Here is a 359,671-nt window from a genome sequence, read left to right on the forward strand (position 1 = left end):
CAGCAGCACGTCGCGCACGGTGACGCCGTGACGGACCGCGATGGCGGCCCGGATGTCGTCGACGATCGGCTGCGGTTCGAGCTTGTGCGCGCCCGGGGCCCGCTCGGCGACGATGACCAGCTGCTCGGAGCTGTCGTCGGGATCGCGCTTGAGGCCCGAGTGGGCGTCGGCGAAGACCTCGTCGGGCAGCTGGTTGGCCGGCACCGAGAACGCCGCGACGTAACCGACGCGCAACGCCTTGCTGGCCTCCTGCGCCGAGTACTCGAGGTCCTGCGGGTAGTGGTTACGGCCGTCGATGATCACCAGGTCCTTGACGCGGCCGGTGATGTACAGCTCGCCGTCGTGGTAGGCGCCGTAGTCGCCGGTGCGCACCCAGGTGGCGTCGTCGGCCGCGCCCTCGGCGTGCGACGGGCTGGTGCGCGACTTGAGGGTGTTCTGGAACGTCTCGACGGTCTCCTCGGGCTTGCCCCAGTAGCCGGTGCCCATGTTGGCGCCGCTGATCCAGATCTCGCCGATCTGGCCGTCGGGCAGCTCGGTGGCGGTCTCGGCGTCCACGATGACGGCCCATTCGTCGACACCGACCTTGCCGGCGCCGGCCTGGGCGACAGCCTTCGGCGAGTCGTCCGGAACCACCACGAAGGTGCCGGTGTTGAGGGCGTCGCGATCCACCGACACGATGGTCGGCTCGTCGGCCGACGGCGTGGTCGACACGAACAGCGTCGCCTCGGCCAGGCCGTAGGACGGCTTGATGGCCTTGGCGGGGAAGCCGAACGGACCGAAGGCCTCGTTGAACCGCCGCACCGTCGCCGCCGAAATCGGCTCGCTGCCGTTCAGCACGGCCTTGACGTTGGAGAGGTCGATCTTCTCCTTGGGCACGCCACGGGCGGCGGCGTGGTCGAACGCGAAGTTCGGGGCCACGGAGATGGTGCCGCCGGTGTCGCCTTCCTTGCGGGCGAGCTCACGGATCCAGCGCTCCGGCCGACGCACGAAGGCCGCCGGGGTCATGAACGTGAAGCTGTGGCCGATCATCGGCGCGAGCAGCGCGGTGATCAGGCCCATGTCGTGGAAGAACGGCAGCCAGGACAGGCCGCGGTCGCCCTCTTCGCCCTCGAGGGCCTCGACGACCTGCACCACGTTGGTGGCCAGGTTCAGGTGGGTGATCTGCACGCCCGTCGGGATGCGGGTCGAACCCGACGTGTACTGCAGGTAGGCGATGGTGTGCTCGTCGACGTCGTCGAATGGGATCCAGGTGACGGCGACCTCGTCCGGCACGGCGTCGACGGCGATGACACGCGGACGTTCATTGGCCGGGCGGCTGCGGAAGAACTTGCGGACGCCTTCGGCGGCGGCGGTCGTGGTCAGGATGGCCGACGGCTTGCAGTCGTCGAGCACGGCGTGCAGGCGGCCGACGTGGCCGGGCTCCGACGGATCGAACAGCGGCACGGCGATGCGGCCGGAGTACAGGACGCCGTAGAACGCCACGAGGTATTCGAGGTTCTGCGGGCACAGGATTGCGACGCGGTCGCCCACCTGGGTCACCTGTTGCAGCCGCGCGGCCACGGCTTTGTTGCGCGCGCTGAACTGCGACCAGGTCAGGTCTTTGGCCTCGCCGTCACGCTCCGTGGAGAAGTCCAGGAACCGGAACGCGAGCCGGTCCCCACGGACCTTCGCCCAGCGCTCGACGTGCTTCACGATGCCGGCGCCGTCCGGGAAGGTGATCTTCCCGTTCTTGACGAACGGGTTGTGGAACGCCATCAAAATCTCCTGTTCACAGCCTGCCGCGCTGGTTACGTCGTATGCGGCCAGTCACGCCAAATCCCGGCAAATGGTACCGGGCAGTAGCGATATGCCACCCCAAGATGCCCAGTCAATGATAAGACCGTGCTCTTAGCTATCTCTTAATGTTAGGTGACGCGAATTCGCAGGCCAAATCGCCCCACCGGTTTTGTACTCGCCAGTAGCCAACAAGTGATGTCAGCCGTGTTTGGGGTGCGGCGCGTTGTCGACGAGGTCCTTGGCCCAGTTCAGCGTCCACTGTGTGGAGGTCTGGCCGTCGAGCGTCCAGAACTGCGGCGTGTTGTACAGCGCGTGCACCGGTCCCGCGGCGCTGCCCGACAGCGTGGCGAGCGTGCTGGGCAGGTTGACGACGTTGAACGCCTCGGTCGGCGCGGCGCAGATCAGGTCGCCCTTTCCGCAGATCTCGTTGACCCGGTCGTTGAGCGCACCGAAGCCGCCGACGCGCGGTCCCGTCATGTTCAGCCCGAGCATGCCGAGCGGCAGTTCGTGCAGCGTGATCTCGGCGCCCTGTCCCGGCGGGTTCGGACCGATGTCCTTGCCGACATTGGGCTGGCGCCGGCCGTCGGCGATCAACGTCACGCCGAGCACGAGGTCCTGGTCGATGGGACCGCGGCCGTTGCCGATGTCACTGGCGATGTCGCCGGCGATCACCGCGCCCTGTGAGAAGCCGATGATGACGAAGCTCGTCAGCGGGCAGCGGTTGTTGATGTCCGTGATGGCTTCGACGGCCTTCTTCTTGCCCTCTTCGCGGCTGTCGTTGTACGACATCTGATTGTCCGCGGCCAGCGGGTTATGGAACTGCGCGGTGTAGGGCACCGTGTACTGCGCCAACCGGTCGGCACCGAACTGCTGGCCGAGCGGGTTGCTGACGTTCAGCAGCAGCGCGATCGGGAACGACGGCGTCGGGTTCAGCGGGTCGAGCGCCCGTGAGGACTCCCAGGTGCCCGGGATCGAGATCAGCTGCACATCGGGGCAGTCGGCCGACTGGTACGCCGGCCGCGGCTTGGACGGCTTCGCGCTGGGACCGGACGTCGGCGGCTGCGCCGAGGGCGGCGTCGGCCCCGGGATCTCACCGGGCTGACGCAGCCACACCACGATCGCGAACGCGACCACGATGACCAGCAGTGCCACCGCACCCGCCGCGGCAATGGCGAGGATGCGATGGCGGCGGCGGCGATTGTTGGTGGCCATGTGGTGTGAGGTCTCCTGCGGGCTGAATCAAGCGGTTGCCATCCGAATCTAGTCAGCAGGCGTCACGGACTGGTCACGCCGGCGCGTTCCGTCGGCAAGATCACTCCGGTTGGGCTAGCGGATGACGCTCACCAGTTCGCCCGACATGGCACCGAGCTGACCACTCCAGCTGCCCCAGTCGTGCTGCGGGCCGTCGGGGAAGTCGAAGTGCCCGTTGTGGCCGCCCACGCTGCGGTAATGCGCGTAGAAGGCGCGGTTGCTGCCCTGCGCCTGGTCGCAGTAACCGATCATCGCGGCCGGGTCACTGCAGGTGACCGTCGACGGGCTGAACACCCAGATCCGGGTGTTGTTCTGGTTCAGCAGGCTCACGTGCACATCCGGGTCGTGCCACTTCCAGCGGCCCAGCTGCGGGGCGCCCCACATGCCGTAGGTGTCCACGCCGCCGAACTCACGCATGCCGGCGGTGATGGCGCCGTTGAACGTCGTCGCCGACGGGGTCAGGAAGCCCGACAGCGAGCCCGCGAAGCGGAACCGGTCCGGGTGGAACTCGGCCAGCGTCAGGGCCGCGGTGCCGCCCTGGGCCGCGCCGACGACGCCGTGGCCGTTGGGGGCCAGGCCCTTGGTGGCGGCCAGATAGTCCGGCAGCTCCTGGCTCAGGAACGTCTCCCACTGCTTGCTGCCGTCCTGCTCCCAGTTGGTGTAGAAGCTGAACGCGCCGCCGGCCGGGGCGACCACCGAGATGCCCTTACCGGCGAGGGTGCCCATGGCGTTGCCCGCGGTGACCCAGTTGCTCACATCCGGGCCGGCGTTGAAGGCATCGAGCAGATAGACCGCGTGCGGGCCACCGGCCTGGAACGTCACCGGGATGTCGCGGCCCATCGCGGCCGAGGGCACCATCAACGTCTCGACACCCGCGGCGCGGGCCGTTCCGGTGCCCGTCAGGAGGCCGCCGGCGAGCACTACCGCCGCCGCCGTCGCGGCCATCGTCCGGAACATTGCCTGCAGCCCCATAACCAACCTCACCTGTCGTGATCGTCGAGCGTCCTGAACCCGCGTTGTAGTGAACCACATCACCTCGACGGCTGTCCCGGACAAAGGGAGGGAACGTTGCCAGCGGATGGGGTGATGTTCGGCTACGCCGCCGTAAACGACTGGCGGCGACGACCCGTCAAGGTCGCCGCCGCCAGTGCGAGTTGTTGCCAGAGGATTTACCTCAGGATGAGCGTGTTACGCCTGTCCCGAAGCACCCAGCACACGCTGCAGGTCAGGCTTCATGGCCTGCAGCTGCTGGCCCCAGTAGCCCCAGTCGTGGGTGCCGCTGTTGGGGAAGTTGAACACACCGTTGGTGCCACCGGCAGCCAGGTAGGTCTGCTGGAAGGTGCGGTTGGTGCGGATGGTCAGGCCCTCCAGGAACTTGGCCGGCACGTTGTCGCCGCCCAGGTCGCTCGGGTTGCCGTCGCCGCAGTAGACCCACAGACGGGTGTTGTTCGCCACCAGGGTGCCGATGTTCACGAACGGGTCGTTGCGCTTCCAGGCGTTGTTCGGGTCGCCAGTGGAGCCCCACATGTCGTCGGCCTTGTAGCCGCCGGCGTCACCCATCGAGATGTTGACCAGGAACGGCCACCAGCCCTCGGACAGGTTCAGGAAGCCCGACATCGAGCCCGCGTAGATGAACTGCTGCGGGTGGTAGATGGCGAGGGTCATCGCGGCCGAGCCGGCCATCGACAGACCGACAGCAGCGCCACCGGTCGGCTTGACCGACTTGTTGGCCTGCAGGTAAGCGGGCAGCTCCTGGGTCAGGAAGGTCTCCCACTTGTAGGTCTGGCAGCCCGACTTGCCGCACGCCGGCTTGTACCAGTCGCTGTAGAAGCTGGACTGGCCACCGACGGGCATGACCATCGAGATGCCCGAGCCGTTGTACCACTCGAAGGCGGCGGTGTTGATGTCCCAGCCGTTGTAGTCGTCCTGCGCACGCAGACCGTCCAGCATGTACACGGCCGGCGAGCCCGCGCCACCACTCTGGAACTGGATCTTGATGTCGCGACCCATGGCCGCGGACGGAACCTGCAGGTACTCAACCGGCAGACCGGGACGCGAGAAAGCCCCTGCAGTCGCCGTTTCACCGACGACCCCGACAAGACCGGGCAGCGCTGCCGCGGCAACGGCCGCAACCGCCATCCGGCGCGGCATGGCCTTGGCCATCGACCGCATCTTCCCAACGAAACTCATACCGCTCCCTAATCTTTCCTATGACGGCGTACGGACAACCCTCATCACCGCCTCTGCCGTTGAGGTGACGATCAGGCCGGGCGCACACGCCCGAGTGGTTATCGCCGCATGGTTCCCCGGCGTTACCTACGCTTCAGACCGTGCCAGCGCTCATGCGCTGAAACTACGGACCGGTAGCCGGTAAGCCAGTGTAAGGGGTCGACAGCCTCGGAGGCACATCGAGCTTGCACCTGTACAACTCGTATAACGGCACGCGATCGATCCGGTAACGCGTAAATGTGAACGCGTGTACCAGATTTGACATGAAGCGGTGAACGCCCATCGGGGCGCGCACCGAGCTCAGCATCGTCTCGGTCTCCGGGCATGTCAGCGCGACCGCTGCTTGGGCCACCCAGTCCTCGTCGAGATACGTCGGAATCCACGGGCGCTTGCGCAGGAACGGCCCCTCGGCCACCGCCCAGTCCGGGAACAGATCCTTGTCGTGACCGATGCGCGCGTCGTCCAGCCGTGCCGTGTGCGCGGCCAGCGGGTTGGCCAGCCCGATCTGGTCGATCACCCGGACCTCGAGCGGCAGGTTCATGCCCATCATGCCCAGGTTGGTGAAAAAGACTGTGTGTGGACCTTTTTCGAACCAGTTCGGCGGCGGCGGCGACGTCGGGTCCGGAACCGGCGGCGGCATGGCCGGAACCACGTCCCACTGGTCGTAGTTGCCCGACGGCAGCAGCAGCGCACCGACCGGGGTGTTGTCGATGGCCGCCAGCACCGCTCGCATGCGCGGGTAGTCCAGGTAGTCCGCGGCCGTCAGCGGATGCGCATGCCCGGTGGCCTGCGAATAGAAGCGCCGTTCGTCGACGATTCCCGAGTAGGTCACGCGGGTGGCGTCGTATCCGAGGCCCGGCGAGTTGGCCGCCCACAGCGACCAGCCGACCACCGCCAGCCACAGGGCCGCCGTCGTGCCGGCCAGCGCGTAGCCGACCTCGCGGGCGATGTTCTTGCCGTCGGGAAGCACGATCGGAATCACCGCAACCGGGATGACCAGGCAGAACAGCGGAACCAGCAACACCCGGCCGTGCATGAAGTCGCCGCCCTGACGCAGCCAGTACAGCCCCTGCACCAGGCCGCTGCCGGCCATGAAAATCACTACGGCAGTGGGACTTTGAACCCGGCGGGCCAGCGAGCTGTAGCCGCGCGGGGCCGTCTGGCCCCACCAGGGCCGGCTGTGAGTGACGAACAACACAATCGCCAGCGCCACGGTCAGCACCGCGGGGATCCACAACAGGTAGGGCCGGTTGAAGTTGCCGAGGTAGACGAACCCCTGCTGCCACTTGGAGCCGGTGGCGTCCTTGGCCAGCGCGGTGATGGGCACCAACAGGCCGTAGTAGCCCATCCGGAAGATCTCGTAGGCGATCGGGAGCAGGCCGCCGGCCACCACGATGACGAGGCGGCGGCGCCGGCCCCGGGCCGCGACCAGTTGCATGACGAGGGCCACCCCGCCGATCAGGGCGAGTTCGGGCCGCACCAGGACCGACAGGCCGGCCAGACAGGCCAGGGCGCCGTCGAACCGGGCGCTGGTGGCGTTGGCATCGGCTTCGCGGGCCTCGGGCGGGGCCACGGCCAAGGCCTGCGACCAGCACACCATCATCCACCAGAGCAGCCCCAGGTAGGCCATGATCAGGCCGTTCTCCAGGCCCGACGTCGCGAAGTCACGCGCCGGCGGCACGGCCATGTAGACGAGGGCGCCGGCCGGCACCAACAGCGCGCGACGCCCCCGCAGTCCGGGGGCGTACAGCCGGCCGGTGCCGAGCATCGCGAAGACCAGGCCCGCCACGCTCAGCGTCAGCGCCAATGCCAGGACCACGTACTCGAGCTGCACCGAGCCGCCGATCCAGGCCCCGAGGGTGACCAGATAGGTCCACAGCGTCGACGTGTTGGACTCGACGCGCTCACCGACGTTGAAGACGGGACCGTTGCCGGCCAACAGGTTTCGCACCGTACGCAGCACGATGAGGCCGTCGTCCGCGATCCACCGGCGCTGCCAGGCGCCCCAGCCGAACAACGCGGCAGACACCGCGACGCTCAACCACAGGCTGATCCGCGCGGCCCGGCCATACGGGAAGACCGGCCCGCGCAGCAATTGCCGAGCGGGCGAGTCGATCACCGGACCAGTCCGGGCAGAATCGCGGCGACCAGCGTGGCGACCAGGGCGACGCCCAGCAGCTGCAACACGCGGTCGTTCAGCACGATCTCCTCGGGTTCACCCGCTGCTCCGCTGTCGACATCGACGGCGTAGCGCAGGATCGCGACGGTGAACGGCACCATCGACACGGCGAACCACGGGCCCTTGTTGCCCTCGAAGGCCCACAGGCCGTAGCAGAGCACCACGGCCGTCGCCGACAGCGTCCAGACGAACCGCAGGTAGCTGCTGGTGTAGGACTCCAGCGCCTTACGGATCTTGGCGCCGGTGCGTTCGGCGAGTTGCAGTTCGGCGTAACGCTTTCCGGCCGACATGAACAGCGAGCCGAACGCGAACACCAGCAGGAACCACTTGGACAGCGGGATGCCGGCGGCCGCGCCACCGGCGATGGCGCGGATCAGGAATCCCGACGAATTGATGCAGATGTCCAGCACCGCTTGATGTTTCAGACCGAAGCAGTAAGCCAGCTGCGTCGCGAGATACACCGCCATGACGATCGCCAGGCTGGGCGTGAGCCACCACGAGATGGCCAGCGAGCCGACACCGAGCACGACGGCCAGCGAGTAGGCCAGCTGTACCGAGACGACACCGGCGGCGATGGGCCGGTATTGCTTGGTCGGGTGGACCCGGTCGGCCTCGACGTCACGGGCATCGTTGATGAGGTAGATACACGACGCGGCCATACAGAACACCACGAACGCGACACCGACGGCCTTGAAAACCTCGCTGTAGCTGTAGTGGGCCCCGACGCCGAGCGACGCCAGCGGTGCGGCCAGAACCAGGACGTTCTTCACCCATTGCCGCGGCCGCAGCGCCTTGACGATGCCGGCGGCCAGATTCTTCGGCGGCCCCAGCTCCTGCGTCTGTTCGGTCATACCCCAGCCTTCGGTTCGCGCTTGGCAGTTCGCTCCGAAACCGCCCCGACTGATTCGGCGACCACGGTTCCCACCACGACACCGGTGAGCACATCACTGGGGTAGTGCACGCCGAGAACCAAGCGGGACAACGCCATCGGCGGTACCAGGAACCACGGCAGCGACAGGCCCGTGGCCCGGCCGATCAGGATCGCGGCGGCGGTCGTCGACGTCGCATGCGCCGACGGGAAGCTCAGCCGGCTCGGGGTGCCGACGTTGACGGCGATGGCCGGGTGCTGCGGGCGTTCGCGCTTCACCACCCGCTTGATCAGGACGGCGGCCGCATGGGCGAGGAACGTGCCGACACCGGCCGTCACCCAGGCCCGGCGGCGCTGCGGCTGCAGCAGCGCGCCCAGACCGCACACGGCGAACCAGCCCAGGCTGTGCTCACCGAAGTACGACAGCGCCCGGGCGCCGGCAAGGACGCCGGGACGACCGGTCAGCGCGGACTGGACACCGACCAGGATGGCGTCCTCGCCGCGCGGCGCACTGGCGATGGCATCACCCTCGATACCTTCGAGGCTCACCGGGCACCAGCCGACTCGGGCTGGGAGGCCAGCAGCACGGTCTCCCACTTTTCCTTGCTCGTCAGCTCCGGCAGGGCGTTGCGGTACACCTTCCGCATGCGGTTGAACTTGCGGACCAGCAGCGCCTGACGCTTGAGCGACTCACGCAGCAACTCGAACATCTTCTCGCGGTCGCGCTGGCGGTAGACGACACCGCGGCCGTCGGCGGTGGTGACGGTGACACCGTCGACCATGCACAGCGAGAACCAGCGGGCATCCTGCGTCGCGACGTTGATCTGCGGCCGCACATGGTGTTCCGGGTCGTGCGGCTTGAGCTGGTTCACGACGCCGCGGGTGAGCCGGACCGCGATGGCGGGCAAGCTGGTGGGAATCTTGACCTTGCGGCGCCACTTCTTGTCCGACGGCGCGGGCAACGAGGTCGCGCTCTCCAGCACCACCGCGTCCGGGTACTCGGCACGCATGGCGCGCACCTCGGGCAGCGCGGACTCGAGGATGGTGAACAGGTTGTCCGGCCCGGCGAGGAAGTCGTCCATCGCCCGGTTCTGGATGGCCACCGTCGAATACTCAAGGCACAGAAGGTGTTTCATGGTCGCCTTGAAGTGGCTCGCCACCAGGCCACGGATGTTGCCGTCCCAGTGCAGCGCCGCCACGACGAGGCGGTTGCGCAGGTGGAAGTACGCCTGCCAGTCGATGGCGTCGTCCTTGTCGCTCCACGCCATGTGCCAGATCGCCGCCCCCGGCAGGGTCACCGTCGGGTAGCCGTGCTCGCCGGCACGCAGGCCGTAGTCTGCGTCGTCCCACTTGATGAACAGCGGCAGCGGCTGACCGAGTTCCTCGGCCACCGCGCGCGGGATCATGCACATCCACCAGCCGTTGTAATCGACGTCGATGCGGCGGTGCAGGATCCGGCTGCGGTACTCCTCCTCGTCGGCGAGGGGGTACTTCGCGAAGTTGTGGTCGTACTCGGCGTTGATGGCGTGCGTCCACATGAAGTTCGCCGAATCGACCATCTCGCCCATGACGTGCAGGTGCGAGGGTTCCTGCAGGTTGAGCATCTGGCCGCCGACCAGGGTCGGCGTCTTGGCGAACCGGTTGAACGCCAGCGCCCGCAGGATCGAGTCGGGCTCGACGCGGATGTCGTCGTCCATGAACAGAATCTGTTCGCAGTCAGTGTGTTTCAGCGCTTCGTACATGACGCGGCTGTAGCCGCCGGAGCCACCGAGGTTCGGCTGGTTGTGGATGGCCAGCCGGTCGGCCAGCGGCGCCGCGGCCGCCGCGAAGTCGGGGTGGTCCTTGACCTTGTTGGCGCCCTGATCGGACACGACGACCGCACCGATCACCTTGTCCACCAACGGATCCGACGTCAGCGCCGCGAGGGCGTTGACGGCGTCCGCCGGGCGGTTGAAGGTCGGGATACCGACGGTGATGTTCGCGCGGCCCGGCGCTTCCACGGGGGCGTACCACCCGGCGTTGTGCACCGTCACCGCGCTGTCGGTGGTGATGTCGAACCAGATCCAGCCGCCGTCCTCGAACGGCTCCAGGCCGATCTCGAACTCGACCACCGCCGGGAGGCCGTCCTCACCACTGGCGATCTCGCTGCCGCCCACGGTGATTCGCGCGCCGGTCGCCTTCGACCGGTAGACGTCGACACGGGCGCTGCCGGTCAGCTCGACGCGCAGCACCACCGACGTCAGGATCGTCCAGCGCCGCCAGTAGCTGGCCGGGAACGCGTTGAAGTAGGTGGCGAACGAAACCTCGGACTCCCCACCGATTTCCAGGGTGGTGCGGGTCGGGGCGTGCGCGCGCCGGGCGTTGGTGGACGACTCCTCGATGTACAGCTTGCGGACGTCGAGGGGCTCACCCGGACGGGGCAGGATGACCCGCGACAGCAGGCTCACCGCACGGGACTCTCCCGACGCCAGTGCGCCGGATGGGATGTCGCTCATGGTCTTCAGCTACTTTCTGCACCGGCGAGTGCCACGCCGTCACGAAGATGCGGCATCAGCACGTTGTCGTACATGTTCAGCGCACTGGCGATGGCCATGTGCATGTCGAGGTACTGATAGGTGCCCAACCGGCCCCCGAACAGCACCCGGTTCTCCTCGGTTTCGGCCTTGGCCCTGGCGCGGTAGGCCGCCAGGATCGCGCGATCCGAATCGGTGTTGATCGGGTAGTACGGCTCATCGTCGTCGTTGGCGAAGCGCGAGTACTCCCGCATGATGACGGTCTTGTCGGTCGGGTAATCCCGCTCGGGGTGGAAGTGCCGGAACTCGTGGATGCGGGTGAAGGGCACGTCGGGATCGTTGTAGTTCATGACGGGCGTGCCCTGGAAGTCCCCGATGGGCAGCACTTCCATCTCGAAGTCCAGGGTGCGCCAGCCCAGCCGCCCCTCGGAGTAGTCGAAGTAGCGGTCGAGCGGGCCGGTGTACAACACCGGCGCGTCGGGGTTCTCGGCCCGCAGCCGGTCGCGCACGTCGAACCAGTCGGTGTTCAGCACCACGTCGATGCGCTCGTCGGCGGCCATGTTCTCCAGCCAGGCGGTGTACCCGTCGACCGGCAGACCCTCGTAGGTGTCGTTGAAGTAGCGGTTGTCGAAGTTGTAGCGCACCGGCAGGCGGCTGATGATCGACGCGGGCAGATCCTTGGGATCGGTCTGCCACTGCTTGGCGGTGTAGCCCTTGACGAAGGCCTCGTAGAGCGGCCGGCCGATCAGCGAGATGGCCTTCTCTTCGAGGTTCTGCGCGTCGTCGGTGTTGATCTCGGCGGATTGCTCGGCGATCAGGGCGCGGGCCTCGTCCGGGCTGAAGTAGCGCCCGAAGAACTGCGACACCAGACCCAGCCCCATCGGGAACTGGTAGGCCTGGCCGTCGTACATGGCAAAGACGCGGTGCTGGTAGCCGGTGAAGTCGGTGAACTGCCGCACGTAGTCCCACACCCGCTGATTGGAGTTGTGGAACAGGTGCGCGCCGTACTTGTGCACCTCGATGCCGGTTTCGGGCTCGGCCTCGGAATAGGCGTTGCCGCCCAGGTGGTGACGGCGCTCGACGACCAGCACCCGCTTGTCGAGTTGGGTTGCCGCGCGCTCGGCAATCGTCAGTCCGAAGAATCCGGAGCCGACGACGATGAGGTCATAAGGGCCGGAGGACTGGGTCGCAGCGCCCCGGGAATCAGCGGAGGTCATCGGCGTTCAGGGTATCCGACAGAGGCCGTTCGGCCCGAAAACACCCGGTCGGGTCGGGCAGTGCGCGGGCCGGTCGCAATTCGCTCACGATTCCGCATCGTCACTCTAATCCCACTAATCACAGCTTTAACATCGATTGCGTCAGTACCGACGACTCAGCAAGCCAGCTCGAGCCGTACCCCACAGATTGAGGAGACTTCCGTGCCTAACCGACGTCGACGCAAGCTCTCGACAGCCATGAGCGCAGTCGCCGCCGTGGCCGTCGCAAGTCCGATCGCACTCGTGGCGGTCGCCGAGATGACCCCGGCAAACCCGACACCGCAGCACCGGGAATTCGTCCAGGCCGCGCTCGTGACCGACCTGCCCAACGAGGTCATGTCCGCGCTGTCGCAGGGCCTGTCCCAGTTCGGCGTCAACCTGCCGAACCTCATGGGCGGAGCCGCGAGCTCCCCCAGCCCGCTGACCGGTGGCCTGACCCCGCAGACCGGCCTGACCCCCGGCCTCGGTACCAGCCCCAGCCTGGGCACCACCCCCGGCCTGACCCCGCCGGCCGGCCTCACCCCGGCGGGTGGGCTCACTCCGCCGGCCGGTCTGACCCCGGGCCTGGGCACCACCCCGTCGACCGGGCTGACCGCGCCTGGCCTGACCCCGCCGACCGGGGCGACCGCACCCGGCCTGACCCCGCCGACCGGCCTGGGCGCCACCAGCCCGTCATCGCTGACCCCGGGCCTGGGCGCCCTGCCCAGCGCGGGTCTGACGACCCAGGGCGCGACCCTCCCGAGCGTGAGCACGCCCGGGTTGACCGCTCCCGGCCTGAACGCCACGGGTCTGACGACGCCGTCGATCAGCGCGAGCCCGGCGGGCCTCGGCACCGCAGGCATGCCCATGACCGATCCCAACGCGAGCCTGGGCCTCGGCCCGGGCCAGGGCCTCGGTGGCAGCTACCCCATCCTCGGCGACCCGTCGGTCGGCCTGGGTGGCGGTGACGGCCTCGGCCTCGGCGCGGCGCCGAGCAGCGGTGGCGGCGGGCTGATCAGCGACCTGACCAGCGCGGCCAACCAGCTGGGTGCGACGCAGGCGATCGACCTGCTGAAGGGCATGGTCGTGCCGGCCATCACGTCAGCGGTGAAGTCCGCCCAGGCCGCCCCCGCGGCAGCCGCTGCGGCCGCACCGGCACTGCCGGCCCCCGCGTGACATCTGTCATACACAACTGAAGACCTGTAACCGAGACGGCACCGCAGAAGCCACAAGGCTCTGCGGTGCCGTTGCGGCGTCTTGCAGAGAATTGACAGCCCAGTAATCCGTGTCGAAACACGGGTAACACCTGACACATACGTAACATTCGCGCTGTGCCGCGCCGTCGTCCCGCACCGTCAATACTGTTGTCCGCCCTGGCGGCGACCGTCGTGATGGTGCCGCTGGCCGTCAGCGGCATCCCCGGCATCCCCGGCCTGACCGACGACAAACCGTCCGCACCCGAGCTCCACACGCAGCCACTGGCCGGCGTCGGCGGCGGACAGACCGTCCGGGAAATTCACCAGGACACGCCCTTCTCCCTGGTCGCCCTCACGGCGTCGGACTTCACCGGAACCTCGGCGCGCGTGCGCGCCCAGAAGGCCGACGGAACCTGGGGCCCCTGGTACGAGGTCGAGGCGCCCGACGGCGTCGGGGAAGCGCATGCCACCACGCGCGGCACCGAACCCGTGTTCGTCGGCCGCACCAACACCGTCCAGATCGCGGTGACCCGGCCCGCCGAAGCCGCCGCCACGCCGCCGGCCGGCGACCGGCCGCAGGGCCCCGGCCTGGGATACCGCCCGGTCGACGTCGAAAAGCCGTTGGGCCCCAGCATGAAAGCGGTGCTCATCAGCCCGCCGGAGGCACCCGCGGACGTGCAGTTCCAGCCGACCGCGGTGTCGGCGCCCAACCAGCCGCCCAACATCATCAGCCGCGCCCAGTGGGGCGCCAACGAGAGCGTCCGCTGCGGACAACCGGTCTACGACCCGGGCGTGCGCGCGGCCATCGTGCACCACACCGCAGGCAGCAACGACTACGCGCCCGAGGATTCCGCGGGCATCGTCCGGTCGATCTACGAGTACCACACCCGCGAATTGGGTTGGTGCGACATCGCTTACAACGCCCTGGTCGACAAGTACGGACAGGTCTTCGAGGGCCGGTTCGGCGGCATGACGCGACCCGTGGAGGGCTCGCACACCGGTGGCTTCAACGTCGACACCTGGGGCGTGGCCATGCTCGGTGACTTCGACGCCGTGCCCCCGACGCCGTTGCAGCTCAAGATGACCGGCCGGCTCATCGGCTGGCGGCTGAGCCTGGACCACGTCAACCCCCTCGGCAGCGTGGTGCTGACGTCGGGTGGCGGCTCGTTCACCCACTTCCCCGCCGGCGCGACGCCGACGCTGCCGACGATCTTCACCCACCGCGATGTCGGCAACACCGACTGCCCGGGTAACGCCGCCTATGCCGCCATGGGCGAATTGCGGGACATCGCAGCCTCTTTCACCGCGCCGCCCGGCGCCCTGAGCGCGATGGACATGCTGCGCGGCGGCGCCATCTTCGACAAGTGGCAGGCGATGGGCGGGGCGTCCGGCCCTCTCGGTGTCGCCACCTCACCGGAGGCCGCGGCCGACGGTCACACCCGCTACGCGACCTTCGACCACGGCGCCATGTACTGGTCGCCGAACACCGGCGCCCAGCCGCTCACCGGAGCGCTGTACGACGCCTGGGGCGCACTGGGTTTCGAACGCGGCGCCCTCGGGCTGCCCACCAGCGGCGAGATCGCCGAACCCCAGTGGATCGTGCAGAACTTCCAGCACGGCACCCTCAACTTCGACCGCGAGAACGGCACCGTGACGCGCGTCATCGACGGTGTCCCACAAGAACTTCCGCCGCCGCCGAAGCAGGAGCCGGTGCAGCTCGAGCGGTTCAGCCGGATCGAGATGCAGAGCTAGCGGGCTCGGACTAGAGCCACCAGCGTTCGAGGACCCGGGCCACCCCGTCGTCACTGTTGGTCGTGGTGACCTCGTCGGCGGCCGCCAGGGCCTCCGGATGCGCATTGCCCATCGCCACGCCCAGCCCGGCCCAGGTCAGCATCGGGATGTCGTTGGGCATGTCGCCGAACGTCACGACGTCCTCGGCGGTGAGGCCCAACGGCCGGATGATCTCGGCGACGCCCGTCGCCTTGCTGATGCCCAGCGGCACGACCTCGATCAGCCCGTTGTTGGTCGAATAGGTCAGGTCACCCGTGACGCCGACGTGCGGCGCCAGCGCCGCGGCCAGATCGGCGCTGTGCGCGCCGGCCTTGCGGATCAACAGCTTCACCGCCGGCACGCTGAGCATGTCCTCGACCGAGACCTCGGTGTTGTCCGGGTTGTGCCAGGCATGCTCGTAGCCGGGCGAACTCGCGAACTGCGGCATCGACTCGTCGAACGCGGTGCGGCCCACCCGTTCGACCGCCAGCCCGACGCCGGGGATCACCCGGGTGGCGATCTCGGCCAACTCGCCCAACGCATCCGGGCTCAGGGTGTGGGCCGAGACGATCCGGTCGGCCGCGGAGTCGTAGAGCACCGCGCCGTTGGCGCACACCGCCATCGGCGACAGTCCCAGGGCGTCGACCACCGGGGGAATCCAGCGTGGCGGCCGGCCGGTGGCGAGCACGAACTTCGCGCCGTTCGCGACGGCGGCCTGCACGGCGGCGCGCGTCCGCGGCGTCACCCGCTCATGGGTGTCGAGCAGCGTGCCGTCGACGTCGGTGGCAATCAGTGCGGGCAGCATCACCGGCCCCCAGCTGCCCGGCGGGCCCGCTCGGCCTTCTCCAGCACTTCGGCCTCCTCGGGCGTCGGGGCGCCGCCGCCCAATCGGCTCGGCACCCAGTATTCACCCGGCGGGTGCGGGTACTCCTCCTGGACGGCGTGCAACTGCTCGGTCATCGTCTGCTGCAACGTCGCCATCACCTGCGCGACAGGACCGCTCGCCTCGATCGGCGCACCCACCCGAACGATGACGGGAATCTTCTTGCGCCCCAGCCGCTTCGGGTGATCCTTGGTCCACATCCGGTGCACGCCCCAGACGATCACCGGGATGATCGGCACCTGCGCGTCGAGCGCCATCCGCGCCACGCCGGTCTTGAACTCCTTGAGCTCGAAACTGCGGCTGATCGTGGCCTCCGGGTACACCCCGACCAGTTCCCCGGCGCGCAGTCGCTCGACGGCGATGGGATATGCGTCGCCACCGGAGCTGCGGTCGACGGGGATGAGCCCGGCGCGCTTGACCAGGAAATTGCCCATCGGCACCTGCTGCACCTCGGCCTTGAGCATGAAGCGGACCCGGCGCCGCCGATGCGTGGCGGCCAACCCGGCCGGCAAGAAGTCGACGTACGCGGTGTGGTTGATCGCGATCACCGCACCGCCCGTATCCGGAATGTGTTCCAGCCCTTGGTAAGTGATCCGGGTTCCCGTGGCGGCGACGGCCGCCTTGGCGGCAATCTCGATGCCGCGGAAAACTGGCTCCATGGCGCTACTCCGGCGCCCCTTCCGCCTGCCGCGCCGCCCGACGCGCCGCTTTCTCGCGGGCTTCGTCGAGGTCCATCTGGTCGGCCTCGGCCAGCGTCGGCGCGCCGCCGCCCAGCCGGTGCGGCACCCAGAACTCGCCCGCGGGATGTTCGGGGTAGCGGTCCTGGACTTCCGACAGCAGGTGCTGCATGCGGGCGTGCAGCAGCGCCGTCAGCTCGGCGGCGGGCAGCGTCGGGTAGATGGGCTCACCGACGTGGATGAAGATGGGCACCTTGGGACGGCGCATGTTGCGCGGATGACCCTTGGTCCAGATCCGCTGGGCACCCCAGATGATGTGCGGGACGATCGGCACGTCGGCCTCGATGGCCATGCGGGCCGCGCCCGACTTGAACGCCTTGATCTCGAAGCTGCGGCTGATGGTGGCCTCGGGGTACACGCCGACAAGCTCGCCTGCCTTGAGCTGCTTGACCGCCTCGGCGTAGGAGTCCGCGCCGCTGCCGCGGTCGACGGGGATGTGGCGCATCTTGCGCATCAGCCAGCCGCCGTACTTGTTGTCGAAGACTTCCTTCTTCGCCATGAACCGCACCTTGCGGCCGCGCTTCTGCATGACGGCGGGCAGCCCGGCGAACGTGAAGTCGAAGTAGCTGGTGTGGTTGATCGCCACCACCGCGCCGCCACTGACCGGCAGGTTCTCCGCGCCCGTCACGGTGAAGGTCAGACCCTGCGCCCGCCACACCGTGCGCGCCAGCTTGATCACGGTGCCATATACCGGTTCCACGGGGATCAGCCTAGTGCGGACCGTCGGTACCGTGCGTGGAAAGGTCGGGTGGGTGACCTTCCCCAGCGGACCCGTACCTGTTCCCGACGTCGTCGACACCCTCGCCGCCGGCCGTCCCGTCACCGCGGTCTGGGAGAACGAACTCGGCGGCGTGACGTTCGCCATCGGCGCCGGCGCCGAGTACGTGAAGACCTATCCCGCCGAGCACGCGCCGCTGCTGACCGACGAGGCCGTCCGGCTGCGCTGGGCCGTCCGGTACATAGCCGTCCCGCGCGTGCTCGGCGCGGGACCGGGCTGGCTGCACACCGCGGGCCTGCCCGGCCGCTCCGCCGTCGACCCGCTGTGGTCCGACGATCCCGAGACCGCGGCCCGCGCGATCGGGGCCGGCCTGCGGGCCATGCACGACGCGCTGCCCGTCGCGGACTGCCCGTTCGGGCGGCCCTCCTGGGTCGTCGACGTCCCCGATCCGGACCGCCTCGTGGTCTGCCACGGTGACGCGTGCTCGCCGAACACCCTGATGAGCGACGACGGCGCGTTCGTCGGGCACGTCGACATCGGGGACCTCGGGGTGGCCGACCGGTGGGCCGACCTCGCGATCGCCACCATGTCCCTGGACTGGAACTACCCCGGCAACTACGAGGCCGCCCTGCTGGACGCCTACGGGGTGGCGCGGGACGACGAACGCATCGACTACTACCGCTCGCTCTGGGACGCTCCGGAATCCAGCTAGACTCGCTGGCGAACTCGTCACCGCCAAAAGGGGCATTTGTGCAGGTCACAAGCGTTGGACACGCCGGATTCCGGATCGATACCGCCGCGGGCAGCATTCTCTGCGACCCGTGGGTGAACCCTGCCTACTTCGCGTCGTGGTTCCCGTTCCCCGACAACAGCCGGCTGGACTGGGATGCGCTCGGCGACTGCGACTACCTGTACGTCAGCCACCTGCACAAGGACCACTTCGACCCGGAGCACCTGCGCGCGCACGTCAACAAGGACGCGACGGTGCTGCTGCCCGACTACCCGGTGCCGGACCTGCGTCGCGAGCTCGAGGCCCTGGGCTTCCACAAATTCTTCGAGACCACCGATTCGGTGAAGCACCGCGTCAGCGGGCCCAAGGGTGATCTGGACATCATGATCATCGCCCTGCGCGCCCCGGCCGACGGCCCGATCGGCGACTCGGGCCTCGTGGTGTCCGACGGCGAGACCGTCGCGTTCAACATGAACGACGCCCGCCCGATCGATCTGGACATGGTGGCCACCGAGTTCGGTGACGTCGACGTGCACATGCTGCAGTACTCGGGCGCCATCTGGTACCCCATGGTCTACGACATGCCGGCCCGGGCCAAGGAGGCCTTCGGCACCCAGAAGCGGCAGCGCCAGATGGACCGCTGTCGCCAGTACATCGCGCAGGTCGGCGCCACCTGGGTGGTGCCGTCGGCCGGGCCGCCATGCTTCCTGGATCCCGAATTGCGTTGGCTGAACGACGATCACGACGATCCGGCCAACATCTTCCCCGACCAGGCGGTGTTCCTGGACCAGCTGCGCAGCCACGGCCACAACGGTGGGCTGCTGATGATCCCGGGCACCGTGGCGACGTTCACCGGGTCGGCGCTCGACTCGCTTGTGCACCCCATTCCGGACGCCGAGGCCGAGGCGATCTTCACCACCGGCAAGGCCGCCTACATCGAGGCCTACGCGCAGCGCATGGCGCCCGTGCTGGCTGCCGAAAAGGCTTCCTGGGCACCGGCTTCCGGCGATTCGCTGCTGGAGCCACTGCGCGCCAAGTTCGAACCGATCATGGTGCAGAGCGACCAGATCTGCGACGGCATCGGCTATCCGGTTGAATTGAGGATCGGCACTGGGGTCGAATCTCAGACCGTGGTCCTGGACTTCCCGAAACGGGCTGTGCGGGAGGCGATTCCGGACGAGAAGTTCCGCTACGGCTTCGGTATCGCACCCGAGCTGGTGCGCACCGTGCTGCGCGACGACGAGCCGGACTGGGTCAACACCATCTTCCTGTCCACCCGGTTCCAGGCGTGGCGGGTCGGCGGCTACAACGAGTACCTGTACACGTTCTTCAAGTGCCTGACCGACGAGCGCATCGCCTACGCCGACGGCTGGTTCGCCGAGGCGCACGACACCTCGGCGTCCATCGAGCTGGGCGGCTACGAAATTCAGCGCCGGTGCCCGCACCTGAAGGCCGACCTGTCGAAGTTCGGGATCGTCGAGGGCAACACACTGACCTGCAATCTGCACGGCTGGCAGTGGAACCTGGACAACGGCCGCTGCCTGACCTCCAAGGGTCATGAGTTGCGGAGCGCCAAGCGGTGACGAGCGCCCAGTCCGGCGCTCGCCCGGACGCGCATTACGACGACGGCCAGATCTTCCTGGACCGGCAGGCGATCACGTTGCGCCGCTACCACTTTCCGTCGGGCACGTCGAAGATCATCCCACTCAGCGCGGTCCGTGGCTACAAGGCCGAGTCGCTCGGCTTCATCATGGACCGGTTCCTGATCTGGGGCGGCACCGACCCGCGCCGCTGGTTGCCGCTGGACATCTGGCGGCCCATCAAGTCGACGCTGGTGACCCTCGACGTCGTCGGCACCACCCCGGCGCCGGCGTGTACCCCGTTGCGGCCCAAAGAGTTTCTGGCCACGCTCGACGAGTTACTGGGAGAGCAGGCCGCTCGCCGACAGTGACCAAATGGCGGCTGCTACCACCTGGTGCCGTCGAGCCCGGGAATCACGCACCGCCCGTCCGCAGCGACGCGGCCGATGAGCATGCCGTCGTAGCCGGTACACGACGAGTTGAGCGGCTCGCAGGTGTTGATGGACGTGATCACCTTGTCCTGGCCGCACGGGGTGCCCGGCGCGGGTGGATCGGCGGCGGCCACAGCAGCGCTGAAGCCCAACGCGAGCATCACCGTGGACGCGAGGACGAGAGAGCGGGTCGAGTCGAACATCATGGACACCTCCGGCCGATGGCCCCGACGTGCACCAATGCTACGCCGAAACCGGCGATGTGACCCCGGCTAATTCGCGGTCCGCACCGTCTGCAGCAACTCCGAGACGTCGTCCGAGGCGGTGTCGTACACGCGCACGATCGCCCGGTCGCCCGTCTTGAGGTAGGTGGACTCGCCCAGCTCGGTGTAGCGCGTCGCGCCGATGCCGACGAGCAGCTTCCTTGGGTGACCGCTGGCCACCATCAGGGCGCCGACATCCTCCAAAGGTGTGTCGTCCGAACCCTTCTGGTTCGCCAGCCGGTCCACGATCCAGTCCAGCAGCTGTGTCCCGTAGTACGAGTAGCCCAGCAGCGGGCTGTCCTGGCCGTACGCCTGCTCGACGCCGCTGCCGTCGTCCAGGAAGCTCGCCAGCCGCAGCGACGACGTCGGACCGTCGGGGCTCAGGTCGTCGATGGCGAAGAACTGCGGGGCCACCCCCTTGGACGCCGGACCCCAGTTCTTCTTGTGGCTGATCTTCGGCGCGTTGGGCCGGCGAATGGAGCAGTCGTTGAACGCGCCCAGCGCGAACGGCCGCAGCCCGACCACCCGGTCGCCCGACCACGACACCTCGCACGCCAGCCCGACCTCGGGCTCGATCTGCAGGTTCAGCGGGGTGTCACTGACCGGCAGCTGCACCGCGTCGGTGGACAGCGGGAACTCGCCGAGGAACGTGTCGCTGCCCGGCGCGTACCACGGAAAAATGCCCTTGGGTGCCCCGCCCTCGGACCGGACATTGACGAAATCGACTGCCTCCCCGGCCTGTTCGAGGTGCCCGGCGAAATTGCCCGCCACCCCGAAGCCGAACCAGCCACGCATGTCGTCCAGGTCGAGATCGATCATGGCTGCCACCCTACTGCGGCCGTGACCAGCACCGACAAGCCACAACCAAGTCGCGCTTAAGTCACGGGCACCACGCTGTGCGCAACCGATCACGAGGAGTCTGCTGTGCCCACCTCCGTCCCCGCCGTCAGCGTCGCACCCCGCCAGGCCGGCGAGCCCAAGCCCGACCTGCTGGGCATCAGGCTGGCGCACCGCGCCATGCTCGTCGACCTGGTCCGGCTCACCGAGCTGGCCAAGGCCGTGCGCGACCGCGACGTCATCTGCACGCCCGCCCGGGCCCGCGCCATCTCGCAGTACATCGAGATGCTGTGCGACTCGATCCATCACCACCACAGCACCGAGGACACGGTGCTGTGGCCAGTGATCCAGGCCAGCGTCGGCGCTCACCTCGACCTGAGCGAACTCACCGACGACCACGCCGCGCTGGACCCGCGCCTCGATCAGCTGCGGGCGCGCGCCGCGGCGTTCCGGCTGTCCAACGGTGACCGCAAGGTCGCGTTCCTCATGGCGTTCGAACTGGCCGAACTCACCGCGCTGCTGACCGAACACATCAACGACGAAGAATTCGACCTGTTCCCGCTGATCACCGAGCACGTATCGGTGGACGACTGGGAGGACGTGGAGGCAGCCGCCCGCGCCGGCAGCCGGATGTCGTTCGACGGCCCGCGTTCACTGGCCGTGATGACCGACGACGAGCGCGCCTCGATGGCGGGCAAGTTGAGCATCGGGTTGCGGGCGTTTCTGGCGGTCCTGATGTTCCGGCACCGGCGCGTCGTGCGCACCGTCTTCGGCGACCTCGCGGAGAGCCGGTACGAGGCCCTGGCCGGCTAGTCGATGAAACTCAACGCCTCGGCGGCGAGCCGGGACCGCAGCGCGTCGGCGGCCTTGCGGTAGGCGCGGGCCTCGTCGGGCCGGCCCAGCGCATCGGCGGCCGCGGCCAGCGCGTCGTCGACGGGCCCGACCATGAGCCCGTCGACTCCGAGCCCGGCGATGCTGCCGGAGTAGCGCTCGAGTTCGGCGGCCCGGGCCCGCACCTCGTCGAGGTCACCCATTGCGACCGCGGCATTGACGCGCAGCACGGTGAACGGCACCCAGAAATAGGCCCGCTCGATCGGTTTGCGGTCCGGCCACAGCGCCCGGGCCTCGGCCTCGCGGCCCCGCGCGACCAGCGCCAGCACCGCCGCGTCCAACGCGGCGACCGAAATCTCGCGGTAGAAGAACACCAGCTCGTCGGCCAGGGTGCCCAGGTCGCCGAGACAGAACTCCCCAGTCACCCGGCCGACCATCGCCAGCTTGGCGCCGTTGGCAGCGCCGTTTTCGGCCATCCGCGCGGCCAGGTCGGTGTAGGCGCTCACCGCCTCCTCCAACCGGCCGGCGAGCAGGTACATCCGGGCCTGGAACAGCCCCAGCACGCCGAGCAGATGGACCAGCTGGCCGGTGCTCGCGCGCGCCACCGCGAGGTCGACGTGACGCTTCGCCGTCGCCAGGTCGGACCGGTTGCCGGCGGCCAGCGACAGCAGCCAGTGCGCCACCGCCTGGTAGTCGGCCTGCTCGGCGGCCTCCGCGGTCTGCAGCAGTTCGGCGGCGAGCACGTCGCGCTCGCCGTCCAGGTCGGGGCCGAGGGCGCAGAAGGCGTGCACGTTGAGCGCGGTGCACAGCAGGCGGCCCGCTCCGGGATCGTCGGCGTACACCTGCCGCGCCAGCGCGAGCATCTCGGTGCTGGCGGCCAGCGCACCCTCCGGGTCGTTGCCCTCCAGCTCGACATAAAGCGCCTTGAGCAGCCGGATGCGGTCCGCCGCAGAGACGTCGCCGGCCAGCACGTGCCGCAGCAGCCCGATCATCTGACCGTCGGATTCGTCGTACTCGCGGTCGCGCCACACCAGCGGGGTGTCCCACGCCGTGAGGATGCGCACCACCAGATCGTCACGCGACCGGCCCGAGACCAGCTGCAGCGCACATTTCATCTCACTGCGCGCCGTGACGGCGTCGCCGGACTGCGCTAGCGCGGCGATCAGGCCGCAGCGGACCTCGATGTCCTGGTCCAGCATCGCCACGCTCGGCGCCAGCTGCCGGCTGGCGGCCAGTTCGAGCATCTGGACCGCGGCGCGCCACTGCCGGGCGGCTTCGGCATGCGCCCCGACCGAACCCGCGTCCCGAGCAGCGGCGGTGGCGAAATCGGCTGCCGCCGAAGCGGTTTCCGCGGTCGCAGACGCGACGGCGTGGTGGGCCAGCGCGGCCGGATCGACCGAGCGACCAGGCGCGCGCAGCAGCTCGAGCGCCGCGGCATGCAACCGCGACCGCCGCAGTTTCGAGGTGTCCTCATACAGGGTGTCGCGGACCAGCCCGTGCGCGAACTGCAGCCGGCCGGGCGTCGGTTCGTCGAGCAGGCCCAGCAGCACGGCCGGTTCCAGCGCGTCGAGCAGATCGTCGGGGTCACTGCGGCCCAGTTCGGCCAGCAGGTCGACATCGATGTCGCGGCCCAGCACGGCCGCTTGACGCAGCGCGGTGACCGTCGGGCCGGGCAGCCGGGCCAGCCGGCGCCGCAGCACATCGCGCACGCCGACCGGCACCGACGCCCACACCGCGTCGGGCCCCTCGGCGGCCATCAGCCGGGCCAGTTCCCGCACGAACAGCGGGTTGCCGCCGGTGCGTTCGCGCAGCAGGCGCAGCGCCTCGCCACTGGTCGTCAGTCCGCAGTCGGCGGCGACGGCGGCCGTGGCCGCGGCGTCCAGCCCGCCGAGAATCAGGTGCGCCGACGTGTGCACCGTCAGCGCCGCCCGCGCCACCTCGAGTTCGCCGCGATCCTCCGACGGGCGGTACGTCGCGATGACCAGGACGCGACGGTCCTGGGTGCGGTCGGCGACGAGCCGCAGCAGCTCCAGCGTCAGGCCGTCGGTGCGGTGCAGGTCGTCGAGGACGACGGCCAGCGGCTGCTGCTCGGCGACGGCGCTCAGAGCGTCGGCGACCGCCTGCCCGAGCCAGAACGTGCCCTGCTCGGCCGCGGCGCGGTCGTGCAGCAGCGGGGCCAGCGCCTGCCGGTCCTGATCCGTCGCATCGCCCAGCTCCCGGAGCACCTCGGTCCACGCCCAGCCCGCGGGCGCGCCGTGGACCTCCTGGCACCGGCCGTGCACGGTCCGCCAGCCTGCCGCGCGCAACCGGGCCGCGGCGGCCGCGGCCAGCGTGGTCTTGCCGGAGCCCGCCTCGCCGCCGATCCACAGCACCGCACTGACACCGGCGGCGACGCTGCGTGCCGCGGCGTCGATGGCTGCGAGCTCCTCGGCCCGGCCGTACGCGACGAGGCCCGCCGGTTCGCGCGGCGCCGCGTCCGGGACCTCCGGCGCCGTCGCCCGGACCGGCGCGGGCCGCGACGGTTCCAGATGGTCGGCCTGCCGCAGGATGTCGCGCTCGAGATCGCGCAGCGCGCGGCCGGGCTCCAGGCCCAGCTCGTCGATCAGGTGCTCGCGGGTGCGCCGCAGTACCTCGAGCGCGTCGGCCTGCCGACCGGTGCGGTACAGGGCGGTCGCCAGGACTGCGGCCGCGCCTTCGCGTCCCGGATGCGCGGCGACGTGTCCTTCCAGCGCCGCGACCGCGGTGCCGTACCGACCGAGCTCGACATGCGCGGCGGCATGGCTTTCCACCGCGGCCGACCGGAGTTCGGTCAGCCGTGCCACCTCCGGCACCGCCCACAAGGCGTCACCGGCCCCCGCGAACGGCTCACCGGCCCAGCCCGCCAGCGCCTCGTCGAGCAGCTGGGCGCGCCGCCGTGGGTCTGATTCATCTTGCGCCGCAGTCACTTTCGCTTCGAAGTACCAGGCGTCGACGGCGTCGTCCGGCAGCCGCAGGCAGTATCCGGGCGCGGCGCTGACGAGGATGCGGGCCGGTGCCCGGCGCTGGCGATCAGGCTCCAGGACGCGGCGCAGATGCGAGACGTAGACCTGCAGCGCCGACAGTGCCTTGGGCGGCGGTTCGCCTTCCCACAGGTCGTGGATGAGCCGGTCGACGGACACCGTGTGCCCGCGGGCCGCCACCAGCCGGGCGAGCAGCGCCCGCTGCATGCGCGCGCCCAGGTCCACCGGATCGGTACCGACCCAGGCCCGTACCGGGCCGAGCACCGTCACCCGCACCGGTTGTGCCACCGTCATGCCCCCGCCGACGTGGTTTCTTCTACTTGGGCTGTAACACCGAGGTGCCGACGTACGGCACCAACGCCTCGGGCACCCGGACACTGCCGTCGGGCTGCTGGTGGTTCTCCAGGATCGCGACCAGCCAGCGCGTCGTGGCGAGCGTGCCGTTGAGGGTCGCCGCCGTCTGCGGCTTGCCGTTCTCGTCGCGGTAACGCGTGGACAGGCGCCGGGCCTGGAATGTGGTGCAGTTCGAGGTCGACGTCAGCTCGCGGTAGGCCTGCTGCGTCGGCACCCAGGCCTCGCAGTCGTACTTGCGGGCCGCCGACGAACCGAGATCGCCTGCGGCGACGTCGATCACACGGTAGGGCACCTCGATCATGGCGAGCATCTGGCGCTGCCAGGCGAGCAGCTTCTGGTGCTCGGCCTCGGCGTCCTCGGGCTTGCAGTAGATGAAGGCCTCGACCTTGTCGAACTGGTGCACGCGGATGATGCCGCGGGTGTCCTTGCCGTAGCTGCCGGCCTCGCGGCGGAAGCACGACGACCAGCCGGCGTACCGCAGCGGACCCTCGGACAGGTCCAGGATTTCGTCGGAGTGGTAGCCGGCCAGCGGCACCTCCGAGGTGCCGACGAGGTACAGGTCGTCGGCCTCGAGACGGTAGATCTCGTCGGCGTGGGCGCCGAGGAATCCGGTGCCGCGCATGACTTCCGGCCGCACCAGCACCGGCGGGATCATCAGGGTGAACCCGTTCTCGGTGGCCAGCCGGACGGCCAGCTGCAGCAGACCGAGCTGCAGCAGGGCGCCCTGGCCGGTGAGGAAGTAGAACCGCGAGCCCGACACCTTGGCGCCGCGCTCCATGTCCAGCAGGCCGAGGGCCTCGCCCAGTTCGAGGTGGTCCTTGGGGTTCTCGATCTCCGTCGGCGTACCGACGACATCCAGCACCTCGAAGTCGCTCTCGCCGCCCGCGGGCACGCCGTCGATGATGACGTTGCCGATCGCCAGGTGTGCGGCGGTGAACGCCTCTTCGGCCGCGACCTGTCGGGCCTCGATGTCCTTGATCGCCGCGGACAGTTCCTTGGCCTTCTCCAGCAGCGCGGGCCGCTCTTCCGGCGAGGCCGCGCCGACGAGCTTGCTCGCCGCCTTCTGGTTGGCGCGTGCGGTGTCTGCCTCGGCGATGGCGGCGCGCCGGGCCGCGTCAGCGTCGAGCAGCGCATCCACGAGGCCGGGGTCTTCGCCACGGGACCGTTGCGATGCCCGTACCCGGTCCGGATCTTCGCGGAGCAACTTGAGGTCGATCACGGGCGTCAGACTACTTTTGTCGCCGCGGCCGTGGAATGTCGAGGGCCTCTAGCGGGGCCCGGGCACAACCACATAACAGTACAACTGCAACTCTTGTCACACGTCCTACGGCGGCTGTCACAATGGAACCGATGTTGGACGCACCCCCGGCAGTCGAACAGGGCCTGGACACGCCCCCAGACGCGCCGAAGACGACGACCACCTGGCGGCAGCGCATGCATGGCATGCATGCCACCGGGACGCAGCGCGCGCTCGTCCTCACCGCGCTCGGCGGACTGCTCATCGCCGGTGTCCTCACCGTCATGCCGGACGGCTCGCTCGGTCCGACCGGACTCGGCTTCAACACGGGCCGCGTCAACGCCGGCCGTGTCAGTGACACCCTCGACCACGCCAAGCCCGGTGAGTGCTTGAACTGGCCGGATCGCTCGCCCGACGCCGTCGAGATCGTCGACTGCAAGAACGAACACCGCTTCGAGGTCGCCGAGTCCCTGGACATGCGGACGTTCCCGGGCAGTGAATACGGCCCCGATGCCGCGCCGCCGTCCGACGCCCGGATCAAACAGATCAGCCAGGAGCAGTGCCAGAACGCGGCGCGCGACTACCTCGGCCCGCGCTACGACCCCAACGGCAAGTTCGCGGTCAGCCTGGTCTGGTCCGGCGACAAGGCCTGGAAATCCAAGGGCCAGCGCCGCATGCTGTGCGGCCTGCAGCTGCTCGGCCCGAACAGCCAGCAGCTGGCCTACAAGGGCAAGGTCGCGGACGTCGACCAGTCCAAGGTGTGGCCGGCCGGCACCTGCCTCGGCATCGACCCGGCGACCAACCAGCCCATCGACATTCCGGTCGACTGCTCGGCGCCGCACGCCATGGAGGTCACCGGCGCGGTCAACCTGGCCGACAAGTACCACGACGTCATGCCGGCCGAACCCGACCAGCTGGCGTACATCAAGGACAACTGCACCAAGGCCACCGACGAGTACCTGGCCCCGGTGCAGCTGCGTGCCACCACACTGACGCTGATCTACAGTTCCATCGCGCTGCCCAGCTGGACCGCCGGCAGCCGGCAGGTGTCCTGCAGCATCGGTTCGTCGCTCGGAAACGGCGGCTGGTCGACGCTGGTCAACAGCGCCAAGGGACCGCTGCTGATCAACGGGCAGTCGCCCGTCGCACCGCCGGCCATCCCGGAGGAACGGCTGAACCTCCCGCCGATCCCGGTCGTCGAGCCGCCGGTGGACACGTCGTCGCAGAGCTCGTCGTCGTCCTCGTCGTCGTCCTCGTCGCAGGGTTCGCAGTCCGGCTCCTCCAGCCAGTCGAGCCAGAACCAGCGCGACCAGCAGACGTCGCAGTCGCCGCAGGGCAACCAGCACATGCCCGGCCAGACCGACACCTCCAACCAGCACGGCAACACCACCCCCGGCGGCCCTCAGCAGCAGCAGGGCAACACATTCCTCAACGGCCCGCCGCCCGCGCCGGCGCCGCCGCCCGGATTCGGCGCGCCGCTGGACGGACCGCCGCTCGAGGAGGCACCCGCACCGGCGCCGGCCGGACCCGTGGGTGGGGGCGCACCCCCCGGACCGGTGGTGCCCGCGCCCGCGCCGTAGCCATGCCTGTCCGTATGGGGCAGCAGCGGTTCGAGGAGCTGGTGTCCGACGCGCTCGACCTGATCCCGCCCCGGCTCGCCGCGGCGCTCGACAACGTCGTGGTGCTGGTGCAGCCGCGGAACCCCGACGATCCCGGCATCCTGGGCCTGTACGAGGGCGTCGCGCTCACCGAACGCGATTCCTTCTATGCCGGCGCGCTGCCCGACACCATCACGATCTACCGCGACGCCCTGCTCGACATGTGCGACTCCGAGGAGGAGGTCGTCGACGAGGTGGCCATCACGGTGATCCACGAGATCGCCCACCACTTCGGCATCGACGACGAGCGGCTGCACGAGTTGGGCTGGGGCTGAGCCGCGCGGCACCGCGGTTTTGTCGGACCGCGGTGCTACAACAGAGGTCATGAGCACCACCTGCCGCAATTGCGTGGATGGGCTGGCGCACTGCCACGGCACGGTCATCGTGCACGTGGGCCTGCCGGCCGAATGTACCGACGAGATGTGCGCGCTACCCGAATCCGAGCACACCCTGCGCATCGACTGCGACGTGGTCGGGTGTGGCTGCGCAGAACCCGCGATGGGTCTGCGCGCCACCGGATAGTCAGGCCATCGGGTCGGGCGCCGGCGGCGCTTCGGGGTCGTGCCCCGGGTAGAACGGCGGCGTCTTCGCACCCCACTGCACGCAGCTCCACCGGCCGTCGGTGATCGGGCTGAGCACCACGCATTCGGCGTTGAGCAGGTGATGCTCCAACGCGAAATCGGCGTCCACACCGGCCAAGTGGGCGGCCACCAGCCGGATCGCGGCACCATGGCTCACCACCACGATGTCCCCGACCCAGTCGTGATCGTCGAGGCTGCGCACGCGCAGGTTCGTCAGCACCGGCACGTACCGATCCAGCACCTCGCGGCCGGTCTCGCCACCCGGCATGGCGACATCCAGCTTGCCGCGCTGCCAGTCCTCGTAGATGGCGTCGAACTGCTCGATGGCGGCCGCGTCACTGCGGTCTTCCAGATCACCGACCTGCACCTCGTGGATCCCGTGCGCCTCGACCGGATCGAGGCCCAGCCCGTCTGCGATCTCGGCGGCGGTCTGCTGGGCGCGAGCCGCGACCGAATGCACGACGAGGCCGACGGGGTGCGCCCAGTCGATCCCGAAATCGCGAGCCTGCTGCCGGCCGAGTTGGGTCAGCGCCGCTCCCGGCGGCCGGGTGTCCAGCCGCTTGGCGACGTTCGCCTCCGACTGCCCGTGCCGCACCAGAACCAAACGGCCACTCATCCGCGTTGCCCCTCTCTCAACCCCGCCAACCACTGCGCTGCCTCATCGGTGACCGGCGGCGCCGCGCCGGCAGCCACTCCGGTCGGCCACGACCCCAGGTACCGCACGTCGGCCACCCGGCGGTGCAGCGCCTTGAGCGCCTCGGCGACCGGCGCGTCGTCGATATGTCCGACACAATCCAGGAAAAAGATATACGTGCCCAATTCCGTTCTGGTGGGCCGAGATTCGATGCGCGTCAGATCGATGTCCCGGATCGAGAACTCCGTCATCGCGGAGACCAGGGCACCCGGTTCGTTGCGCAACCGCAGCACGACGGATGTCCGGTCGGCGCCGGTGCGCGGCGGCGGCGGACCCGGACGGCCGACGAGCACGAAGCGCGTTCTGGCGTTGGGCTCGTCGACCACACCGTCGGCCAGCGAGTCCAGTTCCCACCGCGCGGCCGCGAGCGCGGTACTGACACCGGCGTCCACCAGACCTTCGGAAACCTGCTGCGCCGCACCGGCATTGGAGATCGCGGGCACCAGGGTGGCGTGCGGCAGCCGGTCTGCCAGCCAGCGGCGCACCTGGGCCGCGGCCACCGGGAACGCCGCGATGGTCGACACCGCAGCGGCGGTGACCCCCGGCCGGACGACGATGCTGAACGCGACGTCGAGCGTGTGCTCGGCGAAAATCTGCACTCCGCTGCCCGACGACAGGCTGTCCATGGTCGGCAGCACCGAGCCCTCGATGGAGTTCTCGATCGGCACGCACGCGTAGTCGGCGTCCCCCGCCCGGACGGCCTCCACGGCCGCGCTCGAGCTGTCACAGGCGACCGGTTCGAAATCCGGGTCGCCGGCGACCAACTGCAACATGGCCGCTTCAGTGAAGGTGCCTTGCGGCCCGAGATAGGCGATGCGTGCCACGCCGCAACCCTACTGGCTGCCGGTCGGCCGACGCCCGCGACGCGGGCCTTTCGATAGGCCTTGCGCCAACACCCCGCGATAGTTAACTTAGGCTTACCTCACTTACCAGCGAAGGCGGGACATGCGCGACCTCACGACGACAATCGCAGCACCGACCACGGCCGAACGTGTCCGCAGCGCGTGCGCCCGGGCCGCCGACGCGACCCTGGCCGCCGACGGCGTCACACCGACGACCACGCCCGTGCATCACCTGCTGGCCGACGGCTCCGTCGCCCTGACCGTGCCGGCCGCGGGCCTGCTCGCCGCCACCGTCACGGCCGCCGGGGCCGTTGGCGTCGCCGCCATGCTGGAGCTGACCGACCTCGCTGCCCTGCCGCTGCGCGAACGGGTCCGCTCCCTCGTCTGGTTTCGCGGACGTCTCCACGATGTGCCGTCCGCCCGCGTCCCGGCCATGCTCGACCTGATCGCCTCCGAGCACCCGCACCCGGCATTGCTGCAGGTCAACACCGGCTCCGGGGCCGGTGACACCGACACGCCCTACACGCTGGTCCGCCTCGAGATCGAGTCCGTCGTGGTGGCCGACGCCACCGGCGCCGAGTCGGTGCCCGTCGGCGCGCTCCTGGAAGCCCGCCCCGACCCGTTCTGCGCCATGGAGTCGCACTGGGTGCAGCACATGGAGAGCGCGCACCGCGACATGGTCGACCGGCTCGCCAGCCGGCTGCCGGTGACGCTGCGCCACGGCCACGTGCGCCCGCTGGGTCTGGACCGCTACGGCGTCCAGCTGCGCATCGAACGCGAAGACGGCGACCATGACGTCCGGCTGCCGTTCACCAAGCCCGTCGACGACGTCACCGGCCTGAGCCGAGCCATCCGCACCCTGATGGGCTGCCCGTTCCTCAACGGGCTCCGCGCGCGCAAGATCTGAGGGCGTCGATTAGCCGCTTGCGCGAAGAGCATCAGGACGATGAGCCGCTTGCGCGCCGAGCATTAGACAAGCGCCGGTTACCGTAGCTGCGATGACCGGGCCGCAGCAGGAACACACCGAACGTCGCGCGCTGCGCCTCGAGATCGCCGTGGTGCTGGCCGTGACGTTCGGCCTGTCGGCCTACACGGCCGTGGTCAGCCTGGCCGAGGCCGTCATCCTCGGCTTGTCGGGGCAGAAGGTCGCGCTCAACCGCCGTCGCTCCCCGATCGACTTCATCGACTTCCTGCTCAACCTCAGTCCCGTCATCACCCTGGTCGGCTGGGGCTTCCTGGCGCTGTACCTGTTGTGGCGCAGCGGCTTCCGGCCCGCGGCGATCGGTCTGGGCCGCTTCCGCTGGCGCCCCGATCTGCTGGGCGGTCTGGGCCTGGCCGCGCTGATCGGTCTGCCCGGACTCGGGCTGTACGTGGCCGGCCGGGCGCTGGGCATCGGCGTGGATGTCGTGCCGAGCACGCTCGGCGACACCTGGTGGCGGATTCCGGTGCTGCTGCTGATGGCGTTCGCGAACGCCTGGGCCGAAGAGATCATCGTCGTCGGGTTCCTGCTGACCCGGCTGCGCCAGTTGGACGTCTCGGCGACCAAGTCCCTCGTCCTGTCGGCTCTGCTGCGCGGCGCCTACCACCTGTATCAGGGTTTCGGCGCCGGACTCGGCAACATCGCGATGGGTCTGGTGTTCGGGTACACCTGGCGGCGCACCGGCCGGTTGTGGCCGTTGATCATCGGGCACGGCGTGATCGATGCGGTGGCGTTCGTGGGCTACGCGTTGGCCGCCCGCCATTTGGGCTGGCTGCACCCGGCGTAATTCCGGGCGAATTCCCCATCACGTCAGCCAAGCCTTACCTATTCGCATTCAGCAATTCGAATTAATGGATATTGCATACGTCACACCGGGTAAGGATATGCTTTCCTGAATTAGGTTGACCTTGCATGACAAGGCCATTTGACCTGCACTATCTTCACTTTCATGACCGACGCGACACGCCTCGAAACGAAATTCCACCAACTGCTCCAGGAACAGATTCGAAGCGAATTCGGCGCGTCTCAGCAATACATTGCGGTGGCCGTGTACTTCGATGGCGAAGACCTCCCCCAGCTCGCCAAGCACTTCTATGCGCAGGCCGTCGAAGAACGCAATCACGCCATGATGCTGGTGAAGTACCTGCTCGATCGCGACATCGACGTCGAGATCCCGGGCGTGGACCCGGTGCGCAACACCTTCGCCTCGCCGACCGATGCGCTCAAGCTCGCACTCACCCAGGAACGCGTCGTCACCGAGCAGATCAGCCGGCTGGCCAGCGTGGCCCGCGAAGAGGGCGACTACCTCGGCGAGCAGTTCATGCAGTGGTTCCTCAAGGAGCAGGTCGAAGAGGTCGCGACCATCACCACGCTGGTGAAGATCGCCGACCGCGCCGGCGAAAACCTGTTCAATCTCGAGGATTTCGTCGCCCGCGAACTGGCGGGCACCGGTGCTGCCGACCCGACCGCGCCCGCGGCCGCCGGCGGCAACCTCTAGGCGGTCAGGCCTAGGCGTCCTGCCCGGCGTCCTGGCCGGTGTCCCGGCCCGCGCCCGTCAACCCGTTCTGCAACCAGTCCTTGGTTCGGCCCGGGTGATTGGTGGCGACCCAGCCGACACCGAGATCCGCGCAGTAGCGCACGTCCTCGTAATGGTCGACGGTCCAGCAGTACAGCGCACGCCCATGCGCGGCGGCATGGTCGACCAGTTCGGGATGCTCACGCAGCGTGGTGATCGACGGGCCCACTGCCGTCGCACCGACCGTCGTCGCCGCGCTGCCGCCCAGGTATCGCGACGTCTCGCCGAGCAGCACGGTCGGCAGCATCGGTGCGGCCCGGCGAATCCGCCACACCGCCGCCGCCGAGAACGACATCACCACGGCGCGGGCGAGGTCGGCGGAGGCCGGCGCCGCGATGCCGTACCGGTGCAGCAGCGCGAGCACCTTGCTCTCGACGAGCGCGCCGTACCGCACGGGGTGCTTGGTCTCGATGAACAGCTTCACCGGCCGGCCCCAGTCCAGCGCCAGCCGGATCAGGTCGTCGAGGGTGAGCAGGCCGGCCGAACTCTGGCCGCCGTCGGCCCGGCTGGGATGCCATGCGCCGTAATCCAATTCGCGCAGCTGCGCGAGGCTCATCTCACTGACCAGCCCGGTGCCGTTGGACGTGCGGTCCACCTTGCGGTCGTGGACACACACCAGATGTCCGTCGCGGGTCAGCCGGACATCGCATTCGAGGCCGTCGGCGCCCTGGCTCAGCGCCAGTTCGTAGGCCGCCAGCGTGTGCTCGGGCCGCTCGGCCGATGCGCCACGGTGTGCCACCACGAAAGAGCTGTGGCGTGTGCCGTCCGTCCCGCCAGTGCCGTCCACGCCCATGGTCCTATGCTGCCGGTTCCTCCGCTGTGGGCTCAACCGGAACCGCCGATTGGGCACCTGATTCTTCGGCCTGCTCCGCGTCGACGACGACCCAGCGCTGTGCGGGTGCGTCGGCCTGCGTCCGTTCGAAGGCGTGATAGACGCGCAGGACCATCGCCAGCGACAGCATGCCCATCAGGTACGCGATGACCGTCACCTCGGTGCTGTCGGCGATGCCCTGCGGGTCCGTCGCGAACATGCCCACGATGGACCACGCGACGACCAGACCCGACACGGCCCAGATCGCCCACCAGATGCCGATCGGGCGGCGCAACGCATTCACGCGGTTCTCGGCCGTGGCCATCTCGGTGACGAACACCGGCGCGAGGAACATGTTGACCACCGGGACGAGGCAGCCGACCCACAGCACCCAGCGGCGGCGCGGCTCGGTGGTGCCGGCGCGGTGATAGGCCGCCGCGCGGCGGGCGATCAGCCAGTTGGTGAGCACGATCGCCGTCGCCAGCACCGCGAACAACGCGACGACGCCGGCCGCGACGCCGAGCCAGCTGCCGGCGAGGGCCACCCACGGGTTCAGCAGCACGGTGCGGTTGATCAGCAGCAGGACGTAGCGCACGACATGCATCAACGCCGCGGCGCCGAGCGCGATCATCGTGATGGCCGCGACCGTCTGCACCACAGCCGTCGACGGTCCGCGATGCGTCTGCTCCGGCGCGGCGGGCGGCCCCGGATCCTGGGCGAACTCTTCGGTCAGGCCCCAGCGCGGAATGTGGTCGTAATGCGGGGTCGGCCCCAACGGGGGCCGCTGCCGCCGTGGCTTAGGCGCAGGACCCGGCCGCACGGCAATCCACCGGTATCCGCGCGCCGACTTCGTCTGCCCGGCCGGCGCCTGCGCGTCGGGGGCCAGCAGCGGACCGCGGCAGCGCGGGCACCACTGACGCTGGCGATCACGCACGTTCCAACGCGTCGAGCACCGGGAACAGACCTGGATCACGGAACCAGCCTACGGGCCCGTCAGACGGCGCCGGGGGCGCCGTCGTCGGTGACGATCGCGCGACCTGCACCGGCCCACGCCAGCATCCCGCCGTTGACGTTGATCGGCTCGAACCCATTGCGCGCCAGGTAGTGCGAGACCTTCAGCGACCGGCCGCCGGCATGGCAGATGACGTACAGCGCGGCATCACCGTCGATCTCCCCCAGCCGGGCGGGCACCTCGCTCATCGGGATGTGCTGGGCCCCTGCGGCGTGGCCACGGGCCCACTCATCGTCTTCCCGCACGTCGAGCAGGACCGCGTCCGAGTCGAACGCGGTGGGCAACTGATCGACGTCGATCTGCGGCACGTGCACATCATCATCCATGCGTACATGCTGGCACGGGCGGGGCTCACGCCACCACAGCACGCCATGACAGCAATCGCAGAACTATCCACAGTTTCCACAGGTTCATCCACAGGGCGACGGGAGGCCCGCCGACGGCCTTACCGGCCACAGCGCGCCGAACGCATAATTGACTGGGGATAAACAAGGGGCCATTGGTCCCCGTTGATCAACAGGCCGACACGCGGCGTGAGCGAAAAAGCTTGCCGGGCTAAGTAAATCCGGGGCCGCAAATCCGGCCCGCCGCCGATGGGGCCCGATTTCCCCGTCCCGCCGGCAAACAGTTATGATCGGCGTCACAACATCGGGTTGTGACAATCCTCACTCCGCTCGAAATCGGGAACTCAGGGTTGTTCTGGCAGGTCAGGGAGTATGCAATGGCGGCACATCCGTTGCGTCCGGGTTCGGGCGCATCGCCCGAGTGGCAATCGGCGTTCCCGTCCCGCACACACAGCCAACTCGTCGCGTGTGTCCGCGCCGGAATCATCGCGCTGGTCCTGCTCGTCGTGCTCGTTCTGATCGTTCTGGTCTAAAGGCCCAACAGGCACCGATCCCACCCCTGTTCCGGGGGTGTCCTTGCGGTGCGCGCAGCGATGGAGCAATGTGGTCTGGGATCTGTGGACGAACCCCAACTAGGGTCGTTGATCCCGCACGCGATCATCTAAGGAAGGAATCCTGTGGCTGAGTACACCCTGCCGGACCTGGACTACGACTACGGCGCCCTGGAGCCGCACATCTCCGGTCAGATCAACGAGATCCACCACAGCAAGCACCACGCGGCCTACGTCAAGGGCGTCAATGACGCGGTGGCCAAACTCGAAGAGGCGCGGGCCGGCGACGACCACGCCGCGATCTTCCTGAACGAGAAGAACCTGGCCTTCCACCTCGGCGGCCACGTCAACCACTCGATCTGGTGGAAGAACCTGTCCCCCAACGGTGGCGACAAGCCGACCGGCGAGCTGGCCGCGGCCATCGACGACCAGTTCGGTTCGTTCGACAAGTTCCGCGCGCAGTTCACCGCGGCCGCCAACGGCCTGCAGGGCTCGGGCTGGGCGGTGCTCGGCTACGACAGCCTGGGCGGCCGTCTGCTGACCTTCCAGCTGTACGACCAGCAGGCCAACGTGCCGCTGGGCATCATCCCGCTGCTGCAGGTCGACATGTGGGAGCACGCCTTCTACCTGCAGTACAAGAACGTCAAGGCGGACTACGTCAAGGCTTTCTGGAACGTCGTCAACTGGGCCGACGTGCAGGAGCGCTTCGCCGCCGCCACGACCAAGACCAACGGTCTGATCTTCGGCTGATCTCACGCTTTCCGGTAACGGGGCGTCGCGCATGTGCGCGGCGCCCCGTTCTCGTTTACCACCGAAGCCCCCATCTCGCGAGCCGGCAGCCACATTCGGCCCACGTGACACTTCTGGCACTCGGGCCATCTTGCGTGCTAACGCGTCACTGCCGCACCCTGGAATCAGCGATCCACTGCCGTATCGACTGATTGCTGATCGAGGTACCGGAGGGCAGCCATGGAGAGGTCTGGGCAAGCCGTCGAGATTGCACCGTTCCATTCCGGCGGCGCGTTGAAGGGGTTCGTGGTGTCCGGCCGGTGGCCCGATTCCACCAAGGAATGGGCCCAGCTACTGATGGTCGCCGTCCGGGTCGCCTCGCTGCCCGGGTTGCTGGCAACCACCACCGTCTTCGGTACGCGCGAGGAACTGCCAGAACATCCACAGCCGGGCACCGTCGGCCTCGTCCTCGCGGAAGGGCCCGTTGTTGGCGAAGCAGCGGTGACACCGGGATACTTCGCCGACCATCAGCCGACGGCCCTGTTGATGCTCCACCCGCCCGCCGAGACGACACCCTCCCTACCGGAGTGCCACGGCGCCGCGTCGGGGTGCCTGCTGCTACCGGGACTGCCTTACCTGGGACTGGAACATCGCGCCGCGTGGGTCGAAGCCGAAGCCGACGGCACCATCACCTCGATGGTCAGCAGGGTCGGCGTCGATCCCATCAGCCACCCCGACACCGCCATTCTGGCGATGCTGCTTGCCGCTTGACCCTACAGTGGGTTAACAGCAAAGAGGTCGGGCAATTCGCCATGTCGCCGGCCGCCGGCCCAGGGCGCTCCCCATCCTGCTCACGCGGTTGCCACGTCCTGCCGCTCGGGTTAATCGTCGGTACGCTAATGGCAAACACTTCGGACGACACCGAGCGCCCGACACCCGGATTGCTGAATCATCCCCCGCCCGACAGCGATTGTGACGCGACGTGCAGCCGAGGTCCGGGCAAAATAGCACACGCGTCAAAATTTGCCTCATCAGGCCGTCGACCGGGGCCGGGATCCACCCCCAGAACCCCAGCTCGGAGCCCTTTGAGCCGACAAATTTGGTAGCTGGAGCGACTTTTCCGTGGTTTGCACTTGGTTCCCGGCGCAACTCTCGCTACGATAGTCAGCAAATAGTGACACTGACGCCTGCGGATATCGCTAAGTGGAGGAATAACCGATGAGCATGACGTTCGCCGCTCGGCTGAACCGGCTGTTTGACACCGTCTACCCGCCCGGACGCGGCCCCCACACATCTGCCGAGGTGATCGCCGCACTCAAGGCCGAGGGTGTGACCATGTCGGCCCCGTACCTGTCGCAGCTGCGTTCGGGCAACCGGACCAACCCGTCTGTCGCGACCATGGCTGCGCTTGCCAACTTCTTCCGGATCAAGCCGGCTTACTTCACCGACGACGAGTACTACGAGAAGCTCGACAAGGAGCTGACCTGGCTCGCCAACATGCGCGACGAGGGCATCCGCCGGATTGCCGCTCGTACGGTCGGCCTGTCCCCCGAAGCCAAGAAGGACCTCGCCAACAAGGTCGACGAGCTGCGTCGCCAGGAGAACCTCGACAGCTGAACTGGTTAGCCCGATCGGGCTCGACCACATTACGACCAGCGGATTCCGTTAATCCGCTGGTCGTACTGCTTTCACGCGACCGACAGACGCCTTCGCGGCGGTTCCGGGCGCATCCGCCTTACCCTGCCGATCCAGCTCGCGGTACTGCGCGGCAATCGCCAGAATCCACTCCCGATCCGAATACGTCGCGGGCTGCCTGAGCCAGCTCGGCCCCGGGAACTTCGTCCGCGAACCGCCCTTCGGACGGCTGCTACGCCCGTCGTAAATCCAGCTGGCCACCCGCCGCGCCTGCACATCCGGCGCCACGTCGACGCGTCCGGAGCCGGCGGCCTCACCGGCACCGTCCAGGACGGCGGTGGCCTCCAGGTACAGCGCATCGGAGATCAACGACATCTGCTCGGCCACCCGGAAGAGCAGCGGACCGCGGGGCCGCACACCGATGCCGATGTTCGGATGGCGGCGGCTCAACTCGGCGAGCAGCGGGGCGATGGTCCGCAGTTCGCGCCGCGCCCCGAACCAGTCCTCGACACTGGGCAGCAGCGAGCCGCTGGCCACCACCAGCATGGCGCAGCCGAGAATGGTCGCCGCCGCGCCGACACCGACCAGTTGCGTGCTGCCCACCGCCCGCAACAGGATGAAGGCGCTGGCCAGCACGATCAGCACGATGCCGACGCTGAAGACGAACAGGGCGCGGCCCCTTCGGGTGCGGTTGGAATTGCGCACCCCGGCCCACGCCACCAGCGTCAGCGCCAGCAACACGTACAACAACGGCAAGAGCCACGACAACGAGTTGCCGCCCGAACCCAGATTTCTGCGCAGGTACTCCTCGGGCGCCATCTCCGGCTGCTGCGGGGTCAGGAAGAACAGCACCAGGGTGAGCAACGCGATCGCCCCGGCGACGCCGTACTGGGCCAGGGCGATGCGGCGGATGACGAGCGGTTTACGACTCGACGATGCCGATGTGATCATCACGCAACTGCCTGCGGCACAAGCGATCAGCGCCACCTGGCTGAGCATGCTGGACACGTTCGGCCAATGCAGGATGGTGTCGAGCAGGAGCGTGAGCGGCTCCCAGTTCAGTGCCGCGACCAGGCCGAGGCTGCCCAGCGCAACGATCATCGCGGCACTGACGAGGGACTGTTTGTTGACCAGCGCCCAACCGATACGCAGGCCGGTCGCCAGGCCGAGCAGGCCGGCGATAACCCAGATGATCAACCAAACGCCTCGCCGAGACGGATCTGGACGATCGAGGAGCGGTCAGAAGGCAGCCGGCCCAGCCGGTGGATGAGCAACGCGGCGAAATCCTCGGCTTCCTGTTCGGCTTCCTCACCGGCCGGCCCCATACAGCCGGTCCGCTGATTCAGCATGTAGCCGATGAGATCGGAACTGGCCAGTTCCATGGTGTCGCGGGCGGCCTCGACGACGGACACGCCCTCATGACCCAGCACCAGGTGGCCGAGCTCGTGGGCGAGGGTTCGGTCACCGGCCGGCAGTCCCTTCTGCAAGAGGAACACGTCGCGGTCGTTGTACTGGCGCCACTGCCCACAGACGCCGGGCGGGAGGTCGGCCATGGTCACCTCGATCGGGCGGCCACGGTCCTCGCTGACTGCTTCGACGAGACGGGCAAGTGAGACCTCGCCACGTCGCGGGGCAAGATCCAGCACCGAATTGACTGCGCGTGTGACACGGCGGCTCGCGGGCATGCCGAACCCCCTTTCGCTGCGATTGGCACGGTTGCCATCAATTGTGCCGCAGACCCATTGCCTCAGGTCATAAATCGTGCAGTGCCGCTGCGGCGGACCACGTGACCAGCGCGCGCCTGCCGGTAGCCGACCAGGCCACCGGCGCCCGTCAGGATGAGGATGCCGGTGAAGCCGGGAACGGCCACCGCGGCCACCTCGCTGAGACCGGCTGCGCGCAGGTAGTCAGGATATCCGGCGCGGAACGCGGGTTCAGCGATGATCTCGTTCTTGGTGCCGAACGTGGTCGGCTGCGGCGACCGCACCGCCGGGAGTTCTGCCGGGGCGCTGACGACGACCGGGTTGTCGAGCTTCAGCGCGGGAAACGCCGGCGTATCCAGCACCGGCGCCAGCGGTAGGCCCGCAGCCGGCACCGGCATGCGGTTCGGGCGCCCGACGTTCAGGTTCATGGTCGGAACGACTTGGGCACTCAGCATCGACAGCGACGTCTGCATGAAGGGCAGCGACGTCGCGGCGTCGAGCGTCGCGTTGGTGAGCCCTGCGACGAAGTCATAGACCGGCTCGATGTGGGCGAGGACGAAAACCGGGATCGCGGCGAGCTGCGCCAGCACCGGGATGTTCGACATGTCGGGCAGCTGGGGGAGCTGATCCCACTTCGGCAGTCGCGGCACCAGCGACGCCAGCGGGATCTTCGTCAGATCGATGCTCTGCACGGCCCCGGTCGGCGACGTGTGGACAGCCGCGGACGGCAGGGAGAACGTCAGACCCATCAGGTTGATGCTGGTGGTCGGTCCGGCCGGGGTCGCCTTGACCGTCGCCTTGGTGGGTGACGCGGTCGGCGACGCGGGGCTGTCCGAACCGCTTCCCGGCTTGACGCCGCCTGCGGTGGGCAGGCCGGGCAGCTTGGGCAGACCCGGGAGCGACGGCAGGCTCAAGATGTTGGGCAGGCTCGGGAACCGGATGGCGGGGGCGCTCGCCGCGGTCGCGGGCGCGGGACCGGTCGCGGCAGCCGGCTGCGGTTGGCTTGTCCCGCCCGTCGTCGCGGGTGCGGTGGTGCCGGACGTCGTACCGGTTTCGGTCTGCTGAGTCGACGAGCCGGCCGACGGCTGATGTTCGCCAGCGGCCGCGTTCGACGTTCCAGAATCCTCGGGCCGCCCCGGAGAAGTGACATTATTTTGTTTGCTGGGGGCGTTGCTTTCAGACGCATTCTTGCCGGATTCACCGGTTTTGCCGGGGTCGTGAACACCAGCTTCAGAACCACTCTTGGCAACGCCGCCGGAGGCACCGCGCTTATCCTTTTTGCCCCCAGAACCGGCGCCCCCGGCCGACGGCGCCTGTGACTGGCCGTCCGTCGGCTTGGCCGGCCGCGCCGGGGCCTTGTGCCCGCCACCAGCGGACGAGCTGCCACCGGGCTTCGTGCCGCCATGAGAAGCCCCGCCACCGTGGCCACTCGAGTCACTACCGGAAGCTGCCGTATCAGCGAAGGCGTTCGCACCACCCAGGCCAGCGATCAACAGCCCAGATGCCATCAGCGCGGCAGCTGTAGCTATTCGTTGGCGTGGCGCCATCGTTCCCTCTGCTTTCATGGCATCAAAAACCCGCTCCGATGAATTCCGAATAATTGTCGCACAGCCGCCGGACTTTGTTTGCTGGATAAAGTAGCGAGAAATGTGGGAAATTCCACCCCCGAATTGCGGCGGAATTCGACCCATGGCCCGATGCCCGATTCCGGCCCACGGACGATAAGGTGACGTCACCATCGCAGCAAGATCGTGCACACGTGTCGAGACGACCGGGAGGTCAGCCGGAATGGGCCTGTTCAAGCGACGCAAGAGCCGGGCAACCCGTCGCGCCGAGGCGAAGGCGATCAAGGCGAAGGCGAAACTCGAGGCACGGCTGTCCGCCAAGAACGAGGCCCGGCGCATCAAGGCGGAAGGCCGTCGGCAAACGAAACGGGACCGGGCCGGCGTCAAAGCCCAGCGGGACAGCGACAAGATGGCACTCAAGGTTGCTGAAACGCAGCTGCAGGCGGTCCGTGAAGGCAAGCTGCTGTCGCCGACCAAGATTCGCCGGCTGCTGATGGTGTCGCGAATCCTCACCCCCGTTGTCGTGCCCGTGGCGTACCGGGCCGCGATTGCCGCGCGCGGTCTCATCGACCAGCGCCGCGCGGACCAACTGGGTGTTCCGCTGAGCCAGATCGGGCAGTTCTCCGGTGCCGGCGGCGCGCTGTCCGCCCGGATCGCCGGTGCGGAGCGCTCGCTGCGCCAGGTCGCCGAGAACAAGCCCAAGGACGCCGAGACCAAGCAGTTCGTGGCGACGCTGTCGAGCAAGCTCGCCGATCTGTCCGCCGCGGTGACGGCGGCGGAGAACATGCCGGCGCCGCAGCGGCGGACCGCGCACGCCGCCATCGAAAGCCAGCTCGACGGCATCGACGCAGACGTCCTGGCCCGCCTCGGGGTGTCCTGACCCACCCGGAGGAGCACCCGCATGGCAGACGAGCAGAAGTCCCCCGACGAGGAGTCGCAACCCGGCGTCCCCCCGAAGGAGACGCCGGCCAAGAAGACGCCCGCGAAAAAGGCGCCCGCGAAGAAGGCTCCGGCCAAGAAGACGCCCGCCAAGAAGGTGCCGGCGAAGAAGACGCCCGCCAAGAAGGCCGCAACCACCGCGCCGGCCAAGAAGGCCCCGGCGAAGAAGGCTCCACCGAAGGTCGGGCCACCCGCACCCCCGGCTTCCGAGGCGCCGGCGCCCCAGCCGCCCGCTCCCGGGGCGCCCGCGCCCGCACCGCTGCCCGTGCTCGACCTGACTCCGCCCGTGCCGCAGCGCTCGCAGGTGCCGGTCACCGCGGTGATCGTCGCGAGCGTTCTGGCCCTGCTCGTCGTGCTGCTGGCCCGACGCCGCGCCGCCGGCTGACTCCGCGCCCTGAGATAATCGGCGGGTGACCATCGAACCCCGCGCCACTGCCGACCTCGTCGACGAGATCTATCCCGATGTCCGCAGCTGCGATCTGCAGCTGCAGAACTACGGCGGTCGAACCATGTTCGCCGGCCGCATCACCACGGTGAAGTGCTTCCAGGACAACGCCCTGCTCAAGTCGATCCTGTCGACGCCGGGCGACGGCGGCGTCCTCGTGGTCGACGGCGACGGATCACTGCACACCGCCCTCGTCGGCGACATCATCGCCGGCCTCGCGCACGACAACGGCTGGTCGGGCGTCATCGTCAACGGCCCGGTGCGCGACGCGTCGACGCTGCGCACCATCGACGTCGGCATCAAGGCGCTGGGCACGAACCCCCGCAAGGGCACCAAGACCGGCGCCGGCGAGCGCGATGTCGAGGTGACCTTCGGCGGCGTCACCTTCGTCCCGGGTGACATCGCCTACTGTGACGAGGACGGCATCGTCGTCGTCACACCGTGACATCAACACGGAAAAGCCCCCACCGTGAGGTGGGGGCTTTTCTCGTCTGACGGATCAAACCGTCACTGCGGCACGGTGTTTCGTGAACTGCAGCGCCTGCTCGTCGACCTTGCCGTACCGGATGGTCCGCATGTCGAAGAAGTAGTTCTGCTTGAGCTTCCACGGCGCTTCCGAACCCGACTTGGGCAGGCTGTCCATGGCCCGCTTGAAGTAGCCGGGCGTGAAGTCCATGAACGGCAGCTCGTCGACGCTGTCGCCCGGGTGCTGCGGCTCGACGCGGTCGAATCCGTTGGCGTCCATGTAGTTCAGCACGCGGCAGATGAACTCGGACACCAGGTCGGCCTTGAGCGTCCAGGACGCGTTGGTGTAGCCGAAGGTGATCGCCATGTTCGGCACGCCCGACAGCATGAGGCCCTTGTAGGTCATGCAGGACGGCAGGTCGATCGGCTCGCCGTTGCGGTTGGCGGTCGCGCCACCGAACAGCTGCATGTTCAAACCCGTTGCGGTGACGATGATGTCGGCCTGCAGCTCCTCGCCGGAGGTCAGCTTGATGCCATTCTCGGTGAAGGTCTCGATGGTGTCGGTGACGACGCCGGCCTTGCCCGAGCGGATGGCCTTGAACAGATCGCCGTTGGGCGCCAGGCAGACTCGCTCGTCCCACGGGTTGTAGCGCGGGCTGAAGTGCTTGTCGTAGTCGAAGCCCTCCGGCAGCCGGCGCTCGGCCATCTGGCGCAGCGCCTTCTTGAACACGGCCGGGAACTTGCGGGCGAGCTGGTACTGCCCGGTGCTGTAACCGATCTGCTTCCAGCGGTTCACGAAGTGCGCCAGGTGCTTCGGCAGATATTTGTTGGCCTGCTTGGCAATCGGGTCCTCGAGTGGCAGCGCACCGATGTAGGTGGGCGAGCGCTGCAGCATGGTCACGTGCCCGGCGCCGCCGTTCACCAGTGACGGGATCAGCGTGACGGCCGTGGCGCCGGAACCGATCACGACGATGTTCTTGCCGGTGTAATCGAGGTCCTCGGGCCAGTGCTGCGGGTGCACGATCTGGCCCTTGAAGTCGGCCGCGCCGGGGAACTCGGGCGAGTAGCCCTCGTCGTAGTTGTAGTAGCCGCTGCACACCGACAGGAACGACGCGGTGACCTGCTTTTCCTCGCCGCCGGCGGTGATGTTGATGGTCCAGCGGTTCTCGGCGTCCGACCAGTCGACCGAGGTGACGTGCTGGCCGGTGCGGATGTGCTGGCGGATGCCGTTCTCGTCGGCGGCCTCGTTGATGTAGTTCCAGATCGACTGGCCGTCGGCGATCGACTTGGCCGACTCCCACGGCTTGAACCGGAAGCCGAGGGTGAACATGTCGGAGTCCGAGCGGATGCCGGGGTACTTGAACAGATCCCAGGTGCCGCCGATGTTCTCCCGACGCTCCAGGATCACGTAGCTCTTGGTGGGGCAGCGGTCCTGGAGGTGCCAGGCGGTGCTGATGCCGGAGATGCCAGCACCGACGATGACAACATCGAAGTGTTCGATCATGGTACCGACGGTATCAACATGGTGTTGAGTCGGTCAACGGTGTGTTGAAAAACTCGACAAACTGTTAGGCTCAGCTGCGTGAGTACCGCTGCGCAGACCCGGGCGCCCCGGGGCCGTCGTGCGGCACGCCCCTCGGGCGACGAGCGCGAAGCGGCCATCCTCGCCACCGCAGCCGCCCTGCTCGAGCAACGCTCGTTCTCCGAGATTTCCGTCGATGACCTGGCCAAAGGCGCCGGCATCTCCCGCCCCACGTTCTACTTCTACTTCGCGTCGAAGGAAGCCGTGCTGCTGTCGTTGCTCGATCCGCTGATCAAGCGCGCCGACACCGGCTTCGACGGCGCGCTCGAGGACATGCCGGCGGACCCGAAGAAGGCCATCCGGCACGGCATCGAGATCTTCTTCAGTTCATTCGGCTCGCACCCGGCCACCGCCCGGGCCGGCGTCGAAGCGGTCAGAACAGTTCCCGAACTCCGCGAGTTCTGGGCCGGGCTCATGCAGAAGTGGATCAACCTCACCGCCGCACTGATCGCCGCCGAACGCTCGCGCGGCGCCGCGCCGGACACCCTGCCCGCCCGGGATCTGGCCACCTCGCTGAACCTGATGAACGAGCGCATGATCATGGCCACCCTGGCCGGCGAGCCGGGCGCCGTCGCGCACGACGACGTCGTGAACACCCTCACCCACATCTGGCTGAGCAGCATCTACGGCTGAAGTCCGCCACTCTTGCGCTACATCGCGTAATCCGGCAATTCGATGTCGTCGCGGAATTCCCGCCGGATCACCCAGGCCGCCAGTGCCGGGATATCCAGCAGCCGGCTGACGCGGTTACGGGTCCAGAGGCCGACCGAGGTCCGCGGTGCCAATACGCCCGCGAAAGCTCTGGCGGACTCTTGTTTGCCCTCGATCAGCGGTTGGACCAGCTGCTCATAGCGGCGAAACGCTTCACCGTGCTCACCGCCGGACCGGTCGAGTTCGCCTGCGAGCACGTACGCCTGGAGCATCGCCAGTCCGGTTCCCTCGCCCGCCAGCAACGACACGCACGAAGCTGCGTCCCCGACCAGTGCGACGCGACCCTGCGACCAGCGGTCGATCTTGATCTGACTGACCCGATCGAAGTACAGATCCTCGGCCCGATCCAGCGCGGCGAGGATTGCCGGGCACTCCCATCCGTCATCGCCGAAAACCCGCCGCAAAGCTCTCCGGACAGCGGTGCCGTCGGCCGTCTCCGCAGCGGTCAGCTGATCGTCGGAGACGATGAACAGGAACAGGGTCTTATCGTTCCGCTGCGCAAACCGGGCGACCACGCGCCCAGGCCTGCCGTGGGCGAGGTAGACGAGTTCATCGCGCGAGCGGTATCCGTCGGATTCGAATGCCGCGACCCAATAGCCCAGCTGCCTCTGGAATGTGGGGTCAGTGCCGAAAACCAGACTGCGCACCGTGGAATGAATGCCGTCGGCGCCGATCACTAGGTCGAACTCGCGGTGCCCGCCGTGTTCGAGCACGACCTCCACTCCCTCGTCAGATTGTTCGATCGCGGTGATCCGGTCGCCGAACACCGTCTCGACGTCGTCTCCGACTGCCTCGTAGATCAGCCTCGCCAGCTCGCCGCGCGGCAAGCTGATGTATCGCCCGTCGAAGACCCGCCGGAACGGGCTGACGGCGAACCCGCCTGTCTTGCGGCCGCGGCCATCGACCAGCCGGACCTGCTCGATCCCGTAGCCTGCCCGCTGTATTGCATCCGCCAAGCCCATCCGCTCGGCGATCGCGTAGCCGACGCCCCAGAAGTCGATGAGGTAGCCGCCGGTGCGTAGCTGCGGCGCCGTCTCGATCAGCACCGGGTCATGGCCGCTGCGGGACAACCAATAGGCCAGTGTCGGCCCGGCTATGCCCGCGCCACTGATGGCGATCTTCATGAGGTCGTGTCGAGCCGCAACTCGACCATCGGGAGCGCCGTGTGGGTTGGGCTCACTTCGGTACCCAAGGTCTGGTCGAGGACGCCTTTGAGTCGGGCCCAGGCGCGCGGATGACGGTCGATGTACGCACCCAGTGCCCGGTCGGCGGCCGACGGTGGCAGCACCCGCGCCGTCGCTGCCGTCGGCGGGCGGCTACCGGCGTAGACCCGCACCCGCGGATTGGCCGAAATGTTGCGGAACCAGTGGGCTTTCGTACCGAATCCGGAAGCCACCACGTAGGTAGCGGCCGACGGATGGTCGATGACTTCGAGGACGACGTAGCGGCGTGCCCCCGATGTGCGTCCGGTGTGTTCCAGCATCAGCATCCGCGATCCGAACAGCGCGCCCGCACGGGTCCGATAGATCCAGATCGGCGCGCGTACCAAGCGTCGGCACCGCAGCAGCCTGGCACCGCCGGCCGCCAAGCCACCAGTACGGGGCGTGGACATTGTTGTCTCCCTACCTTTCTCGCGCACTGTCGATGAGGCCGCTCACGTGGTGCCAGGCGATCCGGTCAGGCCATCGCGGTAGATGGCGAAGGCTTCGGTGGCCCAGCGCTCCATGCCGGCGGCGGTCAGCGGGTCGACCCCGAGCACTTCCGCGACGCGCCGACGCAGCATGAGCACCGCCAGGTCGTTGAGCAACAAGAAGGCCGCGCGCACCGCCGGATCGTCGCCGGCATCCGCCGTTCCGGCCGCCACCATCGCGCCGAGCGCGTCCTGGCTGATGGCGTACAACCGGGCGAACAGAACGGATCCCATTGCGCCGCCGGCGATCAGCGATCGGCCCAGGTAATCCGGAATCGGCGACTGTGGCGGCAGGTGGACGGCGAAGGCCTCGAGCAGCGTCGGCGTCGCGGAGGGCTGCGTGCCGTCTTGGACCGGTGCTGTCACCTCGGTCAGCAGCGCCTCCAGGGTCTGCACGACGTAGTTGTCGACCGCGTCCACCAGTCCGTCTTTCGAGCCGTAGTGCCGGACCAGCAGCGCGGGCGAGACACCAGCCGCGGCGGCGATGTCGCGCATCGTCACCGCGTCGGCACCGCGCTCGGCGAACAGGCGCAGGGCCTCGTCGCGAATCCGTGCCCGCGCGGTCCGGTCGTCGACCATGGGTGAATGCATGTTCACCAATGTAAACAATTGTTCAGCCGAGCGCCAGGCATTCATCGATGCGAACATATGTGCGAAGATTGGCCGGTGTCGGACGTTGAAGCAGCCGCGATCCTGCATGCCGACCTCGACTCGTTCTACGCATCGGTCGAGCAGCGTGATGATCCCGCGCTGCGCGGCCGGCCGGTGATCGTCGGCGCCGGTGTGGTGCTGGCGGCCAGCTACGAGGCCAAAGCGTTCGGCGTGCGCACCGCGATGGGCGGGCATCAGGCCCGCGGCCTGTGCCCGCAGGCCATCGTCGTGCCGCCGCGGATGTCCGCCTATTCAGAGGCGAGCCGCGAGGTCTTCAAGGTTTTCCATGACACCACGCCGCTGGTCGAGCCGCTGTCGGTCGACGAGGCCTTCCTCGACGTCAGCGGCCTCGGCCGGGTGTCCGGCACCCCGGTGCAGATCGGGGCAGCGTTGCGGGAAGCGGTGCGTGAGCGTGTGGGGCTGCCGATCACCGTCGGCATCGCGCGCACCAAGTTTCTGGCGAAGGTCGCGAGCCGCGAAGCCAAGCCCGACGGACTACTACTGGTGCCGCCGGACCGCGAGCAGGCCTTCCTGCATCCGCTTCCGGTGCAACACCTCTGGGGCGTCGGCGCCAAGACTGCGGAGAAGCTGCGCGAACACGGCGTCGAGACGGTGGCCGACGTCGCGGCCCTCACCGAGTCGGCGCTGGGCGCCATGGTGGGCGCGGCCATGGGGCGTCAGCTTTTCGCGTTGTCGCACAACATCGACCGCAGGCGTGTCACCACCGGCGTGCGACGACGGTCCGTCGGCGCCCAGCGCGCGGTGGGACGGCGTGGAAACACCATGTCCGACAACGACATCGACGCGATGATCATCAACCTGATCGACCGCATCACCCGCCGCATGCGCAGCAGCGGCCGAACCGGCCGGACGGTCGTCCTGCGGCTGCGGTTCGACGACTACAGTCGCGTGACGCGCTCGCACACCATGCACCGCGCGACCGCGTCGACCGAGGAAATCCTCACGGCCGCACGTGGATTGGTGGCGGCCGCCGGACCGATGATCGCCGAACGCGGCCTGACGCTGATGGGGTTCTCGGTGTCGAACGTCGACACCGCCGGCACCGAGCAGCTCGAGCTGCCCTTCGACGGCGAACCCGACACCGCCGCGGTGGACTGCGCCGTCGACCTGGTGCGCCAGAAGTTCGGCAACGCGTGCCTGACGCGCGGCGTGCTGGTCGGCAAGGACCCCGGCTGGGAAATGCCGATGCTGCCGGAATAGCGCGGAACGAAGCGGCGTTGGCGGAGTCATGCCGAGAAAACTGACCGAAGCCGAGCGTGAACAGTTCCTCGCCGACAAGCACGTAGGGGTGCTGTCCGTTGCCGCCGAAGATGGCCGTCCGCCGTCGAGTGTCCCCATCTGGTACGACGTCACCTCCGACGGGCTGATCCGGATCAACACCGGCGCCGGCAGCCGCAAGGCGAAGCTGATCCAGCAGGCGGGCGTAGTCTCGCTCGTGGTCCAGCGGGAAGAGCCTCCCTACCAGTACGTGATCGTCGAAGGCTCGGTCGTCGACACCGCCACGCCCGCGCCGGAAGACGCACGGGAAGCCATCGCGATCCGCTATCTGGGGGAAGAGGCCGGGCGCGAGTTCGTCCGTTCGATGGCAGGTGTTGCCACCGTCTTGTTCACTGTCCGCCCCGACCGCTGGCTCACGGCCGACTTCTCTGAAGAGGTCTAACCCACGCGATACGTCCATCCCGCATCGGCGACGCACTGCTGGATCGGGACCTTGATGTCGTCGGTCGTGATCAGGTGGTGCGTGCAGTTCGAATTGCCCGACCAGAACAGCTTCAGGTCGCCGGTGTCGTGGCACTCGATCCATTGGCCTTCGGCGTCCTGGCGCCATTCGACGAGGTGATCCACCGCGTGCAGGAGCCGGCTCTCGGCATCCAGGCGCAGATGGATTTGGAAGGTCAGCGCCACGGCCAGGTCTTCGAGCACCTGTCGCCAGTCCGGATCGTCCGACTTCCACTCGGCCACGAGGTCGACGCCCTCGGGAGCGCCGTCGCGGATGAGCCACGGGCGCGCCGGACTGTTCAGCTGCAGTAGCCGGTCGTGCAGGGTCACTTACCGGGGATGATTTCGATGCTGAGTGCGATGTCGGAACCCCGGATATCCGCGACTCGCGCCGTCGCGTGGCGACTCGTCTTGCCCGTGACGACGGTGCAGGTCTGGGTGGCCCCGATGGTGGCCTCGATGCCACCGTCGCAGGACACGGAATCGATGTTCGACGCGGTCTGCGTGCTCAGCTTGTTCTTGACCGCCGTCTCCAATTTGTCCTTGGACATGGTGGTGGCCCCGCTACCGACGTGAAACGAACACGAGGCCAGCAGAACTGCCGCAGCCAGCGTGGCGACCCGACGCGCTTTCGATCGAAGTGCCATGTTCACCGAGTATGCCCGCACACCGGCTTCAGAACTGCGCAACCACAAATCCCGACAACAGCACCAGGAATCCGCCGACCTCACCGAGGATCAGCGCCACCATCCCGGCGTGCAGACCACCGCTGGGGTGCTCGAACTGGTTGGTGGTGTCCTGCCGGAGCCCATGCTGGATGTACGCGGCGATGGCGACGACGAAGAAGAACACCAAAACCATTGCGGCCGTGAGGTTCACCCACGCCGGCCAGGAACTGAGCTGGACGAACACCGCCACCAGCAGTGTGGAGAACGAGTACAGCAGCGCGGCCCGGTGTGCGATGTCGACGTAGGGGTGGGCCAGATGGTCGGGGTTGACGGCCATCTGCCGGTACTTCCAGATGCCGAGGATCAGGGCCAGCAAGAAGATCAGGCCGGCGGCGAAAAGCGTGATGACGGTTGCGGTACCGAGAACCATGCGCCAGACGCTACGCGGCGGCCCAGGACAGCAGTCGCTCGACCGGCCAGGTGTTGACGATCCGGTCCTGCGGAACACCGGCATCCAGCGCCCGCTGCGCCCCGTAGCCGAGAAAGTCCAGCTGGCCGGGCGCATGCGCGTCGGTGTCGATCGAGAACAGACACCCGGTGTCCAACGCCATGTTCAGCAGCCGGGTCGGCGGGTCGCGCCGCTCAGGGCGCGAATTGATCTCCACCGCAACATCATTGGCGGCGCACGCCGCGAACACCGCTTCCGCGTCGAACTTCGATTCCGGCCGGGTGCCGCGCGAGCCCTCGACGAGGCGACCGGTGCAGTGACCCAGCACGTTCGCCTGCCCACCGGACACCGCGCGGACCATGCGCCGGGTCATCGCGGCGGCGTCCATGGCCAGCTTGGAGTGCACGCTGGCGACCACCACGTCCAGCCGCTCCAGCAGTTCGGGTTCCTGATCCAGCGAGCCATCTTCGAGGATGTCGACCTCGATGCCGGTGAGAATCCGCATCGGCGCGAACCGGTCCCGGATTTCGTCGATGACGTCCAGCTGCTGACGGAGCCGGTCCGGACTGAGCCCGTTCGCCACGGTCAGCCGCGGCGAGTGGTCGGTGAGCGCACAGTACTCGTGGCCCAAACGCTGTGCGGTGGCCATCATTTCACTGATGGGCGCCGAACCGTCGGACCAGTTGCTGTGCAGATGCAGGTCGCCCTTCAGCGCAGTGCGCAGCGCTCCCCCGCCCAAATCTGCTGCCGCCGTACGAAGTTGGACGAGCGCGTCGGGCTCACGACCGGCCCAGGCCTGCGCGATCACGGCTGCGGTCTTGGGTCCGACGCCGGCCAGCGTCTGCCAGCCGTTGGTGCGGCCCAGCTTCTCGCGTTGTTCGGGTGTCAGCGCCTCCACCACATCCGCGGCCTTGCGATAGGCCATGACGCGACGGGATTCCTCACGAGCGCGGTCCTTATAGAAGGCGATCTCCCGCAGCGCGGCCACTGGGTCCATGGCATCCAGTCTGCCAATGCGCGGAGGAAACTCACAGGAATTAGGAGCCCGTCGTGACTAGTTTCAATAAGCGTGCGATTCGCCTTCAAAACCTCACCGCAAGACACCACCTGGTCGGACATGCTCGCCGTTTGGCAGGCTGCCGACGACATCGACGTGTTCGAGTCCGGCTGGACCTTCGACCACTTCTATCCGATCTTCTCCGATTCGACCGGCCCCTGCCTGGAGGGCTGGGTCACGCTGACCGCGCTGGCGCAGGCCACCAAACGGCTGCGGGTCGGCGTCCTGGTCACCGGCATCCACTATCGACACCCGGCAGTGCTGGCCAACATGGCGTCCGCGCTGGACATCGTCTCGAACGGCCGGCTGGAGCTCGGTATCGGCGCCGGTTGGAACGAAGAGGAGTCCGGCGCCTATGGCATCGAGCTCGGCTCGGTCAAAGAGCGGTTCGACCGCTTCGAAGAGGCCTGCGAGGTGCTCAAAGGCCTGCTCAGCCAGGACACCACTACCTTCGACGGCAAGTTCTATCAGTTGAAGGACGCCCGCAACGAGCCGAAGGGGCCGCAGCAGCCGCATCCGCCGTTCTGCATCGGCGGTAGCGGCGAAAAGCGGACCCTGAAGATCACCGCCAAGTACGCCGATCACTGGAACTTCGTCGGCGGGACGCCGGAAGAGTTCGCCCGCAAGCGCGACGTGCTCGCCGCGCATTGCGCCGACATCGGCCGCGACCCCAAGGAGATCACCCTGTCGGCGCACGTCCGGCTCGGCCAGGACTGCGACTACCGCAAGGTGGTCGACGAGGCTGCGGGCCTGGGCGCCGAAGGCCTGGACCTGGCGATCATCTACATCCCCCAACCGCATGACCCGGCCGTGCTGGAGCCGCTGGCCGAAGCCATCCGGGACTCAGGCCTGCTCACTGCCTGAGATACGGCAACCGCCCGGAGCCGAGAATTCGGTTCCGGGCGGGCGTGCGTTCTTAATTATCGCGGAGGTCACAAATCGATAACGATCAGCAAAGCAGCTGACGTTACTGCCGAATACCGTCGGCCAGAGCGGTCGAGCGAGCGCTAGACGCCGAAGCGGACCATGTCCGCAGCGGTGACCAGACGCTCGTTCTTGGCCGGAAACTCACGGCTCTTGACCGGGTGGCGGAGCAGGGACCAGGCAATACGTCCCATGCGTGAACGCGATAGCGGGTTGTTGTACACGGTGATCACTCCTGCGGTCGGCGATTGGTTGCACCGTGGGGCCAGACTATCGCACGGCCCCCGCGATTTCATTACAACGCCGGTCATCGGCAAACCTTTGGAGGCGCGCCGAAAGTAACAGCGGCGTGTCGCGTGTGACTGGTGTGATTCATGTTGCGGAAGAAGCCCTTAATGGCCTCTTAATTTAAGAGAGTGACCAGCCGGGCAAGTGACCCACCAGACAATATGAGCTATGTCACTCGGGTGAATCAGACCGGAAGCTCGCGCGGCTTCCGGAACACGTCATCCAGTGTGACGGTGCGCAGATTGCGCTCCTTCAGCAGATCGACCAGTTGGCCGTAGACGTGCGTCACCGGCAGGTGGTTGAGATGGCCGATGACCACCGTCTGCTCCGTGAAGTACTTGCCCGCCATCTTGAGGATGTAGTCCTCGGTGACGATGTTCTCGTCGCCCAGCGATCCCGTCCACATGGTCGGCGTCGAGTAGCCGAGCTCCGCGGCGATCTTGTCGACGATCGCGTTGTGGCTGCCGTACGGCGGCCGGTAGTACGGCCGGGAGTCGACCCCGAAGGTCGACTGCAGGAACTTGTGGTTGCGCTCCAACTGGTCGACGATCTCGTCCTTGGACAGTTTCGCCAGGTCCGGATGCGACCAGGTGTGGTTGCCCAGCTGAATCTGGCCCGACTCCACGAGCGGCAGCATCAGGTCCCGGTTCTCGGTCCACGACTGGTAGCGGCCGTTGACGAAATAGGTGAGCCGCATGCCGGTGTCCCGTGCGAGCTTGGTGTACGCGCGCACCACCTCGGAACTCACGCCGTCGTCGAGCGTGATCGCCACGCGGTTGCCGGCCACGTCCGGCAGGCTGCTGAGCTCGCCGCCGCCCGGCAACGCCAATCCCATGCCCCGCTGTACCGGTTCCTTCGGAGCCTTCGGCGGCGCCGCGGCCACGGTCGCGGCCGGTCCGTCGACGGCGCACCGCGCCAGGCCGACGCCGGCCACCACCGAGGCCGACAAGCCCACGAGAAAGCGTCGCCGGCTCAGCTCGGAGCCGGCGAACAGGGATGCGGGTGCGCTGGTGTAGTTCGCCATAAGTATTCAGTTCTGGTCGATCGGGACCCGAACCGATCAATTGTGCAACTCCAGTCACACCAGCCTCACGCGACACACCCGACGGTATCGAGTCGTTATCAACGGCATCATCAGGTACCGAGGCGCGCCCCGACCGCGCTAGACGCGAGCAGGCACCTCGTCGTCAAGGAATTCCGGCGGGTAGTCCCCGAGATCGTCGGCACTCATGGCCGTCGCGCCCACCACACGCGGCTCCGACGTACTCAACCGCAACCAACCGACCGCACCGATCAGGAAGCACAGGTACACCAGCGGATACCAGCCGCTCATCACTTGGCCGATCCAGAACGGCCGCAGGTCGAGGAAATTCCAGTACACGCCGCTGAAGTACATCGTGGTGTGGTTCCGGCCGGGTTTGTGCAGCGTCCACATGAACACCGCCGCGAACAAGCCGGCGGCACGGTACGCCCAGCCCCGAGCCCAACCACCCTGCGTCGTACAGGCTTTCCCGACGAGCCAGAAGATCACCGGCGCGAACCAGACCCAGTGCGCAGCCCAGCTGAACGGCGAGACGGCACAACCGGTCAGGCCCACCACCACGAGAGCCAGGGCCTGCTCGCCGCGGCGGTGGGCCCACCACGCCACCGCCAGTCCGGCAACCAGGACCAAGAGGCTCAGGGTGATCCACAACCATTCAGGCCGTGGAAGTGGTGCGAAGAAGCGCGCGAGAAAGCCGTTGATCGACTGGTTCGCCAGGTGATCGATAGGCGCGATGTGCGTGGTATCTCCGAGGTGACTCCAGAACCAACCGCTGTCCGCCGGAAGGAATGGCCAGGTACCTACCATCGTTGCCACGAAAGTCCCTGTGGCAACGGCAAAAGTACGCCATTGTCGAGTCAGCAGCAGGTACGGCAGGAACACCAGCGGCGTCAGCTTGATGCCCGCCGCCAGCCCCAACCCGATACCTCGAGAACGGGAAGCTTTGGGCCGCAACAGATCCAGCAGCACCATCGCCATGAGCAGCACATTGATCTGTCCCCACCAGAGCGTGGCCTGCACCGGCTCGACATCTATGACCGTCACGCCGAGTGCCGCGCTGACCGTCGCCAGTCGCCAGTCAGCGCGAACGCCGGCCAATCGCATTGTGCGCCAAGCCAACAGCGCCAAAAGCCCTACCGACAGGACCAACAGCGACCACTTCGCGACTTCGAAGCCGGCCAACGCGAAAGGGGCAAGCAGCACTGTCGCGAACGGCGGGTAGACGAACCACGCCTCTTTCAACGCCGGCGTCTCGTACAACGGCTTGCCGTGCCAGAGCCCATCGACCGCAGCTCGGTACGTCGACAGGTCGAAGTCGTTCTCCATCAATCCGAAGAACTTCACATCGAACGGCACCAGCTGGTTGTGCACCACCAACGCCAGTATCGCGACCGCGACCGCACCCAACACCACTGGATGCGGCAGTCGCGTCGGCCCTCCCCCACTGCTCACCGGCCGATTTTATCGAGCAGTGCGTGCGGCGCCCGTCGCCAATCTGCACCACCCATGCAGCGTGAGAGTCACCGGTTCTGCGTTCCTGACGTGAAAAAACCGTGGCCCGGCGGTGCATCGCACCACCGGGCCACGGTTGATTGTCAGATCAGCGCTGCGGCGCAGCCGTCGGCTTGATGGGCTTCGGCAGCGCCGACTCACCCATCAGGTAGCGGTCCACGCCGGCGGCCGCGGCGCGGCCCTCGGCAATGGCCCACACGATCAGCGACTGACCGCGGCCCATGTCACCGGCGACGAAGACGCCGGGCACGGTGGTCTGGAAGTCGTTGTCCCGGGCCACGTTTCCACGGTCGGTGAGCTCGACGCCCAGCTCGGTCAGCAGGCCCTCACGCTCGGGGCCGACGAAGCCCATGGCCAGGAAGACGATGTCCGCCGCGAGTTCGAAGTCCGAACCCTCGACCTTCTCGAACTTGCCGGCCTTCATGACGACCTCGTGCACCTTCAGCGCCGAGACCTTGCCGTCGGTGCCCACGAACTCCTCGGTGTTGACCGAGAAGACGCGCTCGCCGCCCTCTTCGTGTGCCGAGGACACCCGGAACATGAGCGGGTAGGTCGGCCACGGGGTCGACTCGGCGCGCTCCTCCGGCGGACGCGGCATGATCTCGAACTGGTGGACGCTCTCGGCACCCTGCCGGTGGGCGGTGCCCAGGCAGTCGGCGCCGGTGTCACCGCCACCGATGATGACGACCTTCTTGCCCTTGGCCGTGATCGGCGGCTCGCCGTCGGGTCCGAGGACGTCGTCGCCCAGCTGCACGCGGTTACCCCAGGGCAGGTACTCCATGGCCTGGTAGATGCCCTCGAGCTCGCGGCCCGGGATCGGCAGGTCACGCCATGCGGTCGCGCCGCCGGCCAGGACCACCGCGTCGTAGTCTTCCTGCAGCTGCTCGACGGTGATGTCGACGCCGACGTTGACGTTGGTCCGGAACTGCGTGCCCTCGGCCGTCATCTGCTCCAGACGACGGTCGATGTGCCGCTTCTCCATCTTGAATTCCGGGATGCCGTAACGCAGCAGACCACCGATGCGGTCGGCCCGCTCGAGCACGGTCACGTCGTGGCCGGCGCGAGTCAGCTGCTGGGCAGCGGCCAGACCGGCCGGTCCGGAACCGACGACGGCGACCTTCTTGCCGGTCTTCACGTCCGGGATCATCGGCTTGACCCAGCCCTGGTCGAAGGCGTTGTCGATCAGCTCGACCTCGACCTGCTTGATCGTCACCGGGTCCTGGTTGATGCCGAGGACGCACGACGCCTCACACGGCGCCGGGCACAGCCGCCCGGTGAATTCCGGGAAGTTGTTGGTGGCGTGCAGGCGCTCGATGCCGTCGCGCCAGCGGTCCCGGTACACCAGGTCGTTCCACTCGGGGATGAGGTTCCCGAGCGGACAACCGTTGTGGCAGAACGGGATACCGCAGTCCATGCAGCGCGAGGCCTGGACCTGCAGGGTCTCCTTGGAGAACTCCTCGTAGACCTCTTTCCAGTCCTTGAGGCGCAGGTCGACCGGCCGGCGGACCGGGGTCTGACGGTGGGTGTGCTTGAGGAAGCCGTTCGGATCAGCCACGAGCGGCCGCCATGATCGCTTCGCTGACGTCCTCGCCGGCGGCCTCGGCCCCGGCGATCGCCTCCAGTACCCGCTTGTAGTCGCGAGGCATCACCTTGATGAACTGCTCCTTCTGATTCTGCCAATCGGCCAGAATCCGCTGTCCCACAGCCGATTCGGTGCCATCGACATGGGCGGTGATGATCTCGTGCAGCCACAGTTCGTCGGTGGCGTCCAGCGCATCGAGATCGACCATCTCGCCATTGATGTTGCCCGGCAGGGCGCCCTTCGGGTCGTAGACGAAGGCCATACCGCCGGACATACCGGCGGCGAAGTTACGGCCGGTCTCGCCGAGGATGACGACCTTGCCACCGGTCATGTACTCGCAACCGTGGTCGCCCACGCCCTCGACGACCGCGACGGCGCCCGAGTTACGCACCGCGAACCGCTCGCCCACCACACCGCGCAGGAACGCCTGCCCGCTGGTGGCACCGAACAGGATCACGTTGCCGCCGATGATGTTCTCCTCGGCCACGTAGCCGGCGGGCGCGTTCTTCGACGGGCGCACCACGATGCGTCCACCCGAAAGACCCTTGCCGACATAGTCGTTGGCGTCGCCGTTCACCCGGAGGGTGATGCCCTTGGGCAGGAACGCGCCGAAGCTGTTACCCGCCGAGCCGTCGAACGTGATGTCGATGGTGCCGTCCGGCAGACCCTGGCCGCCGTGAACCTTCGTGACCTCGTGGCCCAGCATGGTGCCGACGGTGCGGTTCACGTTGGTGATCTTCATGGCGAGGCTGACCGGCACCTCGGACTCGATGGCGTCCCGGCACTCGGCGATCAGCTGCTGGTCGAGCGCCTTGTCCAGACCGTGGTCCTGGCTCGACGTGCAGTACAGATCCTGCTTCATGAAGGCCGACTCCGGTTCGTACAGCACCGGGGTCAGGTCCAGCTTCTGCGCGCGGTAGTGCGCGATGGCCTTGCTGGTGTCCAGCGCGCCGACCTGGCCGACCATCTCGTTGATGGTGCGGAAGCCCAGCTGCGCCATGAGTTCGCGGACCTCTTCTGCGATGAACAGGAAGAAGTTCTCGACGAATTCCGGCTTGCCGGTGAACCGCTCGCGCAGCACCGGGTTCTGGGTGGCCACACCCACGGGGCAGGTGTCGAGGTGGCAGACGCGCATCATGATGCAGCCCGAGACCACCAGCGGTGCGGTGGCGAAACCGAATTCCTCGGCGCCCAGCAGCGCGGCGATGACGACGTCGCGGCCCGTCTTGAGCTGACCGTCGACCTGCACGACGATGCGGTCGCGCAGACCGTTGAGCAGCAGGGTCTGCTGCGTCTCGGCCAGGCCCAGCTCCCACGGTGCACCCGCGTGCTTCTGCGAGGTCAGCGGCGTCGCACCGGTGCCACCGTCGTGCCCGGAGATGAGCACCACGTCGGCGTGCGCCTTCGAGACACCCGCGGCGACGGTACCGACGCCGTTCTCCGACACCAGCTTCACGTGGATACGGGCCTCGGGGTTGGCGTTCTTCAGGTCGTGGATCAGCTGCGCCAGATCCTCGATCGAGTAGATGTCGTGGTGCGGCGGCGGCGAGATCAGGCCGACACCCGGGGTCGAGTGGCGCACCTCGGCCACCCACGGGTACACCTTGTGCCCCGGAAGCTGACCGCCCTCACCGGGCTTGGCGCCCTGGGCCATCTTGATCTGGATGTCGGTGCAGTTCGTCAGGTAGTGCGACGTCACACCGAAGCGGGCCGACGCGACCTGCTTGATGGCGCTGCGCCGCCAGTCGCCGTTGGCGTCCCGCTCGAAGCGCTCGACGTTCTCGCCGCCCTCACCCGAGTTCGACCGTCCGCCAAGGCGGTTCATGGCGATGGCCAGCGTCTCGTGGGCCTCGGCCGAGATCGAGCCGTAGCTCATCGCGCCGGTGGAGAACCGCTTGACGATCTCGCTGGCGGGTTCGACCTCGTCGATCGAGATCGGTTCGCGCACACCTTCTTTGAACGTGAACAGGCCACGCAGGGAGGCCATGCGCTCGCTCTGGTCGTCGACCAGCTTGGTGTACTCCTTGAACACCGAGTACTGCCCGGTGCGGGTGGAGTGCTGCAGCTTGAACACCGTGTCCGGGTTGAACAGGTGGTATTCGCCCTCGCGGCGCCACTGGTACTCGCCGCCGACCTCGAGCTCACGGTGTGCCCACTCGTCGGGCCGGTCGAGGTAGGCGAGGCTGTGCCGCGCCGCGACGTCGGCCGCGATGTCGTCGAGGTCGATGCCGCCGGTCGGACAGGAGATGCCGGTGAAGTACTCGTCGAGCACGCGCTGGCTGATGCCGACGGCCTGGAACAGCTGGGCGCCGGTGTAGGAGGCCAGCGTCGAGATGCCCATCTTGGACATCACCTTCAGCACACCCTTGCCGGCGGCCTTGACGTAGTTGGCCTTGGCCTGGTCGCTGGTCAGACCGGTGATGACACCGCGGTCGACCATGTCCTCGACGGTCTCGAAGGCCATGTACGGGTTGATGGCGGCCGCGCCGACACCCACCAGCATGGCCATGTGGTGCACCTCGCGGGCGTCACCGGACTCGACCACGAGGCCGACCTGGGTGCGGGTGCGTTCCCGGACCAGGTGGTGGTGGACGGCCGCCGTCGACAGCAGCGACGGGATCGGCGCAAGCCATTCGTTGGACTCACGGTCCGACAGCACGATGATGCGGGCACCGTTGCGGATGGCCTGCGACACCTTGGTGCGGACGTCCTCCAGGGCGCGGCGCAGACCCTCTCCACCGTCGGCGACGGGGTACAGGCAGCTGATGACCGCGGCGCGCATGCCGTGCTTGCGGCCCCGGATCTCGTGGTCGGGGTCGACGCAGATCAGCTTGGACAGGTCGCCGTTGCGCAGGATCGGCTGCGGCACGACGATCTGCCGGCACGAGTTCTCGTCCGGGTTCAGCAGGTCACCCTCGGGGCCGATGACGCCCGAGAGGCTGGTGACGACCTCTTCGCGGATGGCGTCCAGCGGCGGGTTGGTGACCTGTGCGAACAGCTGCTGGAAGTAGTCGTAGAGCATCCGCGGCCGCTGCGAGAGCACAGCGATCGGGGTGTCGGTACCCATGGAGCCCAGCGCCTCGGCGCCGGTGCGGGCCATCGGCACGATCAGCTGATTGACCTCTTCGTTCGTGTAGCCGAACGCCTGCTGGCGCAGCACCACGCGGTGGTGCGGCATCTTGACGTAGTCGCCCGGGGGCAGATCGTCGATGTGGAACAGGCCGTTGTCGAGCCACTCCTGGTAGGGGTGCTCGGCCGCGAGCTTGTCCTTGATCTCCTCGTCGTCGACGATCCGGCCTTCGGCCATGTCCACGAGGAACATCCGGCCGGGCTGCAGGCGCATCTTCTTGACGACGGTCGAGGGGTCCAGATCCAGGACGCCGGCCTCAGAGGCCATGACGACGAGCCCGTCATCGGTGACCCAGATGCGCGAGGGGCGCAGGCCGTTGCGGTCCAGGACCGCGCCGACGATGGTGCCGTCGGTGAAGCACACCGACGCGGGTCCGTCCCACGGCTCCATGAGCGATGCGTGGTACTGGTAGAACGCCCGGCGGGCGGGGTCCATGGTCTCGCTGCGTTCCCATGCCTCGGGGATCATCATCAGCACGGCGTGGTGCAGCGGACGTCCACCCAGGTGCAGGAGTTCGAGCGCCTCGTCGAACCGTGCGGTGTCCGAGGCGCCCGGCGTACAGACCGGGAAAATCTTGTTCAGGTCGTTGTGGTACCCGAACACGTCGGTGTGGATGAGCGCCTCACGGGCCCGCATCCAGTTCTCGTTGCCGTTGACGGTGTTGATCTCACCGTTGTGCGCGACCCGGCGGAACGGGTGCGCCAGCGGCCACGACGGGAACGTGTTGGTCGAGAAGCGCGAGTGCACGATGCCCAGCGCGCTCTTCATCCGCTCGTCCTGCAGGTCCAGGTAGAACGCCTTGAGCTGCGGGGTGGTGAGCATGCCCTTGTAGACGATGGTCTTGCCCGACAGGCTCGGGAAGTACACCGTCTCGCGACCGGGGCCGTCCTGGCCCGGGCCCTTGGTTCCCAGCTCGTGCTCGGCGCGCTTGCGGATGACGTAGGCGCGGCGCTCGAGCTGCATGCCGTCGGCGCCGGCGATGAAGATCTGCCGCAGGGTCGGCATGGCGTCACGCGCCAGCGCACCGAGCGACGACTCGTCGAACGGCACATCGCGCCAGCCCAGGACCTGCAGGCCCTCGGCTTCGACGATCTTCTCGACGGCCTCGCACGCCAGCTTGGCGTCGCGGGCCGACTGCGGCAGGAAAGCGATGCCCGTGGCGTAGCTGCCTTCGGCAGGAAGCTCGAAGCCTTCCTCGGCGCACACGGCGCGGAGGAACTCGTCGGGAACCTGCAGCAGGATGCCTGCGCCGTCGCCGGTGTTCGGCTCGGCACCTGCGGCACCGCGATGCTCCAGGTTCAGCAGTGCCGTGATCGCCTTGTCGACGATGTCGCGGCTCCGACGTCCGTGAATGTCCGCGACCATGGCGACGCCACAGGCGTCGTGCTCATGCGCGGGGTTGTACAGCCCGACCTTGCTGGGTCCGCCGTGCTGCGGCGCCATTCCCACCTAACCCTTCACCATCTTCTTTACGAAGCATCGCTTGACCGCCGCTTTCAACGGCGTCAGCGGACTGAGCGACGGTATGCCAGCGTGCAGCACTGAACGACGGGCCGTCCCGCTCGCCTCGATTGAGACAAAACGATATGACAAACCCGGCCTGACATGCCAACTTAGGCAGACCTAATGAGGTTGCTGTGACTGTGTTGCACAGCACTCTAAAGCTACCGGTCGGTAGGGCCAATTTTATTGGAGCCCTTGCGTTTTCGCCAATCAATTCCGGTCACACCCCGACGGGGCCCACCTGCACCACTGGTCACGACACCGCAATATGGTTTGCTAGAAGTCACATTTACGCAGGCTGTTACCAAAAGTTTATTTGCTGCAAAGATTGCTCAGATTCTTAGATTCCGGGCCGGTCAGCGGGCACCCGCCGGTCACCTTTGAGCTGCTATTCAGCAACAGCCGGGCTCCCGGCCGCCCACCGGTGGGATCCTCGAAATGCTGTTTGCTGACCCGGCTTTTTCGACAGGAATTGGAGGGTTCGACCAAATGAGTGCTCCCACGATGACACACAAGCTGGCGGCGGAGGCCGTCGGCACCTTCTGGCTCGTGCTCGGCGGTTGCGGCGCCGCGGTCTTCGCCGCCAATCCCACCGAACACACCTCTATCGGCATCGGATTCCTCGGTGTCGCAATAGCTTTCGGCCTCACGGTACTGACGGGCGTCTACGCCTTCGGCACCGTCTCGGGCGGCCATTTCAATCCCGCGGTCACGCTCGGCGCGGCCCTGGCCCGGCGGATCGACTGGAAGGCACTGCCTAGGTACTGGATCGCCCAGGTCATCGGCGGCCTCATCGCCGGCGCGGTCATCTACTGGATCGGCAGCGGCCAGAAGGGCTGGTCGGCGACCGGCAACATGGCCGCGAACGGTTTCGGGGACCACTCCCCGGAACATTTCGGCCTGGCGTCGGTGCTCATCACCGAAATCGTCCTGACCGCGATGTTCCTGTTCGTGATCCTGGGCTCCACCGACGCCCGGGCGCCGAAGGGCTTCGCCGGACTGTCCATCGGCCTGTCCCTGACCCTGGTCCACCTGATCTCGATCCCGATCTCCAACACCTCGGTGAACCCGGCCCGCTCGACCGGCGTCGCGTTCTTCAACGGCAACGGGGCGCCGACGCAGCTGTGGGTGTTCTGGCTGGCGCCGTTGGTCGGCGCCGCCATCGCGGGCATCGCCTATCCGCTGTTGTTCGGCACGGCCGAGACGGATCACGAAGCCGACGTCGTGGCCGCCGCCTAGATTTCCTTCAGGCTGGGAATCGCCTGGCGCGCACCGAATCTCGGATTGCGCGCCAGGCCGCTGGCCTCGAGCAGCCGTACCGCCCGATGCCGGTGCGGCCGGAGCGGTTCCAGCAGTTCGACCATCGCGGCGTCGTCGATCGGGTGGCCCAGCAGGGTCCAGCCCACCATCTTGGCCAGGTGATAGTCGCCGACCGAGAGCGCGTCGGCGTCGCCGAACGCCTTCTGCACCGTCTCGGCGGCCGTCCAGAGCCCGACTCCCGGCAACGACATCAGGGCCGTGATCGCGGTCTCGGCGGTCAGCCGCTCCAGCGCGTCGGCCCGCTGTGCGCAGCCGACCAGGGTGCGGGCCCGGCCCGGATCCACGTTCGCGCGGTGGAATTCCCAGGACGGGATGCGGCGCCACGCCTCGGCAGTCGGCGGCAGCCGCATGCCGGCCGGCGCCGGGCCGGGCGCAGGTGCGCCATACCGCACGGTGAGCTTGCGGAACGAATTCCACGCATCCCGGCCTTGCACCCGTTGCTCGAGGATCGCCGGGACCAGTGCCTCCAGCACCCGTCCGGTCCGGCACACGCGCAGGTGCGGCACGCGGCGCCAGGCCTCGGCAATGGTCGGTTCGGTGGGTGCGAATCCCGTGGCGTCGTCTTCGGCGCCGACCAGCGCGGGTAGGCGGTCCAGGAACTCGGCGGCGCCGTCGCCCCACACCTCGCAGTCGACGGTCCTGAGATCGGGTGAGCTGAGGCGCGCGGTGACCCCGCCGGTGCGCATCAGGCTGGTCCGCCAGATGACGCCGTCGACGGTCCGGAAGGTCGGATCGGTCCCTCCGCGGCGCAGCGGCGACAACGTCAGGCCGAGGCCGGCCGGGCCGTCCAGGGCCAGGCTGGCGGTGGGCACGGCTCCAGGTTAGGCGGGGTGCACCACGATGTCGGCCTTGTCGGGGTAGAACGCCACCCGGCCGGCGATCTCAGCCACCGCGGGGTACGGCTGTTCGTACGTCCAGATGACGTCTTCGACGCCGCCGACGTGGTAGTAGCCGGCGTCACCCTTGTACGGGCAGTAGCTGGTGGTCGTACTTCGGGACAGCTCCGTCTGGTCGACGTCGGCGAGCGGAACATATTGCACCGCTGGGTAATTCGACTCTTGCAGAGTGAGTGCGTCAGTGGTGTCCGCAACCACGCGGCCGTTGACCGTCACGGTGACACGTCCGGCGGTCGGCGTGATGGTGATGGGGTGAGCCGCACTGGGCTCGAGCACGGGACGCTCGGTCATGTTCAGTGCAACACCTTTCCCGGCGGCGCCGATTCCCGACATGACGCTGGGCCTGTCACCAGTGACAGGCCCAGCCATCAGACGGCAACTACTGACGGATTACAGCGCAATCCAGATGCCGAAGAACCAGAAACCCCACGCCATGAAGCCTGGATCCCACACCGGGTAGACGGTGTAGCCCCAGTAGTCGAACGGGGGCGGCGGCGGTGCCCACGGCGGGGGCGCCACCCAGATGATGTTCGGCCTGGGCGGTGGTCCCCAGCCCCACGGCCCAGGACCATGGCCCCACGGCGGCGGGCCGCCACGCCAGTGCCAGTCGCCCGGTCCCGGGTCGCCCGGCCTGGGGTGCCAGTTCCCCTGGTCGCCGGGATGCCAGTCCCCACGGCCATTGTCGTTGTCGCCCGGGTGCCAGTCGTCGTGATTGCCCGGGTTACCTGGCGGTGGCCCACCCGGCCCGCCGCCGGGATCACCGGGGTTTCCAGGTGGACCGCCGGGGTTTCCAGGTGGACCGCCGGGGTTTCCGGGCGGACCGCCGCCACCCGGTCCGTGTCCGTTACCCGGACCGTTGCATACCTGCATCGGCGGGCAGGGTGCAGGCTTCGCCTGCGCGATATTGACTCCTAATCCCATAATCGCCGCGCTCACACCGGTGGTGAGCGCGGTAGCTGCCACAAACGTCTTTTTGCTCATATCAACCCAACTCCTTCGTTGGAAGGTGCCGTCACGCGGTATATCGCCGGGATACCCCGAAACGGTTACCGCAAAGATCGAGCATTCTTGTTGCGCCACCGACAATTACCGCTTGCCCAACCCCAGGACGGTCTGTCTACGATCAGCGCCATGACCGCACAGGGACCCGCCTCCGTCACCGCCGCCATCGAGATCGCCGCCAGCCCGTCGGCTGTCTACGCGCTGCTGACCGATCTGCCCACCTTGGCCTCGCTCGCCGAGGAGGCACACACCATGGAGTGGCAGAAGGGGTCCTCGGCGGTACCCGGTTCGGTGTTCAAGGGACACAACCGCAACGGCTCGAAGACCTGGACGACCAGCTGCACCGTCACCGAAGCCGAGCCGGGCAAGACGTTCGGCTTCGCCGTGAAGTCCTCGATCGTGCCCATCGCGCACTGGCGCTACGACATCACCGAGACGCCGAACGGCTGCCGGGTCACCGAGTCCACGTGGGACAACCGGCCGGGTCTGTTGAAGCTGTTCGCCGCCTCGCTCACCGGGGTCGCCGACCGGGACGCGGCCAACGCCGAGAACATCCGGCTGACGCTCGAGCGGCTGAAGGCCCGCGCCGAGGCCGCCTGACCGGGCCGGGCGGTCAGCCCCACGAATACCGGTGGTACTGCGACATGTGGCGCATGCCGGGCACGGCGCGCATGACGGCGGCCATCACGCGCAGTCCCGTCGGCAGCAGGTTGTAGCCGTCGGGGCCGAGGGCGGACTCCCATGACAGCAGCCGCAGTCCCGGCACTGCCGACAGGACGTCGTCGGGGCCGTCCATGGCCCACTTCAACGTCGCGCCCGAACGGCGCACCACGGAGTTCGTCCACTGCAGCTTCACACCGAGCCGGCTGAAGGCATCGAATTGCAGTTCCCCACTTGGGAAATGCGCCACGATGCGACGGAACAGTGCCTGACCGTCGGCCTCGCTGAGGTACATCGTGAGGCCCTCGGCCAGCATCAGTACCGGGCGGTCGGCCGGGATGCCGGCGAGCCACGCCGGGTCCGTCACCGATGCCGGGACGATGTGGCAGTGCTCGCGGGCCGGGTAAAGCTGACGGCGCAGCTCGGCGACCTCCGGGTAGTCGATGTCGTACCAGTCGACGCCGGGTCCCGGGTCCAGCCGGTAGTGTCGGCTGTCCAGTCCGCAACCCAGGTGCAGCACAACGGCTTCCGGGTAAACGGCCAGGAACTGCCGGGCCGTCTTGTCGAAGTAGGCCGACCGCAGCGTGACCCCCGGCGACCTGGCGGCCGTGATCGTGGTCTGCGACCAGTCGTAGTCGATGCGGGCGACGACATCGCGGGCGTAGGTGTCGTGCAGCACCGACTTCGGCAGGTCGGCGTCCAGTGCCTTGGCGTACAGCGTGGCCAGCATGGTCTGCGGTGCCCCGGTCAGGTCCACCTGCAATCTGTCCGTCATGGCTTCGACGCTAGCCGCGGTAGGCCTTGCCGCGCCACGACTTAACGCTGCACGGCGCGTTGTTCAGCCCCGGGATTTCTGGGCCTGCCGAGCCTTTCGCAGGCCCACCCAGAACCGCGCCGCTTCCCGCACCGCGTCCTCGACGGGCCTTGGCTCCCAGCCCAATTCAGCCCTCGCCTTGCTGCAGTCGACGGGCGCCTCAGCGCGCATCAGTCGCAGTGACGCCAGCGACATGTGTTCGTCGGTGCCCTTGAGCCGGCCTTTGACGGTGCCCAGGGTGGCGAGTGTGTACGTCACCGGCAGCGGCAGCGACTTGGCCGGCGCCGGCACCCCGGCCTCGGCCGCGGCGATGCGCGCCACCTCGGCATTGCTGATCATCTTGTCGGAGATCAGGTATCGCTCACCGGGCCGGCCCTTGTCGGCGGCCAGGATCAGCGCGCGGGCGGCGTCGTTGACGTCGACCGCTTCCAGCTCGATGCCGCTCATCACGAACGGCAGCTTCCCGAACGCGGCGCCGGCGATGATGGCGCCGTGCGGCGTACGGCCCCAGTCCGTTCCGCCGTACGTGGTGGACACACACATCGCGACGGCCGGCAGCCCGCGTTCCCGGGCGTACTGCAGCACCAGTTTCTCGGCCTGCACGCGCGACCGCACGTACGGCGGCAGCGTGCGCTCGTCGGCGATGTCGTCCTCGGTGGAGACGAAGCCGCGCTTGCGCCCCACCGTGGCGTAGCTGCTCGTGAAGACGAATTTCCTTAGGCCCGACGCGATTTCGGGTTCAACCGCGACGTCCAGCACATTGCGGGTGCCCTCGACGTTGGTGCGGAACAACGGCGACGGATCCCGGAGCCAGCCGCGGGTGTCGACGACGCAGTAGTAGATGACGTCGGCGCCGGTCATCGCGGCCCGCAGGGTGTCGTTGTCCCAGATGTCGCCCTCGTAGCGGGTGACGGCGAGGTCGTCGATGCCGATGGTGTTGGCACCGGCCCGAACCATGACCCGCACGTCCTCCCCGGCCGCCACCAGCTGCCGGGTGACGTGCGAGCCGAGATAGCCGTTGGCCCCGATGACAAGCGACGTCATCGGCGTCCCCTACCGCCGAACTTCTGCATCCACTCCTCGGCCACCTCCGGCAGCGTGCCCAGCGCTTCGGCCTTCTTGCACCACGCCATGGTGGCCTCGAGGAACTTCATGGGGTTGTAGATGTCTTCCTGCTTGCTCCACAGGCCGTCGCCCGCGTACGTCATGATCGAGATGTTGGTGGCGCCGATGATGGTGCCGTCGCCGGGATCGCGCATGGGGTTGTCGAGCTCGCAGATGACCCGACCGGTCGCCTCGTCGTACACCTTCCACAGCGACGGGAACGACGTCATGTAGCTGCCGGGGAAGTTCTCCATGGTGTTCCAGATCCAGGGCCGCACCTCCTCGCGGCCGTGCATGGTGCCCATGGCGTGTTCGATGTACAGCACGTCCTCGGTGTAGTGGTCGGTCCACGGATCCCAGTCGCGCGTCTGGGCGGCGCGGTCCACGGTCTGCTCGAAGACGTCGAATGCCGCGATGAGTTCGTCGCGACTGAAGGTGTTGCCCGTCACAGGAAAACTAGAACACGTTCTAGTGACGTTTGTCGAGCACTTGCGCACTCGCCGGGAGTTCGGTTCGCTGGAATCAAAGCGAGGAGGCGTACATGACCGACACTGCGACCGCGATCCTGGCGGGCGGCTGCTTCTGGGGGATGCAGGACCTGATCCGCAAGCAGCCGGGTGTGCTCAAGACCCGGGTCGGTTACACCGGCGGGACCAACGATCACCCGACCTACCGCAACCACCCCGGCCACGCCGAGGCCGTCGAGATCATCTACGACCCCAGCCAGACCGACTATCGGGCGCTCCTGGAGTTCTTCTTCCAGATCCACGACCCGTCGACCGTCAACCGGCAGGGCAACGACGTCGGCACCAGCTACCGCTCGGCGATCTTCTACACCGACGACGAGCAGAAGCGCATCGCCGAAGACACCATCGCCGACGTCGACGCCTCGGGTCTGTGGCCCGGCAAGGTGGTCACCGAGGTGACGCCGGCCGTCCCGTTCTGGGAGGCCGAGCCGGAGCACCAGGACTACCTGGAGCGCATCCCCAACGGCTACACCTGCCACTTCCCGCGGCCGGGCTGGAAACTGCCCAAACGAGCGTGATTTGTGCACGATTTTCCGCGCGGGCCGCGGAAAATCGTGCACAAATCGCTAGGTGGCGGCGCGCTCGGCGATCAGCCGGGCCACGAGCTCGGGGTGCTGGTCCGGCAACCAGTGGTTTGCGCCTTCGACGATCTCGAACTTGTACGGCGCGTGGACGAACTGCTCGGTCAGCAGGGCACCCTTGCGGCCGAGCGCGATGTCGCCGTCGCTCCAGATGTATGTGGTCGGCCGCGTCACCGGGATGAACGCCGATTTCGGGTTCACGAACGGCATGGCGCGGTACCAGTTGAGTGCGGTGGTCAGGGCCCCGCTGTCGAACACCTCGGCCCGCGTGACAGCCAGCGCCTCATCGGTCATTCCGCTGCGCGGCATCGCCAACTGCGCGAACCGTTCGCCGAGCCACGGCAGCTGGAAGATCAGCATGTAGTACGAGTGCAGCGCCTGCGTCCCGACGGCCATCGCCTTCAGGAAGGCACCGGTATGGGGCACCGACACCGCGGTGAGGGTGCGCACCAGCTCGGGTTTGGTCGCCGTCAGCGCCCAGGCGATCGCGGCGCCCCAGTCATGCCCGACCACGTGCACCGGCCCGCCGACCAACTCGATCAGCGCGGCGACGTCGTCGGTCAGTTTGGGGATCGTGTACTGCCGCCGGCCCTTCGGCCGGGCACCGGGCGAGTAGCCGCGCTGATTGGGCGCCAGCGTCCGGAAACCGTTGGCATGCAACAGCTCCGACACGGCAGTCCAGGACTCGGCGGTCTGCGGGAAGCCGTGCAACAACACCACGACATCGCCGTCGACGGGGCCGGAGTCGACCACGTCGAAGGTCAGTCCGTCATGGCGGTACTGCGTAATCCGTTCGGTCACAGCATGAACCTACAGCGGGGTGACCCGCCGGCGTAAGGTCACGCGGCCGCCGTCTTTGGGCGTGTAGGCCACACCCCGCGAGAAGACCTTCTCCCCCGGCGCGCTGCTGACCTGAATGGCGAAGTGCCGCAACACCGTCCGCAGCACCACGTCCATCTCGACCTGCGCGAACACCGCCCCGACGCAGCGCCGGGTACCGCCGCCGAACGGCAGGAACGCCAGCGGCGGACGGCGCCCGAGGAAGCGCTCCGGGTCGAACCGCTCCGGATCGGCGAATTCCTTTGCGTCCTCGTGCATGTGGTCGATGGCGACGATGATCGAGAAGCCCCGCGGGATGACCCATTCCCCGAGCTGGAAGGTCGGCGCGTACACGTGCCGGCCGGCGAAGTCGATGATGGTGCGGATGCGTTGCACCTCGAGGATGGTCGCCTGGCGGTACTCGTCGGTGTCACCGGCTGCCACCTCGTCTTCGAGACGGCGCAGCACCTCGGGGTGGCGGGAGATCCGTTCGAAGACCCACGCCATGGTGGCCGCGGTGGTTTCGTGGCCGGCGGCCAGCAGTGTCAGCAGTTCGTCGGCGATGTCGCTGCGGGACATCGCCGTTCCGTCCTCGTAGGTGCTGCGCAGCAGCAGCGCCAGCACGTCGTCGCGGCTGTCGAGATCAGGGTCGGCCGCGACCGTGTCGATGAGTCTGCCGACGACCTCGTCGTACCGGCGCCGGTATTCGGCGAGCCGGCCCCACGGCGTGAAGCGGCCGTAGGTGCGCGGCGGCATGGGCAGCACCGCCAGTCGCGACCCCAGGGTGACCCACGGCGGGATGATGCGCCGTAGCTCGTCGAGGTGGTGACCGTCGGCGCCGAACACCGCGCGCAGGATGGCGTTGAGGGTGATGTGCATCATCGGTTCGAGCGTGGGGAACGACTTCCCCTCGGGCCAGGACGCCGCCGCACGCAGCGTCTCCTCTTCGAAGATGCGCTCGTAATTCTTGATGCTCTTGCCGTGGAACGGCGGGGTCAGCAGCTTGCGGCGCAGCCGGTGCTCGGAACCGTCGAGCGCGAACACCGATCCGCTGCCGAGGACGCGGGACAGGTTCGGCTGGATGTTGCCGACGTCGGCGGGGTTCGCGGCGAACACCTGCTTGGCCAACTGGGGGTCGGTCACCATGACGGCGCGGCCGAAAACCGGTGCATCACAGGTGAATACCGGACCGAGTCGCGGCACCATCCGGTTGACGAACCGGCGCCGATTGGTCGCGAACGCGACCCCTTGAAGAATCTTGGGCACTCCGGTCGCCGGTGGCAGATGGATCGCCGGGGCGCACTCGGTGAGTTCAGCGGTGACGGTTTCGGTCATGGCACGCTCCAAACCACTGTTTACGCGGTACCACGGTGTACCGCGTGGTTATCCGGTACGGTACCGGCTGGTACCAAAGGTGACAAGGGTTTTGGGAGAGCGATGGCAGGCAGCGAGGTCAACGCGGCCCAGACGGCTCCGCAGCCGTTCCGCGGGCGGCTGCTCGACGGGCTCGCCACCTCCCTGGAGACCCGGGGCTACCGCGACACCACCGTCGCCGACATCGTCCGGAACGCCAAGACCTCCAAGCGCACCTTCTACGACCAGTTCGCCAGCAAGGAAGAGTGCTTCGTCGAACTGCTGCGCTCCAACAACGACGACCTCATCGCCCGGATCCGCGCCGCCATCGATCCCGATGCCGACTGGGAGCAGCAGGTGCGCAACGCGGTCGACGCGTACGTCGCGCACATCGCCTCCCGGCCCGCGATCACCTTGAGCTGGATCCGGGAGGCGCCGGCGCTCGGTGACGCCGCGCTGCCACTCAATCGCCTGGCCATGGAGCATCTCACCGACATGGTCGTCGACCTCACCAGTGGTTCGGGGTTCCAGCGTGCCGGCATCGCCCCGATCGACCGGCCGGTGGCCCTGATCCTGCTCGGCGGTCTCCGCGAACTCACCGCACTGCTCGTCGAGGACGGCCGCGACGTCGCAGAGCTCACCGAACCTGCTGTCACCGCCGCGCTCGCGATGCTGGGCACCCGATCGTCAGCGCAGCATCAGCCGCGCTGACTTCTCCAGCCGCGCGGCGATCTCGTCGTACGACGTGAACCCCATGCCGGCCCGGACCAGCGCGCCCGAATAGAGCATCTCCAGCGACTCGATGACATCGTCGTCGACGTCCGGACCGAGCGCCGCGGCCAGTCGGGAGCGGATATCCGCGGCGATGCGCTGCCGCAGCACCTCGACGTCGGGGTCGCGGCCCAGCAGCGCGTTGGTGACGGCGCCGGCGAACTCCGGCTCGTCGATCACCAGTAGTGCGATGTGCCGCAGCACCTCGGTCACCCGCGTGGCAGGATCGTCGGAGTCATGCGCCGCGGGCGGCGACGACGCCAGGCGACGCCAGAACACCTCGGCGACCAGGTGTTCCTTCGACGAGAAGTAGGTGTAGGCCGTCGCCGCGCCGACACCGGCGTCGGCCGCGACCCGGCGGACCGTCAGCCCCGCGAAGCCTTCGCGGCGCAACAGGTCGAGCGCGGCACGGCTCAGCCGGTCGACCGTATCGGCCTGTTTGGCCGTCAACCGGCGCCGGGTGGGCTCAAGCGCCTGTTCAGACACGTGTCCGGACGCTACGGCAACGGGCGAACCGCAGCAAGCGGTCTACCGTGGACACATGCGGGCGTTGATCGTCGTCGACGTGCAGAACGACTTCTGCGAAGGGGGTTCCCTCGCGGTGTGCGGTGGCGGTGAAGTGGCCCGCGCGATCAGCGATCTGCTGGCCCGGCGCGAGTACGACCACGTCGTCGCCACGGCCGACCATCACATCGACCCGGGCGCGCATTTCTCCGACCAGCCCGACTACGTGACGTCGTGGCCGCCGCACTGCGTCGCCGGGACACCGGGCGCGCAGTTCCACCCGGAGCTCGACGTTTCCACGGTCGAGGCGGTGTTCCGCAAGGGCCCGTACTCCGCGGCCTACAGCGGGTTCGAAGGCGAGGACGAAAGCGGCACCACACTGGCGGACTGGCTGCGCACCCGCGGCGTCGACGAGGTCGACGTGGTCGGCATCGCCACCGACTACTGCGTCAAGGCCACGGCGGCCGACGCCGCCGACGCCGGGTTCCGCACCCGCGTCCTGCTCGATTACACCGCCGGGGTATCGGCCGAAAGCACGACGAATGCCGTTGCCGCCCTGAGAGATTCCGGTGTGACGGTCGCCTGAGGCACTTCCCGTCGCTCCGCTCGCCCCTAACGCGTCGGATCCACCGGCCGGCCCGACCACCGCGGCAACCGCCCGGCCTGCAGCGCCCGCACGCCCTCCTTGGCGTCGTCATGCGCCATCACCGCGAGATGAATCTCGGTCTCCCGCCGGCCCACCTCGTCGCGCGACAGGTCGAACGAGTCCCAGAGCAGCCGCTTGCTGGCGGCCACCGACATCGGCGCGGTGTTGTCCGCAATGTCGTGGGCCACCGCCAGCGCGGCCGGCAGCACCTCATCAGCGGGCAGCACGCGGCTCGCGATGCCGAGCTCCGCGGCGCGGCGGCCGTCGAAAGTCGTTCCGGTCAACAGGATTTCCGCGGCCCGGGCGATGCCGACCAATCGCGGCAATGCCCAATGCGAGTAGGCGTCCCCCACCACCCCGCGGCGCACCTGCACGACGCCGTAGCGGGCGTCGGCGGCGAAAATCCGGATATCGCACTGCAGCGCCAGGGTGAGCCCCAGCCCGATGGCGTGCCCGTTGACCGCCGCGATCACCGGCTTGCTCAACGACCACGCCGGAACCGGGATGCCGGCCGCACTGAACTCCGGGCCCGGCGCCGCGAACGTCTCGTCACCCGCGGCCAGGTCGGCCCCGGCGCAGAACGCCGGTGGCGCCCCGGTCAGCACGACGGCACGCACGTCGTCTGCCTGGTCGCACCGGGTGTAGGCGTCGGCGAGTTCTTCCCGCATCCCGTCACCAAAGGCGTTGCGCCGCTCGGGCCGGTTCAGCGTCAGCGTCACCACACCGCCGTCGAAGCCGGTCAGCAGCGTGCGGTATGCGGGGAACACCGCCCGAGTAAACCACGATTCTGCAATACCTCTGTAACAGAGCTATTGTTGAGACGTGCCCGCCCACACCGCTCCCGTCCCGGACCTCACGACCGACCTGTTCCACACGGTCGGCACGTTCCGCCGGCAGTTGCGCCGGACCGCCGGCGGGAGCTTCGCGGGCGTCACCCAGTCGCAGGCCGAACTGCTCAGACTCGTCGGCCGCCGGCCCGGCATCTCGGTTCGGGAAGCCGCACAGGAGTTGGGCCTGGCCGCCAACACCGCGTCGACCCTGGTCTCCAAGCTGGTCACCGACAACCTCCTGGTCCGCACCGTCGACCCCGACGACCGCCGCATCGGGCGCCTCCGGCTGACCGAGCCGGCCCAGCAGCTCGCCGATCAGACCAGTGCCTCCCGCCGGGCCGCCCTCGATGTCGTGCTCAATCAGCTCAGCACCGAGCAAATCGATGATCTGTCAAGGGGTTTGACCGTCCTGGCCGAGATGACCCGAATGCTCCAGGAGAGCCAGCCATGAGTACTCCCGCAATCGAATGCGATCACGTCACGCACTGCTACGGCGATTTCACCGCCGTCGACGACCTGAGCCTCACCGTCGACGTCGGGGAAACCATGGGACTGCTCGGCCCCAACGGCGCCGGCAAGACCACCCTGGTGCGCCTGCTCACCACCCTGACGCCCGTGCAGCACGGGCAGGTGCGCATATTCGGGCTCGACGCCGGCCGCCGCACCATGGATATCCGCCAGAACCTCGGCTATGTGCCGCAACAACTCTCGATCGAATCCGCCCTCACCGGACGCCAGAACGTCGACCTGTTCGCGCGGCTGTACGACATACCGCGCCGCGAGCGCCGCGACAGGGTCGACGACGCGCTGCGCGCCATGCAGCTGCTCGACGTCGCCGACCGGCCCGCCAAGACCTACTCGGGCGGCATGGTTCGGCGACTCGAGCTGGCGCAGGCCCTGGTGAACCGGCCGTCGCTGCTGATCCTCGATGAACCCACCGTCGGCCTGGATCCCATTGCGCGCGACAGTGTCTGGACCCAGGTGGCGAACATGCAGCGGGAGTTCGGCATGACGGTCCTGCTCACCACGCACTACATGGAGGAAGCCGACGCGTTGTGCGACCGGGTTGCCCTCATGCACCACGGCGTCTTGCAGGCCGTCGGGTCGCCCACCGATCTGAAGGCGTCGCTCGGTCCGGCTGCCACGCTCGAGGACGTGTTCCGGCACTACGCCGGGTCCGACCTGTCCGGGGACGACGACCGCCAGACCTTGAAGGACGTCCGCGCTGGAAGGAGGACTGCCCGTCGTGTCAGTTGACGTCGAACTCGTCGCCGCACCGCGCGGCGCCAGGCGCATCGGCGGGCTCGCCCGCCGGATGGGCGCCTTCGCTCTGGTCGAGTTGCAGAAGCTGCGCTACGACCGCACCGAGTTGGTCACGCGGACAATCCAGCCCGCCCTGTGGCTGCTGATCTTCGGCCAGACCTTCTCGCGGCTGCATGTCATCAACACCGGCAGTGTGCCGTACCTGTCGTTCCTGGCGCCGGGGATCATCGCCCAGTCGGCGCTGTTCATCTCGATCTTCTACGGCATCCAGATCGTCTGGGACCGCGATGCCGGCATCCTGGCCAAACTGATGGTGACCCCGTCGCCGGCCTCGGCGCTGATCACCGGCAAGGCGTTCGCGGCGGGAGTCCGCTCGATAGCGCAGGTGATCGGAGTTCTGGTGATCGCCCTGCTGATGGGCATCCATCTCAGCTTCAACCCGCTGCACATCCTGGCCGCCATGGCGGTGGTGATGCTCGGGTCGGCGTTCTTCGCTTGTCTGTCAATGACTCTGGCGGGCCTGGTCCGCAACCGCGACCGCCTGATGGGCATCGGCCAGGCCATCACCATGCCGCTGTTCTTCGCCTCCAACGCGCTGTATCCGGTGGACATCATGCCGGGCTGGCTGCGCGCGCTCTCCACCGTCAACCCGCTGTCGTACGAAGTGAACGCGCTGCGCTCGCTCCTGCTGGGCACGCCCGGCCACACCCTGCTGGACATCGCGGTCCTGGCCGTCGCCGCGGTGGTGGGCATCGCTGCGGCCTCGGCCCTGCTGCGCCGCCTGGTGCGGTGACGAACGCTGCGGCATTGGTGTCGTATCGCTCGGTCCTGCCTGCTGCGGCCTGAACAGCTGTTAGGTTCAACCCATCCGGCGGGGGTCAAGATCAACAGCAGTGCCTCAGATTGGAGTAAACGTTGCGCAACGTCACCAAGATCGCTGCAGCAGTCTTCACCGTCGCGGCAGTTTCCGCCGCCGCCACCGAAACCCTGTCCAACAGCCCGGCCACCATCCCGTTCATCCCGACGGGCATCAGCCAGTCGGCCAGCAGCGTCGGCTTCGCCGACTCCGACGTGTATGGCATGAACGCCGACGACATCAACCACACCTTCGACCTGATGTCGGCGACGGGCGTGCGCACCGTCCGCATCATCATCCCGTGGGCAGGCATCGAGGGCACCCAGGGCAGCTTCAACTGGGGCCAGGTCGACACCGTCGTCGGGGCGGCCAACGCCCGCCACATGTCGGTGGTCGGCGCGATCGTCGCGACACCGGCCTGGGCCGTCGCACCCGGTGCCATCCCGATCAGCAGCCCGCCCGCCTCCGCCGCGGTATACGGCGATTTCGCCGGCGCGGTCGCCGCGCACTACCGGGGCCGGGTTGACGCCTACGAGATCTGGAACGAGCCCAACGCCGTGATGTCGTGGACCTCCGGCCCGCAGGGCCCGGAGCCCGCCGTCTACGCCGACATGCTCAAGGCCTCGTACCCGAAGATCAAGGCCGCCGATCGCGGCGCCGTCGTCATCGGCGGTGTCGTCGGCGCGGTCGTGTCGTTCGGCTCGCTGACCCTGGACCCCGTCACCTTCATCCAGCGCATGTACGCCGCCGGCGCGGCCGGTTCGTTCGACGCGCTGTCGTTCCACCCGTACCACTACAACCTGAAGTTCTCGGCCGGCGCCGGCGTGCCCAACTCGCCGCTCAGCCAGACCGACGGCATCCACCAGGCCATGGCCGCCAACGGTGACGGCGGCAAGAAGATCTGGGCCACCGAGTACGGCGAGCCCAACTCGGCTGTCGACGAGGCCACGCAGGCCGACTACATCCGCGACTTCCTGGCCAAGTGGCGCACCCTGCCCTACGCCGGTCCGTCGTACATCTACACCACGCGCGACCGTGTCACCGGCAGCTCGAACCCCGAGGAATCCATCGGCGTCTACCGCTCCGACTGGACCCCGAAGCCGGCTCAGGCCGCCGTCAAGGCCATGGCCTGACGGTCATCGTCGGCGGTTGGTACACCTAACCGCCGACGATGTTCGCGATCGCTCCCAGCGGCAGGTCCAGCCAGTGCGGCCGGTGCCGGGCCTCGTATCCGGCTTCGTACACCGCCTTGTCGAGCTCGTAGGCGGCGAGCAGTTCCGCGTCGGGCTCGGCACCGCCGGCCTCGGCATAGCCTGTGCAGAACGCCGCCCGGTTGCGGTCGGCCCATTCCCTCGCACGCGCCGCGAGTTGCTTGCGGCGCTGCTCGTTGCCGCCGCCCTCGGTCAGCCGCTGGAACGCCGCGTACTGATAGGACCGCAGCATTCCGGCGACGTCCCGCAGCGGTGAGTCGGGTACCCGGCGCTGATCCAGTGACTGCCCGGGTTCGCCTTCGAAGTCGATCAGCAGCCAGGTCTCGGGGGTGCGCAGCACCTGGCCGAGATGCAGGTCGCCGTGAATCCGTTGCACCGTGATCGGCTGCCCCTCGAGCGCGCGGTAGCGACCCTCGATGGCCGCGGCGTACTCGCGGACCTGTGGCACCGACGCGGTCACCGCGGCCAGCCGCTCCAGCATCGTCTCGACCGGAAACAGCGCCGTGGCCGTGCCCAGTTCAGCGGCCAGCGTCGCGTGCACCGCGGCGACGGACTGCCCGAGCCGCTCCGATTCTCCCGCGAAGTCGCCGCCGACCTCGTTGGCATACAGGTCGCCCTCGGCGTAGAGGTCCCGGGTACTGGCGACTGCCATGTCCCAGCCCTCGGCGGCGTTGTCGGCGAAGCGGGCCAGCATGCCCAGCGCCGTCTCCGGTCCGCCGTCCAACGACATCGTCCCCAGCAGCGGCGCCACATGCGGGCTGCCGGCGCGGCTCAGCACCCGGGTCAGCTCGATGTCGGGATTCACGCCGGATGTGACGCGGCGGAACAGCTTGAGGATGGCGGCTTCGTCGAACACGACACTGGTGTTGCTCTGTTCGGCGCCCATCACGCGCGCCGTCTCGCCCGCGGGCAGCTCGGCGTCGGGCTCCGCGGCAAAGGAGACCGGACCGATCGTCGCCGAGTCGGCGATCAAGCCGAGCAGCAGGGTCGCGACTTCCGGGTCACCGAGGGCGTCACCGACCTCGCCGTCACCCTGGCGCAGCACCAGCTGGTACCGCTCGCCGGGCCCGTCGTCGTAGCTGACGTCGAGCAGCACCAGGTCGACGTCGTCGCGCAGCGCCACCACCAGCGCCGGTTCGGCGCCGGTCAGCTCCCGGTTGCGGCCGGCGTACCAGCGCTGCTGGGTCAGGTATTCGGTCAACTGTGGATCCATCACGGCTCCTCACCGACGGGCGCACGCAACGAGAACCAGTAGAAACCATGCCCGGGCAGTGTCAACAGGTAGGGCAGTTCCCCGATGCGGGGGAACTCGACCTGGCCGGTCAGTTCAACCGGCGTATAGCCGTTCCAATGCTGCAGGTTCAATTCGACCGGCTGGGGGAAACGGGACAGATTGTTGACGCACAAAACAGTGTCAGCCTCACCGTCGTCTCGCACGAGTTCGCGCACATAGGTGAGTGCCGATGGATTGGAGCCGCCGAGTTCCCGGAACGAGCCCACGGCGAACGCGTCGTGCCGCCGCCGCACCGCGAGCATGGTGCGCGTCCAGTTGAGCAGGGAGTTCGAGGTGTCGCGCTGCGCTTCGACATTCACCGCCTGGTAGCCGTACACCGGATCCTGGCTCGGCGGGACGTACAGCCGGCCGGGGTTGGCCGTGGAGAACCCCGCGTTGCGGTCGGGCGACCACTGCATCGGGGTGCGGACGCCGTCGCGGTCACCGAGCCAGATGATGTCGCCCATCCCGATCTCGTCGCCGTAGTACAACACCGGCGACCCGGGCAGCGACAACAGCAACGCGGTGAACAGTTCGGTCTGGTTGCGGTCGTTCTCCAGCAGCGGGGCCAGGCGCCGGCGGATGCCGACGTTGGCCTTCATCCGCGGGTCCTTGGCGTACTCGGAGTACATGTAGTCGCGCTCTTCGTCGGTGACCATCTCCAACGTGAGCTCGTCGTGGTTGCGCAGGAAGATGCCCCACTGCGCCAGGTCGGGGATGGGCGGGGTCTGGGCCAGGATTTCTGAGATCGGGAACCGCGACTCCCGCCGGACCGCCATGAAAATTCTTGGCATCAGCGGGAAATGGAAGGCCATGTGGCACTCGTCGCCGCCGGTCTCCGGGTCGCCGAAGTATTCGACGACATCGGCCGGCCACTGGTTCGCCTCGGCCAGCAGGACCCGGCCCGGGAACTCGTCGTCGATCACCTTGCGGCACCGCTTGAGGAAGGCGTGCGTCTCGGGCAGGTTCTCGCAGTTGGTGCCCTGACGCTCGAACAGGTAGGGCACCGCGTCCAGCCGGAAGCCGTCGATGCCCAGGTCCAGCCAGAAGCGCAGCACATCGATCATCGCTTCCTGCACGGCCGGGTTGTCGTAGTTCAGGTCGGGCTGGTGGGAGAAGAAGCGGTGCCAGTAGAACTGTTTGCGCACGGCGTCGAAGGTCCAGTTGGACTCTTCGGTGTCGACGAAGATGACGCGCGCATCCTGGTACTTCTCGCTGGTGTCGCTCCAGACGTAGAAGTCACCGTAGGGCCCGGTGGGGTCGCGGCGGGACTCCTGGAACCACGCGTGGGTGTCGGAGGTGTGGTTCATCACCAGGTCGGTGATGACGCGGATACCGCGCCGGTGCGCGGCGTCCAGCAGGGCGACGAAGTCCTCGACGGTGCCGAACTCCGGCAGCACCTTGTAGAAGTCGCGGATGTCGTAGCCACCGTCGCGCAGCGGGGAGTCGTAGAACGGTGGCAACCAAATACAGTCGACACCAAGCCATTTCAAATAGTCGAGTCGCTCGGTGAGACCTCGGAGGTCACCTGAGCCGTCGGCGTCTGAGTCGTAGAAGGCGCGGACCAACACCTCATAGAAAACCGCGCGCTTGAACCAGGTGCGGTCCTCTGGGAGGACTCGCGCGTGTCCGAAGTCCGCGGCGCTTGGATGTTCCACGCCACCGTTGGAGGCGTCCATCGAGAACTAACGTACCCGCGCCTGGGTAGGGTGCAAACGTGGCGACACGCGATCATGGCGACCCAGGTGATGCTCCGACGATCCCGCCGCCGCTGGCCGAAATCGTCAACCCGAACCGGCCGTCGGCCGCCGAAGAGGCCCGCACCATCGCGGCCTCGACGAACACCGGCACCCTGGCAACCCTGACGGCCGACGGCGATCCGTGGGCGTCGATGGTCACCTACGGACTGCTCGGCGGCGCGCCGGTGCTGTGCGTCTCGAATCTCGCCGAGCACGGCCGCAACCTCGCCGGCGATCAGCGGGCCAGTATCTCGATCATTGCGGCCAGCACCGACAAGGATCCGCTGGCCGGTGGCCGGGTGACCCTGGCCGGACGGGTGGCGCGGCCCGAGGGGGCCGAACGTGACGCCGCCCGAGACGCCCACGTCGCGGCGGTGCCGGCCGCCAAGTACTACATCGACTACAGCGACTTCGCCTTGTGGGTGCTGCATGTCGACCGGGTCCGGTGGGTCGGCGGCTACGGCCGGATGGATTCGACGACGGGCGCGGATTACGCTGCGGCCCAGCCGGATCCGGTGACGCCCGCGGCTGCCGGGGCGATCGCGCACTTGAACGCCGACCACGCGGACTCGCTGGCGGCCATGGCCCGGGTCCTGGGCGGATACCCCGACACCGAGTCGGCGACCTGCACCGGCGCCGACCGCTACGGCCTGGATTTGCGGGTCAACACTGCGCGCGGCATGGCCTACACCCGGGTCGGATACCCGCAGCCCCTCCAGTCCATCGATGAATTACGTTCCGCGACAGTCGAATTGGCTCGGCTGTCCCGTCAGGTTTAGGATTCGCACCATGTCTGATCGCCCCGCAAGCTGGGAAGCCGCATTCGACCTGATCCGCACGCGCGGCTACGAGCGCCGCGAGGAGCCGTTCCGGCTGGCGAGCGGGCAGCTCAGCCACGACTACATCGACGGCAAGTTCGCCATCGACAACGGCGTCAGCCTGACGACCGTCAGCAAGGCCGTGGCGGAACTCGCCGCGCTGCGCGGCATCGAGTTCGACGCCGTCGGCGGCCTGACCATGGGCGCCGACCCGCTGGCGCACGGCGTCGCGATGGTCACCGGCAAGGCCTGGTTCTCGGTCCGCAAGGAACAGAAGGCCCGCGGCCGTGAGCAGTGGATCGAGGGCACCCGCATCGAACCGGGCACCCGGGTCCTGCTGGTCGACGACGTGATCAGCACCGGCGGCTCCACCGAAATCGCCTACGACCGCGTCACCTCCCTCGGCGCGGTGGTCACCGGCGTCATCCCGATGGTCGACCGCGGCGACATCGCCACCGGCCGCTTCGCCAAGCGCGGCGTGCCGTTTGCCGCGCTCGTCAGCTACCGCGACCTCGGCATCGAACCGGTCAAGGACGTCTAAAGCGGGACACGCGCGCCGATACCGAGCAATTGGCGCGAGCCACCCCTAGCATCTGGGAGGTGGCTGACAGCGACGACCCAGAGCGCGATCTATCGCCGGGCGGCGTGCTGGAATCATCCGCCGAGGTGCAGGACGACGACCCGGACACCGACCCGTTCCGCGCCGTCGACCCGGGCCCACATGGCACCGGACCGTTTGCCGGCCCGACGACGGGCTCGTTCGTCATCCCCGAACCGGAGCCGACGGGCGACACCTTCGACGCGTTCAACACCGACACCTGGCGGTTCCGCGAACCGCCACCACCCTGGTATCGCAAGAAGGATGTCCGGCTGCTGCTGATCGTCGTCGCGGTCGCGGTGGTCGCTCTCGTCGTCTCTCTGGTGGTCCTGGCCACGCGCCGGGATTCCGGCTCCGACGAGGCACCAGTGGAACCCAGCACCACGACGACCACCACCACAACGACGAACGCCCCGGTGACCTCGTCGACCCCCAGTCCGCCGCCGCCTCCCCCGCCGCCGGCCGAACCACCGCCGGCCGCGGCGCCCCCGGCGTACCACCCGCCGGCCGCGCCGCCCGCTCCTACGCGTCCGCCCGAGATCAACGTGACGCGGATGCCCTTGAGCGTCGCCCCGACCCCGCGGCACCGCTGATGTCCGACCCGGCCGCCCTGTTCTCCGCCGCGCCCGTCGCCGTGCTGGCGACGGTGTCCGCCGAGGGCCAGCCGCATGTGGTCCCCGTGGTCTTCGCGGTCAGCGGGGACCGGCTCTATACGGCGGTGGACGCCAAGCGGAAGTCGACGCAGCATCTGCGGCGGTTGGACAACATCGCGGCCAACCCGCGCGTGAGCCTGCTCGCCGAGGAGTACGACGACGACTGGTCCCACCTCTGGTGGGCCCGCGCCGACGGCATCGCCACCGTGCACCCCAGCGGGGACGAGATGGCGATCGGCTACTCACTGCTGCGGGCCAAGTACCACCAGTACGACCGGGTGGCGCTGGACGGCCCGGTGATCCGGGTCGCGATCAGCCGCTGGAGTTCCTGGCACGCTTGACTCTTGTGCCGACCGTCGCGACAGGAGCATGGTGGACGTGACTCGTCGATAGGGGCACGTCATGGCGGACAAGACGAACAACCCATCCGGCGCCGCGCCCAGCGCGGACAGTCCGGCCGCGATCCGAAATGTGGTCCTGGTCGGGCCATCTGGGTCCGGGAAGACCACCCTCGTCGAGGCACTGCTGCTCCATGCCGGCGTGCTGACGCGGGCCGGGACGGTGCTGGACGGCACCACGGTCTGCGATCACGAACCCGCCGAAGTCGAGCAGCAGCGCTCGGTCGGTTTGGCGCTCGCCTCACTGCAGCACGGGACGGTGAAGATCAATCTGCTCGACACCCCGGGCTACGCCGATTTCGTCGGTGAGCTGCGGGCCGGGCTCCGGGCGGCTGATTGCGCGTTGTTCGTGATGGCCGCCAACGATGTGGTGGACGCCGCCACCAAGGCGTTGTGGCGGGAATGTGCCGACGTCGGGATGCCCCGCGCCGTCGTGGTGACCAAACTCGACCACGCCCGCGCGACGTTCGCCGGTGCGGTGGCGTCCGCACAGGAGTCGTTCGGGGACAAGGTGCTTCCGCTGTACCTGCCCGAGGGGGACGGGCTCGTCTCGCTACTGGCGGACGATGCCACCTTGATCGAGGGCATCATCGAGGAGTCCGAGGACGAGACGCTGATGGAGCGGTACCTGGGCGGCGAACAGATCGACAACGCGGTGCTGGTCGCCGACCTCGAGCGCGCCGTGGCCCGCGGCTCGTTCTTCCCGGTGATCCCGGTGTGCAGCACCACGGGTACCGGAGCTGCCGAACTGCTCGACGTCATCGCCCGCGGGTTCCCTTCTCCCCCAGAGCATGTACCGCCGCAGGTGTTCACCCCGGCCGGTGTGGAGAAGTCCGCGCCCGCCTGCGATCCCGCCGCACCGCTGTTGGCAGAGGTGGTGAAGACGACGTCGGATCCGTACGTCGGCAAGGTCAGTCTGGTCCGGGTGTTCTCCGGCACCATAAGGCCCGACACGACGGTTCACGTGTCGGGCCATTTCAATTCGTTCGCCGATCCCGCCGCCGGATGCGCCGCGCACGAGGACCACGACGAGGACGAGCGCGTCGGCGCACTGTCGTTTCCGCTGGGCCGCAAGCAACGCCCGGCGGCCGAGGTGATCGCCGGTGACATCTGCGCCATCGCCAGGCTGACATGCGCCGAGACCGGGGACACCCTGTCGGACAAGGCTTCCCCGCTGGTGTGCCGGCCGTGGACCATGCCCGCGCCACTGCTCCCCATGGCGATCGTGCCGCATGCCAAGACCGACGAGGACAAGCTGTCGGTGGGGCTGGCCCGGCTGTCCGCCGAGGATCCGACGCTGCGCATCGAGCAGAACCCGCAGACCCACCAGATCGTGTTGTGGTGCATGGGCGAAGCCCATTCCGCGGTGGTCCTGGACGCGCTGTCGCGGCGGTTCGGCGTCGCGGTCGACACCACCGAGTTGCGCGTCCCGCTGCGAGAGACGTTCGGCGGCAACGCGAAGGGCCACGGTCGGCACGTCAAGCAGTCCGGCGGACATGGGCAGTTCGCGGTGTGTGACATCACCGTCGAACCGCTTCCGGAGGGGGCCGGATTCGAGTTCGTCGACAAGGTCGTGGGCGGTGCGGTACCGCGGCAGTTCATCCCGAGCGTGGAGAAAGGCGTTCGCGCCCAGATGGATCGGGGCATCTGCGGATACCCGATGGTCGACATCCGCGTGACCCTGCTGGACGGCAAGGCGCACAGCGTGGACTCGTCGGACTACGCCTTCCAGCTCGCCGGCGGGCTGGCGCTGCGCGAGGCGGCCGCCGCCGCATCGGTGAATCTGCTCGAGCCCATCGACAGCGTCCACATCGTGGTGCCCGACGAAATGGTCGGCGCGGTGATGAGCGACCTGTCCGGACGGCGCGGCCGCGTACTCGGGACCGACACCGCCGGGGATTCCTGCACCGGCATCGACGCCGAGATTCCCGAGATCGAGCTGACCCGGTACCCCATCGAACTGCGGTCGTTGTCCCACGGCGCGGGGTCCTTCACCCGCTCCTTCGCCCGCTACGAACCCATGCCCGAGGCGGTGGCGGCGCGGGTGCGCTGACCCCGCCGCAGTGACCCACCACTTTGGCAAACCTGATCGTGACTGACATCACCCGATGTCATAGTGTCGTCAGATTCGTGCGCGCGCGGGCGGGCACTAGGGATGTCAAAGGGGACACCGGTGGGGACACAGTCGGGGCTCAGTCTGCGTAAATCCGGTCGGTATCGCCTGGCAGTGATTGCCGCGGCCATGGGTATCGCGGCGGCGACCAGCCAGAACGTCGCCTGGGCCGAGACCGGGACGACCGATTCGCCAGGCACCTCGACCAGCCAGTCCGGACCGCAGAAGCCCGGTCCAGCCAAATCCAAGCCGGCGAACACCGACAAGAAGGACAAGAAGAAGCCCGGTAAGAAAGCCGGCAAGGCCCAAACGGCTGCGGACACGTCCGACAAGTCCGACGCCAAGCCGGACGCGGCGACTGACGCGTCGGCCACCGACCCCAAGTCCGGTGCCGATCCGGAAGCCCAGCCGGACCCGAAGCCGGCCGCCAAACCCGACCCCAAGCCGGCCGCCAAGCCGGCGAAGAAGGGCTCGGATTCGGTCAAGCCCGCCGGCGATGGCAAGAAGACACCTAAGCTCCAGCCCGCCACCGCGAGCGTCCCCGCCAAGGACGCGACGGCCGGCTCCCCCGCCGCCACAGCTGCCACCGCGCCGGCCGACAGCATCGCCCCCGCTCCGGTCAAGACGCCGGCGCCGACCACCCGGCTCGCGGCCCTGTCCGCGACTAACAACACCGTCGGCACCCTGACGACGCCGACGCCACCGCAGCCGCTGAACCCGATCGCGAAGATCATCCAGCTGCCCGGTCGCATCATCAACACCGTCCTGCAGGTGCTGGACCTGACGGTGTCGCAGAGCGGCCCGAAGAGCCCGTTCAACTGGTCGCCCATTTCCGAGGCGCTGTTCGCGGGGTTCCGCCGCATCGAGGACATGCTCGGGCTGAGCAAGACCCCCACCGCGGCGCCCGTCGTCCCGGAGCTGACCTACGACGGCCCGACCAGTGGCGACACCCCGACGGTGGAGCAGTTCCTCAACGCGTCGGCCAATGCCTACGTGCTCGGCGCCCAGCCCGGCGATCTGAAGCCGTTCACCGTCAACGGTTTTCAGATGCAGACCTTCAATCCGTTGTCCGGCGCCGTCGGCAAGGCGTGGGTGACGCCCGAGGGCCAGATCATCGTCGCCTACCAGGGCACGACGGGCGGCACCAATCTGCTGTTCCATCCGCTGATCGCGCTGTCGCAGATTTTCACGGACATGCAGGTCATCTTCACCAACACCACGCCGCAGGCGTTCTGGGATTCGTTGGCGTTCGAGCGCAAGGTCGAGGCGGCGGCCCTCGCGCAGGGCTACACCACCGATGACATCTTCGTCACCGGCCACTCACTGGGTGGTTGGGAGGCGCAGTTCGTCGCGCAGAAGACGGGCCGCGGCGGTATCGGCTTCGAAGGTCCCGGACTGAACACCTCGGTCGCGGGTAACGGCATCAACTCGAACTTCGTGAACATCGAGACCTACGGTGACACCGCGGCGTACTTCTCCACCGACCTGCCGGGGTTGCAGCCGTTCATGCCGGCCTACGACCCCACCGGCGGCAGCAAGCCGCACTACGGCAACATCGTGATGATCGGCGACCCGGATGCGGTGAACCCGCTGTTCAACGCGTCGGCGCTGTGGGGCCCGAACCCGATCAACGACATCATCTTCGCCGTCGACATCCTCGGGAACTTCTTCGAGCACCACCTGCCCGGCATGCAGGCCTACAACCTCGGCGTCGCACCGGATCCCGGTGTGGTGCCGTGGCTGGGCTCCTACACCGGGCCGATCAACGACTGGGGCGACCTCGACATCTACGAGCTGCAGCAGGCCGCCTCCGACGCCGGCGTCCTCATCGCCCCGTAACCAGTGATTTGTGCACGATTTTCCGCGCCAGCCGCGGAAAATCGTGCACAAATCCCCGTTGATGGAACCGCGGAGCCACCGCATACGTCCGAATCTGTGTGCTTGACGACTACCTTCGCCGCCACGATGGCGTAATCACCCGAGCCCAAGCCTTGACCGCGGGGATCAGCGATGACGCCATCAGCCGCCGAGTCCGCTCCGGCCACTGGCTGCGATGCGCCCCCGGGGTGTTCTTCGTCGACGATCGTCCGTTCAGCGACGCGGCCCGCGTACGCAGTGCAGTCTGGTCCTGCGGCCCGGCGGCCACCGCCAGCGGACTGGCCGCCGCGTGGTGGCTGGGCGTCACGCACTACGCGCCGGAGACGGTGGAAGTCACCGTGCCGAAGGTCAGCAATCACCGCAAGCGTGACGGCATCCGGGTCCGCCGCCGCGACTTGCTGCCACAGGACATCGTCGAACGCGGCGGACTGCGCGTCACCGCACTCCCACTGACCGTCATCGAAGCTGCGACGCGGCGCGGAGGTGGCGCCAAACTCATGGACACTGCGTTGCAGCGACACGTCGAGCTGAAGAAACTCTGGGATGCGCACCTGCGCAACAAAGGACGACACGGATCGCCCGCGGCGCGGATACTGTTGCTGGCCGCCGAGGACGGGGCCCGCTCTCAAGCTGAACGCCTGTTCGTAAAACTATTGCGCCGCAACAAGATCACGGGATGGAAGGCCAACTGTCCCGTTGCCGGATACAAAGTCGACGTCGTGTTTCCGGCAGCAAAACTCGCCATCGAAGTCGACGGCTGGGCCTATCACAGCAGTGCCGACGACTTCGAGAACGACCGGAAGCGGCAGAACGCCATTTCGCTGCTCGGTTATCAGATCTTGCGGTTCACGTGGCTCGACCTGACCGAATATCCGGACCGGGTGCTCGCCGAAATCCGGAATGCCCTGCTGTTCAGGCAGGCCGCCTGAAGATTTGTGCACGATTTTCCGCGGCAACCGCGGAAAATCGTGCACAAATCCCTGGGTCAGAGCAGGCCGAGCAGCTGCAGGTCGGTGATGTACTTGACGATCACCGGCGCGGTGACGTGCGGGATGTCCTTGTCCGGCCCGAGCTTCGCCTCCTGCACGGCCTCGCGGAACACGACCACCGGTGCGATGGACCCGTTGTGCGGGTGTTCCGGCTTCTGGTAGTTGTGCAGCAGCGGCAGCAGTGACGCCTGGCGCTGCCGGTCCGGCAGGGCCCGCAGGGTGGTCTCGAAGCGGGCCAGCCATTCGGCGTAATCATCAACGCGGGCAATGGAATACCCGGCCTCGATCAGCCAGTCGACGAACTCGTCCATGCCCAGGCCAGCGGAGTGCGGGTTCATCACGTGGTAGGTGACGAACTCGCCGGCGGGGCGCACGCCCAGCGTGTCGATGGCCTCGGCGATGAACTCGACTGGCAGCCCGTCGTAGTGCGCGGCCTGCCGGTTGCCCTCGGCGTCCAGCTCGTAGAACGACTTCGGCGCGATGCCGGTGGCCACCAGCGAGAACATCATGCGGGTGAACATGTCGGGCAGGTTGAGCTGCCCGGCGTACGACGTGTCCGCCAGGATCATGTCGCAGCGGAACACCGAAACGGGAAGTCCGCAAAGGTCATTGGCCTCGCGCAGCAGCACCTCACCGGCCCACTTGCTGTTGCCGTAGCCGTTCGCGTAACCGTCGTGCACGGCACGCACCGGACTCATCACGCGCACGTCCGCCTCTTCGGTGAACGTGCCCGGCGTCAGCTGGTCACCGACACCGATGGTCGAGACGTAGATGTACGGCTTCTGTCGGGTGGTCAGCGCGATGCGGATCAGCTCGGCGGTGCCGAGCGCGTTGGGTCCGAAGAGCTCGCTGCACGGCAACACGTGGTTCACCAGCGCGGCGGGATCGACGATGACGTCGACTTCGTCGGCCAGTCGCTGCCAAACCTCCTGCGACAGACCGAGATTCTCGTCGCCCTTGTCGCCGGCGATGACCTCGAGGTGATCGGCGGCCAGGGCCTGGTAGTGCGCCAGCAGCTTCGGATCACCGGAGTCGAAGGTGGCATCCAGCCGCGCCCGAGCCTCGTCGTCGGACTTGGCGCGCACCAGCGCGATCACCTTGCCGTCGACCAGGTCCATGCGCTCCAGCCATTCCAGCGCCAGATAGCGACCCAGGAATCCGGTTGCGCCCGTGAGCAATACGGTCCGGACCTCGGCGGCCGGCCCCGGCAGTGACGGTGCGGCGGCCAACGTCGCGGCGTCGATGAACTTGTCCAGCGTGAGGTCCGCTGCGCGTACCTCGACGGCGTTCTTGCCGTGCACCGAGCTGAAGCTGGGCCGCTTGGCGCCACCACTGCGTTCGTTCTCGATGTAGGCGGCCAGCGCGGCCAGATCGTTGGCGGGGCTGACGATGATGCCGACCTGGACCTCGACGCCGAAGATCTCCTCGAGCAGATTTCCGAAGGTCAACGCGGACAACGAGTCTCCACCGAGATCGGTGAAGTGGGCGTCGGCCGACACCTCGCCGGAGGCGCCCAGCAGCGCGCTCGCCGCCCGGATGACGGTCGGCAGGGCCGGGCCTTCGGCGCCGTGCTGCCGCAGCTCACGGAGTTCATCGGCTTGTCCGGCAGCAAGACTCACGTACAGGTCTTCCAGCGCCGGGCCGTAGTGCGCCTTGAGCTTCGGCCAGGCCAGCTTGCGGATGCCGGTCAGCAGCCCGTTCTCCAGCGAGAACGGTTCGGTCTCGATGATGAAGTCGCGGGGGATCTCGTAGGACTGCAGCTCGGCGGCCTTCGCGACCTCCTGCAGCGAGTCACTGATCCGCTGCTTGAGTTCGGCGGAATCCCAACGGGCCAGGGCATCTTCGGTCGGAACCACGACAGCCAGCAGGTACGGCTGGGCGCTGTTGCCGTAGACGTAGATCTGCCGGACCAGCGGGCTGTTGTTGCTGAACGCCGCCTCCAGCTTGGCCAGCGTGACGAACTCGCCCTGCGCCAGCTTGAGCACGTTGTTGCGGCGGTCGACGTACTGGATCTGGTCGGGCCCGATCTCGGCGACGACGTCGCCGGTGCGGTAGAAACCGTCCTCGTCGAAAACGCTCGCGGTGACTTCGGGACGCTTGTAATAGCCCGGGAACAGGTACTGGGTCTTCACCAGCAGCTCACCGCGCGGGAAGGGCTGGTCGGTCAGGTAGTAGCCCAGGTCGGGCACATCGACCAGCTTGTAATCCAGGGTCGGCGGGCGCTGGATGACGCCGTCGAAGAAGACCATGCCGGCCTCGGTGGAGCCGTAGCCCTCCAGCAGGTGGATGCCTAGAAACTTCTCGACCCACGCCTTGAGCTCGTCGGTGATGGGCGCCGAACCGGTCATCGCCTTGATGTAGCGGCCACCGACCAGGTTCTGCCGCATGTCGGCCATCACCTGCTGCTCGATGTCGTCGCGCTCGGCCTCACCGGCACCGGCGGGCACCAGCTTGTCGACGCGGCTCTGGAATTCCAGGTACAGCATCTCCCAGACACGGGGCACCAGGTTCAGCTCGGTGGGCCGCGCCAGCGCGAAATCCTCGAGGAGAGTGGACAAGTCGCTCTTGGCGGCGAAGTAGACGATGCCGCCGTTGGCCAGGCTGGAGTACAGGATGCCACGGCCCATGACGTGGCTCATCGGCATGAACGCCAGGTTGATCGACGCCTCGCTGGGGCCGAACCACGCCGTGCTGGCCCGGCGCCAGAAGCTCGTCATGTTGCTCTCGGGGTACATCGCGCCCTTGGGCGCACCGGTCGAGCCGGACGTGTAGATCAGCAGGGCCAGTGGGTCGGCCTCTTCGGAGACCGGGGCCGGGGCGTCCGGCAGTTCACGGCCGCGGCTCAGCACGTCGCCGAAGGTCTCGACCGTGACGTTCAGGCCGGCCAGCGCCTCTCGGGCCCGGTCGATGGCGTCGCGCTCGTCGTCGACCTCGGCGTGGTGGTCGAACACCAGGAAGCGGGCGGGCGCGGGGCCACCGACCGCAAGTTCGACGGCGTCGGCCACGTAGTCCGCGCTCACCGCGATCAGCACCGGTTCGGTCTCGGCGACGATCGGCAGCAGCGACGACGCCGCGGAGCTCGTCTGCAGCGGCACGGACACGGCGCCGATCTGCCCGAGCGCGGTGTCGATGACGGTGTAGTCGGTGCTGGTGAAGCCGAGGATGGCGACGCGGTCGCCGGCCTTGACGCCGTCGGCGTGTAGCGCGGCGGCGACGGCGCGGATGCGGTCCCACAGCTCGCCGTAGGTGATGGTGTCGTACTTCGGCAGCAGCCGCGCGACGGTGCGGCCGTTCTCGGTGACGAACTCGACGGCGCGCTGTCCGAGCGCGGTCCGGTCGGCATAGCCGTTGAGAACGGTCTTCACGATCTCGGGCAGTCGCATGCCCGGTTCTTCGACCGACTGGGCCACGGACTGCAGCGGCACGGCCGCGGCGAACTGCGGGTCATTGGCGGACAGGTCGGCGATCCGGCGGGCGAGCTCGTCAGTAGCGCTTTCGGCATGGTCAATCGACATGAAGAAACCTCACGAAAAAATCGAAATCTCGAATGGGTACGCCCCGTTGCATCCCCACTAATTGAATGACGCTGGCGCGGCCGCCGTTGTTCCGGCGATTTCCTGCCAGTTCCCTGTGATTTGTGCACGATTTTCCGCGGCTACCGCGGAAAATCGTGCACAAATCACCAAGCTCAGAGCAGGCCGAGCAGCTGCAGATCGGTGATGTACTTGACGATCACCGGGGCACCGATGTGCGGAATGTCCTTGTCGGCACCGATTTTCGCGTTCTGCACGGCAGCGCGGAACCGATCGACCGGGGCGATGGAGCCCGCCACGGGGTAGCTCGGCTGCTGGTAGTTGTGCAGCAGCGGCAGCAGTGACGCCTGGCGCTGCCGGTCCTGCAGGCCGCGCAGCGCCGTCTCGAACCGGGTCAGCCAGTCGGCGTAATCATCAACGCGCGCAACAGGATAACCGGCCTCGATCAGCCAGTCGACGAACTCGTCCATGCCGATGCCGTCGTCGTGCGGGTTCATCACGTGGTACGTCTCGAAGGTCGAGTCGGACTCACCGGCCGCGACCTGCACGGCCAGCGTCGAGATGGATTCGGAGACGAACTCGACGGGCAGCCCGTCGTAGTGCGCCCGTTGGCGCTGACCTGAGGCATCCAGCTCGTAGAACGACTTCGGGGCGATGCCGGTGGCCACCAGCGAGAACATCATGCGGGTGAACATGTCGGGCAGGTTTAGCTGTCCGGCGTAGGTGGTGTCGGCCAGGATCATGTCGCAGCGGAACACCGAAACGGGAAGTCCGCAAAGGTCATTGGCCTCGCGCAGCAGGACCTCGCCGGCCCACTTGCTGTTGCCGTAGCCGTTGGCGTAGCTGTCATCTACCGGCCGCACGGCGCTCATCACGCGGACGTCAGCGGCCTCGACGAACTCCCCGGGTGCGACGCTGCCGCCGACCGCGATGGTCGAGACGTAGGCGAACGGCTTGATCCGCGTGGTCAGCGCGATCCGGATCAGCTCCGCGGTACCCAACGCGTTCGGTCCGAACAGCTCGCTGTAGGGCAGCACGTGGTTCACCAGCGCCGCGGGGTCCACGATGAAGTCGACGGTGTCGGCGAGCCGCTGCCAAACTTCCTGCGACAGGCCGAGATTCGCTTCGCCCTTGTCGCCCGCGATGACCTCCAGGTGGTCGGACAGCGACCGGTAGTGCGCCAGCAGCTTCGGATCACCGGAGTCGAACGTCGCGTCGAGTCGGGCGCGGGCGTCGGCGTCGGACTTGCCGCGGACCAGGCAGATGACCTTGCCGTCGACCAGGTCCATGCGCTCCAGCCACTCCAAGGCCAGGTATCGACCCAGGAATCCGGTTGCGCCCGTGAGCAATACGGTGCGCACCTCGGAGGCCGGCCCCGGGAGCGACGGCGCGGCGGCCAAGGTCTCGGCGTCGATGAACTTGTCCAGCGTCAGGTCCGCGGCGCGCGCCTCGGTGGCATTCTTGCCGTGCACCGTGGAGAACGTCGGCCGCTTGCTGCCCGCGCGCTCTCCTTCGATGTAGGCCGCTACGCCCGCGAGGTCGGTGGCCGGGCTGACGATCACGCCGACGGGCACCTCGACCTCGAAGATCTCCTCCAGCAGGTTGCCGAAGGTCAACGCGGACAACGAATCTCCGCCCAGGTCGGTGAAGTGGGCGTCGCCGGCAACCTCGGAGGCGGACGCCCCGAGGGTGGCACTGACAGCGCGCAGCACGGTCTCGAGCACCGGCGCATCGGACGCGCGCAGTGAACGCAGCGCCCGCAGTTCAGCGGCCTGCCCTTCGGCCAGCTCGGCGTACAGCTGCTCCAGCTCGGCGCCGTACCGGGCCTTCAGCGTGGGCCAGGCCAGCTTGCGGACGCCGGTGAGCAGCCCGTTCTCCAGCGAGAACGGTTCGGTCTCGATGATGAAATCGCGCGGCACCTCGTACGACTGCAGCCCGGCCTCACGGGCCACCGTCTGCAGTGCGTCGGCCAGTTCGGGCCGCAGCGCCTCGGCGTCAGAAACGCCGCTCAAAGCTTCTGCGGTAGGCACGATCACGGCCAGCAGGTACGAACGAGAGCTGTTGCCGTACACGTAGATCTGGCGGATCAGCGGGCTGGTGCCGAACGCAGCCTCCAGCTTGGACACCGTCACGAACTCGCCCTGTGCCAGCTTCAGCACGTTGTTGCGGCGATCGAGGTACTGCAGGTGATCAGGACCGAGCTCGGCGACGATGTCACCGGTCCGGTAGAAGCCGTCGGCGTCGAAAACGTCAGCGGTGACGTCGGGCCGCTTGTAGTAGCCGGGGATCAAATCCGTTGACTTCAAGAGCAATTCGCCGCGCGGATGCGGACGGTCGGTGGAGAGGTAGCCGAGTTCGGGCACGTCGACCAGCTTGTAGTCGAGCACCGGCGGACGGCTCACGTGGCCGCTGACCATGACGCCGCCGGCCTCGGTAGAGCCGTACGCCTCCATCAGCTCCAGCCCGAGGAACTTCTGTACCCAGGCCTTGAGTTCGGGCGAGATCGGCGCCGACCCCGTCATGGCGACCAGCTGCCGCCCGCCGATCAGGCTGACACTGCGCTCATCGAGCACCTGCTGTTCGGCGACGCCGTCGAGGGCGCGGCGGTCGACCTCGCTCTGCACCTCCTGGTGGATCATCTCCCAGACCCGGGGCACGAACGTCATCTGCGTCGGCCGCACCAGCGCGATGTCCTCCAGCAGGGTGGACAGGTCGCTCTTGGCGGCGAAGTACACGGTGCCGCCGTGGGCCAGCGTGCGGTAGACGGTGCCGCGGCCCATCATGTGGCTCATCGGCAGGAAGCTCAGGACGATCGACGGCAGCGCGGGCTGCTGGTGCGTCAGGCCCGTCCGCCACGCGTTGGTGACGAGGCGCTCGGGGTACATGGCGCCCTTGGGGGTACCGGTGCTGCCGGAGGTGTAGATCAGCACCAGCAGGGGATCCACGTCCGCGGACACCACGGGCTCGACGGCCGGCAGCGCGGCGCCGCGCGCCACCATCTCGGCGAAGGTCTCGACCACGACGCCGCGTTCGGCCAGCCGCGTAGCCGCCCGATCGACGGCCTCGCGCTCGTCGTCGACCGCGGCGTGGTGGTCGAACACCACGACGCGCGTCAGCGCGGCGCCGGCACCCAGGACGAGTTCGACGGCGTCGTCGAGGAACGTCACGTCGGCGAACAGTGCGCGGGGTTCGGTCTCATCGATGATCGGGCGCAGCTGCTCGGCGGGTGCGCTCGTCTGCAAGGGGACGGCGACGACGCCGGCGCGCGCGAGCGCGGTGTCGATGATGGTGAATTCGGCGCTCGTGAAACCGAGCATCGCGACGCGCTCGCCGGGGACGACGGCGTCGGGGCCGGTGAGCAGGGCGTTGTCGACGGCCTGAATCTGCCGCCAGGCCTCGCCGTAGGTGATGGTGTCGTAGCGCGGCAGCAGCCGCGAGACGGTGCGGCCGGCGGCGTCGGTGACGTACTCGACGGCGCGCTGTCCCAGCGCGGGCCGGTTGGCGTAGGCGGCCATGACCGTGTGGATGATTTCGGGGAGCCGGATGCCGGGCTCTTCGAGGGCGGCGCCGACCCCGGCGAGGGGCCGCGCGGCGGCAAGTTGGGGGTCGGCGGCGCAGAGGTCAGCGATGCGCTGCGTCAGCTCGTCGGTAACTACGGTTTCTTCTTTCGACATAACAACCTCATCAATTGGTTCACCAGCGTCGCCAATTACAACGTTAGCAAAACTAACGATATGCCCCCAGTGGCTGTGTGAAAAACCACACCGGTCAGGTCAGCGCTCGGAGGTCGATTGCACCTGCGGAGGTGCGATCGGCGCCGCCACCTTCGCGCCCGCCTGCGTTTCGTACGCACCTTCGTCACGGCCGAGAGCGATGGTCGCGGCCGCCATGGCACCGATGGACACCACGAGCGCGACGGCCTCGGCACCGGTCGTGTCGAAGCCCTCACCGAGCACCAGGGCGCCGAGTACGACAGCCACCACCGGTTCCAGCACCAGCATGGTCGGCACCGACGTCTGCAGCGCGCCGGCGTGGAAGGCCGACTGCTGCAGTACGGTCGCGACCGCTCCCAAGATGATGAGCAGGTACGGCGCCGGCGTCGTCAGCAACCCGAGCCAGCCCCGGTGCTGCAGGATCGCCATGAAGATCTTGGTGACGACCGCGACGACACCGAACAGCACGCCGACTCCGACGGCCAGCAGGACCGCGCGGGCCCAGCCGCTGCACCGCAGCGCCAACAGCACGCAACCGATGATCACCGCGGCACACACCGCGGCGACCAGCACGATAACCCCAGGTGAGGCCAGGTGTTCGTCGCGTTCAGGCCGCGCCAGGACGACGAATCCCGCCAGTCCGATGGTCAGCAATCCGGCCCACAACCACTCGCCGCGCGTCACCCGGCGGTGCGCCTGGCGTGCACTCAGCGGCAGCGCGAACAGCAACGCCGACACCAGCAGCGGCTGCACCACCAGCAGGGATCCGTGTGCCAACGCCAGCGCCTGGAAGACATAGCCTGCGACGGCCGCCGCGGTCCCGGCCCACCACAGCCGGCGGCTCAGCAGCGTCGACAGCATGACGACGCTGACGCCGTGCTCGGGCGGCACATCGATGGTCGCGCGCTGGCGCACCACGATGCCGACAGCGGCGCAGACGGCCGCGCAGAGGGCGAACAGCACCACGAGTCCGTGTTGAATCAACGGAGGCGTCCGATCAGCGTGGCCGCGTACCGCGCCACGGGGCTCACCGGAAACATCACGCCCAAAGGGTAGTCGAGCGGGACTATCTGTCCCACTCGCGAACCGAGCGTTCACCTCCACCGAGCAACGATCCGCGCCGCCGAGCGTGCGCCTCGGCGTGGCCGACCGCGGCAAGTCGCCTCGTCAGCCCCCACGCTCGGAACCAGCGCACCCGCGACGCGCCGGCCCGATTTATTGAAACCTTAAATATCTCTTATTTTTCTTAGACTTGAGGTACGGTCGGTGCCATGCACACCAGGATCGCTCTCGTCACCGGCGCTTCCCGCGGCATCGGAGCCGCCGTGGCCCAGCAGCTCGCCGGACCGAACACCCACGTCCTGGTGAACTACCGCGAGAAGGCCAAGCGCGCCAACGCCGTCGTCGACGGCATCCGGGCCGCCGGCGGCCAGGCCTCCGCGCTCGGCGCCGACGTGTCCGACGCCGCCGCGACCAAGGCCATGATCGACCGGATCGACAGCCGGTTCGGGCGCCTGGACATGCTGGTGCTCAACGCGTCCGGCGGTCTCGAGTTCGGCGCCGCAGCCGACTACGCGATGCGGCTGAACCGCGATGCCCAGCTGCGGCTCGTCGACCTGGCGCTGCCGCTGATGCCCGCCGGCGCGCAGATCGTGTTCGTCACCAGCCACGAGGCGCACTGCTATCCGCACCTGCCGGTGCCCGACGCCTACGCCCCCATCGCCGCCAGCAAGCGCGCCGGCGAAGACGCGCTGCGGGCGCTTCGGCCCGAATTCGACCGGTGCCGAATCGGATTCACGATCGTCTCGGGCGACATGATCGAGGGCACCATCATCGCCAGGCTGTACGAGCGTCGCGACCCGCAAGCGGTCGGGGCGCGCCGCAGCCAGGGCCCACTGCCGACCATCGAGCAGTTCGCGTCGGCCATCACCATCGCCGCGACCGGGCGAGACCTGCGGGACACCGTGTACGTCGGCGGCGAGGACCATCTGGTCCGGCCGGCGTGATCAGGGCTCGAGAATCACTTTGATGGCCGTGCGCTGATCCATCGCCGTGTAGGCGTCGGCGACTTGAGCCAGCGGCAGCGACAGGTCGAACACCCGGCCGGGTTCGATGGCGCCGGACAGCACATCGGGCAGCAGTTCATCCAGGTACGGGCGGACGGGCGCGATACCGCCGGCGACGTGGATGTTGGTGCTGAAAAGTTGTTGCATCGGCAGTTCGGGGGCGCCAGCCGGCACCCCGACGAACCCCAGCGAGCCACCGGGACGGACCGCCCCGAGTGCCTGGTGCATCGAATCCTTGGTGCCGACGCACTCGAGCACGCAGTCGGCGCCGACGCCCCCGAGCAGTTCCTCGATGGCCGCGATCCCGTCATCACCGCGTTCGGCGACGATGTCCGTGGCACCGAAGGCCCGGGCCAGTTTCTGCCGGTCTTCGTGCCGGGACATCGCGATGATCCGTTCCGCACCAAGGCGTTTCGAGGCCAGCACCGCGCACAGCCCGACGGCGCCGTCACCCACGACGACCACGGTGGCACCGGCGTGCACGTTCCCCGACCGGGCGGCGTGGTGGCCGGTGGACATGACGTCGGCCAGGGTCAGCAGGTGCGGGAGCAGTTCTGCGTCAGGCGATTCCGGCACCTTGACCAGGGTGCCGTCGGCGAAGGGCACCCGCACGTACTGGCCCTGCGCCCCGTCGAGCGCCTCACCGGTCTTGGCGGTGCCGCCCCACACCCCGAAGTTGACGCACGAGGTGGTGATGCCGTTGCGACAGTGCACGCAGGTGCCGTCACTGTCGGTGAACGGCGAGATGACGAAGTCCCCGACGCGCACATCCCTGACTTCCGCGCCGACGGCTTCCACGATCCCGATGAACTCATGGCCGATCGGATGCGGCGCAGGCGTCGGACGCACCCCGCGGTACGGCCAGAGGTCCGAACCGCACACGCAGGTCCGCACCACGCGGACCACCGCATCGCCCGGTGACTGAATCGTCGGATCGGGGCGCTCCTCGAATCGAATATCGCCCGGCCCGTGGATGATCGTGGTCTGCACGGCTGTCCCGCCCCTTTCAGGTGTCGAATCCGACCCCTGAGTCTTGCCGAATCAGCCCGTCGGCGCGAGTACCAGTCCGCCGGTGGCGGCCGGAGCGGGTGCCACCGGCGCCGGAACCGCGGCTGGTGCCGCGGCGGGCACCGCTGCCGGAACCGCGGCAGGCACGGCCACGGGAACCGCTGCGGGGACCGCGGCCGCGACGGGAGCGGGAGCCGGCAGTGCGACCGGAGCGACGGCCGGCGCGGGCACCGGAGCAGGAGCGGGCGCCGGGGCCGGCGGCGGCACCGGAGCGCCCACGCCCAGCACGCGCAGCAGGTCCGGCTTCATGGCCTGCAGCTGCTGGCCCCAGTAACCCCAGCTGTGGGTGCCGTCCTTCGGGAAGTTGAAGACCGCGTTGCGGCCACCGGCCTGCTGGTACACCTTCTGGAAGTCCCGGTTGGAGCTGATGGTCAGGTTCTCCAGGAACTGGGCGCTGTAGAGGATGCCCAGGTCGCCCGGGGTGTCTAGGTCGGACGGCGTGCCGTTGCCGCAGTACACCCAGACAGCGGTGTTGTTGGCCACCAGCTGCCGGACGTTGACGGTCGGGTCGTTGCGCTTCCAGGCCGGGTCGCTGGCGATACCCCACATCTGGGTCGGGTTGAAGCCGCCGGCGTCCTTCATGGCGAAGCCGATCAGCGTGGGCCACAGACCCTGGGACGGGTTGAGGAAGCCCGAGAGCGAGCCCGCGAAGATGAACTGTGCCGGGTGCCAGATCGCGAGCGTCAGCGCCGAGCCGCCCGACATCGACAGGCCGACGACGGCGTTGCCGGTCGGCTGCACGCCCCGGTTGGCGGCCAGCCAGGTCGGCAACTCCTGGGTCAGGAACGTCTCCCACTTGTAGGTGATGACGCCATTGTTGTTGGTGGCCGGCTGGTACCAGTCGCTGTAGAAGCTGGACTGCCCGCCGACCGGCATCACCATCGAGACGCCGGACTGGTAGTACCACTCGAACGCGGCGGTGTTGATGTCCCAGCCGCTCGCGTCGTCCTGCGCGCGCAGCCCGTCGAGCAGGTACACCGCATGCGGTCCGCCGCCCTGGAACTGGACCTTGATGTCGCGTCCCATCGCGGGCGACGGAATGTTCAGCACCTCAACCGCTTTCGCGGCGGCATGCGCCTGCGGGGCCACCGCGGGCATCGCCATTGCCGGAACCGTCAGGGCAGCGACAGCCGCCACCGCGAGCCGCCGCAGTTTCGCGCCGTAATTCTTGCCAACCAGAGTCGCCAACACGAGTGAAAAACTAACGCCGTGCCGCGCCGGGCCGTTCGACCAACGCGCGGCGTGATCGCCTCGTTACCAAGGCGTTTGGCTATCGAGTCCAGAACCTCTCACGCCGCGCCGTGATCGGTGCCGTCACTGACGACGGTGACGTCGTCGCGGGTGCACGGTTCCTGGTGCCAGTCCCCGAACGGGTCCGAGTAGCCGGCCCACGTGTCGCGTGCCGCAAATTCCTCGTCGGTGAGCAGGGCGTCGTTCAGCGCGGCGGTCACATCGCCCGGACGGGCGCCGCACACCAGGATCGTCATCGCGGTGTGCCGGTCACCGAATTCGTTGTCCCACATCAGGTCTGCCAGCGCACGACGCTCGCGGTCCACGTAGGCCGCCTCACTGACGGTCATCGCGGCGATCCAGCGGCCGGCGTTGCTGACGCGCAGGCCACCGCCGGCCGACTCCAGCCACATGACGTGGCCGGGCCGGTTCGCCAGCCACATCCGGCCTCGCGTCCGGATCACGCCGTCCAGGAGGTGATCGATGGCGTCGTGCAGACGCTCGGGGTGGAACGGACGCCGCGCGTTGAACTCGACAATCTGAACGGGCCCTTCAGGTTTCAGGCTGGGTTGCCCCGCGAGCAGCGGCCCGTGCGGCTCGTCGGCGCGCCCCAGCCGGGCGTCGGGCCACAGCGCGCGCAGCGCGTCCTCGACCAGGCCGGGCCCGGTGACGAGCTGTGCCCGCGGCGTCAGCCGGCGGCATACCGCGAGCAGCACGGGTTCGGCGTGGGTCACGACGAGGACGTCGGCGAACTCGGCCTGCCCCACCGCCACCTGCGCGACAGTCCGGCCGTCGGGCAGTTCGTCGTCACCCAGCGCGTCGGTGAGCCAGTCGCCGGCTTCGATGCACGTCACCACGCCCGCGATCACGACGTCGCGGGCAGCCGGTCCGTCGATGTATCCCGGACCCACCCGAACTCGAACATGGTTGATGGCCCAGCAGATCGGCTCGGGCTCCATCCACGGCTCCAGATGGACGACGATGCGGTTGACGTCATCGCGCCGGTGCAGCAGGCGTAGGTAGATCAGCAGATCATTGCGGACGGTGCAGGACACGCAGCCGTGGGCCAGTTCCAGCGCCGCGACGGTTTCGTTGACGATGCCGTGCGGCGCGGTGACGGTACGACGGCGCACGACGTGACCGTCGAATTGGTGCTCGACCAGCACCGTGCCCGGCGCCTTCAGTAGTTCTTCGGTCACGTAACCGGTCGGTCCCTGACCAGCCACGATGATCACCGGCGTCCGCATCGCCAACCCCTTATCGACAATCATTTTCAGTTCCGTCGGCCCTCACGCTACAGTGGCAACCGACACTTGTCGAAAACGATTTTCATTAACGATAGGGCGGACACATGTCAGCGCACTGCCAGGTCACCGGGCGCGAGCCCGGTTTCGGCAACACGGTTTCGCACTCGAACCGGCGCACCTCGCGCCGGTGGAACCCCAACATCCAGAGCAAGACCTACTACCTGCCCTCGGAAGGCCGGCGCATCCGGCTCCAGGTCAGCGCCAAGGGCATCAAGGTGATCGACCGCGACGGCATCGAAGCCGTGGTGGCGCGGCTGCGCCGGGACGGGGTGCGAATCTAGATGTCCCGCACCGATATCCGCCCAGTGGTGAAGCTCAAGTCCACCGCGGGCACCGGCTACACGTACGTCACCCGCAAGAACCGGCGCAACGATCCCGACCGCATGGTGCTGCGCAAGTACGACCCCATCATCCGCAAACACGTCGACTTCCGAGAGGAGCGCTGAGCATGGCCAAGAAGTCAAAGATCGCCAAGAACGAGCAGCGGCGGCTGACCGTCGCCCGGTACGCCGAACGCCGGGCCGAGCTCAAGGCCATCATCAAGTCCCCGGCGAGCACTGCCGACGAACAGTCGGCCGCCATGGCCGAACTCGCCCGCCAGCCGCGCGATGCCAGCGCGGTGCGGGTGCGCAACCGCGACGCCGTCGACGGCCGGCCGCGCGGCCACCTGCGCAAGTTCGGCCTGTCGCGGGTCCGGGTGCGCGAACTGGCCCACGAAGGACAGCTGCCCGGCATCCGGAAAGCGAGCTGGTGATGGCGACCAAGCGCAAACCCACCCGACGCCCCGCCGCCGAGGCCAAGCGACCGGTGAAGAACATGCTGGCCAAGCTCGGCGTGGACCACCTCGACTACAAGGACACCAACAACCTGCGGTTGTTCATCTCCGAGCGCGGCAAGATCCGGTCCCGCCGCGTGACGGGCCTGACGGTGCAGCAGCAGCGACAGGTCGCCACCGCGATCAAGAACGCCCGTGAGATGGCGCTGCTCCCCTACCCCGGGATCAGCTGAACATCGTCAGCAGCGCCTGGGTCCGCCACATCGTCAGCCCGGCGAACAGGACCAACAGCACCGCCGTCACCGCGATCAGCGCCAGGAGTCGTTGCCGCGCAGGCACATACGCGAAGACCGCCGCCACCACGGTGCCGGTGACCAACCCGCCGACGTGCCCCTGCCAACTGATCGCCTGCGCGCTGACGGCGGGCAGCACGAAGGTGATCACGAGGTTGATGACGATCAGGCCGACGATGCCGCGGACGTCGAGCTGCAGCCGGCGGAACAACACGAACGTCGCGCCGAAGAGACCGAAGATCGCACCCGAGGCACCTGCTGTCGCCGAGTTCAGTGGCGACAGCAGGTACACCAGCACCGAGCCGCCCAGGCCGCTCAGGCCGTACAGCACGCCGAATCGCAACCGGCCCAGCCACTGCTCCAGCTGCGGGCCGACGGCCCACAACGCCCACATGTTGAACACGATGTGGGCCAGCCCGTAGTGCAGGAAAGCCGACGACGCCAGCCGGTAGTACTGGCCGTCGGCGACGGCGGGCGGCCACAGCACCAGATCCTGCTGCATCTGCACCGAGGTGTGCTGCAGCACGAACATCACCACGTTGACCGCGATCAGCGTGTAGGTGACCAGCGAGCCCTTGGAGATGCGGCCGCCGAAGTGGGTCCGGGCCTGCCGCACCGACTGTTTGCCTTCGTTGACGCACTCCGGGCACTGCTGGCCCACGGCGGCTGCCGTCATGCAGTCCGGGCAGATCGGGCGGCCGCACCGGCTGCAGCTCACGTACGTCGGGCGGCTGGGATGCCGATAGCAGGTCGGCGTCGGGACGGTCATCAGTGAGAGTGATCTTCCGGGACTACAGCCGCCACAGGGCTTCCTGGCTGGTGCTGGCGATCAGCACCCCACCAGTGTCATACAGGGCTCCGGCGACCAGCCCGCGGGAGTCGGTGTTGTTCAGTCGGGTGACCTCGTACCGGTGCCAGTCGCGCGGCACGAACGGCCGGTGGAACCACACCGCGTGGTCCAGGCTGGCCGCGAACCCGTCACGCAGGCTCGCACCGTCGGGCCGCGCGACGGGTACCGGCCCGAAGTCCGACATGAAGGTCAGCGTGCACGCCCGGATCAGTGCATCGTCCTCGATCTCGTCTTTGGTGCGGATCCAGAACGGCGGCACGGCGAACGCACCCACGTCTTCCGGCCGCACCCGGATATCGAAGAAGTCGGCGGCCGTGAGGCTCGTCGCCTTGGGCACCGCGGCGTCGAGCTCGAGGCCGCGCACCTCGGGGCGCTGCCAGTCGGCGCCGGGTTCGGGCACATGGAACGACGCGATCATCTCGAGGATCGTCTTGCCGTTCTGCTTCGCGGTGACGCGCCGGGTGTCGAAGGACCGGCCGTCTCGGGTCCGTTCCACGTGAAACTCCACGTCGACGCCGTACTGTCCGCCGCGGACGAAGTAGAGGTGCAGCGACTGCGGCAGTTTGTCGGGCTCGACGGTGCGGCCCGCCGCACCGAGCGCCTGGGCGGCGATCAGTCCGCCGAACAGGGACCGGCCGGGCCCCTCGGTGGGCTGCGGTGCGGTGAAGGTGTCACCGTCGCGCGCGAAGTCCAGGAGCTGGGCAATCCAGCTGAGCGCAGTAGAACTCATAAAGCGGCAGCGTATCCGCCAGTAGGGTCTGGCCGTGCGCCCCAGCCGCTCTGCCCTCTATCTGGCCACCGGCACTGGCATCGCCGTGTGGGCCGCAGGCGTCCTCTGGCTGGCCGTCGCGCTGCACCCCGTCGACCACTACCTCGTCTCGTATTACCTCGCGGACTACCGGTTCGGTTTCATCCGGCGTGGACTCGCCGGGGAGCTCTTCGGCCCGGGCGACGACGCGGCATTCTTCGGGCGGGCCGGCGCCGCGCGTTGGGCCATCACCGCGCTCTACCTGTCTGCCCTGGCCGCCATTGCCGGCGCCATCGTGCGCACGGGCCGCTCGGAACGCCGGGTCATGCTGGCGTTGCTGGTGCCCGTGTTGCCGTTCGGTGTGCCGTTCGCGGTGTTCTCGGCGCGGCCGGACCTCCTCGGCGCGGCGGCGGTGGTCGCCCTCGCACTCGGTGTGGGCACCCGCCCGGCGGTGTCGTGCGCGGCATACGGATTGTTCACCGCGGTCCTGGCGTTGATGCACGACGCGATTCCCCTCGAATTCGCGTTGGGTGCCGTCCTAACGATCTATGCGCCGGCGCACGGACTCACCGCCGCGCGACGCCGGCGCTACGCAGCGTTGGCGGTACTCCCGGGACTCGCGGTGGCCGGCCTCATCACGGCACTCACCCGGCGCGGGGTGGCCGACCGGCTGTGCGCGACGACACCCCACCGGCCCATGCGCATGATGGCGAGTTTTCACGATTTCCAGAACTTCGCCCGGACCGGCCGATTGCCGACACGCGACTTCCACGACTGGGCCTGCCGGTCGTACCTCAACACGTACCAACACAGCGTCCTCGACGAAATTCACACGGTCGCTGCGCGGGGCGCCGGCCAGATGGCGACCTCGCTGACGGTCGGCCTGATCGGTCTGGTGGCCTGCCTCGCGGCGGTCCAATTCGTCGCCGGTGTGCCGATCCGCGACTTCCTGGGCGAATTCCGGGATCGCCGGGCCGCCGCGGTCCTTGCGCTGGCGCTGTATCTGCCGATATTCGTGACCGCATTCGACTGGATTCGGTGGATGCTGCTGATCGCCTTCAACGTCACAGTCGCGTTCCTGCTTTACCTGCGCGGCCGTCCGGAACTCGACCGACCACCGCCGTCGCGCGCGGCGTTCGTGGCGATCGTGTGCGCATTCGCCGCGTTGCCGCTGGGCCTGGCACCCGGCTGACGATCCGCGCCGGAATTCGCCGCCTAGGCTGAAGCGCATGGTTCAACGCCGGGGATTCAATGACGCCGTCACCCGTTTCTGGGGCTTCGCCGCTCCCGCCTACGACACCCAGGTACTGCAGCGCTGGGTCTACCAACCTGCCCAGGACGAGGTCCTGGCACAGCTGCGGTCACACGACTCCCTGACCATCGCCGATATCGGCTGTGGCACCGGTATTTTCGCCGATCGGATCCAACGTGAGCTCAATGCCGTCGTGACCGGGGTGGACATGTCCGAGGGCATGCTGGCCCAGGCCAAGGCGCGGTCGTCGAACGTCACCTGGCTGACCGCACCGGCCGAGGACCTGCCGTTCAACGACGGCGCACTCGATGCGGTGGTGACGACGTCGGCGTTCCACTGGTTCGATCAGCCCGCCGCGCTGCGCGAATTCCATCGGGTGCTCAAGCCGGGCGGCATCGCGGCCGTCACCACCATCAGCCCGCGGCAGGTCCTGCCGCTGCACGCGCTGTCGTCGCACATCCTCAATCCCGCCCACAATCCGTCCCCCGCGGAGATGAAGAAGCTCTTCGAGGACGCCGGGTTCACGGTGTCCGAGCAGCACCGGGTGAAGCGGCCGGCGTGGACGCTCATCGTGTCCGACCTGCTGACCGTGGGAACGAAGTAGCCGACATGCCCGATCTGCACCCCGACGTCGCGGTCCTGGCGCCGCTGCTGGGCACCTGGGCCGGCACCGGCTCCGGTGAGTACCCGACCATCGCCTCGTTCGACTACCTCGAAGAGGTCACCTTCGGCCATGTCGGCAAGCCGTTCCTGGCTTACAGCCAGCGCACCCGCGCGGCCGATGACGGACGTCCCCTGCACGCCGAGACCGGCTATCTCCGGGTGCCCGCGCCCGGTCGCATCGAATGGGTGCTGGCGCATCCCACCGGCATCACCGAGGTGCTGCAGGGCACCATCAGCACCGACGGCGAGTTCGTGCTGGATCTGGCCACCACCGACATCGGGCGTACCGACTCCGCGAAAGAGGTTGACGCCCTGCGTCGTTGGTTCCGGCTCGACGGAGACACGTTGAGCTACAACGTCCGCATGGCCGCCGTGGGCATCCCGCTGCGCCACCACCTCGCGGCTGTGCTGCATCGGAAGGACGCATGACGGAACCACAGACCGGCCGGATTCGGGTCCCCACCGACCTGGACTCGGCCACAGCCATCGGCACCGAAGACCACACCGACGTCGATCCGCAAGCGGTAGAACGGATTTGGCAGGCGGCACGGCACTGGTACGCAGCCGGGATGCAGCCGGCCATCCAGGTCTGCCTGCGCCAGAACGGTCGGGTCGTGCTCAACCGCGCGATCGGCCACGGCTGGGGCAACGGGCCGGACGATCCGGTGGACGCCGAGAAGATCCCCGTCGGCGTCGACACCCCGTTCTGCGTGTACTCGGCCGCCAAGGCGATCAGCACGACCGTCGTGCACATGCTCGTCGAACGCGGCGAGCTCGACCTGGACGCCCGCGTCTGCGACTACCTGCCGACGTACACCAGCCACGGCAAGGACCGCACCACCGTGCGGCACGTCGTCACCCACAGCGCCGGGGTTCCGCTGGCCACCGGGCCGCGGCCGGACCTCAAGCGGATGAACGACAGCGAGTACGCCCGCGAGATGCTCGGGAATCTGCGGCCGATCTACCGGCCAGGCCTGGTCCACATGTATCACGGCCTGACCTGGGGCCCGCTGATCCGCGAGATCGTCTCAGCCGCAACGGGTCGCAACATCCGCGACATCCTGGCCACCGAGATCCTCGAGCCGCTGGGCTTCCGCTGGACCAATTACGGCGTCGCGCCGGAGGATGTTCCGCTGGTCGCGCCGAGTCACGTCACCGGCAAGCCACTGCCGGCACCCATGGCGGCGGCGTTCAAGAAGGCGGTCGGCGGCACCCCGAACCAGATCATCCCGTTCAGCAACACCCCGGACTTCCTGACCAGCGTGGTGCCGTCGTCGAGCACGGTCTCCAACGCCGTCGAGCTGTCGCGCTTCGCCGAAATGCTCTGCCGCGGCGGGGAACTCGACGGGGTTCGGGTGCTGCGCCCGGAGACCCTGCGCGCCGCGACCGCCCCCTGCCGGCGCCTGCGGCCCGACATCGCAGTGGGACTCCAGCCGATGCGCTGGGGCACTGGATACATGTTGGGCTCCAAGCGATTCGGCCCGTTCGGCAAGGGCGCGCCGGCCGCCTTCGGGCACACCGGACTGACCAACATCGCGGTGTGGGCCGACCCGGCCCGGAACCTTGCCGCCGCCGTGGTCAGCAGCGGCAAGCCCGGCGGTCATCCCGAGGCCAACCGGTATCCGGCGCTGCTCGATACGATCGCCCGGGAGATTCCGCAGTCCGGGTAGCGGCGAAAAGTACGTGAGCTCAGTCGCGATGGCGATCTGCCGTCGGTTATTGAACTCAGGGACTTCTCAGAGCCTCAGAAGGTGCCTGCGTTCAATTGCATTGCGCATGAGCGCGTTCTGATTGACGCCACGTACTTTCGCTGCCGCGGCAGCTCTCCCTGCGACCGATCGAAGCACCGGAGACGTGGGTTACGCCTTCGACGCAGCCTTCGCGAACAGGCGCAGCAGCACCTGGTTGATGGCGACCAGCGCCAGCTTCACCGGCGGGAACGACGCGGTCGAGGTCAGCGAGTAGTCGATGCGCGTGCCCGAGCCCTCGGGGGTCAGCCGCACCTCGCCCGCGTAGCCCGGGAACGGCACGCCGGAGCGGGCCTTGTAGCCGAACACGTTGGGGGCATCGAAAGTGACGACCTCTTCGACGATCGCCGGCGCCGGCCCGGGGGCCGAGATGCGGCGGACCGCGCCCAGGCCGTTCGGCGCGGGGGTGCCGGGCTGGTCGATGGTCACGCTGATGCCGGGACCCCAGTTGGCCATGCCTTCGTGGTCGATCAGGGTCGCCCAAACAACGTCGATCGGGCGGGCAACAGTGGTGGTTGCAGTCGATTGCATGGACCGATCATGCCGCACCCCCATCCAGGGCGCCTGGCAGGCTGTCCCCATGCCCGGCCCAATGCCCGAAGTACCGTTCCGCGACGACCACATCGAGCTCCTGCGCCGGCGGGCGCTCACCGAGGACGCCGCCCGACCGGACGCCGTCCAGCGCCGACATGACGCCGGCGGACGGACGGCCCGCGAGAACATCCTCGACCTGGTCGACGACGGCAGCTTCGTCGAGTACGGCCGGTTCGCCATCGCCGCCCAACGGGCTCGCCGGGAGCTCGACGATCTGATCGCGCGCACTCCCGCCGACGGCCTCGTCGCCGGCACGGCCCACGTCGACGGCCACCCGTGTGCGGTGTTGTCGTACGACTACACCGTGCTGGCCGGTACCCAGGGCGCCCTCGGGCACCTCAAGAAGGACCGGCTGTTCGAACTGATCGAGCGGATGAAGCTGCCCACGGTGTTCTTCGCCGAGGGTGGCGGTGGACGCCCCGGTGACACCGATCATCCGACCGTGTCGTCACTGGACGTCCGCGCCTTTGCGCTGTGGGCCGGCCTGTCGGGCGTCGTACCGCGGATCGCGGTGGTCAAGGGCCGCTGCTTCGCGGGCAATGCGGTGATCGCGGGCTGTTCGGATTCTGATCGTGGCGACCGAGGACACGTCGATCGGCATGGGTGGCCCGGCGATGATCGCCGGCGGCGGACTCGGCGACATCGCGCCGGATGCCGTCGGCCCGATCTCGGTGCAGGCGCCCAACGGCGTCGTCGACGTGGTGGTGCCCGACGAGGCCGCCGCGGTCTCGGTCGCCCGCCGGCTGCTCGGCTACTTCCGCGGACCCACCACACCCGGCACCGCGCCGGACCAAACCGCCTTGCGCACAATCGTTCCCGAGCGCGCCCGCCGCGCGTATCAGGTCGCGCCGATCTTCGAGACGCTCGCCGACGAAGGCTCTGTCACCTTCCTGCGGCAGAAGTTCGCCCCGGAGTTGGTGACCGCGCTGGCCCGGATCGAGGGCCGGCCGGTCGGGGTGCTGGCCAACAACACCATGGTCATGGCCGGTGCCATCACCGCGGCGGCGTCCGACAAGGCGGCCCGCTTCCTGCAGCTCTGCGATGCCTTCGGGATTCCCGTGGTGTCCCTCGTGGACTGCCCCGGATTCATGGTGGGACCGGCGGCCGAGGCCGAAGCACTGGTTCGGCGCGGATCGCGGCTGCTGGTCGCCGGCGCGGCCCTGCGCGTCCCGCTGATCGCGGTGATTCTGCGTCGCGGTTACGGCCTTGGCGCACAGGCGATGTGCGGCGGCAGCCTGCATGAGCCACTGCTGACCGTGGCCTGGCCGGGCGCACACCTCGGACCGATGGGACTCGAGGGTGCCGTGCGGCTCGGGCTGCGCAAGGAGCTCGAGGCCATCGCCGATGACGAGGCCCGCGAGCAGGCGGTACGGGATGCCACCGCCGCCGCGCAGGCCAACGCCGCCGCGCTCAACTCGGCTTCGATGTTCGAGATCGACGACGTCATCGACCCCGCCGAGACCCGGTCGCTGATCGCCGCGACACTGGCGACCGCGGAACCCGCGGGCCTGCCGCCGCGCCGGGGCTTCGTCGACACCTGGTGAACGGTCTCAATCCCGCACGCCGCGATACAGCTGACGACGCACGACGAACCGCTGCAACACCCGGTCGACGGTCCACGCCGGGAACCGGACGGCCTGTCCCCACGGCGTGAACACCTCCAGCCCGTCGGGCTGCGGACCGAGCACCGAACCCCACCGCACGGCCGGCGGCCGGTAGCGGCGCAGCTTGCGGGACCTCAACTGGGCGAGGACGTTTCGTGCCACCAGCGCACCGCCACCGTTACGGGCCGAGGTGCGCAACGGATCGGTGGCCGCGACATCACCGACCGCGAAAACACCCGGATACCCGGGCACCGTCAGCTCCGGGGTGACGCGGACGAAGCCGTCGTCGTCGAGGATCTCAGTAGGCAACCACGCCGTGTTGGGCCGCACCCGACCGACGGCCCACAACACCGCATCGGCCTCCCCGTCCGGTTGGCCGGTGCTGAATTCGATTGGTCCAGCGGTGATTTCGTCGCGATTCGGCGGCAGTACAGCGCGGTGCCCGAGATGCAGCCGGACGCCGAGTTCCGCCAACCGTTGCGCGACCCGCACCTGGGTCCCGACGTGGTAACCCGGAAGTATCTGTGCGCCAGGGAAATACAGGTCGACGACCTTGTCGGGCCAGCTGCGTGCCAGGTTCCCGGCACTGCTCACCGCCGTGGCGCCGCCACCCACGACGGCGATGCGCTGCGCCCGTGCCAGGCGTTCGTGGGTGTCATGCAGATCCGCCGCGACGTCGTCGGCGGTCTGCAGCGTCGGGCGGCGCCAGAACCCGTTGGTCGTTCCGGTCGAGATCACCAGCACATCGAACGGCTCGACCGTCTCGGTACCGTCAGCCGTCTCCACCGTGACCGTGCGGGCATCCAGGTCGGCGCCCGTCAGCGCCCCGTGCACGATCCGCACCGAATCCAGGCCACGGAATCTCCGGAAACCGATGAAGTAGTCCCGCGCCCAGGCGTCGGGCCGCGCGACGCGCATGCCGAGTTCCTGACCGCTGACCAGGCCGTCCTTGACCGAGATACCGACCACGTCGGCGTGCGGGGCCAGGCGGACAGCGGCGAGGATGCCGCTGTCCCCCAGCCCGGCGATGACGACGCGCCCCCGCACGTCAGGGCAGGATCGAGTCGACGTAACCGCCGTCGGCGCGCACCGCGGCGCCGGTGGTGGCCGACGACTGCTCCGAGCTGAGGTACACGACCATGTTGGCGATCTCCTCGGGCTCAATCAGCCTGCGCAGCAACGATTGTGGACGGAATTTGATCATGAACTCGCGCTGCGCCTCGTCCCACGGCAGGTTCTTGTCGACCAGCTGATAGACGAAGTCCTCGACGCCACCGGTATGCGTCGGGCCCGCGATCACCGAGTTCACCGTCACGCCGGTACCCGCCGCATCCTTGGCGAAACCGCGGGTCACCGCGAGCAGCGCGGTCTTGGACGTGCCGTAGTGGATCATCTCTTCCGGGATGACGATCGCCGAGTCGCTGGCGATCTGGATCGCGCGGCCCCACCCGCGCTCCGTCATCCCCGGGAGGTAGGTGCGGATGAGCCGCACAGCAGACAGCACGTTCACCTCGAAGTACCGCCGCCATTCGTCGTCGGTGATCTCCTGCGCCGGCGTCGACCCGAAGATGCCGAGGTTGTTCACCAGGATGTCGACATCCGGAAGTTGTTGGACGAGTTGGGCGACGCCGTCCTCGGTCGTGACGTCGGCGGCGACGCCGATGACGTCGGCGAATCCCTTGCCGGTGAGTTCGGCGACGGCCGCTTGGACGCGTTCTTCGCTGCGTCCGTTCACCGCGACGCGGGCCCCGCTGGCGGCCAGCCCTTCGGCGATGGCCAGCCCGATGCCCTGCGTGGAACCGGTTACCAGGGCGGTTTTGCCGGTCAGATCAATGTGCACAATCAGCCTCCAATGAATGTTCCGGTCACACAACGCTAGCGACCCCGCTGAATAATCCGTGGCATGACCGAACTATTGGTTCTGCACATCGCCAAGCGGGCGATCCTGGCCGTGTCCCTCGACGGTTCACGGGTCCGGACGCTGGTCGCCGATGTCGACGAGACGCCCGACGGCATCGTCGTCGATCAGGCCCGGGGCCACATCTACTGGACGAACATGGGCACGCCCGACCCCGAAACCGGCCGGACGTTCTTCACCCGTAACGGGTCGCTCGAGCGTGTGAACCTGGACGGTTCTGACCGGCGGACCATCGTGCCGCGGGGCGCGTTCACCACGGGTAAGCAGCTGACGGCCGACTTCGACGCGAGGTTGCTCTACTGGTGCGACCGCGAAGGCATGCAGGTGCTGCGCTGCCGGCTGGACGGCTCGAGCCTGGAGACGCTGGTGGTGGCGGGTAGCGGTCCGGATGCGCAAGACCCGCGGCACCACTGCGTGGGCATCGCCGTCGACCCGGTGCAGCAGTTGGTCTACTGGACGCAGAAGGGCGCATCCGACGCCGGCCAGGGCCGAATCTTCCGCTGCCGCACCGACATCCCGGTGGGGCACACCGCCGCGGGCCGTGCGGACATCGAGTTGCTGTGGCAGGACCTGCCCGAGCCCATCGACCTCGATCTCGACGCATCCGGAAACCTGGTCTGGACCGACCGCGGCGCCGAACCGAACGGCAACACGCTCAACCGCGGCCGGGTCCAGCCCACGGTCGGGACCTACGACATCGTGTCCCGCGGCTATCAGGAGGCGATCGGTCTGACCACCGCCGATGACACGACCTACTACGTGAGCGAGCTGCGCACCGGCGGCATCCGCGTCGTGAACCTCGCCGACGGGACCGACCGCGAGCTGACACAGCTGGGTCCTGGTGTCACCGGGGTTGCGCTGGCCGAGCTCTAGCTGGCCTGGATGAACGCCGCGATGCCCTGGCAGATGGCGTTGGCGTAGGTCTGCCACCCCTGCATGGTGGCCATCGCCGCGCCCTCCTGCGGGTTCTTCATGTTGCCGCACTCGACCAGGATCGACGGGTACTGAGCGAGATTCAGGCCTGTCAGGTCGGCCCGGCCGTACAGACCGTTGCTGCCGATGTAGGTCGCCGGCGTCAGCCCCGCGGCCACCATCTTGTCGCGCATGATCTGGGCGAAACGCACCGACGGCCCGGCCTGCACCTGGTTCAGCGGCGGCGCCGAGTAGTTGACGTGGAACCCGTGGCCGCCAGCGGGGCCCCCGTCGGCGTGGACGGACACGACCGCGTTCGGCCGTAGGGCGTTCGCCATCTCGGCGCGCTGGTCGACACACGGACCGAGAGCGTTGTCGTTGTTGCGCGACAGGTGGACCTGTACGCCGGCGTTCGCCAGCTGCTGCTGCATCAGCAGCACGACGTTCCAGGTGAACGAGTGTTCGGGGAAGCCCGCCGTCGTGGACGTGCCACTGGTCTGGCAGTCCTTGGTGCCGCCGCGGCCGGTGGGCACCTGCTTGCTGATCGACGAGTCATTGGCCCCGTTGTGCCCCGGGTCGAGGAACACGACTGCGCCGGCCAGACCAGCGGCTTTGGCCACGGGCGCGGTGAGTGACGACACAACGGCGGGCATACCGACCAGAACCGGCGCCGCGGCAGCCATTCTCAGCATGCGTCGGCGCGAGATGCAGCCGACGCCCTTACCTGCGTCGTCTCTTTCACACGGACTACTGGTCACTGATCGGATGCTACGGACCGAGACTGGGAACACCCCCGAGCGCCCTGACACGGTTCCGTCACGAAGCAATAACTTCTTTCGGGTTCGGCGTACGGTCGAGGCGTGGAGACGAATGTCGAGACAGCGGGTGTGGGGGCCCGAATCAAGGCCATAGCCGGTTGGGCCGCCACGCGCACCCGCAAGACCAGCCCATCACCACTGTTGCCGGCCTGGGAAGCCCCGCCGGCGCAGTACGGCGTCGGAGTGCACCACAACGTGGCGGTGCCGATGAGCGACGGCATCTCGCTGCGGGTGGATATCCACTATCCGACCGACCCGACGACGGGCGAGCCCGCTTCCGGCCCCTTCCCGGTGCTGCTGTCGATGACGCCGTACGGCAAGAAGGCACCCCCGCCGGCCGCCCAGATCGGTGGTGGCGCAACGCCGTACCTGATCCGGCGTGGCTACATCGAGGTGATGGCCGACGTGCGGGGTACCGGCGTGTCGGGCGGCTCCTTCGAGATGCTCGGACCGGAACAGGTGCAGGACGGCGTCGACCTGGTCAATTGGGCTGCCGCCCTGCCCAATTCGAACGGCCGTGTCGGCATGTTCGGCATCTCGTACCTGGCCATCAACCAGCTCATGACGGCCGCCGCGGTGGGTCCCGGCTCGCCGCTGAAGGCGATCTTCCCGGCGATGGCCGCCAACGATTTCTACCGCGACGTCGTCACCATGGGCGGCGTCCCGCACATGCGCACGGTCCGGGCCTACGGCGCCACCTACTCGCTGCTGAACGTCATCAACCCGGCGCTGGAGTTCGCGCATCGCGGTGGGCATGAAAGGCCAAGGGCCGGTGGTATTTCCGCGGTGCGCCAGCGCGGTCGCGACCAGCGCAGCTATTTCAAGAGCCTGATAAAAGACGCGATCGCCGGCGGTGACACCGCATTCGACGGCACGTTCTGGGACACCATGCGTCCCGCGGATGTGGTGCCGAAGATCGTCGAGAACGGTGTCGCGGTGTTTCTGGTGGCCGGCTGGCATGACGCCTTCCAGCGCGGCGCGCCCTTGAACTACGCGGCGCTGCAGAACACTTTCGCCGGGCGTCCTGCCGGCGCCGCCATGACCGCCGATCAGCCCGTCTCCGACAAGTTCCAGTTGATGGCCGGCCCTTGGTATCACGTCTCGGATCTCGATGGTCAGCATCTGCAGGCCTTGCAGCTGCGCTGGTTCAACCACTGGCTCAAGGACGACGACACCGCGGCCGTCACCGGTGCGCCGGTGCGCTTCCAGGCCATCGGCAGCCCTAAATGGTTCCGCACCAACGCCTATCCGTTCCCGGAGGCCACCCCGACGCGGCTCTACCTGGGTCTCGGCGGCGGCCTGCATGCCACCCCGTCGGCCGACGAGTCGATCGCCACGCTCCAATACCTTTCTCGCGGACCGGTTTCCGGGCGCAGCCTGGAGCAGTGGAGCCTCGGCATGGGCAGCTTCATGGTGTCGCAGACTGGCCGCAGTGTCCGGTACGACCAGGACAACTCCCGGCTGCAGCGCGACGCGCTGACCTACACCAGCGAAGCGTTCGATACCGAACAACTGCTCGCCGGTCCGGTCGGCCTCACGATCTTCGCCACCGCCGACCGCACCGAGACCCTGTGGGTGGCGCATCTGGACGACGTCTCCCCCGATGGCGTCAGCCGGCCGCTGACGCAGGGGGCGCTCCTCGGTTCGCATCGTGCCCTCGACCCCGAGGCGAGCTGGCTCCTGCCCGACGGCACCGTGCTACGGCCGCAACACATCAGCACCAAGGCGGCCGCCGAGCCCGTCGTGCCCGGTGAGCTGACCCGGTACGACATCGAGGTGTTTCCCACCGCGGCGCTCCTCGCCCCGGGCCACCGACTGCGGCTGACGCTGACGACGTACGACTTCCCTCATCTGGTGCCGACCCGCCCGCAGCGGACGGCCCTGGCGCGCGGGACGTATCGAATTTCCCAAGGCGGCGTCCACGCTTCGCACCTGGTCGTGCCATTGGCCGACCCGGCGGCGATGGCGCAGTCCTAGCGGCGGAAAGCTAGCCCAGGAAGCGCTGCGTGTAGGGCGCGAAGCGGGCCTTGAGGTCGTCGGGGTCGAGACCGAACATCTCGCACGACGTCTCGACCCGGCCCAGCCGGCCGCGTTGATGACCGGCCAGGTAGTCTGCCATCGCGTTGCGCTCGGTATCCGAAAGTTGTTCCTCGGCAAGAGCAAAGACGCTCGCGGCGGTGCCGAGATCGTCGGCCATGAAATCATCGAACCGGATGTCGATGGAGCGGTCCCGGCCGATGACCTCCCGGTCTCGGATCAGCGCGGCAAGCATGTGCTCCAGCCGCTGCACCCAGTACGAAGCGATGTGCTCGACGGGAACCGGGCTGCGGTGCATGCGCGCCGAGTAGGTGAGCATCGCGATCATCGACAGCACCACCGGTACGGGATCGCGGTGCGTGAAAACACCTACCACACCGGGTAATTCGGCGTTCAGCACCGGCAGTTGCTCGAGATGCTGCGGCGACTTGAGCAGCCAGCGCCGGCCGCCGCGCAGGTACTGCAGGGCTTTGAGCTGCGTCACCATGTGCCGGTAGTGCGGCGTCTGATCATGGGATTCGTAGTAGTCACGCCACGCGGGAACATCGGCCAGCGTCTCGAAGTACATCGTGGAAAAGTCGTTGGCCAGCAACTGGATTTCCTCGTGCACGTGGTCGGTGGTCATCTCGTGCATCAGCGGGAAATGCGGCATGACGATGTTCATCACGTTGACCGCCACGTCCATCCGCGTGCGCCGCGGGTCCGGCTCGATACCGGCTTCGGACGCCAGCGGGAAGGGCTCCATCGACTCCCAGTAGGGCAGGGTCCGGAAGGTTCCGGCGGCCGCCAGCAGGTTGTGCAGGTGTGTGGTCCCGGTACGCGGCAGGCCGACGATGACCACCGGGGGCAGCAGTTCGATGTCGTGAATCTCAGGGTGCCGCTTCAACAGATCGGTCAGCAGCAGCCGGTTCTTCAACAGCTGCAGCAGCTGGCCGTAGAAGTTGACCACGCCCGGGCCGTTGAAACCGTCGATCTGCCGGAGCGCGCCCAGCAGCACCTCGAGGCGTTCGCGGTAGTCGGTGGGGCCGAAGTCGTCGAGCCCGGTGTCGGCGCTCGCCTTGGCGTGCAGTGCGTCCGCATCGAGCGGACAGTCCGCCGCCATCATCGTCATCATGTCGCGGAACTGTTGAGCCTCGGCCGTGAAGGTGGGATGGGCCAGGTCATCGAGCCGGACAACGTCTGTGGTGTCAGTCACACCAATTATGTTACTATGAGTTCCGTAATGGCGAAAGAACTTGGTAGACCTCGTGATCGGCGCATCGACGACGCCGTGCTGGACGCGACCGTGAAACTCCTCGGCGAAGTCGGCTATGCCGCGCTGTCGGTGGACGCCATCGCCAAGCAGGCCGGCACCAGCAAGCCAGCGATCTACCGGCGCTGGCCCAGCAAGGCCCACCTCGTCCACGAGGCGGCATTCCCTGAAGGCATCGCCGCTGACCTGCCGGATACCGGCTCCCTCGCGGGCGATGTACGGGCGATGGTCCGCGACACCGTGGCGGTCCTCAGCACTCCCGCGGCCCGCGCCGCGCTCCCGGGACTGCTCGGCGAGATGACCGCCGACGCCACCCTGCACAGCGCCCTGCTGGACCGGTTCGCCGACGTACTCGGACCCGGACTGCATGCCCGCCTCGATGCCGCCGCCACCCGCGGTGAACTCCGCGCCGACGTGACCGCCACCGACCTGACCGAGGTCATCACGGGTATCGCCCTGCTCGCCGCCCTCACCCGCAGCGCCGCCCCCGATGACGACTGGATAGACCGCAACACCACACTGATCCTGAAAGGTATTGGCGCATGACCGAATCCGCTGCCGCATGGCGGGAACTCCTCGACACCCTTCGCGAGCTCGACACCTCTTTTCTCGAGGGTCCGCGCGCCGTGACCGACGACCGCCAGATCGCCGACGGTTACCGCATGCTCGCGACCGGACTCGGCGTCGCCCTCGACTGCTACCTGTTCCCCGAGCCGGGGCGGCCGCAGTTCGTCGCCGTCAACACCCCCACCCGGCATGACCGCCGCTGGGGCGGCGACAACACCGACGCCTACTACCACATGTGCCCGGTGGACCCGGAGCGCAAATACCGGATCTTCGGCAACAAGGGCGACAGCGTCTATCTCTCGCTGACTGCGTACAACGAGCCCTCGCCCGGTGCCTGGTCCAACCGCGTCGTCGCGATAATCCGTGACACCGACATCGAATTCGACGCCGACGGCAACTTCTCGTTCGAGCTCGGCCCCCTGCCCGACGCAGCCGTCTTCCTCACCCGCGACTACCAGGCCGACCCGGCAACGGGACGTCCGGTCACCTGGAACATCGAGGCACTCGATCCTCCGGAGCCGTTCCGCCACAGCGACGCCGCGACAGCCGCCGCGCTGCGGTCCAGCGCCACCTGGATCCGCACGCTGTTCGCCATCATGCCGATGCCGGTGGGCACGCGGGCCGTCGACGAAGCCAGCCTCGGACACGAAACCGCCCATCGCGCCAATGAATTCGCCGCGCCCTACCAGGTACCGGACGCCAACTTCGGCTGGTCGGCGCGCGACGCCTGCTACTCGTACGGCAGCTTCGTGCTCGCGGAGGACGAAGCGCTCGTCATCACCCACCGTCCGCCGGCCTGCCGGTTCTGGAACCTGGTGGTGTGGAACCAGTTCATGGCCACCCCCGGCGCCAGTGACGCCCGCAGCTCCCTGAACGGCTACAGCGCGGTGCCCAACTCCGACGGCACGGTGACGGTCGTCCTGTCGCGCGGCACCACTGCACACCCGAATTCGCTGACGACGCTGGACTATCCGCAGGGCAACCTGGCGTTCCGCTGGTTCCTGACCGATCAGGTGCCGGACCGCCCCGAAGTCCAGCTGGTCAAGATCGCCGACGCCCCCACGTCACCTTCCTGAGGGATTTGTGCACGATTTTCCGCGCCGGCCGCGGTGTTCTGTTTCAGGACATCGCTGACACATGGATGTCTCGGGACATCGCTGACACCTGAGTGAGGTTGTGGACCCATCGTGGTTCATGGCCCAGAAGGTGACGGCGATGGATATTCGTGCCGCGACGGCGTTGGCCGGGCAGGTCGAGAATGTGGCGGCGTTCTGCCGGGATCAGCAGATCAGTCGGCAGACGTTCTACAAGTGGCGAAAACGGTTCGGGCAGCTGGGGCTGGCCGGACTCGAACAGCGGTCACGTCGGCCGGTGTCGTGTCCCGGACAGACCGCGGCCGCGGTCGAGGAGCTGGTGCTGCGCCGCCGCAAAGAACTGTTGGAGGCCGGCCGGGGATCACGGCGCGCACTCCATCCACTGGACCCTGCAGCGTGAGGGCCATGCTGATGTGCCTGCACCGGCTACGATCTGGCGGATCCTGACGCGCCATGGTGCGATCACCCCGCAGCCGCGTAAACGCCCCAAGTCAGCGACCAAACGGTTTGTCTTTGATCGCCCGAACGACTGCTGGCAATCAGACTGGACCGAATGGGCACTGACCGACGGCACCGCAGTGGCCATCGCGGGCAGCCTTGATGATCATTCCCGCTACCTGGTCGGGTTGGCCGCCGCGGCCGGGCCCGGCACCGGTGAGTTGGTGTGGTCGGTGGTGCTGGCCGGTATCGGTGAGTGTGGGATTCCGTCAATGTCGTTGTCGGACAACGGACTGATGTACACCGGGCGGCGGCTCGGGTTTGAAACGACGTTCGAGGCCAACCTACGCGCCCTGGGAGTCAAAACGATCAACTCCGCCCCCTATCACCCGCAGACCTGCGGCAAGATCGAGCGGTTCTGGCAGACCCTCAAAAAGTGGCTCCACGCGCACCCCACCCCGGACACGGTCGCTGATCTCAACGATCTGCTCGAGGCGTTCCGACACTTCTACAACCACCAACGACCACACCGAGCACTCGGCGGAGCCACTCCCGCAGAGGCTTTCGCCGCCACCGAACGCGCCCGCCCCGCCGACCGGCCCTTGCCGGCCCCGGTGTTCGTCACCACCGGCACCGTCAACGACACCACAGGTCGGGTGTTCGTGCCGCCCTACGTCATCAACGTCGGCCGGTACTGGGCTGGGCACCACTGCGACTGCATCCGCGACGGCGACCACATCGCCATCTTCAGCGGCACCACCTTGATCCGCGAACTCACCGCCGACCCAACCCGCCGCTACCAGCCCGGCGACAAAACCACGCGAACCTACCGCACCCGCGCACCCAAACCCGCACACTGACTGTCAGCGATGTCCCGAGACATAAGTGTCAGCGATGTCCCGAGACACCACACCGCGCCGGCCGCGGAAAATCGTGCACAAAATCACGGGACGACGGCGTCGATGGCCCGGTAGATCCGCTGCTCGCTGACCGGTCGCGGGGTGCCCAGCTGCTGGGCCCACAGGCTGACGCGGAGCTCCTCGATCTGCCGGGCGATGTCGCGGACGTCTTCGCCTTGGCAGCGCAGGGGCGAAAGCGCCTGCCGCAGTTCGTCGTACGCGTCTTCGACGGCGTGTACGCGGTCCATGCGTTCCCGGTCTGCCGCCGGCGCTTGCGGTAGGCGCTCCAAGCGCCGCCCCACCGCCGTCAGGTACCGGGTGAGATCGGCCAGGTGGGTGACTCCCGTCGCCGCGACGAATCCGACCGGCAGCAGCCGGGCCAATTGGGCGCGGATGTCGGCGACGGCATCGGCCTGGAGCGCGGACGGCTTGTCGGGCAACGCAACCTGCGCCGCGTGCGCGGCGGTCAACACGCGCTCGACGCGGCCGACGACGTCGAGCGTCGTCGGGACCAGCTTGGCTGCGACGGCATCGCGCAGCGCCGTGAAGTCCGCCGCGGTCCACACCGGCTTGGGCGCCAACACCCGCACCGCGGCGTCGGCGCAGTCTTCGAGCAGCGCAGCCAGGCTGCCGTCGGGATTGCTCGACAGTGACAGACGCGCGCGGGGATTGAGGCCGCGCTCGGCAGCCTTGACCGGTGACGGTGCGGCGAGCCGCAGCAGCCGTCGCAGTCCCGGCCCCATGGCCGCGGCCTGCTCGGCCGCCGTCGGAAAGACCCGGATGTCCACTGCCGCACCGGTATCCACGAATGCCGGGAAACCACGCACGGTGTGGCCACCGGCCGAGCTCTCCACGGTGCGGGGCAGCTCAGCGAGGTCGTCCGGCCACGCCTTGAGGCCGGTCCGTTGCAGATCGCCCGCGACGGCGCCGGCGACCGCCTGGCGCACCGACCCGGCGAGCTTGTCGTGCAGCGCACCCAGGTCCTTGCCACGCGCCACCTCGGTGCCGTCTTTCTCGACCGCGAAGGTGACCCGCAGGTGGTCGGGAATCTTGCTCAGGTCGAAGGCGTCGATCGGCACCAAAATGCCACTGCGCCGGCGCAATTCGCGCTGTAGCTCCTCCAGCAGCGAGCCGTCTCCCGGATTGAGGTCCGGCAACACCGCCCGCGCCGTATCGGGCGCGGGCACGAAGTTGCGCCGCAGGTCCTTGGGCAGCGATTTGATCAGCGCCGTGACCAACTCTTCCCGCAGCGCGGGAACCTGCCACGCGAAACCGTCGCCGCCGAGCCGGGCCAGCACCTCGACCGGAACATGAACCGTCACACCGTCATCGGCGGCGCCGGGCTCGAACCGGTAGCTCAGCGGCAGCGACAGGTCGCCGGTCTGCCAGGTGTCGGGCTGGTCGGCATCCGTGTCGGTGCGCAGCAGGTCGTCGCGCGTCATGGTCAGCAGGTCCGGCGTCACATGCCGCTGTTTCTTCCACCAGGCATCGAAATGCCGCGCCGACACCGCACTTTCGGGCACCCGCTGGTCGTAGAAGGCGTAGACCTCGTCATCACCGGCCAGCAGATCCCGGCGTCGGGCGCGCTCCTCCAACTCCTCCAGCTCGGTCCGCAGGCGCGTGTTGTCGCGGAAGAAGTGGTGCCGGGTCTGCCAGTCGCCTTCGACCAGCGCATGCCGGATGAACAGCTCGCGCGCGACCACCGGATCCACCTGCGCGTACCCGACCCGACGACGCGGCACCAGCGGCAGGCCGTAGAGGGTCACCCGTTCGAACGCCATGACGGCGCCGCGGCGGGCATCCCAATGCGGCTCACTGAAGGTGCGCTGCAACAGATCCCCGGCGACCCGTTCGACGGTCTCCGGTTCGATACGCGCCGCGATACGACCGAACAGCCGGCTCGTCTCCACCAGATCCGCGACGACGATCCACCGCGGCGGCTTCTTCGTCAGCACCGAGCCCGGGGCCAACACGAACCGCGAGTTGCGGGCGCCCTGGTACTCGCGAGTCTCACCTTCCCGCAGGCCGACGTGCGACAGCAGCCCGGCGGTCAACGCGGTGTGGATACGCAGCGGGTCGGCATCGTCCCCCGACTCCCGGATGCCGAGATCACCGGCGATGCTGCGCAACTGGCCGACCAGGTCCTGCCATTCGCGAATCCGCAGGTAGTGCAGGAACTCGTCGCGGCACATTCGGCGGAACGCACTGCCGGACAACTGATTCCGCTGCTCGCGCAGGTAGTTCCACAGGTTCAGATAGGAGATGAAGTCCGAATGTTCGTCGGCGAACCGGGCATGCTTCTGCCGCGCGGCTTCTTCCCGGTCGGACGGTCGTTCCCGTGGATCAGGGATCGACAGCGCGGCGGCGAGGATCAGCACCTCGCGCACACAGCCTTCGGTGTCGGCCTGGAGGATCATGCGGCCGACGCGTGGGTCCAGCGGCAGCCGGGCCAGCCGGCGACCGACGTCGGTGATGGCGCCCTTCGTGTCGAAAGCGCCAAGCTCCTGGAGCAATTGGATGCCGTCGCGGATGCTGCGCGCATCCGGCGGGTCCAGGAACGGGAATGCCTCGATATCGCCGAGCCCCAGCGCCGCCATCTGCAGGATGACCGCGCCCAGGTTGGTGCGCAGAATCTCCGGGTCGGTGTAGCGCGGCCGGCTCGCGAAGTCCTCTTCCGAGTACAACCGGATGCAGACACCGGGCGCGGTACGTCCCGACCGGCCGGACCGCTGCGCCGCCGACGCCTGCGAGATCGGCTCGATCGGCAGCCGCTGCACCTTCGTGCGCCGGCTGTACCGCGAGATGCGCGCCGTACCCGGGTCGACGACGTACCGGATACCCGGCACGGTCAGCGACGTCTCGGCGACGTTGGTGGCCAACACGATCCGGCGCGGGCCGCCCGGCTTCGCGTTGAAGACCTTCTGCTGGTCCGCGGTCGGCAGCCGGGCGTACAGCGGCAGGATCTCGGTCGGGAAGGTGTCGCCGGACAGCGCGTCGCGCAACGCCTCTGCGGTGTCGCGGATTTCGCGTTCACCGGACAGGAAGACGAGCACATCGCCCGCCGGTTCGGATTCCAGTTCGCGCACCGCGTCGACAATGGCCTCGGTCTGGTCGCGCGGCTCGGTGCGGACGATCTCGTGGTCCGGGTCGTCCGGGTCGTCGCTGTCGTCCACCGCGACGGGGACTTCCAGTGGCCGGTACCGGATTTCGACCGGGTACGTGCGGCCCGACACCTCGACGATCGGGGCGTCATAGAAGTGCTTTGCGAACCGCTCCGGCTCGATGGTTGCCGACGTCACGATGACCTTCAGGTCCGGGCGACGCGGCAGCAACTCGCGCAGATACCCGAGCAGGAAGTCGATGTTGAGGCTGCGTTCGTGGGCCTCGTCGAGGATCAGCGTGTCGTACCGCAGCAGCCGCCGGTCCCTCTGAATCTCGGCGAGCAGAATGCCGTCGGTCATCAGTTTGACGAGGGTCGAGTCGCTCGCCTGGTCGGTGAACCGGACCGTGTAACCGATCGCCCCACCCAGTGCGGTGCCGGTTTCGTCGGCGATGCGCTGCGCCACGGTGCGCGCGGCCAGCCGGCGCGGCTGGGTGTGGCCGATGGTGCCGCGGATACCGCGGCCGAGCTCCAGGCAGATCTTGGGCAGCTGCGTCGTCTTGCCCGAGCCGGTCTCGCCGGCCACGATCACCACCTGGTTCTCGGTGATGGCCTTGGCGATCTCATCTCGACGATCGGTGACCGGCAGATCGGGATACGTGATGGTCGGTACCGCGGCCAGCCGACTCGCGATCACGCCCTCCGCGGCCGCGATCTGTTCGGCGATCTTGTCCGGGTTGTCGCCCCGCAGATTCTTCAGCCGACGCTCCAGGCGCGCGGCGTCACGGATGGTCAGACCATCCAGACGATCACGCAGTTCGCGCTGCTGTTGGCCGGACACCAGTCCCAGGATAGGGGGTCCGCGGTCGGTCCTATGTGGCCGCCAGGAAGCTACCGCGACATCACGGGGTGAGCGGACCGCTGCCGGCCGAGCCCATCACCGCGCCGGCCAGCCGATGCTCCAGACCCTGGACGACGCGCAGCACGGTGGCCCGTTCCGCTTCGCTCAGACCGCCGACGGTCAACTCTTCGATGTCGCGCCACACCCCCTCGATCTGATCCCGCAATCCCCGGCTCGCGGGCGTCGCCTCGACCAGGTGCGCGCGCTTGTCCTCGGGGCTCGGGAAACGGCGCACGAATCCGGCATGCTCCAGCCGTTGGATCATGCGGGTCATCGTCGGCGCATCGGAGCTGGTGAGCCGAACCAGGTCGGTCTGGCGGAGCGGGCCGCGGTCCCACAGGTACATCATCACCAGCTCCTGGCCCGGGTACAGGCCGAGGGGACGCAGCAGCGTCGCGATGATCGTTCGCGTCAGCCGGGTGAGTTGAAAGACCGCATGACTGACGGGACCGCTGCGGGCCGCCGTCGGCAATGCCATCGCCTCGCACGTCTCCCGGTCTTCATCGCCGTCCGTCGCCATCGACACCCCCAGAAACTCATTGGTTGTCTAACCATCTTACTTCGGCTAGATGACAAGGAAACCCCAGTTGGAATAGCCGTCGGAAGATACTTGTTCGAGCAAGTATCTAGAAAGGCGGCGCCATGAACACCACCCACCACACCGGCACCGAGCTCCGTCGTTCCATCTTGCGCCTCATGACAGGGACCGCCGTCGGACTGTCGGCGCTGTCCATCGCGCTGGCCGCGCCCGCGGCGGCGAAAGGCCCGCATCCCGGCCCGGTGATCGACCGCCCCGAGCCGACCAGTTCAGTCAGCGCGCAGACCAATGCCGGCCGCACGTCGACCACTCCGATGACACCCGCCGGACGCACGGCGCCCGGCGCTATCCCCCGGTCTCAACCGGCGGTTTCCATCAGCGCGCAGCAGTACACCGGAGGGGCCGACAACGCCGCCGCGAATCAGATTCGTAAAACGTCGGACTCCACCGACGGTCCGGGCGACACCGCCCGCCGCGCCGACGTCCGCATGCCGACCATGCCCGGCGGACTGACACCCGCCGACGCTGGGCGGTTGTTCGGGGGAATGTCCGGAGCCTCGAAATAGGCTCCGTCACAACGCCGTATCGGCGCGAGAGGCTAGCCCTTATCGGGCGCCCAGTACTCCAGCATCTCGGCGAACGTCTCGAACGCCGGCTTGGAGACGCCGTAGGCGGCTTCCAAGTGGATGCTGATCGGGAAGCCGAGCTCGCCGACGCCATCGATGACGCGCTTGTACAGGTCGAGCATCAGCGCGCGTTTGGCCGCGGGCTCCTCGCCGGCCAGCCGGGAAACGAAGTCCTGCTCGGCGGCGACCAGAGGGTTGCCCGGATCCTGGATCAGCCAGTTGATCAGTCCGACCTTCGACTCCATCTTCGGGACGAACCCGAACGACAGCAGAATTTCGGGGCGGTGCTCGGTGGTGGCAGCGAACTCCTTGAGGAAGCCCACGATCGTGTCCGAGTACAGCAACTGGGTCATGCCGTAGGTGGCGCCCTGGTTGATCTTGAAGTTGAAGCGGCCCTGCTCGCCGTCGCGCGTCGGGATCAGGATGACGCCGCGATTCGGCACCTGGTCGCGGTAGATCGTCAACGCGTCGGTCGGCGCCACGCCGGCGCCCTCGCCGTCGCTCATGGTGCGCGGGACGCCGACGAAAGCGATGCCGTCGAAGTCCGCGTCCTGCAGCACCGCCAGCCGCTTCGAGAGCGCGTCCTCGTCGAGGAACGACGTCACCTGCGTGCACAGCCCGCGGATCCCGGGCAGCTCGGGCTTCATCAGCTGCCAGAAGTCGAGGACGTCCATCTTCGGCTTCATCTCGACGGGCCGGTCGCCGTCTTCCTCGATCATCCCGGGGATCATCACGTGCCGGATGCGGCCCTCGAGGCCGACGGCCGCGGCGTTGAGCAGCACCTTGTGCGCCTCGTCGACCGCAAACTGGGGGCCGCGCTCAATATTGGGCGGGACCAGTTCGAAGGCGATGGTGTTCAGGGTCACGACTCTGCTCCGGATCTCAGGACTACATACGGGGCGCAGGCGTCACTGACCGCTACGACCCGCAGGTCGTGTTTCCCGTGAAACCTCCACCCTACCGATGGCCTCCAGCAAAGAAGCGGCCACGTCCGGCTTGCCAGCCGTGGTAAACCCGTCCCGTGGCTGAACGCGTCAAGTTCCAGAGTTCCACCGGCCCCATGCTCGCCGGGATCATCGACCTCCCCGAGGGCACCCCGCGCGGCTGGGGCGTCTTCTCACATGGCTTCACACTCGGCAAGGACTCCCCTGCCGCGGCGCGCATCTGCAAGCAACTGGCCTCCGATGGCATCGGGATGCTCCGCTTCGACGCCATCGGGCTGGGCGATTCGGACGGCCACTGGGGCGACGGGTCCTTCACCCACAAGACCAACGACGTCATCGAAGCGTGCAAGTTCATGTCCGACCGCGGCACGCCGTCGGCTCTGTTGGTGGGCCACTCGTTCGGCGGGGCGTCGGTACTCGCCGCGGCGCGGCAGGCGCCCGGGGTGCGCGCGGTGGCGACGGTCGCTGCGCCCATCGACCCGTCGCACGTCGAGAAGCAGTACGACGACATCCTCGACTGCGTGCTCGCCAACGGCAGTGCGCAGTGGATGGTCGGCGGCCGCGAACTGACCCTCAAGCGCGACTTCGTGGAGGACGTCCGCGCGGCCAAGCTGCACGCCAAGATCAAGGACCTGCACCTGCCGCTGTTGATCCTGCACTCCCCCACCGACAACACCGTGGGCATCGAGAACGCGAGTGAGATTTTCCGGACGGCCCGCCACCCGCGCAGCTTCGTCTCGCTGGAGGGCACCGAACACCTGCTCACCGGGCCGGGACAGGCCAAGCGTGCGGGACGGATCATCGGCGCCTGGGCCGACGCCTATCTGGGTCCGGACAAGGCGCGTCCGCGGTAACGCGACAACCCGCGCTTCAGTTACCGGCCGCCTTGTTGGCCTTCGCGATGGCCGCGGCGAGCTCCTCCAGTAGCGGCGGCACGTCCAATTCGGTCACCACGGCTTCGATGAAGACCAGATCATCTGGGTGGGCAGCCGCGTCGGCCAGTGCCGCGTCCAATTCGCCGCAGGTTGTCGCCCTGTGCGACAACGGGTTCCGGATACCCAGGGCAGCCGGGATGTCGCGCCACTGCCAGCCCACGATGTCGTTGTACGGCGCGGTGGGGCCGTGGATCGCGCGTTCGACGGTGTAGCCGTCGTTGTTCACCAGGATCACCACGGCGGGAACGCCCTCGCGGCCGAACTGGCCGAGTTCCTGGATCGTCAGCTGCGCGGCGCCGTCGCCGATGAGCAACACCGGACGACGGTCCGGCTCCGCCAGACCCGCACCGAGTGCGGCCGGCAGCGTATAGCCGATGGACGCCCACAACGGCTGGCCGATGAACGCCACACCGCTGGGCAGCCGGTGCCGGGCCATGCCGTAGTACGACGTGCCCTGCTCGGCCAGCACCACATTGCCCGGCGTAAGAGCACCACAGACCTTGTCCCACAGGGCCTTCTGGGTGAGCGGCTGATCCGGTTCGAGCACCGCGTCGGGCGCGTCGGGCACCGGCTGCGGTACGGCGGGCGACCTGGTGGGCCGGGACTTCAGGATGCCGGTGATCGCCTCGAGCGCGGCCGACATGTCCAGTGGCGCAAAAACTTCCCCGGCCACGGTGCTCTGGTTGGGCCCGATGTCGATGGTCCGCGCGGGATCGATCTGCTGCGTGAACGATGCGCTCACCATGTCGGTGAACTGCACGCCGGCGGTGAGGAGCACCGGGGCGTCTTCGATGGCCCGCCGAACCGACTCCTGACTGGAGGTGCCGGCGTAGATGCCGAGGAACTCCGGCGCGGATTCGTCGACCAGGCTCTTGCCCCACATCAGCGTGGCGTGCGGCACGACGTCGGCCGCCAGCAGTGCCTCGAGCTGCGGGACGGCTTCCAGTCGGTGCACCAGCAGGTCGGCCAGCACCGTCAGCTGATGCTCGCCGATGAGACGGGCGGCGGCCACGGTGAACAGCGAGAGCGCCCGCGGGCTCGTGCCGCTGATGTACCGCGGCAAGGGCCCGGTCGGTGGTTCGACGGGGAACCGGGCGACGTCGGTGGCCAGCATCAGGTAACCGGGCAGCTTGCGCTCGTGCACCTCGGACAGCACCCGGTCGATCTCGCGCGTGGCCGTGGCCGGCATGAGTTTGGCTTGTGCGCAGGTGATTTCGCGGGCAATGCGCAGAAAGTGATCGAAGTCGCCGTCGCCGAGCGAGTGGTGGATCACCCGGCGGGAGCCTTGCACGTCAATCGACGGCGTGCCGACGATGTGCACCACCGGGACATGCTCGGCGTAACTGCCCGCGATCGCATTGGCCGCCGATAGCTCACCGACACCGAATGTGGTGATGAGCGCCGCCATGCCGCGCAGCCTGCCGTAGCCGTCGGCGGCGTACCCGGCGTTGAGTTCGTTGGCGCTGCCGACCCACCGGATATCCCGGTGGGCGATCACATGGTCGAGCAGCTCCAGGTTGAAATCGCCTGGCACACCGAAAATCTCGGTGACGTTCAGTTCGGCGAGCCGGTCCAGTAGGTAGTCACCGACGGTGTATTCGGGCATCCCGGCCTCCCTGGGGTCGCTGGTATGGCGATGGTAACCGTCCAGGCCCGAACACCGCCCGACAAGCACTACCATGACGGCCATGACCGTTCGTCCACATCGGCTCGTGTGGCAGGTTGCGGCAATGTCGCTGCTCGCGGCCTGCGGTTCGAACACGTCAGCGGCGCCGTCGTCGAGCACTTCGAGCGCATCGCCGCCCACGACCACGACAGCCCAGCTCCCTTCGCCGGTCCCGATCGTGCCGATGAAACCGAATGCGCGCCAGGCCAAGTGGGTCGACCTGCAGGTCGGCGACTGCCTGAGCACACCGCCGCCCACCGACCCCAGCGTCGTCGAAGTGACGCTGGTGGACTGTGCCGCCCCGCACATCGCCGAGGTGTTCCTGCGCGCCAATGTCGCGGTCAACGACGCCATCGCCGGTGTCGCCGATCAGCGGTGCACAGCGGGCCTGACGGCGTACGCCGGTCAAGACAGCCGGTACACCTCGACCTACCTGATCGACTCGAACATGGACCGCACCGGACACACGCCGCTGCCCAGCACTGTCATCTGCCTGCTGCAGTCGGCCACGGGCCTCTCGTTGAACGGCTCCGCTAAGGCTTAGCCGTCAACAGGATGTATTGCGCGGCAACCTGTTCGTGCACGTCCTTCAACTCGGGGCCACGTGCCTCGATGGCATAGTCACCCGCCGGCGCGACACAGTAGAACTGCTTCGGGTTGGCCAACAGGATGCAGCGGCTCAGCGTCAGGGCCGGCACCGGATCGGCGGTCTCGGTGCCGTCAACCGACACCTCCTTGCCGAAGGTGTTCGCCACGTTGACCGCAGACGCCGGGTCCTTGGCGCGATACACGCTGGTCTTTCCACGGGCGAACGCCGTCACGCCGTTGTCCTGGAACACCCTGCTCGAGGTGACCGGGTTGCTCTGGAAGTGCAGGGCCCCGGTGCCGGAGTAGACCGCGTTCTGTGAATTGCGCGGCGCGTCGGTCTGCAGCGTCAAGGCCAGCAGACCCGTCGGATCGATCGGCACGGCCGGCAGTTCCGCCGCGGGTTTGAACGGCTCGATCGCGGCGGCCTGCGCGCCGATCGCCTTGGTCACCAACGCGATGGCCGGATCAAGACCGGCCGTTGACTGTGCCAATTGCGTCAGGACATAGGGACCGTGCGCGATGAAGGACCGCACGGTGGTCAACTTCGTGCCGCGGGCATCGACGTCGTACGTCGAAGCCAGCGCATCCGGATGATCTGGAATGGCAACGGTTTTCGGCACCGCGCCGCGGATGTTGAGCTGAAGCGCAGCCGCGTTCATCTCGCCGGCCGCGGCGCCGGCGTCCGCGGGCGAGGCAAAGCGCAGCACGCCGTTGATCAGCACGGTCTTGGTCGCAGACTCACGCGCCGAGACGAACCCATCGATGAACTTGTGCCTGCCGGCCGCGGTCGCGATGCTCTCTGGGCCGAACTGAGCCAGCAAGCCCGGCTCGTCGATGACGAAATATGTTGACAGATAAGGCTCGGTGAGTGTGCTGTCGACCTGCCAGGGCCCCACCACGTAGCCGGCCAGCTGTTGCGCCTCCAACCTCGCGCCGGCCTCGGGCGCACCCGCGGTGCCGTAGGGCTCATGGGCCTTGGTCGGGTACTTTCCGGGCTTCAACTGCGCAGGGGCGACGATCGCCGGCGGAGGTGGTGCCGTCGAGGTCGCCGGCTTGGTGGCTGACGTGGCGGGGCTGGACTGCGTCGACCCGCCACCACAGCCCGCGGCCAGCACCGCCACCGCGACCACCGCTCCACAGCTCACCAGACCCCGCATGCGTCCCTCCCCTGCCGACTGCAGACCAACCTACTCAGTGTCAGGTCTTCGCGGCACTGAACTGCATCACATGCCCAAACACCTTGGTACTCGTATCGATACGCAGCCCGTGGCGCCGTCCTTCGGCCGCCAGTTCATCGGGGTTCACCAGCCGGAACGGCGACCGGTCCACCCGGTGCACCGCCGTGGCCACCGGTGTCCGCGTCAGGTCGTAACCGACGAACACGCCTCCGGGCTTGAGCACCCGGGCGATCTCCGCGACCGCGGCCTCCCATTCGATGACGTGGTGCAGCACCAGGCAGCTGACCACCGAATCGAACGCGCCGTCGTCGAACGGCAGGCGGGTCGCATCGGCGCTCTGCACGGTGACGTCCGGGTTGTCCTCCAGCCTCCGCGCCGCGGCGTCGACCATCACCGGGTCCAGGTCGGTCGCGGTGATCGACAACCCGGGACGCGCCGACGACAGCCCTTCCGCGATTGCCCCACTCCCGGAACCGATCTCGAGCAACCGTTCTCCCAGCTGGTCGGTGGGCAGGATGTCGAGGACGGCACGGGTGGTGGTTCTCCACATGGCGCCGCAGCAGAAGGCCCGCTCGACCCTGGACATCACCGGCATTGCGGTCTCCTCCTCGTAGTGTCCTTCGAGTATGGAACCGCCTGCCTCCTCAGTACTTGGACGGATCCGTCGAATCCCGCAGCGCCCGGGCGATCTCGGACGGCGCCGCGCCGGTCATCTCACGGCATACCCGGTTGGCATGGGAGCCGTCGGCGAATCCGGCCAGATGCGCGGCGTCGGTGACCTGCTCACCGCCGGCGAGATGTTTCAACCCGGAGAGCAGTCGGGCCCAGCGGGTGGCCGCCGAGAAGGAGACACCGGTCTGCTGCCGGCACAGGCGGCCGAGGTAGTCCGGTGACACCGCGACCTCGTGCGCGATCGATGCCAGGTCCACGGATTCGGTTGTGCCGCTGTAGATCAGGTCCATCGCCTGCTTCAGCTGCGGATGCAGTCCGGGTTGTTGTCCCGGATCGCCGCAGAGACGCTGGATCAGCGTGGCGGCGGCCAACTCGGGGTCGGTGTCGAACGCGGCGGCCACGGCCTGTGCGAGCGCCTGGTCGTCGGCCGGCAGCCAGATGCCGTCACCGGATTCGCTCTGACTGAGGGCGTGCAGCGCTGCCCCGGGCCAGGTGTGCGGCGCCAGATACAGGGCCAACGTCAGATCGGTGGGCGCCGACCACACCGCGTGGCCGGCGCCGCTGGCGATGACGACGACGTGCCCGCTCCGGGGCGCCGCGCCGTCTGTTCGGACCGTCAGCGGACCCGTCAGGCCGACACCGATCTGCACCGCCGGATGGTGGTGAATCTCCAGGTCGCCGAACGTGCCGACGACCATGACCTGCGCTGGACCGATCTCCCAGACGCGCATGCCTCATGCTAACGCCGCGGCCGGCGCCGCACTTCTGCTAACGCCGCGGCTGCCGCCGCTCGATGACCTCCAATGCCTGTTGCGCCCACTGCAGATTCTCCTGCTCGAACGCGATGCCGCGCATCAGCGTCAGGTAGGGCCCCACGCGCTCCGCCTCGGACAGGAACATCGCCTCGCTGCGGCCGCCCAGTATGCGGCTGCGAATCCGTTCGTAGAGCTCGAGTTGATTGGTGGTCCACTGGATTCGGTCCCTCAGGCCCGCGCACACGGCCTCCGCATTGCCGCTGTCGACGGTGGACACCTGCACCAGTAGGTCGTCGCGCATGGCCAAGGGCTTCGGCGTGGCCTCGGTGAATGCATGCACCGCCTTCCGGCCGGCATCGGTCAGCGTGAACATCCGCTTGTTGGGCCGCCGCTCCTGCTCGACGACACGGGCCTCGATCAGCCCGTCGGCCGCGAGTCGGTCGAGTTCGCGGTACAGCTGCTGCGGGGTGGCCATCCAGAAGTTGGCGACGGACGCGTCGAAGCCCTTGGCCAGGTCATATCCCGAGGCCTCACTGTCGAGCAGGGCCGCCAACACGGCGTCACGCAGAGCCATGTCCAGGAGTCTAATAGTCAACAAAGTGATTAGTCACATATAGACATGCCGAGCTTGTCCCGCTAGCGTCACCCGTACCTAATCACCAAATTGACTATGCGAGGTATGCGATGCAGGCATTCCGCAAGGCGGTCGAGGCCGCTGACGGCGAAGCCATGGCCGCCTGTTTGGCCGACGACGTGGTGTTCACCAGTCCCGTCGCCTTCAAGCCCTACCCGGGCAAGCCCATCACCGCCGCCATCCTGCGCGGCGTGCTGCGAGTTTTCGAGGACTTCCGCTACATCCGAGAGATCAATGACCCCGAAAACAACAGCCACGCTTTGATTTTCGAGACCAAGGTCGGCGGCAAGACGATCAACGGATGCGACTTCATCCACGTCAACGACCAGGGCCTGATCGACGAGTTCACCGTCATGGTCCGGCCACTGTCGGGAGCGCAGGCCCTGTCGGAGGCCATGGCCGCCCAGTTCCCGCAGATCCAGGCCGAGGCCGCCGAAGCCATCGCCGCCCTGGCCTCGAAGGGGCAGTGAGCATGAAGATCGGTCTCGGCATCAACTACGCCGGCGGCTTCAAAGAGGTTGTGGCCGAGGTCGCCGATCTCGAAAAGGCCGGCCTGGACGTCGTTTTCGTCCCCGAGGCATACTCTTTCGACGCCATCAGCGCACTCGGCTATCTCGCCGCCGCCACCGAGCGGGTGGAACTGGCCTCCGGCGTCCTGCAGCTCTACACCCGCACACCCACGCTGACGGCGATGACCGCCGCCGGCCTCGACTATGTGTCCGACGGCCGGTACATCCTGGGTCTCGGCGCCTCCGGCCCGCAGGTGATCGAAGGCTTCCACGGCGTCCCCTACGACAGCCCGATCGGCCGGACCCGCGAGGTCGTGGAGATTTGCCGCCAGGTGTGGCGCCGCGAGCGACTCGCCTACCAGGGCAAGCACTACACCATCCCCCTCCCGGAGGGCCAGGGCACGGGGCTCGGTAAGTCGCTCAAGCTCATCAATCACCCTGTGCGCGAGCGCATTCCGGTGCTGCTGGCCGCACTCGGCCCGAAGAACGTCGAGCTGGCAGCGGAGATCGCCGAGGGCTGGCAGCCGATCTTCTACATGCCGGAGAAGGCCAAGGACGTCTGGGGCGACGCGCTCGCGGCCGGGTACGCCAAGCGCGACGCGACGCTGCCGCCCATGGACATCTACGCCGGACCGGCACTGGCCATCGGCGACAACGTCGAGGGAATGCGCGAGTTCATCAAGCCGCACATCGCGCTGTATATCGGTGGCATGGGCGCCAAGGGCAAGAACTTCTATCACAACGTGGCCACCAAGTACGGCTACGGCGCCGAGGCCGACCGCATCCAGGAGCTGTACCTGGCCGGCGACAAGGACGGCGCGGCGAAAGTCGTTCCCGACGAACTGGTCCGGGACATCTCGCTGATCGGTAGCCGCGAGTTCGTCAAGGAACGAGTGGCGGCATTCCGGGAGGCAGGCGTGACGGTACTCAACGTGGTGCCGATGGGTGCGACGACCGCCGACCGCGTCAAGCTGATCGAGGAGCTGCGCGAGCTGGTCTAGAACCTCTCGCGAGCAGACGTAAAACTGTCGCATTTCCTTGGCAAGGCGACAGTTTTACGTCTGCTCGCACAGTCAGACCGGCAGTTCCGCTCAAGGGCAAGACCCAGACCGTCAGCCTCTACGCGCCAGGCTGACCGTACACCGCGACGACGACCGAACGGTCGGGGCTGTTCTCGGACCACACGCCCATGACGGTGTTGGCGCAGTTGGCCATGATCGCGTAGGTCGGCGGATCGTAGTACCACTGGTTCAATACATCCAGGTTGTTGATGGCGATGGACCGGTTGATCGCAACCGTCTGAAACACCTTGCCCCGGAAGCCCGCTGCTTCCGCGCGCCGCTGTGCCGTCGACCCGTCCGAGCCGAGGTCGCCGTCGAGGTCGCGGTTGTTCAGCACATCGTTCGCGTGCCACTCAGCGGCGAGCCGTAGCTGCGGGCTGACCGCCACGTCATTGGTGCAGCCGGCCTGGTGCTGAATGGTGTAGACGTTGGCGACCACGCTGTTGTTGAGGCGTGCGTTGTCGGCATGGGCCACCGCAGGCAGCGCGGCGCCGCACGCGAAGACCGCCAGGATCACCCCGGCGAATCGGGTACTCACTGTGCCCCCGGTCGATAGTTGCCTGCGGAATTGCGCAGCGGCCCGATCAGCTCGGGGCACAGTTCGTTGATCACCTGTCCGACAAGATAATTCGCCTGGCCTTCGTCGCCACCCGCGACGTCGACCTTGATGTCACCGATGATCTGCCCGTAACTCCGGCCCGCGGCGATCTTGTCGCACACGCCGCGCCCGTAGGCGATGGCGGCATCGCCGCTCGGGAAGTTGAACCCGCCCCGCACGTTGACGCTGTTCACGTAGGTCACCGGGTCGGCCTGCACCGACGGCACCATCCATCCGGCCGCGGCCCCCGCGGCGAACAACATCAGCAGCCCCCGCGTCACACGGGATCGAACTGTGAGATCAGCCATCGATCGTGCACCTTGTCGAGAGTCACCCGCACCGTCGAGGTCGACGCGGTGGGCGCGTCGGCACCGATGGTGGTCGTCTGGTTCACGAAAACCAGTACCACGGCATGGTTTTCGGTCGCCGACACCGAGGCGGCGTCCGGAACGGTCGCGACCGCGGAGATGTGTTTCTGCTTGGCCCCGGGCGCCACGACGGTGTCGACCAACTTGGTGTACTCGTCGCGGAAGCCGCCGGCCAGCCGGCCGGTGGCCGACTTCAGCTCGGTGTCAAGCGTTTCCGGCCGGTAGGACAGCATGGCGACGGTGCCGTCACTTGCCGCCCGCACCGATTCGGTGGCCGCGGCTTGCGCGAGCCGCACCGACCCGTCCTGCCAGTTGAAGTACCCCGCAGCGACGGCAAGCAGCATCGCCGCGAACGCCAATGTCAGACCCGTCCACCGCGCCCAGTGCTTCCGTGAATCACTCTGCACCGCTGCGGGTTCGGCTTCGACAACCGTCGCCTCGGCGGCCTCGGTCTCGTCGGGTTCGACGGGACGTTCTTCGACATCCACTGTCATGATCTGTCCTTCATGTTGCCCTGACCGTCCGATCTGCTCATGACACGAACTGGACGTTGGAAATTCGGGCGCCCGCGCCGTCCTTGGCGACGCTGATCCGCGTGGGCCAGTTTCGTGGTGGACCGGCCGGCGCCTCGGCCAGCGAGGTCCGCACCGACACGGCGAGAAGTACCTGTGCCCCATCACCGTTCACCGATTCGAGTCCGGCTTCGGTGACGGTGCCCTCGGATTTCGATCGGGCCTGCTTGACCACCGCGACGAACGGCTCGGACCGGCGCTGGAAGTCGTCGCGGAACGCGCCGGTCGACGAATCGAGTATGCGGCGAATGTCGGTGTCCGCCTCGGTGTAGCTGATCGTGGTCAGGTTCAGCGCGGCCTGGCGTGCGGTCTGCACGTACAGGTTCCGCAGTTCCTGCGCGTGTTCGGACTGGTGTGCGCGAAAGCCCAGCCAGCCCGCCAGGGCACCGCCGGCGACGACCAGCGCCAGACCGGCTGCGACCACCGGCGAGATGCGCGCCAACCGTTGCCGCAGTGACGGTTTCCGTGCCGCGACAGCATCATCGTCGGCTTCGCCGACGGTGTCTAACTGCTCGGGGTCAGCATGCTCTGCCATGTCTTGCCTTTCTCGGTGGCGGCCAGGTCGGAGTCGGTGTACGGCTTCCCGTCGGGCCCGACGTACCCGCCGGTCACAGGGTCATAGGGCACCAAGGCCACCGGAGGCGCCGGGGGCGCGGGTCCAGGTGCGCCACTGGGGCGCTGCCGGGGATCGGTGCCCGGCGCGTACTGCGGTACCCCTTGCCCCGTCAGCGTGGCGTTGGGATCGCCCTTCCAGACGTATCCGTCGTTGAGGGGCACGTACTGCTCATTGCTTTCGCAGAGTTCTACGGTCGGTGCGCGCTTGGCCGGATTGTTCTCGCACGGAATGTTCCGTACGCCACGGATATTCAGGTCGGAATCCTGCGGAACCCGGCAGTACAGCTCACCGGCGGGACGTTCGGGATAGTCCACCTCGGTGGGTACCCGCTGCTGCTTGATCGGCAGGAAGCCGGTGTTGCACGGGGGCGGCAGGTTCATGTTCAGTTTGAAGTCCAGATAGATGCCCCGATAGGGCGTCTTGAGGTCCGAGTCGGCGACCGCGATCGCCGACATCAACGCGGTGCCCTGCGGGAAAAGCACCAGCAGTTGTTCGATGTCGTGCCGATAGACCACCGCGATCTCACCCAGGCTCACCATGTTGGCCAGCAGGACCGGCAGTGCGGGAGCGAACCTGTTGAACAGGGCGCGGCCCTCTTCCAAGGTCGGCTGGCCGAGCTTGAGCAGCTCGGCGAATGCCGCATCCTGGGCCTTGAACTGGCCGGTGATGGACGCGAGCCGCTGCGCCCACGTGGCGATCGAATCCGCTTTCTGCACTTGGGAGTTCAATACCGTGGGGCTCTGGTCGATCAGTTGCGTGATCGGGCCGACGGTCTTGCCGGCCGCGATGGCCAGCGACGTGGAGCCGTTGACGATGCGCGACAACTCAGGTCCGAGTCCGCTGACCGCTTTGTCTGCTTCGTCGACGACGGTACGCAGATTGTCCTGCGGGATGGCTTCGAGCGCCCGGTTGGTCGCGTCGAGCAGGTTGCCGATATCCGGCGGAATCCGCGCCTTCGCCACCGGGATGGTCGCGCCGCCGCGTAGGGTCGGGCCGGCGTCGGAATGCCCTGTCGCAGGGATCAATTCGACGAACTGTTCACCGACGGCCGAGCGGCTGTGTACCGCGGCCGACACGTCCGCCGGCACCTTGATGGCGGAGTCGAGGTTAAGCTCCGCGCGGACCCCGCCCGTCGTGACATCGACAGCCTTGACCCGCCCGATCTCGGTGCCGCGGTACGTGACCACTGACGTCGGGTACAGCCCGCCGGATTCGGGCAGCTCGACCGTCACGGTGTAGCGGCCGTACCCGAGCAGCGTCGGTACGTGCACGAAGCCGAATGCCATGACGCTGCACGCGATCACCGTGACGGCGCCGAGGATCGCCAGCTGGATCCAGACGGTCCGGGACAACCGCAGCCGCAGCATGTCAGTACCCCCCGAAGTGATAGGGGGCGATCAGGGGGTTGCCCGCGGTGTACGGGCTGGGCATCTGACCGATCGTGCGGCCCCACTGCATTTCGAGTTCGGTGAGGTTGCCCTCCCACCGGGTGCCGGTGAACAGGCTGCTGTCGAGCCGGCTCAGCGTGAGGTCGATGATCATCGTGATGTTGGCGAAGTCGCCCCGAAACCAGTTGCCGAGGCCGGAGCCAGCGCCGGAGGTCCGGGCGCCGGACCACCCGGCGGCGGCGCGGGCAGTGGCTCACGATAGGGGTAGCGCGGGTCACCAGGATTTCCGGTGATCGCTTCGGGCAGCGTGAGATTCGGCGGTCCGCCCTGGCCGGTGCGGGGATACAGCGACGGCAGCGGCGGAGTACCCGGCTGACCGGCGCCGGGCTCGGTCAGCTGCGACGGCAGCAGCACGTTGGGGTCCAAGCCCAAGTCGGAGAACGCCGCGTCGACGAACGGCTGATCGAACTGACCCGGGAACAGGTTGACGAGTGACGCTTTGAAGAACGGTCCCGCACCCAGCACTTCGCCGAACGACATCGCGTACCGGCGCAACAGGTACAGCGTGCGCTGCAGCTCCTGCTTTCGGTTGTCGAGGATGCCGAGGACGCCGTTGAGCTTGTCGACGGCCGGCTTGAGTTGTGTCCGGTTGTCCTGCACCAGACCGGACAGCTGGACAGTGGCGGCGCTGACATTGGTCATCAGCGTCTCGACCGAATTACGTTGCGACAGAACCTCACCCAGTAATGCGTCGGTGTTGACCACCAGTTGCGCGATCTGGTCACTGCGCTTGGCCAGCACCGCGGTCACCTTGTTCGCATCGGCGAGCAGCTGCCGCAGCTTGGCGTCGCGGGTGCCGAGAGTGTCGGAGAATCGCGCCACGCTCTCCAGCGCCAGCTTCAGGTCGGGAGGGGTGTTCTGGAATGTCTGCGCCAGTGTCTTGAGCGCCGACGACAGCTGTGTGGTGTCGAGGCCGCTGATGGTGGTCGTCAGGTCACCCAACGCCGCCGGCAGGTCGTACGGCGAGGTGGTGCGTTCGATCGGTATGGGGCCGTTGAGGTTTCGGTCACCGCGCGGCGTCAGCTCCAGCACCTTGGTGCCCAGCACGGTCTCGGTCTTGATGGCGGCCTCGGTGCGGTCGCCCAGTTCGACATCGTCACGCACCGTGAAATCCACCCGAACCTTGGCGCCCTCCAGATGGATTCCTGAGACCCGCCCGACACCCAGGCCCGACACTCGCACGTCGCTGCCCGTCTTGATGCCGCCCGCATCGGCGAAGTACGCCTGGTAGTCGGACGTCCCCTTGATGAATGGGATCTTGTCGTAGCTGAAGGCGGCGACGACGATCGCGACGATCAGCGCGATACCGGTCGCGCCGACCGCCATCCGGTTCCGTTCGGCCAGCGGCTTGATGTTCCACTTGGTGCGCGTCATTTCGGTGTGCACCGCCCCGAATCCTGGCCGGCCACCTTGACGTACACCGGTTGGCCGCCTTTTCCGTTGAGCTTGAGCAGTGCATCGCAGAGGTAGAAGCCGAAGTAGTCGCCGTACAGCCCGTTGCGCGAGAGAATCTGGTACGCGTCGGGCAGCGTCCGCACCAGTTCGTCGACGTAGTCGTGGTCGGCCATGATCTGGCCGGAGACCCGGTCCGTCTGCTGCACAAACTGTTTGATCGGTTCACGAGCCACCGTCAGCAGGTCGGCGACCGACCGCGCCGCGGTGTTGATGTTCGCCACGCCGGTGGCGATGTCGGATTTGCGGTCGGCCAGCCCCTGAACGAGTTGCGAAAGTTTGTCCAGCCCATCGGCGAACTGGGTGTCACGCGCCGCGAACGTCCCCAGCACGGTGTTCAGGTTGGTGATGACCTCACCGATGAGCTGGTCCCGGCCCGCCAATGTTGTTGTCAGTGCCGAGGCCTGGGCCAGCACCGAGGAGATGGTGCCGCCCTGCCCCTGGAACACCCGCAGCAGTTCGCCGCTCAACGCATTGACCTGGTCCGGATCGAGCGCACGGAACAGTGGGCGGAAGCCGCCGATGAGCGCGTCGACATCCAGTGCCGGCGACGTCCGGGACAACGGAATGGTCTGGCCCGGCAGGAGTTTGCGCACCGACCCGGGGCCCTCCTCGAGCGCCAGATAGCGGTCGCCGATCAGGTTCTCGTAGCGGACGGTCGCCGTGGTGCCTTCGGTGAGCGTCAGGTTTCTGTCGATGGCGAAGTCGATGGTGACGGTGCCGTCGCGGTGCAGGTTGAGGCTCTTGACCTTCCCGACCTCCACGCCGGCGATGCGAACGAAGTTGCCGCCCTTGAGCCCCGACACGTTGCTGAACACCGCCTGGTAGGAAGCCCGCGAATCGAAACGGAACTGCCCGAACACCGTCAGCAGCCCGAACATGAAGAGCAGGCTCACCACGGTGAAAATCACGACGCGGGTGGCGATCCCGCGAATCCGGCTTCTCACGGTGCCCCCGGCTCGGGTTGGGGTACACCCATCTCAACACCGGGCAGCCCCGGTGCCGGCCCGCCCGGGTACCGAATCCGCGGCGGTTCCGGTTGCGGTTTGGTCACCGGGAAGTAGTTGGCGAAACCGGGGAAACCGATACCCGGGTTGGGCCGCATGTCCAGGCCGTCACCGAAACCGGTGTCGGTCACCAGGTATTTGACCGGAAAGTTCTTGCTGACGTCGGGCAGCGAACCGCAGCTCGGCTTACCACCGGGCCCGCCGCTGGCATTGACGACGGGCAGGTTGTCGGGGAACCGGTAGGGGTCGGCGCCGGCCAGCAGCGCGGCGTCCATGATCACCGATTTACCGTTGCCGCCCATGGCATATCGACCACCGTGTTCGAGGAACCATTGAGCGCCCTGGAACAGGCAGGTATACGTCGGCGAGTATTTGTCGAGCAGTGCGGTCGTCGGCCTCAGCAGTTCCATCGACCGGGCCAATGCGGTCTCGTTGGTCCCGATGGTGTCGATGCCGGCCTGGGAGAAGCCGACCGCCGACAACAACAGGCCGTCCAGCTCCTTCGACTGGCGGGCGATCGTGGTGGCGGTGGTCGAGAACGAATCCAGGCTGGACACGATGTCCTGTGCCGCGATCGAATACGCCTGCGCGGTCTGCCCGAACAGCTGCCAGTCCGTGCGCACGGTGTCCATGCGCGGATTCACCTCGAGCAGAACGTGGTTCGCGTCGGTGATGGCTTGGCCGATGACGTCGCCCTTGCCGCGCAACGACTCGGCCACCGCCGAGAGCACAGAGTTGAGCTTCGTCGGATCGATCACCTGGACCACCGACTGCAGGTTCTCGAATACGGTGTTGACCTCGACCGTCACGTTCTGCGACTGCAGTACCGCACCTGACCGGAGGTGGCCCGCACTGGGACCGCTCGAGGGTACGTTCAGTTCGACGTACTTGGCGCCGAACGCAGTGCTCGACCGGATCTGAGCTTCGACATTTCCGGGCAACTGTGCAAACGGTCCCGGGTACATCCGGAGCTTCAGCGTCGAAAGTACATGTCCCGCAGTATCTGTGCGACTACCGATCGATTCGACCTCGCCGATCTGGACACCCCGGAGTTTCACCTTCGCGCCGTCTTCCATCACCAGGCCGGCACGGTCGGAGATCAAGGTCAACGGTACGAATCCCCGCAAGGATCCGGAGAACAGCAGCCACGTCATCGCGGTCATGGCGACGACCAGGATCACCAAGACCGGCGCCCACCAGATCGGGTCGATCTGCTCACGCCGAGTTCCGTTCGCTCCCTTCGCCATCCGGGTCAGCCCGCGAGGTGGAAGTTGCCGGACTGACCGTAGACGGACAGCGTGATGGTGAGCAGGATGAACACGCCGGCGGTGATCGAGGTGCGCACCGCGCGGCCGACGGCCTCACCGACACCGGCCGGTCCGCCGGAGGCGGTGAAGCCGTAGTAGGTGTGCACCGCCATCACCGCGGCGGCCATGGCCAGCGCCTCGAAGAAGGACCAGGCCAGATCGTTGGGGTGCAGGAACGTCGTGAAGTAGTGGTCGTAGACGCCCCGCGACTGGCCGTAGATCATCGTCGTGCCGAACCGGGTGGCCAGGAAGGACATCAACACCGCGACGGTGTAGATCGGGACGACGGCCACCACCCCGGCGACGACCCGGGTCGCAGCCAGGTATGTGACCACCCGGATGCCCATCACTTCCAGGGCGTCGATCTCCTCGTTGATGCGCATGGCGCCGAGCTGCGCTGTCGCGCCGGCACCGATCGTGGCGGCCAGCGCCACCCCGGCGGTCGCCGGGGCGATGAAGCGCACGTTCAGGAAGGCCCCCAGGAAGCCCGTGAGGGCTTCGATGCCGACGTTGGACAGGGTGTTGTAGCCCTGTACGGCGATCAGCGCACCGGTAGACAGCGTGAGGAACCCGACGATGACCACGGTGCCGCCGATGACGGCGAGGGCCCCGGTGCCCATGCCCATGACCGCGATGAGCCGCAGCACCTCGCCCGGGTAGCGCCGGACGGCGTCCGCGGTGGCGGCCAGGGCACTGCCGTAGAAGGCCGTCTGCTTACCCAGTCGGCGGGTCGCCGCGATCGCCTGGTTTGCCATTTCGCCGATCTGGGACGTTCGGTCGGCATCCACATCGGTTGTCATGGCGCCACTTTCACGCCGAACGCGGTCGCCAGGATGTTGATGAGGAACAGCGCCATGAAGGAGAAGACCACGGTCTCGTTGACCGCGTTGCCGACGGCCGTCGGGCCACCACCGACCGACAGGCCCTTGTAGCAGGCGATCAGTCCGGCCGACAGGCCGAACAGCAAAGCCTTGACCAGGGAGACGATCACCTGCGGCAGCCCCGTCAGGAGCGTCATCCCGGCGATGAACGCGCCCGGGGTGACGTGCTGGATGTAGACGACGAAGAAGTAGCTACCTGCGAGGCCGACGACGGCCACCATCGAATACAGCATTGCCGCGACGAACGTCGCGGCGAGGACCCGGGGCACGACGAGTGCCGGAATCGGTTTGACACCAATGACTTTCATGGCGTCGATTTCTTCCCGGATGGTCCGTGCGCCCAGGTCGGCACACATCGCGGTCGAACCGGCACCGGCGACCACGATCGCGGTGACCACCGGCCCCACCTGCGTCACCGACGCCAGTGCGGCGCCGGCACCCGACAGGTCACCGGCGCCGACCTCGATCAGCACGATGTTGAGGGTGAAGACGATCAGCACCGTGTACGGAATCGACAGTACGACGGTGGGCACGACGGAGACCCGGGCGACGAACCAGATCTGCTCGATCAGTTCCCGCCAGGCATATGGCGGACGCAGCATCGCGGCGAACGTCTCGCCGGCCAGGACGATGAAGTCGCCGACCGCCACGGCTGGTCGTGCCCAGGGCGCGGTGGCGCGCGGAGACGACAGAAGCGGTTGCGCCACAAGCTGCCTCCCCATGTCATTTCGTCGTCGAGCTTTGGCCCGGACGTTAGGAAGGCACGAGTTTGCTGTCAACGCAACAGAATTGACGTATGACGTCGTCAATTACCGAAGATGCAGGTCGCCTCAACGCAATTGCTTTAGCGCACCCGGATTGAATCGGGTTGAGCCAAAATGTCGACCACGTGGGATCAGATACGGACGGAAAAGGGCCCAGCGGCATCTGACCAGTCCGGTCGACTACACGCCTGTCGTATCTCCCGGGTCGTGTCCACCGCCAGTCGTCCCGCCGCCCCGCGGAACGCAATGCTCAGTTTCCGCACCAATTCAGCGAGGGCAATCGACCGTGCGTCCCCGCAGCTCGAAAACCGTCGTTACTGGGCGCTCTGCGCCTTGGCTGGCTTTACCTTCTGAGCGTCGTTCGGGGTGTCGCCGTTTCGCGGCTTGCCGGCACCGGACGGCGCGCTCTGCTTATCGCCACCCGTCGCGTGCTGTCCCGACTCCTTGCCCTTATCCCGCTTCGGCGCGTCAGACTGCTTCGGCGCCTGGGACTTCGGCTGGTCCTTCGTCGACTCCGCCGGATCCTTCTTCTTGCTTGCCGGCTTCGTGTCGTCAGGCGCTGCCTTCACAGCGTCCTTCGTCTCGGGTGTCTTCACTTCAGGGCTGTCCGCGGATTCCTTCGCGGGTCCCTTCACCGCGTCCGGGTCCGCGGTGTCCTTGGCTTCGGCTCCCTTGCTTGGCGCAACCTTCAGGCCGGCCTCGCTTGCCGCGGGCTCGGGCTTGGCGGCCGCAGCGCCCTTCGGCGAACCGGCCGCCACCGCAACGTCATTCATCGCGGCCACTGCCTTCAACGCAGCCATCGGGTTCGCCGCCGCGCCCGGTGCCGGCGGGTGAATGATGTCGCCGATCTTCTGGATCACGTTCGAGATACCCGCGACGACGGCCTGGGTGATATCGACCGCCGTATTGGCGACCCACTTCACCCCCTGAAAGACGGCGTTGGTCACCCACTTGATCGTGTTGACGACTGCCTGCGTCACCGCCTTGGTGACGTCGACGAACGCATTCCATGCGGCATCAACGACTTTCACGACGGCTTGCCCGATGTTGACAGCGACGTTCACGACCGCGCCGACAGCGAGTCGCACGATGGCACCCAGTCGGCGCTCGGCATCCCCGAGGTCAATGCCGTTGAGTTGCAGAATTTCCTGCGCGATGACGAACGCGGCTTCCTTCGGAATCCAGTTGGCGTCGAAGATGCCGAAATAGCCGCTACCCGGCTGACCGTCCCGCGTGGTGTAGATGAACAGTGGCCCGGCGTAGTTCACCCCATCGGTGGACATCGTCTGCCACGTCTCGATGAGGTTCTTGATGTAATCGGCCTGCGTCTGCTGGCTCACGTGGTCGGTCGGCACGCCGTACTCGGTGATCCAGATCTTTTTGGCGCCGTCCCCGAATGCCTCCATGAGTGCGTGGATGTGCTGAATCTGCGTATACGGCGCCAGAAGGGTGCCCTGGCCATCGGAGAACATCAACGATTCGTGGTACGGGTGGATCGCCAGCGCGTCGAACGAACCTTTCGCACCCGCGGCGTACATCTGAGCCACGTAGTCGACGGGGTTCATCGTGACGTTTCCGGCACTGAAGACACTGCTCAAACCGGCCGCGATGACCGTCGCCGTCGGGTCGGCCGCTTTGATGACCGGGTAGGCGGCCTGCAGTAACTGGGTATAACTGGCCGGCGATACCGGGTCGTAGAAGCAGTTGCAGTTGACCTCGTTCCACACCTCGTAGGCCGAGACCGTGCTGCTGTACCGCGTCGCGACCAGGTTCATGAAACTCGCGTAGGCGGCCGGGTCGGGCGTATTCGCGCCCGGGAAGTTCCCGTCGATTCCCGCCCACGGCGGCGTGCTGTTGACCATCGCGAGCACGCCCATGTTCCGGGCTTTCGCCGCGTCCATGATCGCGTCGATCGGCGCCCAGTTGTACTTACCCTGCAACGGCTCGGTGTAAATCCAGGGGATGAACACCCGGACGTTGTCGACGCCCATGGCTTGCAACATGTCGAGCGTCGCGTCGATGTTCTCCTGCGACATGCCATAGAGGCTGGAGTCAGCGATGCCGATGCTCGATGGCGCCGACACGATCTCCGCTGTCGGCGTCACTGCGATGTGCGAGACCGGCCGCACCGGCTGCTCCACGTACGCGCAGAAAATCGCCAACGGAACCAACACGGTCAACGCACGATGCACTGCCCTGCACCCGAGTTTGCCGATCCGTCCAGCCACCAAAGCCCCCTCGCAAAGTGCTTCCCGCGCGGCCCACAAGCACCGCTCGATCCAAATTTACGTTCGAGGACGTTAATCCGTGACCGATACGGCCATGTCCCCTCACCCGCCGTCCGGTGGCGGATACCGCCAATCGCCCGCCGCAATTTATTGACGATGGAAGCAAATATCTTTGCCAGAACCGCTGCAGCACGCGTCCGCAACTGTTAATTTGCAGTCAGTACTACGGTTCTACGCCTGCCTGCCACCCGGCTGTGGGTTAATGCCGCAGCAATGGTTGATCTGCCGGGGGCTGACGGCCGCGCGGCGTACGTCTGGGAGGACCCAAAATGGCTGGAACACACCGTCGTACCTCTCCCCGGAAACTTCCAGTCAGCGCCTGGCTGGGTACCGGCGTCGCGGCCGTCGGGATGAGCGCGTTCCTCCTCGGCACCGCCGCGGTGGCCAGCGCAACGACGGACGGCTCGGATTCATCCTCTTCGGCGTCGGGCAACTCGGGCGGCGCAGCTCCCGGCCACAAGAAGGCCGACAACGACGGGGCCGGCCAGGGCTCGAAACCGTCAGACAACGCAGGCAGCCCCGCCAAGTCGTCTGCAGATGCAGACAAAGACACGAAGACCTCCCACGAGCCGCACTCGAGCGGCACCGGTACCGACGGCACCGGTAGCAACTCAGCTGACGCGAACTCATCTTCTTCCGACGACTCGGGTCCGAAGACCAAGGCTCCCGCGAGTTCTGTCACTCACTCGAGGCCCACCGCCGCCATCCGCGGAGTCCTCAACAACACGCCGGCCGCCTCGAAGCAGGCAGACGCTGACGCCCCGAAGGCCACCGCGGCAACCAAGCCCGCAACCGCCGCCGCCCCGGCCGCATCCGCGGAAAAGTCGGCGCCGGCCGAGGCACCAGCCGCAGAACCAGAAAAGCCGGCAGCCACGCCGACTTCCTTTGCTGCCGAAACCGCCACCACCGCACCGACAGTCACCACTGCGGCCGCCACCACGACAACGCAGACACCGGCGCTCGCTACGTCTCCGACCGGGACCACGGGCCCGTCCGGAATTCTGTCGCTGCTCGCTACGGCGGAACAGGCCATCGGCTCGGCAGCGCCGAACACCAAGCAGACGCTCAAGTCTGCAAGCGCGGCTACCGGCCAGACGGCCGGTCAGCTCCTCGGCACCACACCGGCGCCCGCCGCCGGCGTCGGCACCCCTGCGCCCGCCGGCGCCATCTCCGTCACGGACGCCGCCGCGGCCGCCTCCTCAAGCCCGAATATCGACACGCTGAAGCTGGCAGTTTCCAGCGCGCAAGCGACGCTGTACGCGGACACCTTTGGTCGGGGCGACTGGCTCGGTGGCTTCGGAACGTTCGGCGCGCAGTTCCAGCTCGCCATCGCGAGCTGGGCCCTCAACACCTACACGGCCAACAACCCGGGCTTCACCTCGTTCTATGCGAACAACGCCAACAACCCGTTCCTCGCCGGATTCGCCGCGGCACTGCTGAACTGGAACAATTCTCTGCCCGGCATGGCGCTGGGCTCGATCAACGCCGCCGAGGGCATGTCGGGGAACACCGACGCCAACGGGATGCTGAATCAAGCGGTCAAGGGCCGGGTGTACCAAACCGCCGCCAATGGTCCGACCTACGGATACCTCCCGCTGGTCATGAAGTACGGCCTTGAGCCGGTCGTCTACGTCTCGATCAACGGCGGCCCGATGGTGCCGGTGCTGGTCGATACGGGCTCGAACGGTCTGGTGATCAGCAGCGACAAGATCGGCGCTGCCGGCCTGGGCAACGCGGTGGACACCGGCATCGGTGCTTACAGCGGCGGGCTGACCTACAACTATTCGACCTACAACACCACCATCGACTTCGGCAACGGCATCATCACGGCGCCGACCGGGGTCAATGTCGTGACCAGTGCCACCCAGGCGACGACGGACTCCAACGGCAACCCCACCACTGTCCCGACCACGCTCGCTCAATACCTCGCCGGCAACGGCGTCGTCGGCGTGCTGGGCATCGGCTCCAACGCAGTCGGCCCTGATACCTTCTCGCCCACCACGGCGCTGCTGGGCGACCTGAACGACGGTGTCTTCATCAACGAGTCCGCCCACGAATTGCAGTTCGGCCCCAATCCGGGAACGCCGAAGTACACGGTGTCGGGATCGCCCAACGTCGTCGGTTCGGTGAGCATCAATGGCGGCCCCCGCACGCCGATCAACCTGCTGATCGATTCCGGCGGCGTCACGGGCACCATCCCGGACACGTACGCCGGGAACAACACGGTGTCCTACTACTACACCGATTCCTCGCACCAGTACGTCACCACAACAGCAAATAGCGATCCGGCCTACGACCTGCTCGCCAACGGCACCCAGGTCACGGTGTACGACAACCTCGGCACACCGCTGTACTCGTACACCATCAACGATGCCAACGCGCCTTTCGTCACCAGCGACGCCACCAACGCACACCTGATGAACTCGGGCGCACAGCCGTTCCTGACCAACCCGATGTACATCAGCTACACCGTCCCTGGCGGAGCGACCATCTTCAACCAGTAGGCTCGCCCAGCAAAATACGCGATCCGCAGTTGCGAATCTGACGTGCCCGTTAGTCTTCTCGCACGTGGTCGCCGGTTAACGTAGTCCAGCTACTCACTGGACGCGACTGATGGGAGACAGCCAGGTGGAAAATCTCATGGCCAACGCGTTCGCCTACCCCTGGTGGGTGTACGTCACCATCCCGTTGGGCGCCGCGTTCGTCGGCTGGATCACCAAGATCATGGCCTTGAAGATGATGTTCTACCCCGTTGAGTTCAAGGGCATTCCGCCCTACCTCGGCTGGCAGGGCCAGATTCCCAAACGCGCGCCGAAAATGGCTGCGGTGGCGGTGGATTCGCTGACCTCGGAGATTCTCAAACCCGAGGAGATGTTCGACAAGATCGATCCCAACGAGTTGGTCAAAGAGCTCGCCGAGCCATTGCGGCAGACCTCCGCCGAGATGGTCGACACCATCATGATGTCGTTCCAGCCGCAGGTCTGGCGCGCAACACCAGATCAGCTCAAGGACGTCGTCGTCAAGAACGTCGAAAAGCGCATCCCGACGGCCATGGCCGCGATGTTCGACAAGCTGCGCGGCCAGGTCGACCAGATCTTCGACATCAAGCACATGGTCGTCACCAACCTGGTGCGCGACAAGGTCACGCTCAACACCGTCTTCCAGGACATCGGCAAGCCGGCGTTCAAGTTCCTCATCATGTCCGGCCTGCTCTTCGGCTTCCTGATCGGTCTCGTACAGGCCGTGGTGTTCGGCATCACCAACTGGCACTGGTCGCTGCCGCTGTTCGGTCTGCTGACCGGTGGCCTCACCGACTACGTTGCGCTGCAGATGATCTTCCGGCCGCTGGAGCGCAAGAACGTCTTCCTCGGCATCAAGTGGCAGGGCGTCTTCCAGCGGGAACGCAAGCAGGTCGTCGAGGGTTACGCGGCGCTCATGGCCCGCGAGATCTTCACACCCCAGGCCATCATGGAGAGCATGCTGAACGGCCCGTCGTCGGACCGGTTCTTCGACATGATCTCCACCGAGATCAGCGCGACCATCGACACGCAGATGGGCTTCACCGGCAAGATCATCAAGTCCGTCGGCGGCCGCCAGTACGTCGACATGAAGAAGCAGATCACCGACTCGATCATCGAGAAACTGCCCGAAACGTCCACTTACATCGAGGGATACATGCGCGATCGCCTCGATCTGGAGAACGTCATGGTCACCAAGATGATGCTGCTGGACTCACTGTCGTTCGAGAATCTGCTGCGTCCCGCGTTCAAGGACGACGAGTGGATCGTCGTCGTGCTCGGCGCGACCCTCGGCTTCCTCTTCGGTGAGCTGCAGGCGCAGCTCATCCTCCTGCTGGCACACTGACCGGTGTCTACGTCTGGCCGGCTGTTCCGGTCAGCTTGCGGACGGTGAGGACCTCGCTGTCCCGGAAGGCCCGCCCGTTGGGGTAGAGCAGGTCGCTGAACCAGACCTTCGGCTCCGACGGGTTCGGGTGGTCCCACGAATCCCACGGGAAGTACGTCTGGGTCTTGCCTGCCACCAGCCCCCAGCTGTACGCACCCACGTTGCGCTGCTTGGCAATTGGCAGAATGCCCTCGACGGTGCTGCCCAGGCTGCGCGCCAGGTACTCCGTACACAGGATGGGCCGGCTCAGCGGCGCGAGCTCATCGATTCGGGCCGAGAAGTCCGCCGGCTTGGCGTAGCTGTGGAACGAGATGACGTCCGAGTTGTCCAGCTGGATGGACGCGATGGCGCTGCGCTGCGCGGGGTCGGCCCAACTGCCTTGCCACACACCACTTGTCAGCGGCTGTACGGGATCGACGGCCCGCGCCCAGGCGAACACCTGCGGCAGCAGGTCGGCGACCAGCTGCATCTTGTCGCTGCGCTCGACCTTGCGGTAGACGCTGGCCGGGTTGTCGGGCTCGTTCCACAGGTCCCAGCCGAGGATCCGGTTGTCGTTGCGGAACAGGCTCAGCACGCCGGTGACGTAATTCTGCAGTACGGCACGGTATTTCGGATCGCCCAGACGGTCCGCACCCGGACTCTGCACCCAGCCCGAGTTGTGCACGCCCGGCCTCGGGGCCCGCTGCACGCCGAGTTTGGGATGCGGGTCCCAGCACGAATCGAAGAACACGAACAGCGGCTTGATGCCGTTACCGGCAGCGATGCTGACGAACTGCGTCAATCGCTGCGAGAAACCCTGGGGGTCCTGCGCCCACAGTAGATCGTGGAGGAAGACGCGGACGGTGTTGAATCCGAACCAGCGGGCGGCACCCAGCTCGGCGTTGATGCGGCCGGGATCGTAGGTGCCGGACTGGAACATCTCCAGCTGGTTGACCGCGGTGGAGGTGATGTAGTTGCCACCGACCGGCCAGGCCTGACCCCGATACCAACTGTTGGCCCGTTCGGGCGTCCAGCGCGCCCCGGCCGCGGACGCCAGAGCCGGTCCCGAGAATCCGGCCATGGCGGAACCCGCTGCCAGCAGCAGCGGGACCTTGAGAACGGTTCTGCGGTCCACCGCACGAGGCTACTGATCTTGATGGGGCCATTGGGGCGTGCTTATCGAGTTGCAACAAACACGATGTCGGGTGGTGACGTCAGGCCACCTGCTCAGGCATTGATGCCCGCCGTGAGGATCGCGGCGAGTTCGCGATACGCGCTGGCGTCGTCGAGTCCGGTACTCTCGCGGACCCGGCGCTGCTGAATGCGCACCATCATCGTCGACGCCAGATCGGCGGCGAAAGCCGCATGGACATCACGGAATTCACCGCTCTCGACGCCTTCGGCAATCATCTCCTGCACCCGGCGGGCGGCGATCTGAGTGTTCTTCTCGTAGACGCTGCGGGCCGGGGCGAAGCCGTCCAGGTCCACCATGAACTGATCCGACGCGGCGTCCAGCACCGTCCCCACCGCCGACAGATAGGCCGTGATCCGGGCCCGGGCACCGTCGACTCCGGCCACGAGCCGCTCGACCTCGTCGGTGGCCTGACGGAAGAACTGCACAGTGGCGGCACTGACCAGCTGTTCCTTACTGCCGGCCAGGGTATACAGCGTCGACTTCGAACACCGCAGCCGCCCAGCGATGTCATCGAGCGTGAGGTGCGCGAATCCCTCGTCGAGGAACAACGTGATCAGGGCGTCGAACAGCTCGGTGCGTCGGCGGGTGCCGAATGCCGGGGACGTGCGCGCGCTCACACCGGCATAGTACTGCGGGCCCTTTACTCAGTACTACTCAAACAGTACTCTGTGAAGTAATTCAGTACTGTCCGACGTATTAGTGGAGTCCCCGGTGCCCGTTGATCGCCTCTTGCCCAATGACGAAGCCCACGCGCTGATCGAACTCACCCGCGACATCGCCGACAAGGTGCTGGACCCCATCGTCGACCAGCACGAGAAGGACGAGACGTACCCCGACGGGGTGTTCCCAACCCTGGGCGAGGCCGGGCTGCTGAGCCTGCCGTACCCCGAGGAGTGGGGCGGCGGCGGCCAACCCTATGAGGTCTACCTCCAGGTACTCGAAGAACTCGCCGCCCGCTGGGCTTCGGTCGCCATCGCGGTCAGCGTGCACAGCCTGTCGTGCCATCCGCTGATGACGTTCGGTACCGACGAGCAGCGGCAGCGCTGGCTGCCTGAGATGTTGAGCGGCAACCTGATCGGTGCCTACAGCCTGTCCGAGCCCCAGGCGGGTTCCGATGCTGCGGCGCTCGCCTGCAAGGCCGTCGCCGCCGATGACGGCTACCGCATCACCGGCTCGAAAGCCTGGATCACCCACGGCGGACTCGCCGACTTCTACACTCTGTTCGCCCGTACCGGCGAAGGCTCCCAAGGCATCTCATGCTTCCTGGTGCCCTCCGACACCCCCGGCCTGTCCTTCGGCCGGCCCGAGGATAAGATGGGCCTGCACGCGGTGCCCACCACCTCGGCGCACTACGACGACGCGTTCCTGCCCACCGAGCGCCGGATCGGCGCCGACGGCCAGGGCCTGCCCATCGCATTCAGCGCGCTCGACGCCGGCCGACTCGGTGTCGCCGCGGTGGCTGTCGGCCTGGCGCAGTCCGCACTCGATCAGGCGGTGGCCTACGCCCAGGAGCGAACGGCGTTCGGCCGCAAGATCATCGACCACCAGGGGCTCGGGTTCCTGCTCGCCGACATGGCCGCCGCGGTCGACTCCGCGCGTGCCACCTACCTGGATGCCGCCCGCCGCCGCGATGCCGGGCTGCCCTACTCACGCAACGCCTCCGTGGCCAAACTGGTCGCCACCGACGCGGCCATGAAGGTCACCACCGACGCCGTCCAGGTCTTCGGTGGCGCCGGCTACACCCGCGACTACCGGGTTGAACGCTTCATGCGCGAGGCCAAGATCATGCAGATCTTCGAGGGCACCAACCAGATTCAGCGGCTGGTGATCAGCCGGAGCTTGGCCAAGTAGCCGCTGGCCGGACTACATCCGGCTGACGTCGATGATGGCGTTCGCGAATTGCGCGGGCGCCTCCTGAGGCACGTTGTGGCCGATGCCGTCGAGAACCCGGTGTTCATATGCCGCGGTGTACATCGAGCGGTATCCGGCACCGTCCTTCGCCGCACCGTCGAAGTCACTGCCGATGGTGATGGTGGGGACGCGGATCGGCGGCCTGGCCTGCAGGTGTTGTTCGTCTGCGTCGTAACGGCTTTCACCCTCCGCGAGGCTCAGGCGCCACCGGTAGTTGTGGATCACGATGGCGACATGGTCGGGGTTGTCGAACGCGGCGGCACTCAGCCCGTAGGTCGCATCGGTGAAGTGCCAGAGCGGCGACGCCTTCTCCCAGATCAGCCGGTTGAACTCCTTGGTGTTCTTCCGATAGCCGAGTTCACCGCGCGGCGTCGCAAAGTAGTACTGGTACCACCAGCCCAACTCGGCATTCGGCTCCAACGGCTGGAGGTTGGCAGCGCGATTGACCAGGATGTACCCGCTGACCGCCACCAGACCCGCCACCCGCTGCGGCCACAGTGCCGCAACGGCATTCGCCGTGCGCCCGCCCCAGTCGAAACCACCGAGGATCGCCCGCTGGATGTTGAGGGCGTCCATGAAAGCGATGACGTCCGCGGCCAGCGCCGCCTGCTGACCGTTCCGGATCGTCGTGGCGGCCAGGAAACGGGTTGATCCGAAGCCCCGGAGATACGGCACGATCACCCGGAATCCCTGGTCGGCCAGGAGCGCGGAAACATCTGCGTAGCTGTGGATGTCGTACGGCCAGCCGTGCAGCAGGATCACCGGTTTGCCGTCCGCCGGCCCGGCCTCGACGTAGCCGACGTCGAGGTCGCCGGCCCGAATCTGCTTCACCGCGTTCAGGTTGTGCTCGGGCGCGGGCGGCGGCGTCGGCTTCTGCGGAGCAGACGGCTCTGACGACGATCCGCACGCCGCCAACGACGCCGCGCCGACTGCCGCGGTCGCCATCAAGCCGAACTGCCTTCTGCTCACACCGGTCACGGCACCATCTCACCCGCTCTCACACATCATGTCCAATAACAGATGGCGATAGGCAACATCTCCTTTGGAGATGGCATCGGTTCAGACCGCCGCCCAGCCGCCGTCCACGCTGAGGATGGCACCGTGGATGTTGGCCGCGTCATCACTGACCAGGAACGCGACAGCTGCGGCGACTTCCGCCGGCGTACTCATCCGCCGTGACGGTAACCGGTCCAGTACCGGTTTGATGTGTTCTTCGAACTCCTGTTGACGCTCGGTCGCGATCGGTCCGGGAGCCACTGCGTTGACCCGAACCCCGAACGGGCCGTACTCATCAGCCCAGGACGCCGTGAGCGAGTGGATGGCCGCCTTGTTGGAGTTGTAGATCGCCGAGCCGCTCGCCCCTCGCAGTCCGGTGATCGATCCGATGTTCACCACGGCGCCGCCACCACCACGCACCATCTCGGGGGCGATCACCCCCGTGAGCAGGAACGGGGCAAAGACGTTGACCTCGAACGCTTCTCGCAGCACCGACGGGGAGACCTCACCGGTCGGGGTCGGCATCAGCAGCGTGGCGGCGTTGTTCACCAGGATGTCGAGCCGTCCGCCCACCGCCTCCGTGGCTTGTTCGGCGAGGGCACGGATCGCACCGTCGCCACCCGCCAGGTCTGCTGCGACGAACGACGCCTCGGCACCAGAAGCGCGGATCGCGGTCACCAGCGCGGTGCCGCGCTCCGCATTCCGTCCGCTGACCACAACATGGGCTCCGTCGTCGGCCAGCCTGCGTGCGATGGCCATCCCCAGACCTCCGGTTGAACCTGTGACAAGTGCTGTGCGGCCGGACAATCGCGTATCTTTTGGACTCATGAGTCCACATGATTCGTCGGAAAAAATGGACCTGCAAGTCCAGAAACTGACGGCCAAGGGACGAGCCACCCGCGCCCGCATCATCGATGGTGCCGCAGCCGAGATCCGGGACCGCGGTGTCGCGATGACCACCATCGAAGACGTGATGGCGCGGACCCAAACCTCGAAAAGCCAGATTTTCCACTACTTCCCCCGCGGCAAAGAGCAGTTGCTGCTCGCCGTCGCCACCCTCGAATCACAGCGGGTCCTCGACGACCAGCAGCCCCACCTCAGCTCGCTCACTTCATGGGCCGCCTGGCAGCGCTGGCGGGATGTCGTGGTCGAGCGCTACCGGCGACAGGGGCAGAACTGCCCGATCGCGGTGTTGATGTCCGAGATCGGCCGCACCAGCACGGGCGCACAGGCCGTCACCACCGAACTGATCGACTCGTGGCGGGGTGCCATCGCCGCCGGCATCGTGGCAATGCAGCAGCAGGACAAGATCGCCCCGACCGTCGACCCCACGCGCGCGGCAGCCGCACTGCTGGCCGGCATCCAGGGCGGCGTCGGGATCATGCTGGCCACCGGCGACCTGACTTATCTCGAGGCCGCCCTCGACGAGAGCATCCGTGCGCTGCGAAACCGGTGACTACTGCAACGGGATGTCATGTCCCCGACCACGTTCCGACTCGGGCCGCACGCCGAACCACCGGCGCTCCGACTCGGTGATCTGCAGATCGTTGATGCTGGCTTCCCGCCGACGCATGAGCCCGTTGTCGTCGAACTCCCACAGTTCGTTGCCGTAGCTGCGCCACCACTGCCCACCGTGGTCGTGCCATTCGTATTGGAAGCGGACCGCCATGCGGTTCCCCCGGAAGCCCCACAGGCTCTTGCGGAGCACGTAGTCGAGTTCGCGTTCCCACTTGGCCGTCAGGAACTCCACGATCTCGGCGCGTCCCGTCACGAAGGTGTCGCGGTTCCGCCACACGGAGTCCGGGGTGTAGGCCAGTGCGACCCGTTCGGGGTCGCGGGTGTTCCACGCGTCCTCGGCCGCCTGCACCTTTACCAGGGCCGTCTCTTCGTCGAACGGCGGGAACGGTGGTCGGGACTCCGGGGTGCCGGACATGGGCGAGCCTCTCATCAGGTGGGTGTGCGGCCGAGCGGGACTGCGCAGCCCGCCGCATTTGACAACCGTAGGAGCAGCAGCGGCATTTCCGGCGGCTCACACGGCAGCCTCAATTGTTAGTTCGCCTACACGTCACACCATCTGCGTTGACAGCTGTCAACGCACCCGAGAAGGATCGACGGCATGTCCGCCAAGTCCGAAGCGCAGGTGTTCACCGAAATCGAGAGCCGTTTGACGGCCAAGTTTGCGGACCTGCCCCCGGCGCGCGTGACGACTGTCGTAGAAGGCGCGCGCGAACAGTTCGCCGGCAGCACCATTCGGGACTTCGTCCCGCTGCTCGTGGAACGTCGCGCCGACGAGGAGCTTTCCAGGCTGTTGGCCGGCGACGCCACCCACTAGCCCCGTTTGCTCGGCACGTAACTGAGTTTGCTAGCGTCACAACGGGTTCCAGCACCACCCGATTGCCTTTCGAGACCTCTCTGTGAGCACTTCGAGGCTATTGAAACGGTGCGGTCACGGTCGCGGCTCAGTCCCATGTCGAGCGCGCATCCGATTGAAAACATGTCTGGACCCAGCCTCTCGCCGTGCCCTACGGTTCAGCTGCGCAAATTTTCGGCGCAGTAATTTAAGGGCACGTTCAAGGAGACGCCGGTGATGATCAGCTTTGGTCGAATCGCTGTGAAATTAGTTGCCAGCGCCGGTGTGTGCGCGACTGCCGTGGCCGTGAGCCCGACCGCAGCCGCCGTCCCACTCAAGACTGGCGGATACGCGTGCGACGCGGGCGCCACCGCGGGAGCGCCGGCAGCAGGGGCACCTGCCGCTGCCGCCGCGGCTGCGGCCGCGCCATGCGCAGCGCCCGCCGTGGAGTCTTCGGGCATCGTCGGGCCCCTGGCCGCCGCTCCGGTGGTCCCGGCTGCAGTGCCGCCGGTTCCCGCGGTCGTCCCGCCGGTGCCGGCAGCGGTGCCGCCGATCGTGCCTCCCATCCCCGCGGGCCTGCCGCTGGGCGCCCCCATCCCGATCGCCGCGGCCCCGGCTGCCATCCCGATGGACATGGGTGGGATCGCGGACGGCAAGGAAGCCCGGACGCTGCGTCCCGTCGATGCCGGCGGCCCGACCCCCAACCTGCCGACCCAGCCGGGCCCGCAGAACTAGATCAACAAGCCGCACAACCGCTTTCACCGAAGCACCCGAGCCCCCGCGGCTCGGGTGCTTCGTGCATTGAGGTCGTTGACGCTGTACTGAGGGCGCACTTGTGCGAGTAGCGAGCACCCCACCCGCAGGATCGACGCGGCACAACACTACGAATTACGTTGCAGCGCAGGCTATGGCTCGACGATGACCGGGTCGCCGACGTTGACGGTGTTGAAGTACCACTCGGCTCCCGCGGGCGCCAAACCGATACACCCGTGGCTGACGTTCTCGAAGCCCATCGACTCGACGGCCCACGGCGCCGAATGCACGAACAGTCCGCGTCGGCTGATCCGTACCGCGAACTCGACCTCCGTCATGTACCCGTCCGGATGATCGACGGGAATGCCAACGCTGCTCGAATCCATGAGCACATTGCGGTCTTTCGCCAACACGGTGTATTTGCCGAGCGGCGTCTCATACTCCGGCCGACCCATGGTCGCGAGCAGCACACCCGACTCACCCAGGTGCGGAAGATGATGCGGCGCAGGCATATCCGGTGAAGTCTGGCCGTCGATCGTCACCGTGAAGGTGTGATCGGCGACGTGAGCGGTCCCGATCACCGCGGGTCCCGTGGTGAACGCCATCGGCTGGCCGGCGACTGTCAGCTTGATGGTGCTGTGCGCAGGCCAGAAACCATCCGGAACCCATTGCACCACTTTGCTATCCAGCCATTCGAACTTGCCTGACATGGCGGGCGAAGAGGTCACGTCCAGGGCCAGCTCAGCGGCAGCCCGGTTGGTGATCGGCTGTTTGAACGTCACCACGACCGGATGCGCGACGCCGACCGGAATGCCCTGCGTCGGCTGCGTCGACTCGATGATCGAACCCAACGGCAGCCGGATGCCCGCCGTCTCGATACCGAGCGCGCCGCCAGTGGTGGTCGTGGCGACCACGACCACGGCAAGGACTCCGTGCACAAACACCCGCATTTATCCGACCCCTTTGTCGCTGGCCGCGTGGTTGAACACCGTCATGGTATGGGCCGCGGAACGCCGAAATCCGTACGGCGCGTCAATATTTCGGTCAAAGATTCGTCACGGATTGGCCACCCAACATCACGGCGGCGATCAACATCTGCAATCTCCCGACATCTTCCATTGACGTGCGCGACAATTATGGCCACGGGGGCGAAGGAGGGCTGGTCGGGCCATGACAACAGACCGCGCAGAAGTCCGGACCGCCGCAGACGACGAGTGCGTCGACTGCGGCTACACGCCGGAACTGAAACGCACCCTCAGCGGCTTTCAGGTCTTCGCGGTCTCCTTCGCCTTCATATCGGTGGCAGTGGGGATATTCGGGACCTATGACGACCTCCTCAAGACCGCGGGCCCCGTCGGCATCTGGCTCTGGGTCGTGGCCGCCGCCGGGCAGACTCTCGTTGCCCTGGTGGTCGCTCAGTTCGCGTCCCGCATCGCGCTCAGCGGCTCGTCGTATCAATGGGCGTCGCGCTTGGCCAGCCCGAAGGTCGGGTGGCTCTTCGGCTGGCTGACGTTCTGGTATCTCGCGATAGCGGTGGTCGCGATGGACAACGCCCTGGCCAGTCAAGCGCTCATGCCGCTGTTGGGCATGTCCGACGACGAAGACACCGCGCGACTGATCACCGTGGCGGTCTTGATCATCCAGGCCGTCCTGGTCATCGCCTCGACGCGCCTGCTCGGCCTGATCACCTCCAGCGCGGTCGGCCTCGAACTCGGCATCGTGGTTCTTCTGGTGCTGGCACTCGGCGTCGTCATGCTGGTCACCGGTGACGGCAATGTCGACAACCTCACCAGCCGAGGGATCGCCGCAGACAGCCCCGATTATTTCGCCGTCGGAGGTGGGTTGATGGCCGGCATGATCATGGGCCTGACCACACTCGTCGGTTTCGACTCCGCCGCGAACCTGGCGGAGGAAGCCAAAGATCCGTTCCGCAGTGTCCCGCGCGCCATCGTGGCGTCGGTCGTAGCGGCGGGCGTGATGGGCCTGGTCTTCTTGATCGCCCTGACGGCCGCGATCAAGAACGTCACCGCTGTAAGCCGGAGCGGCTCGCCCGTCGCCCTGATCATTCGCGACCAACTCGGCTCGATCACCGAGCGAATCCTCCTGGCCGGCATCGCCTTTGCGATGTTCGGCGCCGGCATGGTGGTGCTGGCAGCGTGCTCGCGGCAGGTGTTCGCCATGGCACGTGATGCCCGCTTCCCCGCCCATGCCCTGATGCGACAGGTCAATCCACGCACCCAGACGCCGGTGCCCGCCACCATTCTGATCCTGATCGTCGGGGTTGTGCTGATGGCGACCTTGCGTGGGTCCGCGCTCATCCAGCTCATCATCGCGTCGACCATCCTGCCGGCGCTGATCTATGGAGCCATCGTCGTGCTGTACCTCGCCGTCCGGAAACGCCTGGAGCACAAGGAAGGTGGGTTCGGACTGGGCCGCTTCGAACTTCCCGTCGCGGGCATCGCACTGGTCTGGGTGGCTTTCGCACTCTTCGTTCTCGTGACGCCCGACTCGGCGCGGGTACCCGGCTTCATCGTGCTCGGCCTCATCGCCGTCGGCGTCGCATACTTCGTCAAGATGCTCGTCTTCAATCGTGAGGTACTCGACACCGAACCGGGTATCGACGAGTTCGCCGCAACACCGGCAGACCGATGATCCCGCTGTCGTCCCGGCCCGGGACCCTCACCGGAAAGGTGGTGTGCCCGGACGACGCCGAATACTCCGCGTCCTGCGCCGGATTCAACCTCCTTTACACCAACCGGCCCGCAGCCATCGTGTTCGCCAAGGAAACAACGGATGTCGTCAACGCGCTGGCCTGGGCGCGGGAACACGGCTTGCCGGTGCGGGCCCGGAGCGGACGCCACTGCCTGGAAGGCTGGTCCACGGTCGACGACGGACTGGTCATCGATGTCAGTGAGATGAAGTCAGCGGCAATCGACGCCGATTCACGAACCGCGACGGTCGGCGCAGGCCTGAACCAATCCGAGACGGTGGCGGCACTGGGCCGGGCGGGCTTCGCGGCGCCGACCGGAACCGAGGGCTCCGTCGGCCTGGTCGGCGCGACACTCGGAGGCGGCTTCGGGCTACTGACCCGGGCTTTCGGCATGGCCTGCGACAACCTTGTCGCGGCCGAGATCGTCGTCGCCTCCGAAGACGGCGTCGACGTCATCATCGCCGACGAAACACACCACCCGGACCTACTCTGGGCGCTCCGCGGCGCCGGGAACGGCAACTTCGGTGTCGTCACTTCGATGACGTACTCGATTCATGCACTGGCACAAGTCATTTACGTGGTTGCGCGGTGGCCAGGACTCGATGACCTACCCGGGGTGTTCGAGGCGTGGCAGCAGTGCGCGCCGTTCCTGGATCACCGCCTCACCAGTCAGCTCGAGATCCGTCGCGACGAGATTTCGATGGTCAGCGTTCTGGCCTCCGGTTCGGAAGCCGAAGCGCTGGAGATGCTGGCACCGATTCTGGCCACAGGAACGCCGCGAGTCGAAGCAACCGACGCGGCGTGGCCCGACATCTTCGCGAGCTTTCAGATACCGCTGCATGATGAGCCCGCGAACTGGAAGTTCCTCTCACAGTTCATGACTGACCCGTTCCCACCCGATGCGGTGCAACTCGTCGGCGCCTACATGTCGAATGCACCTACGGCCGCATGCAACTACTTCACCAACGCGCTGCTCGGCGCCGCCGCGACCGAGCCACGCGGCGGCGCGGCGTACGCCCATCGCGACGCGCTGTTCTACGCCGAACCGGGTGCCGGCTGGGGCATCCGCGGCGGCACCCCCGCGCCGAACGACCCGCTGACCGAGACCTGCCTGCGGTGGATCGCCGAGTTCGGTGAAGCGTTGCGCCCCTTCATGACTGGTGCCTACACCAACGTCCCCAACGCCGGCATGCCCGACTGGGAGCACGCGTATTGGGGAATGAATGTCGACCGACTGCGCGCCGTCAAAGCCAAATACGACCCCGAGAATATATTCCAGTTCGAACAGAGCATTTCACCATCGCCATAGTTCGGCGTACCGGAGGAAAACCTGAATTGGGCACCGTTTTACGCCTTCTCGACAATTGCAGGAAAAGTGCAACAGCTTACTCAGTTCACCTAGTAGCCGTGGACCGAATACGGGAGAACCGCAGCTAGACGACGAATTTCAATCTCGCTGACTGGGAAGTAGCAATTGTAAAACGCGTAACCGTGGATACGTTATTGCCGCCACAATTCGGTGGTCGACGAGGGGAGTACCGCGGTGAAGCGCTTGTCCGGCATGGATGCCATGTTCTTGTCCATGGAGGGCACCGAATGGCCTCAGCACACGCTGGGGTTGATGATTCTGGACCCCAGCGACGCACCGGGATTCGACTTCGAACACCTGCGGGATCACCTGGATCGCCGCCTGCCCTACCTGCCGTCGTTCCGCCGCCGCATCCAAGAGGTCCCGCTGGGACTGGACCGGCCGGTGTGGGTCGACGATCCGGCGTTCAAGCTCGATTACCACATTCACCGGGCGGCGCTGCCCGCTCCCGGTGGCGCGAAAGAACTCGCCGACGTCGTCGGTGAAATCCTGGCCCGTCAGCTCAACCGCAACCAGCCGCTGTGGGAGAGCTGGTTCGTCGAGGGCCTCGAAGGCGGCCGTGTCGCCTACATCGCCAAGACCCACCACTCCATCGTCGACGGCGTCTCCGGCGCCGGCCTGTCATCTGTGCTGTGCGACGTGACTCCCGATGCCACGAAACCGATCGTCGATCTGCCGAACGAGGATGAGCAGAACCGTCATTCGAGCCTCGAGCTGTTCGCCAAGGGCGCTCTCAGCGCCGCGAGCACGCCGCCGAAGGTCGTGCAGTACCTGGGCCAGACGGTCCGCAACGCCGTGACCACCATCAGCCACCTCCGTCGCGACGATCCGCCGCCGCGCCCGATGAGCGCCCCGAAGACCAGCTTCAACGGCGCACTCAGCTCGCACCGCAGCTTCGCCTACACGTCGCTGCCGATGGCAGAGGTCAAGCACGTCAAGAACGCGCTCGGCGTCAAGCTGAACGACGTGATCCTGAGCGTCGTGGCCGGCGCGCTGCGCACCTACCTGACCAAGCGCGACGCGCTGCCGGAGGCCCCGGTCCTGGCCACCGTGCCGATGTCCACCCGCAACGCGGGCGACGAGACCCCCGGCAACCACGTGCACACCATGATCGCGTCCATGTGCACCGATGTGGAGAATCCGGTCGAGCGGCTGTCGGCCATCCACAACGGCATGAACAGCGCGAAGGCGCTGGCCGAGGACCTGCAGGCCGGCCAGTCCATCGGCCTGACCGACTTCGCGCCGCCGGTGCTGCTGAACCTGGTGTTCAAGGGCTTCCGCGCCGCCAAGCTGGAGGACAAGCTACCGCTGGCGAGCAACCTCATCGTCTCGAACGTCCCCGGCCCGCCGATCCAGCTGTACATGGCCGGCGCCAAGATCGAGCACATCGTGCCGGTCGGCCCGCTGACCGTCGGTATGGGTATCAACGTCACGGTGTTCAGCTACGGCGGCAACGTGGATGTCGGTATCCAGGCCGACCCTGACCTGGTCGAAGACCCGTGGGAGATCCTCGATGGCGCCCGGGCGGAGCTCGACACGCTCCTTGCCGCTGCCGGCTGGGTGGAGCCGGCCCCGGAGTCCGCAGTCCCACCGGGTGGGAGTTCCGCCGTCAGCGCCGACTAGATGTGATTGCCTTCACACGCGGGCGGACCGCCACAGCGGTCCATGCCCAGAGGACGTCGAAAGGAAGTTGCTGAGATGGCAGATTCGGATAGCTTGTCGGACGTGGTGGCGATCGTCACCGGTGGCTCACGCGGGCTCGGCGCGTCGATGGCGCGCCACATCGTGGCCGGTGGCGGCAAGGTCGTCATCGCTGACGTCCTCGACGACGAGGGCAAGCAGCTGGCCGACGAGCTCGGGGATGCAGCGCGGTACGCACACCTCGACGTCACCGATCGCGCGCAGTGGGACGCGGCCGTCGCGCTGACCGTCGCCGAGTTCGGCAAGATCACCGGTCTGGTGAACAACGCCGGGATCTCCACCGGCCAGTTCATCGAGCACGAGCCGCTGGATCACTTCCGCACCGTGCTCGACGTCAACCTGGTCGGCGTCTTCAACGGCATCCAGGCCGTCATCGCGCCGATGCGTGCCGCCGGCGGCGGTTCCATCGTCAACATCTCGTCGGCCGCCGGCCTGATGGGCCTGGCCCTGACCGCCGGCTACGGTGCCTCGAAGTGGGCGGTGCGCGGCCTGAGCAAGATCGCGGCCGTCGAACTGGGCACCGACCGCATCCGGGTCAACTCCGTGCACCCCGGCATGACCTACACGCCGATGACGGCGCAGGCCGGCATCCAGCAGGGCGAGGGCAACTACCCCAACACCCCGATGGGGCGCGTCGGCGAGGCAGACGAGATCGCCGGTGCCGTGACTTACCTGCTGTCCCGCGCCGCCTCGTACGTCACCGGCGCCGAGATCGCCGTCGACGGCGGCTGGACCACCGGCCCCACCGTCAAGTACGTGATGGGTCAATAACTGAACAGGCGACGAGCCAATCGTCCGTCAGCTCAGCATGTTTGAGCTGAACGCGGGTGCGTGCCGATGGCCATCGGCACGCACCCGCGGACGGGACGACTTCAAGCAAGGAGACAATGGTGTCTGCCCCACTGAGGAACGATGAGTTGCCAGAGCCACCCATGGTGAGCCGTCCGGAATGCATGGACGTCAGCGAGCGCATGGCCGTGGCCCCGCACATCGCGATTGACGAAGCGGTGCTCGCTGTCATGCGTCTGCGCCAGCCGAAGCTGCCCGCAGAGGCCGCACCTGAGCGGCTCGCCGCCGACCTGGACAAGGCCGCGGCCCTGTTCAAGCGGCGCGGCTGGATCTCCAAACCGTCCAAGTACCACCGCACTCCGCCGAAGTTGAACGACGCCGACGTCCTGCACTGGAGCACCCACAACGGACCGCTCCGCCACGAGTCGATGTCCTTCGCGTCGGAGTTCGACGCGCGGTCGTTCGAGCTGGGCGCGGGCCGGTGGCCCGGTAATGACCGCAACGACACCGTCACCGTCCGGCTGCTGCGCCGCCCCGACTCCCCCGCCCCGTGGGTCGTCATCCTGCACGGCTTCGGGATGGGCTCGTCGCGCTTCGACCTGAACGTGCTCTGGGCCAACTACTTGCATCACAAGCTCGGATACAATGTCGCACTTCCCATTTCGCCGCTGCATGGCCCCCGGCGCGAGTCCGCTGACGGACAGCTGCTGTCACTGGATCTCACCTCGATGCTGCATGGCATCACGCAAGCCGTGTGGGACGTCCGCCGGCTGGTGAGCTGGATCCGCAGCACGACCGATGCCCCGGTGGGTCTCTACGGCGTCTCGCTCGGTGGCTACCTGTCCACCGTGCTGGCCGGTCTGGAACGGTTCGACGCGGTGGCCGCGGCGCTGCCGTTCGCCGATCCGCTGGCGCTGCTGACCCACCACGGTCCACCCGAGGAATACCGCGACGTCATCGCGTCGGACGACGCCCGGACCGTCTTCCAGGTCGTGTCCCCGTTGGCGCTGCCGACGGTCGTCGCACCACGGGACCGGACCTTGTTCATCGCCAAGGCGGACCGGCTGATTCCGGTCGAACAGTCTGAGGCCCTTGCCAATTCGTGGCACGCCGAGCACGTGGACTGGGTCAGCGCCGGACATGTCGGCTTCACGTGGACCCGCGCTTCGCGCGGTGTACTGGGCCGCAGGTTCCGCGAGTCTCTCGGCACCGCGTAACCCGGTATCCCAGTCAGCGGCATCGCGCTGCGTGGCGGTTGACGGAGTGACGATCATTTAGATATGGCGAACTCCGGACCGTTTCCGTCTTGGGACTCGTTCCCGAGCTGGGACTCGTTCAAGCCGATGGATGCGTTCAAAACGCTGGACGCCTTGTCGTCGTTCTGGACATCGGCTGCGGGCAACGCGCTGACCTCCGGTCCGGCCGGCGCGTACCAGAGCTTGTTCGACACGTTGCGCAAGCAGGTTGTCGGCCGCCGGATCACCGTCAAGCTCAAGTCCGGCGAGATGACGCTGACGGTCACCGCGATCGATGCCGACCTCGACATGCGTAGCCTGTCGGTCGGGCAGCTGGGCGAGGTCTCCATCTCGGCGTCCGACATCGTCTGGAACGGTTGGCAATTCGACAAGGCCACCGCGGTCCTGCACAACGTGCACATCAAGCCGAGCAACACCCCGGTGCTCGTCGCTGCGCCGTTGGATCTGACCATCGAGATGTCCGCCAAGGCGCTCGACAACATGATCGACAAGGCTTCGTCGCTGCCGGGGCGGGCCGCGCCGAAGTTGCTCGGCAACATCGACGCCGGTGGTGTCGCGCAAATCCGTTGGGCTAAACGGCCGGACATCGGCCATCTCGAGGTCGACGCGACCATCGACGGCTCGACATTGCTCGTGAAGCCGCGGATGGTCGCGGTGCGCAAAGCCCGGTGGCATCTGCCGAACCGCTTGCCCGCCTATCGAATTCAGCTGCCGAAGCTGCCCCGCGAACTCGCGCCCACCTCCGTCAACTTCAGTCCGGAGACCCTTGAGCTGACCGGGCGAATGCCAGAATGGCGCGTCGAGGTGCCGCGGCGCCGCATCGAGGAGGCCCTCAATCAACTCAACCAGGTGGGCAAGGCACTCAACCTCAGTTGGATGGCGCGGCCGCGGGACTGATCCCCTCCTCGAACCCCGGTATCCGACTGCCGAAGAGCCGCACCGCATTTTCGTAGCCGACCTTGCGCCGGTCCGCGTCATCCATCGGATACGACGCCAGGAAGTCGGCGCCGTCGACGTTGTCGTCCATCGGGTAGTCCACCGAGAACATGACCCGGTCGGCGCCCATGACCTCCAGCGTGCAGGCCATGGCCGGCGGGGAGAAGTTGCCACTGGTGGTGAAGTAGAAGTTGTCCCGCAGGTACTCCGACGGCAGCTTCTGCAATCGGCCATGCGAGTCGCCCGAGCCGCCCAGCCCGTAGTACCGATCAGTGCGAAAAACTGTGAACGGCAACATCTCTCCGAGATGGCCGAGGATCATCTGCAGGTTGGGATGACGGTCGAACAGGCCCGAGTAGATCAGCCGCAGTGCGTGGGTGCCGGCCTCGACGGCGAAGCCCCACGATGCCAGGTGCAGCCCCTGATCGACATATGGCGCGAACCAGGCTTCCATCACTGCCGGGTGCGGAGTGGTCGGGTGCAGGTAGATCGGGACACCGAGCGTCTCGGCTGTGGCGAACAGCGGCTCGTAGGCGGGGTCGTCCAGGTAGCGGCCATGGGTGTGGCCGTTGATGAGGGCTCCCACCAGTCCGAGATCGGCGACAGCCCTGCGTAATTCAGCGGCAGCGGCATCGGGGTCCTGCGTCGCGAGGGTGGCGAAGCCGCCGAACCGGTCGGGGTACTGCCGCACGGTCTCGGCGAGATCGTCGTTGGCGCGACGTGCGTAGTCGACGGCAAGCACCGCGTCGTCGTACTCCTGCACGCCTGGGTCGAAGAGGGACAGGATCTGGAAGTCGATGCCGGCGGCATCCATCTGCTCCAGCCGCAGCGGCCCGCGGTCGTAGAGTCGGTCGAAGCCGGTGCGGTTGTTGGACTCCAACCATGTCGCGACCACATTGCCGTCGCTCGCCGGGTTCCACGCGTAGTGCTCTTCCAGCGCGATCAGATGCATACGCCGAGGATAGGTCAGAGGGCGAAGACCTGACCGTCGCGCGCGACGGCGATCTTGCCCTGATAGCGGCTGCCGATCGCGTCCCGCCACTTCGAGTCGGGCAGATCGGTGGGCGAATAGTGGCTCAACACAACATGCTTGGCATTTGCCGCCGCCGCTACCTCACCGACCTGCTCGGCAGAGGTGTGCGAGCGGACCAGATACCCCGGCGGGAACCGGCTGTTGTTGCCACCGTCGGCGAGGCTGAACTGGGCCTCGTGCACCAGGATGTCGGTGCCGTGCGCGAGAGCGATCAGATTGTCCGATTTGGTCGTGTCACCCGAGAAGGTCACCGACACACCGGATTTGAGCAGATCGAAGCGGAATGCGAAAGCCGGGTACACGTCGTAGTGGCTCACCAGGGTCGCCGTGACGCGCACGTTGTCGTCCGTCATGACCGGGAAGGGGTCGGTGCGCGGTGACCGGTTCTGGTAGTCCGAGCCGGGTGGCGCAACGACTTCGTTCACACTGACCAGACTCTGGATGTCGTCGGTGCCCATGTCCCGGATGAAGATGTTGCTGGTGTAGGCGAAGGCCCGGTGCAGCGCTTCCGTCATGGCCGCGATCCCTGGCGTCGGGTTGGCGGGTTCGACGGTCGGCGGGTTGGGATTGCCGACCTCGCTCGGCGGGAGCCCGCCGGCGGGGCCTGGCCCGTACACCGTCACTGCACCCTTTCCCCGTGACGCGGTGTAGCCGCCGGAGAGGAAGAAGCTGTAGTAATCGACGATGTGGTCGGTGTGCAGGTGCGTGATGAAGAGACTGCGCAGCTGGTCGAACTTCAGGCCGGCATTGGTGAAAGCATTCAAAGAGCCCAGGCCGCAGTCGATTTGGTAGACGTCGTTGCCGATCTTGAGCGCCGACGAGATACCGGTCCGGTTCGGCACCGGCGGCGGACCCGCCTGCACGCCGAGGGTGATCAGAGCGTTCTGCGGCAGCGCGTCACCGCGCGGCTCGGCTGAACTGCTCGCCGATGTCGCCAGCGCGGCACTGCCGAGCAATGCGGAGACGGAGGCGACCAGCGCCGTCCGCCGGGATATCGCATCGACGCCGTCGGCACAGTCAGGGCCACACCCATGCATGACGGCAACGTATCGTCCTTCACGCCGAAACCCGGGTCGCGGCGCGCGGAATCAGTGCGCCGCGTTACGAGCCAGGTCGATGGCGAACGATTTCACGAACGTGCCCGCACCGGGCTCGCCGCGGCCGCACGACCCGTCAGACTCGCCGACGCGCTTCACCCAGAGGTACGCGTCGGCGTGCGCGCCGGCGGTATCGGTGGTGGGCGCGACACCGAGGGCGCGGCCGTCGGGGTTGCACCAGTACATCGGGTCACCCTCGGCCGGTCCGGCTCCATTGCGCGACGTGTCGATGACGTAGTGCGAGCCGTTGGTGAGCCCGGAGATCGCCTCGCCGTATCCGATTTCCTCACCGGTGGTGAAGTAGTTGGTCGTGTTGAGACTGAATCCGCGTGCCTTGGCGACGCCGACCTCGTTGAGACGGGAGGCCATGGTTTCGGCGCTCACCCACCGCGAGTGCCCGCCGTCGATGTACACCGCCGCCGCGGGATCGCGAGTCAGGGTGTCGACGGCGTAGCGGATCAGGTCGAAGCGCTCCTGCCGCTGGCCGGCGGACAGGCAGTCGGCCATGGCCAGCGCGTCAGGCTCGACGATGATCGCCGCCGGTGAACCACCCAGGCCGGCCGCAACGCTGTCGATCCACGCCCGGTAGCTGTCCGCCGACCCGAAGCCACCGGCGGCGTAGCTGCCGCAGTCGCGATGCGGAATGGCGTACAGCACCAGCACGGGAGTGGCACCCGCTGCATTGGCGGCGCCGGCCAGCCCGGCGACGGTGCCGCCTACGGTCGAGGCCGGGAACGCCTGATCCAGCCAGTAGGCCTGCGGCGTGTTGGCGATGGCAGTGAGTTCGGCACTGGGCGGGTCGGCATGGTCCGCGGCGAGCTTGGCCTTGGAGATCGGGTCGGCGTAGAAGGGCCGGCCGGCCAGCGGGTTGTCGTCCGAAGCCAGGCGGATCGCCGGTGCGTCGGCACGCGGCGCCGGATCGAGGGGCAGGCCGGCGCTCGCGACGGCGGCTACAGCCAGGAGGGGAGCGGTCCAGCGGGCGACGACGCCAACAGCCGAAGAAATCACCTCAGAAAAATAGTTCGATTTCGTTAATAAACGCCAATCGGGAGCCAAAGTTGGTGTGCGAGTGACCAAAGTGGCGCTGACCACCGTTTCGCCCGCGACGTGCCATGAACGCCGTCGGCGTGTCGGCTCTCCCTCGACACATTCGATCTGGAGGCGTCAGGTTTCCTTGACTGTCAGGGAAACCTGACAGGTCCCGGCGAGAGTGATCCAGGGAGACCTGTGCTGAAGTTGCCGGTGTGACTGCAGATGCCACGATCAGCCGCTCGTGCCGTCGAACGGATCACGCGTGCCGGGCCGCCTCCTGCGCGAGTTGCACCCGCGACGCAACACCGAGCTTCCCGTAGATGTGGGTCAGGTGCGTCTGCACCGTCCGAGGCGAGACGAACAGCCGGGCGGCGATGTCCTTGCTGGGCAGTCCGGCGACCGCCAGCTTCACCACCTCGAGCTCAGCTGGCGTCAATGATGCCCAGCCGCTCGAAGGCCGCTTACGCTCGCCGCGGCCGCGCTGGGCATAGGCGATCGCCTGCTCCAGAGACAGCGCCGCGCCCTCATCCCATGCGACGTCGAAATCGTCGCCCATGATCGCACGAAGTTCAGCAACGGACGCGTCATAGCCATCCTGATAGATCCGGTACCGAGTCTCACCGGTGCGTTGCCTGACGGCGTCGGCTGCGCCGAACAGCCGCGCAGCTTCCGGGTAACTCTCAGCAACCGCCGCCGACGAAGCCAGGCACTCAAGCACATCGGTCATCAACAACCAGGCCTCGCACTCGACCCCACAGGCCAGCGCAGCGTGCGCATCCTGCTCGGCCTGCTGGAAATCGCCTTCCGCCATGGCAATTCGGGCACGTGCCGCCAACGCAGTCATACGACTCCAGGCAATGGCGTCAGCGACCCCGTCGTCGGCATACCGACGGGCCGATTCAGTATCGCCACTCGCCAGCGCGATCTGGGCCATCAGCGCCAGCTGGATCGCCACGACTTCCCGGCTCCACGTGGTCAGCGGCCAGCCGAACCGACTTGATTCGGCGGCGGTCGCGACGTCGCCTGCAGCCAGAGCCGCGTAGGCCACCACGATATGGCTCCAACCTTCCGTGACACCACCGATCGGCTCACTGACGTCGACCGCCTCGCGCGCTGCCACCATCGCGTCGTCCAGGTCGCCGTGATACACCAACGCCTGGCATAGGGTCTCCAGCCCCATCGCTTTCGTGAAGAGATCACCCGCCGCGTCAGCGTCAGCGATCAGTTCGCGCAGGCCGTCGATAGCCGTGGCCAGGTCGCCCTGCCATACCTGCGCCCAGGCCAGCCACAATCGACACTGGCGGACTGAGACGTGGTCGCCGACGGTTTCGGCGACCTGCCGTGCTTCGATCGCAGCAGCTCGCACCACAAGCGGGTTGCTGGTCAGAAATGCGCCAAGGGCACGCCACGCGAGAATCTGCCCGACCCGCCATTCGTCGCCAAGTTCGTGTGCCAACTCGAGTGCCTCGGCAAGATACTGCCGGGTGGCCCCCGGGTGATAGCCGCTAGCGCAACCGCAGGCGATGAGTGCCCGCACCATCAGCGCACGGTCCCCCACCTGCTGGGCGAGGTCCAGCGACTTCGTCGCCAACTCGATCGAATCAATGAGGCCTACACCACCAAGCCACGCTTTCAAGAAAGCACAGGACGCGTATGCCAAGGCCCGTACCGACGGCGTCACCGCGCCGTGGTCAGCGGCACCGTCGCGGAGAATCGCATCGAACCAAGCCAGCCCCTCACCAACACGGCCGCGCCCCAACCAAAACGGCTGCATTTCCGACACGAGAATCAGAGCCGTGTCGATGGCCTGACTTTCCCGACTCCAGGCGAATGCGGCCCGCAGGTTGTCGAACTCGATCTCCACATCATGCAGCCGCTGGTCGTAGCCGGCACCGGTCGACGCATCCAATTGCGATGCGAGACCCGAGTAGTGGTCACGATGCCGATTACGCACCTCATCGGATTCACCTGAGCCGCCCAGCTTTTCGAGCGCGTACTGACGGACCGTCTCCAGCAGGCGGTACCGCGTGCGGCTGCCCGTGTTCTCGGCGATCACCAGTGATTTGTCGACGAGCAAAGTGAGTTCGTCCAAGACCTGATAACTCTCGACACCGGCGTCGGCACAGACGGATCGCGCGGCGTCCAGGTCGAATCCGCCCACGAACACGGCCAGCCGACGGAGCAGGATCTGTTCGGGCTCAGTCAACATCGCATGGGACCACTCCACCGACGCCAGCAACGTCTGCTGGCGTCGGACCGCCGTGTGTGCTCCGCCGGTCAACAGCCGGAACCGGTCGTGCAAGCCGTCCAGGATCTCTTCCGGTGCCAGGGCCCGAACCCGCGCCGCGGCGAGTTCGATCGCCAGCGGCAGACCATCCAGGCGTGTGCAGATCTCGCCAACAACGGTGGAATTCCGTTCGGTGACAAGGAAATCCGGCCGCACGGCCCGCGCCCGGTCAGCGAACAGCTGCACCGACTCGTCGGTCAACGACAGCGACGGCACGCGCCACGTCACTTCACCGGCGACCCCGAGTGGTTCGCGGCTGGTGGTCAAAACTTTTATCGCAGTGCAGGTCCGCGTGATGTCGACAACCAGTGCCGCCGTGGCGTTCAGGAGATGTTCGCAGTTGTCGAGGACCAGCACCCCTCGACGGCGGGAGAGAAATCGCACCACGGAATCGGCCGGTGTGCGGCCCGGTTGGTCCAGCAGGCCCACCGCCCGTGCGACCGACGAGGCCGCAAGATCGGGCTCGGTGATCGGGGCCAGGTCGACGCACCACAGCCCGCCCAGATCGTCGGCGACGCGGGTGGCCACCTGAACAGCCATCCGGGTCTTACCCACGCCGCCCGTACCGGTCAACGTCACCAGCCGGTTGTTCACCACCAGCTGACACACTTCGATGAGCTGCTCTCGCCGGCCGACGAACGTCGTAAACTCCACCGGAAGGCCTTGTGTGCCAATATTATTCACTGTGCGCAGCGGCGGAAACTCGTTGCGGAGATCTGGATGACACAACTGCACCACCCGTTCGGGCCGCAGAAGATCACGTAGTTGATGCGTACCCAGATCGGTCAGCCATGCGCCATCGGGCAGCAGATCGACAACCATGTCCTCCGCCGCGCCGGACAGCACCGTCTGCCCGCCGTGTGCCAGATCACGAAGTCGGGCAGTTCGATTGACGGCCGGCCCCGCGTAGTTGTTTTCGTCGCGCAGTTGCACCTCCCCGGTATGGATGCCGATCCGCATCCGGATTGGCGCCAGCCGGGCTCGCTGCAGATCGAGCGCACACTTGACGGCATCGCTCGCTCGGGCGAACGCTGCCACGAAGCTGTCGCCCTCGCCCTGCTCCAGCGGCCGCACCCCGTTGTGTGCGGCGATCGCGGTGGATACCACTTGATCCAGCCGCGCCAGCGCGGCGGTCATCTCCTCGGGCTGGGTCTCCCACAGTCGCGTCGAACCCTCGACGTCTGCCAGCAGCAGTGTCACGGTCCCTGCCGGCAGCAGCTCGCTCATGCCCACATCACTCCAGGTCAACGGCGGTACATCTACCCGTCGAACGATGTCGCTCATGGTAATCAGCGTGACCGGACCAGATGGGACAAACATCCGCAGAACTGCGTATCCGCCCTCCGATTGTTACGGCATCACATAGCAGGACTGCTCGCAGAGGGCACCGACAAATTTCGGCCCTCGAAAGCAGCCGGGCGAGAAGCCAGCCGCCCGCCGACGATGAGCTTATGCGCCTAGCTCACAACACATTTGACACACGAGCTCGGCCTCGGCGATCAACCTGCGAAAGTGACCTGCATCGTGTCCCCGCGAATACCAGGATCATCTCGGCCTCCCCATCCGGCCTCGACCCGGCGCAGAGTAGGTGTCAGGCCGCCACCCCCGGCGGCACCAGCGATAGGACCCCGCCAGATGACCATCGTCAAAGCACACTACAGCCGCCCCGAACTGCTCAGCTTGAACATCGACCACACGCCCCGGCCGCAGGTCCATCGCACCGACGTCGCGAAGGTCGATCATGACGACGAGTGAGGCTCAGGCGATTCCGTTCAGCGGAGTTCGGATGCGGTTCGACAGTGACAAGACGTTCGATGAACTGCGTGACGATCTGCTCGCCGATATCGGTGCGGAGCCCGCGCAGATAACCGGCCTCCGAGCATTGGCAGATCGCGACTGGAACGCATTCGAAGCGGACGTCCAGCGCCAGGCCGGACCCAGCGATTTCATGTTGATGCACCTGATCGACCACACCTCGTGGCTCAGCACTGCGGGAGTAGACCGGAAGGCCTTGCGCGTCATCCTCGGCAATCCGCTCATCGCAATCACCATGATCAGACACGACCTGACGGCCGGGCTGTTCGCTCCCGTCGAGGTCCTGCTGACGGAAGTCGACGACAACCGGAGCGCCCTGACCTACGTCAAGCCGTCGTCGCTGATGGTTGTCGACGACAACCCACCGCTGCACGCCGCGGCACTGATTCTGGACGACAAACTCGCCGCCCTGGCCGAGAAGGTATCGAGCACCGGCGATGCACCGTGAGCTCGACCAGCGCGTCGGCTCTCCGTCGACACGTTCGATCTGGAGTCGTCAACTTTCGTTGACGGTCAAGGAAAGTTGCCGGCTCCCGGCCAGACATGCCAAGGGAGAGCAGCACTCGACCTAACGGTGCCCGCCGCCTCCGCCGCCTCCACGGTTGATGACGCCGCCGGGGTAGAGGTACCACTCATCGTCGCCGAACGGGAACTCCTCGTTGTCCGCGATGACCGACGGCGAAGCGGCCGGCACCGACGTTTCGCCGCCGACCTCACTGCCCTGACAGACGGTGGCCGACGGGTCGCAGATGTCGGCGTGTGCCGCCGGTGCGACGAGAATTCCCGCAGCCGCGCCTGCCGCCGCGAAAAGCGCCGCCTTCTTCTTCAGATCCATGGCGGGTCCCTTTCGCCGTCCGCAACCGTATTGGACGACGCTACCCCGCCCGTGTCAGTGCTCGGTGCCGAGTGAGCAGAACGACAGGACGACGGTCGCGCCGAACGACGTCGACAGCCGGGCTTTCGTCTCGGCCTCCTTCTGCGTCTGGGCCACACCTGTGCCCCACATGAGGCTGTGGTTGAACGGGTTGGGACTCGTCGCGAGTGCGGCGCACTCGTTGTCGCCCCACACCACGATCCGGCAGTCGGTCCCGCCCTTGTTGAGGCAGTAACCCACCGCGTCGAACTTGGCCTGGTTCGCGTCCAACAGGCTCTGTGTGTAACCCCACTGCCCTGTCGCCGGTGAGAACGCGATGGCGAGGTACCTGTTGACTCCAGCGTTCGCCGGGCTCGCCGCGCCAAGTGCGCCGGCGACGGCTCCGGCGGCGACGAGCGCAGCTGCGACGGCTGAGCGACGGCGGACAGATACAGCGGTCATGATGTTCTCCTTGGCAGGTCGGAGCCCTCGTGGGCACCGTTCACTGACTAGGAGTGCTCAGTCATCGCAAACGGGACACTTTTTCAGATATCCGGGATGCGCTCCGGATGCAGCATCTCCGCGTAGCGCAGCTGCTCGGGAATCCCGAACCCGTCGACCAACACCTCGGCGTACGGCCGCAGCTTGCGGCAGCGGTCGTTGATGCCGGCGGTGACGGCCTTCGCCCGGTCCATGGACAGGAAGCGGTGCTCGATGTACCAGGCCTTGTCTTCTTCGATCACCGACAGCGCATACAGATCGCACACGAGGCCGAAGATTTCGCGGGCCTCGGGATCCGTGCACGCGTCGATACCGGCGGCGAACGACTCGAACACGATGCGGTCGATGTGCGCCGACGCCGCGTGCAGCACGTGGTCCTGCACGGAGTTGAACGCCTCGAACGGGCTCATCTCCTTGGAGTTGGCCTGCAGGCGGCGGGCGACCGTCGACAGCAGATAGTCGGCCCGGTCCTCGAACATCTTCGCCTGGGTGCCGCGGTTGAAGAGGCTGCCCTCTTCCTCGTTGTCCTGGCGAGTGTCGAGGAGGTTCTGCAGGATGGTCTCGGTGCCGGTGCTCCGGCGCACCCGCTCCCGGGCCGTGCTGGTCGCGAACTTCACCCACTCGAACGGGCTCATGCCCTTGATGTCGTCGGCGTACTCGGTGAGCAGGTGCTTGGCCACCAACTGCGTCAAGACGTGGTTGTCACCTTCGAAGGTGGTGAAGACATCCGTGTCCGCCTTGAGCGCGATGAGCCGGTTCTCCGCCAGATACCCTGCGCCGCCGCAGGCTTCGCGGCACTCCTGGATGGCTTTGGTGGCGTGCCACGTCGCCGCGGCCTTCAGACCGGCGGCGCGCGCCTCGAGCTCACGCTGCACCTCACCGTCGGGTTCGGCTTCCTCGGTCAGATCGTGCAGGTCCGCCACCAACTCGTTCTGCGCGAACTGCAGTGCATAGGACTTCGCGATCAGCGGCAGCAGCCGACGCTGGTGCACCAGGTAGTCCATGATCAGGACTTCGTCGTCCGTCTTCGGCGCCTCGAACTGCCTGCGCTGCAACGCATATCGCGTCGCGATATCCAGCGCGACGCGGGCGGCGGCCGCGGCACTGCCGCCGACCGTTACGCGTCCACGGATCAGGGTGCCCAGCATGGTGAAGAACCGCCGGTTGGGGTTGTCGATGGGCGACGAATAGGTCCCGTCCGCGGCGACATCGCCGTAGCGGTTCAGCAGGTTCTCCCGCGGGATGCGCACATGGTCGAACTGAATGCGACCGTTGTCGACACCGGGCAGTCCGCCCTTGTAGTGACAGTCCGAGGTGCGGACGCCCGGTAGGTCGTTGCCGTACTCGTCGCGCAGCGGCACCATGAAGCAATGCACGCCCTGGCTCTCGCCGCCCGTGATCAGCTGTGCGAAAACCGCTGATACCTGGGCAGATTCAGCAGCGCCGCCGATGTAATCCTTGCGCGCCGTAGGGGTCGGAGAATCGATGACGAACTCTTGGGTGGCCGGATCGTAGGTGGCTGTCGTCTCCAGGGACTGCACGTCGCTGCCGTGCCCGGTCTCCGTCATGCCGAAGCAACCGACCAGATCCAGATCGATGGCCTTGCGCACGTAGGCCTCGTGGTGGCGTTCGGTACCCAGGTTGTCGATCGCACCGCCGAACAGACCCCACTGCACCCCGGCCTTGACCATCAGCGACAGGTCGCTCATGGCCAGCATCTCGATGCGGGCGATGGTGGCGCCCGCATCGCCGTTGCCGCCGTGACCCTTGGCGAAGGCGTCCTCGGCGGCGCCGCGCGACGCCATGTACTTCATCTGCTCGGTGACCTTGGCCCGGGCCACCGCAGTGTCCGGGGTGTAGTGCGGCTTGAACAGTTCAGCGGAAAGTTCCTGCCGAATACGGTCTTTCACCTCACGCCACCGCCCGTCAAGGGCGTAGCGCAGATGTTCGGCGGTCGTCGTCACAAGGGTCCCATCTAGCGTTCGATGCTGATGCCGTACAGATCGACACTGTGCGGCAGTGACTTCTGCGGGTTCAGCGTAGCCCCGCGCAGCACCGGTGTGGACCCGTTCAACACGTGCGCCAGGAAGGCCTGACCGAGGAAAACCGACAAGCCGGCGCCCGGGCAGCCCTGCGGACCGTGGCTGAAGAAGTTGTACGACCAGTCACTCCCGGCATCACCGCTGACCCATTCACCTGGCGAAAACCGGTCGGCGTAGGGGATCCTGTCGCGGTTCCGGTGGTTGAACACGTTGTAGATGAGGACCTGCTTGCCTTCGGGCAGCACTGCCCCACTGGGGAACTCGATGTCCCGGGTGGCGACCCGGCCGAACAATCCGGTCGTCGGCCACAGCCGCATGGTGTCGAGCAGGCACCCGCCGAGATACTTCAGCGACGCGATGCCCTGTCCCGAGCCGATGTCGGCCGACTCCATCTCCGCCCGGACCTCGCGCAGGTGCTCGGGGTGCGTCGACAGCACCGCCAGCGTGCGGAATGCGTTGGCAGCCAGGGTGTCCCCCATCGCGAACAACCAGTGGATCACCTGGCTCGCAGGGCTCGCGGTCTCCGGCGCGGTGGTCTCCGCGATGAGCGCGGCCAGACTGCCCGGCTCCGGATCCTTCAGGTAGGACTCGATGTGAGAGACGAACTCCGGATATCCCGGCGCCGGCTCTCCCGGCATCCCGTTGCCCGCGGACATCAGTTCGCTCAGCTGCGAGGTGAGCCGGGTGTCGTCGGCCGCCTTGTCGCCGAAGACGATACACCGGGTCAGCCGCTGGAATGCCGCGTTCCAATCGGACCACTTCAGCGCCCCGGAGCCGAGACCCTCCACCGTCTGCACGACCTTCTCCACGAACGCCTGCGCCAACCGGTGGACCGGATGCCCGGTGTCCAGCACCGCTTCGGCGAAGCGACGCCGGTCCTCCCACGGCTGCCCACGGGAGATGGTCAGCGCGTCCGGCTGGAACGCCGCCATGCCCTCCCGCTTGGGCTTCGGGTCAGAGGCGAACGGGTCGGGCGAGCCGCCCAACACGAACTTCAGGTCGTCCGGGTGGTGCACCAGCAGCGCCTCGTCGGCGACGACCCGGACGTAGAACGGTCCGGGGCCGTAGCTGCGCACCATGCCCTCGACCAGCTGGTATCCCAGGTAGTCCGAACTCAGGCCCGAGGCGATGCGGGTGGGCAACTCTCGCTTGTTGAACAGTCCCAGAAGGACATTCGGCACACCGATCTGAGCGGTGAACCGAACGCCTTCGACGATGGATGCGTGCGGGAAATCCTCGGCCATCGCGCGTCAGCCCCAGGGCAGGTAAGCGCGGACCGAGTCGGCCAGCTGCACCACGGGGTTCTTCTTCCCCGGCACCGGCGCACCCAGCTTCGGCCACGGCGCGAACACCCGCTCGACGTCACCGATCACCGGCTCCAGCTCCGGGTAGTGCCGCAGCATGACGTCCTTCATGGTGTTGTTGTTCACCCAGTCGAACCCGACCTGGGTGTACACCTCGGGCTTGAAGTCGTTGGTGAAGAACCGGTCGCTCTTGAGCCGGCGTGACGCCATCAGGATGAAGATCCGGAAAGCGGTGTCCGAGAAGCCGAATCCCTTCGGCGGCTGCTCGGCCTGCATACCGATCTGGAGGTCGACGGCGTCGACGTCGCCGTTGTAGACCTCGTTGATCTCCCGGGCCCACTGCTTGTTCGGGGTGATGTCGTCGATGGTCTTGCGGCGCGGCATCCGCAGTGCCTCACGGAAGTCGTTGTAGCGCGGCACACCTCGCTCGCGGTCACGCACGATGTCGAGGGTGGCGAGGTCGGTGACCTGACCGTCGACCCGGGTGAGGTTGCGCAGCGCGTTCGGGTAGTTGTGCAGGCAGACGGCACCGGCGCTGGCCAGGCCGAACGAGTACCACATGTCGCCCATCTGGATCTTGTCCATGAAGCCGCGTGTGTAGGCACCCTGCAGCTGGGTGAAGTCCGCCTTGACCAGGTGCTCACCGGACTCCAGCGAGAAGAAGTTCCAGTCGTCCGGGATCAGCGGGTGCATGCGGTAGACCGACACGAACTCCTCGGTCAGCGAGAACGGCGCGGTGTGGTGATCCGTCGGTGACCCGATGATGCCCGAGATCGCCTCGTTGTCACTGATCCGGCCGAACTTCTCCTGGAACGTCTCTCCCAGTGCGCCATACCAGTTCGCGTTCATGCCGATCTGCAGCGCCGGGTGGCGCAGCACGCACGGCGTCCACTCCACGGTGTGGATCTTGGCGATCAGCGCAGAGACGACGAGGACGCCGACCTCGAAGAGCCGCTGATCATCGAAGCTCGGGTAGGCCTTCTTCAGGGCATCGCAGACGGCGTTGTGCTCACGCGCGAACATGGTGTGCAGCAGACCGGTGCCGACCCAGTAGTTCTCCTGCATACCGGTCAGGTCGATGCCCTTGATGTCGCTCTCGGGAAGACGCCCGTTCGGGTCGACCTTCACCTTGCCGTCGACGAAGGTGCGGACCTGCGACTGGCGCTCCTTGCCGCTGCCGTAGACCTGCGAGCCGTCCCACCAGTGCGTCTCTGCGTTCGCGAAAACCGGTGCGGGACAACCATCCGCTATCTCGCCCCGCAGCGGGATGGTGCACCGGATCTTCATCGGGTTCTCGGGGAACTGATCATCGGCGCTCAGCGGGATGTCGATGGTCTTGTCGGGCACACCGTCGCCATGGAAGAACCAGTTGTGGTTCTCGAACTGCAGCCATGCAGCGGCCAGCGCGTTGATGATGCCGGCCGGCTTGAAGTCGTCGCGGGCCATCAGCTTGCGGCTGATGACGCGCGGGTCCGGCTTGAGCAGACGCTTGACGTCGGTGACGGTCATCGACAGCGGCACGTTGCGTCCGAAGCCGGTGCCCTTGGCACCCATGTGCGGATCCGCGAGGTCGTTCCAGGTGCCGTCAGGCTGACGGGCCCGACGCACTTCTTCGGTGGGCTGGCCGAGGTCATCGGCAGGACGCATCCCGTAGCTCTCGTACAGATTGTGCGCGCGAAGGTCATCGCGAGCCTTGGTGAGAGCGTTCAGCTGCAGGAGCAGAGACGGGTATTCGTGCCACTCAGTCATGTTGTTGCCGTTTCTTTTTCGAGTTAGTCGTTTAGGTGGGCTGTGAACGCGAGGTCTGTCAGCGCGGCGTGCGCAATGCGAAGTAGCCGATCTTGCTGTACTTGTCGGAGCCGGTGTTGAACAGAATCTTGCCGAGGTAGACACCGGGCACGAGCTGCACCAGTTCGTCCCGGATGCTCCGGATCACCAGGCGCGGGTTCGATTCAACGTTGGCGTAATCGATGACCATGACCTGACGATCGGGGTCGTCCTTACCGGCTTCCACGTAGGTCGCGAAGTCGAAGGCGAGTTTGCCGGATTCGGCATCACGCATCGAATACAGCGGCCACAGCAGCTTGCCAACCAGGCCAGTGCTCTTGGTCAGCCGATTGTCGCCGGTGCCGGCCTCCGAATCGAAGCGCTTGCCCTGCCACGGCATCCACAGGGCCGTAACAGCCCGCGTCACGGTATCGAGCGCAGGGTTCGTCGTCGTCATGACGAGAATGCCCTCCGTCGGGCCGTCCAGATCGACCGGCGGCGTACCCAGCCGGAAAAGATCGTTGAGCTGCGCTTCGGCAGCATCGGAGTCGTTGTCCGCCAGCTTGGACAGCTCGACGATCCAGCTCCACGCCGAATCAACCGCTCCCGGCTGCCCTTCCGCGACCGACTTCCGCAACCACGCCAACCTGTCGTCCGCAGCAGAGTCCGCCGCTGCTTGTTGTTCGCTCATCGGCACCATTTCCGTCGAATTTCGAGTACTCGCGGAGCATGATAGCGACCTGCGCCATTCTTTGGAGGCATTTCAAGACGATCGTCCAAACTTTGCCACCCCGGGGCAGAAGTACCTGATCGGAGGAATAGACTTGGTATTCCCCGCCAGTTCACTGACACCTCATCTGCCACTGGAGCCCTGTGGATACCCCTTCGAGCCGCGTTGCAGGCCGACTGGCGGGCGCGCGTGGGCAAAAGTTCGCTGCGCGCCGTCAGGAGCTGGCCACCCAAGCCACCAGCGGACTTGCTGAACTGGGCTTCGCGCGCGCCAGCATGCGGGAGCTCGCCCAGCATTGCGAGATATCGCTCGGCGTTCTGCACTACTACTTCGACGACAAAGACGACCTCGTCATGTGCTGCGTGCGGCAGTACAAGAACCACTTCATCGACCGCTACAACTCCATCGTCATCGACGGCAGTTCCGGGCCGGAACTCAAGACCCGCATCAGCAGCGCCCTCAGCAACTCACTGCGCGAGTCGGCCGCCATGCACCGGCTCTGGTACGACCTGCGCACGCAAGCGCTCTTCGACGACCGCTTCGCCGCAAGCATCAACGAGATCGACGACAGCCTTGCCGCGCTCACCTGGAAGGCCGTGATCGCCTACGCCGAACTCTGCGAGTCCGTCGTCATCATCACGCCCGCCATCGTCTACGCGACCGCGGACGGCCTGTTTCACCGCGCACTACGTGATCTGATCCACGGAGACGCTGCAGCGCCGCAACGGTTGGCGCACGAAATCGAGTCTGCGCTGGAGGATTTCGTCGGTCCCTGAGTCGGATGCTGACCCCTACCGCCTCCTACCGCGGGCGGACATCAAGATCAGCCTCGAGCCCGATGTCCGCCGCCCAGCTGATTCGTAGCGTCGAACGCATGACACACGCACACGTTCCGGCCCCCGCGGAGATGATGCGGGATTGGTTGCGCCACAGCGCTCAGCAGGTCGCCGAAGCGGTCTCGGCCGCCGGCACCTGGGTCCAGGGCCGCACCCATTGGCCTCAGCATCGTGCCGACTACTACCCACCACGCCGGGAGGCGTCGTTCGAGGAAGCCGCGATGGCACGCGAAATGTACCGACTCTGAAGCCTTTTCGATGTGCCCCGGTTACGCGCGTTGACGGTCCTGCCGGGCGAACTCGGCCGGCGAGCACCTCACCACGCGCGTGAAGGCGGCACTGAAGGCGCTCGCTGAGCCGTACCCGACCCGGGTGGCGACCGCCGACATCGACGGCCGCTCACCGAGCAGTAGCTCCTTGGCCCGTGCGACGCGCCATTCGGTGAGGTACTGCAGCGGCGGCATCCCGACGGTGCGGGAGAAGCGCTCAGCGAAAACCGCGCGGGACATCCCCGCCGTGCGCGCCAGCTTCTCGACCGTCCACTGGCCGGCCAGATCGGCATGCATCGCCCGGAGCGCGTGCGTGAGTGCCGGATCAGCCAGCCCCCCGAGCAACCCCCGCTCCACGGCGGCGTGTTCGGTCTCGAACCGCCACGTCTCGATGAGCAACACCTCGACCAGGCGCTCGAGAATGAGGTCCCGACACCGGTTCTGCTCGTCGGCCTCCTCGGCGATCAACTCGACGATGCGGCCCAGCCGGGACGCGCCGGGTTCGTCGCGCCTGATCAGAATCGCCGCCGGCAACAGCCGTGCCACGAGTTCGGCGTTCGCCCTGTCGAATTGGAAATACCCACCCAGCATGCGCATGCTCGGCGCGCCATCACCGTAGGTGGCATCGCGGTCGAGATCGATCGCCGTGTCCGTCGCGGGCAAGTCGAGGTCGCTGGCCAGGACGAAACTCGGCGTCTCCGGCAACAGCAGAAAGTCACCCGCGCGGAGTTCGATCGCGTCGCCGTCCTCGGGACAGAACCAGCATGCGCCTTCGAGCATCACGCAGAAGGACGGATCGGTATAGCGCGGCTTGCGGACGCTCCATTGACCGCCACCGGCCACGATCTTCGACCGCACCGCCCGGCACCGCAACAGCGCGACGATGAAATCGAGCGGGTCCGTTGCCATTTCGACACGGTACCCGCGACCGGACGAGTACGTGTCTATTCGCTGTGCGCGGCGACGAGGGCCAGCGCGTCCGGGCCCGCCGCGAACCGCAGCCGGCCCGACGTATCGGTCGCGGCCTGGTAGACGACCTCGGCCACGTCGGACGCCGTTGTGAACACGTCGACGTCGCCGAACGCGGCCATGACCGGTCCCGCGAACTCCAGGTACTCGGGAGGCAGCAGGCCGTCCATCCGGTCGGCGCCGTTGGCGGCGAAATTGGTGCCCGGTCCATAGCCCGGCTCGACGAGTTTGGCAGCCACTCCGAAGAATTCGAGCTCCAATGCCAGCGAGCCGGTGAAACCTTCGATCGCCGCCTTGCTCGCGGTGTACACCGCTGCCAGCGGCATCGGCGCCAAGGTCGCACTGGAGGTCACGTTCACGATGACACCGGACCGCCGTTCACGGAATTGCGGGACAACGGCCTGCGTCATGGCTATGACGCCAAAGGTGTTGGTCTCGAATACCTCCCGTGTCGTCGCCATCGGGGTGGCCTCGAACGCGCCCACCACCCCGACGCCGGCATTGTTGACCAGCACGTCGATCGGACCGGCGGCTGCGATGGCGCCGGCGATGCTCTGCGGATCCGTGACGTCGAGCGCCAGCACCCTGATTCGGTCCGAGTCCGGAAGTAGTTCGGGCCGTGGCGTTCTCATGGTCGCGACGACATTCCAGCCTTGCGCATGGAAGTGCCGGGCGATCTCCAGCCCGTAGCCCGACGAACAACCCGTGATCAGCACTGTCTTCATAGCTCAAAACGTAGAGTCACCGAACGCGACGATCAATGCGCTTTCGTCTGAGATCCATGCGTGATCGTCTTGGCGACCTGGCATGCTGCAAACGGCACTGCCGGCGGTCGACCGCCCCCGTTCCCGTGGAATCAGGGCGACGGTAATTCTTCACGTGCCGCGCCCGGCCTCCTACGTTCGGTGTCATGGCGTGCGCGCCTGACCGATAGCCGTCGACGTGAGGAGCGTGATGACCACCCGCGAGGCCCCGGTGGCCGGCGCGGCCCCCGGAACCGAACCTGCAGCGGTGCAGGCGGTTTCCTGGCGCAGCCGCGTCCATGCCCGGCGCTGGGAAATCATCCGCTGGCTGTCACCGCTGGCGGTACTCATCCTGTGGCAGGCCGGCAGCGCGTGGGGCCTCATCGATCCCGCGGTCCTGCCGGCACCCCAGACCATCGCAGAGGCAGGCATCGAGCTGATCGGCAACGGTCAACTCGCCGAAGCGCTGCGCATCTCCGGCATCCGCGCCGCCGAGGGCCTGCTCCTCGGCGGCGTCATCGGCGCCGCTCTCGGCGCCCTCGTGGGGTTCTCGAGGTGGGCCGACGCCACGGTCGATCCGACGATGCAGATGATCCGGGCGCTCCCGCACCTCGGCCTGATCCCGCTGTTCATCGTCTGGTTCGGCATCGGCGAGCTGCCCAAGGTGCTCATGGTCGCGTTGGGTGCGGCGTTCCCGCTCTACCTCAATACCTCGTCGGCCATCTGCCAGGTCGACCCCAAGCTCTTCGAAACGGCTGCCGTACTCGGCTTTTCGCCCCTGCAACGGCTGCGGACCGTCGTCATCCCCAGCGCCGCACCCCAGGTACTGGTGGGCCTGCGGCAATCGCTTGCCATCTCGTGGCTCACGCTCATCGTCGCCGAGCAGATCAACGCCGACTCAGGTGTCGGCTACCTCATCAACAACGCGCGCGACTTCCTCCGCATCGACGTGATCATCTTCGGCCTCGTCGTCTACGCGCTGCTCGGCATCATCACCGACGCACTGGTGCGGATTCTGGAGCGCCGTGCTTTGCGCTACCGCGTCTGAAAGGCACCCTGTGACAGCACTTTACGAAGTACCCGTGGAACCGCCGGTGGTATCGGAACCGCCCGCAGCGGAGTTGCGTTCGGTATCCAAGTGGTACGGCGCCAATCGGGTGCTCGACGAGGTCAGCCTCCGCGTGAAGCGCGGCGAGATCGTCGCGCTCGTCGGGCGCAGCGGTTCCGGAAAATCGACGATACTGCGGGTGCTTTCCGGCATCGCCGGTGATTTCCAGGGCGAGCGCGAGGTACAGGGCGCGCCGGCCGTCGCCTTCCAGGAACCCCGGCTGTTCCCGTGGCGGTCCGTTCGCGACAATGTCCGATACGGCCTGACCCGCGCCAAATTGTCTCGCGCCGAGGCGCTTTCCCGCGCCGACCAGGCCCTGGACGAGGTGGGCCTGGCAGACAAGGCGCAGGCGTGGCCGCTGACCCTGTCCGGTGGTCAGGCGCAGCGGGTGTCCCTGGCCCGCGCGCTGGTGGCGGAGCCCCAACTGCTGTTACTCGACGAGCCCTTCGGCGCGCTCGACGCCCTCACCCGACTGTCGATGCACCGCCTGCTGCTGAACCTCTGGCGCCAGCACAACTTCGGGGTGCTCCTGGTCACGCATGACGTGGACGAGGCCATCGCACTGGCCGACACCATCGTCGTGCTGGAGAACGGACGGGTGGCGCACACCCTGCCGATCGCGAATCCCCGACAACCACACGGTCAGCGCGACCAACGCACCGACGACTACCGCACCGAGCTACTGACGCGGCTCGGTGTCTGACAGGAGAAGACTGTGACGCATTCCCGGGCAGCACGGCTGCTCTCCATCCTGGCCGCCGGAGCACTGCTCACCGCCTGTGTCTCCAGCCGCGACACCAAGAACGAAGTGGCTGTGCCCCAGACAGTTCCGGCAGCGGACCTGTCCGGACTGACGCTGCAGGTGGGTGATCAGAAGGGCGGTACCGAGTCGTTGCTCCGGGCCGCCGGGGAGCTCGACAACGTGCCCTACAAGGTGCAGTTCTCGACGTTCACCTCCGGACCGCCCCAGGTCGAAGCGGCTACCGCGGGCAAGATCGACTTCGCCGTCACCGGGAACACGCCGCCGATCTTCGGCGCTGCGGCAGACGCGAAAATCCGCGTCATTTCGGCCTATTCGAACAGCGCGGCCGGTGACCAGATCCTCACCCCCGCCGGCTCAGCGGTGCATACCGTGGCCGACCTCCGCGGGAAGAAGGTCGTCGTCGGCAAGGGCAGCTCGGCACACGGCCATCTGTTGCTTCAGCTGCAGAAGGCCGGCCTGACGGTCAAGGACATCCAGCTGGTGTTCCTGCAGCCGGCCGACGCCTTCACCGCACTGAGCCAGGGGCAGGCCGATGCCTGGGCCATCTGGGATCCGTACACGGCCCTGGCCCAGAACCAGCTCAAGGTCCGTACCGTCGTCACCGCCGAAAGCGTCACCAACGGCTACGGATTCGGCATCGCCTCGGTGGCCGCGCTGCAGGACGCCAAACGCAACAGCGCGCTGGCCGACTTCGTCCAACGGGTGGCGCGGGCCTCGCTCTGGGCCAAGGACCACCCCGACGAGTGGTACCAAAAGTACGCTGCCGCAATCGGAATCGATCCGCAGGTGGCCCGTGTCGCGCAGTCTCGGAGCCTGCGGCTGCCCATTCCCATCAACGATGCGGTGATCGCCTCTGAGCAGCAGCTCGCCGACGCGTTCACACAATCCGGACAGATCGACCACAAAACCGCCTTTTCGCAGTTCGTCGACAACCGGTTCGGCGATCAGTTGTCACAGTTCTGGACCACCGCAAAATAGGAGGATCGTCTTGTCCGCCAAGTTCTTCTGGTTTCTGCCCACAAACGGTGACAGTCGCTCGATCGTCGGCGCGTCGCACGCGTCATCGCACCACACGGTCCCCGCGGGATACCGCAAGCCCAGCCTGCGCTACCTCGGTGAAGTGGCCCGCGCCGCCGACCGGCTCGGGTACGAGGGGGTGCTGACCCCGACCGGAACCTGGTGTGAGGACGCCTGGTTGACGTCGGCAGCCCTGCTCGAGCAGACCGAACGACTCAAGTTCCTGGTCGCCTTCCGGCCCGGTCTGGTGCCGCCCACCCTGGCCGCGCAGCAGGCAGCGACTTTCCAGCGATTCTCCGGAGGACGGCTGCTGCTCAACATCGTCAGCGGCGGCGACGATGTCGAGCAGCGCCGCTTCGGCGACTGGCTCAGCCACGATCAGCGGTACGAACGCACCGGTGAATTCCTCGAGATCGTGCGCGACGTCTGGCGCGGCGGCCCCGTGGACTACCGCGGCAGGCACTACTCCGTCACCGATGCCCGCGTCTCCGAACCACCGAACCCGTTGCCGCAGCTGTACTTCGGTGGATCGTCACCGGCCGCGCTGCCCATCGCGGCGGAGCATGTCGACGTCTATCTGACGTGGGGTGAACCGCCGGCCGCCGCGGCCGCGAAGATCGCACAGGTACGCGAACTGGCCAAGGCCCGCGGACGCACCCTGCGGTTCGGCATCCGGCTGCACACCATCACCCGCGACACCTCCGCAGCCGCCTGGGCCGTCGCCAATTCTCTGCTGGCTGAGTTGACGCCCGAACAGATCGCCAAAGCCACAGCACTGCATGCCAATTCCGAATCCGAGGGGCAACGGCGCATGACCGCGCTGCACGGTGGACGGCTCGACCACCTCGAGGTCTACCCGAACCTCTGGGCCGGTGTCGGTCTGGTCCGCGGTGGCGCCGGGACTGCACTCGTCGGTAGCCATGAAGAAGTCGCCGCGCTGATCTCCGAGTACCACGACCTGGGGTTCGACGAGTTCATCCTGTCCGGCTACCCACACCTCGAAGAGGCCTACTGGTTCGCCGAAGGCGTGCTGCCGCTGCTGCGCAAGCGCGGTGCCCTGGCCGCCTAGCCCAGGTGTGCGCTGGGATCGTCGAGATCGCTGTGCTGCAACGCCATCGGGGTGATGGCCGGCAGATCGCCGCCGGCGACCACCATCCGGGCGATCGGGGTCAGCGCCTGGAACAGCATCTCGACCTCGGCGTCGCTCAGCACGTCGAGCGTCGCCAGCGCGGCCGCGTCGGTGCGGTACTCGATGTCGTTCTTCAGCTCGCGTCCCGCGTCGGTCAACGAGCCGTCTGCCGTCACCAGGCTCCGCGCCGCCAGCCGCGCGGTGACGGCGTCCCACTCGGCGTCGTCGTAGTCGCGCGTGGACACGACCTTGTCCCGGGTGGTGCGGCCCGCCGCGACGTGCAGCACGTTGGATTCACGGCCGGTGATGCCGGCCGCCACGAGAGCGGCCACATGGGCGTCGCCCCGCTGTTCGCGCAACAGGGTCGCCGCGTGCCACAGCGCAGCCACCGGCTCGTCGGGCCACTGCACCGCGGACAGGGCGGCGAACAACGGCCGGCCGTCGACAGCCGCACCCCGTGCGACCCGCCCGAGCAGATCGGCGGCAGTGCGCAGGTTGTCGTCGGCGGTGAGGCCGTAGCGGCGCAATGCGGCGACCGCTCCCGCTTCCCTGGCCGCGAGCGCCTGTTGAGGCGTCGCGATGTCCCACGCTCCGGCCAGCGACTTCGCGACGCGGTGGGCGGCGAAGTTGTAGAAGATCGCCTCGACGACCTGCGGCGGCACCGGGCCCAGGGGCGCTGACCGGGTGACGAAGTAGCCGCTCCAGAAGCTGCGGTAGCCGAGGTCGACGGCCGCCGCGCGCGCCTCGGGCGCAAAGTACGTGATCGCGTGCACGGGTTCGTATCGCTCGAACAACCGACGGGCCAAGGTGGGTGTGCGGGCCATGCTGCCAGTCAAGCACGCGCCCGCAGAGGCCCGCGAACAGCCTCCGCGGGCCCCGGAATCACGTGGTTTTGGGCACATTTGCCGCCGCTCGGCGCAGGTAGACGGCGCATCGACGTGTGTTGCCGCCCCCACGCCGCGTAGGGTGCTTTGGTCGGCCTCAGCGAACATGTCGATAGAAAAGTTGGGCACAGTCATGACGACAGCAGCAGAAGCGTCGCCGCTCGAAGCGCGGATCGGCCACCACTACCAGATGGATGGCACCTACCTGGTCGGCCGCGAGAAGCTGCGCGAGTACGCCCGCGCGGTGCAGGACTACCACCCTGCGCACTGGGACGTCGCTGCCGCCAACGAGCTCGGCTATGCCGACGTGATCGCGCCGATCACGTTCACCTCGACGCCCGGCATGAAGTGCAACCGGCGGATGTTCGAGTCGATCGTCGTCGGCTACGACACCTACCTGCAGACCGAAGAGGTCTTCGAACAGCACCGCCCGATCGTCGCGGGTGACGAACTGGTCATCGACGTCGAGCTGACGTCCGTGCGCCGGACCGCGGGCCGCGACTTCATCACCGTGACCAACACTTTCACCGACACCAAGGGCGAGCGCGTCCACACGCTGCACACCACCGTCGTCGGCGTGACGGCCGAGGACATCGACGGCGACGTCAAGACGGCCGTGCAGAAGGCCATGATGCACGACATGAACATCCTGGACATCGGCTCGGAGGAGTACCGCAAGACGGTGCGCCCCGACGGCGAGGTCCGCATCGCCACCGACGCGGACCGCACGCCGGGCACGCCGTCGTTCGATGACGTATCCGTCGGCGACGAACTGCCCGCAAGTCACCTGCGGCTGTCGCTGGGCGACCTCGTGAACTACGCCGGCGTCGCCGGCGACGCCAACCCGATCCACTGGGACAAGGATCTGGCCCAGCTGGCCGGGTTGCCCGACGTCATCGCACACGGCATGCTGACCATGGGCCTGGGCGCCGGATACGCCTCGACATGGTCCGGCGACCCCGGTGCCGTGAGCCGCTACACCGTGCGGCTGTCTGCGCCCGCGGTGGTGCCGGCCACCGAAGGCTGCGACATCGAGTTCAGCGGCAAGATCAAGTCGCTGGATCCCGAGACCCGCACCGGCGTCGTCATCGTCGGGGCCAAGTCGGGCGGCAAGAAGATCTTCGGCCTCGCCACCATGGACGTCCGATTCCGCTGATCCGCTACTGCGGAAACAACACCGCAGGGTTGCCGGACATCGCCGACCACCGGCTGATGCGGTTGACGATCCGCCAGCCTTCGGGCCGCCGGGCCCAGGTGTCGGTGTATTCACCGTTGGTGTCGAAGGTCTCGGCCGCGAGCGGGCCGAGGCCCTGATGCCGGGCCTGTACGTACGCCCGGGTCACGGCCGTGTCGTCGTCGCGCACCTCCACTTGGATGGAACCGATGAGATGTTGTGTGCCACCGCATTTTTCGAGATAGCGGCGGAACGTCTCGACCAACGCCGACAGGCCTGACTGCGGCCCTTGGTTTCCCCTTGTCCCGCCAGGCCGCCTGGAGTAACGTCGCAATTGGAATAACGTTGCTATCCCAATTGACATGGGAGGAACCATGAAGTCCGTCCGCCTACAGGACGTCGCGATGTCCAAAGCCGAACGCCAGAGAATCGACCGCCGGTACGACTTCCTGCTCAAGCTGCACGGCAAGAATGGGAAGAAGGCCCTGGCGATAGCGGAGGCCCCCCGGATCGACAACGGCTACTTCGGACCCGAGTCGATCAGCTGGAAGGTCTACGAGAACGTCATGGTTGCCGGAATGGGCGCCCTCTCAGGACTTTTCATCTCGGTACTGGACCCCGACGGGGCCTACGGCGTCGGTCACCACACCACGTACTACTACGACGCGATCGGCCGGATCCGGCGCAGCCTCCACTTCTTCGCCGGCGCCGTCGCGGGCGACACCGCGAGCGCCGAAAAAGTGGGAGTTGACCTGTTCCGCAAGCACTCTCACATCACCGGCGAGGTCCCCGCGACCGGCGAGCTGTTCCAGGCCAACCACGTCGAGACGCTCAAATTCACTTACGTCGTGGGCTGGCCGCACCTGTGGCGCGCGTACAAGGCCTTCGGCGACCCGAATGCGACCGACGACGACGAGCGCCAGTTCTACCGTGAGCAGGTCAAGGTCTGTCAGCTGATGGGAATGCCGGCGGGCGAGCTGCCGGACACCCCCGAAGATGTCGAAGCCTGGGTGCAACGGGCCGAGCAGGAGCTCATGGCGTTCACGCGGCCGGCGCAGGAACTCACCGACTTCATGACCCGTCCCCCGGTGACGCCGCTGTACCCGAACCTGGTCATCGGGGTGCTGATGCGCGTCGCCATCTGGGCCGCCATCCCGCTGCTGACGCCGTATGTCCGGCAGATCTGCGGCCTCGAGGACTACCGCATGCGCCCGCGACTGGGCGCATTGCTGGTGAAGGCGACGGTCAAGGCGCTGCAGAACCCGATCTTCGACCGCATCTTCATCCCGTACTTCGGTCCCGAGACGTGGGGCTATCTGCACAACGTGATTCGCCATGCCGACAGCACCGGCTTCGTCGAGATGGCGCACGACCCCGGCCTGACGCTGCAGCACGGCAAACGCGGCACGATGTGCCCGTTCGCGCCGACGGACGCCACCGAGCGGGCCGATGACACTGTGGGAGCGGTCAATTGAGCCGCGTCGACGTCATCAGCAATGAGCGGGTGTTCGATGACCGGCACCACTTGCACGAGTTCCAGGACTTCTGGCGCGACGGGCCGGTGGCGCTGGTGTTCCTACCGCAGTTCGGCAGCGCGTTCGGCCTGGCGCAGGCGAGAGAGCTGACCGGCCGCTTCGATGAGGTGGAAGCGCTTGGCGCCCAGGTGATCCTGATCGGCATCGGCACGTCGATCCAGGGCTTCACATTTCGAAAGCGCTCCGGGGCCCGCACTCCCGTGATGGTCACCGAGGACCACACCCTTTACCGCACAATGGGATTGGCCACCCGACGCCGCCTGCTGAATCCGATCCGGAATCTGAGCGCCTTCTTCAACCTTGTCCGGGCCGGGATCTATCCCTATCAGCGCACCGGCGATCCGCGCCGACTCGGTGGCGTGTTCGTCGTCGAGCAGGGTGGCCGACGGGTGACGTGGGAACACCGGGCGCGGTACGCCGCAGACCTCGCCACCGCCGACGTTGTCGCGGCGCTCCGCGCGGTCGCGGCACAGCGGGTGACCGCAGGGACGAGCTGATCTACTCAGACTTGCCGGTGGTCAACGCGTCGAACCACAACCGCATGTTGGCGACCATCAGCGCGGCGCCCCGCTCGGCGTCGATCGTGCCCAGCGCCTGGGCCATCGCGATGCCGGCGCCGGTCGCCACCGCCACTTCGATGGCGTCGTCCATCAGCGGGTGATCGGCCGGAACCCCTTCGGGCACAGCGTCTTCCAGCAGCACCCGCGTCGATTCCTTGAACCGTTCCAGCGCCTCACGGGCCTTGCCGAGCTGCTCAGGATCGTGGAAGGTGCTGGTGACGTATTCAGCGGTCAACACGACGAGGTTGGGCTCGGCACCGATGCGGGCCCACCAACTCGCGAGCGCCGCCAGCCTGTCGTCGGTGGAGACGCCGGCCGCCACGAGCGGTCCGAGCAGTTGATTGAGTTCGGCCATGGAACGGTTGCGGATCACCTCGAGGCACAGCGCTTCCTTGCCCTCGAAGTTGCTGTAGACCGCGCCGATGGTGCGTCCCGCCTCCGCCGCGATGGCCGCGAGCGACGTGGCGTGGTACCCGTTGGCGTAGAACTGTTGCTCTGCGGCATCCAGCAATTCCTGCCGCGTCTGCGCTTGACTCTCCGCCCGAGTCAGCACCTTCCGAGCCGCCACCACGTCCTCCACATCCTCCGCACGACGAGCCTCGATACTATCGCTATCCAGATAACAGGCCAGCTTAAGGGCCCTTTTCGCCGCGATCGCAGCCTTTTGGATAATTGCACCATCCGAATGTGATAATTATTTAGGATGGACAAGGCCGTAACCACGGGTACCGACAACCCGTTGCTCGACGAGCTCGGGCAACCGCGGGCAGTACTCGAGAAGCTCACCCCCGAGGAATCTGCCAAGCTGCTCAGCCTGCTCAAGAAGGCGAAGGTGGCCCATCAGCGCAGCCTGAACGACTCGCTCGACGATGGGCTCAAGGTCCTGCCCCGGCTGATCCGGCCCGCCGCCCGCAAGATCCTGTTCGGAAGGTGACCCACTGATGGCCGACATCCTGACCCGCGCCCAGCTGTCGCTGCTCGCCGCGCTGCTGCAGACCGACGCCGCAAACCTGGCCAGTCTGGAACGGCTCGGCGCCGACGACCTCAAAGCCCTCCGCGGAGCGATGTCCGACGCGCTGTTCGACGAACAGGCCGAGGCCTTCACGCGCGTGAGCAAGCTGGCACCGCTGATCCCGAATGCCGTGGTGAGCAATGTCGCCGAACGAGCGGTCCCCGCGACGGTCGCTGGACGCCTCGGCGGCGCCGTGGGCTTGGCCCATCCGGAGCGCGCCGCGGGAGTGATGTCCGGACTGAAGCCGACATATCTCGCCGATGCGGCGCCGTACGTCGATCCGCGGGTGATTCCCTACTTCAGCGAGCGCCTTCCGACCGCGCTGCTGATGCCGGTCGCCAAGGAATTGCTCCGCCGACGCGAATACCTCACTGCGTCGCGGTTCGTCGAGTTCGCCACCGACGAGCACATCGTGGCATTCGAGCGGGCTATCGACGACGACGAAGGCATCATCCTGACCGGCGTCCTGGTGTCGGACACCAAGGTCATCAACGACATCATGCGGGCCGCCGGACCGGACCGGTCCCTGCGGATGGCGCGAGCTGCGACCGCGGGCAAACCGGAGGTACTGGCAGCGCTGCTGTCCCTGCTGAACCGGATCGACCCCGAACTCGCGCGACCCGCGGTCACCGAACTGCTCGGCCATCCCGACATCGCCGTCGTGGCGCACGTACTCGACGTCGCCACCGCCGAAGGCGTTGTCGTCGAGTTGCTGGAGGTCTCCGCCGTGCTGGACGGCGAGGCCCGCGCACGCCTGGCGAGTCTGGAGGCCTGGCAACGGATCGCCCACGAGGCAGAGTCCTGGGCGCACGAGACACCTGCGTAGTCGAGCCGGTACGTTGATGGCGTCGTTGCACCGATTCCGTGGGAGGCAGCGTGGCACGCCGACTGCCTGAAGGGCGTCTTGCGCGGGGCGGCAAGCTGGGCGCCCTCGCCGCGAAGCAAGCCGTGCGCGGCGGCCGCACCCGGCTGTCGATGGTCGGCCGGTCGGAACGCGCCAAGGAACTGCTGGCCGAGCGCGCGACCATCCAGATGGCCGAGAATCTCGTGACGGTGCTGGGCTCCATGAAGGGCGCCGCGATGAAGCTCGGCCAGATGCTGTCGGTGATCGAACTGGATCTGGTGCCCGATTCGCACCGGGAGCAGTTCCGCGAAAAGCTCGCCGCGCTGCGCGATCAGGCGCCACAGGCGCCCTTCAGTGCCATGCGTGAGGTCATGGAAGCCGACCTCGGACCCCTGCCGGGCGTCTTCGCCGATTTCGACGAATCGCCTACTGCCGCAGCATCAATCGGCCAGGTGTACCGGGCCCGGTTGCGTGACGGCCGCGACGTCGCCGTCAAGGTTCAGTACCCGGGCGTGGATCGCGCGATCAGGCCGACATGCGGAATCTCGCGCTGCTGATGAAGCTCTGGCGGTTGTGGCCATCGGCGAACACCGCCATGCTCGACGAGATCACCCGGAACTTCGAAAGCGAACTGGACTACCTCCGCGAAGCCGACACCCAGCACGTGGTGGCCGAGCAGTACCGGGGACACCCGTTCATCATCGTCCCCGACAGCGTCGTCGAGTTCTGCACGCCGCGGGTGCTGGTCACCGAATACCTCGAAGCCACGGGCTTCGAGCACATGCGCACGCTGCCGGCAGCCGACCGCAATCACATCGGAGAACTGGTCTACCGCTTCTACATCGGCTCGCTGTTCACCAACCATGAATTCTGCGGCGATCCCCACCCCGGCAACATCATGCTGGCAGCCGATGGACGGGTCGGCTTCGTCGACTTCGGGCTGTACAACCGCATGGATCCGGCCAACGTGGCGTTCGAGCTGGACTGCTTCCACGCCGCGATCGACGGCCGCGCCAACGACCTGTACCGCCTGATGCTGGGCCGCGGCGTCGTCGACACGGAATCCGGTGTGACAGCACAGGATTGCCTGGAGTACATCTGGGCCGCGAGCGAATGGCACATGATCGACGAGGACCTCACCATCACGCCCGAGCTGGCCACGGGCGCCGTCGTCTCGGCCATCGATCCGCGGCAGACCGAGTTCGCGGGGATGAAGCGGCAGATGCTGCCGCCCGAGCATGTCTTCTCCCGGCGCGCCGACTTCCTCACCTTCGGCACACTGGGACATCTGCAGAGCACCAACAACTGGTACCGCATCGGCCAGGAATGGTTCTTCGGCCGACCCGCGGAGACCGAGATCGGCCGCGAGATCGCGCGCTGGCGAGCGAGCCGTTAACCCACGACGGCCACGCTGTCCGCGGCCAGCACCTCGGCGGCCGCCCGCTCCCCAGAGCGCACCGCACCGTCGATCCAGCCGCACATGATGGCCGAACTTTCCGTTCCGGCCCAATGGATCCGCCCGCACGGGGTCCGCAGCGCGTGGCCGAACTCGGTGAGCACGCCGGGCGGTGCGTGACTGATCATGCCGCCGCCGGAGTAGCGCTCGACCGTCCAGTTCTGCTCGTGGTAGCTCACCGGCGACGCCGCCTTCGCCCCGAACCGGTCGACCAGTTCGTTGACGACGACGGCCTTGCGTTCCGCCGCATCGAGCAGCCCGAGCGCGCGCGCGGCCGGGCCTTCGGTGATGACGCACATGATGCCCGGCGTGCCGGTGTCGGTGCAGGCGTCGATGGTCAGCGTGGCCGGACTGCCCGGTGCGGCCGATTGTCCGCACAGGCCGTCCGCACGCCAGAACGCCGTCTCGTAGACGATCGAGATCTTGTAGACGGCGCCGCTCGGCATGCGTCGGTGCAGGAACATCCGGTCGACGGGAAGCATTGGCTCATAGTCGATTTGGGTGGCAACGGCCAACGGTACGGCGACGATCGCGTGCCGCGCGCGAACCGTCAGCCGGTCGGAGTGCACGGTGACACCGTCGTCGTCCTGAGCGATGAGATCCACCGGGCGCGAAAGATGCAGCGCGTCACCGAGTTCGGCGGCCATCGGCCCATAGATGGCGCCCATGCCGCCGCGCACCCGGGCGTCCTGAGCACCACCGGAGTTGGAGATGACGAACACCGGTCCGCCGCCCGAGCCCATCTGGTGCAGTGCCCATAGCAATGACGTCTCCGAGGCGGCCGAGGTGTAGATCCCGGCCATGGCCATGTCGAGCATCTCGCGTGCCTGGTGCGAGCGGATGTTGCGATGCAGCCACTCCCCCAAGGTGATTCGGTCCCACTCGGCGGCCTTCTTGGCCTCCCACGGGGCGTCGAACGGGATGGTCTTGCACATCAGTCCGATCTCGAGGAGGCCCGCGCCGAGGTTCGCGCTGGCCCACGGGCTCATCGCCCACGGGATGGTGCCCGAGTACCGGTGCATCTTGCCGTCGACGAGCATCATGGCGTCGCCCTCGACGTACTCCTTGTATTCGGCCACACCGTATTCGGCCATCAGGGCCTTGATGCGGTCCTGCCCCGGACCGACCCATGCGCCACCGCGGTCGATCCACGTCCCGTCGGGAAGGACCTCGGTGAAAGTACGGCCCCCGACCCGGTCCCGCGCCTCGAGCAGGGCCACCGAACGGCCCGCCTGTTTCAGCCGCAGGGCGGCGGTCAATCCTGCGAAACCCGCTCCCACAACACAAAAGTCGACATCGGCCGACATGAGGCGCCCCTTCGCTTCCGAAGTTCCGTTCTCGTTCCACACGCCTGCGATCAGGTGCGGTGGCCAGGCCAGCTCATCGACGGCGAGGGTGGGCTGAGCTCAAGGTACGCCGGCCACCGTGGTGCCGAATCCGGATTCGCACAAAATATGCGCGCGCGTAAATGCGGATTTGGTCCGGCGCCGATAGCCTCGGCCTCCCAGCAGAAATGCGGTGGCACGCGTCGGACCCGTCTGGCATAATCGCACATATGTGCTACTCCTCACCTTCTCGTGGGTAGCTGAGGGTGGAGCCCGCCCAGGCAGAGATAGATCATTGAGGTCAGTGTTCGGGCGGAGTGGTGGCCGTAGCCGCGGGCGTTGATGAGTCGGATTTTGGCGTTGATGCCTTCGAGGAGGGCGTTGGAGATGCCGAGTTCCACGGCGGCGATGACGGCGTCGAAGTGTTCCTGTAGTCGTTTGCCGAGTTCGATGAAGGACGGGATACGGCTGCGTTTGGCGGCGGTGATCCAGGCTTTGAGTCGTTGACGGGCGACACCGGGTTCGTGTGGGAGTCGATACAGGTCGCGCAGCTGTTCTTTGAGGGCCCAGGCCCGGCCGACGTGACGGTTCGCGCGGGCGATCTGGTTGACCAGTTCACGTTTGTTGTCGGTGAGTTTGTTTTCGCCGGTGCGCAGCGCCCATCGGGTCTGGCGCCACTGCGCTGAGGTCATGGCGACTTTGTCCGGTCCGCTGGCGGCGGCGGCGAAGACCCGGTCCAATGCCCGGTTGACCCATTGCATGATGTGGAACGGGTCAAAGCAGATGGTGGCTTCCGGTAGGTGGGTTCGGGTGGCTCCGCGGAACGCCTTGCTCACGTCCATGCTCACGGCGGTGATCGTCTCTAGTGTCGAATCAGGTTGTTGTTCATAGAATTTCGATAGCGATTCTTCACTGCGTCCGGGCTGGACTCCGATGACGGTGCCGGTGTCGTGGTCGCCGACGATGGTCAGATATTTGTGCGGGTGGCGGTAGCAGATTTCGTCGACGCCGATCCGGTACAGGTCTGTGAGTCGTCGTTGGTCGAGCAGTTCGTCGACACCGCGGTTGATGATGGCGGTGACCGATTCCCAGCCGCACCGCATGAGCGTGGCCACGGTGGTGCGGTCGGTGCGTTGGGCCAGCCAGAGCACCGTGTCTTCGAAGTCTCGGGTGAATCGGGCACCGGGACGAGCCCACGGCACCTGCTCGGTGACGATGCCGCAGCGTGGGCAGTTCGTGCGGCGGATGTCGTAGACCAGCCACAGTTTCTTGCAGGCCAGATCCACATGGCGCCAGCGCCGGCGCCGGCGGTCATAACCGGCCCGCACACGTTTGCCGCACGGGCAGCGCATCGAGCGGGCTTTAAGGCCGACGGTGACTTCGATATCGCGGTCGCCGATGGTGACATCGGTGACGTTGGCTCCGGGGACCTGAAGTATTCGGTTAAATGCAGTACTGACGCGCACGCGGATCGTTCCTGGCGGTTGAGGTTGGTGTGGTAACCCCGAAACCTAGAGGGACACCGCGTGCGCGTCCTTCAACTCGCCGCCGACACGCTCAAAACCCCAGGCGCACAACCTAAAATAGCCCCTGAACAGCGCAAAGGCGCCCACGAAAACCCGTGGAGCGCCACATATGTTCGAACACGTAGGGATCGGGGCCGGCGGTGTGCTGGTTCACGATGCCTCCGTGGTCGATGCGGTGGTGCATTTCGCGCGGGTGTCGAATGTCGCTGAGTGCGGGAAGTTCCGGGCGATTGCCGATCTGGTGGCGTTGCGTGTCGATGACGAAGATGGCCGGCAGTGGTGGGCCTGTGATGGCTGGGATGCTGCGGTCGCCGAGGTGGGTGCGGCGCTGGGGATCGGGAAGCGTGAAGCGTCGGGGCAGTTGTCGATTGCGGTCGCGTTGCGCTTCCGGCTACCAAAGGTGGCGGCGGTGTTCGCCGATGGTGGGGTGTCGGCGCGGACGGTCGGCACGATCTGTTGGCGCACCCGTCTGGTGGAGGATCCCAATACGCTGGCGGTGATCGATGTTGCATTGGCGGGGGCGCTGTCGGAGTGGGCGGGGTTGTCGCGCAAGAAGATTGAACGCAAGATCGACGGTTGGGTGCAGAAGTTCGACCCCGCCGCCGTTTTGAAGGTGCGTTCGGCTGCGCGCCGGCGTGGGGTCGGGGTGGGCAAGCCCGATGATGAGACCGGGGTGGCGTCGATCTGGGGTGCGCTGTTGGCCACCGATGCCGATCTGTTGGATCGGGTGCTGGACGAGATGGCCCGGCAGGTGTGTGAGGACGATCCGCGGACGTTCGGGCAGCGGCGGGCTGACGCGTTGGGGGTGTTGGCGGCTCGTGGGGATCGGTTGGTGTGCCAGTGCGGCAATCCGGATTGCCCGGCGGCTGGGCCGGATGCGCGGGCGGCGGCGGTGATGATTCATGTGCTCACCGATCAGCTGCCGGCGCCGGTGGCGGACCCGCTGCTCAGTGGGGACCCGGCCGCGCCCCCGACCCCGGCGCCAAACCAGCCTGCACCTGAGCCGGTGTTCACACCCGAGCCCGAGCCCGAGCATTTCTTCACAGCTGAACCTGAGCCCGAGCCCGCGCCTGCACCGGCGGCCGATTCGCGGCCCGCCGAAAACCCGACCCCTGCTGGGGACGAACCGGCCGGCGACACCCCGCCCACCCCTGAAGCCCATGCGGCGCACCCGCCGATCCCGACTTCCACCAAACCCCCTGCGCCGGTGCGCACACCCGTCGGTTATGTCCTCGGCGGCGGCGTGGTGCCCCCGGCGGTGCTCGCCGATCTGGTGGCCCGCGGCGCGAAAGTCCGCACGGTCGCCTCAGCCACCGATCTTGACCAAGTGCCGCGCTACCGGCCGTCGGCGGCGATGGATGAATTCGTCCGGGTGCGGGCCATGACGTGCATGTTCCCGGGCTGCGATCAGCCCGCCACCACCTCCGATATCGACCACACCATTCCGTGGCCGATCGGGCCGACACATCCGGGCAACCTCAGCCCGAAATGCCGCAAACACCACCTACTCAAAACCTTCTACGGCGGCCCTGACGGGTGGCAGGACCGTCAACAGCCCGACGGGACGATTGTGTGGACCGCACCCACCGGCCACACCTACATCAGCGTGCCCGAAAGTCGAATCCTGTTTCCCCGCACGGTCACCGACACCCCACTGCCGAACCCACCACCACAGGACACCGATCTGGACACCACCGCGGCTCCCGGCCGGGGCGTCATGATGCCCATCCGGCGCCGCACCCGCACCCAGAACCAGGCCCAGCAGATCGCCTACGAACGCGCCCGCAACCAAGCCGATATCGACGAGCGCGAAGCCGCACAAGAAGCCTTCGCCCGCCGACGCAAAGAACGCCAAGAACGCGAAGCCGCAGAAGCTGCAGAAGCCGCGGCGGCCGCAGAATCAGCAGAGCAACAAGACATCCCACCGCCACTGTGAGTGCAGCGTTAGTACGGGCTATACGTCGCCCGGCATGCCCGGCGGGCTGAGTGAACCGTCGACGTTCGGCACGACCGCGGGGGCCGGGATGCCACCTTCTGCGGCATTGTCGCCCGGGATCCCGTCGTCGGCCGGGGTCGAGAAGCCGCCGGGCCCACAGTTCCATTCCCACGGGAAACATGCCGGGAACGGCTGGATCGCCAGTGCGGCATCGGCCGGCGGGTTCGCGCCCAGTAGCGCGACAGCAACCGCACCCGCTCCCGCCGCCAGCACGCCATAGGTTCTCAACGCCATGGCAACCCCCAGTTCGCATCGTCAGATGCAACCGAAGCTACGCCGGCAAAGCCACACAAGGACCGGGAATCGGCTGATCGCCGCTAGGCGCCCGCGAGTTGGCCGACGACACCCATCGCGAGGTCTCTGGCGCGCATCAGCTCGGCGTCGTCGGCGAACAGTTCCCTTCGGTCGTTGCCGGCAGTGAGAAACGCGTCGATCTTGAACGCGTCGTCTGCCGGTGCCGACGAGCCCGCGACAGCCAGCTCGGTTTCCAGCAGCTTCAGCCAGCCACGCTTGAGCTTCCTGACCCCGTCCGCGACCGGACCGTCGCGACGGCCGTATTCGGCGGTGGTCGCCGCCATGAAACAACCACCGCGGAACACGCCGGCGGTCAGGTAGTCGACCCACGCGTCGATCAGCGCACGCAGCCGCGGCGCGCCGGGGGCCGCCTCGAGCGCCTTCGCGATGATCGTCTCGCGATAGATGTTTCGCGCCTCCGCCACCGCGGCGACCTGGATCGCCTCCCGATTCCCGAACACGGTGAGGATTCCGCTCTTGCTGACCCCGGTCGCCGTGGCCAGCGCGCCGACCGTGATCGAGTCGAGCCCGTGGGTCGTCGCGATCATCGCCGCCTCGTAGGCGACCTTCCGTCTGGTCGCGTCGCCACGGATGCGTCGCCCATCCAACTGATCGTCGGTTGCCACCTCCGCATTTTATACGTGCAACTGGACGTAAATCTCTTTGATCGTTACGCTCCGAAAAGCGTCCGATCGGACGTTCAATTTCGCGACGGGAGTGACGACATGCCTTCGAATCCGCAGCCGATACTCGAGGAGAGCATCGAGATCGCGGCCGCGCCCGAGACGGTGTGGACGCTGGTCGGCGACGTCCGCCGGATGGCCGAGTGGAGCCCACAGGTCGAATCGACCCGGTTGCGCGGCGGCGCCGAGCAGGTCGCGGACGGTGTCGAGTTCACCAACCTGAACAACAACGGCACCTTCCAATGGAAGACGCACGGCACCATCATCCGGTTGGACAACGGCCGCGAAATCGCGTTCCGGATCAAGGAGAACTGGGCCATCTGGTCCCTGCGCCTGGAGCCCACATCGGGCGGGACCAAGCTCACCCAGCGGCGTGAGAGCCCCGACGGCAGCCCCGACGGGACGGTCCACGTCATTGACAATTACATGGGCGGGCAGGACGTCTTCACCGCATCCATGCGCGAGGGGATGCGCCAGACCCTGCAGGCGATCAAAGCCGCGGCAGAGTAGGCGCCGCGGCCACGGCAGTTTCCCCTGCAGCGCAATCTGTTTGGTTATGGCTGTGTCGGTCAGGGCAGATTCATGCGCCAGTACAGCCCGGCCAGAAAGTCGGCCAGTTCAGCCGGCGTGGCCTCGAGATGTCCATCCGCCCAAGAGATCAGCAGTTCCGCAGCGGCGCCCGACATGGCGAATGCCTTCATCCGGGTATCGGCGGCACTGCTTTCGAACGATGAGGCTTCTGGCGTGGACCATTTCAAGAAACTGCCGGCGGTGCGGGCGAGTACTTCATTGCGGTGAACACCCGCACGACCGCCCGAGCCCAGACTTTCAACGAACAGAATGCGGATCATCCGTGGATCGTCGGACAACACGTCGACGGTTGCGCGCAGGGCGATCGACACGCGGGCAAAGCTGTCGACCGGCGCATCGACCATGGCGGCGTTCACCCGCGCATCGATCGCATCGGCAGCCGCATCGAACACCACACCGAACAATGCACTCAGATCGGTGAAGCTCTCGTAGAAATAGCGCTCTGTCAGACCGGCCTCGGCCACCACGTCTTTGACGCGGACCGAACCTGAACCGGGAGAGCCAAACAAGCTCGTCCCGGCCTCGATCAGCTTCCGGCGCCGCTGGGCGATGCGCTCCTCGCCGGTGACGCCCCCGTATACGCGCTGCGTTCCGGAAACCGACACCCTTGGCCCCTTCGGTTCAGTTGATTCATGAGATGTCGCAAACGTACGTCTATCACCCGCGTGGGGCGACGTCGTGCGCGTGGTGGACGATGTCGTGCAGGTGGTAGAGCGAAATGGTCGCGATGGTGAATTCGCTTCCATTGCTGCGTAATCCGCGACGTTTCCAAGATTCCGCCGGCACATTCGCATAGGTGTCCGCGACGATGTTCGCGGCGTCGAAAAGCTCGGTGGCGACCACGGCGGGGTCCTGCGAACCGTAGTCGTCGGCGATGGCCGTCTCGTCCTGGTCCCAGTTGGGGAACCGCGGATCCTCCTCGGTCAGCATCAGTCGGACGCGGTGGTCGAAGATTCGGTGCACGTCACGGATGTGGCATCCGTATTCGAGCGTCGACCAGACGTCGGGCCGCGGTCGCGACTTCACTCCGGAGCCGGCCAGGCGGTGCACCCAGTCTGCGGCATCGTCGCGGATCCGGCCGGCGACATCCGAGGGTTGGACGGACGACGCATCGAAGCCGCATTCAGGGCAGGCGCGTGTCAGCACCCACGTCCAGTCCTTGGCGTCGGGCTCGATGGGCTCTGAAGTCGTCACGCGACCAGTGTCGCACCCGGTCCGGTGCGGTGATTCGGATCGGTCCTCGACCAGCACGGGATAGCCTCTACGCACTCATCGAGCGAAGGGAATGGTCCGACGACGACGTCAACAGCTGTTGAGCCGTTCATCGACGGGTTCGTGTACGGCGAAGGACCGCGATGGCGCAACGACCGCCTGTGGTTCAGCGACGGACCGGCCGGCCGGGTGTACTCGGTGGGCGAAACGGGTGACCTCTCCGTCGAGGCCGAGGTGCCGCGCGCCTCCGGCCTCGGCTGGCTTCCCGACGGAACGCTCGTGGTGTCCACGCTCTTCGAGGCCACGATCCACCACGTCGACGCCCACGGAAACACCACTTCGACGTTCGATGTCAGCGATTTGGCCTGGTCGACCAACGACCTCGTCGTCGCCCCCGACGGCCGCGCTTACGTCGACCTGTACAAACAGACCCGCGATGCACTCGTCGGCGAGATCGGCCTGGTGGACCAGGCAGGTGGCGTCCGCATTGTCGCAACCGGCCTCGCCGTGCCCAACGGCCTCGGCTTTCTGCCCGACGGGACCCTCGTCGTCAGCGAGACGAACGGGTCACGCCTGCTTGCCTTTACAACTGCACCCGACGGCAGTCTCGGCTTCCCCACGGTGTTCGCCGACCTCGGCGCCGGCAGCCACCCCGACGGCCTGTGCGTCGACAGCGAGGGCGGCGTGTGGGTCGGCTGTTACGACACCGGCGAGTTCCTGCGCGTCATCGCCGGCGGCGCCGTGACGCATCGGATCCCGATCGGCCACGGCTGGGCCGTCGCACCCGCCCTCGGTGGCGCCGATGGGCACACGCTGTACCTGGTTGTCGACGACACCACGCATGACGGTCTGATGCGCGGCGAGTCGGCCGGGCGGGTGTTGCAGACCCGCGTCGACGTACCCGCCGCACCGACGTAGTCCCACCCCCCTCACCCGCACGCGATACACCGAATGGAAGGCACCCCGATGGCTCCGAGCACCCGTCCCGCTGACGGGCCCCGTGCCGAGACCACCGCCCCGGCTGACGCGCCGATGCACCGCGACCTGAAGAACCGTCATCTGCAGATGATCTCGCTCGGCTCCGCCATCGGGACGGGCCTGTTCCTCATCTCGGGCACATCCGTGCAGACCGCCGGACCGATCGTTCTGCTCGGCTATGCGATCGCCGGCATCGTCCTCTACGGCGTGATGCGGATGCTCGGCGAGATGGCCGTCGCACATCCGGTCGCGGGGTCGTGGTCGGCCTACGCCCGCGAATATCTCGGCAAACCAGCGGGTTTCATCGCCGGCTGGAACTGGTGGTACGTCTGTGTCGTCGTCTGCATGGTGGAGTTGACGGCAGCTTCGGAGTTCATGGCCTTCTGGTTCCCGGACATGCCCCGCTGGATCACCACCGCGGTGTGCCTGGTGCTCATCACCGCCGCGAACACCTTCAACGTCAAGGCGTTCGGCGAATTCGAGTTCTACTTCACGCTGATCAAGGTGACCGCCGTCGTCGCCATGATCGTCATCGGCATCGCGATCATCTTCGGCGCCGGCGATTACAACGTGCACGGCCTGCAGAACCTCTGGGCGCATGGCGGTTTCGCCCCCAAGGGGCTCGGCGCCTTCATGATCTCGCTGGTCGCGATCACCTTTTCTTTCGGCGGCATCGAGTCGCTCGGCACCGCCGCCGGTGAGGTCGAGGAGCCCGCCCGCAACATCCCCCGCGCCATCAATCAGGTGCTGCTGCGAATCCTGGTCTTCTACGTGGGCGCCATCGGCGTCATGCTGATCATCTGGCCGTGGGACAAGGTGGGCACGGAGGGCAGCCCGTTCGTGTTGATGCTCGTCGGCCTCGGGATCGGCGGCGCCGCAACGCTGCTCAACATCGTCGTTCTGACCGCCGCGCTGTCGGTGGCGAACGTGATGACCTACAGCAACGCGCGCGTCCTGTATGACCTCGCCGCCAGCGGCCAGGCGCCACGGTTCCTCGCCCACACCAACGCCCGCGGCGTCCCCGTCCGTGCACTGCTGCTCAACTCCGGGTTCGTCGCCGTGGCGGTGCTGCTGAATGTCGTGCTCCCCGGGAAGGCGCTCGTGCTGCTGATTCCCGTCGTGGTCGGGGCCGAGCTGATCACGTGGAGCATCATCGCGCTGAGCCACCTGCGATTTCGGTCGCGGGAGGGCGCCGGTGTCTTCAAGACACCGCTGTCACCGCTCACCAATTACCTGTGCCTCGGGTACTTCGCGCTGATCTACATCCTGATGACCCAGGATCCAGCGTCCCGTGCCGGCGCGATCGCTCTGCCACTGTGGTTCTGCGGTCTGCTCATCGTCGGATCCCTGCTGAACAGAGTGAGGCGCTAACGTCGAAGCGGTGAGGGTGTCGGGGTCGCGCGTAGCACGGGTATGCGCGGTGATGCTCGCCCTCGCGGCGTGCGGACACCCGACGCCGCCGCCGGCCGTCACCTCGTCGCCGACTGCTCGGCCTCCGGCCACGACAAGTGCGGCCGCCACGCCGGTCCCGAGCGTCGTCCCGGCCGGCCCGTTCGCCGCGGTATCTCGCCTGGTCAACGACGCGCTCGCCGCGCATCGGTTGCCCGGCGCGGTGATCGAGATCGGGCATGCCGGCAAGGTCGTGTTCCGGCAGGCCTACGGCGCACGCAGACTCGGTGACGAACCCGCGCTGGACGAATATGCGGCCCCGGCGGAACCGATGACCGACGACACCATATTCGACCTCGCGTCGCTGTCGAAGAGCATCGCGACGACTGTCGCCTTCCTGCAGCTGTACGAAAAGGGCCTGGTCGAGGTCGACGAGCCCATCCAGACGTACTTTCCAGAATTCAATCCGACCAACGACGCACGCCGCGCCCAGGTGACGGTGCGGATGATGCTGACGCACACGTCCGGTACGGGTGGCGACCTCAGCCATCAAGGCCCGTGGGGGCTGACAAGCGCCGACAAGGCCGAAGGCATTCGTCGTGCGCTCACCGCGCCTCTGGAGTTCGGTCCCGGCGAGGGATTCCACTACTCCGACCTCAACTTCATCATCCTCGGCGCCCTGATCGAGAAGATCACCGGCGAGTCTCTGGACAACTATGTACAGGACAACGTCTTTGCACCGATGGACCTTGTCGATACTCGGTATCTGCCCGCCACCAAGGCCTGCGGCCCGCACCAGATTCGAGGCACGGCAATCGTTTTCGAAGGCGTACCGGCTGGACCGTGCCCGACCGGAACCTGGAGTACCGCCCTGCTGGAGCGCGTCGCACCGACCTCCCACGATGACGACACTCCCGGCATCAACCCCGACTTCGACCACTTGATCCGCGGCACGGTGCACGACCCGACGGCAAGGCGCATGGGCGGCACCGGAGGGAGCGCAGGAGTGTTCTCGACGGTTTCGGACATCGGCCGCTACGCGCAGGCGCTGATCGACCGGCTCGCCGGACGTCCGAGCCCGTTCCCGCTGGGGCGGAGCACCGCGGAATTGATGGCGACGCCGCAACAACCGGGGCACAACGCCGGGCAGGTGCCCGCGGCGAATGCCGCCAGCCGAGCGGCCGTCGAAAACCGGCCCAACACAACAGATCCGCTACTGGCCCCGGACTATCCGGCGATCCCGGGACAGGAACTCCGGAGCTTCGGCTGGGACATCGACACCGAACATTCCCGACCTCGCGGCATGGTCTTTCCCGTCGGCAGCTTCGGGCACACCGGCTTCACCGGCGTCAGCCTCTGGATCGACGCTGAGTCGGACACCTACGTCGCGGTGCTGGCCAACGTGATCCATCAACGCGGCGGCCCACCCATTGCGAGACTCAGCGGCGAGATCGCCACGGAAGCCGCACGGGCGCTACGCCTCTACGGGAGCTGACGGAGAATGCATGGGGTGACCTCACTCTCCGGCGCGAACAGATTCTGGATCAGCTTGACGGCGGGCCTCGGCGTCGGCCTGGCCACCGGGCTGCTGTTGCAACGCTGGCCCGTCGGACTGCTGGCGGTCGTCATCGTCACCGCGGCGAGCTACGTCTCGTGGGCGCTCGTGGCGCTGTGGCGGATGGGCCCCGAGCAGACGAAGGAGCACGCGGGTGAAGCCGACGTCGACGACGAGATCGGCGATCTGGTCCTGTTCCTCATCCTCACGGCCAGCCTGACCTCCATCGGAATCCTGCTGCTGTCCGCGAACGACGCGGACAAGGCGTCGTACGCAGGCATGTCGCTGGCCGCGATCCTCGCGACGTGGGCGCTGCTCCACACCATGTACACGGCGCGCTATGCGCGCATCTACTACGACGACGAACCCGGCGGAATCGACTTCAACAGTCCCGATGTCGATCCGCAGTACAGCGACTTCTTCTACTTCTCGTTCAACCTCGGAATGACCTACCAGGTCTCCGACACCGACGTCACCAGCTCTCAGATCCGGGCCGAAGTACTCCGGCACTGCCTCTGCAGCTACATCTACGGCACCGTGATCATCGCGTGCACGATCAACCTCGTCATCAACCTCGTTGGCTGATTGCTTCGCTCGCCGATCAGCGCGCGACGGACGGATTGGTTCAGTACTCTGCCGCGTGTGCCCGGTAGGCCCTACCTGACGATCGACCTCGCAACGGTGCGCAGGAACGTTGCGGCGTTGCGCAGCGCCCTGCCCGCGGCCGAGGTTCGGTACGCGGTGAAAGCCAACCCGGCCGAGCCCATCCTGCGGCTCCTGGCAGGCCTCGACTGCGCCTTTGACGTCGCGTCCGTCGGTGAGGTCGACCTGTGCGCGGCGGCCGGCATCGACGGCGCCCGGATGACGTTCGGGAACCCGCTCAAGAAGCCGGCCGAGATTGCGTACGCGTTTGCGCGGGGCGTCCGGCGGTTCACCTTCGACACCGCGGCCGGCCTGGCGGCGATCGCCGAGAACGCGCCGGGCTCGAGCGTCGAATGCCGCATTGCGCCGACGTTTCCGTCGTCGGTGACGCCGTTCGGGCACAAGTTCGGCTGCGCGCCCGCCGATGCGGCCGGGTTGTTGACGGAGGCTGCCCGGTCGGGACTCCGGGCGGACGGGGTGGCTTTCCACGTCGGCTCGCAGCAGCTCGATGCGGGCGCGTGGGAGATCGGCATCCGGTGCGCGCGTGACATTTTCGAAGCCGTACCCGGCCTGACGACACTCAACCTGGGCGGCGGCATCCCGATCTCGTACGACGCACCCGTACCCGACGTCGCGATCGTGGGTGGCGCCATCGCCGACGCCCTCGGACGGCACTTCCCGGCGCTCCCCCACGTCGTCATCGAACCCGGGCGCGCGGTGGTCGGCTCAGCCGGCACGCTCTCGTCCGAAGTGGTGTCGGTGCGGACCGGCACCGACGGTCGCCGCTGGGTGTACCTCGACATCGGGCGCTACGGCGGACTGGCCGAGACCGAGAACGAATACATCCGGTACCGGCTGCGCACGAACCGCGACAGTGATCCCGTCGACGACGCCGTGGTCGCCGGTCCGACGTGCGACGGCGACGATGTGCTGTACCGGCGGTATCCACTGCCGGTGACGCTACGTCCGGGCGATCTCGTCGAGATCGAAGCGGCGGGCGCGTATACGACGAGCTACGCCTCGTCGTTCAATGGATTTGTCCCGCTTGCAACGCAATTCGTGGAGGTCACAGATGCAGTCACAACCGGGTAGCAGCTTTGCGGGCTGTCACGTGCTGGCCGAATTCACCGGCGTCGACCGCGACCTGGCCAACGATCGCGTGCGGCTGCGCCACCTGCTGCGCACCTCCGTCGAGCGGGCCGGAGCCACGGTGTGCGACATGGTGGACAAGCGCTTCGAGCCACACGGCGTGACGGTGTTGGCGTTGCTCGCCGAATCGCACGCCTCGATCCACAGCTACCCCGAACGCGGCGCGATGTTCGTCGACGTCTTCACCTGCGGTGAGTCGGCCGACGCCGAGGAGGCCGTTCGGTTGCTGCGACAGGCCGTGGGCGCGGCAGATGCCCACATCCACACGGTGTTTCGCGGAGCGGGACGGCAGATCGTCGAGCCGATGGCACCCGGCATCACCCGCACCTGGCAGCTCACCGATGTGCTGTGCGATGTCCACACTGAGTTTCAACACCTGGTGATCGGCCGGACGGAGCAAGGCATCTCGCTGTTCAGCGACTCGGACCGGCAGAGCACCGAATTCAGCCAGCTCGTCTATCACGAGGCACTGATGGTGCCGGCGCTGCTGCTGGCCGAGACGGTCGACCGGGTGCTGATCATCGGTTCCGGCGAAGGTGTGGCCAGCCAGATGGCTGTCGCCGCCGGGGCCACGCATGTCGACCACGTCGACATCGACCGCGAGGCCGTCCGGCTCTGCGCCGAACACCTGCCCTACGGCTATGCGCCCGATGAATTGGCAAGGGCCGAAGCCGGACTCGGCCCCGTCACAGTGCACTACACCGACGGATACGAGTTTGTCGCAGATTACTCCGGACCCAGGTATGACGTCGTCGTCATCGATCTCCCCGACGAACGCGCTGAGGCCGCCCAGCACAACCGCCTCTACGGCGCGGAGTACATGAAGCTGTGCGGTGACATCGGCACCGTCGTCACCGGCCAGGCCGGCTGCCCCACGCTATGGCGCAACGAGACGCTGATCCGGTCATGGGAGCGTTTCGGCGAAACCTTCGGCACCGTGGTCTATTTCGGCAGCGACGAGCACGAGTGGGCGTTCCTGTCCGGTACCGCCGGCGTCGTGGAGGATCCGCTCGCCACCATGACGGCTCGGCTGGAGGCGCTGCCATATCGATGTCAGACGATCGACGCCGCGGCGTTGGCGGCGGCGACGACGCCGCCGATGTCCCTGCGGGAGAAGAGTCGGTAGCCGACGCCGAGTAGGGTCGGTGCCCATGCGACTCGTCGGTACCGTCTTGGCCTTGGCAGGTGCGCTCACAATGCTCGGACCGATGGCTACCGCGTCCGCCGATGCGGCGAGCCCGTTCGACGTCTCCAACCCCACCGTCGGGCACCTGGACCCGGCGTTGTTGGCCGCCATCCAGCAGGCGGCGACCGCGGCCGCGGCCGAGGGCATCCCCATGACGGTCACCTCCGGCTGGCGCACTCCCGAGTTCCAGCAACAACTGCTCGACGACGCGATCCAGACCTACGGCAGTTACAACGCGGCGCGGCAATACGTTCAGACGCCACAGCAGTCCAAGCATGTCAGCGGTCAGGCCGTCGACATCGGCGGCCAGAGCGCCGACAGGTGGCTGATCGCCAACGGTGCACGCTTCGGTCTGTGCCAGATCTACGCCAACGAACTCTGGCACTTCGAGCTCGCCACCGATGCCCAGGGGGCATGCCCGCCGCTGCTGCCCAACGCCGCCAGTTGATCAGCTGAGTGAGAGCGCCTGCGCGTCGTCGTAGGACATCGCGGTGGGAGTCGGCGCGCCCGTGGCGTATGCCGTCGCCGCCGCGGCAGCTTGCGTGATGGCGACGCGGAACGGCAGTGACCCGGTGCTCACGCGACGGACACCGAGTTCGCCGAGCCGGCGGAATGGCAACTGGGCGAGCAGGTTGAGCGGAATATCTCCGAGCTCGGCCACGAGCTGCTCGATCACGTGCTCGTCGCCCAGGCCGGGTACGAAGACGCCGTCCGCGCCGGCGTCGACGTACGCCGACGCGCGTCGGGTGGTGTCAGCCGTGGGCAGATGCAGCCAATAGGTGTCGACGCGGGCGTTGACGAACACGTCCGGCGCGGCGGCCTTGAATGCCGCGATCAGCGCGCACTGCTCGTCGAGCGCGGCGAGGTGATCGCTGCGGCCGTCCTCGATGTTGACCCCGGCGATACCGATGGCGTGCAGCTCCGCGGCCAGCGCTGCCGGGTCCATACCGAAACCCGCCTCGATGTCCACCGTCACCGGAACCGGGAGCCGAGCCAATGTCCGTGCCAGAGCGAGAGTTTCCGCCCCGGTGGCGCCGGCGGCATCAGGCAGTCCGTATGAGGCGGCGACGCCGAGACTGGTCGTCCCGACCGCGCGGAATCCGGCGCGGACAAACGCCGCAGCGGAGGCGAAGTCCCAGGCGTTGGGTAGGAGGAGCGGTTCGTCGCCGTGGTGCAGACGGGTGAACGTGTCCATGCGTACATCGTGGTCGCCGGATGGTTCGGTGGCCACCGAATTGTCACCGTCGCACACTGGGTCTATGACAGCCGAATGCCTCGCCGCCGTCGCGTCCGCGATGGCCGACAGTACGCGCGCCCGCATGCTGATCGCGCTCATGGACGGGCGGGCCTGGACGGCAAAGGAATTGGCGGCACACGCCGGTGTCGCAGCCTCGACCGCCACCGAGCATCTCAACCGATTGGTGACGGTCGGGCTGGTCAGCGAACGCAGGCAAGGACGCCATCGCTACGTAGAGCTGGTGGACGCCGGCGTCGCCGAGGTGCTCGAGTCACTCGCGGTGCTGGGTGAGCAGCCGTCCACACCGCCACGCGGCATGCGCGAAGCGGTGATCAACAGTGCCCTCGCACGCGGGCGCACCTGCTACGACCATTTCGCCGGGAGGCTGGGGGTGACCATCACCGACGCGTTGCTCCGGCGCGGGTTGCTCGACGAGTCCTTGGCCCTCACCACCGATGGACGCCAGTGGCTGACAGATGCGTTGGGCTCTCCGTTCGAACCGGGGCGCCGGGCCGCGACGCGGGCTTGCCTCGACTGGACAGAGCGACGCAGGCACCTGGCGGGCGCGGCGGGCGCGCACATCGCGACCGCGATGTTCACCCAGGGCTGGGTACGGCGCATCGGCAGCAGCCGGGCAGTCGTCGTGACACCGGCGGGTAGCGCGGGCCTTGAGCGACTGCTCGGAATTGCAGCGGCGACGCAGTTTTCAGCGGCGGGCTAGGCGTTCGTCGATTTCGATGGCCTGAGCGAGCGCGGCAAACGGTGCGTGCTGAACCGACGCCGACGTACCCGGCGCCTCCGGATGCCATTGCACCGCAACAACCCAGCCGTCGACGGCCTCGAACGCCTCGATCAGGCCGTCGGCCGCGTGGCCGGTGGCCACCAGCCCGGACCCCAGTGACGCGATGCCCTGGTGGTGGGCCGAACCGACGATGATCTGGTCGGACTCGTGGGCGGCACGAACTCGGCTACCTGCTGCCAGGGCAACCGGATGCCAGCCGAACAGCTCTCCGGCCGTCGCGCTCCGGTGCGGGACTTCGCCCGGCACCAGGTCGATGCGGAGGTCACCGCCGCGAAGTACGTTCAGCACCTGCGCGCCCCGGCAGATGCCGAGCACCGGCAAGCCGGCTTCCGCTGCTCGTGCCGCCAGCGTGAAGTCGAGTTCGTCCTGTTCGTCATTGACGTCGTACACCGCCGCGGTTGCGACCTGCCCAAAGCGCTGCGGGTTGATGTCTCCGCCGCCGGGCAGCACGAGTCCACCGACGTCGGACAGCGCCACGAACGGATCGTCGACGACCAGCGGTGTCAGGCCGGCCGCTTCGACCAGTTGGACGATCCGGTCGAAGAGTTCATTCGCCGCGATGACGCGCGGATCGTCACCGACCGAGAACCGGCGCGGTACGACGACAACGGGAGCGGCCACTATCGGGTCTGTCCTCTCATCGCGGGTCAGAAGTATCCGGAGTTGGGCGGCAGCGCACCGTTGACGAGGAAATCCCCAGTCGCCCAAGCTTTGTACGCCAGTGGGTTGTGGCTGGCGATGGTTCGCGCGTTGCGCCAATGCCGGTCGAGATTCAGTGTACGAGCTGTGGCCGATGCGCCACCGGTGTCGAACAGTCGCTGCGCGGCATCGAGGGTGAGACGTTCCGCGACGAGTTGGGCCTTCGCCACCTCGATTGCGGCAGCACCGATGGCCTGTTGGTCGTCGATCTGGCCGGAGTCCACCACCCGATCCAGCGCCGCCGCGGCGCCGAGCGTGACCGCGGTGGCGGTCGACGTCCAGGCCGCGATCTCCCCCACCGCCTGCAGGATGAACGGGTCCTGGGTGGCCGAGGCGGTCAGCGCGTGCGCGGCAGGCCGCGCCTTGTTCTGGACGAACCCGATGGCATCGCGCAAGGCGCCCTTGGCAATTCCCACCGCCACCGCCGTCAGGTACAGCTGCAGGAAAGTCTGGCTGTGTGCGAGCCGGTGGTCCGCAGGCACCAGCGACACCTCGTCCTTGTGGACCACCACCGACTCGAAAGTCGTTGCACCGCTGGCGGTCAGCCGCTGCCCGAAGCCGTCCCAGTCGTCGAACAACGTCACGCCTTGGCGATCGGCCGGAATGATCACGTGTACTTCGCGGCCGTCCTCGCGTTCGGCCGACACCGCGATCAGGTCGGCGTAGAGGGTGCCGGTCGAGTAGAACTTCTTGCCGTCCAACCGGTACCGGCCGTCACCCGTGGCACGCAACGTGGTGCCGATGGCCGCGGGAGATGCGCCCACTGCTTCGGTGATCGCGTTGCCGACGATCTTTCCGCTGAGCACATCGGGGAACCAGCGGGCCCGCAGGGCGTCGTCGCCGCGGTTACCCAGGAGCCGCTCGACGAATCCGAAATGGGCGCGCAGCGCCTGGGCCACGTTGGAGCTGGCCTGCGCGATGTCGATGACGGTCTCGATGACATCGACGATGGAACCGCCTGGGCCACCGTACTCCTGAGGGATCCGGAGTGCGAGGACGCCGGTGTCGGCGATCGCGCGGATCGCCTCATGGTGCAACGTTCGGGTCAGCTCGTGCTGGGCGTCGTCCGCGCCGAGCTGCTCGACGACCGACTCCAGCGACGCCCGCCGGTCCGCGACCGACCCTGCGGCCAATGCCGTGATGGTCATGGGATTTCCTTCTCGACTCAGCGGAACAGGGGCAGGATGTGGGCCGCGAAGCGCTCCATCTCGGTTTCCAGCGGCTGGAACTGCAGCATGAACAGGTCGATCCCGAGGCTCGCGAATGTCGTGATCCGTTCGGCCACTTGCTCGTAACTACCGATGAGACCGGCCAGCGTGCCGCCGTTGGTGCCCACGCGCGCGACACCCTCGTGCACCTTGAACATGGCGGTGGCCGGGTCGGCTCCCACCGTGCGGTCCCGTTGTCCCGAACCGTCGACGAGGCCCTGCAGGTACTCGAATTCGTGCTGCGCCTCTTCCTCCGACTCACGGGCGATGACGAACGCCGACAGCCCGAACTGCAAGGGCTCCGGCTTCTTCCGCTCGCGACGCCGCATGTCGTCGATGATCTCGGCGGCATCCTGCGGCGGCCGGCCGTTGAGGAAGAACACGTCGGCCTGCGCTGCCGCCAGGGCGCGCGCCGCTTCGGACTCCCCGCCGAGGTAGACGCGCGGGGTCCGCTCGAGGGCCGGCCGCAATTGCGCACCGGCCGCGACGGCCCCGTCCAGCCCGGACTCGATGGCATCGCCGCGCCACAGCCGACCGACGACGTCGAGCCACTCCCGGGAGTACTCGTATCGGTCACCGTGCGTGACGTCGCCGAGGCCGATCGCCTCCAACTCGGGAAGGAACCAGCCGCTGACGAGGTTGATCGCCACCCGGTCGGAGGCGATCTGTTCAATGTTGGCAACGGTTTTCGCGAAGACCAGCGGATTGAACAGCAGCGGCTTGATGGCGCCGATCAACTCGACGCGGCTGGTGGCCTCGGCCAGCCCGGCCAGCGTTGACCAGGTTTCCAGTACGTCGTGTTCGGCGCCACCCGGATGCAGGACGTGCTGGGCGATCAGCGTCGAGTCGAAGCCCAGCTCTTCGGCGCGCACGATGAGATCGCGTGTCCGGCGGTAGCTGGCATCGGGCACCTCGACGGGATGTGTTCTGGCGCCCCAGGTTCCGTAGACGGGGGCCCACACCCCGAAGCGCGGCGCGGTCAGTGTTGCGGTCATGAATTCTCCAGGTAGCGCCGGAATTCCCAGTCGGTGACGGCACTGGAGTACTCGTCCCACTCGCTCTGGGCGATCTCGGCGAAGTCATGCACGGAGTCCGCGCCCAAGATGTCGACGATGGCGTCATCGCTACGGGCCAGCGCGATCGCGACACTGAGCGATTCCGGTAGCCGGACCCCAACGTCGTAGAGGTTGCCGGTCTGCGGCTCTGATGGATTGCGTCGGGCTTCCAGGCCGGCCACAACTGCTGCCAGGGCAGATGCGATGAGCCAGTAGGGGTTTGCGTCGGATGCGCCGGTGCGCAGTTCGATTCGCGTCGCCTCGGGCGTCGACTCCAACAGCGACCGGACGGCGGACGTCCGGTTGTCCCGGCTCCACGTCAAGGTCGCCGGGGCGAACGATCCGGGGACGTACCTGCGGTACGCGTTGACCGAGTGCGCGCCGAACAGCGTGATGGACGGCAGGTGTTCGAGCAGGCCGGCGATGGCGTGCAGACCGACCTGGCTCTCGGTCCCGTCGGCGCCGGCCAGAACCGGCTCACCGTCGCGCCACAGCGAAATATGCAGGTGCGCAGAACTTCCGGAGTGCTCCGAGAACGGCTTGGGCATGAACGTCGCCAACTTGCCGTTGCGGCGGGCGATCTCCTTGACGGCGTACTTCAACCGCGCGCTGTTGTCCGCGGCATCGAGCGCGTCGCTGTAGACCAGATTGGCCTCGACCTGTCCCGGACCGTATTCGGTCAGCAGGCCCTCCAGGGAAGTGAACTCGCGCAACACCGAATAAAGCTCGCTGAGCACCGGTTCGAGGGTGTTGGCATTCTGCAGCGAGTAGGCGTGTACGTCGTCCTGGAAGATCGACCCGTCGGCATTGAGCAGGTAGAACTCGAACTCGGCGCCGACCTTCGCGGTGTACCCCAGGTTCTCCAGCCGCTGGATGACGCGCCGCAAGACCGCACGGGGATCGAGCGGTGACGGCGTGCGGTCGTGACCGACGATGTCGGAGAGGACGTGCCCCACCCCGGATCGCCACGGCAGCGCACGGAAGGTGCTCAGGTCGGGTACGGCAAAAGCGTCGGGGTAGCCCGTGTTCCAGTTGGTCGACCGAAGACTCTCGATCACCCGGGCGTTGGAGTTCCACGCGAGCGCGCCATCGCAGAAGCCGAATCCGGAAGTTCCAGCGCGAGAGCGGAATTGCTCGACAGGCACCCGCTTGCCCAAGGCGTGGCCGAACTGGTCACTCCACGCCACCTCGACCTCCGTGATGACGCCGGAGTCCAGCAGGTCGACAACGCTCCGGTGCCGCTCGTCAATTGCGGCGGCCGCGGTCAACGACATCTCAGCCCTCCTCTCCCGCCGGGGCGACCGACTCGGTTCGCGCGCGGCGATAGCCCAGCACGGCACCGCCCACGAAACCCACTACGAGCACCAGGATTACGGCCAACGCCAACCCTGACGACCCGCCGACCAGGTCCTTGAGGTTCACCAGAATCAGGACCAGGAACGCCACCAGCCCGGCCAGGCCCAGCGCCGGCGCCACCCGGACCCGCAACACCGAGTAGTGCCGCCGGTCCCGTGCGAAGAACGTCAGCACAGCCGCGCTCGTCAACACCATCAGGGCGAGCACCCCGACCGTGGTGATCCCGGACAGCCAGGTGTAGAACTCCGTGCTCGGGTCCAGCTTCGCCACGATGGCGACACCGATGATCGCGAGGATCAGTGCCGACAGCGCCAACGACGCGACGTGCGGCGAGCCGTGGCGGGTGTGGGGCCGGCCGAAAGCCGCGGGCAATACACCCCGGCCGGACAGCGCGAACAGGTAGCGGGACACCACGTTGTGGAAAGACAAGATGCAGGCGAAGAGGCTCGTGACGAAGAGGACCTGAATGACGTCCGCTCCCACCACGCCCAGGTAGCGCTGGGCGGTGTCGACCAGCATGGTGCCGCCCGAATTCGTCGCACGCTCAAGGGCTTCGCGATCGCCCCACGCCGAGATCAGTGCCCAGCTCGAGACCGTGTAGAAGACGCCGATCACCGCGAGCGCGAGGTACGTCGCGTACGGAATGGTGCGGTCCGGATCGCGTGCCTCGTCACGGAAGATGGCCGTCGCCTCGAAGCCGAGGAACGAGATGATCGCGAAGAGCAGCCCGATACCCGGTGCGCCCGAGGTGATCTGCGCGGGGTCGAGCAGTCCCGTCGACAATCCGTGGTCACCACCGCGAGCGACGATGACCGCGTCGAGGACGACGACGATCGCGATCTCGGCGACCAGCAGAACCGCGAGCACTCGACTGGACAGCTCGATGTTGCGGTACCCGAGGTAGGTGATCACCGCGAGCCCGGCCAACGCCCATACCGGCCACGGCAACTGGGGTACGCCGACGAGGGCCAACAGACCGCCGAGCTGCGGACCGAGCAGGCCGTAGACCGCGGCCTCCATCGAGGCGTACGTCAGGACCGCCACGAACGCGGCGCCGATGGCCGGACTGGACCCGAATCCTTGCTGCACATAGGAAAAGAACGCCCCGGCCTCGCGGACGAAGGGCGTCATCGCGGTGAAGCCGACCGCGAACAGCAGCAGCACGACGGTGGCGATGACGAACGTCGCGGGGAACCCTGATCCATTGCCGGTGGCGATTCCCAAGGGCACCGGCCCGCCGATGACGCCCAGCGGCGCCGCTGCGGCCAACACCATGAAGACGATGGCCGGGATCCCCAGATTGCCGCGAAGACGCTGCGCGCCGGCCGGAGGCCCACCATCGGTGCGCACCGCCGCATGTTCGACTGTCATGACGCCCCTTGCTGGTCGGTGAATGTTGTTGGTGACAAAAGTTATTGGCCGGGGTGGACGCGCTCCAGCGGGCAGGACACCGGCGCTGACAATGCGTCACATGCCGTAACATTCGGCGGACTTCAGGGCCGCAGATTCAGCATCCGGTCGGTAGTCTTCATGGCATGGCGCCGCGGGTGCGTCAGTCAAAGGGGTTGGCAGTGGGGACCATTCGATCGATTCATGGCACCGGCCGCGTCCTGCGCGTAGGGGCGACGCCGGTCCCGCACGCCGAGATCCTCGATCACGTCCGCCCGGTGCTCGCGCGCGACGGCATCGACCTCCACGTCGAGGTGTTCGACACCTTCGACGAACCGAACCACCATCTGGTCACCGGGACGATCGACGCCAACTTCTTTCAGTACCTGCCATTCCTCGACGAGTTCAATGCCGCCTCGGCCCAGCGACTGGTCCCCGTCGCACCGGTGCACATCGAGCCGTTCGCGCTCTACTCGGAATCGATATCCACTGTCGACGACGTGCCGCAGTACGCACAGGTGGCGCTGCCCGGTGATCCGGCGAACGTCGGGCGCGCCCTGCACATCCTTCGCGACCTGGGTCTGCTCACCCTGCGTGAGGGTGAGGTGGCTGCCCCCGGCGTCGACTCGATCATCGCGAACCCAAAGCAGTTGCTGTTCAAGGAAATCGCCAGCGCGCACCTGGCTGATGTCCTCGCCGACTTCGATCTGGTGTTCCTGTTCGGCAACTACGCCATGGACCGCCAGATCGACCTGCAGTCGGCGCTCTATTGTGACCACGCCAACCGCGACTACGCCGAGTACCTCGTCGCGCGCCCCGACAACCACGACAGCGAACCAATCAGGCTGTTGGCCAACGCTTTACAGTCAGATTCGGTGCGTTCGTTCATCGCCCGCTCGTACGCCGGCCTGGTGGTACCGGCGTTCTGACGGTCACGCCGACCGGATCGGCCGCTGGTCCCGGAACCGTGTCGAGGGCTGCGGATCGAAGCGATAACCCTTGCCACGGACCGTCGTCAGCGTCAGGGCGTGTGCACCCAGCTTCACCCGGAGCCGTCGCACATGGGTGTCGACGGTCCGCATCGAGGCGAAGCCCGCGTCCCAGACGTTCTCGATCAGCTCTTGTCGCGAGATGATCCGTCGCGGGTGCTGCGCCAGATAGGCCAGCAGCTCGAATTCTTTGTAGGCCATGGCGATCTGGTGACCATCGACGCTGACCTGCCGGGTGGTCCGGTCGATCATGAGTCCATTCATCGGCAGCGGAGCGCGGACCGGAGCTGTACCGGCCACCGACTTCTCCACCCGAGCGCCGGGCACGCGATACGCGAGAAATGCGCTGAACTCGTCCATCAGAGTCGTCACCTGAGCCAGTGCATCGCGGGTGGGAAGCTCCACCGTCAGCACCACCTGCGGTGCCCGCACGCTGCGGCCCTGATACATGCACACTCCCTCATCGATCCGAACTCCAGTGTTCGCGAGGACGACGGCGCTGGACATCGTTACCGTCACCTTGAATCGAACGAGCCTCCGCCCTGGCCGACAAACGACGGCCGATGAAACAGTCTGGTCACGATCTGGAATCAGCACGTCACGGCCACAACTTTCACATCTGTCGCATTGTTAACATCGCGAAATGCAGGACTTCCCGGAGACCACCGGCCTTCGGCGCCCGTTCTCGCGTCGTGATGCGCTGCGCTATGCCGGCGCCGCGTCGGCACTGGCTGGGCTGAGTGCGGCCGGTCTCGGCCTGCCGACGGCCGCTGCCGCCGCGCCCACACTGATCGACTTCGCCATGAAGCAGATTCCGGCGCAAGACATTCGGGCCGCCGGGCACGCCGGCGTCGTCAACTATGTCTCGACATCGCGCCCCGGCTCGTCCATGGGGGCGAAGCCGATCACGCTGCCGTATGCCCGGTCACTGGCCGCGGCCGGACTCGCGATCGTGAGCAACTACCAGTACGGCAAGCCCGGCGGCACCGCTCCGTCCGATTTCACGCGCGGTTACGCAGGCGGCGTCGCCGATGCGCGCACCGCCTGGCAACTGCACACCGCGGCGGGCGGCGGCCAGAGCGCACCGATCTTCTTCTCCGTCGACGACGACATCAGTCGCGAAACCTGGAACAACGTTGCACTGCCGTGGTTTCGCGGCATCAACTCCGTCCTCGGGCCGCAGCGCACCGGCGTCTACGGCGGCATCAACACCTGCCAGTGGGCCGCGGCCGACGGTGTCATCGGGCGCTCGACCACGCCCGGCAAGGTGTGGGCATGGCAGACCCGATCCTGGTCGGGCGGCAAGATCTATCCGGCGGCAGTGATGTACCAACGGATCGTCAGTACCGCGTCGAATCCGGGTCCGGTGGTCGGTGGTCTCGAGGTCGACGTCAGCGACGCCCTGGCCGCCGACGTCGGGCAGTGGAACCTGCATCCGTGAGGACGCGGTCGTGACCACAGCCATGGAGATCCATGGCTGGCGCGACCTCGGTTGGATCGTCGGCATCGCGCTGGTGATCATGATCGGCTCGCTGGTGATCACGCCGGTGTTGGTCCGACGTGGGCTCAAGACACCGGCCGGGCTCCGGCTGATCAACCGGATCAGCGTGCGGGCGGTCCAGCTGGTGAAGCGGCCGATCACCATCATGGTGCTCGACGAGGTCATCGACGTCATCAAGACCGGCCACTACACCCGCAACATCTCCAACGCCATCGAAGAGAACTACACCGAGCTGAAAGCCCTTGCGGCCGACAAGATCCGCACCGATTCGGGTATACCCGTCATCAGCCGAATCCCCGGGTACGACAAGGTCGTCGGCCAGGCGAGCGAATCGGTCATGCACGTCCTCATCGCGATGCTCGCCGATCCCCGGATGGACGAGTTCGTCTCCGACCTGCTCCGCAACAATCTGGAACAGATCCAGGACGCGGTCCGCCGCCGCGAGCACGAGCGCGCCGCGTCGTTCCGACAGGCCGGCGCGCCCGCGACGGCGGCAGTCGCTGATGCCGCCACGTCCCGACCTCCGTCTGGTGACGTCTGATCGCCGGCTACAGCTCGGTGACCCGTCCGCCCTCGACCAGCCACGAGCGATCCAACCGGACGTTCTGCAACATGCGGCGGTCGTGCGTCACGAGAAGCAGTGCGCCGTCGTAGGTTTCGAGCGCCTGCTCGAGCTGCTCGATGGCCGGCAGGTCGAGATGGTTGGTGGGCTCATCGAGCACCAGCACATTCGTCCCGCGTGCCTGCAGCAGCGCCAGGCCCGCCCGTGTTCGCTCTCCGGGAGACAGCTCGTCGACGGTGCGTTCCACGTGGTCGGCGCGCAGGCCGAACTTAGCGAGCAGCGTGCGCACGTCCGCGGTCGGCATGACGGCACGAATTGCTCGAAGCGATCGACGAGGCGGCTGTCGCCGGTGAAATCGGCACGCGCCTGGTCGATCTCACCGATGGCGACATTGGTGCCCAGACTCGCGCGGCCCTCGTCAGGCTGTTGCCGACCGAGCAGGAGCCGCAGCAGCGTCGACTTTCCCGCGCCGTTGGGGCCGGTGATACCGATCCGCTCGCCGGCATCGACCTGCAGCGACACCGGACCGAGGACGAAGTCCCCCTGTCGCACAACAGCATCGTCGAGCGTTGCGACAACCGAACTAGACCGCGGTGCCGCACCGATGGTGAACTGGAGCGTCCACTCCTTGCGGGGCTCCTCGACTTCCTCGAGACGGGCGATCCGGCTCTCCATCTGCCGGACCTTCTGCGCCTGCTTCTCGCTGGACTCGGTCTGTGCGGCGCGCCGATTCTTGTCGTTGTCGGGTGCCTTGCGCATCGCATTGCGCACACCTTGACTCGACCACTCCCGCTGCGTGCGTGCGCGCGCCACGAGATCGGCCTTCTTCTCGGCGAACTCGTCGTACTGTTCGCGGCGGTGCCGCCGCGCGACCTCACGTTCTTCCAGATAGCTCTCGTAACCGCCGCCGTAGACGGTGGTCCGGTTCTGCGCCAGATCGAGCTCGACAACGCGGGTTACCGTGCGGGCCAGGAACTCTCGATCATGGCTGACCAGCACCACGCCGCCGCGGAGATTCCCCACGATCTCTTCCAGGCGCGCCAGTCCGTCGAGGTCGAGATCGTTGGTCGGCTCATCGAGCAGGACGATGTCGAAACGCGACAGCATCAACGCCGCCAACCCCACGCGCGCCGCCTGCCCGCCCGACAACGCCGTCATCAGCGTCGACTCCGGCCGCACCGCGTCGGAATCGAGCCCCAGGTCGGCCAACACCGCCGGCAATCGCTCTTCGAGATCCGCCGCCCCTGTCGCCAGCCAGTGATCCAGAGCAGCGGAGTAGGCATCGGCGTCCGCAGTCGAATCGGCCAGCGCCTCGGCTGCGGCGTCCATCGCCTTGGTCGCGGCCGCACATCCGGTGCGACGCGCGACGTACGCGGCGACCGTCTCCCCCGGCACCCGCTCGTGCTCCTGCGGCAGCCAACCCACGAAAGCGTCGGCCGGCGCCAGACTCACCACGCCGTCAAGCGGTGCGAGTTCGCCCGCCAGGATCCGCAACAGCGTGCTCTTGCCGGCACCGTTGGAGCCGACGACGCCGATCACATCGCCGGGTGCCACCGTCACGTCGAGCCGCTCGAAGAGCGTGCGGTGGGCGAATCCGCCGGCGAGGTTGGTCGTGACGAGCGTCGCGGTCATGGGCCAATCGTCGCATCACCGCGGCTGCCCGATCCTGCGCGGAGCCGCCTACGCCGTGATGCGCATTTCCTGGCCCGGATGCGAGCCCAGGGTGACGACGACCGTGCCGCTCCCGGTCGCGAAGTTCTTGTTTGCGTAGCCGATGAACCCGTAGTGCCCGTCGATCGTCGAGACCGCGGAGATGTCGCCTTGCCCCGAGGCGCCGGTGTCCAGATTGCGCCACGCGGCCGTCACCGTCAGGGAGCAGGAGCCGTCGTAGATGCCGGCGTCGTAGCGGATCGACACCCCGATGCCGTGCCCGACGTCATTGCCGATCTGAACCGGCGTCTGCTGCGCGTCGGCGCTCACGGTGCCACCGCATGTCGGGGACGCGACCACGGGAACCGCAGCCAGTTGCCCGAACGCATCGGCATGGGCCGTCACCAGCGACAACCACGGCGCGGCGACCGCGGCGACGAGCGCTCCGGCCGCGCGCAATGGGGTCATGTCAGTGCTATCGGCGCGGGCGGCGGCAGTGTTAGCGCCCGGCGGTGGGCATATTTCCCGTACCCCAGGCGTTATCAACGTTTGTCTCAATTGTCACATGGGTACCGTTGATAACAGCACCCCAGTGTGGGTGCTCCGCTCGACAGAGAGTCCATACGTAGAAAGAGCCGAATGGGTTATCGCTATGAACACAGTTCTGTACTTCAGCACCAACGGCGCCGTTTATGAGACCCGCGCCTACACACCAGCGGACATCACCGATCTGATTCAAGGCCAACGGCTGCAGTGCCTGACCAGCACAGACCGACAGTTCGACTTCTGGTTCAGCCCGACGGCACGCCGGTGCCAGCGCCGCATCAATCGCAAGGCAACCGAACTGTTGCTGGCGACAACGACTTTCACGGCGAAGACTGTCCCCCTGCTGCGTGGGTCCATTGTCCTGGCCAGCCATGACGCCGACGGGGATCTCGACGGGCTGAGCTGGCTGCAGCTGGATCAGCTGTCCGGACTGGATCGCACGCTCACCGCCCGCGATGAGCGAATCCTGAATCGCCGCATCATGCGCGAAGAGCGCCGCCTGCGTGGCGAGACGGCCACCAAACCACGCGTCGCCGCCGCCTCCACTCCGTCGACCGCGAAAGCTCAAACCGGCTTGCGCTGGACGGGTTTCGCGGCCCCGGCACAGTAGCGGCCGGGTCCTCTCACACTGCTTGACGCGTACCGGCCGACCAGGCCGGATCCCGGCCGATGAACCCCATCAGCCTGGCCACCGGGCCCGCGTCGTCCGCGACCGCGACGGGTGGCCCGTACTGCCCCGATGAGCGCAGCAGGTCCTCGATCCCCGTCATCCCGGCGAGCATCTGCTCAGCGAACTCGGGGTCCAGGCCGGAGTCGCGCCCGATCGCGGCGGCCAGATCCCAGGTGTGCATGTACACGTCGGCGGTGTAGAACCGGTCGATGGCGTCGGCAAGCCGGTGTGAGCCCGCCATCGGATGGCTGAAGTCGCCGTCGGCCGCGTCGCCGTCGAGCAGACCCTGCACCGCCGCGGCGTGTGCGACCCATGCCGTGAGCGGGTCGTCGGCGACGGGCGGACCGACGGGCAACACCACACCGCCCGCACCGAGGAATTCGGTGAACCAGCCGACGAGGTGCCCGACGATGTCGCCTGCGGTCCAGTTCGCCACCGGCGTCGGAGCCGACCAATCCCGCACGGCTGCAGCATGTTCGGTGAATCCGGCGGCGATGCGGCGGTGCCGTTCGGCGGCCGTGAGTGCGTGCAGCGCAGCCATGGCGCTCAGAGCTCGCCGACCAGTGCATCGAGTTTGGCGTAGCCCTGGTCGACGCCCGTCTCCATCCCGGAAGCCAGCCAGGCGTCGCGCCCCTCGAAGCTGTCCACCAACGATTGGCCGTGCAGCCGGGTGCGGCCGTCACCGAGATCCTCGAACCACAACGTCTCGAGGGACACCGCGTCGGGCATGCCCTCGAAGGTGAAAGTCTGGACGATCTTGTCCTCGGCGACGGTGTGGAAGCACCCACGGAACCCGAACTCCTGGCCATCGCGGGCGGCGATATATCGCCAGCTGCCGCCGTCGCGCGCGTCCCATTCCACGATCCGGGTGTCCATCCCGTCGGGCCCCACCCAGCGGGCGAACAGCTCCGGATCGGTATGCGCCTTCAGCAATTGCGCTGGGGTGGCGTGGAAATCACGGGTGATGCGGATGAGTGGCACGTCCTTGTCGGCTTCGATGACGGCCTGCGCGGTGTTCATGATGCTCTGCCCTTTCGTCGCGGTTTTGATTCGGTGTCGTTCATCTCTGCCAGCACCGCATCCAGGCGCTGGTAACGCTGTTCGGCCTGCCGTTGGTAGCGCTCGATCCACTTGGTCATGAGGTCGAACACCTGCGCTTCCAAGTGCACCGGCCGGGTCTGCGCGGCACGGCCCCGGGTGACCAACCCCGCGTCCTCGAGCACCTTGAGGTGCTTCGAGACCGCCTGCAAGCTGACGTCGTACGGTTCGGCGAGCTCGCTCACCGTCGCATCGGCCGTCGTCAGCCGCGCCACGATGTCCCGGCGGAGCGGATCACTCAGTGCCGCAAATACTTTCGACAGCTGATCGGTCATCTTGCTCCTAAACCAATTGGTTGAATACGAGTGTGCGCGCCGCCGCCCTCGTTGTCAACCCGTTGGTTTAATACGCTGTCGAAGAGGCCCGCCGCGGGTGTGGCCGCACCGACCGATACCGGGCTGAGGCGAAAGCGTGGCCTCAGTAGGGCAACTTGGCGCGACGGCAGCGGCTAATGTGCACACGCACAGGTGGCAAACCACCCGTGGTGCGGACCGGCGTGCTCGACGAAAGGCGGTGAGGTCGACGTTCAACGATTTTTGGGCTTGGTTGGTCGATCGCGACTGGACGTTGAGCGAGATCCACACCCCGATGGAGTGGTTCGCATTCCTCAGCATTCCGTTGTTCACCGCGGTGATCGGCTGGCTCATCAACTGGACCGGCCTGATCATGCTGTTCTATCCCGTCAACTTCCACGGATTCAGAATCCCGGGGATGGCCGAGCTGGCCCGGCTGTTGCCACACAAGCTGCAGGAGATCCCCGGCATCCTGCAGGGCGGCGTCGGCTGGCAGGGCATCGTGCCGGCCCGCGCGGCCAAGATGGGCTCGATCGCATCCGACAAGGCCATCGCCAAGCTCGGTACGCCCGCGGAGTTCTACCAGCAGCTCGAGCCGGACATGATCGCCGAGCACATCGTCAAGCTCTTCGAAGCCGAGATCCCGCAGCTCGTCGACGAGGTGATGATTGCCAACGACCCCCAGTTCTGGCGCGACCTGCCGACCGTCGGCAAACGCGCGATCGTCGCGCGGGTCCAGTCGCAACTACCGGACGTGGTGCGGTCGATCACCACCGAGATCGGCATCCACATCGACCAGCTGCTCGACCCCAAGATCATGGTCATCGAGCACTTCAGGAAAAACCCCGACCTCGTCATCCGGGTCTTCAAGGACATCGGCCAGCGCGAGCTGAACCTGATGGTCAACTTCGGCTTCATCTTCGGGTTCCTGCTGGGCATTCCCGTCGCGTTCATCGACCACTGGTTCCACACCTGGTGGATGCTGCCGATGCTCGGCGTCATCGTCGGCTGGATCACCAACGCGCTCGGCATGTGGCTCATCTTCGAACCGACCGAGCCGACCCGCTATTTCGGCATCAAGTTCCAGGGCCTGTTCCTGCGGCGGCAAGAGCAGGCCGCCGAGGTGTACGCCGGGATCATCGCCGACGACGTCATCACCCTGGAACGCATCGGCGACTTCCTGATCGACGGTCCGAGTGGCGACCGCACCCGCCAGATGATGGCGGCCGCTCTGGGCCCGGCCATCGACCGGGCAGCCGGCCCCATCCGGGGCGCCGCGCGGGTGGCACTCGGCGCCCAGGCCTACGACTCGATCAAGGCCGGCTTCGCCGCAGAGGCCGTCGGCCGGACGCTGACGCCCTTCAAGGACGAAGAGTTCTCGAAGGCGCAATCAGGGAAAATCCGCACGCTGATCGCACAGCGCACCAAAGAACTTCCGCCGACCGACTTCGTGGAGATGCTGCGTTCGGCAATCAGGGAAGATGAGTGGATGCTCTACGCTCACGGCGCGATCATGGGCGCCGCAGGTGGCTTCCTCCACTACGGGATCTTCTTGGGACTTGGTGTGGCATGAGTGACGACCGACGCCAGGCGCCCAGACGACGCCACGCCCAGTGGGGACCACTCAGCGCCACGTTCTCTCCCTCATCGGAGCCGTCCTCGTCGCTCCTTCCCGCGACCGAGATCGGCGAAGCGCTACCCGGCCTCGTCCGCCTGGCCGCGACGGCCTGGGTGCGCACGGCGGAATGGACCCTGGTTGCCGGGCTCAAGACGGGCCGTCGCGCACTCGAGATAGTCGCTGACCCGGCATCGGCCGCCGACACCGCACGCGAGCTGATCTCCGGCGTTGCCCAGGCCGGCACCGTTTTCGGCGAGGTGGCCAAGGCCGTCTCGAACGGTGTCTCGGTGTCGCAGGCCGTCGTCCAGGTCAGCGCCTCGCTCACCGACACCGCGACGACGACGCACACGGTGTCACACCAGCAGGAAGACGAAGAGCGCCAACGCAAAATGGAGCAGTCATTGCGTGCTCAGGGCCAGGCGCTGCTGACCCGCTCGCGCGACGTGTGGAACACCGAGCGCGGCCACCCCGCGTACGCCCGCATCCTCGAGGAGATGGCACCCGACGAGGCCCGCATCCTGCTGTTGCTCCTGCGCGGCGGCCCGCAGCCGGCGGTCGACGTCCGCACGGGCGGCCCCATCGGCATGGTGTCCTCGCGGCTGGTGGCGCCGGGGCTCAACATGATCGGCCCGCGGGCGGGCCTGCGCTACATGGACAACGTGCCCGCCTACCTCAACAACCTGTTCCGCCTGGGGCTGATCTGGTTCTCGCAGGAGCAACTACGCGACCCGCTCGAATACCAGGTTGTCGAGGCACAACCGGACGTGCTGGCCGCGATGCACTCGGTGCGCGCGCACAAGGTCGTCCGCCGGTCGATCCACCTGACGCCGTTCGGAACGGACTTCTGCCGCGCCTGCCTGGTGTCCGAGCACGAAGACGTGACGACCCTGCCCGAACACCAGGCGCCGCACGACATCGAGTGAGGGTTTCGGCCGCTCTTAGCCGTGCGCGTGCGCGAGTTGCGCGGCGATGGACTCGATGGCCTGCGTCAGGTCCAGGTACGGGATGTCCGGATCCCGCTCGTGATAGATCGCGGTGACGATGATCGGAAGTGTCGCAGCGGCTTCCGGATAGTTCTGGATACTCATGCGGGCGACCGCCTCCGCCACCGGCACGCCTTGGTCGTAGAGGCGCGTCGCGTCGGTGTGCAGGTTGGACCAGAATCGGATTCCGCGGTCGATGGCCGCGTTGATCTCGGGGCCGATCAGGACGGGACCGTGGCCCGCGACGACTTTCCGCGCGCCGAAGGCACGGATGCGCTCGAGCGCCCTGAGCCAATTCGGGATCGAACCCGACCAGGTGACCGCAACGGGGTTGTGCGTCAACAGATCTCCGGCGTACAGCACGCCGAGCTCGGGGAGGTACGCGACGGCGTCGCCCACGGTGTGCGCCGGCCCCAGTTCGTGGAGTTCGACGTCGAGTTTGCCTACACGCAAAGCCTTTTCGCCGTTGAAGGTGGTATCGGCCGCCCGAACCCGCACCTCGGAGAAGTCGAAGGGCCGCCCAAGTGGGGCGAGTGCCTGCAACGGGCCGCCCGGCTTGGTATCGGTGTTCAGCAGTTTGGTCGTGAGGTCGGCATGTTCCTGGGTCATCAGCGCACTGGCGGCTTCGGTGGTGACGATCTCCGTATCTCCGGAGAACACCTGATTGCCGAAGAAATGGTCGCCGTCGGTGTGGGTGTTGAAGACGTACCGCACCGGCGCAGCCTTCGTGAGTTCGTCCATGTACGCGCACATGGCTCGCGCATGTTGCACGTCGTAGAGCGTGTCGATGACCAGCGCTTCGCCGGCACTCACCACCAGGCCGGCATTGGCCAAGCCGAGAGCCTCATTGCCGGAGAGGAAGACATGGGCTCCCCCGCCGAGATCGAATAGCCCTTCCTCGAAAGGGATTTCGTCGGTCATCGTCCGTCCTTCGCTCGTTCGTCGTGCAGCTTGGCCGTGGCGTCGGCCAGAATGTTCGCGGCGTCAGCGCCGTCCGCCTCAGGGAGGATGCCGAGGGTCTTGATGAACATCGCGGTCATCACGTAGTGGCCGACCAGCAGCGTCACCTCGGCAATCTCGTTGTCGGAGAAGAACTCCCGCATGGGCTCTGGGTTCGCCCCGCCGCCCTTGATCTGCGCCAGCAGGTCGTCGACGAACGCGAGGAGCACATCGACGCAGCGGTCTCCGAACTCTGTGGCTCCTGACACGACGCTGTCGATCATCGGCTCCGAAACCCCGGCAGCCCGCGCCTCGGGCACGTGGTGATGAATCTCGTACGGGGCGTTCGTCACCGCGCCCACTCGCAAGATCACCAGCTCTCGCGTGTCCGCCGACAGTGCACCCGTGCGGAACGAAAGCCCCAGGGCCAGATACGGCTTCGCGCTGGCCCTGGTCATGACCAAACCCCGCGACAGGTTGGCCGGAAAGAGGTCATAGACCTCGCGTTGTGCGGGATCGAGGTCCTCCACGTTCGGCAGTTTCACGAATCCTCACCTTTGCTTCGACGGGGTGTTTCTTGGCGACACTCATAAGATACGGGGCGTTTCCTATTCTCAGCCCAGTGCGGCCGGTTAAGATACGCAACGTGCCTAATCGAGAAGCGGTGGCTCCATCCGAGCCGGCGGCACGGCGCCGGGACGACGCGCTGATGTCCGCCATCCGCGACGCCACCTGGGCCGAGCTGACCGACAACGGGTATGCCGGTGTCACGTTCGAAGGCGTCGCCCGCCGCGCGAAGACGGGTAAGCCCGTTCTGTACCGCCGCTATCGTTCTCGTGCACAGATGGTCACCGACGCGCTGCCAACGCTGCGCACCTCGCCGTTCGACGTGACGTCGTCGAAGAACCTTCGTGACGACATCCTCACCTTGGTCAAGGCCCTGGTCGAGCAGTGGCAAGAGATCGGCCTCGACACCTACCGCAACCTCATCGCCGAGGCCGACGAAGCCACCCTCGAGACGTTCCAGACCAAGGTGGCCGCACAAACGGATCAAACGATTCGTCGCGCGTTGGATGCCGCCCGCGATCGAGGCGAGATAGGGCCGGCCCGGATTCCCGACCGCGTGGCCATGAGCGTCCTGGCACTGATGCGCAACGAAATGTTATTCGCGCACAACACTATTGAAACCAGCGCCCTCGCCGAGCTGATCGACCTCATCTACCTGCCCGCGGTCGCGGCCGCATCCCGTAACCCCTCGTAAGGGCGGGTCGGCCGGGCCGCTGACTATCGTGGGTCTGTGACCACTTGGCAGGGCGACGGACTCGACCTTGATGCTTACCTCGCGCGCATCGGTTTCGCCGGCGAGCGACTCCCGACGGTACAGACCTTGGCTGCTCTGCATCGAGCCCACACCACCTCGATCCCGTTCGAGAATCTCGAGATCATGCTGGGCCGGCCGATCGTCCTCGATCTGGAAACGTTGCAGAACAAGATGATTCGGGCCCGTCGTGGCGGCTACTGCTACGAGCATGTGACGGTGTTCGCGGCGGCGCTGGAGCGGCTCGGTTTCCGGTTCACCGCGCTCGCGGGCCGCGTCACCCTGGGCGCTGCAGGGACCGCGCGCCCGCGGACGCACGCACTGATCGTTGTCGAGTTCGACGACGAGCGGCGCTGGCTGTGCGACGTCGGATTCGGCCGCGGACCACTCGAACCCGTCGAGCTGATCGCGGGTACCGAGGTCGATCAAGACGGCTGGCAGTTGCGACTGGCCGCCGCACCGCTCGGCGCCGACACCGAGGTGTTTCATCCGGACGAGTGGAAGCTGTGGCAGCGCTCGAGTGTGGACGGCACGGTCGGCTGGCTCGACCGGCACGTCTTCACGCTCGACCCGCAGTATCCGATCGACTATGCCGTCGCCAACCACTTCGTGTCGACCTCGCCGCGATCACCGTTCACCACCCGGCCGTTCGTCCAGCGATTCGCCGCCGACGTCCAGCACGTCCTCGACGGAGCCACTTGGACCACAACGAATCCCGACGGATCATGCTCGACCCGTGACGTCGAGATCGGCGACGTACCAACCTTGTTGGCCGACACCTTCGGCGTCGAGCTGTCCGGCGACGACGCTGCGGGTCTCGTCGACTGGATGCGGGCGCGCCTCTGAGCCGGCCGAGTTGCCATCATGCTGACGGGTGGGGTGGTGCTGAAGAACCCTGAGCGTTCCGCACGAATGCTTACGCCGGCTTCGCCAACGAGCCTGTCGCTGAAGCGATTTCGGCGTACCACGACATACTGGAGCACTCTCTCGCAGTGCGGACTTCCCCGCCTAGTCAGCTGATGTCACCGAGGGGTGGTGATCACCACTACCGCTTCAGCAGCACCACCGACGGCAGCGAACCGGTGGCGGCGATCGCTCAGCCAACTCAGCGTCGCCCCTTCCTCGACCAGGCTCTCCTCACCGACCGGCCCAGCGAGCACCTTGCCGTCGACGACCGTGAGGTGCTCGCGAACGCCGGTCCCGTGCGACGGCGAGATGTGCTCGGCGCCGTCGGGGAACTCCAGGCGGAACACCTCAACGGTCACCCGGGGTAGGTGCCGCACCGAGAGCAGCACCGTGCGCATCCCGCCGTCGGCGGCAGGGTGCACGCCCGGGGACTCGCCGACCAGCGCGGTCAGCGGCACATCGAGGGGTTCACACAGGGCGTAGAGGGTCTCGACGGTGGGATTGCGACCGCCTGACTCGATCTCGGACAACGACCCCTTGCCCACCCCCGCTCGGCGGGCGAGCTCGGACAGGCTCAGACCCCGCTCGACCCGTAGCTCTCGCAACCGGCGACCGACCTCTCCTGCATACATCTCCTCATGGTACGTTCCGTTTACAGAACGTTCCGTATTCAGAACGGGGAGTGTGGGTGGAACAGGACGTCTCGAAGGCCGTCCCGATCAGTGCCGGCGTGGTGTGCGCGCTGGTCGGCTTCACGTCGTCGTTCGCGGTGGTTCTCGCGGGATTGCGGGCAGCCGGCGCAAATCCGCAACAGGCGGCCTCGGGTTTGGTTGCAGTGAGTTTGGCGATGGGCGCGTCATCGATGCTGTTGTCGTGGCGGTTCCGGATGCCGATCACCAGTGCGTGGTCGACGCCCGGCGCGGCGCTGCTGGTCACGACCGGTGCGGTGGCCGGCGGGTGGCCCGCGGCCGTCGGTGCGTTCGCGCTCACGGCGGTGCTGCTGCTGGCGACGGGCCTCTGGCCGGCGCTCGCGCGCCTGGTCACCCGCATCCCCAATCCTGTCGCTCAGGCGATGCTCGTGGGGGTCCTCCTGCCGCTCTGCGTTGCTCCGGTCACCGCCTTGGCCCACGATCCGGGTGCGATCGCGCCGGTGCTGGTGGTGTGGCTGATCATGGTCGCGGTCCGACCCCGCTGGGCCGTACCGGCCGCGTTCGGCGCCGCCCTGGTGGTGATCGCGGTGACGCTGGTCCGAAACCACGCCCTGCCCGCAGCCACTGCATGGATCCCCCACCTGCAGGTCACGGCTCCCAGCTTCACGTTGCAAGCTCTCACCGGTATCGCTGTGCCGCTGTACATCGTGACCATGGCAGCGCAGAACATCCCCGGCGTCGCAGTCATGTCGGGTTTCGGTTACCGCGTTCCCTGGCGTCCGGCGCTGACGGTGACCGGGATCGGTTCCTTGCTGGCGACTCCATTCGGCGGACACGCCGTCAACTTGGCCGCGATCAGTGCCGCGTTGGCAGCCGCGCCGGACGCCGATCCGAACCCCCGGCGCCGCTGGATCGCCGGATTCACGACGGGGGCGGTGTACTGCGGGCTCGGCCTGGTCTCCACCGGACTGACAGCGGCTGTTCTCGCCGCCCCGGCGGGTGTCGTGCAGGCCGTTGCCGGTGTGGCGCTGCTCGGTGCTTTTGCCGGCGCCTGCGCGGGAGCGATGGCCGACGAATCGGCGCGACTCCCTGCAGCGGTGACACTGATCGTTGCCGCCTCGGGGACGACGGTGGCCGGTGTCGGTGCGGCGTTCTGGGCGCTGATGATCGGCGTGATCGCACACCGACTGCTCAGGGCCGCCCCCGCTCCAGAACCGTCGCGCCCAATTGCGCCACCTGCTACGACAACGCAGCCTCGCGGGTGAACGGCGGCGTCGGCAGGGGTCCTGCGAAAGAAGCTTCTGAACTGCCGCGCCATATTCGTGAACCGTGAGAAGTGAAGCTGTTGTGCCACAGTGACATTCGCGGTCGGGCCGGATGATGTCGGCTTCACCACCTCGCGGGTCGACGCGGTCGATGGAGTCGGATCTTCAGGAGACGGTGACGTGGACGTGGTCGAAGTGGGCAGCCACCCGCCACATCGTGTAGGAGATGCCGAAGCGTCCCGCCTGACTCTCGAGGTCGGCTTTTATCTCGTCCCCGAGAGACATGTCTGAGCCGATCATGATGTCCACCGCATGCCCGCTCGGGTGATCAGGAAGCCGATCCGCGCGTACGCCACCAATCGACTTCACGCCGGGGTAGGTGGCCATGATGTAGTCCACGATCACCCTCGCATTGGGGACCAAACCGGTCATGCCGACCGTGGGGATGGGCGCGATCGGACCCAACGCTGCCGTGACGGCTGCTGTCGGGAGGACCAATCCCGCCTGCTGGGCCGGGGACAACGCGGCATAGCTCGCTGTGACAGCAGCCATCTGTTTCCGCAGCCGGGCCCGCATGTTCTGCAAGTCCGCTCGCACCGCAGCAGCCGCGTCGACGGCCGCTTTCGCGTCAGCCGCGGACTTTGCCGAGGCCTCCTCGACGGCCTGCGCCTCCTGGTACGCCTGGCGGAAGCCCCGCATCTGCTCGGATATCTCGGTACCCACCACCCGCTGGACGGCCAGGGTGTCGATCAGGTTCGAGGGAGACGACGCGGTCAGGATGGCGCTGACGCCGTCGGTTCGTCCACCCATGTAGGCCGCAGCGGCGTACTGACCCGGATTTTTCACGAAAAGTTGTGAGTTTCGGGGTGTAGATAAGCGAAAGTGCCTGTCCTGCAAGGAATAATTGGACTTGTCTAAGGTTTCAATCGTTCCAGCGGGAAGGCACTTCGCGGGTGAAGAATATCGCGGTTACACGACGGGTGAAAGTGTCAGCTGACGGTCACGGGGTCGTGTCGCATGCCGGGATGGGCATGCTGCGCGAGCTCGCCGACCGGACCGGCCTATCGGCGCAGGTCACCGCCGCGTTGGCCGACACCTACCGCGGCCCGTGGGTGTACGCGCCCGGAGAGGTGTTCGCTGATCTGGCGGCTGCAGTCGCCGACGGCGCGGACTGCATCGACGCAGTCGGTCAACTGTGCGGTGACCGTGAACACGTGCTCGGGGCGAAAGCCTCGACGACCACGATGTGGCGGCTGATCGATCAGCGGATCGACGCCGCCCACCTACCTGGGGTGCGTGCTGCCCGGGCCGCGGCGCGGGCGGCGGCCTGGGCTGCTGGCGCCGCCCCCACCACCGAGGGCTGGCTGCATATCGACATCGACGCCACCCTGGTCATCGACCATTCCGACAACAAAGCCGGGGCTGCCCCGACCTGGAAGAAGACGTTCGGGCTGCATCCGTTGCTGGCGTTTCTGGACCGCCCGGAGATTGCCGGCGGGGAAGCCCTGGCCGGGCTGCTGCGAGCCGGTAACGCCGGCTCCAACACCGCCTCCGACCACGTCATCGTCCTGCACCAGGCCTTGGCGTCCCTGCCGCCGCGGTGGCGGCCCGACCCCGACCATCCCGATCATCGGCAGGCACCGAAGGTGTTGGTGCGCTCCGATACCGCCGGAGCCACCCACAGATTCGCCGATGCGTGCCGCGCCGCGGGGGTGGGGTTCTCCTTCGGCTACCCGGTCGATGTGCGGGTGCAAGACGCAGTCGACACCCTCACCCTGGGTGATTGCTGGTATCCGGCGATCGACACCGACGGTGGTATCCGCGACGGCGCCTGGGTCGCTGAGGCCACCGACCTGGTCAACCTCGCGTCCTGGCCGACCGGCACCCGCCTCATCCTGCGCAAAGAACGCCCCCACCCCGGCGCCCAGCTGCGGTTCACCGACGCCGACGGCATGCGGGTCACCGCGTTCATCACCGACACCGGAGCTGGTGTCATCGCCGGGAGCAATGATCAGAACCTGTGGATGAGCCTCGGCGAGGCGGCGTAGGAAAGGGCGCACCTTCCCGAGGATGATCTGAATGTCGAAGGTCTGATCAAGAGCCGGCGTTGGCGCGCTGGTTCGGGAAGGTACGCCCATGCTCACGGTAGTTCACGATGCGGATTCATCCAACGAGGATGCTGGCTCGTCGCGGTCGTTGCTCGATGAGATTGTCCGCGACGGTGCCCGCCAGATGCTGGCCGCAGCGTTGCGGGCTGAGGTCGCCGCCTACATCGAGGCTCATGCCGGTGAGCTTGATGAGAACGGGCACCGGCTGGTGGTGCGCAATGGCTATCACCGCGAGCGCGAGGTGCTCACCGCGGCGGGCGCGGTGAGTGTGACCGCGCCGCGGGTCAATGACAAACGTGTTGACCCGGACACTGGTGAGCGGCAACGGTTTTCCTCGGCGATCCTGCCGGCGTGGGTGCGCAAGTCGCCGCAGATGACCGAGGTGTTGCCGTTGCTGTATCTGCATGGCTTGTCGACCAGTGATTTCGGTCCGGCGTTGGAGCAGTTCCTGGGCTCGGGTGCCGGCTTGTCGGCCACGACGATCACCCGACTCACCACGCAGTGGCAGGACGAGGCCAAGGCCTTCGAGGCCCGTGATCTGTCGGGCACCGACTACGTCTACCTGTGGGTCGACGGCATCCATCTCAAGGTGCGCCTGGAGCAGGAGAAGCTCTGTTTGCTGGTGATGATCGGTGTGCGCGCTGACGGCCGCAAGGAGCTGGTCGCGCTCACCGACGGGTACCGGGAGTCGGCCGAGTCGTGGGCTGATCTGTTGCGGTCGTGCCGACGTCGCGGGATGACCGCACCGGTGCTGGCCGTCGGCGATGGGGCCCTGGGGTTCTGGAAGGCCGTGCGTGAGGTGTTCCCGGCCACCGGCGAGCAGCGGTGCTGGTTTCACAAGCAGGCCAATGTTCTTGCCTGCCTGCCAAAGTCGGCTCATCCGGGGGCGATCGCGGCGATGCGGGAGATCTACAACGCCGAGGATATCGACCACGCGCAGGTGGCGATCAAGGCGTTCGAGGTGGACTACGGCGCCAAGTACCCCAAGGCGGTCGCCAAGATCGTCGATGACGCCGATGTGCTGCTGGAGTTCTATAAGTACCCGGCCGAGCACTGGGTCCATCTGCGCACTACCAACCCGATCGAATCAACGTTTGCCACGGTACGTTTGAGGACCAAGGTGACCAAGGGGCCGGGTTCACGCGTCGCCGGAATGGCCATGGCTTACAAGCTGATCGACGCCGCGCAAGCCCGCTGGCGAGCCGTCAACGCACCGCACCTGGTCGCTCTGGTCCGGGCCGGCGCGATCTTCCACAAAGGCAAACTGCTCGAGCGACCCACCGACATCACCCCGTCGGCGGACTCGGCACCGACCGAATCAACTGGAACGGAGGTCGCCTGAAACAAGCCGATCCACAGGTATTGACAATTCCTCATCGCCGGGCAGGTCGCCGGGCTGGAGTTGCGGCACCGTCAGCACGCCCGCATCGAGGACCGGATCCGCGAACTCAAAGCCACCGGCCTGCGCAACCTGCCCTGCCAGTCCTTTTGGGCCAACGCCGCCTGGCTCGAAATCGTCCTGGCCGCAACCGACCTGGTCACCTGGACCCGGCTCATCGGATTCACCGACCACCCTCAATTGGGCCGCTGCGAAGTTCAGACGTTCCGCTACCGGGTCCTGCACGTGGCCGCCCGCATCACCCGCAGCGCCCGCCAAACCCAGCTACGCATCGACGTCACCTGGCGATGGGCCACAGCGATCGCGGCCGCCTGGCACCGCATCCGCACCGCCTTCGGCTGACCCGCCGGCCTACCTGACCCGCCGACGACGAAAGACCTACTGGCCCTGGGAAAGCCCGCCCACCCGGCGACACGGGACAGATCAACCACGCCACCACACGAAAACCACTACCCAACAGCACAACTCGGCATCAGACCGAGCCCACAACAATCACCACGAAAAATCGAGGCTGATCGACGTCCTGCTGGTAGGTGTTCAGCTGGGCTTTGGTCGCCTCGAGGCCGGCGAGATCGTCGGCGTGCTTCTTGTCCGCCTGGCTCAGCGACTGCAGCTTCGCGTCGAGATCCGGCTGCGCGTTGCGGATGGTGTCGGACAGCTGTTCGGCCTGGCGCGACAGCTCGTTGATCTGCGCCAACCCGTCCTGGGGCGGGTCGGCGTGCGCCACGCCACCCCACACCACGCTCAGGGCCGCCAGTCCGGCGATGGCGCCGACCACGGGCTTGTGGACGGGGCGATTCGCCACAAAGAGTGAGTGAACCTTCAAGACTGCGGATCCTTTGACGCTGGCGACGTCTGCTCCGTCGAACCGACCGTCCATGTGCGTTAGTTGTCGAGGAGGCTACAAAATGGCGTCTGCTCTGTCCAACCAACCAAGTGCCTACCGTCTCGCCGACCACGCCGGGTCCCGACCGATGAACCCCACCAGTCGGGTCACCGGGTCGGCATCGTCCGCCACCGCGACGGGTGGTCCGTACTGCCCCGATGAGCGCAGCAGGTCCTCTATTTCGACCATGCCGGAGAGCATGGGCGTGGCGAACTCGGGGTCCAGCCCGGACTTTCGGCCGTTGGCGGTGGCCAGGTCCCAGGTGTGCATGTACACGTCGGCGGTATAGAACCGGTCGATCGCGTCGGCAAGCCGGTGAGTACCCGCCATCGGATGACTGAAGTCGCGTTCGGCCGCGTCGCTGTCGAGCAGACCCTGCACGGCCGCGGCATGTGCGGCCCACGCCGCGAGCGGATCATCGGTGACGGGTGGGCCGACAGGCAACGCCACGCCTCCCGCACCGAGGAATTCGGTGAACCATCCGACCAGGTGCGCGACGATGTCGCGTGCGGTCCAGTCGTGCGTGTAGGTTCTCAAGTTCGACTGCATCTCACCGCGCCGGTGACCTGTGTGTTTGCGATTTGTCTCACGACCGCCGGACCGGCATTGGTCTCACGAAGCGCTTCATTTCCTAGCGAGGCGCGGGAGTATGACTTAGCGCCCGGCCAAGGTGTTTCATTGTGGTCGTACCGCCACGCGTGCCGCGACCTGGTTACGTACCTGGCTGTAGACATCGACGTTGACGGTTGGGGCAACCCAGAGCGAGACCGCGACGGCATAATCCACCGTCCGACCAGCAAGCCCACCAGCTTGTTCATAACACTTCACCCTGATGCTCATATCGTTTCCCTGTCCCGAGGCGAATGTCTTTTGCAGTTCCCACGTTTGGTGCTGGACTGTTGTAGCACCGCGAGTTGTTACGGCTGGTGGGTGACCGGCTGGTGTGCCTAGCTTCGGTATGGCACCAGTAGGTTCCACGAAAGATAGGCTTGCGCAGCGGTATTGGCGGCTTCGCCAGTTGACTGGAGTAAGCCACGCAAGAGTAGCGTCAATTCGTTTGGTTTCACGAACATTGAGTCCATCCGGCAAAGGAAACAGCAACTCCTGCTCTTCGGCCGCCCCGATCGATCCGAAGTACAGGATCACTGCCTCGTTGCTGCTGCATCCATCGGCGTAATCCCTTGCTATGACGCCATTCCCGATAGCAATCTCGGGCGGCAAAGGGTCGTACGCAAGATCTGATGGCCAAGCAGTGCCGTGGACAAGAAGCGCTTTAGTCGCAGCCGCGCGTTGTCGCCGACTCATGGGAGTACCCGCGGTGATGTCTCCGACTAGATCATGAAGGCGCGCAGCCTGCCTCGACACCATCGCCGCAGCGAAACTTGTTCCCGCCACATGGGTTTCATTGTTGACAGTGGGAGACGCCACCTTGAGTCCTGGACCTAGTCGCGAGACACCGCGAAACGCAATCGCCTCCTGTGGGTTTGCGCCGTCGACGTAAAATACCCGGCCGCCCGTCGCCATAAGGTCCGGCTTGATGCTGCGACGATAGCCCCTTCCTGTCGCTGTCACGGGGCTGATACTCGGATGGCCGTCGGCTGGGTCGACAAGATACCCCTGCGCGACCGCGGCTGAACCGTCGTCGTGAATAGCACCCACGGCAACAGCGTTGACCGCTTCCGCTGGGGCAAGGAGCCTCCGCTCGTTCTGTCGGCGGTCGATGGCGTCCAGCAATGCCTGACGCCGTTCGATACCTGCCGCCGCCGCGAGATCCGTTGATGTTAAGGGACTTAGCGTGAGCTTCCCGTGATTGCCAGCAGATATGACGATCAGAACGCCGTATTCATAGCTCAGCCAGTCAAGCATGCGCGCCCAGGACGATATGACCGTCTCGAATGGCGCGGCAGGGTCACCGACCGAGATGTTGACAACAGCGATTGTCGGCGCCGCCGCAGGTGTGCCCGCCTGCTCGTCGAACAGCTCCCGAAAGATGCGCCACATCAGGTCTGGCACCAATTCGTGTGCTGGTAGCTCTTCTAGTCGATCAGCTGTCTCATCCGATGGCGCCAGGACAGGGCGGACCAAAATAGGTCGAGTCGCCGGCGGCTGATTTGAGCTACGGTCTCCCCACACAGCGATCGACGATGTCCAGGTCCCGTGTCGTCGTTCCTTGACCGCTGCCAATTGCGTGAGATCGTCTGGGTCATAAATGATTACGCGATCTTGCAATAAGACGTGGTTCTCGATTGGGACACCGTCCAGAAGGCAAAGAATCGGATCACCAGCCGGTGGTGGATCGTTGATCTCTCCGGGGGCCTCTACGGACGGTCCGACTATTGGTAGTGACTGTCCCGTGATTCTGAGGTACATCACATCGGCGGATCGCACGAGGCGAACGCCATCGAAGTTGCCGGCTGCCAGTTCGCGCAAGAGGGCGGTCGGCACCTCACATTTGAGTCCGTGGTATCCAATCTGATCGATGACCGCTACTGCCGTGACTTGCCCGCCGGACTGCTCCACCAGCGCTGTTACTTCGCGCTGGCTTTTGTCGCGCGCAGCGGGTGTGCGGCGGTACCAAAGTTCGATCTCGACTGCGTGGGGACGGTCGGCGATCCGCCCTTCGAAATACTCGTCCCAATCAATCGTCTGCAACCTGTCTTGCGGTCCCCAAGGCCGAACATCCTTGAGGTGAGCGAACAAGTCTCGCAATGGGGAGTACCCGCGCGGCAGTTCTCGTCCGTCCCTCCATGCACGCCAGAGTGACAACAGGTTGCCGAAAGCTGACTGGTTCATGCAGACCGCATGCAGGCACGACGCGATGAACGGATTGCGCGGCTTGTCGCTCGTGAGCTGGACATCGTCGGTCGGCAGCACAGCATCTTCGGCTTCCATCAACACTTCGATGCCGAGCTTCTCGGCGACGTTTGCCAGATCGATCTGCTCGTCGAGCGCCTCGAACACCAAGACAAGTTGCGGATCGGCTGCCTGGATTGAATTCGAGATGCGGACTTGATCGCCAATCGCCGCCATCGCAGCATCGAACTGCGCGTCAATACGTCGAGCCCGACCATCCGGATCAGTGAATTGAGCTCGGCCTCCCCCGCCGCGGCGGGGCGGGATGGCACGCGGTGGCGCGACGCGCCCCAAGATCACCGGCCTGGTCGAGGCACGTTCTTCAGGTGGCATTACCCGTCTTCACCGCCGGCTCGTGCGGCCCACTGTTTGAGCACCTGCTGGGCCACCGCAACTTCATCAGGCTCTGGGCCGGACAAGATCGAACGTCGCTGAACATCGAGCGCGAACTCTTCCAGCTCAGCGAAGCTCACCCGACCGAGCCGGTCGGCAATGGTGCGCGCGGTCAACCCCAGCTGAATTCCGGTCTTTGCGGACCAACCTTGCAACCATTCGATCTTCCCTGCCCGTGTGGGGTACGGGAGGTCGAGCCTCAGTTGCATCCGGCGCCAAACCGCCCGGTCCAGCAATTCGGCATGATTCGTAGCCGCTATCACCACCACGTGGCTTGGGAGGCGATCGACCTGCAGCAGCAAAGAGCTGACCACTCGCTTTATCTCGCCGGTCTCGTGTGTGTCTCCACGCTCTTTAGCGACAACATCGAATTCATCGAAGAACAAGACACACGGACGGACGCGGACTGCATCGAAAAGTGCTTCCATCCGCGAAGCAGTTTCGCCGAGAAAGCTTCCGATCAAACCCTCGTAACGAACACTGAGCAGCGGCACGGCAAGCTCCGTGGCGACCGCTTCTGCCAGGGATGTCTTACCACCACCGGGAGGACCCACGAGTAAAACGCGGTGACGAGGCTCGACGCCGTGGCTGCGCAAGAGGTCGCGTCGATAGTGCTCTTCGGTTAGCTGTCCGACGGCGTGGCGCACCTCCGATGGCAGGACCAACTCTGATACGCGGCGCTCCGGGTCTTGTTCGTAGAACAAACCTCGCGTCGCCTCGTTGCGGCTCAGCGCCGTCACACTCGCCGGCGATTGAGGCCGCCTCCGGCGCAGCGCCTCTGTGAGTTGCGAAGCCAGGACGTTATGCCGCTTGTTTTCTTCCTCGGCGATCAATGCCTCGGCGGCGCGCCGGAAGGCGAGGTCATCACCACCTGCACCGGATTGAACGAGTGCCAGTAGCAGGTCTGCACGTGCCATGGTCCTTGTTCTCCTCAACCCGCGCGGCAGTCACCGCAGGGTGCATTTTACCGAACGCCCGCGCGCCTGACGGAGAACCCGCCGACCACGGCTGACGCCAATCCGCAGGTCACCGCATCGCCTCGTTGTGCAGCACGCTGAGCGGGCATTGCGACGACACGCTAGCCCACAGCAGCCGAGCAGCCAGCCACTTTCGAACCCGGAGAACACATTGGGCGTCGACCGCCCAGCAGGTTGGTTCAGCGACGTGCGCCATCCCGGCAACATCAACGCGGGCTCTCCGCTTTTCGTCGCAGTGAACCAACTCGGCCATGACGAAAGTGGTGCTCAATCATCGCTCATCTGGGTCGGCAACCCGTTGGGCAGAACAAGATAGCAACAGCGCCTTCGCGGCGACCTGTAATGGAATGCGTTCTTGTTCGATGCGCCGAGGATCGGCGTTAGAGTCCGCAACCGCGGCGTACGCTATCGCCTCGTCTTCGGTGAGGTAAGGCAAAGTCGGTCCACCGGCAAGGATGGGACGTCCGTCAGGGTAGTGGTTGGTGCCGAACTCTGCGTAACGCAAGTATGTGGGGTGGTCCATGAGTATGGTGCGGACCGGCAGTTCAGTGCGATACGTATTTACGATGGCGAACCCCGCCGCGTCGAGGTCTCCCCAGTAGATGATGTTGGGACAGTCGGCGATCCAGTCGAACTGGTGCAACCTCTTCGCCCCTTCATTTCCCCCACCTTCGACGGCGATCGCGCCGGGAGTCGGGGGAAACAGGATCGCGGTGTCTTTGTTTTCGGAGATGATGATCACGTTTGGCCGGTAGGGCAAATGCAGTGCATCTCCCAGGGTGTGGGAGTCGTGGACACGCCGGCCAGTTCGTCGATACTCGGGGTCAAGGTAGGTGAGATGGATCCGTGGGGCGTGATTGGGCAGCAGCCGAAGCCCGCCACCACAGCCAGCTAGAGCGGCGACTGGCCCGTGGTGGGCGTTCAGCCATTTTGCGTGCACCCCCGGCAGTGGCACTTGCCTGGGAGTCAGGCCATGCGCGGCAGCCCCGTTTGTAGAGAACCATGTGGCGGCGGCGCACAGCAGTGCGAAATCCATTTCGCTGTAGCCAATCGTGGAGCGCAGAACGTACTCCATCTGACTTTCGGGCAGGCCGGGATTCACCTCACGCAGTCGAAGCTGGCGCGCCCGGGCAATGGATACCAACGTCGACCAGTCGCTCAGCAGGCAGTCCCTCTCGCCGGCCACCGCTGCTGCGGCGTCGACGTCGCAGACGGTCACCTTCTGCGGCAGGGTTTGCCCCCCGTGCACGTTCCAGGTCCGCTCATCGACGGTGACGCCAGCATGTTCGGCAACCATGGTGTGCCAGCGTCGGGTCAGCTTGACGAGATGTGGGACGGGGATCGCCGCGATCGACTTGTTGGTGGCAGTAGTGGGCAGGATCGTCCAACGTTGTGGCCAATCGTCGCTATCGGGGTAGGCCAGGCTGTGCGCCCAGTTGAGTTTGAGTTTCGCCGCGACCGCCGCCGCGACATCATCAGGCGTCTTCATCATCGTCACGGCGGTAATCGGAGATGTACGAACGATTTTGGGGATTCTTGGTGATGCACTTACGTTCGTCCATGAGCATCTCGACGCCGGTCACTTTGTCCTGCGGGGCGGCGATCACGAGTTGGAAGCCGAGTTCGGTCCATGCGTCGACGCCACGGCGCGCGAAGTCGCCGTTGGCTTTGATGAAGGCTTCGTCGAGGACGACGGGCGCGAACCTGGGCCGTTCGTGGTGGGTGTCGCCGAGGCGGTAGCGTAGCGCTGCCGCGGACATGAAGGCCACGAACTCCTGGCGTTCGCCACCGCTGAGCGGAGCGAGTTGGTCATAGCGCTTAATCTCGACCCGATCTGGCTCGTCGGGGTCGTATTCGATGGCGGTGATGTATATATGCTCGTTGACATTCAGCAGCCGACGGCGGCGCGCCGCCCCACCGGCTCCCGGTTCTGGCTTGCGGATCTGATCGATGATCGCCCGCATTTGGTGGTAACGCACCTCGTATTCCTCGTCTGTGCGTTCCTTAGCCAGCTCCGCGGTGAGTGCGTCGATGTTGGCCCGTAGGGAGACGACCTCGTCGAGGACACGCATGTCACGTTCAATGCTGATGCGGCGACGGCGCTCACCGAACGGCAGCGTGGCCAGAATGCGGCGGATAGGCGCCAGGCGCTCCTCGATGCGGGCATGCGCATCGTCGTAGGCGTTCTTGAGCTGGATCAGGTGGTTGACGGCCTGGTCGTCCATGCTTTGGCGCCACTTCTCCCGCAGCAGATACACCTCGTCGGCGGTAATCTGCTCGAGGATGTCCGCATATTGCTGGTAGGAGTCGTAGCTGACGCCGCGGTTCGGGTCATCGCGCCACTGCTTGTTGTAGCTGGTGAAGATGAGTTCGATGGCGTCTCGCGCTGCGTCTGCGCGCTCACCGGCGCGGGCACGTTCGTCGCGCAGTTTGCGGGCCACTGCGGCAGCGGTGGGGTCTGCTGCACGATCAGGTGACAGTTTCGGTCACGCGGCCTGACTGGCCGGTGTGGTCATGATTGCTTCGAATTCGATCGGGGTCAACCGCCCGAGGCCGGACTGGCGGCGGCGCCGGTGGTAGGTGCGCTCGATCCAGGTGACGATCGCGATGCGGAGTTGTTCTCGGGTGTCCCAGCGGCGGCGGTCGAGCACGTTCTTCTGCAGCAGGCTAAAGAAGCTCTCCATGGCGGCGTTGTCGCCGGCGGCTCCGACACGGCCCATAGAGCCGACCATCTCGTGTTGATTCAAGGCGTGTACGAATTTCCTTGACCGGAACTGAGATCCGCGATCCGAGTGCAGAATGCACCCCGCGACATCTCCGCGTCGGGCTACCGCGCTGTGTAGTGCCCGGATGGCCAGTTGTGACTTCATTCGGGAGTCGATGCTGTAGCCGACGATCCGGTTGGAGAACACGTCCTTAATCGCACAGAGGTAGAGCTTGCCCTCACCGGTGCGGTGCTCAGTGATGTCACTGAGCCACAACTGATTTGGCCCTTCAGCGGTGAAGTCACGCTCGACAAGATCGTCGTGCACCGGCGGCCCGACTTTGCCGTTCTTGCCGCGTTTCTTACCAAACACGCTCCACAGTCGATTCTGCGAGCAGATCCGCCATGCGGTGCGCTCGGCCATCGGCTCGCCGGCATCGCGCGCCTCCTCCACGAGGTAGCGGTAGCCGAACTCCGGATCGTCTGCGTGCGCGTCGAACAGCGCATTGGCGCGGTAGGCCTCGATGAGTTCGGCCTCGGTGATGGGGTCGGCCAGCCAGCGGTAATACGGTTGGCGGGAGAGCTTGAGTACCCGGCACGTCACCGCGACGGGGATCCCGTCGGCGGCGAGCTCTTTCACGAGCGGGTAGACCCTTTTCCCGGCAGATTGGCCTGCGATAAATACGCTGCGGCCCGACGCAGCACCTCGTTCTCTTGCTCTAGCAGTTTGATCCGCCGTCGGGCTTCGCGCAGCTCACCGGACTCGCTGGCGCTCTTGCCGGGCTTGGTGCCTTCGTCGATGTCGGCCTGACGGAGCCATTTCTGCAGCGTCATCGGGTGCACTCCGAAATCGGTGGCGATCTGCTCGATCGTTACACCGTCATCGCGGTTGCGAGCGACCCGGACGACGTCGTCGCGGAACTCGCGGGGGTAGGGCCTTGCCATGGGGACATCCTTCCAGCCCGCCCATGCTGGGCAAGCCAACTCAGATGTCACCTATTCGTGCAGCAGACCCGTGCTGGCGAACCCTTTTTCGCTGTAGTCCGGCACGTCGACCACGGTGACTTCGGTGTAGAGCTCGCCCAATACTGCTGCCTGGTCGTCGCTGACTGCGACATCGAGTGTCTGCTGCCCTACCAGGGCGGTCTCGCGGTGCACAAGGGCGTCGAATTGTTTCGTGAGATCTTCGATGCGAAGCCGCACCTCGGCAGCGCTGTCAGCGGCTTTCTTGTAAGCCGCCTCGGCGGCATCCTTGTCGGCGCGCAACTTCTGCAGGACCGGATTGTTTTCCACGACATCGCGGATGGCGCGGTCGAGTTGTTCGACGACCTGCGCGGCGCCGTCTTGGTCGATGCGGTCCCAGTGCGCTCGCGTCACAGTCAGGTGGGCGGCCGCGACGGCATCGAGGCCGGCGATTTGCTTATCCAGCGCACGCGCCCGGGCGTCTGAGGTGTCGCGTTCCCGGGATGCGGCGAGGATCTGCTCGTCGAGCTCGGCCAGGCGCGCCTCGTTGGAAAATCCGATTACCGGTTCGATGTCCGCGGTGCCGGCTGCCCCGCGTTTGCCTCGCCGGGTTTGTCCCGCCTGGGTCACTTTCAGAGTCGCCCCGCCGAGTCGATCGGGGCTGTCCACGCGCTGGGCGTCGTCGCCGGAGCCACAAATCCGGTCATAGATCCAGCCGATGAACGGTGAGTCATCGGCGAACCGCAGAACCTCCGAGATGTGGCCGTTGAGGGGTGTGGCTGTATGCCCGGTGCCCAGCGGGACACCTTCGAAGTTGATGCGATGCATCGTCAAACTGTCTACGCTGACGGAGAATTCAGTGAGACGCGCCTCGTCGACGAGCATGATGCGTGCCAGGCCTGCCAGTGTCACCTCGGCTGCCACCCGCCATTGTCGATGCGTGTCTTTGATGTCGAGCAACTCGCCGACGAACGGCAGCTCCTCCGCCGACAGGCCGGTGTGCTCAATGATCGTGTCTCGCGCTCGTAGCAGCCGCACAGACATGCGGCCCTTCGCTTTTGCGACCTGTTCGCGTTCCTCGGCCAGGTGACGCGCCAAGGCGTCGGCTTTGCCGGCGTCGACGGTGGCGGTGTTGCGAAGCGCGCTCAGCCGCTGCTTCTCGTCAGCGTGGCCGTTGAGGAACTGGGCTGCTGCGGCCTGCGCGGCGGTGAGGTGTTCAAGCGAGGCCAGCGCGAGGTTCAGTACTTGGGTGTCGTGGTCGAATGCGGATCTGTTCGTGGTGATGTCGTGTAACCGGTTTTTGGCCAGAGTGCGCTGGCCTTCGAGGATTTCGAGGTCGCGTCCTTCGGTCACGAGGAGTTTGGCGAGGTGCTCAAAGCGTTCCAGTTTTTCATTGGCAGCGCGTTCGGTGCGTTTGTAGTCGGGTTCAAGCTGGTCTCGTGCCGCGATGTTGGCGTCCACCGCAGATTCGAGGTGCTGCAGTTCTTTTCGGCGCAGCCAAGTCCTCAGCACGCTGGCGCCTACCTCGGTTTGGCGCTCGATGGCCTCAAAGGTGCCGACCCGGGCCCGGCATTCACTGATCTGTGTGTGCAGTTCGACGATCCGCGACAATGCGTCGCGTTTGGCGCCGGCTTCCACGGCTGCGCGGTAGGCCGACTCAGTGTCGGTGAAGGCGGCGACGACGTTGTCAGCGCGTTCGAAGGTTTCGGGTGCGTCGAGCACGAGTTCTTTGAACATGGTGTCAACAGATTCCATGGCCTTGCCGGACTGGATGCGCGACAACAGGATCAGTGCCTCGCTGCCTTCTCCGCCGGCGCCGATACCCAGCCGCAGTTGTACGGTCGCGTCGAACTCTGTGGACCGGGTGTGGCATTTGACAGGGAAGTGCTTTTCGAGGTCTTCGCGTCGAAAACCTTTGTTGGTGACAATCTTGTCGAACATGTCGGTGTCGACGTGGGTGTCAGCTGTGAGGCCGATCTTGATGATGTCGCTGTCGGTGTCGGCAGCAGTGGCCACGAAATACAGACGGATAGCAGAGAACTGACCACCGGTGTCGTTGATGAAGTTCGCGGCGATCGCACCCCAGGTCGGTTTGCCGCTGCCCCGCAGGAGTGTGTCGCGTTTCTCTGCTGAGCCTCGCTCGCGGAATTCTCCCGTCTTGCCCCTCAGATAGGACAGCAGGGTTCGTTGTCCAGTCGCGGCGTCGCGGTTGCGGCCGGTGGTTTCGTTGGAGGCTTCGTTGAACCGCAGTCGGCTGCCGGGCATCATCACGGCAAGGTATGCGTCGAGCAGGGTGGACTTACCGCTGCCGGGCGCTCCGGATATCAGAGTAGTGCTCGGGGAGAACTCCATAACGTGTCCCGCGCCGTCGAAGGTCCCCCAGTTCGTCATCTGCAGGGAGCTAAGTCGCCAGGTCGGTTCTGACTCACCCATTGCGTGCACCTTCGCGGCCGCCGGCCTCGCCCAGGTCGACTTCCGGGTCGCTCCCGTAGCCCGCGTCATCCGTCGCCGGCGGGGTGGCTTGCGTGAGGGCGTCGAGGAGTTGACGGAGCTTGGAGACCGGAAGCAGCGATTCGAGGACAGGGTTGATCCAGTAGCGGTCCTCACTGCCGGGGGCTGGCTTGACGACCCCTACCTTTGTCAGTGGATCAAGGGCTGCCGCGGTGATCTTGGCCGGCCGCGATTCGTCGACGTGAGCGGGCAGCAGCGTGGTCATCGCCGCGACGAGTTCTTCAAGGTCGACATAGACCGGGTCCGCTGGGATTGCCCTGAGCCGCAGCCGTTCGCGTAGGACCACCAGTAACGCGGTCTGGTTGGCGGTCCAACGGGTCTTGCGCAATAAACTCGGCGCAGCCACATCGTCGGTCAGAGTCGCCGCTACCTTGTACGCCACCTTGCTGGCGGTGTCGATGCGCAGGTCTAGCAGCAGGTCGTGCAGCCGGTTGGTGATCAGCGAAAGCGACCCCACGAGGGTGTCCCATTCCTCGGGGTGTTCGGCGGCCGATACGTACGGCTGCTTGACGAGTTTGATTAGCGCAATGCGCTGTGGCAGCGTCAAGCCACCGCCGTCACCGCTGAAAAGTGGCCGAGCTGGCTCAGCGAAATCGTCGGCGTCCAGGAAGCCGTCGCGGCCCATGGATTCCACATCGCCGCTCACGACGCCCCCATGGATTGCAGATACCAGATCTGGCCGGGGCTCAACAGAATCCGATCCGCGACGAACGTCGCGGAACTGCCATCAGGTCGCACGACATGGAATTCCTCCGTGGTCCCGCAACTGACGAAGTCGAACCCGGAGGAAGCGGCCGCCTGCCACAGCCCCCACAGCTCGACGGGTCGGCGGAACTCGACCGGTAGGTCGTTGAACACCTCTGCCAGGCTTGAACTCGGCCTGTCTGCGAGATTGTCGACGACATGCCGCAAGGTTTCAGGCCGAGGGCCTCCCAACGCAACCAGCTCGGCTAGTGATGGCGGCTCCGGCTGGTCAGCCCACGTGTCGGCCAGGTCCTGTGGGTCAGGTTCAGCGATTGATCCATCGAAACGCTCACGCAGATACTTCAATTCGATACCCTCGGGAAGTACGTCCAGGTCGATGACCGCGCGGGGATTCCCGTCGAGGACCGTAGTCAAGGCTCTACCCAGGTCATTAAGAACGCGTCCTAATTCCCGTTCGGACACTAGACCGCGGGAGACGATGTAACCCGACAACGTCGACATAGCGCGGTCCAACTTCTCCTGAACCAGCCCCATATTCACCCGCAGCCTGCTCGGGGTGTGCGCCAAGGCATCCTGCTCGTCGGGCCGCAGTGCCTCCTGGAATACTGCGTGCGACAAGATCGTGTCGAGGTCTATGCGCAACGACGCCAACCGCGTCGGGTCAGCTAACAACTCCCGGACACCCTGAAACGCCTGCCCTTCTGGGGTGTCCAGGAGCAGAGACCCCGTCTTGTCCAGGTGATCCATGACCGCCTGGCCGGTGGATCGCTCGTCGGACCGCAATTCGGCAATGGTCCGCCGATGCTCGGCGTCGATCGACTCACGCACCCTAGCCAGATCAGTCGGCAGCCTACGCACCAAGTCATCAAGGTGGGTGTAGGACTCGATCAACGCTCCGTAGTCGGCAACGTCGATCTCCCCTCCTGCGGCGATGCGGTCCCGTTCGACCGGGACTTGACCCCGTGTGTTGGACACGCTGAATCCCGCAAGGTTGGCGGGGGAAGCGAGATGATCCACCACGATGGCAAGGAAAAATTACCCTGACGAGTTCAAACGGGACGCGGTAGCGCTGTACCGAGACACCGAGGGCGCCACGATCACGCAGATCGCCGACGAACTCGGCATCTCCGGTGTGACGCTCTCAGCGTGGTGCAAAGCCGCCGGGGTGCCGATCAGGCACCGCAACCCCACCGCAGCAGCACAGCCGAGCCCCGGCGTTGAGACCCCAGAGCAGGAGCTGGCCCGGCTACGGGCCGAGAACAAGGCGTTACGCGCCACGGAGGCTCGGTTGTCTACCGAGCGTGACATTCTGCGGTCGGCGGCCAAGTATTTCGCCGGGGAGACGAACTGGTGAGCCGCTTCCAGTTCGTCGCCGACCACCTGCACACCTTCGAGGTGAAGTGGCTGTGCGCAGTCGTCGAGGTTGCGCGTTCATCGTTCTACGCCTGGTTGGCCGCTGCCGACGGACGCGCCGCCCGCCAGGCCGCTGACAAGGCGCTGGCCGCGCGTATCCGCACCGTGCACGATGAGGACAACACCTACGGGGCGCCGCGGATCACCGCTGAACTCAACGACGGTGCACCCGACGGTGAGCGGGTCAACCACAAGCGGGTGGCCCGGGTCATGCGCAGTGCCGGGATCGCCGGCTACCGCCGCCGGCGACGGGTGAAGACCACCACGCCGGATCCGGCCAAACAGAAAGTCCCGGACCTGCTCAACCGGGACTTCACCGCCGCGGCACCCAACGTCAAGTACGTCGGCGACATCACCTACCTGCCATTGGCAAGCGGTTCGAATCTGTATCTGGCGACCGTGATCGACTGCTTCTCCGGACGGGTGGCGGGGTGGGCGATCGCCGAGCACATGCGCACCGAACTGGTCGAAGATGCCCTCAAAGCCGCTGCGGCGCTGCGCGGCTCCCTGACCGGTGCAGTGTTCCACACAGATCACGGAAGTCAGTACACCTCAAGGGATTTCGCGAACCTCTGCCGTGACTTGGAGGTCACCCAGTCTATGGGTGGCGTCGGGTCAAGTGCCGATAACGCGCTGGCCGAATCGTTCAACGCCGCCCTCAAACGCGAGATCCTGCAGGACCGCAGCCACTGGCCCGACGCTGCTACCTGCCGCCGCGAAGTGTTCCGCTGGCTGGCTCGCTACAACACCAAACGACGGCACTCCCGGTGCCGCTATTCCAGCCCTGCGACCTACGAAAGGACCCTAACACCGGCTACGCTGCCAGTAGCCGCGTAACCACAAATCCCGTGTCCACTACATGGGGGCAAGGCCCACCACCAACTCGTCGACACGGGCACGCGCGGAGACGATGTCGGAATCCAGCTGAGCGAGGCGGTCCGTGCGGTCGACGGTGGTCAGGCGCGAAAGATCGCGTGCAGCCTGCAAGATCGCATTGAGCCTCGAACTGTTGGCCAACGGCCGGTCGACACGCAGACGCCCAATGATCTCCTGTGCCTGCACGGCGGCCGGGGTCAATAGATAGCTGTCGGTGTCCGCTGGGCGACCCAGAAGTTTGTCGCCGAGTAACTCTCGGCACAGCTCACGGCCGGTGATCCGGGAGCCGTCCTCACCATCTCGACGCTGCGGCACCCTTTCGCCTGCCGCGACCAGCTCATCAAGCAAAGCGTCGAATCGTGAGTGCAGGACGTCGGCGTCCACCACCGCATCGGAGTCTGGGAAGGCCAATTCCAGGATCGCCGACATCACCTCCGGGTTGCGCTTGCGAAATAGGCCAAAGGTCGGCTTTTGCATGACCTCGCGCGCGGCGCGCAACCGCCTAACGACATCGGACACCGTTGCCTCCCCGATTAGCAAGCTCGGCACCATAATGACCGCACCCACCGACACGCGCTCCCGCTTCACTCCAACCGGCGGTGGGGCGAATGTTCAGCTGGAGTTGCGCGGACCGACGGGCGGGGCTGCTCAGACCATGGCGCCGGGCGGCGTCCGCAAAGCGAGCGCTCTGGAATGCGGACACTGCACGATTTCTGACTCGTTCGGGATCAATCGCCGGGTCGGCGATACGTACCCTCGATGCACCCGGCTTCAGTCGGCGTTGACAGCGTTCCCCACTCGCATCGGCGCCCTGCCTCGAGGTACCGGTGGCACTAGATTGCTAGTGGGAAGCTGCGTTTCCCCTTCGACCGATTCGACGCGGCCAGCCGCTCGGCTAAGAGTGCGTTTCACACCTTCTGAACGGAAATGGCCGGCCGGCCACCTTGGGCCCGAGGCAATAATTGCGCACTCGCCAACCGGGCCGCCGCCCATACCCCACAGCGCTAATCCCGGCATCACCCAGCGGTAAACCGATAGAAGGCAATTCGCCGGGACCGTCAGCGATCGCGATCGGCTCTCTATCGGCCGCACTCCAGGTAGGCGGTGGCGGCCACATGCAAGTCACGAAGCTGTTTGATGACTTTGTTGTCGAGGTCCGCGTACTCGAGGATGCCCTCGGTTTTGGCCAGGGCAAGTCGCAGACGTTGTTCTGCTTCCTGTGTTGATGCTTGTCCGGCGTCGTATGCGGCGCAGTCAGCGCGCAATCTGGCGGCGGTCTCTTCGCAGTGTTTGAGCTTCGCGCGGGCTTTCCGCCGCTCGGAGTTCGCGAGCTGCTGGCATTTTGGCGTGCAGTAGTCCTGGCGCCGGCCTCGGGTGAGGCTACGCCGGAATTCGCTGCGGCACGCTGGCCGCGCGCACACAACGGTGACGGTCTCGGCTGAATCTGAGGCAGAACGGCGCCCGGGTGACGCGAAGGGCACCACGTTTCCGCTCATGACTCCTCATATAGTTCGCCTGTAATTACCCGCACCTATATTACCTCGTTAATCGTCTACGCCACGTCACTTGACCGTTGTTTCGCCGCCGGGGCGCGCCGATAAATCTGCGAATAAATCGTTTGAACCCTGCAGGGAGAACACTTGCTTGAGCAGGACAGGTCGGTGATGGCGCGCCGCGGGGCGGCATTGGGCGGGGAGGGAACTTATGGCGGCTCGGGAAACGACGTCTGAGACGTCTCGTGTTCCGTTGCCGACGCGGTTGGGATTCGTCGTCGGCGGCAGCCAGACTCTCGATCCGCTGCCGACAGTGACCAGTTACCTGGAGAAGTCCGGTGGCGTGTTGGTTTCCCGCCCGCACCGCACCAAGGGGCATGCTGACCGGCTACGTAAAGCCGGCAGCAGACTAGACCTGCTGGTTGACTCCGGGCTGTGGCGAAGCATCGTCGCCTCGCCTGCAGTCACTACTGAAGCCGACAACGGCCTGGCCCCGCTCGATCTTGATGTGTGGGCGGAGCAGATCGTCGCCAGCACCTCAGCACATACGGTGCTCACACCCAGCTACCACGTATCGACGGCGGATTGGGAGACCCTCGCTGCGCTGCTGGCCGCAACGGCCGCTGGCACGCGTCGTGAACTGGTTACCTTGGTTCCGACCGGCGCGGACATGCTCGAAGCGCCCCATCTGGATACTTTTCTTTCACACCTCAGGGACACCCCGCCCCGCCAATTCGCCTTCATATTCACCGATTCCAATCGGCCATTCGCAACCCACGCCAAGAACCGGATCAAGGGGATGCGGCGCGTACTCCAACAGCATCCGGGAGCCTGGATCATCGGCGTAGACCCTCTGATCGCGAGCGACGCAATCGCGTGCGGTGCAGGGCTGGCTGTGGTCGGTGTCAGTGGTGCTGGACGCAACCCGGCGGGACCCAACGACAAGGGGTTCTGCCCAGACTCCGATGGGTTCCTCCCCGGGCTTTTCCTGCCGTCGCTACTGGAGCACCGTAGCCCGCGCACGTACGCGAAATGGTTCGCCAACAGCGCAGTTGATACCTGCGATGAGTGTGGCCGTCGGCTCGATAGCTTCCAGTGCACCGATGCGGACAAACTCGCGATCTTGCGCCATAACCTTCATGCCACTCACGCGCTGGTCGATGCTCTCACTGCACGCGAGCCTGCGACTCAACGGGTATGGCTCGATCGGCGACGTTGTTACGCACTTGCCGCCCACCTGCAAATGAACCCTATAGCAGCGACAGTTGACGCGGATCGAACGCTGCGCGCATTGTGCGAGCTCGACGACCCGCAGGGCCGCCTGACAACACCGCAGGGCGCGTGGCTTTGAGATGCTCGCGGTAGGCAATTTCCTGGAATTCCCAGCCTGCGGCTTTCCAGAACCGCCGCACGTACGGTCGCGCACACACAGCCTCTGTGATGTCTTCGCCGTCTCGTATCCACACGCCGATGCCGGCGAATGAAGCCTCCCACGCTACCGAGCTGAATCCTCTTGGTGCACAGGGAAATAGCGCGATCTGTTGACAGAACGGCAGGAATCGCGCGGCGCGACGTGTGATGTTGCGCCACCCCGTGCCCTCGACAACGGCTGCCGCAACCGTTAGCGGGGCCGCCAACCGTCGAGTCACCCAGCCCGCTTCATCGACGTCGATCACCCCGGGTGGTGCCTCACCCAAGATGACCATGTCATGCACGCTCAGTGTGCGCATGCGCACAGGTGTGGCCAATGGCAAATTCAGCAGTGCGCCGAGCAACGCATAGTTGGTCACCGCGCCCAGGCCGTGTTCGGCCCGTCGGGCGATCTCGTCGTGATTGAGCATCACCAGTGCATCGCCACGCCCACCTGCGGTGACCGCACCGTTGTCAACGAGTGCCCACCCGGGGCCAGTGAGATCAGTGGGCCGCACCGGCTCGGTGACCGCTACCGGATGGAGCATGACGTCAGCTTGCCATATATGCACACTTGCGCGACTCTGGACACACGAAATATGCACACATGGACGGTGATGATGTCGTGGCCGGATGACTCGGCGATGCTCAGCGCGCGGCAGCTAGCGTTCGCAGCGGGGATCAGCGCGACAACTGTCAAAAATTGGGCTGGACGGCCTGATCACGCGTTGCCGGGCCACGATGTCGGCGCCAGGAAGATGTTCCGGTGGGGTGATTTGGTCTCGTTCGTCGAGTCTCACCCAGAGCTGCCCACCGCCGCGAAACTGGCCGCGAAGTTGCGCGCACGTGTGCACAGTTCCGCCGGTGCCGCCGCTCCCGCCGATCCGGAGACTCTCAAAGCGATCGCGCGCGATGCGAAGGCCGCCGCCTCAGCTGCCAGCGACGCCGCGCTCCGAGCCGCCCAGAACGCTCGTGATGCTGCCGACGGGCACCTGCAGATGGTGCAGGATTTGCGGACGGCCATCGCCGCGCTCGACAGCGCGCTCACGCTGGCGCTAGCGCCGGACACCCTCAACGATTAGCGCAGCCTCTGACTCTTTCAGTGACCCACGCCGCCAAGCGGCCGCAATTCAATCTGTCAGCGGTTGTCGGTGTCTGCGCGTGGAAACACCAACGTGGGGTTCACAATGCGGATCAGTGTGCGCTGAACGGATCGCAGCAGTGCGAGAGACTCGGAATCGGTGAAAGGGCTGGCCAGCTCGAACTCCACCCCGGCGCCGAACATGTCACTGGCCCAACTGATTTCGGCGAGGAACTGGATGCGCGACCAATCCACCGGCAACAAGTCGGGGTGATCACGGCCCAGCTGATCGCGCAGCCGAGCGACATCTGCGGCGAAGTCCGACTTGTCGGTGTAGCCGAGCGCTTCGATCGGCGGCAGTTGATTGGAGGCGATCCCGCCCCACACCGAGAGCGCGGCGTCAAGGAACCGCCTCTGTTCCCCAGATAGCACCGGTCCGGCGGCGACCTCACGTCGCATCCGTTCAGCGTGGTCGGCAGCTGCTGCCGCAACATCGTCTTCCGACGCACCGAGATGCCCGATGAACGCGTCCTTCACGGCGTCGGCGAGCGCACCGATTCCACGGCCGAGACGCATCCGCTGCCCGGCGGCGGCGGCGAAGATCTGCTCGACCGCCAGCCCCTGATCAGGCTCGGTCGAACCTCGCACATACGTGCAGTACTCGACCCAAAGCAACTCGTTACCGGCCGCGACGAAGCCGCTGGCGCGCACACCGCACACGCCGGGCAGGTTCGGCAGGACCACCAGATCGGCTCTAATCCCGTCGGCATCCCACTCTCGAAGGCCCTTGTCTGCGTTCGCCACCAGCAGATCAGGGTTGGGTGCGCCGGTGAACCGAAACGCGCTCAGTGTCTGGAGGCCGGCCAATCCGGGGTGCCCTTCCACGGTGGTTCCGACGATACGCAGCGGAGTCGCGGCGTCGGCGTCGACCGCCAGGATCTGCCACCCGTCCGGCACCGGGCTTTCGGTCAGCCACGATGCCTCCGCGGCCGGCAGCGGAGTCCACCCGTTGACGCGGGACGCGATCAGGTCGAGCAGCGACGACTCGGCCAGGACGCGACCCCACGCGGACTCGTCTCCGTGTGGGTGCCCGAACGCCGCAGTGTCACTCATCGCCCCATCAACCCCGTTCATTCGCAGTATTTTTCATGATCACCCTCAGCCCGGCGACAACAGCAAAAGGCCCAGTATCGCGGCGAGGCTCAAGCCGCCCGCAGCTGCCGCAGGTGCGCTGACCTGCCCCGGGTTCAGGCCCCCGCCCAGGTTGGGCGCCAGCGGGGTGTTCGGAAGGATGAACGGCCCCACCGGCGACACCGGCGTGGCGGGAGGTGAAGGGTTCGCCAGCCACGGCGGGAGCCCAATCGGATCGGCTGGCAGCGGCGGAAGCGCGACCGGCGCGTGCGGAACAGGTGTCGGCAGGGGGTTCTCCACCGGATGGGGCACTGTCGGCGGCAGGTTCGGGGGTGCGCTGATGACGGGAGCGGCAGCGCCGGCGCCACCAACCCACTTGAGGAACTCGTTGAACCCGTCCGTCGGCCGGTAGACCGTGCCTCCATCGCCGGTCATCGGGTCATGGATCACGAGGATGCCGTCCTTGTAGATCGCCGTCGACGATCGGCCCGGTATCGCACCCACATGCAGCGAGGGATCTGTGCGGGGATCACCGGTGAGCATGTCGTGCACGCGCTCCGCGAGCTGTTCCTGCGTCATCCCCTTCCAGTCGCTGAGGTGTTTCTCCCAGGCATGGCCGTAGGCGATGCGCTGGGCGTCCTCCATCGCGGGATCGCGACTCCAGCCACCGGGCGGTTGTGGTTGACCCGGACTAGGAGGCGGTGGGTCCATCTTGAACGTGTGGTCGACGAGCTGTACGTGGGAACTGGCGCTATCGGATCCCGCGTCCGTGCCCTCGCCCTGGAACTTGATCGCTTGCAGTTCAACGGCTTTGGCCTTCAGCTGCTTCCCGACCAGCTTGTCAGTTGCCACCAGTTGCGCAGCCCGGAACCGGATGAACTCGGCGTGGTCTTTGGCGGCCTGGTTACGCTCCCGAATGGTGGTGATGTCGTAGCGGCGGACGTCGGTCACCGACAGGTCATCAGCGACGGCGAACCCGTCATCCTCGGCCTCGGTGATGGCATCGATCACCAGCTTCCTGGTTGCACGGACATCTTCAGCGCCGGTGCGGGCTAGTTTCGTCGCCTCGCGTTTCACGTCGGCGTGGTGGCGGACCACTCCCAGGTCAGTGGTCACCCGGTTGACGGCCGCCTCGTTACCGGAGCCCGTCCATGCGGTGCCGCCCGGGGAGACGACATTGCGGTGGTGCTGCTCGAACGCCGCCACCGACGTGGTGGCCTTCGCGTCCCATCTGTCCGCGGCGTCGTCGAGGTGCTGCGTCGGCCACGTCTCGATCTGCTGACGGGTCGGCAGCCGCTCGCCCCCGTCGGCGGGTACGGCGCTCACACTGACACCGCCGTGACGGCCCGGCCACCACCTTCGTCGGTCTCCTGGTAGCCAGTGGCGCCGGAGGTGAGGGCGTCGGCCTGGCCAGTGATGCGGTCGGAGTAAAGGGTCGCCGTCGCGGCGATCGCGGCGTCCATGGCGGCCACCCCGGCGACGCTGGCATGGGTCGCGCCTGGAGTACCCGCGTCAGCGCCGGCGGTCAGCCCCGCGGCGAGCGCACCGCTGCTGGCCGCTCCGCTACGCAGACCGTCCACGTCGACGTGCAGCTCTCCCATGCGAAATCCCCCAACGAACACGGTTTGAATTGACGCTACAGGACAGATTCAGTGGTCATCGACGCCGATTTCGACGTATTTCGCAGTTGAAACTGGGCCGAACTGATCGAGCGTCGGGTGCATCCACCAGGCCATGGACACGGCTCCTTCAAGGGACGTCGTGACCAAAAGTCGAGCAACCGACTCCATGCAACCCAGGGCACATCAGCGAGTCAACTGAACCCGGCGCAGTCCCCACCGTCGCTCGGCGCACCTCTGAGGAGCTGTCGGCTGGTTAGTCGCGGCCGCGCGTGGTGTGTGCGGCCATTCAATGTCAGTACGACTTAGATTGAAACAATGACCGCAAGTCGCGATGAGCTGCTCCGCCTGATCGACAACATGCCCGACGACCAAGTGGATACCCTACTCGCGGACGCACGTCGGCTGTCCCGCGCAGCTCAAGCTACACCGCGAGGGACCTGGCCCCCGAAGTTTGTAGGCATGATCAAGGATGGCCCTGACGTCGGATCGTCGCCGGAGTACATCGACTCGGTGTTAAGTCGGGGATTCGGCCGCGACCATTAGTCGAACGTCTGCCTGGAGGGATCTCAGCACCTGGATTCCATCGTCGGTGAACTGCATTGCGCATCCATTCTCTGGACGAACGAGCAGTTGCATACCGAGTTCGCTTTCGAGGTACTTGATTCGGTTGATGAGGCTGATCGGGCGGACGCCAAGTTCTTGCGCGGCAACGGTAAGTGTCCGGTAACGGGCAGCACACGCGAATAGCTGCAGACGCTGCCATGTGCGGGTTCCGACGAGCGTGGAGTCGTGTTCCAGGGCGCTAGGGACATCGCGCTGGGCGGCGAGGCTTGCGCTGTGGCTCTGTCCACCTCGCCCGCGCAAGGGGATAGCGTGCGTCTTTGCCCAGCGGGCCATGCTGCTGGTGCTCATCCCGGCCTCACGTGCGAGGTCTGGGAGAGCCCGTCGTCCAGTGACGTACTGCTCGTAGAGCCAGTCGCGGTCTACCGGGTTTCTGGTGTGCCGGCAGGGTTGCCGCAGAGAGACCTCATAGTCGTGTGCGAGGCGGGCAATCGTCTGACGGCTGACCCCAACGTCGACGGCTATGTCGCGCAATGACATTCGCTGATCGTGATAGAGCTCGATGAAGCGGGAGCGGGGGAGCGCGCCCCGTGCGGCACAATACGCGGATGCGCTAGTCGGCGCAGCCTGGTCGGCGCCGGTCGCGGACGAACTGGCAACGGCTGCTACCTGTAGGACGTGTCGCGCTGTGTCGAGGCTGGTGCCAACGAGTTTGGCAGCAGTGCCCAGCGTCATCTGTTCGCCGTTCACCAGATTGCGTAGTTCAGCGGCATCCAGGTCGTCGGGATTAGGTCCAGGTAGGAGAAGGCCATCAAAGACGTTGGCCGGTGGAGACCACACCGGCGGTTCGCCCGTAATATCCATGTGGGATAGGAATTCCTGCGCATGCTCGTAGAGCGCAGCTGACAGTGCTGGGGTGAGGTGCTGCGGAAAGTTGGCAACCCTGGTGCGGAATGCGCTGTCATCGGCACCCCACGGTGCCGCCGCTGAGGGCAGTCCGCTGAGTTGTTCGAAAAGGTAACTGCGCGCGATCTTGGCCCGAGCGGTCCCCGCGCCAGGGGTGCCGGTGTCGCGACAGATCTGTGCCCACGTCATGTCCGGTAGTAGCTGGCTGTAGTTGAGGCGTCGGCGCAGATGGTAGTCGATGGGTACGTTTTCGGTGGCCAGGTATTCGGCCATTCGGATGAGTCCGGCTCGAATGTTGGGCCAGTGCTCGTGGTCTTCGAGGAGCTGGAGCACGCGCGATATCGCCTGGCCGTTGATGGGGCTGTCGACTATTCGCGCCGAGTCGTCCAGACTGAGCCTGCTGTGGACGAGTAGAAGCGCAACGGCCAGCGTGGGCCGTAGTTGGCGTTGATGGCATTTCGGAATCGAGAATCGCAACGACCAGGCCGGCCACAGCATGGACGGCAGTCGTTTGGCCAGGATGTTGCTGTGTACGTCGGAGGGCGCGGGATGCGTCGGCATCGGTGTGCCGATGCGGTAACGCAGTTGGTCGCTGGGGTTGAGTAGAGGTCCCAGCGCGGCGAGTTGGGCTCCGACGAGTGCGGCGGAGATGCCCTTCCCCCAACCAATGTTTGTTGCTGTCACAGACAATCCCTGGTCCCGCGAGGATTGCACTAACCAGCGCAGCGCTTCCCCGGCGCCGGCGACACTCACGTGATTAAGCACGTTCAGCGCGGCGACCACGCCGACCGCCGCACTTGCCGCGGGCGTCGGCACCGCCTGTCTCGGGTCTCGGCTGGGTCCACGTCGGGAGGAAGACCGGCGGATCGGGCCACGGTAGACGGCGAGCAGGTCAGCGGGGATGACGGCTTCGAGATCGCGTGGTGTGGCATAAGCCAACACGCGTCCGGCAACGGCCCGAATGTCTGCGAGGACGCTGGCCCGTGGCTGGGTGTGCGCGTTGTAGAGACCGAATTCTGGTGTCGCCGTGGCGATAATGGCATTGATGGTTCGTTGCGCCTCTATCACGGAGTGTTCGATTCTGAAGATGGAGACCCTCGCGTGTGAGAGGTCGGCCCCGCACCGTTTGGGCGAGCGACCGAGCGCTGACGTTGCCGGGTTGGAGCAACGTCCTGGTTGGGGGATGGTCTCTCTGATATGTGCCCGCCCACGCTGAACACCGCCGCATTCTGGGCAGGCATGCGCGAGCAAGCAATGATGCTTGATGCAAACGAATGTCCAACCCAGCCGCCAATCGAGGTTCCATCTCCCACCGGTCTCTTCTAAGCACGCCGGGCAAAAACCCGATCCGGTCGGTGTGCTCCACGGCAGGTACCGTTCTGCGACATACAACCGTCGATCGATAGGCGCCGCATCATCGGCGTAGCGGTGCAGCGTCATGCGATTGAGCGTGGCCGATGAAACGCCCGTCACCGCGCTGACCGTCTCGATCTCGGTGGAACTCAGCCCTACCATCCACCAGGCTGCGGTTGTCTGCGGGTGTGTAGCGAGGCCGACCGCCTGAAGAAGGTCGCCGAATGCCGTGTGCGTGCGATGCGCAAGCGCTTCGAGCCAGGAATCGAGGGCTTCACCATCAATCGGGTTGACGCGGATCGGCAAGGTACGCAAACGGTTACCCTGCCTTACCGATTCGAGTCGTCAACCGCCGCGCCTGAAATGCGATCTCCAGTTCCTGACGGGCTTTCTCCGACGCCGCATCGTTCTTGACGCGATCCATCAATTCGCGGGAAAGGACTTCAGCCCCGGTCCGAACGGCGCGTTGACAGCCCCGATTGATCAACGTCATGAGCGATCCGATATGCCCGGTACTACGCGCAAACAGGTAGTCCGAAAGCTCGTCGACGAGCATGCCGGGATGGTGGTCGGCCAGCACGATCCGCTGCTCCAGGGCGAGCAGGAGTTGGCGCCACTGGCGGCGACCTTCGTCCCCTTCGATGGTGAACGGCCTCATGTCGAGGTTTGTTGTCCGCCTACCGGTTTGAGCGATTACGGCGTCTTCGTAGAAATGGCCTTCGGAGAACAGGCCGCGAGCTGCCAGACCGACGCCGACGAAGATCAGAGTGACGGGGAACTCGTTGGCGATGTATTTGAAATGGTTGCTGATCTCCACCCCGACTGTGTTGCGCCAGCGGAGAAAGTGCAGATCATCGATTATGAGCAACTTGGTGGGCCTTGCCCCCATGTAGTGGACACGGGATTTGTGGTTATGCGGCTTCGGGCAGCGTAGCCGGTGTCAGGTTCCTTTCGTAGGTCGCGGGGCTGGAATGACGGCAGTAGGAGTGCCGTCGTGTGGTGTTGTAGCGGGCCAGCCACCGAAAGACCTCACGGCGGCAGATCGCCGCGTCCGGCCAGCAGTTACGGTCTTGCAGAATCTCGCGCTTGAGGGCGGCGTTGAACGATTCGGCCAACGCGTTATCGGCACTTGACCCCACCGCACCCATCGACTGGACGACCCCCAGATCGCGGCAGAGATTCGCGAAATCCCGTGAGGTGTACTGACTTCCATGATCTGCATGGAATATTGCACCAGCCAGTGAACCCCGCAGTGCAGCAGCGGCTTTGAGCGCATCGATGACCAGTTCGGTGCGCATGTGATCGGCGATCGCCCACCCGGCGACCCGCCGTGAACAGCAGTCGATCACGGTGGCCAGGTACAGGTTGGCGCCGGTCGCCAATGGCAAGTAGGTGATGTCGCCGACGTAACGGGTGTTGACCTGCGCGGCGGTGAAATCCCGTTTGAGCAGGTCGGGGACCTTCTGGTTCGCCGGGTCCGCCACGGTCGTCTTGACCCGACGTCGGCGTCGATAACCGGCGATCCCGGCGCCGCGCATCACCCGAGCCACCCGCTTGTGGTTGACCCGCTGCCCCTCGGGCGCACCGTCGTTGAGCTCGGCGGTGATCCGCGGCGCCCCGTAGGTGTTGTCCTCGTCGTGGACGGCGCGGATACGCTCGGCCAGCGCCTCGTCAGCAGCCCGACGGGCCGCTCGTCCGTCAGCACCGGCCAACCACGCGTAGAACGACGAACGCGCAACCTCGACGACTGCGCAGAGCCACTTCACCTCGAAGGCGTGCAGGTGGTCGGCGACAAACTGAAAGCGGCTCACCAGTTCGTCTCCCCGGCGAAATATTTGGCCGCCGACCGCAAGATGTCACGCTCGGTGGACAACCGCGCCTCGGTGGCGCGTAACGCCTTGACCTCACTGCGGAGGCGGGCCAGCTCCTGCTCAGGGCTCTCGGCCCCTGGCACAGGCTCGGCCACTACGACACCGCGGCGGTGCCGAATCGGCACCCCGGCCGACTTGCACCACGCCGAGAGCGTGGCCTCGCTGACACCGAGCTCGGCAGCGATCTGGGCGATCGTCGCGCCCTCGGTGTCCCGGTAGAGCGCGACCGCGTCACGCTTGAACTCATCGGGGTAATTTTTCCTTGCCATCGGGTTGGATCATCTCGCTTCCCCCAGCACATTCCTGGGATTGAGCGTGTCCAACACACGGGGTCAAGTCCCGGTCTCGCAGCTCAGGACGTTGTCCAATGCTCGATAGGCGTAGTCAGCTGCCTTGCCCCGTGTGACCCCTGGATGGGCGTAAAAGCCGAGCATCGCCTTATTGAATTCGACCATCCCAGTATTGCCGGTCAACCCCACTCGGCACACCGGCCAACGCTCGTGGCCCGCATTGGTTTCGGTTCCCTGCTCGTTGATTTCGCGACGATGGAACTTCTTGGCGAAATCCAGCACCGAAGTGGTCTTCCCGAGTCCGGGAAAGGCATCGATCGCCACCGCGCCTTTGGCCTTGTCGCCGTCCTGGGCGTTGCTGTCGACGATGTCCCACAGGTCCTCATGCAGGGCGGCGAGCTGCGGCGTTTTGATCGGGCCAAGATTGGCGTGCCACTCGCGGCGCTGCCGGTTGTAGTCGTCGAAGGCCGCTTCGCCCAGCGCCTCAAGTTGGCTGCGGGTCAGTGGCTCCGGTGGGATACGAGCGGCGGTGTTTACGAATCGCTGCCAGCCCTCCTTTCGGGCCAACGTGAGATTGTCCAGCCGGGCCTCGGTCTGCTGCTGCGCGTGATTCTTCGTGGCCATCACGCGTCCTCCAGCGCGTCGGCGTAGAAGTCGCTCACGTAGTCGTCGAGTTCGTCCTCGGTGTCGTCATCACCGGTCTCGGGATCGGGTACATCAGGCGTGTCCGCATCCTCATCGGCGGGAGCATCGGCTGTGGCCATCACGCGGGCTACTGACGGCAGGGTGCCAACCTCGTTCAGCGCAGCACTCTGGTCGATCAGTGTGTCTTCGCGGGACAGCCGCAACGCCATCCGCCGTTCCGCCAGCGTGGAGCCCAACCCGAGGTTCCACCGCTCCAACAGATCGGTGACCGCAAGTCGATCATCGGGGTAGGTGTACTTTGAAGCGGCGAGCTTACGTGCGAATTGCAGCGCATCCTGGCTCAGCGGCATCTCCATCGACGGTGCGTGTTCCCACATCAACGTGTGCCACTTGCGGGTCTCCGGATCGCGGAAGTAGGCGCGGGTGACGTCGTCGGGGTCGTAGTGAATAGGCCAGCCCCCCTTGGCTTTTCCCTTATACGGGCTGGCCACATTGCGGTAAGGGCTCAATGACATGCCGTTGTACCGGCGACCACCCAAATCCACCCCGTAGTGCTGCACCTTGCGGAACTCGGCTTTCAGGAACTCGTACGCCAAATCGGGATCACGTGGCGCCTCGATGTAGCCGGCGCGAGCAATGCCGTGTTCAAACATCTGTGCCGGGGACATACGTAGCCCTGGCACATGCGGATCGACGAGACTGTCATGCGGTCGGCGGTGATACTCCACTGCCACCCACTCACGGATGATCGCTTCCAACTCGTCAAGATAGAAGAACGCCTCCGACTCCGGGTCGAGTCCTCGCGAGTGAATATCTGGACCCTTGTATCCGAGGAGGATTTGGAGCAGGTCTTCGCGAATCGTGCGAAAGAATCTCTCCACTGGCCCTTTGTCTCGGCCTGTTCGTAGTCGGGCCGGCTGGATCGAAATCCCGAGCCGCTGACAGACACTCGTCATATGCTCGGACACGTAAATTTTGCCGTGATCGATCACCACGGTCTCGGGCACGATCGCCGGGCCCGCTGCGCCGACGAACGCGCCGTCAACCGCCTGCACGTCAATCAGAACGGACCTCGGCACACCATGTTCGGGCCACACCGCATGCGTCGGCCAGTTCTTGCCGGCTGGCCGTGGCCGATAAGACTGATACAGGACTGCAGCCGCATCCACTGACTTCGTCGACACCGGTGTCAACCGAATCCCGGTGACGCAGCGGGTATACCAGTCCATACCGATCGTCAACTCCGCCTGCACCCACCGCAACGTAATCGGATCCATCGCAAAGACGTCCAGGCGCGTGGTGTCCATCAGCATGTACTCGCCGGGCCTGGTCGGGCGGAGCTTTCCGTATAACCCGTCTGGACGGTCGGCGATGTCGCGGTTGCGTTTCGTACTCAACCGGAAGGTCGGGTACCGCCTTTCTAGCTCGGCAAGAACACGAAATGCTGTTGCACGCGAAGGGACTTCAACGACCCCTTCGCCAAAACGAGCGACAATCCGCGCGTTGGTTCGCTTGATGACCATCGTTTGCGACGGCCGGGATTGGTCTGCGTGCTCGACCATCACCTCAACTGCCGTCTCAGTCCACCGAGAGTCGACGTTCGCACCCGGGCCAGCACCCGCGCGATCGTGCGTCGGCGCAAGTCCCGCCTCACCGCTCTTCTGGAATTGCTGCACCCAACGCTCGATCGAGCGCACCCCAGCACCAAGCTCACGCGCTTTGCTCGCGTAACGTCTCGACAGCGGGACATCGCCTCGGTACTCCGACCGCGGCTCCCCGGGGAGCGCCAATTCCTCACTACCCGAACGGAACCCAGTCAGCACCTCACGGACGTGCGCCGCTCGGTCGATCACCTCGTTACGCTCATCGCCGCTCAGCTGAGCAAGAACAACCCCGGCCGGCTCGAAGTCGTCATCACCTGTCGGCCCGTCCCGTTCGGGGATAACTCGCGTGGCCCCAGACGTGAGGAGTTCGTTGAAGCTCGCACGGATGAGGGCTTGCTTCGACGTACATTTCAACACGACGTCCATGCCCGTCCGGCCAGCGTGGATCTCAACGATCTCGACCAGCTCCCCGTCGTGCACAAGTCGTGTGCCTACACCGATCCGAACCGCAGCTGAACTCATGCTGGTCTCCTCAGTTCCGTTCGTCCGCTAAGCGGCGCGCTCAGATCGATCAGCAGCTCTTGGCGCCAAACAAGGTGCAGCAGGCTCGATTTGACGTGTTGGACCGGTTCATCCGGCAGACACTTGAGCGCGTCTGCGAGTGTCAGGCCGTCCAGATCCTTCCCCCGCACTCGTGTCAGGAGCTCAGACCGGAATAGCCAGTTGCGCCGGTATCCCGATAAGAAGCGGACATTCTGCAGTTCCGCAGCGATGGGCTCGGTCGCCACCTCGTAACGCCAGCCTTTCGCCTCAACCAGCTCGCGGGTCCACTCGAACGTGAAGGCCACTGATCCGCCCCGGCGTGTTCGGAGGCTCTGTTATGTGAGTGCCTCCTCGGTTTGAGGGTGCTGGAGGCGATGGTAGTAGAGCGCTTCGGCCCGGTCCGGTGTCAGGTCCTGGCAGTAGCCGTTGGGCCGCTGACGGTTGTAGAACGCGACCCATTCGGCCGTTGCCAGGGACAGCTCGGTAGCTCCCGGATACAGCGGCTGGTTGTCGATGAGCTCGGTCTTGTAACTGCTGTTCACTGATTCGGCCAGGGCATTATCGAAGCTGTCACCGACGGTCCCGATCGACGGCAAGATCCCTTCGGCAGCAAGGTGTTCAGTGAACGCGACCGCCGTATATTGTGAGCCCGCATCGCTATGATGGACGAGATCTGCCAAAGTTGTTGCACCAGAACGCTTCCGGGTATCAATAGCGTGATTTATCGCGTCGGTGACCAGCTTCTGAGTCATCTCGGTGGCCACCTTCCAGCCCACGATCTTGCGGGCGTAGACGTCAGTGACGAACGCCGTGTAGGCCCAGCCGGCACGGGTACGGCAATAGGTGAAATCGGCCACCCACAACCGGTCCGGCGCCGCGGCGACGAAACACCGCTGCACCCGATCCGGAGCCCGCATCGCAGCCGGGTCAGCAACGGTGGTTAGCACCCGGCGCCGCTTGCACGCCCCGCGCCACCCCATTTCCCGCATCACTCGCTCCACCACGCACCGAGAAACATCAATTCCGTTGGTGCGCAGTACAATCCATGTCTTGCGCGCGCCCAGTACCTTAAACAATGCCGATGACTTACGTAGCCGCCAGATTGTCGTCGGTCACGTAATTCCCCAGGGGTTGCTGTCACGTAATTCCCCAGGTGTGGGCCTCGTGTTGGTCTTACCGGTCGGGGCGGGCGTTGTCTAGGTGGTGGTGCGGCCGGGTCGTTTCCGGGGTCGGTAGCTGGGTCCGTCCATGAGGACTTGGTGGCTGGTGTTGATCAGTCGGTCGAGTAGGGATTCGGCCACGACGGGGTTGGGGAACAGCGGGTACCAGTCTTTGGGGGCGCGGTTGCTGGTCAGGATGAGGGGTTTGCCAGCGATGGCCCGGTCGGAGACCAGATCGTAGAGATCGTCGGATTGGGTGGTGGTGTGCTCACGCATCGCGAAGTCATCGACGATCAGTACCAGGGGCCGGGTGTACTCGCGCATGCGCTGGCCGATGGTGCGGTCGGCGTGTCCGCCGGCAAGGTCGGCGAGCATGCGGGCGCATTTGACGAAGCGGATGTCCCCGCCGCGGCGGGCTACGTGATGTCCGAGTGCTTGTGCCACATGGGTTTTGCCGACGCCGACGGGGCCGTAGAGGATGACTGATTCGCCGGCGTCGAGCCAGCGCAGGGCGGCCAGGTCGCGCAGCATCGCGGCGGGCAGTTTCGGGTTGGCGGTGAAGTCGAAGTCTTCGAAGGTGGCCTGTTCTTCGAACTTGGCGCGGCGCAATCGCCGTGTGAGAGCGGCGGATTCGCGGCGGGCGATCTCGTCTTGACAGAGGGCTTGCAGGAATTCGAGGTGGCCGAGGCCGCCGTCGCGGGTTTGGGCGAGCCGGGCATCGAGGGTGTCGAGCATGCCGGACAGTTTCAGGGTGCGCAGCGCGGTGCGTAGCGCCGGATCACAGATAGACATGGTGGGCTTCCTTTGAAGGTTGATTATGTTGCAGCAGTGTGGAATTGGTGACGATCAGGCGATGATGCCGGTATCGGTGCCGAACTGGTCGGGGCCACGCAGAAACGCCCCCGCCGCGCCGGTGCTGGCGGGCGGTTCGTCGCCGGCGTGTTCGGTGCCGGCGGCCAGGATGCCTTTGATGGTGCGGTAGGACGGGTCACCGACGGCGATGGCGCGGGCGCACGCGGCCTCCAACCGGTCGCAGCCGTGTTTGTCGCGCAGCCCGAGCACTCCTTGCGCGGCGCGCAGATGGTGGATGGCGTTGTCGGCCATGAACGCGGCGATCACCGCGACGCAGGCCGGGCCGACCAGTTCGGCGGTGCGCCGGCACCAGGTCGGGGTTTTCATCGCGAACGCGACCTTCTCCGGCGGGTAATGGGCGAAGTCGGTCGAGCGCCCCGATGGGCGGCGCACGTGGATGGCCACCACCGCATCGGCGTGAAAGACCTGTACCACGTCGCCGGCGGTGCGGGCATGCAGGCGTTGCCCGATCAGCCGCCACGGCACCGAGTACAACGCCTTGCCGACCTTGAGGTGCGCGTCGGTGCCGACGGTGCCGATCGACCAGGTGGACAGTTCAAATACTCTGGGCGGCAACCCGATCAACGCGCTGGCTTCGATCGCTTCAAACACCCGCAACGGCGGCGCGCCCTCCAGTGCCCGACACGACCTCGCCCCGGCCACCTCGATGCTCCAGCGCTGGGCGTCGGTTTGCATCGCGGGCAGCCCGTCGAACTGGCGGCCGCGCCAGAACGAATCCCGGATGTATTGCATGGGCCGTTCGACGCGGGGTTTGTCTTTGGGTTTGAACGCCCGCGCCGGGTCGATCAGGGTGCCGTAGTGGGTGGCCAGCTCGGCATAGGCGCGGTTGATCTTCGGGTCATACAGGTCGGGTTTGTCCACCCCGGTCTTGAGGTTGTCACACACCAACCGGGCCGGGACCCCGCCGAAGAACTCGAACGCCGCGACATGGCAAGCGCACCAGGTGGTTTGGTCCATCCGGATCACCGGGCGCACGAACAGGTGCCGCGAACACGCCAACACCATCACGAACGCCCACACCGCCACCCGGCGGCCCACCGCGGGATCGAACCACATGCCCAGGCGACCGTAGTCGATCTGCGCTTCACTGCCCGGCTCGACCGGCCGGCGCGGCACGGTCACCTTCGCTCGTGCCACCTCTTCCGCGAAATGTGTTGCGATCCAACGCCGAACCGAGGACTCCGACACCGCTACCGCATGCTCGTCCCGCAACCGCTGAGCGATCGTGGCGATCGTGACATCGGCATCGAGCCAGGTCTTGATCTGGTCCCGGTGCGGTTCGATCAGCGGCCAGGTCAGCGCCCGCGCCGCAGGATCGGACAGTTCCGGGAACCACCCGCCGATCAGCTCCGACCACTGTGGCGCGGTCAGCGGCTCCGTACCCGGGCCGATACCCGCCGCGACCGCCGGAGCCAAATATTTGCGGACGGTCTTGCGGTCAATGCCCAGCGACTCCGATAACTGGACCTGCGAACGGCCCGCGTGCCAGTGGGTGAACAACTCGACCAAATCGAGCATCACGATACTTCTCCTCGCCATCAGCGCCCTTCCATCCACCATCAGATGGATGCAGAGCGAACCGGTAAACGAGGCCCACACCAGGCAGACACACCGCCCAGGGTGGGGAATTACGTGACAGCCAGGGTGGGGAATTACGTGACGGACAACCCCTCAAACCTGGGGAAATACGTGACCGCTGACACAGATCGCGTCGATGATCTGCGCGTCCGCCAGATCGGCCGTTGACGGGCCGTCACCGACTCGATGTGCGTAATACGTCGACGGGGCGATAGCAATGCCGTACTCGGTAAGCACGGCACACATCGACTCGACACCCCACTTGAGACCATCAGCGCCCACCCGGTGACCCAGGTGGGCGCTGATGAACTCCACGACTACTGATGTGGCCGGTCCGTGAAAGTCGGCCCGGGACGCGGTGACAACCGTTGGGGCTGTTCCGTTTTCCCGGGCCGCTTCCCGAACCCGGCGTGCACCTTTCAATGCACCGGGCTCTCCACAAGACCCGGTCAGGCTGCTGTGGTGTCCTCCTCGTCGGTCGGCCAGGGCGAGGGAATGACCGCACCGCGGTAGCGGTAGCGGGTCGTGCCGATCTTCTCCAGATCGATCAGCACACGGTCCTCGGTGGCTGGCCACCAGCCGCCGCCGCAATATTGGCGGCGCAGGTCTTTCCAGGTCGACTTGCGGTGTTTTCGTCGGAGCCAGCGCCACACCGTCTGCCACGTGTAGTGACTGAGGTAGGAGAAGGTCGCCGAGGACACCCCGGCCCGGAAATAGCCCGCCCATCCCTGCAGCGTCGCGTTGATGCGGCGCAGCAGGTCATCGAGCGGCTGGTTGAGTTCAACTGTTCGGCGCAGCGTCTTGATCTTCCGTTTGACCGCCAACACGGCCTTCGTGGACGGATGAACATAGACGTAGCTGCAGCTGGTGCCCCGCTTGCGGCGACGCTGGATGCGCCACCCGAGGAAGTCCAGCCCCTCGTCGATATGGGTGATCAGGGTCTTGTCCGGTGCCAGACGCAACCCCATCGTCGCCAACACGGCGGCGATGTCCTCCTGTAGTGCTTCGGCGTGGGCTCTGGTGCCCCGCACCATCAGACACCAGTCGTCGGCATAGCGGACCAGCCGAAAGTTCGGCTGCCCGTGACGAAGTCGTCGAGCGCGCTCAACCGAGCCGGTGGCCGGACCACCCGGCAACCCGGCAATGTGTTCATCGAGCACCGACAACGCCACATTGGCCAACAGCGGCGAAAGAATCCCACCCTGCGGAGTTCCGGCGGTGCTGTCCGCCAGCAGGCCGTCCTCGGTGAGGATGCCCGCCTTGAGGAACGCCTTCACCAACCCCAAGACACGGTTGTCACCGACGCGTCGACGCACCCGCCCCATCAGAGCGGTGTGGTCGATCTCATCGAAACAGGCCTTGATGTCTCCCTCAACAACCCAGTCATAACACCGGGGACGTGTTGCGAGATAACGCACTTCGGCCACCGCATCATGAGCGCGGCGCTTCGGACGGAAACCGTAGGAACACGGCAGGAAATCCGCCTCAAAGATCGGCTCCAACACCAACTTCAACGATGCCTGGACCACCCGATCGGCCACGGTGGGAATCCCCAAGCGGCGCAACGCACCACCGGTCTTGGGGATCATCCGCTCGCGCACCGGCAACGGGCGGAAACTGCGGTCCTTCAACTGCGACCGCAGTTCATCGAGGAACACCTCGATGCCCTGCCCGGCAGTGATGGACGACGCGGTGCGTCGATCGACCCCGGCCGTGGCGGCACCCTTGTTCCCGCTGACCCGATCCCACGCCACCAACACGAACGCGGGATCGGCGACGAGGTTGAACAGATCGTCGAACCGGCGATGAGGATCATCGCGTGCCCAACGGTGCAGCTTGGTCTGGATCTTCAGTACCCGTTGCCGCGCCAGCATCAGCGCCAACTCCAGCTCGTCGGTATTCACCGGCGACATAACGTCATCTCCTGATCTTCCAGTTTCCGCACTGCATGTCTTGCTGGCCCCCTTCGCCCTGTGACCGCCTTTCTCGGTCTCCACGGCGGGCACGTCACCGCCCGCGACTACTACGAGGCCTCCGCCCCACCCTGAAATGCGGTTCCTTGACTCCGAACCCGAGTCGTCACACCCGCCCCGGCTGGCTGCCGGAAACGAAATGAGCGGTCCCGCAGGGTGGTTCCCACGTTCACCAGGTCATCGATTGGTCAGGGAGGCGCCCAGCTCTACTCCGGCAGCATCGCCATGGTTACGCCGCAGGCCTTCACCGTGGCCTCCCCACCGCTGGAACTAAACGGCTTCGGAGTCAAACCCCACCCGCTCGGGTTCGTGCACTGCATACCGGCCCATATCCACCAGGTTGGAGCCGGCTTCGCGGTTACGGAGCGTCTGACACTGGTTCGCTTGCGCTGCACCTTCTGACCTTGCTCGACAAGCCCGCACCGTCTGGCAGTGCCGGCACGGCTTGCCTTCTCGGGACCGCTTGCCACCGCTCACCGTCGTTCCCGGCGATCGGCTGCCCCGATGCTTCCTCAGGCCGCTGCGACGACCCGAAGGAGACGGTCTCTCACCGCCTCTCGATATACCCAGCGCCTCGTGGCGCACAGTTCCCCCGCGAAGAAAGTCGTTGCCGCTTTCAGAATCGCGACATCCTCACGGAGCCTTCGGTTTTCAGCTTTCAGGCGTTTGATTTCGTCGTTTTCTTCGCTGGTTACACCCGGGCGTTGTCCGCCATCAATCTGGGCTTGGACCACCCAGCGACGCACCGATTCCTTGCCCACGCCGAGTTGGCGCGCGACCGCCTCGGAGGCCGCGGTCAACGACGAGTACTCCTGCTGATGTTCGGTCACCAACCGCACCGCACGGTCACGCAACGCAGGATCGATCTTCTTGGGCATGCTGTTCATCCTTCCGGACTCAAACAGCAGCGGCATCAAACCTGGGGCGGTTCACAGATGATCTCGTCCGGGATCATGCGGTTGTTCCCAGGTAAGATTCCAGCTCTTGACGGACGACGGCTCTACCGCGGTGCAGGAGCACCCGCTGGTTGGCCGCAGTGATGTCCAACAATTGGCATACCTCCTCGGAACTGAACCCTTGCACGTCACGTAGTTGGACCACCTCACGCTGGCGCTCAGGCAACCGGCGCAGCCCCGCGGTGGCGACTCGAGTGAGTTCACCGCTGAGCAGCGATCCCTCGGGGGTCTCCGGAAACGGGGCGGGCGGTTCTTTCCAATGTCCTGGGTAGGGGTCCCCGGCGTCACGGAATCGGTCGGGATCGACGGTGCCGCCGGTCAGGACGCGTACCTCGGTGTCGGTGTGACGACGTTCGGCCATGCCGTGCTTTTTGGCGACATTGATCAAGATGGAGAAAATCCACGTCCGCAGGGAAGCTCGGCCCTCGAACCGATCGATGCCCTTGAAGACCGCGATCCACGTTTCCTGCACGACGTCTTCTGCTTGTTCGCGGCTGGAAACGTATCCGCGAGCTACCCGCAGCATTGAGGGCCCATAGAAGTCGAGGAGCTTGCCGAACGCCTCGCGGTCGCCGTTGCGCAGTTGTTCAGCCAACAGTGCTATGTCCGCCGGTTCCTGCATGTGGGTATCCCTTCTCGGTGGTACACGGACGACCGCGCAGCGACCCGCCGCTCATTCTGCGCCGTATTCGCTGAGTGAACAGCGCGATAGTTGGCTCACGTGGGATGCACCCGGTACCGGCTACGGGCTCTTCGCGGGGATGTCGAAGAAGGGGAACTCCGCCGAGATGTATCCGCGGTCGGGCTTGATGCCGGTGCCGAGGGGCGAGTTGGTGAGCAGGGACAACATGTGGTCCATGACGTTGTCGGCCAGTGCGCGGCCGTTGAACCCGGTGTAGTCGAACGATGCGGCGCTGCCCATCACGTAGGGCAGCGCCAAGGGGCCGAACATGTCGACGACGCGCTGGGCGTAGACCTCAGGGTCGGGTGATGTGCCTGCCAGCTCGACGTATTTGGCGACGGTGGCACGGGCGCTGGCCACGAAGGCCGAGTCGTCCGCCGAGGGTGCGCTGCGGTTGAAGGCTTCCTTCAGCTCGTCGTCGCCGAGGAAAAGGTGGGTGAACAGGGGCAAACCCCATCGGGCTACCTGCTGTTCTGGCGCGTGCCCGACCAGGGACACGGTAGCCCACGCGTGGAGCAGACCCGAGGTTCCCAGCATGGTGTTGGGCACCTCTAGGACGATGACGCCCACCGTTCTGCCGGCGAAAAAGTTCACGTGACTGTCGAACGCTTCGGGTTGATAGGAGTCGCGCATGAATGCCGCTTGGAACTCCGCCACGGCAGCGGCATCGCCGGCGAAGACGTCGTGGGCGACACCGGCGAAGACTCGCACCCCGCCATTGCCGAAGACGGTCGAACCCGTGGTGCCTGAAGCAATCACCTGGCCGGCTGCGCCGCTGGTGGCGTCAGCGCCGGTAGCGTAGCGAACCTCTACGCGTTGAGCATGCGCCTCGCCGTCACCATCGGCGACGTGGACGACGTCTCCGGCGCGGATTTTGAACGCGACATCTTCGCGGCGATCCCCGTTGGTGTCGACTCGGAAGGCGTAGAGAGCTTCATCCCGGAAGGGTGCGAACGTGTCCAGGTCAGCGGCGGGGTTGACGGTCATCGCGAACACCGTCGTGTCCGCGGTGCCGCCGAACAGGTAAAAGTCGCACAGGTTAAGGCGGGGATCTTCTTGGGCGGTAGGGGTGTCGAAGTGGTGGGACATAACGGCTTTCCTTTATTGCACGCAACGTGTGCGACGTTTGTAGGGTGAGCTGGCGAAGGGACGAAGTTGGTGTTTGTTGCGCAGTACCGAACTTTTTCGAAGAGCTGCATTACGCCGAGGGCCGGCGGTAACCGTCAGCTCATTGTTCAAACGGCGTGAGCTGGAAGATGTCGTCGCGGGCGAAACGTTCCGCTCCGGAACGGATTTCGCGCGCGCCCCCGCCCTAACCGGTCACGCTCTTGGTCGTCGCACCAAATATCGCGCGGCGTGAGCGGAGCAGTCCGGCCGCCAGCAACGCGCAGAACGTGTACGGCATCAGCATGAAAGGCTGGCCCGTATCGAAGAAGAATCGAGTGGCCATGACAGCATCGTGCAATCCCACCCATACGAAACTGAATGCGAGGAACCACCACGCCCATCGGTGTCCGGCGCGCAATCCGAACCGGGAGATGACAAGAACACCTGCGGCGGCGGCGATGATGTTGACACCACCGACTGAGCCGTTGGTGTCCAGCCAGGCCGCAGCGTCGTGGGTGAGGCTGGCGTGGGTGAAGTCTAGGGTTCCGGTGCCCAACCAGTAGGGCGAGTTCGCGCGGACCGCGGAGATCCAGGTGACGGCCAGAATGATCAACCCGGCGGTGATCGGCACGAAGCCCGCGGCGAAGGTCAGTCGCCATCCAGGCACCGGAACGATCGGAGCGTCGACGGGTCGGGTAGCGGGGTGCCTGATGGTCATGAGCGTTCCTTTGGTCGTCGAGCCTTCGAGGTTCATTGGTGCGATGGCGGTGAAGGTGAGTGTCGGAACGGTGGCGAACCGTTACAGGCACTTCGGACAGATCGACATCGAGGACACAACGCACGCCATGTTGGTGCGGCTGCCGTCATGAGGCCCCTTCACGCCGTCGGCACGCGGCACCCAGGGGGCGTGCCCACAGCAATGTACTACACAGTACAGTTCTGCGGTGGGTTGTTCGCCGTTGTTGACACTCGGCGAGTCCTCCGTGAGAGCGACATGTCGACGCGTGCAACATGTCTGTTTCCGGTCGTCGCGGGATCGGCTCTAGACCCTTGACGGTGCCTGACGGCAGCTGCACCCTCACTGAGGCCGGCGAATCGCGGAGGGTCGAGTGGCTAAGAGGGAACGTATCCTGATCAGATGGCAGCTACGCGGACGCCCGAGAAGTCGTCAATGGGCGAGAGTGCGAGGTCGCTCTCCCCGCGTGGGCTTCGTAGCCGTACCGCTATCGTCGATGCGGCCGCGACCATGATGAGCCGAAGCGGAGTGGCGTCGACCAGCCTCGACGAAGTTTTGGCGGCAGCGGGCTGCGGTAAGTCGCAGCTGTACCACTACTTCGAGGACAGGGCCGACTTGATCCGCGCCGTCATCGACCGCCAGGTCGAACTGATCTTGGCCGCGCAGCCAGCGATCCATCACACCGACTCCTGGGCGGGCCTGCGTCGATGGGCCGACCAGGTGGTGCAGAGTCACGGTGTGCAGGACGGGCCCTTGGCCTGCCCGCTCGGTACCATGGCCGCTGAATTGAAGAACGACCCCGCCTACCTTCCGCATTTGGACGCCGCCTTCCGGCGTTGGGAAGAGCCGCTGGCGGGTGGCCTGGAGGTCATGCGGGAACGCGGTCAGCTCACCCGACAGGCGAACCCTGCCCGGTTGGCGCAATCGATCGTCGCTGCCGTGCAAGGCGGTCTGTTGATGGCTCAAATCCACGACGATCACACGGTTTTCAAAGACGCTGTCGACAACGCCCTGTTGTCGCTGCGCCGCAAGGCCATACCGCGGCAGCGGACGCTGAAGACGAAGAGCTGACGCAGCCGCCGGCCGCGTCCAGTGTCGGTGACGGCCGCCCTCGGCGGATGGGCCCGATGTCTGTTTCACACCTGGTAGCGCCGCAAGGCTGCCACTGCGTCCTCGAGTACGTCGCGCATGACCTCCATGCGGCCGTGCACTGAGGCGAGCAGGTAGCCACCCTGCAGGGCCGCGAGCAGGCTCGCGGCGAGGCGGTCGGGGTTGGCTTCGGCGTCGAGTTCGCCGCGTTCCTGGATGCGGTGCAGCCCCGCGGCCAAATGTCCCTCCCAGGTGCGGAAAGCGGCGTCGAGCGCGGGGCGGTGGGCCGGGGAGTCCTTCAGCTCTGTCGCCAAGTTGCCCAGCGGGCACGCGAACGGGCCGTCCTTGGCAGGTTGAGCCGCCATGACGCGCGACACCCAAAAGTCGAGACCGTCCCAAGATTCGATTGCGTCGGCCGCATCCTGACCACCCAGGACGACGGCAAGTTCGCGATCGATGACCGCACGCACCAGGTCGGCCTTATCGCGGAAATGGCGGTGAACCTCGCCGACCTCGGCGCCGGACGCGTGAGATACCTCGCCGATAGTGGTGGCCGCGACACCGCGGGCATACATCATTGCCGCCGCAGCCTCGACGATCACCGTGCGGGTGCGCCCGCGATGCGCAGTCTGCGCACCGCGGCAGACATACCTACGAGGCGAAAAGTTGTTCACGATTAGTCTCCGTTCAGCTTGCACAGTCTGGTAGGCGGCGCAGCAGTGCGCGGACCAATCCTGTTTGGTTCAGAGCTGTTCTGCATATATGCGTCGCGTCCCCGCCCGAACGGGACAGCGCGGGCGTCATGTCTAGAAGACGTTCGGGTCGGAACAGGCGTCGGGCACGCAAAGGCGCGTCGTAGAAGCCCCCTGCTGGGGCATTTGAGCGCTAGGAGGTTCGCGCTGAGGCCCAATGCACGACCGCCGTGACTGCTACCGCCATGAGCGGCGGCAGGTAGCCGGCCAGCAGTTGTAAACGCCATTCGGTGATGACGGGTGCGCTGGCGGCGCTGGTGATGGGCGGAATGCGGCCTTGCGACGGTGACGCGGTCATGGGTTTTGCTCCTTTGATGTTGTCGCTCGATCACCCGGGCGGGGCCCTTCCGGCGTTGCACGGTGATCAGACGCAAGTGAGTGTCCGGATGGGCGGTATTCGTTACACGGTTGACCGGGGCGCCTCGTGGATCGGCGTGGGGACGACCGACCGGCGGCAACGTGTAACGCCCCGCCGTACCGATGACACACCGTTGTGCAACACGCCCTCAAAATCAATCAATGAGAAGGAAGTCCAATGTCGCTGCAAGCACTCACATCTCGTTTGTCGCACTCGCCGATCACCTCGCGGGTTCTGCTTCCGGGAGGAGACGTTGCGCTCCGGTACGCGCTGGTGTTGGTTATCGCCTGGATCGGCGCGCTCAAGTTCACTGCCTATGAGGCCCAATCCATTCAGCCCTTGGTGGCCAGTAGCCCCCTGATGAGTTGGGTATACGACGTCTTTTCGGTGACGGCCTTCTCGGCCGTTCTGGGTGTCTTCGAGCTGACGGCCGCCGCGCTCATCGCCGTCAAGCCGTGGGCGCCGAAGGCGTCCATCCTGGGTAGTGTCATGGCGATCGGAATGTTCGTCGCGACGCTGAGCTTTATCCTCAGCACTCCAGGTGTGATGGCACCCGAAGCCGGTGGTTTTCCGGTGTTGTCGCTGGTGGGCTCGTTCTTGCTGAAGGATGTCGTTTTCCTCGCGGTGGCATTGTGCACCCTGGGGGACGCCATTCGGAGTTTGCGGGTCCACATTGCGGCCTAGGAGGACTCAGCGGGAGTGACGACGCTTAGCAGCTGGACGAGCAGCTACGTCAACTGCAGAACATGTACCTGCAACGTGTCGATGGCGATGGGTGATTACGATTTTCCGGCCCATCCCCGCTCGGCCGCGCCAAGAGTCTGGCGTGGAACAACGCGGGCGGCGCATTTCTGCGCCGGGCCTTGGTCGAGCGTCACCACCCGTGAACGGGCACCAGCAAGTCGACGATGGTGTGCAATTGCAAGACTGGCCGATCGTTGCGCCAGGCGGAATTACGCTTCCCCGCAATGTTGCTGAGCACTTAGGTGCTCGTGGGGGCGCGATCAGGCCGGTCATTCCACCCCGCCGCGTCGACGAGATCGAAGTAGTCGGGCAGTGCGCCGGCGGGGTGGCGCAAGTTGTAGAGGTGACCCGGGAAGTTCAACGGACTGGCTTTGGCTGGATTTCTCTCGACCTGCTCCACGATCGCCACGGCCAAGGCGTAGCCGAGGTCGTGGCGGGGCCAGGTCGCGTGAACCACGTCGGCGAACGCCTGCGGAATCGCTTCCCGCCCCCGTCCGAAGACGTCGACACCGACGCCCATCTGCGTCACGGCCTCCACGTTGCCGAAACGGTGACTGATGCCATCGCTTGTATGTAGCGCAACGGCCCGCCACACCGTGGCGATCCGGCCGTCGGTCAACCCGTGGGATTTGAGAAAGGCGGCCGCCGCGTCGGCGCCGTCCACTTCGAACCGTTGGCTGCCGTTGGCGTGCTCGGTTGCTCCCAAGTCGTGGAGCAGGCACGCCAAGAACACCAGCTCGTCGTCGTAGTCGGTCCCGGCGCGCAGACCGTTCGCGGTCGCCATATGCCGCGCAAACAGGTAGCTCCGCACACAGTGGTTGTAGATGAACGGCGGTGATACCGAGCGGCAGAAGTCCTGTGCTGCAACGGCGATCGTGGATTCGGGTAGCCCGAGATCGGGGCCGTGATCACTGTTCGGGCGCATGAAGACCTTTCCGGTCGACGAGTACGTGCACGAGCAGGCATGCCCTCTCCGCGCGGTCGGTGCGTACTAGAACCAAGCGCAGGGTGGTGCAGTTAGTAGAGCGGGATTCCGACCACTCCACTGCTGGAGAAGACCGCCAGGGCGCCCAGGGCGACGCCGAAGGCATCCATGACCACCATGAGTCGTACCGGGTATTCCTGCTTACGGCCGTCGGCGTGCATCGTCGGTACGTCGAGGTGTACGTCGGAGATGGTGGGCTTCTGCATCGCGGCGCTGAACCCCACCCGGTGCGCTTCGCGGTGCTCTTCGGGAATGATGATCGCCAGGTTCTGACCCATCACCTCGGCTCGGCGGTGCCCGAACAGCCGCTCGGCGCCGTCGGACCAATGGGTAATGATGCTGCCCGTGTCGATGCCGACGAGAGCGTAGAACTCTGCCACGTGCTCAGTTCTCTTTCTTGCCAAGCTGGTGACGATCGGGGTGCCCGATTTGTCGCTGTATCATCCTTCGCCCTGTCGACCAGCCGGACCCAGTTCGCTGCTCGGATCATGAGGCATGCGATGTACCCTACAGTACAGTTCTGGCGATGTTAAGTCTGATCACCACGGCGGTTTCCGCAAGGCATGAGGCGCGGCGTCCGATTTGAAAACGCCTTATCTCAATGAATACTGATGCAGCTTCAGTCTTTAGGTCGTCCCCCGGAGCCGTCTGCGGCTTGTGGCGGTGGCGCAAACTGTTCCACGTAGTACAGTCCAGTCAAGCTGCGCAGAAGCTGAAAGGGGAATGGTGAGCACATCGACCAGAACCGCCTTCCGCGGCGGTAACGGCGAGTTGGCCGGCAAGCTGGAGATGCCCGCTGACATCCCCAAAGCCTGGGCACTGTTCGCGCATTGCTTTACCTGCGGCAAAGACAACGTCTCCGCCGGCCGGATTTCACGTGCACTGGCCAGGCAGGGAATCGCAGTGTTGCGGTTCGACTTCACTGGATTGGGTGACTCTGAGGGCGACTTCGCGGCCACCGGCTTCAGCTCCAACATCGAGGATCTGGTGCGCGCTGCGGACCATCTCCGCAACCAATTTCATGCACCAGCGGTGCTGATCGGGCACTCGCTCGGCGGCGCAGCAGTCTTGGCCGCCGCGCAGCACATCCCGGAGGTCCGCGCCGTCGCGACCATCGGCGCACCGGCTGACCCCTCCCACGTCACCAACCTGCTGGGTGATGCCCTGCCCACCGTCAAAGCGGGCGAAGCCACGGTATCGATCGGGGGCCGACCTTTTCGGGTGCGCCGCCAGTTTCTCGACGACATCGCGGTGCAACCGCAGCGCGAGCGCATCTCCACCCTCGACGCCGCGCTGCTGGTCATGCATTCCCCGGTCGACCAGGTGGTGTCGGTGACCAACGCGCGAACCATCTTCGACACCGCGCGGCATCCGAAATCTTTCGTCACTCTTGACGGCGCCGACCACCTTCTCAGCGATCGGGCTGACGCCGAGTACGCCGCAAGCGTCCTGGCGGCGTGGTCGAGCAGGTACGTGGCGCCCTCCAACACGGCTACGGCCGATTCGACCGAGCTGGCCGACGGCGCCGTACGGGTCGCTGAGAGCGGCCCGGGTAGACTGACCCAGCAGATCAGCGCGCGCCGGCATCGACTGACCGCGGATGAGCCCCACCCCGTCGGTGACGACGCCGGCCCAACCCCCTACGACTTTCTCCTGGCCGCGCTCGGTGCCTGCACGTCGATGACGGTGCGGATGTACGCCGATCGAAAGCAATGGCCGCTGGAACGCATCGTCGTCGACTCGCGTCACACCCGCATCCACGCTAAGGACTGCGCCGAATGCGAGACCGCCACGGGAATGGTCGACCGAATCGACCGCAGCATCACCCTCATTGGCCCGCTCGACGCCGACCAACGCGCCAAACTGCTCGCCATCGCTGACCGATGCCCGGTGCACCGCACCCTGCGTTCCGAAGTATCCATCCACACCTCCGAATCGCGGGACGACTAAGAAAAAGGGCTGTAATGACGCAACATTCGGAGTTCGATGTCATCCTCATCGGTGGCGGACCCGGCGGCGCCTCCGCCGCGCGCTACCTCGCCGCCGAAGGGCTTCGGGTCGCCCTGATCGAAGAACGCCTCGTCGGCGGTGAATGCCACTACTTCGCATGCAACCCGACCAAGACGCTGCTGCGCCCCATCGAGGTGCTCGGGCTGGCCAAGGCCGTCCCTGGCGTGCGTGAAGCCGTCGGGCACGCACAACTCGACATCGCCGCCGTCTTCGCCAAACGCGACGCAATCGTTGACCACCTCAACGACGATGGAGTTACCGGTGCGCTCCAGCAGGGCGGCCTCGCGGTAATTCACGCCCACGGCCGTCTGACCGGCCCTCGCAGAGTCACCGTCACTCACTCCGACGGACGCGAGGAGATGATCCGCGCGCGGCATGCCGTCGTTCTAGCCACCGGCACCCGCCCCGCCATCCCCGACATACCGGGGCTGGCCGAGGCGCGGCCCTGGACCAATCGCGACTTGGCGGCCATGACGCACGTACCACCACGCAGCCTGATCATCGGCGGCGGCGTCGTCGGAGTCGAATTCGCCACCATTCTGGCCGGCCTCGGATCCCAAGTGACGCTACTGGCCCGCGGCGACACCCTGCTGCGCAACTCCGAGACCGTCGCAACCGAGATGGTCACCGACTCACTGCGCCACAAAGGGGTAGACCTTCGCTTCCACACTCACCTGTCTCGCGTCACCCGACCCGTGGCGGGTGGCGTCGTCCGCGCGACAACCGGCGACGAGACCATCGAGGTTGACGAAATAGTCATCGCTGCGGGGCGGGTCGTCAACACCGATGCCCTCGGCCTCGAAACCGTCGGGCTGCACGCTGGGGCCTTTGTAGCCGTCGACGACCATTTGCAGGCGCAGGGCGTAGACGGCGAGTGGCTCTACGCGATAGGCGACACCACCGGACGCGCACTGCTATCCCACCTTTCGCAGTATCACGCAGTCGTCGTCGCCGACGTCATCGCCGCCCGTGCACAGGGTCGTCAGCTCGGCGCCGACGAACTCATCGCCCGAGACTCCTACAACCTGTCCCAAGTCATCTACACCGACCCCCAGGTCATCGAAGTGGGACGCACCGAAGAACAGGCACGCGCCGACGGGTTCTCTGTCACGACGGCTACCGCGAGGTACCCCGAATCGGTACCCGACCTCGCACTGTTCCGCGACGGCTTCAATGCCTGGGCGAAACTGGTCATTGATGCCGACACCAATACGTTGCTTGGCGCCACCTTCGTCGGGCCCGAGTTCGCCGAACTCGCGCAAGCAGCCACGCTCGCCGTTGTCGCCAAGGTTCCCGTCGAGGTGCTGCGGCACGTCGTAGCGCCGCACCCCTCGATCAACCAAGTCTGGAACCCTCTCCTTGCCAGACAAAGGTAACCAAGGAGGTCGCCCCAACTAAGCGAGTCTCGCCATCGTCACCGAAGCGGCAAGCCCGGCGGGACCGGCTCGTAGTGCACTGCCGCTGTCACGCTCCGCGACCAATTGAAGCGCCCGGACATCCCGGAGGCCCTATCGCACTCCACCGGACCCAATACCGGCCCGGAGCCGAACTGCGGCGTCGGTGGGATCTCGCATCACCGGCGGCCCGCGCCCGGGGCCAGGCGGCCAACCGGCGCCTGCACACCCAATGGGCCCGTTTCGACGCCCGCAGGAAGCGCCCGGTGATCGCCAACGTCGCGATCGCCCGGGAACTGGCCGGCTGGTGCTGGTCGCTAGCAGTCCTACCCGACTGACCGGTATCCCCTAGGCGTCCAGATGAGACCACCGATGATCGGGACGGCAAGCGTCCTGGAGTGATCCGCGATTGCGCTATGAGCAATCACGTTGCCCCGCAACGGATGACGCTCGATCCTAGACCGCTGGTTAGCTCCGTTTCGAAGGTCCGTCCTGCGGTAACCAACCCGCGCATTTCAGACTGACACGCGTCGACACGACACGCTCGACTCAGCGCTGGGTAGTTATCCGTTGGTCTGTAGCACTTTGGCCAGAACATCGAACCCGGTTCGCATGTCAAGTTTGGGTGTTCCTGCGTATCCGAGCAGGAGCGCCGACGATCTGCTGGGATGGTAGTGATGTATTGACAGTGGCCAGACGTGGATCCCCTGGTGCAGAGCCCGTTTGGCGATCGAGGTGTCGTCGCTGAAATCCGCGAGCTGACCGACGAGGTGAAGCCCGCCGTCGGAGGGCGCCAATGCGATACTGTTGCTTATTCTTTCGGCCTCTTGAATTAAGAGGTGCTGGCGTTCGCGATGCAGAACGCGCATCCTTCTGAGATGGTTAGCGAAGTGGCCTTGTTCCATGAAGTCGGTGACTACTGCCTGGTCGATGAGGTGGGCGTGCATGTCGGTGCTCAAGTGCGCTGCGGTGAAACCGTCGACGATTGCCTCGGGGGCGATGATGTAGCCCAGCCGCAGGCTGGGAAACAGGACCTTGCTGAAGGTCCCGACGTAGACGACGCGCTGATGAGTGTCGATGGCGGTGAGCGCCGCTAGGGGTTTTCCGACATACCGGAACTCGGCGTCGTAGTCGTCTTCGATGACCCAGGATTGGTTACGCGCCGCCCAATCGATGAGTGCGAGCCGCCTTTCCAACGACATGGTGTGCCCTAATGGGAATTGATGCGACGGCGTGACGATCGCGATGCGCGCGGTCGACTCGAGTTCGATACCTGCCGCGACGTCGAGTCCGGACTCATCTACCGGCACGGGGACGATGCGGGCGCCCGCCGAGACCAGAGCTGCCCGCGCGCCAAGGTATCCCGGGTCCTCTAGCCACGCGGCATCCCCGGGGTCGAGCAGGATTCGGGCGCAGAACTCCAGGGCTTGTTGCGAGCCGTTTACGACGATGACTTGGTCGGCGGTGCAGTGAATACCGCGGGCAGTGGCGATGTAGGAGGCGATGGCCTCTCGCAGGGGCCGGTAACCGGCTGGGTTGTCATAGGGCATCAAGGCCGATGCGGCGGTGGCGAAGCGTGAGGAGTAGAGCCTGACCCAGGTCTTGAAGGGAAACGCATCTAGAGCGGGCAATCCGATGAGAAACGCCGCTCCGCGGGGTTGATGGCCCAGCACGGAGGGTATCGGTATCCGCCGTACCCGCGCCAGCCGCTCACCGCGGCCGGACAACGTAGCCGCGGGGTACAGAGCGGGTGACTCGCAGGACGGGTAAGGGGGCGCGCTGTTGAGGAATTCTTCGGGAAGGACGCGCGCGACGTAAGTCCCCGACCCTTGCCGAGCTGTGATGTAACCCTCGGCCTCCAGCTGGTCGAACGCCGCCAGAACTGTGTTGCGCGACAGCCCATTCTGCGCGGCCAACACCCGGCTGGGGGGGAGCTTCGATCCACCTGCGAGCTGACCGCTGAGAATGCTCGACCTCAACTGCTCATAAAGCACCCGGTACGCCGCCGGCTCGGGGGTCCGATTCGACGTGTCACCATTCGGCGACGAATTGTTTCGCTTCGATGTCACATGGCCCCTTGATCTACACCCGAATTGGCTCTGGAACGGCGGCGAATTTTCTCTAGGCTTTGGAACCAATATGCCCCACCCATCCGAACCGCGTCGTGCCCCAGCCCGACATGTCCGCGGTGCCCAAAAGGAGTGACCTGTGCCCATTTACCTCAGCATGCAACGCGTACGCTTCTCCAGTCCCGACGCCTACGAGAAGTTCAAAGTGGTATTTGGCGACACTCGCCACCACCTGATGGCACTGCCGGGATTTCTCCACCTGACCTGGTGGGAGCATCCCGATGATCCGGGCTGGTTCAACGAATGTAGCTTCTGGACCAGCAAGGAAGCACTCTACGACTGGCACACCGATACCTACCACAAATACGCCAAGGCCTGGGCCGCCAACGGCGCGATCATGGAAGACATCATCACCAACTTTGAACTCGTAGGCACCCGTCTCCTCCGCATCTGCCCCTGCTGTAATGAATTGCAGGACAGAGAATACGAACTGAGCCAGGAACAGGCCGTCCTGCGTGAGCAGTGCCCGAAGTGCGGCTTCCACTTCCCCTACCTCACCGAGCAGCCGTCCAGCTTCGCGGTCTTCAAGGACGCCGACCTCAACCCGACGACCGACAGCCCGATTGGCATCGCCGATGGCCAACAACCCCTCGTCGCCAGCGGCGTAGGACTCCAGGCCGATACTCCCTGACCCCTAAGTCAATGGGCCTTGGCCGCACACCGAGCTGTCCGCCTTCTCTGGATCATATTCGGCGAACGCCAGCCCTCGATCGTTCGTGCCCATTCGTCCGGTTGGCACCTGGCACCGGCCCGAGTCGACCATCGAAACGGTAAACCACGACGTGCATGAGTACTACAACCCCGGACACCACCCGCAGGTGAACGAAGTAGAACTTATCCGCATCTGCGCGTAATATCGCTTCGCGCAACCAGTTTGAGCGTCGTCACGGATAATGATCATCGCGGCACTTGGCGGTCAATTCGCCGAATGGCGGATGGGCCGGCCTCACTGGCTCGACTAGGTCCACCTGCCGCCGCACGCTGCGTCGTGCTCATCTGGCTGGTGCCATCCGACCTGCATGTTGGCTTCATCGCCGATTCTTTAAGTTTTTCCGGCCCTTCACGCTATTCGGTGCAGGATGTCGCCAACGAAAACCTCCAAAGGCATGATTCATCGCGTTTTTGAAGCGATCCGCCGAATCCCGTCCGAATTGTTCCTCAGACTGAGCCACGCTTCGTTACAGGGTCGCCGCATGAGACGTTCCATCGCCTACGTGGTGGCGGATCACGACGAACATGTTGCTGTCGACGGCGATGAACCGGTAACGCGCAAAGTTGAACCGCTAGTGCGCAATCGGTGGCCTCTCGGCTGCTTCCACCGCGGCGCGGCTCCGAACGGCGCTCCCGTCGGCTGCCTGCCGAACAAGCCGCCGTCGCTCATCGTGAGAGGCGTGAGCAAGAATGCGAGCGCCAGGCCGCACGGTCGATTTCGGGGCACTTTTACCCATCGGCGGCGGTACCTCTTTCGCGACGCTCTCTGCCAAACGCGCCCGTAACGAACCTGTCGGTCATTCGGTGGTCATGTCAGATGGGATTTGCACATCAAGTATGAGAAGTCGCAGCAGTGGCTCTAGGGAAAGAACAGCTCGAGTTCGTTGCGGTGACCCGCGGGCAGCTTCGTGAGATCAGCGGCGAAGCCGCTGATGCGGGCAAGGCCGCGCGGCTGCGAGATTCCGATTGCCTGCGCCAGCAGCCGATCAGATTCGGCAGCGTCGGTGGTCCACTGCCCGCTGAGTGCGTAGGCCAGTGATGAGTGCACGGGAAAACGACTGTGGCGCAGTCTCTTCACTAGTTCTAGCCCGCGTCGGCGATCGTGCAGATGATAACTGTACATTTGCGCCAACTCGATAGTCGCGGCTTGAGCGGCGAAGTGGGCCATGGGTTCGAGTTGGTGCAGTTCGCGCAGGAGATTGGCTGCGCGAACGTAATTGGGAATCTGTTGATGCTGCCGCAGCGCGGTGAGCCGCACCGTGAGAATGTCAGCTACGCCGGACTGGTTGGCTTCGGCTCGGAATCGGTCGTCAGCGGCATCCAATAGATCGGTGACAGCGTCCATGCGTGTCGCATCGAAGCCTGGTGGCGCGCTGGCGATGAGAAGACAGGCCTCGATGTAGTCGGCCCAGGCCATCCACCGGGTGTTAGTGATGTTGGCCAACGGCCGGAAATGATCGTCGAGGGCTGCGCGCACGTCCGGGTAATGACCGGCCCACAGTAAGGCGTGGCACCAATGCAGCGCCGCGTTGCATCTCACGGCGTTGTTCTTTGATCGCGGTTCAAGGACCGCGCGCCGAGCTTGGACGATAACCTCGCCAACATCGCCGCGCATCTTTAGTGCCGCCAGCCGAAGACCTAACGGAGGAATTGTCAATACCTGTGGATCGGCTTGTTTCAGGCGACCTCCGTTCCAGTTGATTCGGTCGGTGCCGAGTCCGCCGACGGGGTGATGTCGGTGGGTCGCTCGAGCAGTTTGCCTTTGTGGAAGATCGCGCCGGCCCGGACCAGAGCGACCAGGTGCGGTGCGTTGACGGCTCGCCAGCGGGCTTGCGCGGCGTCGATCAGCTTGTAAGCCATGGCCATTCCGGCGACGCGTGAACCCGGCCCCTTGGTCACCTTGGTCCTCAAACGTACCGTGGCAAACGTTGATTCGATCGGGTTGGTAGTGCGCAGATGGACCCAGTGCTCGGCCGGGTACTTATAGAACTCCAGCAGCACATCGGCGTCATCGACGATCTTGGCGACCGCCTTGGGGTACTTGGCGCCGTAGTCCACCTCGAACGCCTTGATCGCCACCTGCGCGTGGTCGATATCCTCGGCGTTGTAGATCTCCCGCATCGCCGCGATCGCCCCCGGATGAGCCGACTTTGGCAGGCAGGCAAGAACATTGGCCTGCTTGTGAAACCAGCACCGCTGCTCGCCGGTGGCCGGGAACACCTCACGCACGGCCTTCCAGAACCCCAGGGCCCCATCGCCGACGGCCAGCACCGGTGCGGTCATCCCGCGACGTCGGCACGACCGCAACAGATCAGCCCACGACTCGGCCGACTCCCGGTACCCGTCGGTGAGCGCGACCAGCTCCTTGCGGCCGTCAGCGCGCACACCGATCATCACCAGCAAACAGAGCTTCTCCTGCTCCAGGCGCACCTTGAGATGGATGCCGTCGACCCACAGGTAGACGTAGTCGGTGCCCGACAGATCACGGGCCTCGAAGGCCTTGGCCTCGTCCTGCCACTGCGTGGTGAGTCGGGTGATCGTCGTGGCCGACAAGCCGGCACCCGAGCCCAGGAACTGCTCCAACGCCGGACCGAAATCACTGGTCGACAAGCCATGCAGATACAGCAACGGCAACACCTCGGTCATCTGCGGCGACTTGCGCACCCACGCCGGCAGGATCGCCGAGGAAAACCGTTGCCGCTCACCAGTGTCCGGGTCAACACGTTTGTCATTGACCCGCGGCGCGGTCACACTCACCGCGCCCGCCGCGGTGAGCACCTCGCGCTCGCGGTGATAGCCATTGCGCACCACCAGCCGGTGCCCGTGGCGTGTTCCCTGTGAATGAGTCCAGCGTGTTTTAGAGTCCCGTGGCCCGGTTTCGGGCCGAGAAGGGACGATGAGATACATGGCTGGACGCAAGGGGCATTCCGCGGAGGACATCGTGCGCAAGTTGCGCCGCGCGGACGAGTTGGCTGCCGAGGGCAAGACTGGCGAGGAGATCGCCGCCGAGCTGGGCGTATCGCCGGCGACGTTGTACAACTGGCGCCGCGCCTACGGCGGGATGGACACCGACGCCGCCCGCGAGCTCAAGGAGCTGCGCGAGCAGAACGCCCGCCTCAAGCGGCTGTTGGCCGAGGCTGAGCTGGAGAAGGACGCGTTGCGGGAGGTTGCGAAGGGAAAATTCTGAGCCCAGCTGCCAAGCGCCGCGCCGTGGACATGCTCAAGGACACCTTGAGCATGTCGGAACGGTTGGCGTGCAAGGCCGTTGGGCTGGCCCGCTCCACTTACAGAAACCTGCCGATGGCGCTGACCCCGTCCGATCCGGACGCCGATATGCGGGTTTGGTTGCGCTCGTACGCCACCAAACACCCGTGTCATGGGTTCCGGCGTGCCTGGGCGGCGTTGCGGTACGACGAGCGCCGTGAGGTGAACAAGAAGAAGATCCACCGGCTTTGGCGCGAGGAAGGTCTGCAGGTGAAGGTCACCTCGCCGCGCAAGCGGTCGGGGGTGTCATCGTGCCCACCGGAGGTCATCGCGGATGCGCCGAAGGTGGTGTGGGCCATCGATTTTCAGTTCGACTCCACCGTCGACGGCAAGGCCATCAAGATCGCGTCGATGCTTGACGAGCACACCCGTGAGTCGCTGCTGAACATCGTCGAGCGGTCGATCACCGCGCAGCGACTGGTGGCCGAGTTGGAGAAGGTGTTCGCCGCGGCCGGCGGGCCGCCGATGGTGTTGCGGATGGACAACGGCCCTGAGTTCATTTCGGCTGCGCTGCAACAGTTTTGCGACGGCAAGGTCGGGTTGTCCTACATCCCGCCGGGCACGCCGTGGAACAACGGCTACATCGAATCGTTCAACAACCGACTACGCAAGGAGTGCCTCAACCGCAATCACTGGAACACCCTGATGGAGGCCCGAGTGGTGATCGGGGACTTCAAGGCTGACCACAACCTGCGGCACCGGCACTCGGCGCTGGGCTACCGAACACCCGCCGAGTACGCTGCCGTCTGTACGTGCAGTCACACCCCGATGGCCTGCGAAATCAACTGAATCTGGATCAACAAACCCGACTCTAATTCCGGGTGGACTCAGAATCGGGGACTCGCCACCCGTTCTCATCAAGCTCACCGGCATGAGCCTCGATGTAGGCGGCGACCTCAGCCCGCAACGCTGCGGCCAGCATCTGGCGGGCACCGTCGCGGACAATCTCATCGAGCAACGACCGCGACGAGCCAGCATCCTCGTTGGATGAATCCGCATCGTGAACTACCGTGAGCATGGGCGTACCTTCCCGAACCAGCGCGCCAACGCCGGCTCTTGATCAGACCTTCGACATTCAGATCATCCTCGGGAAGGTGCGCCCTTTCCTACGCCGCCTCGCCGAGGCTCATCCACAGGTTCTGATCATTGCTCCGACAAGCTCCACGCCGGGTTCAACTTCGGCTTCGGGGTCCATCATCGATTCGATCTCGTCGTCATCGCCCCAGCCATGATTCCTGCCGATGCTCACCTCACCGATGTCTATCCATTCCGGGGGCGGACCGTGACGGTCGTAGGCGTTCCACGCCAATTCATAGTCGCTCTGCAGTGACGCTGCAATGAGCCGAAGCACCGCGAGGACGTCAACCGGCTCAACAGGCTCAGGTGGTGGGGGCGCTGGGCCAAAGTACTTCTTAAGCATCTCCTCTTCGGCTTTGGCGCCGCGTTGCTTCCATATCTGGATATCGCTCTTCGCATGGCCTAGTGCCACGGCGGTCTTGACCACGTCGTCTTCGTTGCCACTGAGGAAGACGATGGATCGCGGCTTACCGTTGGCCCGGTCTAGTGCACCTCGTACCCAGGCGGAATCGGCGGCACCAGTTCGTACACCGGCCTTCACGGAGCCGGGGCCAGTGCCCAGGATCTGGTCTCGAGATATTGTCAAGACCTGTGGATCGGTGAGTTTCAGGCGACCTCCGATCCGACGGTTTGAGGTTCCGCCGTCGATACTTCGGGGGTGATGTCGATGGGCCGTTCGAGCAGTTTGCCCTTGTGGAAGACAACGCCGGCACGGACGAGGGCAACTAGCTCGGGGGCGTTGACCTTGCGCCAGCGGTTCTGGGCGGCCTCGATGAGCTTGTAGGCCATCGCCAGCCCGGCCGCACGCGAGCCCGGCCCTTTGGTGACTTTGGTCCTCAAACGCACTGTGGCAAAGGTACTTTCGATCGGATTCGTAGTGCGAAGATGAACCCAATGCTCGGCCGGGTACTTGTAGAACTCAAGGAGGACATCGGCGTCGTCGACGATCTTGGCGACCGCTTTGGGGTACTTGGCGCCGTAGTCGACCTCGAACGCCTTGATCGCCAGTTGGGCTTTGTCGATATCCTCGGCGTTGTAGATCTCCTTGAGTGCTGCCAGCGCTCCCGGATGCACCGACTTCGGCAGCGCGGCAAGAACGTTCGCCTGTTTGTGCCACCAGCAGCGTTGTTCTCGGGTGTCGGGGAATACCTCGCGTATCGCCTTCCAGAATCCCAGCGCGCCGTCGCCGACCGCGAGCACCGGTGCGGTCATGCCGCGGCGGCGGCAATCACGCAGCAGATCGGCCCAGCATTCGGCCGATTCTCGGAAGCCGTCGGTCAGGGCGACGAGCTCCTTACGACCGTCGGTGCGGACCCCGATCATCACCAGCAAACAGAGTTTCTCCTGTTCAAGGCGGACTTTGAGGTGGATTCCGTCTACCCACAGGTAGACGTAATCGGTGTCGGATAGGTCACGCGCCCCGAAGGCTTTGGCCTCGTCCTGCCACTGCGCGGTCAGCCGGGTGATCGCTGACGCCGACAGTCCCGCACCGCTGCCCACGAACTGCTCCAGGGCGGGGCCGAAATCACCGCTGGACAGCCCATGCAGGTACAGCAGCGGCAACACCTCGGTCATCTGCGGCGATTTGCGCACCCAGGCCGGCAGGATCGCCGAGGAGAACCGGCACCGCTCACCGGTGTCGGCGTCGATCCGCTTGTCGTTGACGCGCGGGGCTTTGACCGGCACCGCGCCGGCTGCGGTGAGCACGGTCCGCTCGTCGTGGTGGCCGTTGCGCACCACCAGGCGGCGCCCGTACTCGTCGACCTGATCGGTGAACTGCGCAATATAGGCGGCTACTTCGGCCTCCAGCGCCGCGGCGAGCATCTGGCGGGCACCGTCACGAACGATCTCATCGATCAACGACCGGCCCGAATCGGCGTTGTCGTTGGACTCATCGACGTCGTGAACTACCTTGAGCATGGGCGTACCTTCCCGAACCAGCGCTCCAACGCCGGCCCTTGATCAGAACCACTTGGACCTTCAGATCATCCTCGGGAAGGTGCGCCCTTTCCTACGCCGCCTCGCCGAGGCTCATCCACAGGTTCTGATCATTGCTCTCCGGTCTCGCAAGCCGGCTACTGCTGCTTCGCCGGTCAACCCAAGAACCACCATGTTGGGAATATCGGCGAAAGTCTTGAGAAACACGTCTGCGATCTGCGTACTGTCGAGGTCTGATAGTGATCGGTCCCCGGCGAGGCCAGCTTGGCGCAATCGCCTGTGCATCTGCCTCTCCGCCGTGAGATCCTCCCAGGCGTGTATTGCAAACTCCAGCACGACAACCTCTGAGATCCATAGCTCGGCCCCGCGTGCTTCGAGGCCAGTGGCTAGACGCACGACATCGCCGATATTGAGACGGCCCTTATCGAGAAAGGAAGCGTCGAGTACCGCAGCCTTGGCCCACTCAATATCGCTCACGCGGTCCATCTTGTCATCGAGACCGAGCCGGGCTATCAAACCTCACAAGTTGCGCTGAGAGTTCAGACGCCACCTTTTCCAGCGGTCAGCATTAGTGGTCGATGAGTTTTCGCCGAGACACAGAATCTACGCCCGAGGTAAGCACTCAATCGTCTGCCGCGCATCGGGATGACTCGTCGTCGCTACTGCCACCCGACCGCCGACTGATCGTTGAGATTGGCGCCGCAAGTGTTTCGTCACCAAGCTCTGTCAGGATTCCTGCTGCACCGCATTCGTCGCTCCGTAGCTGAGAGTAAAAAGCCGATCCCGGAATAGCTCCGGCTCATCCAGCATTGAACGGGGATCGTCGGATAATTTGAAGTCACGGCGGATCGCGCGTATTCCTTGCAGCACCGCGTCGGCCTCGGCAGCTTCGAGGGGAAGCTGGGCATGCAGCGACTCCAGCAACGACACCGCATCGGTTTTCCGGATCCTGCCCGGATGATCCTTGATGAAATTCTTTCGAAGCCGGTTGATGACGGTCGAGATCCTCGCCTGCGCATGCTCGCGCATGGCCTCGCGTTGCCTCATCTCGATGTGCGCTAGAACAGGCTTAAAGTTCGTGTAGAACTCCTGCTGCAGTTCGGGATCGGCGTCCTTCGCCAGCGCAAGATCCACCACACTCCGGGCGAAGGGCAGCTTCTCGAGCTCAAGCGCCCTGGCCAGTTCGCCCGCAGTGCTGGCCGCGACCGCAGCGTCCGTCAGTAACTTGAAGAGCCGCTGTCCACGTTTCGGTTTCACGTCTACCCACGCAGATTTGAAGGCCTCCGCCTGGTCGACGGGCAGCACTGCCTCCGCGATCCGCAAGACGGCTCGATTAGCGAAAGCGACGGGCACAAGGTCCTCAAGTTCGACAAGCCCGGGTCGCCGTTCGCCGTCTGCGGTGTCGGCGACGGTGAAGATAAGCGAAGGCGGAAGCAGTCCCTTAATCGCCTTCACGTCCTCAATCGCCGCGCGGCCCTCGCCGTCGTCGTCGACCATTACGAGGACTGCCGGTTTGTCTTCGTCGCGTCCGCGGGCCAGGTGAACCATGTACGCGATATTGCGAGCACCTCCGCATGGGACGAGCGTCAGCGTGTTGAGGTCGAGCGCGTTGCCGCTGGGCGCGACCCTCCGGGCCACGGCGCTGGCTCCGGCGAGCAGAACCGGATCAGCTTGGCCCTCTAGCATCAGATTGCACGAACTGATGAACGTCGTCTCGGCGACAAACGCGCCCAACGCAGATCGCAGCGGCTCATAGTGGTTACGCCCCACGTTCTTTACAACCCGTGTGCCCTCCTCGTTCTCGCCCTTCTCCAGGACTCGAATTCGCTCGGCGTGGTTCTTGTCGATCAGGAACGGGGAGTGAGTGACGTAAACGACCTGGACCGGGGCCGCGGTATCAGTGTCCGGGTAAGCGAACGCTTCGAAGATCCGCAAGAGATCCTGTTGTCCCGAGTTAGAAAGGAAGGCGTCGGGCTCGTCCATCAGCAGGATCTCGCCCTTGCTCCGGTCGTGCGACAGGTACTGGACGAAGTAGCTTAGGAAGTATTGGAGGCCCTGGCTGCGCTCCCCGAATGTGTAGTCTGTGCCCGTCCGGTCGCGGATCGTAAACACCAGGTCGAAATCGCGCAGTCGCAGTTGCAGGGAGAAGTCGCTGTCTTGGGTCCACCACCGACGGAAATTGAGACTATCGGCCAGTTTCCGGTTGAACTTCTTCACGAGGGCCTCGGCGTAACCCTCTGAGATCGAGATCGCGGCTCCAAGCTCACTGAACTCGTCCTCGGTAATTCCGGCGACGTCGAGGAGGAGCCGCCGGGCAAGATTCCACTGTTCGAGCAGCCGGTCGCTGGGCGGGTCATCGGCCCCGTCGTACACCGGCCTAGATTCACCTGAAGGCGGAGTATCCAACGACCCGGGGTTGCGGCGCAGGAAGGACATCCGGTCGAGCCATCCCACGCGGGTCCGACCCGTCCGGGATGTGTCGCCGGCCAGGTAGGCGATCTCGACGCTGTCCGGAAGCGGTACTCGTGCGTCGATTCGAAACGAACGTGGCAGCGTGAGGCCAGAAAGCGTGTCGTCGACCTCAACGGATTCTTCGCCCACGTAGACGACCGTTCTGTTATGAAATCTGAAGAGGTGGAAAGAGTCGATCGTCTCCACATCCCATTTGGTCAACGCGAGGAGGGCAGAGAGCTCTTTCTCGGTGAGATCATTGAACTCGCCACCGAATTCGGGCAGGCTCGGCGCTGCTTCCTCCGCAAATTCTGTCGAATACCTGCAAAAGTCGCGCCTGACGAACCCCTTGCCGGTCAGCAGCGCCTCGATCGCGTATAGCAGCTGGCTCTTGCCTGCCTCATTCGCGCCGACCACAGTGGTGACGTCGGGTTCCATCGGGATGCGCACGAAGGGGAAGAACAACTCGTCATCACCGATGAGATCCCACGGGTTCGGCGTCGAGGTCGTGTCCTCCCTACTCTTGCGCAAATAGTCAAAATTGAACGAGCGGTAGAACCGCACGTACATGGTCGAGAGTTTCACTGATCCCCCCAGAATGCGTAGCCTGACCCGATCCCCGATGGTATTCCGAGGCACCGACACGACCGCGCCGTTGAAACAACTCAACCCTCGGCGACCGAGATGCCGGCCCCTGCCGACGCCTGCTACTCACCGCGAAGAGGTGTGCGCATTCTCCGACGTGACGAACCAGTAGAACCAATTGGCGATATCGGACCATCAAGTGTGTGCAGAGAGGCCCCAGCAGGTGACTGATCGTGCCATGCCTACTCTTCGCGGATTGGTGATGCGGTGCTCTGTGCCCCGGCGTCCGGCGGCGGCTGTTGAGTCTCTGCCGGGCACGCCTCGGGAGCCGCATTGCCCTCCGCCAGGAGACCTTCGGGGATGACGTCGCCGTGGTTGCGTCGGAGGTAGTCGCGTGCGTCTTCGAGCGAAGGGTCATGTTGCAGGCTCTTCTGGAAGTAGTCGAGCCTGCGCTTGGCGTCGTTGATGATCTGCCCCCAGTCCCGGACCCAGACTCTGACCCGGGCGCCCGGGGCCTCCGGCAAGTCTGGCTCGAACACCACGCCCTGCTCGCGGCCCCGCTGGTTGGCCTCCTGGCGCACATCATCATCAAGCTCGCTTGTGACGAGCCAGAAATCCCACTGTGTTGTGCTGCTGGCGAACCGCGGATCCTTTGCGACCGCCTTCGCATAAGACTTGATCTGGTTCAGCTCGGTCATGCTCGCCACTACTTTGGGAGCCTTCAGCTCCACCACCAAGTGCCTGTTGCGGTCATGCTCGGTTGCCGCGGCCGACAACAGGAGATCGAGGCGACCTACCGTGCCATCAAGGCGTTTTACCGGGGTTTTGTCGGCGCGGGCTTCTCCAAGGAGTTCGAGGTGTCGGTCCAGAGCCGCACTCAGGCCCCGTTCGCTGACCATGAAGTTGTATTGCTCGCCGAACACCCACAGCTCGCGCTCCAAGATGCGGTGCAGGTGCTCGCGCTCTCCAACCATCTTGTGCGCCTCGGGATCGAACACCATCAGGTCGAGGGCGCGCAGAAACTCCAAGCGGTTGGTGACGTCCGTCGAGGCCCGAATCACCCGCGAGAGCCCGGTGTTACGCAGAAGACGGTCGAGTTGTTCGCGGTCTTCCGCCGGTAGGCCAACGTACTCATCGAGCAGGGCACCGACATCGCCCGGGCGCTGCTGTATCGAGTCCTTGAGCAACCCCAGCGTCAGGCGCTTCTTACTCTTTTCTTTGGGGATGTGCCGCCGGATCGATGTGGCTACTACATCGAACGTGGCTCGCTCGACCTTCTCCTCCTCCGAGGAAGGCTCGCCTTCGTAGGGGTACACATTGCCTGACTTCCACTCCTCCACAAGTTCGCGGCGCCGCTCGGCGCGTCGAGCATCGAGATAGTCATCGAGAACTTGGTCGAGTTCCTTGAGCAGGACACCCAGAACGGTCGGCGTAGTCTCCATCCGGGCGACGGGCCACTGGTCGTGATGTTCGGGCATCGCATCCCAGAGCAGGTAGGCCGAGTAGGTGAAGTCCGGGCCCGGCGCGGCGTCGAGCGTGTCTACGACAACCGCATCTGCATCGCAGAGATGAACCACCCGCTCCTTGGCCTTGAACCACTCAATGACGCGCAGCTTCGCATGGTGCACGGTGCCGTCGTGTTCCCACTCGACCGGAAGCAGAGTATCGCGGGCGATGTTGTCCGCGGGTTGGATGCGCTGACCGTCGTAGGTGACCTCCACCCCGGTATGGCTTATGAGATACGGCGCCAGCGTCGTACCAATTCGTTCCGCAGCCGCTTCACGATCGAGCGGATCCAGGGACTCCTTGCCCTCACCGACAAATCGTGTCCCCGTGTCGACACTCGTCTCGATCGGGTCGGAGACCTCGACATCCGTGCGACTGATTGCGCGGGCGCGGATGACCGTCTGAACCCGTTTGCCGTCGATGCGGTCGCCGACGGTCTCCCAAGTCACCTGTGTACCCAGCGCGAAGGCGCGGAGCCGACCCTGGCCGGAGCGCCCGTGCAGCGGCCGCCTCTCGCCTTTGCTGCGCAGGGCAGTCCTCTTCCACGAGTTGCCGACCCACTTGAACTCGGTGGCGATGTCTTCCGGCGCCATGCCGTGACCATCGTCAGTGACCTCGGCCCCGACCACGACGTCAGTCTCGTTCCGATGCAGCACCACGGTCACGTGGTGCGCGTCGGCATCGAGGCTGTTCCAGACGAGTTCAATCACGGCCCTAACCGGATCGTTCTCGTGGGCGAGCTTCTGGACGTGATCGTCGCCAGCTTCGAGTCGATACGTCTTCACGCGCGTATCGTGCCAGGCGGCACAGACACGCGGTGCGCAGACCTGATTCGTCGCAGTTGCATCCGATACCTGGCTCGCGCCCGCAGCCATTCTTCAAGTCGTCGTGATCGCCCCACCCCCTAGGGCGGGCGCCTCCCGCTGTCAGTGTTGTTCGACTGCGCCGCCCTTCCTTGCGACGCTGAGGTAGCCGAGAGGCTCCCCGCACGGCACACAAAGAGTCTTGAACCACTCCCTGCGCTCGCACATTTCGCCAGGGTCTCCGCAGAGCTCGCAGGTGACGGCCGACACACGAGCTGCTTGATCGGTGATGGCGTCGAAGGCCTCCCACTGCTCAGGCGTCAGTTCTGCATCCGACGTGCAGTAATAGTTGAGCGTTCCGTACTTTTGTTTGACTTGGTGCACAACGTAGTCCGGATCGATAGCGACGAGTTGTTCATGACAGGCGACGACGATTGGATACCAGCCTGGTCCATGGCTGATCTCGCGTCCCCACCGCTGCGGGATGCGGCGCAGGATGCGCTCCAGTGCGTCCGCATGTGCGCCAGCGTCGTCGGGAGCGAATTGCGCGGGCCGGGGCATTCCGCGGCTGAGGTCGTGTCCAGTCATCGCAGGTACGTCTATCACGAACTTATGCCGTCCCGTACCTGATCGACGCCCAGTCCAAGGCCCGATCCCTCCAGGTTGCAATTGACGCCCAAGGCCACTTACGGCCAACTACCGTCTCGATAGGACCGAATGGCCGCAACGACGCGCTCGCCGTCGTCGGTGAGTTCCATGGGTCGGCCACGCTCTGCACGGATGAACAGCTTCGTGGCGAGTTCACGCTCGATGCGATTGATCTGGTTGACCAACGTGAACTGGTGGATGCCCAAGTTCTCGGCGGCCGCGGTGAGCGTGCTGAAGCTCGATGCCGCGACGAATCGTTCGAGGCGCTCTCGCCCACCTACACCAGCCAGCACCGGCCTCAGCAGTTCTGGCGCGTCCGCGGCGTCATCGGCGGCCGCCATGGCGGAACTATGGCTGGGGCCGCCGCGAGCACGCAGCGGGATTCCGTGAGTCTTTGCCCATCGAGCCATGTTTGCGGTACTCATCCCGGTTTCCTTCGCGAGATCGGGCAAAGTCCGGCGCTTGTTGACGTATTGGTCGTGCAGCCAGTCGCGTTCGATGATGGTGCGAGCTTTCAGACCGGGTTCGCGGAGTGCCAGGTCGTAGTCGCGGGCGATCCGGCCGACGACTTGACGGCTGACTCCGACGAATTCGGCGATGTCGCGTAAGGACATGTGTTGACGTTCGTAGAGTTCGAGCAGTCGTTCTCGCGGAAGAGCTGCCTTCGCGGTGACGTATGCCCGGTTGTACGGAGTCGTCCCGGATCGCACCGGCGGCGGTGGCGGGTGGATCTCCAGCAGATAGCGCACCGTGTCAAGGCTGGTATTGAGCAACTTCGCGGTTGCGCCCATCTTGATTCCGTCGGTCGTGGCGGCGCGGTGGAGGTGTTTAATCTTCACCTTGCCGGGATCGTCTCCTGGTAGGTCCAGTCCATCGAGTAGTGCCGCAGGGGGTTCCCACACAGATGGTTCGCCTGAGACGCCTTGGTCGGCGAGAAACTCTTGTGCGTGTTTGTCGAGGGCTTGGTGAAGTTCGGTCGTCAGGTAGCGGGGGAAGTCGGCGACTTGGGTGCGAAATGCATTGCTATCGGGGAACATTGACGAAGCACTGGCAGGAAGTCCGCTGAGGCGCTCGAACAACAGGCTTCGTGCGATCCTAGCTCGGATCGAGCGGACCCCCGGAGTGCCGGTGTCGCGGCAGATCTGCGTCCACACTTTGTCGGGCAGCAGCATGGAGTAGTCGAGCTGGCGCCGCCGGCGGTAGTCGATGGGGCTGCGGCAATCGACGAGGTAGTCCGCCATGCGGATCAACCCAAGGCGAAGTCCGTCCCACTGAGCCTGCTTCTCCAGGAGTTGCAGCACGCGGGATACCGCGTGGCCGTCGAGGGGACTGTCGATCATCGTTGCGGCTTCGTCGAGATTGAGCCTGCTGTTGACCAGCAGCAGAGCACTGGAGAGCGCCGGTCGCAGCTGACGTTGGTGGCTATCAGGGATGGCCATTCGAAGCGACCACGCGCGCCAGAGCATGGTAGGTAGGCCCTGGGCCAGCACCTCTGCGCGGCGCTTGTCCGCCGTCGGCCGGTTTGGCAATGCGGTGCCGACGCGATGGCGTAGCTGATCGCTCGGCTTTAGGAGTGGCCCGAGTGCTGCCAACTGGACGGCGCTCAGCACCGGCGTTGTGTTCTTGCCCCATGCGATGTTTGTTGCGGAGACCGCGGATCCCCGGTCCCGCGATGAAATGATCAGCCACCGCAATGAGTCACCGGCTGCAAAGACATCGCTGCTGTTCAACACGTCGATCGCACCGACTGCACCTACCGCAGCCGTGGCGGCGCGGGCCGGGGCCGCCAGGCCAGGCTTGGCATCAGTTTGAGCGGGTGCGTAGCGTCGAGGCTGACGCTCATCCACCGATTGGTGTGTGACCAGTAGGTCCGGTGTGATGGTGGCTTTCAGATCCTCAGTGGTGGCGTAGGCAAGTATCCGGCCGGCGACGGCGCGAATGTCCGACAGAACGTTGATACGCGGCTGCGGATGCAGCCGATAGACCCCGAACGCCGCTGTCTCGCTCTCGATCACAGCGTTGATGATCTGTTGGGCGCGAACGACCGGGTGCTCTGCGTCGAAGGTCACCGTTGACACTGTTGTCAGATCAGCTCCGCATCGCTCGGGAGCCCGGCCAACTGCGTCGCGGGCGGGGTGTGCACAACGACCGGGCTGGGGCACAACGTCGCCTATGTGAGTTCGGAGCCGCTGGACCACCCCGCATTCCGGACACGCGTCCGCCAGCAGGCAGTTGTGCACTGTGCAGGCGAATGCCCAGCCAAGGCGCCAGCTGAGTTGCCATCGGCCGTCCGTCTCTTCGAGGCATTTCGGGCAGAACCGTGATCCCCTGCCTCGCCCCCACGGGAAGGTTCGACTCAGGGTCTTTCCGTCGGGGCTGATCCGCAACGCCCTCTCCGAGTAGCGCGGCAAAACCATTGATTCGAGGAGATCGGCACGCAGGGAGGTAGCGACGCTGAGCGACTCGATTTCGCTGGCGGCCGGCTGGACCATCCAGGTGCTGATGCCCATTCCTTTTTGCGCCTTCAGCCCCACTGCGGAGAGCAGGTCGGCGTGCATGGTGTTGGTGCGGTGGGCGATCGCTTCAAGCCACGAATCCAGTGCCTCGCCGGAAACTGGCGCGACACGGATCGGCAGCGTCCGCACCGAACTCATCCGGCCTTGCCGATCCTGGTGGTCAGGCGACGTGATTCGAAGGCCACTTCCAGTTCCTGACGGGCCTTCTCCGAGGCGGCGTCATTCTTGACCAAATCCATCAGCTCGCGCGACAGATACTCGGCTCCGGTGCGCACGGCCCGTTGACAGCCGCGGTTGATCAGCGTCATCAGCGAGCCGATGTGCCCCGTGCTGCGGGCAAAGAGGTAGTCCGATAGGTCATCTGCCAGCATTCCGGGTCGTTTGTCAGCCAGCACGATCCGCTTCTCCAGCGCGAGAAGGAGCTGGCGCCACTCACGACGACCCTTGTCGGTCGTTGTCACAAACGGCTGGACATCGAGTTTTGTTGTACGTCTGCCAGTTTGAGCTATCACGGCATCCTCGTACGAGTGCCCCTCAGAGAAGAGTCCTCGCGCGGCGAGACCGACTCCGACGAAGACCAAGGTGACGGGAAACTCATTGGCGATGTACTTGAAGTGGTTGCTGATCTCGACTCCGGCGGTGTTTCGCCAGCGCAGAAAGTGCAGGTCGTCGACAATAAGTAGCTTCGTCTCGCACGCCAGCACACAATCAAGTGCTCGGTGTGCAAAGTGGGCGGCGTTGCCCTTGGACATTCCCGGGTGAGCGAAGAATGACAGCATGGCACGGTTGAATTCCACCATCCCCGTGTTCCCGGTCAGCCCCACTCGGCTCACGGGCCAACGTTCGTTGCCACCTGCGGTCTCGCTACCTTGCTCCTTGATCTCGCGCTTGTGAAACTTCTTGGCGAAATCCAGCACCGTGGTGGTCTTGCCCAGGCCCGGAAATGCGTCGATGGCTACGGCGCCCTTGGCCTTGTCACCGTCTTGGACGTTGCTGTCGACGATGTCCCAAAGGTCCTCGTGCAGAGCCGCCATTTGTGGCGTGTTGATTGGGCCCAGGTTGGCGTGCCATTCGCGCCGTTGTCGGTTGTAGTCGTCGAAGGCCTCGGCACCAAGTTGCTCAAGTTCGTTACGGGTCAACGCTTCCGGCGTGATGCGAGCCGGTGTATTGACGAAGCGGAGCCAGCCTTCTTTTCGGGAGAGTGTGAGATTGTCCAGGCGGGCTTCAGATTCCTTGGGTGGCTGCGTCTGTTTCGCCATCACGCGTCCTCCAGAGCGTCTGCGTAGAAGTCATCCAGATCCTGGTCGAAGTCTTCGGCATGGAGTTCGTCTACATCCTCGTCCAGATCATCATCACCGGTCTCGGGGTCGGGCTCTTCAACCCTCTCGCTCTGGGATTCTTCAGGATGTTCGGTGGCGGCAAGGACCCGTGCCACCGACGGCAAGGCGGCAACGTCATTGTTCGAAGGAAGTTCGTCAAGCAGGACGGCATCACGGGATAGACGTAGGGCCATACGGCGCTCGGCGAGGGTGTCACCCAGGCCGAGGTTCCAACGTTCGAAGAGGTCGGCTATCGCCAGCCGATCATCTGGATAGGTGTACTTGGCGGCAGCCAGTTTCCGGGCGAACGTCATCGCATCTTCGCTAAGAGGCATGTCCATGGACGGCGCGTGCTCCCACGTCAATGTGTGCCATTGCCGCGTCTCGGGATCTCGGAAGTAGGCGCGAGTGATGTCGTCGGGGCTGTAGTGGATGGGCCAGCGCCCCTTGGCTTTTCCAGTGTGTGGACTAGTGACATTGCGGTAGGGATTGAGCGCAGGACCGTTGTATCGGCGACCGAGATCGACACCATAGTGCTGGATGGTCCGCCACTGCATGTTCAGGAACTCGTATGCCAAATCAGGGTCGCGGGGTGCCTCTATATACCCGGCCCGAGCCATGCCATGCTCGAACATCTCTGCTGGAGACATGAGCAGTCCTGACGTGAAAGGATCACGCAGGCTCTCGTGAGGATCGTGGTGGTAGAACGCCGCCACCCACTCTCGGATGATTGCTTCGAGTTCGTCGAGGTAGAAGAACGCTTCTGATTCTGGATCGACTCCGCGGGAGTGGACGTCGGGGCCCTTGTAGCCCGGTAGGACCTGGAGCAGGGATTCGCGGAGCGTGCGAAAGAATCGTTCTACGGGTCCCTTGTCGCGTCCTGTCCGCAGCCGTGCGGGTTGGATTGAAATGCCCATGCGCTGGCAGACGCTGCACAGATGTTCGGACACGTAGATCTTGCCGTGATCGACGACGATGGTCTCGGGCACTATCGCCGGACCGGCCGCTGTGCGAATCGGGCCCTCGATCGCATCAGCGTCCATCAGCACGGCTCGTGGGATACCGTGCTCCGGCCACACCGCTTGAGCCGGCCAATCGGTCCCCGCGGGTCTCGGTCTGTACGCCTGATACAGCACCGCTGCCGCGTCGACGGACTTTGTTGACACCGGCGTGACCCGAATCCCGGTGATACAGCGGGTGTACCAGTCCATTCCGACGGTCAGCTCAGCCTGAACCCATCGCAACGTAAGTGGGTCCAATGCGAAGACGTCCAACCTGGTGGTGTCCATCAGCAGGTACTCACCGGGCCTCGTGGGGCGCAGCTTGCCATAGGCATCGGAAGGGCGGTCCGCGATGTCGCGGTTGCGTTTCGTGCTGTGCCGAAACGTGGGGTGGCGGTTCTCGAGCTCCGCGAGAATTCGGTACGCAGTCGCCCGCGAAGGGATCTTGACGGCTCCTTCGCCAAAGCGTGCGATGACCCTCGCGTTGGTTCGGCTGATGACCATGCTCTGGGATGGCCTCGATTGGTCCGTGTGCTCGACCATCACTTCAAGAGCTGTTTCACCCCAAACGTCGTCGACGTTGCCAAGGGGCTTCTGGCGGTTGGACTGCTTTCGTGCCAGCCCGGCGACGCCGTATCGGCGGAAGTCGGCCACCCACTGCTTGATCGTCCTCAGGCTAACGCCGAGTTCAGCCGCCTTGGCGGTGTAGCGGCTGGTGAGCGACATACCAGGGTCGTACTGATTCCGTGGTTCATCTTTCGCAGGAAGTTCGGCGGATCCAGATCGATATCCCGTCAACACTTCTCGCACATGTCCCGCACGCTCGTTGAGCTCATTCCGTTCGAAGTCCGACATCGCTGCGAAGAGGACGCTGGCGAGGTCCACATCGTCGTCAGCCTGCGGGCCGCTGTCGTCAGGCAGTAGTCGCGCTCGACCACCGTCAAGTAGCTCACGCAATGCCACCCGGATAACAGCTGTGCTCCCGCCTGAGGCAGCTCCAAGAACAACCACCGTGCCGGTCGCGGCGGCCTGCATCTCCACGACCTGCATGAGTTCGCCATCGTGAATGAATCGGGTGCCAACACTGACACGAACGAGGCCATCGCTCATGGCGGGCTCCTTACCTGAGGACAGTTCGGGGGCTGAGGGGTTGGTCGACACTCACTGCAAAGTGGTTGCACCACAACAAATGAAGAACAGCGGAACGCACGATGGGCTCTGTCCAATTGCGGTACTCGCAGAACGCGTGAGCCAACGTTCGGCCTTTAAGATCGTCACGGGCCTTCAGCGCGTTGACGAGTTCCGGGTCGAAACGCTCAGCATTGCGGAATCCCGCCAGAAAGCGGACGGTCTCGAGCTCGGTCGCCGGAGGTTCGCTCCATACCTCGTACCGCCATCCACGCCGTTCGACGAGCGTCCTCGTCCAGTCGAGAGTGAGCCTGACTTTTGGCTCATCGAGCTGAGAGCGCGGCTTCACATCAACGACTACCGGTCCATTGTCGGTCAACAGCAGGTAGTCCGGCACGTGCTTGCGCATACGCCTGTCGATTAAGGTGCGAATCAGGAACGGCTGCGCAATGATTCGAGTAACCGCGGGATCAAAGTCCGCGAACAGCAGCCGTGCGAGTTCCAGGCGAGATTCGTAGATGACATGCGCCCGCTCGGTCGCCGACCAGTAGGTACCCGAATAGTGCTTCTGACCGTGGAGCCAGCGGAACGTCCGCCAAGGCGCGGCATTGCTTATCAATTCAAGAGGAGCGCGATCCCACTCCATGCAGGCCTCCGTCAAGGAGTCCCTTGAACGCACAGAGATATTCGGGAGTGGCGGTGCCCCCGCTTCCGGCATACCGCCACCATCGCATCTCGGAGATGCCGCTCTGCGGATTCCAGACGGCGTGTCTCAGTCTTTCTGCACAAGTGCAGCCGTGGTGCAGTCAGGCGTGAGAAAGTGCAGTCAAATTTGAGAACCTACAGTGCGTGACCCTTACCGCGCCATATTCGTAAACCGCGAGAAGTGAAGCTGGTGTGCCACAGTGATATTCGCGGTCGGGCCGTTACGGTGCTTACCCAGGATGATGTCGGCTTCACCACCGCGCGGGTCATCGCGGTCGATGGAGTCCGGGCGGTGCAGGAGCATGACCATGTCGGCGTCCTGCTCGAGACTATTATGCATAGTTATGCAGTTAGCTACAAAATTATGCGTCCCTGTCACGGTGCCGTCGTAGACATCATGCTTGCCAATGCTCGTGATCTCGACGATCTCGTCCCAGAACACATCGTTCGTGGCGAGGTCGTGCAGCTCACGATCATCCAAAGCTGCTGCGATGCGGTGAACTTTGTCCCGACCAGGCGAAGTCTTCCAACGATCTTCGCACGCAACGACATTCGTCGCGAGCTTGAGATCGCGATTCGTCCAGCCCTTCGCAGCCATCTTTGATCGCACGACATCCCACACCGCGGGCGGAAGGGTGTCACTTCCCGGCCGCCCAGTCCGCTTCTTCAACTCGAGAAAAACTTCACGAGCCTTATCCCCACGGGCGCCGTGCACCCCGATCTTCGTCACGAATGCGATCTGGTTGTCGGCGCGGTCGACGTAGACGTGCCAGCAGTCGCGATAGCCAGCTTTCTTGACCCGTGCGATCCGCCCAAGTACCCCCACGCGCAACAGCAACTGCACGACATCATCCGCCAGCTGCCTGCTTGTCGTCGCGTAGTAAATGCGACCAATTCCGACCTTCGCGTCCCATCGCACCGAGCCATCGGTGGCCCACAGGTGTCGCAGGAACAGTGCCACCTGATCGTTGGGAAGCGCGAAAACCTCTTGGGGAACGAACTTCTCGTAACTCCGCTTACCGAACAGCCCCAGCTTGTCCAGCCAGGCGGCGATCGGGTTCCGTTTGCCGTGCGTCAGCCGGTAAGGCGCGGGGAGCCGTAGCGTCGTCACGCGAGCCGCAGCATATTCGTCGCGAATCGGCGTCACACCGAAGTGCCACGCAGCCGTGGACACTGCGGCCAGGTTTTCCTCATCGATCGACGCGTAACGGATCGGCTGGCGCTTCACGCACGAGCCGTCGCCGATCATGTGCGCCAGCATGATGACCTCGGACTGATCCATCCGCTCGGTGTGCACGGGCTCGGGCACCCGCCGCGGCACCGCAAGACGATCACCAACGGCCAAGTCGCCCAAGGACACCCAGCCATCGAGCGTCATGAACGGGTGGTTGGCCGTGGCCTCGACCTGACGTCCGGAAGCCAGGCGCAGCAGGAAGACTTCCTTGTGTCCGCTGTAGAACACGTTGGTCATGGGCCGGGCGACCATGCGCTTGCGGTCGTCGAGCGACCACACCAGCGGCCGCTCCCCCGTCGCCATCAGCTCACCGAAGGTGACCTCGGCCCCGGTATCAGCGCGCAGAATTCGCGTCGAGGCAGTGAGGCAGCCCGACTCACGAAGGTCCGACACCTGCGGGCGCTTGTCGGTGCGCTGCTCGGGACCACGGTTCAGCTGGCTGATCGCGACGACGGGCACCTCGAGTTCCTTGGCCATCAGCTTCAGCGACCGCGAGAACTCCGAGACTTCCTGCTGCCGGGACTCGAACTTCTTACCCGAGGTCATCAGCTGCATGTAGTCCACGACGATGAGCCGCAGGTTGGCCTTCTGGTGCAGACGACGGGCCTTGGCCCGGATCTCCATCATGGTCAGGTTCGGTGAGTCGTCGATGTACAGCGGCGCCTCGGAGATCTCGCTCATCCGGCGGGCCAGCTTGGTCCAGTCATCGTCGCTCATGCGGCCCGAACGCATGTCACCGAGCTTGATCTTGGCTTCTGCCGAGAGCAGTCGCATGACGATCTCGGTCTTGCTCATTTCCAGCGAGAAGATGACGCTGGCCTGCTGGTGCTTGATCGAGCAGGACCGCATGAAGTCCAGCCCGATCGTCGAGTTGTGCGTTGGCACCATCGAGCGGCCGGCCAGGTACAGGTGGGCCGGGTTGTCGACCTCGACGCAGCGCACCGGCACCGATTGCACGCGGCGCACATCGGTGATCGTCACGGGCTTGGTGAGCACCGCGAGCCCACCGGCGGTCAACGCCGGCTCGAGCCGGTCAGCGCCGGGCCGCAGGGTTGCGGTGGTGACGATGCCGCGGCCGGTCGGCCACTGGTGCGACGCGTCAGCCACGATCGTGGTGCCGTCCGACAGGTCGATCTCGTAGCAGGGCCGCTCCTCCATCACCGGAGTCGCGGCGACCACGCGGGTGGGCCGGCCGTTGGCGTCGATCAGCTCGTCGCCCACCGAGACGTCGCCCATGGTGGTCCAGCCGCCGGGGGTGGGCAGTGGGGTGTCGAGCGCCAGCGCCTTACCGACACCGGGGCGCGCGGCCACGATGATCATCTGGCCGGGGTGCAGACCGTTGGTGATCTCGTCGAGTTCGGTGAAGCCGGTCGGGATGCCACGCGAGATACCGCCCTGCGACGCGATGGCGTCGATCTCGTCCATGGTGGGCTGCAGCAGCTCCTCCAGGACGGTGAAATCCTCGCTGCTGCGGGTCTGGGTGACGTCGTAGATCTCGGCCTGGGCGCGATCCACGAGATCGGCCACATCGGCGCCCTCGGTGCCCGCGTAGCCGTACTGCACGACGCGCGTGCCGGCCTCGACGAGGCGGCGCAGCGTGGCCTTCTCGGCGACGATGCCGGCGTAGAAGCCGGCGTTGGCGGCGGTGGGCACGGTGGAGATCAGAGTGTGCAGATACGGCGCGCCGCCGATGCGCTTGAGCAGACTCCGGCGGTCGAGTTCCGCGGCCACGGTGACGGCGTCAGCGGGCTCCCCACGGCCGTACAGGTCGAGGATCGCGTCGTAGATGTTCTGGTGCGCCGGGCGGTAGAAGTCTCCGGGACGCAGGCGCTCCAGGACGTCGGCGACGGCGTCCTTGGACAGCAACATGCCACCCAGCACCGACTGCTCGGCAGCCATGTCCTGCGGCGGTTGACGGCCGAAATCCTCGCTGGGCGGCTCATCCATGTCGGAACGACCCAGGTCGTCAGCGACAGCCACGAAGCGCTCCCCCTCCCGAAAATCGATATGAAACGAATGTTCGAACGAGCTACTTGTGACCGTACTTCACCCCGCCGACAGACCGGGCTCGCAAGCCCGCTCACCTGCCGCGCGACGCATCACGTTAGGCGTTGCTGGAGCGTCCCGAAACCACCCCTGTTGATAACCCTGGGGATGAAATGTGGAAAGACGTGGACAACGATGTTGACGGGTTGGGGAGAACTTGTGGAATACCCGCGGGTAAATTCCCAACCTTGCTGGTCAAGGGCCTATATATCCCCTATGAGCCTGTGTATGGGAATTGGTGCGGCGTGTCGTGCCGGGTAGCCATCTCGGGCGTGTTGTGTTGCGTGCGCGTGGCAGAAAGGGGCCGCGCAGGTTAACAGCCGGCGTAGATCACTGTTTGCAGATTGGCCTAAAAAATTCGCCGGTTGTCAACAGAAAACGCCCGGGCGAAGTCAAAGATTGACTCCACCCGGGCGTTCTGCTGTTTGAGCTACCGCGTGCCTATCCGGCGACGACAGCCAGCGACACCGGCACGTTGACCGACGGGTGCAGACGCACCGCGATCTTGTGGGTGCCGACCGACTTGATGTGCGCCTTGGGCAGCTCGACGGTGCGCTTGTCGAGGTTCGGGCCACCGGCCTTCTTGATCGCGGCGACGACGTCGCCCGCGGTCACCGAACCGAACAGCTTGCCGCTGTCGGCACCGGCCTTGACGGCCAGCGACACGGGGCCGAGGGCCTCGATCGCCTGCTTCAGCTCGTTGGCGTGGTCCAGGTCGCGAACCGTCTTGGCGTCACGCGCGCGACGGATCTCGTTGGCCTGACGCTCGGCACCACGGCTGGCCACGATGGCCAGGCCGCGGGGCAGCAGGTAGTTACGGCCGTAGCCGTCGCGAACCTCGACGGTGTCGCCGGCCGAACCCAGGTGGTCGACCTCAGTGGTCAGAATGAGCTTCATGTTTCTCAGTCCTCCCTATCGAGTCGACGAGCTGAACGGGAGCAACGCAACCTCGCGGGCGTTCTTCACGGCGATGGCGATGTCGCGCTGGTGCTGCACGCAGTTACCGGTGACGCGACGGGCACGGATCTTGCCGCGCTCGCTGATGTAGGTCCGGAGCAGTCCGGTGTCCTTGTAATCGATGGTCTGCGCCTTCTTGGAGCAGAACACGCACTTGCGGGTCTTGACCGGCTTTTCCGGCGCCGGACGCCGCTTGGTGGCCTTGGCCATGTCTTTCTCTTTCTGGGTCTAGCTGGTTGCCCAGCCAATTACGTGGATCAGAAGGGCGGCTCGTCGTCGGCGCCGCCGAACGAACCCGAAGCCGGGGCGCTGCCCCACGGGTCGTCGGCCGGAGCGCCGCCACCAGCGGACTGACGGGAACCCCCGCCGCCTCCGCCGAAGCCGCCACCGCCTCCGCCACTGCGGTTGGCCTTGTTCACCTTCGCCGTCGCGTACCGCAGGGACGGGCCGATCTCGTCGACCTCGACCTCCATCACGGTGCGCTTCTCACCCTCGCGGGTCTCGAACGAGCGCTGCTTCAGCCGGCCGGTCACGATGACACGCGACCCCCGGGTCAGGCTCTCGGCGACGTTCTCGGCCGCCTCGCGCCAGATGTTGCAGCGGAGGAACAGCGCCTCCCCGTCCTTCCACTCATTGCTCTGCCGGTCGAACATCCGCGGCGTCGAGGCCACGGTGAAGTTCGCAACAGCAGCACCGGACGGCGTGAAACGCAGCTCCGGGTCAGCGGTCAGGTTTCCGATAACGGTGATGGTGGTGTCACCAGCCACGAGATCCTCCTGGGACGGATTGGGTGAATTAGGCGCGAGCCTACGCAAGGCCCGCGACAAATCCGCAGAGCTTCGGTGCTTCTAGTGCTTGTCGGTCCGCAGGACCTTGGTACGCAACACCGACTCGTTCAGGTTCAGCTGACGGTCGAGCTCGTTGACCGTGGCCGGTTCGGCCTTCAGGTCGACAACCGCGTAGATGCCTTCACCGTGCTTGGCGATCTCGTAAGCCAGCCGGCGACGGCCCCAGATGTCCACCTTTTCGACGCTGCCCCCGTCTTTGCGGACGACGTTCAGGAACGTCTCCAGCGACGGAGCTACGGTGCGCTCGTCAAGTGTGGGGTCGAGAATGACCATGATTTCGTATGGACGCATGTGGAACCCATCACCTCCTATGGTCGTATCGGCCACGGCGTGTTCCGTGGCAGGAGGGTCGCCTGCGTCGGCAACCGGGTCAGGTTACCCGAAGAGCCCCTGAGCTGCGAAATCGGCTCTCCGAAGAGCTGTCCTGACGGGGCCGTCAAGATCGCTAGGCTGGGTCCGAGATCATTGTCGGCGAGGGGGACGCATGACGTATCCGCAGGGGCCTTACGGCCAGGGTTTCCCGGGGCAGCCCGGTTACCCGCAGCAGCCGGGGTATCCACAGGGCTACCCGTCCCAGCCCGGCTACCAGCAGGGATACCCGCAGGCGGGCGGTTTTCCGGGTGCCTCTCCGAGCGGTTTTCCGCCCGCACCCGTGCCGCCCGCGTCGACCGGCGGGGTCGGTGGGGTCATCGCGGGCGTGCTGGCGATCATGGGCGGACTGCTGCATGGCTGCCTCGGTGCCATGGCTTTGGTGGAGTCCCTCACGAAAGAACCGGGCCCCTTCGCAACCCGCTCTCCGGCACACGTCGGCCACCTGTTCCTTGGGATCTCGGTCATCGGCAGTCTGCTCATCCTGGTCGGCGGCTTCATGCTGCTGTCGCGCAAGCCGGCCAGTCGCTGGCTCATCGGCGTCGGATGCGTGCCGATCTTCGCGTTCGGGCTGGGAGCCTTCTTGGGCGCAAATGCGGACGGGGATAGCACTGTAGGGGCGGTGATCACCGTCCCGATCGTGATCTTCTCAGTGGCGACCGTCGTGTTGACCTTCCTGCCCTCGACCACCCGATGGATTCAGGCGAAGCGCGCTCCCGTTGCGCCGCAATACTTTCCGCAATACCCGCCGCCATATCAGCGCTGAGGTGGGCGGCCGGTGTGGACTGCGAATCCACGCGCACGGCTACTCGAACTTTCGCGGCGTCAGTTCACAGTCGATGCAAAAGCCTTCTGCGACCCCGGTATACGCGACCCGCCGATAGGCTGGCTTCACCGTTTGTCAGCGAGGGGGACGCATGACGTATCCGCAGGGGCCGTACGGCCAAGGGATTCCGGGGCAGCCCGGGTACCCCCAGCATCCGGGGTATCCGCAGGGGTATCCGGCCCAGCCGGTCTACCCACAGCCGGGCGGCTATCCGGGTGGGTTTCCGCCCATGCCAGCCGCGGCGCCCGGCGGCGGCACGGCAATCACCGCGGGTGTGCTGGCACTGCTCGGCGGGTTGACGCACTTCTTCGGCGGGGTCGCCCAGGCGCTCGGACTGTCCGCCATGATGCACGACTCGGCTGCCGACGTCGGCTGGGGAAGCCTGATAACCATCGTGACGCTCAACATCATCGCTGGGGCGCTGATGTTGCCGGGAGCGCTGACGCTGCTGCTGCGCAAGCAGGTCGGCCGCTGGCTGATCGCCGCAGGTAGCGGCATTTCCATTCTCAGCGCCCTGATCAACATCACGTCGACGCCCGATTCGTTCGGCGAGTATTCCTATAGCCGCGGTATCGGCGGCGACGTCGTGGGCATTTTCTTCGCTATCGCGACCATCGCGCTGGCCCTGGTGCCGTCGACCACGACGTGGCTGGCTGCCAAGAAGAACCCCATTGCACCCCAGTACTTTCCGCCGTACCCGCCGTACCAGGGCTGAGTGGACGGGCCCGGCGCCAGAGGGAAAACATGACGTATCCGCAGTACCCGCAGCCAGGCGCCTACCCCGTCCCGCCGGCGGCACCAGCCCAGCCGAGGGGCGGCACCGCGATCACCGCCGGCGTGCTGGCGGCGCTGGGCGGATTGCTCAGCCTCGGCATCACCGCGGTCTCGCTGTTCTTCCTGATCGTCATCGCATCGATCGGCAGCAACTTCGACCGCTCTGATGTCGAATTCCTCGACAGCATCTTCGGCGTTCTGGCCATCGGACTGGTCGCCGTGGTGATCATCGCGCTCGTGCTGGGCACGCTGCTGAGCGTGTTGCTCATCGCCGGCGCAGTGCTGCTCTTCCGGCGCAAGATGCTCGGCCGGTGGCTCGTGGTCAGTGGCTGCGCGGTGGCCATCGTGAGCAACCTGATGACCTCCGTCTTCACCACCGCCGTGACGTCGGACGACTGGTACTCGCCCGAAGGTGTCGTCAGCGCCCTTCTGGGCCTGGCATTCCCGATCATCACGATGGTCCTGGCATTGCTGCCGTCGACCACCGCGTGGATCAGGGCGGAGCAGGGTCGGGCTGTGCCGCAGCACTTTCCGCAGTACCCGCCGTCGTACCAGGGCTGAGTTCGAGAGAGCTCTCCTCTGGACATGTTCGATCCCGAGCCGTCAACTTTCATTGACCGTCAAGGCAAGTTGACGGCTCCGGATCGAAGTTGCCAAGGGAGAGAGCGACGTACGCCGCGAAACCTAGGCCTCGGCCGTCTTCTTGATCGCCGCCAGCGTCAGCGGGATGCCTTCCTTCGCGTACTTCGTCCGGAGCGCGATCTGGGCGTCGGCGTCGTCGGACCAGCGCTCGTGGAAGCCCGCGATGCCGGCCGGCAGGAACTCCCACGACTGCGTCAGGCGCGTGCCACCGTCGGCGGGATCCAGCGTGAAGCCCCAGCGAACCCAACCGCCATTGACCTCCCAGAAGAACTCGCGGCCGGGCTCGGCGACGACCACCTGGCTGCGCGTCTCCCAGGTTCTGTCACTGGTTTCGTTGCGGCCCTTGAACCAGGCGCCGGCCACCGGGCCGCCGTCCTCGTCCTCCCACCAGCACGCTTTGCACTGCGGGCTCCACTGGCCCATCTTGGTCACGTCGGAGACCAGGGCGTAGAGGGTTTCGGGATCGGTATCGATGACAACGGAATCGGAGAACGTCAGGTCGGTCACGCCCTCGACCCTGCCACCGCGCGCGCCGGAACGCAGCCCATTTATGCCGTGGGCGCGAGCTCCGGTTCCGGGTCGGGATCGGGTTCGGGTTCGGCGACGACGATCGGGCGGGGCCGCAACCGGGCGGGCAACCAGCGTGGCGGATTGTCGTCGTCCTCGTCGAACACGCCGCCGGACGGATCGTCCACGCGGCCACCCCAGCGAACCAGATCCACCTCCGGCCGGTAGATGGCGCGAATCACCAACGCGCACAGGCCGATCACCGCGATGTCGCGCAGCAGGACCGTGGTGGTGAAGAACTGCTCGGGCAGCCCGAGCTTCGGGTCGCCGTACAGGTACAGCATCCGCGGAATCCAGATCAGCGCATCAATGGTCATCCACGCCAACAAGATTCGACGATGAGGCAGTGCCAGCGCGGCCAGCGGCACCAGCCACAGCGAGTACTGCGGGCTCCACACCTTGTTGGTCAGCAGGAACGCGGCGACGACCAGGAACGCCAGCTGCGCCAGCCGCGGCCGCTGCGGCGCCGTCCACGCGACGTAAGCGATTGCCGCACAACACAAGACGAACAGCAACGCGGTGACGGTGTTGAGGACCGTCGGCGGCTCCCAGAAACCGAGGTTGGTGTCGAACCCGCCCCAGCCGGTGAAGGACTTCGCGACGTTGTAGAGCGAGTCCATGTCGTCGCCGCGCCGGGTGTTGAGCCGGAAGAACTCCGACCACCCGCGCGGGAACATCACCATGATCGGCAGGTTCACCACGATCCACGTGACCAGCGCGGTGATCGCGGTCTTGGCCACCGGCCGCCACTTGCCGGTGCGCACCGCCAGGAGCACCAGCGGGATCAGCAACAGCAGCGGATACAGCTTCAGGGCCACCCCGACGCCGATCAGCACACCGGTCACCACCGGTTTTCGGCGAGACCAGGCCAACATGGCGCCGGCCGCACACGCCGTCGCGAGGGCATCGAAGTTGGTGAACGCCTGGAAGATCAGGATCGGCGAGCCGGCCACCACGGCGGCGTCCCACGGCCGCCGGCCGGACATGCGCATGGTCGCCCACACGGTGGCCATCCAGGCCAGTGCTAGCCCGAACGCTGAGATGTTGAAGAACATGATCACCTCGGCGACCACCGGCATCCGAACCAGTTTGGACAGCGCCGTGTAGGTCTTGGCCACCGACATGGCCGCGTACTGGTACATGCCGGTCAGCACCGGATACTCCATGTAGCGGATCGCGCGGGTGCCGTCGTACTGGACGCGCGGCTTCTGCGCGCTGTCGGTCTCGATCCAACTGGACTTGTACGGGAACTTGCCCAGGTTCAGCAGCTCCGCGGTGTACAGCGGCACGGTGTCCGAGTAGCAGAACTCGTAGTAGGCGCGCTGGTTCTGCCAGTTGGCGACGCGCTGATCGGCGGTACCCGTGCCCGTCGTCACCAGGCACGGCGCCTTGGTCGTGTAGCCCAGCCCGAGGAACACCAGCGCGATGATCAGCAGCACCCGGAACGGGGTGAGGAACGGCGCCCGGCCGATCATCGCGTGCCGGCCCACCGGCCCGCCCACGACACCGGACAGCGCCGCACCCATGACGTCGGTCCGGCTGGGCAGGTCGCGGTCGTCGGCGCTGCGCAGGTCCCGGGCCAGCCGGGCCGGCGAGACCGTCGGGACGCCGGACTCGTCTGGTTCGTCGACCGTCACGGCGGCGGCGGGGGGCCAGGCTGGTTCGGGTCGCCACCACCGGGCGGCGGGGGCGCATCCTGGTGCGGGGCCACCTGCATGGTGGTCGGCGGACCGAACGGGATCGTGATGCCCGGAGCGACGACGAGCGTCGGCTGGACCACCGTCTCGGTCGGTGCGCCCGGCGGCGGACCCTGCTGATCATCCGGCGTCGGCGGCTTGACCACCGGCGGCGCCTGCGGCACGCCCGCGTAGCCGCCGATGGCGGTGGGCTTGGGGAACGACTCGTTGTCGGTGCCCTTCAGCGCGCCGTCCATCGTCGACTTCCAGATGTCCGACGGCAGCCCCGAGCCGTACACCGGACCGCCACCCTTGTTCACCAGTGGCTGCGTCCCGCTCGTCGTGCCGACCCACACCGCGGTGGACAGCGACGGCGTGTAGCCGACCATCCATGCGTCGCGGTTGGCGCCGGTGTCACCGAGCTGCACCGTGCCGGTCTTGGCCGCGGACGGCCGGCCACCGGCCAGGTTGTGGCCGCGCGAGTAGCCGGCGATGGGCTGCATCGCCGAGGTCACGTTGTCGGCGACGGCCTTCGGGATCCGCTGCTCACCCGAGTTGTCCTGGGACGCCGCGTCGAACAGCACCTGCCCGTCGCCGTTGACGACCTTCTGCACGAAGTGCGGCTTGTGGTACTCGCCGGACGCCGCCAGCGTCGCGTAAGCGGACGCCATGTCCAGCGCGCGGCTCTGGTACTGCCCCAGCACCACGCCGTTGTTGGGCGGACCGCCCTTGCCGTCCTCGGACAGCGTGTGCTCGACGCCCGGGAAGCTGTCGGCGACACCGGCCTTGTGCGCGGCATCGGCGACGTCCTGCGCGCCGTGCTTGAGCTTGAGCATCAACCGGTAGTAGCTGGTGTTCAGCGACCGCTTGAGCGCCTCGGCGATGCTGCAGGTGCCGCAGCCCTCGCCCTCGACGTTGGTGATGTTGATGCCGTTGACGGTCACCGGCGAGCTGTCGACCTGGTACCCCAGCCCGATGCCCTGCTCGAGGGCCGCCACCAACGCGAAGACCTTGAACGACGAACCCGTCGGCAGGCCGGCCTGCGCGAAGTCGAAGCCGTTGGCGTCGGAGCCGCCGTAATACGCCTTGATGCCGCCGGTGTGCGGATCGACCGACACCACCGCGGCCCGCATGTCGTCGGCCTGGCCGTCCAGATACTTCGACACCGCGTCCTCGGCCGCCGCCTGCGCCTTCGGGTCGATGGTCGTGGTGACCTGCAGCCCCTCTGTGTTCAGCGCCTGCTCGTTGATGTTGAAGATGCTCTGCAGCTCCTTCATCACCTGCCGCTGGATCAGTCCGTTGGGGCCCTCGGTCTGGTTCTGCTGCCGGGCCTGCTCGGGCGGCACCGTGGCCGGGAACTTCTGCTGTGCGCGGTCCTCCTTGGACAGCGCGCCCATGGTCACCATGCCGTCGAGCACCCAGTTCCAGCGCTCGGCGGCGCCCTCCGGGTCGACGGCCGGGTCCAGCGTCGACGGCCGCTGGATGAGTGCCGCGAGCAACGCCCCCTCGGCCACGTCGAGCTGCTCGACGGGTTTGCCGAAGTAGGCCTTCGACGCCGCGGCGATGCCGTAGGTGCCGCGGCCGAAATAGATGATGTTCAGGTACGACTGCAGCACTTCGTCTTTCGACCACTGCCGCGACATCTTGGTGGCGATCACCAATTCCTTGGCCTTGCGGACCAGGCCGCCCACGCCGGAGCGGGCGTCACCGACCAACGCGTTCTTCACGTACTGCTGCGTGATGGTCGACCCGCCCTGCAGGTCACCACCGAAGATGTTGTTCTTGAACGCCCGCGCGAAGCCGGAGAACGAGAAGCCCGGGTTGGTGTAGAAGTCCCGGTCCTCGGCGGCCATCACCGCGTTGCGGACGTGCACCGGGATCTGGTCGATGTTGACATCGACGCGGTTGCCTTCCGGCGGCACGAACTTCGCGAGCTCGCTACCGTCGCTGGCCAGGATGGTCGACACCTGGTTGGTCCGGATGTCGCCCGGCTTGGGGATGTCGACGATGAGGTACGCCATCGCGAACGTGACGATCGGCAGCACCAACAACACCACGGCGCCCGCGTAACAGAGCCGGCGGAACACCTTCCAGTTCCACTTGAACTGCGGCAACTTCGGACCGCCGGAGTTACCACCACTTCCGCCGCCGGTCCGCGGGGGCGGCGGAGGCGGCGACTTCGGTGGCGGGTTCATGCCCGCGCCCATGCCGACCGGAGCCTGGCCCGGCCGCTTGGTGCCGTCGAGCGCTGCCTTCACGGCGTCGATCGGATCCCGCAGCCGCGCATCGTCGGCCTTGCCGACGGGCGGCAGGATCATGGTGCGACGGTCATCCGGCGGCACGGGTCCGGGGCGTCCTTGCGGTGCGCCGGCGCCCGGTCCTCTGGTCGCGTCGTTGTCCGATCGGCTGTGGCGCCCAGCCCCGCTCATCCCGTCACTCACTGGCGGTGCGCGCTTTCGAGCGCGCCGCGCGGGTGCCACGAGGCTTCGCCGCCTTCGGGGGACTCGGCGTCCCTAATACATATGACTTGACCAAATGATTCCAACTGCAAGTGCGGCATACCTCCACCACGTGAACCGCGAATTCGTCGAATTTGGCCGCCAGCAGGACGAGCTCCTCGGTGCTGCGGGCCGAACCCGACACCGCTCCGAGATGATCCCCGAAGACCCACGACACCAATGTCAGCGGTTCTTTCCGGCAGATCGGGCACATCACCGAACTGGTACGACCATGAAATTTTGCTGCGCGCAGCAGGTAGGGGTTGGCGTCACACACCTCGGTGACGCCGGTACGGCCCGAGTAGACCTCGGCCAGCAGCGACCTGCGCCGGAGCGCATAGTCGACCACCTGCCGCTGCAATCGCACGTTGACCAGAGTACGTCGGGCACCTGAGCGCCGACGCGTGATGGCGCGCATGTAGCCGGGTTGTAGCCGGCTCGATAGGTACAGCGGTAAACGGCTTGTGGCCGGGCTCACGCGGGCGTACCACCTGACCTTTACGCTTTCCCGGTGGCCACCGCAGCGACCCGGGCGAAAGACAGCGACCGCAACGACACCTGCCAGATTCTGGACACGGCACTGGCCGACGGCCAGCTGTCCGCCGAGGAGCATCGGCAGCGCGTCGCGGCGGCGACCCGGGCCGTCACCCTCGGCGAACTGCGGTCGCTGGTGACCGATCTGCAGACCGCGAACTCGTCGGTCAAGCTGCCTCCGTTGAAGACGGGTGCGGGCCGCGCGGTGCGGTCGACCGGCTGGGGCATCCTGGCCGCCGGCGCCGCGGTGATGCTCGTGGTCGGTATCGCCATCGGCTGGGGCTTCTACGCCGCGCCCGGCCAGTCCCCGCTGACTGCCGCCGAAGACCCGGGTGCCAAGCCCGACGGCGTCGCTCCCGTGGTGCTCACCCCGCCGCGCCAGCTGCAGTCGCTCGGCGGGCTGACCGGACTGTTCACCCAGATGAAGAAGAAGTTCGGCGATACCACCGGCTACGAGCTGACCATCTACCCGGACTACGCGATCCTCGAGCGCCCCGACCCGGGCGAACCCCGCCGGGTGCTGCGGTACGACTACCGCGGCGGCTGGGACGACCCCGACACCACGACGGTGAGCAGTGACGAACGCGTCGTCGACCTCGGGAAGTTCAACTTCGAGAAGATCACCGGAATCCTGCACGGCGCACCCGAGACCCTGGGCATCAAGCGCAACGAGATCAACACCGTCTACATCTCCATCAAGGGCAGCAAGGACATCACCGCGCCGCAGGACACCGTCACCATCTCGATCTACGTGTCCGGCAAGTTCAACAACAGCGGCTACATCGAGCTCGACCCCGAGGGCAACCAGAAACAGATCAACTACCCCGGCTGATTCGCCGTTCGTTCGGGCCGTGTTGACGGCCGCATCGAGTGCTGTTCATCTCCATGTGCGCAGTCGATTGGCCCCGTATATATCGGCGCGATACTATGGCGCGAGGTGTTGAAGCGTCCTAGCGCTCAATATGCGTTGCCGTCAATTCATGTCGGGAGGTGACACTGTGCTGGAGCTGGCCATCCTGGGGCTTCTGCTGGAGTCCCCCATGCACGGCTATGAGCTGCGCAAACGGCTGACCGGACTGCTGGGTGCGTTCCGTGCGTTCTCGTACGGCTCGCTCTACCCGGCGCTGCGCCGCATGCAGGCCGACGGCCTGATCGTCGAAGATGCGGCGCCGCTCGGTTCGACCAAGGTGCGCCGCGCCCGCCGCGTCTACCAACTGACCGACGCCGGCAAGCAACGGTTCACCGAGCTCGTCGCCGACACCGGCCCCCAGAACTACACCGATGACGGATTCGGTGTGCACTTGGCGTTCTTCAACCGGACGCCCGCCGAGGCCAGGATGCGAATCCTGGAAGGGCGGCGCCGTCAGGTCGAGGAGCGTCGCGAAGGTCTGCGCGAGGCGATCGCACGGGCCAGCAGTTCACTCGACCGCTACACCCGCCAGCTGCATCAGCTCGGGCTCGAGTCCAGTGAGCGCGAAGTGAAATGGCTCAACGAGCTGATAGCTGCCGAGCGCGTGGCAACCGCCGGACCGACGGCACCGCCGTCACAAGGCCACGCCGACCAAACCTGAGCGCACGCGCCCCCGGCGAATGCACTGAAAGAGTAGGAAAAGGAGACCGTCACATGTCTGAGTCGAACGAGGTACGCGTCGCAATCGTCGGCGTGGGCAACTGCGCGGCATCGCTCGTGCAGGGCGTGCAGTACTACCAGGACGCCGACGAAAACTCGACCGTCCCGGGTCTGATGCACGTCAAGTTCGGCCCGTACCACGTGCGCGATGTGAAGTTCGTCGCCGCGTTCGACGTGGACGCCAAGAAGGTCGGCTTCGACCTCTCCGAGGCCATCGGCGCCTCCGAGAACAACACCATCAAGATCGCCGACGTGCCGCCGACCGACGTCATCGTGCAGCGCGGCCCGACCCTCGACGGCATCGGCAAGTACTACGCCGACACCATCGAGGTCTCCGACGCCGAGCCCGTCGACGTGGTCAAGGCCCTCAAGGACGCGAACGTCGACGTCCTGGTCTCCTACCTGCCCGTCGGCTCCGAAGAGGCCGACAAGTTCTACGCGCAGTGCGCCATCGACGCCAAGGTCGCGTTCGTCAACGCCCTGCCCGTGTTCATCGCCTCCGACCCGGAGTGGGCCAAGAAGTTCGAGGACGCCGGCGTGCCGATCGTCGGTGACGACATCAAGAGCCAGGTCGGCGCGACCATCACCCACCGCGTGATGGCCAAGCTGTTCGAGGATCGCGGCGTCACGCTGGACCGCACCTACCAGCTGAACGTCGGCGGCAACATGGACTTCAAGAACATGCTCGAGCGCGAGCGCCTGGAGTCGAAGAAGGTCTCCAAGACCCAGGCCGTCACCTCGAACCTGACCGGCTCGCTGGCCGACAAGGTCTACGACAAGAACGTGCACATCGGCCCGTCGGACTACGTCGCGTGGCTCGACGACCGCAAGTGGGCGTACGTCCGCCTCGAGGGTCGCGCCTTCGGTGACGTGCCGCTGAACCTGGAGTACAAGCTCGAGGTCTGGGACTCCCCCAACTCGGCCGGCATCATCATCGACGCCGTGCGCGCCGCCAAGATCGCCAAGGACCGCGGCCTCGGTGGCCCGATCCTGCCGGCCTCGGCCTACCTGATGAAGAGCCCGCCGGAGCAGGTCGCCGACGACCTCGCGCGCGCTCAGCTGGAAGCCTTCATCGAGGGGTAGTTTTTCGACGTCAGAGTGGGCGGCCAGGTGAAACCTGGCCGCCCACTTGGCGTTTGGGGCGTCGGGACCGTCAGGCCGGCGGTTGTGAGACTGGCCACAACAGCCCTCTTTAAACTGGAATTAGTCCAGAAAATGGCACTAGGGTGGGCTCCGTAAAGACATCCGACAGTGACCTGAGAGAGGTTCCCGTGGCCCTGATCAACAAGCAGATCAAGCCGTTCTCCGCGACCGCGTACAAGAACGGCACCTTCATCCCCGTGTCCGAAGCCGACATCGCGGGCAAGTGGGCCATCTTCCTCTTCTACCCGGCCGACTTCACGTTCGTCTGCCCGACAGAGCTCGGCGACCTCGCCGACCACTACGACGAGCTGCAGCAGCTCGGCGTCGAGGTGTTCTCGGTGTCCACCGACACCCACTTCACCCACAAGGCGTGGCACGACTCGTCCGACACCATCGGCAAGATCAAGTTCGCGATGATCGGCGACCCCACCCTGCGCATCAGCACCGACTTCGAGGTGCTGCGTGAGGACGAGGGCCTGGCCGACCGCGGCACCTTCCTGGTCGACCCCGACGGCATCATCCAGTTCACCGAGGTCACCGCCGAGGGCATCGGCCGCAACGCCGCCGAGCTGGTCCGCAAGGTCAAGGCCGCGCAGTACGTGCGCAACCACCCGGGCGAGGTCTGCCCGGCCAAGTGGGAAGAGGGCGAAGAGACCCTGGCCCCGTCGCTGGAACTCGTCGGCAAGATCTAGTTTTCACTGCTGGTCGGCGGTACGGGCTCCGGCCCGTACCGCTGTCCAGAAGTCTTCGCCCCCAACATCTTTCGGGCCACACCGGCCCACCATTCCTATTTCGATGGAGTTGATCCGCATGCTCGACACCGCACTCGCCGGCCAATTGAAGTCCCTGCTGGAGCGGCTGACCGTGCCCATCGAGCTGGTGTCCTCCCTCGATGACGGTCCCAAGTCCGCCGAGCTGGCCGGCCTGCTCACCGAGATCGCGGCAATGTCGGACAAGATCACCTACTCCCGGGCCGACGACTCCGACGATGCTGCTGCCCGCCGGCCGTCGTTCGCCATCCGCCGCACCGGCACCGATGTCGAGGTCCGGTTCGCCGGCATCCCCCTCGGCCACGAGTTCTCCTCGCTGGCCCTGGCGCTGCTGCAGGTCGGCGGATACCCGTCGAAGGAAGCCCCCGAGCTGCTCGAGCAGGTGCGGAGCCTCGACGCCGACCTGCACTTCGAGACCTACTTCTCGCTGTCCTGCCAGAACTGCCCCGACGTGGTGCAGGCCCTGAACCTGATGGCGATCCTCAACCCGCGCATCAGCCACGTCGCGATCGACGGCGCGCTGTTCAAGGACGAGGTCGAACAGCGCAAGGTGCTGGCGGTCCCGACCGTCTTCCTGAACGGTGAGGTGTTCGACTCGGGCCGCATGACCCTCGAGCAGATCATCGGCAAGGTCGACGTCGGCGCCGCGCAGCGCACCGCCGAGGCCATCGCCGAGAAGGACCCCTTCGACGTCCTGGTCGTCGGCGGTGGACCGGCCGGGGCCGCGGCCGCAATCTACGCCGCCCGCAAGGGAATTCGCACCGGCGTGGTCGCCGAGCGGTTCGGCGGTCAGGTGCTCGACACCATGGCCATCGAGAACTACATCTCCGTCCCGCACACCGAAGGACCCAAGTACGCCGCGGCGCTGGAAGCCCACGTCGGCGAGTACGACGTCGACGTCATCAAGACCCAGCGCGGCGCGAAGCTGCTGCCGGCGATCGACGAAGGCGGCCTCATCGAGATCGCGCTGGAGAGCGGCGCCTCGCTGACGGCCCGCACCGTCATCCTCGCGACCGGCGCCCGCTGGCGCGCGATGGACGTGCCCGGCGAGGCCGACTACCGCAACAAGGGCGTCACCTACTGCCCGCATTGCGACGGACCGCTGTTCAAGGGCAAGCGTGTCGCCGTCGTCGGCGGCGGCAACTCCGGCGTCGAGGCCGCGATCGACCTCGCCGGCGTCGTCTCCCATGTGACGCTCATCGAGTTCGACTCGGTGCTGGGCGCCGACGAGGTGCTGCAGCGCAAACTGCGCAGCCTGCCCAACGTCGACATCCTGCTGAGCACGCTGACCACCGAGGTCCTCGGCGACGGCGACCAGGTGACCGGCCTGACCTACCAGGACCGCACCACCGGCGAGTCGCACCAGCTGGACCTGCAGGGCGTCTTCGTCCAGATCGGCCTGCTGCCCAACACCGAGTGGCTCGAAGGCAGCGTCGAGCTGTCCAAGCGCGGCGAGATCGTCGTCGACGAGCGTGGCCAGACATCGGTCCCCGGCGTGTTCGCCGCCGGCGACTGCACGACGGTGCCGTTCAAGCAGATCGTCATCGCGGCGGGAGCCGGTGCGACAGCGGCCCTCTCGGCGTTCGATCACCTGATCCGGACGACCGCCCCGGTCGGCTAGGCACTTCGTCCGGGTCGGGCGCGGGCGTTCCCAGCAGTTCACCAGTTCTTTCCCAGCTGCTGGTTCAGCTGTCATAGGTTCCAGCATCGTGGCCCTGTTTCCGCTGAACCTGCTCCTGACCCACGACGGCCGGTCGTCGCGCCAGCACGTCACGTGCCGCCACAAGTGTGGCGACGCGTGCTCGAAGCCGCTGCCGAACACCAGCGACAACGAGTACTTCGGTGACATCGCGCAGGCCGTGTCCCGACGGTCGATGCTCCGCGCGACCGGCATCGCGGTGCTCGCCGTCGGCGCCGGTCCCGCCCTGGCCGCGTGCGGCCGCGACGAGCAGCCCGCCGCAGGCACCTCGTCCGCTGCGCCCTCGTCGACACCGCCCGGCATGCGATTCGCCGCGGTCGCACCCAACCGCGAGGACGCCGTCGTCATCCCCGAGGGCTACCGGCAGTCCGTGGTCATCAGCTGGGGTGACCCCGTGCTGCCGGGCGCGCCGAAATTCGACGTGACGGCGCAGACCGCCGCGGCGCAGCGCGGCCAGTTCGGGTTCAACAACGACTTCGCCGGGCTGCTACCGATCCCCGACCGGCCCGGCCACTTCCTGCTGGTGACCAACTTCGAGTACGTCACACCGCAATTCATGTTCCCCGGCTACGACCCCAAGCACCCGACCCGCGAGCAGTTCGACATCGAGATCGCCGCCATGGGCATGGGCGTCGTGGAAGTCGCGCGCACCCCCGACGGCCTCAAACCGGTTCTGGGCCCGTACAACCGACGCATCACCGTCGACACCCCGTTCACCCTGACCGGACCCGCGGCGGGCACCGACTTCGTCAAGACAGCTGCCGACCCGACCGGCAGACGCGTGGCGGGCACCATGGCCAACTGCTCCGGCGGCATAACCCCTTGGGGCACAGTGCTTTCCGGCGAGGAGAACTTCCAGGGCTACTTCGGCGCACCGGCCGGCACCGCGCCTGCCACCCCGGCAGACGCGACCCGCCTCGCCCGCTACGGCATCGAGCTCAAGCCGTCCGAGATGCTCTGGGAGACCTTCGATCCGCGGTTCGACGTGGCCGCGACGCCGGGCGAGGTCAACCGGTTCGGCTACATCGTCGAACTCAATCCGTGGGACCCGAACTCCACCCCGGTGAAACACACTGCGCTGGGCCGCTTCCGGCACGAAGCCGCCAACATCTACGTCACTGCCGACGGCACCGTCGTCGCCTACAGCGGCGACGACGAGCGCTTCGACTACATGTACAAATTCGTGTCCAGCAAGAAGATTCAGCCCGGCCGCGAGCCGGCGGCGATGGCGCACAACATGACCATCCTCGACGAAGGCACCTTGTACGTCGCCAAGCTGTCCAGCGACATCCCCGCCGCCGAGATCGACGGCACCGGGAAGTTGCCGAGCACGGGTGCGTTCCGCGGCACCGGAACCTGGCTGCCGTTGCTGCGGTCCGGCCCCGAGGGTCGGGCCGAATCACTGGTGCCCGGGATCAGCGCGGCGGAGGCCGCGGTGTTCACCCGCTTCGCCGCCGACAAGGCCGGCGCCACCAAGATGGACCGGCCCGAGGACTTCGAAGCCGACCCGAAGACCGGCAAGCTGTACGTCGCCCTCACCAACAACTCCAAGCGCGGCGCGGAGGGCAAACCGGGCCCCGATGCGCCGAATCCGCGCAACGACAACAAGAACGGCCAGATTCTCGAGATCGTCGACAACCACGCCGGCACCGACTTCACGTGGGAGCTGCTGTTGGTCTGCGGCGACCCCGCCGCCGCCGACACCTACTACGCGGGGTTCGACAAGACCAAGGTCAGCCCGATTTCCTGCCCGGACAACCTGGCCTTCGACAGCCACGGCAACCTCTGGATCGCCACCGACGGTAATGCGTTGAAGTCCAACGACGGACTGTTCGCCGTCGCGCTGAGCGGCCCGAACCGCGGGGAGACCAAGCAGTTCCTCACCGTGCCGCTCGGCGCCGAGACGTGCGGCCCCGTCGTCACCGACGACCTCGTCACGGTCTGCGTCCAGCATCCCGGCGAGCACGATGACAACAGCATCGACAACCCGGTCTCACGGTGGCCCGAGGGCGGCAACGGCACCGCACGCCCCTCTGTGGTCGCGGTGTGGAAGGACAACGGAACGATCGGCAGCTGAGCACGCCTCGCCGCCGGGGGTAATGTCCGCAGACGTGGCCCTCGAGATTTCTGACGACGAACTGCTGACGCTCGACGAGTTCGCGCTGCTGCCCGAGAACGCCGAGCAGATCGGCGCCGACGGCCCGCTGCCGACGGTGTCGCGGATCGAGGACGGGCCCATCAGCCTGCTGAAGTGGGGCGTCGCGGAGCCCGAAGTGGTGTTCCTGCACGGCGGCGGACAGAACGCGCACACCTGGGACACCGTGATCCTGGGCCTCGGAGTGCCGGCGCTGGCGATCGATCTGCCCGGGCATGGGCGGTCGGCCTGGCGCGAGGACGGCGACTACGGGCCGAAGCTGAACGCGTCGACCGTGGCCCCGGTGATTCGGCGCCACGCGCCGTCGGCCCGGCTGGTGGTCGGGATGTCGCTGGGTGGGCTGACGGCGCTGCGGATCGCCGCGACCGAACCTGCGTTGGTACCCGAGCTGGTGCTCGTGGACGTCACGCCGTCGGCGCCGGAACGGCACGAGCAGATGACGCAGGCTCAGCTGGGTGCCGTCGCGCTGGTGAGGGGCGACCGGAGCTTCCCCAGTTTCGCCGCGATGCTCGACGTCACCGTGGCCGCGTCGCCGCACCGCAGCCGGAACTCGCTGCGCCGCGGCGTCTTTCACAATGCCAAGCAACTCGACGACGGCACCTGGACGTGGCGGTACGACTCGTTGACGCGAGGAGACGGCTACTCGAACTTCAACGGACTGTGGGACGACGTCCCGTCCATCACCATGCCGACGACGCTCGTGCGAGGCGCGAAGTCGTACTTCGTCAACGACGATGATGCCGCCGCGTTCGCGGCCGGGGCGCCGGGTTTCCAGCGGACCCACATCGTGGCCGACTCGGGTCATTCGGTGCAGGGCGACCAGCCCGCCGCACTCGTCGACATTCTGCGGGGCGTCCTCGGCGGTTAGCGTGGGGTCATGACCCAACCCATCCGCATCGGCGTTCAACTGCAGCCCCAGCACTCCCCCAACTACGGCCTGATGCGCGACGCGGTCCGGCGCGCCGAGGACCTCGGCGTCGACGTCGCCTTCAACTGGGACCACTTCTTCCCGCTGTACGGCGACCCCGACGGCGCGCACTACGAATGCTGGACCATGCTGGGCGCCTGGGCCGAGCAGACCTCGCGCATCGAGATCGGCGCCCTAGTGAGCTGTAACTCGTACCGCAATCCGGAACTGCTGGCCGACATGGCGCGGACGGTCGACAACATCTCGGACGGCCGGCTGATCCTGGGCATCGGATCGGGCTGGAAAGAGAAGGACTACGACGAGTACGGCTACGAATTCGGTACGGCCGGAAGCAGACTCGACGACCTGGCGGCCGCCATGCCGCGCATCGTGTCGCGCCTGGGCAAGCTGAACCCACAGCCGGTGCGCGACATTCCGATCCTCATCGGCGGCCAGGGCGAGCGCAAGACGCTGCGGCTCGTCGCGGAGTACGCGCAGATCTGGCACAGCTTCACCACCGCGGCGACGTACCCGGAGAAGGCCGCCGTGCTGGACCGGCATTGCGCCGACGTCGGCCGCGACCCGAACACCATCGTCCGCTCGGCCGGCGTGGACAACAGCGGCGACGGCCTGATCGCCAATGCCGAAGCGCTTACCGCACTCGGGGTTTCGTTGCTGACCGTCGGGGTCAACGGCCCCGACTACGATCTGGGCCACGCCGAAGCCCTGTGCCGCTGGCGCGACAGCAGGTAGCCGGCGCTGCCCGGCCGAATGAATTCCCGGCGAGCTGAAGCCGCTGAATTCGGCCGGGCACCCGCTAGGTTGACGTGCGTGACCTCTTTCCTGCGTGCGACGGTAGCGATACTGGTGGCACTCCTGGTCTGTTCGCTGTCCGTGGGAGTCCCAGCCGGCGCCACCACCGACCAGTGCGCACCGCCGGGCGTGCAGAGCGCCAGCGCCCTGCCCACCAACCTGGCCACCGCCGCCCAGGGCGACGGCACCGACAAGTACACGACGCCCGGTACCCAGCCGCTTTCCACGGTGCGGCCGGAGGCGTTGGGGCTGGGTACGCCCGGAGTGCTGACCGTCGGCACGCTGTCCGATGCCCCGCCGAGCATCTGTATCAACTCCAGCGGCCAGTTCACCGGATTCGACAACGAGCTGCTGCGGGCCATCGCCGAGAAGATCGGCCTGCGCGTCAACTTCGTCGGCACCGATTTCGCCGGGCTGTTGGCCCAGGTCGCGTCCCGGCGGTTCGACGTCGGATCGTCGTCCATCACCACCACCGACGCCCGGCGCCGTACCGTCGGATTCACCAATGGCTATGACTTCGGCTACTTCTCGCTCGTCGTCCCGACCGGATCGGCGATCAGCGGCTTCGGCGCACTGAAGGCGGGGCAGCGCATCGGCGTCGTGCAGGGCACCGTGCAGGAGGCCTACGTCGTCGACACCCTGCACCTGGAACCGGTGAAGTTCCCGGACTACGCCACGGTGTACGCCAACATCAAGACCCGGCAGATCGACGCCTGGGTGGCGCCGTCTCAGCAGGCCTCCGGCACCGTGCAACCGGGTGACCCGGCGCGCATCGTCGAAAACACCTTCAGCTTGGACAATTTCGTCGCGTATGCCGTCGCGAAAGACAACAAGCCGCTGATCGACGCCCTCAATGCGGGGCTCGACGCGGTGATCGCCGACGGCACCTGGGCGCGGCTCTATGAGAACTGGGTGCCACGCGCGCTGCCGCCGGGCTGGAAGCCCGGATCCAAGGCCGCGCCGCTGCCGCAGCTGCCCGACTTCAACGCCATCACCGCGTCGCATGCGTCAGCGGCGCCGGCGGCCGGTCCCGCGCCGAAATCCACGCTCTCGCAACTGAAAGACGCGTTCCTGGACTGGCACCTGTACCGGCAGGCCATCCCCGACCTGTTCAAGACCGGCCTGCCCAACACGCTGATCCTGACCGTCAGTGCCAGCATCATCGGCCTGATCATCGGCATGGCACTGGCCATCGCGGGCATCTCGCGGTCGCGCTGGCTGCGCTGGCCGGCCCGGGTGTACACCGACATCTTCCGCGGCCTGCCCGAAGTGGTGATCATCCTGGTGATCGGGCTGGGCATCGGGCCGGTGGTGGGCTCGTTGACCGGAAACAACCCGTACCCCTTGGGAATTGCCGCGCTCGGTCTCATGGCGGGCGCCTACATCGGCGAGATTCTGCGCTCGGGCATCCAGAGCGTGGATGCCGGCCAACTCGAGGCCTCGCGCGCGCTGGGCTTCGGCTACCCGTCATCGATGCGGCTGGTCGTGGTGCCGCAGGGCGTGCGCCGGGTCCTGCCCGCGCTGATGAACCAGTTCATCTCGCTGCTGAAGGCGTCGTCGCTGGTGTACTTCCTGGGGTTGATCGCCAGTCAGCGCGAGCTGTTCCAGGTGGGTCGCGACCTCAACGCGCAAACCGGAAACCTGTCTCCCCTGGTCGCGTCCGGGCTGTTCTACCTGGCCCTCACCGTCCCCCTGACCCATCTGGTCAACTACATCGACCGGCGGCTGAGCACGGGCAAGCCCGTTGCCGCCGAGGTCGCGACCCAGGAGATCATATGACCACGCCGCAGGCAGTTTCCCTGGCCGCCAAGGATATTCACCTGTCATTCGGGGCCAATGGCGTCCTGCGTGGCGTCGATCTGGATGTCCCCGCCGGCACCACGACGGCAGTCATCGGGCCGTCGGGCTCGGGCAAGTCGACACTGCTGCGCACCCTGAACCGGCTGTACGAACCGGACCGCGGCGACATCCTGCTCGACGGCCGCTCGGTCCTGAAGGACAACCCGGATCAGCTGCGCCAGCGGATCGGGATGGTGTTCCAGCATTTCAATCTGTTCCCGCACCGGACGGTGCTGGAGAACGTCACGCTCGGACCACGCAAGCTCAAGCGCCTGGACGCCGATGCAGCCCGCGAACTCGGCCTGAAACTGCTCGATCGGGTGGGGCTGAAGCACAAGGCCGACGTCCGTCCCGCGACCCTCTCCGGCGGGCAACAGCAACGTGTCGCGATCGCCCGCGCCTTGGCCATGAGCCCCCAGGTGATGTTCTTCGACGAGGCCACGTCGGCCCTGGATCCCGAACTCGTCAAGGGCATCCTGGCGCTCATCAGCGAACTCGGGGCCGACGGCATGACCATGGTGGTGGTCACCCACGAGATGGGTTTTGCCCGGTCAGCGTCGGATTCGGTGGTGTTCATGGACGGCGGCCGGGTGATCGAGACGGGAACCCCCGAGCAGATCTTCGAATCCGCGGAAACTCAACGTTTACGTCAATTTTTGGCGCAGGTTGTCTAATACCGGCCAGTATCCGGCATACACGTTAGACTATCGAACTATGTCGTCGACGGAGCCGCAGGTCGCGGACCTTGCAGGAGACCTGCAACAGGTCCTCTCCAAGCTGTTCAACGTGATGCGCCGACGCGTCGAAATCCCGAAGGACGCCGAGGCGGGCGCCGATCTGACGTTGGCGCAGCTGTCCATCCTGCTGACCCTGCTGGACCGCGGACCCATCCGGATGACGGAACTCGCCGCCCACGAACGGGTCCGTACGCCCACCACCACGGTGGCGATCCGCCGGCTCGAGAAGCTCGGTCTGGTCAAGCGGTCCCGCGACCCCTCCGACCTGCGCGCCGTCCTGGTGAACGTGACACCGAAGGGACTGGTGCAGCACCGCGAGGCCCTCGAAGCCCGTCGGAAGGTGCTGATCGCGATGATGTCCAAGCTGACGCCCGAGGACATCGACAACATCTCCAAGGCCCTTGCGCCGCTGGAGAAGCTGGCCACCAGCAACGACGACTAGGTCTGTCGGGTCAGCCCAGCCAGTCGAGTACGGCAGCGGCGGTCCACGACTGCTGCATGCTGCCGAGCGGTTCCCCGGTGAAGGGTTCGTAGTATTCGGCGAATGTGCCGTCGCTGGCCTGCCGCAAGCCTTCCCGGCGCAGAATCGACGCGCGCTCGGACCAGCCGCGGCGGGCGAAACACCACGAGAACAGCCACGTCATCACCGGCCACACCGGGCCGCGCCAGTATTCGCGCGGCCGGAAGTCACGGGACACCGGTGACGTCGACGGGATCAGCGGGTACTTGAGGTCCGGGTGGGCGCAGAACCGCGGTCCCTCCAGCAGGCGCAGCAGCGCCCGTTCGCGGTCGTGCGGCAGACCGCCGCAGAGCAGCGGCGCGAACTGCGCCACGGTCTCACTCGGAATCCACTTGCCGGCCCGCAGATCGAAGTCCCGCGCCGCGCCGGTGCGCTCGTCGGTGGTCGCCACCACGCCTTGCCGGAACCGCTCGGCCCACGAATAGAGTTCGCGCACATCGGAATTCGGCCGCTTGTAGTCCTCGCCGATCTCGGCCAGCACCGTGCACGCCACCGACAGGATGGCCGAGACGAACACGTCCTCGACCTGGAAGCTCAGCACCTTCGGCAGCAGCGCGTCGTCGTACCGGACGGACTTCATCTCCTCCAGCAGCCACAGGTAGCGGTCGTACTCGACATCGGACGGCCGCTGGCTGGTGTCGGTGATGATCGCGTTGTCCTCGCGCTGGTACTCGGGCACCGCACCCGGAACCACGTTGGCGTACGCGCTGTCCCAGCGCGGTGAGTTGTCCATGCCGGACTCCCAGCCGTGGTACAGCGTCACCCGGCCGTGCTCCTGCGGGTCGCGGGCCTCGGCCAGCCAGCGGTGCCAGCGCACCAGGTCGTCCCACCGGCGATCCAGGAAGGCCTCGGCGACCACCCGGGTCGAGCGCCCGCGGGTACGGGCGTGGTCCAGAATCCGTTGCACCGCAATGGCATGCACTGGCGGCTGGGTGATACCGGAGGTGTCCCGGTTGCGCGGCGCGTTGACGGCCAGGCTCGACGTCTCCCACCGGGCCGGCCCCGGGAAATAGCCGTCGACGCCGTTGGCGAACACGATGTGCGGGATCATGCCGTTGGCCCACTGCGCCGACAGGAGCGTATCCAGCTCGACCACGGCACGCTCGACCGTCAGCGACGCCAGGCCGATCGATACGAACGCGGCATCCCAGCTCCACATGTGCGGATACAGCAACGGCGCGGCCGTCGTCATGACGCCCAGGTCATTACCGCGCAGCAGGTAGGCGGCGCGGGCCGAGAGCTGGGTGGGCGCGAAGCTGTGGTCGGGTGGCATCGCTGTCTATTGTGCGTCGCCGCCCGGGGATTCGCTGATCGGTAGGCTCACGCCATGCCGACCGCAATGATCACCGGCGCTTCCCGGGGCCTCGGAATGGCCAACGCCGAGGCCCTCGCGCCGACCCACACGCTGTTCCTGGCGGGCCGGCCGACGGCCGAACTCGACGCCGTGGCCGAGCGACTGGGCGCGACGACGTGGCCCATGGACCTCACCGACTACGACGGCGTCGCGGCGACGATCGAGCCGATCGTGGAACTCGACGTACTGATCCACAATGCCGGCGTGGCATACCCGGGCCGGGTCGGCGAATCCTCCATCGAGGAGTGGCGGGCCACCATGGAAGTCAATGTGCTTGGCGCCGTGGGGCTTACCCTGCCGCTGCTGCCGGCCCTGCGGGCGGCCCGGGGTCAGGTGATCTTCGTCAACTCCGGTGCCGGCCGCAGCCCGTCCCCCGGGCTGGCGTCGTACACGGCCAGCAAGTTCGCGCTGCGGGGCTTCGCCGATGCCCTTCGCGCCGACGAACCGGCACTGCGGGTGACGACGGTCTACCCCGGCCGGATCGACACCGACATGCAGTGGAACCTGGTGGCCTATGAAGGCGGCGAATACAAGCCGGAGCGCTTCCTCAAGCCCTCGACCGTCGCCCAGGTGATCGCCCAGGTCGTGGCGACCCCCGACGACGCCCACCAGCACGAGGTGATCATCCGCCCCCGCTGATTCCCGAGGGATTTGTGCACGATTTTCCGCGGTCGGCGCGGAAAATCGTGCACAAATCCCAGGTCAGGCGACGATGTTGACCAGTCGGCCGGGGACGACGATGACCTTCTTGGGTGTGGCCCCGGCCAGGAAGGCCTGCACCTTCTCGTCGGCGAGGGCCGCGGCTTCCAGCGTGGCCTTGTCGGCATCGGCAGCGACGACGATCTTGCCGCGCACCTTGCCGTTGACCTGGACCGGGTACTCGACGGTGTCGTCGACCAGGTAGCGCTCGTCGGCGACCGGGAACGGGCCGTGCGCCAGCGACTTCGCGCTGCCGAGACGGCGCCACAGTTCCTCGGCCAGGTGCGGCGCCAGCGGCGCGACCATCAGCACCAGCGGCTCGACCGCGGCGCGCGCGGTCACGCCCTCCTTGGTGAGGTGGTTGGTGTACTCGATGAGCTTGGCGGCCGCGGTGTTGTTGCGCAGCGCGGCGTAGTCCTCGTTCACGCCGGCGATGGTCTTGTGCAGCTGCTTGAGCGTCTCCTCGGACACCGCATCGTCGGAAACCCTTGGCTCACCCGTGGTTTCGTCGACGACGACGCGCCACACGCGCTGCAGGAACCGGTGCGCGCCGACGACGTCCTTGGTCGCCCACGGCCGCGACGCCTCCAGCGGGCCCATCGACATCTCGTAGACGCGCAGGGTGTCGGCGCCGTATTCCTCGCAGATCTCGTCGGGCGAGACGGAGTTCTTCAGGCTCTTGCCGATCTTGCCGAACTCCTGGTTGACCTCGATCTCGCCGTCCGGGCCGGTCCAGAAGAACTTGCCTTCGCGTTCAACGACTTCCGCCGCCGGCACGTAGCTACCGCGGGCGTCGGTGTAGGCGAACGCCTGGATGTAGCCCTGGTTCACCAGGCGGCGGTACGGCTCGCGCGACGACACGTGGCCGAGGTCGAACAGCACCTTGTGCCAGAACCGCGAGTACAGCAGGTGCAGCACCGCATGCTCGACGCCGCCGACGTAGAGGTCGACGCCACCCGGATCGCCGGCGCCGTGGATCTCGGGCCGCGGGCCCATCCAGTAGGCCTCGTTCTCCTTGGCGCAGAACGCTTCCGGGTTGTGCGGGTCGGCGTAGCGCAGCTCGTACCAGGAGCTGCCGGCCCACTGCGGCATGACGTTGGTGTCGCGGGTGTAGGACTTGAGCCCGTCACCGAGATCGAGGTCGACGTGCACCCACTCGGTGGCCTTGTTCAGCGGCGGCGACGGCTCGCTGTCGGCGTTGTCCGGGTCGAACAGCACCGGCGAGTAGTCGGGCACGTCCGGAAGTTCCACGGGCAGCGCTGAATCCGGCAGCGGGTGGGCCTGGCCGTCGGCGTCGTAGACGATCGGGAACGGCTCGCCCCAGTACCGCTGGCGTGCGAAAAGCCAATCGCGCAGCTTGAATTCGACGCGGGCCTGGCCGCGGCCGTCCGCGATCAGCTTCTCGGTGACGGCGGCCTTGGCGTCGGCGACGTTGAGGCCGTCGAGGTAGTCGGAATTGACCACTGCGCCGTCGCCCGTGTACGCGGACTCCGAAAGATCGCCACCGGCAATGACTTCCACGATGGGCAGACCGAACGCAGTCGCGAACTCCCAGTCGCGCTGGTCGTGGCCGGGCACCGCCATGATGGCGCCGGTGCCGTAGCCGGCCAGCACGTAGTCGGCAATGAAGATCGGAACCTGCTGTCCGTTCACCGGATTGGTGGCGTAGGCGCCGGTGAAGACACCGGTCTTGGTCTTGTTCTCCTGGCGCTCCAGGTCGGACTTCGCGGCGATGGCGGCGCGGTAGGCGGCGACCGCCTCGGCCGGCGTGGCCGCACCGTAGGTCCACCGCTCGTCGACGCCGGCGGGCCACGAACCGGTCAGCAGCGAATCCACCAGGTCATGCTCGGGGGCCAGCACCAGATAGGTGGCTCCGAACAGAGTGTCGGGGCGGGTGGTGAAGACCTCGATGTCGGCGTCCCCGGCGGAGAACAGCACCTCGGCACCGACGGACCGGCCGATCCAGTTGCGCTGCATGGCCTTGACCTTGTCGGGCCAGTCCAGCACGTCCAGGTCCTCGAGCAGCCGGTCGGAGTACGCGGTGATGCGCATCATCCACTGCCGCAACCGCTTCCGGAACACCGGGAAGTTGCCGCGTTCGCTGCGGCCGTCGGAGGTGACCTCCTCGTTGGCCAGCACGGTGCCCAGACCCGGGCACCAGTTGACCATCGAGTCTGAGCGGTAGACCAGGCGATGCGCGTCGACGACCTCGGCCCGTTCGGCGGCCGTCAGCGCGGACCAGTCCCGTCCGTCGTCGAGAGTCCGTGCCCCGGAATCGAATTCGGCGATCAGTTCGGCGATGGGCCGGGCCTTCTGCTGCGCTACGTCGAACCAGGCGTTGTAGATCTGCAGGAAGATCCACTGCGTCCACTTGTAGAAGTCGGTGTCGGTGGTGGCGAAACTGCGGCGCGAGTCGTGGCCCAGTCCCAGCCGGCCCAGCTGCCGCCGGAAGTTGACGATGTTGGCCTCGGTCCGGGTGCGCGGGTGCGTGCCCGTCTGGACCGCGTACTGCTCGGCGGGCAGACCGAAGGCGTCGAAGCCCAGGGCGTGCAGGACGTTGCGGCCTGTCATGCGGAAGTAGCGGGCGTATACATCGGTCGCGATGTAGCCGAGCGGGTGCCCGACGTGCAGGCCGTCGCCCGAGGGGTACGGGAACATGTCCTGCACGAACATCTTGTCGGCCGGCACCGGCGAGCCGTCGGTGGGCGCGAGCGAGCCGACGGGGTTCGGCACGTTGAAGGTGCCGCGGTCCGTCCACACCTGCTGCCAGTCGGCCTCGATGCGGCCGGCCAGTTCGGCCGTGTAACGGTGCTGCGGGCTGTCGGCGTCAACGGCCACGGCCGCCTCGGGACGCACGCCTGCCTGCGCATTCGGGGAATCGCTCACGTGCACAGGGTAGTCAACACCCCCGGCGCGACCTGCATCACGCCAGCCGATAGGCGTTGGTCTCGGTTCCGTTGCAGTGCGGTCAGAGCACGGTTGCAGGTGCGCGCCGGATCTGGTGGGCACTGCGCCCACCTACCTACAGTCGGCTCCAGTGCAACGCGTGAGACAGAAGTGAAGCGGAAGGACCGGCGCCACATGTTCGAGAACGCCCGCCACTGGCGGCTTCTGGCAGGAGGTGTCGCCGCGGGCCTGGCGGGCGTCGTCGGCTTCGCAGGCAACACCGCATCCGCCGATCCCCTGCCGCCCCAACCCGTCGTCCCGGCACCGGCGACGGTGACCCAGACGGTCACGGTGCAGGCCGCCCCGGCGCCGGTGGCTGCCGCCCAGCCGGCCGGACCCGCGTTCATCCCCGCAGGTCAGCCCGCGGGCGTACCCCAGCCGGCGACGCTTCCCCAGCCGGCCACGCTTCCCCAGCCCGCAGTGGCGCAGCCGGTCGTCGCCCCGGCGCCGGCGCCCGCACCCGCCATCGCCCCGGCTGCCTCGGGCACCATCGCCGAGTTCTTCCGCGCCCACAACGTCGCCATGCAGCGGCAGACCGCCGCCGGCTTCACCGCACTGAACATCGTCCTGCCGGTGCCGCCGGGCTGGGCCGCGGTGCCCGACCCGAACGTGCCCGACGCGTTCGCCGTGATCGCCGACCGCGTCGGCGGCGACGGCCTCTACACCTCGAACGCCGCGCTGCAGGTCTACAAGCTGGTCGGCGACTTCGACCCGCGCGAAGCCATCAGCCACGGCTTCATCGACAGCCAGCAGCAGGTCGCGTGGCGGTCCACCGACGGTTCGATGGCCGATTTCTATGGCATGCCGTCGTCGATCATCGAGGGCACCTACCGCGAGAACAACCTGACGCTGAACACCTCGCGGCGGCACGTCATCGCGACGTCGGGCACAGACCGCTACCTGGTGACGCTGTCGGTGACCACGAGTGCGCAGGTGACCGTCGCGTCCGGCAATGCCACCGACGCCATCGTCAACGGGTTCAAGGTCAGCGCGCCGGGTGCGCCCGCCGCGGCACCCGCACCCGCTGCCGTGCCCGTCGCACCGGCACCCGTCCCGGCTCCGGCCGCGCCGATGGTTCCCGCACCGGCCGCCGTCCCGGCGCACACCGCCGGAGCCGTACCGCTCACCGCGTCGATCCCCGGGCTGGGCCGCTGACCGGTCGCCGGTTTGGAGCGGCCGCCCGGCCGCCCCTATCCTGAGACGCATGCTGATCGCCGCCGTGCTGTGCCTGTGCGCGGCCGTGGTGACCGCGGGCGTCGGCGCCTGGTCGCTGAGCCGGCCCCCCTCGACCGACACTGTGCCGCGCGTGCTGCGCTCGGTGGCACCGATCCAACTCGCGACGGCCGCGATGCTCGCCGCCGGTGGTGTCGTCGCGCTCGTCGCGCCGCGCAGCACCGGGGTGATGGTCCTGATGGTGTGCGTCATCGGCGCCGTCGGCACCTTCGCGGCCGGTTGCTACCAGGGCGCCAAGGCCGGGGCCGCCATGATGGCCCGGGACAACGCGCCCGCCGGTGACGGCTGCGCCGGCAGCTGCGCCAGCTGCACGCTGTCCTGCAGCTGAATTCGCCGCTAGTTCCGGCTCACGTCGATCGGGTGCGTCGCCAACATCGCCATGGGCATCGGCTGACGTCGTAGCACCCGCGACCACAGATCCACCCGCGGTCCCACGAGGACGTCCGACGGCAACGCCGACAGTACGATCCAGTCGTCGCGCTCGATCTCACCGTCGAGCTGACCGACCGACCACCCCGAGTAGCCGGCGTAGATCCGGACGCCCTCGACGGCACTTTCGATCTCGTCGGGATCGGCGTCCAGGTCGACCATCGCGATACGGCCCTGCACATGCCGCAGGCCGGGCACCGACGACACATCGACGCCGACCTTCAGGGTCGCCAGGCACAGCGCGGAATCGCGCTTCACCGGACCGCCGATGAACATCGACTTGGGCTTCTTCGCGAGCTTCGCCCACTGCGGCAGCACGTTGTAGACGGCCGTCTCGCTGGGCCGGTTCAGGACGACGCCGAGCGTGCCACCGGAGTTGTGCTCGACGATGTAGATGACGCTGCGCCGGAACGTCGGCTCCAACAGGTCGGTGTTGGCGAGCAGCAGTGTCCCCGCCCGAATCCCATGCGAGGCGGGAGCGAAATCGCGGTAATCCTCCGGTTCCTCTGACTGCGCCACGCCCTCCATCATGGCACTTGAGAGCCGTCGCCGTGACCAACGCACACGGCCCGCCGGGATATTTGTACTGTGGAGCGGGTCGCTTCAACCACGCCCGGCACTCCCAAATTCAGGACACGAACATCCCAGTGACCGCCAGCCGTCCCCACCACGTCGTCCTGCATGCGGTGCAGGCCCTACCGGACTTCCGCCGGCTGCTGGAACTGCGCGCGGTCAGCCAATTCGGTGACGGACTCTTCCAGGCCGGCCTGGTGGGCGGCCTGCTGTTCAGTCCGGAACGCCAGGCCACCCCGTTGGCCATCGCCGGCGCCTTCGCCGCGCTGTACCTGCCGTACTCGCTGCTGGGTCCGTTTGCCGGCGCGCTGCTCGACCGCTGGGACCGCCGGCAGGTGCTCATCGCCGCCAACCTCGGCCGGCTGCTGGTGATGATCTGCGTCGGCGCGCTGCTGGCCAACGCCGCGACCGACCAGTGGATCCTGTTCGGCGCGTTGATCGTCAACGGCTTCACCCGCTTCGTCTCGTCCGGGCTGTCGGCCGCACTGCCGCACGTGGTGCCCACCGAACACGTCGTGTCGATGAACTCGGTGGCGACCGCGTGCGGCGCCGTCTCGGCGTTCGTCGGCGCCAACGTGATGCTGCTGCCCCGATGGCTGCTGGGTGCGGGCGACACCAGCTCGGCCGTGGTGATCTGGTTGGCGGCGCTGGCCGTCGCGGTGGCGCTGTGGCTGTCGGTGCGCTTCCACCGGCATCTCCTCGGACCTGACGACAGCGCCCGCGCGGTCCACGGCTCGGTCGCCTACGCCGTCATCACCGGCTGGGTCTACGGCCTGCGGTCGGTGGCGAACGTGCCGACCGTGACCGCGACCCTGACCGGTCTGGCGGCGCACCGGATGGTGTTCGGCATCAACACCCTGATGGTGCTGGTGATCGTCCGGCACGGCGGCGGCGAACACGTCGCCGGGTTCGCGGTGACCGTTGTGTTCGTCGCCGCCGCGGGCCTCGGGTCGTTCCTCGGCAATGTCGTCATGCCGACCGCGGTGCGCCGCTGGGGTCGCTACGCGACCGCCAACGGCGCCCTCGCCATTGCGGCCGTGGTTCAACTCGCCGGCGTCGGCCTCCAGATACCGGTCCTGATCGCCTGCAGTCTGGTGCTGGGCACGGCCGGGCAGGTGGTCAAGTTGTGCGCCGACTCGGCGATGCAGCTCGACGTCGACGACGCCCTGCGCGGCCACGTGTTCGCGGTCCAGGACGCGCTGTTCTGGATGGCGTTCATCGTCGCGATCACCGCATCGGCGGCGGTGATCCCGGACGACGGCAAGTCGTCGGCCCTGATGGCCGCCGGCTCCGTCGTCTACCTCGTGGGCTTGGCCCTGCACGCGACGCTGGGCAAGCGCAGCAGAACCAGCGGTACCGTCTAGGGTGCTGCCATGGCCCCCAATGCTGCTGCCGGTGTCATCGCCGATCTGCGTGCCGAAAGTGACGACCTGGACCGCCTGGTCGCCGACCTGCCACCCGCCGAGTGGGCCACTGCGACCCCGGCCGAGGGCTGGACCATCGCCCACCAGATCGCGCATCTGTGGTGGACCGACAAGGTGTCGGTACTGGCGGTGACCGACGAGGAGGCCTTCGCCGCGACGCTCACCGAGGCGTGGAAGAACCCGCTCGGCTTCGTCGACGTGGCGGCCGAAGAACTCGCGCAGACCCCGCCGGCGGAGATGCTGGCGCAGTGGCGCGCGACCCGGAACACGCTGCACGACGCGCTCGAAGGTGTCGCCGACGGCCGCAAGCTGCCGTGGTTCGGCCCGCCGATGAGCGCCGCATCCATGGCGAGCGCACGCCTGATGGAGACCTGGGCGCACGGCGCCGACGTCGCCGACACACTCGGGGTCCGGCGTCAGCCGACGGCCCGGCTCAAGTCGATCGCGCACATCGGCGTTCGGACAAGGGATTTCGCGTTCACGCTCCACGAGCTGACCCCGCCGGCCGAGGTGTTTCACGTGGAACTTTCCGCGCCCGATGGCTCGGTGTGGACCTGGGGTCCGGACGACGCCGCGCAGCGGGTCACGGGCTCGGCCGAGGACTTCTGCCTGCTGGTCACCCAGCGGCGGCCGCTCCGCGAACTCGACGTCAAGGCCGTCGGCGACGACGCCCAGAAGTGGCTGACCATCGCCCAGGCCTTCGCCGGTCCGCCGGGAGCGGGCCGGGGCTGAGTTCGCGCCGTTGACCCTGCGCCGCTGACAGGGTCAACGCTGGATTGCGCCGGCCGAGTCGGCCGCGCCATCGCCGTCGGTATCGGACAGCTGCACATCCCACCGCCCGTCGCCGTCGGTGTCCGCGTACGCCACCGGCCCGGCCAGCACGCGGTCCGCGAGTCCGTTGCCGTCGGCGTCGATCAGCCGGTCGTCGACCGCACCGTCACCGTCGAAGTCGACGACCGCTCCCCCGCTCTGCTCGGTGCCGTCCAGGCCGAACCACCGCAGCCCCGACCCCACCGCCCAGGTGCCCGATCCGTCGTCGGTGAACGACCTGCGCGCGCCGTCGACATCGATTACGGCGTGGTCGGCCCGGCCGTCCCCGTCGAAGTCGGCCAGCGCGTCGTCGAACAATCCGTCGCCGTCCACGTCCAGCCGCACACCGTCCAGCGTGCCGTCGCCGTCGGCGTCCACCGCCGGCTCCCCCGGCCACCACGACGCCGACCCGGCCCCGTCACTCAGGCAATAGTCCATACCTGAATGGACGGCTGATCAGCCTCTGGCGTTCCACCATTTCTGCAATTCGGCGACGGCCTCGTCGTGCGACAGCGGGCCGCGGTCCAGCCGGAGCTCCTTGAGGAACCGCCACGCCTCGCCGACCTGCGGCCCGGCCGGGATGCCGAGCAGCGTCATGATCTCGTTGCCGTCGAGGTCCGGCCGCACCCGAGCCAGATCCTCCTTCGCGGCCAGCTCCTCGATGCGCCGCTCGAGACCGTCGTAGTTGGCCTGCAACCGCGCCGCCCGGCGACGGTTGCGGGTGGTGCAGTCCGCGCGCACCAGCTTGTGCAGCCGGCTCAGCAGCGGCCCGGCGTCGGTGACGTAGCGCCGCACCGCCGAGTCCGTCCACTTGCCGGTGCCCTTGTCGTCGGCGTAGCCGTGGAACCGCAGGTGCAGGTACACCAGCTGCGAGACGTCGTCGACCATCTGCTTGGAGTACTTCAGCGCGCGCATGCGCTTGCGCGTCATCTTCGCGCCGACCACCTCGTGGTGGTGGAAGCTGACGCCACCGTCGGGCTCGTGCCGGCGGGTGTCGGGCTTGCCGATGTCGTGCAGCAGCGCGGCCCAGCGCAGCACTAGGTCGGGTCCCTCGTCCTCGAGGTCGATCGCCTGCCGCAGCACCGTCAGCGAGTGGTGGTAGACGTCCTTGTGCTGATGGTGCTCGTCGATCGCCATCCGCATGGCACCGACCTCGGGCAGCACGACGTCGCCCAGTCCGGTCTGGACCATCAGGTCCACGCCGGCCATGGGGTCGGCGCCGAGCATCAGCTTGTCGAGTTCCGCGGCCACGCGCTCGGCGGTGATCCGGCCCAGCTGCGGCGCCATCTCGATCAGGGCCTCCAGAACGCGCGGCGCCACCGAGAACCCCAGCTGTGAGACGAAGCGGGCGGCCCGCAACATCCGCAGCGGATCGTCACCGAAGGACACCTGCGGCGCCGACGGGGTGTCGAGCACCTTGTCCGCCAGCGCGGCGAGCCCGCCCAGCGGATCGTGGAATTCACCGATGCCGCCGGGCAGGTCGGGGTTGATCCGGACAGCCATCGCGTTCACGGTGAAGTCCCGGCGCACCAGGTCGTCCTCGAGCCGGTCGCCGAACACCACCTCGGGATTGCGGGACACCTGGTCGTAGCTGTCGGCGCGGAAGGTGGTGATCTCGATGCGCTGCCCGTACTTGGCCGCCCCGATGGTCCCGAACTCGATCCCGGTGTCCCACAACGCTTCTGCCCAGCCGCGCAGCATCTTCTGCAACTCGGCCGGACGGGCGTCGGTGGTGAAGTCCAGGTCGTTCAGGTCACGGCCGAGCAGCGCGTCGCGCACACTGCCGCCCACCAGGTACAGGTCGTGACCGGCCGCGGCGAACACGCGCCCGAGGTCTACGAGCAAACCCGCATGCTTGTTCAGTGCGACCGCGGCAGCGGTCAGCAACGCGGCATCGGTACTTGCTTCGTTCGGCACGTCCGATGAGCCTAATGCGCCCACCCCACGGTTTGGTACCGACCATCGCGGCACGGTCACAACTGGGCCACTGACCGGCGAGTGGGGACAGAGCGCCCAACCTGAGCAGCTACTATCGCTTGGGTGTCGGAAGGCGAGCGTGCCAAACCACGACGACGCCGCGGGCGACGTCGCGGTCGACGCTCGGCAGGTCCGCCCAGCGACAACACCCAGGGCACCGACACCGATTCGGCCGCTGCGCCCCGCAACGGCACCGCACAAGCGGCCCCGGCGGCGGCTCCCGCCACTCCCGCCGCCCGCAAGTCGAACAACGACCGGCTGCGCACCGTCCACGAGACATCGGCCGGCGGGCTGGTGATCGACGGCCTCGACGGCCCCAAAGACACCCAGAAGGCGGCACTCATCGGCCGCATCGACCGCCGCGGCCGCATGCTGTGGTCACTGCCCAAGGGGCACATCGAACTCGGCGAGACGGCCGAACAGACCGCCATCCGTGAGGTCGCCGAGGAGACCGGACTGCAGGGCAGCGTGCTGGCCGCGCTCGGCAGCATCGACTACTGGTTCGTGACCGAGGGCCGGCGCGTGCACAAGACAGTGCACCATTACCTGATGCGATTCCTGGGCGGTGAACTCTCCGACGACGACGTCGAGGTCACCGAAGTGGCGTGGGTGCCGCTTCGGGAACTGCCGTCCCGCCTGGCCTACGCCGACGAGCGCAAGCTCGCCGAGGTGGCCGGCGAACTGATCGACAAACTGCACACCGATGGACCGGGCGCCCTGCCGCCGCTGCCGCGCACCGCGCCGCGCCGCCGCCCACAGACCCATTCCCGCACGCGGAACCATCGCACCGACGACTCCGCCCATACCCAACCCGGCCGCCGCGCGAACGGCTGCGGACCCGGGTCGTGAAGGTCAGGTTGGCGGCCTCGACAGTTCTCCTGCGCGTCCTGGCAGTCACCGCCCTGTTGCTGTTGCTCACCGCCCCGATCACGCCGCATTCGTCGGCAGGCGAACCGGGCGGGACGACGTTCCTGCAACTGCGCATCGACCACGTCACCCCCGACGTGGTCACCACCACGAGCGAGCCGGTGGTGACGGTCAGCGGCACCGTCACCAATGTCGGTGACCGCCCGGTGCACGACGTCATGGTGCGCCTCGAGCACGCGGCAGCGGTGACGTCGTCATCCGGGCTGCGGACGACGCTGTCCGGGGAGCCGACAGACTTCTCCGCCGTCGGCGACTTCACCACGGTGTCGCAGGATCTCGCGCGCGGGCAGAGCGTGCCGTTCCGGCTCGCGTACCCGGTGCGCTCGGCCGACCATCCCGCCCTCGGCATCGACCGTCCGGGTGTGTATCCGCTGCTCGTCAACGTCAACGGGACACCCGACTACGGGTCGGCCGCCCGGCTCGACGACGCCCGCTTCCTGCTGCCGGTGCTCGGCGTACCCGCCACTCCGCCCGCTGCGGGCAGCGGTAGTGGCACCGGCCAGCAGCCGATCGACGCCGTCGTGCCACCCGACACCGCACATCCCGTCGCACTGACTCTGCTCTGGCCGCTCGCCGACCGTCCGCACCTGGCGGCCGGCGTCCCCGGACGCACCGAACCGGCCCGCCTCGCCGACGACGACCTCGCCGCCTCCCTGGCCAACGGCGGCCGCCTCGACACCCTGCTCGCCGCGGCGGACTTCGCCACCAACGACCAGGTGGATCCCGGCGGCCTCATGCGCGGCGCGATGTGCCTGGCCGTCGACCCCGACCTGCTGATCACCGTCAACGCGATGAGCGGCGGCTACGTCGTGACCGACGACCCGGAGGCCGGCCTCAACTCACCCACCCACCCGGGCACCGGCCAGCAGGCCGCGACCGAATGGCTCAACCGGCTGCGGCAGCTCGCCCAACGGGTGTGCGTCACCCCAACGGTGTACGCCCAGGCCGACCTACGCGCGCTGCAGCGCGTCGGCGACGCCGCCCTGAACACCACCGCCACCACCGATGCCGGGCCCATCGTCAACCAGCTGCTCGGCATCCAGTCCCTGCGCGGCGCGACGGTCGTCGGCGACGGCCCGCTCACCGGCCCGGCGGTGCGGCTGCTGTCGGCGCAGCCCGATCCGACCGTCGCGATCGCCGCGGCGCCCATCACCGCCGACGACGCCGCGAATCCCGCCGACACCGCGCCCCGCCGCTACAGCGACAAAGTGACCGTGGCGCCGTTCGACCCGTGCGTCGCCGCGGCCCTGGCCGGCGCGGGCCGGACCCCGATCTCGCCGGGATACCTGGACACCTCACTGCGGGTACCGCTCAACCACGACTCGCAGGTGGCACGGCGCCAGGACGCCATCGCCTCGGTGCTGTGGCGTGGGCTGCAACCCGACGCCCAACCGCGAAACCAGATCCTGATGCCGCCGCTGGCGTGGGACGTGACGCCCGACGACGCCCAGGCGATCCTGACGTCGGTCGCCACGGCGATCCACTCCGGCCTCGCCGTCGCCCGCCCGATGCCCGCGGTGATCGCCGAAGCACAAGAGCTGCCGCCGACGCAGACGGCCACCCCGCCGGACAACGGCACCGGCAACCCCAAGGCCCGCTACGGCGACGGCATCACCAGCCAGATCTCGACCACCATGGAACGAATCTGGGGCCTGACCGCCGCGCTGACCGTCAACACCCAGACGGGTCTGACGGGCGACCAGTACACGGCGCCGCTGCGGGAGGACATGCTGCGGGCGCTGACGCAGTCGGTGCCGCCGACCGTCCGCGAAGCCATGGCCCAGGAGCGCGTCAGCACCACGCAGCGCACGATGGACGACCTGTTCCACGGCGTCACCGTCGTCAACCCCGGCGGCTCGTACACGCTGGCGACCGAACGCAGTCCCCTCCCCCTGGCCCTGCGCAACGACCTGCCCGTGCCGATCCGCGTGCGGCTGGTCATCGACGCGCCACCGGGCATGACCGTCACCGACATGGGTGAGATCGAACTGCCGCCGGGCTACCTGCCGCTGCGGGTACCGATCGAGGTGCATTTCACCCAGCGCGTCGCGGTCGACGTCTCCTTGCGCACGGTCAACGGGCTGACGCTCGGCGAACCGGTCCGGCTGTCGGTGCATTCCAACGCCTACGGCAAGGTGCTGTTCTTCATCACCCTGTCCGCCGGCGCCGTGCTGTTCCTGCTGGCCGGCCGGCGGCTGTGGCACCGGTTCCGCGGGCAGCCCGACCGCGCCGACCTGGACCGGCCGCACCACAGCCGGCCCATCCGGCCCGATCCGCTCGACACCGCCATCGCCCACGCCCCGGAGGACTCATGAGCGAGGCTCGCCGAGCGAATCAACGGCCGCTGGGCGCGCCACCCCGCCCGAACGCCGCGGCCAACACTGCCGCCGCCCCACCGCCCCGGCGGGCCGAGCTGTCCGACGCCGCCGTCGTCTCCCGGTCCTGGGGCATGGCCTTCGCCACGCTGGTCAGCCGCATCACCGGGTTCCTGCGCATCGTGCTGCTCGCCGCGATCCTCGGTGCGGCCCTGTCCAGTTCGTTCACCGTCGCCAACCAGCTGCCGAACATGGTGGCCGCCCTGGTGCTGGAGGCGACCTTCACCGCGATCTTCGTGCCGGTGCTGGCCCGCGCCGAACGCGACGACGCCGACGGGGGCGCCGCGTTCGTGCGGCGGCTGGTCACGCTCGCCACCGCGCTGCTGCTGCTGACGACGGTGCTGTCGGTCGCGGCGGCACCGCTGCTGGTGCGGCTGATGCTGGGCAGCGACCCACAGGTCAACGAGCCGCTCACCACCGCCTTCGCGTATCTGCTGCTGCCGCAGATCATCTTCTACGGGTTGACCTCGGTCTACATGGCAATCCTGAACAACCGCAACGTGTTCGGGCCGCCGGCGTGGGCGCCGGTGCTCAACAACGTGGTCGCGATCATCACGCTGTGCGTGTATGTGCTTGTCCCGGGCGAACTCTCGATCGACCCCGTCGAGATGGGCAACGCCAAGCTGCTCGTGCTCGGCATCGGCACCACGCTCGGCGTCGTGGCCCAGGCCGGGATCCTGCTGTACTCCCTGCGCCAGCATCGCGTCGACCTGCGGCCGCTGTGGGGTATCGACGACCGGCTCAAGAAGTTCGGCACCATGGCCATCGCGATGATGCTGTACGTCCTGATCAGCCAGATCGGGCTGATCGTCGGCAACGAGATCGCCAGCCACGCAGCCGCATCCGGCCCGGCGATCTACAACTACGCCTGGCTGCTGCTGCAGTTGCCGTTCGGCATGATCGGCGTGACGGTACTGACCGTGGTGATGCCCCGGCTGTCGCGCAACGCCGCCGCGAACGACAACCCTGCGGTACTCGCCGACTTCTCGCTCGCCACCCGGCTGACCATGGTGACGCTGATCCCGATCGTCGCCTTCATGACCGTCGGCGGCCCCGCCATCGGCAGCGCCCTGTTCGCGTACGGCAACTTCGGTGCCACCGACGCGGGTTATCTCGGCATGGCCATCACGCTGTCGGCGTTCACCCTGATCCCGTATTCCATGCTGTTGCTGGAACTTCGGGTGTTCTATGCCCGCGAGCAACCCTGGATCCCGATCGTCCTGATCGTCGTGATCACCGTGGTGAAGATCGTCGGCTCGCTGATCGCGCCGCACCTGACCGACGATCGGGAGCTGGTGGCCGGCTACCTGGGCCTGGCCAACGGCCTGGGCTTCCTGGCCGGTGCGACCGTGGGCTACGTGTTGCTGCGGTCGGCACTGCGGCCGCCGCGCGGCCGGATGATCGAGCTGCCGGTGATCCGGACCATCCTGGTGACCGTCTGCGCCTCCCTGGGATCGGGCCTGCTCGCTTATCTCGCCGACAAACTGCTGGGATTCGACCGGCTCACCGAGCACGGCGGCGCCGCCGGATCGTTGCTGCGCCTGGTTCTGCTCGGCGTGATCATGCTCCCGGTGATCGTGACGGTGCTGGTAGCAGCCAAGGTGCCCGACGCCCTGGCCGCAGTGGCTTTCGTGAAACGCCGGCTGGGCCGCGGCGCCCCGACACCGACCCCCGCAGTCCAGGTCAGCTCGGCTGTACCGGACTCCCGGCGGACCTCGGTCCCGTACCCTGGACACGGCATTTCATCACCGGTACCACCGCGGCCCGGCGCGTCCGCCACTGGCGGGGCAAACCGGGGCACTGGTACCACGGGCGGGCTTCGGAAAGGATTTGCGGTGACCGACGCACCCGCGGACCAGGGATCCGCCCCCATCTCGGATACGTCAGGCGGCGGCAGCGACGATGTCGCCCTGCGGGCCGGCGCCGTCGTCGCCGACGGTCGCTACCGCCTGCTCGTCTTCCACGGCGGTCCCCCGGATCTGCAATTCTGGCACGCGCTCGACATCGCGCTCGACCGCCAGGTCGCGCTGACGTTCGTCGACCACGACGGCGCGCTCCCGCAATCGATGGTCCAGGAAATCCTCACCCGGACAAGCAAACTGAGCCACATCGAGGGGCCGGGGCTGGCCCGGATCCTGGACGTCACCCGACTCGGCCACGGTGGCCTGGTGGTCAGCGAATGGATCCGCGGCGGTTCGCTCGCCGAGGTGGCCGCGACGGATCCGTCGCCGATGGGCGGGGCCCGCGCCATCCAGTCCCTGGCGTCGACGGCCGAATCCGCACACCGGGCCGGCGTCGCGTTGTCGATCGATCATCCCGGCCGGATCCGGGTCAGCATCGAGGGCGACGTGGTGCTCGCCTTCCCCGGCACGCTGCCGTCGGCCACACCCGAGGACGACATCCGCGGCATCGGCGCCACGCTGTACGCGCTGCTGATCAACCGGTGGCCGCTGCCCGAGGCCGGCGCGCTCAGCGGCATGCTGCCCGCGACACAGAACAGCGCGGGCCAGCCCATCGAACCCCGCGCGGTCGACGGGACCATCCCCTTCCAGATCTCCGCCGCGGCCGCCCGGGCCGTGCAGGAAGGTGGCGGAATCCGTTCGGCCCCAACGCTGTTGAACCTGCTCCAGCAGGCCACCACCGTCGCCGACACCACCGAACTGCTCGAGCCCGTCGACAGCTCGCAGGGCCCCGAGTCCGAGGACGCGGCGGAACTCGAAGCGGCCGCCAAGCGGCGCAAGGCACTGCTCATCGGGGTGGGTGTCGGTGGAGCCATCCTGCTCGTGGCACTGCTGGTGCTGGCGTCGGTGCTCAAGGGCATCTTCGGCGACGTCGGCGGCGGCCTGGACAAGCAGCAGCTCGGCCTCAACAGCCAGCGCCCCACCACGAGCGGTGCCCCGACGCCCGGCAATGTGGTGAAACCCGTTGGTGTGACGGTCTTTTCGCCCGGGGGTGGCGCGGACTCCCCCGAGACCGCCGGCAAGGCCATCACCGGCGCGTCCGGTGACGCCTGGTCGACGGACGTCTACACCGATCCCACGCCGTTCCCCGGGTTCAAGAGCGGCGTCGGCCTCATGCTGAACCTGCCCCAGGCGACCACGGTCGCGTCGGTCAGCCTGAACCTGACCAGCACCGGCACCGCGATCCAGATCCGGTCGGCGCAAACCGCCAACCCGTCCTCACTGGACGCCACGACCGTGCTGACGCAACCGGCGACCATGAAGACGGGCTCCAACACCATCACGATCAGCAACGCGCAGCCGACGCAGCATCTGCTGATCTGGATCTCCACGCTGGGGACCGTCGACGGCAAGAGCAAGACCGACATCTCCAACGTGGTCGTGAAGGCTGCCGCGTAAGTTATCCACAGGGTCTACGGAGCATCTGTGCAGGTCGGGACGATTCCGGCCAATTCGCGTCGGGTGCGTTCCCGGACCCGCTTTATGGTTCGGAAGTGGGGAGTTTCGGGGCGCCACAGTCGGACGCATCAGACGCAGAGTTGCTCGCGGCGCACATCGCCGGTGAGCGGTACGCGTTCGAGGAACTGTTCTACCGACACCGGCACCAGCTGTACCGGCTCGCCCGCCTGACGAGCCACGACCCACAGGATGCGCTGGACGCCCTGCAGGACGCGCTGTTCAAGGCCCACCGGCACGCGCCGCGGTTCCGGCACGACAGTTCGGTGCGCAGCTGGCTGTGCCGCATCGTCGTGAACTCGTGCCTGGACCGGTTGCGGCACAACAAGTTTCACCGTGCCGAAGAGCTCAGCGACGCCACCTGCCGGACCGCGGACCCCGCACACCGGATCGAGACCACCATCGTCATCGAACGGGCGCTGCTGCGGCTGCCGGTCGAACAGCGGGCAGCCGTGGTCGCCGTCGACATGCAGGGCTACTCGGTTGCCGAGACCGCGGCGATGCTGGGTATCGCGGAGGGCACCGTGAAGAGCCGCTGCTCGCGGGCGCGCGCGAAGCTCGCGCAGTCGCTCGCCCACCTCGCCGACTGACGGGTGCCGGTCACGTGACGTTTTCGCCCCGATCACCGGCGACGGTGTACCGCGGGTCTCTGCGGCGACCGGATTAGGCTTCGGCAGGTGGACGACGAACAGGCCGATCAGTCCGTCTCCCTCGAGCTCCTGGCCGACCTGCAGGCCGGACTGCTCGACGACGCCACCGCGGCCCGACTGCAGCGCCGCATCCGCGAGGATCCGGCGCTCGCCCGTCGGTACGCCGCACTCGAACAGGTCCGGCGCGACGTCCACGACCTGGCGGACGACTCCACCGCCACCGACCTGCCCGCAGACGCGACCGCCCGCATCGGCTCGGCCCTGCGCAACCCCAGCTCGAAGCCGCGCCACACCGTCGTCCCCGGTCGGCCCGCCGGTCACGGCGCGCGCACGGCACGTCCCGCCGTCGTCGCCGCGGCCGTCGCTGGGCTGCTCGCCGTCGGCATCGGTGCCGTCGTGGTGTTAAGCGGACCCGACGAGCCGGCCCGCGTCTCCGCCGGTCCCAAGGCGGCGTCACTGACGGTGCAGCGCCAGGCCGGGATGCCGTGGCCGGACCGGCAGATCCTGGACCTGCGGAGCCGGCCACCCGAGTTGGGCGCGCTCGCCGCACCGGATCGCCTGCGGTCCTGCCTGACGGGGCTCGGCTACTCGCCCACCACCGCGGTCCTCGGCGCGGCCACCCTGACGATGCACGACCGTGCCCAGGTGCTCCTGCTGCTCCCGAAAGCCGACGACGGCGCTCTGATGGCCCTGGTGGTGTCTCCCGGCTGCAATTCGAGCGACGCCGGCCTGGCCGCCGACGCCGTCATTCCCGACGCTCCGGGCCCGCCGGCGCAATCGCGCCGCTGACCGCCCCGGAGCCCGCCAAACGGCCGGGAACACCGGCACTTACCCTGGTGTTATAGGCGTACCGACTCTGGCAGCAGGCCGACCAGGTATGAGCCTGACCAGAGCCAGATGAAAGGCGGCCATGACCACCCAAGACACCGTGCACGACGTGATCATCATCGGCTCCGGGCCGGCCGGCTACACCGCTGCGGTGTACACGGCCCGCGCGCAACTCAAGCCGCTGGTTTTCGAAGGTGTCCAGTTCGGTGGTGCGTTGATGACCACCACTGAGGTGGAGAACTACCCGGGCTTCAAGGAGGGCATCACCGGTCCCGAGCTCATGGAGGAGATGCGCGAGCAGGCGCTGCGGTTCGGCGCCGACCTGCGCATGGAGGACGTCGAGGCGGTGTCCCTCGACGGACCCGTCAAGACCGTCACGGTCGACGGCGAGACCCACCAGGCCCGCGCCGTCATCCTCGCGATGGGCGCCGCCGCCCGCCACCTCGGCGTGCCGGGCGAGCAGGAGCTGATCGGCCAGGGTGTCAGCACGTGCGCCACCTGTGACGGTTTCTTCTTCCGCGACCAGGACATCGCCGTCATCGGCGGCGGCGACTCCGCCATGGAGGAGGCGACGTTCCTGACGCGCTTCGCCCGCTCGGTGACGCTGATTCACCGCCGCGACGAGTTCCGCGCCTCGCGGATCATGCTGGAGCGCGCGCAGGCCAACGAGAAGATCACGTTCGTAACCAACACCGAAGTTGTTGCGGTGGAAGGTGATTCGAAGGTCAGCGGGCTGCTGCTGCGCAACACCGTCACCGGCGAGGAGAGCAAGCTCCCGGTCACCGGCGTGTTCGTCGCCATCGGCCACGACCCGCGGTCGGAGCTGGTGCGCGGCCTCGTCGACCTCGACGACGAGGGCTACGTTCAGGTCAAGGGCCGCACCACCAGCACGTCGCTGGACGGCGTCTTCGCCGCGGGCGATCTGGTCGACCACACCTACCGGCAGGCCATCACCGCGGCCGGCAGCGGCTGCGCGGCGGCCATCGACGCCGAGCGCTGGCTCGCCGAGCACCACGGCTGATCGTCCTTCCCCCACAGAGTTCACCCGAGAGGAGCAGTACATGAGCGAGGGCAGCGCAACGCTGACCGTCACCGACGGTTCGTTCGACAGCGACGTCATCAAGAGCGGCACCCCGGTGCTGGTCGACTTCTGGGCGACCTGGTGCGGACCGTGCAAGATGATCGCCCCGGTGCTCGAGGAACTGGCCGGCGAGAAGGCCGGGGAGCTGACGATCGCCAAGCTCGACGTCGACGCCAACCCCGAGACCGCCCGCAGCTTCAACGTCGTCTCGATCCCGACCCTGATCCTGTTCAAGGACGGCGAGCCGGTTAAGCGCATCGTCGGTGCCAAGGGCAAGGCCGCGCTGCTGCGCGAAATCGCCGACGAACTCTGATCGCATCAGCGGCCGCGCACCCGCCGGTTTCGGCGGGGCGCACCGCTGCTGCCTGTGAAGTTGCGGAATCCTGAGGAGCGTCTGCGACAATGGGTCCAGGCGTCCCGCCAGTGCGCAGCTGTCCGCCCGCCTGGCGTCCGTGATTGAAAGGCCAGGAATGTCGATACTGCGTCGCGGTGACCGGGGAGGTTCGGTCACCGAGATTCGGGCCGCACTGGCCGCCCTGGGGCTGCTGGACAGTCCCGACGCGGATCTCACCACCGGCAAGCACGTCGCGCTCGACCTCTTCGACGAGGAACTCGACCAGGCCGTGCGTGCCTTCCAGCAGCAGCGTGGCCTGCTCGTCGACGGCATGGTCGGCGAAGCGACGTACCGCGCGCTGAAAGAGGCCTCGTACCGCCTGGGGGCGCGCACGCTCTCGCACCAGTTCGGTGCCCCGATGTACGGCGACGACGTCGCCACCCTGCAGGCCCGGCTGCAGGATCTCGGCTTCTACACCGGACTCGTCGATGGTCATTTCGGCTTGCAGACCCACAACGGCCTGATGTCGTACCAGCGCGAGTACGGCATGTTCCCCGACGGCATCTGCGGTCCGGAGACATTGCGCTCGCTGTACTTCCTGGGTTCGCGGGTCACCGGCGGTTCGCCGCACGCCATCCGCGAAGAGGAACTCGTCCGGCGCAGTGGCCCCCGTCTGACCGGAAAGCGGATCATCATCGATCCGGGCCGCGGCGGCGACGACCGCGGGCTCATCATGACCAGCCCGTCCGGCCCGGTCAGTGAAGCCGACGTCCTGTGGGACCTCGCCAGCCGGCTGGAAGGCCGCATGACGGCCATCGGCATGGACACGTTCCTGTCGCGCCCCGTCAGCGGCAGCCCGGCCGACGCCGAGCGGGCCGCAACGGCCAACGCGGTCGGTGCCGATCTGATGATCAGCCTGCGGTGCGCCAGCCTGCCCAGCCCGGCAGCCAACGGCGTCGCCTCGTTCTACTTCGGCAACTCGCACGGTTCGGTGTCCACCATCGGCCGCAACCTCGCCGACTTCATTCAGCGGGAAGTCGTGGCGCGCAGCGGTTTACGTGACTGCCGGACCCACGGCCGTACCTGGGACCTGCTGCGGCTCACCCGGATGCCCACGGTGCAGGTCGACATCGGCTACGTGAGCAACCCGCACGACCGGGAGCTGCTCACCTCCCCCGGCCACCGCGACTCCATCGCCGAAGGCATCCTGGCCGCCGTGAAGCGGCTGTACCTGCTGGGTAAGAACGACCGTCCCACAGGCACTTTCACGTTCGCCGAGCTGCTGGCTCACGAGATGTCGGTCGAGCAGGCCGGCCAGGCCGGCGCCTAGCCCTGCTGCCCTCAGGGTTTTCATCATGCGCGCCACCGCATTTCGGTGCGCGGGCTGGTTGAATCGGTCGGTATGAGTGGCCACGCCACGGTTCTCGTGACCGGCATGTCCGGAGTCGGCAAGTCGACGACGCTGGCCGGCCTCGCCGAACGGGGTTACGCCACAGTCGATACCGACGACGGGGAGTGGATCGACGTCGTCCACGGCGAGCCGCTCTGGCGCGAACCGCTCATCGACGAGCTGCTGAAGCAACCGCGCGACGGGCCCTTGTTCGTGCAGGGCACCGTGGCCAACCAGTGGCGCTTCTACCGCCGGTTCGATGCGGTCGTACTCCTCACCGCCCCAACCGATATCGTGTTGGATCGGCTGCGACGCCGGACCAACAATCCGTTCGGCAAGAGTGCCGACGAGCGCGCCCGGATCCTGGCCGACATCGCAGAGATCGAACCGCTGCTGCGGCAGTCGGCCACCCACGAGATCGACACGACCCGCCCGCTGCCGGAGGTGGTCGACGCTCTGGTCGCCATCGCCGCGAAGGCGGTCTAGCGGGCTCCGCTCACTCGTGCCGGCCCGAACCCCGTCTCCCACAGCGTCGTCCTGCAGGGGCCGCCACTGAGGCCTCATGGCCCGCCTGGCGGACCGGGAAGCGCCGGACGCCCAGACGTCCCCGGATCGCCGGCCGCGCCCCCGATTTCGACCGCGAGGGCGGTTGCGACATGAGCGTCACGTGACGCTTGTTCCGGTTGGTCCTGGGTCATCGTGATTCAGGCCCCATCGGCGGGTGTTCCGGCTTGGAGTCCCCATGTCGCTGACCGGATTGGGTTCTCCCGATCACAACCACCGTCGGGCCAACAGCGCCACCGGTGACGCGCACCCGACACCGATGAGCGCGAGCACCGTCAGCGATGCTGCCGCACCTGAGGCCACGAGCTGCGACCCCGCCCAGGCGCCGGAGAAGATCCCGACTTGAAACGCCAGCACGTACAGATAGGACGCGAAGGCAGCGTTGGGGCAACGCTTGATGAGGATCGTCTGCATGGTCGGCGCCCAACACGCAAAGGCCGCTCCCCACAACAGAACTGCCGCGACGAACAACCCGCGCGAGCCAGTCAGGCTCAGCGTCGCGAACGCGATCAGCAGGCCCGTCAGGGCCGCGACGACGACGGCGTAGCGGTGTCGATCGAGCACCCGTCCGGCGACGACGACCGCCGCCAGCCCGGCGCCGCCATAGCCCAGGAGCAGAACCGGGAGCCCGGCGGCCGAGATCCCGATGTCGCCGGCCAACACCGTAATGAACGAATACGGCGCATAGGCGGCGGTCACCACCAGCAGCGTCAGTACGCAGACCGCCGCGACGGTGTGCGGCTCACCGGCTGGGCCGGCGGTCGGCGCCGTCACGGTACGACCGATATGCCGGGGAATCAGCACGGCAATGGCCGCCGCCAAGATCAGGGCAAGCACCGCCAGCACCAGCGACGCGGCTCTCCACCCGATGAGTAGAGAAAGCTGCGTCGTCAGCGGGGATCCCCCAGCCAACCCCAGTGCCGCCCCGACGAACACCAGCGCGGTCGCCTGCCCCGCACGGCCGGCGGGTGCGAGAGCACTGGCCAGCACCGGAGCCAGGGACCACACCGAACCATGCAAGATCGCGCCGACGACCCGGGCGAAGACTGCCCACCCGGGCGTCGGTGCGACGGCCAGCAGCAGTTGCGACAACGACAGTGAAGCCAAGGCGGCGGTCAGCATGACGCGATGCTCAACGCGACGAGTCGCCAGAGCCACCGGGATGATTGCCACTCCAGCAGCCACCGCGTACACGCCCACCAACAGCCCCGCCGCGGGCACTGTCGTGTGCAGTCCGTCGGCCATCTGCGGGACGACGCCGACCGGAAACATCTCCGCGGCGAGATAAACGAAGGCGGCGGCAGACAGCACGGCCACCCGCCAGTGCCACCTGTCCGTCACAGCTGGTGCGCCAGCAGAAACTTCCGAATATCGGAGATCCATATCCGCCCCTCGTCCGGTGTGAAGATGTGACCGGCGTCTGGATATTCCATCAGGACTGCGCCAGGTATGCCCGCTGCCAGAGCGCGCGTCGAGGACGGCTGCACGATGCGGTCCACGCCCGCCGCCACGACCAACGTCGGGATCGCGACTTCCGCGAGGCGGTCGCGGAGGTCGATCTCGGCGGCCAGGGCAGCCTGCTGCGGACTGCCGGCCGGGATGCTCGCGCGGACGTCGGCCACGATCTCGTCGAGATTGCGGGCCTCGTCGAACGCCGAAGGCGACGACACTGCTGTCAGGAACCGCGCCAGGACGTCGCGGTCGTGCGCGGCCAGATAGCGCCAGACATCGACCACCAACCGCAACTGTGGATCGGCGTGCGCGAAGCCCACCGTCAGGACCAAGGCGCTGACGGCCTCGGGATGACGGAGTGCCGCGGTGATGGCAACCGCCGATCCCAGAGATAGGCCGACGATGGGGAATCGCTCGAAGCCGGCCGCTCGCCCGGCGTCGACGATCGCGTCAGCCAGATCGTCGACGCGATATGAACTCGCCGTCATCGGACTGCCTCCCGAACCCGGGTAGTCCACACCGATCAGCGTTCGCTCGCCGGCCATCTCGCCCATCAGTTGGCCGAAATTCAGTGCGACACCGCCACCTGCTCCGTGCGCGAGAAGCAGCGCGGGACCGGAGCCGACGCGGGTGACCGTCAACGTGGAAAGTAGGGAATCGTTGGGCATGCGGCGAAGTTAAACCCTGACATCAGCGTCAAGGTCAACCCAAGAGGAGTTCGCGTGCGCATCGGTGAAGTAGCGGCGGCAACCGGCAGTTCGGTCAGGTCGCTGCGCTACTACGAGGCTCAGGGTCTGATCGCACCGCCACGCCGGTCCAACGGCTACCGCGACTACCCCGCCGACACCGTGGAAGATGTGCGCCGCATCCGGATGCTGATCGACACCGGCTTCGGCGTACGCACCATTCGACAACTACTGCCCTGCATCGACGGCAGCGCGGTCGATATGTGCCCGGCCATCGCTGCCGCCATCAGACAGACACTGGCCGAGATGGACGCCCGCATCGGCGACCTGAATCTCCGCCGCGCACGCATCGTCCAACTGCTGGACGGTCAGTAGCCGACTCGCTGGGGTGTGAAGGCGTCGGGTGCTGCATTCGGCTTCCCCTCCTCCCCTGCCCGCACTGGCGCGCCATGTCGATCCCAGGCCGGGCAGCGACCGCCAACGGCGCTCTTGGCAACACCGCTTCGCCGCGCACGCCAACGGCGCCCCCAATCCCGCACCGCGCAATTGCGGCGCTGAGGTCGCTCGCGCCGAGGACGTGCGCGCTGCCTACGCGTACCCGACCAGACGTGTGGTCGCGGATCAATCGCAGCCGGGTGTCGGTTAGGGAACGGCCTAGTGGTTCGGTCAGTCGGGCCGGCGCTCGGGAGCTACCCGGCGTCGCCGGCATGGACAGCCGAGGTGCGACCGGCGCACCCACCCACCGACCATCGCGACAGCCACGTGGACCGCTGGCCGTGTCTTGCCCGCGCCGCCGATTCCGATCAGAGACAAGCCGGCGCGGCGTCAGGGCGCCGCGCACTTCCGGCGTCTCGACTCGGTCGGGCGATGACGTTCGGCCGGCGGGACACAGGAGCCGCGCGGTGCTGCTCGATTGTTCTGGCTGATACAACCGCGCCGGGCAGCCGTAGCGCGCCGGTGTGGATTCCGGGCGACACCTACATGGCCGCCCACCGCACCGGCGCGATTCCAGCGCGCCACCGCGACCCACGTGTGATCGCGAGGACTCCGGTGCGTGTGCCAGAGGGCGCGGCCGACGGCTGCCTGTCTGGCTGTCGGCAACCGGTGTCGGAGCCCGCGGACTCTGGTCGGTTTGGCCGATGTTTCACGTGGAACGGCCGCGCTATCTTCGCGGTGGAGTGAACCGTTCGACAGCGTCTCCAATCGCCGCCGCCATCGCCGGGCTGCCCGTGTGGCCCGAGTCCTCGATGATCCGGAGCTCGGCGCCCGGCCATGCCTGGGCGAGTTCCCACGCCGTCCGGACGGGCGCGGAGAGGTCGAGACGACCGTGAATCAGCACGCCTGGGATGCCGGCCAATCGGTGCGCGTCCCGCAGCAGTTGGCCATCCTCCAGCCATGCCGCGTGGGCGAAGTAGTGCGTGCAGATCCGAACGAAGGCCAGTCGGCCGGCATCGATCTTCGCCGAGTACTGACCCGGCTTCCCCAACGCCTCATGGGCGATCGCGGCGTCTTCCCACGCACACCAATCCTGCGCCGCCCGCTCACGCACAGCGGCGTCCGGGTGCTCCATCAACCGGCGGTAGGCCTCGACGAGATTGCCGTCCCGGTCACTCTCGGGCACTCCGTCACGGAACCGCTGCCACTCAGCAGGACGGAAGAGCCGCAGTCCGCGGTACAGCCAGTCGACCTCCTGCTGCCGCGTCATCGTCACGCCGATCAGCACGATGCCGATCACCCGCTCCGGGTGCCGCTGCGCATAGGCGAGGATCAACGTGGATGCCCAGGAGCCGCCGTACAGCAGCCAACGATCGATGCCGAGATGACGGCGCAGCGCCTCCATATCGGCGAGCAGATGCGCGGTCGTATTGCACGACATGTCGGTCGACGGGTCCGCCGCGCTCGGCACGCTGTCACCGCATCCACGTTGATCGAACGCCACGATGCGGAAGCGCTCCGGGTCGAACTGTTTGTGTGCGTTGCGGGACCTGCCGGCGCCCGGGCCGCCGTGGACGATCAGAACCGGCTCCCCAACGGGATTGCCGCGGGTCTCCCAGTACATCCGGTTTCCGTCGCCGACGTCGAGCAGTCCGCAGTCGTCGGGCTTCGACGAGGCGTCAGGCACGCGTGTTCACCGTGGAACCCGCTCCCCTATCGACCGGTGTGCGGCGTCCACAGCGCGGGGCTGGTGACCGCCCCGACGGGCTGTTGCAAGGCGCTGCTCTCCAGCAGTCGCTCCAGCGCCGCCTCGACGTCCGCCTTCCAGCCGAGCCCCTGTTCGAGTTCCAGCCGCAGTCGCGGGAAGTAGGGGTGCGGCGCCACGATCTCGAAGCCGTTGTCTTGAAGGAAGTCCGCTTCGATCACGCACTGATCGACGGCGCACTCGCCGAACGCCTCGATCGTCGCCGCCAGCTCCTCCGGACAGGCCTGTGTCCCACCGAGACGGGCAACCTCGGTGGTCCGGCCGAACGCCTCCAACGCGCGTACACCACGACGAACCAGATCGGCGACGACGGCAGCGATCAGGTGGCGCGACAGTCCGTCGCCGTCGTCGGGGCAGTCGACTCCGATCGTCGTCAGCAGGACGGCGTCGGGGCTGACCGGCCCGGTGGGAAAGCGCCCGGCCCGCGGCACGGCGCGCGGCGGCGCATAGAACGCATAGCCCAGACAGGGCGCGTCATCGTTGGGGTCCTCGGCACGGTCCGGATCGCACGCGACCGCCAGCTGTCCGCACGATCCCCACTCGAGCATGACCATCGACAGCCATGCTTCCTTCTCGAACTCCGGGTCGCTGAGGTGGTCGCTGTCCCCGAGTGCTGACGGATCGACTTCCCAGAAGACACAACGCCGCGCATGCTTCGGCAGCCGCTCGAACGATTCGAGGCGCAGCGGCGTGATTCGTGAACTCACCAGACTCCCGTCGTCCACCCGATCGGATCAGGCTGCTCTACCAGGATAAGAGACGCCGTCGCCGTCGACTCGATTTGTTCAGTCGGGATCGACGTCGACCGGACGCTGAACTGTTCCACGTGAAACATCGCGCATCCCCTCCCCGTCCGACACTCCCCCGAACATCACTGTCACAGTGACGTAACGGGGCCTTGTCCCTGGTCGGGTTGTCGCAGACCCGAAATCGGGTCGGTTAGCCCTGTTCCGTCTTCATCAGTTCGACGATGCGCTGGAGGTCGTCAACCGAGCCGAACTCCACGACGATCTTGCCCTTGCGCTTGCCCAGGCTCACCGTGACCTTGGTGTCGAACGCGGTCGACAGCTGCTCGGCCACGTCCTGCAGACCGGGCATCTGGATCGGCTTGCGCTTGGGCGCCGGCGCCGGCTTGTCACCGTCGCGGTTGGCCAGCGTGACCGCTTCCTCGGTGGCACGCACGGACAGCCCCTCGGCCACGATGCGGGCCGCGAGCTCCTCCTGCTTCTCCGGTCCCCCTTCGAGCGCGAGCAGCGCCCGGGCGTGGCCGGCCGACAACACGCCCGCGGCAACGCGACGCTGCACCGCGATGGGCAGCTTCAGCAGCCGGATCATGTTCGTGATCACCGGACGCGACCGGCCGATGCGGGTCGCCAGTTCCTCGTGGGTGACGTCGAACTCCTCCAGCAGCTGCTGGTAGGCCGACGCCTCTTCGAGCGGGTTCAGCTGGACCCGGTGGATGTTCTCGAGCAGCGCGTCGCGCAGCATGTTGTCGTCAGCGGTCTCGCGGACGATCGCCGGGATCGCCGTCAGGCCGGCTTCTTGCGAAGCGCGCCACCGGCGCTCACCCATGATCAGCTGGTAGCGATGCGGTCCGGACGGCTGGCTCAGCTCGCGCACCACGATGGGCTGCATGAGGCCGAACTCGCGAATGGAGTGCACCAGTTCCGCGAGCGCGTCCGCATCGAAGACGCTGCGCGGCTGGCGCGGGTTCGGCTGGATGGCCGACGGCTCGATCTCGCGGTACACCGCGCCGATCGCCTCGGCTTCGGCCCTGGCCGCCGCGGCCGAATCTGCGGCTACCGCGCCATTGACCGGACCGGCCGGACCGCCACCGATCAACACGTCGGCAGCCGCGGACCCCATTCGCAGCGAGGTGTCCTGCTGCCCGTCCTCGGGTGCACCGGTCGGGATGAGTGCCGCCAGCCCCCGTCCGAGTCCGCTGCGCTTCTTCGGCTGCGACATCGTTACTTCCTCACTCCCGACTCGCCACGCTGGGCGAGTTCACGGCTGGCGTCCAGATAGCTCATTGCTCCACGTGATCCCGGGTCGTAATCCAGGATCGTCATGCCGTATCCCGGTGCCTCGGAAACCTTGACGCTGCGTGGGATGACGGTCCGCAAAACCTTATCGCCAAAGTGGTCTCGGACGTCCATCGCGACCTGGTCGGCGAGTTTGGTGCGGCCGTCGTACATCGTCAGGACGACGGTGGTGACATCCAACTGAGGGTTGAGGTGCGCCTTGACCATCTCGATGTTGCGCAGCAGCTGGCCCACGCCCTCCAGGGCGTAGTACTCGCACTGGATCGGGATCAGCACTTCGGGCGCCGCGACGAGCGCGTTGATGGTCAGCAGACCCAACGAGGGCGGGCAGTCGATGAAGACGTAGTCGAAGTTGTGGTCTTTGAGCGTCGCGAGGGCGTTCCGCAGCCGGGTTTCACGTGCCACCATGCTGACCAATTCGATCTCGGCGCCGGCCAGGTCAATGGTCGCCGGGACGCAGTACAGGCGCTCGTTGTGCGGGCTCCGCTGCAGCGCGCTCTCCAGGGTGATCTCCCCGATCAGCACCTCGTACGACGACGCGGTGCCCGGCCGGTGTTCGATGCCCAGCGCGGTGCTGGCGTTGCCCTGGGGGTCCAGATCGATGACCAGAACATTGAGTCCCTGCAAGGCGAGGGCCGCGGCCATGTTGACCGCCGTGGTGGTCTTACCGACCCCGCCCTTCTGGTTGGCGATGGTGAACACCCGCTGATGCGTCGGCCGCGGCAGCTGCTGTCCCTTGGCGCCGTGCAGGATCTGGACCGCGCGTTCGGCTTCCGCCCCGATCGGCGTATCCATCGTCACGCTTGGCCACGTTTCACGTGAAACATCAGACTCCCCGTCGCTACGCTCGCCCCTGGCATCGCTCACTGCCTTTCCTGATGTGGCGGCCGGGTCGGCCGCTGTCAAAACCTCGGCGGACTTGTCGCTCCCCCGGGCCGACGATGTCATCGCCGGTTCTTGGCCGGTCGGCCGGTTGCCGCGCGCTTGGCTCCGCGTTTCGCCACGACCACGGTTGCGGGCGGAGTCAAATAGTTCACGCCACATTTCACCACCCTTACGTCCACAGCACCGAGTGAGTTGAGTGCCCGACGGTGTTCGACGATCTCATCGGCCGCTCGCTCCCCCTTGAGAGCCAGCATCCGTCCGTCGACTTTGAGGAGCGGCAGGCTCCACTTCGCCAGTTTGTCGAGGGCGGCCACCGCTCGCGAGGTGACGACGTCGAGCTCTCCTGCCTCCGCCCGGACCGTGCGCTCCTCGGCGCGACCCCGAATCACGGTGACGTCGATGCCGAGCTCGGTGACTACCTCCCGGAGGAAGTCTGCGCGGCGCAGCAGCGGCTCGATCAGGACCACGTGAACATCGGGCCGCGCCAACGCCAATGGGATGCCCGGGAGCCCGGCTCCACTGCCGATATCGCCGATTCGTTCGCCGCTGGAGACCAACTCACCTATAGCGGCGCAATTCATCACGTGACGGTCCCACAACCGGCCCACTTCCGACGGGCCGATCAGTCCGCGCTCGATTCCGTCGCCGGCGAGGATCTCGGCATAGCGGTGCGCGAGCTCGGCCCGCTCACCGAAAACGTCGACGGCGGCGGCCGGTGGGGATGGGGCTTCACCATGTTTCACGTGAAACGGCCTCCACTTTCCCCGCCAGCTCGCCGCCGACGAACAACATCGATGTAATTAAGGTGCTCAATCGAGCAGCACAACCACCCGGCGCGACGGCTCGACGCCCTCGCTCTCGCTGTGGACGCCGTCCACGGCCGCCACGGCGTCGTGCACGATCTTGCGCTCGAACGGCGTCATCGGCGACAGCTCTTCGCGCTCACCCGACGCCAGGACCCGCTCGGCCACCTTCTTGCCCAGCGCGGCCAGTTCATCACGACGCTGCCGACGCCACCGGGCGATGTCCAGCATCAACCGGCTGCGTTCGCCGGTCTTCTGGTGCACGGCCAGCCGGGTCAGCTCCTGAAGCGCGTCCAGCACCTCGCCCTTGCGTCCCACGAGCTTGCTCAGATCGTTGCCACCGTCGATGCTGACGACCGCACGGTCGCCTTCGACGTCCAGATCGATGTCACCATCGAAGTCCAGCAGATCGAGGAGCTCCTCGAGGTAGTCACCGGCGATCTCGCCTTCAGCGACCAGTCGCTCCTCGAGATCGTCGTTCTTGCTTGCAGGAGCGGCCTCGGCCGTCGTCGGGGCCGGGGCCTCCGCCTGCGTTTCTGTGTCTGTCATATCCCTGCCTTCTCCCTCTTGCACCGGCCGTCGCTCAGGGTCTTTACCCTCTGACCGGTCAACGCTTCTTCTTGTTGGGCTTGGCGCCCGGCGCCGGCTTGGACCCGGCCGCACCGGATTCCGTGCCGTCGAGCTCTGTTCCGGTCTGTTCGACGTCGGTACCCGAGCTCGCCGGGGCAGCCGGCGGATTGCCCTTCTTGGACCGGTTCGGCTTCACACCGGGTGCCGGCGCATTGGCGGAACGGCGTGCGATCGCCTGTTCCTTCTCCTCCGCCTCACGCTTCTCGATCCGGTTGAACACCACGTGCTGCTGGCCGTAGGTCCAGATGTTGTTGGCCACCCAGTACATGAGAATGGCGATCGGCAAGAACGGGCCGGACACCACGACACCCAACGGGAACACGTACAGCGCCAGCTTGTTCATCAGCTGGGTCTGCGGGTTCTGCTGGGCTTCCAGGCTCTGCCGGGCCACCGACGCGCGGCTGTTCATGTGGGTCGCGATACCCGAGACGATCATCAGCGGAATGCCGACGAGGATCACCGACATCCGATCGAAGTGCGCGAACGCCTTGAGGCTCTCACCAGTCTGAATCATGGTGGCGCCCAACGGCGCACCGAACAGGTCCGTGTTCAGGAAGTGGCTGACGTCGGTGGCGCTGAAGAAGTAGTTGCCGATCGACCGGTTCTGCTCGATGGACAGCGCCTGGGCACCGATGCCCATCCCGGCGCCCTCCGTGCGGTTGAACGAACGCAGCACGTGGAACAGGCCCAGGAACACCGGAATCTGCGCCAGCATCGGCAGACAGCCCAGGAGCGGGTTGAAACCGTGTTCGCTCTGCAGCTTCTGCATCTCGAGTGCGAGCCGCTGGCGGTCCTTGCCGTACTTCTTCTGCAGTTCCTTGATCTGGGGCTGCAGTTCCTGCATCTGCCGGGTGGTCTCGATCTGGCGGACGAACGGCCGGTACAGAATGGCGCGCAGGGTGAACACCAGGAACATCACCGACAGGCCCCAGGCGAAGAAGTTCTCCGCACCCAGGATCGCGCCGAAAAGCTTGTACCAGAGCCACATGATCCCGGATACCGGGTAATAGATGTAGTCCAGACTGAACCAGTTAAAAGACAAGCGAATCGCTCCTTGACTGCGCGGCGGTTGCCGCGGACCGTCTTTCGGGAATGGGGTCCCATCCCCCGTGATGCCACGGGCCACACTTGGCCAGCCGGACTGTCGTCAGCCAACAACCACGGAACAATCCGTGTTCGGTGAGTGCCTCGACGGCGTACTGGCTACAGGTGGGGCTGAACCGGCAGCTGGGCAGACGCATCGGCGACACCATGTTGCGGTACAGCTCGATGAGAAAGATCAGCCCGCGGGCCAGCCGCTGACTCATGGCCGGGATCCGGACTTCGCGTGAGCGCGCCGCACTGCGACTCGCAGTTCGTCCTGCAGCGTGGCGGTGGCAGCTTCACGACTGCCGGGCAGGGCCCGGATCACCAGCAGCTCACCGGACTGCAGCTCGGCCAGCAGATCCCGGCTGGCATGACGGAGCTGACGGGACACCCGGTGTCGCTGGACGGCGTTGCCGACCGATTTACCTACGACGAGACCGACTTTCGGCGCCTGCTCGGTGTTTGACTCGGCATCGCCAAAATCTCGTGGTGCCAATGAGTGCACCACGAGATCCCGTTGCGCCGAGCGCACACCGCGGCTCACGGTGACTCGAAAGTCTGTCGAGCGCGTCATCCGGTTACGAGCCGGAAGCACGGTGCTTCGATCCTGCGTCAGGTCACGCAGTGAGAGAGCGACGGCCCTTGCCGCGACGTGCCGACACGATGGCGCGGCCGGCACGGGTCCGCATACGCAGACGGAAGCCGTGCACACGAGCCCGACGGCGGTTGTTCGGCTGGAAAGTCCGCTTGCCCTTGGCCACGGCTATATCTCCTCAACTATGTGACGCCCGCACTCGCCACCGACATGAACGAGTCATGCCGGTGGGCACGGTCGTCGCTGGTAAGCGCACGCATCTTGCTTGCTAGCCGGCGCGGTACCGATCGAAGTTCGTGGCAGAACTTCCCCGGTCGCAGCCGTATCACCACGTGTGGGCGACTGTTCGAGGGTACTGATCTGAATTCTCCGGGTCAAACCTCGCTGTCCCACGTCAGCAACCGTTACCGCTTCGTAGCGAGAAGCGAGGCGGATCGCACATGAGTTCGTCACAGTTGTCCCACTCGCAACGTGGCAAGCCGACACGCCCAAGAACCTCGAACCAATGTTGCCGAACGGTTGGCGGACGAACCGAAAACTTGTTAGCTTCTGCCAATGCCGTTGCACGACGGCGCCAGACAACAAGCCAGAGAGGTCCCGACGCTACGAGCCCACAGACGTTCCTGTGACGAGCCTCAGCGCGCGGGCTTCCTGCATGCAAAACACGAGCACGACGG

The 359,671-nt window shown here is 66.6% G+C and carries 336 protein-coding genes and 12 pseudogenes (1 of these 348 running past the window's edge); 149 read left to right on the forward strand and 199 right to left on the reverse strand.

The features are described from left to right. The 9 genes from fadD32 to glf all read right to left on the reverse strand — a co-directional run. Positions 1 to 1,755 carry the 5' portion of a long-chain-fatty-acid--AMP ligase FadD32 gene (gene fadD32 / locus ACZ5IQ_RS27825; protein ID WP_212807530.1) on the reverse strand. Its footprint begins 129 nt before the window's first position, so the window shows 1,755 of its 1,884 coding nt (coding positions 1–1,755); its start codon is at positions 1,753 to 1,755; its stop codon lies off the left edge, out of view. A gap of 219 nt (positions 1,756 to 1,974) precedes the next feature. Next, positions 1,975 to 2,988 carry a carboxylesterase Culp6 gene (culp6, locus tag ACZ5IQ_RS27830; protein WP_212807532.1) on the reverse strand — a complete coding sequence of 338 codons (1,014 nt, stop codon included), beginning with the start codon at positions 2,986 to 2,988 and terminating at the stop codon, positions 1,975 to 1,977. A gap of 114 nt (positions 2,989 to 3,102) precedes the next feature. Next, positions 3,103 to 3,972, reverse strand: a complete 870-nt coding sequence (locus tag ACZ5IQ_RS27835) for an alpha/beta hydrolase-fold protein (protein WP_406774526.1) — start codon at positions 3,970 to 3,972, stop codon at positions 3,103 to 3,105. A 243-nt stretch (positions 3,973 to 4,215) separates the two neighbouring features. After that, positions 4,216 to 5,217 (reverse strand): esterase family protein, encoded by a 1,002-nt coding sequence (locus ACZ5IQ_RS27840; protein ID WP_133426184.1) that lies wholly within the window; start codon positions 5,215 to 5,217, stop codon positions 4,216 to 4,218. Between the two features lie 163 nt (positions 5,218 to 5,380). Continuing rightward, on the reverse strand, positions 5,381 to 7,375 hold the full coding sequence (gene zomB / locus ACZ5IQ_RS27845; RefSeq protein ID WP_371824498.1) for a terminal beta-(1->2)-arabinofuranosyltransferase: 1,995 nt from the start codon (positions 7,373 to 7,375) through the stop codon (positions 5,381 to 5,383). Further along, a complete protein-coding gene (locus ACZ5IQ_RS27850) occupies positions 7,372 to 8,286 on the reverse strand; it encodes a decaprenyl-phosphate phosphoribosyltransferase (RefSeq protein ID WP_212807536.1) in 915 nt (304 codons plus the stop codon). The genes zomB and ACZ5IQ_RS27850 overlap by 4 nt, the downstream gene beginning before the upstream one ends. Then, positions 8,283 to 8,822: a phosphatase PAP2 family protein gene (locus ACZ5IQ_RS27855; RefSeq protein WP_212814508.1), complete on the reverse strand. Its 540-nt coding sequence runs from the start codon at positions 8,820 to 8,822 to the stop codon at positions 8,283 to 8,285. The genes ACZ5IQ_RS27850 and ACZ5IQ_RS27855 overlap by 4 nt, the downstream gene beginning before the upstream one ends. Before the next feature lie 26 nt (positions 8,823 to 8,848). Continuing rightward, complete coding sequence (locus ACZ5IQ_RS27860) at positions 8,849 to 10,798, reverse strand: glycosyltransferase (protein ID WP_212807538.1); 1,950 nt, start codon at positions 10,796 to 10,798, stop codon at positions 8,849 to 8,851. Positions 10,799 to 10,803: 5 nt separating this feature from the next. Further along, positions 10,804 to 12,033, reverse strand: a complete 1,230-nt coding sequence (gene glf, locus ACZ5IQ_RS27865) for a UDP-galactopyranose mutase (RefSeq protein ID WP_212807540.1) — start codon at positions 12,031 to 12,033, stop codon at positions 10,804 to 10,806. 201 nt (positions 12,034 to 12,234) lie between these two features. Between glf and ACZ5IQ_RS27870 the strand changes: the two genes are divergently transcribed. Continuing rightward, on the forward strand, positions 12,235 to 13,227 hold the full coding sequence (locus ACZ5IQ_RS27870) for a hypothetical protein (protein ID WP_212807542.1): 993 nt from the start codon (positions 12,235 to 12,237) through the stop codon (positions 13,225 to 13,227). A gap of 155 nt (positions 13,228 to 13,382) precedes the next feature. Then, the gene (locus ACZ5IQ_RS27875; RefSeq protein WP_212807544.1) at positions 13,383 to 14,999 is read left to right on the forward strand and encodes an N-acetylmuramoyl-L-alanine amidase; all 1,617 of its coding nucleotides are present in this window, start codon (positions 13,383 to 13,385) and stop codon (positions 14,997 to 14,999) included. Positions 15,000 to 15,009: 10 nt separating this feature from the next. On the opposite strand, the gene ACZ5IQ_RS27880 is transcribed toward ACZ5IQ_RS27875, so the two are convergent. From ACZ5IQ_RS27880 to ACZ5IQ_RS27890, 3 genes are read right to left on the reverse strand one after another with little or no spacing between them, the layout of a single operon-like run. Further along, positions 15,010 to 15,822: an HAD family hydrolase gene (locus ACZ5IQ_RS27880; protein ID WP_212807546.1), complete on the reverse strand. Its 813-nt coding sequence runs from the start codon at positions 15,820 to 15,822 to the stop codon at positions 15,010 to 15,012. Next, positions 15,822 to 16,559, reverse strand: coding sequence for a lysophospholipid acyltransferase family protein (locus tag ACZ5IQ_RS27885; RefSeq protein WP_212807548.1), 738 nt, complete (start codon positions 16,557 to 16,559; stop codon positions 15,822 to 15,824). The genes ACZ5IQ_RS27880 and ACZ5IQ_RS27885 overlap by 1 nt, the downstream gene beginning before the upstream one ends. Positions 16,560 to 16,563: 4 nt before the next feature. Then, on the reverse strand, positions 16,564 to 17,337 hold the full coding sequence (locus ACZ5IQ_RS27890) for a lysophospholipid acyltransferase family protein (RefSeq protein ID WP_212807550.1): 774 nt from the start codon (positions 17,335 to 17,337) through the stop codon (positions 16,564 to 16,566). Between the two features lie 52 nt (positions 17,338 to 17,389). Here ACZ5IQ_RS27890 and ACZ5IQ_RS27895 point away from each other — a divergent pair, with 52 nt between their 5' ends. The 3 genes from ACZ5IQ_RS27895 to ACZ5IQ_RS27905 are packed head-to-tail and all read left to right on the forward strand — an operon-like array spanning position 17,390 to position 20,036. Beyond that, positions 17,390 to 18,067 (forward strand): aminoglycoside 3'-phosphotransferase, encoded by a 678-nt coding sequence (locus tag ACZ5IQ_RS27895; protein ID WP_212807552.1) that lies wholly within the window; start codon positions 17,390 to 17,392, stop codon positions 18,065 to 18,067. A 38-nt stretch (positions 18,068 to 18,105) separates the two neighbouring features. Then, a complete protein-coding gene (locus ACZ5IQ_RS27900) occupies positions 18,106 to 19,668 on the forward strand; it encodes a Rieske 2Fe-2S domain-containing protein (protein ID WP_212807554.1) in 1,563 nt (520 codons plus the stop codon). After that, positions 19,665 to 20,036 carry a hypothetical protein gene (locus tag ACZ5IQ_RS27905; RefSeq protein ID WP_212807556.1) on the forward strand — a complete coding sequence of 124 codons (372 nt, stop codon included), beginning with the start codon at positions 19,665 to 19,667 and terminating at the stop codon, positions 20,034 to 20,036. The genes ACZ5IQ_RS27900 and ACZ5IQ_RS27905 overlap by 4 nt, the downstream gene beginning before the upstream one ends. A 14-nt stretch (positions 20,037 to 20,050) precedes the next feature. Here ACZ5IQ_RS27905 and ACZ5IQ_RS27910 read toward each other — a convergent pair whose 3' ends face one another. Both ACZ5IQ_RS27910 and ACZ5IQ_RS27915 read right to left on the reverse strand, forming a co-directional pair. Further along, positions 20,051 to 20,299 carry a hypothetical protein gene (locus ACZ5IQ_RS27910; RefSeq protein ID WP_244872731.1) on the reverse strand — a complete coding sequence of 83 codons (249 nt, stop codon included), beginning with the start codon at positions 20,297 to 20,299 and terminating at the stop codon, positions 20,051 to 20,053. Positions 20,300 to 20,368: 69 nt separating this feature from the next. Beyond that, a complete protein-coding gene (locus ACZ5IQ_RS27915) occupies positions 20,369 to 21,178 on the reverse strand; it encodes a DUF5718 family protein (protein WP_212807558.1) in 810 nt (269 codons plus the stop codon). 105 nt (positions 21,179 to 21,283) lie between these two features. On the opposite strand from ACZ5IQ_RS27915, the gene ACZ5IQ_RS27920 reads away from it, so the two are divergent. Next, positions 21,284 to 22,009 (forward strand): hemerythrin domain-containing protein, encoded by a 726-nt coding sequence (locus ACZ5IQ_RS27920; protein WP_212807559.1) that lies wholly within the window; start codon positions 21,284 to 21,286, stop codon positions 22,007 to 22,009. Here ACZ5IQ_RS27920 and ACZ5IQ_RS27925 read toward each other — a convergent pair. Both ACZ5IQ_RS27925 and serS read right to left on the reverse strand, forming a co-directional pair. Then, the gene (locus tag ACZ5IQ_RS27925) at positions 22,006 to 25,320 is read right to left on the reverse strand and encodes a BTAD domain-containing putative transcriptional regulator (RefSeq protein WP_212807561.1); all 3,315 of its coding nucleotides are present in this window, start codon (positions 25,318 to 25,320) and stop codon (positions 22,006 to 22,008) included. The two genes, ACZ5IQ_RS27920 and ACZ5IQ_RS27925, sit on opposite strands and share 4 nt — an antisense overlap. A gap of 22 nt (positions 25,321 to 25,342) precedes the next feature. After that, the gene (gene serS / locus ACZ5IQ_RS27930; RefSeq protein WP_212807563.1) at positions 25,343 to 26,599 is read right to left on the reverse strand and encodes a serine--tRNA ligase; all 1,257 of its coding nucleotides are present in this window, start codon (positions 26,597 to 26,599) and stop codon (positions 25,343 to 25,345) included. A gap of 122 nt (positions 26,600 to 26,721) precedes the next feature. Between serS and ACZ5IQ_RS27935 the strand changes: the two genes are divergently transcribed. From ACZ5IQ_RS27935 to ACZ5IQ_RS27945, 3 genes are read left to right on the forward strand one after another with little or no spacing between them, the layout of a single operon-like run. Next, a complete protein-coding gene (locus ACZ5IQ_RS27935; protein ID WP_212807565.1) occupies positions 26,722 to 28,197 on the forward strand; it encodes a septum formation family protein in 1,476 nt (491 codons plus the stop codon). Between the two features lie 2 nt (positions 28,198 to 28,199). After that, on the forward strand, positions 28,200 to 28,550 hold the full coding sequence (locus ACZ5IQ_RS27940; protein WP_212807567.1) for a metallopeptidase family protein: 351 nt from the start codon (positions 28,200 to 28,202) through the stop codon (positions 28,548 to 28,550). A 49-nt stretch (positions 28,551 to 28,599) separates the two neighbouring features. Continuing rightward, on the forward strand, positions 28,600 to 28,797 hold the full coding sequence (locus ACZ5IQ_RS27945; RefSeq protein WP_212807569.1) for a hypothetical protein: 198 nt from the start codon (positions 28,600 to 28,602) through the stop codon (positions 28,795 to 28,797). Here ACZ5IQ_RS27945 and ACZ5IQ_RS27950 read toward each other — a convergent pair whose 3' ends face one another. Both ACZ5IQ_RS27950 and pheA read right to left on the reverse strand, forming a co-directional pair. After that, positions 28,798 to 29,472 carry a histidine phosphatase family protein gene (locus ACZ5IQ_RS27950; protein ID WP_212807571.1) on the reverse strand — a complete coding sequence of 225 codons (675 nt, stop codon included), beginning with the start codon at positions 29,470 to 29,472 and terminating at the stop codon, positions 28,798 to 28,800. Further along, on the reverse strand, positions 29,469 to 30,374 hold the full coding sequence (gene pheA, locus ACZ5IQ_RS27955) for a prephenate dehydratase (protein ID WP_212807573.1): 906 nt from the start codon (positions 30,372 to 30,374) through the stop codon (positions 29,469 to 29,471). The genes ACZ5IQ_RS27950 and pheA overlap by 4 nt, the downstream gene beginning before the upstream one ends. A gap of 121 nt (positions 30,375 to 30,495) precedes the next feature. On the opposite strand from pheA, the gene ACZ5IQ_RS27960 reads away from it, so the two are divergent. From ACZ5IQ_RS27960 to ACZ5IQ_RS27970, 3 genes are all read left to right on the forward strand, one after another. Next, entirely contained in the window at positions 30,496 to 31,299 is an 804-nt protein-coding gene (locus ACZ5IQ_RS27960; protein ID WP_212807575.1) for a DUF2470 domain-containing protein, read from the forward strand. Between the two features lie 91 nt (positions 31,300 to 31,390). Next, complete coding sequence (locus ACZ5IQ_RS27965) at positions 31,391 to 32,158, forward strand: CPBP family intramembrane glutamic endopeptidase (protein WP_212807576.1); 768 nt, start codon at positions 31,391 to 31,393, stop codon at positions 32,156 to 32,158. A gap of 162 nt (positions 32,159 to 32,320) precedes the next feature. Continuing rightward, positions 32,321 to 32,869, forward strand: coding sequence for a ferritin (locus ACZ5IQ_RS27970; protein ID WP_212807577.1), 549 nt, complete (start codon positions 32,321 to 32,323; stop codon positions 32,867 to 32,869). A 10-nt stretch (positions 32,870 to 32,879) separates the two neighbouring features. Here the strand turns inward: ACZ5IQ_RS27970 and ACZ5IQ_RS27975 are convergent, their stop codons facing one another. Genes ACZ5IQ_RS27975 through ACZ5IQ_RS27985 form a run of 3 tightly spaced genes read right to left on the reverse strand, consistent with a single transcriptional unit; the run spans position 32,880 to position 35,096 of the window. Then, complete coding sequence (locus ACZ5IQ_RS27975) at positions 32,880 to 33,740, reverse strand: glycerophosphodiester phosphodiesterase (protein WP_212807579.1); 861 nt, start codon at positions 33,738 to 33,740, stop codon at positions 32,880 to 32,882. 4 nt (positions 33,741 to 33,744) lie between these two features. Then, entirely contained in the window at positions 33,745 to 34,692 is a 948-nt protein-coding gene (locus ACZ5IQ_RS27980) for a DUF4328 domain-containing protein (protein WP_244872730.1), read from the reverse strand. A 59-nt stretch (positions 34,693 to 34,751) separates the two neighbouring features. Then, on the reverse strand, positions 34,752 to 35,096 hold the full coding sequence (locus tag ACZ5IQ_RS27985; RefSeq protein WP_212807583.1) for a rhodanese-like domain-containing protein: 345 nt from the start codon (positions 35,094 to 35,096) through the stop codon (positions 34,752 to 34,754). A 395-nt stretch (positions 35,097 to 35,491) separates the two neighbouring features. Here ACZ5IQ_RS27985 and ACZ5IQ_RS27990 point away from each other — a divergent pair, with 395 nt between their 5' ends. From ACZ5IQ_RS27990 to ACZ5IQ_RS28005, 4 genes are all read left to right on the forward strand, one after another. Next, positions 35,492 to 35,647 carry a hypothetical protein gene (locus ACZ5IQ_RS27990; protein WP_212807585.1) on the forward strand — a complete coding sequence of 52 codons (156 nt, stop codon included), beginning with the start codon at positions 35,492 to 35,494 and terminating at the stop codon, positions 35,645 to 35,647. 144 nt (positions 35,648 to 35,791) lie between these two features. Next, positions 35,792 to 36,415 (forward strand): superoxide dismutase, encoded by a 624-nt coding sequence (locus ACZ5IQ_RS27995; RefSeq protein WP_212807586.1) that lies wholly within the window; start codon positions 35,792 to 35,794, stop codon positions 36,413 to 36,415. Between the two features lie 219 nt (positions 36,416 to 36,634). Further along, the gene (locus tag ACZ5IQ_RS28000; protein WP_212807587.1) at positions 36,635 to 37,165 is read left to right on the forward strand and encodes a peptidase; all 531 of its coding nucleotides are present in this window, start codon (positions 36,635 to 36,637) and stop codon (positions 37,163 to 37,165) included. Between the two features lie 447 nt (positions 37,166 to 37,612). Further along, positions 37,613 to 38,011, forward strand: coding sequence for a helix-turn-helix domain-containing protein (locus ACZ5IQ_RS28005; protein ID WP_212807588.1), 399 nt, complete (start codon positions 37,613 to 37,615; stop codon positions 38,009 to 38,011). Positions 38,012 to 38,059: 48 nt separating this feature from the next. Here the strand turns inward: ACZ5IQ_RS28005 and ACZ5IQ_RS28010 are convergent, their stop codons facing one another. The 3 genes from ACZ5IQ_RS28010 to ACZ5IQ_RS28020 all read right to left on the reverse strand — a co-directional run bounded on the left by ACZ5IQ_RS28010 (position 38,060) and on the right by ACZ5IQ_RS28020 (position 40,646). After that, positions 38,060 to 39,226: a hypothetical protein gene (locus ACZ5IQ_RS28010; RefSeq protein WP_212807589.1), complete on the reverse strand. Its 1,167-nt coding sequence runs from the start codon at positions 39,224 to 39,226 to the stop codon at positions 38,060 to 38,062. Next, entirely contained in the window at positions 39,223 to 39,714 is a 492-nt protein-coding gene (locus tag ACZ5IQ_RS28015) for an ImmA/IrrE family metallo-endopeptidase (RefSeq protein ID WP_212807594.1), read from the reverse strand. The genes ACZ5IQ_RS28010 and ACZ5IQ_RS28015 overlap by 4 nt, the downstream gene beginning before the upstream one ends. A gap of 62 nt (positions 39,715 to 39,776) precedes the next feature. Beyond that, the gene (locus tag ACZ5IQ_RS28020; protein WP_212807595.1) at positions 39,777 to 40,646 is read right to left on the reverse strand and encodes a hypothetical protein; all 870 of its coding nucleotides are present in this window, start codon (positions 40,644 to 40,646) and stop codon (positions 39,777 to 39,779) included. A gap of 1 nt (position 40,647) precedes the next feature. On the opposite strand from ACZ5IQ_RS28020, the gene ACZ5IQ_RS28025 reads away from it, so the two are divergent. The 4 genes from ACZ5IQ_RS28025 (at position 40,648) to rraA (ending at position 43,126) form a co-directional block, all read left to right on the forward strand. Continuing rightward, entirely contained in the window at positions 40,648 to 40,797 is a 150-nt protein-coding gene (locus ACZ5IQ_RS28025; RefSeq protein ID WP_464480553.1) for a hypothetical protein, read from the forward strand. A 723-nt stretch (positions 40,798 to 41,520) separates the two neighbouring features. Continuing rightward, positions 41,521 to 42,177 (forward strand): DUF6474 family protein, encoded by a 657-nt coding sequence (locus tag ACZ5IQ_RS28030; protein WP_212807597.1) that lies wholly within the window; start codon positions 41,521 to 41,523, stop codon positions 42,175 to 42,177. 21 nt (positions 42,178 to 42,198) lie between these two features. Continuing rightward, on the forward strand, positions 42,199 to 42,621 hold the full coding sequence (locus ACZ5IQ_RS28035) for a hypothetical protein (RefSeq protein WP_212807598.1): 423 nt from the start codon (positions 42,199 to 42,201) through the stop codon (positions 42,619 to 42,621). 25 nt (positions 42,622 to 42,646) lie between these two features. Next, positions 42,647 to 43,126: a ribonuclease E activity regulator RraA gene (gene rraA / locus ACZ5IQ_RS28040; RefSeq protein ID WP_212807599.1), complete on the forward strand. Its 480-nt coding sequence runs from the start codon at positions 42,647 to 42,649 to the stop codon at positions 43,124 to 43,126. Between the two features lie 54 nt (positions 43,127 to 43,180). Here the strand turns inward: rraA and ACZ5IQ_RS28045 are convergent, their stop codons facing one another. Beyond that, the gene (locus tag ACZ5IQ_RS28045; RefSeq protein ID WP_212807600.1) at positions 43,181 to 44,650 is read right to left on the reverse strand and encodes a flavin-containing monooxygenase; all 1,470 of its coding nucleotides are present in this window, start codon (positions 44,648 to 44,650) and stop codon (positions 43,181 to 43,183) included. 78 nt (positions 44,651 to 44,728) lie between these two features. Between ACZ5IQ_RS28045 and ACZ5IQ_RS28050 the strand changes: the two genes are divergently transcribed. Beyond that, positions 44,729 to 45,361 (forward strand): TetR/AcrR family transcriptional regulator, encoded by a 633-nt coding sequence (locus tag ACZ5IQ_RS28050; protein WP_212807602.1) that lies wholly within the window; start codon positions 44,729 to 44,731, stop codon positions 45,359 to 45,361. Between the two features lie 17 nt (positions 45,362 to 45,378). Here ACZ5IQ_RS28050 and ACZ5IQ_RS28055 read toward each other — a convergent pair whose 3' ends face one another. From ACZ5IQ_RS28055 to ACZ5IQ_RS28065, 3 genes are read right to left on the reverse strand one after another with little or no spacing between them, the layout of a single operon-like run. Then, positions 45,379 to 46,563, reverse strand: a complete 1,185-nt coding sequence (locus ACZ5IQ_RS28055; protein WP_212807611.1) for an FAD-binding domain — start codon at positions 46,561 to 46,563, stop codon at positions 45,379 to 45,381. Beyond that, positions 46,560 to 47,051 carry a nitroreductase family deazaflavin-dependent oxidoreductase gene (locus tag ACZ5IQ_RS28060; RefSeq protein ID WP_212807613.1) on the reverse strand — a complete coding sequence of 164 codons (492 nt, stop codon included), beginning with the start codon at positions 47,049 to 47,051 and terminating at the stop codon, positions 46,560 to 46,562. Before ACZ5IQ_RS28060 ends, ACZ5IQ_RS28055 begins: the two co-directional genes overlap by 4 nt. Positions 47,052 to 47,093: 42 nt before the next feature. Then, positions 47,094 to 47,720 carry a TetR/AcrR family transcriptional regulator gene (locus ACZ5IQ_RS28065; protein ID WP_212807615.1) on the reverse strand — a complete coding sequence of 209 codons (627 nt, stop codon included), beginning with the start codon at positions 47,718 to 47,720 and terminating at the stop codon, positions 47,094 to 47,096. 57 nt (positions 47,721 to 47,777) lie between these two features. On the opposite strand from ACZ5IQ_RS28065, the gene dinB reads away from it, so the two are divergent. Both dinB and ACZ5IQ_RS28075 read left to right on the forward strand, forming a co-directional pair. Continuing rightward, entirely contained in the window at positions 47,778 to 49,001 is a 1,224-nt protein-coding gene (gene dinB, locus ACZ5IQ_RS28070; RefSeq protein ID WP_212807617.1) for a DNA polymerase IV, read from the forward strand. Positions 49,002 to 49,029: 28 nt separating this feature from the next. Beyond that, positions 49,030 to 49,461, forward strand: a complete 432-nt coding sequence (locus ACZ5IQ_RS28075; RefSeq protein WP_212807618.1) for a pyridoxamine 5'-phosphate oxidase family protein — start codon at positions 49,030 to 49,032, stop codon at positions 49,459 to 49,461. On the opposite strand, the gene ACZ5IQ_RS28080 is transcribed toward ACZ5IQ_RS28075, so the two are convergent. The 4 genes from ACZ5IQ_RS28080 to ACZ5IQ_RS28095 are packed head-to-tail and all read right to left on the reverse strand — an operon-like array spanning position 49,458 to position 51,633. Further along, positions 49,458 to 49,850 carry a hypothetical protein gene (locus ACZ5IQ_RS28080; protein WP_212807620.1) on the reverse strand — a complete coding sequence of 131 codons (393 nt, stop codon included), beginning with the start codon at positions 49,848 to 49,850 and terminating at the stop codon, positions 49,458 to 49,460. The genes ACZ5IQ_RS28075 and ACZ5IQ_RS28080 overlap by 4 nt on opposite strands. Then, entirely contained in the window at positions 49,847 to 50,167 is a 321-nt protein-coding gene (locus ACZ5IQ_RS28085) for a DUF4333 domain-containing protein (RefSeq protein WP_212807622.1), read from the reverse strand. Before ACZ5IQ_RS28085 ends, ACZ5IQ_RS28080 begins: the two co-directional genes overlap by 4 nt. A 28-nt stretch (positions 50,168 to 50,195) precedes the next feature. Further along, positions 50,196 to 50,618, reverse strand: coding sequence for a hypothetical protein (locus tag ACZ5IQ_RS28090; RefSeq protein ID WP_212807624.1), 423 nt, complete (start codon positions 50,616 to 50,618; stop codon positions 50,196 to 50,198). A gap of 10 nt (positions 50,619 to 50,628) precedes the next feature. Beyond that, positions 50,629 to 51,633, reverse strand: a complete 1,005-nt coding sequence (locus ACZ5IQ_RS28095) for a PHP domain-containing protein (protein WP_212807626.1) — start codon at positions 51,631 to 51,633, stop codon at positions 50,629 to 50,631. A gap of 72 nt (positions 51,634 to 51,705) precedes the next feature. Here ACZ5IQ_RS28095 and ACZ5IQ_RS28100 point away from each other — a divergent pair, with 72 nt between their 5' ends. Then, positions 51,706 to 52,557, forward strand: a complete 852-nt coding sequence (locus tag ACZ5IQ_RS28100; protein WP_212807628.1) for an LLM class F420-dependent oxidoreductase — start codon at positions 51,706 to 51,708, stop codon at positions 52,555 to 52,557. A 532-nt stretch (positions 52,558 to 53,089) separates the two neighbouring features. Here the strand turns inward: ACZ5IQ_RS28100 and ACZ5IQ_RS28105 are convergent. The 4 genes from ACZ5IQ_RS28105 to gltB form a co-directional block, all read right to left on the reverse strand. After that, on the reverse strand, positions 53,090 to 53,881 hold the full coding sequence (locus tag ACZ5IQ_RS28105; RefSeq protein WP_029119172.1) for a polysaccharide deacetylase family protein: 792 nt from the start codon (positions 53,879 to 53,881) through the stop codon (positions 53,090 to 53,092). 186 nt (positions 53,882 to 54,067) lie between these two features. After that, positions 54,068 to 55,399 carry a glycosyltransferase 87 family protein gene (locus tag ACZ5IQ_RS28110; RefSeq protein ID WP_406774503.1) on the reverse strand — a complete coding sequence of 444 codons (1,332 nt, stop codon included), beginning with the start codon at positions 55,397 to 55,399 and terminating at the stop codon, positions 54,068 to 54,070. Between the two features lie 148 nt (positions 55,400 to 55,547). Continuing rightward, positions 55,548 to 57,014: a glutamate synthase subunit beta gene (locus tag ACZ5IQ_RS28115; RefSeq protein WP_406784081.1), complete on the reverse strand. Its 1,467-nt coding sequence runs from the start codon at positions 57,012 to 57,014 to the stop codon at positions 55,548 to 55,550. After that, positions 57,007 to 61,614 (reverse strand): glutamate synthase large subunit, encoded by a 4,608-nt coding sequence (gene gltB / locus ACZ5IQ_RS28120; protein ID WP_406774525.1) that lies wholly within the window; start codon positions 61,612 to 61,614, stop codon positions 57,007 to 57,009. The genes ACZ5IQ_RS28115 and gltB overlap by 8 nt, the downstream gene beginning before the upstream one ends. A 549-nt stretch (positions 61,615 to 62,163) precedes the next feature. On the opposite strand from gltB, the gene aqpZ reads away from it, so the two are divergent. Further along, positions 62,164 to 62,913, forward strand: coding sequence for an aquaporin Z (gene aqpZ, locus ACZ5IQ_RS28125; protein WP_406774502.1), 750 nt, complete (start codon positions 62,164 to 62,166; stop codon positions 62,911 to 62,913). On the opposite strand, the gene ACZ5IQ_RS28130 is transcribed toward aqpZ, so the two are convergent. The 3 genes from ACZ5IQ_RS28130 to ACZ5IQ_RS28140 all read right to left on the reverse strand — a co-directional run bounded on the left by ACZ5IQ_RS28130 (position 62,910) and on the right by ACZ5IQ_RS28140 (position 64,871). Beyond that, on the reverse strand, positions 62,910 to 63,806 hold the full coding sequence (locus ACZ5IQ_RS28130; protein WP_406774501.1) for a DNA-3-methyladenine glycosylase family protein: 897 nt from the start codon (positions 63,804 to 63,806) through the stop codon (positions 62,910 to 62,912). The two genes, aqpZ and ACZ5IQ_RS28130, sit on opposite strands and share 4 nt — an antisense overlap. 9 nt (positions 63,807 to 63,815) lie before the next feature. Continuing rightward, complete coding sequence (locus ACZ5IQ_RS28135) at positions 63,816 to 64,181, reverse strand: DUF427 domain-containing protein (protein WP_212807638.1); 366 nt, start codon at positions 64,179 to 64,181, stop codon at positions 63,816 to 63,818. A 99-nt stretch (positions 64,182 to 64,280) separates the two neighbouring features. Continuing rightward, positions 64,281 to 64,871, reverse strand: a complete 591-nt coding sequence (locus ACZ5IQ_RS28140; protein ID WP_212807639.1) for a chitin-binding protein — start codon at positions 64,869 to 64,871, stop codon at positions 64,281 to 64,283. Between the two features lie 150 nt (positions 64,872 to 65,021). Between ACZ5IQ_RS28140 and ACZ5IQ_RS28145 the strand changes: the two genes are divergently transcribed. Next, positions 65,022 to 65,492, forward strand: a complete 471-nt coding sequence (locus tag ACZ5IQ_RS28145; RefSeq protein ID WP_212807640.1) for an SRPBCC family protein — start codon at positions 65,022 to 65,024, stop codon at positions 65,490 to 65,492. A gap of 13 nt (positions 65,493 to 65,505) precedes the next feature. Here ACZ5IQ_RS28145 and ACZ5IQ_RS28150 read toward each other — a convergent pair whose 3' ends face one another. The 3 genes from ACZ5IQ_RS28150 to ACZ5IQ_RS28160 form a co-directional block, all read right to left on the reverse strand. After that, entirely contained in the window at positions 65,506 to 66,327 is an 822-nt protein-coding gene (locus ACZ5IQ_RS28150) for a class I SAM-dependent methyltransferase (RefSeq protein WP_212807641.1), read from the reverse strand. 63 nt (positions 66,328 to 66,390) lie between these two features. Next, entirely contained in the window at positions 66,391 to 67,410 is a 1,020-nt protein-coding gene (locus ACZ5IQ_RS28155) for an NAD-dependent epimerase/dehydratase family protein (protein WP_212807642.1), read from the reverse strand. Further along, positions 67,407 to 67,919, reverse strand: a complete 513-nt coding sequence (locus tag ACZ5IQ_RS28160) for a nuclear transport factor 2 family protein (protein ID WP_212807643.1) — start codon at positions 67,917 to 67,919, stop codon at positions 67,407 to 67,409. The genes ACZ5IQ_RS28155 and ACZ5IQ_RS28160 overlap by 4 nt, the downstream gene beginning before the upstream one ends. A gap of 92 nt (positions 67,920 to 68,011) precedes the next feature. On the opposite strand from ACZ5IQ_RS28160, the gene msrA reads away from it, so the two are divergent. Then, positions 68,012 to 68,515: a peptide-methionine (S)-S-oxide reductase MsrA gene (msrA, locus tag ACZ5IQ_RS28165; RefSeq protein ID WP_212807644.1), complete on the forward strand. Its 504-nt coding sequence runs from the start codon at positions 68,012 to 68,014 to the stop codon at positions 68,513 to 68,515. A gap of 48 nt (positions 68,516 to 68,563) precedes the next feature. On the opposite strand, the gene ACZ5IQ_RS28170 is transcribed toward msrA, so the two are convergent. Both ACZ5IQ_RS28170 and ACZ5IQ_RS28175 read right to left on the reverse strand, forming a co-directional pair. Continuing rightward, positions 68,564 to 69,379, reverse strand: a complete 816-nt coding sequence (locus ACZ5IQ_RS28170) for an alpha/beta fold hydrolase (RefSeq protein WP_212807645.1) — start codon at positions 69,377 to 69,379, stop codon at positions 68,564 to 68,566. Between the two features lie 9 nt (positions 69,380 to 69,388). Further along, positions 69,389 to 70,732: a cytochrome P450 gene (locus ACZ5IQ_RS28175; protein ID WP_212807646.1), complete on the reverse strand. Its 1,344-nt coding sequence runs from the start codon at positions 70,730 to 70,732 to the stop codon at positions 69,389 to 69,391. Positions 70,733 to 70,834: 102 nt separating this feature from the next. Here ACZ5IQ_RS28175 and ACZ5IQ_RS28180 point away from each other — a divergent pair, with 102 nt between their 5' ends. Beyond that, positions 70,835 to 71,461, forward strand: a complete 627-nt coding sequence (locus tag ACZ5IQ_RS28180) for a TetR/AcrR family transcriptional regulator (RefSeq protein ID WP_212807647.1) — start codon at positions 70,835 to 70,837, stop codon at positions 71,459 to 71,461. On the opposite strand, the gene ACZ5IQ_RS28185 is transcribed toward ACZ5IQ_RS28180, so the two are convergent. Beyond that, the gene (locus ACZ5IQ_RS28185; RefSeq protein WP_212807648.1) at positions 71,438 to 72,007 is read right to left on the reverse strand and encodes a TetR/AcrR family transcriptional regulator; all 570 of its coding nucleotides are present in this window, start codon (positions 72,005 to 72,007) and stop codon (positions 71,438 to 71,440) included. The genes ACZ5IQ_RS28180 and ACZ5IQ_RS28185 overlap by 24 nt on opposite strands. A gap of 55 nt (positions 72,008 to 72,062) precedes the next feature. Here ACZ5IQ_RS28185 and ACZ5IQ_RS28190 point away from each other — a divergent pair, with 55 nt between their 5' ends. Then, positions 72,063 to 72,611 carry a nicotinamidase gene (locus tag ACZ5IQ_RS28190; RefSeq protein ID WP_406774499.1) on the forward strand — a complete coding sequence of 183 codons (549 nt, stop codon included), beginning with the start codon at positions 72,063 to 72,065 and terminating at the stop codon, positions 72,609 to 72,611. A 26-nt stretch (positions 72,612 to 72,637) separates the two neighbouring features. Here the strand turns inward: ACZ5IQ_RS28190 and ACZ5IQ_RS28195 are convergent, their stop codons facing one another. Continuing rightward, entirely contained in the window at positions 72,638 to 73,438 is an 801-nt protein-coding gene (locus ACZ5IQ_RS28195) for an enoyl-CoA hydratase/isomerase family protein (protein ID WP_318984021.1), read from the reverse strand. A 55-nt stretch (positions 73,439 to 73,493) separates the two neighbouring features. Here ACZ5IQ_RS28195 and ACZ5IQ_RS28200 point away from each other — a divergent pair, with 55 nt between their 5' ends. The 4 genes from ACZ5IQ_RS28200 (at position 73,494) to ACZ5IQ_RS28215 (ending at position 76,753) form a co-directional block, all read left to right on the forward strand. Then, positions 73,494 to 73,952 carry a MarR family winged helix-turn-helix transcriptional regulator gene (locus ACZ5IQ_RS28200; RefSeq protein ID WP_406774498.1) on the forward strand — a complete coding sequence of 153 codons (459 nt, stop codon included), beginning with the start codon at positions 73,494 to 73,496 and terminating at the stop codon, positions 73,950 to 73,952. Next, positions 73,949 to 74,758 carry an ATP-binding cassette domain-containing protein gene (locus ACZ5IQ_RS28205; protein WP_406774497.1) on the forward strand — a complete coding sequence of 270 codons (810 nt, stop codon included), beginning with the start codon at positions 73,949 to 73,951 and terminating at the stop codon, positions 74,756 to 74,758. Before ACZ5IQ_RS28200 ends, ACZ5IQ_RS28205 begins: the two co-directional genes overlap by 4 nt. A gap of 58 nt (positions 74,759 to 74,816) precedes the next feature. Continuing rightward, positions 74,817 to 75,557 (forward strand): ABC transporter permease, encoded by a 741-nt coding sequence (locus tag ACZ5IQ_RS28210; protein WP_212814504.1) that lies wholly within the window; start codon positions 74,817 to 74,819, stop codon positions 75,555 to 75,557. Positions 75,558 to 75,679: 122 nt separating this feature from the next. Then, positions 75,680 to 76,753 carry a cellulase family glycosylhydrolase gene (locus ACZ5IQ_RS28215; RefSeq protein WP_318984024.1) on the forward strand — a complete coding sequence of 358 codons (1,074 nt, stop codon included), beginning with the start codon at positions 75,680 to 75,682 and terminating at the stop codon, positions 76,751 to 76,753. A 25-nt stretch (positions 76,754 to 76,778) separates the two neighbouring features. On the opposite strand, the gene ACZ5IQ_RS28220 is transcribed toward ACZ5IQ_RS28215, so the two are convergent. Together ACZ5IQ_RS28220 and treS are read right to left on the reverse strand one after the other, a co-directional pair. Next, the gene (locus ACZ5IQ_RS28220) at positions 76,779 to 78,044 is read right to left on the reverse strand and encodes a maltokinase N-terminal cap-like domain-containing protein (RefSeq protein ID WP_212807654.1); all 1,266 of its coding nucleotides are present in this window, start codon (positions 78,042 to 78,044) and stop codon (positions 76,779 to 76,781) included. Further along, positions 78,044 to 79,783, reverse strand: coding sequence for a maltose alpha-D-glucosyltransferase (gene treS, locus ACZ5IQ_RS28225; protein ID WP_212807655.1), 1,740 nt, complete (start codon positions 79,781 to 79,783; stop codon positions 78,044 to 78,046). Before treS ends, ACZ5IQ_RS28220 begins: the two co-directional genes overlap by 1 nt. Positions 79,784 to 79,821: 38 nt before the next feature. Between treS and ACZ5IQ_RS28230 the strand changes: the two genes are divergently transcribed. From ACZ5IQ_RS28230 to ACZ5IQ_RS28260, 7 genes are all read left to right on the forward strand, one after another. Then, positions 79,822 to 80,622: a HugZ family pyridoxamine 5'-phosphate oxidase gene (locus ACZ5IQ_RS28230; RefSeq protein ID WP_212807656.1), complete on the forward strand. Its 801-nt coding sequence runs from the start codon at positions 79,822 to 79,824 to the stop codon at positions 80,620 to 80,622. Between the two features lie 10 nt (positions 80,623 to 80,632). Beyond that, positions 80,633 to 81,202, forward strand: a complete 570-nt coding sequence (locus tag ACZ5IQ_RS28235) for an orotate phosphoribosyltransferase (RefSeq protein WP_064981502.1) — start codon at positions 80,633 to 80,635, stop codon at positions 81,200 to 81,202. 59 nt (positions 81,203 to 81,261) lie between these two features. After that, the gene (locus ACZ5IQ_RS28240; RefSeq protein ID WP_212807657.1) at positions 81,262 to 81,852 is read left to right on the forward strand and encodes a hypothetical protein; all 591 of its coding nucleotides are present in this window, start codon (positions 81,262 to 81,264) and stop codon (positions 81,850 to 81,852) included. Then, positions 81,852 to 82,253 (forward strand): TIGR03668 family PPOX class F420-dependent oxidoreductase, encoded by a 402-nt coding sequence (locus tag ACZ5IQ_RS28245; protein ID WP_020099632.1) that lies wholly within the window; start codon positions 81,852 to 81,854, stop codon positions 82,251 to 82,253. The genes ACZ5IQ_RS28240 and ACZ5IQ_RS28245 overlap by 1 nt, the downstream gene beginning before the upstream one ends. Before the next feature lie 61 nt (positions 82,254 to 82,314). Continuing rightward, positions 82,315 to 84,363 carry an elongation factor G gene (locus ACZ5IQ_RS28250; RefSeq protein WP_212807658.1) on the forward strand — a complete coding sequence of 683 codons (2,049 nt, stop codon included), beginning with the start codon at positions 82,315 to 82,317 and terminating at the stop codon, positions 84,361 to 84,363. Between the two features lie 120 nt (positions 84,364 to 84,483). Continuing rightward, positions 84,484 to 86,262 carry a hypothetical protein gene (locus ACZ5IQ_RS28255; protein ID WP_371824500.1) on the forward strand — a complete coding sequence of 593 codons (1,779 nt, stop codon included), beginning with the start codon at positions 84,484 to 84,486 and terminating at the stop codon, positions 86,260 to 86,262. A 98-nt stretch (positions 86,263 to 86,360) separates the two neighbouring features. Continuing rightward, positions 86,361 to 87,230 (forward strand): type IV toxin-antitoxin system AbiEi family antitoxin domain-containing protein, encoded by an 870-nt coding sequence (locus ACZ5IQ_RS28260; protein ID WP_138251160.1) that lies wholly within the window; start codon positions 86,361 to 86,363, stop codon positions 87,228 to 87,230. Between the two features lie 56 nt (positions 87,231 to 87,286). Here ACZ5IQ_RS28260 and car (ACZ5IQ_RS28265) read toward each other — a convergent pair whose 3' ends face one another. The 3 genes from car (ACZ5IQ_RS28265) to ACZ5IQ_RS28275 form a co-directional block, all read right to left on the reverse strand. Further along, positions 87,287 to 90,805 carry a carboxylic acid reductase gene (gene car / locus ACZ5IQ_RS28265; RefSeq protein ID WP_135356347.1) on the reverse strand — a complete coding sequence of 1,173 codons (3,519 nt, stop codon included), beginning with the start codon at positions 90,803 to 90,805 and terminating at the stop codon, positions 87,287 to 87,289. 173 nt (positions 90,806 to 90,978) lie between these two features. Next, positions 90,979 to 94,497 carry a carboxylic acid reductase gene (gene car / locus ACZ5IQ_RS28270; protein ID WP_267325985.1) on the reverse strand — a complete coding sequence of 1,173 codons (3,519 nt, stop codon included), beginning with the start codon at positions 94,495 to 94,497 and terminating at the stop codon, positions 90,979 to 90,981. Between the two features lie 99 nt (positions 94,498 to 94,596). Further along, the gene (locus tag ACZ5IQ_RS28275) at positions 94,597 to 95,520 is read right to left on the reverse strand and encodes a DMT family transporter (RefSeq protein ID WP_346415298.1); all 924 of its coding nucleotides are present in this window, start codon (positions 95,518 to 95,520) and stop codon (positions 94,597 to 94,599) included. 287 nt (positions 95,521 to 95,807) lie between these two features. Between ACZ5IQ_RS28275 and ACZ5IQ_RS28280 the strand changes: the two genes are divergently transcribed. Then, positions 95,808 to 96,542: an SDR family oxidoreductase gene (locus tag ACZ5IQ_RS28280; protein WP_061010105.1), complete on the forward strand. Its 735-nt coding sequence runs from the start codon at positions 95,808 to 95,810 to the stop codon at positions 96,540 to 96,542. On the opposite strand, the gene ACZ5IQ_RS28285 is transcribed toward ACZ5IQ_RS28280, so the two are convergent. The 3 genes from ACZ5IQ_RS28285 to mrf all read right to left on the reverse strand — a co-directional run bounded on the left by ACZ5IQ_RS28285 (position 96,543) and on the right by mrf (position 100,147). Further along, positions 96,543 to 97,592 (reverse strand): zinc-dependent alcohol dehydrogenase family protein, encoded by a 1,050-nt coding sequence (locus tag ACZ5IQ_RS28285; RefSeq protein WP_464480554.1) that lies wholly within the window; start codon positions 97,590 to 97,592, stop codon positions 96,543 to 96,545. It abuts the gene before it with no gap. A gap of 51 nt (positions 97,593 to 97,643) precedes the next feature. Beyond that, positions 97,644 to 98,774 (reverse strand): esterase family protein, encoded by a 1,131-nt coding sequence (locus ACZ5IQ_RS28290; RefSeq protein WP_464481513.1) that lies wholly within the window; start codon positions 98,772 to 98,774, stop codon positions 97,644 to 97,646. Between the two features lie 185 nt (positions 98,775 to 98,959). Beyond that, a complete protein-coding gene (gene mrf / locus ACZ5IQ_RS28295) occupies positions 98,960 to 100,147 on the reverse strand; it encodes a ribosome hibernation factor-recruiting GTPase MRF (RefSeq protein ID WP_464481514.1) in 1,188 nt (395 codons plus the stop codon). A gap of 104 nt (positions 100,148 to 100,251) precedes the next feature. Between mrf and rpmB the strand changes: the two genes are divergently transcribed. The 4 genes from rpmB to rpsR (ACZ5IQ_RS28315) are packed head-to-tail and all read left to right on the forward strand — an operon-like array spanning position 100,252 to position 101,215. Next, positions 100,252 to 100,488 (forward strand): 50S ribosomal protein L28, encoded by a 237-nt coding sequence (rpmB, locus tag ACZ5IQ_RS28300; RefSeq protein ID WP_061010101.1) that lies wholly within the window; start codon positions 100,252 to 100,254, stop codon positions 100,486 to 100,488. After that, entirely contained in the window at positions 100,489 to 100,653 is a 165-nt protein-coding gene (gene rpmG / locus ACZ5IQ_RS28305) for a 50S ribosomal protein L33 (protein ID WP_020099644.1), read from the forward strand. A gap of 2 nt (positions 100,654 to 100,655) precedes the next feature. Beyond that, positions 100,656 to 100,961 (forward strand): 30S ribosomal protein S14, encoded by a 306-nt coding sequence (gene rpsN / locus ACZ5IQ_RS28310; RefSeq protein ID WP_318984035.1) that lies wholly within the window; start codon positions 100,656 to 100,658, stop codon positions 100,959 to 100,961. After that, a complete protein-coding gene (gene rpsR / locus ACZ5IQ_RS28315; protein ID WP_318984036.1) occupies positions 100,961 to 101,215 on the forward strand; it encodes a 30S ribosomal protein S18 in 255 nt (84 codons plus the stop codon). Before rpsN ends, rpsR (ACZ5IQ_RS28315) begins: the two co-directional genes overlap by 1 nt. Here rpsR (ACZ5IQ_RS28315) and ACZ5IQ_RS28320 read toward each other — a convergent pair. After that, positions 101,208 to 102,044, reverse strand: a complete 837-nt coding sequence (locus ACZ5IQ_RS28320) for a rhomboid family intramembrane serine protease (RefSeq protein WP_346415300.1) — start codon at positions 102,042 to 102,044, stop codon at positions 101,208 to 101,210. The two genes, rpsR (ACZ5IQ_RS28315) and ACZ5IQ_RS28320, sit on opposite strands and share 8 nt — an antisense overlap. A 22-nt stretch (positions 102,045 to 102,066) precedes the next feature. Continuing rightward, positions 102,067 to 102,855: an acyl-CoA thioesterase gene (locus ACZ5IQ_RS28325; RefSeq protein WP_464480555.1), complete on the reverse strand. Its 789-nt coding sequence runs from the start codon at positions 102,853 to 102,855 to the stop codon at positions 102,067 to 102,069. Between the two features lie 34 nt (positions 102,856 to 102,889). Here ACZ5IQ_RS28325 and ACZ5IQ_RS28330 point away from each other — a divergent pair, with 34 nt between their 5' ends. The 4 genes from ACZ5IQ_RS28330 to lipE are packed head-to-tail and all read left to right on the forward strand — an operon-like array spanning position 102,890 to position 106,458. Beyond that, a complete protein-coding gene (locus ACZ5IQ_RS28330; RefSeq protein ID WP_464480556.1) occupies positions 102,890 to 104,065 on the forward strand; it encodes a hypothetical protein in 1,176 nt (391 codons plus the stop codon). A 37-nt stretch (positions 104,066 to 104,102) separates the two neighbouring features. Continuing rightward, positions 104,103 to 104,729: a class I SAM-dependent methyltransferase gene (locus ACZ5IQ_RS28335; protein ID WP_212807666.1), complete on the forward strand. Its 627-nt coding sequence runs from the start codon at positions 104,103 to 104,105 to the stop codon at positions 104,727 to 104,729. A gap of 5 nt (positions 104,730 to 104,734) precedes the next feature. Next, the gene (locus ACZ5IQ_RS28340) at positions 104,735 to 105,217 is read left to right on the forward strand and encodes a peroxynitrite isomerase (protein WP_029119203.1); all 483 of its coding nucleotides are present in this window, start codon (positions 104,735 to 104,737) and stop codon (positions 105,215 to 105,217) included. After that, a complete protein-coding gene (gene lipE / locus ACZ5IQ_RS28345; RefSeq protein ID WP_212807667.1) occupies positions 105,214 to 106,458 on the forward strand; it encodes a lipase LipE in 1,245 nt (414 codons plus the stop codon). Before ACZ5IQ_RS28340 ends, lipE begins: the two co-directional genes overlap by 4 nt. A 189-nt stretch (positions 106,459 to 106,647) precedes the next feature. On the opposite strand, the gene ACZ5IQ_RS28350 is transcribed toward lipE, so the two are convergent. After that, positions 106,648 to 107,067 (reverse strand): SRPBCC family protein, encoded by a 420-nt coding sequence (locus ACZ5IQ_RS28350; RefSeq protein ID WP_020099652.1) that lies wholly within the window; start codon positions 107,065 to 107,067, stop codon positions 106,648 to 106,650. A gap of 61 nt (positions 107,068 to 107,128) precedes the next feature. Here ACZ5IQ_RS28350 and ACZ5IQ_RS28355 point away from each other — a divergent pair. Beyond that, a pseudogene (locus tag ACZ5IQ_RS28355) lies at positions 107,129 to 108,674 on the forward strand (acyl-CoA carboxylase subunit beta). A 6-nt stretch (positions 108,675 to 108,680) separates the two neighbouring features. Here ACZ5IQ_RS28355 and ACZ5IQ_RS28360 read toward each other — a convergent pair. Beyond that, positions 108,681 to 109,781 carry an NAD(P)/FAD-dependent oxidoreductase gene (locus tag ACZ5IQ_RS28360; RefSeq protein WP_212807668.1) on the reverse strand — a complete coding sequence of 367 codons (1,101 nt, stop codon included), beginning with the start codon at positions 109,779 to 109,781 and terminating at the stop codon, positions 108,681 to 108,683. A gap of 1 nt (position 109,782) precedes the next feature. Then, the gene (locus tag ACZ5IQ_RS28365) at positions 109,783 to 110,574 is read right to left on the reverse strand and encodes an SDR family NAD(P)-dependent oxidoreductase (RefSeq protein ID WP_212807669.1); all 792 of its coding nucleotides are present in this window, start codon (positions 110,572 to 110,574) and stop codon (positions 109,783 to 109,785) included. A gap of 63 nt (positions 110,575 to 110,637) precedes the next feature. Here ACZ5IQ_RS28365 and ACZ5IQ_RS28370 point away from each other — a divergent pair, with 63 nt between their 5' ends. Beyond that, positions 110,638 to 111,525, forward strand: a complete 888-nt coding sequence (locus tag ACZ5IQ_RS28370) for a hypothetical protein (protein WP_212807670.1) — start codon at positions 110,638 to 110,640, stop codon at positions 111,523 to 111,525. Here the strand turns inward: ACZ5IQ_RS28370 and ACZ5IQ_RS28375 are convergent. After that, positions 111,522 to 112,256 carry an Rv3717 family N-acetylmuramoyl-L-alanine amidase gene (locus ACZ5IQ_RS28375; RefSeq protein ID WP_406774522.1) on the reverse strand — a complete coding sequence of 245 codons (735 nt, stop codon included), beginning with the start codon at positions 112,254 to 112,256 and terminating at the stop codon, positions 111,522 to 111,524. The genes ACZ5IQ_RS28370 and ACZ5IQ_RS28375 overlap by 4 nt on opposite strands. Positions 112,257 to 112,589: 333 nt before the next feature. Here ACZ5IQ_RS28375 and ACZ5IQ_RS28380 point away from each other — a divergent pair, with 333 nt between their 5' ends. Beyond that, a complete protein-coding gene (locus ACZ5IQ_RS28380) occupies positions 112,590 to 114,359 on the forward strand; it encodes a CocE/NonD family hydrolase (RefSeq protein WP_346415347.1) in 1,770 nt (589 codons plus the stop codon). Positions 114,360 to 114,369: 10 nt separating this feature from the next. Here the strand turns inward: ACZ5IQ_RS28380 and ACZ5IQ_RS28385 are convergent, their stop codons facing one another. Next, positions 114,370 to 115,533, reverse strand: coding sequence for a sulfotransferase family protein (locus ACZ5IQ_RS28385; RefSeq protein ID WP_346415348.1), 1,164 nt, complete (start codon positions 115,531 to 115,533; stop codon positions 114,370 to 114,372). A gap of 108 nt (positions 115,534 to 115,641) precedes the next feature. Here ACZ5IQ_RS28385 and ACZ5IQ_RS28390 point away from each other — a divergent pair, with 108 nt between their 5' ends. From ACZ5IQ_RS28390 to ACZ5IQ_RS28405, 4 genes are all read left to right on the forward strand, one after another. After that, positions 115,642 to 116,217, forward strand: coding sequence for a TetR/AcrR family transcriptional regulator (locus ACZ5IQ_RS28390; RefSeq protein ID WP_346415349.1), 576 nt, complete (start codon positions 115,642 to 115,644; stop codon positions 116,215 to 116,217). Then, positions 116,214 to 117,314 (forward strand): DUF1214 domain-containing protein, encoded by a 1,101-nt coding sequence (locus ACZ5IQ_RS28395; protein WP_346415305.1) that lies wholly within the window; start codon positions 116,214 to 116,216, stop codon positions 117,312 to 117,314. The genes ACZ5IQ_RS28390 and ACZ5IQ_RS28395 overlap by 4 nt, the downstream gene beginning before the upstream one ends. A gap of 139 nt (positions 117,315 to 117,453) precedes the next feature. Next, complete coding sequence (gene tnpA, locus ACZ5IQ_RS28400; RefSeq protein WP_406774486.1) at positions 117,454 to 117,732, forward strand: IS66 family insertion sequence element accessory protein TnpA; 279 nt, start codon at positions 117,454 to 117,456, stop codon at positions 117,730 to 117,732. Positions 117,733 to 117,745: 13 nt separating this feature from the next. After that, positions 117,746 to 118,630 (forward strand): integrase core domain-containing protein, encoded by an 885-nt coding sequence (locus ACZ5IQ_RS28405; RefSeq protein WP_464480557.1) that lies wholly within the window; start codon positions 117,746 to 117,748, stop codon positions 118,628 to 118,630. Between the two features lie 83 nt (positions 118,631 to 118,713). Here the strand turns inward: ACZ5IQ_RS28405 and hrpA are convergent, their stop codons facing one another. Both hrpA and ACZ5IQ_RS28415 read right to left on the reverse strand, forming a co-directional pair. Next, positions 118,714 to 122,610 carry an ATP-dependent RNA helicase HrpA gene (hrpA, locus tag ACZ5IQ_RS28410; RefSeq protein ID WP_406804814.1) on the reverse strand — a complete coding sequence of 1,299 codons (3,897 nt, stop codon included), beginning with the start codon at positions 122,608 to 122,610 and terminating at the stop codon, positions 118,714 to 118,716. Between the two features lie 61 nt (positions 122,611 to 122,671). Next, positions 122,672 to 123,190: a MarR family winged helix-turn-helix transcriptional regulator gene (locus tag ACZ5IQ_RS28415; RefSeq protein WP_464480558.1), complete on the reverse strand. Its 519-nt coding sequence runs from the start codon at positions 123,188 to 123,190 to the stop codon at positions 122,672 to 122,674. Between the two features lie 122 nt (positions 123,191 to 123,312). Here ACZ5IQ_RS28415 and ACZ5IQ_RS28420 point away from each other — a divergent pair, with 122 nt between their 5' ends. Then, entirely contained in the window at positions 123,313 to 123,774 is a 462-nt protein-coding gene (locus ACZ5IQ_RS28420) for a hypothetical protein (RefSeq protein WP_464480559.1), read from the forward strand. A gap of 32 nt (positions 123,775 to 123,806) precedes the next feature. On the opposite strand, the gene ACZ5IQ_RS28425 is transcribed toward ACZ5IQ_RS28420, so the two are convergent. Then, the gene (locus ACZ5IQ_RS28425; RefSeq protein WP_406784068.1) at positions 123,807 to 124,700 is read right to left on the reverse strand and encodes a mycobacterial-type methylenetetrahydrofolate reductase; all 894 of its coding nucleotides are present in this window, start codon (positions 124,698 to 124,700) and stop codon (positions 123,807 to 123,809) included. A gap of 155 nt (positions 124,701 to 124,855) precedes the next feature. Between ACZ5IQ_RS28425 and ACZ5IQ_RS28430 the strand changes: the two genes are divergently transcribed. Continuing rightward, complete coding sequence (locus ACZ5IQ_RS28430; RefSeq protein WP_061003773.1) at positions 124,856 to 125,632, forward strand: alpha/beta hydrolase family protein; 777 nt, start codon at positions 124,856 to 124,858, stop codon at positions 125,630 to 125,632. 16 nt (positions 125,633 to 125,648) lie between these two features. Here ACZ5IQ_RS28430 and ACZ5IQ_RS28435 read toward each other — a convergent pair whose 3' ends face one another. Further along, on the reverse strand, positions 125,649 to 127,319 hold the full coding sequence (locus ACZ5IQ_RS28435; RefSeq protein ID WP_464480560.1) for an alpha-keto acid decarboxylase family protein: 1,671 nt from the start codon (positions 127,317 to 127,319) through the stop codon (positions 125,649 to 125,651). An 82-nt stretch (positions 127,320 to 127,401) separates the two neighbouring features. On the opposite strand from ACZ5IQ_RS28435, the gene ACZ5IQ_RS28440 reads away from it, so the two are divergent. Beyond that, a complete protein-coding gene (locus ACZ5IQ_RS28440) occupies positions 127,402 to 127,923 on the forward strand; it encodes a septum formation family protein (protein WP_244602357.1) in 522 nt (173 codons plus the stop codon). On the opposite strand, the gene ACZ5IQ_RS28445 is transcribed toward ACZ5IQ_RS28440, so the two are convergent. From ACZ5IQ_RS28445 to ACZ5IQ_RS28460, 4 genes are read right to left on the reverse strand one after another with little or no spacing between them, the layout of a single operon-like run. Beyond that, entirely contained in the window at positions 127,913 to 129,124 is a 1,212-nt protein-coding gene (locus ACZ5IQ_RS28445; protein WP_464480561.1) for a DUF7373 family lipoprotein, read from the reverse strand. The genes ACZ5IQ_RS28440 and ACZ5IQ_RS28445 overlap by 11 nt on opposite strands. Before the next feature lie 40 nt (positions 129,125 to 129,164). Continuing rightward, positions 129,165 to 129,740, reverse strand: a complete 576-nt coding sequence (locus tag ACZ5IQ_RS28450; protein WP_135357397.1) for a class I SAM-dependent methyltransferase — start codon at positions 129,738 to 129,740, stop codon at positions 129,165 to 129,167. A 49-nt stretch (positions 129,741 to 129,789) separates the two neighbouring features. Continuing rightward, entirely contained in the window at positions 129,790 to 130,548 is a 759-nt protein-coding gene (locus ACZ5IQ_RS28455) for a helix-turn-helix domain-containing protein (RefSeq protein WP_406784064.1), read from the reverse strand. 37 nt (positions 130,549 to 130,585) lie between these two features. Then, entirely contained in the window at positions 130,586 to 131,146 is a 561-nt protein-coding gene (locus tag ACZ5IQ_RS28460; RefSeq protein ID WP_464480562.1) for a PadR family transcriptional regulator, read from the reverse strand. 110 nt (positions 131,147 to 131,256) lie between these two features. Here ACZ5IQ_RS28460 and ACZ5IQ_RS28465 point away from each other — a divergent pair, with 110 nt between their 5' ends. Together ACZ5IQ_RS28465 and ACZ5IQ_RS28470 are read left to right on the forward strand one after the other, a co-directional pair. Then, positions 131,257 to 131,676, forward strand: coding sequence for a nuclear transport factor 2 family protein (locus ACZ5IQ_RS28465; protein WP_061003762.1), 420 nt, complete (start codon positions 131,257 to 131,259; stop codon positions 131,674 to 131,676). A gap of 2 nt (positions 131,677 to 131,678) precedes the next feature. Beyond that, positions 131,679 to 132,716 carry an LLM class F420-dependent oxidoreductase gene (locus ACZ5IQ_RS28470; protein WP_029104802.1) on the forward strand — a complete coding sequence of 346 codons (1,038 nt, stop codon included), beginning with the start codon at positions 131,679 to 131,681 and terminating at the stop codon, positions 132,714 to 132,716. Positions 132,717 to 132,834: 118 nt separating this feature from the next. Here ACZ5IQ_RS28470 and ACZ5IQ_RS28475 read toward each other — a convergent pair whose 3' ends face one another. The 12 genes and pseudogenes from ACZ5IQ_RS28475 to ACZ5IQ_RS28530 form a co-directional block, all read right to left on the reverse strand. Next, positions 132,835 to 133,314, reverse strand: a complete 480-nt coding sequence (locus tag ACZ5IQ_RS28475; protein ID WP_464480563.1) for a CAP domain-containing protein — start codon at positions 133,312 to 133,314, stop codon at positions 132,835 to 132,837. Next, positions 133,311 to 133,682 (reverse strand): DUF732 domain-containing protein, encoded by a 372-nt coding sequence (locus ACZ5IQ_RS28480; protein WP_234785525.1) that lies wholly within the window; start codon positions 133,680 to 133,682, stop codon positions 133,311 to 133,313. The genes ACZ5IQ_RS28475 and ACZ5IQ_RS28480 overlap by 4 nt, the downstream gene beginning before the upstream one ends. Next, positions 133,652 to 134,236, reverse strand: coding sequence for a hypothetical protein (locus tag ACZ5IQ_RS28485; RefSeq protein ID WP_464480564.1), 585 nt, complete (start codon positions 134,234 to 134,236; stop codon positions 133,652 to 133,654). Before ACZ5IQ_RS28485 ends, ACZ5IQ_RS28480 begins: the two co-directional genes overlap by 31 nt. A 37-nt stretch (positions 134,237 to 134,273) precedes the next feature. Further along, positions 134,274 to 134,849 (reverse strand): mammalian cell entry protein, encoded by a 576-nt coding sequence (locus tag ACZ5IQ_RS28490; RefSeq protein WP_464480565.1) that lies wholly within the window; start codon positions 134,847 to 134,849, stop codon positions 134,274 to 134,276. Next, on the reverse strand, positions 134,819 to 136,297 hold the full coding sequence (locus ACZ5IQ_RS28495; protein ID WP_464480566.1) for an MCE family protein: 1,479 nt from the start codon (positions 136,295 to 136,297) through the stop codon (positions 134,819 to 134,821). Before ACZ5IQ_RS28495 ends, ACZ5IQ_RS28490 begins: the two co-directional genes overlap by 31 nt. A 1-nt stretch (position 136,298) precedes the next feature. Then, positions 136,299 to 136,517: pseudogene (locus ACZ5IQ_RS28500) on the reverse strand (mammalian cell entry protein); the annotation flags it as partial. Beyond that, positions 136,469 to 137,752, reverse strand: a complete 1,284-nt coding sequence (locus ACZ5IQ_RS28505; RefSeq protein ID WP_464480567.1) for an MCE family protein — start codon at positions 137,750 to 137,752, stop codon at positions 136,469 to 136,471. The pseudogene ACZ5IQ_RS28500 and the gene ACZ5IQ_RS28505, both read right to left, overlap by 49 nt. After that, positions 137,749 to 138,777: an MCE family protein gene (locus ACZ5IQ_RS28510; RefSeq protein WP_464480568.1), complete on the reverse strand. Its 1,029-nt coding sequence runs from the start codon at positions 138,775 to 138,777 to the stop codon at positions 137,749 to 137,751. Before ACZ5IQ_RS28510 ends, ACZ5IQ_RS28505 begins: the two co-directional genes overlap by 4 nt. Then, positions 138,774 to 140,084 (reverse strand): MCE family protein, encoded by a 1,311-nt coding sequence (locus ACZ5IQ_RS28515; RefSeq protein WP_464480569.1) that lies wholly within the window; start codon positions 140,082 to 140,084, stop codon positions 138,774 to 138,776. Before ACZ5IQ_RS28515 ends, ACZ5IQ_RS28510 begins: the two co-directional genes overlap by 4 nt. A gap of 5 nt (positions 140,085 to 140,089) precedes the next feature. Further along, positions 140,090 to 140,944, reverse strand: coding sequence for an ABC transporter permease (locus tag ACZ5IQ_RS28520; RefSeq protein ID WP_464480570.1), 855 nt, complete (start codon positions 140,942 to 140,944; stop codon positions 140,090 to 140,092). After that, complete coding sequence (locus ACZ5IQ_RS28525; protein ID WP_138251196.1) at positions 140,941 to 141,747, reverse strand: MlaE family ABC transporter permease; 807 nt, start codon at positions 141,745 to 141,747, stop codon at positions 140,941 to 140,943. The genes ACZ5IQ_RS28520 and ACZ5IQ_RS28525 overlap by 4 nt, the downstream gene beginning before the upstream one ends. Before the next feature lie 356 nt (positions 141,748 to 142,103). Next, positions 142,104 to 143,963 (reverse strand): beta-galactosidase, encoded by a 1,860-nt coding sequence (locus ACZ5IQ_RS28530; RefSeq protein ID WP_138251197.1) that lies wholly within the window; start codon positions 143,961 to 143,963, stop codon positions 142,104 to 142,106. Positions 143,964 to 144,346: 383 nt separating this feature from the next. Here ACZ5IQ_RS28530 and ACZ5IQ_RS28535 point away from each other — a divergent pair, with 383 nt between their 5' ends. Beyond that, positions 144,347 to 146,581 carry a PecA family PE domain-processing aspartic protease gene (locus tag ACZ5IQ_RS28535; RefSeq protein ID WP_138251198.1) on the forward strand — a complete coding sequence of 745 codons (2,235 nt, stop codon included), beginning with the start codon at positions 144,347 to 144,349 and terminating at the stop codon, positions 146,579 to 146,581. Between the two features lie 136 nt (positions 146,582 to 146,717). Then, positions 146,718 to 147,941 (forward strand): DUF445 domain-containing protein, encoded by a 1,224-nt coding sequence (locus tag ACZ5IQ_RS28540; protein ID WP_464480571.1) that lies wholly within the window; start codon positions 146,718 to 146,720, stop codon positions 147,939 to 147,941. 7 nt (positions 147,942 to 147,948) lie between these two features. On the opposite strand, the gene ACZ5IQ_RS28545 is transcribed toward ACZ5IQ_RS28540, so the two are convergent. Both ACZ5IQ_RS28545 and ACZ5IQ_RS28550 read right to left on the reverse strand, forming a co-directional pair. Further along, positions 147,949 to 149,094, reverse strand: a complete 1,146-nt coding sequence (locus tag ACZ5IQ_RS28545; RefSeq protein ID WP_464480572.1) for a cellulase family glycosylhydrolase — start codon at positions 149,092 to 149,094, stop codon at positions 147,949 to 147,951. Between the two features lie 92 nt (positions 149,095 to 149,186). After that, positions 149,187 to 149,771: a TetR/AcrR family transcriptional regulator gene (locus ACZ5IQ_RS28550; protein WP_464480573.1), complete on the reverse strand. Its 585-nt coding sequence runs from the start codon at positions 149,769 to 149,771 to the stop codon at positions 149,187 to 149,189. A gap of 94 nt (positions 149,772 to 149,865) precedes the next feature. Here ACZ5IQ_RS28550 and ACZ5IQ_RS28555 point away from each other — a divergent pair, with 94 nt between their 5' ends. Continuing rightward, positions 149,866 to 151,005, forward strand: a complete 1,140-nt coding sequence (locus tag ACZ5IQ_RS28555; protein WP_464480574.1) for an acyl-CoA dehydrogenase family protein — start codon at positions 149,866 to 149,868, stop codon at positions 151,003 to 151,005. A gap of 12 nt (positions 151,006 to 151,017) precedes the next feature. Here ACZ5IQ_RS28555 and ACZ5IQ_RS28560 read toward each other — a convergent pair whose 3' ends face one another. Together ACZ5IQ_RS28560 and ACZ5IQ_RS28565 are read right to left on the reverse strand one after the other, a co-directional pair. Then, a complete protein-coding gene (locus ACZ5IQ_RS28560) occupies positions 151,018 to 152,010 on the reverse strand; it encodes an alpha/beta fold hydrolase (RefSeq protein WP_464481515.1) in 993 nt (330 codons plus the stop codon). A gap of 114 nt (positions 152,011 to 152,124) precedes the next feature. Next, positions 152,125 to 152,889 carry an SDR family NAD(P)-dependent oxidoreductase gene (locus ACZ5IQ_RS28565; RefSeq protein WP_073693803.1) on the reverse strand — a complete coding sequence of 255 codons (765 nt, stop codon included), beginning with the start codon at positions 152,887 to 152,889 and terminating at the stop codon, positions 152,125 to 152,127. Between the two features lie 25 nt (positions 152,890 to 152,914). Between ACZ5IQ_RS28565 and ACZ5IQ_RS28570 the strand changes: the two genes are divergently transcribed. Beyond that, complete coding sequence (locus ACZ5IQ_RS28570; protein ID WP_073693802.1) at positions 152,915 to 153,517, forward strand: TetR/AcrR family transcriptional regulator; 603 nt, start codon at positions 152,915 to 152,917, stop codon at positions 153,515 to 153,517. On the opposite strand, the gene ACZ5IQ_RS28575 is transcribed toward ACZ5IQ_RS28570, so the two are convergent. After that, a complete protein-coding gene (locus ACZ5IQ_RS28575; RefSeq protein WP_464480575.1) occupies positions 153,518 to 154,009 on the reverse strand; it encodes a nuclear transport factor 2 family protein in 492 nt (163 codons plus the stop codon). 168 nt (positions 154,010 to 154,177) lie between these two features. On the opposite strand from ACZ5IQ_RS28575, the gene ACZ5IQ_RS28580 reads away from it, so the two are divergent. After that, positions 154,178 to 154,393, forward strand: coding sequence for a three-helix bundle dimerization domain-containing protein (locus ACZ5IQ_RS28580; protein WP_464480576.1), 216 nt, complete (start codon positions 154,178 to 154,180; stop codon positions 154,391 to 154,393). Between the two features lie 324 nt (positions 154,394 to 154,717). Next, positions 154,718 to 155,146 (forward strand): hypothetical protein, encoded by a 429-nt coding sequence (locus tag ACZ5IQ_RS28585; protein WP_406803416.1) that lies wholly within the window; start codon positions 154,718 to 154,720, stop codon positions 155,144 to 155,146. 170 nt (positions 155,147 to 155,316) lie between these two features. Here ACZ5IQ_RS28585 and ACZ5IQ_RS28590 read toward each other — a convergent pair whose 3' ends face one another. Beyond that, positions 155,317 to 156,114 carry a L,D-transpeptidase gene (locus tag ACZ5IQ_RS28590; RefSeq protein WP_464480577.1) on the reverse strand — a complete coding sequence of 266 codons (798 nt, stop codon included), beginning with the start codon at positions 156,112 to 156,114 and terminating at the stop codon, positions 155,317 to 155,319. Positions 156,115 to 156,334: 220 nt separating this feature from the next. On the opposite strand from ACZ5IQ_RS28590, the gene ACZ5IQ_RS28595 reads away from it, so the two are divergent. From ACZ5IQ_RS28595 to ACZ5IQ_RS28620, 6 genes are all read left to right on the forward strand, one after another. Continuing rightward, complete coding sequence (locus tag ACZ5IQ_RS28595) at positions 156,335 to 157,816, forward strand: APC family permease (RefSeq protein WP_464480578.1); 1,482 nt, start codon at positions 156,335 to 156,337, stop codon at positions 157,814 to 157,816. After that, positions 157,813 to 159,183 carry an FAD-binding oxidoreductase gene (locus tag ACZ5IQ_RS28600; protein ID WP_464480579.1) on the forward strand — a complete coding sequence of 457 codons (1,371 nt, stop codon included), beginning with the start codon at positions 157,813 to 157,815 and terminating at the stop codon, positions 159,181 to 159,183. Before ACZ5IQ_RS28595 ends, ACZ5IQ_RS28600 begins: the two co-directional genes overlap by 4 nt. A gap of 234 nt (positions 159,184 to 159,417) precedes the next feature. After that, entirely contained in the window at positions 159,418 to 160,866 is a 1,449-nt protein-coding gene (locus ACZ5IQ_RS28605; RefSeq protein WP_174557611.1) for a WS/DGAT/MGAT family O-acyltransferase, read from the forward strand. A 75-nt stretch (positions 160,867 to 160,941) separates the two neighbouring features. Continuing rightward, on the forward strand, positions 160,942 to 161,715 hold the full coding sequence (locus ACZ5IQ_RS28610; protein ID WP_406801702.1) for a glucose 1-dehydrogenase: 774 nt from the start codon (positions 160,942 to 160,944) through the stop codon (positions 161,713 to 161,715). 146 nt (positions 161,716 to 161,861) lie between these two features. Continuing rightward, a complete protein-coding gene (locus tag ACZ5IQ_RS28615; RefSeq protein ID WP_464480580.1) occupies positions 161,862 to 162,950 on the forward strand; it encodes an alpha/beta hydrolase in 1,089 nt (362 codons plus the stop codon). Positions 162,951 to 163,013: 63 nt separating this feature from the next. Beyond that, positions 163,014 to 163,886: a hypothetical protein gene (locus ACZ5IQ_RS28620; RefSeq protein WP_083611880.1), complete on the forward strand. Its 873-nt coding sequence runs from the start codon at positions 163,014 to 163,016 to the stop codon at positions 163,884 to 163,886. On the opposite strand, the gene ACZ5IQ_RS28625 is transcribed toward ACZ5IQ_RS28620, so the two are convergent. The 4 genes from ACZ5IQ_RS28625 to ACZ5IQ_RS28640 form a co-directional block, all read right to left on the reverse strand. After that, on the reverse strand, positions 163,858 to 164,877 hold the full coding sequence (locus tag ACZ5IQ_RS28625) for an amidohydrolase family protein (protein ID WP_073693796.1): 1,020 nt from the start codon (positions 164,875 to 164,877) through the stop codon (positions 163,858 to 163,860). The two genes, ACZ5IQ_RS28620 and ACZ5IQ_RS28625, sit on opposite strands and share 29 nt — an antisense overlap. A 14-nt stretch (positions 164,878 to 164,891) precedes the next feature. Next, complete coding sequence (locus ACZ5IQ_RS28630; protein WP_464480581.1) at positions 164,892 to 165,995, reverse strand: MBL fold metallo-hydrolase; 1,104 nt, start codon at positions 165,993 to 165,995, stop codon at positions 164,892 to 164,894. 51 nt (positions 165,996 to 166,046) lie between these two features. Next, on the reverse strand, positions 166,047 to 167,063 hold the full coding sequence (locus ACZ5IQ_RS28635; RefSeq protein ID WP_142239373.1) for a glycoside hydrolase family 6 protein: 1,017 nt from the start codon (positions 167,061 to 167,063) through the stop codon (positions 166,047 to 166,049). A gap of 280 nt (positions 167,064 to 167,343) precedes the next feature. Continuing rightward, complete coding sequence (locus tag ACZ5IQ_RS28640; protein ID WP_406801763.1) at positions 167,344 to 170,601, reverse strand: helix-turn-helix transcriptional regulator; 3,258 nt, start codon at positions 170,599 to 170,601, stop codon at positions 167,344 to 167,346. Between the two features lie 514 nt (positions 170,602 to 171,115). Here ACZ5IQ_RS28640 and ACZ5IQ_RS28645 point away from each other — a divergent pair. Next, the gene (locus ACZ5IQ_RS28645) at positions 171,116 to 171,637 is read left to right on the forward strand and encodes a DUF302 domain-containing protein (protein WP_073693793.1); all 522 of its coding nucleotides are present in this window, start codon (positions 171,116 to 171,118) and stop codon (positions 171,635 to 171,637) included. 120 nt (positions 171,638 to 171,757) lie between these two features. Here ACZ5IQ_RS28645 and ACZ5IQ_RS28650 read toward each other — a convergent pair whose 3' ends face one another. The 6 genes from ACZ5IQ_RS28650 to ACZ5IQ_RS28675 form a co-directional block, all read right to left on the reverse strand. Continuing rightward, positions 171,758 to 172,024 carry a hypothetical protein gene (locus ACZ5IQ_RS28650; RefSeq protein ID WP_406801705.1) on the reverse strand — a complete coding sequence of 89 codons (267 nt, stop codon included), beginning with the start codon at positions 172,022 to 172,024 and terminating at the stop codon, positions 171,758 to 171,760. A 54-nt stretch (positions 172,025 to 172,078) separates the two neighbouring features. Then, positions 172,079 to 172,504 (reverse strand): DUF4189 domain-containing protein, encoded by a 426-nt coding sequence (locus ACZ5IQ_RS28655; protein WP_073693791.1) that lies wholly within the window; start codon positions 172,502 to 172,504, stop codon positions 172,079 to 172,081. An 83-nt stretch (positions 172,505 to 172,587) separates the two neighbouring features. Then, positions 172,588 to 174,507 (reverse strand): acyl-CoA dehydrogenase family protein, encoded by a 1,920-nt coding sequence (locus ACZ5IQ_RS28660; RefSeq protein ID WP_406801706.1) that lies wholly within the window; start codon positions 174,505 to 174,507, stop codon positions 172,588 to 172,590. An 11-nt stretch (positions 174,508 to 174,518) separates the two neighbouring features. After that, positions 174,519 to 175,829 carry a cytochrome P450 gene (locus ACZ5IQ_RS28665; protein ID WP_406801707.1) on the reverse strand — a complete coding sequence of 437 codons (1,311 nt, stop codon included), beginning with the start codon at positions 175,827 to 175,829 and terminating at the stop codon, positions 174,519 to 174,521. 6 nt (positions 175,830 to 175,835) lie between these two features. Continuing rightward, positions 175,836 to 177,638, reverse strand: a complete 1,803-nt coding sequence (locus tag ACZ5IQ_RS28670) for a peroxidase family protein (RefSeq protein ID WP_406801708.1) — start codon at positions 177,636 to 177,638, stop codon at positions 175,836 to 175,838. 58 nt (positions 177,639 to 177,696) lie between these two features. Beyond that, positions 177,697 to 178,347 carry a hypothetical protein gene (locus ACZ5IQ_RS28675; protein WP_234789641.1) on the reverse strand — a complete coding sequence of 217 codons (651 nt, stop codon included), beginning with the start codon at positions 178,345 to 178,347 and terminating at the stop codon, positions 177,697 to 177,699. 182 nt (positions 178,348 to 178,529) lie between these two features. Between ACZ5IQ_RS28675 and ACZ5IQ_RS28680 the strand changes: the two genes are divergently transcribed. Together ACZ5IQ_RS28680 and ACZ5IQ_RS28685 are read left to right on the forward strand one after the other, a co-directional pair. After that, entirely contained in the window at positions 178,530 to 179,162 is a 633-nt protein-coding gene (locus ACZ5IQ_RS28680) for a TetR/AcrR family transcriptional regulator (RefSeq protein WP_406801709.1), read from the forward strand. A gap of 98 nt (positions 179,163 to 179,260) precedes the next feature. Further along, positions 179,261 to 179,470 carry a hypothetical protein gene (locus ACZ5IQ_RS28685; protein WP_142239372.1) on the forward strand — a complete coding sequence of 70 codons (210 nt, stop codon included), beginning with the start codon at positions 179,261 to 179,263 and terminating at the stop codon, positions 179,468 to 179,470. A gap of 21 nt (positions 179,471 to 179,491) precedes the next feature. Here ACZ5IQ_RS28685 and ACZ5IQ_RS28690 read toward each other — a convergent pair whose 3' ends face one another. Together ACZ5IQ_RS28690 and ACZ5IQ_RS28695 are read right to left on the reverse strand one after the other, a co-directional pair. Further along, positions 179,492 to 180,400, reverse strand: a complete 909-nt coding sequence (locus ACZ5IQ_RS28690) for an AraC family transcriptional regulator (RefSeq protein WP_406801710.1) — start codon at positions 180,398 to 180,400, stop codon at positions 179,492 to 179,494. A gap of 35 nt (positions 180,401 to 180,435) precedes the next feature. Further along, on the reverse strand, positions 180,436 to 181,185 hold the full coding sequence (locus ACZ5IQ_RS28695) for an SDR family oxidoreductase (protein WP_346415325.1): 750 nt from the start codon (positions 181,183 to 181,185) through the stop codon (positions 180,436 to 180,438). A 229-nt stretch (positions 181,186 to 181,414) separates the two neighbouring features. Here ACZ5IQ_RS28695 and ACZ5IQ_RS28700 point away from each other — a divergent pair, with 229 nt between their 5' ends. From ACZ5IQ_RS28700 to ACZ5IQ_RS28715, 4 genes are read left to right on the forward strand one after another with little or no spacing between them, the layout of a single operon-like run. Next, positions 181,415 to 182,251, forward strand: a complete 837-nt coding sequence (locus ACZ5IQ_RS28700; RefSeq protein ID WP_061003690.1) for an ABC transporter permease — start codon at positions 181,415 to 181,417, stop codon at positions 182,249 to 182,251. A 10-nt stretch (positions 182,252 to 182,261) separates the two neighbouring features. Next, a complete protein-coding gene (locus ACZ5IQ_RS28705) occupies positions 182,262 to 183,014 on the forward strand; it encodes an ABC transporter ATP-binding protein (protein ID WP_061003688.1) in 753 nt (250 codons plus the stop codon). A 12-nt stretch (positions 183,015 to 183,026) separates the two neighbouring features. Beyond that, positions 183,027 to 184,052 carry an ABC transporter substrate-binding protein gene (locus ACZ5IQ_RS28710; protein WP_061003686.1) on the forward strand — a complete coding sequence of 342 codons (1,026 nt, stop codon included), beginning with the start codon at positions 183,027 to 183,029 and terminating at the stop codon, positions 184,050 to 184,052. Between the two features lie 10 nt (positions 184,053 to 184,062). Then, positions 184,063 to 185,160, forward strand: a complete 1,098-nt coding sequence (locus tag ACZ5IQ_RS28715; RefSeq protein WP_061003685.1) for an LLM class flavin-dependent oxidoreductase — start codon at positions 184,063 to 184,065, stop codon at positions 185,158 to 185,160. Here the strand turns inward: ACZ5IQ_RS28715 and ACZ5IQ_RS28720 are convergent. Next, positions 185,157 to 186,044 carry an SCO6745 family protein gene (locus tag ACZ5IQ_RS28720; RefSeq protein ID WP_464480582.1) on the reverse strand — a complete coding sequence of 296 codons (888 nt, stop codon included), beginning with the start codon at positions 186,042 to 186,044 and terminating at the stop codon, positions 185,157 to 185,159. The genes ACZ5IQ_RS28715 and ACZ5IQ_RS28720 overlap by 4 nt on opposite strands. 193 nt (positions 186,045 to 186,237) lie before the next feature. Here ACZ5IQ_RS28720 and ACZ5IQ_RS28725 point away from each other — a divergent pair, with 193 nt between their 5' ends. Further along, on the forward strand, positions 186,238 to 187,260 hold the full coding sequence (locus tag ACZ5IQ_RS28725) for a fused (3R)-hydroxyacyl-ACP dehydratase subunits HadA/HadB (protein ID WP_061005471.1): 1,023 nt from the start codon (positions 186,238 to 186,240) through the stop codon (positions 187,258 to 187,260). 4 nt (positions 187,261 to 187,264) lie between these two features. Here ACZ5IQ_RS28725 and ACZ5IQ_RS28730 read toward each other — a convergent pair whose 3' ends face one another. Further along, positions 187,265 to 187,654: a nuclear transport factor 2 family protein gene (locus ACZ5IQ_RS28730; protein ID WP_464480583.1), complete on the reverse strand. Its 390-nt coding sequence runs from the start codon at positions 187,652 to 187,654 to the stop codon at positions 187,265 to 187,267. Between ACZ5IQ_RS28730 and ACZ5IQ_RS28735 the strand changes: the two genes are divergently transcribed. Together ACZ5IQ_RS28735 and ACZ5IQ_RS28740 are read left to right on the forward strand one after the other, a co-directional pair. Beyond that, positions 187,653 to 188,753: an oxygenase MpaB family protein gene (locus tag ACZ5IQ_RS28735; RefSeq protein WP_464480584.1), complete on the forward strand. Its 1,101-nt coding sequence runs from the start codon at positions 187,653 to 187,655 to the stop codon at positions 188,751 to 188,753. The genes ACZ5IQ_RS28730 and ACZ5IQ_RS28735 overlap by 2 nt on opposite strands. Then, positions 188,750 to 189,310, forward strand: a complete 561-nt coding sequence (locus ACZ5IQ_RS28740; RefSeq protein WP_464480585.1) for a peroxiredoxin-like family protein — start codon at positions 188,750 to 188,752, stop codon at positions 189,308 to 189,310. The genes ACZ5IQ_RS28735 and ACZ5IQ_RS28740 overlap by 4 nt, the downstream gene beginning before the upstream one ends. 1 nt (position 189,311) lies before the next feature. Here the strand turns inward: ACZ5IQ_RS28740 and ACZ5IQ_RS28745 are convergent, their stop codons facing one another. Further along, positions 189,312 to 189,941, reverse strand: coding sequence for a TetR/AcrR family transcriptional regulator (locus tag ACZ5IQ_RS28745; RefSeq protein ID WP_166428170.1), 630 nt, complete (start codon positions 189,939 to 189,941; stop codon positions 189,312 to 189,314). Between the two features lie 135 nt (positions 189,942 to 190,076). Here ACZ5IQ_RS28745 and ACZ5IQ_RS28750 point away from each other — a divergent pair, with 135 nt between their 5' ends. From ACZ5IQ_RS28750 to ACZ5IQ_RS28760, 3 genes and pseudogenes are all read left to right on the forward strand, one after another. Continuing rightward, positions 190,077 to 190,307 carry a hypothetical protein gene (locus ACZ5IQ_RS28750; RefSeq protein WP_133428048.1) on the forward strand — a complete coding sequence of 77 codons (231 nt, stop codon included), beginning with the start codon at positions 190,077 to 190,079 and terminating at the stop codon, positions 190,305 to 190,307. A 7-nt stretch (positions 190,308 to 190,314) separates the two neighbouring features. Continuing rightward, a complete protein-coding gene (locus ACZ5IQ_RS28755) occupies positions 190,315 to 191,211 on the forward strand; it encodes a hypothetical protein (protein ID WP_133428047.1) in 897 nt (298 codons plus the stop codon). A gap of 50 nt (positions 191,212 to 191,261) precedes the next feature. Continuing rightward, positions 191,262 to 192,625 (forward strand): annotated as a pseudogene (locus ACZ5IQ_RS28760) (ABC1 kinase family protein). Here ACZ5IQ_RS28760 and ACZ5IQ_RS28765 read toward each other — a convergent pair. Together ACZ5IQ_RS28765 and ACZ5IQ_RS28770 are read right to left on the reverse strand one after the other, a co-directional pair. Continuing rightward, complete coding sequence (locus ACZ5IQ_RS28765) at positions 192,622 to 193,992, reverse strand: flavin monoamine oxidase family protein (protein WP_464480586.1); 1,371 nt, start codon at positions 193,990 to 193,992, stop codon at positions 192,622 to 192,624. The pseudogene ACZ5IQ_RS28760 and the gene ACZ5IQ_RS28765 overlap by 4 nt on opposite strands. A gap of 260 nt (positions 193,993 to 194,252) precedes the next feature. Then, on the reverse strand, positions 194,253 to 195,476 hold the full coding sequence (locus tag ACZ5IQ_RS28770) for an ISL3 family transposase (protein ID WP_212806588.1): 1,224 nt from the start codon (positions 195,474 to 195,476) through the stop codon (positions 194,253 to 194,255). Between the two features lie 169 nt (positions 195,477 to 195,645). Here ACZ5IQ_RS28770 and ACZ5IQ_RS28775 point away from each other — a divergent pair, with 169 nt between their 5' ends. After that, a complete protein-coding gene (locus ACZ5IQ_RS28775) occupies positions 195,646 to 197,472 on the forward strand; it encodes an HNH endonuclease signature motif containing protein (protein ID WP_406801713.1) in 1,827 nt (608 codons plus the stop codon). An 18-nt stretch (positions 197,473 to 197,490) separates the two neighbouring features. On the opposite strand, the gene ACZ5IQ_RS28780 is transcribed toward ACZ5IQ_RS28775, so the two are convergent. Both ACZ5IQ_RS28780 and ACZ5IQ_RS28785 read right to left on the reverse strand, forming a co-directional pair. Then, complete coding sequence (locus ACZ5IQ_RS28780; protein WP_212807709.1) at positions 197,491 to 197,766, reverse strand: hypothetical protein; 276 nt, start codon at positions 197,764 to 197,766, stop codon at positions 197,491 to 197,493. A gap of 83 nt (positions 197,767 to 197,849) precedes the next feature. Next, positions 197,850 to 198,452, reverse strand: a complete 603-nt coding sequence (locus tag ACZ5IQ_RS28785; protein WP_212807710.1) for a TetR/AcrR family transcriptional regulator — start codon at positions 198,450 to 198,452, stop codon at positions 197,850 to 197,852. A 99-nt stretch (positions 198,453 to 198,551) separates the two neighbouring features. Between ACZ5IQ_RS28785 and ACZ5IQ_RS28790 the strand changes: the two genes are divergently transcribed. Next, a complete protein-coding gene (locus ACZ5IQ_RS28790; RefSeq protein ID WP_212807711.1) occupies positions 198,552 to 199,019 on the forward strand; it encodes an SRPBCC family protein in 468 nt (155 codons plus the stop codon). A 59-nt stretch (positions 199,020 to 199,078) separates the two neighbouring features. On the opposite strand, the gene ACZ5IQ_RS28795 is transcribed toward ACZ5IQ_RS28790, so the two are convergent. Together ACZ5IQ_RS28795 and ACZ5IQ_RS28800 are read right to left on the reverse strand one after the other, a co-directional pair. Further along, on the reverse strand, positions 199,079 to 199,705 hold the full coding sequence (locus ACZ5IQ_RS28795; protein ID WP_212807712.1) for a TetR/AcrR family transcriptional regulator: 627 nt from the start codon (positions 199,703 to 199,705) through the stop codon (positions 199,079 to 199,081). Positions 199,706 to 199,757: 52 nt separating this feature from the next. Continuing rightward, complete coding sequence (locus ACZ5IQ_RS28800) at positions 199,758 to 200,294, reverse strand: DinB family protein (protein ID WP_212807713.1); 537 nt, start codon at positions 200,292 to 200,294, stop codon at positions 199,758 to 199,760. A 141-nt stretch (positions 200,295 to 200,435) separates the two neighbouring features. Between ACZ5IQ_RS28800 and ACZ5IQ_RS28805 the strand changes: the two genes are divergently transcribed. From ACZ5IQ_RS28805 to ACZ5IQ_RS28835, 7 genes are all read left to right on the forward strand, one after another. After that, positions 200,436 to 201,230, forward strand: coding sequence for an SMP-30/gluconolactonase/LRE family protein (locus tag ACZ5IQ_RS28805; protein ID WP_244872725.1), 795 nt, complete (start codon positions 200,436 to 200,438; stop codon positions 201,228 to 201,230). Between the two features lie 48 nt (positions 201,231 to 201,278). Beyond that, the gene (locus ACZ5IQ_RS28810) at positions 201,279 to 202,661 is read left to right on the forward strand and encodes an amino acid permease (protein WP_244872724.1); all 1,383 of its coding nucleotides are present in this window, start codon (positions 201,279 to 201,281) and stop codon (positions 202,659 to 202,661) included. Positions 202,662 to 202,713: 52 nt separating this feature from the next. Then, positions 202,714 to 204,174, forward strand: a complete 1,461-nt coding sequence (locus ACZ5IQ_RS28815; protein ID WP_464481516.1) for a serine hydrolase domain-containing protein — start codon at positions 202,714 to 202,716, stop codon at positions 204,172 to 204,174. Positions 204,175 to 204,180: 6 nt separating this feature from the next. Then, positions 204,181 to 204,819 carry a DUF1345 domain-containing protein gene (locus ACZ5IQ_RS28820; protein ID WP_212807714.1) on the forward strand — a complete coding sequence of 213 codons (639 nt, stop codon included), beginning with the start codon at positions 204,181 to 204,183 and terminating at the stop codon, positions 204,817 to 204,819. Positions 204,820 to 204,876: 57 nt separating this feature from the next. Continuing rightward, positions 204,877 to 205,968: a type III PLP-dependent enzyme gene (locus tag ACZ5IQ_RS28825; protein WP_212807715.1), complete on the forward strand. Its 1,092-nt coding sequence runs from the start codon at positions 204,877 to 204,879 to the stop codon at positions 205,966 to 205,968. After that, positions 205,949 to 207,151 (forward strand): adenosylmethionine decarboxylase, encoded by a 1,203-nt coding sequence (speD, locus tag ACZ5IQ_RS28830; protein ID WP_212807716.1) that lies wholly within the window; start codon positions 205,949 to 205,951, stop codon positions 207,149 to 207,151. Before ACZ5IQ_RS28825 ends, speD begins: the two co-directional genes overlap by 20 nt. Positions 207,152 to 207,221: 70 nt before the next feature. Next, entirely contained in the window at positions 207,222 to 207,659 is a 438-nt protein-coding gene (locus ACZ5IQ_RS28835; RefSeq protein ID WP_244872723.1) for a M15 family metallopeptidase, read from the forward strand. Here ACZ5IQ_RS28835 and ACZ5IQ_RS28840 read toward each other — a convergent pair whose 3' ends face one another. Continuing rightward, on the reverse strand, positions 207,660 to 208,406 hold the full coding sequence (locus ACZ5IQ_RS28840; RefSeq protein WP_346416651.1) for an isocitrate lyase/PEP mutase family protein: 747 nt from the start codon (positions 208,404 to 208,406) through the stop codon (positions 207,660 to 207,662). Between the two features lie 64 nt (positions 208,407 to 208,470). On the opposite strand from ACZ5IQ_RS28840, the gene ACZ5IQ_RS28845 reads away from it, so the two are divergent. Next, the gene (locus ACZ5IQ_RS28845; protein WP_346416650.1) at positions 208,471 to 209,169 is read left to right on the forward strand and encodes an ArsR/SmtB family transcription factor; all 699 of its coding nucleotides are present in this window, start codon (positions 208,471 to 208,473) and stop codon (positions 209,167 to 209,169) included. On the opposite strand, the gene ACZ5IQ_RS28850 is transcribed toward ACZ5IQ_RS28845, so the two are convergent. The 5 genes from ACZ5IQ_RS28850 to ACZ5IQ_RS28870 are packed head-to-tail and all read right to left on the reverse strand — an operon-like array spanning position 209,155 to position 214,939. Further along, complete coding sequence (locus ACZ5IQ_RS28850; protein WP_212807722.1) at positions 209,155 to 209,871, reverse strand: gamma-glutamyl-gamma-aminobutyrate hydrolase family protein; 717 nt, start codon at positions 209,869 to 209,871, stop codon at positions 209,155 to 209,157. The genes ACZ5IQ_RS28845 and ACZ5IQ_RS28850 overlap by 15 nt on opposite strands. 26 nt (positions 209,872 to 209,897) lie before the next feature. Further along, entirely contained in the window at positions 209,898 to 211,097 is a 1,200-nt protein-coding gene (locus ACZ5IQ_RS28855) for an acyl-CoA dehydrogenase family protein (protein ID WP_212807723.1), read from the reverse strand. A 17-nt stretch (positions 211,098 to 211,114) separates the two neighbouring features. Next, on the reverse strand, positions 211,115 to 212,152 hold the full coding sequence (locus ACZ5IQ_RS28860) for an LLM class flavin-dependent oxidoreductase (RefSeq protein ID WP_212807724.1): 1,038 nt from the start codon (positions 212,150 to 212,152) through the stop codon (positions 211,115 to 211,117). Next, the gene (locus tag ACZ5IQ_RS28865) at positions 212,149 to 213,486 is read right to left on the reverse strand and encodes a glutamine synthetase family protein (protein ID WP_212807725.1); all 1,338 of its coding nucleotides are present in this window, start codon (positions 213,484 to 213,486) and stop codon (positions 212,149 to 212,151) included. The genes ACZ5IQ_RS28860 and ACZ5IQ_RS28865 overlap by 4 nt, the downstream gene beginning before the upstream one ends. Position 213,487: 1 nt before the next feature. Beyond that, positions 213,488 to 214,939: an APC family permease gene (locus ACZ5IQ_RS28870; RefSeq protein WP_346416649.1), complete on the reverse strand. Its 1,452-nt coding sequence runs from the start codon at positions 214,937 to 214,939 to the stop codon at positions 213,488 to 213,490. Between the two features lie 200 nt (positions 214,940 to 215,139). On the opposite strand from ACZ5IQ_RS28870, the gene ACZ5IQ_RS28875 reads away from it, so the two are divergent. Beyond that, positions 215,140 to 215,886 (forward strand): MetQ/NlpA family ABC transporter substrate-binding protein, encoded by a 747-nt coding sequence (locus ACZ5IQ_RS28875; RefSeq protein ID WP_212807727.1) that lies wholly within the window; start codon positions 215,140 to 215,142, stop codon positions 215,884 to 215,886. A gap of 3 nt (positions 215,887 to 215,889) precedes the next feature. Here ACZ5IQ_RS28875 and ACZ5IQ_RS28880 read toward each other — a convergent pair whose 3' ends face one another. Next, positions 215,890 to 216,396 carry a winged helix-turn-helix domain-containing protein gene (locus tag ACZ5IQ_RS28880; RefSeq protein ID WP_212807728.1) on the reverse strand — a complete coding sequence of 169 codons (507 nt, stop codon included), beginning with the start codon at positions 216,394 to 216,396 and terminating at the stop codon, positions 215,890 to 215,892. A 193-nt stretch (positions 216,397 to 216,589) separates the two neighbouring features. Here ACZ5IQ_RS28880 and ACZ5IQ_RS28885 point away from each other — a divergent pair, with 193 nt between their 5' ends. Both ACZ5IQ_RS28885 and ACZ5IQ_RS28890 read left to right on the forward strand, forming a co-directional pair. After that, positions 216,590 to 217,387, forward strand: coding sequence for a DUF1906 domain-containing protein (locus ACZ5IQ_RS28885; protein ID WP_212807729.1), 798 nt, complete (start codon positions 216,590 to 216,592; stop codon positions 217,385 to 217,387). A 10-nt stretch (positions 217,388 to 217,397) separates the two neighbouring features. After that, positions 217,398 to 217,988: a hypothetical protein gene (locus ACZ5IQ_RS28890; RefSeq protein ID WP_212807730.1), complete on the forward strand. Its 591-nt coding sequence runs from the start codon at positions 217,398 to 217,400 to the stop codon at positions 217,986 to 217,988. Between the two features lie 7 nt (positions 217,989 to 217,995). On the opposite strand, the pseudogene abc-f reads toward ACZ5IQ_RS28890, so the two are convergent. After that, a pseudogene (gene abc-f, locus ACZ5IQ_RS28895) lies at positions 217,996 to 219,641 on the reverse strand (ribosomal protection-like ABC-F family protein). A 48-nt stretch (positions 219,642 to 219,689) separates the two neighbouring features. Further along, the gene (locus ACZ5IQ_RS28900; RefSeq protein WP_212807731.1) at positions 219,690 to 220,127 is read right to left on the reverse strand and encodes a hypothetical protein; all 438 of its coding nucleotides are present in this window, start codon (positions 220,125 to 220,127) and stop codon (positions 219,690 to 219,692) included. Positions 220,128 to 220,311: 184 nt separating this feature from the next. On the opposite strand from ACZ5IQ_RS28900, the gene ACZ5IQ_RS28905 reads away from it, so the two are divergent. Next, positions 220,312 to 220,815, forward strand: a complete 504-nt coding sequence (locus ACZ5IQ_RS28905; RefSeq protein WP_212807732.1) for a hypothetical protein — start codon at positions 220,312 to 220,314, stop codon at positions 220,813 to 220,815. A 13-nt stretch (positions 220,816 to 220,828) separates the two neighbouring features. Here ACZ5IQ_RS28905 and ACZ5IQ_RS28910 read toward each other — a convergent pair whose 3' ends face one another. From ACZ5IQ_RS28910 to ACZ5IQ_RS28920, 3 genes are read right to left on the reverse strand one after another with little or no spacing between them, the layout of a single operon-like run. Beyond that, positions 220,829 to 221,416: a TIGR03086 family metal-binding protein gene (locus ACZ5IQ_RS28910; protein WP_212807733.1), complete on the reverse strand. Its 588-nt coding sequence runs from the start codon at positions 221,414 to 221,416 to the stop codon at positions 220,829 to 220,831. Between the two features lie 5 nt (positions 221,417 to 221,421). Continuing rightward, positions 221,422 to 221,895 (reverse strand): SRPBCC family protein, encoded by a 474-nt coding sequence (locus ACZ5IQ_RS28915; protein ID WP_267326037.1) that lies wholly within the window; start codon positions 221,893 to 221,895, stop codon positions 221,422 to 221,424. After that, a complete protein-coding gene (locus ACZ5IQ_RS28920; protein WP_133428033.1) occupies positions 221,892 to 222,248 on the reverse strand; it encodes an ArsR/SmtB family transcription factor in 357 nt (118 codons plus the stop codon). Before ACZ5IQ_RS28920 ends, ACZ5IQ_RS28915 begins: the two co-directional genes overlap by 4 nt. A gap of 271 nt (positions 222,249 to 222,519) precedes the next feature. On the opposite strand from ACZ5IQ_RS28920, the gene ACZ5IQ_RS28925 reads away from it, so the two are divergent. Then, entirely contained in the window at positions 222,520 to 223,839 is a 1,320-nt protein-coding gene (locus tag ACZ5IQ_RS28925) for a hypothetical protein (protein WP_464480587.1), read from the forward strand. Continuing rightward, positions 223,836 to 224,807, forward strand: a complete 972-nt coding sequence (locus tag ACZ5IQ_RS28930) for an Abi-alpha family protein (protein ID WP_464480588.1) — start codon at positions 223,836 to 223,838, stop codon at positions 224,805 to 224,807. The genes ACZ5IQ_RS28925 and ACZ5IQ_RS28930 overlap by 4 nt, the downstream gene beginning before the upstream one ends. 15 nt (positions 224,808 to 224,822) lie before the next feature. Here ACZ5IQ_RS28930 and ACZ5IQ_RS28935 read toward each other — a convergent pair whose 3' ends face one another. Together ACZ5IQ_RS28935 and ACZ5IQ_RS28940 are read right to left on the reverse strand one after the other, a co-directional pair. Then, complete coding sequence (locus tag ACZ5IQ_RS28935) at positions 224,823 to 225,788, reverse strand: MBL fold metallo-hydrolase (RefSeq protein ID WP_464480589.1); 966 nt, start codon at positions 225,786 to 225,788, stop codon at positions 224,823 to 224,825. Beyond that, a complete protein-coding gene (locus tag ACZ5IQ_RS28940) occupies positions 225,785 to 226,351 on the reverse strand; it encodes a carboxymuconolactone decarboxylase family protein (protein ID WP_464480590.1) in 567 nt (188 codons plus the stop codon). Before ACZ5IQ_RS28940 ends, ACZ5IQ_RS28935 begins: the two co-directional genes overlap by 4 nt. A gap of 164 nt (positions 226,352 to 226,515) precedes the next feature. On the opposite strand from ACZ5IQ_RS28940, the gene ACZ5IQ_RS28945 reads away from it, so the two are divergent. Continuing rightward, positions 226,516 to 227,067, forward strand: coding sequence for a TetR/AcrR family transcriptional regulator (locus tag ACZ5IQ_RS28945; protein ID WP_061004753.1), 552 nt, complete (start codon positions 226,516 to 226,518; stop codon positions 227,065 to 227,067). 36 nt (positions 227,068 to 227,103) lie between these two features. Further along, a complete protein-coding gene (locus tag ACZ5IQ_RS28950; RefSeq protein ID WP_061004708.1) occupies positions 227,104 to 227,970 on the forward strand; it encodes an arylamine N-acetyltransferase family protein in 867 nt (288 codons plus the stop codon). A gap of 176 nt (positions 227,971 to 228,146) precedes the next feature. Here ACZ5IQ_RS28950 and ACZ5IQ_RS28955 read toward each other — a convergent pair whose 3' ends face one another. Continuing rightward, positions 228,147 to 228,662, reverse strand: coding sequence for an XRE family transcriptional regulator (locus ACZ5IQ_RS28955; protein ID WP_061004706.1), 516 nt, complete (start codon positions 228,660 to 228,662; stop codon positions 228,147 to 228,149). Positions 228,663 to 228,718: 56 nt separating this feature from the next. Here ACZ5IQ_RS28955 and ACZ5IQ_RS28960 point away from each other — a divergent pair, with 56 nt between their 5' ends. Next, a complete protein-coding gene (locus ACZ5IQ_RS28960) occupies positions 228,719 to 229,945 on the forward strand; it encodes a benzoate/H(+) symporter BenE family transporter (RefSeq protein WP_061004751.1) in 1,227 nt (408 codons plus the stop codon). A 165-nt stretch (positions 229,946 to 230,110) separates the two neighbouring features. Here the strand turns inward: ACZ5IQ_RS28960 and ACZ5IQ_RS28965 are convergent, their stop codons facing one another. Continuing rightward, on the reverse strand, positions 230,111 to 230,791 hold the full coding sequence (locus ACZ5IQ_RS28965; protein WP_061004704.1) for a VldE C-terminal domain-containing protein: 681 nt from the start codon (positions 230,789 to 230,791) through the stop codon (positions 230,111 to 230,113). Positions 230,792 to 230,898: 107 nt separating this feature from the next. On the opposite strand from ACZ5IQ_RS28965, the pseudogene ACZ5IQ_RS28970 reads away from it, so the two are divergent. The 3 genes and pseudogenes from ACZ5IQ_RS28970 to ACZ5IQ_RS28980 all read left to right on the forward strand — a co-directional run. After that, positions 230,899 to 231,948: pseudogene (locus tag ACZ5IQ_RS28970) on the forward strand (IS1380 family transposase); the annotation flags it as partial. Positions 231,949 to 232,081: 133 nt separating this feature from the next. Then, positions 232,082 to 233,395, forward strand: coding sequence for an IS256 family transposase (locus ACZ5IQ_RS28975; protein ID WP_052536990.1), 1,314 nt, complete (start codon positions 232,082 to 232,084; stop codon positions 233,393 to 233,395). 30 nt (positions 233,396 to 233,425) lie between these two features. Continuing rightward, a pseudogene (locus ACZ5IQ_RS28980) lies at positions 233,426 to 233,794 on the forward strand (transposase); the annotation flags it as partial. A gap of 130 nt (positions 233,795 to 233,924) precedes the next feature. Here ACZ5IQ_RS28980 and ACZ5IQ_RS28985 read toward each other — a convergent pair. From ACZ5IQ_RS28985 to ACZ5IQ_RS29030, 10 genes are all read right to left on the reverse strand, one after another. Then, complete coding sequence (locus ACZ5IQ_RS28985) at positions 233,925 to 234,257, reverse strand: hypothetical protein (protein WP_131808745.1); 333 nt, start codon at positions 234,255 to 234,257, stop codon at positions 233,925 to 233,927. 135 nt (positions 234,258 to 234,392) lie between these two features. Then, positions 234,393 to 234,875 (reverse strand): DinB family protein, encoded by a 483-nt coding sequence (locus tag ACZ5IQ_RS28990; RefSeq protein WP_234789653.1) that lies wholly within the window; start codon positions 234,873 to 234,875, stop codon positions 234,393 to 234,395. Between the two features lie 138 nt (positions 234,876 to 235,013). Then, positions 235,014 to 237,368, reverse strand: coding sequence for a S8 family peptidase (locus ACZ5IQ_RS28995; RefSeq protein WP_234789652.1), 2,355 nt, complete (start codon positions 237,366 to 237,368; stop codon positions 235,014 to 235,016). 155 nt (positions 237,369 to 237,523) lie between these two features. After that, positions 237,524 to 238,501 carry an AAA family ATPase gene (locus ACZ5IQ_RS29000; protein WP_064859034.1) on the reverse strand — a complete coding sequence of 326 codons (978 nt, stop codon included), beginning with the start codon at positions 238,499 to 238,501 and terminating at the stop codon, positions 237,524 to 237,526. A gap of 331 nt (positions 238,502 to 238,832) precedes the next feature. Beyond that, a complete protein-coding gene (locus ACZ5IQ_RS29005) occupies positions 238,833 to 240,053 on the reverse strand; it encodes a Wadjet anti-phage system protein JetD domain-containing protein (protein WP_234789654.1) in 1,221 nt (406 codons plus the stop codon). Continuing rightward, positions 240,037 to 241,002 carry an SbcC/MukB-like Walker B domain-containing protein gene (locus ACZ5IQ_RS29010; RefSeq protein WP_464480591.1) on the reverse strand — a complete coding sequence of 322 codons (966 nt, stop codon included), beginning with the start codon at positions 241,000 to 241,002 and terminating at the stop codon, positions 240,037 to 240,039. Before ACZ5IQ_RS29010 ends, ACZ5IQ_RS29005 begins: the two co-directional genes overlap by 17 nt. Before the next feature lie 45 nt (positions 241,003 to 241,047). Then, positions 241,048 to 242,210, reverse strand: a protein-coding gene (locus tag ACZ5IQ_RS29015) for an IS3 family transposase (RefSeq protein ID WP_099156389.1) whose coding sequence is annotated in 2 segments (ribosomal slippage) — positions 241,048 to 241,923 and positions 241,926 to 242,210 — 1,161 coding nt in all. Because the reading frame shifts where the segments join, the coding sequence is not laid out codon by codon here. Positions 242,211 to 242,261: 51 nt separating this feature from the next. Continuing rightward, complete coding sequence (locus ACZ5IQ_RS29020) at positions 242,262 to 244,661, reverse strand: ATP-binding protein (protein ID WP_464480592.1); 2,400 nt, start codon at positions 244,659 to 244,661, stop codon at positions 242,262 to 242,264. Next, positions 244,654 to 245,385 (reverse strand): DUF4194 domain-containing protein, encoded by a 732-nt coding sequence (locus ACZ5IQ_RS29025; RefSeq protein WP_064859031.1) that lies wholly within the window; start codon positions 245,383 to 245,385, stop codon positions 244,654 to 244,656. Before ACZ5IQ_RS29025 ends, ACZ5IQ_RS29020 begins: the two co-directional genes overlap by 8 nt. Next, on the reverse strand, positions 245,382 to 246,464 hold the full coding sequence (locus ACZ5IQ_RS29030) for a DUF3375 family protein (RefSeq protein WP_464480593.1): 1,083 nt from the start codon (positions 246,462 to 246,464) through the stop codon (positions 245,382 to 245,384). The genes ACZ5IQ_RS29025 and ACZ5IQ_RS29030 overlap by 4 nt, the downstream gene beginning before the upstream one ends. A 1-nt stretch (position 246,465) precedes the next feature. Between ACZ5IQ_RS29030 and ACZ5IQ_RS29035 the strand changes: the two genes are divergently transcribed. Beyond that, positions 246,466 to 247,694 (forward strand): IS3 family transposase gene (locus tag ACZ5IQ_RS29035; RefSeq protein WP_109557065.1). Its coding sequence is split into 2 segments (ribosomal slippage): positions 246,466 to 246,778 and positions 246,778 to 247,694, totalling 1,230 coding nucleotides; the frame shifts between segments, so codons are not numbered across the junction. Positions 247,695 to 247,712: 18 nt separating this feature from the next. On the opposite strand, the gene ACZ5IQ_RS29040 is transcribed toward ACZ5IQ_RS29035, so the two are convergent. Continuing rightward, positions 247,713 to 248,252: a DUF3375 family protein gene (locus ACZ5IQ_RS29040; protein ID WP_464480594.1), complete on the reverse strand. Its 540-nt coding sequence runs from the start codon at positions 248,250 to 248,252 to the stop codon at positions 247,713 to 247,715. Positions 248,253 to 248,812: 560 nt separating this feature from the next. Continuing rightward, positions 248,813 to 249,229 carry a hypothetical protein gene (locus ACZ5IQ_RS29045; protein ID WP_131808657.1) on the reverse strand — a complete coding sequence of 139 codons (417 nt, stop codon included), beginning with the start codon at positions 249,227 to 249,229 and terminating at the stop codon, positions 248,813 to 248,815. 208 nt (positions 249,230 to 249,437) lie between these two features. Between ACZ5IQ_RS29045 and ACZ5IQ_RS29050 the strand changes: the two genes are divergently transcribed. Next, on the forward strand, positions 249,438 to 250,577 hold the full coding sequence (locus ACZ5IQ_RS29050) for a hypothetical protein (RefSeq protein WP_464480595.1): 1,140 nt from the start codon (positions 249,438 to 249,440) through the stop codon (positions 250,575 to 250,577). On the opposite strand, the gene ACZ5IQ_RS29055 is transcribed toward ACZ5IQ_RS29050, so the two are convergent. Beyond that, complete coding sequence (locus ACZ5IQ_RS29055; protein ID WP_133428367.1) at positions 250,477 to 251,184, reverse strand: hypothetical protein; 708 nt, start codon at positions 251,182 to 251,184, stop codon at positions 250,477 to 250,479. The genes ACZ5IQ_RS29050 and ACZ5IQ_RS29055 overlap by 101 nt on opposite strands. Between ACZ5IQ_RS29055 and ACZ5IQ_RS29060 the strand changes: the two genes are divergently transcribed. Further along, complete coding sequence (locus tag ACZ5IQ_RS29060) at positions 251,176 to 251,718, forward strand: hypothetical protein (protein WP_464481524.1); 543 nt, start codon at positions 251,176 to 251,178, stop codon at positions 251,716 to 251,718. The two genes, ACZ5IQ_RS29055 and ACZ5IQ_RS29060, sit on opposite strands and share 9 nt — an antisense overlap. 56 nt (positions 251,719 to 251,774) lie before the next feature. On the opposite strand, the gene ACZ5IQ_RS29065 is transcribed toward ACZ5IQ_RS29060, so the two are convergent. From ACZ5IQ_RS29065 to ACZ5IQ_RS29150, 18 genes and pseudogenes are all read right to left on the reverse strand, one after another. Continuing rightward, positions 251,775 to 252,830, reverse strand: coding sequence for a hypothetical protein (locus ACZ5IQ_RS29065; protein WP_133428369.1), 1,056 nt, complete (start codon positions 252,828 to 252,830; stop codon positions 251,775 to 251,777). A gap of 45 nt (positions 252,831 to 252,875) precedes the next feature. Beyond that, positions 252,876 to 254,174 carry a hypothetical protein gene (locus ACZ5IQ_RS29070; RefSeq protein ID WP_464480596.1) on the reverse strand — a complete coding sequence of 433 codons (1,299 nt, stop codon included), beginning with the start codon at positions 254,172 to 254,174 and terminating at the stop codon, positions 252,876 to 252,878. Next, on the reverse strand, positions 254,171 to 254,449 hold the full coding sequence (locus tag ACZ5IQ_RS29075; protein WP_064857766.1) for a hypothetical protein: 279 nt from the start codon (positions 254,447 to 254,449) through the stop codon (positions 254,171 to 254,173). The genes ACZ5IQ_RS29070 and ACZ5IQ_RS29075 overlap by 4 nt, the downstream gene beginning before the upstream one ends. Positions 254,450 to 254,983: 534 nt before the next feature. Continuing rightward, positions 254,984 to 257,605 (reverse strand): TniQ family protein, encoded by a 2,622-nt coding sequence (locus ACZ5IQ_RS29080; RefSeq protein ID WP_464480597.1) that lies wholly within the window; start codon positions 257,603 to 257,605, stop codon positions 254,984 to 254,986. 4 nt (positions 257,606 to 257,609) lie between these two features. Next, positions 257,610 to 258,164 (reverse strand): annotated as a pseudogene (locus ACZ5IQ_RS29085) (ATP-binding protein); the annotation flags it as partial. Between the two features lie 37 nt (positions 258,165 to 258,201). Continuing rightward, positions 258,202 to 259,430, reverse strand: a protein-coding gene (locus ACZ5IQ_RS29090) for an IS3 family transposase (protein ID WP_109536170.1) whose coding sequence is annotated in 2 segments (ribosomal slippage) — positions 258,202 to 259,118 and positions 259,118 to 259,430 — 1,230 coding nt in all. Because the reading frame shifts where the segments join, the coding sequence is not laid out codon by codon here. 63 nt (positions 259,431 to 259,493) lie between these two features. Beyond that, the gene (locus ACZ5IQ_RS29095) at positions 259,494 to 260,075 is read right to left on the reverse strand and encodes a hypothetical protein (RefSeq protein WP_464480598.1); all 582 of its coding nucleotides are present in this window, start codon (positions 260,073 to 260,075) and stop codon (positions 259,494 to 259,496) included. Continuing rightward, the gene (locus tag ACZ5IQ_RS29100; RefSeq protein ID WP_464480599.1) at positions 260,075 to 262,222 is read right to left on the reverse strand and encodes a transposase; all 2,148 of its coding nucleotides are present in this window, start codon (positions 262,220 to 262,222) and stop codon (positions 260,075 to 260,077) included. Before ACZ5IQ_RS29100 ends, ACZ5IQ_RS29095 begins: the two co-directional genes overlap by 1 nt. Continuing rightward, positions 262,219 to 262,548, reverse strand: a complete 330-nt coding sequence (locus ACZ5IQ_RS29105; RefSeq protein ID WP_464480600.1) for a hypothetical protein — start codon at positions 262,546 to 262,548, stop codon at positions 262,219 to 262,221. The genes ACZ5IQ_RS29100 and ACZ5IQ_RS29105 overlap by 4 nt, the downstream gene beginning before the upstream one ends. 30 nt (positions 262,549 to 262,578) lie before the next feature. After that, positions 262,579 to 263,319 (reverse strand): IS3 family transposase, encoded by a 741-nt coding sequence (locus tag ACZ5IQ_RS29110; RefSeq protein ID WP_464480601.1) that lies wholly within the window; start codon positions 263,317 to 263,319, stop codon positions 262,579 to 262,581. Between the two features lie 120 nt (positions 263,320 to 263,439). Next, positions 263,440 to 264,195: an IS21-like element helper ATPase IstB gene (gene istB, locus ACZ5IQ_RS29115; protein WP_074360265.1), complete on the reverse strand. Its 756-nt coding sequence runs from the start codon at positions 264,193 to 264,195 to the stop codon at positions 263,440 to 263,442. Positions 264,196 to 264,249: 54 nt separating this feature from the next. Next, the gene (istA, locus tag ACZ5IQ_RS29120) at positions 264,250 to 265,794 is read right to left on the reverse strand and encodes an IS21 family transposase (protein WP_464481517.1); all 1,545 of its coding nucleotides are present in this window, start codon (positions 265,792 to 265,794) and stop codon (positions 264,250 to 264,252) included. A 243-nt stretch (positions 265,795 to 266,037) separates the two neighbouring features. Continuing rightward, a pseudogene (locus tag ACZ5IQ_RS29125) lies at positions 266,038 to 266,187 on the reverse strand (IS3-like element IS987 family transposase); the annotation flags it as partial. A 116-nt stretch (positions 266,188 to 266,303) separates the two neighbouring features. After that, positions 266,304 to 267,851 (reverse strand): group II intron reverse transcriptase/maturase, encoded by a 1,548-nt coding sequence (gene ltrA / locus ACZ5IQ_RS29130; RefSeq protein ID WP_464480602.1) that lies wholly within the window; start codon positions 267,849 to 267,851, stop codon positions 266,304 to 266,306. A gap of 566 nt (positions 267,852 to 268,417) precedes the next feature. Beyond that, a pseudogene (locus tag ACZ5IQ_RS29135) lies at positions 268,418 to 268,705 on the reverse strand (transposase); the annotation flags it as partial. A 73-nt stretch (positions 268,706 to 268,778) separates the two neighbouring features. After that, positions 268,779 to 269,405 carry an RNA polymerase sigma factor gene (locus ACZ5IQ_RS29140; protein WP_406803214.1) on the reverse strand — a complete coding sequence of 209 codons (627 nt, stop codon included), beginning with the start codon at positions 269,403 to 269,405 and terminating at the stop codon, positions 268,779 to 268,781. 120 nt (positions 269,406 to 269,525) lie between these two features. After that, positions 269,526 to 270,554: a DUF4331 family protein gene (locus ACZ5IQ_RS29145; protein WP_103799461.1), complete on the reverse strand. Its 1,029-nt coding sequence runs from the start codon at positions 270,552 to 270,554 to the stop codon at positions 269,526 to 269,528. Between the two features lie 223 nt (positions 270,555 to 270,777). Continuing rightward, a complete protein-coding gene (locus ACZ5IQ_RS29150) occupies positions 270,778 to 271,290 on the reverse strand; it encodes a hypothetical protein (RefSeq protein ID WP_142394587.1) in 513 nt (170 codons plus the stop codon). Here ACZ5IQ_RS29150 and ACZ5IQ_RS29155 point away from each other — a divergent pair. Beyond that, positions 271,289 to 271,441 (forward strand): hypothetical protein, encoded by a 153-nt coding sequence (locus tag ACZ5IQ_RS29155; protein WP_406805003.1) that lies wholly within the window; start codon positions 271,289 to 271,291, stop codon positions 271,439 to 271,441. The two genes, ACZ5IQ_RS29150 and ACZ5IQ_RS29155, sit on opposite strands and share 2 nt — an antisense overlap. A 269-nt stretch (positions 271,442 to 271,710) precedes the next feature. Next, on the forward strand, positions 271,711 to 272,379 hold the full coding sequence (locus ACZ5IQ_RS29160; RefSeq protein ID WP_103799459.1) for a TetR/AcrR family transcriptional regulator: 669 nt from the start codon (positions 271,711 to 271,713) through the stop codon (positions 272,377 to 272,379). 65 nt (positions 272,380 to 272,444) lie between these two features. On the opposite strand, the gene ACZ5IQ_RS29165 is transcribed toward ACZ5IQ_RS29160, so the two are convergent. Beyond that, positions 272,445 to 273,071 (reverse strand): TetR/AcrR family transcriptional regulator, encoded by a 627-nt coding sequence (locus ACZ5IQ_RS29165; protein WP_406803215.1) that lies wholly within the window; start codon positions 273,069 to 273,071, stop codon positions 272,445 to 272,447. Positions 273,072 to 273,282: 211 nt separating this feature from the next. Then, positions 273,283 to 273,447 (reverse strand): hypothetical protein, encoded by a 165-nt coding sequence (locus tag ACZ5IQ_RS29170; RefSeq protein ID WP_181029266.1) that lies wholly within the window; start codon positions 273,445 to 273,447, stop codon positions 273,283 to 273,285. 237 nt (positions 273,448 to 273,684) lie between these two features. Between ACZ5IQ_RS29170 and ACZ5IQ_RS29175 the strand changes: the two genes are divergently transcribed. Continuing rightward, entirely contained in the window at positions 273,685 to 274,191 is a 507-nt protein-coding gene (locus ACZ5IQ_RS29175) for a YkgB family protein (RefSeq protein ID WP_103799457.1), read from the forward strand. 298 nt (positions 274,192 to 274,489) lie between these two features. Here ACZ5IQ_RS29175 and ACZ5IQ_RS29180 read toward each other — a convergent pair whose 3' ends face one another. Both ACZ5IQ_RS29180 and ACZ5IQ_RS29185 read right to left on the reverse strand, forming a co-directional pair. Then, positions 274,490 to 275,176: an HD domain-containing protein gene (locus ACZ5IQ_RS29180; protein ID WP_103799456.1), complete on the reverse strand. Its 687-nt coding sequence runs from the start codon at positions 275,174 to 275,176 to the stop codon at positions 274,490 to 274,492. Positions 275,177 to 275,268: 92 nt separating this feature from the next. Beyond that, positions 275,269 to 275,616, reverse strand: a complete 348-nt coding sequence (locus tag ACZ5IQ_RS29185; protein WP_181029265.1) for a PAS domain-containing protein — start codon at positions 275,614 to 275,616, stop codon at positions 275,269 to 275,271. Positions 275,617 to 275,962: 346 nt separating this feature from the next. On the opposite strand from ACZ5IQ_RS29185, the gene ACZ5IQ_RS29190 reads away from it, so the two are divergent. The 3 genes and pseudogenes from ACZ5IQ_RS29190 to ACZ5IQ_RS29200 all read left to right on the forward strand — a co-directional run. Continuing rightward, positions 275,963 to 277,186, forward strand: coding sequence for a bifunctional alpha/beta hydrolase/OsmC family protein (locus ACZ5IQ_RS29190; RefSeq protein WP_406803216.1), 1,224 nt, complete (start codon positions 275,963 to 275,965; stop codon positions 277,184 to 277,186). Between the two features lie 14 nt (positions 277,187 to 277,200). Further along, on the forward strand, positions 277,201 to 278,622 hold the full coding sequence (locus ACZ5IQ_RS29195) for a dihydrolipoyl dehydrogenase family protein (protein ID WP_103799453.1): 1,422 nt from the start codon (positions 277,201 to 277,203) through the stop codon (positions 278,620 to 278,622). Positions 278,623 to 278,765: 143 nt separating this feature from the next. Next, a pseudogene (locus tag ACZ5IQ_RS29200) lies at positions 278,766 to 278,978 on the forward strand (IS110 family RNA-guided transposase); the annotation flags it as partial. Positions 278,979 to 279,203: 225 nt separating this feature from the next. Here the strand turns inward: ACZ5IQ_RS29200 and pdxR are convergent. Continuing rightward, positions 279,204 to 280,709, reverse strand: coding sequence for a MocR-like pyridoxine biosynthesis transcription factor PdxR (gene pdxR, locus ACZ5IQ_RS29205; protein WP_258045169.1), 1,506 nt, complete (start codon positions 280,707 to 280,709; stop codon positions 279,204 to 279,206). A gap of 139 nt (positions 280,710 to 280,848) precedes the next feature. On the opposite strand from pdxR, the gene ACZ5IQ_RS29210 reads away from it, so the two are divergent. Together ACZ5IQ_RS29210 and ACZ5IQ_RS29215 are read left to right on the forward strand one after the other, a co-directional pair. Beyond that, complete coding sequence (locus ACZ5IQ_RS29210; RefSeq protein ID WP_103799451.1) at positions 280,849 to 281,400, forward strand: antibiotic biosynthesis monooxygenase family protein; 552 nt, start codon at positions 280,849 to 280,851, stop codon at positions 281,398 to 281,400. A gap of 357 nt (positions 281,401 to 281,757) precedes the next feature. After that, a complete protein-coding gene (locus ACZ5IQ_RS29215) occupies positions 281,758 to 281,895 on the forward strand; it encodes a hypothetical protein (RefSeq protein ID WP_464480603.1) in 138 nt (45 codons plus the stop codon). A 444-nt stretch (positions 281,896 to 282,339) separates the two neighbouring features. On the opposite strand, the gene ACZ5IQ_RS29220 is transcribed toward ACZ5IQ_RS29215, so the two are convergent. Together ACZ5IQ_RS29220 and ACZ5IQ_RS29225 are read right to left on the reverse strand one after the other, a co-directional pair. Next, on the reverse strand, positions 282,340 to 283,095 hold the full coding sequence (locus tag ACZ5IQ_RS29220; protein ID WP_464480604.1) for a hypothetical protein: 756 nt from the start codon (positions 283,093 to 283,095) through the stop codon (positions 282,340 to 282,342). Between the two features lie 62 nt (positions 283,096 to 283,157). Next, positions 283,158 to 284,306, reverse strand: a pseudogene (locus tag ACZ5IQ_RS29225) (IS256 family transposase); the annotation flags it as partial. A gap of 79 nt (positions 284,307 to 284,385) precedes the next feature. Here ACZ5IQ_RS29225 and ACZ5IQ_RS29230 point away from each other — a divergent pair. Continuing rightward, positions 284,386 to 285,533, forward strand: a protein-coding gene (locus ACZ5IQ_RS29230; RefSeq protein WP_110783817.1) for an IS3 family transposase whose coding sequence is annotated in 2 segments (ribosomal slippage) — positions 284,386 to 284,653 and positions 284,653 to 285,533 — 1,149 coding nt in all. Because the reading frame shifts where the segments join, the coding sequence is not laid out codon by codon here. A gap of 49 nt (positions 285,534 to 285,582) precedes the next feature. Here ACZ5IQ_RS29230 and ACZ5IQ_RS29235 read toward each other — a convergent pair. From ACZ5IQ_RS29235 to rpsF, 16 genes and pseudogenes are all read right to left on the reverse strand, one after another. Beyond that, positions 285,583 to 285,762 (reverse strand): annotated as a pseudogene (locus ACZ5IQ_RS29235) (IS256 family transposase); the annotation flags it as partial. A gap of 108 nt (positions 285,763 to 285,870) precedes the next feature. Continuing rightward, the gene (locus tag ACZ5IQ_RS29240; RefSeq protein ID WP_464480605.1) at positions 285,871 to 286,248 is read right to left on the reverse strand and encodes a hypothetical protein; all 378 of its coding nucleotides are present in this window, start codon (positions 286,246 to 286,248) and stop codon (positions 285,871 to 285,873) included. A 179-nt stretch (positions 286,249 to 286,427) separates the two neighbouring features. Continuing rightward, positions 286,428 to 287,741, reverse strand: a complete 1,314-nt coding sequence (locus ACZ5IQ_RS29245) for an IS256 family transposase (protein WP_463820627.1) — start codon at positions 287,739 to 287,741, stop codon at positions 286,428 to 286,430. A 111-nt stretch (positions 287,742 to 287,852) separates the two neighbouring features. Beyond that, positions 287,853 to 288,236 carry a hypothetical protein gene (locus ACZ5IQ_RS29250; RefSeq protein WP_464480606.1) on the reverse strand — a complete coding sequence of 128 codons (384 nt, stop codon included), beginning with the start codon at positions 288,234 to 288,236 and terminating at the stop codon, positions 287,853 to 287,855. Between the two features lie 249 nt (positions 288,237 to 288,485). After that, positions 288,486 to 290,795: an AAA family ATPase gene (locus ACZ5IQ_RS29255; protein WP_079608656.1), complete on the reverse strand. Its 2,310-nt coding sequence runs from the start codon at positions 290,793 to 290,795 to the stop codon at positions 288,486 to 288,488. Positions 290,796 to 291,037: 242 nt separating this feature from the next. Then, complete coding sequence (locus tag ACZ5IQ_RS29260) at positions 291,038 to 293,086, reverse strand: ATP-binding protein (protein WP_464480607.1); 2,049 nt, start codon at positions 293,084 to 293,086, stop codon at positions 291,038 to 291,040. 141 nt (positions 293,087 to 293,227) lie between these two features. Beyond that, on the reverse strand, positions 293,228 to 293,692 hold the full coding sequence (locus ACZ5IQ_RS29265; RefSeq protein WP_207558573.1) for a hypothetical protein: 465 nt from the start codon (positions 293,690 to 293,692) through the stop codon (positions 293,228 to 293,230). Positions 293,693 to 293,790: 98 nt separating this feature from the next. Further along, positions 293,791 to 296,406, reverse strand: coding sequence for a TniQ family protein (locus tag ACZ5IQ_RS29270; protein ID WP_464480608.1), 2,616 nt, complete (start codon positions 296,404 to 296,406; stop codon positions 293,791 to 293,793). Beyond that, positions 296,403 to 297,527: an AAA family ATPase gene (locus ACZ5IQ_RS29275; protein ID WP_464480609.1), complete on the reverse strand. Its 1,125-nt coding sequence runs from the start codon at positions 297,525 to 297,527 to the stop codon at positions 296,403 to 296,405. The genes ACZ5IQ_RS29270 and ACZ5IQ_RS29275 overlap by 4 nt, the downstream gene beginning before the upstream one ends. Then, positions 297,527 to 299,698 carry a transposase gene (locus tag ACZ5IQ_RS29280; RefSeq protein ID WP_464480610.1) on the reverse strand — a complete coding sequence of 724 codons (2,172 nt, stop codon included), beginning with the start codon at positions 299,696 to 299,698 and terminating at the stop codon, positions 297,527 to 297,529. Before ACZ5IQ_RS29280 ends, ACZ5IQ_RS29275 begins: the two co-directional genes overlap by 1 nt. A gap of 10 nt (positions 299,699 to 299,708) precedes the next feature. Further along, positions 299,709 to 300,362 (reverse strand): TnsA-like heteromeric transposase endonuclease subunit, encoded by a 654-nt coding sequence (locus ACZ5IQ_RS29285; protein WP_464480611.1) that lies wholly within the window; start codon positions 300,360 to 300,362, stop codon positions 299,709 to 299,711. Positions 300,363 to 300,572: 210 nt separating this feature from the next. After that, complete coding sequence (locus ACZ5IQ_RS29290) at positions 300,573 to 303,635, reverse strand: replicative DNA helicase (RefSeq protein WP_464480612.1); 3,063 nt, start codon at positions 303,633 to 303,635, stop codon at positions 300,573 to 300,575. 507 nt (positions 303,636 to 304,142) lie between these two features. Then, entirely contained in the window at positions 304,143 to 304,598 is a 456-nt protein-coding gene (gene rplI, locus ACZ5IQ_RS29295; RefSeq protein WP_061003395.1) for a 50S ribosomal protein L9, read from the reverse strand. A gap of 15 nt (positions 304,599 to 304,613) precedes the next feature. Beyond that, the gene (rpsR, locus tag ACZ5IQ_RS29300) at positions 304,614 to 304,868 is read right to left on the reverse strand and encodes a 30S ribosomal protein S18 (RefSeq protein ID WP_020099841.1); all 255 of its coding nucleotides are present in this window, start codon (positions 304,866 to 304,868) and stop codon (positions 304,614 to 304,616) included. A 47-nt stretch (positions 304,869 to 304,915) separates the two neighbouring features. Continuing rightward, entirely contained in the window at positions 304,916 to 305,425 is a 510-nt protein-coding gene (locus ACZ5IQ_RS29305; protein WP_064857464.1) for a single-stranded DNA-binding protein, read from the reverse strand. An 81-nt stretch (positions 305,426 to 305,506) separates the two neighbouring features. Then, a complete protein-coding gene (gene rpsF, locus ACZ5IQ_RS29310) occupies positions 305,507 to 305,797 on the reverse strand; it encodes a 30S ribosomal protein S6 (protein ID WP_020099843.1) in 291 nt (96 codons plus the stop codon). A gap of 193 nt (positions 305,798 to 305,990) precedes the next feature. Between rpsF and ACZ5IQ_RS29315 the strand changes: the two genes are divergently transcribed. The 3 genes from ACZ5IQ_RS29315 to ACZ5IQ_RS29325 all read left to right on the forward strand — a co-directional run bounded on the left by ACZ5IQ_RS29315 (position 305,991) and on the right by ACZ5IQ_RS29325 (position 308,036). Next, the gene (locus tag ACZ5IQ_RS29315) at positions 305,991 to 306,641 is read left to right on the forward strand and encodes a hypothetical protein (RefSeq protein WP_464480613.1); all 651 of its coding nucleotides are present in this window, start codon (positions 305,991 to 305,993) and stop codon (positions 306,639 to 306,641) included. Positions 306,642 to 306,792: 151 nt separating this feature from the next. After that, positions 306,793 to 307,416 carry a hypothetical protein gene (locus ACZ5IQ_RS29320; RefSeq protein WP_082934499.1) on the forward strand — a complete coding sequence of 208 codons (624 nt, stop codon included), beginning with the start codon at positions 306,793 to 306,795 and terminating at the stop codon, positions 307,414 to 307,416. Between the two features lie 29 nt (positions 307,417 to 307,445). Next, positions 307,446 to 308,036 (forward strand): hypothetical protein, encoded by a 591-nt coding sequence (locus tag ACZ5IQ_RS29325; RefSeq protein ID WP_064857461.1) that lies wholly within the window; start codon positions 307,446 to 307,448, stop codon positions 308,034 to 308,036. A 123-nt stretch (positions 308,037 to 308,159) separates the two neighbouring features. On the opposite strand, the gene ACZ5IQ_RS29330 is transcribed toward ACZ5IQ_RS29325, so the two are convergent. The 4 genes from ACZ5IQ_RS29330 to ACZ5IQ_RS29345 are packed head-to-tail and all read right to left on the reverse strand — an operon-like array spanning position 308,160 to position 313,225. Beyond that, complete coding sequence (locus ACZ5IQ_RS29330) at positions 308,160 to 308,624, reverse strand: SRPBCC family protein (RefSeq protein WP_133428091.1); 465 nt, start codon at positions 308,622 to 308,624, stop codon at positions 308,160 to 308,162. A 41-nt stretch (positions 308,625 to 308,665) separates the two neighbouring features. Next, the gene (locus ACZ5IQ_RS29335; RefSeq protein ID WP_464480614.1) at positions 308,666 to 310,321 is read right to left on the reverse strand and encodes a glycosyltransferase family 87 protein; all 1,656 of its coding nucleotides are present in this window, start codon (positions 310,319 to 310,321) and stop codon (positions 308,666 to 308,668) included. After that, complete coding sequence (locus ACZ5IQ_RS29340) at positions 310,318 to 312,789, reverse strand: transglycosylase domain-containing protein (RefSeq protein WP_464480615.1); 2,472 nt, start codon at positions 312,787 to 312,789, stop codon at positions 310,318 to 310,320. The genes ACZ5IQ_RS29335 and ACZ5IQ_RS29340 overlap by 4 nt, the downstream gene beginning before the upstream one ends. Before the next feature lie 4 nt (positions 312,790 to 312,793). Continuing rightward, positions 312,794 to 313,225, reverse strand: coding sequence for a DUF5318 domain-containing protein (locus ACZ5IQ_RS29345; protein ID WP_020099850.1), 432 nt, complete (start codon positions 313,223 to 313,225; stop codon positions 312,794 to 312,796). A gap of 144 nt (positions 313,226 to 313,369) precedes the next feature. Between ACZ5IQ_RS29345 and ACZ5IQ_RS29350 the strand changes: the two genes are divergently transcribed. The 11 genes from ACZ5IQ_RS29350 to ACZ5IQ_RS29400 all read left to right on the forward strand — a co-directional run bounded on the left by ACZ5IQ_RS29350 (position 313,370) and on the right by ACZ5IQ_RS29400 (position 325,527). Then, positions 313,370 to 314,224 (forward strand): DUF1707 SHOCT-like domain-containing protein, encoded by an 855-nt coding sequence (locus ACZ5IQ_RS29350; RefSeq protein ID WP_464480616.1) that lies wholly within the window; start codon positions 313,370 to 313,372, stop codon positions 314,222 to 314,224. 166 nt (positions 314,225 to 314,390) lie between these two features. Further along, entirely contained in the window at positions 314,391 to 314,963 is a 573-nt protein-coding gene (locus ACZ5IQ_RS29355; protein WP_020099852.1) for a PadR family transcriptional regulator, read from the forward strand. Positions 314,964 to 315,016: 53 nt separating this feature from the next. Continuing rightward, positions 315,017 to 316,105 carry an inositol-3-phosphate synthase gene (locus ACZ5IQ_RS29360; protein ID WP_073695126.1) on the forward strand — a complete coding sequence of 363 codons (1,089 nt, stop codon included), beginning with the start codon at positions 315,017 to 315,019 and terminating at the stop codon, positions 316,103 to 316,105. 188 nt (positions 316,106 to 316,293) lie between these two features. After that, positions 316,294 to 316,857, forward strand: a complete 564-nt coding sequence (ahpC, locus tag ACZ5IQ_RS29365) for an alkyl hydroperoxide reductase subunit C (protein ID WP_073695125.1) — start codon at positions 316,294 to 316,296, stop codon at positions 316,855 to 316,857. A gap of 118 nt (positions 316,858 to 316,975) precedes the next feature. Next, the gene (gene ahpF / locus ACZ5IQ_RS29370; RefSeq protein ID WP_464481518.1) at positions 316,976 to 318,556 is read left to right on the forward strand and encodes an alkyl hydroperoxide reductase subunit F; all 1,581 of its coding nucleotides are present in this window, start codon (positions 316,976 to 316,978) and stop codon (positions 318,554 to 318,556) included. 88 nt (positions 318,557 to 318,644) lie between these two features. Continuing rightward, positions 318,645 to 320,711, forward strand: coding sequence for a PhoX family protein (locus ACZ5IQ_RS29375; RefSeq protein WP_406803450.1), 2,067 nt, complete (start codon positions 318,645 to 318,647; stop codon positions 320,709 to 320,711). A gap of 22 nt (positions 320,712 to 320,733) precedes the next feature. After that, on the forward strand, positions 320,734 to 321,657 hold the full coding sequence (locus ACZ5IQ_RS29380; RefSeq protein WP_464480617.1) for an alpha/beta fold hydrolase: 924 nt from the start codon (positions 320,734 to 320,736) through the stop codon (positions 321,655 to 321,657). A 9-nt stretch (positions 321,658 to 321,666) separates the two neighbouring features. Next, positions 321,667 to 322,449 carry an LLM class F420-dependent oxidoreductase gene (locus ACZ5IQ_RS29385; RefSeq protein ID WP_073695122.1) on the forward strand — a complete coding sequence of 261 codons (783 nt, stop codon included), beginning with the start codon at positions 321,667 to 321,669 and terminating at the stop codon, positions 322,447 to 322,449. A gap of 18 nt (positions 322,450 to 322,467) precedes the next feature. Next, positions 322,468 to 324,288 carry an ABC transporter substrate-binding protein/permease gene (locus ACZ5IQ_RS29390; protein WP_464480618.1) on the forward strand — a complete coding sequence of 607 codons (1,821 nt, stop codon included), beginning with the start codon at positions 322,468 to 322,470 and terminating at the stop codon, positions 324,286 to 324,288. Continuing rightward, the gene (locus ACZ5IQ_RS29395) at positions 324,285 to 325,022 is read left to right on the forward strand and encodes an amino acid ABC transporter ATP-binding protein (protein ID WP_073695120.1); all 738 of its coding nucleotides are present in this window, start codon (positions 324,285 to 324,287) and stop codon (positions 325,020 to 325,022) included. The genes ACZ5IQ_RS29390 and ACZ5IQ_RS29395 overlap by 4 nt, the downstream gene beginning before the upstream one ends. 40 nt (positions 325,023 to 325,062) lie before the next feature. Further along, positions 325,063 to 325,527, forward strand: a complete 465-nt coding sequence (locus tag ACZ5IQ_RS29400; protein WP_073695119.1) for a MarR family winged helix-turn-helix transcriptional regulator — start codon at positions 325,063 to 325,065, stop codon at positions 325,525 to 325,527. A 10-nt stretch (positions 325,528 to 325,537) separates the two neighbouring features. Here the strand turns inward: ACZ5IQ_RS29400 and ggh are convergent, their stop codons facing one another. Further along, positions 325,538 to 326,878 carry a glucosylglycerate hydrolase gene (gene ggh / locus ACZ5IQ_RS29405; protein WP_061006195.1) on the reverse strand — a complete coding sequence of 447 codons (1,341 nt, stop codon included), beginning with the start codon at positions 326,876 to 326,878 and terminating at the stop codon, positions 325,538 to 325,540. 54 nt (positions 326,879 to 326,932) lie between these two features. On the opposite strand from ggh, the gene ACZ5IQ_RS29410 reads away from it, so the two are divergent. Beyond that, the gene (locus ACZ5IQ_RS29410) at positions 326,933 to 327,598 is read left to right on the forward strand and encodes an SDR family oxidoreductase (RefSeq protein ID WP_464480619.1); all 666 of its coding nucleotides are present in this window, start codon (positions 326,933 to 326,935) and stop codon (positions 327,596 to 327,598) included. Between the two features lie 63 nt (positions 327,599 to 327,661). On the opposite strand, the gene leuS is transcribed toward ACZ5IQ_RS29410, so the two are convergent. Beyond that, entirely contained in the window at positions 327,662 to 330,544 is a 2,883-nt protein-coding gene (gene leuS, locus ACZ5IQ_RS29415; protein ID WP_406774433.1) for a leucine--tRNA ligase, read from the reverse strand. 195 nt (positions 330,545 to 330,739) lie between these two features. On the opposite strand from leuS, the gene ACZ5IQ_RS29420 reads away from it, so the two are divergent. Then, positions 330,740 to 331,759, forward strand: a complete 1,020-nt coding sequence (locus tag ACZ5IQ_RS29420) for an LpqN/LpqT family lipoprotein (protein ID WP_212807784.1) — start codon at positions 330,740 to 330,742, stop codon at positions 331,757 to 331,759. A gap of 49 nt (positions 331,760 to 331,808) precedes the next feature. After that, positions 331,809 to 332,165: a hypothetical protein gene (locus tag ACZ5IQ_RS29425; RefSeq protein WP_212807785.1), complete on the forward strand. Its 357-nt coding sequence runs from the start codon at positions 331,809 to 331,811 to the stop codon at positions 332,163 to 332,165. Positions 332,166 to 332,173: 8 nt separating this feature from the next. Here ACZ5IQ_RS29425 and ACZ5IQ_RS29430 read toward each other — a convergent pair whose 3' ends face one another. Continuing rightward, entirely contained in the window at positions 332,174 to 332,794 is a 621-nt protein-coding gene (locus tag ACZ5IQ_RS29430; RefSeq protein WP_371824590.1) for a YqgE/AlgH family protein, read from the reverse strand. A 119-nt stretch (positions 332,795 to 332,913) separates the two neighbouring features. Here ACZ5IQ_RS29430 and ACZ5IQ_RS29435 point away from each other — a divergent pair, with 119 nt between their 5' ends. Together ACZ5IQ_RS29435 and ACZ5IQ_RS29440 are read left to right on the forward strand one after the other, a co-directional pair. Next, complete coding sequence (locus ACZ5IQ_RS29435; RefSeq protein ID WP_464480620.1) at positions 332,914 to 334,203, forward strand: MFS transporter; 1,290 nt, start codon at positions 332,914 to 332,916, stop codon at positions 334,201 to 334,203. Between the two features lie 9 nt (positions 334,204 to 334,212). Continuing rightward, positions 334,213 to 334,995 carry a TIGR03084 family metal-binding protein gene (locus tag ACZ5IQ_RS29440; RefSeq protein WP_406801760.1) on the forward strand — a complete coding sequence of 261 codons (783 nt, stop codon included), beginning with the start codon at positions 334,213 to 334,215 and terminating at the stop codon, positions 334,993 to 334,995. A gap of 33 nt (positions 334,996 to 335,028) precedes the next feature. On the opposite strand, the gene ACZ5IQ_RS29445 is transcribed toward ACZ5IQ_RS29440, so the two are convergent. Both ACZ5IQ_RS29445 and ACZ5IQ_RS29450 read right to left on the reverse strand, forming a co-directional pair. Next, positions 335,029 to 335,511 carry a pullulanase gene (locus tag ACZ5IQ_RS29445; protein ID WP_464480621.1) on the reverse strand — a complete coding sequence of 161 codons (483 nt, stop codon included), beginning with the start codon at positions 335,509 to 335,511 and terminating at the stop codon, positions 335,029 to 335,031. An 18-nt stretch (positions 335,512 to 335,529) separates the two neighbouring features. Further along, positions 335,530 to 336,990: a CCA tRNA nucleotidyltransferase gene (locus ACZ5IQ_RS29450; RefSeq protein ID WP_212807792.1), complete on the reverse strand. Its 1,461-nt coding sequence runs from the start codon at positions 336,988 to 336,990 to the stop codon at positions 335,530 to 335,532. 123 nt (positions 336,991 to 337,113) lie between these two features. On the opposite strand from ACZ5IQ_RS29450, the gene ACZ5IQ_RS29455 reads away from it, so the two are divergent. The 9 genes from ACZ5IQ_RS29455 (at position 337,114) to ACZ5IQ_RS29495 (ending at position 348,537) form a co-directional block, all read left to right on the forward strand. Then, positions 337,114 to 337,899, forward strand: a complete 786-nt coding sequence (locus ACZ5IQ_RS29455) for an NUDIX hydrolase (protein ID WP_212807793.1) — start codon at positions 337,114 to 337,116, stop codon at positions 337,897 to 337,899. Further along, the gene (locus ACZ5IQ_RS29460) at positions 337,896 to 340,292 is read left to right on the forward strand and encodes a hypothetical protein (RefSeq protein WP_212807794.1); all 2,397 of its coding nucleotides are present in this window, start codon (positions 337,896 to 337,898) and stop codon (positions 340,290 to 340,292) included. The genes ACZ5IQ_RS29455 and ACZ5IQ_RS29460 overlap by 4 nt, the downstream gene beginning before the upstream one ends. After that, complete coding sequence (gene murJ, locus ACZ5IQ_RS29465) at positions 340,289 to 343,711, forward strand: murein biosynthesis integral membrane protein MurJ (protein ID WP_212807795.1); 3,423 nt, start codon at positions 340,289 to 340,291, stop codon at positions 343,709 to 343,711. Before ACZ5IQ_RS29460 ends, murJ begins: the two co-directional genes overlap by 4 nt. Positions 343,712 to 343,806: 95 nt before the next feature. Next, positions 343,807 to 344,358 carry an RNA polymerase sigma factor SigM gene (sigM, locus tag ACZ5IQ_RS29470; RefSeq protein ID WP_212807796.1) on the forward strand — a complete coding sequence of 184 codons (552 nt, stop codon included), beginning with the start codon at positions 343,807 to 343,809 and terminating at the stop codon, positions 344,356 to 344,358. A gap of 87 nt (positions 344,359 to 344,445) precedes the next feature. After that, the gene (locus tag ACZ5IQ_RS29475; RefSeq protein ID WP_212807797.1) at positions 344,446 to 345,207 is read left to right on the forward strand and encodes an anti-sigma factor; all 762 of its coding nucleotides are present in this window, start codon (positions 344,446 to 344,448) and stop codon (positions 345,205 to 345,207) included. A gap of 121 nt (positions 345,208 to 345,328) precedes the next feature. After that, positions 345,329 to 346,267 carry a thioredoxin-disulfide reductase gene (trxB, locus tag ACZ5IQ_RS29480; protein ID WP_212807798.1) on the forward strand — a complete coding sequence of 313 codons (939 nt, stop codon included), beginning with the start codon at positions 345,329 to 345,331 and terminating at the stop codon, positions 346,265 to 346,267. 40 nt (positions 346,268 to 346,307) lie between these two features. Beyond that, positions 346,308 to 346,640, forward strand: coding sequence for a thioredoxin (trxA, locus tag ACZ5IQ_RS29485; RefSeq protein ID WP_020099879.1), 333 nt, complete (start codon positions 346,308 to 346,310; stop codon positions 346,638 to 346,640). A 157-nt stretch (positions 346,641 to 346,797) separates the two neighbouring features. Continuing rightward, a complete protein-coding gene (locus ACZ5IQ_RS29490) occupies positions 346,798 to 347,991 on the forward strand; it encodes an N-acetylmuramoyl-L-alanine amidase (RefSeq protein ID WP_212807799.1) in 1,194 nt (397 codons plus the stop codon). 72 nt (positions 347,992 to 348,063) lie between these two features. Beyond that, positions 348,064 to 348,537, forward strand: coding sequence for a shikimate kinase (locus ACZ5IQ_RS29495; RefSeq protein WP_212807800.1), 474 nt, complete (start codon positions 348,064 to 348,066; stop codon positions 348,535 to 348,537). Between the two features lie 285 nt (positions 348,538 to 348,822). On the opposite strand, the gene ACZ5IQ_RS29500 is transcribed toward ACZ5IQ_RS29495, so the two are convergent. Together ACZ5IQ_RS29500 and ACZ5IQ_RS29505 are read right to left on the reverse strand one after the other, a co-directional pair. Further along, positions 348,823 to 349,932 (reverse strand): MFS transporter, encoded by a 1,110-nt coding sequence (locus ACZ5IQ_RS29500; RefSeq protein WP_212807801.1) that lies wholly within the window; start codon positions 349,930 to 349,932, stop codon positions 348,823 to 348,825. A 20-nt stretch (positions 349,933 to 349,952) separates the two neighbouring features. Continuing rightward, positions 349,953 to 350,735, reverse strand: coding sequence for an alpha/beta fold hydrolase (locus tag ACZ5IQ_RS29505; protein WP_212807802.1), 783 nt, complete (start codon positions 350,733 to 350,735; stop codon positions 349,953 to 349,955). A 54-nt stretch (positions 350,736 to 350,789) separates the two neighbouring features. On the opposite strand from ACZ5IQ_RS29505, the gene ACZ5IQ_RS29510 reads away from it, so the two are divergent. Continuing rightward, a complete protein-coding gene (locus ACZ5IQ_RS29510) occupies positions 350,790 to 351,128 on the forward strand; it encodes a MerR family transcriptional regulator (protein WP_212807803.1) in 339 nt (112 codons plus the stop codon). A gap of 787 nt (positions 351,129 to 351,915) precedes the next feature. Here the strand turns inward: ACZ5IQ_RS29510 and pip are convergent. The 10 genes from pip to rpmH form a co-directional block, all read right to left on the reverse strand. Then, positions 351,916 to 352,875 (reverse strand): prolyl aminopeptidase, encoded by a 960-nt coding sequence (gene pip / locus ACZ5IQ_RS29515; protein WP_464480622.1) that lies wholly within the window; start codon positions 352,873 to 352,875, stop codon positions 351,916 to 351,918. Positions 352,876 to 352,901: 26 nt separating this feature from the next. Then, positions 352,902 to 353,660: an acetyltransferase gene (locus tag ACZ5IQ_RS29520; RefSeq protein WP_406774425.1), complete on the reverse strand. Its 759-nt coding sequence runs from the start codon at positions 353,658 to 353,660 to the stop codon at positions 352,902 to 352,904. Positions 353,661 to 353,892: 232 nt separating this feature from the next. Beyond that, positions 353,893 to 354,918, reverse strand: coding sequence for a ParB/RepB/Spo0J family partition protein (locus tag ACZ5IQ_RS29525; RefSeq protein ID WP_212807806.1), 1,026 nt, complete (start codon positions 354,916 to 354,918; stop codon positions 353,893 to 353,895). Between the two features lie 2 nt (positions 354,919 to 354,920). Then, the gene (locus ACZ5IQ_RS29530; RefSeq protein ID WP_020099888.1) at positions 354,921 to 355,790 is read right to left on the reverse strand and encodes a ParA family protein; all 870 of its coding nucleotides are present in this window, start codon (positions 355,788 to 355,790) and stop codon (positions 354,921 to 354,923) included. A 149-nt stretch (positions 355,791 to 355,939) separates the two neighbouring features. Continuing rightward, positions 355,940 to 356,623, reverse strand: a complete 684-nt coding sequence (gene rsmG, locus ACZ5IQ_RS29535) for a 16S rRNA (guanine(527)-N(7))-methyltransferase RsmG (RefSeq protein WP_318985843.1) — start codon at positions 356,621 to 356,623, stop codon at positions 355,940 to 355,942. 66 nt (positions 356,624 to 356,689) lie between these two features. Beyond that, positions 356,690 to 357,232, reverse strand: coding sequence for a Jag family protein (locus ACZ5IQ_RS29540; RefSeq protein WP_020099890.1), 543 nt, complete (start codon positions 357,230 to 357,232; stop codon positions 356,690 to 356,692). Between the two features lie 58 nt (positions 357,233 to 357,290). Further along, complete coding sequence (gene yidC, locus ACZ5IQ_RS29545) at positions 357,291 to 358,301, reverse strand: membrane protein insertase YidC (RefSeq protein ID WP_244872898.1); 1,011 nt, start codon at positions 358,299 to 358,301, stop codon at positions 357,291 to 357,293. A gap of 43 nt (positions 358,302 to 358,344) precedes the next feature. Further along, the gene (gene yidD / locus ACZ5IQ_RS29550; protein WP_020099892.1) at positions 358,345 to 358,620 is read right to left on the reverse strand and encodes a membrane protein insertion efficiency factor YidD; all 276 of its coding nucleotides are present in this window, start codon (positions 358,618 to 358,620) and stop codon (positions 358,345 to 358,347) included. Further along, complete coding sequence (gene rnpA, locus ACZ5IQ_RS29555; RefSeq protein WP_212807809.1) at positions 358,617 to 358,994, reverse strand: ribonuclease P protein component; 378 nt, start codon at positions 358,992 to 358,994, stop codon at positions 358,617 to 358,619. The genes yidD and rnpA overlap by 4 nt, the downstream gene beginning before the upstream one ends. 22 nt (positions 358,995 to 359,016) lie before the next feature. After that, complete coding sequence (gene rpmH, locus ACZ5IQ_RS29560) at positions 359,017 to 359,160, reverse strand: 50S ribosomal protein L34 (protein ID WP_073695092.1); 144 nt, start codon at positions 359,158 to 359,160, stop codon at positions 359,017 to 359,019. Between the last annotated feature and the right edge of the window lie 511 nt (positions 359,161 to 359,671).

This window comes from Mycobacterium toneyamaense (assembly GCF_055384815.1).

Excerpts from the sequence above, each read along its gene's own strand:
- ACZ5IQ_RS29315 (WP_464480613.1), top strand. The coding sequence starts at position 305,991 with ATGACGTATCCGCAGGGGCCTTACGGCCAGGGTTTCCCGGGGCAGCCC.
- ACZ5IQ_RS29245 (WP_463820627.1), bottom strand. The coding sequence starts at position 287,741 with ATGCTCAAGGTAGTTCACGACGTCGATGAGTCCAACGACAACGCCGAT.
- ACZ5IQ_RS27840 (WP_133426184.1), bottom strand. The coding sequence starts at position 5,217 with ATGAGTTTCGTTGGGAAGATGCGGTCGATGGCCAAGGCCATGCCGCGC.
- ACZ5IQ_RS29410 (WP_464480619.1), top strand. The coding sequence starts at position 326,933 with ATGCCGACCGCAATGATCACCGGCGCTTCCCGGGGCCTCGGAATGGCC.
- ACZ5IQ_RS28390 (WP_346415349.1), top strand. The coding sequence starts at position 115,642 with ATGGCGAAAGAACTTGGTAGACCTCGTGATCGGCGCATCGACGACGCC.
- ACZ5IQ_RS29530 (WP_020099888.1), bottom strand. The coding sequence starts at position 355,790 with ATGGATACGCCGATCGGGGCGGAAGCCGAACGCGCGGTCCAGATCCTG.
- ACZ5IQ_RS28880 (WP_212807728.1), bottom strand. The coding sequence starts at position 216,396 with ATGTATCAGGGCCGCAGCGTGCGGGCACCGCAGGTGGTGCTGACGGTG.
- ACZ5IQ_RS29390 (WP_464480618.1), top strand. The coding sequence starts at position 322,468 with ATGAATTCCCGGCGAGCTGAAGCCGCTGAATTCGGCCGGGCACCCGCT.
- ACZ5IQ_RS28855 (WP_212807723.1), bottom strand. The coding sequence starts at position 211,097 with ATGACCATCACGGCATTGGCCGCAGGGTCGGTCGCGGACCGGCGGGCG.
- ACZ5IQ_RS28655 (WP_073693791.1), bottom strand. The coding sequence starts at position 172,504 with ATGACCGCTGTATCTGTCCGCCGTCGCTCAGCCGTCGCAGCTGCGCTC.
- ACZ5IQ_RS28840 (WP_346416651.1), bottom strand. The coding sequence starts at position 208,406 with ATGGACACGTTCACCCGTCTGCACCACGGCGACGAACCGCTCCTCCTA.
- culp6 (WP_212807532.1), bottom strand. The coding sequence starts at position 2,988 with ATGGCCACCAACAATCGCCGCCGCCGCCATCGCATCCTCGCCATTGCC.
- ACZ5IQ_RS28695 (WP_346415325.1), bottom strand. The coding sequence starts at position 181,185 with ATGAAGACAGTGCTGATCACGGGTTGTTCGTCGGGCTACGGGCTGGAG.
- ACZ5IQ_RS28350 (WP_020099652.1), bottom strand. The coding sequence starts at position 107,067 with ATGCAATCGACTGCAACCACCACTGTTGCCCGCCCGATCGACGTTGTT.
- ACZ5IQ_RS28565 (WP_073693803.1), bottom strand. The coding sequence starts at position 152,889 with ATGAGTCCAAAAGATACGCGATTGTCCGGCCGCACAGCACTTGTCACA.
- ACZ5IQ_RS28385 (WP_346415348.1), bottom strand. The coding sequence starts at position 115,533 with ATGATGACGATGATGGCGGCGGACTGTCCGCTCGATGCGGACGCACTG.
- ACZ5IQ_RS28790 (WP_212807711.1), top strand. The coding sequence starts at position 198,552 with ATGCCTTCGAATCCGCAGCCGATACTCGAGGAGAGCATCGAGATCGCG.
- ACZ5IQ_RS28015 (WP_212807594.1), bottom strand. The coding sequence starts at position 39,714 with ATGCCCGCGAGCCGCCGTGTCACACGCGCAGTCAATTCGGTGCTGGAT.
- ACZ5IQ_RS28900 (WP_212807731.1), bottom strand. The coding sequence starts at position 220,127 with ATGACCCCATTGCGCGCGGCCGGAGCGCTCGTCGCCGCGGTCGCCGCG.
- ACZ5IQ_RS28730 (WP_464480583.1), bottom strand. The coding sequence starts at position 187,654 with ATGGTTCCTCCCATGTCAATTGGGATAGCAACGTTATTCCAATTGCGA.
- ACZ5IQ_RS29065 (WP_133428369.1), bottom strand. The coding sequence starts at position 252,830 with ATGAGTGACACTGCGGCGTTCGGGCACCCACACGGAGACGAGTCCGCG.
- ACZ5IQ_RS28055 (WP_212807611.1), bottom strand. The coding sequence starts at position 46,563 with ATGAAGATCGCCATCAGTGGCGCGGGCATAGCCGGGCCGACACTGGCC.
- ACZ5IQ_RS28035 (WP_212807598.1), top strand. The coding sequence starts at position 42,199 with ATGGCAGACGAGCAGAAGTCCCCCGACGAGGAGTCGCAACCCGGCGTC.
- ACZ5IQ_RS29445 (WP_464480621.1), bottom strand. The coding sequence starts at position 335,511 with ATGGACTATTGCCTGAGTGACGGGGCCGGGTCGGCGTCGTGGTGGCCG.
- ACZ5IQ_RS28290 (WP_464481513.1), bottom strand. The coding sequence starts at position 98,774 with ATGGCGATGCCCGCGGTGGCCCCGCAGGCGCATGCCGCCGCGAAAGCG.
- ACZ5IQ_RS28945 (WP_061004753.1), top strand. The coding sequence starts at position 226,516 with ATGTCCGCCATCCGCGACGCCACCTGGGCCGAGCTGACCGACAACGGG.
- ACZ5IQ_RS29420 (WP_212807784.1), top strand. The coding sequence starts at position 330,740 with ATGTTCGAGAACGCCCGCCACTGGCGGCTTCTGGCAGGAGGTGTCGCC.
- ACZ5IQ_RS28595 (WP_464480578.1), top strand. The coding sequence starts at position 156,335 with ATGACAACAGACCGCGCAGAAGTCCGGACCGCCGCAGACGACGAGTGC.
- ACZ5IQ_RS27960 (WP_212807575.1), top strand. The coding sequence starts at position 30,496 with ATGCGCGACCTCACGACGACAATCGCAGCACCGACCACGGCCGAACGT.
- ACZ5IQ_RS28570 (WP_073693802.1), top strand. The coding sequence starts at position 152,915 with ATGGACCTGCAAGTCCAGAAACTGACGGCCAAGGGACGAGCCACCCGC.
- ACZ5IQ_RS28440 (WP_244602357.1), top strand. The coding sequence starts at position 127,402 with ATGACCGTTCGTCCACATCGGCTCGTGTGGCAGGTTGCGGCAATGTCG.
- ACZ5IQ_RS28920 (WP_133428033.1), bottom strand. The coding sequence starts at position 222,248 with ATGACCGATCAGCTGTCGAAAGTATTTGCGGCACTGAGTGATCCGCTC.
- ACZ5IQ_RS28575 (WP_464480575.1), bottom strand. The coding sequence starts at position 154,009 with ATGAGAGGCTCGCCCATGTCCGGCACCCCGGAGTCCCGACCACCGTTC.
- dinB (WP_212807617.1), top strand. The coding sequence starts at position 47,778 with ATGTGCGAAGATTGGCCGGTGTCGGACGTTGAAGCAGCCGCGATCCTG.
- car (WP_267325985.1), bottom strand. The coding sequence starts at position 94,497 with ATGTCGAAAGAAGAAACCGTAGTTACCGACGAGCTGACGCAGCGCATC.
- ACZ5IQ_RS28280 (WP_061010105.1), top strand. The coding sequence starts at position 95,808 with ATGCACACCAGGATCGCTCTCGTCACCGGCGCTTCCCGCGGCATCGGA.
- ACZ5IQ_RS29505 (WP_212807802.1), bottom strand. The coding sequence starts at position 350,735 with ATGCCCAACGATTCCCTACTTTCCACGTTGACGGTCACCCGCGTCGGC.
- ACZ5IQ_RS28420 (WP_464480559.1), top strand. The coding sequence starts at position 123,313 with ATGAACACCACCCACCACACCGGCACCGAGCTCCGTCGTTCCATCTTG.
- ACZ5IQ_RS28765 (WP_464480586.1), bottom strand. The coding sequence starts at position 193,992 with ATGTCGGCCGATGTCGACTTTTGTGTTGTGGGAGCGGGTTTCGCAGGA.
- ACZ5IQ_RS28610 (WP_406801702.1), top strand. The coding sequence starts at position 160,942 with ATGGCAGATTCGGATAGCTTGTCGGACGTGGTGGCGATCGTCACCGGT.
- ACZ5IQ_RS27945 (WP_212807569.1), top strand. The coding sequence starts at position 28,600 with ATGAGCACCACCTGCCGCAATTGCGTGGATGGGCTGGCGCACTGCCAC.
- ACZ5IQ_RS29060 (WP_464481524.1), top strand. The coding sequence starts at position 251,176 with ATGGAGCATGACGTCAGCTTGCCATATATGCACACTTGCGCGACTCTG.
- ACZ5IQ_RS29160 (WP_103799459.1), top strand. The coding sequence starts at position 271,711 with ATGGCAGCTACGCGGACGCCCGAGAAGTCGTCAATGGGCGAGAGTGCG.
- ACZ5IQ_RS27860 (WP_212807538.1), bottom strand. The coding sequence starts at position 10,798 with ATGAGCGACATCCCATCCGGCGCACTGGCGTCGGGAGAGTCCCGTGCG.
- ACZ5IQ_RS28780 (WP_212807709.1), bottom strand. The coding sequence starts at position 197,766 with ATGGCGTTGAGAACCTATGGCGTGCTGGCGGCGGGAGCGGGTGCGGTT.
- ACZ5IQ_RS28915 (WP_267326037.1), bottom strand. The coding sequence starts at position 221,895 with ATGAACACCGCGCAGGCCGTCATCGAAGCCGACAAGGACGTGCCACTC.
- istB (WP_074360265.1), bottom strand. The coding sequence starts at position 264,195 with ATGTCTATCTGTGATCCGGCGCTACGCACCGCGCTGCGCACCCTGAAA.
- ACZ5IQ_RS28335 (WP_212807666.1), top strand. The coding sequence starts at position 104,103 with ATGGTTCAACGCCGGGGATTCAATGACGCCGTCACCCGTTTCTGGGGC.
- ACZ5IQ_RS29055 (WP_133428367.1), bottom strand. The coding sequence starts at position 251,184 with ATGCTCCATCCGGTAGCGGTCACCGAGCCGGTGCGGCCCACTGATCTC.
- ACZ5IQ_RS28725 (WP_061005471.1), top strand. The coding sequence starts at position 186,238 with ATGACGACAGCAGCAGAAGCGTCGCCGCTCGAAGCGCGGATCGGCCAC.
- istA (WP_464481517.1), bottom strand. The coding sequence starts at position 265,794 with ATGCTCGATTTGGTCGAGTTGTTCACCCACTGGCACGCGGGCCGTTCG.
- ACZ5IQ_RS28845 (WP_346416650.1), top strand. The coding sequence starts at position 208,471 with ATGACAGCCGAATGCCTCGCCGCCGTCGCGTCCGCGATGGCCGACAGT.
- ACZ5IQ_RS28045 (WP_212807600.1), bottom strand. The coding sequence starts at position 44,650 with ATGATCGAACACTTCGATGTTGTCATCGTCGGTGCTGGCATCTCCGGC.
- ACZ5IQ_RS28870 (WP_346416649.1), bottom strand. The coding sequence starts at position 214,939 with ATGACAGTCGAACATGCGGCGGTGCGCACCGATGGTGGGCCTCCGGCC.
- ACZ5IQ_RS28455 (WP_406784064.1), bottom strand. The coding sequence starts at position 130,548 with ATGCGCGTCTGGGAGATCGGTCCAGCGCAGGTCATGGTCGTCGGCACG.
- ACZ5IQ_RS28145 (WP_212807640.1), top strand. The coding sequence starts at position 65,022 with ATGACCGCACAGGGACCCGCCTCCGTCACCGCCGCCATCGAGATCGCC.
- ACZ5IQ_RS29020 (WP_464480592.1), bottom strand. The coding sequence starts at position 244,661 with ATGGGTGAGTCAGAACCGACCTGGCGACTTAGCTCCCTGCAGATGACG.
- ACZ5IQ_RS29430 (WP_371824590.1), bottom strand. The coding sequence starts at position 332,794 with ATGGAGGGCGTGGCGCAGTCAGAGGAACCGGAGGATTACCGCGATTTC.
- gltB (WP_406774525.1), bottom strand. The coding sequence starts at position 61,614 with ATGGCGCCGCAGCACGGCGGACCCAGCAAGGTCGGGCTGTACAACCCC.
- ACZ5IQ_RS29280 (WP_464480610.1), bottom strand. The coding sequence starts at position 299,698 with ATGAGCGATGGCCTCGTTCGTGTCAGTGTTGGCACCCGATTCATTCAC.
- ACZ5IQ_RS29100 (WP_464480599.1), bottom strand. The coding sequence starts at position 262,222 with ATGAGTTCAGCTGCGGTTCGGATCGGTGTAGGCACACGACTTGTGCAC.
- ACZ5IQ_RS28665 (WP_406801707.1), bottom strand. The coding sequence starts at position 175,829 with ATGGCCGAGGATTTCCCGCACGCATCCATCGTCGAAGGCGTTCGGTTC.
- rpsN (WP_318984035.1), top strand. The coding sequence starts at position 100,656 with ATGGCCAAGAAGTCAAAGATCGCCAAGAACGAGCAGCGGCGGCTGACC.
- ACZ5IQ_RS29050 (WP_464480595.1), top strand. The coding sequence starts at position 249,438 with ATGGCGGCTCGGGAAACGACGTCTGAGACGTCTCGTGTTCCGTTGCCG.
- ACZ5IQ_RS27950 (WP_212807571.1), bottom strand. The coding sequence starts at position 29,472 with ATGAGTGGCCGTTTGGTTCTGGTGCGGCACGGGCAGTCGGAGGCGAAC.
- ACZ5IQ_RS28395 (WP_346415305.1), top strand. The coding sequence starts at position 116,214 with ATGACCGAATCCGCTGCCGCATGGCGGGAACTCCTCGACACCCTTCGC.
- ACZ5IQ_RS29325 (WP_064857461.1), top strand. The coding sequence starts at position 307,446 with ATGACGTATCCGCAGTACCCGCAGCCAGGCGCCTACCCCGTCCCGCCG.
- ACZ5IQ_RS29145 (WP_103799461.1), bottom strand. The coding sequence starts at position 270,554 with ATGTCCCACCACTTCGACACCCCTACCGCCCAAGAAGATCCCCGCCTT.
- ACZ5IQ_RS28375 (WP_406774522.1), bottom strand. The coding sequence starts at position 112,256 with ATGCTGAGAATGGCTGCCGCGGCGCCGGTTCTGGTCGGTATGCCCGCC.
- ACZ5IQ_RS29180 (WP_103799456.1), bottom strand. The coding sequence starts at position 275,176 with ATGCGCCCGAACAGTGATCACGGCCCCGATCTCGGGCTACCCGAATCC.
- ACZ5IQ_RS29385 (WP_073695122.1), top strand. The coding sequence starts at position 321,667 with ATGACCCAACCCATCCGCATCGGCGTTCAACTGCAGCCCCAGCACTCC.
- ACZ5IQ_RS27910 (WP_244872731.1), bottom strand. The coding sequence starts at position 20,299 with ATGTTCGACTCGACCCGCTCTCTCGTCCTCGCGTCCACGGTGATGCTC.
- ACZ5IQ_RS28380 (WP_346415347.1), top strand. The coding sequence starts at position 112,590 with ATGAGCGACGGCATCTCGCTGCGGGTGGATATCCACTATCCGACCGAC.
- ACZ5IQ_RS29340 (WP_464480615.1), bottom strand. The coding sequence starts at position 312,789 with ATGAGCGGGGCTGGGCGCCACAGCCGATCGGACAACGACGCGACCAGA.
- ACZ5IQ_RS29170 (WP_181029266.1), bottom strand. The coding sequence starts at position 273,447 with ATGACCGCGTCACCGTCGCAAGGCCGCATTCCGCCCATCACCAGCGCC.
- ACZ5IQ_RS28025 (WP_464480553.1), top strand. The coding sequence starts at position 40,648 with ATGTTGGGCAGGCTCGGGAACCGGATGGCGGGGGCGCTCGCCGCGGTC.
- ACZ5IQ_RS28690 (WP_406801710.1), bottom strand. The coding sequence starts at position 180,400 with ATGGCAACGGACCCGCTCGATTTCATCGTCGCGCTGTTGCGGTGCCGG.
- ACZ5IQ_RS29525 (WP_212807806.1), bottom strand. The coding sequence starts at position 354,918 with ATGTCGCAGCCGAAGAAGCGCAGCGGACTCGGACGGGGGCTGGCGGCA.
- ACZ5IQ_RS29000 (WP_064859034.1), bottom strand. The coding sequence starts at position 238,501 with ATGGCACGTGCAGACCTGCTACTGGCACTCGTTCAATCCGGTGCAGGT.
- speD (WP_212807716.1), top strand. The coding sequence starts at position 205,949 with ATGCAGTCACAACCGGGTAGCAGCTTTGCGGGCTGTCACGTGCTGGCC.
- ACZ5IQ_RS29270 (WP_464480608.1), bottom strand. The coding sequence starts at position 296,406 with ATGAGTTCGGTGCGGACGCTGCCGATCCGTGTCGCGCCAGTTTCCGGC.
- ACZ5IQ_RS28670 (WP_406801708.1), bottom strand. The coding sequence starts at position 177,638 with ATGACTGAGTGGCACGAATACCCGTCTCTGCTCCTGCAGCTGAACGCT.
- ACZ5IQ_RS28905 (WP_212807732.1), top strand. The coding sequence starts at position 220,312 with ATGAACACAGTTCTGTACTTCAGCACCAACGGCGCCGTTTATGAGACC.
- ACZ5IQ_RS28450 (WP_135357397.1), bottom strand. The coding sequence starts at position 129,740 with ATGCCGGTGATGTCCAGGGTCGAGCGGGCCTTCTGCTGCGGCGCCATG.
- ACZ5IQ_RS28835 (WP_244872723.1), top strand. The coding sequence starts at position 207,222 with ATGCTCGGACCGATGGCTACCGCGTCCGCCGATGCGGCGAGCCCGTTC.
- ACZ5IQ_RS28415 (WP_464480558.1), bottom strand. The coding sequence starts at position 123,190 with ATGGCGACGGACGGCGATGAAGACCGGGAGACGTGCGAGGCGATGGCA.
- ACZ5IQ_RS27925 (WP_212807561.1), bottom strand. The coding sequence starts at position 25,320 with ATGACGGTGGCACAACCGGTGCGGGTGACGGTGCTCGGCCCGGTACGG.
- ACZ5IQ_RS28370 (WP_212807670.1), top strand. The coding sequence starts at position 110,638 with ATGACCGAACTATTGGTTCTGCACATCGCCAAGCGGGCGATCCTGGCC.
- mrf (WP_464481514.1), bottom strand. The coding sequence starts at position 100,147 with ATGCGGACGCCGGTGATCATCGTGGCTGGTCAGGGACCGACCGGTTAC.
- ACZ5IQ_RS27965 (WP_212807576.1), top strand. The coding sequence starts at position 31,391 with ATGACCGGGCCGCAGCAGGAACACACCGAACGTCGCGCGCTGCGCCTC.
- ACZ5IQ_RS28930 (WP_464480588.1), top strand. The coding sequence starts at position 223,836 with ATGAGTGACGACCGACGCCAGGCGCCCAGACGACGCCACGCCCAGTGG.
- ACZ5IQ_RS28620 (WP_083611880.1), top strand. The coding sequence starts at position 163,014 with ATGGCGAACTCCGGACCGTTTCCGTCTTGGGACTCGTTCCCGAGCTGG.
- ACZ5IQ_RS28750 (WP_133428048.1), top strand. The coding sequence starts at position 190,077 with ATGGACAAGGCCGTAACCACGGGTACCGACAACCCGTTGCTCGACGAG.
- ACZ5IQ_RS29045 (WP_131808657.1), bottom strand. The coding sequence starts at position 249,229 with ATGAGCGGAAACGTGGTGCCCTTCGCGTCACCCGGGCGCCGTTCTGCC.
- ACZ5IQ_RS29540 (WP_020099890.1), bottom strand. The coding sequence starts at position 357,232 with ATGACAGACACAGAAACGCAGGCGGAGGCCCCGGCCCCGACGACGGCC.
- msrA (WP_212807644.1), top strand. The coding sequence starts at position 68,012 with ATGACCGACACTGCGACCGCGATCCTGGCGGGCGGCTGCTTCTGGGGG.
- ACZ5IQ_RS29320 (WP_082934499.1), top strand. The coding sequence starts at position 306,793 with ATGACGTATCCGCAGGGGCCGTACGGCCAAGGGATTCCGGGGCAGCCC.
- ACZ5IQ_RS28180 (WP_212807647.1), top strand. The coding sequence starts at position 70,835 with ATGGCAGGCAGCGAGGTCAACGCGGCCCAGACGGCTCCGCAGCCGTTC.
- ACZ5IQ_RS28955 (WP_061004706.1), bottom strand. The coding sequence starts at position 228,662 with ATGTATGCAGGAGAGGTCGGTCGCCGGTTGCGAGAGCTACGGGTCGAG.
- aqpZ (WP_406774502.1), top strand. The coding sequence starts at position 62,164 with ATGAGTGCTCCCACGATGACACACAAGCTGGCGGCGGAGGCCGTCGGC.
- ACZ5IQ_RS28460 (WP_464480562.1), bottom strand. The coding sequence starts at position 131,146 with ATGGCTCTGCGTGACGCCGTGTTGGCGGCCCTGCTCGACAGTGAGGCC.
- ACZ5IQ_RS29400 (WP_073695119.1), top strand. The coding sequence starts at position 325,063 with ATGTCGTCGACGGAGCCGCAGGTCGCGGACCTTGCAGGAGACCTGCAA.
- trxA (WP_020099879.1), top strand. The coding sequence starts at position 346,308 with ATGAGCGAGGGCAGCGCAACGCTGACCGTCACCGACGGTTCGTTCGAC.
- ACZ5IQ_RS28235 (WP_064981502.1), top strand. The coding sequence starts at position 80,633 with ATGTCTGATCGCCCCGCAAGCTGGGAAGCCGCATTCGACCTGATCCGC.
- ACZ5IQ_RS28525 (WP_138251196.1), bottom strand. The coding sequence starts at position 141,747 with ATGGGGAGGCAGCTTGTGGCGCAACCGCTTCTGTCGTCTCCGCGCGCC.
- ACZ5IQ_RS29490 (WP_212807799.1), top strand. The coding sequence starts at position 346,798 with ATGTCGATACTGCGTCGCGGTGACCGGGGAGGTTCGGTCACCGAGATT.
- ACZ5IQ_RS27975 (WP_212807579.1), bottom strand. The coding sequence starts at position 33,740 with ATGGGCGTGGACGGCACTGGCGGGACGGACGGCACACGCCACAGCTCT.
- ACZ5IQ_RS28435 (WP_464480560.1), bottom strand. The coding sequence starts at position 127,319 with ATGCCCGAATACACCGTCGGTGACTACCTACTGGACCGGCTCGCCGAA.
- ACZ5IQ_RS28325 (WP_464480555.1), bottom strand. The coding sequence starts at position 102,855 with ATGAGTTCTACTGCGCTCAGCTGGATTGCCCAGCTCCTGGACTTCGCG.
- ACZ5IQ_RS27940 (WP_212807567.1), top strand. The coding sequence starts at position 28,200 with ATGCCTGTCCGTATGGGGCAGCAGCGGTTCGAGGAGCTGGTGTCCGAC.
- ACZ5IQ_RS28480 (WP_234785525.1), bottom strand. The coding sequence starts at position 133,682 with ATGGCTGATCTCACAGTTCGATCCCGTGTGACGCGGGGGCTGCTGATG.
- ACZ5IQ_RS28820 (WP_212807714.1), top strand. The coding sequence starts at position 204,181 with ATGCATGGGGTGACCTCACTCTCCGGCGCGAACAGATTCTGGATCAGC.
- ACZ5IQ_RS28445 (WP_464480561.1), bottom strand. The coding sequence starts at position 129,124 with ATGCGGGGTCTGGTGAGCTGTGGAGCGGTGGTCGCGGTGGCGGTGCTG.
- ACZ5IQ_RS28910 (WP_212807733.1), bottom strand. The coding sequence starts at position 221,416 with ATGGCTGCGCTGCACGCACTCACGGCCGCCGAACGGCACCGCCGCATC.
- ACZ5IQ_RS28600 (WP_464480579.1), top strand. The coding sequence starts at position 157,813 with ATGATCCCGCTGTCGTCCCGGCCCGGGACCCTCACCGGAAAGGTGGTG.
- ACZ5IQ_RS28140 (WP_212807639.1), bottom strand. The coding sequence starts at position 64,871 with ATGAGCAAAAAGACGTTTGTGGCAGCTACCGCGCTCACCACCGGTGTG.
- ACZ5IQ_RS28150 (WP_212807641.1), bottom strand. The coding sequence starts at position 66,327 with ATGACGGACAGATTGCAGGTGGACCTGACCGGGGCACCGCAGACCATG.
- ACZ5IQ_RS28470 (WP_029104802.1), top strand. The coding sequence starts at position 131,679 with ATGAAGATCGGTCTCGGCATCAACTACGCCGGCGGCTTCAAAGAGGTT.
- lipE (WP_212807667.1), top strand. The coding sequence starts at position 105,214 with ATGACGGAACCACAGACCGGCCGGATTCGGGTCCCCACCGACCTGGAC.
- ACZ5IQ_RS28995 (WP_234789652.1), bottom strand. The coding sequence starts at position 237,368 with ATGGCGGCGATTGGCGATCAAGTCCGCATCTCGAATTCAATCCAGGCA.
- ACZ5IQ_RS28005 (WP_212807588.1), top strand. The coding sequence starts at position 37,613 with ATGAGCATGACGTTCGCCGCTCGGCTGAACCGGCTGTTTGACACCGTC.
- ACZ5IQ_RS28210 (WP_212814504.1), top strand. The coding sequence starts at position 74,817 with ATGGGCGCCTTCGCTCTGGTCGAGTTGCAGAAGCTGCGCTACGACCGC.
- ACZ5IQ_RS28495 (WP_464480566.1), bottom strand. The coding sequence starts at position 136,297 with ATGCTGCGGCTGCGGTTGTCCCGGACCGTCTGGATCCAGCTGGCGATC.
- ACZ5IQ_RS27885 (WP_212807548.1), bottom strand. The coding sequence starts at position 16,559 with ATGGAGCCAGTTTTCCGCGGCATCGAGATTGCCGCCAAGGCGGCCGTC.
- ACZ5IQ_RS28685 (WP_142239372.1), top strand. The coding sequence starts at position 179,261 with ATGACACACGCACACGTTCCGGCCCCCGCGGAGATGATGCGGGATTGG.
- ACZ5IQ_RS29380 (WP_464480617.1), top strand. The coding sequence starts at position 320,734 with ATGTCCGCAGACGTGGCCCTCGAGATTTCTGACGACGAACTGCTGACG.
- ACZ5IQ_RS28720 (WP_464480582.1), bottom strand. The coding sequence starts at position 186,044 with ATGGCCCGCACACCCACCTTGGCCCGTCGGTTGTTCGAGCGATACGAA.
- rplI (WP_061003395.1), bottom strand. The coding sequence starts at position 304,598 with ATGAAGCTCATTCTGACCACTGAGGTCGACCACCTGGGTTCGGCCGGC.
- ACZ5IQ_RS27915 (WP_212807558.1), bottom strand. The coding sequence starts at position 21,178 with ATGATCGATCTCGACCTGGACGACATGCGTGGCTGGTTCGGCTTCGGG.
- ACZ5IQ_RS28505 (WP_464480567.1), bottom strand. The coding sequence starts at position 137,752 with ATGACGCGCACCAAGTGGAACATCAAGCCGCTGGCCGAACGGAACCGG.
- murJ (WP_212807795.1), top strand. The coding sequence starts at position 340,289 with ATGAGCGAGGCTCGCCGAGCGAATCAACGGCCGCTGGGCGCGCCACCC.
- ACZ5IQ_RS28085 (WP_212807622.1), bottom strand. The coding sequence starts at position 50,167 with ATGGCACTTCGATCGAAAGCGCGTCGGGTCGCCACGCTGGCTGCGGCA.
- ACZ5IQ_RS29495 (WP_212807800.1), top strand. The coding sequence starts at position 348,064 with ATGAGTGGCCACGCCACGGTTCTCGTGACCGGCATGTCCGGAGTCGGC.
- ACZ5IQ_RS29175 (WP_103799457.1), top strand. The coding sequence starts at position 273,685 with ATGTCGCTGCAAGCACTCACATCTCGTTTGTCGCACTCGCCGATCACC.
- ACZ5IQ_RS28810 (WP_244872724.1), top strand. The coding sequence starts at position 201,279 with ATGGCTCCGAGCACCCGTCCCGCTGACGGGCCCCGTGCCGAGACCACC.
- ACZ5IQ_RS28465 (WP_061003762.1), top strand. The coding sequence starts at position 131,257 with ATGCAGGCATTCCGCAAGGCGGTCGAGGCCGCTGACGGCGAAGCCATG.
- ACZ5IQ_RS28775 (WP_406801713.1), top strand. The coding sequence starts at position 195,646 with ATGTTCGAACACGTAGGGATCGGGGCCGGCGGTGTGCTGGTTCACGAT.
- ACZ5IQ_RS28645 (WP_073693793.1), top strand. The coding sequence starts at position 171,116 with ATGACGACGAGTGAGGCTCAGGCGATTCCGTTCAGCGGAGTTCGGATG.
- ACZ5IQ_RS28155 (WP_212807642.1), bottom strand. The coding sequence starts at position 67,410 with ATGACGTCGCTTGTCATCGGGGCCAACGGCTATCTCGGCTCGCACGTC.
- ACZ5IQ_RS28860 (WP_212807724.1), bottom strand. The coding sequence starts at position 212,152 with ATGACCGCAACACTGACCGCGCCGCGCTTCGGGGTGTGGGCCCCCGTC.
- ACZ5IQ_RS28675 (WP_234789641.1), bottom strand. The coding sequence starts at position 178,347 with ATGAGCGAACAACAAGCAGCGGCGGACTCTGCTGCGGACGACAGGTTG.
- ACZ5IQ_RS28220 (WP_212807654.1), bottom strand. The coding sequence starts at position 78,044 with ATGGATCCACAGTTGACCGAATACCTGACCCAGCAGCGCTGGTACGCC.
- ACZ5IQ_RS29005 (WP_234789654.1), bottom strand. The coding sequence starts at position 240,053 with ATGATGAAGACGCCTGATGATGTCGCGGCGGCGGTCGCGGCGAAACTC.
- ACZ5IQ_RS28630 (WP_464480581.1), bottom strand. The coding sequence starts at position 165,995 with ATGCATGGGTGTGGCCCTGACTGTGCCGACGGCGTCGATGCGATATCC.
- ACZ5IQ_RS28560 (WP_464481515.1), bottom strand. The coding sequence starts at position 152,010 with ATGGCGACCGCGGCAGTCGGCGCGGCGTCGTTGGCGGCGTGCGGATCG.
- ACZ5IQ_RS29360 (WP_073695126.1), top strand. The coding sequence starts at position 315,017 with ATGTCTGAGTCGAACGAGGTACGCGTCGCAATCGTCGGCGTGGGCAAC.
- ACZ5IQ_RS29275 (WP_464480609.1), bottom strand. The coding sequence starts at position 297,527 with ATGGCGAAACAGACGCAGCCACCCAAGGAATCTGAAGCCCGCCTGGAC.
- rpsF (WP_020099843.1), bottom strand. The coding sequence starts at position 305,797 with ATGCGTCCATACGAAATCATGGTCATTCTCGACCCCACACTTGACGAG.
- ACZ5IQ_RS29150 (WP_142394587.1), bottom strand. The coding sequence starts at position 271,290 with ATGACCATCAGGCACCCCGCTACCCGACCCGTCGACGCTCCGATCGTT.
- ACZ5IQ_RS28250 (WP_212807658.1), top strand. The coding sequence starts at position 82,315 with ATGGCGGACAAGACGAACAACCCATCCGGCGCCGCGCCCAGCGCGGAC.
- ACZ5IQ_RS28075 (WP_212807618.1), top strand. The coding sequence starts at position 49,030 with ATGCCGAGAAAACTGACCGAAGCCGAGCGTGAACAGTTCCTCGCCGAC.
- car (WP_135356347.1), bottom strand. The coding sequence starts at position 90,805 with ATGTCGATTGACCATGCCGAAAGCGCTACTGACGAGCTCGCCCGCCGG.
- ACZ5IQ_RS27990 (WP_212807585.1), top strand. The coding sequence starts at position 35,492 with ATGGCGGCACATCCGTTGCGTCCGGGTTCGGGCGCATCGCCCGAGTGG.
- ACZ5IQ_RS27835 (WP_406774526.1), bottom strand. The coding sequence starts at position 3,972 with ATGGCCGCGACGGCGGCGGCGGTAGTGCTCGCCGGCGGCCTCCTGACG.
- ggh (WP_061006195.1), bottom strand. The coding sequence starts at position 326,878 with ATGCCACCCGACCACAGCTTCGCGCCCACCCAGCTCTCGGCCCGCGCC.
- ACZ5IQ_RS28320 (WP_346415300.1), bottom strand. The coding sequence starts at position 102,044 with ATGACCGTCCCGACGCCGACCTGCTATCGGCATCCCAGCCGCCCGACG.
- ACZ5IQ_RS29140 (WP_406803214.1), bottom strand. The coding sequence starts at position 269,405 with ATGCAGGAACCGGCGGACATAGCACTGTTGGCTGAACAACTGCGCAAC.
- ACZ5IQ_RS29440 (WP_406801760.1), top strand. The coding sequence starts at position 334,213 with ATGGCCCCCAATGCTGCTGCCGGTGTCATCGCCGATCTGCGTGCCGAA.
- ACZ5IQ_RS28340 (WP_029119203.1), top strand. The coding sequence starts at position 104,735 with ATGCCCGATCTGCACCCCGACGTCGCGGTCCTGGCGCCGCTGCTGGGC.
- ACZ5IQ_RS28700 (WP_061003690.1), top strand. The coding sequence starts at position 181,415 with ATGACCACCCGCGAGGCCCCGGTGGCCGGCGCGGCCCCCGGAACCGAA.
- ACZ5IQ_RS29220 (WP_464480604.1), bottom strand. The coding sequence starts at position 283,095 with ATGCGCGGCGATGTTGGCGAGGTTATCGTCCAAGCTCGGCGCGCGGTC.
- ACZ5IQ_RS28885 (WP_212807729.1), top strand. The coding sequence starts at position 216,590 with ATGCAGGACTTCCCGGAGACCACCGGCCTTCGGCGCCCGTTCTCGCGT.
- ACZ5IQ_RS28625 (WP_073693796.1), bottom strand. The coding sequence starts at position 164,877 with ATGCATCTGATCGCGCTGGAAGAGCACTACGCGTGGAACCCGGCGAGC.
- ACZ5IQ_RS29395 (WP_073695120.1), top strand. The coding sequence starts at position 324,285 with ATGACCACGCCGCAGGCAGTTTCCCTGGCCGCCAAGGATATTCACCTG.
- ACZ5IQ_RS29425 (WP_212807785.1), top strand. The coding sequence starts at position 331,809 with ATGCTGATCGCCGCCGTGCTGTGCCTGTGCGCGGCCGTGGTGACCGCG.
- ACZ5IQ_RS28640 (WP_406801763.1), bottom strand. The coding sequence starts at position 170,601 with ATGAGCGAGCTGCTGCCGGCAGGGACCGTGACACTGCTGCTGGCAGAC.
- ACZ5IQ_RS28590 (WP_464480577.1), bottom strand. The coding sequence starts at position 156,114 with ATGCGGGTGTTTGTGCACGGAGTCCTTGCCGTGGTCGTGGTCGCCACG.
- ahpF (WP_464481518.1), top strand. The coding sequence starts at position 316,976 with ATGCTCGACACCGCACTCGCCGGCCAATTGAAGTCCCTGCTGGAGCGG.
- ACZ5IQ_RS27970 (WP_212807577.1), top strand. The coding sequence starts at position 32,321 with ATGACCGACGCGACACGCCTCGAAACGAAATTCCACCAACTGCTCCAG.
- trxB (WP_212807798.1), top strand. The coding sequence starts at position 345,329 with ATGACCACCCAAGACACCGTGCACGACGTGATCATCATCGGCTCCGGG.
- ACZ5IQ_RS27985 (WP_212807583.1), bottom strand. The coding sequence starts at position 35,096 with ATGGATGATGATGTGCACGTGCCGCAGATCGACGTCGATCAGTTGCCC.
- glf (WP_212807540.1), bottom strand. The coding sequence starts at position 12,033 with ATGACCTCCGCTGATTCCCGGGGCGCTGCGACCCAGTCCTCCGGCCCT.
- ACZ5IQ_RS28000 (WP_212807587.1), top strand. The coding sequence starts at position 36,635 with ATGGAGAGGTCTGGGCAAGCCGTCGAGATTGCACCGTTCCATTCCGGC.
- ACZ5IQ_RS27935 (WP_212807565.1), top strand. The coding sequence starts at position 26,722 with ATGGAACCGATGTTGGACGCACCCCCGGCAGTCGAACAGGGCCTGGAC.
- ACZ5IQ_RS27850 (WP_212807536.1), bottom strand. The coding sequence starts at position 8,286 with ATGACCGAACAGACGCAGGAGCTGGGGCCGCCGAAGAATCTGGCCGCC.
- ACZ5IQ_RS28735 (WP_464480584.1), top strand. The coding sequence starts at position 187,653 with ATGAAGTCCGTCCGCCTACAGGACGTCGCGATGTCCAAAGCCGAACGC.
- ACZ5IQ_RS29265 (WP_207558573.1), bottom strand. The coding sequence starts at position 293,692 with ATGACTGGACACGACCTCAGCCGCGGAATGCCCCGGCCCGCGCAATTC.
- ACZ5IQ_RS27880 (WP_212807546.1), bottom strand. The coding sequence starts at position 15,822 with ATGCTGCCCGCACTGATTGCCACCGACGTCGACGGCACGCTGCTCGAC.
- ACZ5IQ_RS28535 (WP_138251198.1), top strand. The coding sequence starts at position 144,347 with ATGGCTGGAACACACCGTCGTACCTCTCCCCGGAAACTTCCAGTCAGC.
- ACZ5IQ_RS28815 (WP_464481516.1), top strand. The coding sequence starts at position 202,714 with ATGCTCGCCCTCGCGGCGTGCGGACACCCGACGCCGCCGCCGGCCGTC.
- ACZ5IQ_RS28490 (WP_464480565.1), bottom strand. The coding sequence starts at position 134,849 with ATGGCAGAGCATGCTGACCCCGAGCAGTTAGACACCGTCGGCGAAGCC.
- ACZ5IQ_RS28935 (WP_464480589.1), bottom strand. The coding sequence starts at position 225,788 with ATGACCGACGAAATCCCTTTCGAGGAAGGGCTATTCGATCTCGGCGGG.
- ACZ5IQ_RS28190 (WP_406774499.1), top strand. The coding sequence starts at position 72,063 with ATGCGGGCGTTGATCGTCGTCGACGTGCAGAACGACTTCTGCGAAGGG.
- ACZ5IQ_RS28865 (WP_212807725.1), bottom strand. The coding sequence starts at position 213,486 with ATGTCGTTGACCGCGGCCGCCGCAATTGACGAGCGGCACCGGAGCGTT.
- ACZ5IQ_RS28540 (WP_464480571.1), top strand. The coding sequence starts at position 146,718 with ATGGCCAACGCGTTCGCCTACCCCTGGTGGGTGTACGTCACCATCCCG.
- yidD (WP_020099892.1), bottom strand. The coding sequence starts at position 358,620 with ATGAGTCAGCGGCTGGCCCGCGGGCTGATCTTTCTCATCGAGCTGTAC.
- ACZ5IQ_RS29155 (WP_406805003.1), top strand. The coding sequence starts at position 271,289 with ATGAGCGTTCCTTTGGTCGTCGAGCCTTCGAGGTTCATTGGTGCGATG.
- ACZ5IQ_RS29095 (WP_464480598.1), bottom strand. The coding sequence starts at position 260,075 with ATGGCCACGAAGAATCACGCGCAGCAGCAGACCGAGGCCCGGCTGGAC.
- ACZ5IQ_RS28755 (WP_133428047.1), top strand. The coding sequence starts at position 190,315 with ATGGCCGACATCCTGACCCGCGCCCAGCTGTCGCTGCTCGCCGCGCTG.
- ACZ5IQ_RS28975 (WP_052536990.1), top strand. The coding sequence starts at position 232,082 with ATGCTCACGGTAGTTCACGATGCGGATTCATCCAACGAGGATGCTGGC.
- ACZ5IQ_RS28205 (WP_406774497.1), top strand. The coding sequence starts at position 73,949 with ATGAGTACTCCCGCAATCGAATGCGATCACGTCACGCACTGCTACGGC.
- ACZ5IQ_RS28580 (WP_464480576.1), top strand. The coding sequence starts at position 154,178 with ATGTCCGCCAAGTCCGAAGCGCAGGTGTTCACCGAAATCGAGAGCCGT.
- ACZ5IQ_RS28095 (WP_212807626.1), bottom strand. The coding sequence starts at position 51,633 with ATGGACCCAGTGGCCGCGCTGCGGGAGATCGCCTTCTATAAGGACCGC.
- ACZ5IQ_RS28060 (WP_212807613.1), bottom strand. The coding sequence starts at position 47,051 with ATGTCCACGCCCCGTACTGGTGGCTTGGCGGCCGGCGGTGCCAGGCTG.
- ACZ5IQ_RS29075 (WP_064857766.1), bottom strand. The coding sequence starts at position 254,449 with ATGGGAGAGCTGCACGTCGACGTGGACGGTCTGCGTAGCGGAGCGGCC.
- tnpA (WP_406774486.1), top strand. The coding sequence starts at position 117,454 with ATGGATATTCGTGCCGCGACGGCGTTGGCCGGGCAGGTCGAGAATGTG.
- ACZ5IQ_RS28135 (WP_212807638.1), bottom strand. The coding sequence starts at position 64,181 with ATGACCGAGCGTCCCGTGCTCGAGCCCAGTGCGGCTCACCCCATCACC.
- ACZ5IQ_RS28520 (WP_464480570.1), bottom strand. The coding sequence starts at position 140,944 with ATGACAACCGATGTGGATGCCGACCGAACGTCCCAGATCGGCGAAATG.
- ACZ5IQ_RS28030 (WP_212807597.1), top strand. The coding sequence starts at position 41,521 with ATGGGCCTGTTCAAGCGACGCAAGAGCCGGGCAACCCGTCGCGCCGAG.
- rpsR (WP_020099841.1), bottom strand. The coding sequence starts at position 304,868 with ATGGCCAAGGCCACCAAGCGGCGTCCGGCGCCGGAAAAGCCGGTCAAG.
- ACZ5IQ_RS28485 (WP_464480564.1), bottom strand. The coding sequence starts at position 134,236 with ATGACAGTGGATGTCGAAGAACGTCCCGTCGAACCCGACGAGACCGAG.
- ACZ5IQ_RS28245 (WP_020099632.1), top strand. The coding sequence starts at position 81,852 with ATGTCCGACCCGGCCGCCCTGTTCTCCGCCGCGCCCGTCGCCGTGCTG.
- rpmB (WP_061010101.1), top strand. The coding sequence starts at position 100,252 with ATGTCAGCGCACTGCCAGGTCACCGGGCGCGAGCCCGGTTTCGGCAAC.
- ACZ5IQ_RS28065 (WP_212807615.1), bottom strand. The coding sequence starts at position 47,720 with ATGCATTCACCCATGGTCGACGACCGGACCGCGCGGGCACGGATTCGC.
- ACZ5IQ_RS28090 (WP_212807624.1), bottom strand. The coding sequence starts at position 50,618 with ATGGTTCTCGGTACCGCAACCGTCATCACGCTTTTCGCCGCCGGCCTG.
- ACZ5IQ_RS28650 (WP_406801705.1), bottom strand. The coding sequence starts at position 172,024 with ATGGATCTGAAGAAGAAGGCGGCGCTTTTCGCGGCGGCAGGCGCGGCT.
- ACZ5IQ_RS29195 (WP_103799453.1), top strand. The coding sequence starts at position 277,201 with ATGACGCAACATTCGGAGTTCGATGTCATCCTCATCGGTGGCGGACCC.
- ACZ5IQ_RS28175 (WP_212807646.1), bottom strand. The coding sequence starts at position 70,732 with ATGACCGAAACCGTCACCGCTGAACTCACCGAGTGCGCCCCGGCGATC.
- rpmG (WP_020099644.1), top strand. The coding sequence starts at position 100,489 with ATGTCCCGCACCGATATCCGCCCAGTGGTGAAGCTCAAGTCCACCGCG.
- ACZ5IQ_RS28515 (WP_464480569.1), bottom strand. The coding sequence starts at position 140,084 with ATGGCGAAGGGAGCGAACGGAACTCGGCGTGAGCAGATCGACCCGATC.
- yidC (WP_244872898.1), bottom strand. The coding sequence starts at position 358,301 with ATGTGGCTCTGGTACAAGCTTTTCGGCGCGATCCTGGGTGCGGAGAAC.
- ACZ5IQ_RS29285 (WP_464480611.1), bottom strand. The coding sequence starts at position 300,362 with ATGGAGTGGGATCGCGCTCCTCTTGAATTGATAAGCAATGCCGCGCCT.
- treS (WP_212807655.1), bottom strand. The coding sequence starts at position 79,783 with ATGGACGCCTCCAACGGTGGCGTGGAACATCCAAGCGCCGCGGACTTC.
- rpsR (WP_318984036.1), top strand. The coding sequence starts at position 100,961 with ATGGCGACCAAGCGCAAACCCACCCGACGCCCCGCCGCCGAGGCCAAG.